This is a genomic window from Faecalicatena orotica (assembly GCF_003149245.1).
Lineage (GTDB): Bacteria > Bacillota > Clostridia > Lachnospirales > Lachnospiraceae > Faecalicatena_A > Faecalicatena_A orotica.
Genome location: NZ_QGDL01000001.1, coordinates 443,774 through 892,981, shown reverse-complemented (window position 1 = coordinate 892,981; position 449,208 = coordinate 443,774). Strand labels below are relative to the sequence as shown.

Annotated in this window: 391 protein-coding genes, 8 pseudogenes, 7 riboswitches and 1 other annotated feature (1 of these 407 running past the window's edge); of the genes and pseudogenes, 313 read left to right on the top strand and 86 right to left on the bottom strand. The window is 45.5% G+C overall.

What is annotated here, in order from left to right; translation table 11 throughout:
- Nucleotides 1-194, bottom strand: a 194-nt coding sequence (locus A8806_RS03865) for a helix-turn-helix domain-containing protein (protein WP_146203253.1), incomplete at its 3' end; no start/stop codon positions are given.
- Between the two features lie 358 nt (nt 195-552).
- Between A8806_RS03865 and A8806_RS03860 the strand changes: the two genes are divergently transcribed.
- The 11 genes from A8806_RS03860 to A8806_RS03810 all read left to right on the top strand — a co-directional run bounded on the left by A8806_RS03860 (nt 553) and on the right by A8806_RS03810 (nt 11,201).
- Nucleotides 553-1,851 carry a homoserine dehydrogenase gene (locus A8806_RS03860; protein ID WP_109729811.1) on the top strand — a complete coding sequence of 433 codons (1,299 nt, stop codon included), beginning with the start codon at nt 553-555 and terminating at the stop codon, nt 1,849-1,851.
- 148 nt (nt 1,852-1,999) lie between these two features.
- Nucleotides 2,000-2,434, top strand: a complete 435-nt coding sequence (locus tag A8806_RS03855; protein ID WP_109729810.1) for a MarR family winged helix-turn-helix transcriptional regulator — start codon at nt 2,000-2,002, stop codon at nt 2,432-2,434.
- Nucleotides 2,435-2,510: 76 nt separating this feature from the next.
- Nucleotides 2,511-3,359, top strand: coding sequence for a thymidylate synthase (thyA, locus tag A8806_RS03850; protein WP_109729809.1), 849 nt, complete (start codon nt 2,511-2,513; stop codon nt 3,357-3,359).
- An 18-nt stretch (nt 3,360-3,377) separates the two neighbouring features.
- Complete coding sequence (locus A8806_RS03845) at nt 3,378-3,869, top strand: dihydrofolate reductase (protein ID WP_109729808.1); 492 nt, start codon at nt 3,378-3,380, stop codon at nt 3,867-3,869.
- Nucleotides 3,870-3,913: 44 nt separating this feature from the next.
- Nucleotides 3,914-4,927: a metal ABC transporter substrate-binding protein gene (locus tag A8806_RS03840; protein ID WP_109729869.1), complete on the top strand. Its 1,014-nt coding sequence runs from the start codon at nt 3,914-3,916 to the stop codon at nt 4,925-4,927.
- Complete coding sequence (locus A8806_RS03835) at nt 4,914-5,627, top strand: metal ABC transporter ATP-binding protein (protein WP_109729807.1); 714 nt, start codon at nt 4,914-4,916, stop codon at nt 5,625-5,627. The genes A8806_RS03840 and A8806_RS03835 overlap by 14 nt, the downstream gene beginning before the upstream one ends.
- A complete protein-coding gene (locus A8806_RS03830) occupies nt 5,620-6,453 on the top strand; it encodes a metal ABC transporter permease (RefSeq protein ID WP_109729806.1) in 834 nt (277 codons plus the stop codon). Before A8806_RS03835 ends, A8806_RS03830 begins: the two co-directional genes overlap by 8 nt.
- A gap of 78 nt (nt 6,454-6,531) precedes the next feature.
- Nucleotides 6,532-7,167 carry a lysoplasmalogenase gene (locus A8806_RS03825; RefSeq protein ID WP_109729805.1) on the top strand — a complete coding sequence of 212 codons (636 nt, stop codon included), beginning with the start codon at nt 6,532-6,534 and terminating at the stop codon, nt 7,165-7,167.
- Nucleotides 7,168-7,284: 117 nt separating this feature from the next.
- Nucleotides 7,285-7,537, top strand: a binding site (T-box leader).
- 214 nt (nt 7,538-7,751) lie between these two features.
- Nucleotides 7,752-9,470, top strand: a complete 1,719-nt coding sequence (gene ilvB, locus A8806_RS03820; protein ID WP_109729804.1) for a biosynthetic-type acetolactate synthase large subunit — start codon at nt 7,752-7,754, stop codon at nt 9,468-9,470.
- A 59-nt stretch (nt 9,471-9,529) separates the two neighbouring features.
- Complete coding sequence (gene ilvN, locus A8806_RS03815) at nt 9,530-10,039, top strand: acetolactate synthase small subunit (protein WP_109729803.1); 510 nt, start codon at nt 9,530-9,532, stop codon at nt 10,037-10,039.
- A 136-nt stretch (nt 10,040-10,175) separates the two neighbouring features.
- The gene (locus A8806_RS03810) at nt 10,176-11,201 is read left to right on the top strand and encodes a branched-chain amino acid aminotransferase (protein WP_109729802.1); all 1,026 of its coding nucleotides are present in this window, start codon (nt 10,176-10,178) and stop codon (nt 11,199-11,201) included.
- 87 nt (nt 11,202-11,288) lie between these two features.
- Here A8806_RS03810 and mgtE read toward each other — a convergent pair whose 3' ends face one another.
- Entirely contained in the window at nt 11,289-12,620 is a 1,332-nt protein-coding gene (gene mgtE, locus A8806_RS03805; protein ID WP_109729868.1) for a magnesium transporter, read from the bottom strand.
- Nucleotides 12,621-12,777: 157 nt separating this feature from the next.
- Nucleotides 12,778-12,947, bottom strand: a riboswitch (M-box (ykoK) riboswitch).
- A 262-nt stretch (nt 12,948-13,209) separates the two neighbouring features.
- Here mgtE and A8806_RS03800 point away from each other — a divergent pair.
- The 21 genes from A8806_RS03800 to A8806_RS03700 all read left to right on the top strand — a co-directional run bounded on the left by A8806_RS03800 (nt 13,210) and on the right by A8806_RS03700 (nt 35,512).
- Nucleotides 13,210-14,769 (top strand): response regulator transcription factor, encoded by a 1,560-nt coding sequence (locus A8806_RS03800; protein WP_181368567.1) that lies wholly within the window; start codon nt 13,210-13,212, stop codon nt 14,767-14,769.
- A complete protein-coding gene (locus tag A8806_RS03795) occupies nt 14,756-16,405 on the top strand; it encodes a sensor histidine kinase (protein WP_109729800.1) in 1,650 nt (549 codons plus the stop codon). The genes A8806_RS03800 and A8806_RS03795 overlap by 14 nt, the downstream gene beginning before the upstream one ends.
- 178 nt (nt 16,406-16,583) lie before the next feature.
- Nucleotides 16,584-17,879 carry an ABC transporter substrate-binding protein gene (locus A8806_RS03790; protein ID WP_109729799.1) on the top strand — a complete coding sequence of 432 codons (1,296 nt, stop codon included), beginning with the start codon at nt 16,584-16,586 and terminating at the stop codon, nt 17,877-17,879.
- 258 nt (nt 17,880-18,137) lie between these two features.
- A complete protein-coding gene (locus A8806_RS03785) occupies nt 18,138-19,025 on the top strand; it encodes a carbohydrate ABC transporter permease (RefSeq protein ID WP_109729798.1) in 888 nt (295 codons plus the stop codon).
- Nucleotides 19,025-19,858, top strand: coding sequence for a carbohydrate ABC transporter permease (locus A8806_RS03780; protein WP_109729797.1), 834 nt, complete (start codon nt 19,025-19,027; stop codon nt 19,856-19,858). The genes A8806_RS03785 and A8806_RS03780 overlap by 1 nt, the downstream gene beginning before the upstream one ends.
- A 77-nt stretch (nt 19,859-19,935) precedes the next feature.
- Nucleotides 19,936-21,891 (top strand): six-hairpin glycosidase, encoded by a 1,956-nt coding sequence (locus tag A8806_RS03775; RefSeq protein ID WP_181368566.1) that lies wholly within the window; start codon nt 19,936-19,938, stop codon nt 21,889-21,891.
- Between the two features lie 178 nt (nt 21,892-22,069).
- Nucleotides 22,070-22,858, top strand: coding sequence for a class I SAM-dependent DNA methyltransferase (locus A8806_RS03770; RefSeq protein ID WP_109729795.1), 789 nt, complete (start codon nt 22,070-22,072; stop codon nt 22,856-22,858).
- Nucleotides 22,858-23,733 (top strand): Hsp33 family molecular chaperone HslO, encoded by an 876-nt coding sequence (gene hslO, locus A8806_RS03765; RefSeq protein WP_109729794.1) that lies wholly within the window; start codon nt 22,858-22,860, stop codon nt 23,731-23,733. The genes A8806_RS03770 and hslO overlap by 1 nt, the downstream gene beginning before the upstream one ends.
- Nucleotides 23,734-23,758: 25 nt before the next feature.
- Entirely contained in the window at nt 23,759-25,681 is a 1,923-nt protein-coding gene (locus A8806_RS03760; protein WP_109729793.1) for an NAD(+) synthase, read from the top strand.
- Nucleotides 25,682-25,702: 21 nt separating this feature from the next.
- Nucleotides 25,703-26,722, top strand: coding sequence for a molybdopterin-binding protein (locus tag A8806_RS03755; RefSeq protein WP_109729792.1), 1,020 nt, complete (start codon nt 25,703-25,705; stop codon nt 26,720-26,722).
- Between the two features lie 269 nt (nt 26,723-26,991).
- Nucleotides 26,992-27,729: a phosphatase gene (locus A8806_RS03750; RefSeq protein ID WP_109729791.1), complete on the top strand. Its 738-nt coding sequence runs from the start codon at nt 26,992-26,994 to the stop codon at nt 27,727-27,729.
- Between the two features lie 259 nt (nt 27,730-27,988).
- Complete coding sequence (locus A8806_RS03745) at nt 27,989-28,831, top strand: MurR/RpiR family transcriptional regulator (RefSeq protein WP_109729790.1); 843 nt, start codon at nt 27,989-27,991, stop codon at nt 28,829-28,831.
- Nucleotides 28,832-29,196: 365 nt separating this feature from the next.
- On the top strand, nt 29,197-29,976 hold the full coding sequence (locus A8806_RS03740; protein ID WP_109729789.1) for a PTS mannose/fructose/sorbose/N-acetylgalactosamine transporter subunit IIC: 780 nt from the start codon (nt 29,197-29,199) through the stop codon (nt 29,974-29,976).
- Nucleotides 29,969-30,799 (top strand): PTS system mannose/fructose/sorbose family transporter subunit IID, encoded by an 831-nt coding sequence (locus A8806_RS03735; protein WP_109729788.1) that lies wholly within the window; start codon nt 29,969-29,971, stop codon nt 30,797-30,799. Before A8806_RS03740 ends, A8806_RS03735 begins: the two co-directional genes overlap by 8 nt.
- A 61-nt stretch (nt 30,800-30,860) precedes the next feature.
- Nucleotides 30,861-31,343 carry a PTS sugar transporter subunit IIB gene (locus A8806_RS03730; protein WP_109729787.1) on the top strand — a complete coding sequence of 161 codons (483 nt, stop codon included), beginning with the start codon at nt 30,861-30,863 and terminating at the stop codon, nt 31,341-31,343.
- A gap of 8 nt (nt 31,344-31,351) precedes the next feature.
- The gene (locus A8806_RS03725; protein WP_109729786.1) at nt 31,352-32,272 is read left to right on the top strand and encodes a sugar phosphate isomerase/epimerase family protein; all 921 of its coding nucleotides are present in this window, start codon (nt 31,352-31,354) and stop codon (nt 32,270-32,272) included.
- A gap of 26 nt (nt 32,273-32,298) precedes the next feature.
- The gene (locus A8806_RS03720; protein ID WP_109729785.1) at nt 32,299-32,715 is read left to right on the top strand and encodes a PTS sugar transporter subunit IIA; all 417 of its coding nucleotides are present in this window, start codon (nt 32,299-32,301) and stop codon (nt 32,713-32,715) included.
- The gene (locus A8806_RS03715; protein ID WP_109729784.1) at nt 32,699-33,325 is read left to right on the top strand and encodes an HAD-IA family hydrolase; all 627 of its coding nucleotides are present in this window, start codon (nt 32,699-32,701) and stop codon (nt 33,323-33,325) included. Before A8806_RS03720 ends, A8806_RS03715 begins: the two co-directional genes overlap by 17 nt.
- Nucleotides 33,322-34,149, top strand: a complete 828-nt coding sequence (locus A8806_RS03710) for a sugar phosphate isomerase/epimerase family protein (RefSeq protein ID WP_109729783.1) — start codon at nt 33,322-33,324, stop codon at nt 34,147-34,149. Before A8806_RS03715 ends, A8806_RS03710 begins: the two co-directional genes overlap by 4 nt.
- 13 nt (nt 34,150-34,162) lie before the next feature.
- Nucleotides 34,163-34,912, top strand: a complete 750-nt coding sequence (locus A8806_RS03705) for a MurR/RpiR family transcriptional regulator (RefSeq protein ID WP_109729782.1) — start codon at nt 34,163-34,165, stop codon at nt 34,910-34,912.
- 66 nt (nt 34,913-34,978) lie between these two features.
- Complete coding sequence (locus A8806_RS03700; protein ID WP_109729781.1) at nt 34,979-35,512, top strand: hypothetical protein; 534 nt, start codon at nt 34,979-34,981, stop codon at nt 35,510-35,512.
- Between the two features lie 115 nt (nt 35,513-35,627).
- Here A8806_RS03700 and A8806_RS03695 read toward each other — a convergent pair whose 3' ends face one another.
- Both A8806_RS03695 and A8806_RS03690 read right to left on the bottom strand, forming a co-directional pair.
- Complete coding sequence (locus tag A8806_RS03695; protein WP_109729780.1) at nt 35,628-37,712, bottom strand: HelD family protein; 2,085 nt, start codon at nt 37,710-37,712, stop codon at nt 35,628-35,630.
- Between the two features lie 77 nt (nt 37,713-37,789).
- Nucleotides 37,790-38,623, bottom strand: coding sequence for a helix-turn-helix domain-containing protein (locus A8806_RS03690; protein WP_109729779.1), 834 nt, complete (start codon nt 38,621-38,623; stop codon nt 37,790-37,792).
- Nucleotides 38,624-38,754: 131 nt separating this feature from the next.
- Nucleotides 38,755-38,850: riboswitch (purine riboswitch) on the top strand.
- 49 nt (nt 38,851-38,899) lie between these two features.
- On the opposite strand from A8806_RS03690, the gene A8806_RS03685 reads away from it, so the two are divergent.
- Genes A8806_RS03685 through xdhC form a run of 4 tightly spaced genes read left to right on the top strand, consistent with a single transcriptional unit; the run spans nt 38,900 to nt 43,922 of the window.
- Nucleotides 38,900-40,180, top strand: a complete 1,281-nt coding sequence (locus A8806_RS03685; RefSeq protein WP_109729778.1) for an amidohydrolase family protein — start codon at nt 38,900-38,902, stop codon at nt 40,178-40,180.
- A gap of 18 nt (nt 40,181-40,198) precedes the next feature.
- Nucleotides 40,199-42,496 (top strand): xanthine dehydrogenase subunit XdhA, encoded by a 2,298-nt coding sequence (gene xdhA / locus A8806_RS03680; protein ID WP_109729777.1) that lies wholly within the window; start codon nt 40,199-40,201, stop codon nt 42,494-42,496.
- A gap of 54 nt (nt 42,497-42,550) precedes the next feature.
- Nucleotides 42,551-43,438 (top strand): xanthine dehydrogenase subunit XdhB, encoded by an 888-nt coding sequence (gene xdhB / locus A8806_RS03675; RefSeq protein ID WP_109729867.1) that lies wholly within the window; start codon nt 42,551-42,553, stop codon nt 43,436-43,438.
- Nucleotides 43,431-43,922, top strand: coding sequence for a xanthine dehydrogenase subunit XdhC (gene xdhC / locus A8806_RS03670; RefSeq protein ID WP_109729776.1), 492 nt, complete (start codon nt 43,431-43,433; stop codon nt 43,920-43,922). The genes xdhB and xdhC overlap by 8 nt, the downstream gene beginning before the upstream one ends.
- Before the next feature lie 85 nt (nt 43,923-44,007).
- Here xdhC and A8806_RS03665 read toward each other — a convergent pair whose 3' ends face one another.
- From A8806_RS03665 to A8806_RS03635, 7 genes are all read right to left on the bottom strand, one after another.
- Nucleotides 44,008-45,363: a uracil-xanthine permease family protein gene (locus A8806_RS03665; protein WP_109729775.1), complete on the bottom strand. Its 1,356-nt coding sequence runs from the start codon at nt 45,361-45,363 to the stop codon at nt 44,008-44,010.
- A gap of 14 nt (nt 45,364-45,377) precedes the next feature.
- The gene (gene arcC / locus A8806_RS03660; RefSeq protein WP_109729866.1) at nt 45,378-46,325 is read right to left on the bottom strand and encodes a carbamate kinase; all 948 of its coding nucleotides are present in this window, start codon (nt 46,323-46,325) and stop codon (nt 45,378-45,380) included.
- Between the two features lie 45 nt (nt 46,326-46,370).
- The gene (locus tag A8806_RS03655) at nt 46,371-46,751 is read right to left on the bottom strand and encodes a RidA family protein (protein WP_109729774.1); all 381 of its coding nucleotides are present in this window, start codon (nt 46,749-46,751) and stop codon (nt 46,371-46,373) included.
- A gap of 60 nt (nt 46,752-46,811) precedes the next feature.
- On the bottom strand, nt 46,812-48,005 hold the full coding sequence (gene ygeW, locus A8806_RS03650) for a knotted carbamoyltransferase YgeW (protein WP_109729773.1): 1,194 nt from the start codon (nt 48,003-48,005) through the stop codon (nt 46,812-46,814).
- Between the two features lie 70 nt (nt 48,006-48,075).
- The gene (locus A8806_RS03645; protein WP_109729772.1) at nt 48,076-49,386 is read right to left on the bottom strand and encodes a YgeY family selenium metabolism-linked hydrolase; all 1,311 of its coding nucleotides are present in this window, start codon (nt 49,384-49,386) and stop codon (nt 48,076-48,078) included.
- Between the two features lie 58 nt (nt 49,387-49,444).
- On the bottom strand, nt 49,445-50,650 hold the full coding sequence (gene dpaL, locus A8806_RS03640; RefSeq protein ID WP_109729771.1) for a diaminopropionate ammonia-lyase: 1,206 nt from the start codon (nt 50,648-50,650) through the stop codon (nt 49,445-49,447).
- 74 nt (nt 50,651-50,724) lie between these two features.
- Nucleotides 50,725-51,372 carry a helix-turn-helix transcriptional regulator gene (locus tag A8806_RS03635; protein ID WP_109729865.1) on the bottom strand — a complete coding sequence of 216 codons (648 nt, stop codon included), beginning with the start codon at nt 51,370-51,372 and terminating at the stop codon, nt 50,725-50,727.
- A 336-nt stretch (nt 51,373-51,708) separates the two neighbouring features.
- On the opposite strand from A8806_RS03635, the gene ssnA reads away from it, so the two are divergent.
- The 6 genes from ssnA (at nt 51,709) to xdh (ending at nt 62,400) form a co-directional block, all read left to right on the top strand.
- Nucleotides 51,709-53,040 (top strand): putative aminohydrolase SsnA, encoded by a 1,332-nt coding sequence (ssnA, locus tag A8806_RS03630; RefSeq protein WP_109729770.1) that lies wholly within the window; start codon nt 51,709-51,711, stop codon nt 53,038-53,040.
- A gap of 72 nt (nt 53,041-53,112) precedes the next feature.
- On the top strand, nt 53,113-56,106 hold the full coding sequence (gene ygfK, locus A8806_RS03625) for a putative selenate reductase subunit YgfK (RefSeq protein ID WP_109729769.1): 2,994 nt from the start codon (nt 53,113-53,115) through the stop codon (nt 56,104-56,106).
- Between the two features lie 71 nt (nt 56,107-56,177).
- Complete coding sequence (hydA, locus tag A8806_RS03620; RefSeq protein WP_109729768.1) at nt 56,178-57,548, top strand: dihydropyrimidinase; 1,371 nt, start codon at nt 56,178-56,180, stop codon at nt 57,546-57,548.
- Nucleotides 57,549-57,621: 73 nt separating this feature from the next.
- The gene (gene yqeC / locus A8806_RS03615; protein WP_109729864.1) at nt 57,622-58,371 is read left to right on the top strand and encodes a selenium cofactor biosynthesis protein YqeC; all 750 of its coding nucleotides are present in this window, start codon (nt 57,622-57,624) and stop codon (nt 58,369-58,371) included.
- A 31-nt stretch (nt 58,372-58,402) separates the two neighbouring features.
- Nucleotides 58,403-59,761 (top strand): selenium-dependent molybdenum cofactor biosynthesis protein YqeB, encoded by a 1,359-nt coding sequence (gene yqeB / locus A8806_RS03610; RefSeq protein ID WP_109729767.1) that lies wholly within the window; start codon nt 58,403-58,405, stop codon nt 59,759-59,761.
- A 77-nt stretch (nt 59,762-59,838) separates the two neighbouring features.
- On the top strand, nt 59,839-62,400 hold the full coding sequence (gene xdh, locus A8806_RS03605; protein ID WP_109729766.1) for a selenium-dependent xanthine dehydrogenase: 2,562 nt from the start codon (nt 59,839-59,841) through the stop codon (nt 62,398-62,400).
- Between the two features lie 367 nt (nt 62,401-62,767).
- On the opposite strand, the gene A8806_RS03600 is transcribed toward xdh, so the two are convergent.
- The 4 genes from A8806_RS03600 to A8806_RS03585 all read right to left on the bottom strand — a co-directional run bounded on the left by A8806_RS03600 (nt 62,768) and on the right by A8806_RS03585 (nt 67,185).
- Nucleotides 62,768-63,607, bottom strand: coding sequence for a carbohydrate ABC transporter permease (locus A8806_RS03600; protein ID WP_109729765.1), 840 nt, complete (start codon nt 63,605-63,607; stop codon nt 62,768-62,770).
- Nucleotides 63,607-64,482, bottom strand: coding sequence for a carbohydrate ABC transporter permease (locus A8806_RS03595; RefSeq protein ID WP_109729764.1), 876 nt, complete (start codon nt 64,480-64,482; stop codon nt 63,607-63,609). Before A8806_RS03595 ends, A8806_RS03600 begins: the two co-directional genes overlap by 1 nt.
- A 29-nt stretch (nt 64,483-64,511) precedes the next feature.
- Nucleotides 64,512-65,792 (bottom strand): sugar ABC transporter substrate-binding protein, encoded by a 1,281-nt coding sequence (locus tag A8806_RS03590; RefSeq protein ID WP_109729763.1) that lies wholly within the window; start codon nt 65,790-65,792, stop codon nt 64,512-64,514.
- A 160-nt stretch (nt 65,793-65,952) separates the two neighbouring features.
- Nucleotides 65,953-67,185, bottom strand: coding sequence for an AraC family transcriptional regulator (locus A8806_RS03585; RefSeq protein ID WP_109729762.1), 1,233 nt, complete (start codon nt 67,183-67,185; stop codon nt 65,953-65,955).
- 169 nt (nt 67,186-67,354) lie between these two features.
- Here A8806_RS03585 and A8806_RS03580 point away from each other — a divergent pair, with 169 nt between their 5' ends.
- The 5 genes from A8806_RS03580 to A8806_RS03560 all read left to right on the top strand — a co-directional run bounded on the left by A8806_RS03580 (nt 67,355) and on the right by A8806_RS03560 (nt 73,732).
- A complete protein-coding gene (locus A8806_RS03580) occupies nt 67,355-68,200 on the top strand; it encodes an HAD family hydrolase (protein ID WP_109729761.1) in 846 nt (281 codons plus the stop codon).
- Between the two features lie 75 nt (nt 68,201-68,275).
- Complete coding sequence (locus A8806_RS03575) at nt 68,276-69,985, top strand: glycoside hydrolase family 3 protein (protein WP_109729760.1); 1,710 nt, start codon at nt 68,276-68,278, stop codon at nt 69,983-69,985.
- 29 nt (nt 69,986-70,014) lie between these two features.
- Nucleotides 70,015-71,424: an MFS transporter gene (locus A8806_RS03570; RefSeq protein ID WP_109729759.1), complete on the top strand. Its 1,410-nt coding sequence runs from the start codon at nt 70,015-70,017 to the stop codon at nt 71,422-71,424.
- Nucleotides 71,425-71,514: 90 nt separating this feature from the next.
- Nucleotides 71,515-72,741: an NAD(P)-dependent oxidoreductase gene (locus A8806_RS03565; RefSeq protein ID WP_109729758.1), complete on the top strand. Its 1,227-nt coding sequence runs from the start codon at nt 71,515-71,517 to the stop codon at nt 72,739-72,741.
- A 283-nt stretch (nt 72,742-73,024) separates the two neighbouring features.
- Nucleotides 73,025-73,732: a DUF975 family protein gene (locus A8806_RS03560; RefSeq protein ID WP_109729757.1), complete on the top strand. Its 708-nt coding sequence runs from the start codon at nt 73,025-73,027 to the stop codon at nt 73,730-73,732.
- 57 nt (nt 73,733-73,789) lie between these two features.
- Here A8806_RS03560 and A8806_RS03555 read toward each other — a convergent pair whose 3' ends face one another.
- A complete protein-coding gene (locus A8806_RS03555; protein ID WP_109729756.1) occupies nt 73,790-75,163 on the bottom strand; it encodes an NCS2 family permease in 1,374 nt (457 codons plus the stop codon).
- Between the two features lie 320 nt (nt 75,164-75,483).
- A riboswitch (purine riboswitch) is annotated at nt 75,484-75,579 on the bottom strand.
- A 551-nt stretch (nt 75,580-76,130) separates the two neighbouring features.
- On the opposite strand from A8806_RS03555, the gene A8806_RS03550 reads away from it, so the two are divergent.
- A complete protein-coding gene (locus A8806_RS03550) occupies nt 76,131-76,361 on the top strand; it encodes a hypothetical protein (protein ID WP_181368565.1) in 231 nt (76 codons plus the stop codon).
- A 110-nt stretch (nt 76,362-76,471) separates the two neighbouring features.
- Here A8806_RS03550 and A8806_RS03545 read toward each other — a convergent pair whose 3' ends face one another.
- Complete coding sequence (locus A8806_RS03545) at nt 76,472-76,774, bottom strand: hypothetical protein (protein WP_109729755.1); 303 nt, start codon at nt 76,772-76,774, stop codon at nt 76,472-76,474.
- Between the two features lie 279 nt (nt 76,775-77,053).
- On the opposite strand from A8806_RS03545, the gene A8806_RS03540 reads away from it, so the two are divergent.
- From A8806_RS03540 to A8806_RS03485, 11 genes are all read left to right on the top strand, one after another.
- Entirely contained in the window at nt 77,054-77,980 is a 927-nt protein-coding gene (locus tag A8806_RS03540) for an alpha/beta hydrolase (RefSeq protein ID WP_109729754.1), read from the top strand.
- Between the two features lie 207 nt (nt 77,981-78,187).
- Nucleotides 78,188-79,165: a sugar ABC transporter substrate-binding protein gene (locus A8806_RS03530; protein ID WP_109729752.1), complete on the top strand. Its 978-nt coding sequence runs from the start codon at nt 78,188-78,190 to the stop codon at nt 79,163-79,165.
- A 31-nt stretch (nt 79,166-79,196) separates the two neighbouring features.
- Nucleotides 79,197-80,717 (top strand): sugar ABC transporter ATP-binding protein, encoded by a 1,521-nt coding sequence (locus A8806_RS03525; protein ID WP_109729862.1) that lies wholly within the window; start codon nt 79,197-79,199, stop codon nt 80,715-80,717.
- Nucleotides 80,698-81,687, top strand: coding sequence for an ABC transporter permease (locus A8806_RS03520; RefSeq protein WP_207657845.1), 990 nt, complete (start codon nt 80,698-80,700; stop codon nt 81,685-81,687). The genes A8806_RS03525 and A8806_RS03520 overlap by 20 nt, the downstream gene beginning before the upstream one ends.
- Before the next feature lie 2 nt (nt 81,688-81,689).
- Nucleotides 81,690-84,008 (top strand): glycoside hydrolase family protein, encoded by a 2,319-nt coding sequence (locus A8806_RS03515; protein ID WP_109729750.1) that lies wholly within the window; start codon nt 81,690-81,692, stop codon nt 84,006-84,008.
- Nucleotides 84,009-84,023: 15 nt separating this feature from the next.
- Nucleotides 84,024-85,625, top strand: a complete 1,602-nt coding sequence (locus tag A8806_RS03510) for a glycoside hydrolase family 43 protein (protein ID WP_207657844.1) — start codon at nt 84,024-84,026, stop codon at nt 85,623-85,625.
- Nucleotides 85,626-85,650: 25 nt separating this feature from the next.
- Entirely contained in the window at nt 85,651-88,002 is a 2,352-nt protein-coding gene (locus A8806_RS03505) for a hypothetical protein (protein ID WP_109729749.1), read from the top strand.
- A 44-nt stretch (nt 88,003-88,046) separates the two neighbouring features.
- Nucleotides 88,047-89,084, top strand: coding sequence for a LacI family DNA-binding transcriptional regulator (locus tag A8806_RS03500; protein ID WP_109729748.1), 1,038 nt, complete (start codon nt 88,047-88,049; stop codon nt 89,082-89,084).
- 153 nt (nt 89,085-89,237) lie between these two features.
- A complete protein-coding gene (locus tag A8806_RS03495) occupies nt 89,238-89,954 on the top strand; it encodes a nitroreductase family protein (RefSeq protein WP_109729747.1) in 717 nt (238 codons plus the stop codon).
- A 12-nt stretch (nt 89,955-89,966) separates the two neighbouring features.
- Nucleotides 89,967-91,103 carry a metallophosphoesterase gene (locus A8806_RS03490; protein WP_109729746.1) on the top strand — a complete coding sequence of 379 codons (1,137 nt, stop codon included), beginning with the start codon at nt 89,967-89,969 and terminating at the stop codon, nt 91,101-91,103.
- A gap of 218 nt (nt 91,104-91,321) precedes the next feature.
- On the top strand, nt 91,322-92,518 hold the full coding sequence (locus tag A8806_RS03485) for a DUF6070 family protein (RefSeq protein WP_242995941.1): 1,197 nt from the start codon (nt 91,322-91,324) through the stop codon (nt 92,516-92,518).
- An 8-nt stretch (nt 92,519-92,526) separates the two neighbouring features.
- Here A8806_RS03485 and A8806_RS03480 read toward each other — a convergent pair whose 3' ends face one another.
- Complete coding sequence (locus A8806_RS03480; RefSeq protein ID WP_181368564.1) at nt 92,527-93,438, bottom strand: cation diffusion facilitator family transporter; 912 nt, start codon at nt 93,436-93,438, stop codon at nt 92,527-92,529.
- A gap of 233 nt (nt 93,439-93,671) precedes the next feature.
- On the opposite strand from A8806_RS03480, the gene A8806_RS03475 reads away from it, so the two are divergent.
- On the top strand, nt 93,672-94,001 hold the full coding sequence (locus A8806_RS03475; RefSeq protein ID WP_109729744.1) for a nucleotide pyrophosphohydrolase: 330 nt from the start codon (nt 93,672-93,674) through the stop codon (nt 93,999-94,001).
- A 30-nt stretch (nt 94,002-94,031) separates the two neighbouring features.
- Here A8806_RS03475 and A8806_RS03470 read toward each other — a convergent pair whose 3' ends face one another.
- On the bottom strand, nt 94,032-94,895 hold the full coding sequence (locus tag A8806_RS03470; protein ID WP_181368563.1) for an AraC family transcriptional regulator: 864 nt from the start codon (nt 94,893-94,895) through the stop codon (nt 94,032-94,034).
- A 157-nt stretch (nt 94,896-95,052) separates the two neighbouring features.
- Here A8806_RS03470 and A8806_RS03465 point away from each other — a divergent pair, with 157 nt between their 5' ends.
- Genes A8806_RS03465 through A8806_RS03455 form a run of 3 tightly spaced genes read left to right on the top strand, consistent with a single transcriptional unit; the run spans nt 95,053 to nt 97,936 of the window.
- Nucleotides 95,053-96,408 carry an MATE family efflux transporter gene (locus A8806_RS03465; RefSeq protein WP_109729742.1) on the top strand — a complete coding sequence of 452 codons (1,356 nt, stop codon included), beginning with the start codon at nt 95,053-95,055 and terminating at the stop codon, nt 96,406-96,408.
- Between the two features lie 36 nt (nt 96,409-96,444).
- Nucleotides 96,445-97,230: a histidinol-phosphatase HisJ family protein gene (locus A8806_RS03460; RefSeq protein ID WP_109729741.1), complete on the top strand. Its 786-nt coding sequence runs from the start codon at nt 96,445-96,447 to the stop codon at nt 97,228-97,230.
- A gap of 58 nt (nt 97,231-97,288) precedes the next feature.
- Complete coding sequence (locus tag A8806_RS03455) at nt 97,289-97,936, top strand: sugar O-acetyltransferase (RefSeq protein ID WP_109729740.1); 648 nt, start codon at nt 97,289-97,291, stop codon at nt 97,934-97,936.
- Nucleotides 97,937-98,079: 143 nt separating this feature from the next.
- Here the strand turns inward: A8806_RS03455 and A8806_RS03450 are convergent, their stop codons facing one another.
- A complete protein-coding gene (locus A8806_RS03450; RefSeq protein ID WP_109729739.1) occupies nt 98,080-99,501 on the bottom strand; it encodes a phospholipase D family protein in 1,422 nt (473 codons plus the stop codon).
- A gap of 155 nt (nt 99,502-99,656) precedes the next feature.
- Nucleotides 99,657-99,741, top strand: a riboswitch (cyclic di-GMP riboswitch).
- 170 nt (nt 99,742-99,911) lie between these two features.
- Here A8806_RS03450 and A8806_RS03445 point away from each other — a divergent pair.
- The 8 genes from A8806_RS03445 (at nt 99,912) to A8806_RS03415 (ending at nt 115,558) form a co-directional block, all read left to right on the top strand.
- Nucleotides 99,912-105,149 carry a fibronectin type III domain-containing protein gene (locus A8806_RS03445; protein WP_109729738.1) on the top strand — a complete coding sequence of 1,746 codons (5,238 nt, stop codon included), beginning with the start codon at nt 99,912-99,914 and terminating at the stop codon, nt 105,147-105,149.
- 12 nt (nt 105,150-105,161) lie between these two features.
- Complete coding sequence (locus tag A8806_RS26540; RefSeq protein WP_112132948.1) at nt 105,162-106,598, top strand: hypothetical protein; 1,437 nt, start codon at nt 105,162-105,164, stop codon at nt 106,596-106,598.
- 140 nt (nt 106,599-106,738) lie between these two features.
- Nucleotides 106,739-108,718, top strand: a complete 1,980-nt coding sequence (locus A8806_RS03435; protein ID WP_109729737.1) for a sensor histidine kinase — start codon at nt 106,739-106,741, stop codon at nt 108,716-108,718.
- The gene (locus tag A8806_RS03430; protein ID WP_109729736.1) at nt 108,678-109,394 is read left to right on the top strand and encodes a response regulator transcription factor; all 717 of its coding nucleotides are present in this window, start codon (nt 108,678-108,680) and stop codon (nt 109,392-109,394) included. Before A8806_RS03435 ends, A8806_RS03430 begins: the two co-directional genes overlap by 41 nt.
- A 101-nt stretch (nt 109,395-109,495) precedes the next feature.
- Nucleotides 109,496-109,672, top strand: a complete 177-nt coding sequence (locus A8806_RS26075; RefSeq protein WP_181368562.1) for a hypothetical protein — start codon at nt 109,496-109,498, stop codon at nt 109,670-109,672.
- A 34-nt stretch (nt 109,673-109,706) separates the two neighbouring features.
- Nucleotides 109,707-110,726 (top strand): response regulator, encoded by a 1,020-nt coding sequence (locus tag A8806_RS03425; protein WP_109729735.1) that lies wholly within the window; start codon nt 109,707-109,709, stop codon nt 110,724-110,726.
- Nucleotides 110,727-110,862: 136 nt separating this feature from the next.
- Entirely contained in the window at nt 110,863-113,526 is a 2,664-nt protein-coding gene (locus A8806_RS03420) for a DEAD/DEAH box helicase (RefSeq protein ID WP_109729734.1), read from the top strand.
- Complete coding sequence (locus A8806_RS03415) at nt 113,507-115,558, top strand: ATP-dependent helicase (protein ID WP_330405236.1); 2,052 nt, start codon at nt 113,507-113,509, stop codon at nt 115,556-115,558. The genes A8806_RS03420 and A8806_RS03415 overlap by 20 nt, the downstream gene beginning before the upstream one ends.
- Before the next feature lie 35 nt (nt 115,559-115,593).
- On the opposite strand, the gene A8806_RS03410 is transcribed toward A8806_RS03415, so the two are convergent.
- On the bottom strand, nt 115,594-115,836 hold the full coding sequence (locus A8806_RS03410) for a helix-turn-helix domain-containing protein (RefSeq protein ID WP_242995940.1): 243 nt from the start codon (nt 115,834-115,836) through the stop codon (nt 115,594-115,596).
- A 210-nt stretch (nt 115,837-116,046) separates the two neighbouring features.
- Here A8806_RS03410 and A8806_RS03405 point away from each other — a divergent pair, with 210 nt between their 5' ends.
- The 13 genes from A8806_RS03405 (at nt 116,047) to A8806_RS03345 (ending at nt 135,877) form a co-directional block, all read left to right on the top strand.
- Nucleotides 116,047-117,639, top strand: coding sequence for a response regulator (locus A8806_RS03405; RefSeq protein ID WP_109729731.1), 1,593 nt, complete (start codon nt 116,047-116,049; stop codon nt 117,637-117,639).
- The gene (locus A8806_RS03400; protein WP_109729730.1) at nt 117,636-119,423 is read left to right on the top strand and encodes a sensor histidine kinase; all 1,788 of its coding nucleotides are present in this window, start codon (nt 117,636-117,638) and stop codon (nt 119,421-119,423) included. The genes A8806_RS03405 and A8806_RS03400 overlap by 4 nt, the downstream gene beginning before the upstream one ends.
- Entirely contained in the window at nt 119,420-120,703 is a 1,284-nt protein-coding gene (locus A8806_RS03395) for an ABC transporter substrate-binding protein (protein ID WP_109729729.1), read from the top strand. The genes A8806_RS03400 and A8806_RS03395 overlap by 4 nt, the downstream gene beginning before the upstream one ends.
- Before the next feature lie 331 nt (nt 120,704-121,034).
- Entirely contained in the window at nt 121,035-121,958 is a 924-nt protein-coding gene (locus A8806_RS03390; protein WP_109729728.1) for an Rpn family recombination-promoting nuclease/putative transposase, read from the top strand.
- A 153-nt stretch (nt 121,959-122,111) separates the two neighbouring features.
- Nucleotides 122,112-123,386 carry an extracellular solute-binding protein gene (locus A8806_RS03385; protein WP_109729727.1) on the top strand — a complete coding sequence of 425 codons (1,275 nt, stop codon included), beginning with the start codon at nt 122,112-122,114 and terminating at the stop codon, nt 123,384-123,386.
- A gap of 38 nt (nt 123,387-123,424) precedes the next feature.
- On the top strand, nt 123,425-124,807 hold the full coding sequence (locus A8806_RS03380) for a carbohydrate ABC transporter permease (RefSeq protein WP_109729726.1): 1,383 nt from the start codon (nt 123,425-123,427) through the stop codon (nt 124,805-124,807).
- Nucleotides 124,807-125,667 carry a sugar ABC transporter permease gene (locus A8806_RS03375; RefSeq protein ID WP_207657843.1) on the top strand — a complete coding sequence of 287 codons (861 nt, stop codon included), beginning with the start codon at nt 124,807-124,809 and terminating at the stop codon, nt 125,665-125,667. The genes A8806_RS03380 and A8806_RS03375 overlap by 1 nt, the downstream gene beginning before the upstream one ends.
- A 9-nt stretch (nt 125,668-125,676) precedes the next feature.
- Nucleotides 125,677-127,617, top strand: coding sequence for a type I pullulanase (gene pulA / locus A8806_RS03370; protein WP_109729725.1), 1,941 nt, complete (start codon nt 125,677-125,679; stop codon nt 127,615-127,617).
- A gap of 40 nt (nt 127,618-127,657) precedes the next feature.
- Nucleotides 127,658-129,628 carry an amylo-alpha-1,6-glucosidase gene (locus tag A8806_RS03365; RefSeq protein WP_109729724.1) on the top strand — a complete coding sequence of 657 codons (1,971 nt, stop codon included), beginning with the start codon at nt 127,658-127,660 and terminating at the stop codon, nt 129,626-129,628.
- A gap of 44 nt (nt 129,629-129,672) precedes the next feature.
- Entirely contained in the window at nt 129,673-131,931 is a 2,259-nt protein-coding gene (locus A8806_RS03360; protein WP_109729723.1) for a glycogen/starch/alpha-glucan phosphorylase, read from the top strand.
- 69 nt (nt 131,932-132,000) lie between these two features.
- Entirely contained in the window at nt 132,001-133,467 is a 1,467-nt protein-coding gene (malQ, locus tag A8806_RS03355; RefSeq protein WP_109729722.1) for a 4-alpha-glucanotransferase, read from the top strand.
- A 9-nt stretch (nt 133,468-133,476) separates the two neighbouring features.
- Entirely contained in the window at nt 133,477-135,252 is a 1,776-nt protein-coding gene (locus A8806_RS03350; RefSeq protein WP_109729721.1) for a glycoside hydrolase family 13 protein, read from the top strand.
- Entirely contained in the window at nt 135,242-135,877 is a 636-nt protein-coding gene (locus A8806_RS03345; protein ID WP_330405235.1) for a sugar O-acetyltransferase, read from the top strand. Before A8806_RS03350 ends, A8806_RS03345 begins: the two co-directional genes overlap by 11 nt.
- Nucleotides 135,878-136,011: 134 nt before the next feature.
- Here A8806_RS03345 and A8806_RS03340 read toward each other — a convergent pair whose 3' ends face one another.
- Both A8806_RS03340 and A8806_RS03335 read right to left on the bottom strand, forming a co-directional pair.
- Complete coding sequence (locus A8806_RS03340; RefSeq protein WP_109729720.1) at nt 136,012-136,281, bottom strand: hypothetical protein; 270 nt, start codon at nt 136,279-136,281, stop codon at nt 136,012-136,014.
- A gap of 39 nt (nt 136,282-136,320) precedes the next feature.
- Nucleotides 136,321-136,680, bottom strand: a complete 360-nt coding sequence (locus A8806_RS03335; protein WP_109729719.1) for a metal-dependent transcriptional regulator — start codon at nt 136,678-136,680, stop codon at nt 136,321-136,323.
- A gap of 284 nt (nt 136,681-136,964) precedes the next feature.
- Between A8806_RS03335 and A8806_RS03330 the strand changes: the two genes are divergently transcribed.
- The 16 genes from A8806_RS03330 (at nt 136,965) to A8806_RS03255 (ending at nt 151,719) form a co-directional block, all read left to right on the top strand.
- Entirely contained in the window at nt 136,965-137,180 is a 216-nt protein-coding gene (locus A8806_RS03330) for a FeoA family protein (RefSeq protein WP_109729718.1), read from the top strand.
- A gap of 15 nt (nt 137,181-137,195) precedes the next feature.
- Entirely contained in the window at nt 137,196-137,417 is a 222-nt protein-coding gene (locus tag A8806_RS03325; protein ID WP_109729717.1) for a FeoA family protein, read from the top strand.
- 139 nt (nt 137,418-137,556) lie between these two features.
- Nucleotides 137,557-139,740 (top strand): ferrous iron transport protein B, encoded by a 2,184-nt coding sequence (gene feoB, locus A8806_RS03320; RefSeq protein WP_109729716.1) that lies wholly within the window; start codon nt 137,557-137,559, stop codon nt 139,738-139,740.
- Between the two features lie 27 nt (nt 139,741-139,767).
- Nucleotides 139,768-139,908 carry a FeoB-associated Cys-rich membrane protein gene (locus A8806_RS03315; RefSeq protein WP_109729715.1) on the top strand — a complete coding sequence of 47 codons (141 nt, stop codon included), beginning with the start codon at nt 139,768-139,770 and terminating at the stop codon, nt 139,906-139,908.
- Nucleotides 139,898-140,308 carry a Fur family transcriptional regulator gene (locus tag A8806_RS03310; protein WP_242995939.1) on the top strand — a complete coding sequence of 137 codons (411 nt, stop codon included), beginning with the start codon at nt 139,898-139,900 and terminating at the stop codon, nt 140,306-140,308. The genes A8806_RS03315 and A8806_RS03310 overlap by 11 nt, the downstream gene beginning before the upstream one ends.
- Before the next feature lie 88 nt (nt 140,309-140,396).
- Nucleotides 140,397-140,597, top strand: a complete 201-nt coding sequence (locus tag A8806_RS03305; protein ID WP_109729713.1) for a hypothetical protein — start codon at nt 140,397-140,399, stop codon at nt 140,595-140,597.
- Entirely contained in the window at nt 140,587-142,320 is a 1,734-nt protein-coding gene (locus tag A8806_RS03300) for an ABC transporter ATP-binding protein/permease (protein ID WP_109729712.1), read from the top strand. Before A8806_RS03305 ends, A8806_RS03300 begins: the two co-directional genes overlap by 11 nt.
- Nucleotides 142,321-143,979, top strand: a complete 1,659-nt coding sequence (locus tag A8806_RS03295) for an amino acid ABC transporter ATP-binding/permease protein (RefSeq protein ID WP_109729711.1) — start codon at nt 142,321-142,323, stop codon at nt 143,977-143,979.
- 16 nt (nt 143,980-143,995) lie between these two features.
- Complete coding sequence (locus tag A8806_RS03290) at nt 143,996-144,280, top strand: DUF2325 domain-containing protein (protein ID WP_109729710.1); 285 nt, start codon at nt 143,996-143,998, stop codon at nt 144,278-144,280.
- Nucleotides 144,281-144,338: 58 nt separating this feature from the next.
- Entirely contained in the window at nt 144,339-146,033 is a 1,695-nt protein-coding gene (locus A8806_RS03285) for an AAA family ATPase (RefSeq protein ID WP_109729709.1), read from the top strand.
- A 205-nt stretch (nt 146,034-146,238) separates the two neighbouring features.
- On the top strand, nt 146,239-146,961 hold the full coding sequence (locus tag A8806_RS03280; protein ID WP_109729708.1) for a phosphatase PAP2 family protein: 723 nt from the start codon (nt 146,239-146,241) through the stop codon (nt 146,959-146,961).
- Nucleotides 146,951-148,012 (top strand): lysylphosphatidylglycerol synthase transmembrane domain-containing protein, encoded by a 1,062-nt coding sequence (locus A8806_RS03275; protein ID WP_109729707.1) that lies wholly within the window; start codon nt 146,951-146,953, stop codon nt 148,010-148,012. The genes A8806_RS03280 and A8806_RS03275 overlap by 11 nt, the downstream gene beginning before the upstream one ends.
- A gap of 43 nt (nt 148,013-148,055) precedes the next feature.
- Nucleotides 148,056-148,733: a CDP-alcohol phosphatidyltransferase family protein gene (locus A8806_RS03270; protein WP_109729706.1), complete on the top strand. Its 678-nt coding sequence runs from the start codon at nt 148,056-148,058 to the stop codon at nt 148,731-148,733.
- A 15-nt stretch (nt 148,734-148,748) separates the two neighbouring features.
- Nucleotides 148,749-149,636, top strand: a complete 888-nt coding sequence (locus tag A8806_RS03265) for a phosphatidylserine decarboxylase (protein ID WP_181368573.1) — start codon at nt 148,749-148,751, stop codon at nt 149,634-149,636.
- 196 nt (nt 149,637-149,832) lie between these two features.
- A complete protein-coding gene (locus A8806_RS03260; RefSeq protein WP_109729704.1) occupies nt 149,833-150,747 on the top strand; it encodes a sugar phosphate isomerase/epimerase family protein in 915 nt (304 codons plus the stop codon).
- A 30-nt stretch (nt 150,748-150,777) separates the two neighbouring features.
- On the top strand, nt 150,778-151,719 hold the full coding sequence (locus A8806_RS03255) for an ROK family glucokinase (RefSeq protein WP_109729703.1): 942 nt from the start codon (nt 150,778-150,780) through the stop codon (nt 151,717-151,719).
- Between the two features lie 47 nt (nt 151,720-151,766).
- Here A8806_RS03255 and A8806_RS03250 read toward each other — a convergent pair whose 3' ends face one another.
- The 4 genes from A8806_RS03250 to A8806_RS03235 form a co-directional block, all read right to left on the bottom strand.
- Nucleotides 151,767-152,630: a sugar phosphate isomerase/epimerase family protein gene (locus A8806_RS03250; RefSeq protein WP_109729702.1), complete on the bottom strand. Its 864-nt coding sequence runs from the start codon at nt 152,628-152,630 to the stop codon at nt 151,767-151,769.
- 88 nt (nt 152,631-152,718) lie between these two features.
- The gene (locus A8806_RS03245) at nt 152,719-153,729 is read right to left on the bottom strand and encodes a Gfo/Idh/MocA family protein (protein ID WP_330405234.1); all 1,011 of its coding nucleotides are present in this window, start codon (nt 153,727-153,729) and stop codon (nt 152,719-152,721) included.
- A 53-nt stretch (nt 153,730-153,782) separates the two neighbouring features.
- Nucleotides 153,783-154,976 carry a Gfo/Idh/MocA family protein gene (locus tag A8806_RS03240; protein WP_109729700.1) on the bottom strand — a complete coding sequence of 398 codons (1,194 nt, stop codon included), beginning with the start codon at nt 154,974-154,976 and terminating at the stop codon, nt 153,783-153,785.
- Between the two features lie 48 nt (nt 154,977-155,024).
- A complete protein-coding gene (locus A8806_RS03235) occupies nt 155,025-155,909 on the bottom strand; it encodes a sugar phosphate isomerase/epimerase family protein (RefSeq protein WP_109729699.1) in 885 nt (294 codons plus the stop codon).
- 163 nt (nt 155,910-156,072) lie between these two features.
- Here A8806_RS03235 and A8806_RS03230 point away from each other — a divergent pair, with 163 nt between their 5' ends.
- Nucleotides 156,073-157,305, top strand: coding sequence for an AraC family transcriptional regulator (locus tag A8806_RS03230; protein ID WP_109729698.1), 1,233 nt, complete (start codon nt 156,073-156,075; stop codon nt 157,303-157,305).
- 66 nt (nt 157,306-157,371) lie between these two features.
- Nucleotides 157,372-157,509 (top strand): hypothetical protein, encoded by a 138-nt coding sequence (locus tag A8806_RS26070; protein ID WP_181368561.1) that lies wholly within the window; start codon nt 157,372-157,374, stop codon nt 157,507-157,509.
- 26 nt (nt 157,510-157,535) lie between these two features.
- Here A8806_RS26070 and A8806_RS03225 read toward each other — a convergent pair whose 3' ends face one another.
- From A8806_RS03225 to A8806_RS03215, 3 genes are all read right to left on the bottom strand, one after another.
- Entirely contained in the window at nt 157,536-158,243 is a 708-nt protein-coding gene (locus A8806_RS03225) for a DUF975 family protein (RefSeq protein WP_109729697.1), read from the bottom strand.
- A gap of 86 nt (nt 158,244-158,329) precedes the next feature.
- Complete coding sequence (locus A8806_RS03220) at nt 158,330-159,748, bottom strand: YfcC family protein (protein ID WP_109729696.1); 1,419 nt, start codon at nt 159,746-159,748, stop codon at nt 158,330-158,332.
- 49 nt (nt 159,749-159,797) lie between these two features.
- Nucleotides 159,798-161,600 carry an aminopeptidase P family protein gene (locus A8806_RS03215; protein WP_109729695.1) on the bottom strand — a complete coding sequence of 601 codons (1,803 nt, stop codon included), beginning with the start codon at nt 161,598-161,600 and terminating at the stop codon, nt 159,798-159,800.
- Nucleotides 161,601-161,886: 286 nt separating this feature from the next.
- Here A8806_RS03215 and A8806_RS03210 point away from each other — a divergent pair, with 286 nt between their 5' ends.
- Nucleotides 161,887-162,900: a LacI family DNA-binding transcriptional regulator gene (locus tag A8806_RS03210; RefSeq protein ID WP_181368560.1), complete on the top strand. Its 1,014-nt coding sequence runs from the start codon at nt 161,887-161,889 to the stop codon at nt 162,898-162,900.
- A 362-nt stretch (nt 162,901-163,262) separates the two neighbouring features.
- Here the strand turns inward: A8806_RS03210 and A8806_RS03205 are convergent, their stop codons facing one another.
- Nucleotides 163,263-164,579 carry a sensor histidine kinase gene (locus A8806_RS03205; RefSeq protein ID WP_109729693.1) on the bottom strand — a complete coding sequence of 439 codons (1,317 nt, stop codon included), beginning with the start codon at nt 164,577-164,579 and terminating at the stop codon, nt 163,263-163,265.
- Nucleotides 164,569-165,252 carry a response regulator transcription factor gene (locus A8806_RS03200; protein WP_109729692.1) on the bottom strand — a complete coding sequence of 228 codons (684 nt, stop codon included), beginning with the start codon at nt 165,250-165,252 and terminating at the stop codon, nt 164,569-164,571. Before A8806_RS03200 ends, A8806_RS03205 begins: the two co-directional genes overlap by 11 nt.
- A 171-nt stretch (nt 165,253-165,423) precedes the next feature.
- Between A8806_RS03200 and A8806_RS03195 the strand changes: the two genes are divergently transcribed.
- The 9 genes from A8806_RS03195 (at nt 165,424) to A8806_RS03155 (ending at nt 175,645) form a co-directional block, all read left to right on the top strand.
- Nucleotides 165,424-167,670 carry an extracellular solute-binding protein gene (locus A8806_RS03195; protein WP_109729691.1) on the top strand — a complete coding sequence of 749 codons (2,247 nt, stop codon included), beginning with the start codon at nt 165,424-165,426 and terminating at the stop codon, nt 167,668-167,670.
- Entirely contained in the window at nt 167,579-168,547 is a 969-nt protein-coding gene (locus tag A8806_RS03190; RefSeq protein WP_242995938.1) for a carbohydrate ABC transporter permease, read from the top strand. Before A8806_RS03195 ends, A8806_RS03190 begins: the two co-directional genes overlap by 92 nt.
- Nucleotides 168,531-169,376 (top strand): carbohydrate ABC transporter permease, encoded by an 846-nt coding sequence (locus A8806_RS03185; protein ID WP_109729690.1) that lies wholly within the window; start codon nt 168,531-168,533, stop codon nt 169,374-169,376. The genes A8806_RS03190 and A8806_RS03185 overlap by 17 nt, the downstream gene beginning before the upstream one ends.
- A gap of 18 nt (nt 169,377-169,394) precedes the next feature.
- Complete coding sequence (locus A8806_RS03180; RefSeq protein WP_109729689.1) at nt 169,395-170,927, top strand: hypothetical protein; 1,533 nt, start codon at nt 169,395-169,397, stop codon at nt 170,925-170,927.
- A complete protein-coding gene (locus tag A8806_RS03175; RefSeq protein WP_109729688.1) occupies nt 170,917-171,960 on the top strand; it encodes an ABC transporter permease in 1,044 nt (347 codons plus the stop codon). The genes A8806_RS03180 and A8806_RS03175 overlap by 11 nt, the downstream gene beginning before the upstream one ends.
- A 66-nt stretch (nt 171,961-172,026) precedes the next feature.
- A complete protein-coding gene (locus tag A8806_RS03170) occupies nt 172,027-173,385 on the top strand; it encodes an MATE family efflux transporter (protein ID WP_109729687.1) in 1,359 nt (452 codons plus the stop codon).
- A 279-nt stretch (nt 173,386-173,664) separates the two neighbouring features.
- Nucleotides 173,665-173,898, top strand: a complete 234-nt coding sequence (locus tag A8806_RS03165; protein ID WP_109729686.1) for an acyl carrier protein — start codon at nt 173,665-173,667, stop codon at nt 173,896-173,898.
- Between the two features lie 15 nt (nt 173,899-173,913).
- Nucleotides 173,914-175,209 carry a thiolase family protein gene (locus tag A8806_RS03160; RefSeq protein WP_109729685.1) on the top strand — a complete coding sequence of 432 codons (1,296 nt, stop codon included), beginning with the start codon at nt 173,914-173,916 and terminating at the stop codon, nt 175,207-175,209.
- Nucleotides 175,210-175,228: 19 nt separating this feature from the next.
- Nucleotides 175,229-175,645, top strand: a complete 417-nt coding sequence (locus tag A8806_RS03155; protein ID WP_109729684.1) for a Zn-ribbon domain-containing OB-fold protein — start codon at nt 175,229-175,231, stop codon at nt 175,643-175,645.
- A gap of 66 nt (nt 175,646-175,711) precedes the next feature.
- On the opposite strand, the gene A8806_RS03150 is transcribed toward A8806_RS03155, so the two are convergent.
- The gene (locus A8806_RS03150) at nt 175,712-176,290 is read right to left on the bottom strand and encodes a TetR/AcrR family transcriptional regulator (protein ID WP_181368559.1); all 579 of its coding nucleotides are present in this window, start codon (nt 176,288-176,290) and stop codon (nt 175,712-175,714) included.
- Between the two features lie 116 nt (nt 176,291-176,406).
- Between A8806_RS03150 and buk the strand changes: the two genes are divergently transcribed.
- The 9 genes from buk to A8806_RS03105 all read left to right on the top strand — a co-directional run bounded on the left by buk (nt 176,407) and on the right by A8806_RS03105 (nt 182,976).
- The gene (gene buk / locus A8806_RS03145; RefSeq protein ID WP_109729682.1) at nt 176,407-177,495 is read left to right on the top strand and encodes a butyrate kinase; all 1,089 of its coding nucleotides are present in this window, start codon (nt 176,407-176,409) and stop codon (nt 177,493-177,495) included.
- The gene (locus A8806_RS03140; RefSeq protein ID WP_181368558.1) at nt 177,488-178,396 is read left to right on the top strand and encodes a phosphate acyltransferase; all 909 of its coding nucleotides are present in this window, start codon (nt 177,488-177,490) and stop codon (nt 178,394-178,396) included. Before buk ends, A8806_RS03140 begins: the two co-directional genes overlap by 8 nt.
- On the top strand, nt 178,393-178,776 hold the full coding sequence (acpS, locus tag A8806_RS03135; protein ID WP_109729680.1) for a holo-ACP synthase: 384 nt from the start codon (nt 178,393-178,395) through the stop codon (nt 178,774-178,776). Before A8806_RS03140 ends, acpS begins: the two co-directional genes overlap by 4 nt.
- A gap of 7 nt (nt 178,777-178,783) precedes the next feature.
- On the top strand, nt 178,784-179,578 hold the full coding sequence (locus tag A8806_RS03130) for an alpha/beta fold hydrolase (RefSeq protein WP_109729679.1): 795 nt from the start codon (nt 178,784-178,786) through the stop codon (nt 179,576-179,578).
- A 315-nt stretch (nt 179,579-179,893) separates the two neighbouring features.
- Nucleotides 179,894-180,232, top strand: coding sequence for a FliH/SctL family protein (locus tag A8806_RS03125; protein ID WP_146203250.1), 339 nt, complete (start codon nt 179,894-179,896; stop codon nt 180,230-180,232).
- Nucleotides 180,233-180,334: 102 nt separating this feature from the next.
- On the top strand, nt 180,335-180,682 hold the full coding sequence (locus A8806_RS03120; protein ID WP_109729677.1) for a DUF134 domain-containing protein: 348 nt from the start codon (nt 180,335-180,337) through the stop codon (nt 180,680-180,682).
- A 120-nt stretch (nt 180,683-180,802) separates the two neighbouring features.
- Nucleotides 180,803-181,207: a NifB/NifX family molybdenum-iron cluster-binding protein gene (locus A8806_RS03115; protein ID WP_109729676.1), complete on the top strand. Its 405-nt coding sequence runs from the start codon at nt 180,803-180,805 to the stop codon at nt 181,205-181,207.
- A 159-nt stretch (nt 181,208-181,366) separates the two neighbouring features.
- The gene (locus A8806_RS03110; RefSeq protein ID WP_109729675.1) at nt 181,367-182,311 is read left to right on the top strand and encodes an AEC family transporter; all 945 of its coding nucleotides are present in this window, start codon (nt 181,367-181,369) and stop codon (nt 182,309-182,311) included.
- Nucleotides 182,312-182,358: 47 nt separating this feature from the next.
- A complete protein-coding gene (locus A8806_RS03105; RefSeq protein ID WP_109729674.1) occupies nt 182,359-182,976 on the top strand; it encodes a flavodoxin family protein in 618 nt (205 codons plus the stop codon).
- 89 nt (nt 182,977-183,065) lie between these two features.
- Here A8806_RS03105 and A8806_RS03100 read toward each other — a convergent pair whose 3' ends face one another.
- Entirely contained in the window at nt 183,066-184,118 is a 1,053-nt protein-coding gene (locus A8806_RS03100; RefSeq protein WP_109729673.1) for an ABC transporter substrate-binding protein, read from the bottom strand.
- 177 nt (nt 184,119-184,295) lie between these two features.
- Here A8806_RS03100 and A8806_RS03095 point away from each other — a divergent pair, with 177 nt between their 5' ends.
- The gene (locus A8806_RS03095; RefSeq protein WP_109729672.1) at nt 184,296-185,321 is read left to right on the top strand and encodes a DUF7309 domain-containing protein; all 1,026 of its coding nucleotides are present in this window, start codon (nt 184,296-184,298) and stop codon (nt 185,319-185,321) included.
- A gap of 158 nt (nt 185,322-185,479) precedes the next feature.
- Here the strand turns inward: A8806_RS03095 and A8806_RS03090 are convergent, their stop codons facing one another.
- Both A8806_RS03090 and A8806_RS03085 read right to left on the bottom strand, forming a co-directional pair.
- On the bottom strand, nt 185,480-186,769 hold the full coding sequence (locus A8806_RS03090; protein ID WP_109729671.1) for a DUF4013 domain-containing protein: 1,290 nt from the start codon (nt 186,767-186,769) through the stop codon (nt 185,480-185,482).
- Nucleotides 186,770-186,966: 197 nt separating this feature from the next.
- Nucleotides 186,967-187,191 (bottom strand): hypothetical protein, encoded by a 225-nt coding sequence (locus A8806_RS03085; protein ID WP_109729670.1) that lies wholly within the window; start codon nt 187,189-187,191, stop codon nt 186,967-186,969.
- Nucleotides 187,192-187,290: 99 nt separating this feature from the next.
- On the opposite strand from A8806_RS03085, the gene A8806_RS03080 reads away from it, so the two are divergent.
- Both A8806_RS03080 and A8806_RS03075 read left to right on the top strand, forming a co-directional pair.
- Nucleotides 187,291-188,022 carry a phosphatase gene (locus A8806_RS03080; RefSeq protein WP_109729669.1) on the top strand — a complete coding sequence of 244 codons (732 nt, stop codon included), beginning with the start codon at nt 187,291-187,293 and terminating at the stop codon, nt 188,020-188,022.
- An 83-nt stretch (nt 188,023-188,105) separates the two neighbouring features.
- Nucleotides 188,106-188,411 carry a YerC/YecD family TrpR-related protein gene (locus tag A8806_RS03075; RefSeq protein WP_109729668.1) on the top strand — a complete coding sequence of 102 codons (306 nt, stop codon included), beginning with the start codon at nt 188,106-188,108 and terminating at the stop codon, nt 188,409-188,411.
- Between the two features lie 48 nt (nt 188,412-188,459).
- On the opposite strand, the gene A8806_RS03070 is transcribed toward A8806_RS03075, so the two are convergent.
- Complete coding sequence (locus A8806_RS03070; RefSeq protein ID WP_109729667.1) at nt 188,460-189,071, bottom strand: DUF1836 domain-containing protein; 612 nt, start codon at nt 189,069-189,071, stop codon at nt 188,460-188,462.
- A gap of 245 nt (nt 189,072-189,316) precedes the next feature.
- Between A8806_RS03070 and A8806_RS03065 the strand changes: the two genes are divergently transcribed.
- Nucleotides 189,317-190,237 (top strand): class II fructose-bisphosphate aldolase, encoded by a 921-nt coding sequence (locus A8806_RS03065; RefSeq protein WP_109729666.1) that lies wholly within the window; start codon nt 189,317-189,319, stop codon nt 190,235-190,237.
- A gap of 53 nt (nt 190,238-190,290) precedes the next feature.
- Here A8806_RS03065 and A8806_RS03060 read toward each other — a convergent pair whose 3' ends face one another.
- On the bottom strand, nt 190,291-191,151 hold the full coding sequence (locus tag A8806_RS03060) for a PocR ligand-binding domain-containing protein (RefSeq protein ID WP_109729665.1): 861 nt from the start codon (nt 191,149-191,151) through the stop codon (nt 190,291-190,293).
- A gap of 186 nt (nt 191,152-191,337) precedes the next feature.
- Here A8806_RS03060 and A8806_RS03055 point away from each other — a divergent pair, with 186 nt between their 5' ends.
- The 8 genes from A8806_RS03055 to rlmD all read left to right on the top strand — a co-directional run bounded on the left by A8806_RS03055 (nt 191,338) and on the right by rlmD (nt 201,011).
- Entirely contained in the window at nt 191,338-192,738 is a 1,401-nt protein-coding gene (locus A8806_RS03055; RefSeq protein WP_242995937.1) for an L-fucose/L-arabinose isomerase family protein, read from the top strand.
- Between the two features lie 39 nt (nt 192,739-192,777).
- Entirely contained in the window at nt 192,778-194,262 is a 1,485-nt protein-coding gene (locus A8806_RS03050; protein WP_109729664.1) for an FGGY-family carbohydrate kinase, read from the top strand.
- A 112-nt stretch (nt 194,263-194,374) separates the two neighbouring features.
- A complete protein-coding gene (locus tag A8806_RS03045) occupies nt 194,375-195,337 on the top strand; it encodes an aldose 1-epimerase family protein (RefSeq protein WP_242995936.1) in 963 nt (320 codons plus the stop codon).
- 352 nt (nt 195,338-195,689) lie between these two features.
- Entirely contained in the window at nt 195,690-196,178 is a 489-nt protein-coding gene (locus tag A8806_RS03040) for a DUF2798 domain-containing protein (protein WP_109729663.1), read from the top strand.
- A 74-nt stretch (nt 196,179-196,252) separates the two neighbouring features.
- A complete protein-coding gene (locus tag A8806_RS03035; protein ID WP_109729662.1) occupies nt 196,253-196,480 on the top strand; it encodes an HPr family phosphocarrier protein in 228 nt (75 codons plus the stop codon).
- A gap of 278 nt (nt 196,481-196,758) precedes the next feature.
- Nucleotides 196,759-198,987 carry a DNA helicase PcrA gene (gene pcrA, locus A8806_RS03030; RefSeq protein ID WP_109729661.1) on the top strand — a complete coding sequence of 743 codons (2,229 nt, stop codon included), beginning with the start codon at nt 196,759-196,761 and terminating at the stop codon, nt 198,985-198,987.
- A 124-nt stretch (nt 198,988-199,111) separates the two neighbouring features.
- Nucleotides 199,112-199,351 carry a hypothetical protein gene (locus A8806_RS03025; protein ID WP_109729660.1) on the top strand — a complete coding sequence of 80 codons (240 nt, stop codon included), beginning with the start codon at nt 199,112-199,114 and terminating at the stop codon, nt 199,349-199,351.
- A gap of 295 nt (nt 199,352-199,646) precedes the next feature.
- A complete protein-coding gene (rlmD, locus tag A8806_RS03020) occupies nt 199,647-201,011 on the top strand; it encodes a 23S rRNA (uracil(1939)-C(5))-methyltransferase RlmD (RefSeq protein WP_109729659.1) in 1,365 nt (454 codons plus the stop codon).
- An 81-nt stretch (nt 201,012-201,092) separates the two neighbouring features.
- Here the strand turns inward: rlmD and A8806_RS26535 are convergent, their stop codons facing one another.
- Both A8806_RS26535 and A8806_RS26530 read right to left on the bottom strand, forming a co-directional pair.
- On the bottom strand, nt 201,093-201,470 hold the full coding sequence (locus A8806_RS26535; protein WP_242995935.1) for a tyrosine-type recombinase/integrase: 378 nt from the start codon (nt 201,468-201,470) through the stop codon (nt 201,093-201,095).
- 87 nt (nt 201,471-201,557) lie between these two features.
- Nucleotides 201,558-202,289: a tyrosine-type recombinase/integrase gene (locus tag A8806_RS26530; protein ID WP_242995934.1), complete on the bottom strand. Its 732-nt coding sequence runs from the start codon at nt 202,287-202,289 to the stop codon at nt 201,558-201,560.
- Nucleotides 202,290-202,803: 514 nt separating this feature from the next.
- Here A8806_RS26530 and A8806_RS03005 point away from each other — a divergent pair.
- The gene (locus tag A8806_RS03005; protein ID WP_181368557.1) at nt 202,804-203,151 is read left to right on the top strand and encodes a hypothetical protein; all 348 of its coding nucleotides are present in this window, start codon (nt 202,804-202,806) and stop codon (nt 203,149-203,151) included.
- 47 nt (nt 203,152-203,198) lie between these two features.
- On the opposite strand, the gene A8806_RS03000 is transcribed toward A8806_RS03005, so the two are convergent.
- The 3 genes and pseudogenes from A8806_RS03000 to A8806_RS27170 all read right to left on the bottom strand — a co-directional run.
- Nucleotides 203,199-203,546, bottom strand: coding sequence for a glutamyl-tRNA amidotransferase (locus A8806_RS03000; RefSeq protein WP_109729656.1), 348 nt, complete (start codon nt 203,544-203,546; stop codon nt 203,199-203,201).
- A 27-nt stretch (nt 203,547-203,573) separates the two neighbouring features.
- Nucleotides 203,574-203,780, bottom strand: a pseudogene (locus tag A8806_RS27175) (VirD4-like conjugal transfer protein, CD1115 family); the annotation flags it as partial.
- A gap of 27 nt (nt 203,781-203,807) precedes the next feature.
- Nucleotides 203,808-203,954 (bottom strand): annotated as a pseudogene (locus A8806_RS27170) (helix-turn-helix transcriptional regulator); the annotation flags it as partial.
- A 290-nt stretch (nt 203,955-204,244) separates the two neighbouring features.
- On the opposite strand from A8806_RS27170, the gene A8806_RS02990 reads away from it, so the two are divergent.
- The 14 genes from A8806_RS02990 to A8806_RS02920 all read left to right on the top strand — a co-directional run bounded on the left by A8806_RS02990 (nt 204,245) and on the right by A8806_RS02920 (nt 215,881).
- Nucleotides 204,245-204,823 carry a TetR/AcrR family transcriptional regulator gene (locus A8806_RS02990; RefSeq protein ID WP_109729654.1) on the top strand — a complete coding sequence of 193 codons (579 nt, stop codon included), beginning with the start codon at nt 204,245-204,247 and terminating at the stop codon, nt 204,821-204,823.
- Nucleotides 204,824-204,835: 12 nt separating this feature from the next.
- The gene (locus tag A8806_RS02985; protein WP_109729653.1) at nt 204,836-206,200 is read left to right on the top strand and encodes an MATE family efflux transporter; all 1,365 of its coding nucleotides are present in this window, start codon (nt 204,836-204,838) and stop codon (nt 206,198-206,200) included.
- Nucleotides 206,201-206,217: 17 nt separating this feature from the next.
- A complete protein-coding gene (locus A8806_RS02980) occupies nt 206,218-206,616 on the top strand; it encodes a DUF4180 domain-containing protein (protein WP_109729652.1) in 399 nt (132 codons plus the stop codon).
- 15 nt (nt 206,617-206,631) lie between these two features.
- The gene (locus tag A8806_RS02975; RefSeq protein WP_109729651.1) at nt 206,632-206,829 is read left to right on the top strand and encodes a cysteine-rich KTR domain-containing protein; all 198 of its coding nucleotides are present in this window, start codon (nt 206,632-206,634) and stop codon (nt 206,827-206,829) included.
- Nucleotides 206,830-207,261: 432 nt separating this feature from the next.
- Nucleotides 207,262-207,690 carry a sigma factor-like helix-turn-helix DNA-binding protein gene (locus A8806_RS02970; protein ID WP_109729650.1) on the top strand — a complete coding sequence of 143 codons (429 nt, stop codon included), beginning with the start codon at nt 207,262-207,264 and terminating at the stop codon, nt 207,688-207,690.
- 596 nt (nt 207,691-208,286) lie between these two features.
- Nucleotides 208,287-208,655 carry a type II toxin-antitoxin system PemK/MazF family toxin gene (locus A8806_RS02955; RefSeq protein ID WP_109729649.1) on the top strand — a complete coding sequence of 123 codons (369 nt, stop codon included), beginning with the start codon at nt 208,287-208,289 and terminating at the stop codon, nt 208,653-208,655.
- Nucleotides 208,656-208,744: 89 nt separating this feature from the next.
- Nucleotides 208,745-208,897 (top strand): hypothetical protein, encoded by a 153-nt coding sequence (locus tag A8806_RS26060; RefSeq protein WP_181368556.1) that lies wholly within the window; start codon nt 208,745-208,747, stop codon nt 208,895-208,897.
- Between the two features lie 54 nt (nt 208,898-208,951).
- A complete protein-coding gene (locus A8806_RS02950) occupies nt 208,952-210,901 on the top strand; it encodes a recombinase family protein (RefSeq protein WP_109729648.1) in 1,950 nt (649 codons plus the stop codon).
- Between the two features lie 98 nt (nt 210,902-210,999).
- A complete protein-coding gene (locus tag A8806_RS02945; RefSeq protein WP_109729647.1) occupies nt 211,000-212,151 on the top strand; it encodes an AbiH family protein in 1,152 nt (383 codons plus the stop codon).
- Between the two features lie 49 nt (nt 212,152-212,200).
- Complete coding sequence (locus A8806_RS02940) at nt 212,201-213,190, top strand: virulence RhuM family protein (RefSeq protein ID WP_109729646.1); 990 nt, start codon at nt 212,201-212,203, stop codon at nt 213,188-213,190.
- Nucleotides 213,191-213,579: 389 nt separating this feature from the next.
- Nucleotides 213,580-213,843, top strand: coding sequence for a SymE family type I addiction module toxin (locus tag A8806_RS02935; RefSeq protein ID WP_109729645.1), 264 nt, complete (start codon nt 213,580-213,582; stop codon nt 213,841-213,843).
- A 2-nt stretch (nt 213,844-213,845) separates the two neighbouring features.
- Nucleotides 213,846-214,628, top strand: coding sequence for a ParA family protein (locus A8806_RS02930; protein WP_109729644.1), 783 nt, complete (start codon nt 213,846-213,848; stop codon nt 214,626-214,628).
- A gap of 88 nt (nt 214,629-214,716) precedes the next feature.
- Nucleotides 214,717-215,604, top strand: coding sequence for a ParB N-terminal domain-containing protein (locus A8806_RS02925; protein ID WP_242995933.1), 888 nt, complete (start codon nt 214,717-214,719; stop codon nt 215,602-215,604).
- A complete protein-coding gene (locus tag A8806_RS02920; RefSeq protein ID WP_109729643.1) occupies nt 215,597-215,881 on the top strand; it encodes a hypothetical protein in 285 nt (94 codons plus the stop codon). The genes A8806_RS02925 and A8806_RS02920 overlap by 8 nt, the downstream gene beginning before the upstream one ends.
- A 56-nt stretch (nt 215,882-215,937) precedes the next feature.
- Here the strand turns inward: A8806_RS02920 and A8806_RS02915 are convergent, their stop codons facing one another.
- Nucleotides 215,938-216,660, bottom strand: coding sequence for a hypothetical protein (locus tag A8806_RS02915; protein WP_109729642.1), 723 nt, complete (start codon nt 216,658-216,660; stop codon nt 215,938-215,940).
- A 466-nt stretch (nt 216,661-217,126) separates the two neighbouring features.
- Between A8806_RS02915 and A8806_RS02910 the strand changes: the two genes are divergently transcribed.
- The 6 genes from A8806_RS02910 to A8806_RS02885 are packed head-to-tail and all read left to right on the top strand — an operon-like array spanning nt 217,127 to nt 226,917.
- Nucleotides 217,127-219,493 (top strand): NACHT domain-containing protein, encoded by a 2,367-nt coding sequence (locus tag A8806_RS02910; protein WP_109729641.1) that lies wholly within the window; start codon nt 217,127-217,129, stop codon nt 219,491-219,493.
- A 10-nt stretch (nt 219,494-219,503) separates the two neighbouring features.
- Nucleotides 219,504-219,722 carry a helix-turn-helix domain-containing protein gene (locus tag A8806_RS02905; protein WP_109729640.1) on the top strand — a complete coding sequence of 73 codons (219 nt, stop codon included), beginning with the start codon at nt 219,504-219,506 and terminating at the stop codon, nt 219,720-219,722.
- Nucleotides 219,712-221,322 (top strand): type I restriction-modification system subunit M, encoded by a 1,611-nt coding sequence (locus A8806_RS02900; RefSeq protein WP_109729639.1) that lies wholly within the window; start codon nt 219,712-219,714, stop codon nt 221,320-221,322. The genes A8806_RS02905 and A8806_RS02900 overlap by 11 nt, the downstream gene beginning before the upstream one ends.
- A gap of 3 nt (nt 221,323-221,325) precedes the next feature.
- Nucleotides 221,326-223,131: a restriction endonuclease subunit S gene (locus tag A8806_RS02895; protein WP_109729638.1), complete on the top strand. Its 1,806-nt coding sequence runs from the start codon at nt 221,326-221,328 to the stop codon at nt 223,129-223,131.
- A gap of 3 nt (nt 223,132-223,134) precedes the next feature.
- Nucleotides 223,135-223,755 (top strand): hypothetical protein, encoded by a 621-nt coding sequence (locus A8806_RS02890; RefSeq protein ID WP_109729637.1) that lies wholly within the window; start codon nt 223,135-223,137, stop codon nt 223,753-223,755.
- 15 nt (nt 223,756-223,770) lie between these two features.
- Entirely contained in the window at nt 223,771-226,917 is a 3,147-nt protein-coding gene (locus tag A8806_RS02885; RefSeq protein WP_109729636.1) for a type I restriction endonuclease subunit R, read from the top strand.
- 107 nt (nt 226,918-227,024) lie between these two features.
- On the opposite strand, the pseudogene A8806_RS26980 reads toward A8806_RS02885, so the two are convergent.
- From A8806_RS26980 to A8806_RS02865, 5 genes and pseudogenes are all read right to left on the bottom strand, one after another.
- A pseudogene (locus tag A8806_RS26980) lies at nt 227,025-229,013 on the bottom strand (DNA polymerase).
- Nucleotides 229,014-229,247: 234 nt separating this feature from the next.
- Nucleotides 229,248-229,391 (bottom strand): hypothetical protein, encoded by a 144-nt coding sequence (locus tag A8806_RS26055; RefSeq protein ID WP_181368555.1) that lies wholly within the window; start codon nt 229,389-229,391, stop codon nt 229,248-229,250.
- Nucleotides 229,392-229,466: 75 nt separating this feature from the next.
- Nucleotides 229,467-230,030, bottom strand: a complete 564-nt coding sequence (locus A8806_RS02875) for a DUF2815 family protein (RefSeq protein ID WP_109729635.1) — start codon at nt 230,028-230,030, stop codon at nt 229,467-229,469.
- Nucleotides 230,031-230,044: 14 nt separating this feature from the next.
- Nucleotides 230,045-231,166 (bottom strand): annotated as a pseudogene (locus tag A8806_RS02870) (DUF2800 domain-containing protein).
- Complete coding sequence (locus tag A8806_RS02865) at nt 231,159-231,494, bottom strand: hypothetical protein (protein ID WP_109729634.1); 336 nt, start codon at nt 231,492-231,494, stop codon at nt 231,159-231,161. The pseudogene A8806_RS02870 and the gene A8806_RS02865 overlap by 8 nt, the downstream one beginning before the upstream one ends.
- 427 nt (nt 231,495-231,921) lie before the next feature.
- Here A8806_RS02865 and A8806_RS26520 point away from each other — a divergent pair, with 427 nt between their 5' ends.
- The 15 genes and pseudogenes from A8806_RS26520 (at nt 231,922) to A8806_RS02805 (ending at nt 241,948) form a co-directional block, all read left to right on the top strand.
- On the top strand, nt 231,922-232,074 hold the full coding sequence (locus tag A8806_RS26520; RefSeq protein WP_242995932.1) for a hypothetical protein: 153 nt from the start codon (nt 231,922-231,924) through the stop codon (nt 232,072-232,074).
- A 29-nt stretch (nt 232,075-232,103) separates the two neighbouring features.
- On the top strand, nt 232,104-232,565 hold the full coding sequence (locus A8806_RS26515) for a hypothetical protein (RefSeq protein WP_242995931.1): 462 nt from the start codon (nt 232,104-232,106) through the stop codon (nt 232,563-232,565).
- Nucleotides 232,566-232,585: 20 nt separating this feature from the next.
- Nucleotides 232,586-233,491, top strand: coding sequence for a DNA primase family protein (locus tag A8806_RS26510; protein ID WP_242995930.1), 906 nt, complete (start codon nt 232,586-232,588; stop codon nt 233,489-233,491).
- Nucleotides 233,491-233,571: pseudogene (locus tag A8806_RS27110) on the top strand (hypothetical protein); the annotation flags it as partial. The gene A8806_RS26510 and the pseudogene A8806_RS27110, both read left to right, overlap by 1 nt.
- 24 nt (nt 233,572-233,595) lie before the next feature.
- Nucleotides 233,596-233,871, top strand: coding sequence for a hypothetical protein (locus tag A8806_RS26505; RefSeq protein WP_242995929.1), 276 nt, complete (start codon nt 233,596-233,598; stop codon nt 233,869-233,871).
- 439 nt (nt 233,872-234,310) lie between these two features.
- Nucleotides 234,311-234,965: pseudogene (gene rhuM / locus A8806_RS26975) on the top strand (RhuM family protein).
- 237 nt (nt 234,966-235,202) lie between these two features.
- The gene (locus A8806_RS02845) at nt 235,203-235,640 is read left to right on the top strand and encodes a hypothetical protein (protein ID WP_109729632.1); all 438 of its coding nucleotides are present in this window, start codon (nt 235,203-235,205) and stop codon (nt 235,638-235,640) included.
- A gap of 374 nt (nt 235,641-236,014) precedes the next feature.
- On the top strand, nt 236,015-236,257 hold the full coding sequence (locus A8806_RS26500; RefSeq protein WP_242995928.1) for a hypothetical protein: 243 nt from the start codon (nt 236,015-236,017) through the stop codon (nt 236,255-236,257).
- Between the two features lie 219 nt (nt 236,258-236,476).
- Nucleotides 236,477-237,355 (top strand): hypothetical protein, encoded by an 879-nt coding sequence (locus A8806_RS02835; protein ID WP_109729631.1) that lies wholly within the window; start codon nt 236,477-236,479, stop codon nt 237,353-237,355.
- Nucleotides 237,356-237,488: 133 nt separating this feature from the next.
- Nucleotides 237,489-238,307, top strand: a complete 819-nt coding sequence (locus A8806_RS02830; protein WP_109729630.1) for an MBL fold metallo-hydrolase — start codon at nt 237,489-237,491, stop codon at nt 238,305-238,307.
- Nucleotides 238,308-238,465: 158 nt separating this feature from the next.
- Nucleotides 238,466-238,918: a MarR family winged helix-turn-helix transcriptional regulator gene (locus A8806_RS02825; RefSeq protein WP_109729629.1), complete on the top strand. Its 453-nt coding sequence runs from the start codon at nt 238,466-238,468 to the stop codon at nt 238,916-238,918.
- Between the two features lie 73 nt (nt 238,919-238,991).
- Nucleotides 238,992-240,134, top strand: a complete 1,143-nt coding sequence (locus tag A8806_RS02820; protein ID WP_109729628.1) for an alpha/beta fold hydrolase — start codon at nt 238,992-238,994, stop codon at nt 240,132-240,134.
- 113 nt (nt 240,135-240,247) lie between these two features.
- Entirely contained in the window at nt 240,248-241,012 is a 765-nt protein-coding gene (locus A8806_RS02815; RefSeq protein ID WP_109729627.1) for a hypothetical protein, read from the top strand.
- 34 nt (nt 241,013-241,046) lie between these two features.
- Nucleotides 241,047-241,580: a flavodoxin family protein gene (locus tag A8806_RS02810; RefSeq protein WP_109729626.1), complete on the top strand. Its 534-nt coding sequence runs from the start codon at nt 241,047-241,049 to the stop codon at nt 241,578-241,580.
- A gap of 38 nt (nt 241,581-241,618) precedes the next feature.
- The gene (locus A8806_RS02805) at nt 241,619-241,948 is read left to right on the top strand and encodes a nucleotide pyrophosphohydrolase (RefSeq protein ID WP_109729625.1); all 330 of its coding nucleotides are present in this window, start codon (nt 241,619-241,621) and stop codon (nt 241,946-241,948) included.
- A 384-nt stretch (nt 241,949-242,332) separates the two neighbouring features.
- Here A8806_RS02805 and A8806_RS02800 read toward each other — a convergent pair whose 3' ends face one another.
- Nucleotides 242,333-243,157 carry an MBL fold metallo-hydrolase gene (locus A8806_RS02800; RefSeq protein ID WP_242995927.1) on the bottom strand — a complete coding sequence of 275 codons (825 nt, stop codon included), beginning with the start codon at nt 243,155-243,157 and terminating at the stop codon, nt 242,333-242,335.
- 89 nt (nt 243,158-243,246) lie between these two features.
- Here A8806_RS02800 and A8806_RS02795 point away from each other — a divergent pair, with 89 nt between their 5' ends.
- From A8806_RS02795 to A8806_RS02770, 6 genes are read left to right on the top strand one after another with little or no spacing between them, the layout of a single operon-like run.
- Nucleotides 243,247-244,350 carry an ROK family protein gene (locus A8806_RS02795; protein WP_109729624.1) on the top strand — a complete coding sequence of 368 codons (1,104 nt, stop codon included), beginning with the start codon at nt 243,247-243,249 and terminating at the stop codon, nt 244,348-244,350.
- Nucleotides 244,351-244,364: 14 nt separating this feature from the next.
- Nucleotides 244,365-245,378, top strand: a complete 1,014-nt coding sequence (locus A8806_RS02790) for a zinc-dependent alcohol dehydrogenase (RefSeq protein WP_109729623.1) — start codon at nt 244,365-244,367, stop codon at nt 245,376-245,378.
- Nucleotides 245,375-246,745, top strand: coding sequence for a xylulokinase (locus A8806_RS02785; protein WP_109729622.1), 1,371 nt, complete (start codon nt 245,375-245,377; stop codon nt 246,743-246,745). Before A8806_RS02790 ends, A8806_RS02785 begins: the two co-directional genes overlap by 4 nt.
- Nucleotides 246,746-246,797: 52 nt before the next feature.
- Nucleotides 246,798-247,970 (top strand): mannitol dehydrogenase family protein, encoded by a 1,173-nt coding sequence (locus A8806_RS02780; RefSeq protein WP_109729621.1) that lies wholly within the window; start codon nt 246,798-246,800, stop codon nt 247,968-247,970.
- Nucleotides 247,963-249,048: a mannitol dehydrogenase family protein gene (locus A8806_RS02775; protein WP_109729620.1), complete on the top strand. Its 1,086-nt coding sequence runs from the start codon at nt 247,963-247,965 to the stop codon at nt 249,046-249,048. The genes A8806_RS02780 and A8806_RS02775 overlap by 8 nt, the downstream gene beginning before the upstream one ends.
- A 22-nt stretch (nt 249,049-249,070) precedes the next feature.
- Entirely contained in the window at nt 249,071-249,445 is a 375-nt protein-coding gene (locus tag A8806_RS02770; protein WP_109729619.1) for a DUF5655 domain-containing protein, read from the top strand.
- A 9-nt stretch (nt 249,446-249,454) separates the two neighbouring features.
- On the opposite strand, the gene A8806_RS02765 is transcribed toward A8806_RS02770, so the two are convergent.
- Nucleotides 249,455-250,624 carry a hypothetical protein gene (locus tag A8806_RS02765; protein ID WP_109729618.1) on the bottom strand — a complete coding sequence of 390 codons (1,170 nt, stop codon included), beginning with the start codon at nt 250,622-250,624 and terminating at the stop codon, nt 249,455-249,457.
- A gap of 1,493 nt (nt 250,625-252,117) precedes the next feature.
- Here A8806_RS02765 and A8806_RS02755 point away from each other — a divergent pair.
- The 5 genes from A8806_RS02755 (at nt 252,118) to A8806_RS02735 (ending at nt 260,461) form a co-directional block, all read left to right on the top strand.
- Complete coding sequence (locus A8806_RS02755; RefSeq protein WP_109729616.1) at nt 252,118-253,347, top strand: dicarboxylate/amino acid:cation symporter; 1,230 nt, start codon at nt 252,118-252,120, stop codon at nt 253,345-253,347.
- Nucleotides 253,348-253,478: 131 nt separating this feature from the next.
- The gene (locus tag A8806_RS02750; RefSeq protein WP_109729615.1) at nt 253,479-254,972 is read left to right on the top strand and encodes an IMP dehydrogenase; all 1,494 of its coding nucleotides are present in this window, start codon (nt 253,479-253,481) and stop codon (nt 254,970-254,972) included.
- Nucleotides 254,973-255,173: 201 nt separating this feature from the next.
- Nucleotides 255,174-258,488, top strand: coding sequence for a PAS domain-containing protein (locus A8806_RS02745; RefSeq protein WP_109729614.1), 3,315 nt, complete (start codon nt 255,174-255,176; stop codon nt 258,486-258,488).
- A 71-nt stretch (nt 258,489-258,559) separates the two neighbouring features.
- Entirely contained in the window at nt 258,560-259,414 is an 855-nt protein-coding gene (locus tag A8806_RS02740) for a helix-turn-helix domain-containing protein (RefSeq protein WP_109729613.1), read from the top strand.
- Between the two features lie 87 nt (nt 259,415-259,501).
- Entirely contained in the window at nt 259,502-260,461 is a 960-nt protein-coding gene (locus A8806_RS02735) for a hypothetical protein (RefSeq protein WP_109729852.1), read from the top strand.
- A 24-nt stretch (nt 260,462-260,485) separates the two neighbouring features.
- Here A8806_RS02735 and A8806_RS02730 read toward each other — a convergent pair whose 3' ends face one another.
- On the bottom strand, nt 260,486-262,897 hold the full coding sequence (locus A8806_RS02730; protein WP_109729612.1) for a vWA domain-containing protein: 2,412 nt from the start codon (nt 262,895-262,897) through the stop codon (nt 260,486-260,488).
- Between the two features lie 225 nt (nt 262,898-263,122).
- Here A8806_RS02730 and A8806_RS02725 point away from each other — a divergent pair, with 225 nt between their 5' ends.
- The 3 genes from A8806_RS02725 to A8806_RS02715 all read left to right on the top strand — a co-directional run bounded on the left by A8806_RS02725 (nt 263,123) and on the right by A8806_RS02715 (nt 264,903).
- The gene (locus tag A8806_RS02725; RefSeq protein ID WP_109729611.1) at nt 263,123-263,695 is read left to right on the top strand and encodes a TetR/AcrR family transcriptional regulator; all 573 of its coding nucleotides are present in this window, start codon (nt 263,123-263,125) and stop codon (nt 263,693-263,695) included.
- A 77-nt stretch (nt 263,696-263,772) separates the two neighbouring features.
- Entirely contained in the window at nt 263,773-264,063 is a 291-nt protein-coding gene (locus tag A8806_RS02720; protein WP_109729610.1) for a DUF1330 domain-containing protein, read from the top strand.
- 3 nt (nt 264,064-264,066) lie between these two features.
- A complete protein-coding gene (locus tag A8806_RS02715) occupies nt 264,067-264,903 on the top strand; it encodes an MBL fold metallo-hydrolase (protein ID WP_109729609.1) in 837 nt (278 codons plus the stop codon).
- Between the two features lie 71 nt (nt 264,904-264,974).
- Here A8806_RS02715 and A8806_RS02710 read toward each other — a convergent pair whose 3' ends face one another.
- The 7 genes from A8806_RS02710 to A8806_RS02680 form a co-directional block, all read right to left on the bottom strand.
- Nucleotides 264,975-265,634, bottom strand: coding sequence for a hypothetical protein (locus A8806_RS02710; protein WP_109729608.1), 660 nt, complete (start codon nt 265,632-265,634; stop codon nt 264,975-264,977).
- Nucleotides 265,606-266,049 carry a hypothetical protein gene (locus A8806_RS02705; RefSeq protein ID WP_109729607.1) on the bottom strand — a complete coding sequence of 148 codons (444 nt, stop codon included), beginning with the start codon at nt 266,047-266,049 and terminating at the stop codon, nt 265,606-265,608. Before A8806_RS02705 ends, A8806_RS02710 begins: the two co-directional genes overlap by 29 nt.
- A complete protein-coding gene (locus tag A8806_RS02700; RefSeq protein WP_109729851.1) occupies nt 266,039-266,638 on the bottom strand; it encodes a TetR/AcrR family transcriptional regulator in 600 nt (199 codons plus the stop codon). Before A8806_RS02700 ends, A8806_RS02705 begins: the two co-directional genes overlap by 11 nt.
- A gap of 175 nt (nt 266,639-266,813) precedes the next feature.
- Nucleotides 266,814-268,379 carry a xanthine/uracil/vitamin C permease gene (locus tag A8806_RS02695; RefSeq protein ID WP_109729606.1) on the bottom strand — a complete coding sequence of 522 codons (1,566 nt, stop codon included), beginning with the start codon at nt 268,377-268,379 and terminating at the stop codon, nt 266,814-266,816.
- Nucleotides 268,380-268,405: 26 nt separating this feature from the next.
- A complete protein-coding gene (ade, locus tag A8806_RS02690) occupies nt 268,406-270,136 on the bottom strand; it encodes an adenine deaminase (RefSeq protein ID WP_109729850.1) in 1,731 nt (576 codons plus the stop codon).
- An 84-nt stretch (nt 270,137-270,220) separates the two neighbouring features.
- On the bottom strand, nt 270,221-272,002 hold the full coding sequence (locus A8806_RS02685; RefSeq protein WP_109729605.1) for an adenine deaminase: 1,782 nt from the start codon (nt 272,000-272,002) through the stop codon (nt 270,221-270,223).
- A 379-nt stretch (nt 272,003-272,381) separates the two neighbouring features.
- Nucleotides 272,382-273,245 (bottom strand): DegV family protein, encoded by an 864-nt coding sequence (locus A8806_RS02680; protein ID WP_109729604.1) that lies wholly within the window; start codon nt 273,243-273,245, stop codon nt 272,382-272,384.
- A 191-nt stretch (nt 273,246-273,436) separates the two neighbouring features.
- Between A8806_RS02680 and A8806_RS02675 the strand changes: the two genes are divergently transcribed.
- The 5 genes from A8806_RS02675 (at nt 273,437) to A8806_RS02655 (ending at nt 278,399) form a co-directional block, all read left to right on the top strand.
- Nucleotides 273,437-273,979, top strand: coding sequence for a TetR/AcrR family transcriptional regulator (locus A8806_RS02675; RefSeq protein WP_109729603.1), 543 nt, complete (start codon nt 273,437-273,439; stop codon nt 273,977-273,979).
- A 139-nt stretch (nt 273,980-274,118) separates the two neighbouring features.
- Nucleotides 274,119-274,385, top strand: a complete 267-nt coding sequence (locus A8806_RS02670) for a helix-turn-helix transcriptional regulator (RefSeq protein ID WP_109729602.1) — start codon at nt 274,119-274,121, stop codon at nt 274,383-274,385.
- Nucleotides 274,386-274,519: 134 nt separating this feature from the next.
- Nucleotides 274,520-275,098, top strand: coding sequence for a sigma-70 family RNA polymerase sigma factor (locus A8806_RS02665; protein WP_181368554.1), 579 nt, complete (start codon nt 274,520-274,522; stop codon nt 275,096-275,098).
- Between the two features lie 2 nt (nt 275,099-275,100).
- Nucleotides 275,101-276,249, top strand: coding sequence for a DUF4179 domain-containing protein (locus A8806_RS02660; protein ID WP_109729601.1), 1,149 nt, complete (start codon nt 275,101-275,103; stop codon nt 276,247-276,249).
- Between the two features lie 83 nt (nt 276,250-276,332).
- A complete protein-coding gene (locus tag A8806_RS02655) occupies nt 276,333-278,399 on the top strand; it encodes an ATP-binding protein (protein WP_109729600.1) in 2,067 nt (688 codons plus the stop codon).
- 76 nt (nt 278,400-278,475) lie between these two features.
- On the opposite strand, the gene A8806_RS02650 is transcribed toward A8806_RS02655, so the two are convergent.
- Nucleotides 278,476-278,985, bottom strand: coding sequence for a ferritin (locus A8806_RS02650; protein WP_109729599.1), 510 nt, complete (start codon nt 278,983-278,985; stop codon nt 278,476-278,478).
- Nucleotides 278,986-279,190: 205 nt separating this feature from the next.
- Between A8806_RS02650 and A8806_RS02645 the strand changes: the two genes are divergently transcribed.
- The 22 genes from A8806_RS02645 (at nt 279,191) to A8806_RS02540 (ending at nt 307,508) form a co-directional block, all read left to right on the top strand.
- A complete protein-coding gene (locus A8806_RS02645; protein WP_242995926.1) occupies nt 279,191-282,016 on the top strand; it encodes an ATP-binding protein in 2,826 nt (941 codons plus the stop codon).
- Nucleotides 282,017-282,169: 153 nt separating this feature from the next.
- On the top strand, nt 282,170-283,057 hold the full coding sequence (locus A8806_RS02640; RefSeq protein ID WP_109729847.1) for a DegV family protein: 888 nt from the start codon (nt 282,170-282,172) through the stop codon (nt 283,055-283,057).
- Nucleotides 283,058-283,409: 352 nt separating this feature from the next.
- Nucleotides 283,410-283,943, top strand: a complete 534-nt coding sequence (locus tag A8806_RS02635) for a PD-(D/E)XK nuclease family transposase (RefSeq protein ID WP_109729598.1) — start codon at nt 283,410-283,412, stop codon at nt 283,941-283,943.
- Between the two features lie 13 nt (nt 283,944-283,956).
- Nucleotides 283,957-284,160 carry a hypothetical protein gene (locus A8806_RS26495; protein WP_242995925.1) on the top strand — a complete coding sequence of 68 codons (204 nt, stop codon included), beginning with the start codon at nt 283,957-283,959 and terminating at the stop codon, nt 284,158-284,160.
- A 111-nt stretch (nt 284,161-284,271) separates the two neighbouring features.
- Nucleotides 284,272-285,504 carry a [Fe-Fe] hydrogenase large subunit C-terminal domain-containing protein gene (locus A8806_RS02625; protein ID WP_109729596.1) on the top strand — a complete coding sequence of 411 codons (1,233 nt, stop codon included), beginning with the start codon at nt 284,272-284,274 and terminating at the stop codon, nt 285,502-285,504.
- A 75-nt stretch (nt 285,505-285,579) separates the two neighbouring features.
- Complete coding sequence (locus tag A8806_RS02620) at nt 285,580-286,143, top strand: nucleotidyl transferase family protein (protein ID WP_109729595.1); 564 nt, start codon at nt 285,580-285,582, stop codon at nt 286,141-286,143.
- Nucleotides 286,144-286,309: 166 nt separating this feature from the next.
- The gene (locus A8806_RS02615; RefSeq protein WP_146203248.1) at nt 286,310-289,246 is read left to right on the top strand and encodes a transporter substrate-binding domain-containing diguanylate cyclase; all 2,937 of its coding nucleotides are present in this window, start codon (nt 286,310-286,312) and stop codon (nt 289,244-289,246) included.
- A gap of 107 nt (nt 289,247-289,353) precedes the next feature.
- A complete protein-coding gene (locus A8806_RS02610; RefSeq protein WP_109729593.1) occupies nt 289,354-289,977 on the top strand; it encodes a DedA family protein in 624 nt (207 codons plus the stop codon).
- Between the two features lie 51 nt (nt 289,978-290,028).
- The gene (locus tag A8806_RS02605; protein WP_109729592.1) at nt 290,029-291,183 is read left to right on the top strand and encodes an aldo/keto reductase; all 1,155 of its coding nucleotides are present in this window, start codon (nt 290,029-290,031) and stop codon (nt 291,181-291,183) included.
- A gap of 222 nt (nt 291,184-291,405) precedes the next feature.
- Nucleotides 291,406-293,325, top strand: coding sequence for a MerR family transcriptional regulator (locus A8806_RS02600; RefSeq protein WP_109729591.1), 1,920 nt, complete (start codon nt 291,406-291,408; stop codon nt 293,323-293,325).
- 9 nt (nt 293,326-293,334) lie between these two features.
- Nucleotides 293,335-294,012 carry an ABC transporter ATP-binding protein gene (locus tag A8806_RS02595; RefSeq protein ID WP_109729590.1) on the top strand — a complete coding sequence of 226 codons (678 nt, stop codon included), beginning with the start codon at nt 293,335-293,337 and terminating at the stop codon, nt 294,010-294,012.
- Between the two features lie 10 nt (nt 294,013-294,022).
- Nucleotides 294,023-295,861, top strand: coding sequence for an FtsX-like permease family protein (locus A8806_RS02590; protein WP_109729846.1), 1,839 nt, complete (start codon nt 294,023-294,025; stop codon nt 295,859-295,861).
- Between the two features lie 130 nt (nt 295,862-295,991).
- The gene (locus tag A8806_RS02585; RefSeq protein ID WP_109729589.1) at nt 295,992-296,906 is read left to right on the top strand and encodes an AraC family transcriptional regulator; all 915 of its coding nucleotides are present in this window, start codon (nt 295,992-295,994) and stop codon (nt 296,904-296,906) included.
- A gap of 80 nt (nt 296,907-296,986) precedes the next feature.
- Nucleotides 296,987-298,663, top strand: coding sequence for a methyl-accepting chemotaxis protein (locus A8806_RS02580; protein WP_109729588.1), 1,677 nt, complete (start codon nt 296,987-296,989; stop codon nt 298,661-298,663).
- A gap of 298 nt (nt 298,664-298,961) precedes the next feature.
- Nucleotides 298,962-299,957 (top strand): LacI family DNA-binding transcriptional regulator, encoded by a 996-nt coding sequence (locus A8806_RS02575; RefSeq protein WP_109729587.1) that lies wholly within the window; start codon nt 298,962-298,964, stop codon nt 299,955-299,957.
- A gap of 40 nt (nt 299,958-299,997) precedes the next feature.
- Complete coding sequence (gene rbsK / locus A8806_RS02570) at nt 299,998-300,888, top strand: ribokinase (RefSeq protein ID WP_109729586.1); 891 nt, start codon at nt 299,998-300,000, stop codon at nt 300,886-300,888.
- Between the two features lie 23 nt (nt 300,889-300,911).
- Nucleotides 300,912-301,319: a D-ribose pyranase gene (gene rbsD, locus A8806_RS02565; protein ID WP_109729585.1), complete on the top strand. Its 408-nt coding sequence runs from the start codon at nt 300,912-300,914 to the stop codon at nt 301,317-301,319.
- A 38-nt stretch (nt 301,320-301,357) separates the two neighbouring features.
- Nucleotides 301,358-302,845, top strand: coding sequence for a sugar ABC transporter ATP-binding protein (locus tag A8806_RS02560; RefSeq protein ID WP_109729584.1), 1,488 nt, complete (start codon nt 301,358-301,360; stop codon nt 302,843-302,845).
- The gene (locus tag A8806_RS02555; protein ID WP_109729583.1) at nt 302,845-303,783 is read left to right on the top strand and encodes an ABC transporter permease; all 939 of its coding nucleotides are present in this window, start codon (nt 302,845-302,847) and stop codon (nt 303,781-303,783) included. Before A8806_RS02560 ends, A8806_RS02555 begins: the two co-directional genes overlap by 1 nt.
- A gap of 20 nt (nt 303,784-303,803) precedes the next feature.
- On the top strand, nt 303,804-304,724 hold the full coding sequence (locus A8806_RS02550) for a D-ribose ABC transporter substrate-binding protein (RefSeq protein ID WP_109729582.1): 921 nt from the start codon (nt 303,804-303,806) through the stop codon (nt 304,722-304,724).
- Nucleotides 304,725-304,818: 94 nt separating this feature from the next.
- On the top strand, nt 304,819-305,379 hold the full coding sequence (locus tag A8806_RS02545) for a TetR/AcrR family transcriptional regulator (RefSeq protein ID WP_109729581.1): 561 nt from the start codon (nt 304,819-304,821) through the stop codon (nt 305,377-305,379).
- A 155-nt stretch (nt 305,380-305,534) separates the two neighbouring features.
- A complete protein-coding gene (locus A8806_RS02540; protein WP_109729580.1) occupies nt 305,535-307,508 on the top strand; it encodes an oleate hydratase in 1,974 nt (657 codons plus the stop codon).
- A 92-nt stretch (nt 307,509-307,600) separates the two neighbouring features.
- Here the strand turns inward: A8806_RS02540 and A8806_RS02535 are convergent, their stop codons facing one another.
- From A8806_RS02535 to A8806_RS02525, 3 genes are read right to left on the bottom strand one after another with little or no spacing between them, the layout of a single operon-like run.
- Nucleotides 307,601-307,864 carry a hypothetical protein gene (locus A8806_RS02535; RefSeq protein ID WP_109729579.1) on the bottom strand — a complete coding sequence of 88 codons (264 nt, stop codon included), beginning with the start codon at nt 307,862-307,864 and terminating at the stop codon, nt 307,601-307,603.
- Between the two features lie 12 nt (nt 307,865-307,876).
- Complete coding sequence (locus A8806_RS02530; protein WP_109729578.1) at nt 307,877-308,263, bottom strand: SHOCT-like domain-containing protein; 387 nt, start codon at nt 308,261-308,263, stop codon at nt 307,877-307,879.
- Nucleotides 308,264-308,292: 29 nt separating this feature from the next.
- Entirely contained in the window at nt 308,293-308,655 is a 363-nt protein-coding gene (locus tag A8806_RS02525; protein ID WP_109729577.1) for a DUF2089 domain-containing protein, read from the bottom strand.
- A gap of 359 nt (nt 308,656-309,014) precedes the next feature.
- Between A8806_RS02525 and A8806_RS02520 the strand changes: the two genes are divergently transcribed.
- From A8806_RS02520 to A8806_RS02480, 9 genes are all read left to right on the top strand, one after another.
- Nucleotides 309,015-309,503 (top strand): MarR family transcriptional regulator, encoded by a 489-nt coding sequence (locus A8806_RS02520; RefSeq protein ID WP_109729576.1) that lies wholly within the window; start codon nt 309,015-309,017, stop codon nt 309,501-309,503.
- A 260-nt stretch (nt 309,504-309,763) separates the two neighbouring features.
- Nucleotides 309,764-310,951 carry a MalY/PatB family protein gene (locus A8806_RS02515; protein WP_181368553.1) on the top strand — a complete coding sequence of 396 codons (1,188 nt, stop codon included), beginning with the start codon at nt 309,764-309,766 and terminating at the stop codon, nt 310,949-310,951.
- Between the two features lie 29 nt (nt 310,952-310,980).
- Complete coding sequence (locus A8806_RS02510) at nt 310,981-312,345, top strand: APC family permease (RefSeq protein ID WP_109729574.1); 1,365 nt, start codon at nt 310,981-310,983, stop codon at nt 312,343-312,345.
- Between the two features lie 110 nt (nt 312,346-312,455).
- The gene (locus tag A8806_RS02505; protein WP_109729573.1) at nt 312,456-312,992 is read left to right on the top strand and encodes a methylated-DNA--[protein]-cysteine S-methyltransferase; all 537 of its coding nucleotides are present in this window, start codon (nt 312,456-312,458) and stop codon (nt 312,990-312,992) included.
- Nucleotides 312,993-312,994: 2 nt separating this feature from the next.
- The gene (locus A8806_RS02500; protein WP_109729572.1) at nt 312,995-314,260 is read left to right on the top strand and encodes a Y-family DNA polymerase; all 1,266 of its coding nucleotides are present in this window, start codon (nt 312,995-312,997) and stop codon (nt 314,258-314,260) included.
- Nucleotides 314,253-314,573, top strand: a complete 321-nt coding sequence (locus A8806_RS02495) for a YolD-like family protein (RefSeq protein ID WP_330405226.1) — start codon at nt 314,253-314,255, stop codon at nt 314,571-314,573. The genes A8806_RS02500 and A8806_RS02495 overlap by 8 nt, the downstream gene beginning before the upstream one ends.
- A 15-nt stretch (nt 314,574-314,588) precedes the next feature.
- Complete coding sequence (locus tag A8806_RS02490; RefSeq protein ID WP_109729570.1) at nt 314,589-315,164, top strand: DNA-3-methyladenine glycosylase I; 576 nt, start codon at nt 314,589-314,591, stop codon at nt 315,162-315,164.
- Between the two features lie 36 nt (nt 315,165-315,200).
- Complete coding sequence (locus A8806_RS02485) at nt 315,201-315,986, top strand: LytTR family transcriptional regulator DNA-binding domain-containing protein (RefSeq protein ID WP_109729569.1); 786 nt, start codon at nt 315,201-315,203, stop codon at nt 315,984-315,986.
- A gap of 178 nt (nt 315,987-316,164) precedes the next feature.
- The gene (locus tag A8806_RS02480) at nt 316,165-317,724 is read left to right on the top strand and encodes an SPFH domain-containing protein (RefSeq protein ID WP_109729568.1); all 1,560 of its coding nucleotides are present in this window, start codon (nt 316,165-316,167) and stop codon (nt 317,722-317,724) included.
- 16 nt (nt 317,725-317,740) lie between these two features.
- On the opposite strand, the gene A8806_RS02475 is transcribed toward A8806_RS02480, so the two are convergent.
- Entirely contained in the window at nt 317,741-318,619 is an 879-nt protein-coding gene (locus tag A8806_RS02475; protein ID WP_109729567.1) for a LysR family transcriptional regulator, read from the bottom strand.
- A gap of 159 nt (nt 318,620-318,778) precedes the next feature.
- Between A8806_RS02475 and A8806_RS02470 the strand changes: the two genes are divergently transcribed.
- The 7 genes from A8806_RS02470 (at nt 318,779) to A8806_RS02440 (ending at nt 324,863) form a co-directional block, all read left to right on the top strand.
- Nucleotides 318,779-320,257 carry a UbiD family decarboxylase gene (locus A8806_RS02470; RefSeq protein WP_109729566.1) on the top strand — a complete coding sequence of 493 codons (1,479 nt, stop codon included), beginning with the start codon at nt 318,779-318,781 and terminating at the stop codon, nt 320,255-320,257.
- The gene (locus tag A8806_RS02465; RefSeq protein WP_109729565.1) at nt 320,250-320,822 is read left to right on the top strand and encodes a UbiX family flavin prenyltransferase; all 573 of its coding nucleotides are present in this window, start codon (nt 320,250-320,252) and stop codon (nt 320,820-320,822) included. The genes A8806_RS02470 and A8806_RS02465 overlap by 8 nt, the downstream gene beginning before the upstream one ends.
- Nucleotides 320,807-321,187 carry a prenylated flavin chaperone LpdD gene (gene lpdD / locus A8806_RS02460; RefSeq protein WP_109729564.1) on the top strand — a complete coding sequence of 127 codons (381 nt, stop codon included), beginning with the start codon at nt 320,807-320,809 and terminating at the stop codon, nt 321,185-321,187. Before A8806_RS02465 ends, lpdD begins: the two co-directional genes overlap by 16 nt.
- Before the next feature lie 66 nt (nt 321,188-321,253).
- Nucleotides 321,254-322,663 carry a subtype B tannase gene (locus A8806_RS02455; protein ID WP_109729563.1) on the top strand — a complete coding sequence of 470 codons (1,410 nt, stop codon included), beginning with the start codon at nt 321,254-321,256 and terminating at the stop codon, nt 322,661-322,663.
- A gap of 190 nt (nt 322,664-322,853) precedes the next feature.
- On the top strand, nt 322,854-323,711 hold the full coding sequence (locus A8806_RS02450) for a DUF5685 family protein (protein ID WP_109729562.1): 858 nt from the start codon (nt 322,854-322,856) through the stop codon (nt 323,709-323,711).
- Complete coding sequence (locus A8806_RS02445) at nt 323,692-324,342, top strand: J domain-containing protein (RefSeq protein WP_109729561.1); 651 nt, start codon at nt 323,692-323,694, stop codon at nt 324,340-324,342. The genes A8806_RS02450 and A8806_RS02445 overlap by 20 nt, the downstream gene beginning before the upstream one ends.
- Nucleotides 324,333-324,863: a hypothetical protein gene (locus A8806_RS02440; protein WP_109729560.1), complete on the top strand. Its 531-nt coding sequence runs from the start codon at nt 324,333-324,335 to the stop codon at nt 324,861-324,863. The genes A8806_RS02445 and A8806_RS02440 overlap by 10 nt, the downstream gene beginning before the upstream one ends.
- An 87-nt stretch (nt 324,864-324,950) precedes the next feature.
- Here the strand turns inward: A8806_RS02440 and A8806_RS02435 are convergent, their stop codons facing one another.
- Complete coding sequence (locus tag A8806_RS02435; protein ID WP_207657842.1) at nt 324,951-325,481, bottom strand: TetR/AcrR family transcriptional regulator; 531 nt, start codon at nt 325,479-325,481, stop codon at nt 324,951-324,953.
- Between the two features lie 22 nt (nt 325,482-325,503).
- On the opposite strand from A8806_RS02435, the gene A8806_RS26735 reads away from it, so the two are divergent.
- Together A8806_RS26735 and A8806_RS26730 are read left to right on the top strand one after the other, a co-directional pair.
- Nucleotides 325,504-325,668: a hypothetical protein gene (locus tag A8806_RS26735; protein WP_278321081.1), complete on the top strand. Its 165-nt coding sequence runs from the start codon at nt 325,504-325,506 to the stop codon at nt 325,666-325,668.
- Nucleotides 325,669-325,679: 11 nt separating this feature from the next.
- Nucleotides 325,680-327,260: an FAD-dependent oxidoreductase gene (locus A8806_RS26730; RefSeq protein ID WP_207657840.1), complete on the top strand. Its 1,581-nt coding sequence runs from the start codon at nt 325,680-325,682 to the stop codon at nt 327,258-327,260.
- Between the two features lie 73 nt (nt 327,261-327,333).
- On the opposite strand, the gene A8806_RS02425 is transcribed toward A8806_RS26730, so the two are convergent.
- Both A8806_RS02425 and A8806_RS02420 read right to left on the bottom strand, forming a co-directional pair.
- On the bottom strand, nt 327,334-327,684 hold the full coding sequence (locus A8806_RS02425; protein ID WP_109729559.1) for an ArsR/SmtB family transcription factor: 351 nt from the start codon (nt 327,682-327,684) through the stop codon (nt 327,334-327,336).
- Between the two features lie 11 nt (nt 327,685-327,695).
- On the bottom strand, nt 327,696-328,469 hold the full coding sequence (locus tag A8806_RS02420; RefSeq protein WP_109729558.1) for a nitroreductase family protein: 774 nt from the start codon (nt 328,467-328,469) through the stop codon (nt 327,696-327,698).
- Between the two features lie 350 nt (nt 328,470-328,819).
- Between A8806_RS02420 and A8806_RS02415 the strand changes: the two genes are divergently transcribed.
- The 11 genes from A8806_RS02415 to A8806_RS02365 all read left to right on the top strand — a co-directional run bounded on the left by A8806_RS02415 (nt 328,820) and on the right by A8806_RS02365 (nt 338,409).
- Nucleotides 328,820-329,173, top strand: coding sequence for a substrate-binding domain-containing protein (locus A8806_RS02415; protein WP_181368552.1), 354 nt, complete (start codon nt 328,820-328,822; stop codon nt 329,171-329,173).
- A 503-nt stretch (nt 329,174-329,676) separates the two neighbouring features.
- Entirely contained in the window at nt 329,677-330,231 is a 555-nt protein-coding gene (locus A8806_RS02410) for an RNA polymerase sigma factor (protein ID WP_109729556.1), read from the top strand.
- Complete coding sequence (locus A8806_RS02405) at nt 330,224-330,973, top strand: hypothetical protein (RefSeq protein WP_109729555.1); 750 nt, start codon at nt 330,224-330,226, stop codon at nt 330,971-330,973. The genes A8806_RS02410 and A8806_RS02405 overlap by 8 nt, the downstream gene beginning before the upstream one ends.
- Nucleotides 330,961-331,863: an ABC transporter ATP-binding protein gene (locus A8806_RS02400; RefSeq protein WP_109729554.1), complete on the top strand. Its 903-nt coding sequence runs from the start codon at nt 330,961-330,963 to the stop codon at nt 331,861-331,863. The genes A8806_RS02405 and A8806_RS02400 overlap by 13 nt, the downstream gene beginning before the upstream one ends.
- A complete protein-coding gene (locus A8806_RS02395) occupies nt 331,832-332,947 on the top strand; it encodes an ABC transporter permease subunit (protein WP_109729553.1) in 1,116 nt (371 codons plus the stop codon). Before A8806_RS02400 ends, A8806_RS02395 begins: the two co-directional genes overlap by 32 nt.
- 59 nt (nt 332,948-333,006) lie before the next feature.
- Nucleotides 333,007-333,717 (top strand): response regulator transcription factor, encoded by a 711-nt coding sequence (locus tag A8806_RS02390; protein WP_109729552.1) that lies wholly within the window; start codon nt 333,007-333,009, stop codon nt 333,715-333,717.
- Between the two features lie 105 nt (nt 333,718-333,822).
- Nucleotides 333,823-334,749, top strand: coding sequence for an ABC transporter ATP-binding protein (locus tag A8806_RS02385; RefSeq protein ID WP_109729551.1), 927 nt, complete (start codon nt 333,823-333,825; stop codon nt 334,747-334,749).
- A complete protein-coding gene (locus A8806_RS02380) occupies nt 334,743-335,519 on the top strand; it encodes an ABC transporter permease (RefSeq protein ID WP_109729550.1) in 777 nt (258 codons plus the stop codon). The genes A8806_RS02385 and A8806_RS02380 overlap by 7 nt, the downstream gene beginning before the upstream one ends.
- 36 nt (nt 335,520-335,555) lie before the next feature.
- On the top strand, nt 335,556-336,467 hold the full coding sequence (locus tag A8806_RS02375) for a sensor histidine kinase (protein WP_109729549.1): 912 nt from the start codon (nt 335,556-335,558) through the stop codon (nt 336,465-336,467).
- Nucleotides 336,468-336,565: 98 nt separating this feature from the next.
- Complete coding sequence (locus tag A8806_RS02370; protein ID WP_109729548.1) at nt 336,566-337,477, top strand: DMT family transporter; 912 nt, start codon at nt 336,566-336,568, stop codon at nt 337,475-337,477.
- Nucleotides 337,474-338,409, top strand: coding sequence for a tRNA dihydrouridine synthase (locus A8806_RS02365; RefSeq protein ID WP_109729547.1), 936 nt, complete (start codon nt 337,474-337,476; stop codon nt 338,407-338,409). Before A8806_RS02370 ends, A8806_RS02365 begins: the two co-directional genes overlap by 4 nt.
- Before the next feature lie 68 nt (nt 338,410-338,477).
- Here the strand turns inward: A8806_RS02365 and A8806_RS02360 are convergent, their stop codons facing one another.
- Nucleotides 338,478-339,083, bottom strand: a complete 606-nt coding sequence (locus A8806_RS02360; RefSeq protein WP_181368551.1) for a manganese efflux pump — start codon at nt 339,081-339,083, stop codon at nt 338,478-338,480.
- A 106-nt stretch (nt 339,084-339,189) separates the two neighbouring features.
- Here A8806_RS02360 and A8806_RS02355 point away from each other — a divergent pair, with 106 nt between their 5' ends.
- From A8806_RS02355 to A8806_RS02340, 3 genes are all read left to right on the top strand, one after another.
- Complete coding sequence (locus A8806_RS02355; RefSeq protein WP_109729545.1) at nt 339,190-340,323, top strand: M23 family metallopeptidase; 1,134 nt, start codon at nt 339,190-339,192, stop codon at nt 340,321-340,323.
- A gap of 121 nt (nt 340,324-340,444) precedes the next feature.
- The gene (locus A8806_RS02350; protein WP_109729544.1) at nt 340,445-340,789 is read left to right on the top strand and encodes a hypothetical protein; all 345 of its coding nucleotides are present in this window, start codon (nt 340,445-340,447) and stop codon (nt 340,787-340,789) included.
- 191 nt (nt 340,790-340,980) lie between these two features.
- A riboswitch (NiCo riboswitch) is annotated at nt 340,981-341,086 on the top strand.
- 136 nt (nt 341,087-341,222) lie between these two features.
- Complete coding sequence (locus A8806_RS02340; protein ID WP_109729542.1) at nt 341,223-342,149, top strand: cation diffusion facilitator family transporter; 927 nt, start codon at nt 341,223-341,225, stop codon at nt 342,147-342,149.
- Between the two features lie 82 nt (nt 342,150-342,231).
- Here the strand turns inward: A8806_RS02340 and A8806_RS02335 are convergent, their stop codons facing one another.
- A complete protein-coding gene (locus tag A8806_RS02335) occupies nt 342,232-342,822 on the bottom strand; it encodes a hypothetical protein (protein WP_109729541.1) in 591 nt (196 codons plus the stop codon).
- Between the two features lie 106 nt (nt 342,823-342,928).
- Nucleotides 342,929-343,513, bottom strand: coding sequence for a DUF4230 domain-containing protein (locus A8806_RS02330; protein WP_207657839.1), 585 nt, complete (start codon nt 343,511-343,513; stop codon nt 342,929-342,931).
- Nucleotides 343,514-343,666: 153 nt separating this feature from the next.
- Between A8806_RS02330 and A8806_RS02325 the strand changes: the two genes are divergently transcribed.
- Nucleotides 343,667-344,245 (top strand): phosphatase PAP2 family protein, encoded by a 579-nt coding sequence (locus tag A8806_RS02325; RefSeq protein WP_109729540.1) that lies wholly within the window; start codon nt 343,667-343,669, stop codon nt 344,243-344,245.
- A gap of 89 nt (nt 344,246-344,334) precedes the next feature.
- Here A8806_RS02325 and A8806_RS02320 read toward each other — a convergent pair whose 3' ends face one another.
- A complete protein-coding gene (locus tag A8806_RS02320) occupies nt 344,335-345,960 on the bottom strand; it encodes a CTP synthase (protein ID WP_109729539.1) in 1,626 nt (541 codons plus the stop codon).
- Nucleotides 345,961-346,869: 909 nt separating this feature from the next.
- On the bottom strand, nt 346,870-348,348 hold the full coding sequence (locus A8806_RS02315) for a DUF1846 domain-containing protein (RefSeq protein WP_109729538.1): 1,479 nt from the start codon (nt 348,346-348,348) through the stop codon (nt 346,870-346,872).
- Between the two features lie 142 nt (nt 348,349-348,490).
- Between A8806_RS02315 and ftsH the strand changes: the two genes are divergently transcribed.
- The 4 genes from ftsH to A8806_RS02295 all read left to right on the top strand — a co-directional run bounded on the left by ftsH (nt 348,491) and on the right by A8806_RS02295 (nt 354,694).
- Nucleotides 348,491-350,530 carry an ATP-dependent zinc metalloprotease FtsH gene (gene ftsH, locus A8806_RS02310; protein ID WP_109729537.1) on the top strand — a complete coding sequence of 680 codons (2,040 nt, stop codon included), beginning with the start codon at nt 348,491-348,493 and terminating at the stop codon, nt 350,528-350,530.
- Nucleotides 350,531-350,690: 160 nt separating this feature from the next.
- Nucleotides 350,691-352,547: an excinuclease ABC subunit UvrC gene (gene uvrC / locus A8806_RS02305; RefSeq protein WP_109729536.1), complete on the top strand. Its 1,857-nt coding sequence runs from the start codon at nt 350,691-350,693 to the stop codon at nt 352,545-352,547.
- Nucleotides 352,548-352,798: 251 nt separating this feature from the next.
- Entirely contained in the window at nt 352,799-353,728 is a 930-nt protein-coding gene (hprK, locus tag A8806_RS02300) for an HPr(Ser) kinase/phosphatase (protein ID WP_109729535.1), read from the top strand.
- A 36-nt stretch (nt 353,729-353,764) separates the two neighbouring features.
- Nucleotides 353,765-354,694, top strand: coding sequence for an ROK family glucokinase (locus A8806_RS02295; RefSeq protein ID WP_109729534.1), 930 nt, complete (start codon nt 353,765-353,767; stop codon nt 354,692-354,694).
- A gap of 134 nt (nt 354,695-354,828) precedes the next feature.
- Here the strand turns inward: A8806_RS02295 and A8806_RS02290 are convergent, their stop codons facing one another.
- Complete coding sequence (locus A8806_RS02290) at nt 354,829-357,381, bottom strand: transglycosylase domain-containing protein (protein WP_109729533.1); 2,553 nt, start codon at nt 357,379-357,381, stop codon at nt 354,829-354,831.
- Nucleotides 357,382-357,571: 190 nt separating this feature from the next.
- On the opposite strand from A8806_RS02290, the gene A8806_RS02285 reads away from it, so the two are divergent.
- Complete coding sequence (locus tag A8806_RS02285) at nt 357,572-358,225, top strand: YigZ family protein (RefSeq protein WP_109729532.1); 654 nt, start codon at nt 357,572-357,574, stop codon at nt 358,223-358,225.
- A gap of 67 nt (nt 358,226-358,292) precedes the next feature.
- Here A8806_RS02285 and hpf read toward each other — a convergent pair whose 3' ends face one another.
- The 3 genes from hpf to typA form a co-directional block, all read right to left on the bottom strand.
- Nucleotides 358,293-358,850 (bottom strand): ribosome hibernation-promoting factor, HPF/YfiA family, encoded by a 558-nt coding sequence (hpf, locus tag A8806_RS02280; RefSeq protein ID WP_109729531.1) that lies wholly within the window; start codon nt 358,848-358,850, stop codon nt 358,293-358,295.
- An 84-nt stretch (nt 358,851-358,934) separates the two neighbouring features.
- Nucleotides 358,935-359,546: a transporter gene (locus A8806_RS02275; protein ID WP_109729530.1), complete on the bottom strand. Its 612-nt coding sequence runs from the start codon at nt 359,544-359,546 to the stop codon at nt 358,935-358,937.
- Nucleotides 359,547-359,621: 75 nt separating this feature from the next.
- Nucleotides 359,622-361,448 carry a translational GTPase TypA gene (typA, locus tag A8806_RS02270; RefSeq protein WP_109729529.1) on the bottom strand — a complete coding sequence of 609 codons (1,827 nt, stop codon included), beginning with the start codon at nt 361,446-361,448 and terminating at the stop codon, nt 359,622-359,624.
- 489 nt (nt 361,449-361,937) lie between these two features.
- On the opposite strand from typA, the gene A8806_RS02265 reads away from it, so the two are divergent.
- The 17 genes from A8806_RS02265 (at nt 361,938) to A8806_RS02185 (ending at nt 381,959) form a co-directional block, all read left to right on the top strand.
- Nucleotides 361,938-362,567, top strand: a complete 630-nt coding sequence (locus tag A8806_RS02265; RefSeq protein ID WP_109729528.1) for a single-stranded DNA-binding protein — start codon at nt 361,938-361,940, stop codon at nt 362,565-362,567.
- A 108-nt stretch (nt 362,568-362,675) separates the two neighbouring features.
- A complete protein-coding gene (gene dapA / locus A8806_RS02260; RefSeq protein WP_109729527.1) occupies nt 362,676-363,566 on the top strand; it encodes a 4-hydroxy-tetrahydrodipicolinate synthase in 891 nt (296 codons plus the stop codon).
- A gap of 128 nt (nt 363,567-363,694) precedes the next feature.
- Complete coding sequence (gene dapB / locus A8806_RS02255; protein WP_109729526.1) at nt 363,695-364,453, top strand: 4-hydroxy-tetrahydrodipicolinate reductase; 759 nt, start codon at nt 363,695-363,697, stop codon at nt 364,451-364,453.
- A gap of 28 nt (nt 364,454-364,481) precedes the next feature.
- A complete protein-coding gene (locus A8806_RS02250) occupies nt 364,482-366,434 on the top strand; it encodes a fructose-1,6-bisphosphatase (protein ID WP_109729525.1) in 1,953 nt (650 codons plus the stop codon).
- A 21-nt stretch (nt 366,435-366,455) separates the two neighbouring features.
- On the top strand, nt 366,456-367,322 hold the full coding sequence (locus A8806_RS02245) for a sigma-70 family RNA polymerase sigma factor (protein ID WP_109729524.1): 867 nt from the start codon (nt 366,456-366,458) through the stop codon (nt 367,320-367,322).
- Complete coding sequence (locus A8806_RS02240; RefSeq protein ID WP_109729523.1) at nt 367,315-367,650, top strand: transporter; 336 nt, start codon at nt 367,315-367,317, stop codon at nt 367,648-367,650. Before A8806_RS02245 ends, A8806_RS02240 begins: the two co-directional genes overlap by 8 nt.
- Nucleotides 367,651-367,736: 86 nt before the next feature.
- Nucleotides 367,737-368,075, top strand: a complete 339-nt coding sequence (locus A8806_RS02235; RefSeq protein WP_109729522.1) for a hypothetical protein — start codon at nt 367,737-367,739, stop codon at nt 368,073-368,075.
- 170 nt (nt 368,076-368,245) lie between these two features.
- Nucleotides 368,246-370,057 carry an indolepyruvate ferredoxin oxidoreductase subunit alpha gene (iorA, locus tag A8806_RS02230; RefSeq protein ID WP_109729521.1) on the top strand — a complete coding sequence of 604 codons (1,812 nt, stop codon included), beginning with the start codon at nt 368,246-368,248 and terminating at the stop codon, nt 370,055-370,057.
- The gene (locus tag A8806_RS02225) at nt 370,050-370,649 is read left to right on the top strand and encodes an indolepyruvate oxidoreductase subunit beta (protein ID WP_109729520.1); all 600 of its coding nucleotides are present in this window, start codon (nt 370,050-370,052) and stop codon (nt 370,647-370,649) included. The genes iorA and A8806_RS02225 overlap by 8 nt, the downstream gene beginning before the upstream one ends.
- Before the next feature lie 12 nt (nt 370,650-370,661).
- Nucleotides 370,662-371,894 (top strand): phenylacetate--CoA ligase family protein, encoded by a 1,233-nt coding sequence (locus A8806_RS02220; RefSeq protein WP_109729519.1) that lies wholly within the window; start codon nt 370,662-370,664, stop codon nt 371,892-371,894.
- A gap of 61 nt (nt 371,895-371,955) precedes the next feature.
- A complete protein-coding gene (gene hisA / locus A8806_RS02215) occupies nt 371,956-372,723 on the top strand; it encodes a phosphoribosylformimino-5-aminoimidazole carboxamide ribotide isomerase (protein WP_109729518.1) in 768 nt (255 codons plus the stop codon).
- Between the two features lie 106 nt (nt 372,724-372,829).
- Nucleotides 372,830-375,400, top strand: a complete 2,571-nt coding sequence (secA, locus tag A8806_RS02210) for a preprotein translocase subunit SecA (RefSeq protein WP_109729517.1) — start codon at nt 372,830-372,832, stop codon at nt 375,398-375,400.
- 83 nt (nt 375,401-375,483) lie between these two features.
- Nucleotides 375,484-376,609, top strand: a protein-coding gene (gene prfB, locus A8806_RS02205; RefSeq protein ID WP_109729843.1) for a peptide chain release factor 2 whose coding sequence is annotated in 2 segments (ribosomal slippage) — nt 375,484-375,558 and nt 375,560-376,609 — 1,125 coding nt in all. Because the reading frame shifts where the segments join, the coding sequence is not laid out codon by codon here.
- Nucleotides 376,603-377,820: a homoserine dehydrogenase gene (locus tag A8806_RS02200; protein WP_109729516.1), complete on the top strand. Its 1,218-nt coding sequence runs from the start codon at nt 376,603-376,605 to the stop codon at nt 377,818-377,820. Before prfB ends, A8806_RS02200 begins: the two co-directional genes overlap by 7 nt.
- A gap of 21 nt (nt 377,821-377,841) precedes the next feature.
- Nucleotides 377,842-379,047, top strand: coding sequence for a cofactor-independent phosphoglycerate mutase (locus A8806_RS02195; protein WP_109729515.1), 1,206 nt, complete (start codon nt 377,842-377,844; stop codon nt 379,045-379,047).
- 45 nt (nt 379,048-379,092) lie between these two features.
- The gene (locus A8806_RS02190) at nt 379,093-380,301 is read left to right on the top strand and encodes an aspartate kinase (protein WP_109729514.1); all 1,209 of its coding nucleotides are present in this window, start codon (nt 379,093-379,095) and stop codon (nt 380,299-380,301) included.
- Nucleotides 380,302-380,507: 206 nt separating this feature from the next.
- Entirely contained in the window at nt 380,508-381,959 is a 1,452-nt protein-coding gene (locus tag A8806_RS02185) for a HAMP domain-containing sensor histidine kinase (RefSeq protein ID WP_109729513.1), read from the top strand.
- 1 nt (nt 381,960) lies between these two features.
- On the opposite strand, the gene A8806_RS02180 is transcribed toward A8806_RS02185, so the two are convergent.
- Nucleotides 381,961-382,341, bottom strand: a complete 381-nt coding sequence (locus tag A8806_RS02180) for a helix-turn-helix transcriptional regulator (RefSeq protein WP_109729512.1) — start codon at nt 382,339-382,341, stop codon at nt 381,961-381,963.
- A gap of 110 nt (nt 382,342-382,451) precedes the next feature.
- The gene (locus A8806_RS02175; RefSeq protein WP_109729511.1) at nt 382,452-382,904 is read right to left on the bottom strand and encodes a CYTH domain-containing protein; all 453 of its coding nucleotides are present in this window, start codon (nt 382,902-382,904) and stop codon (nt 382,452-382,454) included.
- Nucleotides 382,905-383,111: 207 nt separating this feature from the next.
- On the opposite strand from A8806_RS02175, the gene A8806_RS02170 reads away from it, so the two are divergent.
- From A8806_RS02170 to ytvI, 7 genes are all read left to right on the top strand, one after another.
- Nucleotides 383,112-383,660 (top strand): DJ-1 family glyoxalase III, encoded by a 549-nt coding sequence (locus tag A8806_RS02170; RefSeq protein WP_109729510.1) that lies wholly within the window; start codon nt 383,112-383,114, stop codon nt 383,658-383,660.
- A 277-nt stretch (nt 383,661-383,937) separates the two neighbouring features.
- Nucleotides 383,938-385,224 (top strand): trigger factor, encoded by a 1,287-nt coding sequence (gene tig / locus A8806_RS02165; protein ID WP_109729509.1) that lies wholly within the window; start codon nt 383,938-383,940, stop codon nt 385,222-385,224.
- A 96-nt stretch (nt 385,225-385,320) separates the two neighbouring features.
- Nucleotides 385,321-385,902: an ATP-dependent Clp endopeptidase proteolytic subunit ClpP gene (gene clpP / locus A8806_RS02160; RefSeq protein ID WP_109729508.1), complete on the top strand. Its 582-nt coding sequence runs from the start codon at nt 385,321-385,323 to the stop codon at nt 385,900-385,902.
- Nucleotides 385,903-385,926: 24 nt separating this feature from the next.
- Nucleotides 385,927-387,198 carry an ATP-dependent Clp protease ATP-binding subunit ClpX gene (gene clpX, locus A8806_RS02155; RefSeq protein WP_109729507.1) on the top strand — a complete coding sequence of 424 codons (1,272 nt, stop codon included), beginning with the start codon at nt 385,927-385,929 and terminating at the stop codon, nt 387,196-387,198.
- Nucleotides 387,199-387,312: 114 nt separating this feature from the next.
- On the top strand, nt 387,313-389,661 hold the full coding sequence (gene lon, locus A8806_RS02150; protein WP_109729506.1) for an endopeptidase La: 2,349 nt from the start codon (nt 387,313-387,315) through the stop codon (nt 389,659-389,661).
- Nucleotides 389,658-390,260 carry a ribosome biogenesis GTP-binding protein YihA/YsxC gene (gene yihA, locus A8806_RS02145; RefSeq protein WP_109729505.1) on the top strand — a complete coding sequence of 201 codons (603 nt, stop codon included), beginning with the start codon at nt 389,658-389,660 and terminating at the stop codon, nt 390,258-390,260. Before lon ends, yihA begins: the two co-directional genes overlap by 4 nt.
- A 2-nt stretch (nt 390,261-390,262) precedes the next feature.
- Nucleotides 390,263-391,387: a sporulation integral membrane protein YtvI gene (ytvI, locus tag A8806_RS02140; RefSeq protein WP_109729504.1), complete on the top strand. Its 1,125-nt coding sequence runs from the start codon at nt 390,263-390,265 to the stop codon at nt 391,385-391,387.
- A gap of 50 nt (nt 391,388-391,437) precedes the next feature.
- On the opposite strand, the gene A8806_RS02135 is transcribed toward ytvI, so the two are convergent.
- Nucleotides 391,438-392,793 carry an MATE family efflux transporter gene (locus tag A8806_RS02135; protein WP_109729842.1) on the bottom strand — a complete coding sequence of 452 codons (1,356 nt, stop codon included), beginning with the start codon at nt 392,791-392,793 and terminating at the stop codon, nt 391,438-391,440.
- Between the two features lie 160 nt (nt 392,794-392,953).
- Here A8806_RS02135 and ald point away from each other — a divergent pair, with 160 nt between their 5' ends.
- Nucleotides 392,954-394,081, top strand: a complete 1,128-nt coding sequence (gene ald / locus A8806_RS02130) for an alanine dehydrogenase (protein WP_109729503.1) — start codon at nt 392,954-392,956, stop codon at nt 394,079-394,081.
- A 122-nt stretch (nt 394,082-394,203) separates the two neighbouring features.
- Here the strand turns inward: ald and A8806_RS02125 are convergent, their stop codons facing one another.
- Nucleotides 394,204-394,665: a hypothetical protein gene (locus A8806_RS02125; protein WP_242995924.1), complete on the bottom strand. Its 462-nt coding sequence runs from the start codon at nt 394,663-394,665 to the stop codon at nt 394,204-394,206.
- Nucleotides 394,666-394,938: 273 nt separating this feature from the next.
- Here A8806_RS02125 and A8806_RS02120 point away from each other — a divergent pair, with 273 nt between their 5' ends.
- The 19 genes and pseudogenes from A8806_RS02120 (at nt 394,939) to rbsK (A8806_RS02035) (ending at nt 412,196) form a co-directional block, all read left to right on the top strand.
- Complete coding sequence (locus A8806_RS02120; RefSeq protein ID WP_109729502.1) at nt 394,939-395,853, top strand: dihydrodipicolinate synthase family protein; 915 nt, start codon at nt 394,939-394,941, stop codon at nt 395,851-395,853.
- A 2-nt stretch (nt 395,854-395,855) separates the two neighbouring features.
- The gene (locus A8806_RS02115; protein WP_181368550.1) at nt 395,856-396,863 is read left to right on the top strand and encodes a DctP family TRAP transporter solute-binding subunit; all 1,008 of its coding nucleotides are present in this window, start codon (nt 395,856-395,858) and stop codon (nt 396,861-396,863) included.
- 103 nt (nt 396,864-396,966) lie between these two features.
- Entirely contained in the window at nt 396,967-397,407 is a 441-nt protein-coding gene (locus A8806_RS02110) for a TRAP transporter small permease (RefSeq protein WP_146203247.1), read from the top strand.
- Nucleotides 397,408-397,413: 6 nt separating this feature from the next.
- Entirely contained in the window at nt 397,414-398,712 is a 1,299-nt protein-coding gene (locus A8806_RS02105; protein WP_109729499.1) for a TRAP transporter large permease, read from the top strand.
- A gap of 97 nt (nt 398,713-398,809) precedes the next feature.
- A complete protein-coding gene (locus A8806_RS02100; protein ID WP_109729498.1) occupies nt 398,810-399,454 on the top strand; it encodes a bifunctional 2-keto-4-hydroxyglutarate aldolase/2-keto-3-deoxy-6-phosphogluconate aldolase in 645 nt (214 codons plus the stop codon).
- Nucleotides 399,455-399,497: 43 nt separating this feature from the next.
- Nucleotides 399,498-400,991 (top strand): gluconokinase, encoded by a 1,494-nt coding sequence (locus A8806_RS02095; protein ID WP_109729497.1) that lies wholly within the window; start codon nt 399,498-399,500, stop codon nt 400,989-400,991.
- A gap of 34 nt (nt 400,992-401,025) precedes the next feature.
- Nucleotides 401,026-401,979: a phosphoglycerate dehydrogenase gene (locus tag A8806_RS02090; RefSeq protein WP_181368549.1), complete on the top strand. Its 954-nt coding sequence runs from the start codon at nt 401,026-401,028 to the stop codon at nt 401,977-401,979.
- A gap of 82 nt (nt 401,980-402,061) precedes the next feature.
- On the top strand, nt 402,062-402,937 hold the full coding sequence (locus A8806_RS02085) for a MurR/RpiR family transcriptional regulator (RefSeq protein WP_109729495.1): 876 nt from the start codon (nt 402,062-402,064) through the stop codon (nt 402,935-402,937).
- A gap of 141 nt (nt 402,938-403,078) precedes the next feature.
- Nucleotides 403,079-403,429, top strand: coding sequence for a PadR family transcriptional regulator (locus A8806_RS02080; protein WP_109729494.1), 351 nt, complete (start codon nt 403,079-403,081; stop codon nt 403,427-403,429).
- Nucleotides 403,419-404,084 carry a permease prefix domain 1-containing protein gene (locus tag A8806_RS02075; RefSeq protein ID WP_109729493.1) on the top strand — a complete coding sequence of 222 codons (666 nt, stop codon included), beginning with the start codon at nt 403,419-403,421 and terminating at the stop codon, nt 404,082-404,084. Before A8806_RS02080 ends, A8806_RS02075 begins: the two co-directional genes overlap by 11 nt.
- 9 nt (nt 404,085-404,093) lie before the next feature.
- Nucleotides 404,094-405,026, top strand: a complete 933-nt coding sequence (locus A8806_RS02070) for a DUF4097 family beta strand repeat-containing protein (protein WP_109729492.1) — start codon at nt 404,094-404,096, stop codon at nt 405,024-405,026.
- A gap of 284 nt (nt 405,027-405,310) precedes the next feature.
- A pseudogene (locus A8806_RS26725) lies at nt 405,311-405,445 on the top strand (LacI family DNA-binding transcriptional regulator); the annotation flags it as partial.
- Nucleotides 405,446-405,547: 102 nt separating this feature from the next.
- Nucleotides 405,548-407,239, top strand: coding sequence for a PfkB family carbohydrate kinase (locus tag A8806_RS02065; RefSeq protein WP_278321091.1), 1,692 nt, complete (start codon nt 405,548-405,550; stop codon nt 407,237-407,239).
- Nucleotides 407,240-408,223, top strand: coding sequence for a nucleoside hydrolase (locus A8806_RS02060; protein ID WP_109729490.1), 984 nt, complete (start codon nt 407,240-407,242; stop codon nt 408,221-408,223).
- A 21-nt stretch (nt 408,224-408,244) separates the two neighbouring features.
- Nucleotides 408,245-408,826 carry a hypothetical protein gene (locus tag A8806_RS02055; protein WP_109729489.1) on the top strand — a complete coding sequence of 194 codons (582 nt, stop codon included), beginning with the start codon at nt 408,245-408,247 and terminating at the stop codon, nt 408,824-408,826.
- 12 nt (nt 408,827-408,838) lie between these two features.
- A complete protein-coding gene (locus A8806_RS02050; RefSeq protein WP_109729488.1) occupies nt 408,839-409,636 on the top strand; it encodes an energy-coupling factor transporter transmembrane component T family protein in 798 nt (265 codons plus the stop codon).
- Between the two features lie 12 nt (nt 409,637-409,648).
- Nucleotides 409,649-410,509, top strand: coding sequence for an energy-coupling factor ABC transporter ATP-binding protein (locus tag A8806_RS02045; protein WP_109729487.1), 861 nt, complete (start codon nt 409,649-409,651; stop codon nt 410,507-410,509).
- Nucleotides 410,499-411,293: an energy-coupling factor ABC transporter ATP-binding protein gene (locus tag A8806_RS02040; RefSeq protein WP_181368548.1), complete on the top strand. Its 795-nt coding sequence runs from the start codon at nt 410,499-410,501 to the stop codon at nt 411,291-411,293. Before A8806_RS02045 ends, A8806_RS02040 begins: the two co-directional genes overlap by 11 nt.
- A 9-nt stretch (nt 411,294-411,302) precedes the next feature.
- Nucleotides 411,303-412,196 (top strand): ribokinase, encoded by an 894-nt coding sequence (gene rbsK / locus A8806_RS02035; protein ID WP_109729485.1) that lies wholly within the window; start codon nt 411,303-411,305, stop codon nt 412,194-412,196.
- 25 nt (nt 412,197-412,221) lie between these two features.
- Here the strand turns inward: rbsK (A8806_RS02035) and A8806_RS02030 are convergent, their stop codons facing one another.
- Together A8806_RS02030 and A8806_RS02025 are read right to left on the bottom strand one after the other, a co-directional pair.
- Nucleotides 412,222-414,021, bottom strand: a complete 1,800-nt coding sequence (locus A8806_RS02030; protein WP_109729484.1) for a BlaR1 family beta-lactam sensor/signal transducer — start codon at nt 414,019-414,021, stop codon at nt 412,222-412,224.
- Nucleotides 414,022-414,034: 13 nt separating this feature from the next.
- Nucleotides 414,035-414,409 carry a BlaI/MecI/CopY family transcriptional regulator gene (locus tag A8806_RS02025; RefSeq protein WP_109729483.1) on the bottom strand — a complete coding sequence of 125 codons (375 nt, stop codon included), beginning with the start codon at nt 414,407-414,409 and terminating at the stop codon, nt 414,035-414,037.
- Nucleotides 414,410-414,562: 153 nt separating this feature from the next.
- Between A8806_RS02025 and A8806_RS02020 the strand changes: the two genes are divergently transcribed.
- Nucleotides 414,563-414,889, top strand: a complete 327-nt coding sequence (locus A8806_RS02020; RefSeq protein ID WP_109729482.1) for a DUF6951 family protein — start codon at nt 414,563-414,565, stop codon at nt 414,887-414,889.
- An 82-nt stretch (nt 414,890-414,971) separates the two neighbouring features.
- Here the strand turns inward: A8806_RS02020 and A8806_RS02015 are convergent, their stop codons facing one another.
- Nucleotides 414,972-416,207 (bottom strand): threonine/serine exporter family protein, encoded by a 1,236-nt coding sequence (locus A8806_RS02015; protein ID WP_109729481.1) that lies wholly within the window; start codon nt 416,205-416,207, stop codon nt 414,972-414,974.
- Between the two features lie 415 nt (nt 416,208-416,622).
- On the opposite strand from A8806_RS02015, the gene A8806_RS02010 reads away from it, so the two are divergent.
- Nucleotides 416,623-418,836, top strand: coding sequence for a sensor domain-containing diguanylate cyclase (locus A8806_RS02010; RefSeq protein WP_109729480.1), 2,214 nt, complete (start codon nt 416,623-416,625; stop codon nt 418,834-418,836).
- 51 nt (nt 418,837-418,887) lie between these two features.
- Here A8806_RS02010 and A8806_RS02005 read toward each other — a convergent pair whose 3' ends face one another.
- Nucleotides 418,888-420,345: a GntR family transcriptional regulator gene (locus A8806_RS02005; protein WP_109729479.1), complete on the bottom strand. Its 1,458-nt coding sequence runs from the start codon at nt 420,343-420,345 to the stop codon at nt 418,888-418,890.
- Between the two features lie 245 nt (nt 420,346-420,590).
- Here A8806_RS02005 and A8806_RS02000 point away from each other — a divergent pair.
- From A8806_RS02000 to A8806_RS01920, 17 genes and pseudogenes are all read left to right on the top strand, one after another.
- Nucleotides 420,591-422,264 (top strand): annotated as a pseudogene (locus tag A8806_RS02000) (two-component system response regulator); the annotation flags it as partial.
- Nucleotides 422,265-422,373: 109 nt separating this feature from the next.
- Nucleotides 422,374-425,004, top strand: a complete 2,631-nt coding sequence (locus A8806_RS01995) for a hybrid sensor histidine kinase/response regulator (RefSeq protein WP_109729478.1) — start codon at nt 422,374-422,376, stop codon at nt 425,002-425,004.
- A gap of 92 nt (nt 425,005-425,096) precedes the next feature.
- Nucleotides 425,097-425,408, top strand: coding sequence for an ArsR/SmtB family transcription factor (locus A8806_RS01990; protein WP_109729477.1), 312 nt, complete (start codon nt 425,097-425,099; stop codon nt 425,406-425,408).
- Between the two features lie 82 nt (nt 425,409-425,490).
- On the top strand, nt 425,491-426,432 hold the full coding sequence (locus tag A8806_RS01985; RefSeq protein ID WP_109729476.1) for an alpha/beta hydrolase: 942 nt from the start codon (nt 425,491-425,493) through the stop codon (nt 426,430-426,432).
- 115 nt (nt 426,433-426,547) lie between these two features.
- Nucleotides 426,548-427,720, top strand: a complete 1,173-nt coding sequence (locus A8806_RS01980; RefSeq protein WP_109729475.1) for a ThiF family adenylyltransferase — start codon at nt 426,548-426,550, stop codon at nt 427,718-427,720.
- Between the two features lie 81 nt (nt 427,721-427,801).
- Nucleotides 427,802-427,932, top strand: a riboswitch (molybdenum cofactor riboswitch).
- Between the two features lie 48 nt (nt 427,933-427,980).
- Nucleotides 427,981-428,460 carry a 4Fe-4S dicluster domain-containing protein gene (locus A8806_RS01975; RefSeq protein WP_109729474.1) on the top strand — a complete coding sequence of 160 codons (480 nt, stop codon included), beginning with the start codon at nt 427,981-427,983 and terminating at the stop codon, nt 428,458-428,460.
- The gene (locus A8806_RS01970; protein WP_109729473.1) at nt 428,457-430,259 is read left to right on the top strand and encodes an aldehyde ferredoxin oxidoreductase family protein; all 1,803 of its coding nucleotides are present in this window, start codon (nt 428,457-428,459) and stop codon (nt 430,257-430,259) included. The genes A8806_RS01975 and A8806_RS01970 overlap by 4 nt, the downstream gene beginning before the upstream one ends.
- 63 nt (nt 430,260-430,322) lie before the next feature.
- Nucleotides 430,323-430,598 carry a MoaD family protein gene (locus tag A8806_RS01965; protein ID WP_109729839.1) on the top strand — a complete coding sequence of 92 codons (276 nt, stop codon included), beginning with the start codon at nt 430,323-430,325 and terminating at the stop codon, nt 430,596-430,598.
- Between the two features lie 14 nt (nt 430,599-430,612).
- Entirely contained in the window at nt 430,613-431,086 is a 474-nt protein-coding gene (gene nuoE / locus A8806_RS01960) for an NADH-quinone oxidoreductase subunit NuoE (RefSeq protein WP_242995923.1), read from the top strand.
- Nucleotides 431,087-432,907, top strand: coding sequence for an NADH-ubiquinone oxidoreductase-F iron-sulfur binding region domain-containing protein (locus A8806_RS01955; protein ID WP_109729471.1), 1,821 nt, complete (start codon nt 431,087-431,089; stop codon nt 432,905-432,907).
- Nucleotides 432,904-433,674, top strand: a complete 771-nt coding sequence (locus A8806_RS01950) for a 2Fe-2S iron-sulfur cluster-binding protein (RefSeq protein WP_109729470.1) — start codon at nt 432,904-432,906, stop codon at nt 433,672-433,674. The genes A8806_RS01955 and A8806_RS01950 overlap by 4 nt, the downstream gene beginning before the upstream one ends.
- Before the next feature lie 16 nt (nt 433,675-433,690).
- Nucleotides 433,691-433,828: riboswitch (molybdenum cofactor riboswitch) on the top strand.
- 120 nt (nt 433,829-433,948) lie between these two features.
- A complete protein-coding gene (locus A8806_RS01945; RefSeq protein ID WP_109729469.1) occupies nt 433,949-434,854 on the top strand; it encodes an ABC transporter substrate-binding protein in 906 nt (301 codons plus the stop codon).
- A 48-nt stretch (nt 434,855-434,902) separates the two neighbouring features.
- Nucleotides 434,903-435,586 (top strand): ABC transporter permease, encoded by a 684-nt coding sequence (locus A8806_RS01940; protein WP_109729468.1) that lies wholly within the window; start codon nt 434,903-434,905, stop codon nt 435,584-435,586.
- Nucleotides 435,573-436,178 (top strand): ATP-binding cassette domain-containing protein, encoded by a 606-nt coding sequence (locus A8806_RS01935; protein WP_109729467.1) that lies wholly within the window; start codon nt 435,573-435,575, stop codon nt 436,176-436,178. The genes A8806_RS01940 and A8806_RS01935 overlap by 14 nt, the downstream gene beginning before the upstream one ends.
- Complete coding sequence (locus A8806_RS01930) at nt 436,175-437,407, top strand: molybdopterin molybdotransferase MoeA (RefSeq protein WP_109729466.1); 1,233 nt, start codon at nt 436,175-436,177, stop codon at nt 437,405-437,407. The genes A8806_RS01935 and A8806_RS01930 overlap by 4 nt, the downstream gene beginning before the upstream one ends.
- 24 nt (nt 437,408-437,431) lie before the next feature.
- Complete coding sequence (locus A8806_RS01925) at nt 437,432-439,339, top strand: molybdopterin biosynthesis protein (RefSeq protein WP_109729465.1); 1,908 nt, start codon at nt 437,432-437,434, stop codon at nt 439,337-439,339.
- Between the two features lie 15 nt (nt 439,340-439,354).
- Nucleotides 439,355-440,743, top strand: a complete 1,389-nt coding sequence (locus A8806_RS01920) for a family 43 glycosylhydrolase (RefSeq protein ID WP_242995922.1) — start codon at nt 439,355-439,357, stop codon at nt 440,741-440,743.
- 54 nt (nt 440,744-440,797) lie between these two features.
- Here the strand turns inward: A8806_RS01920 and A8806_RS01915 are convergent, their stop codons facing one another.
- Both A8806_RS01915 and A8806_RS01910 read right to left on the bottom strand, forming a co-directional pair.
- On the bottom strand, nt 440,798-443,560 hold the full coding sequence (locus tag A8806_RS01915) for an alpha-L-rhamnosidase (protein ID WP_109729463.1): 2,763 nt from the start codon (nt 443,558-443,560) through the stop codon (nt 440,798-440,800).
- 121 nt (nt 443,561-443,681) lie between these two features.
- The gene (locus A8806_RS01910) at nt 443,682-444,878 is read right to left on the bottom strand and encodes a helix-turn-helix domain-containing protein (RefSeq protein WP_109729462.1); all 1,197 of its coding nucleotides are present in this window, start codon (nt 444,876-444,878) and stop codon (nt 443,682-443,684) included.
- A 175-nt stretch (nt 444,879-445,053) separates the two neighbouring features.
- Between A8806_RS01910 and A8806_RS01905 the strand changes: the two genes are divergently transcribed.
- On the top strand, nt 445,054-447,807 hold the full coding sequence (locus tag A8806_RS01905; protein WP_109729461.1) for a family 78 glycoside hydrolase catalytic domain: 2,754 nt from the start codon (nt 445,054-445,056) through the stop codon (nt 447,805-447,807).
- Between the two features lie 103 nt (nt 447,808-447,910).
- A protein-coding gene (locus A8806_RS01900) for an MFS transporter (RefSeq protein ID WP_109729460.1) crosses the window boundary here: on the top strand, nt 447,911-449,208 show its 5' portion. It continues 103 nt past the right edge of the window; the window shows 1,298 of its 1,401 coding nt (coding positions 1-1,298); it begins with the start codon at nt 447,911-447,913; its stop codon lies off the right edge, out of view.

The window sequence follows — 449,208 nt, the reverse complement described above, 5'->3', positions numbered from 1 at the left end:
GGGTTGTTGAAGCTGCCTTTATTCCAAGTGTTAGCAACCCGATTTTTAAAGACTTCATCGGATATGGTGGACGGGTCCTTACAAAGGTACTTGGAAATCTCACGAAAAGACTTGCTTTCATCTAGAGATTGTTCAATATAGCGACGGTCCTCGATTGTAAGATGTTTATGATTCCCTGGTATAAGTTTTGACATAGTGTTATCCTCCTTATGCCGCCGGTTTGGACAACTGATAGAACTATACCGCTAGAAGGAATCATATGCAAGAGTAAACCCTACTTATCCAAGACTAAGTCCTACATAGGATGAACAGGGTAGGATTTAGAAAAATAATTTACGATCCAGATGTTCTGTTAAAACCCGCTGGTATTTTCTGCATATTTATGCTATAATATGTCCCATTCAAATACGCCCCGGTGTTTTTGCGGCGGAGCATGCGTTCTGATGTGCGTGATGTTATGCGTCTGTATGCTTTGCCCGCCCGCAGGGGGCGGTTATTCCGGAGGGGAAACTTCTGGCAGGATATAATACTTAGCGATGAAGAGGTGCAGAGATGGAAGAAAATAAGATAAAAGAAAATAAGATAAAAGTGGCCCTGCTTGGACTGGGAACGGTTGGCACAGGCGTTTATAAACTCATACACAGAAGAGGGGATGTGATGGAGCGCACGATTGGTGCCGAACTTGAGATTTTCCGGATTCTGGTACATAGCCTGAAGAAAGAGCGTCCGGGTATTGATGCATCTCTTTTGACAGATAACTGGCAGGAGATTCTGGCTGATGATGAGATTCAGATTGTGATAGAGGTGATGGGAGGCATCGAACCAGCCCGTACCATGATACTGGATGCGCTTCATGCGGGAAAACACGTCGTTACGGCGAACAAGGACCTTGTGGCAGAGTATGGCAAGGAGCTGTTGGATGCGGCAGAAGCCGGAAAGTGTGATTTCCTCTTCGAGGCCGCTGTGGCAGGCGGAATTCCGATTATCCGCCCTCTGAAACAGTGTCTGGCCGGAAATGAGATTTCCGAAGTGATCGGAATTGTAAACGGTACAACAAACTATATTTTAACAAAGATGTTTGAAGATAATATGAGCTTTGAGGAAGCTCTGGCAAAGGCGACGGAGCTTGGGTATGCTGAGGCCGACCCGACTGCTGATGTTGAGGGACTGGATGCAGGGCGCAAGGTTGCGATCATGGCTTCCATTGCCTTTCATTCCAGAGTTGTTTTTAAGGATGTTTATACGGAGGGGATCACGAAGATTACTTCCAAAGATATCGCTTATGCGAAAGAGTTTGACAGTGTAATCAAGCTGCTTGGAGTGGCCCATAATACGGAAAATGGTATCGAAGTCGGTGTTTACCCGATGCTTTTGAATAAAGACCATCCGCTGGCGTCCGTGCGTGATTCTTTCAATGCGGTGTTTGTTCACGGCGATGCCGTGGATGACGCCATGTTCTACGGCAGGGGTGCCGGAGAGCTGCCGACTGCAAGTGCGGTGATGGGGGATATCATTGATGTGGCCAGGGATATTCAGTATCATTGTAACGGAAGAATCAGCTGTACCTGTTATAAAGAGCTTCCGATCAAAGATTTTGATGATGTGAAGAATAAGTTCTTCCTCAGGATGCAGGTGAAAAACCAGCCCGGCGTTCTGGCCTGCATTGCAAAGGTCTTTGGAGACCATAAGGTCAGCATCGCGCGGGTTGTGCAGAAACATGCGAAGGAAAATGAGGCGGAGCTGGTTATTGTAACTGATAAGGTAAAGGAATACCATTTAAAGGACGCTCTGGGGGAATTAAGAGGAATAGACAGTATTTTGGACATTAGCAGCCTGATACGCGAGTACTAGGGCACAGGATGCTGCCAGAGCGTAGTTTTGTCCGTGGAAGAGGTGTGAAGTTGACACACCTCTTTTATAATGGTATAACAGAATATAGCACGCTATATATATATAAAAGGTGTCGGTATCTGGTAAATTTCATGGAGAGGAGAAAAGCATGGAGCGAAGAAACCAGCCGATCGGTTTTACCATTAAGCAGATCAATAACGTATTTGAAAAAGATTTGAATGAAAAGCTGAAAACAATTGGAATTACAGCATCGCAGTGCGCGGTTCTGGATTACCTGTTCCACACGAACAAGGAAGAGGTAAGCCAGCGTGATGTGGAGCGCCATTTGAGCCTGAAGAATCCTACTGTGACAGGACTGCTAAAAAGGCTGGATGAAAAAGGATTTATCTTCTGCGTTCCAAATACAACAGATAAACGTAAAAAGAACATTTATCTGACAGAAAAAGCCTATGACATCCAGCGCAGGATGGAGGCGGACCGCAGGAAAATGGACAGAGAAATGACACGCGGAATGACAAAAAAGGAAATAGCAGCTTTAACAAGAGGTCTTGAAAAGATGCTGTATAATATAGCTGATCCATAAATTTTCAGAATTATCAGAAAACGGAGGGCAAAGGGGTCAGACCCCTTTGCGGAATTTACAGAAGGGAGACGAAATTATGAGTAATGCAGATCGTATTTTTATTGATATGTGCCGTGATATTATTGAGAATGGTACGAGTACTGAGGGGGAGAAGGTGCGCCCGGTATGGGAGGATGGGACGTCCGCTTATACGGTTAAGAAGTTCGGGGTGGTGAACCGTTATGATCTCTCGAAGGAGTTCCCGGCCCTGACGCTGCGGCGTACGGGGATTAAGAGCTGTGTGGATGAGATGCTCTGGATCTGGCAGAAGAAGTCGAATAATATCCATGACCTGAATAGTCATATATGGGACAGCTGGGCGGATGAAGATGGATCGATCGGAAAAGCCTATGGCTACCAGATGGGCGTGAAGCACGAGTACAGGGAAGGGATGATGGACCAGGTGGACAGGGTGATCTATGACCTGAAGAATAATCCGTACAGCCGCAGGATTATGACGAACATATATGTGCATCAGGACCTGCATGAGATGAATCTGTACCCGTGTGCATACAGCATGACGTTCAATGTGACAAAGGAAAAGGGCAGTGACAAGCTGACGCTGAACGGAATCCTGAACCAGCGTTCTCAGGATGTACTTGCGGCAAATAACTGGAATGTATGCCAGTACGCCGTACTTCTGCATATGCTGGCACAGGTATGTGATATGAAGGCCGGGGAATTTGTCCATGTGATTGCGGATGCACACATCTATGACCGCCATATCCCACTGATTGAGGAACTGATCTCGAGGGAGCCATATCCGGCGCCGAAGTTCTGGCTCAACCCGGATGTAAAGGATTTCTATAAGTTTACGAGGGAGGATGTGCGTCTGGATGATTATCAGACACATCCGCAGATTAAGAATATACCGATTGCGGTTTAATAAAGGGAGGAAAGAACAATGAATCTAATTGCAGCAGCTGATAAAAACTGGGGAATTGGCTATAAGAATAAGTTACTTGTAAGCATACCGTCTGATATGAAGTTTTTCCGTGAGACAACGACCGGGAAGGTGATTGTTATGGGCAGGAAGACACTGGAAAGCTTTCCGAACGGGATGCCGTTGAAGAACAGGACCAACATTGTACTGACATCCAACAAAGATTACCGTGTTAAAGATGCAATTATTGTGCATACTTTAGAGGAACTGCATAAGGAACTGGAAAAATATAATTCGGACGATATCTATGTGATAGGAGGGGAAAGCGTGTACCGCCAGCTTCTTCCTTACTGTGACACGGCATATATTACCAAGATCGACCATGCATTTCAGGCAGATACGTTTTTCCCTAATCTGGATGAAATGGAAAATTGGGAGATGACACAGGTGAGTGAGGAGCAGACATGCTTTGATCTGGAATATATGTTCACGAAATATGAAAACCGTCTGTAAAGAAGCGGGATATCTGACGATAGAAGGTAAGTGAATATTGAATGATGATATATAAATGGTTAAAATGCAGGAAGTTTTCTGACTGGGCGGAACGTGGAAAGGTATGCAGCCTGATCCTCATACTGGTTCTTTCGGCGGTCTTCCTGCAGGGGTGTGCAAAGGAGGAACAGGAAAATGGCTCTGCGCACATGGAAAAACTAAAAGTGGTTACGACCATCTTTCCGCAGTACGATTTTGTACGTCAGATTGCGGGGGACAAGGTTGATTTGAAGATGCTCCTGAAGCCGGGTGAGGAGAGTCATTCCTATGAACCGACGCCGAAAGATATCATTGATATCCAGAAATGTGACCTGTTTATCTACGTAGGCGGTGAGAATGATGAATGGGTCGAGGATATTCTGGACTCTGTGGACCGCGGACAGCTCAGGACACTGCGCCTGGTTGACTGTGTGGATACTGTAGAGGAAGAACACGTTGCAGGTATGAAGGAAGAACGCCATGAAGAGGAAGAAGAGGGGGCTTTTGACGAACATGTGTGGACATCTCCTAAGAATGCGGTAAAGATTGTGGAAAACATTACAGAAATTCTCTGTCAGGAAGATTCTGTGAATGAGGAAACGTACAGGCAGGCGGAAAAAACATATACGGAAAAATTAAGAAATCTTGACAGTGAATTCCGAAAGGTTGTGAAAGACGCGCTGGGACATACTGTACTGTTCGGGGACCGTTTCCCGTTCCGGTATTTTGCCGATGCATACGGGCTTGATTATTATGCGGCGTTTCCAGGCTGTGCGTCAGATACAGAGCCAAGTGCCGCAACAATGGCATATCTGATTAATAAAGTGAAGGAAGAGAAGATACCTGTTGTGTTAAAAATGGAACTGAGCAATGATAATATTGCGAAAGCAATTGCAGAAGCTACAGGAGCAGAGGTGAAAGTTTTTTACAGCTGCCACAATATCACAGCTGAACAGTTCCGTGCAGGTGAAACATATCTGAGTATGATGGAGAAGAATGTTGGGACATTAAAGGAGGCGCTGTCGGATGGCATTAATTAAATGTGAGGACCTGTCCATCGCCTATGAGGGACAGACCGTCGTACACGATTTATCTTTCGAGGTCGGACAGGCTGACTATCTTTGCATCGTGGGTGAAAATGGGTCCGGGAAAAGTACACTGGTTAAGAGCCTTCTGGGACTGAAGTCGCCTGTGAAAGGATGCATTACATTAGGAGACGGACTGAAACAGAATGAGATCGGTTATCTGCCGCAGCAAAATGATGTGCAAAAGGATTTTCCGGCGAGTGTTTATGAAGTCGTGCTGTCCGGGCGGCTCAACAGCAGGGGATTTCGCCCGTTTTACACGGCAGCCGATAAAGAAAAGGCGCGGGAGAACATGGAACTTTTGGGTATCCGTGATCTTGAAAAGCAGTGCTTCCGGGACCTTTCCGGCGGACAGAAGCAGAGGGTCCTCCTTGCAAGGGCGCTGTGCGCGACAAAAAAACTGCTGCTTCTGGATGAACCCGTAACCGGGCTGGACCCAATCGTGACACAGGAATTCTACCAGTTGATTAATGAAATCAATAAAAGATCAGGGATTGCCGTTGTTATGGTGTCCCATGATATAGAAAGTACGATGGAATATGCGAGCCATATCCTCCACCTTCAGGAGACGGCCCTGTTTTTCGGCCGTGCCGGGGAATATAAAAACAGTGAGGTCGGTAAAGCATTTTTGAAGGGCGGTGAGTATCATGGCTGAGAAACTGATCGAGATGTTTTCTTATCCCTTTATGGTCCGGGCAATTCTGGTCGGGTCACTGGTGTCTCTGTGTTCGGCACTTCTGGGGGTCAGCCTTGTATTGAAGCGTTATTCCATGATCGGGGACGGGCTTTCACATGTCGGGTTCGGTGCGCTCGCGATTGCTACTGCAATGAATGCGGCCCCGCTTGCTGTTGCCATACCGATTGTTATTCTGGCGGCTGTGCTGCTTCTTCGAATCAGCGGGAACAGCAAGATAAAAGGGGATGCAGCGATTGCGCTGATTTCTACAGGAGCGCTGGCCGTGGGGGTCATGGTGATTTCCATGACAACCGGGATGAATACGGATGTTTACAATTATATGTTCGGCAGTATACTCGCAATGAGCAGCGGGGATGTGGAGCTGAGTATCGCACTTTCAGCTGCCGTATTGATTCTGTATGTGATCTTTTATAACAAAATATTTGCAATTACTTTTGACGAGACATTTGCACAGGCGACCGGTGTAAAGGCGAATCTGTATAATACTCTGATCGCGGTTCTAACAGCAGTCACGATTGTGCTGGGAATGCGCATGATGGGGGCATTGCTGATTTCCAGCCTGATCATCTTCCCGGCCCTGACGTCCATGAGAGTGTGCAAGACATTTAAAAGTGTCATAATAAACTCTGCAATAGTATCGGTGATCTGTTTGTTTGTCGGGATATCTATTTCCTACCTGTGCGCGACTCCGGCAGGAGCGAGTGTCGTGATTGTAAACATGGGTGCCCTGCTTGTCTATACGATCGCCGGTGGGGTTAAGAGCGGTGCCCTGCGCAAAAAATAAACGTTACTGTGCACGCCCTGCGGGGATGCACAGCATCATTTGAACAGTAACCAGTAATCTGCTTAGGGAGGAAAACTCATGTTAGCTGCAGCTGCGGTCCTGATGGCCGGTTTCGGGCTGATTTACTTTTTCTGGAAGGAAAGCGGAAGCAGGAAGCCGCTTGTATTCAAGGCACTCGCCACATTTATGCCTGTGCTGCTTGCACTGTACCGTGCGGCGGTGACGGAGGAAGTTTCAGCCTGGTGGATTTTTGCAGGCGTGGTCTTTTATATGGCGGCCGATGTCCTACTGGAAATCTGGTTCCTCACAGGAGTGGCTTCCTTTGGTATCGGCCATATCTGTGTAATTACAGGATTTTTATACATGGGTGCGGCATCGTGGTATGTGGCCGGATGTTTTGTGATTCTTTACGGTATGATGTTTGTGGCCGTGAGGCGTTATTTAAAAGACCTTGAGAACCTGCTGGTTCCGGGGCTGGCCTATGCGGCCCTGCTCTGTGTGATGGCAGCAATGGCGGTGTCACTTGGCATACAGCATTTTGCTCTTCCTGCCGTGCTGACCGGGATCGGGGGCGTCTGCTTTGTTGTCTCGGACACGATCCTTGGATGGAGCCATTTGAGTGGAAAACGCCGGCGCGCATACAGCGCGGTCCTGCTTGTGCTGTACTATCTGGCGGTGTATCTTCTTGCAGCTGGGCAGTATTTTGTGGCATAGAAGTATTGTTTGTTACTGTTCATTTTGATAAAAGATAAGAAACATCAAGAATCCGGCATTGACAAAGTTAAATACACACATTATAATTAAAACTAACTTTTATGAAAACATAACTGGTGAAATGCTAAGACGGGGAGGAGTACATAATTCTCAGATGCCAAGAGAGAAGGCGGCAGGTGGAAGCCTTCGTGAAGGGATTATGGAAGTAGCCTCTGAGCAGTGGACCGAACAGGAAGAATCCTAAGTAGGCTCCAACGTAGTTCCTACGTTACAGGGAAGCAGTATCGGAAGAAGTTCCCGTACTGGCAGAGTGCAGAGAGAAGACTCTCTGAAGTTAGGTGGTAACACGGATTGCAGATTCGCCCTAAGCTAATTATAGCTTAGGGCTTTTTATTTCATAGGGAAGTACGTCCTATGAAATAAAAAGTCTTCCCGGCGGGATGCGCACTGCGGCGTAAGCTGTAGATGTCGCAGTGCGACCGCCGCAGGCGCGAGTTTCGCAAGCGAAACTCTATTTTAGCTTACAGGGGATTATTCAGGGCCTCTGGAAAAAAACCACTGGGGAAGTTAAAGGAGGTATATGTATGAGACAGATTTCAGGTAACAAATTGTTGGTGAAGGCATTGAAAGAGGAGGGAGTGGACACACTCTTCGGTTATCCGGGAGCTTGTACAATCGATATCAGTGATGAATTGTATAAGCAGAGTGATATCCGGGTGATCCTTCCGAGACATGAGCAGGCGCTTGTGCATGAGGCAGATGCTTACGCGAGGACGACGGGGAAAGTTGGCGTTTGTCTGGTAACGAGCGGACCGGGAGCGACAAACCTTGTGACAGGGCTCGCTACCGCGAACTATGACAGCGTTCCGCTTGTATGTTTTACCGGCCAGGTGGCAAGACATCTGATTGGAAACGATGCATTTCAGGAAGTAGATATTGTAGGGATTACAAGAAGCATTACAAAATATGGTGTGACAGTACGGAATAGAGAAGACCTCGGACGAATCATCAAAGAAGCCTTTTATATCGCAAGAACAGGCAAGCCGGGGCCTGTACTGATTGACCTGCCCAAAGATGTTATGTCAGAGCTGGGAAGCCCGGAATATCCGGCAGACGTGAATATCCGCGGCTATAAGCCGAACACAAGTGTTCATATCGGCCAGCTGAAAAAAGCGATCAAGATGCTGAATAAAGCAGAGCGCCCGCTGTTCCTTGCGGGCGGGGGAGTGAACATCGCACATGCCAACGATATTTTTACCGAGGTTGCGGAGAAGACAAATATACCGGTTATCACAACAGTAATGGGAAGAGGGGCCATCCCGACAAATCATCCTCTTTATATCGGAAATCTCGGTATGCACGGTGCATATGCGGCGAATATGGCTGTCAGCGAATGCGACCTTTTGTTTTCTATCGGCACCAGATTTAATGACAGGATCACAGGCAAACTGCATGCATTTGCCCCGAAGGCACAAATCGTACATATCGATATAGACACGGCGGCGATATCCAGAAACATCCATGTTGATATTCCAATCGTTGCCGATGCGAAAGAAGCAGTTTTAAAAATGCAGGAGTATGTTGAACCATGCGATACAGGGGAATGGCTGAAAGTAATTGATTCATGGCAGGAAGAACATCCCCTGACCATGAAAAAGCATGCACAGATGGGCCCGAGGGATATCATAGATGAACTGAACCGCCAGTTTGACGAGGCAATCGTAGTAACAGATGTAGGGCAGCACCAGATGTTTGCGGCGCAGTATGTGGAGATTACGGCTAAGAAAAAAATCATTATGTCCGGCGGTCTCGGTACAATGGGATACGGTTTCCCGGGAGCAATCGGGGCGAAACTGGGTAATCCGGATACACCGGTCATTGCAATCTCCGGCGACGGCGGAATGCAGATGAATATTCAGGAATTTGCAACGGCAGTACTGGAAGAACTTCCGATGGTGCTCTGTGTATTTAATAACACATATCTCGGCATGGTACGTCAGTGGCAGAAACTATTTTATGGCAAAAGATATGGAATGACAAATCTGCGTTCCGGAGCACTGTTCCGCAGGACAGAAGGACAGGAGATGCCGGAGTACACGCCGGATTTTGTAAAACTGGCAGAGAGCTACGGGGCAAAAGGCATCCGGGTAACGAAGAAAGAGGAAATTGCGGCTGCTTTTGAGGAAGCAAAGAAGAATACGAAAGTTCCGACTTTGATTGAATTTATCATTGACCCGGAAGAGATGGTATATCCGATGATCCAGCCGGGCGGTACGCTGGAAGAGATGATCATGGACTGCTAAACGTAAATGGCGGGGCAGGAAGGAAAAGCTGCTTTCTGCCCGCGAAAGGAGAGAAGAGTATGGATAATAACTTAAAAAAGAGATGGATTTCATTATATGTAGAGAACCAGGTGGGCGTGCTGTCTAAAATATCAGGACTGTTTTCCGGAAAGTCATATAACCTGGACAGTCTGACAGTAGGTACGACGGAAGATCCGACGATTTCAAGGATGACCATAGCAACGGTTAGTGACGATGAGACATTTGAACAGATTAAAAAGCAGCTGAACCGTCTGGTGGAAGTCATAAAGGTGATTGATTTTACTGATATATTTGTGAGGATGAAGGAAATCCTGTATGTCAAAGTCAGAAAGTGCACGCAGGAAGATAAAGTGGAGCTGTTCCAGATCGCCGAGACTTTCAAGGCAAGGGTCATAGATTATGGAAAAGACAGCCTTCTTCTTGAATTTGTGCAGACTGCAACGAAGAATGATGCGGTCATAAAGCTGATGAAAGAGGAGTTTAAGAATATAGAAGTGGTGCGTGGGGGAAGTGTGGGAATCGAATCAATCAGCATGATGGAGCGCTAGAGTGTGTTTGATAATTCATAAGGCTTGAAAAGGAATAAAAACAGAGCGCACTCTTGAATTTTGTAAATGAAAGTATTATAATTGGCACAAAGACAGTTTTGGACTGCGTGAAAGCAGAGGAATGGAGGAGATACGGATGGATAAGAAAAACATTGACTGGGAGAATCTGGGGTTTGGATACATCACAACAGACAAGAGATATGTTTCCAATTTTAAAGATGGTAAATGGGATGAAGGCGGTCTGACAGAAGACGCCAACATTACGATGAGTGAGTGTGCAGGTGTGCTCCAGTACGCACAGACGATTTTTGAAGGGTTAAAGGCATATACGACAGAGGGCGGACGTATCGTCACATTCCGTCCGGACCTGAATGCCCAGCGTATGGTTGATTCTGCAAAGAGACTCGAGATGCCGTCTTTCCCGGCTGACCGTTTTGTGGAGGCTGTGGAGCAGGTTGTCAGAGCCAATGCAGCCTATGTGCCGCCATGTGGATCAGGAGCGACTTTATATATTAGGCCATATATGTTTGGAATCAATCCGGTCATTGGAGTAAAACCGGCAGATGAGTACCAGTTCCGTGTATTTGCAACACCGGTGGGCCCGTACTTCAAGGGCGGTGTAAAACCTCTGACTCTTTGCGTATCAGATTTCGACAGGGCAGCGCCGAGAGGAACAGGACATATCAAGGCGGGCCTTAACTATGCAATGAGCCTTCATGCTATCGTAACAGCACATGCCAATGGATTTGATGAGAATATGTACCTTGATTCTGCAACGAGAACAAAAGTAGAAGAGACGGGCGGGGCGAACTTTATCTTTATAACAAAGGATAATAAAGTTGTAACACCTCATTCTGACACGATCCTTCCTTCCATTACAAGACGTTCCCTGCTTTATGTGGCAGAACACTATCTGGGACTGGAAGTGGAAGAGAGAGACGTATATCTGGAAGAGGTGAAGGATTTTGCCGAATGCGGATTGTGTGGAACGGCTGCTGTCATCTCACCGGTCGGCAAGATTGTAGACCACGGTAAGGAAATCTGCCTGCCAAGCGGCATGGAAAAGATGGGACCGACGATCCAGAAGCTGTACGATACCCTGACCGGAATCCAGATGGGGCATATCGAGGCACCTGAGGGATGGATCAGAGTAATTGAATAGAAAATATCGAAAATAAAATTGGCTGGTGCAAAGGAATGAAAAATTCTTTTGCGCCAGCCGTTTTTTCCTGCCGGAAAGTGTATTGGTTCATAAAGCAAATACATGTGTCGCAATGTTAAAGTATACAAGTATAGAACAAGTATCTACCATCGTAGTAATCAGTGGTGCTGCCATAATGGCCGGGTCCAGATTTACCTTTTTTGCAAGGAGCGGCAGCATGCAGCCGATCAGTTTTGATATAACGATTGTCACAGAAAGGGACAATCCAATGACCAGTGCCAGTGACACATCGTGGTACATAATCAGGATACGCACTCCGTTAGCCAGCGCCAGTACGACTCCGACTATAATCGAGACGCGGAATTCCTTAAACATGACGCGGAAAATATCCCGGAACTGGATTTCGTTCAGCGCGATACCGCGGATAATCAGTGTTGAACTCTGGGAACCGCAGTTACCGCCGGTGTCCATCAGCATGGGGATAAATGATACAAGCAGGGGAATCGCGGCGAACGCATCCTCGTACTTCGTGATGATGGTTCCTGTGAGTGTCGCGGAGAACATCAGGACAAGCAGCCATGCAATACGGTGTTTTGCGTGGCTGAACACGGATGTCTCAAAGTAACTCTGCTCACTCGGGCTCATAGCGGCCATCTTTGTGATATCTTCAGTTGCCTCTTCTACCATAACGTCCATTGCATCGTCGAAGGTAACGATTCCGACCATCAATCCCTCTGCATCCAGAACGGGAATTGCCAGCAGGTCATACTTTCTGAAAAGCTGTGCAACTTCTTCCTTATCTGTATGCGTGCTGACGGAAATGATCTCTGTTTCCATCAGGTCGCTGATCACGGCATTGTCATCGGAGGTCATCAGTTCTTTTGCAGTGACGATTCCGATCAGTTTTCTTTTATCTGTTACATAACAGGTGTAAATGGTTTCCTTGTGGATCCCGGTCCTTTTAATATGGGCCATCGATTCCTCAACAGTCATGGACTGTCTCAGACCCACGTATTCTGTTGTCATGATACTTCCCGCGCTGTCGTCCGGGTAATTCAAGAGAAGGTTGATCATATTTCTCTCTGACTGGCTGACCGTATCCAGAATACGGGTAACCAGATTTGCCGGGAGTTCCTCCAGCAGGTCCACGGTATCATCCATATATAAATCGTCCAGCAGCTCCCGCAGTTCCTTTTCTGTAAACATTTCCACAAGATAAGTCTGCATGGAATTATTCATGTTAGCGAAAACTTCCGCTGCCTTATCTTTGGAAATCAGGCGGAATGCGAGTGCCAGCTCTTTGTCATCTAATTCTGAAAGAAGGGAGGCTATGTCCACTTCGTTCATGACATCCAAAATACTCCTCACAGCCTTGAACTGGTGCTGGATAAGGAGTTCTACAAAAATATTTTTGTCCATCATTATTACATCTCCAATCTGTATTCAATTCTATTAGTTTCTGCGAATGATAACTGGCGCCAGCGTCCATAACCTCACCACCTTTCTACTGATTAAAAAAAGAGTTAAAAAAGCTCCGTCACTGCCTGAACAATGACGGAGCTAAATATGCACTCCAAAAAAATTACTCACCGTTCAAGCTTTAGCATCACAGGGCATATCAATTGCATTAGGTTATGCCTTCACGACATAGCCTGCTAACCAGCTTGTTGTGTCTCCACAATCTCGCGGCAGCAATCTTAAGGAAAATCCCAATCCCTGTGGTAGCCTCACCTACCGAAATGATTCTATTCGTACTCATTGTAGAGCAAAGAACGGGATGTGTCAAGAAAAAAATGGGGGACACTCTATTGTGCATCATCTCTCTGGTGTGATAGCCCAAACGTTTTTGAACATTAGAACTGATCTGGCAGAATTGATCTGAGAGTTTCAAGCATTTACAAATTCATATTTGATACGATATAATTGTTGATAAGCATACCGCGGTGATTGGAATGTCGCCTGATTATTACTATTGCTGCATAATACCGTACCAGAGGGAGGAAAAATTGTGTATAGCATTTTGATTGCAGATGATGAAAAAAAGGAAAGGGAAGGTATAATTACCTTATTGAAACGTTATGGGTTCGATTTAGCTATCACCCAGGCAGCTAATGGGGAAGAGGCGCTGAAAGAGTTTCAAAAAAAGAAGTTTGATATTCTTCTGACTGATATCAAAATGCCCTTTATGGATGGAATCCAGCTGATAAAGGAGGTCCAGAAACGTGGATGGAACCCGGTCTGTATTATTTACAGTGCATATGGAGAGTTTGAATATGCCCAGAATGCGATTTCATTAGGAGTTCTGGAATATCTTCTCAAACCCATACGCCTTGATGCATTTGAGGAACTGTTCCATAAGGTGATTGATTTATGTAAGGGAAAAGAAGAAGCAGAAAAGGAAAGGGAGAGAAGCAGGCAGGCTTATGAAGAAGTGGCCGCCTATAAGCTGAGCTGGAACCTCCTGGGCTATCTGGAGAGTGAAGATACAGAAATAAGGGACAGGGTTCCTTTTATGGAGGAAACAGAACATGAATTTGATTTCTCCCAAAACATAGGAATTCCAGTTTTACTTTCCTGTTACTCTAATCTTTTTTCTATCGAGTGGGAGGCATATCAGAATGAGATAGAGAAACAGCTTGGCGGCAGGATGCTTATTATCAATAAAGCGGACAATCAGATTTTGGTGATACTGATTAAGGAGAGGCAGGACAGTCGGATAAAGGAACTTAAGAAGAAATGCGAGATGTTGATTGAACAGTCAAAGCGGAAGTTCCAGACAGATATATTTATTGTACTCGGAAGTGGTGCGGATAGTCTGAAACAATTAAAAAGGGAATATGAGGATATGAAGGATCTGTTAGATTATCAATTCTTCGTTTCAGACAGCATGCTTCTCGTGCATGATGAATCTTATTTTGCAAAAAAGGAAAAAGATATGCTGTCTCTGTATTTTGAACGTATTATTAACTGTGCTAAGATGTCGGATTATAAGGGCATTAAAAAAGAGATGGTAAAAGTCTTTTCTTATATTGAAAAACAAAATGGCTTCAGTTCAATTTATGTAAAATATACATTTTCAGATGCTATTAAGAAAATCAACGACCTCACTAAATCGGAGATAGACTTATTGGAATATATTGAGCGGATATATGAAGCCCGCTCGTTTGAAGAGGTCAGCCTTATCGTATATGATGCTTTGGATGATATGGCAGAAAACAGGCGGAGTGATGTAAAAGAAAACAGGCTGATCCATATGGCAAAAGATATGATTTATGAGAGATATGGGGACTCTTCTTTGAGCTTATCGACGATTGCAGAGGAGTTAAACGTATCTTCAGCATATCTGAGCAGCTTATTTAAAATCCAGACAGGTGAGAATCTTGTGAAGTTTATTACGAAGTACCGTGTGGAAAAATCAAAAGAGCTTCTGACGCAGAGCAATATCAGAGTAGGCGATATTGCCAGGGCGGTAGGTTATATCAGTGGTTCATACTATATTTCTATCTTTCGGAACCACGAAGGGTGCAGTCCGATACAATACAGGGAGAAGATGAATGAGAACAGCTAAGTGGAGGGCACGTTTTGACAGAATGCATTTTTTAAATAAAGTGCGGCTCATATACAGCCTGATTATTATGGTACCTATTTTGCTTCTTGAGTGTTTCGTTTGGTTTACTTCCAGTAATTTTATAAGGGAGCAGCAGATGCTGGAGGTACGTGATAGTATTGAACGTAATTTTCAGGACATCCAAAATCAGATGGAGCAGTGCGAAAGGTCACTGCTCTATCTATCAAGTAACACGATAATGAAAGAATTTCTTATAACTGAGGACAACGAGTATATGAAGCGGCTGGAGCTATCGGAAAACGTAGGCCCTCTGGTGTATAACAGCCTGCTTTCGACCCGGGGGTTTTCTAAAATACAGATTTTTTCTGAAAAGCATTTTGGTGTTTCCTATGATTTATTTAAAAATGATAGCGAAGTGAAGGACGCTGACTGGTATAAGAAGACAGAAGAAACGGGGAAAACCTTATGGTGGTATGGTGGTGAACAGTTTTTTATCACAAGATGTATCAAGGACCCTGTTACGGAGAAGGAGTTAGGAATTATCCGTATTGACTTGAGACGGGAGGTATTAGAAGACAGTTTTGGAATGTTTCTGGATATGCCTTTGGAAATCAGCCTGCTGAAAGAGGGGGAAGAATTTTATCACTACACAGGAACAGGAGAGATTCAAGAAGCAGGATATGAAAAAGTAATGGATATGGAGACTTCGGGGTGGCAGATACGCTATACAGTAGGCAGGGAATATTTTTCTGCCATGCTGCATCCAAGAATCATCATCTCGCTTTTTATTACCATGTGTCTGCTTGCCTGTGCGTGGATGCTTGTTAATCATAGTACAAAATATTTGCTGAACAGACTTTATCGGATCATTGAAGAGGTCAAAAAAGTAAAGGATAATAATTTTGAAATAGAGGTGGATGAGTCATCCGGGGATGAGATTGGCGAACTTGCGGAAAGCATTAACCGTATGCTGAAAAAGATCAGAATGTTGATTGATGAGGTATATAAATCAGAACTGGATAAGAAAAATCTGGAACTAGATCTTTTGCAATCTAAAATTAACCCTCATTTTCTTTATAATAATCTATCTGCCATTAACTGGATTGCCATAGAGAACGGGGAGGACAGAATCTATCAGATTACAACCCAGATGGCCACATTCTACCGCACAGCATTGAACCGGGGGGTGAATGTGGACCGGCTTGAAGTAGAGGCAGAGAATATTAAGGCATATCTTAACCTGCAGCTTTATGCACATGATGATTCTTTTGAAGTAGAGTATCATATAGAGGAAAAAGTTTTGGATATCAGGATCCCTATTTTTATTATGCAGCCGCTCGTTGAAAATGCCATAGAACATGGAATTGATACGCTGCGGGAAGAGAAAGGGAAGATCAGCATCCGTATTTTCCAGGATGATGACTGGCTGGTGATTTCTATATGGGATAATGGAAAGGTACTCTATAGGGAGATTGGCACTACTGTCATGGACAGAGATAGTTTTGGGTATGGAGTGAGGAACGTAGATAAGCGTATCCGTCTGCAGTGCGGGGAGTCCAGCGGAGTGGAAATACGGGCTGATGAATCAGGCACGACTTCACTAATTCGTTTGAAGAAGAATGCCATGATAATATGATGACATATAAAAAAATCATAAAAAGTTGATAATCAGTTAAAAAATTTATTATTTTTTTCAATAAGTGCCGCATCTATAATAAATGTAAAGCAAGAGACATCTGTCCAAACTCAAATAAGATATAGTTCAGCCGCGAAGGAACAGATGAAGTAAATTAATGAAATGAAAGGGGATTGCTATGAAAAGGAAAAAGGCACTATGTGTTCTGCTTACGGCAGGTATGATTGCAGCTATGGCTGCAGGATGCGGAGGAAATGGAGAAGATAAGGCGGAAAGTAAAGGCAAAGATTCTGGTAATAAGACAGTCACTATTATGGGCTGGTACGATGAGGATGATATGGAGGGTGTGATTCAGGCGGTGAATGGACAGCTCGGCGGGGATTATACGTTGGAGTATACATATGTATCACTGTCAGATTACAACAATGTTTTAGGAACCCAGCTTGCCTCTGGAGAAGGACCGGATATTGTGCTGGATGGTGCAGAATTTCCAGCCAGGATTACTGCAGGTAATGTGGAAGAAATTTCTGGTGAAGAGTATGTAAAGGAATTTAGCGAAGCTGGTTTTTCTCTTGCAAGCAAAGATGGGAAGATTTATGGAATACCTACGTATGGCTGGTTTTCAGGAATATGGTATAACAAGGACATTCTGAAGGAATGTCAGGTAGAACTTCCAAAGACATTTGATGAATTTGTTTCTGCATGTGAGAAAATCCAGGCGGCAGGGAAGCAGCCTATGGGATTCGGTCTTGCAGACGGGGACACAGCGCAGGCATCGCTTCAGGGATATCTGGAGAACTCTTACTATCATAATAATAGTGATAATGCGGATGGAATCGAGTTTGACGGGAAGTTTGCATCAGGCGAAGAAACTTTGGACGGCAATATTAATGAAAGTGTAAAGAAATGGTACACGTTAATTGAGAAAAAAATAATCACACCGGAAATGCTTGGGATTTCTAACCAGGATGCCTTAAACAGTTTTAAGGCCGGAGATGTGGCATTTTTCAATGGCGGTCCGTGGCAGTATAACGAAATCAAGGAGACTGGGATTCAGTTTGGCCTGATGCCGCAGCTGAGCGAAAGCGGAGAGAATGTATTCACAGGAGGCGGACCGGCAGCAAGTCTGGGTATTAATGTAAACGCAGCTAATAAAGAAGGTGCGCAGAAAGCGATGGAGGCATTTGCATCAGTTGAAGTGCAGAAGGCATTTGTTGAAGCGAATCCAGGTTCCCCGAGTTACAGAAATGGAGTGGAATCTGAAATGCCTGAGGAGTATGCAGATATAGCAGAATGTGTTAATTCGGGAAATATTGCATGCAATTGGGACAGGTGGTCAGTGAATATGCCGGCCCAGACAATGATTGATGAATCCATTGCCCAGATTCAGGGTTTGGTTTCTGGGGATCTGACCCCGGATGAGTATGTAAAAGCAATGGATGCTAAAGCAAACGCTATACGGTATGAGAAATAAAATGAGCATGAGGTATGAGCCATAGGCCGTGCCTCATGCCCATTTTTTTATCTTACAGAAAGTACGCCTATAAGATAAAAAGCCCTCCCGGCGGGATGTGCACTGCGGCGTACGAGGCAGATGCGCAAAGCGACCGCCGCAGGAATATAAAAAATTTAATAGTGAGCTAAATTTTTTATTATTTAACCTCAGTTTTCCAAAGCCTATAATGATATTAACCCCAAATACTACAGGAAAGATATCTGAAAGGAAGGAAATATGAGAAGAGCATACAAAGTAAAAAACGGTGCGCCATATGTAATTATGGTCCTGCCGGCCCTTGTGATTTTTGTTACATTTTTTATTCTCCCGCTGATTTATACTGCTAAATACAGCTTTTACAATTGGACGAATTTTTCGCGGGAGATCACATTTAACGGATTGGAAAATTATAAAGCAATTTTTCAGGATTCAATATTGGAGAAAGGGATAACGAATACGCTGATTTTTGCGTTTGTAACGGTTACGGTACAAAGTCTGATATCACTGCCGGTATCTGTTTTCTTAAATTCAAAATTAAAAGGCAGGAATGTATACCGCGCCATTTTTTTTGCACCGGCAGTGCTGAGTACACTGGTCGTAGGATATCTTTGGAAATATCTGATGTCCTCAAGTGACTACGGGTTCATCAATAATCTTCTTATGGGGATGGGATTAGAGAAGGTGAATTTTCTGGGTGATGCAAAAATAGCATTATTTGCGATTATCACGATTTCAGTGTGGCAGTGGTTTGGATGGTCTATGGTTATATATCTGGGAAGCCTGCAAAGTATAAGCGGAGAACTGTATGAAGCGGCATCGGTAGACGGTGCAAATGGCTTTCAGCAGTTCTGGCATATTACAATACCAGGGCTGGCACCTGCGATAAAGATAAATTTTGTGACAAGCACAATATCGGGACTGAAAGTTTTCGATCTGGTTTTATCAACGACAAATGGAGGGCCTGCGCATAAGACGGAAACAATCCTTACACTGATGTTCTCAAAGTTCTCTGAGGGAAACTATGGATATGCATCTGCATTTGGTATTGTGTTCCTTATTGTGAGCATGATTGTGGCAGCAGTAATGCTTGGAATATTTAAGAAATGGGAGGATAGGTTAGGGTAATGAAAAAGAAAACTTTACTTACGGATATTTTAAAACATCTGTTTCTGCTGATTTTGGCACTTATTGTTTTGACACCGATTTATTATTTGATTGTCACTACGTTTAAGTCAGGTACAGAGGCTGCGCTTCATCCGATGTCACTGCCGTCTTCTTTCGATTTCGGCAGATATGTACAGGCATTTCATGACATGCAGTATCCCAGGGCATTTAAAAATACTCTTCTGATCACGGTGGGTGCGGTTGTAGGAATCATAGGGGCAAGTTCTATGTGTGGTTATGTACTCAATCGGAAGGGAAAGAAAAAAATCACACAATTCATTTTTCTCTTAATTCTGTCAGGTATGATGTTTCCTTACCAGATGTCAATTATGGGACTTTATAAATTAATCAGAGGGCTGGGGTTAATGAATTCCCTGTTGGGGGTAATACTCATAGACATTGCAATTAATATCCCGTTTGCAACGTTCCTCATGAAAAATTTTATATCTACTGTGCCTATTGAACTGGAAGAAGCGGCAAAAATTGACGGCGCCGGGGTATTCCGAACCTTTGCCACGATTACGTTTCCTTTGCTCAAGCCGGTTGTAGCCACGATTGCAATATTGAATACATTAAATGTCTGGAATGATTTTATGGGACCGCTGTATTTTCTGCAGACAAGAGAAAATGATGTCATACTGCAGGAGGTTTACCGGAATATAGGGCAATTCTCAACGGATTGGACCAGCCTGTTTCCAATGATGGTACTGGGTGTGCTGCCTCTGCTGATTTTTTACCTGTTTATGCAGAGATATATCATTAGCGGTGTTATGGCAGGTTCAGTCAAAGGGTAAATGTGTCCAGCTAAGAAACTTAGTAGAAGATAGGCGGGATTTTTTTAATATTTGATTTATAGAAAGGGAACAACAAGGTGATGATTGAGACAGGGAACAAAGAGTGGAATAAAAGCTTTGTTATAGAGGAAAATCAGGAGGGATACATGACATCCCTAAGCCATAATGAAGATAAAGACCAGATGAACTGGATTGAGGGCAAACGGCTTTGGGGAGAAGTTGTTTGTCCGGCAGCAATACATGTTGAAATAAAAAGAGAATTTACAAAGGATGGGAATCTCAGAGAGAGCTTTCAATTCACAAACAATACTTCTTTTCCTGTATTTCTTGAAAAAACAGATTTGGGAATCTATACAACTTTTAATGATAATTATCAGGAAGCCTCGGAATGTCTGGAAAAGCGGTGCCATACCCATATATTTTGTGGTGAGGAGGCATCGTATGTCATGGCCCTTAGGATGTCCGGGCGGGGACCACATCTTGGGATGAAGTTCCTAAAAGGAAGTGTTCTGTCTTATAGCGTGGAAAGGAACCTTGAACAGAGAAGCAATGACAGAGGGGATTTTATTCTTCATCCCCATATAGCAAAATTGGAACCAGAAGCTGGGATAGAGATTCAAAGAGAGTTATTCTGGTTTGAAACAAAAGAGGAATTTTATGAAGAACTTCTCCGCACACAAGGCTTTCCTGTTGTGTTTCCAGATCAGTGTACATATTTTAAGGGTGAATCAATGCGGTTTAAAATTGCTATCCGTGATACTGGTAAAAAGGAAGCAGTCCGGCTGCAGTATAATGGGATGAACATACCATACAGGGCAGAAGTAAAGGATGGGATTCGGTGGATATCAGCATACCTTCTGGCGGACAGAGAAGGTGAATACAGAATTGATATTCAGGCAGAAGGGAAAAAAACATTCCTATGTTTATATTGTTGTGCGGTGTTGGACAAAATGGCAGAGCGGCGTTGTCGTTTTCTTGCCCTAAAGCAACAGATGCATGATGTTTCCAGCCATCTGGATGGTGCATATCTGATCTATGACAGGGAGGAAGACAGTATATACTATAGCCATCAGGACGACCACAACGGCGGCAGGGAACGGTTAGCGATGGGAAGCATTATGGCTTTCTGGCAGCGTCTTCATCCTGATGGAGAACTCAAAAAGAGTTTAGAAAAATATGAAAGATATGTATACCGGGAACTATATGATCGTGAGAAAGGGACTGTATATAATGATATCTGCCATAATTTGGAGTGGAATAGGCTATATAACTATCCGTGGATGGCACAGTTCCAACTTGAACTTTATAAGTTGAAGGGGGAGGGTGAGTACCTTATGGATGCATATAAGGTTATGGAACAGTATTATATGCAGGGAGGAATCAGCTTCTATGGGATTGGTATTCCGGTAACAGAGCTGTATAAAGAGCTGGAAGGGGCAGGAATGGGAAGTGAAGCTGGGAGAATCCTCAGTTTTGCAGAGCGTCATGCAGATAATGTGCTGCAAAATGGTGTGCACTATCCGGAATCTGAAGTGGCATATGAACAGAGTATTGTAGCTCCGGCGGTGAGTATTCTGCTGCAGGGGTATGAAATAACCCGGAATACAGCATATTTAGATGAGGCAAAGAGACAGCTTAAAGTACTCTCACTTTTTAATGGCAGACAGCCGGATTACCATCTTTTTGAAAATGCAATCCGGCATTGGGATGGATTTTGGTTTGGAAAATACAGGCGCTATGGAGATACGTTTCCGCATTATTGGAGCGTACTGACAGGAGTAGAATATATCAGGTATGAGATTCTGACCGGTGACAGCAGATACAGGAAAAGGGCGGCTGCGTCCATTAGAGGATGCCTGAATTTGTTTTTTCCAGATGGATTTGCTTCTTCAGCAATGGTATTTCCTGAAAAGATCAATGGTGAAGCGGGACATTATTATGACCCCTGGGCGAATGATCAGGACTGGGCACTTTATTATGCTTTGAAATACCGATCATTTCTGGAAGATATCAGTTTTGATCTGGAAAAGTAAAAGCCAGAGCAGTAACAAAGTAGGACCGTCGCATTATGTGATATACTCAATATGAGCATATCATATTTAGTGCGGCAGTCCTTTTAATTTTTTACAGGCATTGCACGAATTAGTACGTTGTTTTATCTATGCAGGATGTGATATACTGAATAAGCCGTGGAAAGAGGTGTGGTGAAGAATGGAAAATACGAATGAATCCAGTGCATACAGCAGTTTTGCCGCTGTTTATGATACGTTTATGGACAACGTGCCATATGATGAATGGGGTGACTATCTGTATGGACTGTTGAAAGAATATGGCATATGTGACGGACTTGTGCTGGACTTGGGGTGCGGTACGGGGACGATGACGGAATATCTTGCCGGTCGCGGATATGATATGATCGGGGTGGACAATTCTGAGGACATGCTCGAGATTGCGATGGAAAAAAGAGTGGAATCCGGGCATGATATTCTGTATCTTGAGCAGGATATGCGTGAATTTGAATTGTACGGGACTGTGCGTGCGATTGTGAGCATCTGCGATTCGCTGAATTATATAACAGAACCTGAGGAACTAAAGCAGGTTTTTCGCTGGGCGGATAATTATCTTGATCCAGACGGGGTTTTTATTTTTGATTTTAACACAGAATATAAATACAGAGAGATCCTTGGGGACCAGACAATCGCGGAAAGCAGGGAAGAATGCAGTTTTATCTGGGACAACTATTATTATGAAGAGGAGCGCATCAATGAGTATGAACTGAGCCTGTTTATCCGGGATGAGGAGCTGTCAAAAGGCGGCAGTGAGATTTACCGGCGTTATCAGGAAACTCATTATCAGAGAAGCTATACACTGGAAGAGATGAAAGAACTGCTGTTAGCAGCAGGCCTGCGTTTTCTGGCTGCATATGATGCATTTACCAGAGAAGCACCATCTGAAACAAGTGAAAGAATCTATATTATTGCAGGAAAAGGAGAAGAATAATGGCAGACTATATTGTAAGGTCAACCGCTGCGAATACACAGATCCGTGCATTTGCAGCATCGACGACGGAGCTGGTGGAGCAGGCAAGGCGGCACCATAATACAAGCCCGGTAGCGACGGCGGCATTGGGACGTCTTTTGACAGGCGGTGTGATGATGGGAAGCATGATGAAAAACCCGACTGATGTACTGACACTTCAGGTGCAGTGCGGCGGACCGATCGGGGGGCTGACGGTCACTGCTGACAGTCAGGGAAGTGTCAAGGGATATGTGAATAATCCCGATGTGATGCTTCCTGCAAAGAACGGCAAGCTGGATGTGGGAGGCGCGCTGGGGCCAGGATTTTTGAATGTTATTAAAGACATGGGATTAAAGGAGCCTTACTCCGGACAGACGATCCTCCAGACAGGGGAAATCGCAGAAGACCTGACTTATTATTTTGCAACATCCGAGCAGGTCCCGTCTTCGGTAGGACTCGGTGTACTGATGGAAAAGGATAATACGGTGAGATGTGCGGGCGGATTTATCGTTCAGGTCATGCCGTTTATAGAGGATGAGGTACTGGACAGGCTGGAGAAAAATATCCAGAATATCCAGTCTGTGACGGCAATGCTCGACAACGGGCATACTCCGGAGGAGATGCTTGAACAGGTGCTGGAAGGGCTGAATGTTGAGGTTGTGGATACACTGCCTGCACAGTTTTCCTGTAATTGTTCAAAGGAACGGATTGAAAAGGCGATCATCAGTATTGGGAAGAAGGATATCCAGTCTATGATTGATGACGGCGAGGACATTGAAGTGAAATGTCATTTTTGCAATACTGCCTACAATTATACAGTGGATGAGCTGAAAGAACTTTTGAAAAAGAGCAGATAGAGGTTATTGAACCAGGAGGTAGGAAATGAATCAGGGATTTGTAAAAGCAGCGGCAGCGACACCGGATATCCGGGTAGCGGATGTCAAATATAATACGGAGAAAATCTGTGAGGCAATCGAAGCAGCCGCAGGGGAGAAGGCGAAGATCGTGGTGTTCCCGGAATTGTGTGTCACAGGGTACACATGCGGGGATTTGTTTACGCAGGATGTGCTGCTGCGCGATGCAAGGGCCGCTCTTCTGAAAATAGCGGATTTCACAGCGGATAAGGATATTCTGGCGTTTGTCGGGGTTCCGCTCTCTGTTGACGGTGAACTCTATAATGTGGCGGCGGCGCTGAACCGCGGGGAGATTCTGGGACTGACGACAAAGACATTCCTGCCAAATTATGCGGAATTCTATGAGATGCGCCAGTTCACGCCCGGCCCGGAAAAGGCCCGTGAGATTTTATTTGAAGGAAAACGGGTCCCGTTCGGTCCCCAGATTTTGTTTCAGGCATCTTCAATGGAAGAACTGATCGTTTCCGCTGAAATCTGTGAGGATGTCTGGTCACCGATTCCGCCGAGTATTCAGGCGGCGATGGAAGGGGCAACTGTGATTGTCAACTGTTCCGCGAGCGACGAAACGATCGGAAAAGACAGGTACCGCCGTGAGCTGATTGCGGGACAGTCTGCGCGGCTCATTGCAGGATATGTATATGCCAACGCAGGGGAAGGCGAATCTACAACTGACCTTGTTTTCGGCGGGCATAACCTGATTACGGAAAACGGCGCTGTACTGAGTGAGGCAAAGCGTTTCCGAAACGATATTATTTACTCCGAAATTGATATATATCGTCTGCTAGGCGAAAGGCGCAAAAATACGACATTTAAAACGTCAGAGGATAGAAAGTTAATCCGCGTTCCGTTTTATATTGAGCGGGAAAAAACTGTGCTGACAAGACATTTCCCAAAGCAGCCGTTCGTTCCGGCAAATGAGGAAGAGAGAGCAAGGAGGTGTGAGGAAATCCTGACGATTCAGGCAATGGGACTGAAGAAGAGGATTGCCCATACCCACGCCAAGAGTGCGGTAGTCGGTATTTCAGGGGGGCTGGATTCTACGCTTGCGCTGATTGTGACGGCGCGTGCGTTCGAAATGCTTGGACGTGACAAGAAAGACATTACTGCCGTTACGATGCCATGTTTCGGGACAACAGACAGGACCTATCAGAACGCGTGCAAAATGGCGGTACAGCTCGGGGCAGAACTCATGGAGGTGCGGATTGCAGATGCGGTCAGCGTACATTTCAGAGACATCGGGCATGACCCTGGGGACCATAGTGTGACCTATGAAAATTCTCAGGCAAGAGAAAGGACACAGGTATTAATGGATATTGCAAATGAGAGGGGCGGTATGGTCATTGGTACGGGCGATATGTCTGAGCTTGCTTTGGGATGGGCGACTTACAATGGAGACCATATGTCCATGTACGGAGTCAATGCATCGGTTCCGAAGACGCTTGTGCGGCATCTTGTAAAGTATGCGGCCGATGTGACGCCGGACGAGCAGCTGAAAGCAGTGCTCTATGATGTGCTGGATACCCCGGTCAGCCCCGAACTTCTACCCCCTAAGGACGGCAATATTGCACAGAAGACGGAGGATTTGGTGGGACCTTATGAGCTTCATGACTTCTTCCTTTACTACATGGTACGATTCGGCTATGAGCCGAGTAAGATATTCAGACTGGCGGAGGAGACCTTTGTGGGCAGCTATGATAAGGCAACCATATTAAAGTGGCTGGAGATCTTCTGCAGAAGATTTTTCTCACAGCAGTTCAAGCGTTCCTGCCTGCCTGACGGCCCGAAAGTAGGTACGGTTGCACTCTCACCGAGGGGGGACTGGAGAATGCCAAGTGACGCGTGTGCGGCAGTCTGGCTGAATGATCTGGAGCAAATAGCACTGGCAGATTGAAAATAGAAGGAGACTTATCTTATGAAGCTGATCAGAACGGAAGAAGCGGAAGGCTGCGTGCTGTGTCATGACATCACGCAGATCATCCGCGGTGTGACAAAAGATGCGGTATTCAGAAAAGGACATGTCGTAACGAAGGAAGATATCCCGGTCCTGCTTTCTGTGGGAAAAGAAAATCTTTATGTATGGGAAAAGCAGGAAGGGATGCTCCACGAAAACGACGCGGCGGAGGTACTGCGCCAGGTGTGTCAGGGCGATTATATGGAACCTTCCGAGGCAAAAGAAGGGAAGATTGACCTGAAGGCTGCCTGCGACGGGCTGCTGAAGGTAGACCGGGAAAAATTAAATATGCTCAATGCAATGGGCCAGATCGTGATTGCCTCCCGCCACGGGAATTTTGCGGTTAAGAAGGGCGATAAAATCGCAGGTATGCGGGTTGTTCCTCTGGTCATCGAAGAAGAAAAGATGAACCGGGTGAAAGAATCCTGCGGTGAAACACCGGTATTCCAGATCCTGCCTTTCAAGAAGATGAAGGCGGGAATTGTAACAACCGGAAGTGAAGTATATCACGGACGGATTCAGGACAGTTTTACACCGGTCGTGGTTGAAAAACTGGAAGAATGCGGCGTGGAGGTGCTTGGGAATACTGTATGTAATGATGACTCGGATATGGTGACAGGAGCGATTAAAAACTGGCTGGAACAGGACGTGGATATGGTAGTCTGTACAGGTGGGATGAGCGTTGACCCGGATGACAGGACGCCTCTTTCCATACGCAATGCAGCCGACGAAGTGATTACATATGGCGCACCGGTCCTGCCGGGGGCGATGTTCATGCTGGCATACGCGGGAGAAGTCCCTGTGATGGGACTGCCGGGCTGTGTCATGTACGCAAGACGGACGATATTCGATCTGGTCCTGCCAAGAATCGTGGCAGGAGAACGTCTGGGGATCGGGGACTTTACCGTACTGGGACAGGGCGGTCTGTGCCTGAACTGCGAGACCTGTACATATCCCAACTGTGGGTTTGGGAAAGGCTAAGCGACGTCTGGAAGAAAGGAAGAGGATATACTATATAGTCAAAATATTAAAATTTACGAATGCCGTGGATGGTTCCACGGCATATTTTGACGTGAGGCTTGTGTATACTGAAACGAGTTTCATTTTTTTAGTATTTTGAAAGATATATATTACCCTTTGAAGGTTTTTGTGAAACAGGAACCAGTCTCTGAGAATACTATTGAAATAATCTTTTAAGCACATATACTTAAAATCAATATAAATAGTATCAGAAAAAGAGAGGGAAAAATATGTCATACATCAAAAAAATACACACGTTAGTTGGAGATTTTCATTGCCATAGTTTAGCATCTGTTCATGCATATAGTACCATTGGTGAAAATATTGAGGCAGCAAAAGTGAAAGGGCTAAAGGCCCTGGCAATCACTGACCATGCAATTGGGACTGAGGATTCCCCCCGTCTTAGCTATTTTGAAAATTTACCTTCACTGCCTAAAGTTGTGGATGGGGTTAGAGTCTTAACAGGAGTTGAAGCAAATATAATGAATTTCAAAGGCGAAGTAGACATGCCTGTAGAAACGTTAAAAAAACTAGATATAGTTATTGCATCCTATCATACATCATGTACCAGGCCCGGAACTGTACAGCAGCATACAGAGTCGTATCTGCAATTAGCCAAAAACCCTTACATTAACATTATTGGCCATGCCGGAACTGAAAATTTTGCATTTGATTATGAAAAGGTGGTCCCCGTATTAGGAGAAGCAAAAAAGGTTTTTGAAATTAATGATCATACATTTAAATGCAGAAAAAAATCAATTAGCAATTGCATTACAATAGCTAAATTGTGTAAAAAATATGGGTTCAGAATCATGGTGAATTCAGACGCACATTCCAAATACGATGTGGGATCATGCGATAATGCCTTTGCAATGCTCGAGGATATAAAATTTCCAGAGGAATTGATAATTAACATTAATGAAGATCGAATTGCCGAGTATTTGAATTCGATTAATGTATTGTATTAGTAAAATGGACGTTTTGAAATTCAATATTAAGAAATATTTATTAAAGTAAATACAAGCTATACAGCCCTATTTTGCATATAAAGTGAAATAGGGCTGTATTTATTTAAAAAATTAACATTAGGATACAAGAAAATATAAAATTATTTATTTACAATTTGTATAACATGTGCTATTCTTTAAACAACGGAAGAATAAAATATTCCAAATTAAAAGAAGGGAGGATATTATATTCTAAGCAAGCATTAGGAAGGAAAAAAAGATGGGTATTGATATCAGAAAAGAATTATCAAGAAAAGACTCAGAATTTACTCAGACAGAGAAGAAAATTGCAACATATATTTTGAATAAGGGGCACAATTTCTCTCAGATGAGTTCGACAGAAGTAGCAGAAGAATTGGGTGTTGGTCAATCTACGATTATAAAATTTGTTAAGAAATGCGGATTCAACGGATTTATGGATTTCAAAATTCAGTTGAGCCAATCTTTTGTAAGAGATGAAAATATTCTTCCGTTAACCCACGATGATATATCATTGGAGGCACCACTGGAGGATGTGGCAAAAGCAATTGTATCCGAATCTATATCTGCCTTGACAAAATCTTTCGACATCATGGATTTAGACTCGTTTAATCAGGCAATCGAATGGATAGACAGTTCACCAAGAATTTACATTTGTGGAAAAGGTTCATCAACCCTGCCTGCACAAGATTTATCTAGTAAACTGATGAAGCTGGGATTACCTGTATTATGGTATCAAGATTTGGAGTCGGTAGAAGCAGCATCCTTGTCGGCAGACAAACAAGCACTATTCATTGTGTTTTCTTTTAGCGGGGAAACCAAGGAAATAGTCAGGATATTACAGAATGCTAAAAAAAATAATGCAAAAATAATTCTAGTAACTAAAAATGTAAAAAGTACGATGGGAAAGCTTGCTGGTTTAAAGCTGGAGATAATCTCTAATGAAACTATATTCAGAACCGCGGCAATGAGTTCCAGAATAGCATTTTTCTCAATTGTTGATATCTTATTTTTAGGAATAATCAAGAAAGATTTAAAGCATCGTTTGAAAATGATAAGGGATGTTTACACTTCTATTGGATAAAAAATGAAAGACTGGGCGGATTCTTAAGCCCTCTGGTAACCATTATAAAAGATGTAGATTAATCACTTATACTATTCTAAAAATTGTAGTACCATGTTGGCCCATGGATGAACACCTTAGAGATAACATCTTTATTTCCGATAAGAAAAGGTTTGGGAACAGATCCGCCCAACTGTACAGCTATAAGACTCAATAAGCAGGAAACACTATTTACTTATAGCTATAGAGCAAAATGTAGCACTTTTTGATACATTTGTCAAGTTTTCATATGCAGAGTTTCGTATGCAGGGGCGGATAAAAATGTCGTTTAAAAATTGAATAATTCAAATTATGAAGGATTCAAAAAGGAAGAGTAGGAGGAATTTATGCATATTCAGGTTTGGCAAATTATATTATTAACTTTGTATTCTATCATTGGTATATATGATGGACTGAATACGAAATTTGAATTGAATAAACCTATGATGGCAGGCGCTTTTGCAGGCCTTGTCATGGGGGATCTTGGAACAGGGCTGATTATTGGGGCCACACTCCAATTGATGATTTTAGGTGTCAGTAATTTTGGCGGGGCCACGATTCCTGATTATACTTCAGCAGCACTTATTGCCACTCCACTGGCGATTGTGGCTGGAAAAGATGTTGACTTTGCAATTGGCCTGGGAGTTCCTATAGGTCTTTTGCTGACACAGCTGGATATCATAGCTAGGACTGTAAATATCTTCTGGAATAAGAAAGCTCAGGCAGCGATTGAGAAAGAGCAATATCATCTATTAGACAGATACAATTTTTGCGGTATGATCGGCTGGGGGGCATCCCGTGGGCTTCCTGTTTTTCTGGCCCTTACCTTTGGCTCTTCATTTGTACAGGCCATTTTGGATGTATCGCCGGACTGGCTGCTCTCCGGACTTAAATTTGCAGGAGTAGTTTTACCGGCAGTAGGTATATCGATGCTGCTTAAATTTATGCCAGTGAAGAAATATTTTCCATATTTAATTTTGGGATTTGTATTGTTCTCTTATGTAAACATGCCAATGTTGGGGGTAGCTTTGATCGGAATTGTAATAGCAGTAGTTACTTATCAGAGGGATTCAGAAAGGGAGCCGGCAGTAGTTCAGGCGAATGCAGGAGGTAATGAAGATGAATAATACAAATGATAATAATCGGCCTCAGGAAGAAATTGAAATCACAAAAAAGGATATTGACAGAGCCTGGTTTCGATGGATAACGAGATCACAGGCAGGATGGAACTATGAGACAATGCAGGGATTGGGATATTGCTGTACAATGCTGCCATTTTTAAAGAAAAATTACAAGGATCCTGCTGAATTAAAAGAAATGGTTAAGCTGCATTCACAGTACTACAACACGAATGTTACGACCGGAGGTTTTGTTATTGGTGCTGACATGGCAGTTGAAGCAGAGCAGGGATACAAAGCCAAGGATATGATTCCGGCACTAAAAACGGGACTCATGGGTCCTTTGGCGGGTATCGGAGACACATTTTTTTCTGTCACTATTAATACAATTCTTGGTTCCATTGCTACATACATGGCTTTGGAAGGAAACCCCATCGGGGTTATTCTGTGGCTGTTGGCTGGATTTGTAAAATTAGGGTTTGCAAGGTGGTTTACACATTTAGCATATGCGCAGGGAAAGAAAGCAGTATCTACAGTTAGCGGAGCGTTAAAGAAAATCACAAATGCAGCTACTATTCTGGGGATAACTGTAGTTGGAGCATTAGTCCCCTCAGTAATAAAAGCAACAGTTACTTTGCAGCCCCAGATTGGAGAAAATGTTATTAATATTCAAGAACAAATATTTGATCCAATGATGCCGAACATCATTCCTGTTGGTATTGTCTGTTTTGTTTATTGGCTGCTGGGGCGTAAAAATATGAATTCTACACGTGTTATTTTCATTGTTATGGCTCTATGCGTGATTTTGAATGCATTAAACATTATGGGATAGCTTTCAAAATAAGCAGGTTTCATATAAAACAGATTATACCAAAAAAGAGAGGGATAAAAGAATGGAGTTAAAAGGTTTTGTGCACATTAGAATTGATACAAGACTTATTCACGGACAGGTTGCGGGATTCTGGACAGGCTATTTACAGGCATCCAGAATCATGGTGATAGATGATGAGGTTGCTGTTGATGATATGCAGAAAGAGCTGCTCCGCATGGTGGCACCGGCCGGAGTAGCTACATCATTGTTAGCCAAGGAGAAAGCACTTGAAAATATCAAAACGGGCAAATATGCAAATCAGAGGGTACTCCTGTTAGTTAAAACGCCGTATTACTTAAAATACCTTATGGATAATGGTATTGATATTAAGGCAATTAATGTTGGTAACATGGCTACGCGTGATAATACAAGGGTAATAACCTCTTCTATTAGTATTACACAGGAGGAAGAAGAAATTTTTAAAGAATTGTTAAGCAGAGGGGTAGATATAACTGTGCAGATGGCGCCTGAAGATAAAGCGAAAAAAATTAAAGATCTATTGTAGGTGGCCCTATGAAAACACAATTTGATATCTCATTACATTTTGATTTTAAAGAAGAAGTAAATGGAAATAAAATGTTTTCTGAAAAACGGGCATTAGAAGCATTTACATTAATGAAATCACTTGGAATTAAATATTTTAATACTTGGTGCAATGACGACGTTTATCCCCAGTCTGATGAAGACGATATCCTATTTGCAAAAATATTATCGCGGCGAATGAAAGAAATGGATATCAAAATGTCATCGTTTCATTTTGTCGGATCAGTACTGGATTGTTATGACGAATCACAAAATAAAGTAAGATTTTATATGGAAAGAACACTGAAGATTTTTGCGGATTGTAAACCAGGCAGTATTGTGGTTCATCCGGGAACATATGGTGAAGGGGGCTTTAAATGCAACAAAATAGCTCATCAAAAAGCTGTTGATAAATGGGGGAGAGAAAAAACTCATGCCATGCTAATTGAGAATCTTCGCCATTTTGGAAAATTAGCAGCCAAATATGATATAAAAATAGCTGTTGAAAATTTATTCCAGGGTCGTTTTTATAGCAATGTAGAAGAATTAATTGGCCTGGTTGAAGGAGTTGCCTTAGACAATGTCGGATATTGCTTGGACAGTGGGCATGCCAATCTTGATCATGTGGATATACCGGAGACCATCAGGAGAATGGGTAGTAAACTATTTGAAGTACATTTACATGACAATAATGGAAAGGAAGATCAACATTTGCCTATAGGCTTCGGCAATTTAGAATGGATTAGTATCATCAGGGCTTTAAAGGACATTGGTTATCAAGGGACAGCAACGTATGAATTCTTTAGATGGCCTTATGTAGACCGGGTCGTGGGAATAAAAAATTCTATTATGTTCTGGGAAAGCCTAGAAAAAATTCAGGAAAATGGGTACTTTACGTCGGATTGGAAGTAGGATATGTTAGATGAAGGAGCAATCGAATGAGTATAGGAGTTATAGCAGTTACACATAAGGAGGCAGCCCAGTCATTACTTGATTCTGCAGAAATGATCTTTGGAAAACAAGAAAACGTTAAGGCGGTGCCATTTTTTGAGAATGAGGACGGACAGATGCTAAAGATAAAACTTGAAGAAGCAGTTGGAGAACTGAATTCGGAGGATGGTGTTTTATTTTTGGTTGACTTGTTCGGCGGCACGCCTTTTAATGCCTCGTTCATGATAGCACAGAAAAGTCATGCAGCAGAAATCGTAACAGGTCTAAACCTGCCCATGCTGGTAGAAGCGCTTATGTCAAAAGGAACAATGGATTTATTAAGCCTTGCAGAAACTGTAAAAAAAGCCGGGATTGATGGAATAAGGAGCGGAAAAGCGGAACGACAGAATGGGGACGATGAATAATAATTCACAGACAAAGTATGTTGTATTTGATATTGGAAATGTTCTTTTAAAAGCGACACACAGAGAGTATTTACAACAGATTTATGAGAAAGATACTGCGGAACAACTCGTTAGTGAAGTATTCCATCAGCCAGAGTTTGCAGAGTATGAAAAAGGGATGTACACCAATGAAGAACTGATTGGTATATATGGTAAGCGATTCCCAAGCCATATAAAGGAAATAAAAAGAACAGTCAATCATTGGGAGGAACTTACCACTTATATGGATGAAAGCTGGGAGATGCTTAAAGAATTGAAAGAATATAAAATTCCAGTATATATTCTATCTACGATGGGGAAGGAATGGAAAGAACAAATATTTGATAAGTTTAAAGATTTCGAACTTATTGACGGCAGTGTATTTTCTTATGAGGTTCACTCCAATAAACCTGATTCAAAGATATATTTAGCTCTTTTTGAAAAATATCATTTAGATCCCGGAGAAGGTATCTTTATAGACGATAAAAAAGAGAATATCGACAAAGGAATTCAACTTGGGATGAAAGGGATTGTATTTACCAATATTATTACAGTAAAAACAGAATTGTTTAAGGAGCTGAATTTGGAATGAATTATGGTTTTAATATAAGCATGCGTCATAGCAGAAATGAAATTCTGGAGTTGGGAAAGCTGCTGCTTAAAACGAATGAATTTCAGGCTATTGAGGTGACATACTCAGAGCATATGCGGCATATTGATACTACTTCATATAATCAGGCAATCTTCGAATTAGTTGATATGTATAAAACCAAAGTACTGGTACATATTTCTGATTTTAATCTGTCGGAAGAAAATATAATATTGCAAAATGCTATTTTGGATGAGTTTGAAAATTGCTGTAAATATATTAAAGCATTCAACGGACATGAAATAATAATGCATTGTGGAAGCAGAAAGTTGATGCATATTTCTATAAGGCATAAGGATGGATCAAGGCAGACACACACAGAAGTATATGAAAAAATGTGGAAACTTTCGGTGGAGACAATGAAAAAAGCATGTCAAATTGCAGCAAAGTATAATATTTTAGTCTACACAGAAAATTTAACGGATAATATGTTAATACAAAATGCAGAACAATTACAACGTTATATCAGGGATGTAGATGAGAAAAATCTTTATATTGTATATGATACCGGGCATGGATATCTCACAAGTCATAATGTGTCAGATGAAATTTTAAAGTGCAATAAATGGTTAAGACATCTCCATCTTCATGACAATCATGGTTCAAAAGATGAACATCTTGCAGTAGGGGCCGGAACGATTGACTGGAGGAGTTTTTGTAAGGCATTAAAGGATGTTAACTATCAGGGGATTTGTATGATGGAGTTGTATCATAGTACGTATGATGAGCTGGTTAAAAGCAAGGAAATTTTAATGAGATATTTATAGAAAGAGTGATAAAATGGCATATTATTATAGCTCTGTTCTGTCGAATATTAAGGAACATTATGAAAACTTTACATCAGTAGAAGAAAAAATAGGTGATTTCTTTCTTTATAACCAGGAAAAAATAGATTTTTCCTCCAAAGCTGTGTCAAACAAATTGTATGTATCAAAAGCATCACTTTCTAGATTTGCACAAAAGTGTGGCTATCATGGATATAAGGAATTAAGATATCAATATGAAGCAGCTTTTAGAAATTATGGAGAAACTGCGAACCAGAATACCTACAAAATTTGCCGTGTATACCAAGAATTATTAATCGAGATATGCAGTAATATTGATAATAAAAAATTGGGGCAAATTCTAAAAAAGATCAAATGTTCTGAAAGAGTCTTAGTTTGTGGAAAAGAGAGCTCTGAGTTTTCTGTAAAGGAAACCGCCCTGCGTTTCATGCAGGAAGGGTACAATGTGGTTATGCTTACAGGTACAGATATGATTAAAACGCAAATAGCCCGCTTGGATAAAACGGCTATGGTAATTGCATTTGATTTTGAGGGGAACGATCAAGATGTGTTTAGATTGCTTCAAGAGGCAAACTATAAAAAGGCAAAGACTGTACTATTTACCGGAGGTAATACTGGAAATTATAAAAACTTGTGCTCTGAAATAATAGAATTTCCAACAATAGATTGCATCGGTTATAATTATGTAGGTTCATTACAGATTTCAACGTTGGTTATGCTTGATATTTTATTCACAGAACTGTGATTATATTAGAATGTGCGGATATTTCTTCTCATATATTATAAAAGGAGTAATGAAGGGAGAGGATTTATGAACTGGTGCACGGTCTATTATGATGACACGAAGAGCAGCTGCAGGGAATATGCAAAGCTGTTTGGACAGTATGAGGGAATCTTATGCAAACCGGCTTCTGAATATATTGGGTACCCTCTGATTTATGAGGAAAATTCCGCGGTGGGATTTGTTTTTGAGAGCGATAAGGATAATGTGCCCTATGCTGTCAGACACATTATCTGGCGGATCATCATGAGTAAGAAGGGGCAGTACTTTCTGGCTGTCACGGGAGGGAACCGGGAGCTTACGGCGATCCGCTGTGCCGTAGAAGACCTTGAGGTACGCGGGTATGAAGTCAGCAACGTCTATTCGAAGTATATGTTTGAGAAGTACCATATGGAATTGGGAATAAGCGCAGAAAAGATCGTGTCAGATCTGGAAAATGGGGAGGAACAGTTTCGGATTTATGCAAAGGCGGCACAGGGGATGAGCAAAAAAGAGCTTCGGAAAATGCTGCGTAATGAGCTGAAGGAATATAAGAAGCATAAGAAACACAGAAGGACAACATGAGCAGACAGAGGCAGTCACTGCGTAAACCAAGGCGGAAAACAGTAACAGTGAAACAGGCGGCGTTACAGTTTACAGACTTTTCTGTGAGCTTAAGCGCCGCCTGCCGTGTTTCAGGTTATGCGGTTTTGTCGGGAATCAGAGCTGAGAGCTCTTTTGTGTACAGCAGTGTCAGCCGGTGCATCGCCCGGGTACAGGCTATATAAAGGAGATTCCTGTCATAGTCCGTGAAATAGCGGGACTGGTCTGTATCAGGAATGATTACCTCGTCGAATTCCAGCCCCTTCGACATCTGAACAGATATGACGGACACACCGTTCTGAAAACAGCTGCTTTCCGGCGTGATCAGGTGAACTTCCGGTTTCGGCGGCAGCATATCAAAAAGCTCTCTGGCATCTCTGTTCGTTTTCAGTATGATACCCATTGATGTATGTCCGCTGTGGTAAAAATCCTGAATGGCCTTTGAAATTTCCCTAAGCTCTTCCTCTTTACTGCCGCAGTAAATAACGTCCGGTGCATCTCCGTGACGTTCAATCGGTTCAGGTGAGTCCGTGTTTAGGATGCGCTTTGCAAAAGTGATAATCTCGTATGTAGAACGATAGCTTTTTTTCAGCTCTGTAAACCGGGCATCTGTATAAAGGTCCAACAGGTCATTTAGAGTGTGAGAGTGGTTTGGATTCAGAAGCTGGCCGAAGTCCCCGAGAATGGTTTTCCGGCATGGGAAGATTTTGTTGATCACGGCATACTGTATGGGGGTGTAGTCCTGCATTTCATCGATAACCAGATGCTTTGTGCTCCGACTTTCTTTTAACCCTTCAAATTCTGAGTTCAGATACAGGAACGGGAAGACATCGGCCCATTCCAGCGTCTTTTTTGCCGGCAGGCACAGGAGTTCGGGTTTCCCTATGCTTTTATAAAAATATTGATATAGAGAAATCGGTGTTTTAACTGTGAGCATGGAAGTGAGTGCTTTCAGAATCTGTCTTTTTCCAGGCAGGGGGTCTCCCATGATGTTGCCGGATTCAAAATGGCTGCGGATATCCTCTGCCGTCATTGCAAGTCTCTGTTTAACCGGGTATGCTTTGTATGCCAGAAAACGCTTCTGTATCCAGCTTTTGTCCGCGTTAAACCTGCCAAATGTGTAATCCGCAGGCGAAAATATCCTCTCGGGCAGTGTCTCCATAAATGTATTCATCAACCGGACAAAACCGGCAGTAGATTTGAACAGTACCCGCTGTGCCCACGCCCTGTCTTCCGATTCCAGCGGGTCCTTATCCGGCTCGAAACGGAGTGTATTTTGAAGCTGGATTTCCGCAATATCCGGGAAACTTAGCTCATAGACCGGTTCCTCCCCAAGTTCAGGGATGACGCCGGAGATATAGTCTCCGAATACTTTATTTGGGGAGATGATGGCGACATTTTGGGAATTCAGCTGGTTCCTGAACCGATAGAGCAGGAAGGCAATCCGGTGCAGGGCGACAGAAGTCTTTCCGGAACCCGCCGCTCCCTGTATAATCATTGTTCCTGTATTTTCACTGCGGATAATCTGGTTTTGCTCCTTCTGAATGGTCGAGATGATGGACTTCATTCTTTCATCCGAAGTATGGGAAAGCTCCCGCTGTAAAATGTCATCCTGTATATGGGAGGCACTTTCCAGCGCGTATTCCATAATGCCGTCCTTGATTTTAAACTGCCTTTTCCGGATAAGTTTCCCGTCAATCCTGCCCGTTGGTGCGTCATAACCCGCCGGTCCCGGTTCATAATCATAAAACATGCCGGCAGCGGGCGCGCGCCAGTCAATGACTAGCATTTCCTCTTCAAATCTGAATGTAAAACGTCCGATATATAACCGGTCGGCTTCTTTTGATTCCTCCTGAAAATCGATCCTTGCAAAATAAGGGGATTTCTTCAACTTTGCCAGCCTGTCCCGGACACTCACGGCAAAGGCACCTGTACGGTCTGTCTGCCTGAGAAGCAGTTCGTTTTGAAACATTTCATGAGGGTCGATTTCCCCTCTGTATTCCGCCATATACCTTTTGGAATCCCTGTATTCCGTGTCAATCCGGCTGACATCCTCTTCGGCTCTTTTAAGCGCGGTATCCAGTTTCTGCATGGTCTCTTCCAGATGAATGACTTCATCAGGAAAGGGGACCGGGTCTTTTGCTATCTCTTTGTCTTTTGATGGTTTCTGTTGCTCATTCATAGTAGTGCTCCTTGCTGTCTTTGATTTTTAAGTTCAAGTAGGTTTCGGTAAATCTACGGTGGCACATATGTTTTGCTTCATTTCAGGACAAAACGCTGGGTTGGATAACCATACTCCACAAGCAGCTCCGCCTCTGCAAAGCCGAGTTCTTTAATCTCACTGCGGTGCCCTGTATCTGCCCGGTCGCCTTCGCGGTAGGTTGTGATGCTGATTTCCTTCCCCTTCAGCAGTTCCCCCATGACCTTATCAAGAAATGCCTTTGGAATCCCCTTTTTCCGATAAAGAGGGTGGGTACCCATGAAATCAATACTGCCGCTGTTTTTAGAAAAAATCATAATCCCGATGGCAGTGTCCCCATCCTTTAAAATCAGGGCCTGCCTTTTTCGGATCATTTCTCTCAGGACATGGATATATTCTTCTTCATCCAGATTCGGAAAACCATCGACCACAAGCCGTACCAGCTCCATCCAGCAGGGAATGTCCTTTTCTTTAGCAAATGCAATATCCTGTTCTGTAAACTCCCGGTTGTCCAGCATATGATAACTCCCCTCTAATTTATATTTAAGCTGCAAGGGATAAAACTTCTCATTTTCCCGGTATTTATTTGGTGGAAGCTTGTACATGGCCGTAAAAATCTTAGTAAATGCCTGCTGGCTGCCGTAACCTGCCGCCATCGCCACATCAAGAACCGGTTTATCAGAAAAAACAAGCAGCTTTGCGGCTTCCGTAAGCCTCCTGCGCAAAACATATTCGTGGATAGTAAGGCCCACAGTATCCGTAAACATCCGGTGTAGATGATATTTGGAATAGTGGAGCGCTTCCGCGGCCATATCAAGGTTCGGACAATCAGTTAGATGTGCCTCCAGATAATCAATTGTTGAAATAATATTCTGAATATTTTGGACAGGCATACATATTCCCTCCTTCCAGACTATTATTATAGCCGCAATTAGGGGGATATGTTTAATCTTTCTTGCGGTTTTAAAAATAAATTTGGTTGACATCAATTTTAATAAATGTTAGGATAAAATTAACAAAAAATATATCAAATTTTACTAATACTTATATAGGTTCATAATCGGGTGAACGTTTCTACCAACTACCGGAATAGTTGACTATAAGTATCTGCAGAGGCATCTCTGTAGTTACTTGTGGGCACAGGGATGTAAGGAAGGAGGCGTCAGCAGATGAATGAATCTATTTTTATTTTGAAAGGAAACTTGATCTACAGTAAGAGCGCGAAAGAACTTGAGGTATGTGAGAACAGTTATCTCGTGTGTGAGGATGGCGTGGTAAGGGGGATTTATAAGACACTGCCGTTCGAATACGGAGGATACCCGGTCGAGGATTACGGGGACCGGCTGATTATCCCGGGACTGGTGGACCTGCACGTGCATGCGCCGCAGTATTCATTCCGCGGACTGGGGATGGATATGGAGCTTCTGGAATGGCTGGAGACGAATACATTTCCGGAGGAATCCAAGTTTTGTGATATGGAGTATGCACGCAAAGCTTACGGGATCTTTGTTGAGAATTTGAAGAAGAGTGCAACTACGAGGGCCTGTATTTTTGCGACGATACACAGGCAGGCCACGCTGCTTCTGATGGATATGCTCGAAGAAGCGGGACTCGACACAATGGTTGGAAAAGTGAATATGGACAGGAACAGCCCGGATTATCTGAGGGAGGCATCGGCAGAGGAATCTGCGGCGGAAACGGTGGAATGGATCAAGGATGTTCTGCATAAGAAGTATAAGCATACAAAACCAATCCTGACACCGCGCTTTACACCGAGCTGTACGGATGAGCTGATGGAGAAACTGAAGATGATACAGATGCGCTATAGTCTGCCGTTACAGTCACATTTGTCAGAAAACCCGGGTGAGATATCATGGGTAAAGGAGTTGTGCCCGTGGTCTGAATTCTATGGTGATGCATATGATAAGTTCGGATTATTCGGTGCGGACTGCCCGACGGTGATGGCCCACTGTGTTTATTCCGACGACAGGGAGATTGCAAGGATGAAGGAAAACGGTGTTTTCGTTGCCCATTGTCCGGAATCCAATATGAATATTGCATCCGGTGTAGCCCCGGTCAGGAAGTTTCTGGATGAAGGCGTCCATGTAGGAATGGGAAGTGACGTGGCAGGAGGTTCCACGGAGAGTATTTTCACGGCAATGGCACATGCCATTCAGGCATCGAAGCTGCGCTGGAGGTTACAGGATGAATCGTTAAAGCCTCTGACAGTTGAAGAAGCCTTTTTCATGGCAACGAAAGGCGGCGGGGAATTCTTCGGTAAAGTCGGCAGTTTTGAGCCGGGATATGAGCTGGACGCAGTCGTTCTGGATGATACGCGCCTGAAACATCCGCAGGATCTTGATGTAAAGAAACGACTCGAGAGAATGATCTATTTTTCAGATGACAGAGAAATCTGTGCAAAATATGTGGCAGGTGTACAGATTTTATAAATAAAAGGAGATGGGAAAATGGAAGAAAGGGAACATGCAGTAGGTAAAAGTGTGAAGCGTGTGGATGCCTTTGAAAAGGTGACCGGACGCGCGAAGTATACCGATGACCTGTGTGATAAGAGCGCCTATGTAGTCAGAATCCTGCATTCTACGGTGGCACACGGGATTGTGAAGTCGGTGGATGCCTCGGAGGCGGAAAAGATCCCCGGAGTTGTGAAGGTCGTGACTTGTTTTGACGTGCCGAAGAATTACTTCCCGACGGCAGGGCATCCCTGGTCTACAGAGCCGGCACATCAGGATGTGGCTGACAGGCTGCTTCTTCAGGAACATGTGAAATTTTATGGTGACGATGTCGCGGCTGTTGTCGCTGAGAATGAAGTGGCAGCTGCACAGGCTGTGCGTGCGATGAAGGTGGAATACGAGGAACTGCCCTTTGTGCTTGATGTACAGAAGGCAATGGAGGATACCGCACCCCAGATTCACGAGGAATATCCTAATAATATCCTAAAGCATACGACGATCCGGAACGGCAGCTATGAAGAGGCAAGAAAAGAGCCGGGCCTGATCAAGGTAGAGGGATGGTATGACACGCCAACCGTACAGCACTGCCATATTGAGAATTTTATCTGTTATGCATATATGGAACAGGGCCGGATTGTTGTCGTATCATCCACGCAGATTCCCCATATCTGCCGGAGAGTTGTCGGGCAGGCACTTGGCATCCCCTGGGGCAAAGTCAGGGTGATCAAGCCTTATATCGGCGGTGGATTTGGAAACAAGCAGGATATTCTGTACGAACCTCTCTGTGCATATTTAAGCACAGTAGTGGGAGGGAGACTGGTGAAGCTGGATGTCTCAAGGGAAGAGACATTTGTATCCAACAGGGTACGCCATGCTGTCCGTACGCATATCATTTCTTATGTGAGGCCGGACGGGAGTTTTGCGGCAAGGAAGATTGAATGCTTTTCCGACCAGGGGGCATACGCGTCCCACGGGCATAGTATCGCCGCAAAGGGGCTGGGAGCATTTCCACAACTGTATCCATGCCCGAATGTGGACGGAGACGCCTATACGGTATTTACAAACAAGCCGGTATCCGGGGCCATGAGGGGGTACGGTATCCCGCAGGCAATGTTTGCACTGGAAAGCCACACGGATGATGTGGCAAAGGCCGTGGGCATGTCACCATATGAATTCCGCTGGAAATATCTGATGCCGGTGGGGTATACGGATGGATTTTCAAAGAACGTTAATTATTATGATACCTTCCATCAATGTATGGAAAAGGGAAAGGCTTACATAGATTACGACAGGAAAGTAAAAGAATATGAGAACCAGACCGGGGAAGTCCGAAAAGGAATCGGTGTGGCTGCATTCTGGTACAACACTGGTGTATGGCCAATTTCACTGGAGACTTCTTCCTGCCGTATGGTACTGAATCAGGACGGTTCTATTCAGGTGCAGGTAGGTGAGACCGAGATCGGCCAGGGGGCTGACACCGCATTTGCACAGATGGCGGCCGAGACACTCGGTATTCCCGTGGACCAGGTCCATGTGATGACGGTACAGGATACGGACATTACGCCGTTCGGCACTGGGGCATATGCTTCCAGACAGACGTACATGGCGGGATTTTCCATCAATCAGACAGCGGCCCTGTTAAAGAGCCATATTCTGGATACCGCACAGGAGCTGACGAGACATACAAAGGAAAGTCTGGATATTATCAATGGCAAAATCATACGCAGAGGGGACGGAGAGGTTCTGATGAGCCTTGCCGATCTGGCGATGGAGAAGCTGTACAGTCTGACGAACAACGGTCATCTGACGGCGGAGAGTACTTATCAGGCGAAAACCAATGCTTATTCCTTCGGATGCACGTTTGCCGAGGTAGAAGTCGATATTCCGGCATGCAGGGCAGAGCTTACGAATATCATCAATGTACACGACTGCGGGCAGCTGATTAACCCGTCACTGGCGCTGGCTCAGGTACATGGCGGCATGAGCATGGGGATCGGGTATGGTTTGACCGAGAGACTGATCTTTGATGAGAAAACCGGTAAACCGCTGAATAATAACCTTCTGGATTATAAGCTGTCGACCTTCATGGATCACCCGCATTTGGAAGGGCAGTTTGTGGAAAACTATGAGCCGACCAGTGCATACGGCACAAAAGCTCTGGGAGAGCCTCCGGTATGTTCTGTTGCCCCGGCCATCCGCAATGCCGTTCTGCAGGCGACTGGTGTAGCAGTAGACGAGATTCCGCTGACACCGCATATATTGTTTAAACGATTCAAAGAAGAGGGCTTAGTATAGAAAGGGGCAGACAGTGTGATGCACTGGAATGCCCCGGAAGGGAGGAAAGAAAACATGTATGATATGAAAGCATTATACGAGGCCGAAAGCGTGCCTCATGCCATACAGCTGCTTAAAGAACACCCAGAAGCCCAGATTATTGCCGGCGGAAGTGATGTCCTGGTGCAGATGAGAGAAGGAAAGCGTGCCGGTGCGGAACTGGTCAGCATATATGGACTGGATGAACTGCGCGGTGTAAAAATGGAAGAAGACGGGACGATCCGGATCGGGTCCCTGACCAGTTTTTCCCATATTACGAAGGACCCGGTTATCCAGAAATATATCAATGTGCTCGGGGAAGCAGTAGACAAGGTAGGAGGGCCCCAGATCAGGAATATCGGTACAATCGGAGGAAACACATGCAACGGGGTGACCTCCGCAGATTCAGCGGCTACACTGTTTGCGTGGGATGCCGTCGTAGAACTGACAGGTCCGGAAGGAATCCGCACAATGCCGATCCGCGAGTTCTACATCAAAGCGGGTAAAGTTGCACTGGCGCCGGCAGAGATCCAGACAGGGATTCTCATACCAAAGGCATCTTATGAAGGATATTACGGACACTATATCAAGTATGCAATGCGTAATGCAATGGATATTGCAACACTGGGATGCTCTGTTAATGTGAAACTCTCAGATGACAGGAGCATACTGGAGGACGTCAGGATTGCATATGGCGTTGCAGGACCGGTTCCAATGCGTGCAGTCCATGCAGAAGAGGCCGGAAGAGGAGTTTTAGTCAGTGCAGATTCGATCGAGAAGATCGGGGATACGGTCCTCGAAGATGTTACCCCGCGTGACAGCTGGAGGGCAAGTAAGGCCTTCCGGGAACATATCGCAAAGGTTTTATGCAAACGTGCCTTGAAAGAGTCGGTCAGACTGGCGGGAGGTGTGATTCATGAGTGAGATACAGTATAAGCTGGTAAGATGCACGATCAACGGTGAAAAACGAGAAACAATGGTGGATGTCAGGGCGTCCCTGACAGATATGCTGCGGAATGACTACCGCCTGACCAGTGTCAAAAAAGGCTGCGAGGTAGGAGAGTGCGGGGCCTGTAATGTGATCATAGACGGAGAATGTTTTAACTCCTGTATCTATCTGGCAGTCTGGGCAGACGGAAAAGAAATCCGGACACTGGAAAGCCTTATGGGGCCGGACGGGGAACTTTCAGATATCCAGCAGGCATTCATCGACGAGACAGCTGTACAGTGCGGATTCTGTACGCCCGGCGTAATCATGAGCGCTGTGGAGATACTGGAATCCGGGAAAGAGTATACAAGAGATGAACTGCGCAAACTGCTGTCCGGACACCTGTGCAGATGTACAGGATATGAAAATATCCTCAATGCGGTAGAAAAGACGATGCACAAACGGTTAGAGGGACGCTGATTTAAAAAAAGGCAGCCGAAAAAGGAATTTTTCATCCTTTTTCGGCTGTTTCTTTATGCCCGCGGGCTGTTTAACATGAGAGATATTATTTGTCATCTGCCGGTGCAGGTTCCAGTGGTGTTTCTTTATCCTTCGGAAGAATGATATTAAGCAGTACTGCCAGCAGTGTTGCGATAACAACCGGTGACTTTCCGAAGATCATAACGAACCAGTCCGGGAAGGTTGCGAGTGCACCGTTCGCCTGAGAGATTCCCATTCCCAGTGCGGCTGCTAGTCCAACGATGGAAGTATTCCGGTAGGACATATTCTCTGAGGTGATCAGTTTCATACCAGTCATGGCGATGGATGCGAATACGGATACGGTCGCTCCGCCGAGCACGCAGTATGGAATCGTGGTCAGGACAGATGAGAACTTCGGAATCAGTCCGGCTACAAGCAGAATGACTGCTGCAAGGCCGAGTACACAGCGGTTGACAACCTTAGTTGTTGCCACGATACCTACGTTCTGGCTGTAGGTTGCAGTCGGAAGCCCGCCTAAAAGGGCGCCGAGGATATTTGTTATACCATAGCCGACGATACCGCCCTGAAGTTCATTGTCTGAAGGCATACGGTTGAGTCCGCCGCTTGTTGTTGCGGAGAAGTCTCCGATTGCCTGAATGGAGTTGATCGCAAACAGCAGGCCTATTGCCACGCAGGAGGAAACTTCAAACTTTACCCCAAAGTGCAGGGGCATTGGGAGCTGGAATGCAGATGCCTGTGAGATGGCGGTGAAGTCTACCATACCAAAGAACAGCGCGACGATATATCCTCCGATGATACCGATCAGGATAGATGCCAGTTTCCAGATTCCTTTTCCATAGTGGTTTAAAACGGTTACGATGATTAATGTAATAATTGCTACAAGCCAGTTCTGCCAGGAGCCGTAGTCAGGGCTTCCGGTTCCTCCGGCCATGTAGTTGATGGCAGTCGGATAAAGGGAAAGGCCAATTGTAAAAACGACAGTTCCTGCGATCAGAGGCGGGAAAAAGCGGCGGATTTTCTTTATGAAAATTCCTACAAGGATTGCCACACATCCGCCGACGATCTGTGCTCCTAATATGGTCGGGATGTCAAAATCCGAGGCAATGGACTGCATGCTTGGCAGATATGCGAAACTGACGCCCATGATGACTGGAAGTCCGGAACCGATGGCGAGCCATTTTGTCCGGAAGATCGGGAACAGCTGGAGCAGTGTGGACAGTGCCGATACAATCAAAGCCGCCTGTATGAGGATGACGGATTCTTTCTCGGAGAGGCCGCCTACCCCGGCAACAAGTATGGCCGGGGTAACACAGCCTACAATCATGGCGACAACATGCTGGAGGGCAAGTGGAAACGCCTGTTTAAAGCTCGGCACACCGTTTAGTTCAAATATAGTTGAGCGGGTCACTTCTTTTTTCACGCTATAATCCCCCTTTAAGCCTGACTGATTCTGGTACCTGTTGTGCCCTGGATTCCGTCTTTGGCTTTTTCCAGTAAGGTGATCAGAGCCTGGCGGCCCGGTTTTGATTCTGCGAATTCTACGGCAGCCTGTACTTTTGGCAGCATAGAACCGGGTGCGAAATGGCCTTCAGTCATATATTGTTTTGCTTCATCTACAGTTATATGATCCAGCCATTTTACTTCAGGCTTTCCGAAGTTTACAGCAACTTTTTCTACCGCTGTCAGTATAATGAGGAAATCTGCATCCAGTTCGCGTGCGAGAAGGCTGCTTGCAAAGTCTTTATCGATAACCGCGCTGGCGCCTTTCAGGTGGTTTCCCTGGCGTGTCACAGGAATACCGCCTCCTCCGCATGCGATGACAAGGTCACCGGATTCTACCATTGTACGGATCGTCCCGATCTCGATGATTTCCTGAGGTCTTGGGGAAGCTACCACACGGCGGTATCCGCGTCCGGAATCTTCCTTCATGATGTAGTCATATTTTTCAGCCATGCTGTCAGCCTGTTCTTTTGATAAGAAACGTCCGATCGGCTTGGATGGATTTTCAAATGCCGGATCGTCTTCATCCACGCGTACCTGTGTGATCATTGTTGCCACAGGGATGTTATCGATATTGCGGTTCAGAAGCTCTTCGCGCAGGGCATTCTGCAGATCGTATCCTATGTATGCCTGACTCATTGCCACACAGACAGACAGCGGTGTGTTCGGCTGCTGCGGGTCTTCGTGGGTCAGTGCCAGCATTGCGTTGTTTACCATTCCGACCTGGGGGCCGTTGCCGTGGGCAACCACGACTTCACAGCCCTCTTCGATCAGGTCTACAATGGCACGTGCGGTAATCTTTACCGCAGCCATCTGCTCGGGGAGGGTATTGCCGAGTGCATTCCCCCCCAGGGCGATGACAATCCGTTTCTTTTTTGCCATTTTCTTTTCCTCCGATTTTTTCATCGACCTATGATGTAAAAAGAATTATTTTCCTATATAGGCGATTGTCTCTACTTCGCATAAAACGCCCTTTGGCAGGTCTTTTACTGCGACACAGGAACGTGCTGGTTTTCCGACAAAATATTTTGCATAGATTTCGTTGAAGGCTGCGAAGTCTGCCATATCAGCGAGGAAACAAGTAGTCTTTACGACATCTTTGAATTCAGCGTTCTGGCTTTCCAGTAAAGCGGCTATATTTTTCATAACCTGCTCTGTCTGCTCCTGGATCGTTGTGCCTACGACATTCCCGGTTTCAGGAGAAAGCGGAATCTGTCCGGAAAAGAATGCGATATCATTTACTACGATACCCTGGGAATATGGTCCGATTGCTGCTGGTGCGTTTTTTGTTTCAACATAATTTAACATGTCAAATACCTCCTAAATTTTTTTTCTTTCTTATCATACCATAAATACAATGCTTACGGCTTATTCAAAGACTCTTGGGGTGCTTTTTTCTTCCAGTTTTTTTAATACTTCAGCCGGATCAGCGAATTTTGCGAGGAAGATCATGGCAGCGATGATGTATGGTTTGAAGCTTGCTTCTTTATAAAGAGGGGTTCTGTAGCGGTCAAATACGCTTGCATCTACCTCACCGGTCTCACAGCTTACGCCTGTGATGTCTGCGGGCAGGCAGTGCATGTAGAGTGCTTTTCCGTCTTTTGTCGTGGACATCAGTTCTTCTGTACATGCCCAGTCTTTGTGCTCTGCATTCTGTGCAAGCAGTTCTTTTTCCAGTTTATCGATTCCTTCGAAATCACCGTTTCCGTAAAGCTCTGTACGTTTTTCCATAGCTGCGAATGGAGCCCAGCTCTTAGGATAAACGATATCGGCGTCCTTGAATGCCTCAGCCATGTCGTTTGTCTTTGTAAATGTACCGCCGGATTTCTTTGCATTGTCTGCAGCAACTGCTTCTACTTCCGGGAATACCTCATATCCTTCCGGATGTGCAAGGACAACGTCCATACCGAAACGTGTCATCAGGCCAATGATTCCCTGCGGTACAGAAAGCGGTTTACCATAAGAAGGAGAGTATGCCCATGTCATGGCAAGCTTCTTACCTTTCAGGTTCTCAACACCGCCGAATTCATGGATGATGTGGAGCATGTCGGCCATAGCCTGTGTCGGGTGGTCAATATCGCACTGCAGGTTAACGAGGGTAGGTTTCTGCTCGAGAATGCCATCCTTATTTCCCTGTGTTACAGAATCAACAACTTCATGCATATATGCATTTCCCTTGCCGATGTACATATCATCACGGATACCGATGACATCAGCCATGAATGAGATCATGTTTGCAGTTTCACGGACAGTCTCACCGTGAGCCACCTGGGATTTCCCCTCGTCTAAATCCTGTACCTCCAGACCGAGCAGGTTGCAGGCAGAAGCGAAAGAAAAGCGTGTACGTGTAGAATTATCACGGAATAGAGAGATTCCAAGCCCGCTCTCGAATACCTTTGTAGAGATATTGTTCTCTCTCATAAAACGAAGTGCATCAGCGATTGTGAAGACAGCCTCGAGCTCGTCATCTGTCTTTTCCCATGTGAGGAAAAAGTCACCGTTGTACATTTCCTTGAAGTTAAGCGCGTTCAATTTGTCGATATAATCCTGTAAAGTTTTCATAGTAGTAAATCCTCCTAAATTTTAAGAATATTCTGAATTTGATGGGCAAAAGGGTCTGACCCCTTTGAAATTATTTGCAGTAAAGTGTCGGAAGTGCAGCGTATACAGCAGCGCATACAACTAAATCCTGTTTCCATGTCTTCTCATTCGGTGCATGTGCCTGTGCTTCTGCACCAGGTCCGAAACCGATACATGGAATGCCGTTTCTTCCCATGATGGATACGCCGTTTGTGGAGAATGTCCATTTGTCTGTCAGAGGTCGTGCTTTTCTCATTGCCTCTGTCTCGGCGTTTCCAATTCTGCTCTCTCCGTAGAGGTTCTTATAAGCGTCTTCCAGTGCCTTTGTTACTGCATGGTCTTCCGGGATTACCCATGTCGGGAAGTAGCACTCGATCGGATATACGCATCCTGTGTAGGAAGGACGGTCATAGTTATACATGGAAACGATGACATCGTCGCCGTATTTCTTTACACTTGGGAGTGCGCGGATCTCATCCAGACAGCTTTCCCATGTCTCGCCTGCTGTCATGCGGCGGTCGAGTGAAACGGAGCAGGAGTCGGCAACAGCACAGCGGCTCGGGGAAGTAAAGAAGATCTCGGATGTTGTGACGGTTCCTCTTCCAAGGAAGCGTGCTTCTTTCCACTGCGGATTGTATTTTTCATCCAGCATCTTTACGAGGCCTTTGACTTCGGTTCCGTCTTCTGCATCATTCTCATTCAATGCACGTACATCCTGGAGGATGTCAGCCATCTTGTAGATTGCATTGTCACCACGTTCTGGTGCGGAACCGTGGCAGGAAACACCTTTGACATCGACACGGATTTCCATACGTCCGCGCTGTCCGCGGTAAATGCCGCCGTCTGTAGGCTCTGTGGAAACGACGAATTCAGGGCGTACTTTGTCTTCGTTGATGATGTACTGCCAGCAGAGGCCGTCACAGTCTTCTTCCTGAACAGTTCCTGTTACGAGTACGGTGTATTTGTCACTTAACAGGCCAAGGTCTTTCATGATCTTTGCACCATATACTGCAGAAACAATACCGCCACACTGGTCAGAAACGCCGCGTCCGCCAATTTCTTCATCATTTTCGTATCCTTCATATGGATCGAAAGTCCAGTTGTCAATATTTCCGATTCCCACGGTGTCGATGTGGGCATCGAATCCGATAATCTTTTCGCCTGTTCCCATGTATCCGAGAACGTTGCCCTGCGGGTCGATGACAACTTTGTCAAATTCGAGTTTTCTCATCTCTTCGGCGATGCGTTCGATGTGAGCCTTCTCATCACAGCTCTCGCCCGGGTTTCTTACGATGTCCCGTAAGAATTTTGTCATGTCCGCCTGATAGTTTTGTGCAGCTTCTTTGATCTTGTTAAAATCCATTTTTATACGCTCCTTTTTTATTTATAGAAATAATTGATTTATTGTTTAAACTTATTATTTAGCGGTTGTTTCCGCCCCAGACAATAGATTCATATCTTTCAGGGTCTGTGTCGCCCTCTGTTGAGAAGAGGAGGACTCTTGAATTCTCATCCAGTCCGAGATGTTCTCTTAACTCTTTATATTCATCCATACACATGATGCATGCCAGTGTGCCGAACGGTGCTGCTCCCGATTCTCCTGAAGTGACAGGGGTATCTCCTTTGACAGGAGCTGCCAGCATACGCATTCCCCTTGCAGCTACCCAGTCAGGTGAAGCGATGAATGTATCTACGTGGTTCTTCAGAATATCCCAGGAGATTGTGTTCGGTTCTCCGCAGGCAAGGCCGGCCATGATGGTTACCATATCACCGTCCACGATCTGGATGCTTCCGTCTCCTAATGCGGCTCCTTTATAGAGGCAGGCAGCAGCCTCGGCTTCCACGACGATCACTTTCGGCGGGTTCTCAGGATAACGGTTTGCAAAATATCCCTGAACGGCTCCGGCGAGGGAACCTACGCCTGCCTGGATAAACACGTGTGTCGGTCTTTCACAGCCATATTCCTGCAGCTGTTCGTTGGCCTCCATTGCCATTGTCCCGTATCCCTGCATGATCCATGCCGGGATCTCTTCGTATCCGTCCCATGCGGTATCCTGTACCATGATCCCGTTTTCCGTTTTCGCAGCCATAGCGGCAGCCATACGGACACATTCATCATAGTTATACTCTTCGATCGTAGCCTGTGCACCTTCTGCAAGAATGTTATTCAGGCGGGTCTGTGTCGTGCCCTTCGGCATCAGGACAACGGATTTCTGCCCCAGTTTATTTGCGGCCCATGCGACACCGCGTCCGTGGTTGCCGTCTGTTGCCGTGAAGAAGGTTGCCTGGCCGAACTCTTTTTTCAATTCTTCAGAAGTCAGTACCTGATAGGGAAGTTCTGAGACATCCTTACCGACCTGCTGTGCTATGTAGCGTGCCATTGCGAAAGAGCCGCCAAGCACTTTGAATGCATTCAGTCCGAATCTGTAGGACTCGTCTTTGACATAAACTTCTTTCAGGCCAAGTCTTCCGGCCATCTTGTCAAGCTTTGCAAGCGGTGTGATGCTGTACTGCGGAAAGCTTTCGTGGAAAGCCCTCGCCTTTTCTACCTCGGAAAGTGCCATAACCTTAAGCTGTGCATCGTCTGTCTTAGGCATATGGTTCACTGCCCATTTGATTGTTTCCATGTTTGAAAAACCTCCTTCATAAATAACTGTTGACTGTTCCGTTTCCCGCCTTCTGGTGCGGGGATGTGGCAGGATTATTTGCCCGCATCCATATAGCTGTAAAGTGTAAATTTTGAAATTCCTAAAAGAGAAGCAATCTTGTCTCCGGATTTGGTGATCAGGAAAGCACCTGCATTGTTGAGGTACTGCACCACTGCGACTTTGTCATCCTTGTTCATCAAAGCAACAGGTTTGCCGACGAGTGAAAGTGCCTGTTCGATCAGCGTGTCGAGCAGTTCATTCACGTTATGGGTGATTTTTTGCGGCTGGTTATTTTCATTTTCCTGTTCTTTTTCTGTGTCGGTGCTGATTAATGACTGGATGGCAGTTTCGATAGTGAGCAGTGCGGTGATGTCGTAATTCAGGGAAAATATGTATGCGATCGTGTTGTCCTCGTCCCTGATATACATGGTGCTTGATTTAAGAATACGCCCGTCATCCGTTTTCGTAAGATAAGAGAGACGGTCCTGGATCTGTGAGGGGTCCCGGCTCAGAGTCTCCAAAACGACGCTGGAAGGACCGTCACCTAACTTTCTGTTGGAAATGTGTCCGTTCTCAATGTAGACGATGGAACTTTCCAGTTCTTTCTTTCTCAGATCGTGTATGACAATCTCGCAGGAGCTGCCAAACTGTACGGCCAGGCCGTGTGCGATCTGTTTCAGTAGTTCTAATTTCTGGCTCAAAGTCATCATTCCTTTCGCGTATTTTGCTGCTTCCTGGTTGAGGAATTACCTCGCCCTTAAACCCATCATAGCATAAAAAAAATATAAATCAATACTTTTTCTAAAAATTTTTTAGGTTGCCTAAAAATTATTTAGGATTTGTATTGCAATTATCTTATATTAATGGTATTCTATAGACAACAAAAGCAGTCCAAAATATCTGTTCGAAAAAGAAAGGGCTGTTTTTACAAATATACAAAATATAGTGCGACGTGCAAGGAAAGTAACACCCTTGTAGAATTTGTATACCTGGACAGCTTCAACAGAATTCATGAAAGAAGAAAAGGAGAAGAAAGTATGCTGATTTTAGGAAATGGAAGGGTAATCACACGAGACGGGGAGAATCCGTTTCTGGAGAAAGGTGCCGTGGCGATCGAGGGAACCACAATTCAGAAAGTGGGGGGCCTTGAAGAAGTCAGGGCAGCGTATCCGGATGCGGACTTTATTGATGCAGGGGGAAAGGTGATCATGCCTGCATTTATCAATGCGCATGAACATATCTACAGCGCATTTGCGAGAGGTCTTTCTGTAAAGGGATATGATCCGAAAGGATTTCTTGACATTCTGGACGGCATGTGGTGGACAATTGACCGGAACCTTACACTTCAGGACACATATTTAAGTGCTATGGCAACGTATATTGACTGTATCAGGAATGGTGTCACGACGATCTTCGACCACCATGCGAGTTTCGGTTCCATCAGGGATTCGCTCTTTCATATTGAAAAGGCGGCGAAGGAGACGGGCGTGCGCTCCTGCCTGTGCTATGAGATTTCGGACAGGGACGGGAAGGATAAGGCAAGAGATTCCGTCATGGAGAATGCAGAATTCATCAGATATGCACAGAAGGATGACAGCGGCATGATAGCCGGTATGATGGGAATGCATGCACAGTTTACCATCTCTGACGAGACGATGGAACTGGCGGCGGCAAACAAACCGGACGGGGCAGGCTATCACATCCATGTAGCGGAAGGAATCGAGGACCTGCACCACTGCCTGAAACATTACGGAAAGAGAATCGTAGACCGTCTGATGGACTGGGATATTCTTGGGGAGAAGACACTGCTCGGCCACTGTATCTATATCAACGGACATGAGATGGACCTGATCAGGGACACAAATACAATGGTGGTACATAATCCGGAATCCAATATGGGCAACGCCTGCGGATGCCCTCCGACAATGGAACTGGTGCACCGCGGGATACTGACAGGACTCGGAACCGACGGATACACCCACGATATGACAGAATCCTTCAAAGTTGCCAATGTCCTGCACAAGCACCACCTCTGTGACGCGAATGCAGCATGGGGAGAAGTACCGCAGATGCTTTTTTACAATAATGCGAAGATCGCAAACCGCTACTTCAAACAGGAGCTCGGCGTCCTGAAAGAAGGCGCAGCCGGGGATGTCATCATTGTAGATTACAATCCGCTGACACCACTCGGGGCAGATAACGCAAACGGACACATCCTGTTCGGGATGAACGGAAGCAAAGTTGTTACAACAGTTGCAAACGGAAAAGTCCTGATGAAGGACCGTGAACTGCAGGGGATCGATGAAGAAAAAGTAATGGCTGACTGCCAGGAAGCGTCAGGAGCCCTTTGGAAGCGAATTAATGGGTAGTTTTTCAAAGGGGTCTGACCCCTTTGCACCCCCATTTTCAGAATATTCAGATTATATAGGAGGTTTTTACAGATGAGTGATATTATGACCCCGATGTCTTTCGGGCAGTTATTGGATTGGATTATGACAGAGCATGAGAAATACGGTACTGTATTCGGAGAGCATGATGCGTATAAGGCGGATGCGAAGTTTAACAGGACCATTTTTGGACGTCCGCTGGAGACACCGGTGGGACCGGCGGCGGGACCGCATACCCAGCTGACTCAGAATATTGTGGCCGCTTATTATACGGGCAGCCGTTTCTTTGAACTGAAGACCGTGCAGATTATGGACGGCGCGGAGCTTTCTGCATGTGTAAGCAAACCATGTATCAAAGCGGATGATGAGTGCTATAACTGCGAGTGGTCAACAGAGCTGTATGTCCCGCAGGCAATGGAAGAGTATATCAAGGCATGGTTCCTTCTGAAAGTTATGGCAAAGGAATATGATCTGGGAAGTATGGACGGATTCCAGTTTAATATCAGTGTGGGTTACGACCTGCAGGGGATTCAGTCTCCGAAGATCGACCAGTTCCTGAATACGATGAAGGATGCGAAGGATTCCGAAGTATTCCAGTCATGCAGGCAGTATCTGCTGGACCATGCAGACCGGTTTAAAAAAGTGACGAAGGAAGACATTGAGTCAATCCAGTCAGAAATCTGTAATTCCGTGACCATCTCCACGCTCCACGGCTGCCCGCCGCAGGAGATCGAGAAGATCGCCATGTACCTGATTACGGAAAAAGGGTTCCACACCTTTATCAAATGTAACCCTACATTATTAGGATACGAATTCGCAAGAAAGACGATGGATGAGATGGGATACGATTACATCGCGTTCGGCGACTTCCATTTCAAAGATGACCTTCAGTACGAAGATGCAGTGCCGATGCTCACCCGCCTGATGGATGTCTGTGCAGAGTGCGGTCTGGAATTTGGAGTGAAGATCACGAATACGTTCCCGGTTGATGTAAAGCAGAACGAACTTCCAAGTGAAGAGATGTATATGTCCGGTAAATCCTTGTACCCACTGTCCATCTCACTGGCGGCCAGGCTGGCAGAGGAATTTGACGGAAAACTGAGAATTTCCTATTCCGGCGGTGCGGACTTCTATAATATCAGGGGAATCGTAGATGCGGGAATCTGGCCGGTAACCGTGGCAACAACGCTGCTGAAACCGGGCGGATACCAGAGAATGTCCCAGATCGCACAGATACTGGAGAAAGAAAACGACGTATTTACAGGCGTCAGCGCTAAAGCGGCAAAAATCCTCGCAGAGGAGGCAAAAGTAAGCTCCCACCACCTGAAAGCCGTAAAACCGCTGCCGTCCCGCAAAATGAAACAGCAGGTACCTCTTCTGGACTGTTTTGTAGCACCTTGCAAGGAAGGATGCCCGATCCACCAGGATATCACAACATATCTGCAGTTAGTCAGTGCAGGTGAATATGAAGAAGCAATGCGTGTCATCACAGAGAAAAACCCGCTCCCGTTTATTACAGGAACAATCTGTGCACACAATTGTATGAGCAAATGTACCCGTAATTTCTATGAGGAACCCGTACATATCCGCGCAATGAAACTGGAGGCTGCTGAAAACGGCTATGCAGACTGGCTGAGAACAGTGACTCCTGTGAACGTGACGGAAAAAGGGAAAGCAGCAGTCGTCGGCGGCGGTCCGGCAGGAATGGCAGCAGCTTATTTCTTAAGACGCGGCGGCATGGAAGTGACCTTATTTGAACAGACCGATTCCCTGGGCGGAGTCGTACGCCATGTAATACCCGAGTTCAGGATTGCCGGCGTGGCAATCGATAAAGATGCTGCGATTCTGGAAGCAGCAGGTGTGGAAATCCGCTATAATGTCAGAATCGAAAGTGTACAGGAATTAAAGGAAAAGGGCTATACAGCCGTAGTGCTGGCAGTCGGCGCGTCTGTACCGGGAACCCTGAAGCTGGAAGAGGGAGAGACCGTTAATGCGCTCGAATTCCTTGCACAATTTAAAGACACAAACGGACGCCTCGATATCGGGAAAAATGTAGTTGTTATCGGCGGCGGAAATACGGCAATGGATACTGCAAGGGCGGCGAAACGCACGAAGGGCGTAGAAAATGTTTCCCTTGTATACAGAAGGACAAAACGCTACATGCCGGCCGATGAGGAAGAATTACTGATGGCAGTGGAAGACGGTGTGGATTTCAAGGAACTGCTTGCACCGGTGAAACTATCAGACGGAATGCTGACATGCAAAGTGATGAAACTCGGTGATTTCGATGCATCGGGAAGACGTGGTGTCGTGGAGACCGAAGAAATCCGCGAGGTACCGGCGGACACAGTGATCGTTGCAGTCGGTGAAAAAGTACCTTCAGACTTCTATCAGGCAAATGGAATCCATGTAAATGAGCGCGGGAAAGCCCTTGTAAATGAAGAAACATGTGAGACGAACCAGGCAGATGTCTATATTGCGGGAGACGCGTTAGGCGGGCCGGCTACAGTTGTGGAAGGAATCCGGGACGGAAAGAAAGCAGCCGAAGCCATCATCGGAAAGACACTTACAAGAGACTTTGATAAACAGGCAGATGAGGCAAAGGTTTATGCAAGAAGAGGTGTCCTCAAGGAAACAGAGGAAGGCACAAAAGAGACCGGGCGCTGCCTTGGATGCTCCAGCATCTGTGAGAATTGTGCAGAAGTCTGTCCAAACCGTGCGAACCTCTCCATACGGGTTCCGGGAATGGAAAAACACCAGATTATCCACGTAGATTACATGTGCAACGAATGCGGCAACTGCAGAAGCTTCTGCCCATATGACAGCGCACCATATCTGGATAAATTTACATTATTTGCATCAGAAAAAGACATGGAAGACAGCAAAAATCAGGGCTTCACTGTATTAGATGAAGAAAAGGTAAGCTGCAAAGTCAGATATCTTGGAGAGACCTTCACATGGACTAAGGGAGAAGAGACAAAGCTTCCGGAAGGACTTCAGAATCTGATCGAAACAGTCATTCGTGAATACCCCTACCTGCTTGTATAAAAATAAGCAGGGACGGTATACGGCATAATCAACAGGAAACAAAAGTGCAATGACAGAAAGAAGGAATGGTTATGAAACGTTTGTTTAAAGGCGGCACAATTGTAAGCGGAGAAGGAATGAAACAGCTGGATATCCTCGTAAAAGGGGAAAAAATTCTGGCAGTAGGAGAAGATCTGGAATTTCGGGATGCCGAGATAGAGGACGTCAGAGGAAAGTATCTGTTCCCCGGCTTTATCGACGCACATACCCATATGGCGCTGGAAGTCAGCGGCACCATAACCGCGGACAAATTTGACACGGGAACAAAGGCCGAGATCGCAGGCGGTACGACATGCATCGTAGATTTTGCAACCCAGAATAAAGGAGAGTCTCTGAAAGAGGCTCTCGATAACTGGCATAAAAAGGCGGACGGTGAGTCCTCCTGTGACTATGCATTTCATCTGGCAATTTCCGACTGGAATGAAAAGGTGAGCGAGGAGCTCGCCCAGGTTGTGGCTGACGGCATTCCTTCTTTCAAATTATATATGACATACGACAACATGATTGTAGATGATAAGACGATGTATGAGATTCTGACCCGTCTGAAAGAACTGGGGGGAATCGCAGGCGTACACTGTGAAAACAATGGTATCATAGCCGCGAGACTCAATGAGGTCCTTCAGGAAAAAGGGAACCGTCTCGACACGGCGGACTATCCGGGCACAAGGCCGCCTGCAGCAGAAGCAGAAGCAATCAACCGTCTGCTGAAAATTGCAAAATGCGTAGATACACCGGTCATAGTCGTACATTTAAGCTCTGCGGAGGGCTACCGTGAGATCCAGCATGCAAGGGAAGACGGGCAGACGGTATATGTAGAAACATGTCCGCAGTACCTGCTGATGGATGAAAGTAAGTATTTCCTTCCCGACGGGGAGGGGCGTAAATACATGATTGCCCCGCCGCTTCGTAAAAAGAAGAACCAGCAGGTTCTATGGGAGGCACTCTCGGAAGGGCGGATACAGACGATCTGTACCGACCACTGTAGCTTCGATACCGCACAGAAGAACATGGGAGCTGAGGACTTTTCCAAAACACCGTGCGGAATGCCGGGCGGGGAAGAACGTCCTGCACTGATCTACCAGTTCGGGGTAAATGAAGGGCGGATTACGTTGGAACAGATGTGTAAATATCTTTCGGAGAATCCGGCAAAACTGTATCGTATGTACCCGCAGAAGGGCACACTTTCACCGGGAAGCGATGCAGACATTGTGGTGTGGAATCCAGAAACGGAGTGGACGATTTCGAAAGAACACCAACAGACGAATATCGACTACTGCCCGATGGAGGGCACGACAATCAAAGGACGTGCCGAAAAGGTTTTCCTGAGGGGGCAGCTGGCCGCAGAGAATGGAGAAATCATAGCAGAGAAAACCGGCCAGTACGTGCCGCGCGGTATTTCATAGGCCGCAGATGTGACTCACCAGGGGACTCCTGATGACTGTTCAGATCGTTAAAAGCAGATTAAGGATATCGTTTATGGTAAAGAATTATGAGGAAGGGCTTCTGACAGAACAGAACTCTCTGTCAGAAGCCCTGCATATAAACAGTAAAAACCCGGTTATTTCCGTCACGGGGGCCGGCGGTAAAACGACGCTAATCAGAACAATGGCGGAGGAATACCGGAAAAGGAAGATTCCTGTCATAGTAACGACTTCGACCCATATGCTGGCAGAAGACAGGCCGTGGTTTCTTACGGAGCCGTCCGAAGAGAAGGCGGTACAGATACTGAAAGCAGAAGGAATGGTGTGGGCCGGCCTGCCGGCAGAACATGGGAAAATAAAGGCACTGCCTCAAAAGTTTTTAGACCGTTTGCTGACACTTGGGTATCCGGTATTGATCGAAGCAGACGGTGCGAAAAAACTTCCGATGAAGGTGCCGGCTGACCATGAACCGGTGATCCTGCCAGAAACAACCCATGTACTCTGTGTATATGGTCTGGACGCGGTCGGAAGGCCTCTTTCGGAGGTTTGTTTCAGGACAGGTACCGCGGCGGAAATCTTGGATATGAAGACAACTGACCCGGTTAAAGAACGTGATCTTGCAAAACTGGCTTTTGATTGCAGAGGCGGCAGGAAAGGCGTTCTGCCATATATGGAATACCGGGTTATTCTGAATAAAGCAGACAACACGAAAAGGGAACAGACAGCATACCGGATCTGCCGTCTGGCAGAAGCACAGGGGCATACAGGAATCACGGTACTGGCCCGGGGGAACAGTAACCAATAAAGTCATTAAAACAAGAGGAAGGCAGCAGGAAATGAAAATACTAATCAAGGGGGCAGGTGATCTGGCAACAGGGATAGCCTCCCGCCTGTACCGCAGCGGGCATCAGATCATTATGACGGAGATAGAGGTCCCTCTGACTGTACGCAGGATGGTTTCACTGTCCAGAGCCGTTTATGAAGGGGAGGCAGTCGTTGAAGATATGAGAGGTGTTCTTGTATCCTCAATGAAAGAGGCACTCACCATCATGGAGGCGGGGGATATCCCGGTCATTGTAGACCCGTGTGCCCGGATAGCGGATGGATATCAGCCCGATGTAATCATAGACGCGATTCTTGCAAAGAAAAATTTAGGGACAAAAATTACAGACGCACCGTTAGTTATCGGTGTCGGCCCCGGCTTTACGGCGGGGGAAGACTGCCACTGTGTCGTTGAGACAAAGCGGGGGCATACGCTGGGCGATACGATTTACGAAGGCAGTGCCATTCCCAATACAGGTGTACCGGGAAATGTCGGGGGATACACGACAGAACGCCTGATCCGTGCAAGTGCCGAGGGCGTAATCGAACCTCTTGTGTCAATCGGCGATGTCGTGAAAAAAGGGCAGGCCGTGGCACTGACTGGCGGAAAAGAAGTTTGTGCGAAGATGGATGGTATTGTCAGGGGCATGCTCCAGCCCGGGGTCCGGGTATGGGAAAATCTGAAGATCGGAGATATCGATGCGCGGTGCGAAACATTCCACTGCTTCACCATTTCCGACAAGGCAAGGTCTGTCGGCGGAGGCGTGCTGGAAGCCGTGACAAGGTTTGACCATATGCGCAGGAAATACGCGGTCATCATACTTGCCGCGGGAAGAAGTGTACGGTTCGGAGAAAACAAACTGCTGGCGGTCGTTTCTGGAAAGCCGCTGTACCGGCATACGCTGGAACGGATGTGTGCATTCCAGGATTATCCGCAGTATCTGGTGACGGGGTATGAGGCAATAGCAGAGGAGGCAGAAAGACAGGGGATCAGGACTGTAATCAACAAAGAGCCGGAGCTCGGCATCTCCCGTTCTATCCTGCTTGGCCTTGAAGAATGCCTGAGGCAGAATCCGGATATCGAGGGAGTTCTGTTCTCGGTCTGTGACCAGCCAAATTTAAAGACGGCCACAATACAGAAAATTTTGAATATGGCAGGCGTGCATAAAGGTCGGATCATCTGCGCGGGAAATCCGGGCAGGCCGGGAAACCCGGTACTGTGGGACCGTGCATTTTTTGACGACCTGCGTAACCTGACAGGCGATAACGGAGGAAGACAGATCATGTCAGGACTACAGGAAAAAGTCAGATATGTGGAGGCGCAGCCAGAGGAATTAAAAGATATCGATCAAAAAAATGATTTGCAGGAATAAGGTCCGGAACCGACGGACGGCCGCCGCAGGCGCGGGTTTCGCTTGCGAAACTCTATGAAAGAAAGGAAGGTAATATCATGATAACTGTTCATGTAAACGGAAAGGATTATCAGGCCGGACAGGATAAAAAACTGATGCGTTTCTTAAGGGACGATTTAAGGCTGACATCTGTCAAGGACGGATGCAGTCAGGGCGCATGTGGCACCTGTACGGTTCTGGTGGACGGGAAGGCGACACGCGCATGTATCCCGATGCTTTCTAAGTTAGAGGGGAAGAAAATTGTAACAGTCGAGGGATTATCAAAGCGGGAGCAGGAGGTCTATGCATATGCATTTGGCCGGGCAGGTGCGGTGCAGTGCGGTTTCTGTATCCCCGGGATGGTGATGTGTGCAAAAGGCCTGATCGATGTGAATCCGGACCCGACCCGTCTGGAAGTCATCGCTGCGATACGCAATAATATATGCCGCTGTACGGGATATAAGAAAATCATTGATGGTATCCTTTTAAGTGCAAAAATGTTCCGCGAAAATCTGCCTGCCACGGATGATGAAGGCGTCGTGCTTGTAGGGGACGCCATCCGAAGGATCGATGCTTCGGAAAAGGTGCTTGGAACCGGGGAATACCCAGATGACATCTATCTGGACGAGATGATCTACGGAAGTGCAGTAAGGTCGGAATACCCGAGGGCAAGGGTGCTTGCGATACATAAAGAAGAAGCAGAAGCGCTGGAAGGTGTGATCGGAGTATTTACCGCGGAGGATATTCCGGGAAATGTCAAGGTCGGACATCTGAAGCAGGACTGGGATACGATGATCCCGGTAGGTAAAGTTACACATTACTTAGGTGACGCTATCTGCCTTGTGGCTGCCGAGAATCAGGATATACTTGAGAGGGCGAAGAGTCTGGTAAAGGTCGATTACGAAGTACTTGATCCCGTTCTGGACCCGTTTGACGCCATGAAGGAAGGTGCGCCGCTCGTGCATGAGTCAGGCAACGTCCTCGCACATGAACACCTCGTGAGGGGAAATGCGGATGAAGTCATTGCCGGATCGAAATATCAGGTCACAAGGCATTACGAGACGCCGTGGACAGAACATGCATTTCTTGAACCTGAATGTGCGGTTGCCATGCCGTTTGATGACGGTGTGTTTATCTATTCCACGGATCAGGGAACCTATGATACACAGCATGAGTGCTGTATCATGCTGGGCCTTCCACCAGAAAAAGTGATTGTGGAAAACAAATTAGTCGGCGGTGGATTCGGTGGAAAAGAAGATGTCAGTGTACAGCATCATGCAGCCCTGCTGGCCTATCTGACGAAGCGGATCGTAAAAGTAAAGCTGTCCAGACAGGAGAGCATTGTAGTACATCCGAAGCGCCACCCGATGTGGATGGACATTACTACGGCCTGTGACGAGAACGGTTACCTCACGGCAATGAAGGCAGTCGTTGTCTCGGATACAGGGGCGTACGCATCACTGGGGGGACCGGTCCTGCAGAGAGCCTGTACCCATGCCGCAGGGCCTTATAACTTCCAGGTCGTGGATATTGATGGAAAAGCAGTCTATACAAACAATCCGCCGGCGGGGGCATTCCGCGGGTTCGGGGTAACACAGACCTGTTTCGGCTCAGAGCGCAATCTGGACCTGCTGGCTGAGATGGTGGGCATCTCACCGTGGGAGATCCGCTACCGCAATGCAGTCCGCCCGGGACAGGTGCTTCCGAATGGACAGATCGCCGATGAATCTACCGGTGTGGCAGAGACACTTGAAGCAGTAAAAGAAATTTATGAGAGCGAGCCATATGCAGGCATCGCCTGTGCCATGAAGAATGCAGGAGTAGGAGTAGGACTTCCCGACTGGGGACGCTGCCGTCTGCTGATCAGGGACGGAATCGTAGAGATACATGCCGGGGCGTCCTGCATCGGTCAGGGACTCGGAACCGTGCTGACCCAGGTCGTTTCAGAGACACTGAATCTACCGGTTGACAAAATCAAATACTGCCGCCCGAATACGGCGGATTCACCAGATTCCGGCACGACATCCGGTTCCCGCCAGACTCTGATCACGGGGGAAGCGGCAAAAAGAGCCTCCGAAAAACTGTTGGAAGCTTTGAAGACAGAGACAATGGAGGAACTGGAAGGCAGTGAATTCCTTGGAGAATATCTGGCAAAAACCGATAAAATGGGAAGTGACGTACCAAACCCGGTATCCCACGTGGCATATGGTTATGCGACACAGATGTGCGTCCTAAACGAAGACGGCACCATAAAGAAAATGGTAGCAGCACATGACGTAGGCAAGGCAGTCAACCCCGTCAGCGTAGAAGGCCAGATAGAAGGCGGAGTCGTCATGGGAATGGGATATGCCCTCACAGAGAAGTATGAGATCAAAGACGGATATCCGGTATCCCGGTTTGGCACACTGGGCCTGTTCAAAGCCGACAAAGTGCCTGAGCTTGAATCCATCATAGTAGAAAAACCCGGAGTAGACGTCGGATACGGAGCCATCGGAATCGGAGAAATCACCTCCATCCCCACCGCCCCCGCCATAGCCGCAGCCTACTACAAATGGAACAAACAATTCCAAACCACCCTCCCTCTCACCGGAACCCCATACGAAAAAAAGGGAAAAAAATAAAGGTATTATATCAGCAACTAGCAAGCACTTGCTTAATTCCGTCGGGGCAATAACTGGGAACGAAATTTCATCTTCCAATTGGATGAACCAGCCTGCCGGGGAATGGAAATGTACCCGCACGGATACGTCTTTGCACCATTAATGCCCCTTCATCAAAACAGAAACCGGTACATGAACGAACGGCAGGACTACAAGTCCTGCCGTTCAGCCGACTTAGCAAGAATGCATCAGCATTCTCGCGTTTGTCGGCGATGTTCATCGTGCCGGTTTCCGTTTTGATTTAGGGGCATTTATCGTGCAAACCCGTATCCATGCGGGTACATTTCCATTCCCCGGCAGGCGTCCGGTATATCTATAAGAAGTAAATTTACTTCCCAGTCCCCCGCGTCATTCCGGACACGAGGTATTTCCGGAGGATGAGTGCCGTGGCCGCAGGTGGTACGATTGCGAGCAGCCCGGCTGCGGCCGTGATCCCGTATTGTATGGAGTCCTTCACCATGAACTCGCTGGTGACGATGGACACGGGTTTCGTCTGGAAAGAAGAGGCAAGGATCAGCGGAATCTGGAACTGGTTCCAGGCGCTCAGGAACATGATGAGTGCACTGGATATCACGACGGGGTAGGCAACTGGGAGCAGAATCTCGAAGAAGGTCCGAATCCTGCCGCAGCCGTCCACACGGGCGGCTTCTTCTATTTCCACGGGTATTGTGCTGAAGTAATTAAGCATCAGCCAGACACTCATGGGCAAAAAGGAACTTGCATACACGAGGCTGAGCCAGAAGATCTTATCCAGCAGATGGTAGGACACAAAGATCCTGTAAAGGGGGATAACCGTGGCAAATACAGGGATTACCATTGTGATGAGGACTGCATTTTTAATCAGTTTCTTTCCCCTAAATTCCAGTCTGGCAAGCGCGTAGGCGGACATCATGGCGACCGGAAGGCCGATCAGGAGGGTGATGCCGACTGCCTTGAGGGAGTTTGACATTCCCTGAAACAGAATCTTACTCTGCCGTGAGGAGGTCGCGAACAGGGTGATATAATTCTCCCAGTTCACCTTGCTTGGCAGCATCTTCATTGTGTTCTTGAACATCTCAAATTCAGGCGTCACCGAGATTAAGAAAGCCCAGACAAAGGGGCCAATTGTGAATACCAGAAACAATGCCACAACGATGACATACAATACTTTTCCGCTTTTTGTTTTCATTAGTATTCCACCTCCCTCGTCAGGTTCTTAAGATAGAAGAATCCGAGCACTGCAGAGATCAGCATGATAATATAGGTCAGGGCACTGCCTTTTCCGAAATCGAGGAACGAGAACGTGGTGAGGTAGCTCTCGATCAGAAGGTTCTTTCCGAGGTCGCTGTATCCGGCAAGGGCCACGATCTCATCGAAGATGTTGATTGCCGTGATGGATGCGGATGTGATCCCGATCCCGACAAAGGGGACCATGAGCGGTCCTGTAATATGGCGGAACGCGGACCACCTTCCTGCCCCGTCGATCCTTGCGGCCTCATAGAGGTCGTGCGGGATGGCACGCAGGCCCGCGAGACATACAATAGCCGTAAACGGGATACTGCGCCATGCGACGACGAGTGCCACGACAAAGAGCAGGAGGAAACGGCGGGACATCCATTCGATTGGGCTGTCGATTACGCCAATGCCAATTAGCAGCTTATTCATAAAACCGTAACCCGGATAGAAGATAAAACGCCAGATAATCCCATTCACAACAGGCGGCAGCGCCCAGGGAAGGACGGCAGCGGCCATCAGGACACCGGAAATCTTCGTATCCACATTCAGCATGAGTGCTACACAGATACCAAAAACAGTTGTGATCAGAACGACCACAACGAGTAAAAAGAGCGTATTTTGAAGACTGTACCAGAACGAATCAGATTTCAGTACGGCCTGATAATTCGCCCAGCCTACAAAACCGGTATCCTGCGGGGCAGTCAGCTTCATCTTCTGCATACTGTATGAAAATGTCTTAATGATCGGGTAGTACACAAGTACTGCCATGATAATAATAATCGGCAAAAGGAGCGCAATGCCCAGCGCTCCTTTGGTTTTTCTCTTCATGTATTCGATTCTCCGCTTCTTTTGCCTTGTTATTCTTCATTGCCGGCTAATTCGGTTACCTTCTTATCCATCGCGTCGAACGCTTCCTGTGCGGAAATCTCTCCGAGCACCATCTTGTTAACATTGTTGTAGATAGCATTGCTCATCTCAGAGTAATAGGACGGGATTCCGTTCGGGAACGGGGATTTAATCAGCTTTGCCTCTTCGAGCATGGCTCCCGCATTCTGGATCGTTCCGTCATTGATCAGGTCACTGAGCACAGCGTTTCTTGTAGGAATGGAACTGTTTGCCTGATACAGCTCTTTCTGTGTCTCTGCCGAAGTATACCATTTCACGAATTCTTTAGCTGCATCCTTGTTCTCGGAAAACTTCGTAATGCCGACTGCTTCCGGAAGAGGCATCGTCTGCGGGGAAGTCCCGTCTTTGCCCGGCAGGAGGATCGCTTCGATCTGTCCTACCACGCTGCATTCCTCTTCGTTGTTGCTGATGCCGACAAACTTTGTAGGCCCTACCATAAAACTTGCCTCACCTGCCGTAAGCTTGCGGTAGGCATCCATGCCGGATGCAGTCTTGGAGGCCGGGTCTGTGAATCCTTCGTCGACCAGTTTCTTTTCAAATTCAAGGGCATCACTGACGGCATCTTTATTCAATGTTCCGTCATCATTGAAGACCTGCCCGCTTCTGGAAAATGCCATCCACATCATGGAGGTTGTAGCGGATTCATCCGCATTCATCGGCATCGTATAAGGATACTCCACGATTCCGGCATCTTTGATCTTCTTCAGTGCATCATATACTTCATCCCATGTCTGGGGGGCCTTCTCGATTCCGGCCGCCTTGAAATGTTCTTTGTTATAGTAGGCAATTCTGTAGTCATTGGCATAAGGCACTGCCAGTACCTTCCCGTCAATGGAAAATGTCTCAAGTGTTGGCATATCTGCCTTGTCTTCGTCGGTCATCTCAATCTCTTCGAGCCATCCGGCGCTGTTCATCTCACCGACCCATGACCAGTCGACCTCGATTACATCAGCAGCGGCTGTGCCGCCTGAAGCTGCGATTGCAACCTTATCGCGGATATCATCCCAGCTGACCACATTCATAACCACGTTGATTCCGCTGTCCTCTGTGAATGCATCTAGCATGTCATCACTCGGCACGGCCCATTCCGGGACCATAACCGTGATTTCTTTTCCCTCAGTTTTTGAATCTTCTTTTGGTGATGCCTCTGCACCCTTTTTCGAACTGCATCCTGCCGCAAGCGTTCCGATTAAGGCTGTGCACAGAAGCACACTTAACAGTTTCTTTTTCATAAAGCCCTCCTTATGTGTCAGGATTCGACACATTTTTTATCCATGTCCTTTCAGTATATCCAATTCAGCATCCGGTTTCAAGACACAGGATGGATTTCATGATAATTTATTCACATATATCAGACGCTTTTATTGATTTTATCTATATACACAATCCCATCTACTCCGGGTGCAGGATGGACTTCTGGTACTGCTTCGGCGACATTCCGAGGGAACGCCGGAAGATCCGTATAAAATAATTGATATCGTTGTATCCGCAGGAAGCGGCAACGGTCGTGATTGACAGGGAAGAGGAATTAATCAGTGTGACCGCCCTTCGTATACGTACCTGATGAATATAATCAGTCAGGGTGGTCCCGGTTTCTTTTTTAAAGAGCCCGGAGAGGTAGTTTTTACTCATACTGAACATCTCCGCGAAAAATGCGAGACTTAAATCTTCTGCATAGTGAAAGTCGATATAGGAAATGACTTCCTTCACGACCTTGGAGTAGCCGGACATAGAATGATTTTTCACCATCAGGCAGTATTTGTGTACCATATCTGTAGAAAGGTGGTCCAGTGCCCTTTCTGTCCGGGCTTCATTGATCAGGATGGCAAATTTCCCGGAAAGGTCGTCGATATAAAGCGGGGGCACCCCTCCGGATTCCACGGCCTTGCGAAAGAGTGTATTCAGGATAATGACCCCATGCCTTTTATTCTGCAGGGCGTTGTCTGATCTGGGACGAAGCTGGAAGGTCTGGAATTTCTGGTATAATTCATGGGCGCTCTTGTCATCACCTGCGGATACGGCAGCCAGCATCTGGTTCTCCACCTCGTAGCGCTCCTCAATTGTACTGACAGAAATCTGCGGCCTCTCGCGCAGCTTTAAAATCATGGGGGAGTTTTCCATATAAAGTTCATTCTTGTCTGGCAGGTGCGAGACTGTATATTCCGTGTGAAACAGTCCCTGTGACAGGTTTAGAACGAGAGACTCAAAACTCTCCATATCGGGGAGTACCGGCGTGGAGTCGTAAAAGAGCCGGATGTCCTGATACAGCTGGTCCGGGATGTGCATCCGCTCCATAACCTGCTGTACCTGTTCCTCTGGCGGCCTGCTTTCAAGATAAGGGCCGATCACAAAATGAGGAGATTCGTAATCATACAAATACTGGGAAGGGATATGCAGGAGCATGTGGAACATCCCGAAAGCATCTTCATATCGGACGAGCCTGCCGGGTGTTATGTATTGTTCCAGAAAAACCTGAAGAGTCTGGTAATTATAGTCCTCATATAGACGAAGACGCAGTCCGTTGTCAGTCTGGGAGAGATTCGAGTTATCTTTAAAGATTACACAGCAGCCTACATTACAGGCAGTGACAGCCTGACAAAATAGTTCCAGTTGTTTATGTTCCATAGTTTGCCACCTCGCAAAGGAAATATATAATTCGTCAAAATATGACAAAATAGTTTGTATTTATAAAATAGCATAATATTGTGCTAAAAACAATGGATATTATTATTCTTTTATAGAGGAAAAACGGGTATGCTAACTATATCAGAAGAGAAAGAGAGGACATGGAACAATGAGTAATCCCTTTTCAGATTTTAGTAAAAAGAAAGAATATCTTGTCTGCATTGATTCGGACGGATGTGCCATAGACAGCATGGATATCAAACATATCCGCTGTTTTGGGCCGTGTATGATAACAGAATGGGGGCTGGATGCCCACAGGGAGGAAATCCTGAAGCGCTGGAATCAGGTAAACCTCTATTCTATGACAAGAGGGATCAACCGTTTCAAGGGCCTTGCGGCGGCTCTTGAGGAAGCGGACCGGCTATATGCAAAGATCGAAGATGTACAGACATTTGTAAAATGGACGGAGGATTCCGATGAGCTGTCTAATGCAGCGCTTGAACAGGCGATTGACGAAACGGGCAGTATTTGTATGAAAAAGGCACTGAACTGGTCACGGGAAGTAAATAAGGCAATTACGGAACTGCCGAAAGAGGATATCAGGCCATTTGAACATGTTCAGGATGTCATCAGGAAGCTTCATGAGACATGTGATATAGCCATTGTATCCTCGGCCAATTATGAGGCTGTGAAGGAAGAATGGACGAGATTCGGACTTCTCACATATGTGGATGTGCTTCTGGCGCAGAATGCAGGGTCCAAGAAAAGCTGTATCGAAAGGCTGCTGACTTATGGATATGCGAAGGAACATGTCCTGATGACTGGAGATGCACCAGGAGACATGGATGCGGCACAATCAAACGGTGTCCTGTATTATCCGATTCTCGTATCCCATGAGTCTGAAAGCTGGGAACAGCTTGAGGCAGCGGTGGAAAAGGTGAAAAACAATACATTCCAGGGTGAATATCAGGCGGGACTGATCCAGCAGTTTGTGGATAACCTGACGAAGCCATAACAAAGACGAGGCTATAACAAATTAAGAAGAAAGAAACAGATAGAAAATATTCTTGAAAGAGCAGGAGGAACCAACATGGTAAATTTAAAAGAAAAACCTTATTATCTGAACGAGGAACAGATCCAGTGGGTGGAAAACACGATTGCGGGGATGACCACGGAGGAAAAAATCGGGCAGCTTTTTGTCAACATGGTATCAAACGAGGAAGAAAGAAAACCGGAGAACATCAAAAAGATTCTGGATACCTACCATCCGGGGGCAATCCGTTACCACAATGCGCCGAAGGAAGAACTGTGGGAGATGGCAGACTGCCTGCAGAGGACGACAAAAATCCCACTTCTGATTGCATCGAATTGTGAAGCTGGCGGAAATGGCGGAACACAGGGCGGGACGCCGATTGCAAACGGGGCGGCTATGGCAGCGATCGATTCAGAGGAAGCAGTATTTAAGATGGCGGAAATATCCGCACGGGAAGCAGCTGCGGTAGGATGCAACTGGAACTTTGCACCGATTGTAGACCTGACCTACAACTGGAGAAATACAATTGTGCAGCTGCGGGCATTCAATGATAATCCGGACGATGTCATCCGTTATGCAAAGTCATTTTTTAAGGGAATGAAGACGCAGAATATGGCTACCTGTATGAAGCATTTCCCGGGAGACGGAACAGAGGAAAATGACCAGCACCTCATTATGGGAATCAATGAGTTCGACTGTGAGAAGTGGGACCAGACATACGGTAAGGTTTACAGGGAACTGATTGAGGAAGGAGTCATGACAATCATGGCTGGACATATTGCACTTCCTGCATATTCTAAGAAGCTGTGCCCCGGCATCAAGGACGAGGATATCCTTCCGGCAACACTGGCACCGGAACTGATTACCGGTCTTTTAAAGGGGCAGCTGGGATTCAACGGCCTTGTTGTAACAGATGCTTCCCACATGATCGGAATGTTCGGTGCGACAATACCAAGAAGCCGCCAGGTTCCGCAGGCAATAGCGGCAGGCTGCGACATGTACCTGTTTTTCAATGACAGGGAGGAAGATTTCGGTTACATGATGGAAGGCTACAAAAACGGAACGATTACGGAGGAACGCCTGCATGATGCACTTCACAGGATCCTCGGTGTGAAAGCGGCACTGAACCTTCACACGCTTCAGAAGGAAGGCACTCTGACGGCACCGAAGGAGAACCTTTCAGTGGTCGGGTGTGAGGAACACCACAGGGCGTCAAAGGAATTCGCTGACAAGTATGTGACACTGGTGAAAGACCGTCTGCACTACCTGCCGATGACACCGGAAAAATATAAAAGAATAAAACTGATGTATATCGGTTCGGAGGCTACCGTGATCGCGGGTATGAAGTTCGAGTCCAATGATAAGAACATCATTGCGGATATCGTTTCCCAGCTTGAAGAAGCAGGATTCGAGGTGGACTCTGAGGTCCCGGCAAAGAAAGGTAAAATAGAGGAGTTTAAAAAGAATTATGACTGTGTACTCCTGATTCTCAATGTACAGGGATTCGCTCAGTACAATACTATGCGCGTGAAATGGGATGAGCCTGCAAAACAGCCGTGGTATATGTCAGAACTCCCGACATTCGTGGTATCCTTAAGCAATACAAACAACCTGATTGATGTGCCGATGGCAAGATGTTACATCAATTCTTATATGGACCATCACGAGAGCTTCGCGGCAACACTGGAGAAGATGATGGGCAGAAGCGAGTTTAAGGGACGGTACAATGAAAATGTATTCTGTGGAAGATGGGAGACAAGATTCTAATACAAGGATCATTTCAGGAGGGAAAGAAGATGAATGAAAAAGCAGTAAAGCCATTTGGGCTGAAAGATAAAATCGGCTATATGTTCGGTGATTTCGGAAATGATTTCACATTTATATTTTCCAGTACTTTTCTCATGGTATTTTACATGAAGGTGCTGGGTATCAGCGGGGCGGCCGTGGGGACATTATTCCTTGTGGCTAGGTTTGTGGATGCATTCACGGATGTAACAATGGGCAGAATCGTGGATACATGCAAGCCGGGAAAAGACGGGAAATTCAGGCGCTGGATCCGGATCATGGCAGGTCCGGTGGCAATTGCCAGCTTCCTGATGTACCAGTCATCTCTGGCAGACGCTTCCATGACTGTAAAGATGATCTATATGTATGCTACATACATCCTGTGGGGCAGTATCTGCTATACCGGGATCAATATACCATATGGTTCTATGGCATCTGCGATCACAGATGTCCCGGAAGAGCGTACCGCACTTTCTACATTCAGAAGTATCGGTGCAACACTGGCACAGCTTGTTATCGGTGTGGGCGGTCCGATGATCATCTATATGACTGATGCAGCCGGCAACCAGGTTATCCGGAATGACGGGAAAATTTTCCCGGTAGTTGCAGGAATCTTCTCAGTATGCGCGATTATCTGCTACATCATCTGCTACAAGTGTACGACAGAGCGTATCAAGATCCAGCCGGACCCGAATGCGGAGAAAATCTCCCTGGCAAAGACATTTGGAGCGATTTTCTCCAACAGGGCGCTGCTTGGGATTATAGGCGCAGCCATTTTCCTCCTGCTGAGTTCGCTGATGCTTTCCAGCGTCAACACCTATCTCTATGCGGATTATTTTAGTAACATAAAGGCACTTTCTGTTTACAATATGATCACGATGGTATGCTCCCTGCTCATGGCGACAATTACAGGAGTCGTTGTTAAGAAATACGGGAAAAAAGAATCAGCGGCCGTTGCAACCATTTTTACAGGGGCGGTTTTCCTTGCACTTGGCTTCCTGAATGTAAAAAACGTATGGGTATTTGCTATTGCGGCAGCAGTTGGCTACCTCGGGGTCAACTACTTTAACCTGATTATCTGGGCAAACATTATTGACGTCATCGATGATGTGGAAGTAAAGAGCGGTAAAAGAGAGGATGGAACGGTCTATGCGGTTTATTCTTTTGCAAGAAAAGTAGGGCAGGCACTCGCAGGGGGACTCGGCGGGTATGCGCTTGGTATCATTGGTTATGCATCTGCTGCAAAAACCCAGACGGCAGAAGTATTAAGCGGCCTTTATAAGCTGGCAACGATTGTCCCGGGAATCCTGTTTATCTGTGTTGCCTTAATGCTGATCTTTGTATATCCGCTGACAAAGAAGAAAGTAGAAGCCAACGTTGAATTCCTCAGGGCAAAGAGAGAGGGAAAGAATCAGGCATAAAATTGTACTAGAATCAATAAAAATTTTTATAATGCTTTCACGGAAAATTTAGTATGGTAGAGATATCAAAAGTGAAGGAGGAAATATACTATGGCGGCACATGTACTTGATGAGGCGAACCGCTGCCTGAACTGCAAAAATCCGCAGTGCCAGAAAGGATGTCCCATCGGCACTCCGATACCGGAAGTCATCCGGCTGATGCTGGACGGCCATCTGGATGAGGCGGGCTGGAAGCTGTTTGAGAACAACCCTCTGACCACGGTATGCAGTCTGATCTGCAATCATGAGAAACAATGCGAGGGACACTGCGTACTCGCAAGGAAAGGTGCACCGGTACATTTTTCTACGATTGAAAACTATATCTCCGGCACGTACAGTTCTAAAATGGTAAAAGGCCCGGCACCGTCCAATGGGATGCGTACAGCCATTATCGGCTCCGGCCCGGCTGGGCTTACCATAGCCGTACTCCTTGCCAGAAAAGGCTATCAGGTAACCATATTCGAAAGCAAAGATAAAATCGGCGGGGTGCTCCGTTACGGAATACCGGAGTTCCGCCTGCCGAAAAGTATACTAGATGACTTTGAGTATCGGCACCTGCTCCTGAAGGGAATCAAAGTCAGGCCGAATACAACGATCGGAGGTGCCATCACGATTGACGACCTTTTAAGAGACGGCTACCGTTCCATCTTTATCGGCACCGGTGTGTGGCGCCCGAATGCCCTGCATATAAAAGGCGAGACGCTGGGCCACGTGCACTACGGGATCAATTACCTGAACAATCCGGACAGTTTTCACCTTGGGGAGAAGGTTATCGTAATCGGGGCAGGAAATGCGGCGATGGACGTAGCCAGAACAGCGCTGAGGAAAGGAGTCAGGGAGCTTCAGTGTTTTTCACGGGAATCCACGGTGGCAGCAAGCCGGCATGAATTCGATTATGCGGTTTTAGAGGGCGTAGAATTCATATATCTGAAAATTCCGCTCGAAATCACCGATGAAGGGGTCATTTTTGCCGATGCGAGAGAAAATGAGGACGGTACGGTGGAACAGATTCCCGGTACAGAAAGACTGTACCACGCTGACAGTGTCATCATCTCAATCAGCCAGGGACCACGGAACCAGCTGGTGAATACGACTAAAGGCCTGGAAGCAAACCCTCGTGGTTTACTGCTGGCCGATGAAAAAGGCCGGACCTCAAGGCCGGAGATTTTTGCAAGCGGGGATGTTGTAAACGGGGCACGGACCGTCGTTGAGGCAGTCGCCCACTCCAAAACAGTGGCAGAGTCGATGGACCTGTATATGAGGGGGATTTCCTCTTAAGGTATATTGACCTACAAGATGTTACTGTTCACACCCTGCGGGCGTGCACAGTAACGGCATCTGCTTATTTCAAGTCGCCTTCGGCGAGAAGCAGATGCCCTGAGACCATCACTTTATTGGCCCGATGCCGTGCAGCAGGGTGCACGGCACGGTGTGAACAGTAACCACAAGATATCAGCCTCTACCGAATTAAGAATATTATGGTGGATTTTAATCTCCGCGCAGAGTATAATGAAAAAGACTTAAGTTAAGAATGCTCATTATACAGGAGGGTGATATTATTATGTGGAATCGAATGAGCCTAAAAATGAGGGCCAAACAGGCGTTCCGGAGAAATTACTGGTCAGCTGTTGCCGTAGCGCTGGTCATGTCAATCATAACAACAATATTTTATGCATCAGGTTCCAATGGCGCGCGCGGACGCCATTCCTTTTACGGGGGAGGCTATTTCTCTGAATCTTCTCTGATCTATGCCACAGTCATAGCTGCGGCAGGTGTTCTCGGAGTAGGGATGGTCGTTTTTGATGTATTTGTCGGAAATGTACTGATTGCAGGAGGCTGCCGCTTCTTTGTACTGAACCAGACCGAACCGGTTACGGCAGGAACCCTTGCTTACGGATTCAAGTCGGGAAATTATGGTAATATCGTTCTGATTATGTTCCTCAGAGACTTGTTTACCGCCCTGTGGTCGCTCTTATTCATAGTACCGGGTATCATAAAACACTATGAATATCTCATGGTGCCATACATCATTGCGGAGAATCCGGGAATGCCGAGAGAAGAAGCCTTCCTCATCAGTAATAAGATGATGATGGGGCAGAAGTGGGAGGCATTTGTACTGGATTTGTCCTTTATCGGCTGGGGCATCCTCACAGTCATGACAGGCGGGATTGTCGGTGTCTTCTATGCAGAACCATACCGTCAGGCCACATTTGCGGAATTATATTCATTTAATCGTGCAATGGCATATCAGAACGGATATATCAGATAAACGGACAAAAAAAGACGGGAAATGTCAGCCAAAACATTTCCCGTCTTTTTTGCGTTTTTAAATCAGCACATATTTCAAAACGAACAATATGGCCAGTATATACATAAGTAAACTAATCTTTTTCTCTTTTGCCTTTCCTGTTACAAGATTGATGACTACATAAGAGATAACTCCGAATGAGATGCCTTCGGAAATGCTGTACATAAACGGCATTGCAATGATACAGATGAATGCCGGGATGGTCTCTGTGTAATCTTCAAAGTCAATCTTAACGATGGATGTCAGCATCAGGAATCCTACGATAATCAGCGCCGGTGCAGTTGCGAACGACGGGATTGCAAGGAAGATCGGTGACAGGAACAGGGACAGTCCAAAGAGCAGTGCAGCAGTGATACTTGTCAGTCCTGTACGTCCGCCTTCAGATACTCCGGATGCACTTTCCACAAATGTAGTTGTCGTAGATGTTCCGAGTGCGGCACCAACAGATGTTCCGACAGCGTCTGCCATAAGGGCGCCCTTGATTCTCGGGAGCTTCCCGTCTTTGTCAAGCATATCAGCCTTGGATGCAACACCAATGAGGGTTCCAAGCGTATCGAACATATCTACAAACAGGAATGCAAACATGATGATTACGAAGTCCAGTGTAAATACCTTTGAGAAATCCATGTGCATGAATGTCGGCGCAAGACTCGGGACAGAAATACCTGCTGAAAAATCAGGGAGCAGGCTGAACCATCCGGCCTCTGGTGTCGGTTTGTATATTCCGACGAGCTGACAGACGATGCCGAGCAGCCAGGTGATCAGGATTCCCCACAGGATATTGCCTTTTACCTTCTTTACAAGAAGGATGGCAGTGATCAGAAGTCCGACAAGTGCCAGCAGCACCGTAATCCCTTCTGTGTTGAATGTTCCGTTCTCGATGGAACTCTTAAAGGAGAATACGCCAACCAGTGTAGAGGAATCTACAACGATCTTGGCATTCTGAAGTCCGATGAATGCGATAAATAATCCGATACCTACAGAAACAGCATGTTTCAGGTTCATAGGAATCGCATTGAAGATGGCTTCACGGACATTGGTCAGTGACAGAACAATAAAAATAATACCTTCAATGAATACTGCACTCAGAGCCATCTGCCAGTCATATCCCATACCCATGACTACCGTGTATGTAAAGTAAGCGTTCAGTCCCATACCGGGAGCCAGAACAAATGGGTAATTGGACAGGATGGCCATCAGGCAGGTCGCGATAAAGGCTGCCAGGGCGGTTGCCGTAAATACAGCCCCCCGGTCCATTCCCGATTCAGCCAGAATGTTAGGGTTGACGGCCAGGATGTAAGCCATTGTCATAAATGTCGTAATACCCGCCAGAATCTCTGTTTTAACGTCTGTGTGATTTTCTTTTAGATGAAATATTTTGTCTAAATTCATAATTCCCTCCTACCTCCACTCCCCGGGAAATCTTCCCTGTGAGCTAATCATTTTTTCTAGGTTGATATTCTAAGCAGTCAAAGCATGCCTGTTATGGCAGATGCCGTCCTGCGCCTGACGCAGGCGTGAGTTTCTCGAGAGAAACTTATGTTTTACACACCTCCTTTTTCCTGAATTCTGGCTGTTGGCTGCTGTTGTATCTGATGCCGTATGTAACTGTTCCTGAAGCAGAACAGGTACGATGATTCTAAATGGATGAGATGATAGGAAATATCTGGATACAAAAAAACTACCGGACTCGTCTATATTTCCCTGCACCATGATCCATACGGGAAATTTATAGACAGCTATTACGGTAGCTGGTAGAGACGCCCAACCAATTATGGGCATATATAAATTTACGACCTAAAAATTATTTAGTTTATCTAAAAATTCGTTTGGAACCTATAATTACCATACACTATTTGCCGGGAAAATGCAATGCTAAATTGAAAATTAGTTGTGAAAATTATAGTGGATGACCAAAAAAGAAGAGAGAAATTGTGAAAAAGTACTAAATAAGCGGGGGCGAAAAACAGTCAGGGAACTTATCCCAGATAAAATAGGCTGGGGCAGGAAAAGGAAAGGACTGCTGACATGTCATACATGCAGCAGCCCAGAGAAAAGGGAAAATCTATCTGAAATTGTTAATTGTAAGTTTTAGGCGAAGTCCAATGGCCGCAGATGCACGCTGCAAGTGCAGCCATCGTCTTCTGTTTTTCATGTATATAGAATAACAACCAATTGTGAATGCATTGTGACGAGAAATGGAAATATTTATTAATTTAATATAAGATATTTATAAAAGGTGAAAAAGAGGAATAGAGATAATTGAATCCAGTCAGGGAAAGGGGTATAATTCTTTTATCATATTTGCGGCGAAGAATGCATTATGTATGACGAGATAAAACAGCAGGAGTGGAGATTTATGAGAAGAATGGAATTTACGATGGACAGGGATGGGTTAGTGAAGATCGGAGATCAGGTGAATGTGATCGAAGGGAAACTTCCCAGTTCCTATTACTACACGATAGAACATGCGATTGCCATGAGCGGGAATTATCCGAACCGTGAAAGGCTGAAAACAACCCGGGGAACCGTAGTGGATATTCAGTCCAGCCTCATGGGGAAATGTGTAATATTGGAATTCGATGAATAATCAGTGATAAAAATAGGCTGCCGTAAAATGTGAAAATCTGTCAGGAGATTGCCCGGACCAGAGGCCGGGGCAGGAAAAGCCTGTACAGAGTTTACATTTTCAGCAGCTTCTTATTTTTTATATACAATATGCATACTGTTGCTGACAGAGTCCTGCCAGAAGTCTTTCTTCTTTTCGTACATCTCATGGAGCCACTGGATTGCAGAATCCATTCCCTCATCTGACATCGGGAAAGATGCATGCTCTTTATTTTCATCCGGTGTCTTGTCAAAGGACCAGGGCTCGGGATAGACCGTGACAAGAAAGGTCTCTTTATCAGCGGCGGCTTCAAAATAGTATCTCATGCCTTTGTGACAGCCGGAGAAGGGCTCCTTTTTCAAACCCGGGACGGGGATCAGCTTTTTATCAATCATGGGTTAATTCCTCCTTCCGAAGTATATAGTAACGTGAACATTATAGCATAAATTTTAAATTGGAAAAACATTTTAAGACTTTTAGGAGATATATGTGTGATATACAAAAGGAAAGAGCCACACCGTGTGTGACTCTAAGGGGGAAAAAGTTTATGAAAAAGTGTTCTTATCTTTTGAACAATTATAGTATAAGATTTACTTGTGTAAAAACTGTGATACAAATTTGAATGAATTGTAAACATATATATAATAAATTGTGAAGAAAGGGATGGCAGTAATATGAAACGTGTGTGGAAAGGGCTTTCAATTATGGCAGGGGTACTGGGAGCGGCTGACGTGCTGGCGGTCGGTGCCTTCTTTAATATGGCAGCAGGGCGGCGCTGTATATTCCTAAGGAAGAAGAAAGAGCCGGAGTCAAAGCGTACTGAGGGCGTCTGCTGGATGGAAGGGATGAACCCTGAAAAAGCAGTGATCGAAAGCAGGGACGGACTGAAGCTGAAAGGATATTATCTGGAAGCTGAGAACCCAAAACGGATTGCTGCCCTGTTTCATGGGTGGAGGGGGTCCTGGGGACATGATTTCGGGCCCTGCATCAGGTGGCTTTATGATGAGGGGACGAGTCTTCTTCTCGTGGACCAGAGAGCGCAGGGGGAAAGTGAAGGCAGATATATGGGATTCGGTGTTCTGGAAAGGGAGGACTGCCATGCATGGATGGACTGGCTGATTAAGCGGAATCAGGGCGGACTCCCGGTCTACCTGTATGGGGTGTCAATGGGGGCCGCAACAGTGCTCATGGCAGCGGGGGAGGAACTTCCCGGGGATGTAAAAGGTGTCATAGCTGACTGCGGATTCACATCTCCCTATGAGATGGTATACCGGTTCGGTAAGCTGAACTTCAAACTCACGGAACATCCAGTTATGGATCAGCTGAACTGGCTGTTTAAAAGAAGGGCAGGATATGGCCTGAAGGAATACAGTACACTGGAGGCGATGGGACACTGCAGGGTACCGGTTCTGTTTATCCACGGAAAAGCAGACACTTTCGTGCCATATGAGATGACAGTGCGTAATTATGAGGCATGTACGGCTCAGAAAAAGCTGCTTCTTGTGGAAGGGGCGGATCACTGCATGAGCTATCTGAAGGACGAAGAAGCATATAAGGAGGCGTTAAAAGAACTGTTTCGGGAAACAGCAGGGGAAATATAGGATCGTGTGCAATTTTGCACGGTCCTTTTTTATTGGTAAAAACAGAGAAATTTACAAGCAAAAAATATCGAAATTATACAAAAATAAATTGAAAAGCAAAAAACAATTGACATTTAAAAATACGGGTGCTATTCTGAAAAAAAGAAAGTCCGTGCACGGGCACAATAAACAAGAAGTCAGAATATTTATTTGAAAGGAGTAAATTTTATGAAAAAGATTCTTAGTATTATGTTATGTATCGGTGTCATTATTTCTATGTGTGCATGTAGTTCAGGAGGTAAAAAAGAAGAGGGCACCGCTAAGGAATCAGAGGGAGGAGATAAAGGGCTTATTGGGATTACCACCTCTATGTATACGAATGAAGGACTTACAATCATGTGTGACACGATCAAAGAAAAGGTAGAGGAAGAGGGCTATCAGGCAGTTATCAAAGACGCAAATCTGGATCAGGCACAGCAGACAAAGGATGTAGAAGATTTTATCAGTCAGGGAGCCAAGCTGATTATCGTAGAGGCGTGTGATTCCGTAGGTGTAAAATCCGCATTTGAGCTATGCAACAAGGCAGAAATCCCTGTTTTGAGCGTAAACCAGATACTTGGTGATGATCTTTTGGAGCTTGTTACGGGTTCTGTTACAAGTGATAACTATACGGCAGGATATGAAGTAGGTAAAGAAGTTGCAAAAGAACTGGATGGAAAAGGGAAGGTATGCATTCTTACTTATGACGTGGCGTTCGTATGCAGGGAAAGAGGAGACGGCTTCAAGGATGCTATGGCTGAAAATGAAGGGATTGAAGTGCTGGAAGTCTTCGACGGAGTATGTACAGAAGATGAAGCCATGAAGAAAACGGAAGACTGGCTGCAGCAGTATCCCGATGTTACTGCAATCTTTGGAAACAATTCAAACTGCGGTGTTGGAATAGCGGCGGCAGTCAGGTCAGCAGGCAAGGTTGATGATATTCTGGTTGCCAATGTGGACGGGCTTTCCGCGGATATCCGGAACATGGAAGACGGTGCACTGGATGTGACGGCTGTTTATCCAATGAAGGAGCTTGCAGCAGCGGCATCTGAACGGGCAGTTGAAGTACTGAAAACAGGAAAATGCGGTGAGGACCCACGTTTGAAATTTAGTCTGTGTACGATTGACGACCTCGATACATATAAAGAATACTGGGGAATAGAGTAGCAGAAAATGCTTCGCAAAGGAGAAGTGGATGATGAATGAGGATTACATTCTGCAGATGAAAGGCATAAACAAGAGTTTCGGCGGAGTACAGGTACTGTATGATCTGGATTTTAGTATGCATGCCGGAGAAGTAAGGGCCTTGGCGGGTGAGAATGGTGCCGGAAAGTCTACTTTGATGAAAATACTGGGAGGCATTTATGACTGTGATTCAGGTGAGGTCCTGATAGACGGGGAGAAGACCAGCATAGGTTCTGTTGAAGACGCACAGAAGCGGGGGGTATCCATTATACATCAGGAAATCGTGCTTGTGCAGGATATGACAGTCGGTGAAAATATATTTCTTGGGCGGGAATTTAAGACAAGAATGGGGTTCATCGATTATCAGAAAATATACAGGGAAGCGGCGGAGATTCTTGGGAGGATAGGCCTTGAAAGCCTTCGCCCGGATACGATTGTCAGAGAACTGAGCATATCACAGCAGCAGATGGTGGAAATTGCGAAAGCACTTTCCACCAATTCCAGAATTTTAGTCATGGACGAGCCGACCTCTTCCCTGACTGACAGAGAAGTAGAGTTTCTGTTTGAGCAGATAAAAACATTGAGCCGGAAAGGAGTATCGATCATTTACATTTCCCACAAAATGGAGGAAATCAATCAGATCGCGGACAGCATAACAATTATGCGGGACGGTCATCATATTCTGACTACTTCCATCCGGGATATCAGTTATGAGCAGATTATCCAGAATATGGTGGGACATAAAATAGAAGATTACTATCCGGATTATAAAGTCAGGCTTGGAAAAGAAATACTCAGGGTTGAACACCTGACAACGGAAAAGGTAGAGGACATCAGTTTTTCCCTTGCGGAAGGTGAAATCTTGGGAATAACAGGACTCATGGGAGCCGGGCGTACAGAACTGGCAAAGGCGGTCTTTGGACTGGATGAGATTCTTTCCGGCAGTCTCTATATAGATGGTAAGAAATGCACGATAAAATCGCCGGGGGAAGCAATCAGGAAAAAGATAGCGCTTGTGCCGGAGGACCGGAAAGAGAATGGTTTATTTTTGGAAAATTCAATTTCCTTCAATATGACCGTTACAGTCATGGATGAGTTCATAAAGGGAATATCTGTTGATGCCAAAAAGGAAAAACAGATATTAGAGGAATATATCAGCCAGCTCGAAATAAAAATGGCAGGTACAGAGCAGCTTGCCGTGGAGCTGAGCGGGGGGAACCAGCAGAAAATTGTGATTTCAAAATGGCTGGCGTCCAATCCTAAAATACTGATTCTGGACGAGCCTACCAGAGGCGTGGATGTGGGGGCAAAATCTGATATATATCATTTGATATGTAAAATCGCAGAAACAGGAGTAGCAATTATCCTGATTTCGTCAGAATTACCAGAGGTTATGAATATGAGCTCCAGAATAGGCGTGATGTGTGAAGGAAAGCTGGTCAGGTTTTTTGAACCGGATAAAGAAGAGGTTACACAGGAGCAGATAATGCATTATGCAACAGGAGGATATGAACATGAAACCTATAACGGATAAGATAACAAATCAAAAAAGCCTGCTAAAGTTCCTGAAGCGTAATTCTATGATACTGATAGCTCTGCTGCTGATTGTATCGGCACTGTCAATATTTACAGATACGTTTCTGACAACAGATAATATTTTATCAGTCATGCGGCAGATCAGTGTGGATTCGGTATTGGCATTTGGGATGGCAATGGTGCTAATTATAGGATGCATTGACCTTTCTGTAGGCAGTGTGCTTGCACTGAGCGGCTGTGTATGTGTTTCCATGATAGAAGGCGGTATACCTACGGAGGCGGCGCTTATTATTACGCTGGTATTTGGTGCTTTCTGCGGGATGATCAATGGATTGCTTGCAACATTTACAACGATTCCCAGTTTTATCATCACTCTGGCTACACAGCAGTGTTTCAGGGGAGCGGCATATTTAATGACGAATGGCAAATCTATCATGTGCTATGATGAAAAATTTAGCGCGATCGGCACCGGGTATATAGGCCCTGTCCCCATTTTGGGAATCGTGATTATTGTCTGTCTGGCCTTTACCTGCATTCTGCTGAATAAGACAAAATTTGGAAGAGGAATGTACGCAATAGGTGGAAATAAGAGTGCGGCCGTGTATGCAGGAATCAAGGTAAGGAAAATAACCGCCTGTGTGTTTATCTTTACAGGGGTTATGAGCGCTATGGCGGGTATCATGCTGGCATCCAGAGTTTATTCCGCACAGCCTGCATCCGGTGCGGGATATGAATGTAATGCAATTGCAGCAGCCGTATTGGGCGGTGTCAGCTTTAACGGGGGAATCGGAACTGCCGGAGGCGTTATGATAGGTGTGCTCATAATCGGCTTTATGAATAATGGACTGAATATGCTGCATGTGACATCATATTGGCAGATTATCGTAAAAGGCCTTCTTATATTATTGGCAGTATATCTGGATACTTTAAGGAATAATAAACGTTTACACATTAAGAAAAGAGGTTAAATATGTTTACAGATTTAGAGTTTGTCAGACAGTATGAAAAATATTCTATCGTCATAAAAGGATTTCATCAGGAAGGTGAGCAAAAACTGGAGATATTTCTTGATTTCCCGGTAGTGTTACAGGACATTTCAGGTGCGGGAAAAAAACTTCGGTATGACAGCTATGAGAAGAAGGAAAATGGATATGAAGCTTTGGCATCTGCCGAAGATTTATATGGCAATAAGTATGAAATAACAGATGTATGGAGTCAGGAAGAAAACGGATATAAGCTCAGCCGTCAGGTTGCATGTAAAGAAATAAAAGAAAAGACAGGGATTCGACTGACATCCGAGTTTCGCTGCAGAGATCTGGAAGCGGCAGATTTTTCCGATTACCAATTCATAATCCCCGGAGCTTTATACAATCAAAATGATACAGACGGGGACGGCATGGATGATTATCTGGGGACCTTTAACCAGGATTATAAAGACGATAGGAATCCTTCGCTTTCAGTTACTGCATATGGGAAAAAGAGCAGATGGTTTGTTTCACTGATCAGGGGTGATTTGCCAAAGACAGATGAGACAATAACGCGGGAACAGATCCGTGCAAGGCATTTTATACACCATACGGATATCGGGTCATTAGGGATCTCGCCATCGGAGTACAGGACACAGGAATTTATCTTAAGATGTGACTATCCTTTTTATGAAAGAAATTCATTCTGCCTAAACGTGGATGGCTCAGAATGGTCAGCATATAAAGAAGTAGTAGAGAATCAGGTTTTTTGTATGGAATATCTGCTATATGCCCGGGAGGCAGGAAGTCTGACGGAAGCGTCCTGGAATACGACCCGTCTTCAGATGCAAAGAATTATGGACCCAGATGTAGAATTATCGTTTACTCTGGAAGAAGCAAAGCATTACAGACGTGAAATGATACATAACAGTTACAGGGAATTTCCGGATAAAAAAGGAAAGCCGGCGGGGTACTTTGTCCATTTTTCCCCTCGCAGCCGCTATGGTGAGCAGAATCTGCTTGAATACGGCTTCTGCGGAGCACAGACTCTGTTGAGTTTAGATATGATGGAAGCGGCAAAGGAGAACGGCTCTGAGGAATATAGGGAAAGGGCTGTAAAGACGGTCGATTATTTTGTGGAAAACTGCATAGAAGAATCCGGGCTTCCAAATGGGATTTATAATGTAGATAAAGAAGAGTATGTGTACTGGTGGACCGGGATTCTTTTCCCATTCCAGTACTCAGATGACCGGGATGAGCTGGAAGCCTATCTTGGGAACCAGGTCGTAAGTTCTCTGATGGAAATTGCAGGGGAACTTAGAAAAGTAAAGGGTAATTATTGCAGGTCTATGGTAGATTCCATACACTATCTGCTGAGATGTTATCTGTTTGAGAGGGAAAGCGGGATTGAGCATCCAAAATGGCTGGAAGCCGTTGTGAAATTCTGTGACAAGCTCTTAGAAATGCAGAATGGAAATGGTTCGTGGAACCGTGGATATACGATGGATGGGAAGCCGATTACGAACCCGCCGCAGTGGTTTGGTGCCTCTGAAAAGGAACAGGGGTCAGGTGCAATCTTCCCGGCCCAGGTCCTGACGGAACTGTACCGGTTTACTAAGGAAGAAAAATATTTGAGGGCAGCCGAAAGGGCCGCATATTTCGTATATGATAATTATGCCGGAAATGTAGAATACATCGGAGGCCTCAATGATACAACCCACAGGAAGTCTGTAAAGATTGACGCAGTAGGCGTTATGTTTGCGATGCGTACCATGCTGGTCGTGTATGAACAGACAAGAGATGTAAAACTTCTTGCAGGCGCGCGTGATGCGGCACGTATTTTAGCAAGCTGGACATACCTCTGGGATATTCCGTTTGATAAGGATACACTTCTTGGAAAACATGGATTTAAAACCACAGGCTGGGCCGTATGTGATGTCATCCCGGCAGGAAGCTATGTGGACTGTGAATTTGTTGAATTTATTCCGGAACTGCTGCGTATTGCAGAATACTGTAAGGATGAAGATCTGGCTGTACTGGCAAAGATCGTGACAAGGGGGATGCAGCACGGTCTGTCGATGCCTCAGAATATGTATGGATATGCAATGCCGGGGGTACAGTGTGAAGGGTATATGACTTCCTTATGGCTGGCAGATACGGAGTATAAAGGATTTTCGGGAGCAGCGGCGAAAAACAAAGGGGACGATAACGATACGTGCAATGGTCTGGTGAATGGACAGGCGCTGCTGAATCTTGATTATTTGTCCAGAGAATACAGGACAATGGATTTTGACACAATCATACGGCAGATTATGGCCGGATAGGGATGGAGGAGCTATATGGCAGAAATGATTAAAAATCCGGTTCTGCGGGGATTTCACCCGGATCCATGCATATGCAGGGCCGGAGATGATTATTATATTGCAACGTCAACGTTTCAATGGTTTCCCGGGGTGGAATTGTACCACAGCAGGGATTTAGTACATTGGGAGTTTACCGGCCGGCCGCTGGATGAAAAGCGGCTGCTTGATATGACCGGGGTGCCGGATTCCGGAGGGGTGTGGGCGCCTTGTCTTACATATGAGGATGGGATGTTCTATCTTGTATATTCTAATGTGAAAACATTCCGTAATTATTATAAAGATGTGGATAACTTTTTAACATACAGCAGGGATATACATGGCCCGTGGTCCGATCCTGTGTACCTCAACAGCAGTGGGTTTGACCCTTCCCTTTTCCACGATGATGACGGGAAAAAATATATCTTAAATCAGATCTGGGACCACCGGGATAAAAACGATCCATTCGACGGTATTGCGCTGCAGGAGTATGACCCAGAACAGCAATGTATGAAGGGGGAGCCTGTACAGATATTCAAGGGGAGCAGCATAGGAGTGACGGAAGGTCCCCACCTGTATAAAATAAACGGCATGTACTATTTAGTGTGTGCAGAGGGCGGAACATTTTATGAACATGCAGTGACCGTTGCACGGTCAAAAAATATAGAGGGGCCATATGAACTGTCACCATACCATCCATTGATGACATCGTTCGGACATCCGGAACTGCGACTGCAGAAATGTGGACACGGAAGTCTGGTATGTACACAGAATGGGGAGTGGTATATGGCACACCTGTGCGGCAGACCGGAAGGTGTCCATAAGCGATGCATGCTGGGCAGGGAGACATCTATCCAGAAACTTAAGATGACAGAGGATGGCTGGTTTGTAATCGACCACCCGTCCGGGCTGCCACAGAATGAAGTTCCGTCTCCGGGCCTTTCGGATTTTATTGTCAGCGAGAGGCCTGCAAAAAGGGTGTTCCCGGCGAAACTTCCGGATGAATTCCAAACTCTGCGTATTCCTCTTGACCAAAGGTGGATGGCTTTTAACGAGGAGAGGCAGTCACTGGTTCTGTATGGGAAAGAGTCTATGGAGTCTTTACATACACAGAGTCTGGTTGGAATACGCAGAGAACACTTCGATTTTATGGCAGAGACAAGTGTACGGTTTTGGCCGGTGAATTACCAGCAGATGGCAGGAATGGCATTGTATTATGATACTACGAACTATTTTTACCTGAATGTTTCCTGGGATGAAGTGCTGGGAAGAACTGTATCCATGATTATCTGCGACCACGGGGAAATAAGTGTAAGCGGAGAAAGATGCCAGATAGCTGATGGAGAAAACAATGTATACATGAGAATGAATGTAAAGAATAAGACGGCGCAGTTTAGCTGGTCACCGGATGGAGAAAACTATTTTGAGATCGGGGAAGAACTGGACGCTACGAAGCTGTCGGATGATTATTATAATGAGGCCGAGCATGGCCTGAGATTTACAGGGACATTCATTGTACTCTGCTGTCAGGATACCTCAGGGCAGCGCTGTCCGGCGGAATTTGAGTATCTGACTTATTCGCCTTCAGGCGGGGAGGCATGATACACACTGGAAGGGAGCGAAAGTATTGGACACTAAAATTGAGTTTATCCGCCGGTATGAAAAATATTCGCTGCTGATTACTGCAGGGGATGACAGAAACGGAGAGGATCCGGCTTTCAGTATCTTTCTGGATTTCCCGGTTGTACTCAAAGACATAAAAGGTGCTAAAAAGAAACTGCGCTATGATGTGTGGAGTACAACAAAAGAGGGATACTTAGGAGAGGTGGAGGCCAAAGATTTATATGGCAGCCAGTATAAGATAACAGATTTATGGACGGTGGAAGAAGAGGCGGTAAGGCTGGACAGGAAACTGGAGTGTATCCGGTGTGTGAAAGAAACAGGGATTCACCTGACGACTGAGTTCAGGTGCAGGGGCGGTCTGGAAAAGTCTTTTGATGATTATCAGTTTATCGTCCCGGGGGCATTTTATAATAAGAATGATACAGATGAAGACGGGGTGGAGGATTACCTTGGCACATACAGTCAGGATTATAAGGATGACAGAAACCCTTCTTTATCCGTAACCTCTTATGCCCGGAAAAGCAAATATTATGTATCCCTGATCAGAGCGGATCTTCCACAAAAAGATACGACCATTACGCGCCAGCAGATTCAGAAACGGTATTTTATCCATGATACGGATATTGGGTCTCTGGGCATGGCACCTTCAGAATACCACGCAGGAGAGTATATTCTGCGCTGTGATTATCCATTTTGTGAACGGAATACATTCTGTCTGAATGTGGATGGTTCCGGGTGGGAGGCTTACAAAGCAGTAAAGGAAGGAATGGTTTCTGAAATGTCTTACTTATTGCAGACTGGGAAGGCACGAAACCTTACAGACGCCTCGTGGCAGACGACAGCCATGCAGATGGAGCGGCTTCTTCATGGTGAGATAAGGCCGCCGGTTGGGCTGGAGGAATCAAGACATTACAGAAGGGAAATGGTTCTTCATAGTTTCCGGGAATTTCCTGATAAGAAAGGAAAACCGGCCGGATATTTTATTCATTTTTCCCCGCGGCAGGGCTATGGGGAACAGAATCTTCTGGAATATGGTTTTTGCGGTGCACAGACGCTGCTGGCACTGGATATGCTTACGGCTGCATGGGAAGGAGCGGACGGTGTGACCTGCCGGGAAGATTATCGGGAAAGCGCGCTAAAGACATTGGACTATTTTGTGGAAAACTGTATAGAAAAGTCTGGTCTTCCTGTGGGGCTGTATCATGTGGATAAAGAAAAAACGGTGTATTGGTGGACAGGAATATTACTTCCTTTCCAATATTCAAATGACAGAAAAGAATTAGAAGATTACCTCGGAAATCAAGTGGTCGGGGCATTGATGAGTATTGCAGGGGAACTTGGCAAAGTAAAGGGGAATTATTCCAGATCCATGACGGATACGATGTACTATCTGATGAAGTGTTATCTGGCGGAGAAGGAAAATGGACAGGAGCATCCGAAATGGCTCGCAGCCGTTCTGGATTTCTGTGAAAGGCTTCTTAAGATGCAGAATACGAACGGTTCATGGAACCGCGGGTATACAATGGAGGGAGAACCATTGGTATATCCTCTGGAATGGTTCGGGAGTTCAGAAAAAGAACGTGGTTCTGGTGCGATTTTCCCGATCCCCCTGCTTGTGGAAGTCAGCCGGTATACAGGGGAGAAGAAGTATTTGGATGCGGCGGAAAGAGCAGCAGATTTTATCCTTGCGAATTATGCCGCAGAGGCAGAATATATAGGGGGCATTAATGATACATCCCATAAAAAGTCAGTGAAATTGGATGCCGCAAGCGTCATGTTTGTCATGAGGAGCCTGCTGGCGGTATATGAAGAGACTAAAAACGTGGAGTACCTTTCCGGTGCATTAGATGCCGCAAGAATTCTTGCAAGCTGGACTTATCTGTGGGATATCCCGTTTGATGAAAATACACTTTTAGGCAGGCATAAATTCAAGACAACAGGCTGGGCCGGATGTGATGTAATACCTGCCGGAAGTTATGTAGACTGTTCCTTTCAGGAAGTGGTTCCGGAACTTTTAAGGCTGGCAGAATACTGCAGGGATGAGAAGCTTGTAAAACTTGCTGAGGCCGTGACAAAAGGGATGCAGTACGGGCTTTCGTCTCCGGCAGATATGTATGGCTATGCGATGCCCGGAGTCCAGTGTGAGGGATATATGACTTCCTTGTGGCTGGCAGATACGGAGTATAAAGAATTTTCGGGAGCTGCGGCAAAGAATAAAGGGGATGATAACGATACGTGTAACGGTTTTGTAAATGGTATGGCACTTCTGAATCTGGATTCTCTCGGGAAAAATTATGATACGCTGGATTTTGGAAAAATTTTCATGAGAATTAAACAAGAATGGCCGAAGGCGTGATATACTTATGAAAGCAAAAGAATCACACAGATGAGGATGAAGGTATGGTAACGATTAAGAAGATAGCAGAAATAGCAGGTGTATCAAGAGGAACAGTGGACAGGGTGCTGAATAACCGGCCCGGGGTGAATGCGGAAACATATCACAAGGTAAAAGAAATAGCGGATAAGTTAGGCTATGAACCCAATATGGCCGGGCAGATGCTGGCAGCAAGGAAGAAGAAGATCAGGCTGGGATTCATTGTGTGCGATACCCCGGTGGATTTGTTCTTCGCAGACGTGTACAGGGCGGCCTGCAAAAAAGCGGAAGAGTTAAAGACATATGGTGTTACTGTTCATTTTTACCTGATAAAAGAATTGTCAGATAAGGTTATCGCACCACTTCTCAGGGAAGCAGAGGAAGACGATTTGGATGGAATTGCACTGGTGCCGCTTAAGATGTCGTCCGTACAGACATTTGTGAATAAAATGAATGCCCGAAAGGTTCCTATGGTATTTTTCAACCTTGATATGGAAGATGTCCAAAGACTTTCTTATGTAGGATGTGATTATTACGATTCAGGAAAAGTAGCTGCCGGTTTGATATCTCTGGTAACGCGGGAAAAGGGGAAGATCGCTCTGGCAACCAGCTTTGATGAACAGTCACCGGCTTTCAGACAGAGGCTGGAGGGCTTTATTAAAGAGCTTGATGAGGAATATCCACAGATAGAGATTGTTAACAGAGACTCTAATTTTGTTTTTCAGAAGGGCGATTATTCAAACATTCTGGATGTGGTGAAAAGGGAGGGCCATTTAGAGGCTTTATATATCATCAATCCGGGAGACTACAGCATTTGTGAAGAAGTTGAGAAGCTGGACAAAGAAAGAAGAATCAAAATCATTACAAATGACGTGAATAATAAACAGAAAAGCTTTATGGACAGAGGCATCATTTCTGCGACAATCGGTCAGCAGCCGGAAAAACAAGGGGCACTGCCGCTTCAGATTTTGTATGATTTTATAGGTTTGGGGATAGAACCTGCAAATCAATATTTAACAGAACTTTCAATCCATATAAAGCAAAACATAGCAGGTAAAGTGTAGAGAATGAGGAAAGATCCGGGCACATCGAAAAAGGTGTGCCCGGATCTTCAACTTTACCTTTGATTTTGAACAAATCGGAGTAAGTGCCGGTTGCATTTCTGACTGGGCCGAGTATAATTCAAACTATACGAGTTTAGTCAAAGGAGAAAAACTATGGATTTATATTCACCAATATTTACCCGCGCTTCTACGCGCAAATTTGACCCGTCACCGCTTCCTAAGGATATTCTTTCAAAGCTTGGTGACTTTTTGGCGGTGGTAAAACCGCTGCTGCCCGATGTGGAACTGAAACATGAGATCGTCTCAGGCAGGGATGTGAAAGGGATGGCTCTTCCGAAAGCACCCCATTTCCTGCTGATTTCCGGTAAAAAGCATCCGCTGCGCAATACGGCGGCGGGATATTTATACCAGCATGCCGAGCTCTGGCTGTATGCACAGGGATATGCGACCCGGTGGCTTGCAGGTGTGAAACCAAAAGAGCCGGATCCGGACTATATTATAGGGATTGCATTCGGAAAACCGGCAGAGCCGGCTGTGAGGAAAACGGAAGAATTTAAACGTAAAGCAATGAGTGAAATAACAGGTGGGAGGGATTCACGTCTGGAAGCGGCGAGGCTTGCACCGTCCGGCATGAACGGCCAGCCCTGGTATTTTATTGTGGATGGCGGAAAGATCCATACTTATTACAAACCAAATCTCGGCGGCCTGCTCAGCAAGATGTATAATCTTACTAACTTGGATGTAGGCATTGCCCTCTGCCATTTAGCCGTGGCAGGCGAACATGAGGGAAGGACGTTTGAATTTGCTGTAATGGAAGAGGGAGTTCCGGCACCGCCGTCCGGGTTTTCTTATGTAGGAACTGTCAAATAGGAGAAAAGAATAATGCAGATTCTAATGATTCTAGTATTTTTAGGGGCTTTTATAGGGCTGATTGTAAATACGGGCAGAAAACTTTTTCTTTGGTTCAGGCCGCTTCTTTCAGGCACCAGTCCTCTTGCATTCGGGGTAATATATGGCATTATTATGACTTCTGTCATTGTCTTATTTGTCCTCAGCCGCTTGCCTGACAGCCGGATTCCAAGAGAGGTTTTCCTTGCGGACCATTATGCATTGGGTGTGGCTGTTTATTTGGTGATGTTTGTAAACTTTACAGATCTCGTTATATTCGTGCTCAGGCTGAGCCGGATGTTTACGTCACCACTGCCGAAAGGGGCGGCTCTTGCGGCGGGAACGGCTGCATTGGTTTTATCCGTGGTGCTATCTGTGTACGGAGGGATTCATGCGTCGGGGATTCAGACGAAAAACTATGAGGTTGTACTAAAGGAAGACGGGAAAGCAGATTCGATGAAAATTGCCCTGATCAGCGATATACATCTGGGATATGTCGTAGGGGAAACACATTTGGAAAAAATCGTTGCGGCAGTAAATGCGGCGGAACCAGATCTCGTATGTATAGCGGGAGATATATTTGACGGAGATATTACGGCACTGGAGAATCCGTCTGGTCTTCAAAAACTATTCCGGGAAATAAACGCCCCCTATGGCGTCTATGCCTGTCTTGGAAATCATGATGCCGGGGCGGGATATGAAGGAATGCTGGAGTTTCTGGAGAAAGCGCAGGTACGCCTGCTTCAGGATGAAGAGGTGGTGATTGACGGCAGGCTGATTCTGGCGGGCAGAAAGGATTCGGGACCGATCGGCAATCAGGGCGCAGACAGAACTGAGATTGACGATACTGCAAAGAAAGAGAATCTGCCAAGGATTGTGCTGGATCATAAGCCGGAGAATATTGGCGAATATGACAGGAGGACGGATCTCATCTTATGCGGACATACCCACCGGGGACAGTTCTTCCCGGCTAACCTGATTAACGAAGCCACGATGGATGTGAACTATGGATATTACCGGAAAGACGCTAAGAGCCCTCAGGCGGTCGTTACTTCGGGTGCGGGAACATGGGGACCGCCGTTTCGGATTGGGACGGACAGTGAGGTTGCGGTGATTCAGGTGACCTTATAATAAGTAAGAAGACAGGGCATTCAAGTGGGTTACACTGTGCACGCTCGAAAGGCGTGCATAGTAACGACTTGGGTGCTTTTATACGATAAGAACAGATGAAGATCTGACATCATTTACTTTCTCCTTGACTTAATAGTATTACAGATGTAAGATTTAATAAACGGCAGTATAAATTTTTTTACGGTAAAATATTACAAATGTAAGAAAAAGGAGAAAAGATGAGGCTTAGAAGGATATTCATTTTCATTATCTTATTGCTCATGGGAATAACGGGCTGTGCGGCTGCGGACAGCGAACCGGCAGGAGATGTTCACAGAACGGATGAAAATAAGCAGGACAGCGGGGCGACAATACATAAGGATTCGGAGAAGATTGCGGAATGTTACCGGGAAATTTATGAGCAGGCGTATCAGGAGGATAATATTAACTCGCTTGAGGTAAAGGAAAAAATCATAGCCAGTCTGGGAGATAAAGGGTACACGGCTGTAGATATGGGAAATCAGATTGATATGGTGAACCCGGGACAGGCGGAAGAGTTTTGTAAGAGCGTTGGGAACAAAGAGGAGGATCAGGCCACTATATTGATCATCGGGAATGATGGTGGATTCGTCCGGTATGACCTGAGAACAAAGGATGGGGAAGTGAAAGTTTTGAGAAGTTCTCTGTTCTGGAAAGACGGCCTTCCGTCGGCGGAATTTTATGAAAGGTTCACGGCCCATACGTGGAAATATACAAAGGAAGGATACATCTTCATCGAACAATACCATATGCCCGGGTATGACGGGGCACCGGGGATTACGGCAATCCGGGTAAAACCGCTGGACCGGAGCCTGCGTGAACTTAATCGGCAGTATGTCATGCCGCTCGGGTACGAGAGAAACAATCTGCTGATTACGGACTGGAGTGCGTCTGATTATGGTGCGCTTGATTTCTATGACCTCTATGAGGAGATGTATAAGCTGAAATATGGGGACTATGTACCATACGAATCCGGATATGGAGGGGAAGAGTACGAGGTTCCGGAAAAGGAATTGGAGGAAGTGATCCAGACATATATCGGAATAGACAGCACCCTTCTGAGGGAAAAAACGATGTATCAGCGGGAAAGCAAAACATACCTGTACAGGCCGCGGGGGATGCATGACGCAGAAACTCCCTACGAACCGGAGCCGGAAGTGACCGCATGTGAAGAACAAGAGGACGGAACGCTTAAACTCACAGTGAATGCAGTATGGCAGATGGAAATGCAAAGCTGTGCATTTACCAGTGAGCTTGTGGTCCGCCCACTTGAAAACGGGGCCTTCCAGTATGTCTCAAACAGGGTGGTACCACTGCCGGACAGTAATGGGGCAGTTTGGTATACGCCGCGTTTATCGCAGGAGGAATGGACAGCTTTTTACCGGAATACGCAGTAAAGCTCCTGCTAAATGGCAGGTTCCTTTCTAAGAGCCTTTTTATCGGCCAGATCCCAGTAGAGTGTGGCTTCTATATGTAATTCTGACCTCAGCCTCAGCTTGATCTGATCTAACGTCCCAGAAGCCTCCGGGGTATGCGGGGAGCTTTGAAATGTGACCTTGATAAAGGCAAACTTTTCTTCCGGGCCGTAATCATGAAGTGCAATCGTTTCAACGCTTCTGATCAGCGGATAATCTAAGAGCATCTGCCGGACCTTCTGTTCCGTCTCAGAGTCCGCACCTTTTCCGAGTAGTAAAGCAAAGTTTTCAGCGAACGAAGTGAGTCCTGACCAGAGGACGGACAAGGACACGAGAAGCCCTAGCAGGGCATCGACCGGAAAAGAGGTGAAAGGAGCAATTAGGATTCCGCTCAGTGTTACCGCAGTCACAAGAGCATCAGACAGATTGTCATTTCTGACTGCTTTCAGGGCTGGGGAGGAAATCGTCTTGTTTGTACGGTTTACCAGCCAGGCCATAATGAGCTTTATCAGAACGCTCATCAGCAGGATAAGTATAATGGCTGTGGAAAAATGGATTGTCTCCGGATGGATGAGCCGCTTTATGGAGTCTTTTCCTACGGAGACGGCGGTGATAAGGATAAAAATCGAGATTGTGAATCCACAGATATACTCGATACGCCCATGTCCGTAAGGATGTACCCGGTCTTCTTTCCTGCCTGCAATACTAAAACCGAATATAGTTATCACTGAGGAAATACAGTCTGTCAGATTATTGAAGGCGTCGGCGATGACAGCAATACTGTTGCTGAAATAACCGATGGCGAATTTTACGAGTGTCAGAATAAGATTACCGAAAAGCCCGGTCCATCCGGCATTCTTGCCGGCAGTGTCACGTTCAGAGAGGGGATTTGAGGTATTCATAATAAGGTCTCCTTTCATATATGTAAATGGTTAAATAGTGTACATGTCAGACAGTAGTGAGGAGATTTAAGTAAGGTACCTAATGATTATAGGTTAACACCAAACCACTACAATGTCAAGGTACCTAAAAGAAAACGTGGTAAATTTTTTATAACTGATCTATCGTAAGCGGAAACCTTGTCATGAGTAGGAACTGGTGATATTCTTAATAATAAAAGAAAAGAGGACAAGAGATGGAAGATAAAATAACGACACTAAGCGAAGTGAAAAAATATATTCAGGATTTCTCAGATGCCAGAGGGTGGCGGAAAGACCAGAATGCAAAAGACCTTGTGATGGCCCTTACGGTAGAGGCATCAGAGCTGGCAGAGATATTCATGTGGCTGCATTCGGATGAAGCGGACAGCGTAAGAGAGGATGAAGGAGAGTTCGAACACCTGAAAGAAGAGGTGGCGGATGTATTCTGGTATCTCTGCCGTATCTGTGAACACTTTGGAATTGACCTTTCAGCGGCTGTCGAGTCTAAGGCCGGTAAGAATGCCGTCAAGTATCCTGTGAAGTAACCGTTCAGCACCGGCCGCATACTTGATGTATCAAACCGCCCTAAACCGGGTCGGTGAGCATCCGTAATACTTTCGAAATGTTTCTGTAAAGTAGCTCGCGCCGCTGAAACCGACCTCATAGCTGATCTCAGTGATGGACATATCGGTGTTACGAAGCAGGTCCGCCCCCTTTTTCAGACGGTAACCGGTCAGATAGCCTACCGGGGTCTGGTTGAAGTAACTGCGATACAGGGAACCGCACTTGCTTTTGCATACATTTCCGGCGGCTGCGATATCGTCAAGAGTGATTTTTTCTTTATAATGTTTCTGCATATAACCGACCATATCTTTCAGGACAGAGAGCTGATGAGACTGCTTAGAGGGGGCATGGTCTTTCGGCGCATGTACATAAAGTTCATTCCAAATAAGGAAGAAGAGGCTTTGTATCTGTAATTCAGGCGCCGGTGCTTCTCTGGCGGCGTAGATCTGCTGCATGGCGTTTAAAATATGGTTCTGCCAGGCGGTCTCTTTTGTAAGAAGCTGGAATGGAAATGCAAGGTTTGACATCAGCGGCATGACGTACTTCTGTTCCATGCCGGGGGTAGAGCAGAGCATCAGCGGATGCAGAATGATACAGATAAACTCACTCTCCGTGCAGTTCTCTGAGAATCCATAGTGAAGCTGGCGGGAATTGACAAATACCCCGCTGCCCTGTTCAAGCGTTACGATTTCACCGTTAATATGGTACTGCATCTCACCTGACAGGATATAAATCAGCTCAATGTCATCGTGCCAGTGGCTTACAGCCGCATAATCATACTGTGATAAAAAATCTTTCCGGATATATATGGAATAGTCTGTAAAATCATACTGAACATCTTCGGAACGGTCATCCCTTAATTCTACTTCTTTCATTGTGTACCCCTGAACATACGATATTGTTATAGAATTATACAATATATCAGTAGATAATGCCAGCATATACAAGATATAATTATGAGAGTCATAAAGAAATGGATGCGTTAACATCCCGCTTGGACTGACATCAGAGAGAAAGAATCGGAGAGATGTTATGAATAAATCACTGGATCAACAATTTATGAAGAAACTGGCTGCATTAGTGTTTCCCATCGCCTTTCAGCAGTTTATGCTGGCTCTTGTCAGCGCGTCAGACGCTATAATGCTGGGGATGCTGGACCAGGGGTATCTGTCGGCGGTTTCACTTGCCGGGCAGGTACAGTTTGTTTTTAATCTTTTTCTGGCAGCAATGACAATCGGCGCCAGTATGCTGGCTGCACAGTACTGGGGGAAAGGGGATAAAGAATCAGTGGAGAAGATATTTGCGGTGGTTCTTAGGATTTCATTCCTTGTATCTTTGGTCTTCTTTATTGGTGCCGTCTTTCTTCCGGAACAGGTGATGAGAATTTTCACCTCGGAGGAGGCCCTCATTGCCGGAGGTGCAGGATACCTTCGGGTTGTCGGTCCGTCATACATACTGTGCGGGGTATCCCAGATTTATCTCTGTATTATGAAAAACAGTGGATATGCTGCAAAAAGTTCTGTCATAAGTTCATCGGCGGTCATACTGAACATCGTGCTGAATGCTGTGCTTATCTTTGGATTGTGGAATGCACCCAGACTGGAAATTGCAGGGGCGGCTCTTGCAACGGTGACCGCCAGGGCGGCAGAACTTGTGTGGGTGATTCTGGATTCTGCGAAGGATGGCCGGATTAAGGCGAGAGTTTCTTATCTTTTGCATCCGGATAAAATCCTGAGGCGGGATTTTTGGAAGTATACAACTCCTGTGCTGGGAAATGAAATCGTGTGGGGCTGCGGTTTTACGATGTATTCTGTCATCATGGGACATCTTGGGTCAGATGCCGTGGCGGCCAACTCTATCGCTAATATCGCGAAAAACCTGATTTCCTGCTTTTGTCTGGGGCTGGGAAGCGGGGCAGGGATTATCGTCGGCAATGAACTCGGTGCCGGACGCCTTGAAAAGGCGAAGGAATATGGAAGGCGGCTATGCAGACTATCTGTGGCAGGCGGGGCAGTCTCAGGGATGATCCTGCTGGCCGCCAGTCCGGTTATTCTTGCTTTTGCAAATCTCAGTGAGCAGGCAGGAGGATATCTTCAGGCGATGCTTGTTATGTGTTCCTATTATCTGATAGGCAAGTCTGTAAATGGAACAACGATCGCCGGTATCTTCTGTGCGGGGGGAGATTCCAGGTTTGGTTTTTGGTGCGACACGGTTACGATGTGGTGCATCACAGTGCCCCTCGGGTTCATCGCGGCTTTCTGGCTGAAACTGCCCGTAACGGCTGTATATTTCATCGTAAATCTGGATGAGATAGTGAAATTGCCGGCAGTTTACAGAAACTATAAAAAATACCGCTGGGTAAAAGATCTGACAGTAAAGATGTCGTAACCCGCGGACAGATAACAAGGAAAAAAGGAGGATATTATGTTAGCAGATTATCATGTCCACACAAGTTTCAGTGACGATTCGGACTGCCCTATGGAGGAAATGATACAGAAGGCTCTGGAGAACGGGATGGACGAAATCGCATTCACGGAGCATGTGGATTACGGGGTGAAAACAGATTTGAACTGTGATTATGAGCACTACTTCCCCCTGTTGAAAGAGATGCAGGAGAAGTATCAGGGGAAACTTCGGATTAAAAAGGGGATTGAGTTTGGTGTTCAGACACATACGGTTTCTCTTTTCGAGCGGGATTTTGCAAAATATGATTTTGACTTCGTCATACTGAGCAACCACCAGATCGATGATCAGGAGTTCTGGTCATATGAATACCAGAAGGGAAAAACACAGGAGGCATACCAGAAAGCGTATTATGAAGCTATTTATGAGGTTATGAAGCAATATACGAACTATTCGGTGCTCGGCCATCTGGATATGATCAAGCGTTATGACGATGCAGGGGAATATCCAGATGAAAAGATTCTGGACATTGTGGAAAAGATTTTCCGTCTGGCTATTTCCGGGGGAAAAGGAATCGAGGTAAATACGTCCTGTTTTGCCTATGGCCTGAAAGACCTGACACCCTCCGAAAAGATTCTCAGACTCTATCATGATCTTGGCGGCAGGATTATCACGATAGGTTCCGACGCGCATGATACGAACAGACTAGGGGATCATATCAAGGAGGCAAAAGAGATTCTAAAAAGGATTGGTTTTGAGCAGTACTGTACATTCAGCAGGATGGAACCAGTCTTTCACAATTTATAACGGGTGCCCCCTGTGATGGTTAGTGAAAGGATTTAGAAAGGAGTAAAAGGAAATTAATATGGAAATAAATCAGAATGCAGATCAGACAAAACTTAACAGTATCTACGAGAAAATGCACAATGAGGAGTTGTATCTTCCCGGTGATGAGGAGCTTGTAAAAGAACAGACAGTCTGCCTGAACCGCCTGTATGACTTCAATATGACGCGGCCTGACGAGATGGTGAAGCGGGACAGAATGCTGAAAGAGATGTTTGCCGAGATCGGAGAGGGATGCTATATCGAACCGCCTCTCCATGCAAATTTCGGGGGCCGCCATGTACATTTCGGGGAAAATATATATGCGAACTTTAATCTAACCCTTGTAGATGATACACATATTTATATCGGTGACAGCACGATGCTGGGGCCGAATGTCACCATTGCAACGGCAGGACATCCGATTCTGCCGGAACTCCGCCGGGAAGGATACCAGTACAATGCATCTGTCCGAATAGGGAAAAACTGCTGGATCGGGGCCGGAGCCGTCATTCTTCCGGGAGTAACCATCGGGGATGATACAGTCATCGGAGCGGGCAGTATAGTTACAAGAGATATCCCTTCCTGTGTAGTGGCGGCAGGGAACCCGTGTAAAGTCCTGCGCGGGGTGAATGAACACGACAGAGAGTATTATTTTAAAGGGCACAGGATGCCTGCCTTTTTAAAATAATCCTATCAATTAAGGCAGAGCTATGGGGATAGATAAATGAAGTAATATTTATTATCCCCTCTTGTTACTTCATATATAGTAGATACCGACCCGACAATTTTCTATGCTTCATGATCCTTTTGGACGCTGGAACACCAGCGTCCTTATAAAAATCTCCTGATAGGGATAACAACAATTCGAAGGAATGCATAAAATATCTTTTTCCCTGTGGTCATCTCTTTTGCTTTATAATTTTCCCCATAGACATAACCATCCTCGGTCATTGTTTTACTGAACGTTTTATCCGTTTCTATTTCCTTTCGTATGATCTGGTTCAGTTTCGGGGAATCTACGGCAAGCATTAACTCTGTATCCTGATAGGTACTGCGCATATCCAGATTATAGGAACCGACAATACTCATGCGGTCGTCGATTACAACGGCTTTTGTGTGACAGGAGTGTTTCCCCATAAACTCATAAACATTTACTCCGGTGTTCCAGATCTGCTTTTTTTGGTTTAAGTAATCCGTACAGCCCCAGGGATTTGCTCCCTTAGCCACATCGTTGGTGATGATTTCCACCTTTGTTTTATTTTGTGTAAGCGATTCCAGATCCTGGTACATTTCCTTTCCACAGATAATATAAGGAGTGTAAATGGAAACCTGGTCCCCCTGTGCCATTAGCTGATGCAGGGAATACCACATCCAGGGTTCTTTATTTTCTGCTTCTGCCGGGTTGTACAGTAAAGAAATGCGGTTTGTCTCAAAAGTGAGGTGCAGCCAGTCCCAGCTTTCCCATGCGGACGGATATTTCTGGCGTAAGGTATCATAGTTTGTGCATAATTTGGCGTTATATTCACCGGTCTTTTTCGCGCTTTGTGTACAGGTGTAAGCCTTGCTGTCTTCTAGATTCCAGACATGTTCAAAGTAATCTAAAAGCTGATAAAGGGAAGAATCCGGTGATTCTTCTGTTTCATAGACAAATAATTCCCGGTCGATATTCCGGGAGGAGGAATAGTCACCTAAAAAAAGATTGGTTGTATTTCTGCCGCCCAGAAGATACATTTTTTTGTCAATGACCAGATATTTATCATGAAGCCTTGCCTGAAGTTTCCAGGGCTTTAAAAAGTTTACCGGATTGTAAATGCGTATCTGGATATTGGGATGGGCGGCAGCAGTCTGAAACCATTCGTCATGTCTTAGATCAAGAAAGCCGCTGATCCCGTCTACAATAATGCGTACATTAACGCCGCGGCCGGCAGCATTGTTAAGGGCCGCAAGGATATCCTTCCCAGACTGGTCAGAATTGAAATCAAAAGTAGAAAGGATAATATCTGACTCTGCCTCTTCGATCATCCGCAGCCGGTACAGGAGCGCTTCGCTGTTGTCGTCAAGGTATGCGGTTCTTTCCGTCCCGGCAGATGTTCCGTAAAATTCTCTGCTATGGAAGGCGCTCTGAAAGGCTTCATTTACTTTTTTGTGGGAAATATAAGGGACAATGAGCCCGGAAAGATAGAGCAGGAATAGGAAAAGTAATATGTATTTTATAGAAATTTTGGATAAAAGTGAGTAAAATTTTTTTTTCATGGATATAATTCTCCTTCCCTTCTCTCATTTTATCTGTTTTTCAAAATAAATCAATGGACATCTTTCTATTTTGTCCAATGAATCGTCTTATACGCACTGGCAGTCGGGGATAATAAAGTAGATTGACACAGTTCGTTTCAGATGATATATTTGAATTACTAAAAAGGCAAAATTGTCGTAAGGCAGTGACGCAAAGCCACAGATCCTGACTGAAAAAGGCAGGATGGCTGGGTTGCAGATGTACATAAGAAGGATTCCGCTTTTCATAGAAAAGGCGGGGGTTTTTCAATTGGGGGAATAGGGGAAAAGTTTATATTTTCCGGACTATCACAGCATCGGTCTGCAGGCGGTATCAATGTCTTTTGATACCGCCTTTTTGTGTCCACAACAAGATTGAGGAGGGGAAATGTATGAAGAAAAAGCTGGCATGGCTTCTGGCCATGTGCATGACGCTGCAGCTATCGGCTGTCAATGTTTATGCAGAAGAGGGTGTGCTAAGGACGCCTGATACAGCCGCAGGAACGATTGCGGATACTATCGGCAAAGATGTCGGTTCCGGGGAACAGACAGGTACGGACCCGGCGGACGGCTCTTTGGAAGATCAGTCAGGAAATGAGCAGGAAGAAGGAAAAGACCCAGAAGTGGATCAGGAGGAGAAAGATGCGGCTAACGAAAAAGACACAGCGGCTGCTGCTTCTGAGGATCAGGATTCCGGGCAGAAAAAGGGAAATTTATCGGTAGAGCTCACATGTAATCTGCCGGTTACTGATGTACAGACACGTATCGGGCAGATATCCGCGGTTTTGTTAAAAGACGGAACTGAGGCTGTTAGGAAGGATTTTACGGCGAAAGACGGCAGTACGACAAAAGGTACGGTTGATCTGAACGGGATTGAAGAGGGAACATACCTGCTCCAGATTAACGGAGGTGGTTTTGTTTATGGCCAGGAAATCGAAATACAGGCAATGAACCAGCAGATACGTCTTGTAGATATGACTGCAGTAATCGAAGGTGCGGCTCATCCGGGAACCTATGGATATGGGGATGTGAACGGGGACGGCGCAGTAGATGACACAGACCGTTCACTGCTTCTTGATGCGGTCAGCGAAGCTTCTTCAGACCTAATGTATGACCTGAACGGGGACGGTGCAGTGGATCTGGCAGATCTTCAGTGCTTCACTTATAGTTACGGGACAGAGAGTACAGAGGCGACTGTAACGAGGACTGCTTTGATCGATGAAACGAAGGTTGAGGCTAAGGTTGCCGAGGGGACGGAACTGGCACAGGGGAACAGTGTCATGGATGTTCTGACCGGGGCCGGGAGTATTTCAGTGAAGCCGGTATCGGATGAAGTGATATCTGAAGAGAATCCGGTTGAGATCAGCATTGATCTCTCCGGCCAAAAAGACCTGGCAGTCGGGGGCATTACAATTGCACCGGTACAGGACTCTGTAAATATCATTAAAGGCGGAACCATCGATGTCACCTATACAGACGAAGAAGGGGAGCATACGGAGACATTTGCGATTGATGAGCGGGCGGCCTATTTCCGGTCAAGGGCGGCGGCTGTGGTGACGCAGGAAGCCGATGGTACATTGGTTGTGAATCTGGGAAAACAGGTGGCAGTCAAGAGGATCAAGATCAAGGTTACAGATACCGGAAGTACGAAGCTTGCCGATATCGGAAAAGTAGAGTTTTTAAATGATATGGAGTCAAGAATACCGGCCCCTGTCATGAATATTCCGGGGAACCTTACAGTGACACCGGGCAGTAAGAAATTTACTTTGAACTGGGACGCGCAGGAGAATGTGTCAGGGTACGAGGTGGAGATTACACACGAAGAAAAGACGATCGTTATTCCGGCATCCGTGAACTGGCTGAATGTAACCTCCTTTGGAAATGAAAAACTGAAGAACCTGGAGGTTTACAAAGTCAGGGTCCAGTCTGTGAACGGCGAGTGGAGCAGTGGGTACAGTGATGCGATAGACGCCGTCCCGGCTGCAGACAAAGCACCGGATGCACCGGAGAATGTAAGCGTAAAGGGCGGGTACCGCCTGCTTGATATCTCGTGGAAGAAGATGGAGGATACGGATTACTATACCCTCTATTATAGAATAAAAGGTAAGACTGAGTATCAGAAAGTGGATAACATCACAGCAGCAAGCTACCGGCTTACTGGTCTGGAGAATCAGAAAACCTATGAGGTGTGCCTGACCGGGACGAATGACTGCGGGACAAGTAAAAAGTCAACAGTTTATGTAGGGACCACGATGGATCTGGATCCGCCTGTGACATCGAATTACAAACTGATCAATACCGACCAGGGGGTCGGAACGGCAACGGCGCACATTGCAGGTGTGGAATACCCGCATAATAAACCGGATAATGAGATGACAGTTGTTGATAACGATTATGCATCCTCCTGGATAATCAATTCATGGGATGCAGGGGGATTTAATTCAGGAAAGCCGTCCCCGATCGTAGAATTTGACCAGGCATATGAGATGAACCGGATTACGGTCGTTCCGGATGCAGGCCAGGCAGGGGGCTATAACTATGCCAAGACCCGGTATTGGGATGAGAATGGCAGCGAACAGATGATAAATGGCTTTTTGACATCCAAGAAAAGTTCCAATGGAAAAGTATATTATGAGCTGTGGTTTGATAAGCCGTTTACAGCAAAAAAAGTACAGGTTAATCTGGCCCAGTACTGGGCAGGGAACAACAGTGTTTCGATTGCGGAGATGAAGTTCTACTATTATGACAGTCTGGACGATGAAGTGGAGGCTTTGTATGCTGATAGTCTTCATGTGACACTTGCCGATAATGTGACAAAGGAAATGGTCGATGCTCTGGAGAAACGCACCAACACGAAGGACGAAGTAAGCGGCGAGTATCATCCGAGGCGGGACCTTCTGCTGCGTGAGATCGAAAACGCACGGAATATTCTGGAGAACGAGAAGCTTTCAGAACCGATCCGGGTGGATACAAGCATTATCAAGGCGAAGGACAATGTACTTAAGATGGCTTCCGGCCTGAATTCCTGGCAGCCGCTCGGGGTTGTGGCACATGAGGGTGAAGAACTGGCAGTCTATGTGGGCAGGGAGAATACCGCAGTTGGCGCCGGTACGAATGTGCGTCTGATTGCGGCCCAGTATCATGCGGAATCAGGCAGTTGGAATAAAGTCGTCGTATCGAATCTGGTGCAGGGGAAGAATGTAGTGACGATGCCGTCCATCAGCAGTCTGAATACGGAACACGGTGGCAGCCTGTATGTAGAATTTACCGGAACTAATAACAAGATTAACATACAGGTCAGAGTGAGCGGCGGCACAAAGATCCCGATGCTGGATATTTCAAAGGCATCTACTGAGGCGGAAAAACGTGCCGCGGTCAGGGCATATGTAGAAGAGTTAAATACGTATGTACCAAAGATTGAGCAGATGCATAACAGCCAGCATCTGGACAAGGACGAAACCCACTGCAATTATGCATATGACAAGCAAAACTGTATTCTGGGAGCGACCGAGATTGTTTTGGATAAGATGATGTATTCTGTCTCAGCAGAACAGATTTTAAACGGTATTAATAAAAAAGCAGGTACAGACGGGAATGATGTGGACAGCCAGACAGAGGTCCTTTACCAGTCTCTGGAGGCAATGGATCAGATGATCACGTTGTTTTACCAGCATAAGGGCCTGACAGACCAGACAGTGCCAGAGAATTATGGCGCAAACAACAGTTTTCCGGTAAGCAGGCTGAATATCCGGTATATGAGGATGTTCGCCGGGGCATTCATGTATGCCGGAGGGCTGCATATCGGAATCGAATGGGGAAGCATCCCGGGCCTCGCACGGTCACAGCCGGTTGTAAGTGACAACGGCAGATATGTGAGCGGGCAGCTGTTTGGCTGGGGCATTGCCCACGAGATCGGGCATATAATCAACCAGCCCGATTATGCAATCGCCGAGATTACGAATAACTATTTCTCTATTCTGGCGCAGGCTGACGAGACGAACGACAAGGTCAGATTCAAATACAAAGATGTTTATGAGAAAGTAACATCAGGAACAAAGGGAAGGGCGTCCAGTGTATTTACGAGTCTGGCTATGTACTGGCAGCTGCATCTTGCCTATGATGACGGTTTTAATTACAAGACTTACGATAACTACGAGGACCAGTTCAATAACCTGTTTTTCGCCAGAGTAGATGCTTATGCGAGAAACACCTCTCTTGCACCGAACGGGCTCTCACTGAACGGGGCAGATACGGACAATAAGCTGATGAGGCTTTCCTGTGCGGCCGCCAAGAAGAACCTTCTGCCGTTCTTTGAAAAGTGGGGAATGACACCGGATGAAACAACGAAGGCATATGCGGCGCAGTTCGGGGAAGAGACAAGAAATATATACTATATCACGGATGAGGCAAGGGTTTACCGTGTGGAAGGCGGGACAGACGCAGCTTCCGGCAGCACGGTCAATGCACAGATGGAGTATAAGAATAATTCAAAGCAGGTTACCCTGAAATTATCTAATACGGCAGCCGACCAGGATGCAATGCTCGGTTATGAAATATACCGCAACGGAAAAGTGGTTGGTTTTGTCGCGGCAGAAGATGGTGAGACCGTATTTACAGATACCATTGATACTGTGAATAACCGGGTATTTACCTACGAAGTAATCGGATATGACAAATTGCTTAACAAGACGGAAAAGACCGTGCTTGACCCGGTTAAGATCTCGCATGACGGCAGTGTTTCCAAGAAGCTATGGTCTGTGACAACAAACATGACGTCACCGGATGACGAACAGGAAACAGGCTCGGATGATAATCCGGAACCAGAAACAGTATCGGCAATTGGGAAGGTTTACAACGATGATTATAGTGACAGCTATGCTGGAGCCTCTAATGAGGCACCTTCTCTGGTCATCAGTTTTCAGGAAATGCTTGCAGTGGCAGGCATGAAGATTACTGTGCCGGAGGAAAGCGCAGATGCAATTAAGAAGTATGAGGTCTATGTAAGCAAAGATAATTCCGAATGGACACTGGCGAAAGCAGGCACCTTAACCTATGATGACGGTACGGCTGCCGTATATTTCAGTAAAGAGAATGACAGCTGGATGTATACTTATGATGCCTCATACCTGAAGCTTGTCGTAAAGGGCCAGAATAAGGCCGAACTGTCAGAGATAGACATCCTCGGTCCGGCAGGAGATAATGTGGAGCTTCTGAAAGATGGGATCGGGATACTGAAATCCGATTATGTCTATGATAAGACTCTTGAAGATGGTATGATACCAAAGGAATCGCTGATTTTTACCGGAGAATACAAAGGTAATCCGGCATATAATGCCCTGAAGCTTTATGACCAGAACAAAGAAATCATAGAAGGCACACAGGTGATCTTTGCGGAAGTGCCGGATAAAGGTGAACTCGGGGAGATTTCTTCCGGAACATGGATCTATTATATTGAACCAGATACCTATCAGGAACTTAAGGCAGCCGGCAGGATTCCGCAGAGTGTCACGGCAGAGCTCTACAGGGTCGATGATGCACACACAAATGAAGGTGAGAGGCTTGTAAGTGATACGCTGGAAGTAAAATTGCCGGCCGAACTGAAGGATATTGAAATAAAGGATAACAAGTAGGAGGGATTGAATGTGAAGAGATTAAAAAGAATATTACCGGTTCTTCTGCTTGTGATCTTCGGATACTGTCTGCCTGTATCGGCTCAGGATGCGAAGAATGATACATTCATTCAATGGAAAGCAGATGAAAAGCAGGAGAGTGCACAGCTTATCTTTGCACCAAATAAGGAACTTGTGAACAATGCAGTGACAACCATGCAGATTACGATGCTGGTTACAGATATCACGGGGGATAACCCCGGGGTATCCGTATCCTTTGACCAGTCAGGTGCAGGGGCATACCGTATATCTGATTACAGGTACAATCCTCAAAAGAAGGAATTAAATATCTTTCTCTCGGATACAAAATTACTGTTTGATAAAGACACAAAAAGCTGCTCTATCGGTACCGTGAGCCTTGATATGGATGATTCAGAATGTGAGATTATGATACAGCCGGTCTCTGTGAAAACAGTCAGCCAGAGCCATGCCGTAGGAGAAATCCAGTCAGGGGACCTGGCGGATATGGCTGTAAATCTGAAGAGGGTCAGCGGTACAGACAGCCCGGATGAACCGGGACAGCCAGACCATCCGGATAATCCGGGTGGAACAGATAATCCTGATGTACCGGGGGATTCCGGACAACCGGATAACCCGAACATACCAGATAACCCGGGGCAGCCAGATAACCCGGAGCAGCCAGGCAACCCAGATGTACCGGAGAATCCCGGTACCCCGGGACAGCCGGATGCAGATGCTGTATACGATAACGTAAAAGATGTGGTGAAAGAGCTGGAGGAGGGACAAACAGCCCAGATCACATATAAGATTGGAAAAGACGCTGTACTGTCGGACGAAGATCAGAAAACCGTTTTTCAGGCTCTTAAGGGGACCGATAAGTCGCTGACATTTGCAGTGGAAGACGATGGAGGCCTTCTATATTCCTTCACATTCCGCGGAGATCAGATCACGAATGAGAACATCGTCATGGACTTCAGGATAACGTCACTAATCAGCAGCCCTGACATCGGGAAGCTTCTCCAGAAGGGGGCACAGAATCTGTTCCTTGAATTCTCACACAGCGGTAAGCTGCCCGGCCCTGCGGAAGTGAAAGTATATGCAGGCAGTGTGTTTGCGGATGGGCAGAAGCTGTACCTGTACTATTACAATCCAGATAAGAAGGCGCTGGAGCCGGTACAGAAGGAGATTATCGTTAATGGAGGATATGTAGTATTTGAACTGACACACTGTTCCAGCTATGTACTGACGACTAAGGAAGTCAAAGAAGCAGGTAAATTCCCGGTACCGGGAGGACAGGAGGCTTCCGGCGGCACTGATGGAAAGAAAGACTTGCAGAAGGGCAATGTGGCGACGGGAGATAACAGTCCGGTTGTGCTGTATATCGTATTACTGGCTATTGCGGCGGCAGCCTTAATCGCAACAGTAATATGGCGGAGAATACGGAAATAAAATCATAAGAAACACAAAAATCCGCGGGATGATTCCTGCGGATTTTTGTGTGGGATACAATAAATCAATGGAATTTTGTTCCTATACTTGAAATTATCTGGTATAATCGACCCATAAAAGAGAGTAAAGGGGACGGTGAAATGTCAGAGAAAAAAGAAAAAAGGATACTTGCTGCCATTCTACCCCTGATTGTCGTCCTGATGCTGATAGTGTGGGGCGTAAAGCCGCGCACGGGCGAAACCACAGTCATGACCTCGGCAAACGGCGAATGGGATTTAACCAGTTCCGGTCTTATGCAGAAGAATGTACGAGTTACCGGCGATGTGGAATATGTGCCGGATGCCCTGCTGACCCCGCAGGAATTTTCAGGACGCACGGATATCTGTCTTGGTCAGCCAGATAACGGGACCCAGTATGCCACAAGCCGGATGCGGCTGAAGGTCCCCCGGGGCAGCTATCTCATCTGCGGGTACAGTGTGGACTTTGCAAGCCGTATGTATGTAAACGGCGAACTGCTTTTTGAGGCCGGTGTTCCGGGGGAAAACCGGGAAACAACCACACCGGGTGTAAAATTCTATGTACTCCCGGTATCCCCTGACGAGAATGGTGAGATAGTCATTGTACAGCAGGCGTCCAACTTTACCCATAAGGACAGCGGCACCCACGGAACTCTTTACATAGGCCTGCCGGAACAGATCAACCGGTATGTCTTGAGGAACCTTTGTCCGGAAGTCGTACTTATGGGGTGTTATCTGGTACTGTTTATCGTCCATATGGTTCTTTACACGATGATGCAGCATTACAAACCGAACCTATTGTTTGCACTATTTTGTCTGACGTGGTTTATCCGCACCGGTGTCACCGGGCAGCGCATACTGGGGGCGGTACTTCCAAATCTGCCGTGGACGGTAATCTTCCGGCTGGAATACTTAACGATGCCGTTAAGCGGTATCCTGCTGGTGTGGCTTCTGTACCTGCTCTTTCCCGGTGTACTGCAGAAATGGTTCCCGCCTGCCGCGAGTATTCTGTGCGGGTGCTTTGCTGCCATTGACATATTCGGCCCAACCCTGCTGATATCCTATACCGCAGTATGGCGTGTCGGGATACTGGGGCTGATCGGCCTGTATTTCTTTATCCGGCTTATCTTTCAGAAACAGCGGCCTGATACCGGACAGCTTGCCGTGCTGGCTGGCTTTGCGTTCCTGTTGTTTGCGGCCCTGTGGGATATGCTGTACCATATGGACATCCATATGCTGCCTGCACTTCGCTTTGCCGTTTCGGAAATGTCAATGGCGGTGTTCGTACTATTTGCCATGACAGCCCTGTTTTTTGGCACTATGAGTGAGGTGCGCCGGGCGAAAGAGCGTGAGGAACGAATGGCTGCCGAAAAGGAAATGATGGCGGAGATGAACCGTATGAAGAATCAGTTCTACACCGATATGTCCCATGAGATGAAAACACCATTAACGGTCATTTCGGTCAACGCACAGTTTGCAGCCCAGAATATCGGGACCGGTGTGGTGGATGAGGAAACGGTAGCGGACTTAAATGCGATCTCCACCGAGGCCAGACGGCTTGCCCAGATGGTAACAAGCCTTGTAGGACTTGGACGTATGCAGGGGACTGATTCCGTGTGTAAAAGGCTGGATCTGGAGTCTCTGATCGTGGAAACGGTGAGGATTTACCAGTCCATGTTTGCCCGGCAGGGGAACACCCTGACAGCAAAGACAGAGCCGGGGCTGCCCCCGGTGGAGGGAAGTGCCGACCAGCTTGTGCAGGTGTTGATTAACCTGCTGAGCAACGCCAACCGGCATACAAAGAACGGGACTGTCCTCGTCCGGGCAGAAGCGCTGGAACATCAGGTGCGGGTGAGTGTTGCCGATGACGGGGACGGTATCAGCCGGGAGCTGCTGCCTCATGTATTCGAGCGGTTCCGGCGTGGTGATGAAGGAGTTACGGGTCTGGGACTTACCATCTGTAAAACAATTATCGAAGGGCATGGCGGCCAGATCGGCGTTCAGAGTGAGGAAGGCAAAGGGGCGGAAGTGTGGTTTACACTGCCGGCGAAGGAGGTTGAACATGAAAGAGACAGGGATAATCCTGCTGGTGGAGGACGATAAGAATATTCAGCGAATCAACCGCCGTATTCTGGAGCGTGAGGGATTTTTTGTGCTGTGCGCGGCAGCGCTTTCAGGGGCACGGAAACTGCTTCAGACGCATACGCCCGATGTGCTGGTGCTGGACATCATGCTGCCGGACGGAAGTGGCCTTGCATTCTGTGAGGAAATACGGCCGACCACGTCGGCCCCGGTGTTGTTTCTGACGGCCCTGGATGAAAAGAGTGAGATCATCGAGGGACTTGTAGCGGGCGGCAATGACTATATCACAAAGCCGTATGATGTAGATGAATTTGTGGCCCGTGTCAAGGCACAGCTTCGTCTTGTGCGGATGAACCGGCGGGATACGGAGCAGGCAAAGACCATCACGCGGGGACCGCTTGTGCTGGATACCGTAGCCCTGCGTGCTTTCTTGAACGGTGAAGATATGCTGCTTGCAGCGAGGGAATTTTCTGTCCTGCTCTACCTATTAAAAAATGAAGGCAGGACTATTCCGGCGAAGGAAATCTATGAGGGGGTTTGGAAACAGCCTTTATCAGGGAATGCCAGCGCCATTTGGAAATGCATGTCCCGGCTGAAGAATAAACTGGCGTTGTCCGGCGGGAAAGTATCCCTGATGACCTTTCGGAACGAGGGTTACCTGCTGGAGATTATGGAGGACAAACCTCAGAAAAAATAATAACATTCCGAGTGGATCAATGCGAACCTGACATTTTGGTAAGGTTCGCGTTTTTTATCCCTTTTTTTGCTATCCTAGAATAAAGGAAGGAGGCAGTTTTTATGGAAAAGGAATATCAAGAGGTAACTTTTGAAGTTTGCATAGAGGAAGTACAGAATTATATATGGCAGGGAAAAGTAAAAACAAACGGGAAAACCATATCGTTTAAAAGTGATCTCGAACTAATGCTGCTTTTGGACAGGCTGGTGAATGAAAATTGTCAGGTACCCTGCCCCTAATCCGATGCGTGATATAAAAGAGGAGGGACAGCATATGAAAATGAATTCAGCGGGTATTGCTGGATGCCCCCCGAACCGGTCCTGTGAGGAGAGTGCTGCGCGCAACGAGCAGTTTGTAGGGGAATGTCTGAAGAAGATCAGGAAGGCCCCGGATGCGGAGGAAGGGCTTAAGCGGCTTCTCTGTTTTTTGGGAGAACAGCTGGAGTGTGACCGGGTATACGTTTTTGAAGAAATGGACCGCCAGCACATCCGCAACACTTATGAATGGTGCAGGGCTGGAATATCGTCCGGCATCGAAGAACTGCCTTATGTGGCGAAAAAAGACCTGCTTCCCTGGTACGGGCAGTTGACGAAAGGTGAGAACATCATTGAACCGGACGTGGAACTGCTGAGGGAAAAGGACACGCTGATTTATGAGTTTTTACAGCCCCAGAAAATCCAGTCCATCATTCTGAGTCCTCTGCTAGCCCAGGGAAAAATGTATGGTTTTTTAGGGACAGATAATCCTCCGCCAGAGAAGATGGAACACATCTCGGTGGTATTTGACGTACTGGCCTATTTTGTCTGCTCACTGGTCAGCCAGCGGGAACTGTCAAGGCTTCGGGAAAGCTATTCCCATAAGAAAAGGCCAAAGACGGACGCACTGCATACGGGAAAGACTGTTCTTCTGGTGGATGACAGTCCGCAGCTGCTGCGTCTGAACGAACGTGTCCTGCGCCCGGAAGGATATTCCATCTTAAGTGCGGGAACATTGTGGGAAGCAAGGACAATTTTGCATAAAACAACGCCGGATGCGATTGTTCTTGATATTGACCTGCCGGATGGGAACGGCCTCGACTTTTGCAGGGAGCTGCGGGCCAGAAACGAAATTCCGGTCGTGTTCCTTACCGCCCACTCCGACGCACAGACAGTACAGGAGGGTGCCAAAGCCGGAGGGTGTGCACTTTTAACAAAACCTTACCAGATGGAAGAATTACAGAATGCCGTGGCAGATGCGTTGTCTGGAGTTAACATAAAGAAATCCGAAGGGATTGTCGGTAAATCCCAATATTAGTCCCCCTTTACATATCCCCACTGGAGTCAATGCTTTTGCGGCATTGAAATTCCCAGTGGGGATATGCTATAATAAAAAGAACATTTGTTTTGGTTTGGGATTGAGTAACAGAAATGTTTTATGGGAGATTACGGATATGGAGATTCAGGATTTGATCATACACAGGGAAAGACTGGCCAGAAGAGGGGCAGAGTATGCCGCTTTCCCGGCTGGTTTACAGAAAGAGATTAAAAGCTTCTTAGGGCAGAGTAAAATAGAGAAACTATATTCCCATCAGGCAGAGATGTTTGAGGCTGCCCTCAGGAAAGAGAACGTGGTGATTACGACCTCGACTGCCAGCGGGAAGACGTTAAGTTTCCTTCTGCCTGTGCTGCAGTCGGTCCTGGATGACCCGCTGACGAGGGCCGTCTTTGTCTATCCGACGAAAGCGCTTGCAGCCGACCAGTTCCGTGCACTGAAGCCGTGGCTCGAATACTTTGGGGAAGGGCGGGTATCGGCCGGGGTATACGACGGTGACACCCCGCCCCGGGAGCGCAGCAGAATCCGGAAGAGCGCGAATATCATTCTTACGAATCCGGAGATGCTAAACGGTGCATTCCTGCCGAATCACAGTAAGTATGGTTTTGACTTTATTTTTACAAACCTCAGATACGTGGTGATCGACGAGCTGCACAGCTACCGTGGGGCGTTCGGCTCCCATCTGGCCAATATTTTCAGGAGGCTTAAGAGGGTATGCAGTTATTATGGGTCATCCCCGCAGTTTCTCTGCAGTTCTGCCACGATTGCGAATCCGACTGAACTGGCGGAGAATATATGCGGCGGGAAGTTCACCCTGATCTCACGTGACGGTTCCCCGTGCCCCGAAAAGGAATACCGGATCATACAGCCGCCTGTCATCAAAGGCTCCAATGACAAGGTTTATGGAAGATATTCTTCTACCGCAGTGGCTACGGACCTGCTTCCGCGGCTCGTCGAAGAGAACCATCATTTCATCGCCTTTGCGAGGTCCAGGAAAAGTGTGGAGATTATCTTAAAAGAGTCAAGGGACAAGCTGGATTCAGCGGGGTTCCTGTCACAGGGGGACAGCCGGAAGATCGCGGGTTACCGCGGCGGATATACGCCGCTGGAACGAAAAGAGATCGAGAGAAAGATGATTTCCGGTGAACTATCGGGACTGGTGTCTACGAATGCACTTGAGCTCGGGATTGATATCGGGAATCTGGATACGACGGTAATCGTCGGCTATCCGGGAACAAGGGCCTCCTTCTGGCAGCAGACAGGGAGGGCCGGGAGAGGGCAGGACGCATGTGTAAATTATCTGATACTGGAAAACCAGCCCTTTGACCAGTATATAGCCATTGATCCTGACTGGCTGTTTTGTCAGGAGAGCGAGAATGCGATTGTGGACCGTGACAATCTGCTGATCCAGCTTTCGCATATCCGTGCCGCCGCGGCCGAGATGCCGCTGACGATGGATGATATTGCCCTGTTCCCTGCATTGGGTGAAGTTATCCCAGTACTCCTAAAGGCGGAGGAATTAAAGAGTCTGGGAGGGAAGTTTGCATGGTCCGGCCCCGCATTTCCCGCAGGGGACTACAGCCTGAGGAACATGGACCAGACGAGGTTCAAACTGATTCTGGAAAAAGAAGAGAGAGAAATTACGGAGATGGACGAATCCCAGGCATACCATGAGATTTACCCGGGGGCGGTGTATATGCATGAAGGGACGTCCTATGAGGTACTGAGCCTTGACCTGAAAAGCCGTACCGCCAGATGTATTCCTTTTGACGGCAATTTTTATACCGTGCCGGCAGGAACCAAGGAAACGAGGGTCCTTCAGGTTTTCCAGGAGGAGCCCTACGGGCGCACGCACATCCGGTTCGGGGATATCAATGTGAACGAACTGGTCTCCATGTTTAAGAAGCTTCAGTTCCATAATCATCAGAATCTGGGATATGTAAGCTTAACAGTGCCGCTTCAGAAGGACTATGATACGGAGAGCACATGGCTGGAGATCCCGGAGAATGTGGTCTATGTCTTCCGCAGGCTCTTACAGAGGAACCAGTCAGGAGAACTCGTGAGGAACAATCACTTTGACGGGCTGTCAAACGCTATCAGGAACGCGGCGATGATGGTTACGATGGCTGCACGGGACGATATTGATGTAGTTGTTTCCGGCAACGCGCTGATTCCGGATGACAGGGACGAAGCAGTCGTATACATGTTTATTTATGATAAGTATGTGGGCGGGCTGGGATATTCGGAGAAGATATACGACCTGATCCCAAAGATTCTGGAAAATGCAGTCCACATGGTGAAAAACTGTCCCTGCGAGGATGGCTGTCCGGCATGTGTGGGTGATTATACACTGGATAAAAAGCTGGTACTGTGGGGGCTTACCAATCTGCTTGAGAAGACAGCGGCGCCGGAATCTGTCAAAATGGTTGAAGAGACGGAGAAGCCGGCCGTACAGAAGCAATTTTCCTTTTTCTCTCTTCCTGAAAACTGGGAAGAGTTCTGTGACTGTGTGGAGAAAAACGGCGAAGCCGGAGGGGCATTTTTAAAGACGGTACAGCGCGTGGATATAAAGGGGCACTGCCTGACCATAACCGTAGGAAACACTTTCAATGAGATGTGGATCAAGGAGCCGGAGAACAGAAAGAGTATTGAGAATATCCTTCGCTATCATGCAGTCTGTCCCGCGGATATGAGACTGGAAGTGGCGGCGCAGATAGATGAGGACCGGGAAAAGAAGACAAAGGCAAGGCTGGAAAGAAGGTTTGAAGATATTGTATTATGAAGAACAGTGGGAACGCCTGAATGAATACCAGAGGGCAGCCGTGCTGGATGAAAGCCCTGCCTGTGTCGTCAACGCCAATGTCGGGAGCGGCAAGACAACGGTACTGATTGCCAAGATTCTGTACCTGCATATAGAGAAAAAGGTTCCGGTGCGGAGCATGACGGTCCTTACATTTACGAATAAGGCTGCAGGGGAGATCAGGGAGCGTCTGCTTAAGATAGAGCCGGGCCTTACTGACGAAGAACTGGCAGGATTTGGAACCTTCCATAGTGTCGCAATGAATTTTTTAAGGTCCTCTCTCCCGGTTGAGAAGGCTGGGCGGACGAAGGATTTCATGATTATCGAGCCGGATGAAGAGGCGGAGCTGGCCCTGCGCCTTGCGAAGGAAAGAAAGCTGAGCATCAAGTACAAGAACCGCCTGAAAAAGCGGATGGAGCAGGAGTATGCGGCCTTTAGCCAGGGGAAGGGGATAAGCCGTTACAAAGATGACCTGTTTCTTTTGTTTCAGGCCTTACAGGAAGAGAAGAAGCGGCAGAATAAAATGTCCTTCGCGGATCTGATAGAAATCAGCACAGAACTGTTGAAAGAAGAAAATGAAAAGCCTGCATGGATCATCATTGATGAGGTGCAGGACAGCGACAGAAAGCAGATGGACTTCATTACCGCGCTGAAGGGGGAGCAGACAAGGCTCTTTGCGGTAGGTGACCCGAACCAGCTGATCTACAGCTGGAGGGGGAGCGTGGAGACGATGTTCTACTTTCTGAAACATCAGTTCGGGGCGAAAGAACTTTCACTTCCGGTTAACTACCGTTCCAGCGGGACGATACTGGAGGCGGCGGAGAAGTTCCTGCAGTATGGGAATACCGTGGCGGGCAGCAGGGAGGCCGGAAGTCCCATACTGGTGAGAAACCATTACGATGCTTTTCAGGAAGCCGTATATCTGGCACAAAAGATCAGGCAGATGAACGAAAAAGGTATGGATTACGGGGAAATCGCAGTTTTTTACAGGCTCCAGAGCCAGTCGGAGATATTGGAAAATGTCTTTGAAAAGGAAGGGATTCCGTTTACCGTTTCGCAGAGAAAGACACTGAGGGATATCCCCGCTCTGGAGTGGTTTGTGAAGGTACTTGCATATGCCTGCAATCCGGAGGATATCTATGCGGCAGAGACAGTGCTGTCCCATCCGTCCTATGGGGAGTGGGCAGGGAAAAAGGGCTGGAAAAGCTTTCTGGCAGAACCGGAAGAAGGCCGGTCCCGGATTTTTGACAGAATGCGCGGTTTTATGCAGACATTCTCGGAAGTGCAGGTACAGGAGCCGGAACAGATCTACCGGTATTTTTTACTGGATGACTATTTACGACCCAATGCAGCTTCATTTGTAGAAGACAGGGATATGGTCCTTGATTTCTGCAAAAGGCTGACCGGCTATAGCAGCGAGAATCACAGGCCTTTCTTTGAGGGAACCGCAGAGTTCCTTCGTTCATCGGCACTGTATGGTATCCAGATACTAAAAACGGAGGAAAATCCGGGGCGGGACAAGGTGAGGCTGATGACACTGCATGCCTCCAAGGGACTGGAATTTACCAGTGTATTTATCATCGGTGTAAATGACGGGCTGCTCCCGCTGGCTGGGCGCGGGTTTGAAGAGGAGGAAGAACGCAGGCTTTTCTTCGTGGGAATGACAAGGGCAAGGGAATATCTGGAACTGTCTTACTATACGAACCCGGGACAGCCCCGTGCAGCGGGCGGTCCGGGCAGATATCTGAAAATGCTTCCCCGGCATCTTCTGGACTGGGAGGAGGATAAGACCCCGGAAGAGAAACAGGCGAATCTCCAGCAGCTGAGGAAAGCAGTGAGTAAGGAAATGAACCGTGTACAGGTAGAGAAGCAGGAAGTAAAGAAAGTCAGGCACGCCAGATACGGCACCGGTGTACTCATCTCGGAAAATGAAATGACTGTGGAGGCAGAGTTCGAGGGATATGGTAAAAAAGAATTTTTGAAGGCGTTTGGTGAGGTTGAGATATTAGGATAAAAAAGATTAGCAGGAAATCTAAAAAGGATTTCCTGCTAAATCTGCAGTAATTCATTTACTGTTGCATCCAGTACTTCGGCAAGGGTTATAAGTTCATAATCGGCGACAATACGTTCACCGGTTTCGATACGGCTGATGGCTTTTTGATTTAGATTAAGACCTGCAAGCTGCAGCTTTGCGGCAAGCTGTTCCTGCGAGAGTCCGGCTTTTTCACGAAGCATTTTGACTTCAGGACCAGAGGCATTGCATTTGCCATCTATATATTTGTATATTTTCAAAAGACAGCTCCTCCATTTATTCCTTAAATAGGTAATATATATTTTGACATTATCATAGTACTTCATGCATGTTTATCCCAAAGATGACTAATTTTAATATGGGAACAATGTATACCGGTCTTTGATTGCAAATTACTAAATTGTCTGATAAATTAGAAGTATATAAAAATATTGGGGGAAATACTCCTGAACAGATGGGAGGCATTGCTTATGGAACTGCTTACGCTATATCTGGTCGATGATGAACCGATCATATTAAAAGGACTGCTGGAAACCTATGACTGGGAGCGAATGGGTTTTGAGGTGACGGGATGGGCGCGCGATGGGGAAGATGCGCTGAAGGAGATTCCCGCAAAGAAACCGGATGTAGTCCTGACAGATGTCCGGATGAAGAAGATGGATGGACTTGCGCTGATTGAGAAAGTAAAAGCGATGGACCAGAAGACGAATTTCGTGGTAATCAGTGCCTACCGTGATTTCGAGTATGCAAGGAAAGCGTGCCAAAACGGGGCGCTTTCTTATCTGGTAAAACCGATTGAGGAAGAAGAACTCGAACGGACGATGTCCGAGATCTACGAGATGTGTACAGAGAAAAAGTTCAAGGAAAAGAACTATTCTCTCTGGGAAAAAGTGCTTCTAGAGGATAAGGACAACTTCCTGAACCAGATGGTCGGGAAATATCTGGATGATGCGATGGACGAGCCGGAGCTTGCTGAATTCTTCATCAGCCTGTCCCGGGAGGCGGAGATGAATCATTCCTTTGCCGTGATCACGGCGGGGATTGACATTGCACAGCGTGTCGTGAACCAGAAGGAGTTTGACATGAAGCAGTATGTTCTGGACACAAGCCTGAATAAGAGGATCCGGGAAAAGTATCAGGTCTGGACGAAGGGGACGCAGGAGGGCGCCACCTGCTATATCGTGGATCTGGGGGAAAGCGGAAGGGTTGAACCGCTGAAAATCATCCTGACCGACCTTCGATCAGAATTAAAAGGGGATATGATCTCGGCCCTGTCGAACAGTGAACACGGGATCAGCGGTCTGAAAACTGCATACATACAGTCTCTCCATCTCTTTGAGGTGGCGGCGGAGGCCGGCGCGGGACTGCTTTCTATGGAAGGAAAGTCCCTTCCCAAGACAAAGAACCAGTATTCACTGGATGTGGAGACACAGGTTCTGGGAGCGCTGCGAAAAAATGACATAAAGCAGATCAAGAAGGCTTATGAGAAGTTTGTCTATATTCTCCCGGAGGATGAAGATGCTGTCCGGGTATATCTGCGCAGGCTTGCCGTGCGCGTGGAGTTTTCTATCGAAGATTCCTACGGGCTGATACCGGAAATGAAGCAGAGTTTCCGCAACTTCTATGATGCGGTGGATACCGTGAATCCTCCGAAGGGCGTGAATATCCTGTATCAGCTTCTTCTGCATATTATCGAACTGCGAAGTAATATGGAGGAAGATACGTCAAGGGAGTATTTTCAGGATTACATACCGGTTGCTCTGAATTACATCCGGGAAAATCTGCAGGATGAGAATTTATCAATCGGCAGTGTATCTGAACATGTATATCTGAATCCGGTTTATTTCGGCCGGATTTTTAAGAGTGTCATGAAGATGCCGTTTAAGCGCTATGTGCAGAATATGCGGATGGAAAAGGCGAAGGAACTGATTCTGGAGGATCAGGAGAGCATTGCAAATATCTGTGTACAGGTGGGGATTCCGAATCCGTCTTATTTTTCACAGGTGTTTAAACAGTATACGGGAATTCTGCCCAGTGAATATAAAAGGAGTCTCGAAGCATGAAAACCGGGAGCAGAGAATCTGGCACAGGGAAGGCGGGGTACAGAAAGTATTTCTTCGGCATCCGGAAAAAGGCGGTCGTATCGATCACTGTCATTTTCGGGATCATTTTTTTCCTGACCTATCTTGGAATCAACAAAATAGTAAAAGATAATACAAGGGAATTCCTGACAGACCAGTATTCTTATCTGAACGATAAGGTACTGGGTTCTTTCAGGAATACTTATGATGAGCTGAATTCCCTGACAGCCGACTTCGTGACCAATGACTATGTGCAGAAAACACTGACGAACCAGACAGTGACGGCTTCGGACAGAGACATGATGGAGCGGACGCTGTCTTATTATAATAAAAGTTTTCTGGATTCTTATCTGGTGATTGATAATAAGGGAAACCAGTACTCCCAGAAGGGAATCCGGCTGGATATGGAAAAATTCAGGAAAAGTGCAATCTATCAAAGTCTGGGGGATGAGTATTCGAAAACAAAGATTCTCTGGACGAGGGACGTAATCTTTGGAACGAATGAAATGAGTTTCTTTGCAGTGCGGTATATCCGTGAGATGAATTCTGTACACGATGCGGGGGTTTTAATCCTGAAGCTGAATGAACGAGTCATGGATGCCGTGAGGGAGAGTGCGGAAAATGAAGAACTGGCTTATTTTATCGTCAATTCAGACAAGGAAATCTGTTATAAAATCATACCGGACGGGATGGATGAAAGCTGGCATCAGGAACTCAATGAGAGACTGTGGAATCCGGATGAAACAGAATCCAAAAGTCTGAAAAACGGGATATTCAGCAGCAGCACTGATGAGAAGACGATGTTTACTGTAATTACATATGCGCCGGGCAGTGTGACCAATCAGGTGATCCGTGAGATCCAGCTTGTCATGGGGCTGATTTTTGGACTGATGTTTGTATTGACAGTGGCGGGGGTGGCTTTTTTTACAAAACGCCTTACGAGTCCGATTGAGTATTTGAGCTCTACGATGCGGGATTTTGACGACAGTAAACTGGATGAGCGGATTTCCCTCGATACAAATACAGAACTAGACTTTATCGGGCATGCCTACAACAAGATGATCGAAAAGGTAAAGAGCCTGATGAACGATGTTATGAAGAAAGAGAAGGAACTCAAAGACAGTGAGATGCAGACGATGCTCTACCAGATCCGCCCGCATTTCCTGTATAACACACTGGATACGATCTATATGCTTGCCCGGATCCAGAAGGAAGAGACGATCATGAAGATGACGCAGTCCCTGTCCAGATTCCTGCGGATTAACTTAAGTAACGGGCGGGAGAGTATCGAGGTGAGTCAGGAACTGGAGCATGTCAGTTCCTATCTGGAGATCCAGAAGATCAGGAATACAGACCTTTTTGAGTACGAGGCCAGTGCAGAGCCGGGAACAGAGAAGCTTTTTGTGACAAAAATGATTCTCCAGCCAATTGTGGAGAACAGTATCAAACATGGCTTCCGGGATATTTATTCCGGTGGGATGATCTGGATTCGGGCATACTGTGAAGACGGATATCTCTGCTTTTCCGTGGAAAATAACGGGACGCCTGTCCTGCCGGATGCGCTTGAGAAACTAAACAGGATGGAGCAGGTGTCTATGGATGAGATGGACATGCTGATCGAGAAAAGACAAGGCGGTTTTGGCATCTGCAACGTAGTAAAACGTCTGCGGCTTAAGTACAATGACCAGATTCGTTTTTACTATGTAGCTAAAAGCGCAGGGACAGAGTGTGTGATAAAAATCAGGCTGGAGGAACTGGAACATTGAGAAAAAGAAAAATGATGAATGTATGTGTATGTTTGATTGCTTTCGCAGTACTGCTCCCCCTGTCCGCATGCAGCCCCAAACAAGAGGTACAGAGGAATGACGGGGAAGAGGCAGCAGGCATCCCTGTTACATTTCTCATTAATCCGGCCACAAACTTAAGTGAGAATCAGGAGCTGGCTGAGGCATTTAACGAGGAGTATGAAGGCGAATACTATGTGGATGTGGAATGGCTGACGGAGAGCGCCAGCGGCTACAGGGAAAAGCTGAAGCAGTGGAATATTCTGGACGAGATGCCCGCCGTGATTACAGATGCGGGATTCGATTATGACTTCTATACACTTCTTACAGAAAACAAACGGCTCGTGAATCTAAGACCATATATGGATGCAATTCCTCAGTGGAAGGCCGCGGTCGAGCCGGAGATACTGGATGCATGTACAGAAGAGTCCGGGGACATATATCTGGCGCCTCTGGGAAGCGGGATTCAGTCTTATGCCGGGATCATTTACAACAAGGAGCTGTTAAGACAGGCAGGTTACGAAACGTTTCCAAAGACGTGGGAGGCATTCTGGGACTGTCTCGATGCCTTGCAGGCGAAGGGCATAACGCCGCTGTCCCTCCACGGCTACGGGAGTTACTGGGTACCGATGCTGTTTGCAACAAGTTATCTGTACGGTACGCAGGAGGGACAGGCCTTTTTAGACCAGGATTTTCCGGACAGTTACCAGACGCCTGAGATGGCAGATATGATGGAAATGCTGGACAGAATGTACGGCTATACATACGCGGATGCCGTAGAAATTGATTATGACGAGGCAGAGGAACGCTTTTGCAGCTGGGAAGCCGCAATTTTTGCAAACGGGTACTGGATGATTCAGGAGATGCCGGATAACGTGAAAGAAAACATGGGGTTTGCCCCATTCCCCGGAAATATTTTGATGAATTCGCCGCGCATGAGTGCATGGGCGCTCACTGCCGGTTACGATGCAAAAGTAACCGATGGGGCCGCAAAGCTGCTGGCATTTAGGGTGGAACTGGATGCACGGAATTCGGAGAAGCTGCGAAACAAAGAGGGAGTGAGTGCGCTGGAGTGTAGTTATATAGACGCGGTCGAAAGCGTCAGCACCATCATGCCGAATTACCAGATGAAATGGGAGCAGGAGATACAGAACGATTTCTTTACAGAAAGACTACCGGGGTATCTGGATGGAGAGATAGATACAGGGACACTTCTGAAAGAAATGGATGAAAGGCTGGAACAGATACGGGCGAAAAAGTAAAGGGGAAGATGCAATGAAGGGGAATTAGCAGGAGCAGCAGGCCTGTCCATTCTGACGGATGGACAGGCCTGCTTTTATGCAAATCGGAAACAGATTATAAAATGTTTATGTGATTTTGTTAAGATTATATAAAGAGTGTTTTATTTTGGAATTGGTTTGATATAATAGGTTTATGTTCATTCCTCAATCGGGGAATTTACTTCTTTTTTATTCAGGACTGTGTCAGTCGTTGATTCACAATTGGGCTATAGTTTACGGTAGGGATACGTAAAACAAGTACGAATTGATTGAAAAGATTTTTGTCAAAGATTATAATGGAAGGAGAAACTATATGGAAGAAAAACAGAAAATACAGATAACGGAGGACACAGATGTGCTGACTCCTCTCCAGAAGCTGAACCTGACAGATGATTTCCTGTTTGATATTGCTACATCGGATCTGGAGGCATGCAGGATCATGATAGAGCTGGCATTAGGAATAAGTATACATAGTATACGATGGAAAGAAGGGCAGAAGGTTATACATAATATACCTGGAAAACGTGGTATTAGAATGGATTTTTATGTGGAAGACGAGATAGGCCGGATATTTGATGTAGAGATGCAAAAACGAAACGAGGGTAATCTGCCAAAAAGAACCCGTTTTTATCAGGCATTAGTAGATGCACCGTTACTTGAACGAGGTGAAAAAGGGTTTGATAACCTGAATCCAATGTATATTGTTGTTATATGTAACTTTGATCTGTATGGTTTTAAAAAGTATAAATATACATTTGAAAACAGGTGTGAAGAAGAGCCGGGACTTATTATGGGCGACGAATGTAAAAAAGTATTTCTCAATACCAAAGGGAAAAATGACAGCGAAACAGAGAAAAGTCTGATAGATTTTTTACATTTTGTCGAAAGGAGTTCGAAAGAGAGTCTTCCTCAAGAGTGTGATGAACGATTGAAATATCTGTATGAAAGTGTTGAAAAAATCAAATCAAATGAACAGATAGGAGTGACTTATATGAAGATGGAAGAAAGAGACCGTCTGATTCGTGAAGAGGGTGTAATGAAAGGGCAGGAGATGAAATTGATTGATATGGTCTGTAAAAAGATGAAAAAAGGAAAATCATTACAGGAGATCAGAGAGGAATTAGAAGAGGACATGGACACAATCCGGCCGATATACGAGATCGCCGGAGAAATGGCTCCTGATTATGATACAAGTGAAATCTTTGATAAACTGCATCATAGTGATTCAATAGAATGAACCCATTAGCAGAGTAATCGTTTATGAATTAGTTATGAACCTCAAGTGTTTAATTATTGATACTTGAGGTTTATTTATTTGTATATCCTTATTTCTTCCCGATGCTATAATTCAGAAAAAGTTAAACAAGTCCACATAGTAAAGGAGAAGGAAATGAAGAAGAAAGTTGTATCAGTTTTTTTAGCGGGTGTAATGGCGGTATCAGTACTGGCCGGATGCGGGGCAGATAAGAAGGAGGCTGCGTCTGGGTCAGGAACGTCGAAGGCGGCGGGATATGCCGGGGATGCGAAGCTGAAGATATGGGGGTCACAGGAAGACCAGGATATGCTAAAGGGGATTATCGAGGACTTCAAGGCGGACAATCCGGAAGCAGCGGGATGGACCATTGAGACAGCAGTGGTAAGTTCACCTGACGCCAAGACTGAGATTTTGAAAGATCCGTCTGTAGCCGCAGATGTGTTTGAATTCGCTTCCGACCAGATCGCGGAGCTTAAGGATGCAGGTGTTCTTTACAGAATTACAAAAAACAAAGATGAAATTATTGCGAATAACGTTGAAAACTCAATCGCGGCGGCAACCGTGGACGGGGAACTGTACGGGTATCCGAATACATCCAATTCATTTTTTATGTACTATGACAAGAGCAAGTACACAGAGGATGAGGTAAAGAGTCTGGACACGATGCTTGCAAAAGACTTAGGTTCAGGCGTGACGAACTTTTCTATGGACCTTGACAACGGATGGTATACATCTTCCTTTTTCTTCGGGGCAGGCTGCACCTTATTCGGAGAAGACGGATCTGATCCGAAGCAGTGTGACTTCAATAACGAAAAAGGTGTTCTTGTAGGGGATTACCTGCTGGACCTGTGCAATAACCCAAAGGTGAAAAATCAGGACGACGCACTTCTTCTTGCATCTTTTAAAGAAGGCAAGCTGGGGGCCAGCCTGACTGGTACATGGAACGCAGCGGCACTTCAGGAGTCTTTAGGGGACAACTTCGGAGTGGCAACTGTACCGGCAATTACTCTTGAGGACGGAACGGAAGTTTCACCGAGTACCATTGTTAACTTTAACCTGTACGGCGTAAATGCGCAGACGAAATATCCTGCCGAATCCATGCTTTTAGCAGAATATCTGTCCAATGAAAAGAGCCAGAAGGTTCGCTTCGAAGTAAGAAATTCAGCGCCTACGAACCAGGCACTGGCAGCAGATACAGAACTTCTGGGCACAAGCCCTGCTGTAGAAGTACTCTCCAAACAGATCGAGACATCCACAGTACAGCCGTCCATCGCACAGATCGCCAATTTCTGGAGTCCGATGGAAGCCTTTGGACAGGACTGCATAGCTAAGTCTGTTACGAAAGATAATATGCAGAAAACAATGGACACGATGGTTCAGGGAATCCTCTCAAAGCTCGGTGAAGAATAGAGAAAGGGACCTGTTTTGAAGGTAAGGAGAAGAGCTTTATGAGTAAAAATAGATCAAAAGAAGCTGCACAAAAGCCAAGGGAATACCTTCTGAAAAGAGTCATCCGTGAGGGTGATGTGTGGGCGAAGGCATCCATGCTGGTTATGGGAATCGCCAATATACGCAGGAAGCAGATTGTAAAAGGTCTGCTCTTCCTGCTGGCGGAGGCAGCATTCATTTTTTATATGGCAGTGAGCGGTATCAGGGCTTTAGGCAATATGGTTACACTCGGAACACAGACACAGGGCTGGGTATTCGATGAAACGTTAGGAATTGATGTTCTGACAGAAGGAGATAACTCCATGCTTCTTTTATTATATGGAGTTGTATGTCTCTTCCTGATTGTATTCTTTGTTTTAACATGGAGGGCAAACCTGAAATCGGCCCTGGAGGTACAGGCACTGGAGAAGGCCGGGAAGAAAGTTCCGGGACTAATCGATGACGTGAAGGTATATCTGGATGCGAAGTTCCACCGTACTATTCTGACATTTCCTATGATCGGAGTGCTCGCATTCACGGTACTCCCGCTAGTATACATGATTCTGGTTGCGTTTACCAACTATGATAATGCACACCAGCCTCCGGGAAATCTTTTCACATGGATCGGTTTGGATAACTTTGTTACGATCTTAGGCTCGGGCAGTACGATATCCAAGACCTTCTGGCCGATCCTTGGATGGACAATTACATGGGCCGTTTTTGCGACGGTGCTGAACTACATAGGGGGAATCCTGCTTGCCCTGCTGATCAACCGTAAAGGAGTGAAATTCAAGGGCCTCTGGAGGACGATTTTTGTCATGTCAATTGCGATTCCGTCTTTCGTTTCGCTTCTGATAATGAAGACGATGCTTCAGCCGGAAGGTGCTGTGAATGTCCTTTTGAAGAGCTGGGGAGTCATTCAGGACAGCATTCCATTTCTGACGAATGCAACTCTGGCAAAAGTGACGATCATCGTTGTTAATCTTTGGATTGGAATTCCGTACACCATGCTGATTACTTCCGGTATTCTGATGAATATTCCGGCTGACCTGTATGAGGCGGCTCGTGTGGATGGGGCGAATGCAAGGGTTATGTTCAGAAAGATCACAATGCCATATGTCCTGTTTGTTACGACACCATACCTGATCACACAGTTTATCGGAAATATTAATAACTTTAATGTAATTTACCTTCTGTCGAAGGGCGGACCGTCTACCCTGGATTACTATCAGGCGGGAAAGACAGACCTGCTTGTCACATGGCTTTACAAGCTGACAGTAACAAGCAAGGACTACAGCTATGCATCGGCAATCGGTATTCTTGTATTTGTCATTTCCGCAGTATTTTCTCTGATTACATACAGAAGAACGTCTGCATATAACAATGAGGAGGCATTCCAGTAATGAAAAAAACAAAATCTATGTCAAAAAATAAAAAAATCAGGAACATTGCCTCTTATATTACATTAACCATATTGTCCGTCATCTGGATGATTCCCGTTTTCTGGGTAGTCATGACATCTTTTAGGGAAGAAAGCGGTTCCTATACATCCTATTTCTTTCCGAAGGGGCTTACGATTGCAAATTACGTCAATCTGCTTACTGATAACTCCCAGTTTCACTTTGTGAAATGGTTTGGAAATACGCTGTTTGTTGCAGTTTTCAGCTGTCTGATTTCCACGTTTTTTGTATTGTCCGTCTCTTATGCCACGTCGAGGATGCGGTTTAAAATGAGAAAGCCTATGATGAATGTGGCACTGATACTGGGGATGTTTCCAAGCTTCATGTCCATGATAGCAGTCTACTATATCTTAAAGGGGCTGGGAATTACACAGTCACTTGTGGCGCTGATTATGGTATACTCAGGAGGGGCGGGGCTGTCGTTCTTTATTGCGAAAGGATTCTTCGACACGCTGCCGAAATCACTGGATGAAGCTGCCTATCTGGATGGGGCGACGAAGTTTCAGATTTTCAGGAAAATCACACTGCCCATGTCCAAACCGATCGTTGTCTATACGGTACTGACCTCGTTCATGGCACCCTGGATGGACTTCATTTTCTCCAGTGTAATCATGGGAGACAATTATAACAACTATACGGTTGCCCTGGGACTGTTTAAGATGCTGGAGAGAGAATTTATTAACGATTACTATACACAATTCGCCGCGGGCTGCGTACTGGTATCCATACCGATTGCGGCACTGTTCATCAGTATGCAGAAGTATTACGTGGAAGGCGTATCCGGCGGGGCAGTCAAAGGCTAGGTAAAAAACATGAAGAAGACAGTAAAACAGTGGAAAGAATATTACTCCAGTCCGGAATTCAGCCAAAACTTTGTTTATGACGGAAAGGACCTCGGGGCGGTATGCACGGCTAAAGGAACGGCCTTCAGGCTGTGGAGCCCGTCTGCTGATCAGATTGCAGTCAATCTGTATCAGGCGGGTACTGAAGTGCCCGCATACGCGGTCCATCCGATGAAACGCCTGGAGAAAGGCGTATGGGAATACCGGACAGAAGAAAACCTGCATGGAACCTATTATGATTTTACCCTGCTTCTGGATGGTGAGATTGTTGTTTCCGCGGACCCCTATGCAAGGGCCTGCGGTGTGAACGGCAGACGGAGCATGGCGGTGGATTTAAGGAGGACCGACCCCGCAGGATGGGAACAGGATCAGGCGCCTTCGTATGGGCAGGAACGCATCATCTATGAACTGCATGTGAAGGAATTTTCATGGGACAGGGCAGGCGGATTCCCGGAAGAGTGCAGGGGAAAGTATGGTGCATTTTTGCATACTGACACGACCTTGAACGGGGATGGGAAACATCCTACAGGAATCTCTTATCTGAAGGAATTAGGCGTGACCCATATCCAGCTTATGCCGGTTTACGATTACGGGTCTGTGGATGAGGCGAAAAGGGATGACCAGTTCAACTGGGGATATGACCCGCTTAACTATAACGTGCCGGAGGGGTCTTACTCTTCTGACCCGGACCACGGGGAGGTCAGAATCCGGGAGCTGAAGGAACTGATTCAATCGCTCCACAGGGAAGGTTTCCGTGTGATCATGGATGTGGTTTACAATCACACCTATTCTATGGATTCCTGGTTCCAGAGGACGGCTCCCTGGTACTTTTACCGGGCGGATAAAAATGGAAAGCCTTCCAATGGTTCCGCGTGCGGCAACGATGTGGCAAGTGAGCGTGACATGTGCAGCAAATATATACTGGAATCCGTATTATACTGGGCAGAGGAGTATCATATGGACGGATTCCGCTTCGACCTTATGGGTCTTCTGGACGTGGAACTGATGAACCGCATACGCGCCGAACTGGATGTACGCTACGGGGCGGGCGAAAAGATGGTATTCGGGGAACCCTGGGCGGCGGAGAAGACAGCGATGGAAGACGGTGCATGTCAGGCTCTGAAAAAGAATATTCGTAAGCTGGATGTAAATATCGGTATGTTTTCGGATGATATCAGAGATGCCGTGAAAGGCTCCGTGTTCGAACTGGACGAACCCGGGTTTGTAAACGGCGGGAAAGGCTTTGAGGAGGACATATTAAGCAGTGTGCGTGCATGGTGCCATAAAAGAAAGCCGGGGATCAAGGCGCCCTCACAGGTCATCACGTATGTATCCTCCCATGATAACCAGACGTTGTGGGATAAGCTGGCCGAGACCATTTCCGATGAAAATATGTTAAGGAAGGCATACCGGCTGGCGGCCGGAATATACATGACCTGTCAGGGAAATCTATTCTTTCTTTCCGGGGAAGAATTCGGGAGAACGAAGAACGGCATTGCAGACAGCTACAATTCCCCCATCAGTGTGAACCGGCTGGACTGGAAAAAAGCATGGGAGGAGAGGGAGCTTGTTACATACTATCAGGGGCTGATTGCACTGCGTAAACAGCTTCCGGGCTTATGTGACAAATCAGAAACTGCATGGAAAAGAGTAAGAAAAGAGTGGAAAAAAGAAGGAATCGTGGGTTTTGAACTGGATAACTCGTCAGAATATGCAGATTCTGTGTGGAAAACTCTTCAAATCATATACAATGCCGGTCAAAACGAGGAAGAAATCCGGCTTTCAGGAGGAAACTGGGAGATATTAGCAGATTCCCGCGACAGTTTCCTGTGGAAAACACCGGTTACTGTGACCGGTTCCGTTATGGCGGCGCCGGTCGGAATCCTGATCTTAGGACTCAGGGAAAAATGATGAATCAGCCCAATTCTTTAGAAAGTGATACGAATAGAGTATGAAATGGATTTATGGAAAACATGATTGGAACACCCCCCGGCGCGGGGAAGAAAACTGCTGGCTGATGACAAACGGGCTTGGTGGTTTTTCTTCTATGACAATGACAGGAGCGGTAACCCGCAATGACCACGCCCTTTTGATGGCATGTGTTAAGGCCCCGAACCACCGCGTGAATCTGGTGCACCGCATCCGGGAGCAGGTGAAGTTCAGAGACAAACAGAGCATTACGATATCCAGTCAGGAATTTGCAGATGGCCGGAGGGAAGAAGGATGTCAGTATTTGTCCGCATTCAGTTATGAGGATACGCCGGTCTGGAGATTTCAAATCGGGGGTGTGGAAATTAAAAAGGAGGCGGCAATGGGGCAGGGCACCAATACGGCGGTCCTGCGCTATGAAATAGAAAACCGGGGCAGAGAGACCTGTACATTGTGTGTTACGCCGTTTTACCAGTTTGTACCAAAGGGCAGTGACATGAAAGAAGGCCAGAGCATTGAAATGGCCGGGCATAAAATATCTTCCGGCGGGACTGCACTATATCTCAGGACGAATGGAACTGTGGAAGAGATTACAGAAACTTCAGAAACCTATTTTTACCGCTATGATGCATGTGACGGCAGGCGGAAAAACGGAACGGCAGCGGCAAACCACCAGATTTCGGCGTCAGCAGAGCCGGGTGGAAAAAGGGTGCTGGAAATCATATTTGAAATGCAGGAATCAAATGAAAGTGCACTGGAAATCATAGACAGTGTGAAAATGTTCCGCCGGGAGTGGGAAGAACGTGCCGGTTTCACCTCCAGGGCCGGAAAAATGCTGTCAAAGAGCGCGTCACAGTTTATTTCCGAGAGGGAATCCACAGGCGGTCTGACAGTGCTGGCCGGTTTTCCGTTTTTTGAAGACTGGGGCCGTGATACCATGATTGCACTGCCGGGCCTGTGTATCACAACCGGGCAATATGGGACAGCAAGACAAATCCTCCGTACATTTGCTCTCAATGAGAGAGACGGCCTGATGCCGAACCTGTTTCCGGAGGGCGGCAGTGAGCCGCTGTACAATACGGCGGACGCGGCACTGCTTTTTATCAATTGTATGTATCTGTATTATGAAGCAGCAGGGGATGCGGCGTTTTTAAGAGAAGTATATCCGGTTATGGAAAGAATCATGCAGGGATATCGGAGGGGGACCGGGTTTGGAATCCGCATGGATGAAGACGGACTCATACAGGCCGGGGAAGGGCTTTCCCAGGTTACATGGATGGATGTCCGTATCAACGATATTTTACCCACGCCGCGCCACGGGAAACCAGTGGAAATCAACGCATACTGGTATAATGCGTTATGTATTATGAGCAGGTTCGCCGAGATTTTTTCACAGGAGACACGGGTTCAGGCAGGGGAATATGCTGCACTTGCTAAGCAGGTTAAGGCCTCCTTTACGGAGCAGTTCTGGATGGAAGAAAAACATTGTCTCAAGGATGTGGTATCAGGCACTGCGGCAGACTGGCAGATCAGATGTAATCAGATCTGGGCGGTTTCCATGCCGTTTACCATGCTGGACAGAAAAAAAGAGGAACAAATAGTAGAAACTGCCTTTGAAAAGTTGTATACTCCATATGGGCTCAGAACTCTGGAAGAGGGGGATGAGCAGTTTCATCCGTGCTATGCGGGGGCAATGGAACAAAGGGATATGGCATACCATCAGGGAACTGTATGGGCATTTCCACTGGGCGGATATTACCTGTCGTATCTGAAAGTACATGATCACAGTGAAGCGGCAAAACAGACAGTCAGAGAACAACTGGAGGTTATGGAAAGTGCAATGCGGGAAGGCTGCATCGGCCAGCTTCCTGAAATCTATGACGGAAAGATACCGTCTGTATCAAAGGGCTGTTTTGCACAGGCCTGGAGCGTAGGAGAGCTGCTGCGCGTATATGAAATGATAGAAAAACAGGAAAGAGTTTCCGGTGTGTGAATGGAATGGCCAGATACACCCGGCAATTGTGAAAGGAGATTTTAATGGAACAGGCATTGGAAATGATGTTGAAGGAAAGATTCAACAAGAGTATTGCAGAAGCATCAAAGGAAGAGATTTATGCGGCCCTTTTGTATGTGACGAAAGAAAAAATGCGGGGGATGAAGAGGAATGAGGGGAAGAAAAAGCTGTATTATATATCGGCTGAATTCCTGATTGGCAAGCTGTTATCCAACAACCTGATTAATTTCGGTCTGTTTGAGGAGACGAGGGAGGTACTGAAAAAGCATGGTCACGACCTGACAGAAATTGAAGAAATTGAGCAGGAACCATCTCTTGGAAACGGTGGCCTGGGACGTCTGGCGGCATGTTTTTTAGACTCAATTGCCACACTCGGGCTTGAAGGCGATGGCGTGGGATTAAATTACCACGATGGATTGTTTTTGCAGAAGTTTCATGATAACAAGCAGCAGGAAGAGAAAAATCCGTGGATTACCAGTGACTGCTGGCTGAATAAGACGGATGTCAGCTTTGAAGTGCCGTTTAAGGATTTTACCCTGACTTCAACGATGTATGACATTGATGTACCCGGCTATCACAGTGGATGTAACAGACTCCACCTGTTCGATCTGGATACGGTAGATGAGGCAATCATCCACGACGGAATCCAGTTTGACAAAGACGATATCAGAAGGAACCTGACGCTGTTCCTCTATCCGGATGACAGTGACGAGAAAGGACAGCTTCTGCGTATCTACCAGCAGTATTTTATGGTAAGCAATGCGGCACAGCTGATACTGAAAGAGGCAGAGGAGAAAGGGATCAACCTGTATCACCTGCACGAGCACGTCTGCATCCAGATCAACGATACACATCCGACAATGGTCATCCCAGAGCTGATCCGCCTGCTGACACAGAGAGGGTTCAATATAGATACTGCCGTAGACGTAGTGAGAAAGACCTGTGCATATACGAACCATACCATCCTCGCAGAGGCACTGGAGAAGTGGCCGGTTTCTTATCTGGAGAAGGTCGTACCGCACCTGCTCCCGATCATCCGTGAACTGGATGCAAGGGTCAGAAGGGACTACCACGATGAGAGAGTCTACATTATTGACAAACAGGACCGCGTGCACATGGCCCACATTGACATCCACTACGGATATGCGGTAAACGGCGTTGCAGCGCTTCACACAGAGATTCTCAAAGAGTCCGAGCTGAAACCGTTTTATGACATCTATCCGGCGAAGTTCAACAATAAGACGAATGGGATCACCTTCCGCAGATGGCTCGTGCACTGCAACCATGAGTTAGCAGAATATCTGGAAGAACTAATCGGGCCTGCTTATATGGAAAACGCAGACGAACTAGAGAAGCTTCTTTCATACAAGGATGACGAAAAGGTTCTGGACCAGCTAATTGCAATCAAGAAGAATGCAAAGCGGAAACTGAAGGATTACCTGAAAATGTCACAGGATGTTGATATCGACGAAAACGGAATCTTTGACATACAGATCAAACGCCTCCACGAATACAAGAGACAGCAGATGAATGCATTGTATGCTATATATAAATACAAGGAAATTAAAAAAGGAAACCTGCCGAAACGTCCGGTCACAATGATTTTCGGTGCAAAGGCGGCACCCGCCTATACGATTGCAAAAGATATTATCCACCTTCTGCTCTGCCTGCAGCAGCTCATCGACAATGACCCTGCTGTCAGCCCCTACCTGAAGCTTGTCATGGTCGAAAACTATAACGTGACAAAGGCAGAAAAACTCATCCCTGCCTGCGACATCTCCGAGCAGATTTCCCTTGCATCCAAGGAAGCAAGCGGAACAGGCAATATGAAATTCATGTTAAACGGTGCAGTAACACTTGGAACAGAGGACGGGGCAAACGTAGAAATCCACCAGCTCGTAGGAGACGAGAATATTTACGTTTTCGGCGAAAAATCAGAAAATGTCATCAAACTCTACGAGACACAAGGCTACTGTTCAGCAGATATCTACGACAACGACCCAATGGTGGAAGAACTGGTAGACTTCATCATCAGCAAAGACCTGATCCGCATCGGCGACCCGGTAAATCTGGGAAGACTATACAAAGAGATCGTAAGCAAAGACTGGTTCATGACACTGCTCGATGTGAAGGACTACATCAAGACAAAAGAACAGATGCTTGAAGATTACGAAGATGAAAAAGCATGGGCGAAAAAAATGCTCGTAAACATCGCAAAAGCCGGCTTCTTCTCATCCGACAGGACCATCGCGGAATACAACAGGGACATCTGGCATTTGTAGGGGTCAGACCCTTTTGCGCTCCATTTTCAGAATATTCTTAAAATATGAGGTAGGATAAAGGAGATAATCATGAGGAAAACAGGGATTTTGATGGCAGTTTCTTCTCTTCCGTCGAGGACTGGCGTGGGGGAACTGGGGAAGGAAGCGTATCGTTTTATTGAGCTTCTGAAGGAAAATAGTGTGAAAATTTGGCAGATTCTTCCGCTGAATCCGGTGGGATATGGAAATTCTCCGTACCAGCCGTATTCCTCCTGTGCGGGAGATGAGCTTTATATTAGTCTGGATATGCTGTATGAGGATGGGCTGCTGAGTGAGCTGCCCCCCTCATTCAATGAACATGCAAAAAGTGTGGATTATGATGCGGTACGTGTGTTTAAGGAAACATACTTAAGAGAGGCGTTTCGTAATTTCTGTGAGAAGGAATGGCTTCAGGAAGAGGATTATCAGGAATTTGCGTCTCAGGACTGGGTTTATGAGTATGGTGTGTTCCGTGCTTTGAAAGTGGCAAACGGTGGGATATGCTGGAATGAGTGGAGGCAGGAAGATAAGGACTGGCCGGCGAAGAGGACGGAACTGGCGGAGGAGATCGAACTGGAGGCACAGTACCATATGTTCCTGCAGTATTTGTTCTACACCCAGTGGATGCAGGTAAAAGACGCCGCAAATGAAAGCGGCATCGAGATCATGGGAGATGTACCGTTTTATGTAGGCGTGGATTCTGTGGACGTCTGGGCAGGAAAAGACAACTTCCTTCTGGATACAGACGGCAGGCCGGTTTTCATTGCAGGAGTACCGCCGGATTATTTCAGCGCTACCGGCCAGAGATGGGGCAATCCGATCTATGACTGGGAATATATGAAGGAACAGAACTATCAGTTCTGGGTGGACCGGATTGGTTACAGCAGCAGGCTGTTTGATATTATCCGCATCGACCATTTCCGCGCGTTTGACACGTTCTGGAAGATTCCTGCCACATGTCCGACAGCGGTCGAGGGTGAGTGGATCGAGGCGCCGGGCTATGAGGTGATCGATACTTTAATCGAAAAAATCCCCGGGCTGAATCTGGTGGCGGAGGATTTGGGAGATCTCCGTCCGGAGGTACTGGAACTCAAAGACCACTACCACTTAAAAGGAATGAAGGTTCAGGTATTTTCGATCGAAACAAAAGGAAAATTCGCATATGACAGTTTCCATGATGTAGAAAACATGATCATTTATACAGGCACCCACGACAACGATACACTGATGGAGTGGTATCAGGGACTGACAACTGCTGCAAAGAGGAAGGTGCGCCGGTTCCTGAAACGCGAAGGATTTAAGCAGGGTTCCGTGAAAGATCGTCTGCTTGCATACACACTGGCATGTAAGGCCGAATATGCGGTCATCCCTATGGTGGATATTATTGGGCAGGGAAAAGAAGGCCACATGAATACTCCGGGGACGGTCGGATCACCGAACTGGGAGTGGCGTATGCCTGACTTCGCAGAAGCGGAAAAGGAACTTAAGGTTTACAGAAAACTGATCATAAACAGATAAGGGGCTGCTATGGATTTTACAGGAGTTTATCACAGAACATCAGAGCAGATGAGCTACGCACAAAATGAAAATGAACTGGTCATAAACCTGAAGACAGGATACGATGTAAAACAGGTTTTCATTCACCACGGCGACCCTTATGATGCAGGAATATTAGGCGGAAATGAGGTATGGCACGGGAAGAGGGAAGAGATCTGTTTTAAAAAACGGCTCCGGCACCAGCTCTGGTGGACGACAACACTAACGCCGGAATATAAACGGTGTAAATATTATTTTGAGCTGCATACAGATGGTGAAGTCTGGTACTATCTTGAGGATGGATTTCTGACGAAAGAGCAGCTGAACATGAAAGGGAGGATACTGCAGTTCTTTATCGTACCGTGGATGAATCCGGCAGATGTTTGCAGGACACCGGCATGGGTCAATGACACCATATGGTATCAGATCTTCCCGGACCGGTTCTGCAACGGGACACCGGAACTAAATACGGGGGATATCAGAACGTGGCAGTCGGGCCCGGTCAGGAATGAAGAGCGCTATGGCGGGAATCTGGAAGGAATCCGAAAGAAGCTCCCTTATCTGAAGGAGCTTGGAATTACCGGAATCTATCTGAATCCTATCATGGAAGCTGAATCCAATCATAAATATGATACAAAAGATTACACAAAGATAGATCCGGATTTTGGCAGGTTAGTGCAGGAGGCCCATGAGCAGGGGATCAAAGTGATGGCTGATGCCGTATTCAACCACTGCGGACGTAGATTTGCCCCTTGGGTGGATGTGCTTGAAAAGGGAGAAGCATCCCCATACGCGGACTGGTTCATGGTGCAGAAATGGCCCATCCCGGATAAACAGGCTGATACAAGGGACGGCAGGTTTTATTCATTTGCATTTGCAGACTGGATGCCGAAGCTGAATACGAACAATGAAGAGGTGATTACATATTTCTGTAAAATATGTGAAGACTGGATCCGTGACTATGATATTGACGGGATCCGTTTTGACGTGGGAAATGAAGTATCCCACAGATTCTTAAAACGGATCAGAGAGCATTTGCACCGCATAAAACCGGACATCTACCTTCTGGGGGAAATCTGGCACGATGCCGGTCCGTGGCTTCAGGGGGACGAGTATGATTCTGTCATGAATTACCCGCTGATGAGCGGCATCCATGAATATTTTCTGGATAAAAGTCTGGATAAATCAGAGTTTGAATATATGATAAACCGCTGTTATACGATGTACATGCAGCAGAACAATAATGTCATGTTTAACCTGCTGGATTCGCATGATACGGAACGGCTGATGAACCGCTTTCACGATCTGGATATCTTTTACCAACAGCTTGCTGTCCTGTTTACCATGCCGGGAAGCCCGTGCATTTACTATGGGACAGAGATTGCAATGGAGGGAGGTTTCGACCCGGACTGCCGCAGATGTATGCCCTGGGAAGAAGTTGGGACAGAGGAAAACCAGAACCGCATCGAAGCAGTGCGTACCCTGATTCGGCTGAGGAAGCAGGAAAAAGCACTGAGAAGCCTGTATTTCCATTTCCCGGAAGAGTATCCGCAGCGCAGATGCGTAGAATATATTAAAATAGATTCACAGGGCAGAGAGATAGAAGTACTTTTGAATTGTTCTGAAGAAAAGATAAAAGTAAAAGAGGGAGGAGAAATCCTGTTTGCCAGAAACTTTTCTGAAGGCGTTCTGGAGAGAAACGGAACGCTGGTCCGCAGAAAGAAAACAAGCATATGGAATACGGAGGATATGGAAAATGGAGCATAAAAAGATAGACAACATCAGCCGCAGAGATTCAGAAATGGCATACATTTCAGACGATTCAGTTATGGAGGAACAAAAGGTATGCAGGAAGATTTTGCAGGAACTAAATTTTGCAGACCGTTCTGACTTTGACAAACTTAGCGCAATCGTCAAGGAACTGCTCGGCGAGTCCGAGGATGCGTTCATCAACCCGCCGTTTTACTGTGATTACGGTTCCCACATCAAAGTCGGGAAGAACTTCTTTGCAAACTATAATTGTTCCATCATAGATGTAGCCCCGGTGACAATCGGTGACAACTGCCAGCTGGCTCCAAACGTTGCGATCTATACCGCAGGACACCCGTTACATCCCGTTTCCAGAAATTCCATGTATGAGTACGGGATCGAGGTTACAATCGGCGACAATGTGTGGATCGGCGGTAATACAGTCATCCTTCCCGGCGTACACATAGGAAGCAACACGGTCATCGGTGCGGGCAGCGTCGTGACAAAAGATATTCCGGACTGGTCACTTGCGGCGGGAAATCCATGCAGGGTTATAAGAAAGATCACAGAGGAAGATAAGAAATATTATTATAAAGACAGAGAATTTGATGAAGAGGCGTGGGAAGAGATCCAGAAACTGTAAGGCCGTCAGATGAACTCATCTCCTTTATTCTATGATGTACAAAAACATAAGCCGTCAGATGGTTTGATATCTGGCGGCTTATTCGCGTTCATATATAAGCTGGGAAAACGTTAATGTAATCTTTTCTCTGGGAGTTATATTCTTACTGTTTCCCCACAAGACAAATAAAACAAGTTTGATAGTTTCTGTGAGAGATAGTGAAACGCTTCTGTTCCTGTGCAGTGGCAAGTATAAAACTGGGTTTGAGAATACTGTTCCAACTCTTTTGCATTTTCAAAGAGTGTTCTGTCAGGACCTATATCAAATAAGATTTTATGTTTTTGGGTTTCTATATATAGGGATAAGCCATGCTTAGATTTTAATTCGCATTTTGACTCATTCTCAACTAATGCGGTAATTTTCATACGAAGCCTCCTCACCTGAAATTGATTCCATTAATAATGCTACCGGATATGCTTTTTAATCGCATCGAAGCTTTCTTTACTGATTACATGCTCAAGCCTGCAGGCATCTTCCGCCGCAGTCCTTTCATCAACACCCAGCCGTACCAGCCAGTCTGTCAGCAGCTCGTGCCGCTCATAGATCATCTCGGCAATCTCGCGCCCTGCATCTGTAAGGGTAATATACCCTTCTTTAGACACAACGATCTGCTCCTTTTCACGCAGATTCTTCATAGCAACACTGACACTGGATTTCTTAAAATTCAGTTCCTCCGCAATATCCACAGAACGTACGACAGGATGCGATTTGCTCAAAACCAGGATCGTTTCCAGATAGTTTTCTGCTGATTCATTCGTTTTCATAGGATGTCACCCCTTCTTTATATGTAGTAAATTAATGTATCTGCTTAAAAAAATATATCAATAACCGTATGGTAACATATTTTATCAAACAGGGCAAATACATAAAATTTTATGGATAAATTCAATATGTAAAGGGCTTACTGATCGAATTAACCTCTCCCGCTATCTCTTCCTTCTTAAAATTGAGAAATATTTTCAACAAAGTACTTGACAATTAATGGAAGTTAGAATATACTAACCTTGTAATTGAAAACAATTATCATTAAAATGGAAAGAAGATGAAGATGATGCCATTAACAATGGTAAAAGAGGGAAAACCCAATATCATCCGCAAAGTCGGAGGAAAAGAAGAGACGAGAAGGTTTCTTGAGAATCTTGGTTTTGTAGTTGGAGGTACAGTCACAGTAGTTTCTTTAATTGGAGGCAATATGATTGTGAATGTCAAGGATTCCAGAGTTGCCATTGGGAAAGATATGGCAAATAAAATCATGGTTGGCTAAGGAGAGGGCAAGAAGATGAAGACATTGAAAGAAGTCCCGTGCGGCGAGACTGCTAAGGTAACAAAACTAACCGGTGAGGGTCCGGTTAAGAGAAGGATTATGGATATGGGAATTACAAAAGGTGTAGACGTATTTGTAAGAAAAGTAGCGCCCTTCGGAGATCCTGTTGAAATCACGGTCAGAGGATATGAATTGTCGGTAAGAAAAGCGGATGCGGAAATGATTCTTGTAGAATAAGGATATTTATTTCTGCATCAAATTTTTGATTATTGGTTAGCGAAAACTAACATAAGACAGGGGTAACGAATTACAAGAGTGTACAAAGCTGAATGTCATTTGTTCTGCGTACGATTGTTGTCAGGAGGAAAGGGTAAAAATGGCTATAAAAATTGCATTGGCAGGAAATCCAAACTGCGGTAAAACAACATTATTCAATGCTCTGACCGGTTCCAACCAGTTTGTTGGCAACTGGCCGGGAGTTACAGTAGAAAAGAAAGAAGGAAAACTGAAAGGACATAAAGACGTCATCATCATGGACCTTCCGGGAATCTATTCGCTTTCTCCATATACACTGGAAGAAGTAGTTGCAAGAAACTATCTGATTAATGACAAACCGGATGCAATACTGAATATTGTAGACGGCACGAACATTGAGAGAAACCTGTATCTCTCTACACAGCTGATGGAGCTGGGAATTCCGGTTATTATGGCTGTTAACATGATGGATGTTGTGGAAAAGAGCGGTGATAAGATACATATTGATAAACTGAGTAAAAAGCTCGGCTGCGAGGTTGTTGAAATATCTGCCCTAAAAGGAAACGGAGTTGCAAAAGCGGCAGAGAAGGCTGTAAAGATTGCCAACAGGAAGGATGCGGCAGTACCGGTACATAAATTTGCACCGGAAGTAGAAAGTGTGCTGGATTCCATTGAAAATAAATTAGGCAGCGATATTCCGGAAGAACAGAAGAGATTTTTTGCAATCAAACTTCTGGAAAAGGATGATAAGATATCTGCCCAGATGAAACGCGTGCCTGATGTGGCCGAAGAAATCGACGCGATTGAAAAAGAGCTGGATGATGATACCGAAAGTATTATTACAAATGAGCGGTATGTTTATATTTCTTCTATCATAAATGAGTGCTATACTAAGGTAAGCAAGGGAAAACTATCCACGTCAGATAAGATTGACAGGATTGTTACAAACAGATTCCTCGCCCTGCCGATCTTTGCATTGGTTATGTTTATCGTTTACTATGTATCCGTCACAACGGTTGGAACATGGGCGACTGACTGGGCAAATGACGGTGTATTTGGAGAGGGGTGGAGCTTGTTCGGACTTCAGATCCCCGGTATCCCGGTTCTGCTTGAATCCGCACTGAATGCCATAGGCTGTGCAGGATGGCTGCAGGGACTGATCCTGGACGGTATCGTTGCCGGGGTTGGAGCGGTTCTTGGATTTGTACCGCAGATGCTTGTACTGTTTATTTTCCTCGCTTTTCTGGAAGCATGTGGTTACATGGCCAGAATCGCGTTTATCATGGATAGAATCTTCCGCAAATTCGGACTCTCGGGTAAATCCTTCATTCCGATGCTGATCGGAAGTGGATGCGGTGTTCCCGGAATCATGGCTTCACGTACGATCGAGAATGACCGCGACCGCAAGATGACCATTATGACGACGACATTCGTGCCATGCGGGGCAAAACTGCCGATTATCGGCTTGATTGCAGGTGCCTTATTCGGCGGGGCATGGTGGGTTGCACCGAGTGCTTACTTCGTTGGAATCGCAGCAATCATCTGCTCTGGAATTATCTTAAAGAAAACAAAAATGTTTGCAGGCGATCCTGCCCCGTTCGTTATGGAGCTTCCGGCATATCATCTTCCTACTGTTGGGAATGTACTGCGCAGCATGTGGGAACGTGGCTGGTCCTTCATTAAAAAGGCAGGGACGATCATCCTTCTTTCTACAATCCTCGTATGGTTTACTTCATACTTCGGATGGGTTGACGGTAAGTTCAGAATGCTGGAGGATATGGAACTGAATCACAGTATTCTGGCAGCAGTTGGAAATGGGATCGCATGGATATTCACTCCGCTCGGATGGGGAGACTGGCGGTCAGCTGTTGCAGCCATTACAGGCCTTGTAGCGAAAGAGAACGTAGTTGGTACGTTTGGCATCCTCTATGGATTTGCAGAAGTTGCAGAAGAAGGAAACGAAATCTGGGGAACACTTGCAGGAAGTATGACGGCTGTTGCAGCTTATTCCTTCCTCGTGTTTAATCTCCTGTGCGCGCCCTGCTTCGCGGCAATGGGAGCAATCAAGAGAGAGATGAACAATGTAAAATGGTTCTGGTTTGCAATTGGTTATCAGACACTGCTTGCATATGTAGTTTCACTTTGTGTATATCAGATCGGGACCTTCATCACAACAGGCGTATTCGGCGCCGGTGTGGTCGTTGCAGTCCTTCTGATTATTGGATTCATCTATTTATTAGTAAGACCATATAAAGAGAGCAGGACTTTAAAAGTGGATTTAAGAAGTGCTGCATCAGCAAAATAGACATCAGCCGGAAAGGAGGCAGCATTTATGGGCACATTGATTGTAGGAGCTATCGTAGTGGGAGCAGTCGCACTTGTTATCAGGGGAATGATACGTGATAAAAAGAATGGAAAGTCTATTCAGTGCGGCGGTGACTGCAAACATTGCGGAGGACATTGTGGACACTAAAGAAATGATTGTAGAGAGACTGAAAGAGAACGGATGCAGGATTACAAAGCAGCGTCTCATGTTGATCGATATCATTCTGGAAAATGAGTGCCAAAGCTGTAAAGAGATTTACTATCAGGCCGCGCAGGCAGATAAAAGAATTGGCGTTGCTACAGTATACAGGATAGTGAATGCCTTAGAAGAGATCGGGGCAATCAGCAGGAAGAACATGTATAAAGTAGAGTGTGCCAAAGACTCATACGAAGAATGTGCAGAGGAAGGAACCTGCATTGTTGTTCTGGATGATGAAACGACGTACCATCTGACACCCGGCATCTGGAATAAGGTTGTGTCAGAAGGGCTGAAAAGATGCGGTTACCTTAAGAACCAAAGGGTCGCATCCATAAAAATAGAAAAGTAATGCGAAGCGCTTAATGAGAGCCAATCCCACTAAGCGCTTTTATTTTTAACAACATACTGAGAATGATTATCAAAGGAGAAAGCTTAAGATGAAAAAGTATGGCGAGGTTTTGTTTTATATAATAACAGCAATCATGATTCTTTCCGGGTTCTGCATACACCCGCTGGGAGGGGTTCTGGCGGTGAAGATGATACATAAGGTGTCAGGGCTTTTGTTCTGCATTTTCCTGATTACTCATGTGACACGTTACGGGAAAAAGTTAAGGAGGAAGAAAACTCATGTTTCATAAACGTTTGTTGAAAGAATTCAATGATAACCGGAAATACATAGCAGGCATGGTGCTCACGCAATGGGTCACTTTACTTGCAAATGTTGTTCTGATGCTCTTCGCAGCCTCTTTTATTGGACATATGAGTGATGGGAGCCTTACGGCCTCTGATTTTCAAATTATCCTTCTGGCACTGGCGGGGGCTTTGCTTATCCGTGGGATTATGAATACTTGGAACAGCAGGCTTTCCTTTCAGGCTTCGACGGAGGTCAAGAGCAGGCTGCGTGAAAAGATTTACCGGAAACTGATGGAACTGGGAAGCCTCTACCGGGATACCATCGCAACATCCGAGGCCGTCCAGATCAGCACGGAAGGCGTAGACCAGCTGGAAATCTATTTTGGCAAATATATCCCCCAGTTTTTCTACAGCCTTCTGGCTCCGGTTACACTCTTTATCATTGTCGGCAGCATGGACATGAAGGTGGCGGCAGTGCTTCTTTTATGTGTTCCGCTGATACCGCTGTCGATTGTTGCGGTACAGAAGTTCGCAAAGAAAATGCTGAGCCGTTACTGGGGAACTTACACAGAGCTTGGAGATTCTTTTCTGGAGAACCTTCAGGGGCTGACGACGCTGAAAATCTATCAGGCAGACGAAAGATATGCAAAGAAGATGGACGAGGAGGCAGAAAAATTCAGGAAGATTACTATGCGTGTGCTGGTGATGCAGCTGAATTCCATTAGTATCATGGATCTGGTGGCATATGGCGGTGCGGCAGCAGGGATCATACTGGGGATTCTGGCCTATGGAAAGGGCGGCATCAGTCTTGAGGAATGTTTCTTTATCATTATGATTTCAGCCGAATTTTTTCTGCCGTTACGTCTGCTTGGTTCGTTCTTCCATATCGCGATGAACGGAAACGCGGCGGCGGATAAAATCTTCCGCCTGCTGTATGCACCTGTCCCTGAAAAAGGCAGTGTTTCAGAGATTCCGGAGAGTTCTGTTGTTTTTGAAAATGTCACATTTGGGTATGACGAAGAGAAAAAGGTGATTCAGGATGTAAATTTCACCGTGCCGGAGGGCAGTTTTACGGCTTTGGTTGGAACATCCGGATGTGGGAAGAGTACGATCGCATCACTGCTTATGAGAAATTATCTGGAATATGGGGGCAATGTAAAAGTTGGCGGTGTCAGCGTCAGAGACATTGATGAGGATACACTTTATCAAAAAATCACCAGAATACGCCATGACAGCTACCTGTTCAAAGGCACTGTCTGTGAGAATCTGAAGATGGGAAAAGCAGATGCGTCCAGAGAAGAAATGCTGTGGGCGCTGAAGAAGGTGAACCTGTATGAGACCGTGATGGAAAAAGGCGGACTTGACATGGTGCTGGAAGAAAAGGCAGCGAACCTGTCGGGCGGCCAGAAACAGAGACTGGCTCTGGCACGTGCGATCTTACATGACAGTGATATCTACATTTTTGATGAAGCAACCTCCAATATAGATGCCGAAAGTGAAAATCTGATTATGGAAGTCATACGTGAACTGGCCGAAGTGAAGAGCGTGATCCTGATTTCACACAGACTGGCAAATGTGACGTGGGCGGACCAGATTCTGATGATCCAGAACGGGACAATCATCGAGCGGGGAAGCCACAGGCAGCTGATCGAAGAGGGCGGAGAATATGCGAAGCTCTATGAGAGTCAGAAGGAACTGGAAAAATACGCAGGAAAGGGGGCGGCATAGATGAATCATACAAAGAAAAACAGAACTTCACTGCAGGTCATGGCCGGACTGATCGGAATGATAAGGCCGCTCTTAGGACTAATGTTCCTGGCGGTGCTGATGGGATGCGCAGGCAACCTGACTGCTACATTCCTGACTATTTTCGGGGGATACGGGATGCTTGAGGCGGCCGGAGTATATACAGGGCTGTCATTCGGGACAATTGCCGCAGTGCTGGTTGTATTTGCCGTGTTCAGGGGAATCCTGCGTTATGCGGAACAGTCCTGTAACCATTATATTGCATTCAAGCTTCTGGCGAGAATACGGCATCAGGTATTTGCAGCGCTCAGAAAGCTGGCCCCGGCCAAGTTAGACGGCAGTGAAAAGGGAAACCTGATCTCAATCATTACCAGTGATATTGAACTGCTGGAAGTGTTCTATGCACATACGATTTCCCCCATCGCGATTGCCGTGGCCTCCTCGGTCTTTATGGTGGTATTTCTGGGGATGCTTAACCCGGCGGCAGGAGCAGTGGCCTTTGTTTCCTATTTGATAGTGGGGGTGGTCATTCCCGTCAGGAACAGCAGGAAAGGGAAGAAAAGCGGCCGGAACTACAGGGATTCCTTTGGAAATCTGAATACATCGGTTCTGGATAATCTTTACGGGCTGGAGGAACTTCTCCAATACCAGCAGAAAGAGAAACGCATGGCTGATATGGCCGGAAAGACAGAAGCACTTGAAGAAACGGGAAGGAAGCTGAAAAAAGATGAGAACATACAGCGGATTGCAACCGACTGTGTAATCCTTGCAGCGGGAATAGTGATGCTTATCGTATGCGGACTTTTCGTGCAGGCGGGGCAGATGGAATTTTACCAGGGTGTGACTGCCGTCATCGGAATGATGAGTTCCTTTGGTCCTACAGCAGCTCTTTCGGCATTGTCAAATAATCTGAACCATACTCTGGCAAGTGGAAGCAGGGTGCTTGATATTCTGGAAGAGACACCAGTTGTGACGGATAATGAAGAGGGTGCAAAACTGCCCGAAGGTGACGTAGTCTGCCGTAATGTTTCATTCAGGTATGAGGAAACGGACGATGGAGTGCTGAATGATTTTAACGCAGTTTTCAGACCCGGAAAAATTCATGGAATACTGGGCCGAAGCGGCTGCGGAAAATCAACACTGCTAAAGCTGATGATGCGTTTTTATGAGGCAGGAGAGGGGAGTATTACATACGGGGGAGAGGATGTAAATGAGATCCGCACATCGTCCCTGAGAAAGAAGCTTGCTTATGTAACGCAGGAGACGTTCCTGTTCCATGATACGATTGAGAATAATATCAAGATTGCTAATGAGAATGCGACCAGGGCGGAGGTTGAGGATGCGGCAAGGAAAGCATCTATTCATGAGTTCATCATGTCACTGCCAAATGGGTATGACAGCCGGCTGACTGAGCTGGGTGACTGCATCTCCGGGGGCGAGAAACAGCGCATCGGGATTGCCCGTGCATTCCTCCATAAAAGCAGGATGATACTGCTGGACGAACCGACGAGCAATATTGACAGCCTGAACGAGGGTATTGTTCTGAAAAGTCTGGAACGGGAAAAAGAAGACAGGACAATCCTCCTTGTTTCACACAGGAAATCAACGATGGGGATTGCAGACGAAGTGGTTCAGATGTAAAAGTAAGGAGGGCACAATGAGCGTAGTGATAATCGGAGGGCATGACCGTATGGTATGCCAGTATAAGAAAATATGCAAACAGTTCCACTGCAAGGCAAAGGTGTTTACACAGATGTCTGCCGGATTAAGCAAACAGATTGGCAGCCCGGATCTGATCGTATTATTTACGAACACAGTGTCCCACAAAATGGTAAAGTGTGCTGTGGAAGAAGCCGGAAGGTGTAATGCCGATGTTATAAGATGTCATACAAGCAGCAAGAATGCACTCGAAGAAATATTAGGAAATGTCTGCTGTTTATAAGTTGTGGATTACGCCTCTTTGGTTTATAATAATATAAATCAAGGAGGCAGGTGATAAAATGAAAAAGATGATCCCCATAGGGTATGAAGATATCAGGGAACTGATTGAACATGGTTTCTATTATGTTGATAAAACGCTGATGATAAAAGAACTTCTGGATAACCGGGCAAAGGTGAACCTGATTACGAGACCCCGCCGTTTTGGGAAAACGCTGAACCAAAGCATGATCAGACGTTTTTTTGAACTGGAACTGGATGATAACGGGCGTAAGATTGATAACGGTTATATTTTTAAAGACCTAAAAATTTCTGCGTGCGGAGAATCCTATATGTCATGGCAGGGAGAATATCCGGTTATTAATTTATCATTGAAATCTGGTAAACAGCCGGATTATGAGATGGCATATGCAAGCCTGATTGATGAGATCGCCAAAGAATACAAAAGACATTCTTATATACTTGGGACAGATAAACTGACAGAAGAAGAGAAGGGGCGCTTCAGAGCCCTTATGGAACGCAGGGCAGGGAAGCTGGACAATGCAAAGTCTTTAGAATTTTTATCCTACTGCCTGTCGAAGTTTCACCAAAAAAATGTCATTATTCTGATTGATGAATACGATGTACCATTAGAAAATGCCTATTTTGCAGGATTTTATGACGAGATGATTACCTTTATCCGTTCATTATTTGAATCTGCGCTAAAGACCAACCAGAATCTCGAATTCGCTGTGGTTACCGGCTGCCTGAGAATCAGCAGGGAAAGTATATTTACGGGGCTAAATAATCTTGTGATATATTCTGTTCTGACCCCAGGGTATTCAGACAGATTTGGATTTACCGAAGAAGAAGTAAAAGATATGGTTTCTTATTATGAAATAGAAGAGAAGTTCACAGAATTGAAGGAATGGTATGACGGCTACTGTTTTGGTAATACAGAGATTTATAATCCCTGGAGTATCATTAATTATGTGAAAACGGCTACAATTGATATCAATGCTTTCCCAAAGGCTTACTGGTCGAATACGTCATCCAACAGTATTGTCAGGGAATTGGTGGAGAATGCGGATTTTGAAACAAAAAAGGAATTAGAGAGCCTGATTGCAGGCGAGACGATAGAAAAACGGGTTCACGAAGATATCACGTATGGTGATATCCATGAATCACAGGATAATCTGTGGAATTTCCTATATTTTACCGGATATCTGAAAAGTACAGGGGAGCGTCAGATCGGAGAAGATATCTTCTTAGAATTGTCCATCCCAAATGCGGAAATTCGCTCGATTTACCGCAATATGATATTAACGTGGTATGATAAAAAGGTACGCAGGTCGGACACGACCCCATTATTCCGGGCAATAGACAGCGGCGACTGTGAAGCCTTTGGAGATTTTATTTCAGAACAGCTTCTTGATACGATTAGCTTCTTTGATTATGCAGAAAATTATTACCACGGTTTTCTTACCGGATTGTTGAAAACGTCAAAGAAATATAGCGTCTGGTCTAATCGGGAAAGTGGTACAGGCAGACCGGATATTATACTAAAGACGCCGTCCGTAAGGGGATCCGCCGTTATTTTGGAGTTAAAAATAACGGATGATTTCAGTAAAATGAAGGATGTATGCCGTGAGGCGCTGAAACAAATCGAAGAAAAAAATTATGAAGCGGGATTACGGACAGAGGGATATAGTAATATTAAAAAGTATGGCCTTTGTTTTTACCGGAAGGAATGTCTTGTAATGAAAACAGGAGCATAAAGAAAAACGTACAGCTCAGGCGCAAAAAGCCTGAGCTGTATTAATATACAATAAATTACAGGAATTTCCCTAAGAAAACCGAAATATATTGGAAGAAATTTGAAAGATTTATTATGAATTCATTAAGAAACCTACTTTACCGGTGCATCTTTCAAAAAGTCTGTTATAATAGTCACTAGACCGAGATAAAAAGGAGTTGGACATCATGGGAAACAGGCTTGGGAAATTAAAGAAAATCATACCGGCATATGCAGTATTTCCTCTGTTATCCTGTTTGGCGGTTAATTTTATTGTTTATATGGGAACGGACCGTATTACAGAAAACTGGAAGCATTATGACCTCACACTTCCGATTGACAGGGCAGTCCCGGTAGTGCCTGCGTTTGCAGCGGTATACTTAGGGTGTTACCTTTTCTGGACTGTAAATTACATAATCATAGCGAGGCAGGGGAAAGAATACTGCATTCGTTTTGCGGTGGCAGACATGATGTCACGACTGATATGCGGGACTTTCTACCTGCTTATGCCTACCACGAATATCAGGCCTGTGCTGGCGGAACCGGGATTCTGGGATTCGGTGCTTTTGTTTGTTTACAGCATTGACCCGCCCACAAGGCTGTTCCCGTCCATCCACTGTCTCGTAAGCTGGTTCTGCTATATCGGGATCCGCCGGCAAAAGAATATACCGAAGGGCTACCGGATGTTTTCCTGCTTTTTTGCACTGCTTGTCTGTGTCTCGACGCAGCTGACCAAGCAGCACTATATTGTAGATGCCATAGCAGGCATCATACTGGCAGAAGGTACATACTGGCTGGCTTTTCATACGCGGCTTTATCAATATCCCCAGAGGGTATTTGACTGGCTGTATCAGAAATGTTTTCACAGGAGGGTAAGACCTGTGGGAAAGAGAGTGAACTGTGACGAGTAAGAAGAAAAAGATTGCGAACGCGGCATTCGTTGTGCTTGTGTTTGCACTGACAATTTACAGCGTATTTAAAGGAGAAGATCTGCGTGCCGTTATCCGGACAATTTTAAAGGCGAATCCACTGTACCTGATTCCCGGGGTGGCGGGGGTGGTCTTCTTTATCTGGGGGGAATCCATCATTATCCATTATATGATGGGCACCCTGAAAATCCATACGAAGAAGTGGACCTGTTTCTTATATTCCTGTGTAGGGTTCTTCTTCAGCGCCATCACACCATCTGCGAGCGGCGGGCAGCCGATGCAGATATATTATATGAGAAAGAATAAAATTCCGGTTCCGGTATCGACATTAGTGCTGATGATTGTTACAATAACATATAAGTCAGTCCTCGTTGCTATCGGACTGTTTGTTGCATTCTTCCAGAGGGGGTTTGTACATAAGTATCTGGAAGGGATTCTGCCGGTGTTTTACCTGGGGGTGGGTCTGAATGTTGCATGCTGCATTGCCATGTCGATTCTGGCATTCCACCCGGCCCTGGCGAAAGGGATTATGATGTGGTGCCTGAAGATTCTGGAACGGCTGCACATTTTAAAGCATAAGCCAAACCGTACAGAGAAACTGTCTGCTTCGATGGACCAGTATAATGCAACGGCGGCGTATTTGAGGACACATGCAGGAGTGATTGTGAATGTGCTGGCCATAACATTTTTACAGAGGTTTGCCCTGTTTTTTGTAACATGGTTTGTGTATAAGGCATTCGGGCTTCACGGGGCACACATCTATGATGTCGTGATGCTGCAGGCGGTAGTGTCGGTATCGGTTGATATGCTTCCCCTCCCGGGCGGCATGGGGATCAGTGAGAATCTGTTCCTGATTATATTCAAAGGCATTTTTGCCGCAGGACTCCTTCTGCCGGGCATGGTTTTAAGCAGGGGGATTGCATACTACGTACAATTGCTGCTCAGTGCGGCAATGACCCTGTTTGCCCATCTTACCATAGGACGCAGACAGAAAGAAGCGGCAGAGAAACCGTGTTGTGAGGCGCAGGGATAAATGTGGTGAAAGATAAAATCTAAATGAGAAGAGAGAGAATAAGATGATTGGTTTTTATAATTATACAGTGGTACTGACTTATATCAGCCTTGCCACATCAGTATTCGGGATGACTCAGGCGGTTCACGGAAGGTTCAAGACGGCAATCCTGTGTCTTGCGTTATCGGGCCTGTGTGATATGTTTGACGGTAAGATTGCGCGCAGAAAGAAAGACAGGACGGAGGATGAAAAGTCCTTTGGAATCCAGATAGATTCCCTGTGTGACGTGGTTTGTTTCGGAGCCTTCCCGGCATTGATCTGTTATCTGCTGGGGGTAAGGGGGCCGATCGGTATCGCGGTCATTATGGTGTATTGTGTGAACTCCGTCATAAGGCTTGCTTACTTCAATGTCATGGAGGCAAAGAATGCACTTGTGACAGAGAGCGGGGAGAAGTTCTACAGAGGACTTCCAATCACCTCGATGGCGATTGTGCTGCCCCTCGTATTTATGATCCAGTTTTTCGTTCCGGATTCGATTTTCAGAATTTGTCTTCATTTGGCACTGCTGATCGTGGGAATCCTGTTTGTTGTTGACTTCCGGCTGAAAAAGCCGAAGAATGCCACACTTGCTGTGCTGGTTGCCGTTGTCGGTGCCGCAGTAGTCATTATGATTGTTTTTACCCGTTACCGTATCAGCTTCCATCCGGGATGGCCCTGGCTGTATTGGGTGAGAAGGTTATAAGAGAGAGGGTAAATGATGAAGTATATTGACAGAGAAGGACGGATAACAACAGCAGATTCCGGGCAGGACAGACTGCTGAAGAGGATGTATTTGAGCCGCGCGGGGCGTAGGATTCTGAAAGTTCTGATCTGCCCGTTTGTTTCCAGAGCAGGCGGCTGGCTGCTGGACAGAAGCTGGTCACGGGTCCTGATTGTCCCGTTTGTGAAGGCGAACCAGATTGATTTAAGTGTCTGCGAGAAGGAACGTTTTCGTTCTTATAACGATTTTTTCACACGGAAACTGAAGGACGGGGTCCGTATCATGGAGGGAGACGAGTGGACACTTACAAGCCCGTGCGACGGAAAGCTGAGTGTCTACCCGATTGTCCATGAAAAAGGTAAAAAAAGCAGATTCAATATTAAGAACACGTCTTATACAGTGGAATCTCTCCTCCGGTCGCCGAAACTTGCAGCATATTATGAAGGGGGAACGGCGTTTGTGTTCAGGCTGACGGTCGATGACTATCACAGGTACTGTTACGTTGATGACGGGATGAAGTCAGAAAACTGCCATATCCCCGGGATCTTTCATACGGTGAATCCTGTGGCGAACGATGTCGTCCCCATTTATAAGGAGAACACAAGGGAGTACTCACTCTTAAGGAGCAGACATTTTAAGACGGTACTGATGATGGAAGTGGGGGCCCTGATGGTCGGGCGGATTACCAATTACCATGAAGCATGCCTTGTAAAAAAGGGCGAAGAAAAAGGGCGTTTCGAATTCGGCGGTTCCACGGTGATCCTGCTGTTCCAGAAAGATGCAGTCAGGATGGATGAACGGCTGTTTCAGAATACACAGTCCGGTTATGAGACAATCGTAAAGATGGGTGAGCGTATCGGAGAATCAATAAGAGGTCAAAAATAAGGGTATTATTTTTGACCTTTTTGCATGCCTTAAGGCAGTCAGATTAAAAAATGTCATTTTTGTACTACAAAGTCAGACAAAAAGTGAAAAGCTTAGTGGGACAGATTTCGTTACAATAAAGAAGACAAAAAGAAGAATCTGTACTAATAGAAATGTGAATAAGAATATGTATCGTAACGAAAGGAGCAGTCAAACTATGAAGTTAGGATTTATTACAGCAATTTGTGACGGAATGACATTTGAGGAAGTCGTGGATTTTGCATCTGAGAATCATCTGGAATGCCTGGAAGTAGCGTGCTGGCCGCAGGGGGGCGCACAGAGGAGATATGCAGGGGTCAGCCATATTGATGCTGCAAATATGAATGAAGACAAGGCGGCATACATTAAAAAGTACTGTAAAGACAGGAATGTGGAGATATCTTCCCTTGCATACTACCCGAATACACTGGAGCCGGACATAGAAAAGCGTCAGAGTTATATTGAACACCTGTATAAACTAATCGATGCATCGGCTATGCTGGATGTGAATATGATTACTACGTTTGTAGGGCGCGACCCAAAGAAAACGGTGACGGAGAATCTGGAGACTGTAAAGGAAGTATGGCCGCCAATCGTAAAGTATGCAGAGGAAAAAGGTGTGAAGATCGGGATTGAAAACTGTCCGATGTTATTTACAGAAGATGAGTGGCCGGGCGGGCAGAACCTGATGACGTCTCCTGCAAACTGGAGGAAGGTATTTGAGATCCTTGACAGCCCGAACTTCGGGATTAATTACGACCCGTCCCATTTTGTATGGCAGCAGATTGATTATATCAGACCTCTTTATGAGTTTAAGGATAAGATTTTCCATGTACATTATAAGGATATCAAAGTATACCAGGATAAGCTTGCCGATGTGGGAATCATGGCGGCCCCGCTTGAATATATGTCCCCAAAGCTTCCGGGACTCGGGGATGTGGACTGGGGCAGATATGTTTCTGCGCTGACCGATATCGGATATGACGGATATACATGTATCGAGGTGGAAGATAAGGCATTTGAGAAAAATCTGGAAGATGCAAAGAAGGCAGTACTACTGAGTGCAAAATATCTTAGGAATTTTGTTATATAATACAGCCACAGTTTAGGAGGATACGTGAAAATGAAAAAATATGCATTTGGAGTAGATATAGGCGGAACGACTGTAAAGCTGGGATTATTTGAAACAGACGGGAACCTGCTTGAGATGTGGGAGATACCGACCCGCACCGTGAGCGGCGGAAAGTTTATTCTGGGGGATATATCGGAGGCAGCCTATGAAAAACTGAGTGAGAGAGGCATCTCCCATCTGGATGTGGAAGGGATTGGCATGGGTGTTCCCGGTCCGGTCGGACAGGACGGTACCGTTTTTAAATGTGTGAACCTCGGGTGGGATGTATTCAATGTGGAGCGTGAACTCGGCGAACTTACCGGAATGCGGGTGAAGGCAGGAAACGATGCAAATGTGGCGGCTCTTGGTGAGATGTGGCAGGGCGGCGGAAAAGGCTGCAGCAATATTGTCATGATCACACTGGGAACCGGCGTAGGAGGCGGTGTTATCATTGACGGGCATATTCTGGCAGGGTATAACGGTGCGGCAGGAGAGATCGGGCACCTGCCGATGACAGATGACGAAACAGAGTGCTGCGGATGCGGAAAGAAGGGGTGTCTGGAACAGTATGCTTCAGCGACAGGGATCGTCCGCATGACAAAGAAATATCTGGACGCACATAAAGATATAGATAGTTCGCTGAGAAGCATCGAAACCTTCAGCGCGAAGGATATCTTTGATGCGGCAAAGGCAAAGGATGAGGCTGCCGTGGTCATGGTAAGTGAGCTGGGACGCATGCTCGGGAAGGGGCTGGCACAGATTGCCTGCGTTGTGAATCCTGAGGCTTTCGTTATTGGAGGCGGAGTGGCAAAAGCCGGGGATATCCTGCTTGATGCTATCAGGGAGCATTATGTGGAATATGCGTTTCATGCGTCAAGAGATACGGAATTCCGTCTGGCATCCCTCGGAAATGAGGCAGGTATCTATGGCGGTGTAAAACTGATTATAGGGTAAATTAAAATCCCCACCGGAAAAGAAGCTCCGATGGGGATTTGTTATTGTTATAAATTGAACCAGTCGCCGTAGCCCATTTTGATCAGGTTGTCCCGGCTGATTTTCAGGCTCTCGAACGGGTCCCTGCCGTAGGTAGAATCCTGTTCGATGAGGAAGTATTCACTTCCGCCTTCCAGTCCGGCCTGAATGCATTCCTGGACAGGCAGGCTGCCTTCCCCGATTTCTGCAAATTCTACGATGTCAGTGAACGCCTGCATGAATTTCTGTGGATCAAAATCCCCTTCCGGCATACGGAGTTCTCCGATGCGGTAATCCTTTAAGTGGAGCAGGCGGATTCTTCCGGCATATTTCCGGATAAATTCAACCGGGTTTTCTCCTCCGCGCTGAATCCAGTGGATATCCAGTTCAAATCCCATATGCCTGGTTGTGTCTTTGATGATATCCAGCAGGTATTCGCCGTCATACTTTGCGAATTCTACGTGGTGGTTATGGTAGTAGAGGTCGATATCGTGTTCTTTTAACCGGGCTGCCATTTCATCTGCCCGTTTTACGAAGTCCAGTGCCTTTTCGCGGCTTCCCATGCAGGTCATTGGCAGCATGCCGATACGCAGCATGTCACAACCGAGTTCTTTCATGTCTGCTACAATTTTATCAAAATCACTCACAAGATACTCTCCGGGCATTCCCGGAAACATTGGTTCGAGTGATGCAGAGCAGGCTGCAATCTTTACACCGAATTCTTCCGATGCTTTTTTCATGCCGGCTACGTTTTCAGGGGTCATTGGAATCTGGCTGACCTCTACACAGTGGTAGCCAAGTTCCGCACATGCCTTCAGCGTGCCGTAGGCCCCTAACTCATTAATTTTATCTTTAATCGTGCTCATCTGTATGCCGATTAATCCTTTTTCCATTACAGTTTTCCTCCCTATTTAAAAACAGTTCGTAACTGTTCAGGACCATGAACAGTTACAACAGTTCATTTTTAGTTACATGTGCCTCTCAGGGCCTGATGCGCTTTCCTGTCCGGCCTGACTGCTGAATCGCGTCAATCAGCCGGATGCTCATGACAGCGTCTTTGACATGCAGATAGTCCTGGCTGCCGCTTTCAATCGCCTGATAGAATGCCCGGATCAGTTTTTCATGGCTGGCGCCGTAGTAGAACTTTTCCCCTGGCATCTTTGCATCCTCTGCAAGGCGCTTCTTATTCCCGTCCGGTTCCGTCTGGTAGAGCACATTATCGATGATGGAAAATTCTGCGCCCCCGGTCTGTACCGAAATCTGTACGCCTTCGTTTTTATAATTGGCGTTAGTTGCGAAGAACAGGCCCTGTGCCCCGCTTTCAAACCTAAGTGCGGCAGATACGGTATCTTCTACTTCTATGCCGTAATCCAGAAGCTGGGATACAGAGGCGTTAATACTCTCAATTGGACCGCCTAAATAGTAGAGCAGGTCCAGTGTATGTACGGACTGGTTGATCATGCAGCCGCCGCCTGCATGTTTCCATGTGCCGCGCCAGGGCTTTTCATCATAATAGGACTTCGGCCGTGCCCAGGGGACGAACCCTTTTAGGCCTGATACCTTTCCAAACTGTCCGCTGTCGATCAGCTCTTTGAGCATTTCGACCGATTCATTGAAACGGTTCTGCAGGCAGATACCGATGTGTCTGTCCGGATGGGCTGTCTCAAAGGCGGCAAAGTCCTCAGCCTCAGCCGTATTCATGGCGACAGGTTTTTCACAGAAAACATGTGCTCCCAGATTAACGGCCTCTTTGGATACCGGTACATGCAGATAATGCGGCAGGCAGACATGTACCACATCCGGCTGTTCTTTTTGGATCATTTCATGGTAATCCGTGTAAAATGCAGTGCCTTCAGGGGCGCGTAAACGAGCCCCTTCATCAATGTCGCACACTGCTTTAAGTGTAATATCAGGATTGCGCCGGATTGCCGCGATATGTATTGCGGAGATGTCTCCTAAACCAATTACGGCTGCACTTTTCATCTTATTCATATCCTCCAGTCCTTTTTATGTTCTGCCGAAATCCGGAATATACCCGGAACGGCTTATCTGGCCGGGAACTTACCTTCTTCTGCAATTTTCTTGTTCAGTTCGCTCAGGTACAGTTCTTCATCTACCGGGTTGTCTACCTCTTTTCCGAGCCAGGAAGACAACTGGGTGGCATTGGCAAGATTTACGCCGTTGATGCCGTCTGAACCAGGTGCGAGCAGGTCAGTCCCTTCCAGAATATGCAGGGCGAAGTTTTCCATTACAGTCGTATGCTGAACGCCCCAGCCATCTGTATTTTCAAATGTTTCCACGGTGTACATGCCGTCTGCGCCGGAAGCATTGCCCATAGTCAGCTTGGCAACATCCATCATGCTCATGGTCTCATTCATCTCTTTTTCATCCTTTTTCAGGCGGTAAACGGTAGCAGTCTGGCTGGAATCTACTACAATCTTGCCACCGTCAAGGTCTATTTCAAGACGGTCTGTCCCGATCGGGTCATGAGTACAGGTGATAAAGGTTCCTGTCGCCCCATTCGGGTACTCTGTTACAATGGTCACGTCGTTTTCTACGGCAATATCCCTGTGACATCCGTACAGGCATTTGGCATATACTTTACTTGGAATACCGCAGATCCACTGCCAGAGGTCCAGCTGGTGAGGTGCCTGATTAACGAGTACACCGCCGCCTTCTCCGCCCCATGTAGCGCGCCACTCACTCTGTGCATAATAGCTGTCCGGGCGCCACCAGGAATTAATGATCCAGTTGGAACGGCGGATTTCTCCCATTTCACCGGAAGCCACGATTTCTTTAATCTTCTGGTAGAGTTTGTTGGTACGCTGGTTGAACATAATACCAAATGCAGTTTCAGGATGTTTTGCCGCGCATTCGTTCATCTCGCGCACAGATTTTGCAAATACACCGGCAGGCTTTTCTACAAGTACGTTCATACCGTGCTCAAGACAGTAGATTGCAATCTCCGGGTGCAGGTAGTGGGGGACAGTCGTGATGACAGCGTCTACATTACCGGAAGCCACCATCTCTTTCCAGTCTGTATAGAATGGATATTCCGGATAGTTTTCCCTGCACATTTTTTCTTTTTCAGGGTCAATATCGCACAGCGCCCCCAGTTCACAATGTGGCGGGCACTCAGGCGCGGGCATTCCCGGAAAGCCTCCTTTCCCTGTCAGAAATCCGGCATAAGCGCCTCCCTGTGCACCAATTCCAATTAGTCCAAAACGAATCTTTTTCATATTTTTCTCCTCACTTTTCTTTTTTGTTTTACAGATAACTGCATGGTATTAAGGCTGTCCGATTTTTTCTAAAATGCTGCATAATGCATGGTACTGCATGGCGTACCCTTCCCTGCCGTCTTTGGCTTTGTTTTCTTTAATGATATTTTCTGCCGCCGTAGTCTCTAATGAAGCCAGGGAATCAAACAGCACCAGATGCGGTTCCAGGGTCAGGAACCCGGTATATCCTTCTTTGCGGATGGCGCGGTCCAATAAGAGTTTGATCTTTCCTTCCCCCGTGCCGCAGACAACATTCTCCTGATTTGAAGAGACAGCATCCTTGATATGAATGTACCTGATGAAAGGCTTAAGCAGGTTCCAGCATTCCTCCGGGTCTTCACCGCACTGTACGAAATTGGCAAAATCAAAGGCGGCGTAAAAATGTGGATCCTTCAGTTCGTCAAATAGTATTCTGCAGCGTTCCTTCGTATCCCCATATATATCCTTTTCATTTTCGTGGAGCAGGATGATGCCGTGCTGTCTGGCAATATCCAGAAACTGTCTGGTTTTTTCAAGGACTGTATTGCGGAAATCATCCGGATTTTTTCCTTCCGGGATGAAAAAGCTGAACATACGGATATAACTGCAGTCCAGTAACTTACAGATCCGGCACAGCTCTTCCAGCTGGAGTTTCTGCTTTTGGAATCCTTCTTCGTCCTCTATGTCTACCTTTCCGACCGGAGAACCGATAGATGATACTTTTACGCTGTATTTGGAAAGCAGGGGCATTAATTCCTCCTGCACTTCCTGTACGGTATAGTCTGCAATTCCCTTCTTGTTTGCGGAACGCAGGGAAATGTAGTGCATTCCAAGCTCCGTGACAACCTTAAGCTGCTGTTCAAAATCCGGGCTGATTTCGTCTGCAAATCCTGATATATGGATTTGTTCCTCCATACCTGTTTACCTCCTTCTTTTATGATATGATTTAAGTATAGCCCTGAAAAAAAATAGTAGGTATTCCAGTATTTGTTGAAATTAGTAAATTTTTTACATTTATTTGAGACACCCTGAATATTATGCTAATATTAATGTAATAAATGCGAATAGGAGAACAGCTATGCCTGATAATCAATTGTTACTGTCATATACACAGGCCATATTGTCTGAGATGAGGATATCCTCCAGAATCATTCAATATCCATTTCTCTGGGAGGCGCTATTCGATCATGAATTACGCAGATCCATTTATACGGAAGCAGACTACCGCACCTTCTGTAAGAATATCTCAGCTGACTGCATGGATATTTACCAGAAGCATATTCTTGGAAGGGGGACAGACCGTTTCGGGTGCGAGTACATCTTCGTCAGACTGCCACAGGAAACTCCGGCCCTCTTTGTCGTGGGTCCGTTCACCTATGTTCCTTTTACAATGACACGTGTCGATGAATACTGCCGGAAAGCAGGCCTTCCGGAACATTTTCAGGACTTTATGCAGCAGTATTATGTGTCCCTCCCTGTGATTCCTGAAGAACATGGGATGGAGAGCCTGATTGGAAATCTGGCACAGTTCCTGTGGGGGGAAGAGAAACTTTCCATGCCCCATTTGATCTTGAATACGCATCAGGCGGGGTTTAGTGACCATACGGATATGATACCAAAGCCAACCCCGAGTTCGATTGTCTATATGGAGAGCAAATATGAGAGTGAAGAACGGCTGTGTGCCTATATAATGGAAGGAAATCTGGAAAAGATAGAAGAAATCAGAGAAAAGCTCAGTTTAAGTTCTATAAAGCAGCACTTTCCGGATTCGCTGCGTGACCAGAAAAATAATCTGATCATGTTCAACACAATCTGCCGCAAAGCTGCCCAGTCGGGTGGTGTTCATCCGGTCTATGTGGACACAGAGGTCAACAGAATTACGGCACTCATAGAATATGCCGTGAACATAAAGCAGCTTGACAGCATCTACAAGGACATTCCCCGGAAGTACTGTATGCTTGTGCGGACATACTCGATGGAAGATTATTCGCCGACTATTAAAAAGATTGTGACCCATATCAGGCTGAATCCGGACACGGACCTCACGCTGAAGGCAATTGCAGAAAAGTTTTCCATGAATAAGAACTACCTTTCGACTCTTTTTAAAAAAGAAACCGGAACCAGCCTTACGGCATTCGTGAATCAGGAGCGGTTAAATTACGCAATCCGGCTGCTGAATCTTACACAGCTTCCGGTAGGGGAGATTGCTAAGATGTGTGGAATTGATGATATGAATTATTTTTCGAGGCTGTTTAAGCAGCATGTAGGGACAAGCCCGAGCAGTTACCGGAATAACCTGAAAAAAGCCTGAGCAAGTCCTGTACTGGGATTTACATAATTTCTAAAGGATGCCGTATACTATGGATGAGGTGAGAATATGGAACAGAACTACCAGATAGCGGATATCACGAATGAAAGTATTACCGAGATTAACGAACTTCAGGAAAAACTGAAGCAAGAGACGAAAGAAGATATTGTATTGATAGCTTATCAGGCGGTCCGGGATGAGAATTAACTCACCCAGACTTTCTGATATATTATTTACAGCAGATGCTGTGACAGCTTTGTATACAATGCTGCGACAGCCGCATGGTAATAGGCTGCAGGAAGCGCATAGATGGCTGTCGAAACCGCGCGTCCTATGCCGGTCGGCAGGATCAGGCTGAAACGGTAGGAGAGGAAGAAGCAAAGAGCAATCCAGCCTAGGAATGTCAGCTGCATGATGAAGAGGTTCATCTTTTGCCCGGCCGTCATTTCACGGCTTTTCTGCATTGCCACGCCTGCGGTCATATCCGGATGCTGTGCCAGAATCCACGGAGTAAAAAATGTGCGGTAATACTGCATGATTCCCGGTACAATCAGGATCAGGCCGCCGGCAAGGACGGTCAGATATCTCACGGTCATTCCTTTTACGATAGAAAGGTATGTCTTTTTCCCCCGGGTGAAAAAATGCCACAGGGTATCAAATTCTGCGCTGCCGTCATTCAGATCCATATAAAACCTGTTCTTTCCTGCATTCAGTGGCAGATAAATAAAAATAGTGCCAGCAAGCAGGATGGCAAGGAGCAGGGCGGAGCCTGACAGAGACAGAGAACGGATACTGCTGCCCTGGTTAAAGAAGAGTGCAGGGATATCTGCGATCAGTCGGATTACCAGAACCACCAGATAGGCCTGTATAAAGTTTTTATTTAAGCAGGTGAGTCCTTTTTTCTTGATTTCTTTTGATGACCATACCATAATTTCTATCACAGGCCCCGGCTTTTTGCCGGGACCATTCCTCCATTTCTTGAATATACAGCCGACAGTGCTTTCTTATTTCACAGGAAACTTTTTTCCTACAGTCCAATTACAGATGCAATAATTGTGAACACGGCGCAGATAACAAGCTGGATCAGGAACATCGGCATTGCAAAGCGCACCCATTTCTCATAGCCTACGTTTCCGGCGCCGAGGCAGGCATTCGTTGTGGAGCTGGTCGGGATGACTGCGTTACTAAATCCTTCGCCACCCTGGAATGCCACGATTGCTGTCTGCATTGTAACTCCTGTCAGGGATGCGATGGCCGCCATGAATGGCATAACAAGTGTAGCCTGTCCGCTTCCGGATGGAACGAAGAAGTTAATGACTACGTTGGCGATCAGCATACCGATCGAGATCAGTGATGACGGAAGCATCTGCAGCAGGGATGAAAGTCCGGAAACGATGGTGTCCATGATCATACCATTTTCAAGGACGATCAGGATGGCGCGTCCAAGCCCGATAGCAAGGGCACCGAATACCATTGTCTTAGCACCTTTGATCCAGGATGTACAGATCTTGTTTCCACCAAGTCCCCCGATGATACCTGCGAGCAGTCCCATTCCGAAGAATGCGGCAGCCATGTCTGATGTACCCCAGGATAATTTGAGGGAACCATATACAACACATCCTAATCCGCCGAACAGAACAAGGATTACGAGAATCTGGCGTACGGAAAGTTTTGTTGTGAAATTTGCCTGTTCTTTCTCGTGTGCTTCTTTTTCGCTTAACCCTAATTCATAACAGTAGCTTGTAGAAGGAGATGCCTTCACCTTTTTCGCATAGCGGATAATGTATGCGCATGTGAAGACAAGTGTAACAATCTGCCATACCACACGGAAACCGAGTCCGGAGAACAGCGGGACACCGGCGATTCCCTGTGCAACAGCCGTTGTATAAGGGTTCAGGGCACCACAGGAGAATCCGACATATACACCGCCGAGCACCATTGCGATACCGGTGATGGCGTCATAACCGCATCGACGGGCAAGGGCGACACCGAGCGGGATGAACATAATTACCTGGGGGTCGAATGCCATCGTTGCACCGAGGATGGAGAAAATAGTGGTGATGGCGATAATCATCAGGGTTTCTTTTCCGTTTAGCCGGTGGGCGATTTTATTGATCCCCACATTCAGTGCATTAGTCTCGTCGAAGATACCGAAGGTTCCCCCGCAGACGAATACGAAGAAGATCAAAGCTGCCTGTGCCTCCAGTCCGGACGGGACAGCCTTTAGGAAATCCATCAGTGAAATCGGATTGGATTCTACTTCATGGAAGGAATCGGCTACAACGACCATCCTCCCGGTATCATTTTCCACGCGGTCATAAGAACCTGCAGGAAGGACATAGGTGAGTATCGCACATAAAATCAATATCATGAAGATGATAAAATATGTGTGTGGAACCTGTATGTCCCACTTTTTCTTCTTTTGTTTCTCACTATTCTCATTCATTTTTTCTTACTCCTTTTTGATAAGTAATAACTGGTCAGATTCTGAAACTTTACACAAGCGGCTGTGTCTTTTCCCCCAGCCAGATTTTTTCCTCTTCATTTAAATAAGGGGAGAGCTTGTGATAAGTCTCTTCGTGGTAATGGTCCACCCATGCTGTTTCCTCTTTTGTCAGCAGCCCGGTCAGGATAAGGCTGCGTTCAAATGGGCAGAAGGTTACAGTTTCAAATTTCAGGAATCTCCCGAATTCATTTACACATTCTTCCTGAACAAGAAGATTATTTTCCAGACGGACCCCGTGCCTGCCCGGTTTGTACACTCCCGGCTCATCGGAGAAGAGCATGCCGGTATCGAGTGGCACCTGTCTGGCATACGGGAACGGCGGTGCAAATTCGGTAATGATCTTTCCCGGACCTTCATGTACATAGAGCAGATAGCCCATCCCATGTCCGGTTCCATGTCCGAAATGGCGGGAATGATTCCACTGGACAGCTTTGGAGACTCCGTCGAGGACATCGCCGGTCATTCCGTAGACAAATCGCTGGGTGGCCAGTGCAATATTGGATTTTAGTGCCAGTGTGTAGTCGGTACGCATCTCCTCCGTGCACGGGCCTGTCGGGATCACCCGGGTAATGTCTGTTGTGCCGGTTTTATAATGGGCACAGATGTCGAACAGCAGCATTCCTTCTTTCTTTACCTCGGAATGTATCTCCTCAGTAGGACGGTAGTGGGGCAGGGCAGCGTTCGGACCATAAGCGATGATCGCCAGATTGGCAGGCATCAGGTAGTCCGGGTCCATCCTGCGGAAAATCTCCAGATCCCGGACCAGGTCGTATTCTGTCACAGTACCTGTTTCCAGCCGGTCATAAATATGCCGGATAAAACGGACAATCGCGGCGCTTTCCTTGAGGTTGCTTGTCCGGATATTCTCCTGCTCTGTCGGATTCTTCCGGCTTTTCAGGTAAGTGATGATATCCATCTGCTCGATGATATGTACATCTTTTGGGACAGAAGCGAAAAGCTTCAGGCTTGTTTTGTACGGATCCATCAGAATCCTGCTGCCGGATGTAAGCCTTGAAATAAGCGGGAACACTTCGTTTCTCGGAAAGATGCTGATTCCGTCTTCCTCCAGATGGGTACGGATGGCAGCGCTGAGTTTTTCCTCATCCATACACAGGCAGACTTCTTTCGGGGTGATCAGCAGATATCCGTGAAAAATCGGGTAGATCGGATGGTCCCCTCCCCTTAAATTCGTAAGCCATGCCACATCATCCAGACAGCAGCCCAGATAACAATCGGCATTCCTGTCCGAAATGGCAGAGCGCACGCGGGAAATCTTATCCTTTCTGGATTCGCCTGCATAGGGAAGCTCGAGCTCCCAGACCGGTGCATCCGGGATATCGGGGCGGTCATTCCAAAGCATCCCGGGATAATTCACCTCATGCCGGATGCTGACATCATACTGCTTCAGATAGTCCCTGCATTTCCTGAAATCAGCAATGGATAGGACCTCGCCGTCCATAGAAAGAACGGAACCGGCGCCCACATTCTTTACAAGCCATTCCATCCATCCCGGTGTTCCCTGCACCGAGGTGTTGCAGAGTTCAAAGACGCTGCTGTCTAGCTCGCGCTCCATTTGCGCCGCATAGCGTCCGTCACTCCAGAATGCGGCCTTTTCCAGAGTGATTACACAGTAACCTGTAGTTCCGGTAAATCCGCTGAACCACTGCATGGCACGCCAGTGTGTCGCGACGCCTTCACTCTGATGTGGATCTGCAGTACCGATGTAGACTGCATCCACGTGTTCCTGCCTCATCAGGTCCCTGAGGGCAGATACATGTTCTTTTCCTGACATTTAAAACCTCCTGACATTATCCTTGTTATTCTGGCAGCTGACAATACCAGAAATGCAGGTTAATCGTATAAGCAAAAAAGTAAAAATAAATAATTTGTGCCCTTGATGAGCTTACAAATTACTGCTATAATGACAATAAAGTTTTTTGCTTATACCTATAAGCAAGATTTATATTAGCATAAATCAATAAGAAATACAAGATAGAATGGAAAATGTTGTGCAATTTTTTAAAAAACTTTCAGGAAACATAACGGCATTACGACTAACTTTGAATCGGGGGATTTGTATGAAAGGCAATATTACAGCAAAAGAGATAGCAAAAATATGCGGAGTGTCCCAGGCGACCGTCTCCTATGTGCTCAATGACCGGAACGATAAGCGTATCAGTGAGGAGACAAAGGAGAGGGTGAGAAAAGTCATTGCAGAATACCACTATGTCCCCAACGAGGCGGCACGGAGTATGAGGAATAAGAAATGTACTGCCATCGGCATCGTCTGTGCGTGGGACTACAGCCGCCAGTCTTTTCTCGATACCATCGAGGGTATCGGAAGATATCTGGATAAGATGAATTATACACTGACCTTGTTTTATGAGAAGAAGGAAGACACTTCACCATCCTATATTAACAGCTATAAATCAAACCTGATCGACGGGCTGATCTATATCTCTAATAAAGAACATGAAAAGTTTGTAGAGCCTGCGGAGAAATATGACATCCCCTACGTGGTTGTCTGTATGGACGGCGTATTTTCAAAAAAATCACCGAAGCCGCACGCCTTCGACGATGTGCTGGAAGAATGCGTCCTGTTCTGCAGGCAGAAGCAGCTGAGGACCATCCGGTATTTCTCTGTAGATAACGAGGGTGTATTTGTAAACAACAAATATCCCCAGTTTGCAGAAATGGCCGCCAGAATCTACCCGGAGTGCGATCTGGAGCATGTAGTGATCCCGGTGAAATACCGGTGTCCGGAAAATATTTACCCGGGTCTGAAGGCATACATGGACACCCATGAATTTGATATCGCAATCTCCCATAACTACGACATCGGTTACCTGATCCAGCGCGAGATACTGAAAAATGGCGTCGTACTGCCCCAGCATCCGAAGAACATCTTCATTAACAACGTAGACTTCTACGCCATCACATACCCGTCCGTCACAGGCATTACCATCCCCTATCACGAAATGGGGCGGTATGCGGCAAAACTAATACTGGCTATACTCGCCGGGAAAGAAGAGGAGTTTACCTATCAGGAATTTACATGCAGGCTCATCCACAGGCAGTCTACCTTATGCTAATTTTTTTTGTTTGAAATGTTTTGTTCATTTTAATGCTTGACAATCGATATGATTTTCTGCCTGTCGGATGGACCAGCTTCATGTAAGGTTTGGTGGCCGGGGCTGTATATGCCGCTGCAAAATGCTAGAGTGTGCTTACGGATTCTAGAAAAAATGACACCTGAATGGCAGGGAAAAATATGATTCCGAATCATATTTTTGGAGAACTCAGCGCGAGAAATCATCAGATTTCTCGTGATGTGTTCTCTGTACCTGTCATTCAGGTGTCATTTTTTAGTAGAATCCGTTAGCAACACGGTGTGCATTTCGCAGCGGCATATACAGCCCCGGCTACCAAACCTTACATGGGGCGTCCCCGTCACCTAAAAGTTCCCTCTCTTTAGTCTGAGTGTGAATGTGCATCCGCCCCCGGCCGTGTCTGTGAGTGTGAGTGTGCCATCGTGCAGATGTGCCAGTTCTCTTGCCACGCTTAAGCCAAGGCCGAAGTGGGACTTATCCCTGCGGGACTGGTCGGTGCGGAAGAAACGGTCGAAGACCTGTGGTTTCTTTTCATCTGTGATTCCGGGGCCGTGGTCGGCTACAGATACGCAGAGATGGTGTTTTGAAACTTCTGCCCTCAGTTCTACGGGCAGATTCCTGCCGGTGCCGCCCTTCCCTGTACCATAGGTGAGCGCATTGTCAATCAGGATGGAGAAGATTTGTTCCAGCCGTTCTTTGTCTCCGAGGACAGGCGGCAGGGGTTCGTCTGGAAGGCTGATACAAAGCGGAACGTGTTTTTCTGAACACAGGGGTTCATAATGTTCATAGATGTCTAACAGCAGGGTATCCATATCAATCTGTTCACGTGCCACGTGCCACCCTTTTGTGTCGGCGGAGGCAAGGACCAGCATGTCATTTACAAGCCGCCCCATCCGTCTGCATTCTTTCTGTATAGTCGCCAGGAACTCCCCGGATCTGGAAGTATCCTCCAGAACTGCAGAGGAAGAGGCCTGAATGACAGCAAGGGGGGAGCGCAGCTCATGGGAGGCGGCAGCGATAAATTCGTTCTGTTTTTCTCTGTTTTTCGCAAGCGGCTTTAAGGAATGTCCTACAAAGAACCAGCTCACAAGAAAGATGGCGGCAATGCCGGACAGGCCCGTCGTGAGGAACAGGATGCGTCCGTTTTTGATCTGCATCTTTTTCTGCCGGTTATCGTGCAGGACCACCATGCTTTTAAAACCACCGGTCTGCGACGGCGTGACCATGACATAGGCCAGATAAGAGTCTCCATTTTCGCCGTTTAGGGACATGATGTCTGTTTTTTGGAGAGAGGTGGAGACAGGGGGGATATCCGGGCTGACCTGTTGTTTGCTTGCCATGTTTTTAGCCTTTTCTACGAGGAGGTCCCTGTCCGTCTTCGTAGTATAGGAACCTGGAAACAAGAAAGGAACGGTATTTTCTTCGATGTGGATGATCAGCTGATTCTCTATTTCCTGATCTGTCAGCCAGGACTGGGAGATGGAGCTGCCGTACTGCAGCTTCGAACTGAGCTCCATGATATTCTTTTCAAAGTTTTCAATGTTGCGCTCGGATATGGAGCGCTCTGTCGTATACAGGATGACTGCGAGAACGCAGACAAGGACCATGCCGGTCGTAACCGTGTAGGCCAGAGTCAGTTTTTTCCTTAGTTTATGAAACATCAGATTCCTCCATGCGGTATCCCACACCGTGAATGGTTACGATTTTAGTACGGCTGTTGAGGGCCCTCAGACGTTTTCTCAAGAAATGGATGTAATTATCAAGATTTCCGTCCTCGACTTCTGTATCCGGTCCCCAGATGTGTGTAAGGATGAGGGAACGGGGCAGGACCTGCCCTGCATTTTTGATGAAATATTCAAACAGGCCGGATTCTCTCTTAGAAAGAGAGAGAAGCTGCCCGCCGCAGGAAAGCTCGTGTTTCTCTTTGAACAGTTCAAGGTCGCCGAAGGTGAGGCTGTGTCCGGGGAGGATTGCGGCAGGCCTTCTTGTCAGCGCGCGAATCCTTGCCATCAGCTCCAGCACGTCGAATGGCTTTACAATATAGTCATCTGCACCTGCATCCAGACCGTCGATCCGGTCCGTGATATCATTCATGGCAGTGGCGAGGATGATGGGGGTCTGGATACCGTTCCTGCGGATGGACTGCAGGATGGTCATGCCGTCAACGCCCGGAAGCATCCGGTCCAGGATGATGGCGTCGTATGCCTGGTGAGATGCGTAAAACAAAGCATCTGTCCCTGTATTGCAGATATCTGTGTCATAGTTGTCCTTCACAAGATGGAGGCGCACGGCCTCACACAATTCCAGATCGTCTTCAATCAATAAAATTCTCACGATATCGGATCCTTTCTATTCTCAAAGAAATGAAAGCAGCGAAGCTGCTGAATATAGTATAGCAAAGATTTCTCTAAAAAATCTGTAAAAACATTAAGAATCCTTAAAAGATTTTTAGAGAAATGTTTGCTAGACTAAAGACGTACTTAAAAAGAAACGGAGGACGATTCAATGAAAATAAGAAGATTTGCGGCAGTACTGCTTGCGGTGGCGCTGGCAGCGGCCGGGATAACGGGATGTTCAGGTAAAAAAGATAAAGATGCTAAAGGCGGTCAGGAGGCGATGGGGAGATATGTAGAGGAACCAGTTGAGCTTCCTGTGAAAGAAGGCGAAAATGTGATAGCGCTGACTGCAGGGGAAGAGAGTGATTCCTGGCTTTATACCTATAACACATTGGCAGGAACATACGGGGCATACCACTATGAGGACGGTAATTTTACAGAAGGTGATGCGGCCTGGCTGGATCATGCGGGCAGCACATTAGGAGAGTTCAGCAATATAGTAAGGGGAGAAGACGGTAAACTATATGCACTGTTTTTTGACAATGAGAATAAATCCCATGTGGTCAGAGATGCAGGGGACGGCACGAGTGAAGAGATTGTGATACCAGAGCTTGCCAGCCAGGGAGATATGGATATGTATCCGATTGTTTCGAACATGGCGGTTGATTCCGACGGAAACCTCTTCCTTGCGTTTCCGGTTACGGGAGAGGTAAGGATGTATGACCAGAAGACAGGGGATCTGATCAGGAGCTTCCAGAGCGGGGAGTATACCGGAGTTCTGTCCATGCTCATGGATGTCAGCGGAAAAGACCTTATCATGGGAAATCAGGACGGGACTGGTTTTATCTACTATGATACAGCAACCGGCGAAGTGAGGGATGAAATCAAATATGCTGACATGACGAGTGACGGCATTGTCAAAATCAATGAGGAGAATGACTGCATTTATGCGGATTCCAAGGGGCTGCACCACCTGACAAAAGGGGGAAGTGTGGCAGAGGACCTGATTAGTGAAAACGCGTCCGCATTCGGTATTCCGCAGGCGGGTGCCATAAACCTTGTGGAGACAGAAAAAGGGACATATCTGGTACTGTTTCATACACAGACTGCAGGCGGAGAGACGACTTACCAGCTTTACCGGTATGTATATGATAAGACTGCAAAAGCTAAGCCTTCCCAGATGCTGACTGTTTACGGGCTGACAGAAAGCAGTGCGGTACGGCAGGCGATTGCGAAGTTCCAGCAGGACAATCCGGATGTGGGAATCGAATACAAGACAGGCAGTGCCGGAGAGGGAACCGGAACAAAGGCGGACAGCATCCGTGCACTGAATACGGAACTGCTGGGGGGCAGCGGCGCTGATGTGATTATGCTGGATGGTCTGCCGGCAGAGTCTTATATTGAAAAAGGTATATTAGCTGATCTGGGCGGCATATTGGATGCTGTGGATAAAGAGGATGGAATCAGCGCGAATATAACAGATCCTTACGAAAAGAACGGCAAAATATATCAGATTCCGACCAGATATGGTGTCCCGATCCTGATGGGCAGCAGTGAAAAAGCCAGGATACTGAAATCGTCAAATACACTGATAGATTACATGAAAGACCATAAATGGAATGATTTAATGGAGATGGCCGATAAAAATAAGGTTATGGGCCTGTTGTTAAATATTTACTATGATGAGATTGTAGATGAAAAACAAAGCATTGATACAGAATTACTTGCTTCCTTAATCGAGACAGCGGGAAAAACCGTAGAATCGGACGGCGTGGAAGGAACCATATTTTTCGGGGGAGGATCACAAACCCCGGACTCAGGCTGGAATGTCGGGAAGGTGGGAAGCCTGGAGGAAACGGATACGATTGCATCATATGAAATCAAAGGGATTCAGAGTATGATGATGCCTTATCATTACATGAGAAAAACAGGTACAGAACCAACGGATACGAATGGCATTTATACCCCCCATGACCTTGTAGGAATCAATAAGGCTTCCAAGAATACTGAGCTCGCCAGGGAATTTGTAAAAACGTTGTTGTCCAAGGACGTACAGACTGTAGATGTGGACTGCGGTTTCCCGGTGAATGAAAAGGCAATGGAAGCCTTGATACAGAGTTTGGAGGAAGAACCCGATGAAGCCAACGGCAGTGTAAGTATTTCATCTGCCGCATCTGCTACAGATGGCGAAGAAGATGAAACAGAACCAGTGACGGAGAATATTACACTTCCCCACAGAAGTGAGGTACAGTCTCTGGCCGATATGGGAAAGAAACTGAAAAAACCGGTACAGAAGGATGACATCATAGGAGAGATGATACTGGATGGAGCAAAAACATATTTTGACGGCAGCAGAACGGCCGAAGAGGCAGCGAAAGATATCGCTGAAAAAGCAGATACCTACCTTTCTGAATAGCGCGGTGCCTTCTATGCATATGGCAGGGGGAAAACGAAAGGGGATACGGTACCCCGGCAGGTTTCTTTTCCTCCTGCCAAGCCTGGCGGGAGTGGGGATCTTTATCCTATTTCCGTTCTTAGATGTGTTCAGGCGTTCCTTTATGGACGCAGTGGGCGTGAATTTTACGGGACTGGATAATTATTTGACTGTAATCGGAAAGAGTTCGTTTCAGCTGGCGGTGTCAAATACGGTGCGTTTTATCGTGACCTGCATCCCCCTGCTTTTACTCCTTTCCCTGGCGGTGGCTGTTCTTATCAGCAGTATTACAAGGCTTCGTGAGCTGCTTAAGACGATATTCCTGTTTCCGATGGCGATCCCGGTCGCTTCTATCGTGGTATTGTGGCGGCTTGTATTTGATAACCACGGATTTTTGAACGGTTTTATTGAGCGGTTCCATATCAGTCCCACAGACTGGATGAACGGACCGTCTGCATTTTATGTCCTTGTGTTCAGCTACCTTTGGAAAAACACAGGGTATGACATGATCCTGTGGCTGGCCGGACTAAATGAAATCCCGGATTCTCTCTATGAGGCGGCCAGAATGGACGGCGCGGGGAAAAAGGAGTGTTTCTTTCACATTACCCTGCCTCTTCTAAGACCGACCGTGGCGATGATTGCCGTATTATCACTGGTCAATTCGTTTAAAGTATTCAGGGAGGCCTATCTGATCGCCGGAGATTATCCACACAAGAGCATTTACATGCTGCAACACCTTTTTAATAACTGGTTTGTAAAGCTTGACATACAAAAGATGAGCGCTGCCTCTGTCATGATGGCAGCCGCTGCATCACTAATTATAATAGGAGTGCATCTGACACATGAAAAGAAAAAATAGATGGATCACGGCGGGGTTAGTCCTGCTGAGCAGCGTTATATGGCTCCCTCTGCTGTACATGGCGGCGCAGTCCTTTATGGGAAAGGGGGAGCTGATTGAAAATACAGGGGCAGTCCTGGCAGGCGCTGACGGAAGGGCACATTTTTCTCTGCTGCCGAAGTATCCCACTCTGGAACCATACGTGGAACTGCTTTTGGATTCCCCCGGATTCTTCGTGATGTTCTGGAATTCATGCAGACAGGTATTTCCAGTCCTTCTCGGCCAACTTTTAATCGGGACACCGGCCGCATGGGCACTGGGACGCTATAAATTCAGGGGCAGAAACATCCTGATGCTTCTCTATATGATATTAATGATCATGCCCTTTCAGGTAACAATGGTGTCGGGATACCTTGTATTGAAGCAGTTTCAGCTTCTGGATACACATCTGGCACTTATCCTTCCCGGCATATTCAACACATTCCCTGTATTTATCATGTCAAAAGCATTTTCAGGAATCCCGGATTCACTGATCGAAGCTGCCAGAATAGACGGGGCAGGTGAATTTAAGGTCTTCTGTATGGTCGGCGTCCCGATGGCACTGCCGGGGATTATCTCTGCCATGATTCTGGGATTTCTGGAATACTGGAATGTCATTGAACAGCCGATGACATTTTTGAAAACAAAGAATTTATGGCCGCTGTCTCTGTATTTACCGAATATTACATCCGATAAGATCAATGTTTCTTTTGCGGCATCAATCGTTATGCTGCTTCCGGCTGTTTTTCTGTTTCTGTGGGGGCAGCAGTATCTGGAACAGGGAATTGCGGCTTCCGGGCTGAAAGAATAAAAGCGAGGTTGGACAGTTATGACTCAAAGAACAAGGCGTAAGAACGTAAAAGAGAAGATAAAGACAAAAGCATTCTGGGGAAAACTGCTTGCTATCTTTTTTGCAGTGATGGTACTGTGTACTATTGTGTCAAGGGCAGCAGATTCAGTGATTGTCCCCAAGGTCAGGCTTGAAAAACCGTCCTCGGGAAATTTAAAATATAAGATAAAGGGAAAAGGCAGCATAAGAGCGTCGAAGGGGGATCTGGTGACGGTTCCCGCAAATCTGCGGGTTAAGGAGGTTACAAAACCCGGTACGAATATAAAACCAGGAGATCCCCTTGTACTGATCGATACAGAGGAGCTTTCAAGAGAACTGGATGAGCAGAAGGATAAGCTGGAACAGCTGTGCCTGCAGTTTGAGAAAGAGCAGATCAGCCAGACGCCGGACGCCCGGACACCCCAGACCTATCTGGCAGAAAAGAATCTGGAAATGGCCCGGAACAATTATCAGGAGGCATCTGCCAGACTGGATGAAGCAGTAAATACAGAGAATCAGGAGGCGGCGGAAAGACAGCGGAAGGCGGATGAGCAAAAACAGGCGGCATATGATACATTTTTGATGCAGGGCGGTGAGGAGAATGTGGAGGCAAAAGCGGCATACGACCAGACCATCAGCAGCATTGATCAGGAACTGGAGCGCACAGCATCAGAAAAGCAGACACAGATTGAGTCTCTGAAGCAGAGTGTGGATGCCATGCAGGATGCACTTGACCAGGCTCAGGCGGCATATGAGATTGCCCAGACAGAGGATGAGAATACAAATGCAAATGAACAGAAGGCAAAGCAGAGCTCAGACCTGACACTTGAAGGTCTGAAGATAGATATCGGACAGCAGGAGAAGGCCATAAAAAGGCTGCAGGATATTATGGATGCGAAAGGCGTTATAAAATCGACTGTGAAAGGAACCATTACGCAGAACAGCCTGTCGGAGGGCATGGTCACTTCAGGACAGGAATATATACGGATCGGAACAGGCGGTTACGAGTTTTTAGCCCCTGTGGATAAAGAAAATGCCCTGAAGCTGAAAGAAGGGGATACGATACTTGCAGAGTTTACCGGCATGAAGGGACAGAAAAAACTGAAGATCCAGAGCATCCGGACAGAGGAGAACCGGTCCGGGGATGAAAGCGGGGCGGCAGGGGGCACTGGTGACGGAACAAAGCAGAATCAGGATGACATACGGTATATTACCGCCAAGATAGAAGGGGACGAATATTCGGATGGTATGGAAGGTGCGTATGTGATTGAGAAAGAGTCCGATATCCGGTATGACTGGATTCTGCCGATAGAAGCGGTCCGCGAGGATTCAAAAGGGGCATACTGCCTTGCGGTCAGAAAAACAAACACGATTCTGGGTGAGGAATATGTGACGGAGAGAATCAGTCTGGTAAAAAAGGCAAAGGACTTAAACAGGGTAGCCGTGGAAGGAGCATTGACAGACAAAACAAAGGTAATCAAAGAAAGCAGCAAAGAAATAGAAGAAGGAGACAGGGTGCGAATTGACCAGTAAGAGAAAATATATACAGAGAATACTGCTCCTGTTCAGCATTGGCCTTCTGGTGCTTTCTGTTGCAGAATATTCTTATATACATGCAGGAGAAACGATCATACATGTCAGGTTTGAGAAGAATACAGTAAGTGCAGAACAGCTTGACAGTTATTACGAGCAGATTCGCGGAGAAAAGACAAATTTAGAAAAGAAGGCCGGTGAGATACCGGAAGTGACTCTCTGGAACATAAAAGACCGGATTGAGGCGGCAGCAGGGGAATATTTCAGTGAAGGGGATTTTTCGCTGATAGAGGGGTACGGTGATCTGGAAAAAATTCTGCCCGGACAGCGCATAGACGGCATGTATCCTTCGAAAGGGGACAACCGGGGCTGCGCCATCAGTGATGAAGGCGCCAGGGCTCTGTTTGGGAGTAGTGATGTGGCCGGAAAAACACTGACTGTGAACCAGGAGGATTATGTGATACGTGGTATTATCAAAGAAAAAAGGAAAATGCTGTGGATTCAGAATCCGGATGCATCTGGGTTTTCCAATATCGAAATGGTCTATAAAAGCAGGACCGCTGTATCAGCGGCCGAAAGCTGGCTTATCCAGCAGGAGTTTGGTACTCCGGATACAGTTCTGGCAGGAGGGGATTATTCGGCCTTTAATTTCCTCTTCCTGACGCTTCCTGTCTGGGCCATTATTATTTATGGATATATTGTACTGAAAAGGCAGATAAGTATGGTTGAAATAGTTGTACTGAGGAATGTGCTGCTTGCATTTTGGGGGATAGGCCTGGCCGCATTGATATTTGCCGGAATCCGACTCAGCTTTCGGTTTAGTCTGGATTATATCCCGAAAAGATGGTCCGATTTTAGCTTTTATCAGGGAAAGGCCGAACAACTGGTGCAGTCGGCACAGAATATAGCCGGATCAAAGCAGCTTCCCGGGGATGCGGCACTCATAAAACACAGCAGGAACAGTGCCTATCTTGCGTGGGGGAGCCTGCTTTTTATGGGGGCTTATCTGTACAGGCGGCGTGAAAAAGATTAGAATATAATTGCAAAAGGCAGGGACAGGCGCGTATAATGAAAATGTTATACGAAGGGAGAGGGAAAATTGTCAGAGAACAAGAGTTTTTATAAGAATTTCTTTTCCATATATGCAGCGCTTGTTTTACAGAATGTCATTACAATCAGCGTCAATCTGGCGGATAATATGATGCTGGGGGCTTATAGTGAAACATCCCTGGCGGGTGTGGCAGCGGTGAACCAGATACAATTTGTCTTTCAGCAGGTATTAACGGCGCTCGGGGAAGGGCTTGTCATCATAGGCAGCCAGTACTGGGGGAAAAGGCAGACAGAACCGATGAAAAAGATTGCGGCTATCGCTATGCGGATTGGTTTGTCTGTAGCTGTGATTCTGTTTCTTACCGTCAGTATCTTTCCTTATCAGGCAGTCGGGATCTTTACTACAGACGGCCCGATCATACAGGAAGGTGTAAATTATTTAAGGATTATTCGGTTTACATATCTGTTCTTTGCAGTGACGCAGCTTTTACTTGCGACACTGCGCAGTACGGAGATCGTGAAGATTGCATTTCAGCTTTCTATTATGACCTTTTTTGTAAACTGCGGAATCAATTACCTGCTGATCTATGGGAAATTCCACTTTCCGGAGATGGGGACTGCAGGAGCGGCAGTGGGTACACTGACGGCGCGGATTCTGGAGTGTGGTATCCTAATTATATATATGGTGAAGAAGGAGAAGAATCTCAGAATAAAGCTGAAGGATTACCTGCAGTCTGATAAGGTCCTGAGAAACGATTATGTCAGAATTACAGGGCCGATGGTACTGGTGCAGGGGCTGTGGGGCGTGAATACGGCCTTGCAGACGGCGATTCTGGGACATATGACATCAGCAGCCATCGCGGCAAACAGCGTGGCTTCAACGGTGTTCCTGCTGGTAAAGTCCACCGCTGTGGGAGCTGCCTCCACGGCATCTGTTATCATCGGAAAAACAGTCGGGACAGGTGATATAGACCGTGTAAAGCGGTACGCGGGAAAACTGCAGAGACTGTTCCTTGTAATAGGTGTTTTGTCCGGCATCATTTTATTCTTTATCCGGATTCCGATCCTGAGCCTGTATGACTTATCGGCATCCACAAAAGAGATGGCGAACACCTTCCTGATCATCCTGAGTGTCGTATGTGTAGGCATGTCCTACCAGATGCCGACCAACAACGGAATCATCAGGGGAGGCGGGAATGCGATGTTCGTTGTCAAAATGGACCTCATCAGTATCTGGATGATCGTTATACCGCTGTCGTTTGTCATGGCATTTGTTGTAAAGGCTTCTCCGGCGGTCGTTGTATGCTGCCTGAATGCGGACCAGATCTTTAAATGCGTGCCGGCATTTCTGGAGTCACATTATGGCAACTGGATACGGAAGCTGACAAGAGAAGACGCAGAAGGTTAGGAACAATGCGAAAAATAGAGATTTAAAATAGTTTGACAGAGTGAGGCGGCCCCGGGGCCGCTTCTTTTTTCACTTTTTCAGAAACGTCCTTTGAATTTCGCATAGTTACATTTTAGAAAAATTTGAATCGACAATTTTATTTAAGTGTCGATTTTTTTTGTACAAAATTATTTTTTTAATGGGAACTTACTATTCATTTATTGTGATATGTTGTTCCAAATAATAATTTAAAACTATACACTATAAACAGATAAACAAATCAGAAAAAGGAGGATTGCAATGGAAAATGTTGAAAGCAAAGTTCTCGAATTGGTAGCAATTTCATACCGAACAAATAAGGAGGACTTAACAAGGGAAACAGAAATTCAATCTCTATCAAAAAAATCCTTGCAGATGGTTGGTTTGACCTCTTTATTGGAGGAAACCTTTGGTGTGAGAATTACTTACCTGGAGGCATCTGCTTGCAAAACAATTGGCGACATGATAGACAAAGTTAATGAACAGTTAAAGTAAAGAAAGGGGAATATTATGGCAAAAAAAATAAAAAATAAGGCACTCAAACCTTTAAGCAGAAGTGTTTCAATTATTGGTGTTGGCGCTACTCCATATATGTATACTATGGATAATCCGGATACAGAGGGACTTAGCGATCTGGAAATGTTCGGTGCAGCAGCAATCGAAGCAATGAAAGATGCCGGAATTACAGCAAAAGATGTAGAATTCTACTACAGTACTTGCGCGATGCCGGCACTACAGGGCGGTTATATAACTCCGAATGCCCAGTATTCCAGCTGGTTTGGCATGAAGGGAAAAGCCAGTGCCCATCATTCTGAGGCATGCTGTTCCGGTTATATTGCACTGGAACAGGCGGTTATGGCAGTAGCTTCAGGTACATATGATATTGTTCTTTCAGGTGGATGTGATATGTCTTGGTCTCTTGCAACACCAAGAAAACCATCCTATATGCGAAGACAGTTTGATAATGACCTGTATATTTCCGAAGGCTTAGATAAATTGTATTCTAAGGATTACGCAGCTCCTAGTTTAGGTGCAAATCCACTAGTCTGTGACAGCTGGTTGGATTCCTATGTAAAAGAAAATAAATTGACCGCTGATAAAATAGATGACGTGTTGTGTCAGCTATCTATTGACTGCCGTCGTGCTGCAGCGCTTAATCCAAGAGCACTTAATGATAAAACCTATGCAGAAGAAGCAGCGGAAGTAGGCATGACAGACCAAGAATATATCCGTTCGCAGTATAATCCCAAATTTACCAGATATCTGAGAGTTTCCAATTTTGAACTACGTTGCGATGGTGCGGCAGCCCTTATTGTTTGTCCAACAGAAATGGCATATAAGTATACGGATCATCCGATTGAAGTTCTTGGAACAGGACATGCAACATTGAATGGAATGATCGGTAATTTGGAGAAATACGCTACATCGGGTGCCTATGAACAGATTAAGGAGTTGACAGGACTTACTGGAGCTGATATGGATATTTTTTATGCGAATGACTTCTTTAATTCCTCTCAACTTCTTGCAGCAGAGGAATGCGAATACCTTCCGAAGGGAGAAGGATGGAAATATATGTTAGAAAGCAGAACTGCGTTTGACGGCGATCGTCCGATTAATACAAACGGAGGACGTTGTCAGTATGGCCATGCACATGGAACATCGGGCCTTCACGATATCTTTGAGGCTGTCAAACAGCTTCGTGGAGAAATGGGACGGACTCAAGTGAAGGTAGATCCGCAGTATGCAATGTTACGTGGTTTCGGTGGCGGACAGAATGTTACTGTTCAGATTCTGAATAAACTTTAAAGCATAAGGAGGGATATAGATGGAACGCGTAGAAAGAATTGTTAAGAAATGGTATGAGGGCCTCGAAGAAGGAAAATTATTGGGGCGCAGATGTCCTGAATGCGGACATATTGAGTTTCCACCTCATTATGCATGCAATGAATGCGGACATTTGGATACTGAATGGTGTGAAATATCCGGTAAAGCATATGCTACTTGTTTTATACCGCAGTCTATGATGCAGAATAATCCGGGGCTGACAGAAGAATATGGCGATTTTATGTGGGCTATTGTACAGATTGAAGAAGGAGATATTTTGGACGGTATGAATACTGTAGTACTGAAGGTAGGTGAGGATCGGTTGGAAGAATTGAATGCAAAATTACCGGTTCCAGTAAAACCTTGTATCGTGCAGCGAGACGGGTATAAGATGTTGTTTTGGGAATTAGACGAATAATGGATGAAGGTTCAGAATGAAAATCAGAACCCTAAATGGGGTTCTGATTTTATAGAATTCTATGAATCATGGTTTGATGTATCGAAACGGAGCATACATTAATCGATACACAAGCAATGCAGTTTGCTCATCCGGCATATCATCATCATTCTCGATCCACCAGCGAACAAACGACAGATGACCATCGATCATTTGTTTGAAGTATGCGTTTTGAAACCGTGGATCAATGTCTGAAGAGATATAATGCTCTTTTACGGCCTTTTGGCAGAAGGTTTCTTTAATATGTTGCTCATATTCATTTATAAATTTTGGATCTTTGCGATCAATCAGCAATACCTTAATGAGTTTTTTGTTTTTGCGACAAAATTCAAGAAAATCGATTATACCAGGATGTGGGAATGTGAAATACCGGTCTTCCAACGGAAAACGAACAAACAGCTTCACGGAAGAGACTGTTTGAACAAAAAAATTATCCTCTATTTCCTGAAGAATATCATAAATGGAGTCATAATAAAGGTAGAAGGTACTTCTATTAATCCCTAATATTTCAGTGATTTCTTTTACGTGAATCTGATTTATATCTTTTGTACTTAATAAATCCCAGAAGGTATCTCGGATTTTTGTTTTACAATTGGTATTTTTCAAATGTATACCTCCCATTTCTTAACTTTAATAATATAAGAAACAGGGTAAAAATACAAGAAAAAATTGATTATCTGGAGTTATCTAAGAAAAACATTTAAAAATGGAGTTTTCAGATTATGAAAAAAATATTTGCTATTAACTTAGGGTCTACTTCAACGAAGGTGGCTTATTACGAAAATAATAACTGTATTATCAAAGACAGTATTGCTCATGACAGCAATGAAATCCAGGGATTTAAAAGTGTTTTTGATCAACAGGATTATCGAACAAAGTGTATTATAAATTATATGGACGAGCACAATATAGCACTTGATGATTTAGATGCATTTGTTTCGCGGGGTGGTCAAACGGAACCGATTCCGGGTGGATTGTATTATATCAACGAAGCTATGCTTGAACAGGTGGAAAGTGGTGAATACGGCGTTCATGTTTGTTCTGTAGGGGTTCGTATCGCCTATGAATTAACCAAAGATAAAAAAACGGTACCGTTGACACTGGATACTCCCTCAACCGATGAATTTGAACCTATTGCTCGAATTTCCGGGCTTAAAGAGATTTCCAGAAGATCTTGCTTTCAAGCATTGAATCAAAAGGCAATGGCAAGATACTATGCGGATTCTATCGGCTGCAATTATGAAGACCTGAATCTGATTGTTGTCATGCTTGGTGGAGGAATCAGCGTAGTTGCACATAGAAAAGGATATATGATAGATGGGCCGGATGCATTGGAAGGAGAAGGTCCTTTTTCAAATAATCGCTGTTGCTCAGTCCCGATTGGAGAACTCGTTAAGCTGTGTTATTCCGGAAAGTATACACTTTCGGAAATGATGCGTCATATCAATGGTGAAGCAGGGCTTGTTGCTTATCTTGGAAGTACAGATATTCGACAGATTGAAAAGCAGATAAACGAAGGAGATTCCTATGCATATGATGTGCTTGATGCTATGTGTTATCAAACGGCAAAGGATATCGGTGCCTATGCTACTGTACTTAAAGGCGATGTCGACGCAATTTTAATGATTGGTGGTATGGCAAACTCCAAATTCATCACACAGCATATCTGTGATCGCGTCACCTTTATTGCACCAGTAAAAATACTGCCTGGAGAACGGGAGATGGAGGCGTTATGCGAACGTGCCTATGATGGATTAACTGGATTAGAGGAAATCAAAAATTTTAAATCAATGAGGAATGAATATGTTTAAAAATTTTCAGGAAATAGAAGAATATGTTTTAACTAGCGATAAAAGAAAAAAACTTGTTTTGTGCGGAGCACATGATGAAGTGGCATTGGAGGCAGTAGTAAATGCCAAACGAAAAAAAATTGTCGATGGTATTTTAATAGGAGATGAGCCAATTATTCAAGAATTATTGGCAAGTTGCAACGAACCTGCTTCGGATTATGAGATTATTCACGAACCAGCAGAAAATAAGGCTGCAGCATTAGCCTTCCAAATGGTTAATGACGGAATTGCAGATATTCCTATGAAGGGAAAGATGCAGAGCACCACATACCTTACTTCTATCATGAATCCTCTTAGAGGATTGATGGATATGGATACTATTTTAAGTGAAACAACAGTTGTATATTATCCTGATGAAGAGCGCTTGATATTGATAACAGACTGTGCATTGAATGTTGCCCCGGATTTGGAAGACAAAAAGCTACTTATTAAAAATGCAGCAAAACTGGCAAATATTTTAGGGATTGACAAACCAAAGGTAGCTGTGCTGTCTGCGGTTGAAAATCCAGCTCCCAATATTGTCAGCAGTATGGAAGCGAATGAGCTTGCTATGATGGAATGGGATAATGGTATCACAGTGGAAGGTCCGTTTGCTTTGGATAATGCTGTTAGTTTAGAGGCAGCAAAACACAAGGGAATTTCCAGTAAAGTGGCAGGTCGTGCAGATATTCTGCTGATCCCAGAATTATGTGCCGGTAATATATTGCATAAATCATTACACTTTTTTGCACATATTCCAACGGCAAGTATTATGTGTGGAACCACTTCTCCGGTTGTATTTACAAGCAGAACAGACAGCTTTGATACGAAATATTATTCAATTCTTTGCGCTGTACTGGAATCAATGAGAATTGAAAAATGATTCGGGGAATCGGTGTTGATTTAGTGCATGTAAGTGATATCCAAAATTGGCTTGAAATCAAAGAAACGCATTTTCTTCGAAATATATTCAGTAAATCCGAATTGGCAGAAGCGCTACAGAATGATTGTGCAGAATATTTGGCTGGACGGTTTGCTGTAAAGGAAGCCGTATTCAAAGCAATTATACCTCTCATTCCTAAGTCGGGTCTGGATTTTAGAAAGATTGAGAGTAGTCATGATGTTTATGGTGCACCGTATGTAATCATTACAGAAGAACTGAAACATTTTTTACTTCTTGCTGATGTTGATAGAATACATATTTCACTTTCTGGAGACGATGGTCTGGTTATAGCCTATGCCATAGCCGAAAAAACAGAATAGGAGTAAGATGGACAAAGAATTATTTCTCAAAAATAAGAACACAGATATATATGTCAGAGAGAAAGGTTCCGGGCCTGTGCTTTTGATGGTTCACGGTTCTGCATGTGACAGTAGTTTCTATGATGAGGCTGAAGAGAGTCTCTCGGAGAATTTTAGGGTGATTACATTTGATCGACGAGGTTATGGCAGAAGCAATCAATATCCAACAGATAATTTTAGCTTGGAAATTCAGGTTGAAGATATACGAATGATATTGGAATATATCGGAGAGCCGATTATTTTATTTGCGCACAGTGCTGGGTGTGCAGTATCAGCAAAATTCGCAATTCGATATTCAGAGTGGGTATCAAAGCTGATATTATTTGAACCTTTTGAGGAATCATCCGTAGTTGAAAATAGTATCGAAGCAGTTTGGATTCAAGCTATTGTAGAGTTAATTCGTAAAGAGCAATATTCTCTTGCGATGATACGCTTTTCTGAATTAATGGGGGATGGGGACCCGGAATCCCCGCCGCCTACAATACGTGAACAGGAGTATATGATGACTAATTATTTTCATTTTATTAAAAATGAGTTTTTTCATATTTTTTGTTCGAAGGTACCATATGATAAGATGGATAAGGATCGAACAATATTTGCATGTAGCAAAGGTTCTTATGGTAATATATTCTGGAAAGGAATCCAAAAAATATGTGAAAAAACCCCATTTCAAGTGGTTGGATTTCCTGGTTATCATAATTGTCCCAGAGATCATGCATCAGAGTTTTCCAAAATTCTTAAATGTTGTTTAGGGTATGAATGATGAAATTGTAAAATTTCAGAGACTGATGAAACTATATCAGAAATTCATAACAACAGAAATAACGATTTCTCTAAAAGGTAATTAACCGTAAAAAAGTATTACTGATGATTTATTCTTTTTTACATTCTGTTTCTTATTATTTTATTCTGGTAGAAATAACTACTTTTTCCAAACTGATTATGATAAAATGAAAGGAAGGAAACATATGGCGAATATTGTTTTAAAACGGTTCAAGAAGATTGGACGCAAGTTTCGAATTAACAGAGCAACTATGTCCGGGGATACCTGAGCAGGAAATTTGCTTTGGAGGATGCTGTGAACAGGGCGGTGGATGAATGTATAGAAGAGGGGATACTTGCTGATATTCTTAGAAAGAACCGCGGTGAGGTGGTTAATATGATACTTTCAAACTTTAACGACAAACTCCATTATGATTCACTTCGCAAAGAAGGATACGAGTCTGGGTATGAGGGTGGATTCGAGGATGGATTCGAGGACGGATATAAGAAAGGCAACATGGATTATCTGAAGTCCCAGATTCAAAAGAAACTTAAAAAAGGCCATTCTGCGGCTCAAATCGCTGAGCTTTTGGAGGAGGATCTTTCTGTTATTGAAAAGCTGGTGGAGGAAATACAGAAAGAAGATACGGAGTAACTGTTCATGGGTTCTGAATAGTTACGATGCTGGTAAAAATAGATTTGACAATGGAATAAATGATATATTTTGTTTCCGTTTTTAAGATGAGAGGTGTGGTACATGGGACGTCGGGTTAAGTGCAGACGAATCTGCGAGATGCCGGGAATCGATGAGTTTGCCCCTGCAAAGATAGATTCCGGGGAAGAGATAATAATGACGATTGACGAATACGAGGCTGTCCGTCTGATCGACCATCAGGGATATTCCCAAGAGGAGTGTGCACAGCAGATGAATGTGGCAAGGACTACTGTACAGTCCATTTATGATTCGGCAAGAAAAAAGCTGGCAGAAACGCTCGTGGAAGGCAGAAAATTAAAAATCGGGGGCGGTGTGTATGAAATCTGCCCAAAGGCAAAGGAGTGCTGCCGCAGGAGATGCATCCAGAGACACTGCAGTGATAATAATTGACATATGCCGGAAAAAGTTGTACAATCATTTCATATCCTCTAGGCTGAGGCGCCAATCTGAGTCTGTATTGCCCACTCAGAAGATGGATTAAATCAAGTAATCATCAAGGAGGCATTCAATATGAAAATTGCAGTAACATATGACAACGGACAGGTATTTCAACATTTCGGACATTGTGAGAACTTTAAGATCTATGAGACCGAGGACAAAAAGATCGTATCATCAGAGGTCGTGAGTGCGGCTGGCAGCGGACACGGTGCACTTGCAGGATTTCTCCAGAACCATCATGTACAGGCCCTGATCTGCGGCGGAATCGGGGGCGGCGCCCGCGTGGCACTTGCCGATATCGGTATGGAACTGTACCCGGGAGTGACCGGAGATGCAGATGCCAGTGTGGAGGCACTGCTGGAAGGGACACTTGCATATAATCCGGATACGATGTGCAGCCATCATCATCATGCAGAAGGACATGACTGCGGAAGCCACTCCTGCGGAGAAGACAAACACGGGTGTGCAGGTAATTAGTTTATCTTATAAGAAGTAACTGGCTACTTAAGGGGGACATGAAGTCGGAAATGAAATTCTGCTTCATGTCTCCTTGTGTTTCCTCTATTGTAAATTTATGGGATTGCATCTATAATTATATGGAGTAAATTCAAGAACAATTAGAAAGCACAGGCAGTCATGGAGAATTTAATATTTAGTTTAAATGCTACTGTCCCGGTTTTTCTGTTAATGATGCTGGGACTTTTTTTCAAAAAAATCGGATGGATAGAGGAAGATTTTGCGGCAAAAATGAATAAGTTTGTATTTGTCGTCCCTCTTCCGGTCCTCGTATTTAATGATCTTGCATCCGTTGATATCCGCAGTGTATGGGACAGCAGATTTGTGTTGTTTTGTGCGGCAGTCACGGTGCTCAGCATAGGGATTTCTTCAGTCATCTCCCTGATATGGAAAGATAAGGCCATAAAAGGAGAATTCATACAGGCTTCTTATAGGAGCAGCGCAGCGCTGCTTGGAATTGCAATCATACAAAACGTATACGGAACAGCTCATATAGCGCCGCTCATGATTATCGGCAGTGTGCCGATCTATAATATCATGGCGGTCATTGTCCTGTCGCTGTTTGGTCCGGGAGAGAGTAAACTGGATAAGGAGATGCTGGTCAGTACAGGAAAGGGAATCCTGAAGAATCCGATTATCTTAGGAATAGCTGCCGGAATTCTCTGGTCCCTGCTTAGAATCCCGATGCCGCCCGTTATGGAAAAAACCGTAACAAGTGTAGCGGCAATGGCTACCCCGATGGGGCTTATGGCAATGGGGGCCACCTTTGATATTAAGAAAGCATTTTCTAAAGTACGCCCGGCCCTTCTGGCGGCCTTTATGAAACTGATTGGATACTGTGCCCTGTTCCTGCCGCTGGCTGTGAAAATGGGGTTTCGGAAAGAAGAACTCGTAGCCATCCTGGTTATGCTGGGTTCGGCCACAACCGTAAGCTGCTTTGTCATGGCAAAAAATATGAAGCACGAAGGCATTCTGACGTCCAGCGTGGTCATGCTGACTACACTGTTCAGCGCTTTCAGTCTGACAGGCTGGCTCTATATTCTCAAGAACATGGGAATGCTGTAAAGCGGATGGATTAGAACGATATTTTATTGTAAAAGGAGGAAGGATTTATGAAAGTACTATTATTAAACGGAAGTCCACATGCAAAGGGAAGCAATTACATTGCCCTTCAGGAGATGGTGAAGGTTTTTCACCAGAATGAGATTGAGACAGAAGTGATTCAGGTTGGAAATCAGGCTGTCAGGGGATGTATGGCCTGTGGTTACTGCTTCGAACACGGTAAATGTGTGATAGATGATTTGGTGAATGAGATAGCCCCTAAATTCGAGGCCGCAGATGGTCTGGTGGTATCCAGTCCTGTTTATTATGCGTCTGCAAATGCCACATTGATTGCACTGCTTGACAGGCTCTTTTACAGCACATCCTTTGATAAAACGATGAAAACAGGGGCAAGTGTTGTGACTGCGAGAAGGGGCGGATTATCATCGACATTTGACGAATTGAATAAATATTTTACCATCTGCGGGATGCCTGTAGCGTCCAGCCAGTACTGGAACAGCCTTCATGGGAACAATGCCGGTGAGGCAGTACAGGATGAAGAAGGGCTGCAGATTATGCGGACACTGGCAGCGAATATGTCTTTTCTGATGAAGAGCATTGCACTTGGCAAAGAAAAATACGGGCTGCCGGAAAAGGAAGAAAGAATCGGTACTAATTTTATAAGATAGTTAAAATGCATGGGGCAGTGCAGCAGAATTTGGATTTTGTCCGGCCGGAAATAGAAGCTGGTTTTCCGGCCGGATAGGGCATCTGACAATTATTTCGCTGCTTTTTCAGCAAATTCAGTTGTCACGAGATCTGCGTAAGGAGCCCTTTGTTCCAATTCTCCTGCACTTTCCAGTATATCCTGGAGCAGATTAAAACTGTCTTCCTCAAATACCAGATTATCTTTCCATGTATCCTGATCATAGTATCTGGTAACAATCGTGGTGATTGTTTTTAAATCTGTTTCCGGGAACTGAGGTTCAATTACTTCGGCAATTTCTTCCGGAGTGTGTGACTGAACGTAGTCCATTCCTTTCTGGAGTGCGTTGGTAAATCCCTGAATGACGTCAGGGTTTTTCTCGATATAGCTCTGTTTTGCACTGTAAGCGGTGTAAGGTACGTAGCCGCTGTCTTCGCCGAGAGAAGCAACGACATAGCCTTTTCCTTCTGATTCCAGAGAAGTTGCACCGGGTTCAAATTCAACTGTATAGTCTGCTTTTCCCTCTGCGAAGGCTGCAGCAGTTGAGCCAAAGTCGATGCTTTGATTGATTTCCAGATCCTTTGCCGGGTCGATTCCGTTCTCCTTCAGGATATACTCGAAGACCATCTCCGGCATGCCGCCTTTTCTTCCGCCGAGAACGGTGCTGCCTTTGAGAGCATCCCATGAGAAGTCCGGCATTTCCTCACGTGCAACAAGGAAATTCCCCGCACGCTGGGTGAGTTGTGCAAAATTGACAACATAGTCGTTGGCACCTTCATTATAAGTATAAATAGAAGCCTCAGAACCCATGAAACCGATGTCAGCCTCACCTGAAAGGACAGCGGTCATGGTCTTATCTGCACCAAATCCGCATACCAAATCGAGATTAATCCCTTCATCTGCAAAATATCCTTCTTCCACGGCCACATACATTGGCGCATAAAAAATGGAGTGTGCAACTTCGTTTAAGGTAACATCCATCATTTCTTTCTGAGTATCATCCTTCTCTGTTCCTGACTTCGTATTTGCAGAAGTCTCTTTTCCGGTATCCTTCGAGCCGCAGGCACTCAGGGCAGCCATGATCATAGCCGCACACAGAAGTACGGCAAGTATACGCTTTTTCATAAATTTCCTCCTGTAACATAATTCAATCACTTATAATATATGAGAAATTCAGGAATCGGTTCCAGAAACAAAGATAATCGGATTCCGAATCGGGAATAATATGTGGTAATTTGCGACTGGTTTTGATATGATGGAAGTAACAATAAACTATAAGATTCCGAATACGAAGGAGTTTATATGAGGAAAGAAGCATCACTTGAACAATGGAAAGAGCTGTATGAACTGGGAATAGAATTGAAGGGGTTAGAACCCTGGAAGGATTTCTGGGATATGGATTTGATCGTTATATGTCCGAAAGGACGCAAGGAACCTTTTTTCTGCAGTGTGATGGGAAAAGGCGGTTCCTGCTATGGGATCAGTGTATACAGCGGCTATGAAGGCCTGAAGGATTTTGAAATGCTTACAGCTACTGAGATAACCGGGATATCTTCTGAGTATGCGATGTTTGAACAGAATAATCTGACCTGCTATTTGGGGGACAGGGATGAAGTGCCGCCCCAGCAGAAGAAGGTGATTAAGGAGCTGGGGCTTTCATTCCGGGGCAGGGGGCAATGGATGTATTTCCTGTCGTTCAAACGGCGGTATATGCCGTATACTCCGGATGAGGACGAAGTGGAAGAATTGATCCGGGTTTACAAGGGGCTTGCGGCCGCAGTCAGGGAATACCGTGAGAATGACATACCGGTGGATTACGAGTCAGGGGAATGCTTCTGGTATATCTATCATGAGAAGGAACAATGCTGGAAATCAGAGATACACGGTCTTCCTGATGATGCCGGGACAGAATATCCTATTGTAGAACTGGAAGATGAGATCCTGAAAAAGAAACTGCAGAAGAGACCACTGATAGATGGAGAGCTTCAGCTTGACTTTATTTATCTGAACGGCGGGGTGAAGGAGAGCGGATATGACCGTCCCATTAATCCACTTCTGTTTATGGCCGTCGATGGTGACAGTGGTATGGTGATTACCGTGGAAATGATGGGTCCGGAAGATGACGAGATTGATATTTCACTGAACTTCCTGGTGCAGTTCATAGAACAGTATGGAAGGATAAAAACGGTGAAAGCGAGAAACGCATGGATATTCTCGGCACTGGAGGATCTCTGTGAATACTGCGGCATTAACCTTGTGAGTGAGAATATGCCGGAGTTGGAAGAAGCCGTGGAGAATATGAAAGGATATTTTGACAAAAGACCGTAATCTGTTATCTGCCCGATAGTTCGCAGAGCAGCACGAACCATCTGTTTTCTGCAAACAAGGGATATGGTGACTTCTAAATTTACACAAAAAACATCCGGGGAATGTAGTGACCTATAAGCTGACTTATAGGAATCACCACATTCCCCGGATGTTTGACTTTAATAGTTATCGTGATCTTCTTCAAACGGATCGTCATAATCGTCATCATCGTAGTCATACTCATCATCACTTCTTTTCGAAGCAATTGTGAGCACAAGGAAGATGACAGCGAAGACACCGCCTGCGACTGCACCATACAAAAGGAACTTGTCATCGCCACGTTTTAAGAATGCAAAAACAGCGCCGCCCGCATAAAAAATCAGCGGCAGAAGGAAGGCAAAAATAGTATGCTTCTTCTGCATAATCAAAAGAAGAAGGCCGGATACAAGCATGCAGAGTGCAAGTACAATATAAATCGTACCTGTTGTAGCATTAGATCCATCTGATATGTTATTCAGCCCTGCAATAAGTGCCTTATATGCAAAGAATCCAAATGCCACGATGGAGATAATACCAAAGATAATGCGAACCAGCCTGAATTTCGGCTTCGGTTCTTCCTTTTCGACAGGAGCCTTCTGAACTGGCTGTGGAGCCTGCTTTTTACGGGCAGGGGCAGGGCCGGACGCGGCAGGTCTCTTCTTTGGTGCCTCTTCCTCAGGTGAAGCGGGTCTCTTTTTCTTTACAGGCTTTCTGTTAGGATCAGAAGCGAGCATGTCTTCATAACTGTCACGGACAGCTTTCTCTCTTTTTACCCGAACCTTTTCAGGTGGGATATTGCTGTAGCGCTGCTGCGTATTTTCACCGGCAGGTTTGCGTGAACCGGTATCAGAAGAAACAGGCCGTTTTCTCTGGACGGGTTTTCCGTCAGGCCCGGTTTTGGAAACTGGGCCGGCAGTTACACCGGAAACAGGTCTCTTTGCCGGAGCCGAGGTTTTCTCCTTAGGTGCTGATTTAACGGGAGGAACCGGTTTAGATGACGGAGCAGCTTTTTTTACCGGAGCGGCATCCGGATTGCTGGATTTTACCGGAGCAGCGGCTTTTTGTGCCGGAGGTACAGGCTTTGCATCAGGTGACACAGGCCTTTTCTTAGGGGCCGCTTTTTTCACCTGTGCATTCTCAGGCGTGTCTTTTTTGACCGGGGCTTTCTTACTTGCCGGCGGAACAGAAACAGGACTGGCCTCACTGGCTTTTGCGGCCGGTTTCACCTGTGCAGGTGTACTTTCGTTAGACTGTGTATGATTAGAAGCGCTTGCATCAGCGGCTTTTTTTGCTCTTTGTTTATCAAGATTCCACTGCTTTTTGCAGTCTCTGCAGATTGCGTATTCGTTAAAGATAGGTTTACCATTCTCGTCAACGCCTACTTGTTTCTTTTGTAATTCTACATCTTTTCCACATTTCGGGCATCTCATTTATGCGTTCCTCTCTTTCTTGGGTAGATTAACGTTACTGTACACAGGCACGCCTGTAAATAGTAACAGATTAACAACGCTTTTATTATAGCATTATGTCAGTGGAAGGACAAGGAAAAATGTAATATTGCGGGGGATTATGTCGAAAGCCACCGTCATATGATGTTGAATGGCGGTGGCTTTTCGGGGAATACTAATTAGGAAATGTGATCCTGGGGAAGACCCTTTCCCGTATTGGCATGTTTGTCTGTTTTTTCCTTAATTACAGGGGGCTGATACTGATATACATCATTATAGGCCTCCAGTTCTGCTTCCGATGTCGGAAGTGCGGGAATCAGGCCCGTGCAGTCTCTGGCTGATGCCGCGTTTGACAGATAATCATAATCGTCAATGATTTTTTCGTTTTCTTTGTTATTTAACATGGGCTTCACCTCAATATTAGTATCTGCCCAAGTGCAAATTGTATTCTGGCAGAAATATGGTATACTTAGAAACGAATGGAAAAGGAAAGAGGGATGATTATGAAATTAGAAGCAGATACACATGCACACACAATCGCAAGCGGCCATGCCTACAATACAATCCGTGAGATGGCGGCAGCAGCAGCGGCAAAAGGACTGAAAGCATTTGCACTGACGGAACACGCTCCGATGATGCCCGGCTCGTGCCAGTCGTTTTATTTTCAAAATCTGGATGTTGTGCCGAGAATGATGAATGGGGTCCGGATGCTGTTTGGATCGGAATTAAATATTATGGACACGAATGGTAAACTGGATCTTCCGGAATCGGTCTGCCGTGATCTGGATATTGTAATCGCCAGCATGCATAAACCGTGCTATGGAATGGAACATTCGGAAAAAGAAAATACGAGAGCTTATATAGAAGTTATGAAAAAACCATATGTCAATATTATTGGCCATCCTGATGACGGACGTTTTCCGGTGGATTATGAAGCACTTGTCCTTGCTGCAAAAGAGACAGGGACGCTTCTGGAAATCAATAATTCTTCTCTTCGTCCGAAAAGTGCAAGACAGTGTACGAGGGAAAATTCGATTACGCTTCTGGAGCTGTGTAAACAGTATGAGGTTCCTGTTACAACAGGAAGCGATGCCCATATGGATGTGGATGCCGGTAATTTCTGTAATGTAGAAGAAGTGCTTAAATACTGTGATTTCCCGGAAGAACTGGTCGTGACGACTGATTTTGAGAGACTGAAATCATACCTCAATCTGTATAAATATGGTGAATCTTAAATCTGTATAAAAAGGTGGACTTTACAAGTTTAGTGTGCTAAAATGTAACGGTAGTCATTTGACTGATAAAGGAGATCGGCAGTATGAGTAAGAAGATAAGAACAGAGGCGGTGGACTATCTGTTTAGCGCCATATTAAGTCTGGAAAACAAAGAAGAGTGCTATACTTTTTTTGAAGATATCTGCACAATCAATGAATTATTATCACTCTCCCAGCGGTTCGAAGTGGCGAAGATGCTAAGGGAACAGAAGACTTATCTGGAAATTGCAGAAAAGACCGGTGCTTCAACGGCAACGATCAGCCGTGTGAACCGTTCACTTAATTATGGAAATGACGGGTACGATATGGTGTTTGAAAGATTAGGACACAGCGAAAAGAGAGATGCGTGATGCATCTCTCTTTTTGTTTACGGAAACCATGAGACAACTCAATTCCGATTACTTTTTAGGGGCCTTGCCGGACGGATCAGGCAATTCGTCAATGATCTTCTCGATCAGTAATTTCTTCACATAAACGTCGAAACTCAGACTGCATATAAAGGAAAACAGCTTCAGGTAATCCTTGTCCTCAACATCGATATCTTCAAAAGAGTCCTCGGCCCTCTTATAAGCCGCTTTGAGCTCTTCTTTCAGTGGCTCAATCTGGGCCTTTTCCATTGCACATACTTCTTCATAAAGCTGTGTCATATCCAGTTCACTGGCAGAGTCGAAGTACTTGCTTGTGAGCGGCTTCATCAATGTCTCGATATCCTTGATGGAAAGGATATTCTTAAAGTAATAGATAAAAATCAGGACCAGTACATGTTCCTTTGTATACTTCTTCTTAACCGGCGGCGGAAGCAGATTGTTCTTGGCGTAATTGTTGATCATTGTCTTCGTCAGAATCTTGTCGTCTTTGTACCGCTTGGTAGACTTAAGCTGGGCATCCATAAAGGTGGTTACCTGATCCATGTATAAATCTATATTCGGAATATCTCCCGGATGAATATAGTCAATGCGGGAGATGCTTTCTAAAATGCTGTTCAGCATATCGTTCGTATTAATCGTCATATTCTCACCTCAATATATTTATTATATAGTATTAAAAACTAGATGGCAAGTATTTTTTAACTACTAATACACTACTAATACACTGCGGACAAATTCAAAGTATTTTGAACAATTCTCTATATCAACTATGTGCATAAAAGTTATATGATGATAACAGGGGGATAGTAACGGGATGTACAATGTACGTCCCGGGGCCCCGCCTGATATATGAACAGTAGTGGAAAAAGTGACGGGAGGAATTGGAAATGTTAGTGACCCTGAAAGAGATATTGAATTTGTGTGAAGCGAAAGGCTGTGCCGTCGGTTCCTTTAATACGCCGAATCTGGAATCTATTATGGCGGTCATCGGCGCGGCGGAAGAATTAAATGTTCCGGTTATTATCCAGCACGCCCAAGTGCATGAAGAGATCATGCCGCTTGCGACAATCGGGCCGATCATGCTGGAGCTTGCGTCACAGGCGAAGGTGCCGGTGGCAGTCCATATTGATCATGGCGAAACTGTAGAGTACATATACCGCGCATTGAATCTGGGATTTACCTCTGTGATGTATGACGGCTCTACACTTCCATTCGAGGAAAATGCTGCAAATACGCGGCTGGTTGTCTCTCTGGCGAAAAGGACGGGGGCGTCTGTAGAGGCTGAAATCGGCTGTATGGGAAGGCGTGAGACAGGAGCTGGTTCTGCCGGGGCAGGAAATGATCCTGAAAAGATATATACAGATCCGGGAGAGGCAAAGCGGTTCGTAGAATTAACCGGGATCGACGCTCTGGCATGTTCTTTCGGGACAACCCACGGCGTCTATATCAGCAAGCCGAAGCTGGACTTCAGTGTTGTTGAAAAGGTCAGGAAGAACGCGGGAATTCCGGTCGTTATGCACGGCGGCTCGGGGGTAAGCCAGGAAGATTTCCGGACGGCCATCCAGAAAGGTGTCCGTAAAGTGAACTACTATACATACATGGCTATGGCCGGCGGCGAGACGATTGTCAATCAGTTCAGAATGGGATGTATCCCGGTTGAAAAAAACGGGAAAAAATATAAATACTGCTATTCCCTGATGGAAAGTGATAAGGATGTTCCGGTGATGTATCATGACATCGTGCAGTGGGGGACACAGGCTATGAAAGAGAATTGTAAGAAGGCAATGGAAATCTTTGCAATGAAGTAGGGGAAGGAAGGGGTGCTGTGCACATTTACGTGCAAGGCATCCCTTCCCTTTGTTTATGCAGGTGACAGGAAGTTTCTGCGGTTGATTTGCCTGTACTGCTTCGGAGGCATTCCTGTTGCCTTTTTGAATATGGTAATAAAGTAATTGTAGTCATTGAACCCACATTCTGCCGCGATTTCACTGATCCGCATTTCCGGACGGGAGACAAGCAGGCTCTCGGCCTTCGAAATGCGCAGGCTGCGGATGTGGGCGGCTATGCCTGCACCGTAATTCTGGTTTGCGATCTCATAGAGCGTTGTCTTTCCAATCTGAAAATGTTCACAGATACTCTGAACATCGATTTCTTCCGTAAAATGTTTCATAATATATTCGTCGATCATGACAGGGAGTTCTTTCTGTCCGATGATTGCCATCCGCTCCAGACAGAGATAGGAAGCAACGGCCTGCAGGATGTGGGAGGCGGATTCTATGTAGTTTTCTGAGATCAGGGGGCGCTCCCAGCAGGCATCCTTCAGACGCTCCATGTCAACCTTGTAATCTTTGCAAAGCTTTTGTATATTTTCCCAGCCTTCTTCATGCGAAGAATAGGAGAAGACGTGGCCGAACAGCAGGTAGCCGATTACAATGTTGCCCATGTAGAGCGGGGCGATGCTTTCGGTCAGCCCGGAATGGCACTGGTAGGTAAACGGGGAATGCTGTCTGGAGGCTGTCTCGCAGGCAACCGCATCACAGCGGCGGCACTCTTTTTCAGCGGCAGGGTCCGTCCTTAAAAGCCGGCAGAAAGGAGCAATCTCTTCCGGATAAGCGGCCAGTTCCCGGAAGGTATCATCGAATACAGTGATCCGGATCTGGGTGAGCGTATAGAAGTCTTTGAGCAGAGAATTCAGTTTTGTCAGGTTGAAAGTGGAAATCATCGCGGTCCTCCTAAGTACGTGAAACAAGTTTTTCGTTTCGGAAGCGATCCCTGTTTTGCCAGAACGCAGTCCTTTCTTATTAGAATACCATGCGCGCGAACAAATTCAAAGTAAAAAGAACGGAATGCTATATATTGACGACAAGCTTTCCGGTACAATGGGGATATAGATGAAAGGAGGCCGAATATGAAGAAAATGACATTTGCATTATGTTTCTGTAACAGAGGTTTTATGCCGGGAGAATTGATTTACGGCGCAAGAGAGGACATGGTTAAGGCGGTGACGGATGCCGGATATGAATACATAGCAATGGATGCCGGACTGACCAGATACGGGGGTGTTGAGACAAGAGAGGAAGGGCTCCTGTATGCGAAATGGCTGAAAGAGCATGAAGGACAGTACGATGGCGTCATATTTTCCATGCCGATCTTTGCGGACGAAAACGGAGCAATCACGGCACTTCAGGATGCAGGTGTGCCAATCCTGATGCAGGCATATCCGGATGAGCCGGGAAAAATGGATTTCGCACACCGAAGAGATGCCTACTGCGGTAAGTTTTCCGTGACAGATGTGTTCACACAATACCAGGTACCGTTTACGGTTATGAAACCCCACGTTGTACACCCGCTTTCGCCGGCATTTGCGGAAAATCTCAAAGATTTTGCGGCGGTCTGTCGTGTTGTAAACGGGATGAAACGTTTTAACGTGGGATGCCTCGGTGCGAGGACAACGGCTTTTAAAACGGTCAGATTCGATGAGATTACCCTGCAGAAATACGGGATTAACGTGGAGTCCTTTGATTTGTCTGAAGTCTTTTTCAAGGTAAACCAAAAGGCAGATGACGATAAAGCGGTGATAGAAAAGACAAAACGCCTGCAGAATTACACGGATTTTACGAAGGTGCCACAGAGCAATATGCTTACGCTGGCAAAGCTGGCAGTCGTAATTGATGAATATATCGAGGAATATAAGCTGGATGCGCTCACTCTGCGCTGCTGGAATGAAATGGAGACGATCCTGAGAGTCTGTCCGTGTGTCCTGCTCAGTGAGCTGAATGACAGGGGAATCCCGGCATCCTGCGAGATCGATATGTGTTCCGCGCTGACGATGCGCGCCATGAGCCTTGCCAGTGAAGAGCCGACAGCCGTTCTGGACTGGAACAATAATTACGGAACGGATGAGAACAAGGTGATCCTGTTCCACTGCGGGCCTGTGGCGCAAAGCCTGATGACGGGAAAAGGTACGGTTACGGAGCATAAGATGTTCGCAAAAGGTGACCCGGGATCAGGATGGGGCAGCAATGAGGGAAGAATCCGGCCGTTTGACATGACCTTTTCCAACTGCCAGACAAAGGACGGCAAAATCGTCGTATATGCGAGTGAGGCAAGGTTTACAGAAGATCCGATAGAAGATAGTTTCTTCGGGTGCGGTGGTGTTGCAGAAATCCCGGGACTTCAGGATAAACTGATCAGACTGGCGCGTGGCGGGTTCAAGCACCATACGTCAGTCGGAGTGGGACATATGAAAGAGATTCTGAAGGAAGCATTTACAACATATCTGCATTATGACTGGGTGGACCTGGATTAAAATCCGGGCGCACTTCACAGAGAAAACGAGGTGGATGTTATGAAAATAGCGGGGCTGGATATCGGTACAACCGGATGCAAGCTGACCGTATTTGACCAGACAGGGAAGTATCTCGATAAAGCGTATCAGGATTACCCTGTCACGAGAAAAAGTACAGAGCATGAAGTGGATGCAGAGGCGATCATGGAAGCTGTAATGTCTGTCATGAGCCTGATGGGGCACCGGTATCCTGATATTTCAGGAATCGGGGTGACCAGCTTTGGAGAGACATTCGTTCTGGCGGATGAAAACGGCGCGCCCCTCCATCCTGCCATGCTTTACACAGATCCACGTGGAGCCGGGGAGTGCCGGGAGCTGACTGAAAAAATGGATGGAAAGACCATTGCATCGATCACCGGGTTAAAACCCCATGAAATGTACAGCATTTCGAAGGTGATGTGGATGAAACGCAACAGGCCGGACGTGTATAATCGGGCAAAACATCTTTTCCTGATGGAGGATTATGTCGTATTCGGGCTGACTGGCACAGCCCAGATCGATTATTCACTGGCCTCGAGGACGATGGCTTTTGATATTACTTCTTTGAAATGGAGTGAGGAAATCTTCCGGATCGCGGACATTGATCCCAGCCTGATGTCAAAGCCGGTGCCAGCCGGAACATCAGCAGGGTGCATACGGCCGGAGATAGCAGAGAGGACAGGACTTTCCGCAGAAACGCAGATCATTTCCATCAGCCATGATCAGGTGGCGGCGGCAGTCGGCTCCGGTGTGTTCGACTCCACAAAGGCAGTGGACGGCGCCGGGACCGTGGAGTGCATCACCCCTGTGTACGACGGCCTTCCGGAACTGGAGGTGATGTATGCCGGGAACTATGCGGTAGTTCCCTATGTAATTCCGGGGAAATATGTCTGCTATGCATTTTCCTACACGGGCGGCGCCCTGATCCAGTGGTGTGTGGATACACTTGCGAAAAAGGAAAAGGAACTGGCAGCCAAAGAGGGAATCTCCGTGAATGAATATCTGGAGGGGGATGCAAAGGAACCCACAGGACTACTGGTGCTGCCACATTTTGCCGGGGCCGCGACACCATACATGGATACCGGCTCAAAAGGGGCAGTCATCGGGCTGACGGCAGGAACCACAGTCAGAGATATTTACCGTGCCTGCATGGAAGGCGTGGTTTACGAGATGCTTGTGAATATGGAATGCCTGAAGGATTCCGGCATTCATTTTGATATGCTTCATGCGACCGGGGGCGGTGCCAAATCTGAGGTGTGGATGCAGATGAAGGCGGATATGCTCAATATCCCGATTACCGCGTTAAAAACGGCGGATGCCGGGACGGTGGGAAGTGCCATGCTGACCGGAATTGCAGTCGGTTGTTTTGAGAATCTGGAGGATGCGGCTGCACATATGGTGGAACGGAAGAAAGTGTATACACCTGATCCACAGATGCATGAAAAATACATCGAAGTGTATCAACGTTACCGCAGGCTATATCAGGCGGTACGCCCACTTGTGTAGAGTTTGTGCGGGAACTGGGAAAACATGACGGCAGGCCTCATCACCGGAGGTGTATTTTAGCAGGCCTGTGTCGTATCTGTTAACTGGCAGACAGTTAGAAAGGCGGTAAGAAATGATGAATCCATATATAGGACACGATTCCCAGATTTATGGAATAGAGGAACACCGGTTAGTGGGCGGAAAGGGTGACGGGATGCGCCTGCTGGAAGTGACGAATGGCAAGGGGCTGGAGCTGACAGTCTCACTGGACCGCAGCGCAGATATATCCAGACTGCGTTACCGGGGCATAAATATGTCTTATTTTTCACCGTGTGGATATGTGGCACCGGCATATTATGATTCAAAAGAAGACGGATGGCTGAAATCTTTTACGGCCGGATTCCTGACGACATGCGGACTTCAGGCAGTGGGGTCGCCCTGCACAGACGACGGGGAGGTACTGCCGCTGCACGGCTCCATTGCGAATACGCCTGCGGAGGCCGCATACTGGTTCGAAGAAGACGGGGAGCTGGTGATACGGGCGGTGATAAAAGACGAGGGCATCTTTGCACGGAAACTCCGCCTGAACCGTGAGATCCGTGTCAGCCTTGAGGAAAATGAATTTACCATAAAGGATACGATTGAGAATACAGGTGACAGCAGGACCCCGATGGAAATCTTATACCATATGAACATGGGATACCCCCTGCTGGACGAGGATAGTATTGTGGAAATCCCTTCCTATGAAGTGGCCGCACGTGATGACCATGCTGCGGAGGATCTGGATAACTGGATGAAGATGATAAAGCCGGAAGCCGGATATGTGGAACGCTGTTATTATCATAAATTCCGGGAAGAAGGAAGGGCGTCCATCTATCAGCCGAAACTGAATCAGGGACTGGAGATTCTGTTCGATCCGAAGGAACTGGACGCATTCGTTGAATGGAAGATGATGGGTGTCAGGGACTATGTTCTGGGACTGGAATGCGGCAACTGTTATCCGGACGGGCGGGATGTCATGCGCCGGAGAGGAATGCTGAAATTTCTGGAGCCGGGGGAAAAGAAGGTTTATAACGTGAAAGTGCGCATGATGTGATGTGTATAAACAGGCAGGTCCGCCCATTGGCAAAAGTGTCTGCATTTATTAAAAAATATCTGTCAGCTATGTGGAACCTGACGAAATTGCAAAAAGTACTTACACATACCGTGCACATCTGTTAGAATAACAACATCTTAAGTGAGAGCAGTTCCTATTTAAAAACGGGGACTACTGTAACTGAATAAAGATTAAATGAGAATGGTAGTGAAGATTATAGTCCTATAATTGTAACGAAAGTTATGAGATGGTCTGTATTTTCGCTGCCTTTTTTGCTGTTTAAAATTCGGTAAAGGCTTAAGACAACAGGTATGCATAAAAATAGTGAGTATGAGACAGGAGGAACAAAAACATGCCAAAAACAAAATTTCAGGAAATTATTTTTACAATTATTATGGTGATTGTAATGGTATACGCACTTGTTGTGTATAATATCTCTCTGGATAAAGGGGGATTAACAAACGAGGTCTTTTATATCGCTCTTGGGGAGCTCGTTATTATGGGGATCGTTGGTTTTATTCTGGAGATGCTGATCGCCGGACCGCTTTCAAAAAAACTGGCCTTCAGACTGGTGACGCCGGGGAAGGATAAGCCGATTTTCGTGATCCTTGCTGTATCCGCAATGACAGTCTGCCTCATGTGTCCGATGATGAGTTTTGTCGCAACTGTGCTGTTCAAAGGAGTGGATTCACAGCTGGTATCAAAATGGATTCAGACATCTGTAATGAACTTTCCGATGGCATTGTGCTGGCAGATCTTCTTCGCGGGCCCGTTTGTGAGATGGGTCTTCGGACACCTTTTCCCGGAAAAAGATTTAGAGCTGGCTGCGGAGGCAGAATAAAAAGCAGAATAAAAATAAAAGCAGGTACACATGATGATAGGACAGAATAAATTGAAACAGGAGGATCTAAATCAATGACTACAAGAAATATTCAGTTTTCTAATATGGAAGAAGTTATGGACTTCTGCAGTGTATGCAAGAATATAAAAGCAGATATTGATGTCAGACATAAGAATAAATGGATTGACGCAAAATCACTTCTCGGCCTGATGAGCCTCGATCTTGGAGAAAAACTGGAGCTCGTTGTGTACGGGGAAGAGACAGAAAATGTGGACAAATATTTCTCAGGATATTATTCCTGATTTCAGGCTGAGTATAATGAATTGTCAAACACACCCGGGGAAACCCACAGAAATTTTCATAAAGTTAAGAGCAGGTCAGCGGCAGCAGCACGCTGGCCTCTTTTTTGTAAGGTACAGTCTGAACAGTAATCTATTTTCTGTATTATAATGATGACTTAACAGTTTTACGTGACAGGACAAGGATTTTATATTATAATCACATAGGTGAGATCCCGGAGCATCAGGAGTTTTTTCCGGGACAAAGAATGAGTTTTGTGCATGGCAGACGGGAGATACATATGAGCATATACGATACTTTAAATGAACAGCAGAGAGAAGCGGTATTCCACACAAATGGGCCACTTTTGATACTGGCAGGAGCTGGATCAGGAAAAACGAGAGTGCTGACCCACAGGATTGCTTATTTAATAGAAGAAAAAGGTGTGAATCCGTGGAACATTCTGGCAATTACATTTACAAACAAGGCCGCGGGAGAGATGCGTGAGCGTGTGGATAAACTGGTCGGTTTCGGTTCGGAAAGCATCTGGGTGAGTACATTCCACTCAACCTGTGTGAGAATCCTGAGAAGACATATCGACAGACTTGGATATGATAATAATTTTACGATTTATGATGCAGACGACCAGAAAACACTGATGAAGGATGTATGCAGACTGATCGATATTGATACAAAGGTTTACAAGGAACGGAATCTGCTAAGTGCGATTTCTTCTGCGAAAGACGAGCTGATCATGCCGCAGGAATTTGAACTGAATGCGGGCGGGGACTATGGAAAGCAGAAAATCGCGAAGGTTTACTGGGAGTATGAAAAACAGCTCCGCGCGAATAACGCACTTGATTTTGACGACCTGCTTGTGAAGACGGTGCAGCTGTTCCAGACCCAGCCGGATATTCTGGAGTATTATCAGGAACGTTTCCGTTATATTATGGTGGATGAGTATCAGGATACGAATACGGTCCAGTTCAAGTTTGTGAGCCTTCTTGCGGGAAAATACAAGAATCTGTGCGTGGTAGGTGATGACGACCAGTCTATCTACAAGTTCCGCGGGGCAAACATCAAGAATATACTGAACTTCGAGCAGGAATACCATGACGCCAGAGTAATCAAGCTGGAACAGAATTACCGGTCCACCGGCAATATTCTGAATGCGGCAAATGCCGTGATCAGAAACAATGTGGGCCGTAAGGATAAGTCTCTTTGGACGGAAAACGGGGAAGGCGAGAAGATTCAGCTGCGCCAGTTTGATACCGGGTATGATGAGGCAGATTTTATTGCAGGGGATATTAAAAAGAATGTCAGCGACGGCGCTGCTTATAACGACCATGCCATCTTATACCGTACGAATGCCCAGTCACGTCTGTTCGAGGAGAAATTTGTGGCTGCAAATATTCCGTATAAAATCGTAGGAGGCATCAATTTCTATGCACGCCGCGAGATCAAAGACCTTCTGGCATATTTAAAGACCATTGACAATGGGAAGGACGATCTGGCGGTAAGGCGTATTATCAATGTCCCGAAGCGGGGAATCGGACTGACGACGATCAACAGAGTGCAGGAATCCGCCCTGGAAAGAGAAATCGGTTTTTATGAAGCACTTCAGGGACTGGACCTGATCCCGAATATCGGGAGGAGTACTGCAAAGCTAGACTCCTTTGTGGCATTGATTGAATATTTCAAGGGATTTGCCCAGAACGAGAGCATTTCTGACCTGATGAAAGAAATCATTGAAAAGACAGGCTATGTGGAAAATCTGGAGGCTGAGGACAAGGAAGATGCCCAGACGAGGATTGAAAATATCGATGAGTTGTTAAGTAAGATTGCCGCGTATGAGGAAAAATGCGCAGATGAGGATGAGAAGCCTACTTTGAGCGGTTTTCTGGAGGAGGTAGCTCTGGTTGCAGATATTGACAGTCTGGATGAAGCACAGGATTACGTCATCCTGATGACATTACATAGTGCAAAAGGTCTGGAATTCCCCCGTGTTTATCTGGCGGGGATGGAAGACGGACTTTTCCCGAGCTATATGACCATCACATCAGATGACAATGAAGATCTGGAAGAGGAGCGCAGGCTCTGCTATGTGGGAATCACACGTGCCGAGAAGAAACTGACAGTCAGCTGTGCGAGAAGAAGAATGATACGCGGGGAGACGCAGTACAATAAAACATCCCGTTTCCTGAAGGAAATCCCATCCGAACTGATGGAAAACGGGAATACATTCGAGGAAGATGTCGAAATGCCGACCCAGAACGCTTATTTCCAGGCAAAACAGGCGTTCAAGCAGAAAGCCTTCACCACAGGTAAAACGGCAAAACAATTTGCTGTTTCGAAGGAAAAGGGACTCGACTATACGGTTGGAGACAGGGTCAGACACATAAAGTTCGGCGAAGGGCTGGTAACCGATGTAACTGAGGGTGGCCGTGACTTTGAAGTGACGGTACAATTTGACTCCGCCGGAGTTAAAAAAATGTTTGCATCATTTGCACGCCTTCAGAAAATAAGTTAAAGGGTTACAATTTTTGCAATTAAAATGAAAATTTGGCATAAATGAGTAGTAATCTGAAAATGATAGTGATATAATAACTTAAAGTAAACCTGTATTGATAAGACGGGGAAAGGACGTGGATAATATGAGCAAAGTAGAGGAATTAATCGCTGAAACAAAACTGAATGAATTACTGCGTAAGAAAGAAGACGAAAAGCAGAAAAATACAGTACTCTGGGTTCTGGCAATCGTTGGAGCTGTAGCGGCAGTAGCTGCTATTGCATATGCAGTATACCGTTTCTTCACACCAGATTATCTGGAGGATTTTGAAGAAGATTTCGATGATGATTTTGACGATTATTTTAGTGAGGAAGACCAGGTATAGAAAACCAAATACCAAAAGGGAATCCTGGAATCAAGGCCCTGCGGGCTGGCCAGCTGTTAAGGCTTACGGCTATGGAATGAATAAAGCGAATAATGGACAGGATGTGGAGCTTACTGCACCCTGTCTATTTTTATTTCATAGGAAAGTACGTCCTATGAAATAAAAAGCCCTCCGGGGGATGCACACTGCGGCGTATAAGGTAGATGTCGCAGAGCGAGCGCCGCAGGCGCGAGTTTCACAAGCGAAACTCTATTTTATGTTATAAGAAACAGAAGTTATAGGACTGGAGGCAGAGATGAAAAAAGGACAAGTATATGAAGGCATGATAGAAAAGGTGGAATTCCCCAATAAAGGTCTTGTGTGGATCGCAGAGGAGGATCGCTACGTGACAGTAAAAAACGGAATCCCGGGGCAGAAGATTCGATTTGTTGTCAATAAATTTAAAAGAGGAAATGCAGAAGGGCGGCTTCTGGAAGTCATGGAAAAGTCCCCTCTGGAAAAACGGGACCCTGTCTGCAGCATATTCCCTGCCTGCGGCGGCTGCATGTATCAGACCATGCCTTATGAGGAACAGCTGAAAATGAAGGCACAGCAGATCAAAGAAATAATCGATTCGGCCGTAAAAACAGAATATGAATTCGAGGGGATTCAGGCAAGCCCGAAGGAATTCGAGTACCGCAACAAAATGGAATTTTCCTTTGGCGATGAATACAAAGACGGCCCTCTTTCACTGGGCCTCCATAAAAAAGGCAGTACCTACGATGTACTCACGGCCGGAGATTGCAGGCTTGTGCACCCGGATATGAACCGTATCCTTCTCTGCGTGCTGGAGTATTTCAAAGAAAAAGGCGCCGGCTATTACAAAAAAATGCAGCACGAAGGATACCTCCGCCATTTACTGGTGAGACGGGGAGACACAACCGGAGAAATTTTGGTGAATCTGGTGACAACCACACAGGAAGAGTACGACCTGCAGGGCCTGACAGAAGCACTTCTTAAGCTGGAACTGGACGGAACGATAGTGGGGATACTCCATATATTAAACGATTCCCTCTCTGACGTCGTTCAGAGCGATGAAACACGTATCCTTTACGGACAGGACTATTTTTATGAGAAGATCATGGGAATGGAATTTAAAATCACGCCGTTTTCCTTCTTCCAGCCCAATTCCAGAGGCGCCGAAGTCCTGTATAATACCGTGCGCGAATATATCGGAGACATCAAGGACATGACGGTATTCGACCTGTTCAGCGGGACCGGCACCATTGCTCAGGTACTCGCCCCCGTGGCAAAACAGGTCATCGGAGTAGAGATCGTCGAGGAGGCCGTTGAGGCCGCACGTGAGAACGCAAAAAGAAACGGTCTGGATAACTGCAGGTTCATTGCAGGGGATGTGTTCAAAGTTTTAGATGAGATAGAAGAGAAGCCGGATGTGATTGTGCTCGACCCGCCGAGGGACGGGATACACCCGAAAGCACTGCCGAAGATACTGGACTATCAGGTGGATAAAATCGTGTATATCTCCTGTAAAGTAACAAGCCTGGCGCGGGATTTGGAGATGATGCAGGGGCGGGGGTATGAGGTTGTCAAGTGCGTGGGGGTGGATCAGTTTTGTGAGACGGTGCATGTAGAGACGGTCGCGCTTTTGACCCGTAAATAGGCGGATTGGCAATAGATTTATCCAACAAAATAAGTGTTTTGTCTACCATTTGCCTACCCTTTTTTCATGGGGTAGGCAGAATTATTTAACAGCTCTTTCAAAAATTTCAACGGCGTCGTTTTGCAGTTTATCCATATTAAAGACATACCTCTCTAGGGTGGTTTTAATATCTTTGTGTCCCAGCCGTTCCATAACCGTTCTTGGCCAGGCTCCATTTTCAGCAAGTATGGTTCCGTGGGTATGGCGCAGGCAGTGGTGATGGGATAATGGATTGTTTAGGGAATAGTGAATTACCCTGGCGCAGTATTTAAACGTGTCTGTGTTTGTTAGCTCACCGTTCTCTTTAACAGCATCGGGCCATATTTCCTTATAAGGCACCAAAATATCAGCCCTAGCCTGAACGATAGTTCCGTTGTCATCCAAATAAGTCTTCAAATAATACGGACCATATTTCAGCATGTTTTTCTTTCTAGTCAATATTTCATTTAATAATTCATTCTCTATCTTAATTGTACGGAAAGAGTCATGTTTGGGATTACAGAAAACCTACCTTTTATCATCACGTTTTTGCATTTGGTGGCTTATTGATAGAGTTCTATTCTCAAAATCAATATCTTTTAGCAGATCAATACCATAACTTTCGCCTATGCGTGTCCCGGCGTAAAAACCTGTCATCAAGGGCAGATAAAAGTGTGTGTCAGAAAAGTATGAAATAATTTTCTCCCATTCTTCAAGAGGTAGTATATAATCAGTTTTTGCTTGTGCATCTTGGTTTATTGGGACTTTCGGCACTTTTATATAGTCACAGGGATTGTATTTTATATATTTACGCGGTTGCACGGCATAGTTTAAAGCCCCAGACAGGCAAGCCAACGCATTAGAAATCATGCTTTTAGACAGTCCCTTTTTGATTTTTAAATCATCCACCCAAAGCTGAATGATATCGGACTCCAGTGAGGTAAGACGATATTTTCCCATAAAGGGTTTTATATGGATTCGTATTTTACTTTCATAATCTCTCTGAGTATTATACGAGAGATGCTTTTGAACATAGTTTTTAAACCAATAATCCAGATAATCTGCAACTGAAATTGTTGAGGGTTTGAAGACTCTACTGGATTGATCGTATTCTGCCTTTGCTTTAGTTCCAGCTGTTATGGCATCTGCCTTTGTCCTGAATCCACCCTTAGAAATAGGATTACGCTTTCCACCAATGCGTGCCCCTTCAAAACTATATTCCCATGTTTTACCTCTTTTTCTTGTTCTTAATTCTCCCATCGTACCTTCCTCCTAGTATAAAAAAGCTTTCGACAAAATTAACCATTGTAGTAGAAAACAACAAACGGGAGTGATATAATTTATATAAAAATAACCACTTAATCTGCGTATGCATCCGCAAGACAAAATGGCTATGTACATTAAAGGACGTGATATATGATAGAAATTTCTCCAGTCAAATTATATGAATTTTTAAAAAGCAGAAATTTTCAATATTTTTTTCATGCAAATACTGTAAAAACTTCTTGTACGCTAATTAATCAAAAAGGCCTTTTATCCAGAGCGGAAATAGAAAATAGAGGCTTGGCAATGACTTCTCAGTCATCAGACGACATTGATAAACACTTCCATGTGGAATGATATTTTTTTTGATATTGTTGACTTACATGGGTATTTTCCGCGCCAAAACTTATATGGTCCTGTTTGTTTCAAACTTAGTAACGAATTTCTGTTAGATAAAAATTTACCTAACCTATGTATAACAAAGAACAACCCCATATATTGGCAAGATGGTATGACTGAGGAAGAAAAATATTATTCGTCTGTGGACGAATATGTATCTGAATTCAAACAAAACATGGAAAATCATACTATACAGGCTAAAATGTTTACTATACATGATACAAACAAACGCATTCCTTTCAAAAAGTACTTGGTCGAAGTTCTTTTAGATAATCCTTATGTAAAAGTTAATGATGTTCCTTTATTTCCATCTGCCAAACAAGCTCTTATTTCATCACTAAATGAATCTGGTTTTGATGAAAACATATTAAAAGTAAGAAAATGTAATAATTGTTATTGTAGAGACAATTATCTGAAACAAGTAAATGCTAATGAATTAGAAAAGTTATTTAAACCATAATTGTTATTGTACGAGCCGTGTTCTTTTTAAGAGACACGGCTCGTTTTTCAGCCTGTAATCAGTGTCAGGATTTCCTTTGCAAAGGTAATGACCACGTCGCCTGCTAAAGTCAGGAAACCGTTGGCTCTCTGTGAGGGGTCGTGGGATTTGAGGGAAAGACCAATCTGCACGATACCAAAGCCGAGCAGAATCATACCGACGGCTCGGATAAGTCTGAAGATAAAGTCGGAAAGATTATTGACGACGGTAATCGGGTCATTGGCGGCAAGGGCAGTCGTGGTAAAGCAGGTCAGGCACAATACCAGTGCCGCATAGACAGCCATTGCCCGCTTGCTCTTCCTGCCCATAGGCAGCTTGACGGTTTCTTTCTTCTCGTTCTTCTTAAAAAATTTCATAGATAAAATCCTCCTTTAGATGTTGAATCATTCTTCCAAGTCCTCCTCGGACAGAAGTTCATAGGATGTGCTGACCGCTGGAAGCATGACGGCGTCCTTTGGAACCGTGCTGTCAAACACAAAGGTCGCAACCGCCTGTGTCGGCTCGCCGTGGATATACGGCGGCTGTCCTCCGTCTGCTGTCAGCCTTACATTGGGATGCTTTAAGATGTCGTACTTAAAATCCATGACAGGATTCGGGAATATGTATTCGTCAACCGACACATCAAACATCGTGATAAGCTGAATAAACAGTTTGATGCTTGGATATTTACCCTCATTCTCGATAGATTGAATGTGTCTGGGAGCATAGCCGATTATCCCTGAAAGCTGTTCTCTCGTCATTCCTCTGGCTTCACGATTTTTCATGATTGCCTGTCCTATTGGCGTAAAATCAAAGTTGAAGTCGTTGTTTCTCTCATCCATAAGCTCACCACCTTGTATCAATATAATGTTTCTATTATATTGTACGGATTTGTGACTTCTTATGAAACGATGTGAAAATGCCTATAATAAGATGCTTTACTTCTTGTTACAAGAAATATAAACACTCTATGAATGAAAAATAAATTTTTTCTCCTACTTGACTTTTGGAAATCTGGGTGATATTATATCTATGACTAAAACAGTATTTTAGGTCATATAGAGGAGATTAGATTATGGCAAGGAGTTTTTCAGAAAGAGAAAAAGAAAATATTAGAAAAAGTTTGATTGACATTTGCAAGCAGAGTTGGACACAGTATGGCTATAAAAAAACAAGTGTTGATGAACTTTGCAAACAGGTTGGTATATCAAAAGGAGCATTTTATCTTTTTTTTGAGTCAAAAGAAGCATTGTTTTGTGAAGTGTTATGCTCAGTACAGCGTGAAATTTGCAAAATGGCTATGGCAGCAATGGAAAAAGAAAAAGGAAAATCAGGTGTTGCAAGTGCTTTGAAACTTATCTATCGGGAGTATGATAAGAATTCCTTTTTGTATGGCTCGGATACAGCCGATTATACAATTTTGATGAATAAAGTATCTGAGGAACAGGCAAAAGAAATGGAAAGAGCAGGAGAATTAAGTAAGAAACTATTTCTTTGCCATCCTACTTTGAAATTTAGAGTTGATGCAAATATGGCTATTTCAGTTATCTATTCGCTGATTATGAATATCAAAAATAAAGATATTTTACCGCAAAATCATTTAGAAGTTTTTGATTTTATGACTGACCATTTGATTGATGATTTATATGATTAACAGGAAGTTGAAATGAATAATACAAAGAAGCCAACGGGTCAGATGATGGATTTGACTTCTGGCAATATAAAAAAACAATTAGTGCTGTTTTCTATTCCGATTTTTTTAGGAACTTTATTGCAACAACTTTACAATGTCATTGACGCAGTTGTTGCAGGTCGATTGGTTAATGATAGTGCATTATCCGCAATAGGTGTCTCTGTTCCAATATATTTGCTTTTTGTATCTATTATATTAGGATTTGCTATTGGCATTACGATATTGCTTGCTCAATTTTTCGGAGCAAAGCAATTTGAACAGATAAAAAGATTGATTGCCACTATGTCTATCTTTTTGTTGGCTCTGGGACTTATGATGGCATTTGGAGGAGCAGTGCTTGCAAAGCCACTATTGCAACTTACAAAGACACCAGATGAACTATTAGAGATTGCTTGTATTTATCTGCGAGTGGTGTTTTTAGGCATTCCTTTTTCCATTTTATATAATTTACTCGGTGCAATTATGAGAAGCTATGGAGAAACAAAATTGCCCTTATATGCTCTGGTTTTATCGTCCGTTATCAACTTGATTTTGAATGTTATATTTGTCAAGAACGGCGGCGGTGTTGTGGGAATTGCAGTTTCTACAATTATTGCACAGGCAATTTCGAGTATTTATCTGCTCATTCAATTACAAAAGAAATTCCCTATGACGATACCGAAAAAAGAAGATTGGGGATTTGATAAGGGATTGTTCGCCTTATCCTTAAAAATATGTATGCCTATTATCATCCAACAGTTAGCTGTTTTTATGGGAATGTTAATTGTGCAAGGTTTTATCAATCAATTAGGTAATCCCAATATTGGTGGAATGACTGCAGCAAGTCGTATCGAAGCCTTTATTCTATTACCTGTTCAAGCTTTCGGAAATTCTTTGAGTATTTTTGCGGGGCAAAACATTGGTGCGAATGAAATGGAGCGAATGAAACGAGGAACGAGATTCGGTGTAGTTCTTTCTATTGTGGTCATAATAACGCTGTCTGCCGCATTATTACTGGGCGGGAAGCAAATATTGGGATTGATTATTGGTAATAACAAAGCAATGATTTTAAGTGGTTATAGCTACTTCAAAGTTTGTTTGTGGTTTTATCCAGTTAATGCCATAATATACGGTTTAGGCGGTGTCCTGTCAGGAGCAGGCGATACGCTGATTGCGGGGATTTACTCACTTGCTTCCATTATGGTGAAAATGCTCGTTACTATTCTTTTTATAGGGAAATTAGGGCTTCTTGCGATTGCGATAGCTTCTTGCTGCGGATGGTGTGTATCAAGTGTAATTGTTGCTTCGCGATATAAAAGCAATCGTTGGCAAACGAAGTCGGTAATAAAAACAATATAGAATTTATGGAGGTAAAAATGAAAACAAAAGTTGTAAAAAAGAATAATGTGTCTGTTGCTGTTATTCATAGCGATGAACACTTAATCACGGATGTTCAGTCAGCGTTGGATTTGATTATGAGTGTAAAATATGAAACTGGATGTAAAAATATTGCGGTAAATAAAGAAGCGATTGTAGAGGATTTCTTCATTTTGAGTACCTGTATGGCAGGAGAGATACTTCAAAAGTTTATAAATTATGGAGTGAAATTTGCTATATACGGCGATTTCTCCCAATATACAAGCAAGCCATTAAGAGATTTTATGTATGAGAGCAATAGAGGTAAAGATATTTTCTTTCAACCAAGTGTTTCTCATGCCGTGGATAAACTCTCTGGGTATTCCAAATTGAAAAAGAAAGAGAATTATGAACGATAATTGGAAGGTGCCAATATGGAATTGATATGCGTAGATGAGTGGGTGCGATGCCCTGTTTGTGGAAGCAAGACAAGAAATAAGGTACGGAAAGATACAGAACTCAGAAATTTTCCACTCTTTTGTCCAAAGTGTAAGCAAGAGAAACTAATTAATTTGCAAGAGTTACGGATTACAATAATACAAGAGCCAGCCGCTAAGTCGCAGAGCCGATGAATTTGTGAGATACCTCACAGATCATCGGCTCTGCTTTTTTATTCATAGGTTAAATAAGCCCACCGAATAAAAAAAACGGTGTTATGGTGGGTTGCTTTGCCACGCCTGAATAGAATGACAACTACCCTCCAGACCCGTTTTGAGTTTGGAGGGATTTTTTTATGTGTTGGTCGGCTTCGGCTACACCGCTGCTTATTAAAAGCAGCAACTATCTACAGAGTATCACCCAGAAGTGAGAATAAAGCATTAAAAAAATTCTCACTTGTGCGTGGTACTCTTATGCTTTACAAGTAGAAGTTACAAATCTATATCATAGAAATATTTATGCTTATTGCCGTGAGGGTCATTGTATCTTTACGGTTTTTTATGTTGGTTGCCGTTCTCCACCTGACAATCTGGATTTTCAAAAATTCAGATTGGAGGTACAACGGTATGGCTTACAACAAAGCCAAAGAAGAAAAGAAATGGAGGCTCTGGAAAGAAGCCGAAGAAACACAGATGCGGAAACTTGGTGTTGATGAAAGCACTATTGAAACGCTTCGCACACACGATTGGGCGATTTTCAATTCCGACAGGCGGTACTATCAGCGTATGCAGGAAACAGGTACATATCTGGAGGGAGTTGCCGAGGATACGACACAACCCGAAATAAAGACGGTTGATGATTTTTTGGACAGCATTGAAAATCAACGGCTCTATCAGGTATTGATTAAGGTGGACAGGCTTACATTGCAAGCTATTTTATTGCAGCTGCAAGGCTTCTCTGTTGCAGAAATCGCTTTGCTTCTTGATATGAAAGAGGATGCTGTCTACAAGCGATTAGGCAGGCTCAAACAAAAAATTAAAAAAATTATGGGATAGTGTCCAAAAACGGACTTTTCCACGGGCTACAGGGTGAGAGGACAAAACCTCTTGCCCTGTTTTCCTTTGTGTGGCGAAAACGGGATTGCACCTTGAAAACTGAATACCATTCGCCAAATACTTCCTCTTTGTGATTGTGATGACCATAAGTGTGTGCAGCGATACGCCAAGACCTGCCGAACAGCAGAAAGCGTTGAAAGGTGGTGAGCGAAAAACTATCGACTCGAAATATCGGGCAGCTCCCGATTTCGTCATAACCCACAAAGAGCATAATGGTACTCCCGTCCAGTCATAGTCCGAGCGTGATAAAACCGTCACAGGCAATGAGGGCGGCTCTGTCAGAACGACAGTTGGGGTGGAACACCCGTGGTGTCAGTTAGCTGCTGACCGTTTGGCGACTTCCCTGCGTGTTACAACGCATTGCATTTCGGGGTGTCGAGGACAAATTGAAATGCTCCTATCATAAAGCCAAACGCAAGGCGGTCTATGGAAACAGAGCTTTGTTTTATGCTCTTCCGACCTTAAATACTTCTTTGTGTTTGGCTGCCTACATAGGCAGAAATCTCCTGACTAAATTCAGATAGGAGGTCAAACAAATGGAGAAAACGATTAAGTGTGGAGATATTTACTACGCAGAACTTAACCCCGTTATCGGCTCGGAACAAGGAGGTACACGCCCTGTACTTATCATTTCCAATGATATAGGAAACAGGTACAGTCCTACGGTCATCATCGCCGCTATCACAAGCCGAGTACACACAAAGGCAAAGCTGCCCACACATACTGCTGTCAGAGATTTTGAGGGTCTTAGTAAAGACTCTGTTATTTTGCTTGAACAGATACGCACCATTGATAAGAAGCGTTTACAGGAATATATCGGTATGCTTTCCGAAAGTGAAATGGCAAGAGTTGATAAGGCTCTTGCCATTAGTGTTTCGCTGAACACACTAAAAGGTGCAAGTTGACGATTTCATAGAAATTCGCACATTGGTCATTTAGTGGCTGTACTTCTATAATTGAGGTACAGCCGTTTTAATTTAGCGGAGGTAAGCAAATGGAAGATGTAAAAGTATCTAATGGTGCAGATTACCAACCTGAACAAAAGCATAGCGAGGAAGAACGATTTGATAAATTTATGAATGTGATGGTGCAAATCGTAGAGAAATATGGACAGTCGGTTTTGCAGGAATTAGATTATGTTGCGTAGGAATACGCAACCTTACATAGAAACATTTTCCTATATTTATTATGGAGGTGCAATATGAACAGAGAAGGGAAAAAGTGTGTTCTGTATCCAAGAGTTAGTACAGAAATGCAGGTGGACGGATATAGTCTTGAGGGTCAGAAAAATGGATTAAAACGATTTGCAGACCGAGAAGAAATGGAGATTGTTGGCATTTACGAGGACGCAGGAAAGTCGGGAAAATCTATTGAGGGTCGCCCTGCATTTAAGAAGATGCTTTCGGATATTGGGAATGGATTGGAAATAGATTATATTCTGGTATATAAACTTTCTCGATTTGGCAGAAATGCAGCAGACATATTAAATTCATTAGAGTATGTGCAGTCTTACGGTGTAAACCTGATTTGCATTGAAGAAGGGATTGACTCATCACAGACAAGCGGTAAACTGTTAATATCTGTCTTGTCTGCTGTTGCGGAAATCGAAAGAGAGAACATTATTGAGCAGACGATGAATGGTCGCAGAGAAAAAGCAAGACAAGGCGGCTGGAATGGCGGATTTGCTCCGTATGGATATTATTTGAAAGATAATCAGCTTTTAATAGAAGAAAGCGAAGCGGCGGCTATCCGCATTATATTTGAGAAATTTGCAGGCTCGGATATAGGTTATGGTGGTATTGCTAAATATCTTAATTTGCAGGGAATAAAGAAAATACCTCGGCAGAATGGCACTCTGGAAAATTGGAGTGGACATCTGGTAAGGCAGATATTAGATAATCCTGTCTATTGTGGTAAAATCGCTTATGGGAGAAGAACAAAAGAAAAAGTGAAAGGCACGAAAAATGAATATAAGCAGGTACACGCTGAAGATTATATATTAGAGGACGGACAACACGAAGGCATTGTCAGTGAGGAATTATGGAAAAGAGTTCACGATAAGCGTGTAGCCACAGGAATAAAGCAACCGTCCAAAATAGGTAAGGATAGGTCACACCTCTTAACGGGTGTGTTGAAATGCCCTCTTTGTGGAAGCTCAATGTATACTAATAAACACGCTTGGACAAATAAGGACGGCACATACAAAGAAGTATACTATTATATTTGTGGCAGAAATAAGCAGGAACGTGGTCATTATTGCGAGTATAAGGCATCATTAAGAAAAACTGATATTGAGCCGCTTGTCATTGAAGCAATTAGAGAGTTGGTAAGTGATAAGAGTTTGGCAAAAGAAATCAAAAAAAGATTTGGTGTTCAGACCGATACGAGAAAAATAGATAAAGAGCTTGCAAATTATGAAAGTAAGCTGAAAGAGGTTGATTTGAACAAAGCCCGTCTGGAACGGGAAATTGACAATCTTCCTGTTGATGCAAAATATCGAGAGCGAAAAATTCACGATATGACAATCAGACTGGATGGGTTATATGATACCATAGTAGAGTTGGAAGAACTAGTTGAAGATGCAAAATTGCGAAGAAATTCTATTGAAATGGAAGCAATCACACTTGAGAATGTTTACAGAATTATGGAGAACTTTAACAAGCTTTATGCTATAATAAGTGACGAGGAAAAGAAAAGCCTTGTTTCCTATCTGATTAAAGAAATCCAGATATACCCCAACGGTACATCGGATAGGGTTTTGAAGTCGATAGAGTTCAATTTTCCGATTTATCGTGACGGACGGGAGATAAGGAAACTTTTGTGGGAAAACGGTACTACCGTTGAAACCGCCGTCTTGCTTTCCAAACTTAAAACGAACAAACATATTGAAGTGGAATTGAAGATGGATGAACTGGATTTAACTGCTTCAGAAGCGAAAGCAACTTATCAGGAGATTAGGGATTATATTTTTGAGAAACATGGTGTGAAGGTTTCTTCACTGTATATTGCTCAGGTTAAGGAAAAGCATGGGATTGTAGAGAGGGAGAATTATAATAAAGCGAAGTCAGAGGATGCGAAGAAACTGAAGTGTCCAGTGGATAAGGAAAGGCTGATTGAGGAAGCTTTGAGGGAGTTTAAGATGATTAGCTAACTTATTTTAGGCCCATTTTGTAAATGCTTCAATATTCGTAAAAACTGATATATAATGATGTAGAATTAATCTATAAAGATTACGACAGGAGAAGATGTATGAATATACTTGTTCTTGGAAATGGATTTGATATAGCTCACGGTTTACCAACTAAATATGAGCATTTTTTGAAGTTTGTAGAAGTATTTGAAAGATGTAAGGAGATAGGGTTAAATAAAAAAACTTTTAAGGAAGAATGGGAGAAGGCTTCCGAGGAAGAAAAACCTATTGTAGAAGAATTAGGAAATTTAAGTGATAAAAACCCTGATATTTTTAAAGAGATTAAAGACCTTGTAGAAAATAATATGTGGATACAGTACTTCTTTAACGTATATGAAAGTCGAAAGGTAGAAGGAAAAGATGGTTGGATTGATTTTGAAAGCGAAATTTCAGAAATTGTGAAAGACTTTGATGACATAAAAAAGACTGTTTATGGAAATGTAAAAGTTGAAAAAGGGACAATAGAAATTGGTGGGGAAGTAACAGAAAGGATAAAATCATTTCTTCAATCTTGTAAAAGAAGTGTGAGTTCGGGTAAGTATATTTTCAGTCGAGAGTACATAGCAAAAATAAAAAAGGATTTACTGCTTGATTTAAAGAGACTTATAAGATGTTTGGAAATTTATCTTGTTGTGTATATTAACAAAAAAGACATTACAAATAAATTGCCAGACATAGAAGAATTGGCTCCACAATTAAATAATGTTTTATCGTTTAATTATACGAATACATTTCAGAGAATGTATAGAGAAGATATGAATGTTAGTTATATTCATGGTGAAGCTAAAAAGGATAGTGATGTTGAATCTTGTAATATGGTAGTTGGAATAGATGAGTATTTAAAGGGAGATGAAAAGAACGTCAATGTAGATTTTATACAGTTTAAAAAATTCTTTCAGCGTATTTACAAGAAAACCGGGAGCGAATATAAAGATTGGGTAAGTCTTATTGCGGATAATAGTATTAGATTTGCAAAAGGAAATCCGATACAAAACAATTTATACATAATAGGTCATTCCTTAGATGTTACCGATAAAGATATTTTAAAAGAACTAATTCTTGCTCCAGATACGACAACAACTATTTTCTATTATAATCAAGAGACTATGGCGAGTCAGATTGCAAACTTAGTTAAAGTCATAAAACAAGATGAATTAATAGAAAGAGTACATGGGAAAAATCCCACAATAATATTTAAACAGCAAAAATAAATATGAATTATAGCGGGTGTACATTAAAAAATAAGGGAGGACAGTGTAATTGGATAATTATGGGGAAATTCTGATATATCAGACTGAAGATGGTTTGACAAACATAGAAGTTAAAATTCAGGATGAAACAGTATGGTTGACACAGCAGCAAATGGCTGATTTATTCCAGACATCAAGAACTAATATAGTAGAGCATATAAAGCATATTTATGAAGAGGGAGAACTTAATGAAAGTTCAACCTGTCGGAAATTCCGACAGGTTAGAAAAGAAGGAAATCGTGAGGTATCAAGAGAACGGCCATATTATAATCTTGATATGATTATATCCCTTGGATATAGAGTAAAATCCAAAATCGCCACAAATTTTCGGCGGTGGGCTACCGAACGATTAAAAGAATATATGGTAAAAGGCTTTACAATGGATGATGAGCGGTTGAAAAAACTGGGTGGTGGAAACTACTGGAAAGAGTTATTAGACCGCATACGGGATATCCGATCGTCTGAAAAGGTTATGTATCGTCAAGTGCTCGATTTGTATGCGACAAGTGTTGATTATAATCCCAAGAGTAGTGAATCCATTGCATTCTTTAAAATGGTGCAAAACAAGTTACACTATGCAGCGCATGGACATACAGCAGCGGAAGTAATATATGAGCGTGTGGATGCCGATCAGCCTTTTATGGGATTAAAAAGCTTTTCGGGTGATTTTCCGGCATTAAAAGATATTAGTATTGCAAAGAATTATCTTAATGATGAGGAATTAAAAATTTTAAATAATATCGTATCGGGATACTTTGATTTTGCCGAGATTCAGGCTATGCGTCATAATCCTATGTATATGGCAGATTACGTGGAGCATCTTGATAATGTTTTAAAAACTACAGGTGAAAAGGTGTTACAGGGAGCCGGAACGATTAGTCATGCACAGGCAATTGAGAAAGCAACAAAAGAATATAGAAAATATCAGGTACAGAACTTGTCGCCGGTTGAAGAGGAGTATTTGGAAAACATTAAAAATATCCACAACACAATGAAGTAAAGGTAATAATTGATAGGGAAAATATGCACTTATGTAAATGACAAAATTAAAGAATAATTTTAAGGAGACAGTGTACATATAAGTTTGGACAATGACAATCATGTCGAGACTGTGTGTCTCTTGAGCAACCGAAAATCTAAGCCCGATTCTTACGTAGACTTAAGCATCAATATGGAAGATTACCATAGGAATAAGAACGAAGAAAAATAAAACATAATAAACCGAACTTACAGAAGAACTGTTAACACGATGAAGTGTTGGCAGTTCTTTTTTTCGTGTAAGGGAGGTAGTGCCGTTGGGCTGATAACACAAATTCTTGGATGATTCTGTATTCAATACAAGGTCTGTAATTCTAATCTAAAATAAGGCAAATCTAAGGAGGCAATATTATGGCATTTAAGAAATTCAGAAAAATGAAAGTATATGAGGCAAGCGGATACAACTATAAAAGAACACCATCTATTATCATTAAAGGAGATTGGTTGAAAGAAACTGGTTTTGATGTCTGTGGTCTGATTCAGGTGGAATGTGAGAATGGGAAGTTGATTATCACTCCGAGAGAACCGGAAATGGTGGAATACCATACCCCGTGTGGACAGTGCATGATAGTAGCAGAAGATTGTAAATGTTTTGGCAAGAAGGGGAGAAAGTAATTATGGCAAAGATTATCGTACTGGGTGCCATGAAAGGTGGAGTCGGCAAGTCCGTCTCCACTTACAATCTGGCATATTCATTGAAGAAATTAGGAAAAAATGTTTTGATGGTGGATTTTGATGGGTCTGCTAATATCACTAAATGTGTTGTGGAGAATATGAAAACAGTGAAAATCAGTATTGGAGATCTAATGCTGAACCAAATGGACAAAGAAGAACAGCCAAATCCGGCTGAGTACATAATTAACAGAAATGGAGTTGACTTTATACCATCATCACAGATGCTGTCTGCTGTGGATGCGAAATCAAGATTAGAAATGGGTGCAGAGAAGATTCTGGCATGCATATTGGAACCATTTAGAAAAGAATATGATTACATTCTGATTGATACATGCCCTTCATTGAATGCATTAACAATCAATGCTCTGTCTGTTGCAGACGAATTGATAATAGCTGCTGATACACAGTTTTGGGCAATGACGGGATTGGAAGACTATTTAGGAACAGTTAAGAAAATTAAGAACCGAATTAACTCCAGATTAGAGGTGTCTGGGATTCTTCTGACTATGTGTGAAGAGCGAACCAATCTTTGTAAAGTCATTACACAAGAAGTAGAAGATCAATTCAATGGGAAACCCCGTATTTTTAATAGTAAGATTCCGAGAAACATAAAGGTTGGTGAATCTGTATATTATGGAGAACCATTATTAGAGTATGCACCGAGAACAAAGGCTTGTAAAATGTATCAGAATTTAGCGAAGGAGGTGATTGCAGATGAAAAATAATGCACCAAAAAGAAAAATGTTTCAGGATGCGGTGGACTTGATTAGTCCACCAGAGGGAATGACAAATTAGGTTGATTTCGGTTAGACGATGATTTCTGTAAAAAAAGTAATTCTATTTCATAATCATCCGTTTCGATTGTATGAGGGAAAGCGTCTTGATGATATGGTGGAGAGTGTTAGAGAGCATGGTATACTCATTCTGGTAATTGTACAGAAAAAGGATGGAGGATATGAAATGTTATCCGGCCACAATCGTTGGAATGCTGCGAAGATTGCTGGCATCAAAGAAATTCCAGCAATCATCAAAGATAATTTGACCGAGAGAGAAGCCTATGTTTGTGTGATAGAGACCAATATGTTACAGCGGTCTTTTGATGAACTTTTACCGTCAGAAAAGGTAGCAGTATTGACAGAGAGATATGAGAAAGTCATGTGTCAGGGCAGAAGAAATGACATTCTGGAAGAGACTGCAATGCTGAATGGTGTGGATACATCTTTGACTTGTGGACATGATGTCCACAGGTCAAAGAGCAGAGATTCCATTGGGGAAAATTATGGAATGACTGGACGTAACATTGCGAGATATAACAGATGTAATAATCTGATTCCAGAATTTAAGGTAATGCTGGATGATGGTGCTCTGGCACTGGTGGTTGGTGTGGAGTTATCCTATTTAGCAGAGGATGAACAAGTGATTGTGAAAGAAGCAATGGAGAAGAATTGTGTGAAGCTGAATACTGGAATTGCGAAGGAACTTAGATTGGCAGATGGTTCTGTCACAGAGGAAAATATACAAAAATTACTTGGTGTAGATAAGCCGGTGGAAACAGCTGAAACGAAGAAACCAGTAAGTGTGAAAATCCCAGCAAAAGTATATAGCAAATATTTCTCAAATGTGTCAGCAAAAGATGTACAGGGTATATTGGAAGAAGCATTGGATTTGTATTTTGAGAAAAGAGGGATGAGTATTGTTTAGCACTAAGGAACTTGAAACCATTGATAAAAAATATTTTTCGATTATCATGGCGAATGAGTATGATGTAACACTTATGTTCAAAAATACAAAACATATTTGGTATCTTCATAGTATTGAACTTCCGGATAGGGAGCAGGTCATAGTTTTTCATAAGCATCATGCATCAGACCCATATCATAGCCATTCAAAATGCAGGACATTGAAGAAAGCAATCAGAGACATACAAGGGCATGATGAATTTCAACTTAATGGCAGAAAGCCAGTTTTAAAACATTAAAAGGGAGCGGCAGTACCGTAGTGGTACTGTTGCTTCCGTGCTGTTTGGGGCAGATGTTATCTGCTCTTTTTCTTGATTTTATAGGTGCCAAGGTTCAAATAATCGCAAAGAGCGTTGTATGCGTTGTTGATTTCTTCACGCCCACGGCTTGGCTTAAGTTTGATTGCCTCACAGATTTCTTCGATAGGAAGGTTCTGTTTACTGAGTTTGATGATAGTGGCGTAACGAGGATTTTCCTGCTCAAAATGGGCAAGAACAAGCGTATTGAGTTCTTCTTCTGTCAAGTCCTCAGATGCACATGCGATAGTCTCTGGAGATTCTACATTTTCATCAGCTACATCAAATTCTTCATCCTCATAACAGTAGTCCAAAGAAAGAATGTCGAAACGGTCCTTGAATAGATTGTAACGTTTGATTCTCTGGTCATATCGACTTTCACATCCTTTGCAGCGCTTAGATTTAGGGCAGCAGATTGGTTCGCCGTTTGCCTTGTAGCCAATAATGCATCGACCTTCTCTGCGTTCCTTCATGTAATCATTGATTTCTTTGTTGAATCCTGCCATGTAAGTTTCATATCCTTCAATTCTTATAGGAATGAAGCCGATATGGAATTTAAATTTGCCGTAACGGATGAAGGTACAACGCTTTTTCTCTTCTGCATTTAATTTGTACCCATCTTGGAGCCAACAAGGTACCATTACTTGCCCTGGTTCAAGTGTTGCTCCGTCAACTGCTGTTCTGGTGCTGTACTTATAAGGGGTTACTACTGTGTTTGCCATAAGATTTTCCTCCATAGGTTTGCTTGGAGGAGACCTTGGCAAAACAGTCTGAAAAAGAGCACAGATGACCGTCCCAAACGGAATCCTCCAATGGGTTAGGTCAGTTGTTCCAATCAGACTGACAGCTTCTGTATTCAGTTGTGCTGATAGGAGACCCTTTGGAACAAGGCCCCGTCGGGCGAGTCAGATATCAGCAAGCAGTTTATAAAGTCATCGCTCAGGACTTGGGGGAATATTTTTCTACCCATATTGTGTTTGGGGGTAAAAAAGTGTATAATAAGTAGGAATAACTATGAATAAATCGTATGGATTGTGAAATATACACCTACTACCCCGCACACTTATATTTTAGAATATTAAGGAATTTTTGGCACGGAATGTGGGATAGAGCCTTTATGGAAGGGAATAGAATGTTTACGGAATCTTATCGAAAGACATAGAAAGTTACAGAAGGAGGAGAAAGCCAGTGAAATATTTTGAATTTTTTCAGGCTTTTTATATTGGCGAAAAGGATGGATATTTAAAGGGTCAATATACGACTTGTGAAATTCCACGCTTTTTTGTAGAGACAGTTCTTCAAACTGATAAAAGCAGAGAGAAACTGCCGGGGGATGATTCGAGTTATGACAAATGGTTTCAGGGTTCTTCTTCACCGCGTAACCATTGGTCAAATCTAAGAAAAGAATTTGATGAGGATAAAGTAGTAGAGGTCTTACATGATACAATTGATGATAGAAATGTAAGAGGTCTGTTGGTTAATTTCGGCATAAACAGTCCGGGTACGGAGCAAGTAAATAAAGAATTGCTGTGCGTAGCGGTAGCACAGCAATTTAAGGCAATTATTGATGGTAAGGGAACAGGACAAGAGATACTTGCAGATATTTATCGTTCAGGCAATATTAAATCTGATTTTGTGGAATATACAAAGAAAGCATCACAACGCTACGGTGTGATGCGATTGATTGGTGGCACGGAAGTTCCATTGGAAGAATTTTTCGTGTGCAATATAATTGGCGAATCAGAACGAGTATTCGCAGACAAAAAGGAGATTACAACTACCTATTTGGATAATCCTACCTTACAGGCAATCAAAGATATACATAAAACAAAACGTGGTCTTGAAGATTATGACAATAATAGAACTCTGCTTATAGGAAGTGGAGGCTGTGGAAAATCACTTATGCTACAGCATCTTTTCCTTGTGGCAGCAGAAGAATACCCACAAACTGGCGAGTTGCCAATATTTATTGAATTACGTCATTTTAAGAATAGTGATAATTTGTTTGATTTTATTGTGGAGTCTGTACACTCAAGAGATGAGAAATTTACATCCGAAATAGCGCAGAGTTTGTTGTTAACAGGCAGAATAAAACTGTTGTTAGATGGATTTGATGAGATTGACCCATCGGAAGTCGATGTGTTTCTTGAGCAGTTTGAGAAATTTAGTGAAAAATATGAAGATGTGCAGATTCTAATTACATCAAGAAATAATGATGCTCTTAGTGGAATACACGGTTACACAAGGCTATATGTGTGGCCGTTTGATACGGAACAATCTGAAAAACTTATAGAAAAAATCCTAACATATAATAATGACTTGGAGGCGAAAGAAACTGTTATGGACTATATCCAACACGGTTTTCTGCAGAAAGATGGTATTTTTGCATCTCATCCGTTGTTACTGACCTATGTAACAATGAACTATTCTCAATACGGCAGATTTAGTTCTGACCGCGTGTTGTTCTATAAAGTTACATATGAGGCTCTTTTGTCTGGGCATGATGATAATAAGAAACCATACGATAGAGTGTTCAAAAGCGTGGACGATGCAGAGCAGTTTTCAGAAGTTTTTGAACAGTTTTGTGCATACACCTATAGAGACGGTAAATTATCACTGAGTAACTCGGAGTTTGATACTTATTTTAATATGTTGGATAAGCATCACAAGTTTAAAAATCCGGGAAAAATGAAAGTAAAGAATTTTAAGCATGATGTCTGCTCTACCGCCTGCATCATGTATGAAAAAGCATATGATATTTTCTATATTGACCCGGGATTTCAGGAATATTTGTTTACCCAATACTATGCTAAATCCAATACAGATGAAATGAAAAAACTTAGCAATTCGCTTCGAAATGTACCATATGGTCAACTGGAGTCATTTAGCGGCTTGGATATGTTAAAGGGAAAAGTGGAAGACAAGTTTAAGTTGTTTTTACTAAAACCTTTTTTGGATGATATTTTTGTGAAAGATGAAACTCAGTCGTTTTTAGGATTTCTACAGCATTGTTTCAATGGTGTGTTTATCGAAGAAATAGACACATTGATAGTGGATTTCCATCGTAAACAGATGAATGCAAGCGGAATTCTCTATCCAAGGATAGAGAATTATGCAAAGTCGATATTGGTGGATTATGTCTTGCGTGAAATCGGCATTGAACATGATTATACCTTTACTCTTTACGCTGATTATGTTGGAGGACATACTTTTGACTATAGAACAGGTCGAAGAATTATAGGACAGGAAAATTCGGTCAACGGGAATAAAGTGTTGCTTATAGATTCAAGACCGCAGGATGTCTATGATTTCTTTAGTGAACAGAGTAAGAACGGAGAAGATTGCGGCTATTTGATATATGAGAATAGGTTGCTGATTGATTTCGGAATTGAGGCGTATATAGAGCCATTTGCAATTTATGATGACCCGGATGCATTTATGGACTATGCGAAAAATGTGATGAAACATAGTTCAGAAACAGTTAAAGTTTTTAATAAAATGAAAAGTTACCACAGACAACTTAAAAGTGCTTATTACAATAGCGGGTACAGATAAGGAGTAGATTATGGATAATTTGGAAAGATGGTACACTCTTCAGGAGATTGCTAACCACCTTGGGTGTAGCAAAGATACAATACGAAATTGGATAAAAAAGGACACGATTCCCTTTCATAAGGTCGGAAGACAATATCGATTCCGAGTGTCAGAAGTAGATGCTTGGATTGAAAGCGGAAAGAGTGCAGATGCAGATAAAAATAATGGAGGTCAGGAAGATGGCAATTGATAACAAGAAAGAGCAAGAGAGAGAAACTCTGCATCGTGCAATTTGGGCAATAGCCGATGAATTAAGAGGCGCGGTGGATGGATGGGATTTCAAGAATTATGTTCTTGGGACTATGTTCTATAGATACATCTCTGAGAACCTCGCTGCTTATGTTAACCAAGGCGAGATAGAAGCCGGTAACACGGATTTTGATTATGCAAAGATGCATGATGATGAGGCGAAGGAAGCAAAGGAAGGTCTTGTTGAAGAAAAGGGATTTTTTATTCCACCAAGTGAACTTTTTTGTAATGTACATAAAAATTGCTCTAATGATAAGGCTGTTTTTATTGACTGTGAGGGAAAGCCTAAGAATGTAAAGGAGAACCTCAATGTGTTCCTTGAGATGATATTCCAGAACATTGAAGAATCGGCAAAAGGAAGTGAATCTGAAGGAAGCTTTGCCGGATTGTTTGATGACTTTGATGTTAATAGCAATAAACTTGGTTCGACAGTGGCAAAGAGAAATGAACGCTTGGTAAAATTGCTTAACGGTGTAGCGGACATGAATCTTGGTTCGGTAAAGGACCATGATATTGATGCGTTTGGAGATGCCTATGAATATTTGATGACAATGTATGCATCAAACGCAGGAAAGTCTGGGGGAGAATTTTTTACCCCTGCGGATGTATCAGAACTGCTTACTCGTTTGGGAACCGTAGGAAAAACATCTGTTAACAAGGTATATGATCCTGCGTGTGGATCCGGCTCGTTACTTTTAAAAGCAGAGAAGATTCTTGGGAAAGATGCAGTTAAGACAGGATTTTACGGACAGGAAATCAATATCACTACATACAACCTATGCCGTATCAATATGTTCCTGCATGATATCGGGTTCGATAAATTTGATATTGAGTGCGATGACACATTAACAAATCCACAGCATTGGGATGATGAACCGTTTGAACTTATTGTTTCGAATCCTCCGTATTCCATCAAGTGGGCAGGAGACGAGAATCCCTTGTTAATCAATGACCCGCGATTCTCTCCGGCTGGTGTCTTGGCTCCTAAGAGCAAAGCGGACTTGGCATTTATCATGCACAGCCTTTCATGGCTTGCGTCCAACGGAACAGCAACTATTGTATGTTTCCCCGGCATCATGTATAGAGGCGGTGCGGAACAGAAAATCCGTAAGTATTTAATTGATAATAACTATGTGGATTGTGTCATTCAACTTCCAAGTAATCTCTTCTTTGGAACATCAATTGCAACTTGTATCATGGTAATGAAGAAAAATAAGGTGGATAACAAGACTTTATTCATTGATGCAAGTAATGAGTGTATAAAGGTTACGAACAACAATAAATTGACTCCGGATAATATCAACCGTATTGTTGATGTTTTCAGCAGCAGAGAAGACATTCCTCATTTTTCTCATTTGGCAAGTTACAATGAAATTGCAGAAAATTCATTTAATCTTTCTGTATCGACTTATGTTGAGGTTGAGGATACAAGAGAAAAAATTGATATTAATGAACTCAATGCTGAAATTAAGAGAATCGTTGCCCGCGAACAGGAACTGCGTGATGAAATCGACAAGATTATTGCAGAAATAGAGGTGTAATTTATGAGTAAGTGGGATGATTTGATTAATGAGTTATGCCCTAATGGTGTTGAACGAAAGAAAATAAAAGACACATATAAACGATTAAAGGGGACACCGATTACTGCGGCAAAAATGAAGGAGATAGATAATCCGGATGGTGCTGTTAGAATCTTTGCAGGAGGAAAAACTGTAATAGATGCATTTGAGGAGGATATTCCAAAAGCTAACATTACAAGGGTTCCTGCGGTGTTAGTGCAGTCTAGGGGTATTATTGACGTCATATATTATGACAAACCTTTTACTTTCAAGAATGAGATGTGGGCCTATACTGCTGACACGGAAATAGAAGTGAGGTATTTGTATCATGTTTTGAAAAACAATATGAATATCTTTAGAGATGCAGCTTCCGGCATGGGGTCATTGCCGCAAATTTCACTTAAGGTAACAGAGGAGTTTGAACTCCCTGTACCTCCTTTGGAGGTACAACGTGAAATAGTCCATATTTTGGACTCTTTCACGTTACTTATAGCCGAGCTTATAGCCGAGCTTACTGCTCGTAAGAAGCAGTATGAATTTTACAGAGACACTTTATTAGATAAAAATGTAGGAACTATAAAGACAAAAAAATTGTCAGAAATAGTAGATGTAAGGGATGGGACGCACGATTCGCCAAAACAGTCCAATGAAGGATATCCATTAGTAACATCGAAAAATATTACTGATGGTAAATTGGATATGACATCCTGTTACTTAATTTCTAAAGAAGACTATATATCGGTTAACCAAAGAAGTAAGGTGGATGACAACAACATATTATTTTCGATGATTGGAACGATTGGAGAAATGGTGGTTGCTAAAGAACCTATAAACTACGCAATTAAAAATATCGGTTTAATTAAGTCGGAAGATGAGGTAATGGCTAAGTATCTTATGCATTATTTGTCTTGTGGCATTGCGAAAAAGTATATTGCTGAAAATATAAAGGGGACGGCACCCAAATACCTTAGCTTGACAGCGTTAAGAGAGTTTCCAGTACTATTGCCTACAAGAGATGTGCAAATTAGATTAGTCGAAGTATTAGACAACTTTGACTCTATCTGTGCTGACTTAAATATTGGCTTGCCCGCTGAAATTAACGCCCGTCAAAAGCAATACGAATCTTATAGAGATGCACTGTTGACATATGCTGCAACGGGCCAGATAATCTCCAGACAGACAGACAGACAGACAGACAGACAGAGCATAATTAAACTCATCCAGTATGTGTTTGTGTATGCACCAGTAACATTGGAGGATATTTCAATTAATTGTGATTCTCAAAGAAAGCCAGTTACCAGTGGTAACAGAGAGAAAGGTAATGTTCCATATTACGGTGCGTCAGGAATTGTTGATTATGTAAAAGATTATATTTTTGATGGAGATTATTTATTGGTTTCTGAAGATGGCGCAAATTTAACTGCAAGAGTTACACCGATTGCGTTCTCAATTACGGGAAAAACATGGGTAAATAATCATGCTCATGTCCTAAAATTCGATGAATATGCGACAAGAAGGTATGTAGAAATTTATTTGAATTCAATTGATTTATCTTACTACATTACAGGGGCAGCACAGCCTAAATTGAATCAAAAGAATTTGAATATGATTGAGATACCGTTGCCATCATTAGAGGAGCAAAAAAGAATTGTTGAAATTCTTGACCGATTTGATACATTATGCACTGATATTTCTGAAGGGCTTCCTGCAGAAATCAATGCTCGTCAGAAACAATATGAGTATTACAGGGATAAGCTGCTTACATTTAAAGAAATTGAGAAGGTGGAATAGAAAATGATAAACGGACTACAGCAAGGGCAAAAACTTCTGGTCTTGCGTTATGGAAAGCAGATTATACAAAACTGCATAGAGTTACATCAGGAAAAGGCTGAGGAACTTGGCTATTGCTGGTTCGGGAAATTAGGTACCGTTCCATCGAAAAAGTCTATTGAGGCTATTTTAGAGGCGGAGAAACCGTCAATTGTGTTATATTCAAGAGGGGCGGCATATCTGTGTGAAATAAGTGAAGTAGCATATGAAAAACCAAAAGAAGGATATCCGGATTATTATGAAGAAGAATTATTTCAGAAGTTTACATATCCGACCGTATACTTCAAGTTGGTATCCATAGAATCATTGGACATAAATGCATTGGAGAAATTCAGAGTAGTAAGCAGTGGGAATAGTGCGATTAATACTTTGTTGCATTCCATGTCCTCTTTTCTCTTCATTGAATATGGAAAAGCAGGAACTCTGAATGTGAAACTCAAAGATGAGAAGAAGATAAAAGAGAGAGAACAGTTGCCGGAAAATGATTGCGTGTACAGAAAAGATGGTAGATGCAGTTTGAAAAGTTTTGTGAACTATCAATATGAATGCGACAGACCAAGCAACTGCCTAAGACAAAAGCGATAAAGGAGGAGAACGAACGTGCCATATTTTAATATAGTCGCAGAGACAAATGAAAATACTGTGGTTACACAATATGAGCCTGTGAAACAGCGTTCTGATGCTTATCAAAGTGAGGCAGCGTTAGAGAAAGAATTTATTCGAATGCTCACGGAGCAAGGATATGAGTATCTGCAAATTCACACCGAGGCGGGCATGGTTGCGAATATCCGTAAGCAGCTTGAGGAACTGAACGATTATAGGTTCTCGGATACAGAATGGGAGAGATTTTTCAAAGACTGTATTGCCAACGGTAACGATGGTGTGGTTGAGAAAACCCGTAAAATCCAAGAGGACAATGTACAGGTTTTAAAGCGTGATGATAATATGTCAAAAAATATCACGCTCATTGATAGGAAGAATACTCACAATAACAGGTTGCAGGTAATCAACCAGTATGTGGTCACAACAGACCAAGGTGCAAGGCATGATAATAGGTACGATGTTACTGTATTAGTGAACGGATTCCCATTGGTACATATTGAGTTGAAGCGAAGAGGTATTCCAATTCGTGAGGCATTTAATCAGATTAACCGATATGAACGAGATTCATTTAGTGACGGATATGGCTTGTTTGAGTATGTGCAGATTTATGTCATTTCAAATGGCACAAACACAAAATACTACTCAAACAGCACCAGATATAACGCAATCAAGGATTCAGAAGCATCAAAAACGAAGAAGGGAAAGACAAGTAATAGTTTTGAATTTACTTCTTTCTGGGCAGACGGAAAAAACCGTGTTATCCCAGATTTGATTGACTTTACAAAGACTTTTTTTGCAAAGCATACAATCCTAAATATTTTAACGAAATATTGTGTTTTCACGTCGGAAAATATGCTGATGGTTATGAGACCATATCAGATTACTGCAACGGAAAGAATTCTTAACAGAATCGAGATTGCTCATAATTACAAGAAGTATGGGGATATAGCCGCAGGTGGATATATATGGCATACAACAGGTAGTGGAAAAACATTGACTTCCTTCAAGACTGCTCGATTGGCTTCAAACCTTTCGTTTATAGACAAAGTGTTGTTTGTGGTAGACCGTAAAGATTTGGACTATCAGACAATGAAAGAATATGATAGATTTGAAAGTGGTGCAGCCGACAGCAACTCATCTACGAAGGTGCTTGAGAAACAGTTAAAAAATAGCAAGTCCAAGATTATTATTACCACGATACAGAAACTGTCATCTTTTATAAAGAAGTTCCCGAAAGACCATCCGGTGTTTACCAAGCAGGTTGTCATCATTTTTGACGAATGCCATCGAAGTCAATTCGGTGATATGCACGCAGCCATTGTATCGAGTTTCAAAAAATACTATATGTTTGGATTTACTGGAACTCCGATTTTTCCTGCGAATATTGGCTCTATAAGAAATGCTAAATTTACAACCACGGAGCAGACATTCGGTGACCAGTTGCATACCTATACAATTGTGGATGCTATTAATGATAAGAATGTACTTCCGTTTAAGGTGGAATACCATCAGACGATGAAGAGCGAGCCGGATATCGATGATGAAATGGTTCGTGATATTGACAGGAAGAAAGCATTTGAGGATCCGCAGCGTATCAAGAAAATTACAAGCTATATTTTGGAGCATTTCGACCAAAAGACCTATCGTGGGGACAAGTCATATGTCTACAACTCCTTAATTAATATTGCGGAGGTTGCATTTGCTGAAAGGGGTAAGATTGAAGAGATTAAACAAAAGCAAAGACTGAGTGGATTTAACTCTATTTTTGCAGTTTCTTCGGTTGAAATGGCAAAAGCCTACTATGAGGAATTTCGCAACCAAATTAAGGCAGACCCTACAAAGGATTTGAAGATTGCTGTAATATATAGTTACAGTGCGAATGAAGAGGAACAGGAGGACATTCTGGAAGAAGAAAATCCAGAAGATACATCTCAATTAAGCAAAACTGCGAGAGACTTCTTGGAAGGTGCTATCAATGATTACAACCTCATGTTCCATACGAATTATGATACTTCATCGGACAGGTTCCAAAGCTATTATAAAGACGTATCGCTCAGAATGAAGAATAAGGAATTGGATATGCTCATTGTAGTAAATATGTTCCTTACAGGTTTTGATGCTACAACGCTTAATACATTATGGGTTGATAAAAATCTAAGGTCGCATGGTCTTATTCAGGCATTTAGTAGAACGAACCGAATTTTGAATAGCATCAAAACCTTTGGTAATATTGTGTGCTTTAGAAATCTCCAGAAGAGAGTTGATTCTGCTATTTCTACATTTGGAGACGAGGGGGCAGGCGGGATTGTTCTGATGCAGAGTTTTAAAGATTACTATTATGGGTATGAATCTGTAGAGGGAAAACAAATGCCGGGTTATATCGATATGATAGAAGAACTTAACACGAAGTTTCCATTGTATGAGACGCAGATTGTTGGGGAACAGAATCAAAAGGATTTCATTTCACTCTTTGGTGCGATCCTTCGTATGAGAAATCTATTAGTAGCATTTGATGAGTTCAAGGAGAAAGAGTTAATCACAGATAGAGATTTGCAGGATTATCTCGGACGTTATCAGGATTTAAGGGATGAATGGAAACGCAAACGAGAACAGGGCGAGCTTTCTGATATAACGGATGACATTGTTTTTGAAGTTGAACTTATCAAGCAGGTGGAAATCAACATCGATTACATTTTGATGTTGGTAAAGAAATATCACGACGCACATTGTGAAGATAAGGAAATTCTCATTACAATTAAAAAGGCCGTTGATGCAAGTCCAGAACTTCGTAGCAAAAAGGAACTGATAGAAACATTCCTTCATGGAATTAATGATGTAGATGATGTTCTAATAGAATGGCAAAATTATGTTGTTGAAATGAGAGAAAATGAACTGAATACCATAATAAAAGAAGAACGTCTTAAGCCGGTCGAAACTCGTACTTTCCTTGAGAACGCATTCCGTGAAGGCGAAGTAAAAACTGTTGGAACTGACATTGATAGATTAATGCCTCCTGTCAGCAGATTTGGTGGCAGCAATCGTGCTAATAAGAAAAAGACAGTTATTGAAAAACTGAAACAGTTCTATGAGAAGTTTTATGGTATAGGTGGAACTCCGCAGTTTACTGACACAACTGAAAATTAAAAGGATGGGGATACTTCTTTGCCCCCAAAACCACTAATGTGGAAGTACTACTATTTTTGATAGTGCAGGGCAGGGAAAGTCCCCATCTTTTTTTGCTAGTCTTTTTCTTAAAATGATGTCTCGTACCCATCTCCGCGAATTAGGAGGTCTGGCCTCCATGCAGGAGATTTTCCCATAACGGAACAGATTTCATTCATGTCAGTGTTTTCCGGGCATTCAATGATAAGTTCATCATGGACGTGTCCGCAAATCTGCCAAGCTAAAAGATTGTGCATGGCATAGCATAGAAGGTCTCTGGAAATTGCCTGTACGATATTTTCCACAAATTTTGGACCATAGGATTCAATTCGCTCCCATTTCTTTGTGGCACCAATGCTCCATTATAAGTAACAGACTCTCCACCAAATTTGTTCTCTCCAATGCGTGGTTTCACATAAATGAGCATTCTTCCGGAAGGAAGTCTGATGAGAAGCATACCACTTTTATATGTGAAACGGATGCCACGGACTTCTATGGTGGTTCGTTGCTTGATTGCTGCTTTTACAGCGGCATCCACATCCCACCAGAATGCAGTTATCATTGGGGTGGATTCTCGCCAAGAGTAGACCAATGGCTGTAGCTCTTCTTCTGTCAATCCCATTTCCAATGCACCCATAGATTTCAATGCTCCGACAGAGCCGCCATATCCAAGTGCAAGTTTGCGATTTTACCCTTCTGTCTAAGATGGGAGTTTACACAATGATTTCTACAGGAACACCAAACATCTGGCTTGCGGATGCACAATAGATGTCTTTCTGTTCTGCAAATACTTTGGAACGCCAGGATTCTCCAGCGAGATGTGCAAGCACTCTGGTCTCAATGGCAGAGTAGTCACTGACTACAAATTTATATCCGGGTCTTGTGATAAAAGCAGTACGGATGAGCTGGCTTAAGGCATCCGGAATATCGTCATAGAGAAGTTGCATGGTATCATAATCCCCAGTTCTTACAAACTCCCGTGCTTCTGCCAAATCGGACATATGGTTTTGTGGCAGGTTCTGTAATTGAATGAGCCTGCCAGCCCAGCGTCCGGAACGGTTGGCACCGTAGAATTGAAACATCCCATGAGCACGTCCATCCTTACACACTGCATTCTGCATTGCCTTGTATTTCTTCACAGATGATTTTGCAAGTTGCAGACGGAGCTTTAGGGCCTCAGTTATGCTGTCATTGTCATACTCATCTTGAGATTTAATCAGTTTGGCCACTTCTTTCTTTCCCAGAGTTTCCATTTCGACACCATTTTCCGAGAGCCATTGTTTCATCTGGGCTACGCTGTTTGGGTTATCAAGATTTGTGATATTCTGCATGGTAATCATTAGTGCAGATTTTGATTTTTCATCAAAAGCAATGGCATTCTCCACCACATCCATATCCAGCAAAATCCCCCGATCATTGATTTCCTGGTCAAGAATTTATTCATCCCAGACAAAATCAGGAACAGGGAATTTTGACAGTTTCTGCTTGATGGCAAGTTCTACTTCCACATCCCTGCCACTGTATGCTTTGAACAGTTCCCATTTATCCGGGGCATGTCCAGGAAGATTTCTGGTTCTGCCGCCATTGGCTTTGGTGGCTTTGCAGGGAGAGCAGAAGTAACGGATCAAATCCTTGCCTTCCTTCATTTTCTGGTTCTGTAATCGTAACACCATCCCGGCACCTTCCAAAGATAGAGGGAGTCCCATATAAGCAGACCATATCATGGTACATCTCCATGAAACAGGGTTCATATAATTATGAACTGGGTCCTCTTTATGATTGTAGCTTTTGAAATATTCCGGATGGTGCTTGCGTAGCCAGTTTGATAAACATATTCGTTCAAAAGAAGCATTGAATGCCCATTTTGTTACCGTATCGTCAGATAGTGCATCTAAGATTTCCAGAGGGATTACATCACCTGCAGTAAGGTCATACACAGTAACAAGCAAATTGTCCACAGAAACATCGAAGAGCAGTATCTCAAAATGATCAGACTCAGCGTATTTGTACACACCGCATTTGGATATGTCCACATCGCTGTAGGTCTCCAAGTCTATTGACAGTTCTCTTATATTCATTGATTTTCTCCTTAGATTTTGTGCGTTTATTATGCAGGAATGTCTGCCGGATCTAAAATAACATACAGAGAATCCAGCGGCTTAATCCTGCTTAGGTGCTACACGGTCTTCTGCAGGGCAGTAGATAAGGATATAATAACCGGTTTCCGGTACCTGTTCCCATGCAGTCGGTTCATTTGCCAGATGATCTAAAAAGCGTTCTATATCATCCCTGCCACATGGCCGGTATTCATGTTATAATGGAGTGCCTTTTTTGAAAAATCTGGCACGTTCAAAATCTCTGTCGTCCAGGGTGTCTGTAATATTGCAGACAATCAAATCCACATCTTCCGGTGGAAGTGTGTCTGTGAATTTCTTCATAATATCTATCAGTATCATATCGCAAATTCCTTTCTGAATAAAAGTAGGGCGGCAGCAGTATATTTGCCACCGCCCATAAGTAATGGTTACTGGTTAGTTGAGGAAATCATCGTCATCCTCTGTTGCAAAATCATCCTCAGCTCTGGACTTGCCGCCAAGAGGTTCGCCATCACGGATTTTCTGGAGATTATTTAAGCCGCATGCGATTCCCTTATTTCCATTGCTGTTAAAAGCATACAGATTGATGGAAGCTCTGGCATAAACTCCGGAATATACTTCAGAACGTTCACGGATAGGCTGTCTGTCTGCGTCCACAATGCCAGGGACAGTTGCGCTGTTGGCATTGATGAAGTAGCTGTTTTTGTAAGCCTCATCGTCAGGTCTTTCAAGGTCGCCGTCGCGAAGAGGTGTCTTGATTGCTGTAAGAGGCGGAACGGATTTTCCATTGCCTTTCAGCTTGGACTGTCCTTCCTCATATGCTGCCTGAACTGCATTCTGGATTTTCTCAATCGTCTTTGTGTCGGATTTCGGAATGATGAGGGACACACTGTACTTTGTTGCACCTCCGTTGATTGACTTCGGGTCCCATACATTTGCATAGGAAAGTCTTGTATTTACTCCTGTGATTACCTTAGTAGGATTTACCATTTTAGCCATATTCTTTTTCCTCCTTAAATTTCATTAAAATCATCTTTGGCTGTATTGAGTGCCGGGCGTTTGTCGCTTTCCGGTACAAGTGCAGGCTTGCCTGGTGGCTTTGCTACCAGTCCGCCTAATAATTCTTCAAATCTCTTCTTGCCGAGCAGGGAAGTCATTGCGGTAGTTCCCAGAAGTTTCTTTTCATAAGGGTCATCCCCATTACTTGTGACTACAGATGCAACCGCAGCTTCATCGGTATACTTACGATTGGACTTTCCCTTCACAACTTTAAATCCGTTATAGGAAACACCACTTAATGCCTACTGGAGTGCATAGTCTTTTACATCATTTGCCCAGGAAACAAGGTTGTCGATTTTCGGAAGGATTGCTGCAATTTCGGATTCTTCCAGTTTGGAAGGAAGTTCAAAATCATAAGCGGCAAGTTCCATATTGTATTCTGCTCTTTTGCGGCAGGTTGCCTTTACCTTGCAGAACTGGCAGTGGTCTCCGGCATGAAAATCGCCTTCTCCGTTGTAGGCAAGCTGGGCGGTAGGTGCCAGAATGGTTTCTGCCCATTGGAGCAGATCTTCCTTCTTCATGGAGAGGGTGCTGATGTTATCACGTCTTGGCTGGAAGATTGTCATTTCAACTGTTTCTATGTCATAGATACCGTCATAGACATCCAGTGCGCTCAATGCGTAACACATCATCTGTGGATTGTTTTCTGCTTCCACGAGGATTCCCAGACCATATTTGAAATCAATAATCTGTAAAATCTTATCTGCCACAATCAGGCAGTCACCGGTTCCGAAACCATCCGGAACCCATTTGCTGAAATCAAGTCTCTGTTCTACCAGCACTTTTGGGTCTTCGCATAATTGCTTTGCTTTTGCATACTGCTCCATAACATAGAAGCAATATTCATCCATGCAGTTAGCCATTTTTGCGTCAAAGAAATCCAGATTCTCTGTCGGGTCTTTGACATCTTCCCCTAAAGCATGGAGAACTTTATACTCACACAGTTCATGGGCATCCGTACCTTGCTGGGCATATGGGGGGGCTTCATCCCTGATTTCTGCACACAGCTTTGCGGATGGCGGGCATGAGAGCCAGCGGTGGGAAGCGGAAGCAGAGAGGTATGCGTGTTTAGGCATCGGTCAGTCCCTCCACTTCTTTGACGAGGGCTGGATAGCTGTCAGTCGGAACATCGGTAAGGCTTCCGCCATTTCCATACTTCTTGACAATGGATTTCACCTGCGCCTTGAACTGGCCGCCAGACTCGTTTGCTCTTCTGGCAAGTAGTGCTCTGACATCTTCCTTAGAATAAGCAGGTGCTTTTTTCGGCTTGTCCTCTGATATCGGTTCAGTAGCAGGGGCATCCGCTGAAAAAATTTTCTTGATAGCATTTGCTGTCTCAATCATCTTTTCGCCACAGGAGATTAACTCATCGAGTACCTGTGACAATTCGCTCATTTTGCTCATGTTGTCGTTCTCCTTCATATTTCAGTATTCTGTTTTGTCTGTATGCCTTTGGAACTGTCCCAGAGGAATTTTTAAATCGTCTTATCTTTCATCGTTTTACCTCACTCTCCGAGGGGAGTTGTTCGCCCATCTATAGGTCTTGGTTCCCGATGACGGGCTTTTCCGATTTCTGAGGAAAAAATTTTTTGAAATTACTTTTCCGTCTTATCCCCCTCAAAGGTCTTGGTTCCTGATAGCGGGCTTTTCCGATTTTTGCAGAAGAAAATTTTTGTGTCTGTTTTTCCATATAAAAAGGAAGCGATTCTGCCAGAGATAAAAAATTTAGCGAAAGATTTCCTTTTTATCGGAATTCGCCTGTTTTGGGAACCAAGACCTTTGAGAAGGGTCTTTTTGCCCTTTGAAGACAAATTTATAAGGAGGGAACAAGATGCGTTTTGTTTTACAAACAGCCAATGTGGTCTCCGATGCAAAGAACTGTCTTTATCCAAACAGGGTTGAAGTGGGGAGTGCAGAGGAACTACAGGAGGCGGTCAAGTCTGCCACGTGTGCGCGGAGTACCAGAAAAACTACCGCGGTATAGCAAATTTCAGTAAATCAAATGTGGTTGTGATGGATTGCGATAATGATTTTTCTGACAATCCGGCTGATTGGGTCACGCCGGAGAAATTGGATGAACTGCTCCCGGATGTTTCATATGCCATTGCTTTCAGCAGAAATCATATGAAGCAAAAAGGTGGAAAGTCAGCAAGACCAAAGTTCCATGTGTATTTTGAGACAGAAGAAATCACGGATGCAGGGAAGTATGCGGTATTAAAAGTTGCAATCAAGAAAGCCTATCCGTTCTTTGATGGGAATGCACTGGATGCGGCCAGATTTATTTTCGGTGCGGACGCAGGGGCATATATCTGGCATGACGGATGGGAAACCATTGAGGAGCAGGTAGATGTTACAGCTGGTGAAGAAGATGGTGATTTCCAGTCGGATCCGATTATGGAAGGAAGCCGCAACAACAGCATGAGCCATTTTGCCGGGAGAGTGTTGAAGCGTTATGGGAATACAGACAAAGCCTAGCGGTGGAAGAGTTTCTGGATATGCAGCTGGTGGATGCCCGTGAAGAATTTGAAACCTGCTGTCAGGTGCTCACTGCTGCAGGTATCTCGGAGAAAATTGTGAAAGCCGGTGGGAAAGCACTGGAAAAAGAGATACCGGCAACATTGGAGAAAAAGTTTAAGAGATATGTGTCTGCCAAGGCATATCTGGCATTCGTCATCAAATATAGAAATTATAAGTACATTGTGAGCACACAGAATGCGGCAAAGCCAATGGTAGCAACAGATATCAATGATTTTGATGCTCATGAAAATCTTCTGAACACACCATATGCCACTTATGACATTTCCAAGGGTGTGGCAGGGGAACAACCTCATGATCCAGAGGATTTGATTACCAAGATTACAAAATGTTCACTGGGAGATAAGGGGAAGGATTTGTGGTTGGATGCACTGGATACTTTCTTCTGCGGCAATCAGGAACTGATGGATTATGTGCAGGAAACGGTTGGACTGGCAGCAGTCGGCAAGGTTTATCAGGAAGCTCTCATCATTGCATATGGGGAAGGTAGAAACGGTAAATCTACTTTTTGGAACACGATTGCAAGAGTTCTGGGGAACTATTCCGGAACCATGTCTGCGGACACATTGACTGCCGGGTGTCGAAGAAACGTTATGCCGGAGATTGCAGAACTTAAGGGCAAGAGACTTGTGATTGTAGCGGAACTGGAAGAGGGAACACATCTCTCCACATCGGTATTAAAAAAGCTTTGCTCCACGGACATGATTCATGCAGAGAAGAAATATAAACAGCCCCATGCGTTCAAGCCTACACATACCGTTGTACTTTACACCAATCATTTGCCAAAGGTGGGGGCATCTGATGACGGTACTTGGCGCAGACTGTTACAAATCTGCCGTCTGAAGAATTTCCGGTTGATGAAGTGATGTTCCTTTATCATCTCAGATGGGGGATTGAAACCTCCTTCCGGGAACTCAAGCACGTGATTGGAGCCGTAAATTTTCATTCCAAGAAACGTGAGTACATTGAAATGGAAGTATGGGCGCGGCTTCTTTTGTATAACTTCTGTTCGATCATTACAGGGCATGTGGTTATCAGCCGCAGAGGCAGGAAATACCAGCTTCAAGTGAATTACTCCGCTGCATACAAGGCCTGCCATTATTTCCTGCGCCTTCACAATGGGGAATCCCCGCCAGAAAGAGAAAGCCTGATAGAAAAGAATATCCTCCCTATCAGGCCCGATCGGAAATATGCCCGCCAGCATAGGTTCCGAGTTCCGGTCAGCTTTACTTATCGTTTTGCATAAAGCTGACAAACACAACACTAATAGTATAAAGTGTTTTGAGGCGGATGTCTATCCGTCTATTTGCCATACCCTGAAAAAAATCTGTCTTTATTGGGAGGCGCAAAACAGCATCTGATGCCCAACTTATATCACCCATCTTCTCCTGATTATAGGGAATCGTAAGTTTAGGTCTGCCCAGCCCCATCCTTAACTAACTGACATTGGTTCATTCCCCAGCCTATCACTACGCTGATAGGCTGGGAGCCGTAATGTAAAACAGCCAATAAGCCTGCCCTCTCGTCGCAGGCGACTTTAAACGGGCTAAGCCGGTGGTTTTGACTGTGAATGTTTCCAACTTGAATATGAACAGGCTGCATGATATTATTAAACATAATAACTGTGTCCAAACCTATCTAAAAGCATTATGATGGGTTTGGATTTTTGAAGGAAGAATTGTCGTATGGATGTAGGAAAATCAAATATTATTATTTATTCTACAGAAGATGGACTTGCAAATATTGAAACGACATTTGACGGTGATACAGTGTGGTGGTCAAAAGCCCAGATGGCAGAGCTGTTTCAAAGAGATCGTTCTGTTATATCAAAGCATATAAAAAATATTTTTGAAGAAGGTGAACTTACGAAAGAAGGCAATGTGCAAATTCAGACAAGCCAGTAGAGTTTTATAATTTGGACGTGATTATCTCCGTTGTATATCGAGTGAAGTCAAAACGTGGAACCCAGTTCCGTATATGGGCTACAAATATCTTAAAGGAATACATGATTTAAAAGAAGCTGTAGTTGCAAAAAATTATTTGGATGAAAAAGAGTTAAGAGCAATGGCACAATTGGTGTCTGGATATCTTGATTTTGCGGAACGACAGGCAGAACGGGAGCAGACTATGACAATGAAGGATTGGGCAGAGCATCTGGATCGAATCCTGACGATGAGTGGAGAACAGCTTTTACAGGGAAATGGCAGTGTATCTCATCAGCAGGCGGTCGATAAGGCAACAAATGAGTACAAAAAGTATAAGGCATGTACGATTAGTGATGTAGAAGCAGATTATTTGAATTCAATTAAAATGTTAGAGCAAAAAACAGATAATAAATAGTATTGGAGAGTGATTTGATGATTTCTATATATTGAAGCTTTGGCACAGTAAGAGAAATACTTTGAAAGACAGTTGCAGAATATACGAGAGATTTTTATCTGCAAGTTACGGAGTTATATGCCCTGCCTTTGATTACGATAAAGGCACAAAGACTTTATAGTTGAAAGATAATTTGATCTATATGAAATTAAGAAAGAAATAGTCAAGTCAGAATTATAAAAAAGAGGGAATGACGATATGTGTATTGAATGTTATGTAGATGAAAATAGAATAACTCCATTATTAAATCCGATTGATTGTTTGGAAAATCATACCCAGTACATATGCGGAACCTGTGGACGGTGTATTTGTATTGAACATGATCCTAAAAGAGGATTGCAGCGGTGGAATTTTCCTTTTAAGTCACTGGAAATTGCAAAATTGTATTTGCGAACCGCTGATTACAGTATGAAAAAGCCGTGTGGTATTTATGAGATTAGAAGTGATAATGGCAGACTTTCATACAAAATCTTTGCGGGCAGCGAAGATTTGCAGTTATATCTAAAAAAGAATAAGGGAAAAACGTGTGAAAGTATGGCACCTGTTTTCGCTATCGAAGAATACAGAGAATATGAAAATACACAGATACGGAAACTGACTCCAGATGAAATACAAAAATATATGTCAGAACGATAAAATTCTATTTGGTTTGGAAATTTGAAATAAGCAGGGGTAATAATCCATGAAAATGTCGGCAGAAAATATTGATACTTTCATGTTCACTCATTACTATATCAAGCAAATCTTAAGGAAGTGATCTTTTATAATAACTGAAAATTATGTTTACAAAAAAGAAGTCGATTGGTCGTTGCTTAATGAAGGACTCACCCTGCCTTTTGACAACCAAGTCGTTTTTGGTCAAATTATGGGGCGTTTCCTAAAGAGAGGCGAATCAAAAGATATCACATTATATCTTAACGGACACTCTTAAAAAGTGAAAATAACAAATGTAAATTATGCCCCCAAATTTAAACGAAAAAAGGATACGCTTCAGATAAGATATTGCTACATTGAAACAGGTAGTTTTAGGTCAGAAAGAGCGTATTTTAGAGGCAGAGTTTAATTACGATGTAGCGGATGGCAAATCCACTATTTTGGAGTCTGAACGAATTATTAAAATCCGAAAACTAAATAAGAAAATAGGAGATAATCTAAAATTACTCTATAACTATCGGTGCCAAATTTGTGGGCAGTTAATAGGAGAAAAGTATGGTTTACATATTGCAGAGGCACATCACATTGATTACTTGTAACGAGTCTGAATAATAATGCAAGTAATCAGCTGATTGTATGTCCAAATCACCATAGTATTATACATGATGCTAATCCGATATTTGATAGGAACAGGAGGCTGTACATTTATAAAAATGGCATAGAACAGAAACTGGTGTTGAATAAGCATCTGTAAACAATAATACTATCAAATTTTATGAAGATCTGTTTGCACACAGTATTGTAGAGGAGATGGAAAGATGGGAATACAGGAATATTTAAATGATTTGTTAAATTTTGAATTAAGAGAGATAAAATATAGATATAGAGAAAAAATAGTGGATGATATTAAGAACAGGATGTGCTCTCTGCTGTCCAGATGGGAACAGATAGACTTTAGGAAAACAGTTTTATTTGTGACGGATGAGGAAGCATTATTTTATGAACCAGTGGCTCCGGATGATGTGAGGAGATTTGTTGTGGCAACAATTCGAAATAGTATGCTGGAGGTAGCAGCGAGTGTTAATTGCAGACAGTTTAAAATCCAGGAGCCTTTATCAGATGAAAAGATAAAAAGTATAACGTCAAACGCAATTTGCTATTTTAAACAATGCAGATTTGAAGACTTGCAGAATGAAGCAAAAGATATGATATATGTAGATATATATGGAGAAGCAATTCAAAAATATCCATTGGCATGGACTGTATTGATAAGGACCGCGGCAGAAAACGGTAACGAAGAGGTATTTGAAAAAGTACATGGAGAAAATGTGGAAGAGGTAAGAGTGCTTTCTGAAAAACCACTTAAAAAGGTGATTTGTGACGGATATAGTTTAGAATTTGATGATTATCTAATGGAGGAATTAGGAAACGTAATATCGGGTAATATAGATATATTTTATGTGGATTGTTTTAAGGGGCTAACAAGAAATTTTGAAAAAGTATTACATGTACTTGAAATCATTTTGCAAAGTGGAAAGGCATTTGTAACCTGTAATTATTACATTAGTAATGGGCGTATAGAGAAGCGAAGGAAGATTTTAAGAGCGTCCCATAGTCAAAAAGATATGTTTGACAATGTACGAAATCTTAATGGATTACCAACATTCTTTAAAAGTGTGCTAAAAGGAATGGTATAGATAAAAAGAAACGATCAATGGAAGATTGCAGAAAGGCTGAGGGAATGAAAAGATTTCTAAAGATGCACGCTAAGAACCGCTAATCCTCTGTGCATTAAGATGATAAATGATTGTACAGAGGAGAGAGAATAATATGGATAGAATGAATATTCCGGTTGTTAATGAGATGACGATCAGGGCAATGGAGGACATGACTTTTTTCACCCATGCTTTGATTTTTGACGATTTATTGATTGTTGCACAGAAAGAAACAAACTGTTTTGTGCTGAAAACTTCAGAAGGGCTTATAGTCATTGATGCTATCTGGCCCAGAAAAGAGGCTTTTGACGCAATTGTAAGGGCCATTAAAGATGTTGGCTGGAATCCGGATTATATAAAAAAATTAGTATTAACTCATGGACATGTAGATCATACCGGTTGCGGCAGATGGCTGGTTGAAAAATACCATGTGGAAACATATCTGTCGGAAGTGGATGATATTTATTGGAAAGAACATCCAGTAAAAGGTGACAGGCCGGAAACGTGGAAGGATTATGAGATAAGTGTCTATATAGAGGATGGAGATACCATAACACTGGGAGATAAGGTGATTCATGTTTATGGAACTCCGGGCCATACGCCGGGAGGCCTTAGTTATATTTTCCCGGTAAAGGAAGGCGGGGAAGTTCACATGGCTGCATTGTGGGGTGGTACGACACCTCCGTGGACCGGGGACGGTGTGCAGATCTATTTAAAATCTTTGGATTATTTCTTAGGTGAAGCAAAAAGAGAAAAAGTCGATGTAGCGCTGAGTAACCATACATCTGTGGATAATGGTTTAGAACGGATAGCATATTCAAAAAGGCGGATGGCTTATATGCCAAACATTTATATAATCGGGCAGACTGGTTTTCAGAATTATTGTCAGGTATTCAGGACATTGAGTAATAAGATGCTGGCCAGACTAAGATAACGCCAGTACAGGGGGGGATTATGGTTAGGGAGAATCATGATGCCCCCTGTTAATTTCACCGAAATTGAAGCTTCAAATGTCATATTTACTATAAATCCGCTTGACATAAACAGATATACGCCGTATTCTGTTAAGTAGATTAACAGAGGAGGGATGCAATGAATAATTTACCTGTAGATCAATTATGTGAATTATTTCTCCAGACGATAAATCAATACTCAGCTCTGGAAAAATCGACACATACCTATGATGTTGAACCTAAAATTTATTTGGCTGAAATTCATACCATTGTAGCTATACGGGCGCATGAAAATATTAATATAACTGATTTGGCAAAATTGCAGGGAACTTCAAGAAGTGCTGCGTCCCAAGCGGTCAGCAGACTTGTCAAAAAGGGTTTTATTGAAAAAAGAGTTTCTCCAGATACGGATAATGAAGTTATCTTATCTCTTACGGAAAAAGGAGAAAAAGTTTCTGATTTACATGATAAGCAGCATATTTTACTGAGGGAAAAGCTGACTGCCATATTGAACAAATATCCGCCGGAAACAGTTGATATTCTTTCGTCGCTGGCCATTGATGTTCAAAAGATGTGGAAGGAACTATCGTAAAAGTATAGATATGGCTGGAATATTTTTTGCTTTTTCTGTTAAGTAACTTAACAGAAGGAAGGGGGAGGTAACAATGAGTTATACAATGATAAATCCTATTCCGCAGTTTAATTTTCAAATCAACAGGGTTTTAACTTATGGCGATTTGGCATGTAACAGTAAAGAAATTAAGATGAATCTTCCAAGAGTACGAACGTTTGAAGATTGGTATACAGTCTGGTCGGGTATGGGCAGAAGTGCTGAAAGCAAAAAACACTATCTTCATGCGGCCTATTACTATCGTATGGCCGAGTTTTTCTTAAAATCCACTGATGAACGGAAGGATGATACTTATAGTAAATGTATTGAAAATTTTTACCGTGCCTTTGATTTGGAGCTGCAATTACACTATGAAAAAATACAGGTTCCCTTTGAAGGAAAAAATCTATATTGCCTGAAACTGTCTCCCACACATTTTAAGGGAACAGTCGTTGTCTGTGGGGGATATGATTCCTTTATTGAAGAATTTGTATTGCAGGTGCATGACCTTGTATCTAAAGGTTTTGAAATTATTCTTTTTGACGGGCCGGGACAGGGGAAATGTCTTCGGGAAAACTTATACTTCCGTTTTGATTTTGAAAATGCCACATCTGCCATTTTGGATTACTTCCATATCAAAAAATGTGCTTTTGTAGGTATCTCATGGGGTGGTTATTTTGCTTTGCGAAGTGCTGCCTATGAAAAAAGAATATCAGCTGTTGCCGCATACGATGTAATGGATGACGGGCTGGAAGTAATGACAAATGTATTTCCTGCTCCTATCTGCCGAATCATCCGGCTTGCTTATTATAAAAAATGGAAACGACTTCTCAATGGGCTGGTTGGTAAGATTGTAAAGAAAAGTGTTCTGGCTGATTGGGCGGTAAATCAAGGGATGCATATTACAGGAACAAAAACACCTTTTGAGTTTTATCAAAATCTATCTTATCACAACCTTTTAGGGAGTACGGATTTCATTACGCAGGATGTGCTCTTGCTGGCTGGAGAGAAAGATCATTATATACCGTCGATTCAATTTTACCGGCTGAAAAGTTCCATACATAATGCAAAAAGCCTGACTTGCAGGATGTTTACTGTGGCGGAGGGCGGCGAACAACACTGTCAAATTGGGAATCATATGCTGGCAGTTAATACAATTGTTGATTGGCTAAATCAACATTTTCCCGAGGCTGATTAGACTTAATCAAAAGGTCTGATTGTTAATGTGACAAAACAGTATAAAATCTTACTTGAGTTTTCCTGCCTTCGGATAGATAATAAAATAGATAAGTAAATAGGGGATGAAGTAAAATGAAAGATGTTAATATAAAAGTTTTAATTAATAGAAAGCAGTTCACCCAGCAAGATATGGATGTCTGGAAAAAACAAAGAATAAAAAAAGCATATAAAACCCTGCATATAAAAATACCACAAAAAGCATCAATATCAGAAATGAGTGATAAATTAACAAAATGGAAGGTTCAATTATCTGATGATGAAATCAGTAAGATCTTGAGAAAAAAACTGTTTTTTAGCAAATATGTGATGAAAGTTGCAGGCAGGCTATCTGGCAAAAAACGACGTGTAGCGAGAACAACAATACTGGCAAAGGGGATATCTGTTGATAAATTCAGTAAACTACTGGATTTGTTAATGGTAGAAGCTGCAAAGGAACACCGAAAAGTGAATTTATCAGTCTACCCTGAACATTATGTATTAACACCAGATAAAAACGGTGTTTTAGAAGTGATTGAAACAACCGGGAATGCTCCGGTACCGGTACAATTCTTTATAACATTTGGTGATGAAAGTGGGCTTACAGAACCTAAAAACCCTAAATTTACTCACCAGTCAGCAGGGGTGGCAAAACTGGAAGATGGGACGATTATCGGCGGTGTAAGACACCAATTTAGAGATACGCCTGCTGGGATAGAATGCAGGTTAGCAGTTGAATTTCCTGTGTTATGTCCCCCAATAATAGTCAACGCCCATCAAAAGCATTTAGCAGTTGAATTTACAAACTGGCTGATCTGGATTATCAAAAATCAAAACGAAATGGAGAATTTCGTCCATTAAGCAATATATAAAACATACTAAGGAGGACATATCTATGAAGATCTTAATGATTACAGGAAGCGCCCACAAAAACGGAACGACCGCGATGCTCGCATCTGAGTTTATAAAAGGGGCGGAAGAGGCGGGACACGAGGTTTATCGTTTTGATGCGGCATTTAAGAACGTGCACCCGTGCATTGCCTGTGAAAAATGCCACAACACGGATGCCGGCTGTGTGTTTCAGGACGATATGAATGAAGTGAACACACAGCTTCTGGCGGCAGATGCAGTTGTGTTTGTGTCTCCGATTTATTATTATGACATCAATGCACAGGTGAAGGCTGTCATTGACCGTTTCTATGCCAATGATTCTGCGTTGCATGGGCATAAGAAAGCAGTGCTCATACTGGCGATGGCAGATGATACGATGGAATCTGCTGATGGTGCAATTGTTTCCTTTAAAGGGATGACAAAGTTTCTGGACTGGGAAATCGCCGGGACGGTAGTAGGCGTAGAGTGTGCCGATGTGGATGCATTGCAGAAAACGGACTATCCGGCACAGGCATATGAACTGGGAAAGAATCTTTAAGGTGTGTAGATGAGTTAAAATAATTCAGGAGGTACAGCATGAAAGAAATCATGGAAGAAGTGCTCGCATTCCGCGATGAGCGCAACTGGAAACAGTTTCATAATCCGAAAGACCTCGCCATTTCCATAAATCTAGAGGCGGCAGAGCTTTTGGAACTGTTTCAATGGTCGGCAGAAGATACATCAGTGGAAGAGAAGCGGGACCAGATGAAGGATGAACTCGCAGATGTGATGGTTTACTGTCTGCTCATGGCAGACGCTATAGATGCGGATGTGGAAGACATTATCCGTGCAAAAATGAAGAAAAACGCCGCAAAATATGAAGTAAGTAAAGTGTATGGAAGTAAGAAGAAATATACGGAGCTGTAATAGTAATAGCCATTCTTTGGCAGTGCACAGACATGCAGCGGCAGAGCCAATTGTAGAGCGTGTGGATGCTGGGAAGATCAGTGCAGAACAGGCAAAACTTTAATATTTGATACTACCAGGTACCAATAACTGGTGGGCATATTGGGAGTATGTTCCCAATAATGACGAGGTGCAGTCTCCTGACTTCAAAGAGCACAATCAAGCATATTATGATCTGTTTGATCATGTGAAATTCGATACTTTTGTTGATGTTTGTGCTGAAAAGATTAAAAATTTACTGAAATAAAATAGTCGAAAATGATTATCTTAACGGAACAAATCTGAATCGCCAGAACCGGCATTTGCCGGAACTGGCGATTCGTAATTAAAGACTTATTGGCAGCCTTATTTTCCGAAGATATAACTTTCCCCCGGGGCGAATATGTGAAATCTCTGCATCCGGTTCAGTGCAAAGAGCCGGTCAACGAAATGGGCCGGGTTTACTTCATTCACAGCATACAAGTCGAAATGCATGGGGACAAGGAGACTCATACCCGTTTCTTTCGCAAGCAGTATGGCTTCGCTGCTGTCCATGTTCCCGATGATATCCTCTCTTAAGCGGTAATAATCACGTCCGTTCACGGGAAGAAATCCAATATCCACCCCTTTCAGCCGTTCACTCAGCCCGTCATAAGGGCAGCAGTCTCCGGCGTGGAAAATAGTAACATCCTCTCCGAACTGTATCCGATATCCCAGTTCTTTATAATGTCCATTCTCATCCTTATGAAGCTGCTCGTGAGCGGCGGGGACAGGTGTGACGAGCAGATTCGAAAGTTTCATCTCCTGATCTGCATCGGCACATCGAATCCGGTCTTCTGGTATCCCGTAAGAGATCATCAATTCCTCCAATGAGTAAGGAATAATATAAGTGATATTCTTGTTTACTTTATTTAGGACTGTGAGTGTGTCCGGGTCTGCATGATCGAAATGGGGATGTGTACAGAATACATAATCTATAAAATCCAGTTCTGACGCGTCGATTGGTGCATCGTATTTCCTTTTCCATACCACACTGTCTGTACAGCAATTCCTGTCTACGTAATCTGAAAGATAAGCATCGATCAGGATGGATGTCCCCTGATACCGGATCAGGAAACCTTCCTGACCGAGATAGAAGACTGCGATCTGGTGATCCAGCGTTTTTACCGCCATGATTTCCTCTTTTAACATATGACATTCTCCTTATTGACGATTCTATTTCCGGATGATAAAATGTTTATATCATCGAGTGATATAATAGTCAAGGAGGACTCCGCGCATTGAAAAGGTTTATGAATCAGGAGTACATGAAACACGAAAACTGCATCGACATTTTCCATCTGATCCGGGAGGAGAAGCAGATCACACGCAAGCAGATAGAGGCAGTGACAGGGATGAGCTGGGGCGCCGTTTCCAATATTACGGCGCGTCTGATCGGCAATGGCTTTGTAACTGAACAAAAGCCGGATGGGAACACAGGGCCGGGGCGGACGCCGTCTTATCTGGAAGTGGATGGCAGCAGGTACTGTACACTGGGGATAGATGTCAATATTACAGGGATGAAAGCGGCGCTTGTGAATCTGAAGAGTGAGACGCTGAAGACGTGGAACTGTCCAACATGCTACAGCAGCAAAGAGCAATTACTCGGCTGCATCAATAGGATTCTGGATCAGGCGCTTACAGACGAAGAGAGTAAAAAGTTTGAAATCATCGGGATCGGCGCAGCTATGCAGGGTGTCGTGGATGCCGAAAACGGGATTTCTGTGAGTATTGCCCAGTGTGGAGGATGGGACAGCGTGCCTCTGGCAGCGCTGCTTGAGGAGAGATATGGAATTCCCGTCTGGCTGGAGCACGATCCGAACTGTATCCTTCACGCCTATGCCGAAACTAACGAGGTGCAAAACGCCATCCTTCTTCGAATCGACAGGGGGATCGGCATGGCAGTGATGCTTGACGCTGTTATCCTGAAGGGGACGGGACGCTTTGAAATCGCCCATACACTGGCAGCATGGGACAAGGACACAGATTCCTTCAAAGACAGGGGATGTCTGGAAGCCTATGCCTCGGTCAATGGTTTGGAAAAGCTTTCAGGAAGAACTCTGGAAAGCCTGATAGAAGCCGCCGGTGCGGGGGAAACGCAGGCGAAGGCACTATTTGAGGATATGGGGACGAAGCTTGGTATTTCGATTTATAATATGCGAAAAATATTTCATATAACGGATATCATTCTATGCGGGGAACTTATGGAGAGCGAAAGATTTTTTATGGAGCCTGTAACCCGGATCAATGACAGGGCAGCATTTTCCATAACAGATGCGGGGTGTGCCTGTTACGGGGCTGCAGCGATGGCACTGAATCAGGCAGTCAGGAAAATAAAATTGTGAGGAGGAATGAAAACATGAAGGCAATTGTAGTTGAGAAACCGGGAACCGTTTTACTGAAAGAGGTGGAAAAGCCAGAGCCGCCGGCCGGTTTTGTGCGTGTGAAAGTAAAGTCCGCGGCCATCTGCGCCACGGATCTGGAGGTGATAGACGGCAATATCCCGGCAAACTACCCCCTGATTCCGGGACACGAATGGAGCGGGATTGTTGACAGCGTGGGAAGTGCAGAGGATGAAGCATGGATCGGAAAACGTGTGATCGGGAGCAATGACGTGGTCTGCCTGAAATGTGATGCGTGCAGGAGTGGTAACTGGAGATACTGCAGCGAATTTGAGGAAATCGGATTCAGAAGAAACGGAGCCTATGCGGAGTATGTGATTGTGCCCGCCTATGGTCTCTGTGAACTTCCCGGACAGGTGTCCTTTGACCACGGGGCACTGTGCGAGCCTCTTGGGGTGGCACTCGGAACGCTTGAAAAGGCAGGGGCAAAATTCGGGGATACCCTGATGATCATGGGGGCCGGTTCCATCGGCCTGTGTATGCTGGCTGCGGCAAAGGCGATGGGAATACGCAGGATTGTAGTATGTGCGTCCACCGGAAAACGGCTGGAAGAAGCAAGAAATCTGGGAGCCTGCGCTACCATAGAAACGGAAAAAGAGGATGTTGTGGAAGTCATGAAAGGACTGCATCCGGGCGGCTCCGATGTGGTGATTGATGCCACTGGGATAGAATCCTGCATACAGAATTGCCTCAAGATTGCAAGAAAAGGTGGAACGGTTGCACTTGCCGGATATGGCAGGGGGAAAACGATGAGCATCCGCATGGACGATATCCATATCAACAACCTCAGGGTGGTCGGAGCAGGAAACAACTGGAACATGCATAAAAAGGCTGTTTCGTATATGGCCGAAGGCCTGATTGACATAGAAAGCTTTGTAAGCAAGAAGCTGAATCTGGAGGAATTTGAAGAAGGGCTTGCAATGGTAAGAAGCAGGCCGAAAGGATTCATAAAGGCGGTGTTTCAATTTTGAGACAGAGTATACTTGGAATCGATCTGGGAACGTCGTCTGTGAAGCTGCTTCAGTGGTATACAGACGGTACCGTCAGAAAGGTGAAAGAAACATATGACGGCTCAGGATGTGAGTCATGGATAAAAGCCGTGTATCAGGCGGTCGGGAAAATAGACGCTTCATCCGTCACCGCGGTGGGACTGTCTTCACAGGTAGGGACATATGTGGTGGATGGCAGGGATGTTATCAGCTGGAGGTCACCGGAAGGGAAAGAAGAACTGGACATACTGAGGAAAGAAATCGGGGCAGATGTATTTCTCAGGGAAATCTCGATGCCCCATCCGGAGATACATTCTTACCCGATTCCGCGGCTGATGTACATAAAGAAGCATTACGGAAATTTTAAAACTGTCTGCCAGCCAAAGGATTTCCTCTGTGAAGCGCTGACCGGAAACCGGGTGACAGACCTGTATTCGTGGAGAGGGCTGGCAAATCTGGAAACGGCACAGTACAGTGAATGGGGACTTGCATATGCCGGGATAGAAGCAGGGGCGCTCCCTCCGGTCATGTACCCTTGGGAGAAAGCGGGGGAGGTCAGCAATACGCAGACAGGACTCAAGCCGGGCGTACCAGTATATATAGGATGCAATGATTTTTTTGCAGGGCTGTTGGGCATGGGGGTCCGAAACGAAGTGTTTGATATTACGGGTACGAGTGAGCATATCGGGGTATTAACGAAACAGATAATCCGTGATACAAAAATGGTGAGCGGTCCATATTTTCAAGATTTTATCCACTACGGGGTTACCGCATCCAGCGGGGCATCAATGGATTTCTGCCTGAAAAACTTTTCGCCGGAGGCAGACATTGAAACGTGTATCCGGGACAACCCTCCAATTTTTCTGCCATACCTGAACGGGGAGAGGGCTCCTATATGGAATCCGGATGCAAGAGGAGTGTTCTTCGGTATCAGCGGACAATGTGAAAAATGTCATCTGGCCTATTCAGTAATGGAGGGGATTGTGTTCAGCCTGTATCACATTTACACTCAGCTGTCGGCGGAAGGCAGGGCCCTCGTAGTGACAGGCGGCGCGGCGAAAAACCTGACGCTCAATACGCTGAAAGCGGAGTTGTTCGGGATGCCTGTGAGGACCTTAAAAGAAAATGATACCTCTGCTATGGGGGCCGTTATGCTTGCAGGTGTGGGAAATGGATTGTTTGATGATCTCGAGAATGCGGCACACAGTCTGTGTAAAACAGATACAGTGATCTATCCGACGGGGGCTTACCGGGATATATTACTGAAACGATTTGAACTATATAAAAAGCTGTATCCTTCGCTGGAAGCGCTGTTTACAGAAAAAGAAAACCTGACAGGCGGCAGATAAAGAGGTACTGTGCACGCCAACAGGGGGGCACAGTAACAGAAAAGGAGAAAATATGAGTTGTGTAATATTTGGAGCAGGAAAGATTGCCAGAGGATTTATCGGGCATTTGCTGTATTTAAGCGGGATTGATTTTACATTTATCGAATATAACGACACGCTGGCCGATCTGATTAACGAGCGGGGAAGCTACACGGTAAACATTCTTGGAAACAGTGATAAGAATTGTGTCGTGAAAGGTGTCAGGGCACTAAAGTTCTCTGAGCCGGAGAAAATCACGGAGGCCATCGCAGAGGCAGAATGTGTATTTACAGCTGTGGGAGGGAAAAATCTTGGCGGCATAACAGAACTGCTGGCAAAAGGGATCGAGAGAAAAGCGGTGACGGGCAAAGACTTGAATATTATTACGTGTGAAAACTGGAAACAGCCGGCACAGATACTTCAGGATGCTATGGATGAAATGATCTGCCAGGACGCGAAACTCTATTTGGAGGAACACGTAGGCATTACGGAGGCTGTCATCATGCGGTCGGCAATTGAATCGGAGGAGGAACTTCTCAAGAAGGACCCGTTGATTGTTAATGTTCAGGATTTCTGGGAGCTGCCTGTTGATGCTTCCCGGCTTGCCGGGAAACTTCCGGATATTCAGGGCTTGAAGCTGGTTGAGGAATTTACAGGCTTTCTTGAGCGGAAGTTTTACACCTACAACGCGGCAAACGGGACGGTATCCTATCTTGGTGCGCTTCTGGGGTATGATAAACTTGCGGATGCCGCACACGACGAGCGGATTCTGGAAGTTCTGGAAGGTGTGTACAGGGAGACGGCACAGGCACTGTCAAAGAAACACCAGTTTCCGCTGGAGGAACAGCTTGCATTCACGCGGACCTCAAAGCGCAAACTGCAGGATTACAAGATTGTAGACTTTATTGAACGCAATGCGCGCGATCCCCTGCGAAAGCTTGGCCGGGAGGACCGCCTTGTCGGTTCTGCACGGCTTGTGCAGGAATACGGGATCGTGCCGGAGCACCTGGCGACGGCAATTGCGGCGGCTGTCTATTACAAAAATGACAGTGACCCGTTTGCCCGGGAACTGGAGCGGATTAGAAAAGAAGAGGGCATAGACGCCGTGCTTGTAAATGTATGCGGACTTGATGCAGACGGGGAGCTGGGAAGACTGATCAAATCAAAGATAGAACTGTTGAAGGAAAGAGGATGGATCAATGAGTAAAATTGCGGTAATCGGTGCGGGAAAAACCGGACGGGGATTTGTGGGAAGATTGTTGACAGAGGATCATTTAGAGATCATGTTTGTGGATAAAGATGCAAAACTGGTCAGAGAACTAAACGATAAGGGAAACTTTCAGATCACCTTTTTTGGAGATGTACGTCCCAAATTTATAGTTGACCATTATCATGCATATACATGGGAGGAGGCTGATTTTTCAGATGTGGAACTGATCTTCGTGTCTGTGGGCGGCTCTAATCTGGAAGCAGTCGGAGAATCGCTCAGAGGAAAACTGGAGGATACCCCCTGCTATATCATTACATGTGAAAATGCTTCCCGGCCTTCGGAAACCCTGCGCAGCGTAATCGGAAAAGAAAATGTGAGTATAAGCGAAGCAACGGTATTCTGCACGACTACAAGTGACGGCGGTCTGGACATCTATTCAGAGAACTACCCGTATCTGCAGTGTGATGCACAGCTGTTAAATGGATATATCCCGCCGGTAAAAGGGGTAAAACCAATCGATCATTTCGGCAATTTCCTGACAAGGAAGCTTTTTACATACAATGCCGCAAGCTGTGTGATCGCATATCTCGGATATATCCGGGGATACACGGATTACGGCGAGGCGGCAAATGATCCGGAGATTCTGAAACTGCTTGATAAGAATTATGCGGCGACGAACCGTGTCCTGTGCCTCGAATTTGGCTATGATGAAAAAGACCAGCAGGAATTCGCCGCCCTGTCACGGGCAAAATTCTGCGACAGGACAATCGCCGATACCATTGCGCGCAACGCCCGCGAACCACAGAGGAAACTGACGAGTAACGAAAGAGTCATCGGGCCGCTGAAGCTGCTTCAAAAATATGGGGAAGATACAGCCGTCTTAGAAATGACGGCGGGGGCAATGTTAGTGTATGACCAGGAAGGTGAGGAAGAGTGGCGCAGGATCAAAGCAGAAAACAGTTATGAAGAAATATTGGAGAAGATCTGCGGGTTGGAGAAAACAGATCCTCTGTTTGAGGGAATATTAAAATATGCACGTCAATTGTGTGGCAGAATTGAGGAGAAGAGGGACTAACCTGAAAGGAGAAAGCACGATTATGACAGCTGATACTTTATTGTTTTTTGATAAGATGCCCCAGGCCCTGCCGATATATCAGGCATTTGAGGAAAGAATCCTGAAAGAGTGTGCGTATATTGAGATTCAAGTAAAAAAGACCCAGATTTCGTTCAAAAACAAGTATAACTTTGCATTTGTTTCGCTTCCGGTCAGAAGAAGAAAAGGATGGCCCGAAATCTGTATCATCGTTACATTTGGTCTGTCACACCGGCTGGAATCGCCGCGGATCATGCAGGCAGTGGAGCCCTATCCAAACCGGTGGACGCATCATGTAATTGTGGAAGATGTAGATGAGATTGATCAGGAACTGATGGGCTGGATCAGGGAAGCCTATGAATTTGCACTGCTAAAGTAGCAGGCATGTCTAGTAATATCCCTCTACAATACGGACCGGATCATGGCCGACCTTTTCCTGAAGCTCAGGATTTGATGTATACTGGTAATAATCCATACCGGCATCATTCATATAATTGGCAATGTTGAGTGTACTCATGTTTTCATAGAGGGGGACATGGATTGTGGTTGTAAAGGGGCCGGCGGTTAATTCTTTGCCATCTATTTTATAGGTGAGGGAGTATTTAAGCCTGCAGGATTTATCCGGTATCAGGACGGTATCTGCGGCGGCCCGGTCCTGTATTAAAAAGGTAGAATGGATCGGGATAATGTCGCCTGCACTGGTGTGGTCAACGGGGATATAAACATAGTTCAGGATATTTGAGTCCCCGGGACCTGCTCCGCCGCCTTCTATAATAAGGCGTCCCTCATACAAACACATAATTCCAAAAAATAACTCTGCTGATTCTGTTTTGTTTTCAACTTTTCCATACAGTTCAATTTGTCCGCCATCCTGCATGAATGAAAAAGCCCAGTCGCTTGGTTCGAATGAATAGTATTTGATACCGTCCCCGCCTTCGACAGGGGCAGGTTTGAGCGGAAATGCTGCGTCAGGGTCAGATTTTGCTACTTTATCCCAGGGAAGAACGGGAGAGTCTGTGGGACTGCCGGTATCTGTCTGTTTCGCTAATAGGGTAACGCCTTCTGGACATCCGGCGGCATCACCGGAATTGACGATATAAAAATTAACGGTATTGCCGTTCGCAAGACAGTGATAATTCAGCACAGGCTCACTGTAATCATGAATTGACAGTATATTCAGTGTATTATCAGTTGCCTGCGCTATGGAAGTCTTGCTACAGGAGAAACAGGTTCTGACAGCACAGGCAAATGTGTATTTTTCACGTACTGAAGAATGGTCTGGCTCGTTATAATTGACCAGTGATGCTGATGATACAGCGCTGGTATAGTTTAGGGTATAGGTGTCTGTGATTTTTGTCCGCCCAATGTTCTTGCTGAAATAAGGACCAAGAACGAAACCAATGGCCGGTATTAAAATCGTCCCCAGCACAAATGCAATAAAACTTTTAGATAAATGTTTATGAATGAAAGATTTAAGCAATTGTTTCTTACTCGTAATTTTTTCGTTTTCCGGGTCAGAACCCGGAAAATGAATGATTTTGTTATCTTCTGTACTCATAGCTTTACCTCACTCTGTGAATTCTGGTGATTTTTCTAAAATTCTGCATGCTCAGCGATTTTCTTCTAAAAACTGTATCATATTATTCGGGAAATCCTCGTCCAGCAGACAAAGCGACCAATCAGGAAGACTTTGAAAAATCTGTTGACAACGGCTGAGCATATCCCCGGAAAAATGACAGCAGCATTCCAACAGTAAATCCTGCTGGGATAAAAGCCAGTGCATTTTTTCGTCAGGGTACTTGTTTGAAGCAATGTGTATCGTTTCTGATTTGTGATCTTTGTATGCTGAGTAACGGCAAAGGAGTGCAAGAGTTTCTGTGTCTGTTTCCAGGGTATACAATATGTCGGAGAATGAAATATATGCCCCCATAAAAGTGTCATAGAGATTTAACTTCTGCCGTATATCAAAGCAGATATATTTTGAGGTTGTGACATTGAAATAAAGGCAGATCAATAATAAAGGAAATAAAGCATTTTCTGTAAAATTTATGATATGTACCATAAATGGCTCCGAATCATTGAAGAATGTATAATTCTGTTTCAGGGAGACTGATTTTACTGTAATATAAAGGACAATAAGTATGAAGAAGAACCACTTATTTGCCTGAGGCATGTCAGGAAGTTTTGAAGTATTTAAATGCATGATCAGAAGTAAATATATGATCAGGGCAATTATAATGAAAAAATGATAATAACAAAAAGATGTCTTAACTACGGGGACCCGGCTGAAAAAATAATCTGCTGTCCCACATAAAAACAAAATGGTCAGATACAATAGTATCATTAAAAATCTGGAACAGTATAAAAAAGGAAGGTATCTTTTCTTAATATCTGCCAGGTGGTCATTCAAAGGAAATATCTGTGAAAACATCTGATGATATTCCATATAAGTGAAGTGACGAAGATCATTTGTTTTAACCTGGCTGTAGAATGGCGCTAAGAAACGAACGAGCAGGCGCTGATAAAAGGACTCCAGTATGAAAATGAGAAAACAGAGCAGAAACATAAAGTTCGTACCTATAAAGAATGGAAACATTGGATGTGAAGGAATCATGACCCAATGAAATTTCAAGGCAAGAAAAATGTTAAAGCAGATACCGGCAAGAATAGTAACAGCGGCCATATATATAGTCCATATTTTTTCATATGGCAAGAGGAGATTAGTTAAAAAAAATTTTATGTCCTTCATTATGTTTCTCCTTTGTGAAGATGTCTTATCTGGTAGCTGGGTCTATTTTACCAGATTTATACAGTGACTTCAATAAAAAACAGAACAGATATTCGAAAAAATACCAGATAAAAGAAATAAAGCAGAAACTAAAGAAGTCAAATTTACATATGATATATGTCCGAAACAATTCACAAATAAGTGAAAGATTTCAGAACATTGTGAATTATCTAACAAATTAATTGGAAAAATAAAGATTGCATTACAATTATAAATATTTTATAATTTGTATATAAAATATATATAAATTGGAGGACGGAATTATGCAGAAACAAAAGAAGCTATCATTGGCAATGCAAATCTTTATCGGGCTGGCACTGGGGATCGTGGCAGGACTTATCTTCATGCTTACCGGTAAGGCAGAGTGGGCGGAGAGCTACATCAGGCCGTTCGGAACGATTTTCCTGAACCTGCTGAAGTTTATCGTTGTTCCTATCGTACTGACATCGATTATTGCGGGGGTTATTTCTATGAGCGATATTCGTAAGGTAGGTTCGATTGGATGGAAGACAGTCGTGTATTATATGTGTACGACTGCATTTGCGGTAGTGATCGGCCTGATTCTGGCAAATGTGTTCAAAGGAACATTCCATGTGCTCCAGACGAGCGGACTCGAATATGAGGCAGCAGATTCAGTCAGCTTTATGGATACACTTGTGAATATCTTCCCGTCGAACTTCATCCAGCCGATGGCGGATGCCACGATGCTTCAGGTGATCGTCATTGCGTTGTTTTTTGGTTTTGGAATCATCGTTGCAGGGGAAAAGGGAAAGGCACTGGCAAAAGGGATTAACAGTCTGGCAGATGTGAGCATGGCAGTCATGACAATGATACTGAAGCTTTCCCCATTCGGTGTTTTTTGTCTGATTACACCGGTTGTGGCAGTGAATGGTCCGGAAATTCTGGGTTCTCTGGCAATGGTACTTTTGGCGGCATATATTGCGTACATTATCCATGCAGTTGTGGTATATTCGACAACTGTCAGGACATTAGGCGGGGTCAGCCCCCTGAAGTTCTTTAAGGGCATGGCACCGGCAATGATTATGGGCTTTTCCAGTGCCTCTTCTGTGGGAACACTTCCACTGAATCTGGAATGTGCAGAGAAGCTGGGGGCAAGACGGGATGTGGCTAGCTTTGTACTCCCGCTGGGGGCTACGATTAACATGGACGGTACTGCTATCTATCAGGGCGTCTGTGCTATATTTATCGCAACCTGTTATGGGGTAAACCTGACGCTTGGCCAGATGGTTACGATTGTGCTGACTGCAACTCTTGCGTCTATCGGCACGGCAGGTGTTCCGGGGGCAGGTATGGTCATGCTGGCGATGGTGCTGCAGAGTGTCGGACTTCCCGTGGAAGGAATTGCACTGGTTGCCGGTGTGGACAGAATCTTCGATATGGGAAGGACAACAGTCAATATCACAGGAGATGCTGCCTGCTCCATTATCATCAGCAGGCTGGAGTCTAAGAAAGAAGCAAAGAAAGCAAAATAAATCTGGTAAAACAGCCTCCTTTTTTGGTAACTTTTGGGGTTTTCTGTCAGCGCTGATTGTGGTACGATAGGAACATATAATTCTGAAAATATGTTAATCATAAGAACAGCAGCCAAAAAAGGAGGATTATCATGGCATTTTATTACGAAGAACCATCCAGGACTTTCAGCGAATATCTTTTAATTCCGGGTTACTCATCTGCAGAGTGCATTCCGGCAAAGGTAAGCCTTAAGACACCACTGGTGAAATACGAAAAAGGACAGGAGCCCGCGATTAGTATCAATATTCCGATGGTTTCTGCAATCATGCAGTCCGTATCCGACGACAGACTGGCAATTGCACTTGCAAGGGAAGGCGGCTTGTCATTTATCTTTGGTTCACAGTCTGTTGAAGACCAGGTGGAGATGATTAAAAAGGTAAAGCGCTACCGTGCAGGGTTTGTAGTAAGTGATTCCAATATTTCACCGGAGATGACTCTTCAGGATGTACTGGAACTCACAGAGCGTACAGGGCATTCCACTATAGCGGTTACGGAGGATGGAAGTCCGAGCGGGAAGCTCTTGGGTATCGTGACGAATAAGGACTACCGGGTAAGCAGGATGGATGCGGATACGAAGGTAAAGGACTTCATGACAAAGCTTGAGAATGTTGTATACGCCGACGAGGATACAACACTGAAAGAGGCCAATGACATCATCTGGGAACACAAGATCAACTGCCTTCCTCTTGTCAACAAGAATCAGGAACTTGTATATCTGGTTTTCCGCAAGGATTATGATACCCATAAGAAGAATGAGAATGAGCTGATTGATGGTTCGAAGAGATATATGGTAGGAGCGGGAATCAATACGAGGGATTATGCAGAGAGAGTTCCGGCGCTGGTGGAAGCCGGGGCTGATGTTCTTTGTATTGATAGTTCAGAAGGATTTTCAGAATGGCAGAAACTGACGATTGACTATATCAGGGAGATGTATGGCGACAGTGTAAAAGTAGGCGCCGGCAATGTAGTCGATGCGGATGGGTTCCGTTTCCTCGCAGAAGCGGGTGCGGACTTTGTAAAAGTCGGAATCGGCGGTGGTGCAATCTGCATCACACGTGAGCAGAAAGGAATCGGAAGGGGACAGGCAACGGCCCTGATCGAGGTGGCAAAAGCGAGAGACGAGTATTATCAGGAGACAGGAATCTATGTACCAATCTGTTCAGACGGCGGAATCGTGCATGATTACCATGTCACACTGGCACTTGCAATGGGAGCCGACTTCGTTATGCTTGGAAGATATTTTGCAAGATTTGACGAAAGCCCGACTAAGAGGGTCAATATCAATGGAAGCTACATGAAGGAATACTGGGGCGAAGGAAGTGCAAGGGCAAGAAACTGGCAGAGATACGATATGGGCGGCGATAAGAAGCTTTCCTTTGAGGAAGGAGTCGACTCCTTTGTTCCTTATGCGGGAAGTCTGAAAGACAATGTCGACCAGACGTTAAGCAAAGTACGCTCTACGATGTGCAACTGCGGTGCACTCACAATTCCGGAACTTCAGGAAAAGGCGAAGATCACACTGGTATCGTCCACAAGTATTGTTGAAGGCGGGGCACATGATGTGACACTCAGAGACAAGAGGTAACGCGGAAAACTTACAGAAGCATAAGATACACATTTTTATCCGGGCAGCGTTCTAGGAAACATAGAGGATGCTGTCCGGATTATTTTCTCCCTGCATATGCGCCGGAATGTAAACTGAAATATGGAATGAAGTATTTCGCGGGTTTTGTATTTATGATATAATGATGCATACATAAGTCTATAGAGGGCAGGAGCAGCAGACATGAATAAAAATCAGCGGATAGAAGAAGCGAGAAGAATAGCCAGCCTAATGATGCACAAGCATTACTGCGAGCACGATACAAGATGGATTATTGACCATTTTGCAATGCAGATTTCATGGTTCGGGGCCGGGGAAGAGGAATATCTCACAGGGAGGGACAACATTATCACGCAGTTTCGTGAGTTTAAAGAGGGAATACCGGACTGCACGATATCAGACGAGGAATATGAGGTCATTTGTCCGGCTGAGAATATGTATGTCGTATCGGGGCGTATGTGGATTGCGACGAATCCGGATACCGGGATGTATCTCAAAGTCCATCAGAGAGTTACCTTTGTACTTCAGGATACAGAAGATGGAATGAAGTGTGTACACATTCATTGTTCCAACCCTTATCAGGAAATGGTTGAAGGAGAAATTTTCCCGGAAAAAATCGGACGGCAGTCCTTTGATTATGTTCAGGAACGCCTGACTGCATTGGAAGAGGAAATCAAACAGCAGAACCGCCAGCTGGAAGTGATTATGTCTTCTATTGCCGGAGGGCTTAAGATCAGTAATGATGATGACACCTATTCTTTCGCATTTGTCAGCAAAGAGGCGGCGGCCCTCTTTGGATATACGGTGGAAGAATTTATGGAAGTTACAGGCGGGACGGCGGTAGGAACAGTATATCCTCCTGATCTGGATAAAGCACTTGCCGATTGTGCGGAGGCATTCAGGGACGGCGGCCTGACTTATTCTACCCGTTACAGGGTGCGCTGCAGGGACGGCAGTCTGAAGTGGGTGATGGACAGCGGGAAAAAGGCACAGGATGTGGATGGCAGGTGGATGGTCAACAGCCTCTATCTGGATATCACCCGGACAGAGGAGGATGCCCAGCGGCTGAGAGAGCAGACTGAGCTTCTGACAAGTATCTATGATACAGTACCGTGCGGGATTATTCGTTTCGTACAGAGAAATGACGGCGTAAGCCAGCTCATTTCCCTTAATAAGGCAACTGTATCACTCATGGGATACCGTGATATAGAGGAAGGGGTAAACGACTGGCATGACGGCGTACTTGGTGCAGTTCTGGAGGAAGACCAGCAAAAGATCAGAGCACATTATTCAAAGCTTCACCAGACAGGGGACCGGCAGGATCTTGAATACCGTGTGAAGTGGAAAGACGGTTCTATCCACTGGATGGACGGGACGAGCATGATCGTTGGGATGACAGCTGAGAAAGAGCTTATTATACAGAGGACCGTAGTCGATATCACACCCCGGAAAAACCTCCAGCAAAGGCTCAACCGGGAACAGGACCTGTACCGCGTGGCAATGGAGGCGAGTGCGGCAGTCATGTTCGAGTACCTGATGGATACCGATACGTTTATCAGCTATGAACCACAGGCAGGCGGCGGGGTTGTGCGGCATGAGTTGAACCGTTATTCGGAAATCATTCTGGATGAGCAGATTGTGCATCCGGATGACGCCCCCAAGGTGCTTGACAATATCTGCCACGGCCGCAGTGAGGTGTTTGATGTACGCTGTACGACTCCGGGAGGAGAAAGAGGGAAGTTTATATGGTTCCGGGTAAACTGCAGGCTGATCACGGAAGAAGGAAGGCCGGCCCGGGTTGTGGGGGCACTGCAGAATATACACAGCATGAAGTCAAAGCTTTTTGAGAACAGTGAACGTTTGTATATGAACCAGTCGGCGCTGCAGGCAATCAACGATGTCTATATCAGTATGTTTTATGTAGACCTTTTTCAGGACAATTATTATGCAGTCCGTATGCCGGAGGTGAACGAAGGGGATATCCTTCCCCGGAGGGGTTCGTTTACAGAGGGATTAAGGAAATACATCCTGCACAGCATCAATCAGGATGACTTAAACAGGGTGGCAGAAATCTGCCAGAGAGAGTGGCTTCTGAATAAACTGACAGGGAAGAATGAACATACGGAAGTTGAATTCCGGCATCAGAATCCTGACCTCTGGCTGAGACTGGAAATTTACCCGGTTTCTATTGAGAACGGAAAACCAAGGACGATTATCATCGCATTCAGGAACATCAGTGAAGAGAAACAGCGGGAACTGGAATATTATGAAGAAGAAAAAAGGGCCAAAGCCGCTCTGGAGGAAGCATATCACTCACTGGACCGTGCAAACAGGGCCAAGTCGGATTTCTTATCCAGAATGAGCCATGACATCCGGACACCGATGAATGCGATCATGGGAATGACAGCGATTGCGGAAAAGAATATAGGCAGTCAGGAGAAAATCGAGGACTGCCTGCAGAAAATCAGCCTGTCGGGGGCGCACCTGCTGGAATTGATCAATGAAGTGCTGGACATGTCTAAAATAGAATCTGGAAATGTAGGTCTGAATGAGGAACCGATACGGCTGACTGAACTACTGGAAGATGTGTCACAGATTATACAGCCAGAGGCCGGCTCAAAGAAGCAGCATTTTTCAGTAAGCGTAAAAAAAATGGAGCACAATGCCGTTCGTGGTGATGCCGCCCGTGTCAAGCAGGTGCTTCTGAATCTTTTGTCTAATGCGGTGAAGTATACCGGTGAGGAAGGAAATATCAGCATCTGTCTGGAGGAAAAACTATCCAGTGAAAGCGGAGTCGGCTGCTATGAAATTATAGTGGAAGACGATGGAATCGGAATGACGAAAGAGTTTCAGGAAAAATTGTTCCTTCCGTTTGAAAGGGCGGAAGACCCGCGTGTCGGCTGGACTCAGGGAACCGGTCTGGGGCTTGCGATAACAAGGAATCTGGTGCAAATGATGAATGGCACCATCCAGGTGGAAAGCGAAATAAACCGGGGTACAAAATTCATAGTGACCATCTATCTTAAGCTGGTGCCGGAAACGGAGGACGGCAGTGTGCCATGCAGCCAGAAGCCGGATGATATGGAATATGCATTTGAAACGGGTACAAGGGTTCTGCTTGCGGAGGATAATCTGCTGAATCAGGAGATCGTGAAGGAATTACTGGATATGTATGGGATTGAAGTTGTTTGTGCAGCAAACGGACAGGAGGCCGCAGACTTGTTTGAAACGAATCCGCCGGGAACATATGACCTGATCCTGATGGATATCCAGATGCCTGTATTGAACGGTTACGAAGCTACAGAAGTAATCCGTAAGTCAGCGGCAGAGGGGCGGCGTCCGGATGCAGCAGATATTCCGATCATAGCATTGACAGCGAATGCGTTTGCAGATGATGTTTACCGTGCAAAGAAGGCGGGAATGAATGAACATGTGATGAAGCCTATTGAGGTTGACCACCTGATTAGTGTCATGCATCATTATCTGGACCGGAAGTAAATGATACGGGTGAGTCAGACAGCAGGATATAGAACAGGTCCCGTACGGACGTAAATAAAGAGGAGACATACATGCTGAACTTTCATACAATATACCATCCTATAACGGCGCGTCCGTTTTTATCGGATTATACATATAAGGAATATCTCCCGGGGGAACCTTTGCGGCCATACATTGCCTGTTACTGGACTACAAACGAAGCAGGTACGGAGGGAACAATTAGGGAGAACCTTGCAAAGACGGCAGGAAGAGAAGTTCTGGTTATTCCGGACACGTGTGTGGATATCATACTTTCAGTCAACCATACGAAGCAGACGATGACTGGTATGCTGTGCGGGATTCAGGACTTACCTTTTACAACCGTGCAGGGAGGGGAAACAGACGTGGTAACTGTTTTTGCCATCCGGTTTCATTTCTGGGCGGTACATCTTTTCCTGAATCTGGAATTTCAGGAGACCCGGAATCTTCATCTTGATATGGATGATCTTGGAAAAGAGTGGAGGTCCCTTTTTGAGCCGTTTTTCTATCTGCTGACGGTGAAGGAAAGAATCGCACGGGTGGAGCAGTTCCTGTACCGTAAATTAGCAGATATGGAACTGAATTCCGATCTGTTTCAGGCGGTTCACAACATACTGGACAGTTCAGGCGGCGTGTCAGTCAGGGGACTCTGCGAATCCTGCTGCGTCAGTCCGCGGAAGCTGGAAAGGCTCTTCTTAGGGAAGATCGGGCTGCCTCCGAAAAAGGTTGCCACACTGGTGCGTTACCAGAATGTATGGCATAATCTGGTTACAGACCCTCAGTTCGACATACTGGATGCCGTATACCGGTACGGGTATACAGACCAGTCACACCTGCAAAAAGAGTTCAGGCGGTTCCACGGGACGTCGCCGGAGGAGGCGAGAAAGATCGCACAAAGCTGGAGATAAAAGGAAAATTCAATGTCGTTTTTTTACAATACAGAGTATAGATCGTATGATATGATCATATCTAAAAGACAAATGGAGGAAACGGCATTGAAAACACTTGATCAAAAGGCGTATCAGGAAGTACGCACATGGATGCATAGAAATGCAAGGGAGCTGGAACTGGCCCTGTGGAAATTTCATTTTGAGGGCGGGAGCAGAGAAGAGGTCGTTCAGGCGCTTGCCTGTTATCAGAATGAAGACGGGGGCTTTAGCAGTACCATAGAGCCTGATATTTGGAACCCGGAATCGGCACCGTATAGTGCGGTAGTAGTTACCGGTATCTTAAGAGGGATCGGTTTTTTGGATAATGAAGGGGCCGCACATCCTGTAGTACAGGGGATTCTGCGTTATCTTGACAGCGGTGTACATAGTGATGAAGCAGGGTGGCATTTTTCAGTACCGTCCAATGATTTATATGCGCATGCACCCTGGTGGAGTTACAGTGAGGAAAGCAACCGGGTGCAGGATTTAGGACTGACCGCAACACTGTGTGCCTTTGTACTCGGATATGCAGACAGGGATTCTGCGTTGTTCCAGAAAGCTGCGGGATATACAAAGCAGATTTTGGAAAAGGTATCGGATACAGAGGATTTAGGTGAAATGGGTGCCGGAGGTGTACTGGCCCTGTTGGGAGAGATTATGAGAACCGGCCTTGCAGACTCCTTTGAATGCGGCAGCCTGATGGAAAAGATGGCTGCGGCTGTGAATCAGAGGATAGAGAGAAATCCTGAGAAATGGGCCGGGTATACACCAAGACCGTCAGAATTCATCCCGTCCACTGAAAGTCCTTTCTATAAGGGAAATGAGGAGATCGTGGAAAAAGAACTGGATTATCTGGTGGAGACGAGGAATCCGGGCGGAGTCTGGAATATTACATGGAACTGGTTTAATTTGGGAGAAAAGTATGCGAAGGAATTCGCAATCAGTGAAAACTGGTGGATGGGTGTCAAAGCTATTGATATCATGTTGTTTTTACGGAATTTTGGAAGAATATCTGCCCCCGTTTAGGGGGCAGTTGTTACGATATAGCAATTAGCAGGGAACATAGTAAAGTTTCAGTATATTTTCCCCTTCGCACAAATGAAGATGATACGGTATGGCACAGACGAATTTCCAGCATGGGAGGCACCGGATATGGTCGTGTGCTGAGATGACTGAACAGGCAGCCACATCTGCAACGAGCAGGTCTGGGCAGATACGCTGTCCCGTACATTTATCCAGATACTCTACGGTATAATAAGCAGTGTCATCATGTACGATCACGGAGGCATTGTCGTAGAGATAAGTGTCTCCTGTTTCCAGCACCGCGAAATCAGAGACAGTACCCTCACTGCAGGAGGTTTTGTAGCCGGTCGTAAATTCGGCCGTACTCTGGGCGGGCACAGTGAAATTTTCAGCGATGATGAGACGGTCAGGGTTTGAACGGGCCTCTTCTATGGTCTGAACCCCTCTGACATCATACAGAAGCGGGAACACTGCATCAGAGTCCGTATAATTGTGTACTTCAAAACGGTAATAAACGGTCTGGCAGGCTGTGACGGAAATGGATTTATAGAATACATCATCCGTGGCAGTCCCGGTATATTTTTCAATCGTATAGTCTGCGTTACAGGATACTATAGGAGTAGGGAAGTGCAGTGTGCGCAGCGGATTATCATAAGTAAGCAGTGGAGAGTCGGCTGTCAGATGGTTTGGCTCAAGGAAGGACACGGCAGTTTCGGAATCCTTGTTTGTATGCAGGTGTGATCCGTGGGCCGCCCCTTTTGCACGGATATGATAGGTCAGCCGGATGTGGGTCCTGCTTTCCGGTGCAGCGGGAGCGTAGGGCAGGTCCCCAAGGTTTATGGTAATAATACCGTCCTGGACATTCTGGTCACTGATATCGGGCAGCAGGGCCGGTTTTTGATAGACAGTATACTCAGGGTCCGAGGGGTCCGTAATATTGGGGGCACTGACAGATTTTAATTTTAATGTATCCTGCGTTCCGAAGATTCGGAGTGAACCGGGAACATATTCGAAAAGTGCGGTGTTAATGGAATCAGTGACCGTAACCTGAAGACTTCCGGTAAGAATTAACAGATTACGTGCAAGGCGCTTCAGTTCTTCAATAATAGGATTCTGTGAGCTGTCTTCGGCGGCCTCATGCAGGTAGGAACCCGTAGTGGCAATTGTACGCAGAATATCCAGAACGTCCTCTCTTGTGTACGGCCCCGGGGACTGTGCATCAATTTCGATACCAAGGACAAACAGGGAAGCATTGCCGCCGGAAGGCGATTTGATTTCTACGGCAGTCTCATAGGCACGCTGCATGGCAAGCAGCAGTTCCTCATTGTTGGCAGAGCGGCTGGCAACCTCTGAAATCAGGTTTGGAACAGTCTGTTTAAGATAAAGGAAGTATTTCCATATCCCGCCCGGAATATCGGGGAGGAAATCACTGTCCGTACTTCCCGGTGCTGCATATATATCCGGATAACTGGGATTGACGGAACGGTTCGCCTGCCCGTCAGTGATCAGTATGACAGCCCGGCGCAGTATATCATCGGACTGTGCAAATCCCGGAGTTTTGAAAAGTGTACAGGCTTCGTTTAATCCAGCCTGTGTGTTTGTGTCTTCCCCATAAGGGATGGCCCAGATCAGATTTTCCAGTATCGTATTATTCTCATAGCCGGTGTCGTTCATGCTGTAAGGAAGCTGCTCTGAAGTAAGCGGGGCACCGGAGGCAACTGATTCTATAAGGTTTCCGTTGTATGCAGATGGATTCTGTGCATAGACCGTGCTGAGGTAACCCGCCAGCACTGTATCAGGCCGGGCAGAGCCATCTTCATTGTAAATGTCAGAATACTGGATTTTGTAATAGTTATAATAATTGTACAGGCTCAGATTGGCGCTGGCAGCTAATGGCTCAGACTGTGCCATATAGGCGGGGATATCTGTAGTCGAAACAAAAGAGCCGTTGCGGTATCCCAGAATCTGGCCAATATAGTTGCCGCTGGTGGTTGAACGGCGCCATGTGAAAAGTGTTCCCAGATAATTGTATGAGAGTCCGCCAAAGGGATTGGGAATGTAGGCATCCCGCGCATAGGGAACAATGGTGATGCGGGTTTCTTTGTTTTGTTCCCAGAGTAATTGGATAGTCTGGATAAGCGCCCGCTTTGCCAGTGCCATTTTCCTGCTTTTTCCCGACATCATACTGGCAGTGACGTCAAGTACAAAAACCACATCCAGAGAGTGGGGAGGATAATAAGAGTAGACAGGGGGACTGGCTTCGATATCTAGTGTGACAGTAGCAGAGCAGTCACCAATGGCCCCCTTTGAAATGCGCAGCAGGTCATGAAAGGTAAGGATGCCTCCGCTGCCTTTATCGTGTCCGGCATCATAAACGGATGTCAGTCCGGAGGTATTCCAGTAATCGGGATCAGACGGATCACCGGTTAAACGTATCATATCATAGCCTCCAATGGAGACGGGGTTTTGTTTACCAGGGCCCTGGTATGGGCATGGGATTTTTGTTTCAGGCATAAGATCTCCGATCCGCCGCCGTGAGGCGGCAAAATGCAGCTTGTTCTTAATTAGTATATGAATAACGATGAAATGGGTACTTGATTTGACAATCAGAAAGAAAAATGCTATGATGCAAGTAAGTACTTGCATAAGGGGGGGAAGGCAGCTATGCTTGATGAAACACAGCTTAAGATCATAGATGCGGCCATGTCATTGATTATGGAGCGCAGCTATCCCTCCACGACTACAAAGGACATTGCACTCCGTGCAGGGGTGAACGAATGCACGATATTCAGGAAGTTTAAGGGCAAGAAGGAGATCGTGCTTTCGGCCATGACACTGCCGGAATGGAATCCCTGTCTGAAGGAAGCAGATTTTAAGTATGAGGGCAGTCTGGAAAAGGACCTGCTGCATTTTGCAGAGGTATATATGAGAAAAGTGACGCCGCGCATGGTAAAGGTATCACTTGGGCTTCGCGTACCCGAGCTGTATCAGGATACATCGGAGGGAATTTTAAAAGTGCCCCAGCTGTTTAAGAATGTGCTGGTCAGGTATTTTCAGGAGATGAAGGCAGATGGAAAGCTTCCGGATGTGGATTGTGAGAGCCTTTCTATGATGTTTTTATCTATGAATTTCGGCTTCGTTTTTCTGGATGCATCCTTTGGAAAACAGCTTACGGAACTTGAGAAAGAGAAGTATATACGCGAAAGTGTGCATGTATTTGTACAGGGAATTTCGTAAAGCTAATGGTGCTTAAAAAGGCACCATTCTTTTATAATTACCATGCAAGTGAACACTTGCATAGAAAGGAGGGTATTATGGTTTATTTTGTAGCTGAAACTTATATTGACAGTCAAAAAGGAAGAGGGGAGTATGACGATTATATCCGTAGTGTAAGACCGATAGTAGAAAAGTATAAAGGGCGTTATCTGGTACGTACAGAAAAGATACAGCCTTTAACAGGTAAGTGGAAGCCAGAGAGATTTATTATCATCGAGTGGGACACGAGAGAACAGCTTGAATCCTGTTTCCAGTCAGAGGAATATAGAAAAATCGCAGTCAAAAGGGAGAATTCTGTAGATTCAAGAGCAATTATTATGGAGGGATAAGAGATGGAAGTATGCAGAAATGTACATCAGATCAGAGTTGATTTTCAGATTACAGAGACTGTGAAAAGATATGCATATGTATATCTGGTTACCGGTCAGTCATGCTGTCTGATTGATTCAGGAGTGGCAGGGAGTGAAAAGGTCATCGAAAGGTATATGAGAGATATCGGGCGTGATATGACAGAAATAAAAGCCGTTTTTCTGACACACGCACACCCGGACCATATTGGTGGGGCAGCCGCTGTTCAAAATAATTCCGGCTGTAAGGTGTATGCCTCAGAAGAGGCAAAAAGGTGGACAGAGGATATTGATTTACAATTTCAGGAGCGTCCGATCCCAGGTTTTTATACATTGGTAAATGAAGCTGTTTCTGTAGATGAAACCGTAAGGGATAATGACTGCATTTTTTTGGAAGATGGGATTACTTTTCAGGTTCTGGATTCAAAAGGACATTCCAATGGGTCTGTATCTTACCTATTGAAGGAAAAGGGGGTACTGTTCTGTGGAGATGCAATACCTGTACAGGATGAGTTTCCTATTTTTACAGAGTTGGACAAGAGCAGAAGTACGCTGGAGCGGCTGGGAAATCTCAGCGGTACCCGGTATTGTTGTCCGGCATGGGATCGTGTATACGGAGAGCAGGAATTTAGCCAGAAAGTATCTGCAGCAGAAACATTGCTGCGAAAATTAGAGGATTGCGTGCGGGATGTATATTGCAAATATCCGGAGATATCAGAGAAAGAATTGGCAGAAGCGGCAGGGAATCGAATGGGTTGGAAGGATATGGCGGTAAACCCCCTGTTTCTAAGAAGTATCAAAGCCTGTCTGGAATCAGAATAAAGGATGGCCTGCCGTTCATAAGCAGCGGCAGGCCATATATACATGTAGTGAGTTTTTCCAGAGGGTGAGATTTACTGAGACTTCATGTCAAAGTATCCGATCAGGACGGTCCACACATAGGCGCATGTCTTTGGAATCATGAGCATTCCAAGCGCAGGGATTGTGTCTGCAAACAGCACAACCGGAATGTAAAACGCAAAACTTAATACAATCGTCAGCCACATGAAGCGGAACGCATGGTCATGCTGTTCCTTTGCTGCTTTGTAGAACAGGACGATTACGAGGATTCCAAGCAGTGCAAACGGGATGTTCCGATAGATGCCCCAGCTTAGTGGTGCATCGGCGCTGGTCCATTTGTTTTGCGGGAACAGACAGAGAATGATACGGACGGCAGAAAGAAGGAAGACTGCCACAGTCACCTCTTTCTGATCCTTTACATGATAGCGCAGACGCCATACATAGTACAGTAGAATGTAAAAGACGGTCATTGTGACAGACGTGATCAGTTTTCCGACCCCGAGTGCAGCCGTATAGTGTTCGAGTCCCGCAGTACAAAGTGCGTAAGCCCGAGGCACGAGATGGAAAGCATCCCCGGCACCTAAAGTGACAGCCATAATGCCAAACAGGAGGTACTGTTTCCTCCCTGCACTTTTCCGGATCATCAGGATCCCCACAGTAATGACTGTGACCAGATATACAGCATCAAATAGTGTTTCCATAATAGCCTGCATTTTTTTCTTTTCCTTTCTTAATAAAATGATATCCGAACAGGACACCGGCTAATGTGAGGGCGGCGCCCAGTCCCGAGTAGAAGACTGCGATAAACACATCCGGGCAGATACCGGACACACGCAGACCTATCCCGAATGTCATCATAAATGCCATGATAAGGAATGACTTGACATCAAAAAACTTTAGGAAGAACTGTTTTTCTTCTTCATAGCTGACAATCCTGCTGGTGTGCTTTTTTACAAGCCTGCCAAAAACCATGAACCAGAAAACAAGGAATACAGTGGCAGAAATGAGAATATTTATAACGGTTACATGGCTCTGGTAAGAAATAATCCCGATACGCAGGATATTAAACCCGGCAGCTACCCATACAAGCGCAGCAAGCAGGAGCAGCTTTATCTTATTAATCTTCATAAAAACCTCCTTCACTGGATTCTATATTATATTCATAGATACAGCGTGCGGCAACCACCAAAAGGGGTTCACAGCACTTCTGGTTCTGGAGAAGCAGGGAAGTAAGCAGGGTAAAAATCATATCCACAAACTGCCCGGCACTCAGCTGGTCATCAAAAGCATCTTCCCGGACAAGAGGATCTGCTGCCAAAACATGCAGAAGGTTCTGTCTGATATGTGCAAAATACTTTTCCATCATCCTCCGGCCGCTGCTTTTATCCTCGGCGGCAAAACTGACGGAATGCAGTGTGAAAAATCCGGGATACTGCTCACATCCTTTTTGAATCCTTTCATAGAGCCAGGCAAGACAGTCTGTAAAATGTTCAAACTTCATGGACTCTCCGGACATATGGAAAATATCTTTCCAGACGTCTTCCACAGCCGCACTGATCAGGTCCGCCTTGGATGGAAAATAATTGTATATCGACCCGACAGCTACATTGCAGGCGGCGGCAACTGACCGCATACTGACAGAATCTATTCCTTTTTCCATTACAAGTTTCCGGCTCTCGGCCAGGATGGCCTCACGTGAAGTTACAATCGTATTCATACAGTGCACCTCCTTAATATGAACAATGTTCATTATAGTACTCTTATCCGGACTTGTCAAACAATAACATGATGCCAGGGTCAAAAGGTCATACAATGCATGCTCGCTGACCCCAACATCATAACATATAAAAAAGAAGGACTTCACGGAAATGAAATCCTTCTTTTTAATGACATCAGACGTAATCAAAGTCATCCGGCGCCTTGAACCATTTATTCCTGCCCAGATGCAGGATAAAGCATAAGCCTGCCATAATCAGATATCCCATCATGAACGGAGATTTCGGATAGATTCCGAGAGCGGCACTGTGAATGAATCCAAACAGTGAGAGCAAAGCTCCGACAAGTGCCGTGACTGCCACCCGGTTCAGCTGTTTATCGATAATGAAGGCCGTCATGGTTCCCAGTAAAATACCGATGATAATGGCCCCCGGTTTTACTGCCGCAACGCCGTTCCACATGACACCTGCATCGATCAGTGACTGGGAGACCTCCGGTGTATATCCTGCATATCCGATCGGAAGAGTCTCTGTCCAGATATCGGCAAGTCCGACTGCTCCTGTGATCTGTGTAAACAAATAGTCCGCAACCGGCGGAACCATTGCAATCCCGACAGCAGCGTAGTGCTTCTTGTCACAATCCTTGAAAGCCTGGCAGACCATGACGATCGCACACCAGAGATAGGTGATGGCACAGACAGCAGGTGGAACGAGGTTACTTAAGAAAGTAAAGAGTCCGAGCAGTCCGGCGAATCCAAGTACAAGGCCGGAAACGACGGAGTAGCCGATACCGGCTTTTGCTTTCTTCAGTCCGGCATGCCCGAGCCATACAGTATTCGGGACAACCCCGCCGAAGATGGCGGAAATCATGGTACAGATCCCATCGGCGAACTGTGCCTCGCGGACGTTGTAGTTATCGCCGGCTGCGTTGGCGGCTTCCACGTTGTCCATTGTTTCAATAAAGTTATATATTTCAATCGGAATCACGATTGTCAGGTAAGGCGCAACGACTGCGAATCCGCTCAGAAGATGCTGGATCCCATTTACCGGATTCGGGAAATAAAAGCCGATTCCGCTGAAGTCGATATGTGTTCTTCCAAGACAGAAAGCATAAACGATACCGCCCACGATTGCGACAACAAGCGGCGGGATCTTCTTCGGGAACAGGTAACCGCCGAATACACCGATCATAGCGACGATCAGGATTGGCATTCCGATCACAGGATCACTGAATACATCGAATACACCCTGTGTTGCCATCCAGATAAATCCGATTCCTGCTACGGTTCCAAGAAGGGCAGCCCTTGGGATACGCTTCTTCATCCAGGGCCCGATGACACCACCGCAGAATTCAACGGCGCCGCCGATGAAGCAGGCAGCAATCGCAGCGGACCATGCAAGGTACGGGTCTTCCAGCGCATAATGAAGGGGCATGATGACACCATAAAGCATAACGAACATTGCCGGGGTTGAAACTCCGGAAGGAAGTGCCGTCACATCCGGGCGGCCTTCCTTTTTGGAAAGTTTCAGTGCCATAAATGCATAATATAAGCCGCTGAGCATCAGCCCGATAGACATCCCCGGAATGACACGGCCATATACAATCTCATCCGGCCAGCCGAGAACGCCGGATAAGGTAGCGATAACAATCAGGTAGTTTACAATATTATTGGTGATGGAATAAGCCATTCCACCAAAATCACCTCTTTGAAACAAGGGCACGAGTGCCTTTTTTTCTCCCATCTCTCTAAGTATCCTCCATATTCCTCTTATGCCTCCACGGAGACAAATTCGAACTTCGTTACATCAAATAATCCCATATCTGTCAGTTTCAGTTCAGGTATGACAGCTAGTGACATGAAGCAGAGTGTCATGACAGGCTCTACTTCTGAGCAGATTCCAAGCTTTTCATAAGCAGCATCGTGAATCAGGGTCAGCTTTTTGTCAACCCATTCGCCGCTCTGGTCACTCATCAGGCCGCCTAACGGCATCGGCATGGATTCGATGACTTCGCCGTCTTTTACAAGAATAATTCCGCCGTTCTGTGCAATAAGCTGTTCGACCGCGTACACCATATCCTCGTCCGATACACCTACAACAATGATATTGTGCGAATCATGGGCAACAGATAATGCAACAGCGCCTTCTTTTAGCCCGTAGCCTCTCAGAAGCGCCGGAGCTACATTTCCTGTTTCCTGATGGCGCTCGACTACGGCAACTTTTACGATATCCACGTCAGGATTTCTGACAAAGTCGCCGGACTCGTCCAGCTGTACATCCGCGATCCCTTTTCCGGTCACAACTCCGCCCGGAAGGATATCGATGACATGGACATGGCCTGATTTTAGGTGCATCTTTAATTTGTCTTTTGAAAAATCTTTTACATGAAAACTTCCTTTGACCGGCGTGATGTCACACTTCTCGACCGGAAGCAGGTACTCGCCGTCCTGGGCAGCCAGCTTTCCTTCGATCCAGACTTTTTTCACATGAAAGTCCTTCAGGTTGTCAAGCAGGACAATGTCTGCGCGCAGGCCGGGTGCGATTGCGCCCCTGTCATACAGGCGGAAGCATTCGGCGGCATTTAAGCTTGCCATGCGGATTGCCGTGATTGCATCCACACCTTCTTCCACACAGATACTCAAATGGTTGTCAAGATGTCCCAGCTCGAGAATGGTCTTTGGCTGGCGGTCATCGGAACAGAGCAGGCAGCGCCTGCTGTTCATCGGGGTGAGTCCTTTGAGCAGCGGCCGCAGATTGTGGCATGCCGAGCCCTGTCTTAAGAGCACGTACAATCCGCGGGATATACGGTCTGTCATTTCTTCCACGGTGGAGCATTCGTGGTCCGTATGCACGAGAGCGGCTGCATAGGCATTCAGGTCATTTCCGGAGATTCCCGGGCTGTGTCCGTCGATCAGCTTGCCGGTTTCCTTTGCGGTCATGATCTTATCAAGGTCACTTTCACTTCCGCCGATGAGTCCCGGATAGTTCATATATTCGCCAAGGCCAAGGACTCTTTCGTCCCGGATAGGCTCTTTCATTGCTTCCGCGTCTATATTTGCTCCTGAATGCTCGAACGGAGTTGCAGGCACACAGGAAGGAAGCATGTATTTGATATCCAGGGCAGTCTGTTCGGAGGCTTCAAGCATATAGTTCATCCCGCGTATCCCGCATACATTTACAATCTCGTGAGGGTCGGCGATAATTGTCGTACCGCCGTGGGGCACAAGAAGGCGTCCGATTTCTTCCGGACTTACATAAGAAGATTCGATGTGGATATGGCTGTCAATAAATCCGGGTGCGGCATATTTTCCTTCTGCGTCGATGACTTTTTTTCCTTCATATTTACCGACACCTGCAATCAAACCGTCACACAGGGCGATATCCCCATCAACGATTCCGCCGTTATAAACATCCACAACTTTACAGTTTTTAATTACCGTATCTGCCGGCATTCTCCCGGAAGCTACCTCAATCAGTTTCTTCAGACTTTCTTTACTCATGTTGCTCATAAAAAATCCCTCCTTATATATTGCTTGTATGTAACGGTTCATTGGAGTATGAACAGTTACATTTGTAATTTCCTTTTATTGTTCGTTTAGCTTTATAACAGGATCGAAGGTAGTGAGGTTCGTATAATCTACCGGTCCGACATCAGTGATTGCATAATCCGGGATTGCCGTGATCGGCAGGAAGAACATGTACATCAGTGGTTCAGGCAGTGTGGAGCCAAGGTCCTGTGCAGCTTTGTTCAGTTTCTTTTCCTGTGCGGCAATTACTTCCGGTTCTTCATCACTTGCAATTCCGCCTACTGGGAGCGGCAAAAACTCGATGATCTCGCCGTCAGCGACAACAACCTGTCCGCCGCCCTGTTCGATCAGATAATTTACGGCGAGGGACATATCCTCCGGATTCACACCCATCACAATCAGGTTATTATCATCCGGTGCGGCAGAGGATGCCATCGCGCCTCTCTTTAAATTCCAGCCGGAGCAGAACGCGAGGGAGCGGTTGCCGTTTCGCCCGAATCGTTCGAGGACAGATACCAGGGCAACATCCTGTTCAGGATCAGGAAGAATGATTCCGTCCTCCACATTGAGAACAACATCCCTTCTCTTACGGACGAAAGGTCCCTGTACATCCATTGCCAGAACATCTGCTGTTCCGTTTATCATGTCTACTCTGTATTCAAAATCCGCTTTTGTTGTCTTCTGGCACTTCAATTCACTCTTGAGGACTGTGCTTCTTTCCGGAGCCTTCAGATCATAGGTAAGCTTCTTATTCTGTGCCACCAGCTGCCCATTCGTAATAACTGTCTCAACATGGAATTCTTCCGGGCTGTCGACCAGCAGGATATCCGCGATTCTTCCCGGAGAGATGGAACCTACCAGATGATCGATGCGGTAAGCTTCCGCACTGTTGATCGTACCCATCTGGATTGCTGTCATCGGTTCCACACCGGCTGCAATTGCAAGACGTACAACATTGTCGAGGTGTCCCTTTTCCAAAACATCTGTTGCGGTCACATCATCGGTACAGAAGCTGACGCGGCGTGCCATGTAAGGATTTACCTCTGTCACTGCGCGGATATTTTCGGCCAGGAAATGTGTAACAGATGATTCACGGATCAGCATGTGCATTCCTTTTCTCATCTTCTCAACCACTTCTTCATGGTCGTAGCTTTCGTGGTCCAGACGTACTCCGCCGCACAGATAGCCGTTTAAGTCATTTCCTCTTGCCATAGGTGCACAGCCGAATACCGGGAGACGGTTCTTGAATGCCTGTTCGATGGCACCCAGTGTGTTCTCATCCTCTTCCTGCAGAAATTCCCGGACTGTCTCCCACACACCGAAGCATTCCGGCCACTGCTGAACCTCTTCATGAACTTCTTTTGTGAAGTTAAAAGAAACGGTAGATTCCGGTATTGTGTAAGGCGTCTTGTAAGGCGCTCCCCAGAACACCTTCAGCGGGCTTTGTTTTACTTCAGCCAGAACTTCCTTTAAGCCTTCCAGACCGGATACGGAAATGTATTCGTCAAGACCAGAAATCATGCTTGTTGTCCCGCAGGGTACGACAGCCTTTGCAAAACTTGTAATGCTCAGCTTGCTGCATTCACTGTGGATATGTCCGTCGATAAGTCCCGGCACGAGGTACTTTCCCTCTGCGTCGATGATCTTTGTACCGGGTCCGGTATAATCGGACACATCACCGACAGCGGCAATCATATCTTTATAGATTGCGACATCGGCAGGGTAGATCTCACTCGTCATTACATTGACCAGATTACCGCCCTTCACAACAGTATCAGCCGGGATAATCCCCCTTCCTGCACGGATCATTTCTTTCAGGTTTGCAATTGTTCTCTCCATGTTTGTTCCTCCTTCATGTGAAACCAGTTTGGTTTTTGAATAATAAAAAAGATACATCGGCCGCAAAGGCGGCTAAACAGGTTTCCCGTCCTGCAAATGTATCTTGAAGAATTTACAATATGAAATTAAATTAATCATATCATATCCTTCCGAAAATGAGAATACGGGGCTTTCCTATTATTTTATTATAACTGGATATTAAGACAGCTTATAAGTTGACTCCGACATCATAATATCAGTATAGTTATTTTTGTACAAAACTGTAAAAAATATGAAATTAAATGGAAAACAGTACAAAAAAAGACTGGTCCGGCACATGTCTGTTATGACAGGTGCAGGCCAGTTCTTTTATGATGTGAATATTCTTTTACAGAAACGGTTACGAGAGGATGCTCATTCCCACTCCGAACGCTCCGGGGCCGGTATGGCAGCCGATGCTCAGCGAGAGGGGATCGTAATACACGTATGCCCCCGGAAATGCCTCTTCCAGTGTGCGCTTCCAGTCGAGAGCCTCTTCTTCAGCCAGATGGGAGCCGGCAGCCCCGATCCGGACTTTTTCCATATCTGGATTGTGGAATCGGTTTGACAGGTCATCCTTCAGCGCTTCTATGATTTTCTTTTTACTCTTTTTCATGCCCCGGACTTTGGCAAATGCATCCAGCCGCTCGCCCTGAATGCTTAAGATCGGCTTGATGTTCAGCACGGTGCCGAGTGCCGCCGCAGCAGGTGTAATCCTGCCGCCCTTTAAAAGGAATTCCAGAGTGTCAACAGCCAGATAGATCGTGGACTGGTATGCACTGGCCTCCAGACATTCCTTGATTTCCAAAGCAGAAGCATCCTGACCGGCCATCTGTTTTGCTTCGAGCACGGATTCCCTCATCGTGACAGAAATCCTGTGGTTATCAACAACCTGGACCTTACCACCATAATCTTCGGAAAGAGCCAGCGCTGTGTGGCAGGACTGGCTTAGGCCGCTGGACATCGGGATATAGACAAGGCAGTCATAGCCCTGTGCAAGTACGCGATCCCAGAGGTCCATGACATCTCCCGGAGACGGCTGTGAGGTAGTGACACTTTTACCATTGGTAAGACTCTGGTAGAATTCTTCCTGTGTTAGATCCGTTTCTTCATAACGGACTGTTCCGTCTATGATGACAGGCATTGGAATCAGGAAAATGCCAAGTTCTTTTGCTTCCTGCTTCTTAATGCCGCTGTTGCTGTCCGTGATAACGGCTGTTTTCATAGTTGAAAACCCTCCTTCTTTTTAAAAGTACGCTTTTCCAATAAGCTTAAACAGCAGCGGGTTACGCTGAGATTATATGCTTGCTATTTATTCGTTCTATGGATATAATCAAGTGTGACAAATTGTAACATTTTTAAGCATTAAATTCAATCATACAACTGTTAACTGTTACAAAAGAAAGGGTTTTGTTCATGAAAAGGCAAAGAAAAAATCAGGCAAACCAGCTTGCAAGAGAGTGTATGGTCACCGCACTTATGCAGCTTTTAAAAGAAAAACCATTGTCCGCTGTATCTGTATCAGAACTTACAGAAAAAGCGGGCGTTTCCAGAATGACTTATTACCGGAACTACCAGTCGAAAGAGGAGATATTTACTGTTTATCTGGATGATATACTGGATGATTACAGAGATGACGTGAAAAATCTGTTCCAAAAAGGAAACTATTATGATCTGGAAAATTTAATCCACTGCTTTTCATATTTCCGGCAGCACAGATTATTTTTAGAAAGCCTGTTCCAGAGCGGGCTTGGCCACACATTTCTGGAATCCGTCGGCAGGTACGTGGTTGAAACATGGTACAGGCCGGGAGACGGAATTGAACACTATTATGCACTACAGGCATTTACGGGCGCTCTTTATAACCTTTATATATCCTGGTCTGTGAACGGTGCGAAAGAATCACCCGAAGAAATGGCCCGGATCCTGTACCGGATTTATGCAGAGCCTGCAAACTGAAAATAACGATTTTAATATGTAAAAATGCATTGCTATTACCGGTATAAAACTGTATGATTGGTCTATCAGCAGATGCGCCTTTTGCATCTGTCATTCCTGTAAATTTGGATCAGTGAGGTAAAAATAAAGAGGTAGGAATATGACAAAGAATACCATTGGGCATAATATCAGGACTCTCAGAAAAGAACACAATATGACACAGGAACAGCTGGCACAGCAGTTAAACATGAAGAGACAGACACTGTCTAATTATGAGATTGGGAAGAGAATACCGGATATCTATGAACTAATAACCATTGCAGATATTTTTGATGTGACTCTGGATGAGATAGCCGGAAGAAAAAAGTCAGGGAAAGGCTGCACCAAAAAGGCAGATCCCCCTCTTACCGGCAGTCAGCCCGGTTAGGGGGCAGTTTACCGTTCGACAGTAAAATCAGGGGATATGGCGTGAAGGACACTTTGTTTAGAAAAAGTGTTCTTTTTTTCTGAAACTTTTTGCTGTTCTTTTTTATCTAATAGGTATCAATCGATTGAGGATGCATGAAAAACAGAATCAAATTGTTGGATTCGAAGACAAGGGGGAGTGCAAAGGTGACGAATCTGGTAAAGAAAGCGCAGTCTGGTGATAAAGAAGCGTTCATAACTTTAATGGAAGAGCATAAGCAGACTTTATATAAAATTGCCATCAGCATGCTGAAGAACGATGCAGATGCAGCGGATGCGATCCAGGATACCGTTCTCAGCAGTTACGAGAATATTAAGGGTCTGCGGGAGCCAAAGTATTTTAAGACATGGCTGACGAGGATTTTGATTAACCACTGTAACCGCATATTAAAGGAGCGTGGAAAGATGGTACCGATAGAAGAACATCCGGAATTGGAGGGGGCACAGGTCGATACTTCGGGACGGGAATTCCTGAAACTTTTAAATAAACTGGAAGAACAGTACCGCATTGTCCTGCTTTTGTATTATGTGGAGGGATTCAGCATCAAAGAAATCGGTGCCATACTGGATATGAATGAGAATACTGTAAAAACAAGACTGTCGAGAGGGAGAATCTGCTTCAAGAAGCTCTACCTGAAAGAGAACCCGTCGTCAGCCTATGGAATGGAGGTATAGAAATGGGAAATTCTGATATTAGTATTAAAGAGACTCTGAAGGAAGATGTCAAGATTCCTGAGATTGTAAATGACAGTCTGGACGAAGCGTACGATAAGATCAGGAAAGACGAGGTACGGATGAAATCGCTCCGCAGCCGGAGTAAAAAGAGACTTTACAGAAAACTGGGGGTTGCGGCAGCGGCGGCATGCATGGTGCTTGTCCTGACAGGTGTTTTCTTTGTAAATCCCGCGCTGGCAAAGGATATTCCGATCCTCGGTGATCTATTTGGAAGGATTCAGGAAATACGGGATAACCATCCCTATCCGGAAAAGGATAAGACTGCCTATGAGAACATTGCAAAACATTCGGAACCAGTCAAGGACCCGACGAATGTGGCCGAGGACCAGGGAATTACGATGACTGTATCGGATGCATACTGCGACGGGTATGACTTGTATTTTACCCTGTCCCTCCAGACCGGGGATGAGGAACTGAATGCTGCTGACCAGTTGAACCTGCTCTGCTACAGAGACGGGGACCCGATTGCTTTTTTTGCATGGCTGTATGTGAATGGTGAGGAAACGTATTCCACGTATACATTGTCACCCGCCAAATCTGAGGATGGCCTTTTTGTAACCCTGGTCCGAGTTCCGGCCATGAATATTGAAGCAGGGAAGTTCCCGGAGGATGTGACGGTAAGCATGGATATCGGGGCAGTGGGGGCGCAGAAGTTTGACGAACCATATCATGAGGAGATCAAGAATTATGAAAGGGTTGGATACAAATGCGTGGAAGGCTCGTGGAAGCTGCAGTTCAAGGCTTCTTCCGATACATCACAGAACAGGACGGCAAAACCGGAAGCCGAAAACAACGGATTTGTCGTGGAAGAGGTTACACTGACACCGAGTAATGCCCATATGGTCCTTCATATTCCGGCTGAGTGGGAACCGAAGAATCCGGCAGTAGTTCTGATGGATGCGCAGGGAAACAGGATACAGGATGAGTCAGAGAAGATTATTAAGAACGATGACGGTACAGAGGTCAGGTATATAACGTTTGACCATTCCGATGCGAACGATTTTGTACTTCAGATGTATGATAAAAACGGGGAACCCGATGAAAACGGTGGACCGAGAATGATTGCGGAGATCCCATTTTCTGTTGAGTAAAGCATAGCAATCCGGCCTGGCTTATGATAAGATAGATACAGAATAAATTTTAAAATATCCAAAGCCGAAAGGATATGCCGGTTATGTTAGAACATTTTAAAGATATTGAAAAAGTACAGGAAGTGCTGTGTCAGGCACAGACTGGATTATGGGCGATTGAACTTGACGAAGGCAGGCCGCCAAGGATGTATGCAGACAGCTCTATGCTGGAGCTGTTAGGGTATGATGAGGCTCCTTCTCCGGAAGAATGCTATCAGGGCTGGTACGGCAGGATAGAAGAAGAGTGCTATCCTGTCGTACATGATGTTGTAGAGCGTATGAAAGCGGATGAGAGGGCAGAAGTCCAGTATTCATGGAACCACCCGAAGTGGGGGAAGATCTATGTACGGTGCGGCGGCGTGAGAGATGCCGGATATGGCCCCGGAGTCTGTCTGAGGGGATACCACCAGAATATAACGGATACTATTATGCTAAAGCAGGAGGCTGAGAGAAAAGCCGGGATACTAACCAAGCTTTGCAGCAGTTATTATTCTGTCTATGTGTTTGATTTGGAACATGATATTGAGGAGGCTGTCTGGCAGGAGGACCAGCAGCGCAGGGAGGAATTCCCTGCAGGCAGTCTTAAAATGTATTATGACAAATTCATACAGGAATATGTCTGGCCGGATGACCAGGAGAAGATGAAACGGGCAGGCAGTCCCCAATTTCTGAAGAAAATGCTGTCATCGGAACAGCCGGCATATGATGTAGATTACAGAAGAATCTATCCGGAGGGGCCGCAGTGGGTGCGGGCCCGTTTCAGTATTGAGGAAATGAAGGATGGCGTACTTACAAAAGTAATCTTCGCCAATATGAATATCCATGAGCAGAAACTGGACGAGATGAGGCAGGAAGAGCAGAACCAGAATGCCCTGCTTGCGGCATATGAGACAGCGAAAAAGGCGAATGAAGCAAAAAGCAACTTCCTTGCACAGATGTCACACGACATCAGGACTCCCATGAATGCGATTATCGGCATGACCTCCATTGCAGCATCACATGCAGAGGATCCGGAAAAAGTGAGAGACTGTCTGGAGAAGATCAGTTCCTCCAGCAGTCATCTGTTAAAGCTGATCAACGAGGTTCTGGATATGTCAAAGATTGAGAAAGGGAAAGTGGAGCTGGCGCAGAAACCATTTTATCTGGACAAGATGATTCAGGAGGTAGATACAATCATCCGGACGGAGGCTGCTGAGAAAGAGCAGGATGTCCATATCAAGATAGATGGAATCATCCACAACCATCTGGAGGGGGATGAACTCAGAATCAGGCAGGTACTGCTGAACCTGTGCAACAATGCAGTCAAATACACGCCAAAGGGCGGGAAGATCCGGCTGGAGGTGCACGAGCTGTCCGCGGGAACGCAGGACAACGGGCGTTTTGTATTTATCGTAGAGGATAATGGGATCGGAATGCCGGAAAGCTTTAAAGATTATATATTTGTACCGTTCTCACGGGCCGAGAGCGTACGGAGCCGGAATATTCAGGGAACCGGGCTTGGCATGTCTATTGCACAGGGGATTGTAGAAGCGATGCAGGGCAATATTCAGGTGGAAAGCGAAGAGAACCGCGGCAGCAGGTTTACGGTAACTTTGAACTTGAAGATTGCAGACGGGGAAAAGGGAATATCTAAAAGCACAGAACCGGGAGACGAGGGCAGTGAGCATAAGAAAGGCAGTCCGGTCGTGAAAAATGCCGGCTGCAGGGAGGAAATGAAAGGGATGCGCCTTCTTCTTGTTGAAGATAATGCGTTGAATCAGGAGATTGCCAGAACATTGCTGGAAGAAGCAGGGTTTCAGATTGATTGTGCAGACGATGGGGCACAGGCGCTGGAAAACTTCCGCCTGTCAGAACCGGGGACTTACAAGGCAGTCCTGATGGATCTGCAGATGCCTGTCATGGACGGCTGTACGGCTGCGAGGGAGATTCGCAGAAGCAGTCATCCGGACGGCAGAACAATACCAATCATTGCCCTGACTGCCAATGCGTTTGCAGAAGACGTGGCAAAAGCGCTGGCAGCCGGCATGGATGACCATATCTCCAAACCAATAGATTACCAGCGCCTGTTGACTACATTGGAACGGGTGGTTTTTCACAAAGAGGAACTATAACGGGAAGATACATAAGATTTCTGAAAGGGGCGGGGTTTTATTCTCTGCCTCTTTTTCTGTATGGAGATATATCCGTCTATAATACCAGTGACGGGGCGGTATAGACTCTGGCGGCGAACTCCTGATTCAGTTCATAGAGACATTTTGTATCGTTTCCAAACAGTTTCATTTTTGCTATCAGTTCGCTGACAGATTTCTCTTCTTCACCCTGTTCTTTAATGAACCATTCAAGCACCTGGGTCGTCCGGAAGTCTTTCTTTTTAAATGCAGCCTCATAAATACGGTTAAAGCGTTCCGTCACCTGTCTTTCATGGTCATATGCCATTTTCAGCGGCTGTGCGGGGGATGAGAGCTTACAGTCAGGCTTGGGGACCAGCTCGAGAACAACTTTTTCGTCATTGTTGTGGAGATATTGGATCAATAGTATCGCGTGGTCCAGTTCCTCTCTGGCCTGTATGCGGAACCAGTTTTCAAAGCCGTCCAGATCTGCCTCTGAATAGTAATTTGAAAATGCCAGATATAAATAGGATGAAAAGAACTCAAAATTGATCTGGCTGTTGATTAACTGCAGAATTTGTTTATCCATAACTGCCTCCTTAAAGATGTTTCTTGGGATAGTATTTTCTAAATTGGAAATTTTATGCGGTATAAGATTCCGAATAAAAAGTTATACAGTATTTTATATGGGCAAAAATTGCAAAGTAAACGCCAATCATGTATAATGAAGACATTCATAAAAATTCGGTTTCATACAGGCAGATTGTACATTTTGCCTGTATAAGGGAGGATACATGGGACAGGTTATGAGAAAACTAAAGCCGGGGAGAGTCACACGGCAGTTATCAATGATTATGACAGTACTGCTGATTAGCCATCTGTTTTATATCAATACCTTTGCGTCAGGCAAAGAGCAGGAGAAAGAACAGCCGGTAAGCAGGGTGATAAAAGTAGCCTTTCCGGATTCACCAGGTATCAGTGAGGTAGATGAAAATGGCAATTATAATGGCCTGTTAGTTGATTATCTGAATGAGATTGCCAAATATACAGACTGGGAATACAAATATTATGAGGGCAGTGCAGAGGATACATTGAATGGATTTCTGAACGGCGAGTATGACCTGATGGGCGGTGTATTTTATTCTCCGTCGCTGGAAGAATATTTTGCTTACCCTGAGTACAGCATGGGGAACAGCAGGGCAATTCTTCTATGTAGAAAAGACGATAAAGAGATCAAGAGTTATAATCTGAGAAGCATGAACGGGAAGACGATAGGTGTATATGAGTCTGCGAAAGAGAAGATTGCATATCTGAATGAATTCCTGAATCAGAATAATCTGGACTGTACCTTAAAGTATTACACAGCGGAGGAACTGAAGGGGGAGGATAATCTGTACAGATTTCTGAAGAATGGTGATGTTGACCTGCTTCTGGGAAATGACGGGGATAAAGACGAGGAGTTCCGGGCGGTTACATCATTTGCCGCCCAGCCATACTACCTTGTTACCCAGATCAAAAATAAGGATATCCTCAGAGAAATGAATGAAGCTCTGGAAGCAATTCAGGAAGCCGATCCGGGCTTTGCTGCCAATAAATATGAAGAAAACTTTCCGGATGTGGATAATTTTGATATTCAGCTGACGGAAGAAGAACTTACATATTTGAGGGAGAAAAAGGAGATCACGGTAGCGGTTGTAAGGATGTGGCATCCTTTTTACTGCGTGGAGAATGGAATGGTAGAGCATGACGGGATTCTTCCCGATATTTTTGAACGGATGTCGGAATACCTCGGCATTCCATTTACATATGTGTATGCAGAAACGTATGAGAAGGCGCTTGAACTGGTCCATAACGATGAGGTGGATATTCTTGGGGCATATCTGGATTCAGATGAGGATGCTTTTGCAGAGGGCCTTGCTCTTACAAAATCGTATACAAGCCTGAATAGTATTATTATTAAGAATAAGTCCGTAAATTACCCGGCACAGGGAATGACTGGCGGGATCATTGCAGGAAGAACAATGCCGAACGATATCCCTGTTGAACATATCAGATATTATGACTCGATAAATGAAGGACTGAAAGCAGTGAATAAAGGAGAGATTGATTTTGTTTACGGACTTTCGGCAAATTTGGATCAGGAGATGCAGAACCATCATTATACGAATATCGTACCAATATCCAGAGTGAATAACAATACGGCAGTGAGTATGGCGATGGACCGTCCGGTCGACAAGATACTGCTCGGTGTGTTGGACAAAGCAATCAATAACATTTCTTTAAAGGATATGAATACGATTGTAGATAAGAATCTGATTTCAATGGGAAGCAGCACCCTTACTTTATCGGAATTAATTTATGCGAATCCGGTGGCATTTATCTTCATTTTATGTAGTTTTGTACTCTGTATATTGATTGGCGTTGTTATGACGGCCCGTTCGAAGGTGAGAAGAACTATGATGGAGGGGGAACTGGCCAGGGCAGAGGCAAAGAGCCGTGCAAAGAGTGAATTTTTGTCTAAGATGAGCCACGAAATAAGGACGCCTATGAATGCGATCATAGGCTTATCGGACCTTACCTGTATGAAGGACGAAATCCCGGATTCGGTGGAGGAAAATCTTCAGAAGATCAGGTCATCTTCCCAGTATCTGCTCTCACTCATCAATGACATTCTCGATATGTCCAAGATCGAGAACGGAAAGATGGAAATTATGCCGGATGAGTTCTCTATGAAAGATATCACGGACAAAATGATACAGATGATTGAACCTCAGGCAGAGCAGAAAGAGATACGTTTTATTCCATGCCTGAAAATAAATACAGATACGCTGGTTGGGGATGCGGTCAGGCTTCGTCAGGTACTGCTGAACCTGCTTGCGAATGCACTCAAATTTACCCCGGCTGGTGGAATGATCACACTGAGTATTCAGGAAAAAGGGTATCAGGGGGATAAAGTCAGATATTTCTTTGAAGTCCGTGACACAGGAGTTGGAATTGCGAGAGAAAATCAGGGCAGGGTGTTTAAATCATTCGAACAGTTTGGCAATAATTCAGCAAAAAGCGAGGGAACTGGCCTTGGACTGCCTATCAGTAGTTATATTGTCGAAGCGATGGGCGGACAGCTGAAGTTGGAGAGTGAAGCAGGAGAGGGATCCAGATTCTTCTTTGAACTTTTGTTCCCTGCGGGCACGAAAAAAGATAGTACAGAAAAAGAGATTCAGGATAAAACGGAAGACTTTACAGGAATCCGTATTCTGCTTGCCGAGGATAACGATCTGAATGCCGAAATTGCAAAGGAACTGCTGGAACTGCGAGGGGCAAAGGTAGATCGTGCGGCAGACGGGCAGGAAGCGGTTGATCTGTTTGAAAACAGTGCTCAAGGCTGGTATCAGGCAATACTTATGGATATCAGAATGCCGAATAAAGACGGACTCCGGGCCACAGAGGAGATTCGACAGAGCAGCCATCCGGACAGCCGTACTGTCCCGATTATAGCGATGACGGCCAATACATTTAAAGAAGATGTGGAAGCGTCAGAAAAAGCAGGGATGACAGCCTTCGTGCCAAAGCCGGTAGATATTCATTACCTGTGGGAGATTCTGCAGGAACAGCTTCGTTGACATTAACGCGATATCTGATACGTAGTATTTATAACTATATAAAAGAGTTGACATAACCACGATACACGCGTAAGATAAAAATATACCCAAAGGGTACATACTTATGAGGCTGCTTTTAGCCATGAAAATATAGGATAGGAGAGGAAATGTATGATGGGAGATTATGTATTAAGCTGTTGTTCTACTGCTGACTTGTCACCGGAGCATTTCAAAGCCCGTGATATATCATTTATCTGTTTTCACTATTATATGGACGGCGTTGAATATGCGGATGACTTAGGACAGAGCATGCCATTTAAAGATTTCTATACGAAGATGAAGGAAGGGGCAGATACGAAAACCTCTCAGGTGAATGCCGGGGAATTTATAGAGTATTTCCGTGGTTTTCTCAAACAGGGCAAAGACATCCTGCATGTCTGCCTGTCTTCGGGGATATCGGGTGTTATCAATTCAGCCATGACAGCAAAAGAGGAGCTGGAAGAGGAATTTCCGGAACGAAAGATTTATATTGTAGATTCGTTCGGTGCATCTTCCGGTTACGGACTGCTTATGGACCGGCTGGCAGATCTTCGTGATGAAGGCATGGGTATAGATGAGGTTTACAGCTGGGTGGAAGAAAACCGGCTCAACCTGCATCACTGGTTTTTCTCTTCAGATCTTACATTTTATGTAAAAGGCGGAAGAATTTCGAAGGTTTCAGGATGGTTTGGAACCGCTCTGGACATCTGCCCACTTTTAAATATGGATGATGAGGGACGCCTGATTCCCCGGTTTAAGATCAGGGGGAAGAAAAAAGTAATCAAAGAGATCGTGAATAAGATGGAGCTCTTTGCAGAAGGCGGTCTGGATTATTCAAAGAAGTGCTTCATATCGCACTCGGACTGTTATGAGGATGCACGGAAAGTGGCAGATATGATTGAATCACGGTTCCCAAAGCTTCAGGGGAAAGTCGTAATCAACAGCGTGGGAACAACGATAGGAAGCCATACAGGGCCGGGCACGGTGGCACTGTTTTTCTGGGGGGAGAAAAGGACACATTAGTTCTTGGAATAACCTGAATTGGCTAAATTAAGGAAGTCAGTACGATAAACCTGCAAGGGGCCCAATTCCCCTTGCAGGATCATCTGCAGGCTTCCTTTTTGATTTTAGAAATATTTAAACTTTATTATTTAAATTTTAGAAAGTAAATATTGACTGCTTTTTCTGAAAGTGGTAGTCTGAATCTATCTTAAATGGATGGCATTCTGGCCTTATTCAGTCCATGAGATTTCTATTTATTTCGGTGCTTTGTTTTCGAAGCTAAATCCGTAAATTAGAAAAACAAAAGAATGATGTAAAGGACGAGCAGCAGGAAGAATTTTTGGACTTCTGTACCGGAGCAAGAGGGGTAAAGATGTTATATGATTCATTTTTCAAGGAAATATTCAGTTCGGAATATCATCCGGAAAGATTAGAAGAAATCTTATCACTGATCTTAAAAAGAAAGGTAAGGATATGCCAGGTCCTGCCAAATGACTCTGTGAGGATAGCAGATGAGCAGAGCCTTTTGATCACAGATATGCTTGTTGAGTTAGATGATGGAAGTCTTGCGAATATCGAAATCCAGAAAATCGGTTATGCATTTCCAGGTCAGAGGGTGGCGTGTTACTCGGCGGATACTTTGTTAAGACAGTATAAGCGGGTGAAAAGTGAACGGAAAAATAAATTTACATATCGGGATATCAAAACCGTATATACAATTGTGTTTTTTGAAAAGAGCACACAGGAATTTCATTTGCTAAAGGAACATTATATACATAAATCAAAGCAGGTATTCGATACCATGCTCCAATTAGAAACGCTGCAGGAGTATATACTCATCCCTCTTGACATCTTTAAGGAAAACATGCACAATAAAATTATAGATAGCGAATTGGAGGCATATTGAAAGGGTGATGCAGATGTATTCAAAAGAACTGGCGGAATTGGACAGGAATACAGTACAATATATGATTGAAGAACAGGAGAAATTGATAAATGAACAGGCAGAGCAGATAAATGAACAGGCAGAGCAGATAAATGAACAGGCAGAGCAGATAAATGAACAGGCAAAACAGATTGCAGAATTGAGAAAAAGGCTGGAGAATTTATCTGCTGGCCGATAATGATATGAGCGCTTTAAATTTAACAGCTTTATACAGTGTGCTGCGAATATTTTCTGTCGGGTTGTCCATAATATTCCATATGTTTGATTTGGGAGATTAGGAGAACTGAGAATGAAGACATTTGACGAGCTTTATCGGGATATTCTGGCGCAGAAAGTATCATTGAAGGCGCCTCTGCCGCCGGAATACGAGCCATATCATCTGGATTGTCTGCTGCATCCGGAAAGAAATGCCCCGGTTCTGTTTGATGAACCGTGTACGGACTGTGCATATGAGAGGGCGTGCCAGAACAGTTGTATTTTTGATGCCATAGAAGAGGGCAGTGACGGGAAATTGTTTATCAATCCAAACCTTTGCACCGGCTGCGGAGTCTGTATAGATGCATGCGAGAACCATAATATCTCGGCGGGAAAGGATATACTCCCGGCCATGAAGGCAGTGAGAGAGGCCAAAGGGCCTGCCTACATGATGGTAGCACCGGCATTCTTAGGCCAGTTCACAGAAAATGTTACACCGGGAAAGCTAAGGACGGCTTTTCGGGCACTCGGTTTTTCAGGTATGGTGGAGGTCGCGCTTTTTGCAGACATTCTGACACTGAAAGAAGCACTGGAATTTGATAAGCATATTTTGGAAAAAGGGGATTACCAGCTGACGAGCTGCTGCTGTCCTGTCTGGATTGCCATGATCCGGAAGATGTATAAGGAATTGATGCCGCATGTACCGGGTGCTGTTTCACCGATGGTCGCCTGCGGACGCATGATCAAACTTCTCCACCCGGATGCGGTGACTGTCTTTGCCGGCCCGTGTCTGGCAAAAAAGAGCGAAGCCCGTGAAAAGGATGTTGCCGGTGCTGTTGATTATGTCCTCACATTTCAGGAAGTACAGGATATTTTCGAAGCGGCGGATATCCATCCGGAGGAACTGGAAGATCAGGAAAAGGAACACTCATCACGTGCAGGAAGAATCTATGCCCGGACAGGCGGGGTAAGTGAGGCTGTGAGGGAGACGGAGAGGCAGCTTCGTCCTGACAGAAAGATCAAAGTCAGGGCAGAACAGGCCGACGGGATTCAGGACTGCAGGGCGCTGATCAGCCGTATACAGAATCAGGAAACAGATGCAAACTTCTTCGAGGGGATGGGGTGCCCCGGAGGATGTGTAGGCGGACCGAAAGCCATTCTTAATAAAGACGAAGGAAAAAGATTCGTGGATGAATATGGTGACCAGGCATTGTTTGCCACACCGCTGGAGAACCCGTATGTGATGAAGATGCTGGAGAAACTGGGATTTACAACAGTCGAAGATTTTATTGAGAACAGTGAACTGCTGGTAAGAGACTTTTCATAAAATGTTATATTGCATTGATACAGGAGGGCCGGTTAGGGAATGTGATAGCCTAATGGAAGAATAAAGGAGGAAATCATGGTTGAGACAGGAGTAGTATGCGGAAGATTTCAGATCTTCCATAAGGAACATTTACAGTATGTATTAAGTGCAAAAGATCAGTGCAGTTACCTGTTGGTGGGTATAACTTCCCCGGATGGCGTGCCGGGTCATGAGGAAAAGGCGGACAGGAACAGGGGGAAGCGGGCGGCAAACCCATGCACATATTATGAAAGGATGTGTATCATTAGGAATGCTTTGCTGGAAGCGGGGGTAAAAAGGGAGGAATTCGATATCATACCATATCCTATTGAAAGACCTAAGTTTATAAAAAGCTATGTGCCGGAAGATGCCTGTCATTTCATCACGATTCTGGACGAATGGGGATACTGCAAAAAAGACCGGATTGAGGAAATGGGCTACCCGGTCGTGGTTTTGTGGGAAAACATTCCGAAGCATATATCTTCTACAATGATCCGTCAGGCGATAGGCCGAAACTGCCAGTGGCGGCAGTATGTACCGGAAGCGACCTATGAGTACATTATAACACATAAGATAGATGAAAGAATTTCAGGATTATTAAAAGAAGAGGACCAGATTTAAATATTATTGGTTTATGAGATTCACGGGAAAATAACATGCCCCGCAGGACAGAAAATATGCTATACTATGGAAATAGATAAGCATTGTAAATATCAGTCCTGCGGGGCATTTTTTGAGTTCAGAATGCCTTGTATCCGGGCGGAAGACGGGAAGGGTGTGGGGGAATTTGAAAAGGAAGAAGTATAGCGTGGTGCTGCTGACATTACTGGTTTTCTGTTTTGTCCTGTCTGCTGCATTTGACAGTCATGCTGCTGTGGCATCGGGAGAGACGGTCAGAGTCGGATATTATCCGCTGGAAAATTACCATGCTGAAAATGAGAACGGGGAAGTAGAAGGCTATGAGGCAGATTATCTTTCAAGGGTATCAGAGATTACCGGGTGGAACATAGAATATGTCAGGCTTGCCAGTTGGGAAAAGGGAATGGAGGCACTCAGAAATGGTGAGATCGACCTTCTTTCTCCGTCACAGTTTACGACAGAAAGGGATGCGGAGTTCCTGTTTTCCTCACTTCCACTGGGGAAGACGTACGGTGCAGTCATGGCTTTGAATACGAATGAATGCATTTATGAAGACTTTGAGGCATTTTCCCATATGACGTTTGGAGTAGAAAAGGGGTCTATCCACAGTGAGACATTTGCAGCTTATGCCAGTGAGCACCAATTCACACCTGATATTATGTACTATAAAGACTTTGAGTCTATGGTGGAGGCATTGAATGCAGGTGAGATCGATGCCCTTGTGGACAATATCATGCGCACGCAGAAAACGATGAGCCTGCTGGGGAGATTTGGAACTTCCCAATATTATTTTATGGCAAATAAGAATGACCGTGTTCTTATGTCCGGACTGAACGAGGCCATGTATCAGATCGATGTAGAATCGCCCCAGTTTGAACAGGAACTGAGAAGTAGATATTTCCCGGTATTTGATGCAGAGATTCTGACAAAAGAAGAGATCGAATTTGCACAGGGGATGAGGGAACTCATTGTGGGATGCCCGGTGAATACGGATCCGGTATCTTATCTGGATAAGGAGAGCGGTGAGACGGCAGGAATTACCCGGGATATCCTGGACCGGGTGGCGGCAAATACAGGATTGAAGTTCAAATACGAGGCACTTCCCGCCGGACAGGTTACTTATGAAGATCTGCGGGCGAAAGGCGTTGACCTGATTGCCTGCGTGGAGTATAACAGTGTGAATGCGAAGAGTCCGGGGGTGCATCTGTCCAGTCCCTATTTCCAGGCAAAAAAAGTAGTTGTTTGTAAAAAGGACACAGAATTTGATACAGAGAAAGAGTTGACGCTGGCAATTGTATCAGGCTCCCAGACACTCGGAACCGTTCTTAAAAATACATATCCGTCCTTTCATATTGTGACTTATGAGACGCCGGAACAATGTCTGGAGGCTGTGAAATCCGGGGAGGCGGATGCTATGCTGCATAACCAGTATTCCATAGACCGTCTGCTCCAGAAACCGAGATATGAAAGCCTGAATGCTCTGGCGGCAGAAGGCATCGGTGATGCACAGAGCCTGTCTCCCGTGCTTTATAAATCGGGCAATGATACATTGGATGAGGATTTATCCAATCCACTTCTTATAAAGGTGATCAACAAAGGAATCAATAACATAACCGAGGATGAGATATCGAAAATACTGATCGACCAGACAACAAAGAGACGCTACCAGTTCACACTGGGAGATTTTATATACCGCTATCAATATATGTGTATGGCCGTTATAGCGGCACTGGCTGCAGCAGGCTGTGCAGCGGCATATTCCATGCGGATAAAAAAGAAAAATCTGGAAATACTCAGAAACAGTGAAAAGCAGCTGGAGAATATTACAAATAATATAAACGGCGGTGTATTGATTCTCCAGCCTGACCGGGAACTGCACCTTCTCTATGCAAACGAAGGCTTCTGGAATCTTCTGGAGTATGATGCAGACAGGATGAAACAGCCAGGGCAGGATAACTATGTGATGTATGTCCATGAGGATGATAAAGAACAGCTTGCCGGACTTATGGAGAAGGCGGATGAGGGAGATGCAGGTTCCGTTTCTTTAAGGCTGCGTGTGCGAAGGCGGGACGGCTCCTATATTCCAGCGTTATTTAATGGGACACTTGCTGCTGATGAGCAGGGATTGATCAAACTGTATTGTGTGATCATGGATATTTCACAGGAGGTTGCGATACAAGAGCAGTTAAAACTGGAGGAGCAAAAACACCAGCTGCTGATTGACAAGACGGAGCAGATCGTTTATGAGATCCAATTTGCACAAAAGGAAATTAAAACTTCAGAGTCTTTTTGCCGGAAGTTTGGCTGGAGACTTATGCAAACCTATAAACGACTGGATGCGGCCGAGATTTTAAGCATATGGCGTGTCCATCCGGAAGATCAGGCGGCATTTACGGAGAACTTTAGAAAATCGCTGGATGGACTTGAGGATACGAATATAACGGTGCGCCTGATGCTGGCAGACGGACGGGCCCTCTGGTGCAGTGTCAGCCAGTTTATTATGCTGGATTCGGAAGGTAATCCGCTGGAGATACTGGGGCTGATCCGGGATGTGGACCGGGATATGAGAGAAAAGAAGAATCTGGCAGAGAAGTCCAGAATGGATCCACTGACCGGACTGTATAATAAAGAAGCATTCCGCCGTGAGTCAAAAGAATATCTAAGGCAGAATCTGGATGAAGAGTGTGCCGTACTTTTTGTCGATCTGGATCATTTTAAGAATATCAATGACCTGCTTGGGCATATGGAAGGGGATAAGGCGATAAAAGATGCTGCGCAGACATTAAAGGCCATTTTTTCAAGCCAGGATGTAGTGGGCAGATTCGGAGGGGATGAATTCTGTGTGCTCGTGAAAGATATTACGATGGAGGCGCTGACCAGAAAAGTAGAGTGGCTCAGGGAAAAACTGCGCTGTATTTACAGTAACGGGAAATACCAGGTACAAATTACAGCAAGTATCGGGGTTACAACATCCATGATAAGCGGTTTTGACCTCGGGGTTCTGCTTGAACATGCGGACACGGCGCTGTACCGGTCAAAAGATGCCGGACGCAACTGCTATACATTTTACGGCACAGAAGAATGAAAATGCAGCATGCTGAACCATCCCGGTGTAAATGAATTTGCAGGGAATGATTCTCAAAATTCCACATATACTTAAGATACATAATAATGTAAATCAGGGATGAGTATATGCAGGAATTAATGATTCAGATCATGAACCAGTTTGGATATCTGGGAGTCTGCTTTCTGATCGCGGTGGAAAATATCTTTCCCCCGATCCCATCGGAGGTGATTCTGACTTTCGGGGGATTCATGACGACCTATACGCGGCTTACCGTGCCGGGGGTGATTATCTTCTCGACACTTGGTTCTACAATCGGTGCAATTGTATTGTACTGGGTAGGGACTGCGTTAAATCCGGAGCGTCTGGAGACTTTGACGAAGGGAAGACTTTTTAAAATACTTGGATTTGAAAAGGAAGATGTGGAAAAGACAATTGGATGGTTTGATAAACATGGGAAAAAGGCAATTCTGCTGGGGCGCTGTGTTCCGATCATCCGGAGCCTCGTCTCGGTCCCGGCAGGAATGGCTGGCATTGGCATGCCGGTCTTTCTGGTTTATACGGTAATCGGAAGCACAGTATGGAATATTATCCTTGTGTCACTGGGGGCAGTTCTGGGGGCCTCATGGGAAGTGGTGCTCGTATACATAGGGAAATATGCAGCGTTTATCAAAGCAGTACTGATTGTTGCGGCCCTGTTTCTTGTTATACGGTTTATGTGGAAGAAAATCGCCTGTAAAGAACAGGGATAAAAAACAAAAGCTTGAGGGCAGTTTAAACTGCCCGGACAGGAGGAAATGTGTATGTACTATAATGAACTTGGAAAGACAGGAAAAAAGGTGAGCGCTATCGGTCTGGGATGTGAGAACCTTGACGGGAAACCGTACCAACAGGTGAGTGAGGTAATCAATACAGCCATTGACAGTGGTATCAACATATTTGACGTGTTCATGCCGGGCCGGGAGATACGTGAGAATATCGCAAAGGCGGTCGGGAACAGGCGGGACCAGGTCATGATTCAGGGGCACATCGGCTCTACTGACGTGAATCAGCAGTACGATATCAGTCGTGACCTGCCGACGGTAAATAAATATTTCGAAGATATGCTTCATATTTTCGGTTACATAGATTTTGGCATGATGTTTTTTATTGATACAGAAAAAGACTATCAGGATGTTTTTGAGACGGAATTTATTGATTATGTGGTCCGTCTGAAAGAAAAGGGCGATATCAGGCATATCGGATTCAGTTCACATAATCCGGTCACAGCGGCGAAAGTGATCAATACAGGAATCCCGGAAATGATGATGTTCAGTATCAACCCGGCATTCGATATGCTTCCGTCGGAAGAATCCATATTTGACCATATGGATACTGATATGGGGGTGAAATTATACAGGGGGCTGGATCCGAAACGGGCAGAACTTTACCGGATCTGCAGTGCAAAGCAGGCAGGGATCACAGTAATGAAGTCACTTGGCGGCGGGAAGCTGATTTCGAAAGAGCATACACCGTTCGCACAGCCGCTTACTGTACCGCAGTGCATCCATTATGCCCTGACACGTCCGTCTGTCGGAAGTGTCATGATAGGGGCACAGACGATAGAAGAAGTGGAGTCTGCGGTCAGCTATTTCGATCTGGATGAAGAAAAAAAAGATTATTCACAGGTAATTTCGACCATGAGGAATGACTTTCAGGGAAACTGTGTCTACTGCGGGCACTGCCAGCCCTGTCCGTCTGAAATAGATATCGCCGCGGTCAACAAGTATCTCGATATAGCGCGTCTTACACCTGGGCAGGTGCCTGCGTCTATCCGCTCACATTATAACGGGCTTCTTCATAAGGGGGATGAGTGCATCGGCTGTAAAAGCTGTGAAGAGCGCTGTCCTTTCGGTGTGCCTGTTGTGAAAAACATGGAAGAGGCTGAGCGGATATTTGGAGATCCTGCATCAGCATAAAACTAACCTGATCTATAAATGAAAAAGACAGCATCCGGACTGAAAGGTTCAGATGCTTCTTTTTTAGGGTAAATTTAAAGTGAATTACTCAAAAAGCTTGACTGTATACCTGCTATACACCTTAAAATAAGCATATCAGGCAGCACAAATGTATAAAACCCGTCTATAAACAGTGAAAAGGAAGTGTGTGCCGGGGCGGGTGAACAAGGAGGGGGTGGATCTTTGAATACAAAACAAGTTGAAGAATTGACTGGTATCACAAGGCAGAACATACGCTATTATGAAAAGCAGGGATTGCTCGAACCGGTCCGGGAGACAGGGAATGCATACAGAGATTATTCAAAAGAAGATGTCCGGCGTCTGAAACTGATCAAGATGCTTCGGATGCTTGATATGCCGTTGAAGGAAATCGAAAGTATCCTGAATGAAGAGGTATCTCTTAAGGAAGCGGCTGCCCGGCAGCAGGAGGCCCTGCAGAAGCAGCAGAGACAGCTTCAGGCGGCGGTTGAGGTCTGCATGAGCATACATAAAGAAAAAACAGAAATGATCGATGTGGATGGCTATCTGGAAAAGATGGAGAACATGTCTCAAAACGGAGGCGTATTTGCCAGAATTGTGGACGATTATAAGCATGTGGCACTTCAGGAGCAGCAGGGGAAGATTACGTTTTATGCATCACAGGATGTGAATACGGCCGGGATGTTTGAGAAAGCCCTGCGGGAGTATGCCTTGGAGCAAAACGTGAAGTTCCAGATGATAAAGCCGGGCATGTATCCTGAATTTACGCTGGAAGGAGTTACCTACACAGCGGCCAGAATCTTAGAGGGGAATGAAGAGACAGGTAAGGCTGTGGTGAAGATCGTTTGCAAAAGAAAAAAATATGAAAAAATTGAACGGGAGATTCCGGAAAAAAGGAGAATGTTTTTTCAGGGAGTGCACACGGTTTCTGTCAATATCCGGCGGCACCGGCTGAAAAGTATCCTGAATGGAGTGATCAGCCTGCTGATTGTTCTGGTCATGTCCTTTTATCTCGGAAATCTTAACAGCGCAAAATTGCAGCTAAAGGAGCTGCCCGAAAAACTTACTGTATCAGCCCAGGTCTGGAACGTCTGTGCAGAACTCAAGTCAGGGTTATTTATCCCACAGCGGGTACTGGATACGGTCTATGGGTCCTCCCATACGAAACAGATTGCAGAAGGAGTGGAATTTCTGGGGTACCTTCAGGATTCTGGCGGGGAAGAATCCGATTTATATATGCTTACAGGCATGAATCGTACGGATGCTGTTGAAGAATTTTCAGAAGAGGATATTGCATGGGCAGACGGCTGGGACTGGAAGAAGTTTCAGGAGAGCAGGGATGTCTGTATCGTGAATGCGACATTTTCCGAAGAGAGACAGGCACAAATGAAAGATGCGCTTTCCTTTTCTTTGGAACGGTATCGGCAGAATATGGCAGGTGTCAGTCTGGAAAGGGAACCCCTTGAGACTGTGAGTATGGAAGTTGTCGGTATCGGTGATTTCAGCAATGTAGATAAGGAGACAGATGTACCGGACGTGATTCTGCCTCTCAAAATGGGAAAGCAGATTTTTGAAGACTGCGGCAAAACATATTTTGCATCTTCTCTGTCTTTTGTTGTAAAGGATCCAATGGAACTCAATGCATTAAAAAAGGAATTGAAGGATGCGGGGCTTCAGTCTGTGATTCAGGGATCACCCGCCTCCTTTGCGGGTGCCGGTCTGAAAATTGATGATGCAGTCTTCATAGATACGGTTACAAGTCTGAAAAAGAGTCTGTCGCTGCTGGAAGGGTTCCTTCCGTTTGTACTCCTGGTCGTGGTGATGCTTGGATATATCGTGCCCCACCTGTTACTGCAGGGAAGGCGGGAAGAATATGCCATTATGCGCGCACTCGGAACAGGCAGAAGACGGTGCAGCCTGTTGTTTTTTACAGAACACTTTCTGCTGGCCGCAGCAGGCGGCGCGGCCGGAGCACTGGCGGGACTTTTATTCCGGTCGTCAGATATCAGGGATGCACTGCTGGTATGGGTATTGTTTCTGGCCTGCTATGCAGCAGGAACGGCTGCGGCTATGTGGATGTTTGGAAGATTCAGCGTTGCGGCTGTGTTATCACACAGAGATTGAGAGGGATATATGGAGAGAATTAAAGTAGAAAATATCAGCTATTTTTATCAAAATAAATACCAGACGATTGAAGCGGTAAAAAAGGTATCCTGTACATTTGAATCTGGGAAGATGTATGCGGTGACAGGGGAATCCGGGAGCGGGAAAAGCACATTTCTGTCTCTGCTCGCAGGACTGGACCAGCCCGGAGAGGGCAGGATTCTTGTAGACGGAGAGAATCTGGCGGAAATCGACCGGGATGCATACAGGCGCAAGCAGGCCTCCGTAGTATATCAGGCATTTCATTTATTTCCACTTCTGACTGCATGGGAAAATGTCATGTATCCAATGGAGCTTCAGGGAATCCCGCGTAAAGCGGCAAAAGATAAAGCGGTAGAATGTCTGGAGGAAGTAGGATTAAGCGGGAAGAAACTGATGCAGTATCCAAAGATGATGAGCGGGGGTGAGCAGCAGAGAGTTGCGATTGCAAGGGCAATGGCGGCAGGAGGGAAGATTCTCCTCGCTGATGAGCCAACCGGGAATCTGGACTCGGAGAACGAGGAGAATATTGTAGAACTACTGCTGAAACTGGCGCATGAAAAAGATTATGTAGTCATTATTGTGACACATAATCCCTACATTGCGGCCGGGGCAGACGTTAAAATGAGAATGAAGGACGGGAAAATGATATCAATAGAAGAACAGTGAGGTGTATGGCATGACATTTTATTATAGCATGAAACAGATGCTCAGAAGCCCTCTGAAAAGTTTCCTGTTTTTCTTTCTCATCGGAATATCAGCATTCTTTCTGGCCCTGGGCGGAAACCTGTGGAACATGAGCAGAACTGGAATGCAGGAGTTTGAGAAGATTTTTACAACAATAGGAACTGTGGAACAGACGGCTGTCGGTTCTAGGACCGTGTCTTATTGGGATGCAGGATTAAAAACCTACAGGTATTTCAAAGGCCCTGTTTATGGGGACAGAATTAGTGAGGATGTGCTGGACTTTGAAGGGGCGGATTATCAGCTGAAACCGCGGCAGCGTCCATATTTCGGCGCTTATGTAAAAGAACTGTATGAGGGAGTCGGACATGACTGGATGATCACAGTGGAAGTGACCCCTGAGGAGACAGCAGTGGCAGACCATTCGTTAAAAATGCGGGTATTAAGGGTACTGGAGGGGAATTTAAACGGCAGCGACGTCGTCTATGTCTGTGAACATTCCAACCCCGACCCGGATGAATTTGTGGCGGGAAAGACTTATATCATGCAGTTAAGCCAGATCGGGGCTGTCCACGGCAGGCCGGACGGTGAGGCAGTAGATGAATTTACCACAGAGTACCAGATCACCGATGGGATCTGTTCAACGCAATATACACTGGATGGAGAGCGTGTATATGACGAAGCGAATGAAGGCCCGGTATACGATGAGGTGACGGAAGGGTTCTATGAGACAGAACGGGGACAACGCTGGCTTGCAGTTTCTCAGGAACAGGATTGTTATGATCATACGATTCCTGTCCAGCCGGTCGACGGTACAAAGCTTCTGATGCCCTTTTACCGGGACGAGGTGGTGATATCAGAGGGGCGTGATATCACAGAGGAAGAATACCAGAGTGGGAAGAAGGTATGCCTGATCCCGGATACACTGGCTTTACTGCTTAGAAAATCTCTGGGGGATAAGCTGACACTACCGTTATACTATGCAAATTACGCACAGGCGCCTACAGATACATTTTCAGGAAAAGGCGGCGGGGGACTTAGCTTTTCATTTCTGAATGCACAGGGAGAGATATACTCTGTATTCAACGAACAGGATTATGAGATCGTGGGAATCTATACGATAAAGGATACCGGCACCGGCTCTTACGGGATCGGGCGCTATGAAGCAGTGATCCCCTGGAACGCGGTCCCGGAAGATTCATGGAAAGATAATATCGCTGCTTTCAGCCGGATGCGAGGGGCTACGACATCTTTCCAGATTCCCAACGGCACCATACAGGAGTTCATGGACAAATGGGACAGGCAAGGGATTGAGGACTTAAAGATCACGTTTTACGATAAAGGCTACAGCCAGCTGAAGGAAGGGATTGAGAACCGTATGCTGATGTCGTGGATATTTCTGGTCAGCGGCTGCGTGATGTCTGTTATGATACTGCTGTTCTTCGCCAACCTGTTTATAACCGGACAGCAGGAACGTATTGCGGTGGAACGGCTGCTTGGAAGGACGAAGCGGCAGTGTTCAAGATCTATTCTGACCGGGATTCTCGTACTCGCCGCAGCTGGAAGTATTCTGGGAAGTACAGCGGGCTGGAAAGCGACAGAAACAGCTGCAAAAAAGGCAGATACGGAGGTGGTCTTTGATACGGCTTACAGCAATCTGATTACAGAGAATACAAAAGAAGAAAAGGTCTATTGGCCGGAACCGGACCCCGTTCTGGCGGCCGGAACAGGCGGAGGGCTGTTAGTCGCTGCATTACTGATTTCTTCCTGCTGCATGAAAGAAAGTTTAAAGAAGGAACCCCTTCAGCTGCTTGGCAGCTTAGAGGAACAGTAAATTCGGTTCACACCGTGGTGTGCACTTCTGCTGTACGGCAAGGTATGTGAGAAAACAGCACTGTGTGACAAGCCCCGGGTGATTATTTCCGCTATACTGTGATTAATATAAATTTAGGAGGTATTACATCATGTATACGTGGGAAACAATGGACAAAACGCTGGATTATATAGAAGAACATCTGGCAGAAGAAATAAGGAACGAAACATTAGCCGGTATTGCCGGATTATCTCTGTTTTATTATCAGAGACTGTTTAAACGTCTTGTGAGAAAAACGGTCCAGGAGTATATAAAACTCAGACGTCTGGCCAGGGCTGCGGAAGACCTAAAGGATATAAAAAGAAAAATTCTGGATACGGCGCTTGATTATGGTTTTTCCGATCATGCGAACTTTACAAGAGCTTTCAGAGAGACCTATCAGATCACACCGGAGGAGTACAGGAAGACACAGCCTATGCTGAATACTTTTGACCGGCCGCAGCTTTCCATGAATTATATAATGGCAGACGAGAATGTTCCGCTTATTGCAGATGGGATCGTGTTGGAAATACAGAGACAGGTCCTGCATCAGCCGGAGCCGTATCTGGGACTGGAAAAGGCGGTCAGCATTGCCGGGCAGGTCCCGGCCGGAGAAAGTACCGGGATCGATGTCCCCGGGGAACTGTGGCGTGAATTCCATGAGAAGAAAACAGGGGCGGAAGATGTAATCAATGGTGGTATTGAACTTGGAATGTCTCATTCGGCCAGCTTTGAAACAGGTACATTTCTTTACTTTGCAGGCGGCAGGGCCGTAAACGCAGAGGCAGGGAGGAATGGCATGGTTAAGCGGTTATTGCCGGCAGGTGAATATATCGTATGCAGGATTGAAGCGGAATCATTCGTGGAACTTGTTACAACAGCATTAAATCAGGCGAATAGATATTTATTCGAAATATGGCTGAAAAACCGCCGGATTGTGACAGAACCCTTTTCGGCTGAAAAATACTATAAGGATGTTGCAGAATGCCCATGTATGGAAATCTGGGTGAAGGAAAGAGGCATTTGACGCATTTGACCTCCCTGTATTCCTTGATAAGGGGTACCTGATATGTTACAATAGAACATATTACACAGGAGGCAATTGCAGTGAAAAACTTGAGGGTGAGGAAGAAATTAATCGTTTCTTATGCGGTAGTACTCGGATTGATGATTATGGGGACGGTTGTCAGCATTATGAATCTTGTAAGTTTGGGAAACCAGATCCAAACCTTTTATGAGGGCCCTTTTCTCGTAAAAGGAAGTGCATATATCATTAATTCTAATTTTGAAAAAATGCAGAAGGCAGTTTACCGGACTATGTCAAATACCGATCCTGAGATTATAGAGGATGCAAAGCAGAATGCGAAAGATGCATCTGCCGCCATAAAGGAGCAGTTACCGGTGATAGAAGAACATTTTCTGGGTGACGAACAGATTGTAAAGCGGCTTGAAGAAGCATTTACAGAACTGGAACCCATGAGGGAGCATGTTCTTGCGCTGGCCGCCGAAAATAGAAATGATGAAGCAGCTGCATATATGGAAAAAAATAATCGTGTTGTGATTAATAAGGCGAAGGTGGAGTTAAACAGCTTAATTGAGAATGGCAATCAGAAAGGGGAACAGTTAATCAGCGCGCTGAAAGACAGGCAGCGGAATACGGTAATAGTGATACTGGTTTTAGGCTGCATGAGTGTCGCCATCAGCATAGTTTTTGCTGTCTACATTACACGTGGAATCACAAAGCCTGTTGAAGAATTGGAGACTGCTGCACAGAAGTTGTCCAGAGGAGAGTTTTCCGATATTAAAATCGAATATCAATCGGAGGATGAGTTTGGGAAACTGGCAGATGACATGCGGTATGTAATGAATTTGTTGGCCAGAATCGTTCAGGATGAATCCAATCTGTTAAATGAAATGGCTTCAGGGAATTTCCAGATACAAAGCAGTGCGGAAGAATACTACGTGGGAGATCTGGAGCAGGTTCTGTATTCCATTCAAAAGATCAAGGGTGACTTAAGTGAGACAATATGTCAGATTCAGCAGTCTTCCAACCAGGTTTCTTCCGGATCCGAGCAGATTGCTTCGAGTGCTCAGATTCAGGCTCAGGGAGCATCTGAGCAGGCGGCATTATCGGAAGAGATATCCAACTCGATCAATGATTTATCTGATAAGGTTGAAGAGAATGCGAAAAATGCTGCAAGGGCCAATCAAAGAGCAGCCCTTGTCGGAAGTGATGCTGTAGTAAGCGGGGAGCATATGCAGGATATGATGGACGCTGTCCGGAATATCAGCAGGAGTTCCAATGAGGTTAGGGCAATTATCAAAACTATTGAAGACATTGCTTTCCAGACTAATATTCTGGCATTAAATGCGGGTGTGGAAGCAGCACGTGCCGGCGCGGCAGGCAAGGGGTTTTCCGTAGTTGCAAATGAGGTACGCAGTCTGGCTGCAAAGACATCTGATGCATCAAAAAGCAGCAGGGTGCTAATTGAAAATTGTATCCAGTCTGCTAAAAAGGGAAAGGAACTGGCAAGTGAGATGGACCGGTCACTGACAGAAGTGGTAAAGGGGGTTGGGGAGGTAAATAAATCTGTAAGCCATATTACAACAGCCTCTGAAAACCAGGCAGTCTCCATCAGGCAGATCAGGGAGAGCATTAATCAGATCGCAGATGTTATACAAACGAATTCTGCTACGGTGGAAGAAAGTGCTGCGGCAAGCGAAGAACTGGCCAGTCAGGCACAGCTGTTAATGGAATTAGTAAGCCATTTTGAAGTAGAGTAGCCGAACCGGCAATGAAAGGATATGCATGTCCCGCAGATCGCGATGGCATGCATATTTAATTTACTGAGGATGAGATACGGTATCTGGACTTGTGATAAGTCTGAGTATTGTATGTTTTGACTAAATCCTGAGGAGGTTTCAGTCGGTAAATATGCTTAAAAATATACAAAACATCCAAAAAAATATGAATGATGTAAAATGGATTGACAAAATAATATACAAAACATATAATGAAATCAGGCTTGAAACGGGTTTCAAAAGGTAAAATACACATGAAGTGATGAATGGAGTGACTTGAATGATTAGTATAAGAGATGTTGCAAAGCTGGCCGGTGTTTCTCCGGCGACTGTATCAAGAGTAATGAACGGCACGGCAAATGTGGATGAAGTAAAAAAACAGCGTGTACAGCAGGTTATACAGGAAACCGGTTTCAAACCAAATGAAGCTGCAAGGACCTTATATAAGAAATCGGCCCACCTGATCGGTGTGATCGTGCCGAATATCGAGAACCCATTCTTCAATGAGATGGCAAAGGCAATCGAGGGAGAAGCATATGAGCGCGGTTACAGGCTTACACTTTGCAGTTCCAACGATAACCTTGAAAAAGAAAAGAACAGCATTGAACTTCTGGGGAGGATGAATGCGGACGGAATCATCCTTTTGACGAATGAGGAGGAGATATTCGACCAGATAGCGGATGCCAGGATTCCGGTTGTTGTACTGGACCGTGCGGTAAGGCATAAAAATGAGGTGGCAAGCATCATTTCCGATAACTATGAGGGAGGCCGCATGGGCATGGAACACATGCTGGACGCCGGCTGCAGGAACATCGTGGCAATGCGCGGACCACAGAATCTGTCCAGCGGCAGGGACCGGTATAAAGGATATCTGGACATATGCAGGGAAAAGCATGTAAAAGTACAATTTGTGGACTGTCTGTATGATTATGAAGACGGATTGAGGAGTACAGAACAAATTCTGAGGGAATATCCAGATGCAGACGGAATCATCGCTGCGAATGACATGGCTGCAATCTCGGCCTACAAGATACTGACAAGACATGGGAAAAGGGTCCCTGAGGATATCCAGCTGATCGGGTTTGATAATATCATCATGAGCAGGCTGATGACCCCCGAACTCACGACGATAGCCCAGCCAATCACAGAGATGGGATCAAAGGCGGCCCAGATCCTGATTGACCATATCGAAGGAAAAGAAGTACCTCAGAAAAACATCTTTGAAGTCAAACTGATTCAGCGGGAAACAACGAGAAACAAGGTAACTAAGGCCTGAAAGGACCAGGCCTAAGTAACATAAGCAGGGAGGAAATGGTATGAAGATTTCAGTGGTAGGCAGCATCAATATGGATATGACAGTAAAAGCGGAACGGATTCCGCTCAAGGGTGAGACTCTCAAAGGGGAGGATTTAAAGTATATTCCCGGAGGGAAAGGGGCGAATCAGGCAGTGGCGATGGCGAAGCTGGGCGCGGATGTGGAAATGTTCGGGTGCGTCGGGAATGACAGTGCAGGGAAAGAACTGGTTCAGAATCTGAAGGACATGGGGGTTAAGACAAACAATATCCGTGCTGTGGACGGTGTACCGACGGGGATTGCCCTGATTACGGTCGGGGAGAATGATAACACGATCATCGTGGTGGCTGGAGCGAATGATTGTGTGGATAAAGCATATGTGGATAGTATCAAAGAGGAACTGCTCCAGTCTGAGGTCGTAGTCCTGCAGCATGAGATACCGCAGGAGACAAATGAATATGTTATCCGCCTCTGTCACGAAAACAATGTAAAGGTAGTGCTCAATCCGGGACCAGCAAGACCGGTGAAAAAGGAGATCGTTGATCTGGTTACCTATCTGACTCCGAATGAGCATGAGGCAAAGATTATTTTCGGCGAAGAAATTCCGACAGAAGAACTTCTTCAGAAATATCCGGAGAAACTTCTCATCACCCAGGGGGCAAAAGGTGTCAGCATGTGCCTTGCAGAAGGAAAAGTACTGCTGGTTCCTGCACGCAGGGCGGAAGTTGTAGACACAACAGGTGCCGGAGATACATTGAACGGGGCATTTACCGTACAGATTGCAAAAGGTGAGAGTGTAAAAGACGCTCTGAGATTTGGAAATATTGCAGCGAGCCTTTCTACAGAAAAATTTGGGGCACAGGGCGGCATGCCGACATTCGAAGAAGTAACGGCAGAGCTTAACAGGATATAGAAGGAAAGAAAGGAGGAAAAGTGATGAAAAAATCAGGAATATTAAACGCAGATATTTCAAGGGTGCTCTCCTATATGGGGCATACAGATACGATTGCAGTCGGGGACTGCGGACTTCCGGTTCCGGAGGAGACGGAACGTATTGATCTGGCACTTGTAAAAGGCATGCCGTCTTTTATGGATGTGCTCAAAGCTGTGTCCGCAGACATGAAGATTGAAAAAATAGTACTTGCGGAAGAAATCAAAGAAAAGAATCCAGAGGTTTTGAATGAAATACAGTCATTATCTGCCACTTTTGAAACCGGTTTCAAAACAGAGTTTGTTTCTCATGAAGAACTGAAAAAAAGAACAAAATCATGTAAGGCCGTGATCAGGACCGGAGAGACAACACCATATGCAAATATCATCCTGCAGTCAGCCTGCCTGTTTTAACAGCAGCCGGATGCGGAGGACCTTTAGGAGGAAGAAGTATGCAGATAGAAATGAAAGGAATTGACAAAGCTTTCGGATCTAACCAGGTTCTGAAAGATGCCGGATTTGTCTTAGGTGACGGGGAAGTCCATGCGCTGATGGGGGAAAATGGCGCCGGAAAATCCACACTGATGAAGATACTGACCGGCGTATATACAAAGGATGCCGGGGAAGTGTATGTGGATGGGAAAGAGGTCCACTACAGGAATCCTCAGGAAGCGGAGAAGGACGGAATCGTATTTATCCATCAGGAATTAAACGTGCTGTTTGATCTGACTGTGGAGGAAAACCTTTTCATGGGGAAGGAGATCAAAGGAAGATTCGGCCTCTGTGATTCCAAAGCAATGAGGAAAAAGGCGGAGGAAGCATTGAACAGGCTGGGAGTATCCATCTCCCCGGCAGAAACGATGTCCAATCTGTCTGTCGGACAGCAGCAGATGATAGAGATCTGCAAAGCACTGATGGTGGATGCCAAAGTTATTATTATGGATGAGCCGACGGCAGCACTTACTCAGAGCGAGACAGCGGTGCTTTTTGAAGTCATTCAGGGGCTTCGGAAATCAGGCGTTTCCATCGTTTACATATCCCACCGTATGGAAGAGATTTTTGAACTCTGCGACCGTATCTCCGTGCTGCGGGACGGAACCTATGTGGGAACGAAGAACATCCCGGATACAAACATGAATGAGATTGTCAAGATGATGATCGGGCGTGAGATCGGGGAGCGCTATCCTGCACGAAGCTGTGAAATAAAAGAAGAAATACTTAGTGTGGAAGGCCTTACAAAAGAGGGCATTTTCCAGAACGTAAGCTTTTCAGTCCGTGCGGGTGAAGTGCTTGGGGTATCAGGACTCATGGGCGCCGGGCGTACGGAGATTATGCAGGCAATATTCGGAAACCTCTCCTATGACAGCGGACATATCCTGATTGAAGGCAGAGAAGTACAGATTAAATCACCTATGCAGGCAATGAAATACGGAATTGGATTTATCACGGAGGACAGAAAGACAGAAGGTCTGATGCTGGAAGAAAGCATTCAGACAAACGTTGCACTTGCCAATCTGGATAAAGTATCCAGCCGGAAAGTATTTTTAAAGAAGAAAAAAGAGGCAGATCTGGTGAGCAGGGCGATAGAGGAACTCCACATTAAATGCTTCGGACCGGATCACGAATGTAACAACTTAAGCGGCGGAAACCAGCAGAAGGTTGTGTTTGCAAAATGGATTTATACAGACCCGAAAATCCTCATTCTGGATGAACCAACACGTGGTGTGGATATTGGTGCAAAAAAGGAGATTTATACAATCATTAATAAGCTGGCGGCAAAGGGTGTGGCGATCATCATGGTTTCCTCTGAACTGCCGGAAGTTCTCGGGATGAGCGACCGGGTCATGGTAGTGCGTGAAGGCCTTGTCAGAGGAATTATAAGCAAAGAGGAAGCAAATCAGGAAAATGTTATGACGTTAGCAACAGGAGGAACAATCTAATGAATGAGAAAAAGAAAATTTTAAATCATGCCCAGGATCTGGGCGCCCTGATCGCGTTGATTCTGCTTGTAGTGGGAATCAGCTGTGTAAGCCCTGAATTCAGAACATGGAATAACTTTTTATCCCTGCTGCGCCAGTCTTCCATCAACGGACTGATCGCATTCGGCATGACGTGTGTCATCCTGACAGATGCCATCGACCTTTCAGTCGGCTCTGTGCTCGCCCTTTCGACCGCGTTGTGTGCAGGCATGATCGTAAGCGGCGTGCCGGTAGGTCTGGCAATGCTCCTTGCACTTGTGATCGGGATCCTGCTCGGCTGTGTGAGCGGTGTACTTGTAACAAAAGGAAGGCTCCAGCCGTTTATTGCAACATTAATTACGATGACAGTTTACCGCGGCCTGACAATGATTTTTACAAATGGAAAGCCGATTTCCAACCTTGGAGACAGTTTTACATTGAAAGTTGTGGGGAAAGGGAATTTCTACCATATTCCGATTCCAGTTATCCTGCTGCTTCTTATTTTTATCGGATTTTACATCCTGCTGCAGAAAACAACTTTCGGACGTGCAATCTATGCAACCGGAAGCAATGCAAAGTGTGCAAAACTCGCCGGGATCAATATTCACAGGACGAAAATTATAGCGTATGCAATTTCTGGTTTCATGGCAGCTCTTTCAGGTCTGATCCTGCTCTCCAGACTCGGTTCCGCACAGCCGACACTCGGTGACGGATATGAACTGGATGCAATCGCGGCAGTAGCGCTTGGCGGAACAAGTATGAGCGGCGGACGTGGAAAAATATACGGGACACTGATCGGTGTGCTGATCATTGCAGTATTGAATAACGGACTGAATATCTTAGGCGTTTCATCCTATTATCAGGACGTCATCAAGGGGCTTGTCATCCTCGTTGCCGTACTGTCAGACCGCAAGCGTTAGAGAAAGGAAAGGTGAAAGTTATGAGATTAAAGAAATTAATGGTATCAGTACTGACATGTGCAGTCTTATTTACAGCTACAGGATGCAATGCAATCACAATAGACGGAGAGGATAATTCGGGAACTGTATCGGAGGGAAGCGGGGCAATCGGATTCTCCGTATCCACACTGAACAACCCGTTCTTCGTATCCCTTTCCGACGGGGCAAAGGAAACAGCGGCAGAGGAAGATGCAGATCTGATTGTCGTAGATGCCGGAGATGACGCGGCTAAGCAGACAAGTGACATCGAAGATCTGATTTCCAGAAACGTGAGCGTGCTGATCGTTAATCCGGTAGATTCTGATGCAGTGGGCCCTGTCGTAAAAGACGCGCTGTCAAAAGGGATCAAAGTCATTTCTGTGGACCGTGTGGTAAACGGTGCGGAAGTGGACTGCCAGATTGCATCTGATAACGTGGAGGGTGCAAAAATGGCAACGGAGTACCTGAAGGAACTGATTGGAGAAGGCGCGAAGGCAGCGGAGATTCAGGGCGTTCCGGGTGCATCCGCAACAATTGACCGTGGAGATGGTTTCCATCTGGTAGCGGATCAGGATTTTGACGTTGTGGCAAGCCAGTCCGCAAATTTTAACCGTGCAGAGGGGATGAACGTTATGGAAAATATCCTGCAGTCCGACGGTGAGATCAAGGGTGTATTTGCACACAATGATGAGATGGCACTCGGAGCGGTAGAGGCAATCGCCGCATCCGGGAAGGACATCAAAGTAGTCGGTTTCGACGCGACTGATGATGCAGTGGCAGCAGTAAAGGCAGGAAAGATGGCAGCAACGGTTGCACAGAAGCCGGAGCTTATGGGAGAGACTGCCGTATTGACAGCATTGAAGATGATCAGCGGTGAGAGTGTGGAAAAATCCATCCCGGTAGAAGTGGAATTGATTAAGTAGATAATGTAAGAGAGGACTCTTTCCTTTTTCATAAAAATTGTGTACAATTCAGGTAAGCAATCTATTTTGCGATGCCAAGAGGAAGGAGTTCATCATGTCAAATACAACAAAATATGCACTGGAAACGTCTTTGAAAAAACTGCTCCTGCAAAAGCCGGTGGATAAGATTACAATCAGCGATATAACGAATGACTGTGGAATCAGCCGCATGGCTTTTTACTATCATTTTAAAGATATATATGACCTGATAGAATGGGTATGCCTGGAGGATGCCAGACGGGCGCTTCAGGGAAAGAAAACTTATGATACATGGCAGGAAGGATTGCAGCAGATTTTTGAGGCTGTCATTGAAAATAAGCCCTTTATCATGAACGTGTACCGTACGCTCAGCCGTGAGCAGATCGAGAATTATCTGTTCAAGCTGACCCACAGCCTTTTGATCGGTGTTGTGGAGGAGAAGTCAGCGGGGCTTGATATTACGGAAGAGGAAATGGCCTTCATTGCAGATTTTTACAAATACGGGTTCGTGGGAATCATGCTGGACTGGATTAAGGACGGGATGAAGGAGGATTATGGGGATATCACGGATAAACTCAGCATTACCCTGAAAGGAAATATAGCAAACTCTATCCAGAATTTCAGCAGCCGTTCATGATTCTTAAACCCGAACAGTTACATGTATTATACAAAACAGGGGATTTGATAAGTTTTTTATCAAATCCCCTGTTTTGTAAATTGCGGGATAGAACCTTCAGGACTATGATGTAGCTGTAGCAAAGAAAAAGATACTTCAGAAAGGCGGTAACAGCTATGGCAAAAAAAGGAACAAAATTTGGTGTTGCTTCTGCAATTGCAGTAGGTGCAGGTGCAGCTGCATTATATGCAAAGAAATCAAGAGAAAATAAAAAAGACGAAAATAAAGAAAAAGCAACTGTATTAGAGGAAAACGAATACCGAAATACAGAGCGTGGAAAAGACGAGAAAAATAGTAAAGGAATCCGGTATACGAACGGAAACTATGAAGCATTTGCCCGTCCGGAGAAGCCGGAAGGCGTGGATGAAAAAAATGCGTACATCGTAGGAAGCGGACTCGCATCCCTTGCAGCAGCATGTTTCCTCGTGAGGGACGGCCAGATGGAGGGCTCCCACATTCACATACTGGAAGCGATGGATATTGCAGGAGGAGCCTGTGACGGCATATACGATTCCACCCGCGGCTATATCATGAGGGGCGGAAGAGAGATGGAAAATCATTTCGAATGCCTGTGGGATTTGTTCCATAGCATCCCTTCCATCGAGACGCCGGATGTCTCCGTATTAGATGAGTATTACTGGCTGAACAAACATGACCCGAATTACTCTCTGTGCCGGGCAACGGTGAACAGGGGAGAAGATGCACATACGGACGGAAAGTTCAACTTAAGCCAGAAGGGCTGCATGGAGATCATGAAACTTTTCATGACAAAAGACGAGGACCTTTACGATAAAACGATCGAAGATGTGTTTGACGAAGAAGTATTTGATTCTACATTCTGGCTGTACTGGAGGACCATGTTTGCATTCGAGAACTGGCACAGTGCCTTGGAAATGAAATTATATTTCCAGAGATTTATCCACCATATCGGAGGCCTGCCGGATTTCAGCGCCCTCAAATTTACAAAATACAACCAGTATGAATCACTGATTCTTCCAATGCAGAGATATCTGGAAAAGGCAGGCGTTGATTTCCAGTTCAACACGGAAGTGACGAATGTTATCTTTGACTGCAAAGGCAGCAAAAAAGTCGCAACAGCTATTGAGTGTAAAGTGAAGGGCGTTGAAAAAGGAATCCTTCTGACCGAAAATGACCTTGTATTCGTGACAAACGGCAGCTGTACGGAGGGAACAATTTATGGCGATCAGAATCATGCACCGAACGGTGACGCGGAAGTAAGGACCAGCGGATGCTGGAGCCTCTGGAAAAACATTGCTAAACAGGACCCGTCCTTCGGACATCCGGAGAAGTTCTGCTCTGATATCCAGAAGACGAACTGGGAATCCGCTACAATTACAACACTGGATGATAAGATTATCCCTTATATTACAAATATCTGTAAACGTGACCCGAGAAGCGGAAAAGTCGTTACAGGCGGTATCGTAAGCTGTAAGGATTCTAAATGGCTGATGAGCTGGACAATAAACAGACAGGGACAGTTCAAGGATCAGGACCCGGAGAAGGTATGCGTCTGGGTATATGGGTTATTTACAGATGTGCCCGGGGATTATGTGAAAAAGCCGATGAAAGAATGTACCGGAAAAGAGATTACCGAAGAATGGCTGTTCCACTTAGGTGTTCCGGTCGAACTGATTCCTGATCTGGCTGAAAACAGTGCCGTATGTGTACCGACCATGATGCCGTACATCACAGCATTCTTTATGCCAAGGACAAAAGGTGACAGGCCGGACGTCATCCCGGATGGCTGTGTGAACTTTGCCTTTCTCGGACAATTTGCCGAGACACCGAGGGATACTGTTTTCACAACAGAATACTCAGTAAGAACGGCTATGGAAGCAGTATACGGACTGCTCGGCGTCGACAGGGGCGTTCCGGAAGTATGGGGAAGTGTGTATGATATCCGTGAACTGCTCGACAGTTCCGTAAAACTGATGGATGGAAAATCCCCGCTCGAGATCGAACTGCCTGGACCGCTTAATGTATTGAAAAAGCCTTTGATCGGTCTTGTTAAGGGAACCGTTATAGAGAAGCTGTTAAGAGACCATGATGTACTGAAAGAGAATATGTAGCCATGTGAACAAGGAGAGGGAGACCATGCTTTAATTAGCAGATCTCCCTCTATTATTCTTGTTTCATACGAGGAAAGTACGTCTCATACTTTCTATATTCGTATGGACACAAAGGTTCCGTCAGCAGCCTCCACATGCACCACCTCAAGCCCTTTATTCTCTTTAAGAATATCCTGACATTCTTCCAGAATCATCCGCACATTCTCTTTTGTAACCAAACCGGAATAAGGTTCGGGTATATTCCTATTCATTTCCAGAAAGACGTGTTCAGGGATCACCCTGATAACGAACCCGGCCATGCCGATGGGGACGGGAATGGATAAATGAAATCCCGTTGTCCTGATCTTTATCTTCATAACAGCATCCTCTTATTTGTCAACATATATCCGAACAGTTGTTCCGTCAGCGGCTTCCACATTGACGAAATCCCCGTCGGTTTCGTCTTCCAGACATTCGAGAATGGCATCCATCATAGCGGGCAGATCGAATCCCTCAAGATCCGCTTCCGGTATCGGGAGTTTCCCCGTTACTTTGAGAATCTTCTTAATCGCACCAACCGGGAACTGGACTTTCACTTTGTCTCCGGTCGTGCTGTCTACGATGATACGGAACATTTTCTTATCATACCCTGTTTTTGTGACTGCAGCCTGTGGTACGCTCAGTTCTGTGTTAATGGCAGACATAAGCTCTGCCCCCTGTTCCGCGGTAATCGTTCCATCCTCGATCATTTTTAAAATTCTTAATGTTTCATCCATATCAATTCTCCTTTTCATTTTATACCACACTATTTCAACTGTGCGAGTGCCTCTTCAGCAGTTATCTCCTTATTTTCCAGAGCCCGGAGTATCTCCTCCTTCTTTTTTGACTTCTGGTCGGAGGATTCTGTCTCATAGCCCAGCTTCTTTATGACAGAATCCAGTCTGGAGCGGACGGTTGGGTAAGAGATACCCAGTTCCTTTTCCATCTCTTTGATATTGCCCCTGCACCGTATGAAAGTCTCTGTAAAATAGAGCTCCTCGTCGGACAGATAATCAAATTTGCTGAGTCTGAAATTATTCTCGATCACGGTTTCACAGGAATCGCATTTCAGCCTGACTACGGTCAGCTCGTTATTGCAGATGGGGCAGCGGCTGATGACTTTGTTCATATAATCACTCCCTTTCGATTGCTTCTACTAATAATATAACACATATATTAAAAAAATCAATATATAAATTAAATATTTTAATATAAATATTGAAAAAATTAATTTGATCATGAAAAATATAAAAATATATATTGTGTCTATGGATATATCATAAGGGCAGAGCATTACTGTTCACACCGTGCCGTGCACTTAGCTGCACGGCACCGAGGCCGATAAAGTGACAGAAATTTATTAGCTATTTATTGATTTCTATACTTTATAATTGTATACTTATAAAAGAATTGATGAGGCAGCAGTACGAAATCGACGCAGGAAGCCATTGAATGCAAGATTAAGCCGATAAAGGAGTAGAGTTAGACATGGGAGAAGACCGCTATAAGCTTTTTGAACAGCTATGGAATGCACAGGATGAGGCATATGATTTAATGTGTGAGTATGACACCCTTCCTCATCATTATGGAAATCATATATTGTTTCAGACAGAAGGCCATATTGTAGATTTGATTGCAGAACATCCCGGTATTACGGTAACTGAGCTGGGAATGATTTTGAAAAAGACAACAAGTGCGTGTTCACAGATCGTAAGGAAATTGCGTAGTAAAGGATATGTAGACCAGACGCGGAATGACCAGAATAACCGCATTTATAATTTGTGCCTGACTAAAAAGGGGGAAGAATTATACAAAGACCATGTAGAATTCAACCACTTATGCCAGCGGACCACCTATCATATGCTGGAGGATTTTTCAGAAGAAGAATTGCAGAATCATATAGCAGTTCAGAAAATGCTGAATGCTGCATACAGGGAAGATATTAAGCGCAGCCGCAATTATGATGTTTCAAAATAATGAGTTTTCTGGTGCAAGAGAATCCTGTTAACAGGATTTTTTCTTTGCATCAGAGGCTCTTTTTTTATGCTTGTTTTTGTGAAAATATAACAAAAATATGGTAAAATATGGTAAAAAACATAAATGTATTGACAATTTTAGACAGTGGTATTATATTAAAATAAAAGTTAAGCAGCTTAACAATTAAATGACTTTAATGTTACGCATAGTAATGCAGTGCAGAATCTGTAACTATGTATTTTACAACAGGAGGTATTCAGATGAAATTTGATTTCGACGAAATAATTGACCGGCGCGGTACAAACAGTATGGAATATGATGTCACGGATGAGTATATGGCAGAGTTTAATTGGGGGCCTGTTCCTGCCGATTTTATACCAATTGATGTTGCTGATATGGATTTCCGGTGTGCCCCGTGTATCAGGACAGCGCTCCAGAAAGTAGTAGATTTTAACCTTTATGGTTACTGCTTTACCCACCCCAGTCTGCACAATGGGTATTATGAAGCCATTATTGGCTGGTACGCCAGAAGACATGACTGGCATGTGAAAAGAGAGGAAATTTTATACAGTGCAGGGACGCTTACAGGAATTACTGCTGCAATTAAGGCGGTTTCTGGGTATGGTGACAGCATACTTGTCACACCCCCGGTATATACTCCGTTTTATTCAACCATCCGGAACGCAGACCGCAAGGTAGTGAAAAGCCATTTACTAGATAATGACGGATACTATACGGTTAACTGGGAGGATTTTGAAAAAAAGACGGCACTGGCAGAAGTGAAAGCTTTTCTATTATGCAGTCCGCATAATCCTGTCGGGCGTGTGTGGACAGCAGATGAATTAAAGCGGATATATGACATATGTACCAAAAATGATGTGGTCGTGATTGCTGACGAGATACACGGGGATATTGTACGCAGAGAAACAGTATTTACACCGATAGGAAAGATAACAGATGCACAAAACCTGATTGTGTGTGCAGGAGCAAGTAAATCGTTTAATCTTGCATCTTTGGAAGCAAGCCATCTGATTATAAAAGATAAAGCGCTTAGGTGTAAAACTGCAGAACAGCTTCACTGCAACCCAACACCATTTGTTCTGGAGGCGGTGAAAGCAGCCTATAACGAGGGGGAAGAGTGGTTCGAACAGCTGCGGGAATATCTGGATGAAAATATTGATTTTGTCATCGCATATTTAAAAGAAAATATGCCCGAAGTAAAGATATGGAGGCCGGAAGGAACATATCTGCTGTGGATGGATTTTTCAGCTTATGGACTGTCAGATGATGAACTGTTAGACCGCTGTTATAATAAAGCAGGTGTTTTCGTGGAACAAGGAAGAGATTTTGATGAGGGAGACTCACCAGGATATATCCGTGTCTGCACATCCATCCCCCGTATCCGTTTAGAAGAAGCCTTTTCAAGAATCTGCAGTCAATTCAAGTAGAATTATTTCTATAAATAAGGAGGTATTTTATGAAATCCACAAAGCTGACAACATTGGAACTTTATAGTTATACGATTGGCGGCGTCATTGGTTCAGGTCTCTTTATCCTGCTTCCGATAGCGATAGGACTGGCTGGGAAAGGAGCCATTTTTGCAATGATTATGGGTGTGCTGCTGGCTTTCTTTGCACAACTCTTTAACTTTATTATAGCCTCGATGTTTCCTTTAAAAGGAGGGGATTACAGCCAGATGGCATTCCTTATGCCGCCTGTTGTTAGTGGAATTTACGGATTCCTCTGGCTGATTGCCTCACTGACTATGGCAGGATATGCAACATCCGCGATTTCCTATACGTCATCTGTCATTACTTCCGTACCTTCAGAGAGCAAACTGCTGTCAATTGGTATTATCACGCTGTTTTTTGGAATCAGCTATTTTGGTACGAAATTTGGGGGAAAAGTAGAGAGCGCTATGACGGTCATACTGTTAGGAGCTTTATTACTATTTGTAATAATGGGTCTTCCTAAGATAAATTTTTCAAAATATATAAGTGAGGGTGGCTTTTTTGACTGTGGTTTTTCAAATTTTGCGGCAGCCTGCAATATGTGCTTATATGCAGTACTTGGCTGTACATTAGTTCCGGTAAGTTTAAGCTCTGAATTAAAAAGACCTACGAGAGAAGCGCCAAAAGCCATGATTGGCTGCAGTCTGATTGTTTTGGTTATTTCTACATTGATTGTTTTCGTTGCAACGGGAGTACTTCCCATTGAGCAGGTTGCCAATAAGGATCTTTCTGTTGTAGCCCAGTATATTTTCCCGAAAGGTGTGTTTGTGGCATTTATACTGTGCGGGGCAGTACTGGCACTGCTGACTTCTTTATTTACATCGGTTACAACCTTCCGTTATCCGATCATGCAGATGGCAGATGAAGGATGGATCCCCCCTGTATTTAAAAAGAAAGCGAAGAATGGATGGCCGTATGTTTCCATGACTGCATTGTATCTGATTACATTGATTCCGATTATATTTAATATTTCATTTGATACAATAGTATCGCTGACGAATCTGGTATTTTACATTATTATTTTCTTTGCTGTTGTAAAATGCATGGCTCTGCCTAAAAAATATCCGGAACCCTGGAAATGTTCTTTCCTGCATGCAATGCCGATTCCTGTTTACTACATATTTTGCAGCGTTGGTTTGATTGCCTGTGCATATATGATTTATGGTTCCTGTGCAGGACAAAGTTTTGGATTTATTATTGCTTCATTTGCGACAATTCTAATAGTTGCAGTTTACGTTATCTGGAGACTGAAAGTAAAGGCTGTAAGCATCGAATATCTTAAGTCACAAAAACAGAAGGTAATTGAGGAAGCGCTTTCTTATAAGGAATAAGTAGAAGTATTGATTTACCTGCCGTGGGGAAATTTGTCCGTAGGATTTAAAATAAGACCTTGAAAACGAACGAATGTTCTGATAGAATAAAAAGCAAAAGGAGGGCGCCCATGTATTATTCAGCACACTATTCCTCACCGGCAGGCGGGATTACAATTGTATCTGACGGCATGAATCTGTCAGGCCTGTGGCTGGACGGTCAGAAGTATTTTTATGGAACACTTAAGGAAGAACCAACGGAAAATGATAACATCCCGGTCCTGCAGTCTGCGAAAGACTGGCTTGACCGGTATTTTGCAGGAATGAAGCCCGGGATATCGAAGCTTCCTCTGGCTCCTGCCGGCAGTGAGTTCAGACAGGAAGTCTGGAAGATACTCTGTGAGATCCCATATGGGAGTGTCATGACTTATGGAGAAATTGCAGAGAGACTCGCTGTAAAGAAGGGACTTAGCCGCATGTCCGCCCAGGCTGTAGGGGGCGCAGTCGGGCACAACCCGATTTCCATTGTGATACCCTGCCACCGGGTAGTGGGGAGCGACGGAAGCCTGACCGGATATGCAGGCGGAATAGAAAAAAAAGAAGCACTCCTGCGTCTGGAAGGGGTAGATCTAAGCCGGTATCACTGGCCTAAGAAAGGGCGGCAGTGAATATGACCGGAGATAAAGTCTATATCTGTATAGATCTGAAGTGCTTTTATGCATCCGTAGAATGTGTCGAGCGTGGTCTGGACCCGCTGGAGACGAATCTGGTAGTGGCAGACCCTGAAAGGTCGGAAAAGACGATCTGTCTGGCCGTTTCGCCGGCGATGAAAGAACTGGGAGTACCCGGTAGATGCAGGGTTTTCCAGATTCCAAAGAACATCGAATATATCATGGCACCGCCGAGGATGCAGTTGTACATCGATTATTCTGCTGAAATCTATGCCATTTACCTGAAATATATAGAAAGTGCGGACATCCATGTGTATTCTGTGGACGAGGTTTTTATGGATGTGACCGACTATCTGTCAATGTACCAGATGACGGCAAAGGAGCTGGGTATGAGGATCATGCAGGACATCATGGACAGCACAGAGATTACTGCCACCTGCGGGATTGGCTCGAACCTGTATCTGGCTAAGATTGCATTGGATATTACGGCGAAGCATGTGCCGGACCATATAGGCATCCTTGATGAAGCATCATACCGTGGGACACTGTGGACCCACAAACCACTCAAAGATTTCTGGAGGATCGGTACCGGGACGGCCGTCCGTCTGGAACGGGTGGGGATTACGACGATGGGAGAGATAGCCCGGGCAGATGAAGGGCTTCTCTATCAGCTATTCGGCATAGATGCGGAACTTCTGATCGACCATGCATGGGGACGGGAGCCAACGACGATAGCGGATATTAAGAATTACAAGGCAAAATCAAATTCCATATCCAGCGGGCAGGTATTGAGCCGGGATTATCATTATGAGGAAGGGAAACTCATTGTCAAGGAGATGGCAGAACTGCTCTGTCTGGAACTGGTGGATAAGGGGCTGGTTACGGATTCTCTCACGCTTCATGTTGGATACAGTAACCGGATAGAAAAGAAATCTGCGCACGGTACGATCTCCATGACGGTTACGACAAGCTCCGCCCGGCAGATCAGGTCGTATGCACTGAAGCTGTATGAAAGGATTGTAGACAGATTCACGGCAGTCCGCAGGGTATATCTCACATTCAATCATGTCATAGATGAGGCATACCAGCAGTATGACCTGTTTACAGACCCGGCCGGGCTGGAAAGGGAGCACCGCATGCAGCAGGCGATGCTTAATATCAAGGAAAAGTATGGTAAGAATGCGATATTAAAAGGCATGAACCTGATGGAAAATGGAACGACAATAGAACGTAACCGGCAGATCGGAGGACACCGCAGTGAATAGTAAAATGAGCAGGGAAGAGCGGGCAAAGCAGTTCATGCCGTTTGCGGCCTTAAAAGGTTATCCGGAGGCATTGAAGAAAAAAGAAAAAATTGTGGTCCCAAAGCGGGAACTGTCAGAAGAGTACCAGAAGGAACTGGATCAGAAACTCAGGCAGGTTCATAAAAATGATATCATAACAGTCATTTATTTTGCCAATCATGAGTATCTGAAGCTGACAGGGATGGTGTCAAGGATAGATGAGACAGCCAGACTTCTTAAAATTGTGAATACAAAGATCTCATTTGATGATTTGTATGATATTATAATCGAATGAAAGGATAACAACAGTATGGATAATAAGACAAGATGTTCCTGGGCGGGAGATACTCCCATATACATAGACTACCATGATAATGAATGGGGACGGCCGGTTCATGACGACGCCAAATTGTTTGAGATGCTGATTCTGGAAAGTATGCAGGCAGGACTGTCGTGGATCACAATCCTGAAAAAAAGAGAGGCATTCCGTGAAGCATTCGATGGTTTTGACCCGGAGAAGGTTGCACATTACGGGGATGATAAGATTGAAGAGCTTATGTCGAACGAGAAAATCATAAGGAACCGGCGGAAGATATCAGCCGCTGTTAATAATGCGAATCTCTTTTTGAAGATTCAGGAGGAGTACGGAAGTTTTGATAAGTTTATATGGTCATATGTAGACGGCACTCCCGTGACCGGGCATTGGGAGAATATAGAAGATTTGCCTGCGAACACTGCGCTTTCTGACCGGATAAGCAAGGACTTGAAAGATATGGGATTTAAATTTCTGGGAACAACTATCGTATATTCATTCCTTCAGGCGACAGGTATCGTCAATGACCATATAAAAGACTGTTTCGTTTATGAGGAGGTAAAGCACAGCTGATCTTCAACGTTTCAGGGCAAACCGGAGGTGGCTTACATGGGAAAACAGCGTTATACTGAAAAGAATATTCTGGACAAATCGAGGGAGCTGATTCACGCATTTATGAACAAACAGCTTCTTCCTTTTGTTGAACTGCTGGATGAAGACTTTGTCTGGGTCGGGGATTATTCTTCACAATATATTCAGGGGCGTGACAAGTTTTTAAAAACGATAGAGTCGGAAGGGGAACTGCCGCCACTGGAGATTTCACAGGAGGAGTATGCTATGCTGACGCATGAGCGGCATACATGGGTGACTTATGGCAGATTTATAGTAACGAGCCGGGGAGCGGATGGCACATCATTATCCAGCGGGGTACATTTTACGTTCGTCTGGAAGCAGGAGAAAGAAGATCTGCATCTGCTTCACGCCAATGCCTGCCATATTCAGAATGAACAGGCGCCGCAGGACCAGACACCGCAGGCAAGAGTGTTTGACCGCGTGAATACAGAAATCCTTTCCGGTGGGAAGATGGAAAAGATCAGGATAAAGGACTTAAATGGCAATATCCATTTTTTCTTTCCCGGTGAAATCATATATATGAAATCGGATGATAAGATTACTACCATTTCTACAGAGACGGATTCCATTACTGCCAGGGTAACGCTGAATGAGATGGAACACCCCCATTTCGTCCGTATCCACAACAGCTATCTCGTGAATATCCGTTATATCCGGGAAATCTGCCGGTATAAGGCGACTTTGAGTGACGGAACACAGCTCCCCATCGGGCAGACTCGCTATAAGGAGATTCAAAAACGAATTTCCGGAAAATTAACATAATCTACTATTTAAAGCAGTGCTATTTATGTTACAATAAAGCATAATAAATTCTCACGATAAGGAGGGCGGGAAGGCGGCTGGGAAGGCCGCAAAATCGAACAGGCACCAGTCAAGATGGGTATACAGACGGCCGGAACAGGGGCCGGTAATGTGCCACAATATGAGGAGGAAGAGACACATGTTCTACATAGGAGATTTCATAGGCATCATCATAGCTGTCATTGTCGTTGCATTACTTTTAATTTTCATCGTCTGCGGATATGTAAAAGCTCCGCCGGACACGGCATTTATCATTTCCGGATTCAAAAAAGACCCTAAGATTCTGATTGGGCGGGCGGGGATTCGCATTCCGTTTCTGCAGAGGCTGGATAAGCTTTCACTAAAGCAGGTAACCATTGATATCAAGACAGAAGGATATATTCCGACGCTGGACTTTATCAATATTCAGGTTGATGCCGTGGCAAAAGTGCGTGTCAGCACGGAGCCGGAGATGATTAAGCTTGCGATGACGAACTTCCTGAATAAAAAGTCAGAAGAGATCATCATGGATCTGCAGGATTCCCTTCAGGGTAACATGAGGGAGATTATCGGTACAATGGATTTAAAAACAATCTGCAATAACAGGGATGAGTTTGGTAATCAGGTGCAGGGCAAGGCGATGGTTGATATGCGCAAGCTTGGTATTGAGATTATTTCCTGTAATATCCAGAACGTAGAAGATGAGAGCGGACTGATCAATGATATGGGTATGGATAATACCGCGAAGATCAAAAAGGATGCTGCCATTGCAAAAGCTGAATCTGAGAGAGATATTGCGATGGCTAAGGCAGATGCTGATAAGATGGCCAATGAACGTCAGATTGCGTCCCAGACCGAGATTGCCCAGCGTGAGAATGAACTCGCGATCAAGAAAGCAGAGTTGAAAAAAGACGCCGACATCAAGCAGGCAGAAGCGGATGCTGCATACCGCATTCAGGAAGAACAGCAGCGTAAGGAAATCGAGATCACGACTGCGAATGCCAACATCGCCCGCCAGGAACGCGAGGTAGAGCTGAAAGCCCGTGAGGTAGAAGTAAAAGAAAAGGCACTGGAAGCAGAGATTAAGAAAGAAGCTGAAGCGAAGAAGTTTGAACAGCAGCAGCGTTCTGATGCGGAACTGTACCGCAGACAGAAAGATGCAGAAGCGAGACAGTTTGAGATGGAACGCGAAGCCGCTGCTAAGAAGATCCAGGCCGAAGCCGACAAGTATGCTCTGGAGCAGGAGTCAATTGCCAAAAAAGCACAGGCGGAAGCTGAGAAGTACAGGATGGTACAGGAGGCTGAAGGTGTGCAGGCAAAGGGAGAAGCGGAAGCTAAGGCAATACGTGCCAAAGGACTTGCAGAGGCTGAATCAATGGAGAAAAAGGCGGATGCTTACCAGAAGTACAATAAAGCTGCTATGGCAGAAATGCTGATTAAGGTATTGCCGGATATCGCATCCAGCATTGCCGAGCCGCTGAAACAGATCGATAAGATCACGATCATCGGAGGAAGCGGCGAAGGCAGTGGCATGGATGCTGTCGCAGGCAATGTACCGATTGTCATGAAGAAGCTGATTGAAAGCATGAAAGAGACAACCGGTATTGATCTTGGAGATGTAATCAAGGCAGAGACACTTGAAGCCAGAACAGACAGGAACGTACATATAACTGGTATCCCGGATATTGATTTGCCGGATGGAAAATCAGAGACGGAATAGAAATCTGAAACCAATTTTATTCTATATTTTTACATAAGTAAGAGATGAACTCTTTGGCAGCTCGTGCAGAGCTGCCATTTTTTTTCATGGCGGCAGCGACAGGAAGCTGTACAGGGGGGGCCAGGGGAAGGGCAGCAACGTTCTGATGGCGGAAAACCTCAAAATTACTCATAGGAAGGAGGCTGATGCCCTCATTCGCGGCGACGGCCCCGATTATAGATTCTGCACGTGCATTACGGATGATATTTGCAGAGATGCCATATTTTTTAAATTCTTCCATACACAGGTGAAATACGGAAGTGTATCTGTTCATCAAAAGAAAGTCCTCGCAGGCAAGTTCAGGGAGGCTGACAGAGGAAGAGTGTGCATATCTGTGGGAGGAGGGGAGTACTGCGGTCAGTTCGTCGTGTACCAGTATGCAGGTCTCACAGGAACACTGGCGCAGCAGAGGCTCTCTCGCAATGATGAGATCATATTTTCCTGCATTGAATCCGTTGATTAATTCCACTTCTTCCACTTCGTCGATTTCGAGATGAATCTGGCGGTGTATCTCTGAATACTTTTTTATCAGGGGGATCAGACGGTAATGGGACAGTATGGGCAGCGTTCCGATACGCAGTTCACTGTCACGGTTTTCTCTGAAGCATTTAAGTCCGAAAAGTGTCTGCCGGTACTGTTTTGTAAGCTGCAGAGCTTCCTGATAAAAGAACTGCCCTGCTTCTGTCAGAGAGCAGCTTCGCCTGCTTCTGTCAAGCAGTGTGATGTCCAGTTCTTTTTCCAGCTTCATGATCTGTTTGGACAGGGAAGACTGGGAGATATGCAAAGTTTCTGCGGCGTCAAAAAAGGTATTTTCTTCAACTACGGCAATAAAATATTTTAACTGGTCAAATGTCATAGGGATTTCCTCTCTTTTATTCATTCCATATTGGAAACAATTATACCATAAGTTGAATTGATTGCGTAGTATTCAAAGGGTAAAATTATGTTAATATCGCTATTGTATCTGTTTTAGGGATGTGAATCATGGCGAGAAGGAAGGAGAAAGTGAAAGAAAATGGCTGAGAAAATAAAAGATTTGCGCAGTGCGCTGGACATGCTGGGAAACATGCCCGGACAGCTTATTGAGACGGATGTGGAGGTGGATCCCAGAGCGGAATTGTCAGGAGTGTACCGGTATGTCGGTGCAGGTGGAACAGTAATGCGTCCGACAAAAGAGGGACCGGCTATGATATTTAATCATGTAAAAGGACACCCCGGGGCAAGGGTTGCAATCGGCGTACTTGCCAGCAGAAAGAGAGTGGCGGCCCTTTTGGATACTAAGCCTCAGGAGTTAGGAAAGCTACTGTGGAAGAGTGTTGATCATCCGGTTCCGCCTGTACTGGCAGAAGGCCCGGCACTGTGTCAGGAGGTAGTACATCTGGCAGAAGATCCCGGTTTTGATCTGGCAGAATTAGTACCGGCACCGACAAACACGCCGGATGATGCAGGTCCGTATATCACGCTCGGCATGTGTTATGCATCGCATCCTGATACGAAAGAGAGTGATGTGACAATCCACCGGCTCTGTATTCAGGGAAAGGATGAACTCTCGATTTTCTTTACACCCGGAGCCAGACATATCGGGGCGATGGCTGAACGGGCGGAAGAACTGGGACAGAGGCTGCCGATTTCGATTAGTATCGGCGTAGATCCGGCTATTGAGATTGGATCATGCTTTGAACCGCCTACAACTCCGATGGGGTATGATGAGCTGGCCGTTGCAGGTGCCCTCAGAGGTGAGCCTGTTGAGCTTTGTCCATGTGTGACTGTGGATGAAAAGGCAATCGCAAATGCGGAGTACGTGATTGAGGGAGAGGTGGTTCCCAACGTCCGGGTCAGAGAGGACCAGAACAGTAATACCGGCTATGCAATGCCTGAGTTTCCGGGCTATACAGGTCCGGCGAGTGGGGAGTGCCGGCTGATTAAGGTGACTGCTGTCACACATCGGAAACATCCGATTATGCAGACATGTATCGGACCAAGTGAAGAACATGTTTCAATGGCAGGAATCCCGACGGAAGCCAGTATTTACGGTATGGTAGAGAAAGCAATGCCGGGGAGGCTGAAGAATGTTTACTGCACTTCTGCAGGCGGCGGGAAATACATGGCAGTCCTCCAGTTTGAGAAAAAGGCGGCAAGTGATGAGGGGAGACAGAGGCAGGCGGCGCTTTTGGCGTTTTCTGCATTCAGTGAACTCAAGCATATATTCCTTGTCGATGAGGATGTCGACTGCTTTGACATGAATGATGTATTGTGGGCCATGAATACAAGATTTCAGGGAGACCGTGACATCATTACGATTCCGGGAGTCAGGTGCCATCCGCTGGATCCGTCGAATTCTCCATCCTATTCTTCCAGTATTCTGGATCAGGGAATTGCCTGCAAGACTATTTTTGACTGTACCGTGCCATTTTCACAGAAAGAGCGGTTTGTGCGGGCCCGTTTTCTGGATGTAGATGCACAAAGGTGGACAGGAGCAGATTTTTATGGATAAAAAAAGAATCATAGTTGCTGCGACCGGCGCGAGCGGGCTACCTATTCTGGTACAGTGCCTGAAACTGATCCGCGGACAATCACAGTATGAGTCATGGTTAATCATGAGCGAAAGCGCTAAAATAACACTGGCACAGGAGACAGACTATACAGTACATGAAGTTACAGATTTAGCGGACTATGTGCTGGGGCAAGAGCAGATTGGCGCAGGGCCGGCCAGTGGTTCCTTCCAGACGGAGGGAATGCTCATCGTGCCCTGCAGTATGAAGACAATTGCGGGTATCCACAGCGGTTATGCGGATAACCTGATTCTGAGAGCCGCCGATGTAACAATCAAGGAGCAGCGCCCCCTTGTTCTGGCCGCCAGAGAGACCCCGCTAAGCCCGATACACTTAAGGAACCTGTCAGAGCTGTCCATGCTGTCCGGAGTTAGAATCATCCCCCCGATGATGACATTTTATCATCGGCCGGAAGATATTCAGGATATGATATACCATACAGCGGCAAAACTATTAGAACCATTTAGAATAGAAGCAAAGGAGTATCGAAGATGGATGGGGATATAACATACGAAAAAGAACTGCCGTTTGCAAAAATAACAGTTCGAATCACAAAAATCGGAGAAGATTACAGCATCCTGCTGGCAGGTGGCACAAAACCACATATTGGATGCACCGTGCTTACCGTCCCCCGTGCGTCACTGACTGGGGACGGCAGCATAAGCGTAACCTCCTCGGTACTGAATCTGACAGGACATAAAGACGAGAAAATCTGCCGTTACCTTGCAGAGCAGACGGCTAAATTGAAAAATGCGGCAGTCGTATGTACAGGCGGATTCCATATGGATGACATCACAGAGGTACAGATAAAAGAAGTAATAAAAGCAGTAGAAGAAATCATGAGGGAAATCAAAGGGGTCAGACCCCTCTGAAAAAGTCTGTTTGAAACATAATATTTCATAGGGGTCTGACCCCTTTGCGTACAAGGAGAGAACAATATGAAAGATAATCTTATTTTCGATGAAAACAGCTATACTGTGGAAATGTTAGAATTGGAAGGGAAAAATCTGGTTTACCGGGCGTTTGAGGGAATAAGGTATTTGAATCGTCCCGTGGATGGGAAAATGCAGATACTGAGTATTTTCGTTCCGGAAGTTTTTTATAAAGGCGGTTCAATCGGCGCATATAATCTGAAGAATGCACCAATATTTTTCCAGAATACTGTCGGCGGCTATATGCCGGGGCCGAGTGAACGTCCAGGAAGAAACTTTATGGGGAATGTCAACGCTTCTTTTGAGGCTTTGCTTCATGGTTATGTAGTCGTCTCGCCCGGAGTGCGTGGAAGGGGAATGAAAGATAAATCCGGCAGATATATCGGGACAGCCCCTGCGGCAGTTTGTGACTTGAAAGCGGCAGTCAGATTTCTAAGACATAATGCTGGGAGTGTTCCGGGAGACGTGGGAAAAATTATATCAAACGGGACCAGTGCAGGCGGTGCATTATCCTCTCTTCTGGCATCCACCGGTAATCACCCGGATTATGAGCCATATCTGAAAGCGATGGGGGCAGCAGAAGAAAGTGACCATATTTTTGCGGCATCCTGCTACTGCCCGATTACCAATCTGGATCATGCCGATATGGCGTATGAGTGGGAATTCTGCGGAATAAATGAATACCATACTATGAAGTTTGGATATCCAGAGTCCGGGGAAGATAAGCCGGAGATAACATCTGTCGACGTCTGTATGACAGATGTACAGAAACAGATGTCAGCCGAATTAAAACATCAATTTCCATCGTATCTGAATAGTTTAAATCTGAAAGATGAGGAGGAGAACAAACTTACACTGGATGAGCATGGAGATGGCTCATTTAAGGAATATATAATATCAGTTGCAGCAGCATCTGTACAGAAAGAGTTAGACCGTGGAACGGACCTGTCCGGGCTTGACTGGATTTCCATTCAGGACGGAAAAGTAAAAGAGATCAAATTCGATGGCTATATTGCATTCCGTACCCGGATGAAAGTAACCCCTGCCTTTGACAATACAGCAATGGGTACACCGGAAAATGAACTTTTTGGAACCGAAGACTTACAGTACCGTCATTTTACACAATACAGCAGAAAGCACAGTGAAGTAAACGGTGAACTGGCGGATGAACAGCAGATCAGGATGATGAACCCTATGAATTATATTGAAGATAAAAAGGCTGAAAAAGCAAAACATTTCCGGATCAGGCATGGTGCCGTGGACAGGGATACTTCACTGGCTGTTTCTGCCATGCTGGCTGTCAAACTTAGGAATAACGGCGTGGATGCGGATCTGGAATACCCGTGGGGGATTCCACATGCAGGGGATTATGATCTGGAGGAACTCTTTACGTGGATTGATGGGATATGCAGGTAAAAAAGGGGGCAGGATGGCAAGGCTAAAGCTTATCCGATAATTTCCGATTTTGTTTACCCGCACACCTTTGCAACATGATATTTTGATGTTATAATAACTAAACGTGCAGTGAAGTAAACCTGTACAGTTGATACCGGTAAACCGTGAAAGGGAGACAGTGTATTTTCCATATACATTGTTCAGGAGATTTATGTTTGGTTATATAACGATTAGTGAACCTGAGCTTAAGGTCAAAGATTTGAGAAAATATAAGGCATATTATTGTGGTCTGTGCAGGACTTTGAAGGAACGGTATGGGAGTCTGGGGCAGCTGACGCTGTCATATGATATGACGTTTTCTGTGATTCTGCTTACTTCCCTGTATGAAAGTGAGACTCAGCATTCTACTCACCGCTGTAAAGTGCACCCTGTGAAGAAGCAGGATATGCTTCAGAATGAGTTTACAGAGTATGCGGCAGATATGAATATGATCCTGACTTACTATCATATGAAGGATGACTGGATAGATGAGAAGAAAGTTAGCGGCTTTGCGGGAACTTATGCCCTGCGCGGCAGGGTAAAGAAAATCATTAGGAATTATCCCAGGCAGAGCCGTGTGATCCAGAAGGAATTAAAGGAGCTGTCTGAATATGAAAAAGAAGGTTCTGCAGATATAGATAAGACCGCCGGCTGTTTTGGCCGCCTGATGGCGGAGCTTTTTGTATATAAGGAAGACCAGTGGGAGCAAAGGCTGCGCAGGATGGGATTTTTCCTGGGTAAGTTCATCTATCTTATGGATGCCTATGAGGATCTGGACAAGGACCTGAAGGAGGGCTGCTACAATCCGCTGAAGGAATTACGGCAGAAAGAAGATTATGAGGAGCGCTGCAAAGAGATGCTGTGTATGATGATTGCAGAATGCAGTGCGCAGTTTGAGGGACTTCCCTGCCTTTTGGATGTAGACATTCTGAGAAATATATTATATGATGGTGTGTGGACCCGATATCGAAAGATTCAGGAACAAAAGAAGAAAAGTGAGGACAAGAGTCATGACGAAAAATCCATATGATGTACTGGGGGTACCTCAGAATGCATCGGATGATGAGATAAAGAAAGCATACAGAGACCTGACGAGGAAATATCATCCGGATGCGAATGTGAATAATCCGCTGGCTGATCTTGCGGAGGAGAAGTTCAAAGAGGTGCAGGAAGCATACGACGTTATTATGAAAGAAAGAGAGAATGGCGGATATAACGGCGGCTACAATTACGGCAGGGGCGCCGGCAGCTACCAGCAGAGCAGTTACAGTGGGGGAGGACAGCAGGATGTAGAGACGCAGGCTGTCTACAACTTCATTAATTCCAGACGTTTCAACGATGCCCTTAATCTTTTGAACCGCATGCCGAACAGGAATGCACAATGGTATTATCTGAGCGCGGCAGCGAACGCAGGAATGGGGAATAATGTCCTGGCCAGAGACCATGCGGGCCAGGCTGTGAATATGGAACCCAATAATCCGCAGTACCGCCAGCTGCTGAACCAGCTCGACTGGAACAGCAGGAGATACCAGAATAATCCTTATGGCGGAGGCTACGGTTCAGGCAATCAGTCTTGCGGCACGGGAAACCTGTGCTGTGACCTCTGGTGTGCAGATTCATTATGTGAATGTATGGGAGGAGATCTTTGTTCATGCATGTAAATGCGAAAAAGATGGCTTTCGGCGGGCTGCTGCTTGCACTGACAATCGTCTGTATGGTACTGGGGAGCGTCATTGAGTCCAATACGCTGTTTTTACTGGCTGCCGCTTCTTATTTTGTAGGAATATTCATACGTGAGGCCGGTATGAGGACAGGAGGGGCATTCTATCTGGCTGCCGTCCTGCTAGGATTTATGGTAGCACCGAATAAGCTGTACGTAGTTTCTTTTGCCGCGATGGGATTTTATATTTTAGCTGTAGAAGTGAGCTACTGTTATATCGGGAAGATCAAAAGAAATGTGAACAGGAAGTTACTGTTCTGGGCGGTGAAATATGTCATATTTAATCTGATGTATATTCCCATCCTCTTCTTTTTCCAGAAGCTGTTGTTCGGTAGAAGTCTGTCTGCCATATGGCTGGCCGGAATCATTGCAGCGGGACAGGCCGGATTATGGATATACGACCGCGCATATGAGTATGTGCAGGGACATATATGGAATAAGATGCGTGGGCGGCTCTTTTAGAAAAAGGATACTTTACAGAGGGACATTGGGAAAAAGATATTATAAATACAGGGCATCATGATTCGGTTAAATCATGATGCCCTGTATTTATTCAGCTTTCCTGCTTATCCTGTATTCTTTCCGGACATCCAGAACCGCTTCAATGCTTTCCAGTATTTCTTCCTCCCAATTTGTCTCTCCATTCTTAATACACCAGGACATCTCGTATCCGCTGAACATATAGGCGATGGAGCGGTATAAAACCTCTGGCGGGTTCATGTTCTGTATTTCCCCCTTTTCCTGTGCCTTTTCAATTATGGTCACACACAGCCGCGTAAGAGATTCCCGGAAATCAAAGCTGTTATGATTTTCGTTTAAATTAGAAATAAGCATCTGGCTGAACAAATCACTTCCGAACTTCTCCGTATCCCTGATTAATTTTGTGAAAATATAAATAAGCTGCTCAAAATGGGTATTACTGGTTATAAAGTGGTAAGGATCCGTAATCAGTTCATGGATCGTGACATCATAGAGATCCAGAATCAATTCATCTTTCGAACCCGCATATTTGTAAAAGGTCGGCTTTGTAATACCGCATTCATCGCAAATATCATTTACAGTTACATTAATGAAACTCAAAAATAGGATTTTTATGTCTCCAATGGGGACGACAGGTGAAGCAGACGGGGCTTACTGTATTGACGGTATCAACTATTTTATGGAAAGGGCAAAAGGCGGGGCCGGTTTGATTATTACCGGGCCAATGTCGTTTCTACTAAATATGAGCCGCGTCCGTGTACGGAGCTTTCTGATTTTCATCATGTAGAGCGGCTGAATATGCTGATTGACAGATGTCATCACTATGGAGCCAAAGTCTGCGTACAGCTCTCACCCGGACTTGGAAGACAGCAGTTCACAGATCCCTTTACACCTCCTTATAGTGCCGGCAGTGTCAGTTCTTTCTGGTTTCCGGATCTGATCTGCAAACCACTGGAAAAAGAAGATATTCATTATTTAACCGATAAAGTTGGTTATTCTGCATCACTAGCCGTGGCAGCAGGGGCTGACTGCGTAGAGCTTCACGCGTACGGCGGCTATCTTCTGGATCAATTCCAGTCTGTACCAAAAGATTTTCCGATTCTTGTTAAGTTTACCCCTGTCCAGAGAGTAGACGGTTTTCGGACAATTGAAGAGGGGGTTGAGATGGCTAAGATACTGGAAGAGGCCAAAATATCAGCCCTTCATGTAGATACAGGCTGTTATGAGGAATGGTATCAGGCAATAACCACGGTTTACAGTAAACAGGGGCATAAGCTGGATGCGGAAAAGGCAATCAAAGAGGTCGTAAATATCCCTGTGCTCGGGGATGGAAAACTGTTCGATCCTGCCCTTGCAAAGAAAGTTGTTGAGGATGAGACACTTGATTATGTAGGGCTTGGTCATCAAATGCTGGCAGATCCGTACTGGCCTAAGAAAGTAAAAAGCGGACATACAGAAGATATTACCCCCTGTGTTGGATGTAATGAGTGTCTGCTGGCCGGATTTTCTGGTAAACACTATTACTGTGCAGTTAATCCGCTGTGCTATGCTGAAAAAGAATATGCACTTCCAAAAGCCGACGGAAGTAAAAAGTCTATTCTCGTAATCGGCGGGGGCCCCGCAGGTATGGAGGCTGCAATTACTGCGAGAAGAAGAGGCTGGGACGTACAATTATGGGAAAAGGATTCACGTCTGGGCGGTACTTTATGGCCGGCCGGAGGCCCTGACTTCAAAGAAGATGTTCTTAAGCTCATTATATATCTGGAAACACAATGCTATAAATCTGGTGTAGATGTACGTCTGAATACCACAGCCGTACCTGAGAATATAAAGGACGGTCAGTTTGATAAGGTGATATTAGCCGCAGGGGCATCACCAGTTGTGCCACCTATTAAAGGAATTGAGCATACAACCGTTGTCAGCGATTATCTGACCCATAAAGTGAAGGCAGGTAAAAATGTAGTGATTATCGGAGGCGGGCTGGCCGGAACCGAGGCGGCATGTGACATAGCTCCAAATGCTGAACAGGTAACAATTATTGAGATGCTTCCGGATATCCTATATTCGGCCGCCCACTGTCTGAATAATGACCAGCATCTGAAAAACATGGTAAAAGACCGCGGTGTTCATGTAGAAGCAAATGCAAAGGTAACAGAAATAACGGAATCAAGCGTCACCTTCGAAAAAGACGGACAAATACATACAATTACCTGTGATACCATTTTTAATGCAGCCGGTTTTAAGGCGAATAATCAATTGGAAGATGCTTTGGAAGCGATTTATGAGGATGTAACCGTTGTAGGCGATGCGGTTGCACCAAGAAAAATATTGACAGCGGTCCATGAAGGCTACCATACAATCAGAGTCTTGGAACCATAGATTTCCATTAGAAGAAAAAGTATAAACTGAAATGAAAGCAGACGGCAGCAGATATTGATCCGCTGCCGTCTGGTTATTTCTGAGAACTGATTGACTGAATACTTCCATAGATTAAGTTGATCAAGTCAGCAATTTCTTTCCACTGCGTTCCATCTACACTCAAATAATAATAGTTTTTAGTTCCTTCCCTTTGCATTGCTACAATTCCCGCTTCCTTCAGAATCTGAAGGTGATGTGACACGGATGGCCTTGTCAAATGCGTTTTTTCTGCAATCTCTCCAACACGGATTCCGGATAAATCACTTTCCAGCAGCACAAGCAGAATCAGCTGCCTTGTCTCATCGCCGATAGCAGTAAAAGCATTCCTGCATTTTTGAAAACCCGACACTATTTTTTCCAGCCTTTCTTCACATTCCATATACATCCTCCCTTACATTACATATATCTGACATCTAACTTTTCATGCTGTGTGGAACGGAGAAATTTAATACCCGGATAACCTAAGACTAAAGTCATCGCTGCTTTCTTCCCCTTCGGTACCCGCAGCTCTTTTCGGATTCGGCGTGAAATGTTGGCTGCTGTCGTAAAAAATCCACTAAACAGCACGCCAAGACCATTTGCTTCAGCCACAAACTCCATGTTTTGCGCGGCAAGAATCCCGTTCGTCTTATCTTCGGCCAGCACAACAATAACAACAGGCGCCTTAAAAAAGAAAAAGTGTCTGTCAATTTCAAAACGCTTCACCATAGGGCTGAATAAACCTGCAAGCGGTTTCACTTTTTTAAATATACGGACAGCCATCTGTTCTATTCTGTCCTTTTCTTTATCAAGTACAACAAATGACACATCCTGTTTATTTTTTGCAGTATGGGTAAGCCTTCCCGCCTCCAAAATCTGGTCTATGACATCTTTTGGAATCTTTTTATCCTGAAACTGCCTGATACTTCTTCGAAAGCGGATAGCATCTAAAACTTCCCCGGGATTTAATTGTGCATTCCATGTTTTCCTGGCTGGCTCCATGTCATAGCCACTGATTGAAACCGCTTCTTTCGGACAGACTGCCGTACATTGTCCGCAAAGAATACAGTGTTCTGAAACAATTTCGGCCTTTTTATCCTTTAATCTTATATTACGTGCGGCACACGTTTTCACACATAACCCACATCCAATACATTTATCTGTATCAATTCTTACCTCATGTTTTTCCATAGCAAAAATCCTTTCGTTAATATTTGTTAACCATTATACAAAACAAAAATGCCAGTTACAACATTGGTAAAGAAATACGTTACAAATATTTGACAACTTATAAATCATTGCCTATAATATATTTAACAAGACAGCCGATAAGATAGCTCAAACCTATCCGCTTCGGTGAAAACTAAAGTTGACTATTGAAGATAGTCGCCTAAATCTTTACCAGAGAGCAGGGCGGCTATTTTCTGTCTCTGCCATTTCTGGCTAATGTAATAATAGCACATATCATAATCACGAATGTGAATAAATCACCATATGTAATCATGTTATCATCCTCCTTCCCAAGACTAGAAGTGGATGATGTGGCCGCCCTACCGGCTCCGATTGGCAAGGCATTGAAGATGCAGGATAAGGAACTGAGGATAAAGGTTATTCTTCTGGAAGTAGATGCCCGTTCCTATCTGGAAAAGGGGATTGAAGAGGAGTTAAAAAAATATGGTTCCTTTCAGATTGAACTGGATTATATGACCATACCCTATTCAGAGACAGAGAAACAGGTGAGGGCGCTTCGAAGCTGCATAGGGGAAAAAGTGCAGGGGGTCATCTTAAGTCCGATCAATTCTCCGGAAATTGTAAAAGAAATAGATGCCTGTACACTTGCGGGGATCCCGGTCGTAACAGTTAATACAGATATTAAAGGCAGCCGGCGGCAGTAATTTCCTTATGACAAATATGTTCCACCCCGCGAATCAATACGCCGCTTTTGTGTAGGATTCCACCGGCTAAAAAACTCTTTTTCTTCCGTCCGGATGAACGTAAGCCTGAGGCTAGGCAGTTGTAGAAGCCCCGGCAGGGTCCGTATGGTCTGTTCGGATGCATAGAATAAACGTTAGAACTACTTATGTTAAACACGGTCTTTTACAGGGATAAAATCTGTTTTCCAAAACAGATTTTAAGACCACCTGCACCGTTCAATCATTAAGATTGGACGGTAAATGTGGTCGGTGCCCTGTGAAAGGCCGCGTTTAGCATTAGTAGTTCTTCGTGAATGGACAGCAATCGAACAGACCATACGGGCCCTGCCGGGGCTTCTACAACTGTCTTGCAGCAGGTGTCCTATTCCCCGAATTAAAAAAGTTTTTCATAAAATAAATCCTTTGGGGAAGAAAATGGGTTATATTAGTGTAAGGCGTTTTACAGCAAGGAAAGGAGGACGTTTATGGACGATAAGGAGCTGGTCCGGCTGGTTCAGAGCGGGCAGAAAGAGTACTTAAATGAGATTGCCGGAAAATATTACGATGATATTTACTACTTCTGCACGTATCAGACCGGGAGCCGGGAAGATGCCTATGATCTGACTCAGGAAACGTTCCTCCGTTTTATCAGGTATGTGGACAGCTACCGGTACCGGAACCTGCCGGGGTATCTGCTCACGATAGCTATGAACCTCTGCCGGTCGTATTTTCACGAGTCAGGACGGACGCGTCTGGAATTTGAGTACCGGGAAGGGGACAGGAGTAAGGATAACCACAAGGAAAACAGGGACGGCTCTGTACAAATGGAAGGTTTGGAGGAGAGCCAGGTTCTGGCTGAGGCGCTCATGCAGCTTCCGGATATGCAGAGGGAGGCCGTACTGCTGCATCATTTTTATGGTTATAAGAACCGGGAAATTGCCCGTATGACAGGGGCATCCTATGCTGCGGTAAAGTCGAGGATTAATCAGGGGATTGACAAATTAAAGGACCTGCTGGATAAGGAGGATTTTTATGAGTAGCGGGAAAAAGAAATCATGGAGGTTTGAAATAGATGAGACAAGAAAACAGGAGGGGCTCATTCAGATCAAAAGAGCGGTGCAGGAAAAGAAGGTCAGATATTATCCTTCCTTTCTGGCCTGTCTGATCGAACAGCTCCGGTACCAGACATGGTCTTTCTGGGTTTTGCAGGGCGGCATGCTGGTGCTTGCTTTGGTTCTGATCCGGTATTTGAACCTGCCGGGTGGCGATGGGGAGGCATCAATTACTATATGCTCGCTTTTTATGGTCCTGACCGGCAATGTATGTTTAAGCGGGGTCAGCAGGCTGTTTTCCTGGCATATGGCGGAACTGGAGCAGACGCTGTACCTGAACCTGAGGCAGATGGTGAGTATCCAGATGCTTCTGGCAGGGATGATAGATTTGGCAGTGCTGGGCCTGCTTGTGATCTTCTGTGGCGGCAGGAGCGGGGCAGGGACGGGGGCATACCTGCTGTATATGCTGGTACCGTTTTTATGGTCTGATATCCTTTATCTGCATATGCTGACAGCCTTAAGGGGAGGTTTGAGGGGATACAGACAGCTTTCCGCGGGTGTCCTTAGTGGAATACTTGCCGTATTTCCTGTGTTTGTGGAAGAATCATATCATTTGGAATACCTGATGGTATGGGGGATCGCAGCGGCGGTGGGGATCGGAGTCCTGATTCTTGAAATCCGCAGGCTATTTGGAAAAATAGAAGGAGGTGAAGTACTGTGCCTGAATTAGTATTAGACAGGGTTACAAAACAGTTTCAGAATAAAATTGCAGTGGATCAGGTTTCACTGCGTCTTACCGAGGGGGTACATGGATTCCTTGGTGCGAATGGAGCCGGGAAGACGACACTGCTTCGGATGCTGTGCGGTGTCTTAAAGCCTTCAGCGGGAGAAATATTATGTAATGGGGCACAAATCCGTGGGATGGACGGAGAATACCGGCATATGCTGGGATATCTGCCTCAGGATTTTGGGTACTACCCGGATTTTTCGGCAAAAAGATATCTGGAATATCTGGCTGCGTGCAAGGCGGTGCCGAAGGATCTGGCAAAGGATAAAGTACAGGAGGTGCTTCAGCTCGTAGGGCTTTCGGGGGAACAGAAACACAAGATTAAAACATTTTCCGGCGGGATGATCCGCAGGCTTGGAATCGCGCAGGCACTGCTCAATGATCCGGAGATCCTGATTCTGGATGAACCCACGTCCGGGCTGGACCCGAAGGAACGTATTCGTTTCAGGAATATTATAAGCGCGATGTCAAAGGGGAGGATCGTCATCCTGTCTACCCATATTGTGTCTGATGTAGAGTTCATCGCGGACCAGATCCTTCTGATGAAGCAGGGACGGATCGTGGAGCAGGGAACTTCCCGGGAAGTGACAAAAAGTGCAGAAGGCAGGGTATGGGAGTATCTGGCCGAGCCAGAAGAGGCGCAGAGGCTGAATGAGCAGTTTGCGGTTAGTAATTTGAAGAATGAAGGGGATCAGGTTTATTTACGGATCGTGGCGGACACCTGCCCGTGTAAAGGTGCGGTAAACGCGGAACCGGGGCTGGAAGACGTATATCTGTATCATTTTAAGGAGGCGGCAGAGAATGTGGAAAATCTGGAAAGAAGAAATTTATAAAATCGCATCCCGCAAGATCATCTGGTGCGGTATACTCGTACTGCTGGCGTTCCTGACTTTCCGGCTGTGGACGATCCAGCAGGATTATGCGGTGACCATTGACGGGCAGACCTATTATGGGAAGACTGCGATCAAGAAGGATCAGGAACTGGCAAAAGAATATGCGGGACCTTTGACGGAAGAAAAGGTCAGGGCAATCTATGACCGGTTTGGGTTCTACTATTACGATGAAAAGATAGATAATTTTAGAGGGAACTTCTGCAATAAATATATTACGGAAAAAATGACGAACTACAGGCAGCTGAGTGGCGATAATCCCGATGAGATCCAGTTTATGGAGGGTGAAGAATGGGAAAACAATGCGGCGCCGCTTTTAAAGGGGGATGTACAGTTTGACTATGTATATGGATGGGATGATATGGTGGAAACATACGGGATTACGATGATGCTGATGCTGAGCGTCATTCTGATTATCGGCCTGTCGCCTGTTTTCGCGGAAGAGTATACACTTCGGACGGCAGACATCCTTCTGACAACCAGAAGGGGGAAAAAGAGTGCCATATGGATGAAAATATCGGCGGCAGTCTTTTTTGCGGCGGCAGTGTACTGTCTGGCCTCTCTTTATATATGGCTGGCTTACCGGTATGTTTTCGGCACACAGGGACTGGATGCCTCCACGGTGTTATGCGGGGCACTGCCTTACCACGGGACTTACCCGGAAGAGATAGGGGCATTTTTTGTATTTATTTTTGTTTTGGGAGTGGCGGGAATCATCCTGCTTTCGGCGGTTGTGCTGGCAGTCTCAGCAATATGCCGGAACTCGTTTATGGCGGTAGTTGTTTCCATGATCGTATTTGTAATCCCGGTTGCATGGATAAAAATCTTTTCACCCATGTGGATACTGGGGAGAAAAGGGACCATGCTTGTGAATCATTTCATGCTGTCGCAGCCAGTTTATCTGCCGCTGGGCTGGGGATTCTCATTTCCAGAGGATGTAACTGTTATGCATCTGCTCATCGCACTGACAGTCACAGTTGTATGTATAACGGCAGGCTACCACAAATATAGAAATTATCAGGGATAGGGGGCTTCCTTTCTTTCCGGGAATCGTGTACAATGATATTCGTGTGGAGGTAAACGGATATGGATAAACGCAGGATTCTCATTGTAGAGGATGACACAGATATCAATCATTTGCTGAAAAAAATTCTGGCAAAGAATGAATACGATACGGTTCAGGCGTTTTCAGGGACAGAGGCAAAGCTTCTGCTTCAGATGGAAACGCCTGATTTGATTTTACTGGACCTGATGCTCCCCGGAATGAGCGGGGAGGAACTAATCTCGGTGATCAGGGAAGAGATGGAACTGGATACCCCGGTCATAGTATTGTCGGCAAAGGCGGCGCTGGAGTCGAAAGTCCGGGCATTAAGAGGCGGCGCGGACGATTACCTGACAAAACCATTCGAGGCGGATGAGGTTCTGGCAAGAGTATATGCCGCCCTGAGGCGCTCCGGGACGAGGCAGAAAGGCGGTTCAGGAAAAGAGGAAAATGAAACAGAGGAGTATACATACAAAAAACTGCATCTTTTGCATAAATCCCGGAAAGTGACTGTAGGAGGGAAAGAGATTTCCCTGACCATGCATGAATATGACATCCTGTACCTTCTAATCAAGGACCCGGGGAAGGTATATTCCCGGGAAACGCTTTATGAACAGGTCTGGAACGGCGGCTATTACGGGGAGGACAACACCGTGAACGTACATGTCAGCAACCTGAGGAAGAAGCTTGCCAGCGCAGATGCAGGGGAAGAGTATATCAGGACCGTATGGGGAGTCGGTTTTAAAATGGCATGAAAGCATCTTTATGATTTCTTTAAACTTTCTTGAGGACTTATTAAAAGCCTCCCGGTTACAATCATTCATGTAAGCAGCAAAGTGAAATATGCGGAGGAATAAAAGATGAGAGAACATGTTATTGAAGCCAGAAGCCTGACTAAGAAATATGGCAGTGTAACGGCACTTAAGGACGTGGATATTACTGTCAAAAGAGGAGACATTTACGGCCTGATAGGAGATAACGGCGCCGGAAAAACGACTTTTTTAAAAATGCTGACCGGGCAGATATACCCGTCAGGCGGGGAAGTCCGCCTCTTCGGGGCCTACCCGGAAAAGGAACTTCAGAAGAACAGGAAACGCAGTGGGGCCATTGTGGAGTCACCGGGATTCTATCCAAAGCTCTCTGTGGAAAGAAATCTGGAATATTACCGTATCCAGAAAGGAATACCCGGGAAGGGAAAGGTAGAAGAGATCTTAAAGGGCGTAGGTCTGTGGGAAAAACGCAGGAAAAAAGGCGGAACACTTTCGATGGGCATGAAGCAGAGGCTCGGCCTGGGGATTGCACTTCTCGGGGAACCGGAGCTTTTAATACTCGACGAGCCTATCAACGGCCTTGACCCCAGTGGAATCATCGAGATGAGGAACCTGCTGCTACAGCTAAATCGGGAAAAAAACATAACAATCATTATTTCCAGCCACATTCTTTCAGAACTGGAACAGATCGCGACCATATATGGATTCTTAAGCCAGGGATGGTTGCTGAATGAGATTACGGCAGAACAGCTCCATGAGCAGTGCGCGGTCTATCTGGATATAGCGGTGACGGAACCGGAACAATATGCGGCGCTTCTGGAAAAGAAGTGGGAGGGTATCAGCTACAAGGTACTGCCGGATTCATCGTTCAGGATCAAGAGCCCTGAGATGACAGCAGATGCGTACAGCCTGCTGGCGGCGGAACATAAAATCGGGGTGCTGCGTCTTGAGCAGAAGCAGATGATGCTGGAAGAATACTATATGAATCTGAAGGAGAGGGGGAGATTGTCATGTTAAATTATATGAAGAGTGAATGCTACAGAGTGATCCACGGAAAAGAGCTGTATGTACTGACGGGTGTCTTATCCGGACTGACTGTCCTGATGAACGTCATTTTATATCTGTTCAACCGGTTTGTATTCGATTTCCCCTATGGTTCGATAAGATATTCATTAAATATACTATCCAGCAGTATGACAACCCTGCTGCTGGGCGGATTGCTTGTTACCAGCTTTGTGTTCTCAGAAGAGCACAAAAACGGGACATTGAAAAACGCAGTCTCTTTCGGCATCTCAAGAGGGCAGTTTTTCACTGCAAAATGTATCGTATGCTCGGCGGCATCCCTTGTCTGTATGGCAGTTGTACTGACGGTTTACTATGGAAGTGCCTACCTGCTCTTAGATGACCCCGGCGGAATCACTGTCATGGTCAGATTAAGGGGTGTTGCAGCGAACCTGCCTATGGCATTTGCAGCCGTCATCCTTACAGTTGCACTCATGTGTATGATCAAAAAAGAAATCCTTATGACGATCTGCTGGATGGCCGTCATATGGGGGATTCCTATAATCAGCTTCATTGTGGGATTCAAGATAGAGTGGCTGAACAGGGCCGCACAATGGATGCCGTGGAACTATCTGAAATATGAAACCTCTGTAAACATGACACAGTATGAGTGTCTGTGGGATACGCCGGAGGGACTGGCAAAATGCCTGATCGCCGGTGTCATAGGAATTGTTGTATTTTATGTGGCGGGATACGTTGTCTTCAGGAAACGGGATATTGCATAGAGGATATGGTGTGAGGAGAAAGGAGCGTGTGCAGAAATGACCTGTCTCATTCTGGCAGTAGTATGTTTTATAGCAGTGTATTTCTGCATACGCTTTTTCCTGCTGAAAAAAGCACTGGGGGAGGCGGCGCAGGAACTGCGGGAGATCACGGAAGATCTGGAAGAAAACCGCATTGTCAGGCTGCCGTCACCGCAGACTGAGATGGAAGTACTTTTGGAAGAAGTGAACCGGAATCTGGAGGCAATCCGAAGAATCCATGTGGGTTATCAGGAGAAAGAGCAGATGCTGCAAAGACAGATTGAAAATATCAGTCATGACCTGCGGACCCCGCTGACATCGATTCTGGGGTTTCTGGACCTGATCGATGAGAGTTCCCTTAAGGCGGAGGACAGGGATTCCTTAGAGATTGTCAGGAAAAAAGCCCGCTCAATGAAAAGGCTGACCGCCCAGTTTTATGATCTTTCAAGACTAACGGCAGGAGACTATGAGCTGGAAGTCGGGAAAGCAGATGCCGGCAGAATCCTAAGGGAAACCACACTGGAGAGTTATCAGGAACTTGTCCGTAAGAATCTGGATGTCCGGCTTGATATACCGGATGAAGCAGTATTCGCGCTGGCGGATGAGGCCGCGCTGGAAAGGATTTTTTCAAACCTGATTCAGAATGCACTCAGATATGCGGTTAGCACACTCAGAGTCAGCCTGAAGGAAGAGAAAAGCGGGATTACGGTTCTCATGGAAAATGACACGGAGCATCTGGATGCCGGTGAGGTGGATGCTCTGTTTGACAGGTTTTATACTGCTGACCATTCCAGAAGCGAAGGCAGTACCGGGCTGGGGCTTCCAATTGCCAGATATCTGGCGGAAAATATGGGAGGGGAATTAACAGCCTGCGTGAAGGTGCATGGCAGCAGAAAATGGCTTCAATTTTATTTGAAACTGAATAAATGAAGATATTTTACAAGCCTGAAAGATACAGATATAGTATAATAATGCCCGTGAGGTGATTAAATTTATGAAAAAAGAGACATGGACAGGGGGCAGACGTGATGAAGGATAAAAACGGGATGGGACATCTGGCGGCATTATTTACGATTGTAGTGTGGGGTACTACTTTTATTTCTACAAAGGTTCTGCTTCGGAATTTCCAGCCTGTGGAAATACTGATTATCCGCTTTGTGATCGGCTATATTCTGCTTTTTCTGGCAAAACCGGGACTCATAAGGCTGACAGACAGGAAGCAGGAATGGGTATTTGCAGCGGCAGGACTCTGTGGGATCTGCCTGTATTATCTTCTGGAAAATATTGCCCTGACATACACACTTGCCTCTAATGTGGGAGTGATTATTTCAGCGGCTCCGTTTTTCACGGCTATTTTAAGCAAGATTTTTTTAAAAGAAGACGGACATATGCGTGTATCATTTTTTCTGGGGTTTGCGGTAGCAATCGTGGGAATCTGTATGATGAGTTTCAGCGGGAGTGAAACCTTGAAGCTGAATCCGAAGGGGGACATTCTGGCTCTGGCTGCCGCTTTTGTATGGGCATGCTATTCTGTCCTGACGAAGAAAATCAGCGGATATGGATATTCTACAATTCAGAATACAAGACATATGTTCGGCTACGGGATTCTGTTCATGATACCGGCGGCAGTAGCATTTGACTTCCGTCTGGGACTGTCAAGACTGGCGGATCCTGTGAATCTTCTGAATATCCTTTTCCTTGGGGCGGGGGCATCTGCACTTTGCTTCGTAACATGGAACATGGCCGTACAGATACTGGGTGCAGTCCGCACAAGTGTCTATATTTACATCGTCCCGGTCGTAACGATTGTTACATCCGTGCTGATCCTGCATGAGAAGATCACAGGGACAGCGGCTTTAGGCGCGGGACTTACACTGGCGGGGCTGATTCTGTCAGAAGGAAAGATAGAGTTTAGAAAGGAACGGGAGTCTGCACTATGAGATTTTATTTCGCCCCTCTTGAAGGGATCAGCGGTTACATATACCGCAATGCATACCATACATATTTTGGAGAGATTGACAAGTATTTTATTCCGTTTATTATGCCGAACCAGTTCGGGCACCTCAGTTCGAAAGAGAAGAATGATATCCTGCCTGAGCACAATGAAGGGATGGCTGCCGTCCCGCAGATACTGACGAATTCGGCAGACGATTTCATCCGCACGGCAAGGAAGCTTAAGACATACGGGTACAGAGAAGTGAACCTGAATCTGGGCTGTCCTTCAAGAACTGTTGTCACAAAAGGAAGGGGCTCGGGGTTTCTTGCATTCCCCGATAAACTGGACCATTTTCTGGAAGAAATCTTTTCGGCGGCGGATATCCGTATCTCAATCAAGACAAGAATTGGAAAAGAGAGCCCGGAAGAATTTGACCATCTGCTGGAAATATACCAGAAGTACCCACTGGCCGAGCTGATCATCCATCCAAGGCTCCAGACGGATATTTATAAAAATACACCGGACTGGGAAGTGTTTGGCAGGGCAATTGGCTCATGTGGCTGCAATATCTGCTATAACGGGGATATTTTTTCTGTTCAGGATTACCGGCGGTTTGAGGAGGCTTTCCCGGATGTGGGCTGTGTGATGCTGGGTCGTGGGATTCTTTCGAATCCGGGGCTGGTCTGTGAGATCAAAAATCATACACCACTTGAGAAATCGACCCTGAAGGCCTTTCATGACCGGATCTATGTAGATTACCAGAAGGTTTTAAGCGGTGACCGGACAATCCTGTTTAAAATGAAGGAGCTGTGGTTCTATATGGCGCCTTTGTTTACGAATTATGAGAAATATGCGAAGAAGATTAGAAAATCAGAGAAGCTTACGGTCTATGAAAAGGCGGTAGAAGCACTGTTCGGCGAACAGGAAATTGCATGAAAAACGGCACCGGGATGTGGATGTATACCCATTCCGGTGCTGTTTTTTCATGCTGGAAAAACAGCATGTTAGAAAAACAGTTCATATGCCCCGAGCCCGACCAGTATCAGTCCGGAGATCACATCTGCCAGCTGGTCTGAGATCCGGGGAACCTTTGTCTTTCCAATGAAGTTTCCGGCATACAGAAAGACGACGGATACGATCAGTGACATGATTGCAGTGGGTACGAGCTTCAGTCCCGTAATGCTGGCGCCGATCCCCATGCCGAAGTTATTGATAGAGAGAGCGAGCCCCAGAAATAATCCTTCTTTTAGCGTAAGCAGGGTTGCTTCGGCTGGCTCTTTTTTAGAAGAACTGGCTGAGAGTTCATTTGATTTTACTTCTGTTTTTTTACATTTCTTACTGAGAAAGCCGAAGAGAGACTTCAGTATATAGTACAGCCCCAGCCCGATTAAAAGGGCGCAGCCGATGGCCTGGGTAGAGGAAGCCGGAAGAAACTGTGAGATTTCTGTGCCCATAAGGATCGCGACGATAGTACCTGCCAGCGTGACGAGGCTGATAATGGTGCTCTTTAAAAGATCGATGTTCGATTTCTTAATCCCGTAGGACATTCCGACAATGAAGCTGTCTATATTAGCGGAAAGAGCGAATAAAAGTGATGATATAAGATGCATGATCTGCTCCTGACACCATAAATGTTGTTTGTATTCAGTATATTCAGAAGAATTTGTTGCGTTCATGCCGCATAGACTATTAAGAGTTTATGGCAGGAGCATGTACATGCGAAAACGATTATTTTTCCCGGCAGGAATTGCGGCCGAAATCTTGCTGCTTCTTCTTGTGTTTTGTGTCTGGCAGGGGAGCGGGCAGAATCAGTCAGCAGATCAGGAAACAGCTGTTTCTGCCGGTGCACGCGGGATTGCGGAAGAAAACAGTGATGCAGCCGGCAGTGGCGGTGGAGAGAAGGCAGAGTATATCAAATGGGTGGAATTTAATGTTTCTTATGAAGCATTAAACCGTGCCTATACATATGACGTAGAAACATATCAGGAGGACGTCCATTTAAACTGGGTGGAACTGCTGGCGTATCTTGGGGCCAGATACGGCGGGGATTTTACAAGATATCAGGAAGCTGACATGACCCAGGCGGCAGAAAAGCTTCTTACGGGAGGGTCGACGATCGAGGAGATGGCGGCCGATATGGAGTATTACGGCTATTACCGTGAGGCTTATGGTGCTGTTCTGGACGGTATGGTGGGGGAATATGAGATTGAGAAACCGGAAAGCGAAGATTCGGATAAAAAGGTATGGAAGAAATTTTACGGGCTGAAGGCATATTCTCCAATCGCAAAGACATTTCCCTATACAGATTATGATGATTTCGGGGTGTCCAGAAGCTATGGCTACAGGCGCAACCACTTAGGGCATGACATGATGGGACAGGTGGGAACACCCATTGTGGCCGTTGAGTCCGGCTATGTTACCGTTATGGGATGGAACCAGTACGGAGGCTGGCGCATCGGGATCAATAGTTTTGACGGGAAACGCTACTATTATTATGCACATCTGCGGCAGAATATCCCGTTTGCAGAATCACTGGAAGAAGGTGACGTCGTACAGGCGGGGGATGTAATCGGCTATATGGGCAGGACCGGGTACAGTACAACGGAAAATGTAAATAACATTGACACCTACCACCTTCATTTTGGGCTGCAGCTGATTTTCGATGAGAGCCAGAGGGAGGGAAATCATGAAATATGGGTGGATGTGTACCCTCTTGTGAGGTTCCTTTCACAGAACCGCTCAGAAGTGGTAAGAAATGATGCCAGCAAAGAGTGGTACCGGAAATATAGTATGAAGGACCCGGCTGCAGAAAAATATCTAAAAAGTAATGAACAAAACAAAAATAAATAAAAAATAGTGAATAATTAAAACTAAAGACAGAAATAATTATAAAAATACAATTAAAATATTGACTAATTGAAGCGTACGAGCTAATATAAAGATAACAAGAAAGACGAAGGGAGTGGAACCTATGTTAGAAAAATTATTTATTATTTTAATCTCGGCGCTGGCACTTTTAATTGTCTGCTGGATGCTCGCAGAGTACTGGCTCCGCTCTGTAAGGAAGCTTTCAGTAGAAAGGATATCCAGCCTTGGCATCCTGGATAGAATGGCATTCGCTTTTGAGGATTTCTGCGGAGGCGTGAACCATAAAAAAGATTTCCGGAGGATGCGTCTGGAGGAAGAGATGGGAAGCGTACCGACAGAGAGCCAGCGGGGTCCCCGTATCATGGAAACAGCAGACAAAGAAGGGAAAAGCAGGGATACAGAATACATCAGGAAGGAAAAAAAGACCAGGATCAAGGCAAACATGTGATTTGACAAATTGACGAATTTGCCCCCCTCATAGAGATGCGGCTGTTATCGAAATCTAATTTCTGTAACAGCCGCATCTATTTATGGAAGATTGCATACAGAGAAAAATTCTCGTTATGAAAAATAATGATTGACAAAAAAGGGCGGATTGCATATTATAAAAGGAAACTCTTTGCACTGCATATTTATTCTACAGTACAAACTGAGCAGGCGATCCATACAGGGGTGATACTCAGTATGAATGGGGCCGGGCCGCGGACGCGGCAGCAGATGAAGAGGAAGAATCTGTGGGACAGTTTACTACGAATGTTCCACAGGTTCTTTTTGTGTAAACGGAGTTAAAAATCCGCTTGCAGGAACCTCCGGACAGGATGTGCATTGAAGTGAACCAGATAATACTGTTCAGACAGCTAAATGAGAAGGAGGACATCATAATGGCACATAACACAGAAAACATACAAACAGAGGGAACAAGGATTGCAATGCGCGTATCCAAGGTCAGTATTGGGGTGAATATAGCACTGTCGGCATTTAAACTGGCTGCCGGGCTGATTGCTCATTCCGGGGCAATGCTGTCGGATGCGATACATTCGGCGTCGGATGTATTCAGTACGGTCATTGTCATGATAGGGGTTACGATCTCGGGGAAAAAGTCTGACAAGGAACATCCATACGGCCATGAAAGAATGGAGTGTGTGGCATCGATCCTGCTGGCTGTTGTATTGTTTGCGACCGGTGCAGGAATAGGAATAAGCGGGATACAGAAGATAGCGTCAGGTAATCTGGAATCGGCTTCGGCTCCGGGCCGGATGGCACTTATCGCAGCAGTCATATCCATTCTGGTTAAGGAGTGGATGTACTGGTATACTAGGGCGGCTGCTAAAAAAATAAATTCCGGGGCACTGATGGCTGACGCATGGCACCACCGTTCCGACGCGCTGTCTTCCATCGGGGCGTTTGCCGGAATATTCGGTGCGCGGCTTGGATTTCCTGTACTTGATCCGCTTGCAAGCGTTGTTATCTGTGTATTCATAGGAAAGGCGGCGTGGGACATTTTTCAGGATGCGATGAATAAGATGGTGGATAAGTCCTGTGATGACCGGACGATCCAGCAAATCCGCCAAGCGGTGTTGGAAAACAGGGGTGTGGAAAAGATTGATACAATCCGTACAAGAATGTTCGGGGCGAGGGCCTATGTGGATATTGAAATCGCCGCGGATGAGAATCTGACACTGCGCGAGGCGCACGGGATAGCGGAGGAAGTACATACCAGAGTGGAGGAACAATTTCCGGAGGTAAAACACTGCATGGTGCATGTAAATCCGCTGACAAAAAAGGAAATACTGGAAATCGATGGGTAGGGGCTGTCAGCAGGGTTCTGCTGCGAAGTGTACGGCATAAGCCGGGTTCCTTCGCAGCAAAGTGAACTCTGCATTCAATCTTTTAAATAACCTGCACGTAAAAAGCCGTAGTCTGAGGTGGTATACTGGCTGTCTGCGCATTTGAGTGGATGATCCGGACCGTTTGCCCGGGGCGCAGATTAGAAAGTCTGACCGGGCTGCCTGCGCGGTTTCTTATAATGGTATTATCCGTGATGATAAATACTGTCTGCCTGTTTATGTCACCTGGAACGCCGGTTGTAATAGAACGGTTGCTGGTATCTACGCTGACGATCCTGCCGGTGGACGTGGTGCTTGAAGGACGGCTCCCGCTGCGCACCAACAGCAGAAAGGCATTCGACTGGGGCGGAATGCTTCTGGTTGTAATTGGCGAAAAGATGGCATCCACCCACATTCCCTTGTGAATATCACATAAACACATGGTTCTGCCCAGCGAGTTGAGAATCACAGTATTACGGTGCACGTTTAGCTGCAATAGATTGATAAAAGTAATTCCGTCCGGAGTTTTGGAGGAGTATGATATTGTTACAGATCCGGTTGTACGGGTCTGCAGGAAAACTTCTTCCACAAGTGCATTACTGGCCTGCATCATATTTCCAAACCGGATAATATTTCCGATGTTGTTCAGTGGCATGTTGTTACTCCTGTTTATGATGTCTCTTTATTATATGATAACGGGGGCAAAAGGTCATTCCATACATATCTGCATGTCATGGAATGATCTTTTACCCCCGGTGCATTTATTCCGCATAAGTAACGGTGAGTTCATATGAATTGGTATTGTCTTCAGTAATCGGCTGTATCAGCGTTTCGATGACGGCTGCGGCCTGTTCTCTGGCCTGTTCAAGAATGTCCGTCTGTCCCGCTTTCGCTTCGGCATCATTCTTTGCATATGCGATTGCCTTTGTCGTATCTTCTTTGTTTGTCCAGTTAAAGAGTGCAAACTTTTCATCGTAAAATTCGAGTGTATCGGAATCAATCGTAATATCCTGTATTTCAGGGGCCGGTATCCGGATACTGATACTTTTCCCGGAGACTTCGACAACAGCCTGTGATAAGTCAATGCCCGCTTTAATATGTGCATCATAGATCATAGAGAAACTCTTTTTGTTGATAAAATCGATCTCACCCTCCGAGTATTTAATGATGCCTCTGTAGTCCAGCCTGGCAGTAGTAAGTGAACTGCATTTGCTGAGACGCTCCTCGATGGAAACGGCGCTGACTGTAACTTTGGGCTCTTTATTCAGAAGCTTTGCCCCGAGAAACCCGACCGCAACCAGGGCGGCCGCAGCGATGATGATAATTAGTGAACGCATTTTTTTCATGTGTATCCCTCCGTCTTAATCTCTGTACAGGTATGGTGTACCTGTATATAGTATATCTTGTTTGGAAAAGATAGTCTATCATTTAAAATGCCCTGGTAATATGATATACTATAAAACATATTGACTAAAATGAAAGGTCCGGGTAAATGAATGATGAGTTATCTGTTACAGTTAGATGGTGATATTTTGCTTTTTATACAGCAGTATCTGCGGCATGACTGGATGACCCCTTTCTGGAAGTTTATTACATCTCTGGGGAATGCAGGATGGTTCTGGATTGTACTCTCTATTGTGCTGCTGCTGTTTAAAAGAACAAGGAAAATAGGGATTACGGCTATTATAGCATTAGCGATAGGCGCCCTGATAACGAATGTGGCGCTGAAAAACCTGGTTGCGAGGATACGGCCGTATGAAGTGGTGGACGGCCTGAGGCTCCTGATAGAAAGGCAGCGTGATTATTCGTTCCCGTCGGGGCATACTTGTGCTTCCTTTGCCGCAGCCCTTGTGTATTACAAAATGGCGCCGCGGAAATGGGGAATACCTGCGGTCATTCTGGCGTCCCTGATCGCATTTTCACGTCTTTATGTCGGGGTCCACTATCCGTCGGATGTGCTGGCCGGACTCCTGATCGGCATATTTGCAGCATGGGCAGCCCTGAAGCTGTCCGGTTATATCAGTCAGAAGCGGACCGCGGGGACAGAAGAGTGCGGGAAAGAGGGAAAAGAAGGATGATAATCCGGGATTCCGGTTGTTACAGAAAAACAAGCCCTGAAATGACAGCATAGCGCTGCCATCTCAGGGCTTGTTCTGTTATTAGGCCTCTATTCCAGCCTGCCGTTACGTTGACCCGAATATTTGAGTGCGGCTTCCACAAAGCCTTTAAAAAGAGGATGCGGCCTGTTGGGACGCGACTTCAGCTCGGGATGGGCCTGTGTCGCAAGGAACCACGGGTGATCCGGAATTTCTACCATCTCGACGATTCGCCCGTCAGGGGAAAGGCCGGAAAGCATCATGCCGTGTTCTTCCAGCGCTTCGCGGTAATCGTTATTTACTTCGTAGCGGTGGCGGTGGCGCTCCTTGATTTCTTCAGTTCCATAAAGGCTGTAAGCCTTTGAATCTTTTTTCAGGACACAGGGATAAGAGCCAAGTCTGAGTGTGCCGCCGATATCTTCCACGCCAATCTGGTCCGGCATGATATGGATGACCGGATGCGTAGTGTCTGGTTTTAATTCCATACTGTGTGCATCATGATAACCGAGTACATCTCGGGCAAATTCGACGATGGAGAGCTGCATACCAAGACAGAGCCCGAGGAACGGGATGTTATTTGTACGTGCATATTTAATGGATTCTATTTTTCCTTCAATACCGCGGTCACCGAATCCTCCCGGCACTAAAATGCCGCTGACATCCTTGAAAATTTCATCTGTATTTTCAGCAGTAACGGTTTCCGAGTCAACCCATTTAATATTGACCGTAGTGTGACTGTAGATTCCACCGTGTTTCAGCGCCTCTACCACGCTGATATAGGCATCGTGGAGCTGGATATATTTTCCGACAAGGGCAATATTGATTTCCTGCGTCGGATTACGCAGGTTATCCACCATCTCGGTCCAGTCTTTTAGATCCGGTTTTGGACAGTCAAGGTGCAGGCACTCGCATACAACCTGTGCCAGATTCTCGCGTTCCATAGCGAGCGGAGCTTCATACAGGTATTCCACATCCAGATTCTGAAGGACGTGTTTTGACGGAATATTGCAGAAAAGAGAAATCTTGTCTTTCATGCCAGTATCCAGAGGAAATTCAGAACGGCATACAATAATATCCGGCTGGATTCCCATACCCTGAAGTTCCTTGACACTTGCCTGGGTCGGTTTTGTTTTCATTTCCTGTGAAGCTTTTAAATAGGGAATTAGAGTGACGTGTATCAGAATCACGTTTTCGTGACCTTTTTCGTGCTGGAACTGCCGGATGGACTCTAAGAAAGGCTGGCTTTCGATATCGCCAACGGTCCCTCCAACTTCTATGATTGCGATTTCCGTGCCTAAAGCGGCAGGATTGCGGTAAAATCTGCTTTTGATCTCGTTTGTGATATGTGGGATAACCTGTACGGTCCCGCCACCGAAATCTCCGCGGCGTTCCTTCTGCAGAACCGACCAGTATATCTTACCGGTGGTCACATTGGAATTCTTCGTCAGGCTTTCGTCTATGAAACGTTCATAATGTCCCAAATCCAAGTCTGTTTCCGCGCCGTCGTCTGTTACGAATACTTCACCGTGCTGTACCGGGTTCATCGTTCCGGGGTCAATATTGATGTACGGGTCAAACTTCTGCATCGTTACCGTGTACCCCCGTGCCTTAAGCAGGCGCCCGAGAGATGCGGCAGTGATGCCCTTACCCAAACCTGAAACAACTCCTCCGGTCACAAATACATACTTTACTGCCATAAAATCCTCCTTTGTGTGAATCATTAAAAAAATACTTAAAGAGTATATACCAAAATCCAAAAAAAATACAGCTTTTTTTTACAAGAGGAGAAATTTGGAATGAGTTTGTGTGGGAAGGGGTCGCTTGAAATGAGGATGGGACAGAGGACTGCGCGGGTGCATATGCCAGTTTTTGAGGCTGGACGTTCCCCTAAGCAGGCCTAAATAAAAACCCGGCGTATGCTCGGAAACCCAAGGGACTCACTCCGTTTGCCGATGCAAACGCAGTTCGGCCCTTGTTGAAATTTGTTTTGGAGAACAAATTTCATTCCGAGTATACGTCGGTTTTTTATTAAGTCCCGCTAAGGGTCTCTTTACACCTCCTAAACTGGCATATGCACCCGCGCAGTCCTCTGTCCCATCCTCATATCAAGCTAGGCGCATCCAACCACAAAAAAACTCATACCCCGGTAGTTTTCTCGCCAATACGCAACTGGAGTTGGCTGCGAGGACATTTTTACGATTCGTATAGGGGAGGAATAAAGTTCTGTTTTGCCGATACCAATACGCTTCATTTGGTAATGAGCTTCCTGATTACATTTGTCACTGCTGACTGGATGAACGCAGCTAAGTGAGAGGCGGGGGAGGGCGCCGTGTGGCTGTGTGGTGCCGGGTCGGAAGCCATAGAGCGAACTTTAGAAAACGTTATAGAAAAAACGGAAAAAATGAAGGTCGAAATTTGATGTTCAACATCAAATTTTGCAGCCGACTTGGCGGAAAATCATCAGGATTTTCCACCATATCGGCTGGTGCCTTCATTTTATCCGTTTTTTCTATTACGGTTTCTTAGTAAGCGGACAGGCTTTGAACCGGCACCACACAGCAACACGGCGCCCTCCCCCGCCTCTTACTTAGCGTCCCTCATCCTATCTAGTGGTAAATATGATCAGTCTCATAAACTGCCTCGCAGGTGAGTTGTACGCCTAGTTTTTTGAATGTTTTGATATCTACGTCTGACAGCATGACGGATGTATGTGCCTGGCAGCCGTCCAGTTTGGGGAGCTGTTCCAGTGCTTTTCTTGCGAGGCTGCTGTTGGCGGCGCTGGCGGAGAGGGCGATGAGCACCTCGTCGGTGTGGAGGCGAGGGTTCTTGCTCTTTAAGTAGTCTACCTTCAGCTTCTGGATCGGCTCGATGGATTCCGGAGAGATGACATGCAGTTCGTGGTCAATCCCGGCCAGTTCTTTGATGACATTCAGCAGGAGGGCTGCGGAAGCTCCGAGCAGGTTCGTTGTCTTTCCGGTTATGAGCCTGCCGTCGTCCAGTTCGAGGGCAGCAGCGGGGCCCTGTGTCTCTTCGGAGCGTTCACGGGCCTTTTCCACGACCTTCCTGTCCTGTACGGTCACGTTGGCCTGATTCATGAGAATCTCAATCTTCTGGGCCTCTTCCTCTGAGCTTGTACCCTGTACAAGGGAGTTCAGGGAGGCAAAATATCTGCGGACAATCTCCTGGCGGGATGCTTCGCGGCAGGCTTCATCGTTGCAGATACAGTTGCCGGCCATGTTGACACCCATGTCTGTCGGAGACTTGTACGGGCTTTTCCCGTAAATTTTTTCAAAAATGGTATTTAATACCGGAAAAATCTCCACGTCGCGGTTATAATTTACCGTTGTCTTGCCATATGCTTCTAAGTGGAACGGATCGATCATATTGATATCATTCAAATCGGCCGTGGCAGCTTCATATGCCAGATTAACCGGATGCTTAAGCGGCAGGTTCCAGATGGGAAATGTTTCAAATTTGGCATAGCCTGCATGAATTCCGCGTTTATGTTCATGATATAACTGTGAAAGGCATGTGGCCATTTTTCCGCTCCCGGGTCCCGGGGCTGTGACGATAACCAGTGGGCGGGACGTTTCGATATATTCATTCTTACCGTATCCGTCATCACTTACAATCAGTGGGATATTTGACGGATAGCCGGCGATATTATAATGGATGTAGACACGGATGCCGAGATTCTCAAGGCGGTTTTTGAAAAGCTGAGCGCTTTCCTGGCCGGAGTACTGGGTAATGACAACACTTCCTACATACAGGCCGTTGTCCCCAAAGGAATCCATCAGGCGCAGAACGTCTGAATCGTATGTAATACCCAGATCACCGCGGACCTTATTTTTCTCAATATCACGAGCACTGATGACGATGACGATCTCGGCCTGGTCGCTGAGCTGCTTCAAAAGCCTTAATTTGCTGTCCGGTGCAAAGCCCGGCAGGACTCTGGCTGCATGGTAATCGTCGAATAACTTTCCCCCGAATTCAAGATACAGCTTGTTATCAAACTGGTTTATCCTTTCGCGGATATGTTCTGACTGCATGGTTAAATATTTTTCATTATCGAATCCTATTTTCATTTTCTCTTTCCTCACTCATGACATATTTCGTAACCAGTATACTATAAAATGCCCCGTGTTTACAATATTTTCATAATCTTTTTATTGATTTATGGGGAGCCTGTACTTATAATGGGGATAGTGGATTTTAGGAGGCTTAAGAATGGATAATCAGAATAACAGAAATAACAAAGATCCTAAAAACAATCGCCAGGGCTGGGGAATCATCCTCGTGACAACGCTGTTGACTGTTTTTATAGTAATGGGACTGGTTTCAATGATGCAGGATAAGAATCCTGAGGAGATCAGCTATGATAAATTCCTGAAGATGGTGGATGACGGTGAAGTTGAAAAAGTTACGATTGATTCAACGAAGCTGTACATCACGCTGAAGGATGATGCCAGAAAAAAGGAAGGTACAAAGACGGCATCTGATATTGTCAGCCAGCTGGAAGATAAGAAAGAGGATCAGGAAAAGGCACCGGATTACTATACCGGCGCAGTAAGGGATGATACACTGTCCGAACGGCTTTACAAAGCCGGGGTAGAGTATGAGCAGAACATACCGGATACGGCATCCTCCATGATATTTGAGATATTTATTACAGTGATACTCCCGATACTTCTGCTCGTAATTCTGTTTAATTTCCTCATGAAGCGTATGTCAAAGGGCGGCGGCATGATGGGAATCGGCAAGAGCAATGCAAAGGTATACGTGGAGAAGGAGACCGGGGTCACATTCCAGGATGTGGCAGGCCAGGATGAGGCGAAGGAGTCTCTTCAGGAGGTTGTTGATTTTCTGCATAACCCGGGAAAATACACCGGAATCGGTGCTAAGCTTCCGAAGGGAGCCCTGCTCGTGGGCCCTCCGGGTACAGGTAAGACCCTGTTGGCAAAGGCTGTTGCAGGAGAAGCAAAGGTGCCGTTCTTTTCCCTGTCCGGTTCGGCGTTTGTAGAGATGTATGTCGGCGTCGGGGCATCCCGTGTGCGTGACCTGTTCAAGCAGGCACAGCAAATGGCGCCATGTATCGTATTTATTGATGAGATTGATGCGATCGGTAAGACACGTGATACCGCAATGGGCGGGAATGATGAACGTGAACAGACCCTGAACCAGCTGCTGGCTGAGATGGATGGATTTGACACGAATAAGGGCCTTCTGCTTCTGGCGGCAACAAACCGTCCGGAGGTACTGGACCCGGCGCTTTTAAGGCCGGGACGTTTTGACAGGCGTATTATCGTGGATAAGCCGGATTTGAAGGGACGTGTGGATGTCCTGAAGGTACATTCCAAGGATGTTAAGATGGATGAGACAGTCGATCTGGAGGCAATTGCACTGGCTACCTCAGGTGCAGTAGGTTCAGATCTTGCCAATATGATCAATGAGGCTGCGATTAATGCAGTCAAGAATGGCAGACAGGTTGTCAGCCAGAAGGATTTATTTGAAGCAGTGGAAGTTGTGCTGGTCGGTAAAGAGAAGAAAGACCGCATCATGAGCGGGGAGGAACGTAAGATCGTATCCTACCATGAGGTCGGCCATGCGCTCGTCAGCGCGCTCCAGAAGGATGCAGAGCCTGTACAGAAGATCACGATCGTTCCGAGAACGATGGGGGCTCTTGGATATGTCATGCAGACACCGGAAGAGGAGAAGTTCCTGAACACGAAGAAGGAACTGGAGGCTATGCTGGTCGGTGCACTTGCAGGACGTGCCGCGGAGGAGATTGTATTTGACACCGTTACTACAGGGGCATCCAATGATATCGAGCAGGCAACAAAGATTGCCAGAGCCATGATCACCCAGTATGGAATGTCTGAGAAGTTCGGCCTTATTGGTCTGGAATCAATCCAGAACCGTTATCTTGACGGCCGTCCGGTTATGAACTGCGGTGAAGCGACAGCGGCCGAGATAGATGGCGAAGTCATGACTATGCTGAAGAATGCATATGAGGAGGCAAAGCGCCTCTTAAGCGAGAACAGAGAAGCACTCGATAAGATTTCCGCATTCCTCATTGAGAAGGAGACGATCACCGGAAAAGAATTCATGAGAATCTTCCGTGAAGTGAAAGGGATCGAGGAGCCGGAAGAGGGAAGTGAGCCGAAAAAAGATGTCCGTGTTACAATGAAGCCGGCGGAAGAAGGCGGCCAAAAAGGTTTAGAGGCACATGTGAACGAGGATTATCCTGCAGATCACAGCCAGGAATAAAGAAGGAATACAGGAAAAGCCGGGAGACGCTAAGCGTAGTCCGGCTTTTCAGTTTGTGCGTTATGTACGCGCATGTAAACCGTAATATTTTTTTCTTTAGCGCTTCCTTTTCTCGTAAAAATCCTTCACAAATACCCGAACAGGCATTATAATATAGGTCATGGAAAATAATAATTTTGATATACAGGAAGAATTGAAAAAGCTCCCGGGCAAGCCAGGAGTTTATATTATGCATGACGAGAAGGACAATATCATATATGTGGGCAAGGCCATCAGCCTGAAGAACCGGGTACGGCAGTATTTCCAGAGCAGCAGGAATAAGGGGGTTAAGATCGAGCAGATGGTTACGCATATACGGAGGTTTGAGTATATCGTGACAGATTCGGAACTGGAGGCGCTTGTTCTGGAGTGTAACCTGATTAAGGAGCACAGGCCGAAGTATAACACCATGCTGATGGATGACAAGGCTTACCCTTTTATTAAGGTCACGACAAATGAGCCGTTCCCGAGGGTCATGCTTGCAAGAAAGATGCTCAAGGATAAGGCCCGGTATTTCGGCCCGTATACGAGTGCACAGGCGGTGCGCGATACGATCGACCTGCTCCACAAGCTGTACCATATACGCAGCTGTAACAGGAGCCTGCCGAAGGATATCGGGAAGGAACGTCCGTGCCTGAATTACCATATTAAGCAGTGTGACGCTCCCTGCCAGGGGTATATTTCCAAGGAAGAGTATGCAAAAGCGGTTCAAGAGGTAATCCGCTTCCTGAACGGGAATTTTGACGTAATCTTAAAGGAACTGCAGGAAAAGATGGATGCCGCTTCTGAGGCACTTGAGTTCGAGAAGGCGATTGAATACCGGGAATTGCTGAACAGTGTGAAGAAGGTCGCACAGAAGCAGAAGATAACAGACAGCAGCGGCGAGGATCGTGACGTGCTGGCGGTGGCTTCAGAGGAAGAGGATGCTGTGGTGCAGGTCTTCTTTATCCGCGGCGGAAGGCTGATCGGGCGGGACCATTTTTACCTGCGCATTTCAAAGGACGAGCCGCACAGTGAGGTGCTGGACAGCTTTATTAAGCAGTATTATGCGGGAACACCGTTTATCCCGGGTGAGCTGATGCTTCCGGAAGAACTGGAAGACATGCACCTGCTGGAAGAATGGCTGGGTACAAAACGGGGCGGGAAAGTAAGCATCAGGGTCCCTAAAAAAGGAACAAAAGAAAAGCTGGTGGAACTGGCTGCCAATAATGCTTCGCTCGTTTTGAATAAGGATAAAGAGCGCTTAAAGAGGGAAGAGGGCAGGACGATCGGTGCGGTCAGGGAAATCGCAAAAATGCTTGATCTGGACGGCGTCAGCCGCATGGAGGCATATGATATTTCGAATACAAATGGATTTGAGTCCGTTGGTTCGATGGTCGTATATGAGCGCGGGAAACCAAAGCGTAATGATTACAGAAAGTTTAAGATCAAAGGGATCCAGGGCGCGGATGACTACGGAAGTATGAGGGAAGTCCTGACAAGACGTTTCACACATGGCCTCAGGGAGCGTGAGGAGAGTAAAGAACTCGGCGGTTTCACTTCATTCCCGGACCTGATCCTCATGGATGGCGGAAAAGGACAGGTGAATGTCGCACTGGAAGTTCTGGATGAACTGCGTCTCAATATTCCTGTCTGCGGCATGGTAAAGGATGATTTCCACAGGACGAGGGGGCTTTACTACCACAATGAGGAGATTGCGATCGACAAATCCTCCGAGGCCTTCCGGCTGATTACAAGGATTCAGGACGAGGCCCACCGCTTTGCCATAGAGTACCACAGGCAGCTTCGGTCAAAGGGACAGGTACATTCAATTCTGGATGATATAGACGGCATCGGGCCAGCCAGAAGAAAGGCACTCATGCGCCATTATCTGAGCCTGGATGCGATCAAGGCTGCAACGGTGGAAGAACTGTCGGCCGTTCCGTCCATGAATGAAAAATCGGCGGAGGCAGTGTATAAGTTTTTTCACGGAGAATAAGGCAGTCTGATATGGTATAATGCCCGCACTTGGCGAGGTATTATCGAGCCTAGTAAGACATACACCTAAATACTTAACGAGGTATTTCACGAGTTTAGTATTTATGGTATAATGCTCGCACTTGGCGAGGTATTTACGAGGCTAGTAAGACATACACCTAAATACTTAACGAGGTATTTCACGAGTTTAGTATTTATGGTATAATGGATAAAGAATTTGTGTTGAAAGTGATAATGATAAAGGAGATTATTATGGGACAAGGAGTAAAGTTAAGCGAAATTGTTGAAAAGATGGATTTAAAGAATCTGACTCCTGATGTTGAACTGATCGGACGTGAGGTGAATGTGCCGGATATTAACAGACCTGCACTTCAGCTGACTGGGTTTTTTGATCATTTTGACTCGGACAGGGTACAGATGATTGGATATGTGGAGTATGCATATCTTGAGACTTTGAGTGAGGAAAGAAAGCACCAGATATATGATGAGCTTTTGAGCCATCAGGTCCCCTGTATTGTTTTCAGCAGAGATATGGAGCCTGACCCGGAACTGCTTATCAAGGCCGTACAGCATCAGGTGCCGATTTTTACAACTTCGAAATCTACCTCCTCATTTATGGGTGAGATCATCCGCTGGCTGAATGTGAAGCTGGCTCCGTGCATTTCCATACACGGGGTACTGGTGGATGTTTATGGTGTTGGTGTTCTGATTATGGGCGAGAGCGGGATTGGTAAGAGTGAGGCGGCCCTTGAACTGATTAAGAGAGGACACCGTCTTGTTACGGACGATGTTGTAGAGATCAGAAAAGTAAGCGATGATACATTAGTGGGAGCTGCGCCAGATATTACGAGACATTTTATAGAGCTTCGGGGCATTGGCATTGTTGACGTGAAGTCGATGTTCGGTGTGCAGAGCGTCAGAGAGACACAGAATATCGATCTGGTTATTACTCTGGAAGACTGGAACCGGGACAAGGAATATGACAGACTGGGGCTGGAAGAGAATTATACAGAGTTTCTGGGCAACCGTGTTGTCTGCCACAGCATTCCGATCCGTCCGGGACGTAATCTTGCGATTATCGTAGAATCAGCGGCTGTCAACCACAGACAGAAACAGATGGGATATAATGCTGCACAGGAATTATATAAGCGTGTGCAGGAGAATCTGGCAAAGAACAGATAGGTTTAACGAACATAAAAGGCAGATAGGAGAAGAATCATGAAGTATTGTTTTGGCGTTGATATCGGAGGAACTACAGTAAAACTGGGTCTGTTTGAGGAAACAGGGGAGATTCTTGACAAATGGGAGATCAAGACCCACACGGAAGAGGAAGGAAAGGCGATCCTGCCGGATATCGCACAAACCATCCTTGCAAAGCTTGAGGAGAAGCAGATTCACAAAGAAGATGTGCTTGGGGCAGGAGTCGGCGTACCTGCACCAGTGACAGAAGACGGAATTGTCAATGGCAGTGCTAATCTTGGATGGAACTATAAAGAAGTGAAAAAAGAGATGGAAGAATTGACCGGACTGCGTGCAGAGATCAATAATGATGCGAATGTAGCCGCTCTGGGTGAGATGTGGAAAGGCGGCGGGGCAGGCCAGAAGAATATGATCATGGTTACCCTTGGCACCGGAGTTGGCGGCGGCGTGATCATTGCAGGCAGAGTCGTGACAGGGGCGCATGGAGCCGGTGGTGAGATCGGCCACATCTGTGTGAATTATGACGAGACGGAAGTGTGCGGATGTGGAAAACGCGGTTGTCTGGAGCAGTATACATCTGCGACAGGGATTGTTCGTCTGGCTAAAAGAAAGCTTGAGAATGAGACCCGTGATACGATGCTTGTAAGGGACACTGTGACAGCGAAGGACGTGTTTGATGCGGTAAAAGCCGGAGATCTCGTTGCCGCCGAGGTGGCAGAGGAATTCGGTATTTATCTTGGCCGTGCACTCGCAAATCTTGCAGCGGTCACTGATCCGGCTGTATTTGTAATCGGTGGAGGAGTGTCCAAAGCGGGAGAAGTTCTGATCCCTTATATTGAGAAGCCTTATATGGAGTCTGCACTATTTGCAAATAAAGAAGTGAAATTTACACTGGCAACACTGGGAAATGATGCAGGGATATGTGGGGCAGCCAAGCTTGTACTGTAAAGTCGTTTAGATCTATTCACAAGTGTTTATGAATTATAAAACAGCAGAGAAGATAAGGAATTGCTCTTATCGTCTCTGCTGTTTTGCTTGTACAGGCAGGTTCTTATCCTGCCTGTATTCATTTCTAAAGCCGATCAGGCCGGAGGAGTGGTCTCTCCGCCGCCTCCATCAGTACCCGGATCAGGTGTTGGAACCTCTCCACCGCCTTCGTCTGGGTTCTCGGTACCGCCTCCATTGTCAGGATTTTCGGTATTGCCACCGTCATCAGGATTCTCGGTGTTATCCTTCTTGTCATCATCCTTCTTCTCATCGTCTTTCTTTTCGTCTTCCTTCTTCGGAACATAATGTCCGGGACAGCTCTGCGTCGGTGCAGTTCCCTTTGCAAAATATTCTGTCAGCGGGGGACAGGTAGAAGTTGCAAGCAGGCCGGTCTGTGTGCAGATTGTTTTCTGTTCTACGGAAGTCGGCATTGTAAATGCTTTATAAGGAAGGTCTGCATGGACACGGTCCATGATGTTCTTCCAGAGGACTTCATGCCATGCCTGGTCCATATTGTCCATCGGCTTGTTGGAATCATACCCGCCCCATACACTGCATGTATAATAAGGAGTATATGCGGAGAGCCAGAGGTCGGTACTGTTCTCTGTCGTACCTGTCTTACCTGCCGCAGCCATGTTGTTCAGTCTGGCAGCCGTTCCGGTTCCCTTGTTAATAACATCTTCCATTGCGCTTGTAAGGAGGGCGGCAGTGGAATCTTTAATCACCTGGTGTGTAGCCGGTTCGGTATTGTCCAGAAGGACATTGCCGTCATGGTCTAAAACCTTTGTGTACAGAATCGGTTCTGTGTATACACCGCCGTTTGCAATTGCTGCATAGGCAGCTGTCATTTCCAGATTATAGACACCCTGTGTGATACCACCCAAAGCAGTAGCCTGTGCCACATCTGTATATTCAGGAAAGTCGCCGTCAAAGTTAACAAGTGTTGTGAATCCGAAGTTTATGAGTGAATCATATCCGGTCTGTGTACCGATATCTGTCAGTGTCTTGACTGCGCATACATTCATGGAATGCTCAATAGCGTAACGGACACGTGTCATGCCGATATATTTCTTGTCCCAGTTTTCCACATACTGTGTGCTGTTCTCATACTGGAACGGCGCGTCATCGTCGATTGTGGATGCCAGAGTATATCCGGCAGAATCAAGTGCGGGCGCATAAGTGGAAAGTATTTTGAAACAGGAACCCGGCTGTCTCGGGGAGTCTGTTGCACGGTTCAGGGAAAGGCTTGTCTTCTTCTCGCCGCGTCCTCCGACAATGGCCTTGACCTTGCCTGTATACTGGTCCATTACAACGACAGATGTCTGCGGCTGAGGTGTGATATCGATATTTTCCGCTATCGTATCCTGTTCCGTAATGCCGAGAGTGCTCTTGTACTCTGCGATCGCCTGATTGGCTGCATCTTCCGATGAGAATACAAGTGGGTACTGGTCGCCGCGTGTATCTTTAATATACTTAGCCAGCATCTCTTTGCTGTAATTGTCGGACGTGCCGTCAGGATGTGTCACGGTCAATGCATATTCGAGACCATACTCCACGTTATATGGATAATTGTTCGGATTCGCTACCTCTTCGTCACAGATCTGCTGGATATTCAGGTCCTGTGTTGCCGTGATGGTGAGTCCGCCACTGTACAGTGCATTGTATGCCTGCGTCTCTGTATACTGCTTCCGGTTAATCAGATCTTTTATGATCTGTTGTGAGAGCCTGTCTATGAAATAAGAGTTAGGCTTGTCCTCCGGTGTTGCAGCCACGGTCTGCTGGATTCTTTCATAAACGTTGTCTGCCTTGGCTTCCTCATACTCAGCCTGTGTAATATAGTTCTGATCCAGCATGTTTTTCAAAACCTTGTTCCGTCTCTTTTCATTTGCCTCCGGATGCAGGACCGGGTCATAGTCGGACGGGCTCTGCGTGATGCCGGCGATGACAGCACTTTCGGAAAGTGACAGGTCTGAGACGTCCTTGCCAAAATAGCGCTGTGCGGCTGTCTGTACCCCGAGACAGTTCTGGCCGAGGTTGATCGTATTCATATAGGCCTCAACAATCTCTTCCTTACTCATCTGCTTTTCAATCTCGACCGCAAGGTTCTGTTCCTGAAGTTTACGCTTCAGCCTGTCATAGAATGTCTTTTCCTCAGTAAACTCAGGAAACACGTTATTCTTAATCAATTGCTGTGTCAGGGTACTTGCACCCTCTGAGAAGTTACCTCCGGAAGTAAGTCCGACAACACCGGCCCTTAGGATTCCCTGAAGGTCAATTCCGTTATGCTTATAAAAACGCTCGTCCTCAATGGCAACAAATGCATGAGTCAGGTTGACAGGTATCTCATCATAGTTTTTGTAAACTCTGTTAGAACCTTTTTGTACAAAGGAGTCCAGAAACTTTCCGTCCTCTGTATAAGCAAAGGATGTCTCATCGGACGGCTTGACATTTGCAGGAGTAACCTTAGGGGCGTCGTCGACAATCTTCTTAACAAACAGGCCAACCCCGCCGGCCCCGATAACTGCAATAAGTAGTATACAGATAAGGAGAGCCTTAAAAAAGCGGACCCCGACCCGCTTCTTTTTCATGTTCTTTTTTGATGAAATATTCTTCTTTCTCTTATCGAGATTCTCTTTTCCGTAATTCATGAATAATATCCTCCTTTATTCATTCCACTCATTATATCAAATTTACTTCTCTAAATAAAGAAAAAACGGTAAAAGTTCATATTTCTAAAAAAATCTTAATAATTTCTTGTGGTTTTCTACTGATTTGTTATATCCTATATTCATAAGCATAACTATTTTGCAGAAAAATCATTGACAGAGGTAGAAAACTATGGATTATCAAACAGTATATCAGGGCGCCGGCGCGGAAATTGTCGAAAAAAAGTCCCGTTTCATATCCAGTGTATTTCCTGTTTCTTCGGAAGAAGAAGCAATGGAGTATCTGGAAAAGATAAAAAAGCAGTATTGGGATGCCAGACACCACTGCTGGGCCTATGTAATCCGGGCGGACAGGACACTGGAACGCTTAAGCGACGACGGAGAACCGGGCGGCACGGCTGGCAAGCCTATTTTAGACGTTATAAAGGGTGCAAAGCTTGAAAATGTGCTGATTATCGTTACACGCTATTTCGGAGGCACCCTGCTTGGCACAGGAGGACTCGTCAGGGCATATACGTCCGCATCCCGTGAAGGCCTTGCCCATAGTACGATTATAACCAGAATTTACGGTTTTAAACTGAAAATACAGACCGATTATACAGGGCTTGGCAAAATCCAGTATATACTCGGACAGGCAGGCCTGCATATTACAGACACGGCCTACACAGATTCTGTAGAGCTGACGGTACTGGTTCCGGAAAAGGAAGAGAAAATGGTGGCTGCAAAAATCACAGAAGGGACAAATGGAAAAAGCATTATCCGGAGAGAAGGAACCTGCTGGTTCGCAGAAATAGATAACGAAATCAAGGTCTGGGAACAGGAATAAAAAAGAAAACAAGAATAAAGAAGGTACCCGGCTGCAGCCGGATACCTTCGCGTTCTTATCAATTCATTTAATCGAATTCTGGCTCGATCAATCCAAAAGAGCCGTCTTTTCTCTTATAAACTACGTTTACTTCATCAGTCTCTGCATTGCAGAATACGAAGAAAGAATGTCCAACCAGATCCATCTGGATACATGCATCTTCCGGATACATTGGTTTGATTCCGAAACGCTTGGTCCTTACGATACGGATATCGTCGTCTGCCTGTCCTTCGTCATCAGATTCGAAGAACTCCTTCTTGAAGTTGCTTCCGCTGGATGCTGCCGTCGGGTGCCCCTGGCTCTTTGCGACCAGTTTATTTTTATACTTGCGAAGCTGACGTTCAATGACTTCCTCAACAAGGTCGATGGATACATACATATCGGTGCTTGTCTGTTCGGAACGGATAATATTTCCCTTTACCGGGATGGTTACTTCAATTTTCTGCCTTTCTTTCTCCACGCTGAGTGTTACGATGATTTCTGTTTCAGGAGTGAAATACCTTTCGAGTTTTCCTAACTTTTCTTCGATAGTGTTCTTCAAGCCTGGTGTTACGTCGATGTTCTTTCCACTAATAATAAAATTCATGTGCTCAACTCCTTTTGTTCATATTATACAGACGAATTATAATATCCCGCCTGTATTATGTAAATATTATAGCATGGAAAAACTTTATTGTATAGAACGAATCACTTCAATTCTGGTAATTTTTCCATCTGTGATTTTGGCAATGCGGAGTCCGAATTTCTGGAAATAGATACATGCGCCGACACCTGCTTCTACTTCATCGGCTTTCATTTTCTTCATCATTACCTCCAGAAGAGTCTCATCGTCCTCATATGGGATGTTTGCATGGATGAGGCGGTTTACATGGCGGACCTTCTGGCTGGACCGGAAGATGATTCGCTCAGATTCATCGAAGGCTACGAATAAAAATTTCCTTGTTGCAAATAAAATTGCAATAGCTATGACACCGAGGAGGCTGTTGATAGGGGAGGAATGGTCGATTATGACCTGCCTCGCAATGGCAAACAGCAGTACTTCGAAAACGGTCATCGGCGTATGGAGATATAACATACGGATCATCTCCACGCCGATGATCAGGTTAAAACATGTTGTCAATAGATCATCATAATTTGGATAAGCATTCAGGTCTGTCAGATTGCCGAAAGACATGATGAGCTGCACGGTCATGATAATAATACCGGCGGCCAGCAGTGCGGCAATGATTAATTCCAAGGCAGTTGTCAAGCTTTTTAGAAACGCATTTGCATATTTTTTCATGTGTTCTTCTCCTATTGGACTGTCTTATTTGAACCTGTGGTCTATCAAATTGTAACTGTTCAGAATCGTGGCTGACTATTTTAAATTACTTCTTTTACGCATTCTTGCATCCAGAATTTTCTTGCGGATACGCAGTGACTTCGGGGTAACTTCCAGAAGTTCGTCTGTATCGATGAAATCCAGTGCCTCTTCGAGACTTAAAATGCGCGGTGTGGAAAGCTTCAGTGCATCATCTGCACCGGAAGAACGGGTATTCGTCAGATGCTTTGTCTTGCAGACATTGAGCTCGATGTCTTCGGCCTTTCCATTCTGTCCGATAACCATACCGGCATATACCTTTTCCCCGGCTCCGATGAATAATGTTCCGCGTTCCTGGGCGCCGTATAATCCGTAAGTGACAGATTCACCTGTCTCGAATGAAATCAGTGAGCCCTGCTTTCTATACTGGATATCACCTTTATATGGAGCAAATCCGTCGAAGCTTGTGTTGAGGATTCCGTTTCCCTTCGTATCTGTCATGAACTCGCCGCGGTATCCGATCAGCCCTCTGGACGGGATTGAAAACTCGAGTCTTGTATAGCCGCCGTTGGATGTTCCCATGTTCTGGAGTTCTCCTTTACGCTGGCTGAGTTTGTCGATGACAGTACCGGTGAATTCATCCGGAACATCTACATACGCAATCTCCATAGGTTCCAGTTTCTTGCCGTTTTCGTCTGTCTTATAGAGGACCTCGGCCTTGCTGACTGCAAATTCATAACCTTCACGCCTCATATTTTCAACGAGAACAGAAAGGTGGAGCTCACCGCGCCCGGAAACCTTAAAGCTGTCGGCGCTGTCTGTCTCCTCCACACGGAGGCTGACATCGGTGTTGAGTTCACGGAACAGTCTGTCACGCAGATGGCGGGAAGTCACGAACTTTCCTTCCTGCCCGGCAAACGGGCTGTCATTTACAACAAACTGCATCGAAATCGTCGGCTCGGAAATCTTCTGGAACGGGATAGCAGTCGGGTTTTCCGGTGAGCACAGTGTGTCCCCGATTGAAATAGAAGAGATACCGGAGATTGCAACGATAGAACCGATGGAAGCTTCCTTGACTTCTACTTTATTCAGCCCGTCAAACTCATATAACTTGCTGATCTTAACTTTCTGCTGCTTGTCAGGATCATGATGGTTCAGAAGCACCATTTCCTGATTCACGGCAATCCTGCCGTTATCTACTTTACCGACTCCGATACGTCCGACATACTCATTGTAGTCAATGGTACTGATCAGAACCTGGGTCGGGGCCTCCGGGTCACCTTCCGGCGCCGGGATATAATCCAGGATTGTTTCAAATAAAGGCTGCATGTCCCTCTCATCATCCGTCAGGTCGAGTACGGCGATACCTGATTTTGCAGAGGCATATACGAACGGGCAGTCTAACTGGTCGTCGGAAGCCTCCAGATCCATGAACAGTTCGAGCACTTCGTCAATGACTTCATCCGGCCTTGCTTCCGGACGGTCAATCTTATTGATACATACGATAACCGGCAGGTCCAGCTCCAATGCTTTCCTCAGGACGAACTTAGTCTGTGGCATGGCGCCTTCAAAGGCATCGACAACGAGGATAACCCCGTTCACCATCTTCAGAACACGTTCTACTTCACCACCGAAATCGGCATGTCCCGGTGTATCGATGATATTGATCTTTGTACCTTTATAATATACGGCAGTATTTTTAGAAAGGATCGTAATACCTCTTTCCCTCTCGATATCATTGGAGTCCATGACACGTTCTGCCACTTCCTGATTCTCACGGAATACACCGCTTTGTTTCAAAAGTTCATCGACCAGTGTGGTTTTGCCGTGGTCAACATGGGCGATAATCGCAATATTTCTAACATCTTCACGCTTTGTTTTCATAATTTCAACACTCTTTCTACTATAATATGTGGTTACAACTTTTTTATTCTATCACAAAACTTTCCATATGGGAAGGGGATATGTCAGACTTCGGAGGCTGCACGGCTTAAAAAGTATTCCCAGGATTCCTGGATTTATATAAAAACTTCCCGACAAAATCTTACAGTAATATAAAGGAATCGCCACTTTTCGAAGTGTTTAAAACAATAAAAAAACCAGAAAAAAAGTATCGGATTCATTCCCTTTATCCGGTCTTTTTAATCTGCATAAAAGCCTTGCAGAAGTGAAAAAGCAAACAGGTCATGCCTGCCTTTAAAAGCTGCTCTTTGTGGAGGGTGTTTTCACTCGCAAACCCGCTGTACCGCTGTACCGCGCTATCATATTTTGTCGAACGAATTAGGTGGGAATTTTAGTCTAATGCCTATATCATGTTCATAGACTTAGTATTGACTCAAAAATACCACTCAGAGGAAGGGAGTACTAAAAATTATGTCAGATAAGATTATTGAAAACAATCAGGTAACAATCATGGGAGAGGTGGCATCTAAGTTTACATACAGCCACGAGGTTTTTGGAGAAGGATTCTATATGGTAGATGTGCTGGTAAAGAGGCTCAGCAATTCCGATGACCGGATCCCCCTTATGATATCAGAGAGACTGATTGATGTGACTCAGGATTACACAGGGGAATTCATCATGGTTTCCGGACAGTTCCGTTCTTACAACCGTCATGAAGAGCAGAAGAACAGGCTTGTTTTATCTGTTTTTGTACGTGAGGTTGAATTTATTGATGAGGAGTTGGACGGGGCAAAAACGAACCATATCCTTCTGGAAGGCTATATCTGTAAGAGACCCGTTTACCGCAAAACGCCGCTTGGAAGAGAAATCGCAGATCTTTTGCTGGCAGTGAACAGGCCCTATGGAAAGTCCGATTATATCCCATGCATCTGCTGGGGGAGAAATGCCCGCTATGCATCCGGATTTGAGGTAGGTGAACATGTACAGATCCTTGGAAGAATCCAGAGCCGGGAATATGTAAAAAAATTATCCGAGACAGAAACGCAGACACGGATTGCTTATGAGGTTTCTGTGAGCAAGCTGGAGTGTATGGAAGAATAAGTAAAATGTATGTTCTGGAAATCCTCTTTGCACATTCTGTACGTTGACATTAGGTGCATTTAATGTTAAACTTTGGAAAGATAAGTGTTTAAGATTAGGAGGATGTATATGTCAATTTTTAAAGGAGCCGGAGTGGCGATCATCACACCATTTCACGAGGATGGAAGCGTTAACTACGATAAGCTTGATGAACTGATTGATTTTCACTGCGAGAACGGCACAGACAGTATTGTCATTTGTGGCACGACAGGTGAATCTTCTACGTTAACAGAAGAAGAACATATGGAATGTATTAAGTTTACAATAGAGCGCACAAAGAAGCGTATTCCGGTAATTGCCGGAACAGGTTCCAACTGTACGCGCACAGCAATTGAGATGTCAAAGGATGCAGCTAAAGCAGGTGCGGACGGACTGCTCCTTGTGACTCCTTATTATAATAAAGCAACTCAGGCAGGCCTGGTGGCACATTATAAGGCGATTGCGGCTGAGGCGAAGGCTCCGATTATCTTATACAGTGTTAAGAGCAGGACCGGGATGAACATCGAACCGGCTACTGTGGCACAGCTGGTAAGCGAAGTTGACAATATCGTCGGTATCAAGGAAGCTTCCGGGGATATCGGACAGATTGCAAAGATTATGCAGATGACAGATGGTAACATTGACCTGTACTCAGGCAATGATGACCAGATTGTGCCACTGCTTTCCCTTGGTGGAAAAGGTGTAATCTCTGTATTATCTAATGTCGCACCTCAGGAGACACATGATATCTGTGAGATGTTCTTCAAAGGGGATATTGAGGGAAGCCGGGCTTTACAGTTGAAAGCATTGCCGCTCATCAACCAGCTGTTCAGCGAAGTGAATCCGATTCCGGTTAAAAAGGCTGCGAACCTGATGGGAATGGAAGTCGGAGGTGTGAGAATGCCTCTCACAGAAATGACAGAAGCCAATGCAGCAAAACTTGCAAAAGCAATGGCTGATTTCGGACTGAAGCTTGCTTAATTAAAGGAAATTTATGTTTGTTAAAGGGATATCATAAGTTGAGTAAAGTACTCAAATGTGGTATCCTTTTTTATATCAGAAGCAATCTAATGTGAAAAAAACATGAAAATACACAGGAGGAGTTAAAAATGATTAAAGTTTTAATGCACGGATGTAATGGGAAAATGGGGCGGATGATCACAGGGCTGGTCAAAGAGGACGAGAAGCTGGAGATTGCCGCGGGTGTGGATGCGTATACCGGGACTGCCAATGACTATCCGGTTTTCGAAAGTATCAGTGCGTGTGACGTGGATGTGGATGTTGCAATTGACTTTTCAAACGCAGGGGCAGTCGATGCCCTGCTTGATTACTGCGTGGAAAAGCAGGTGCCGGTCGTACTCTGTACAACGGGCCTTTCAGAAGAGCAGCTCAGGAAAGTGGAAGAAGTTTCTAAAAAAGTAGCGGTTTTGAAGTCTGCAAATATGTCGGTGGGAATCAACCTCCTTTTGAAACTGCTGAAAGATGCGGCCAAGGTGCTCGGACCCGCAGGGTATGACATCGAACTGGTGGAGCGGCACCACAACCAGAAACTCGACGCACCGAGCGGAACAGCCCTGGCTCTGGCAGATTCCATGAATGAAGCATTAAACGGGGAGTATACTTATGTATATGACCGCAGCCAGGTACGCAGAAAAAGAGATGCAAAAGAGATGGGAATCTCGGCGGTACGCGGAGGAACCATTGTCGGGGATCATGAAGTGATTTTTGCCGGACCGGATGAGGTGATCGAGTTCAGACATACCGCATATTCCAGAAGTGTTTTCGGAAAAGGTGCTGTTGAGGCGGCTAAATTCCTGGCAGGGCAGCCGGCTGGCATGTATGATATGAGTGATGTGATTCAGTTTTAATCACACGGGGGATTTAGGAGGAAGTATTATGAAAAATCTGGAGACAAGATATCTGGAGCGTCTTTCTGATTTGTATCCGACGATTGCTGCGGCATCGACGGAGATTATTAATCTGCAGGCGATCCTGAACCTGCCAAAGGGGACCGAGCATTTCCTGACGGATATCCACGGGGAATACGAGGCATTTTCCCATGTGCTGAAGAACGGTTCAGGTTCTGTAAGAAGAAAGATTGACGACGTGTTCGGCAATACCTTAAGTTCAAGGGACAAGCAGTCTCTGGCTACGCTGATCTATTATCCGAAGGATAAGATGGCACAGGTAAAGAAGGTGGAGAGCAATATGGAGGACTGGTACAAGATCAATCTGTACCGTCTTATCGAGGTGAGCAAGCGTGCGGCGAGCAAGTATACCCGTTCGAAAGTGCGTAAGGCCCTGCCGAAAGATTTTGCCTATGTCATCGAGGAACTGATCACGGAGAAGGGGGAACTCAGTGATAAGGAATCTTACTATAATGAAATTATTATGACCATCATAAGAATCGGACGTGCGGAAGAATTTATCGTTGCAATATCTGAACTAATCCAGCGGCTTGTCGTGGACCACTTACATATCGTCGGAGACATTTATGACAGAGGGCCGGGCCCCCATATTATCATGGATAAACTGATGAGTTATCATTCTATTGATATCCAGTGGGGGAACCACGATGTACTCTGGATGGGGGCTGCGACAGGACAGCGCGGATGTATCGCCAATGTCATCCGGATCTGTGCCAGATATGGGAATCTGGATATTCTGGAGGATGGTTACGGGATTAACCTTCTGCCACTGGCCACGTTTGCAATCCGTACCTATGGTGATGACCCGTGTACCTGCTTTACTTTGAAGGGACAGGAGAAGGCGAATAAGGCCGAGATGGAGATGGACCTGCGCATGCACAAGGCAATTTCTATCCTGCAGTTCAAGGTGGAAGGACAGATTATTAAGAGGCAGAAGGATTTCCATCTGGATGACCGGGCGCTTCTGCACCGGATCGATTATGAAAAGGGAACCATCACCCTGAACGGGAAGGAATACCAGCTTCTTGATACGAATTTTCCGACGATAGACCCGAAGGACCCATATAAACTTTCGGCGGAAGAGGAAGAAGTCATGGAACGTCTGGAACGCGCCTTCCTTGGGTGCGAAAAGCTTCAGGAGCACATGCGTTTTCTGCTTGCCAAGGGCGGCCTTTACAAGGTATATAATAATAACCTCCTGTATCATGGATGCGTGCCGCTGAACGATGACGGCAGCTTAAAGGAAGTAGAATTGTTCGGAAGAAAGTTTAAAGGGCGTACGCTTTATGATGCCCTGGACCGTTACCTCAGAAAAGGATTTTTTGCACTTGACGAGGAGGACAGGGATAACGGCAGGGATATGATGTGGTACATCTGGCTCCATCCCAATTCACCACTGTTTGGGAAGGATAAGATGGCGACTTTTGAGAGATACTTCCTTGCGGAGAAAGAGACACATATAGAGAAAAAAAATCCTTACTACTTCCTTCTGGAGAAGGAAGAGGTTGTGGATAATATTATGAAAGAATTTGGCCTTGACCCGGACGGCGGCCACATCGTGAACGGACATGTCCCGGTGAAGCGCAAGAACGGTGAAAGTCCGATCAAATGTGACGGCAAGGTGCTGGTAATTGACGGCGGATTTTCCAAGGCATACCAGCAGGAGACCGGCATTGCCGGCTACACTCTGATTTACAATTCCTATGGACTGCTTTTAGTTGCGCATGAGCCGTTTGAATCAACGGAGGCGGCGATCCAGAAGGAAAGTGATATTCATTCGGAATATATGGTTGTCAAAAGAGTTATGGAACGGCGGCTTGTAGGAGATACGGATATCGGAAAAGATTTAAAAGAACAGGTGGAAGATCTGGAACGTCTTCTGGCTGCTTACCGAAGCGGTGAGATTATCGAAAAGATATAGGCGAAAGGTATTAGGGACAGTATGGAGAATAACGAAGAATTTTTGACAGATGATTTATCCATTCCGGAAGATGTGGAGGCAACAGAGCCGCTGAAGATTTATTTAAAAGAGATCGGGCAGATACCACTTCTGGATGCCGGACAGGAGCAGGAACTGGGAAAACTGATCGCAAAAGGCGACCCGGATGCGAGACGGCAGCTGGAGGAGGCGAATCTGCGCCTTGTCGTATCCATAGCCAGACATTATTCTGGGAGAGGCATGCAGTTTATGGACCTGATCCAGGAAGGTAATATCGGTTTGATGCGTGCGGTCGAGAAGTTTGACTACACGAAGGGGAACCGTTTCTCCACCTATGCGTCGTGGTGGATCAAGGAAGCCATTATGCGTGCGATAGATGAACAGTCCCATGAGATCCGGGTTCCGGTCCATGTGGCAGAAAATATGAGAAAAGTCCAGAAGACGGCTCAGTTATTAAAGCAGGAACTAGGAAGAGATGCGACTTCAGGAGAGATCGCTAAAAGACTTGGGGATAGGACGGCAGAAGAAGTAGAGAATATACAGGCACTGCTTAAAAACCCCCTGTCTCTGGAAACTCCGGTCGGCGAGGATGGTGAATCCAGCCTTGAGGATTTCATAGAGGATGAGGAAGAAAAGACGCCCGAGGATGCGGTCGCATCCCTGATCCGCAAGGAAGAAGTGGCACAGCTTTTGGAAAAACTCAGTGAAAAAGAGCAGAAAGTCATCCGCCTGAGATTCGGTCTTGAGGATGGAAAGGCCCATACACTGGAGGATGTCGGCGGAATGATGAATGTTACCAGAGAACGCATCCGCCAGATAGAAGAGCGCGCCATGCAGAAACTGCGGGAGGCGGCAGGAAATAATGCATAAAATATATTTATTATGTGTCTGCCTGTCTGTCGGTACAATAGCAGGAGTCATATGTGGTGCAATTAAGAGCCGGATAAGGAAAAAGGAATATACGGAGAAGCAGAAATTATTATATCAGAAATTATGGAAAGCAGGCTCACGTTTTTTAACATTTTTCACACTGCTGATCTTAGTATTGGGACTGATCTGGACCGTATACTTTTTTATTCTAGGAGCTGTGCAGCCCCAGATGACTGATTATGCAAATAATATGTCAGAACTGATTGTATCTGTGCTGACTGTAGTATCAATCATCTTTGCATTTTATGAATTTATCAGAAGAAAATAAAAATATAGAAATTTTTCCCACACATAAAGATCCCGAAATTGCAAATATTACTAACACAAGAATATTTGTGGAAAGGGAGAAACAAAATGAAAAAAATTAAAAAGTTTTTATTATTAATGATGTGTGCAGGAGTTCTCTGCGGTGTTACTGCATGTGGTACAGACAAGAATACAAATGATGGCGCAAACAATACAACAAACAGCAGTGACACAAATGATGCTACCGATGGTACTGGAACAAGGGATAAAAACGGTGATGGAGTTGTTGATGATGCAGTAGACGATATCACAGACGGCGTTGACAATGCAGCAGATGATCTGACAGATAACAACGGTCCTGAAAAGGATAACTTAAATGACAGAAACACAAACGACAAAAATGTAAATGACGACAACAAAGCAGACGATACAACAAATAACCGATAGAGAAAGCAGACCCCTGTCCCGCAGGGACGGAATGAGTCTGCAGGGTTAACAGCAGGGCGTAAGTCCTGCTGTTAGTTTATACCCGAACTACTTACATATGGATTTTTCAACTTTAATGTGGTAAAATATCAAAATGAGACGTTTGATAAAGCAAAGGAGTAATACATAGTATGAGTACTGAGAAAAAGCTTGTTATGGGCAATGAGGCGATCGGTCTGGGTGCTGTCCGGGCCGGTGTCAGGATGGTAACCGGTTATCCGGGAACGCCTTCCACCGAGATTCTGGAGACGATCGCAAAGCAGAATGACGGAAGTATCCATGTAGAATGGTCTACGAATGAAAAGGCGGCGATGGAAGTCGGGGCAGGGGCCGCATATGCGGGTGCGAGGACTCTTGTTACGATGAAGCAGGTCGGCTTAAATGTCGCATCTGATCCGCTGATGAGCCTTGCCTATGTGGGGGTTAAGGGCGGCATGGTCATCGTGTCTGCCGATGATCCGGGACCGATTTCCTCCCAGACGGAACAGGATACGAGACATTTTGCACAGTTTTCAAAACTGCCTGTATTCGACCCATCTTCACCGGAGGAGGCCTATCTGATGATAGCGGATGCTTTCGAGTATTCCGAGAAGTACCAGACACCGGTTCTGTTCCGCCCGACAACGAGAATCTGCCATGCCTGTGTGAGTATTGAACTTCTTCCGAAAATAGAAGTGCCAAAGCCCGAAGGGTTTATCAAGGATACGATGCGCTGGGTCATCTTCCCGCGGCTTTCTTATCAGAACCATATTAAAATAGAAGCAAGGAACGTGGAACTGTCAGAAGTATTCTCTTCCTATCCGATGAACCGGCTGAGAAAAGGAAGCGGAAGAAAGGGCGTTGTATCAGGCGGTGTGTCATATGCTTATACGAGTGAAGTGATAGACGGGAATATTCCGTTTTTGAAGATCGGTACACCTCATCCGTTCCCGGAACGGCTCGCGAAGGAGTTTCTGGAGGATTTGGATGAAGTGCTTGTACTGGAAGAACTGGACCCGGTAATCGAGAAAGAACTTCTCCAGATTGCGGGTAAGTACCATCTGGATGTAAAAATATGTGGAAAACTCACCCATGATACGAAGAATGCAGGGGAAAACAGTGTAGAAAGTATCCGCGGTGACCTGAATCGTTTTCTGGGGATTGAGGATGATAAGACAGAGGGGGGCGAGGAACTTGACAGGGCCCCGGCACTGCCGGTGAGACCGCCTGTATTGTGTGCAGGGTGTCCCCACAGAGCCTCTTTCTATGCCGTTAAGAAAGCGATGCGGGGCAAAAAGGCCGTATTCAGTGGAGATATCGGCTGCTATACGCTTGGAAATGCGAAGCCTCTTGATATGGTAGATACCTGCCTGTGCATGGGTGCAGATGTGACGATCGCCCAAGGGCTGCACATTATAGAACCGGATGCAGTGAATTTCTCGTTTATCGGGGACTCTACATTCTTTGCCTCCGGAATCACAGGAGTCGTGAATGCGGTTTATAACCAGACAGATATCGTGCTGGTTGTACTGGATAATTCCACAACGGCCATGACCGGACACCAGCCCCATCCGGGAACAGGAGTGACAATGATGGGAGATGTTGCGGCGAAGATCAGCATTGAAAATATTTTAAGAGGTATCGGACTGACATGGATCGAGACGGTTGATCCGCTTGATCTGGATAAAGCGGTGGATGCCGTGAAACGTTCTGCCGGAGAAAAAGGTGTGCGTGCCATCATATTCAAGTCACCGTGCATTGCCGTGTCAAAGCCCGGAACGTTATATGAAGTGAAACAGGATGCCTGTACGAAATGCAAGGTTTGTATCACACAGCTGGGCTGCCCGGCAATTGCAGTGAATGATGGTGCGGTCGTGATTGAACCGTCACTGTGCTATGGATGCGGCCTGTGCAGCCAGGTATGTCCGTCTGGTGCGATTGGGGAGGTAGAATGTAATGAATAAAAGTTGTTTACTATGCGGAGTCGGAGGACAGGGCGTTGTTCTGGCTTCCAAACTAATTGCCTTTGCGGCTATGGAACAGGGAAAGTTTGTACGTACAACCGAGACGATCGGAATGGCACAGCGCGGCGGTTCGGTCGTAAGCCATGTGCGGATGGGCGGAGAAATCCATTCCCCCTTAATCCCGATGAAAACTGCGGATATACTGCTGGCTTTTGAACCTGCAGAAGCGGTGCGCTGCCTTCCTTACCTGAAAGAAGGCGGCACAGTGATTGTAAGCAGTAAGGCAGTAAAGCCGGTTACAGATACACTGGGCGGAAGTACATATGAAGGGGAAGATATGATTCAGTATCTGAAGAAAAACGTAAGTAATCTGGCGATACTGGATGGGGAAGAACTCTGCCTTCAGGCAGGTTCCGCAAAGGTACTGAATGTCGCGCTGCTTGGGGCCGCTGCTGCAAGCGGGGCATTGGATATTTCTTCGGAAGAAATGGAAAAGGCGGTCACCAGCAATGTTAAGGAGCGTTTCCTGGAGATGAACAAAAAGGCACTGGCACTTGGAAAAGCGGCGTACGAACATGCTGACAGGCTATAAAGGAGAACAGACATGAGAATGACAGAATTACAGCTTGAGCTGATTAGAGAGAATCTGAAGCAGCTGACATCGAAGGACTGCTTTTATAAAGAAAAGTTTAAGGAGATCGACATTTCCAAAATCCAGACACAGGAGGATTTTGAAACACTGCCTTTTACATGGAAGGGAGATCTTCGTGAGGCATACCCGCTTGGACTCCAGGCGGTGCCGGATGAGGAAATCGTGCGGATACATTCTTCTTCAGGAACAACCGGCACACCGGTTATCATTCCTTATACAAAAAAGGACGTAGAAGACTGGGCAAAAATGTTTGCACGCTGTTATGAGATGGCTGGGATTACGGCACTCGACAGAATCCAGATTACACCGGGGTATGGTTTGTGGACGGCAGGGATCGGGTTTCAGGCAGGTGCGGAATATCTGGGAGCCATGACGATCCCAATGGGCCCGGGCAACACAGAAAAGCAGCTCCGGATGATGAAGGATATGAAGGCGACCGTCTTATGTGCCACATCCTCCTATGCACTGCTTCTTGCGGAAGAGATCGCAAAAAAAGGGATTTCGGATAAAATACACTTGAAAAAAGGTGTGATCGGTTCCGAACGCTGGGGCGAGAAGATGAGAAAACGCATCGCGGCAGAGCTGGGTGTACAACTGTATGACATTTACGGCCTGACTGAGGTCTATGGACCGGGAATCGCCATGAGCTGTGATTACGAATGCGGGATGCATTACTGGGATGATTACCTTTACTTTGAAATCGTGGACCCAAAGACTGGGAAAAATGTGCCTGACGGGGAAATTGGAGAACTGGCGATTACAACACTGCGCAAGCAGGGCGCCCCGCTTGTGCGTTACCGTACCCATGACCTGACACGCTTCATCCCGGGAGACTGCAAATGCGGTTCCAGATTCCCGAGGATCGATACCCTGATCGGAAGAACAGATGATATGGTAAAAGTCAAGGGTGTTAATATATTCCCGAGCCAGATCGAAGAGATGTTAAAGGATGTTCCGGAGGCGTCCAGCGAGTACCAGTTTATGCTGGATCATATGAATGGAAAAGATGTCTGTACCCTGTTTGTAGAGATCAACAAAAACGTAGATAAAAAGCAGGCAGAGGACGCTGTGAAAAAGGCGTTCAAGGCCAAAATCGGAATCACGGTCAACGTCATGCCGGTATCGATCGGGGACCTGCCGCGGAGTGAAAAGAAATCCACGAGGATATTCGACAACAGATATTGATAAATACTTAACAAGCGGCTTCAAAGGGGTCTGACCCCTTTGAAGAAATGAAAGGATTGTTATGAAATTCAGACCTTGTATTGACATTCATAATGGGAAAGTAAAACAGATTGTAGGGGGCAGCCTGAAGGACCAGGGGGACCGGGCCGTGACGAATTTTGCTTCTGAGCTGGATGCGGCATGGTATGCAAAGCTTTATGAGAAGGACGGACTGAAAGGCGGACATATTATTCTGCTGAATCCTGCGTCTTCCGAGTATTACGAGGCGACGAAGAAACAGGCGCTTAGTGCGTTGGAAGCGTATCCGGGAGGGATGCAGATCGGCGGGGGGATTACGGCTGAGAATGCGGCGGAGTATCTCCGCGCCGGTGCCAGCCATGTGATCGTGACATCTTATGTATTCCAGGACGGGCAGTTCCACAGGGAGAATCTGAAAAAACTGGTATCGGCAGTGGGAAAGGAACATGTTGTTCTGGATGTAAGCTGCCGCAGGAAAGATACTTCCTATTATATAGTGACAAACCGCTGGCAGACATTCACGGATGTGTGCCTGACGCCTGAGGTTCTGGAAGAACTGTCTGAATACTGTGATGAGTTTCTTGTACACGGCGTCGATGTGGAGGGAAAATCATCGGGGGTCGAGATGAATCTCGTACGTATGCTTGGAGAATGGGCGAAAATACCGGTTACCTACGCAGGGGGCATCGGCAGTATGGAGGATCTTGGGCAATTCCGCTCAGCATGCGGGGGAAAACTTGATTTTACGATCGGAAGCGCGCTGGACCTGTTCGGCGGAAAGATTCCGTACGATACACTGGTAAAGGTATGAATAAGTTATGAACAAATTGAACAAATCATTAATTTGTTGAATTCACTGGAAGATAGTGTTAGAATGAAGCTTAGAGTAAATTTAGACAAGGAGTAAATTACGGATTATGAGCTTAATAGAGAAAATTTTCGGAACACACAGCGAAAATGAATTAAAGCGTGTTTACCCGATTGTGGACCGGATAGAGTCATTAGAGCCAGAGATGGAGGCACTGTCCGATGCAGAATTAAAAGATAAGACCAGAGAATTCAAGAAACGTCTTGAAGATGGGGAGACAACTGATGATATCCTCCCGGAGGCTTATGCGGTTGTAAGAGAAGCTGCAAAGAGAAGCCTCGGAATGCGTCATTACCGCGTACAGCTTATCGGCGGTATCATTCTGCATCAGGGGCGTATTTCTGAGATGAAGACCGGTGAAGGTAAGACACTGGTTTCAACGCTTCCTGCATATCTGAACGCCCTGGTCGGGAAAGGCGTGCATATCGTAACAGTCAATGACTATCTTGCAAAACGTGATGCTGAATGGATGGGAAAGGTTCATGAATTCCTTGGACTGACGGTGGGAGTTGTCCTGAATTCTATGGATAATGATGAGCGCCGTGCGGCATACAACTGCGATATCACTTACGTAACGAATAATGAACTTGGTTTCGACTATCTGCGTGATAACATGGTTATTTATAAGGAACAGCTCGTTCAGCGCGGCCTTCATTTTGCCATCATCGATGAGGTCGACTCGGTTCTGATTGATGAGGCCAGAACACCTCTGATTATATCGGGCCAGAGCAGCAAGTCTACCAAACTGTATGAGGCATGCGATATTCTGGCACGCCAGCTTGAACGTGGTGAGGCAAGCGGTGAATTTTCCAAGATGAATGCCATCATGGGAGAGGACATCGAAGAGACTGGGGATTTCATTGTTAATGAAAAAGAAAAAGCCGTGAACCTGACAGAAGACGGTGTGAAGAAGGTAGAGAATTTCTTCCACATTGAGAACCTGGCAGACCCGGACAACCTTGAGATCCAGCATAACATCATCCTTGCACTGCGTGCACATAACCTGATGTTCCGTGATCAGGACTATGTTGTGACACCTGAGGGCGAGGTTATGATTGTTGATGAGTTTACCGGGCGTATTATGCCGGGACGCCGTTACTCAGACGGACTGCATCAGGCAATTGAGGCAAAGGAACATGTGAAGGTAAGAAGAGAGAGCAAGACCCTTGCAACTATTACATTCCAGAACCTGTTTAATAAGTATGAAAAGAAGAGCGGTATGACAGGTACGGCCCTCACAGAGGAGAAGGAGTTCCGTGATATTTACGGGATGGATGTTATCGAAATCCCGACCAACGAACCTGTTCAGAGAGTGGATCTGGAAGATGCCGTTTATAGTACGGAGAAAGAGAAATTCAAGGCAGTTGTCGAAGAAGTGAAAAAAGCACATGCGACAGGACAGCCGGTACTGGTCGGTACAATTACAATTGAGATTTCGGAACTGCTCAGCAAGATGCTGAAAAAAGAAGGCATCCAGCATAAAGTCCTGAACGCCAAATACCATGAACTCGAGGCCGAGATCGTGGCAGATGCCGGTGTACACGGTGCGGTGACCATTGCGACAAACATGGCAGGCCGTGGTACCGATATTAAGCTGGACGACAAAGCGAGGGAAGCGGGTGGACTGAAGATCATCGGAACGGAACGCCATGAGTCCAGACGTATTGACAACCAGCTGCGCGGACGTTCCGGACGTCAGGGAGACCCGGGAGAATCCCGTTTCTATATTTCCCTGCAGGACGACCTCATGCGCCTGTTTGGTTCGGAGAAGCTGATGAGTGTGTTCAGCACCCTCGGCGTGGAAGAAGGGGAGCAGATCGAACATAAGATGCTTTCCAGTGCTATCGAAAAGGCACAGAAGAAGATAGAGAATAACAACTTTGGTATCCGTAAAAACCTGTTGGAATATGACCAGGTTATGAACGAGCAGCGTGAGATCATTTACAGTGAGAGACGCCGTGTACTGGATGGGGAAAGCATGCGGGATACAATCTATAATATGATCACGGAATATGTTGAGAATTCTGTTGACCGTTTTATCTCGCCCGATGTAGATCCGGAAGAATGGGATTTGAAAGAACTTGATGTTGTGCTCCACGATGTGATCCCGCAGCTTCAGCTGCCTTCAGCAGAGGAAGCCCACGAGATGCAGCAGAAGGAATTGAAGCACCTTCTGAAGGAAAGAGCTGTCAAAGCTTACGAGGCAAAAGAGGCAGAATTCCCGGAGGCAGAGCATCTGCGTGAGATCGAGCGTGTGGTTCTTCTGAAAGTTATTGACGGAAGGTGGATGGACCATATTGATGATATGGACCAGCTCCGTCAGGGAATTGGACTCCAGGCTTACGGGCAGAGGGACCCCCTTGTAGAGTATAAGATGATGGGATATGATATGTTCGGTGAGATGACGAATTCCATCGCCGAGACAACGATCCGTACCCTGTTCCACATCCGTGTCGAGCAGAAGGTTGAGAGAGAACAGGTTGCCAAGGCAACAGGCACGAACAAGGACGAAAGCGCTGTACGTGCCCCGAAGAAGAGGGAAGAGAAGAAGATTTACCCGAATGACCCATGCCCGTGCGGAAGCGGTAAAAAGTACAAACAGTGCTGCGGACGAAGGTAATAAGAAAGTCAATTTATGAATCAGTTAATATAAGAGAATCTGTGTTTACAGATTCTCATTTAAGTAAGAAAGAGGTGATGAAGGTGGTTTTGTTAGACGAACTGAAAACAAGACTGAGTGCTTATGAAGAACCGCTGAAAGATTTGAGGGATTCACTTTGACTTAGCGTCAAAGAAAGAGCGGATCGAAGAACTGGAACGAAAGATTGAAGAACCTGGATTCTGGGATAACCCTGAGAAATCAAGCCATACAATGAAGCATTTAAAGGGGCTTCAGGATTCAGTCAAACAGATAGAAAAGCTGTATGCGGATTATGAGGATCTTGGGCTGCTCATCGAGATGAGTGAAGAGGATGCGGACAATGAGACCGTGAAAGGGATCGAGGAGGAACTCGGGCAGTTTGAAGAAGAGTTCGAGGAGCTGCGTATCCAGACACTTCTTACCGGTGAGTATGATAAAAGCAGTGCAATTGTGACGCTTCATGCCGGGGCAGGCGGGACGGAGTCATGTGACTGGGCAGGCATGCTGTATCGGATGTACAGCAGGTGGGCCGAGAAAAAGGGATTTTCTCTTGAAGTACTTGACTATCTGGACGGTGACGTGGCAGGCATCAAAGGCGTAACCTTTGAGGTAGAGGGAGAGAATGCATATGGGTATCTGCGCTCTGAGAAGGGTGTGCACCGTCTGGTACGAATTTCCCCGTTTAATGCGGCCGGAAAGCGCCAGACGTCGTTTGCGTCCTGTGATGTGATTCCGGATATAGAGGATGAGATTGATATCGAGATCAATGACGAGGATCTGCGGATTGACACATACCGTTCCGGCGGTGCGGGCGGACAGCATGTCAATAAGACATCATCTGCCGTCAGGATTACACATCTGCCGACCGGGATTGTAGTACAGTGCCAGAACGAGCGCTCCCAGCACATGAACAAGGATAAGGCAATGCAGATGTTAAAGGCAAAGCTGTATCTTTTAAAAGAGCAGGAGCAGGCGGAAAAGGTTTCTGATATCCGCGGTGAGATGAAGGAGATTGGCTTCGGGAGCCAGATCAGGTCCTATGTTATGCAGCCGTATACGCTGGTAAAAGACCACCGTACAAATACAGAAATCAGCAATGTAAGCGGTGTGCTTGACGGGAATATAGACCCGTTTATCAATGCATATCTGAGTGAGTGTTCAGGAGGGAAAAGGAGGAAGACATGGTAAATATAGCGGTTATGGGATACGGTACAGTTGGTTCGGGAGTCGTTGAGGTTATTAATACGAACGGTGAGCGCATCAACCAGAGAATCGGGGACGAATTAAATATTAAATATGTATTGGATTTGAGAGAGTTCCCGGGAGACCCAATCCAGGAGAAGCTGGTCCATGATTTTGATACAATCGTAAATGACCCGGACGTGCAGATCGTCGTGGAAGTCATGGGGGGCATCGAGCCTGCATACACATTTGTGAAGCGCTGCCTTCAGGCTGGAAAGAGTGTGGCTACATCCAACAAGGCCCTCGTGGCAAAACACGGGGCAGAGCTTTTGTCCATCGCAAGAGACAATAATATCAATTTCCTGTTTGAAGCAAGTGTGGGAGGCGGGATACCGATTATCAGGCCTCTGAATTCTTCCATGACAGCAGATGAGATCGAGGAAATCACAGGAATTTTAAATGGAACGACCAACTATATGCTTAGTAAGATGTTCTATGAAGGCGCCGATTATGATGAGGTGCTCAAAGAGGCACAGGACAAAGGGTATGCGGAGCGCAATCCGGAGGCGGATGTGGAAGGATTTGACGCATGCAGGAAGATTGCGATCCTATCCTCCCTGATCTCGGGGCAGCAGGTTGATTTCGAGGACATTTATACAGAAGGTATCACAAAGATTACGAAAGAAGATATGATGTATGCCAAATCACTCGGCATGACGATTAAACTTTTAGCCTCCAGCAAACGTGACGGGGATAATCTTCATGCAATTGTTGCGCCGTATATGCTCCAGAAAGAACATCCTCTTTACAATGTAAATGATGTATTCAACGCAATCTTCGTACATGGGAATGTACTGGGGGATGCCATGTTTTACGGAAGTGGGGCAGGAAAACTGCCGACAGCCAGTGCAGTCGTTGCGGATGTGGTAGACGAGGCAAAGCACCTGAACCGCAATATCATGACTATGTGGAAGAGTGACAAGTTAAAACTGCAGCCGATCGCAGATACAAGCAAGCGTTATTTCGTAAGAATAAAGGGTGATGCCGATGCGATGAAGGCACATCTGGAAAGTAAATTCGGACCTATAGAAATCGTAAAGGCAGAAGGGCTGGAAGGTGAATTCGGCTTCCTGACTGAGACGATGACAGAAGGTACTTATGAAAGAAATGCGGGAGAGTTTCCGAGTATTCTGCATATGATACGCGTAGAGGGCTAAAAAAGAAGGTTGAATAAAGACATGAAATATGTAATCGTATTGTGTGACGGCATGGCAGATGAGCCGATGGAAGAACTGGGCGGAAAGACTCCGCTTGAAACAGCTGCAACACCTAATCTGGACAGACTGGCGCCTTTGTCCGAGATCGGCATGGTCCGGACCGTGCCTGAGGGAATGTCTCCGGGAAGCGACACGGCGAATTTGTCTGTCATCGGATACAATCCGCGTGAATATTATACCGGAAGGTCTCCATTGGAGGCATTGAGCATCGGTGTGGATATGGAACAGACGGATGTTTCTTTCCGCTGTAATATCGTGACCCTGACAGAAGAGCAGGAGCGTTATGAGGACAGAGTGATTGTTGACCATAGTTCAGGAGAAATCAGCACGGAAGATGCAGCCGTGCTTGTTGAGGCGCTCAAGGAAGGCCTGAAAAGAGAAGGATACGAATTCTATGCAGGAACGAGCTACCGGCATCTCCTCATCTGGAAAAATGGCCAGGTAGTGGAACTGACGCCGCCCCATGATATTCTGACAAGGAGAATCGGGGACTATCTGCCCCAGGATCAGGTCCTGAGGGAAATGATGGAGAAAAGCTATGAGATTCTCTCCGTCCACCCGCTGAATCTGGAAAGAAAACGAAAAGGGCTGAATCCGGCAAATTCCGCATGGTTCTGGGGGGCCGGAACAAGACCGATGCTCCGTTCTTTTGAGGAAAAAAACGGGAAGAAGGGTGTTATGATATCGGCAGTAGACCTTCTGAAAGGCATCGCAGTCGGGGCATCTATGCACAATATTTCTGTGGAAGGGGCCAATGGCGGCCTTAACACAAATTATGCAGGAAAGGCGAAGGCAGCGGCTGATGCGCTGATTCAGGACGGTTATGATTTTGCATATATTCATATAGAAGCACCAGATGAGATGGGTCACCAGGGAAATCTGGCTAATAAGATTCTTTCCATTGAAAAGATAGATCATGATATCATAGGGCCGGCCGCCGGTATGCTGGAAGATGCGGGAGAAGACTTCCGTATGCTCGTCCTGCCGGACCACCCGACGCCAATCAGGGTGCGGACCCATACATCAGATCCGGTGCCTTATATGCTTTATGACAGCAGAAAGGCGGAACATACGGCAGATGCATATAATGAAGCAGAGGCTTCCGAAACCGGAATCCGTGAGGACGAAGGATATACGCTCATTGACCATCTCTTTGAAAAAAGGTAATACATCTTCATTGAGCTTGGAAGACATAGGAACTAGGAGGATAACATGCTGATAGTTAAGAAATTTGGGGGCAGTTCAGTTGCTGACAAGGAATGTATTTTCCGGGTGGCAGAACGCTGCATTGAGGATTATAGAAAGGGAAATGACATCATCGTAGTATTGTCGGCAATGGGCGATACAACAGATGAACTGATCGAGAAGGCGAAGATGATTACGCCGGAACCGTCCAAACGGGAGATGGATATGCTCCTCACAACCGGAGAACAGGTTTCCGTATCACTCATGGCAATGGCGATTAATTCGATGGGAGTACCCGCAGTATCCCTGAATGCCTTTCAGGTTGCAATGCACTGTACATCCACATATGGCAACGCCCGTTTTAAGCGGGTGGATGCGGAGCGTATCCGCCATGAACTGGACTACAAAAAGATTGTTATTGTTACCGGATTTCAGGGAATCAATAAATATGATGATTATGCGACTCTGGGCAGGGGCGGCTCCGACACGACGGCCGTGGCAATTGCCGCGGCACTTCATGCGGACGCCTGTGAAATATATACGGATGTGGACGGCGTATATACGGCCGATCCGAGAATCGTACCAAATGCGAGAAAACTGGATGCCATCAGCTATGACGAAATGCTGGAACTTGCGTCACTGGGGGCGAGGGTCCTGCACAACCGCTCCGTGGAGATGGCAAAGAAATACGGGGTACAGCTGGTAGTACGCTCCAGCCTGAACAGAGAAGAAGGAACGGTAGTCAAGGAGGTAGTTAAATTGGAAAAAATGTTGATCAGCGGGGTTGCATCTGATAAAAACACATCCAGAGTTTCTGTGATCGGTGTGGATGACAAACCGGGCGTTGCATTTAAAATATTCAATACACTGGCAAAAAAAGGAATCAATGTGGATATTATCCTGCAGTCTGTCGGACGTGAAGGAACGAAGGATATCTCATTTACGGTTGCCCAGGATGACCTGAAACATGCGATGGAGATTCTGGAGGAAAACAAAGAGGCACTGACGATTAAGGAAATAACGCATCAGGATACAGTCGCTAAAATTTCTATCGTAGGTGCAGGCATGATGAGCAATCCGGGTGTTGCTGCAAAAATGTTTGAGGCCTTGTTTAATGCGGGTGTGAATATCAATATGATTGCGACCTCGGAAGTACGTATTACAGTACTGATCGATGAAAAAGATGTAGAAAGAGCCATGATTGCAGTACATGACGGATTTGGTCTGGCTGACTAATTGGAAAATGTTAAGAGCGAATCGCCGGGAGTACCTACTTAAGGGAACCCCGGCGATTTTTGCGCATTGCAGCGGCGTACAGGAACCCCGTCACAGAATTTACATGGATTGAACACAATGTTTTGGTATTGTTAAACCAGATAACTTGAGGATGCTGTCAGGACGGCATGTGATTCTATAATTTTTAGGATAAGGGTTGATGGTGTATGGGACGGATACGAGGGCGGTTTAAGAGGCAGGTTCTGTTTCTGATTCTGGGTGTGATTGTGGTTTTAGTGGGACTGAGTGCCGGGATGTCTTTCTTGTTTCTGGAAGATATTTATATCTTCCAGAAAAAGGCGGCTCTAAAGGGGATGTACAGTAAATTAACAAAAATTGAGGGGGATTCGGTACCGGAAGGGATTTATCAGGATTCAGAGAGTGGGAACCTGTCGTGGATCATCATTACCGCGGGGCAGGAGGGTGACCATAACTTTGTAGGATATTCCCGGGACCCGGAAAAGCTCATGGATGTGGCTGAGAATGTACCTGGCAGACAGGCGGTATTTCAGAAGGCTGAGTATGTGATTGAGATGAACCGCAGCGCGGTTCATGACGGTTATCTGCAGCTAATCGGGCTGCGTGATGGAAGATGTGTGATTATTCAGAGCCCGCTTGAGAGTATGAGGGAAAGCGTGTCTCTTGCCAACCGGTTTTATATTGCTGTGGGCGGTGTTATCTGCCTGCTCAGCCTAATCTTTATTAATAAAGTTCTGAAGGTTAAGACACAGCCGATTATGGAACTTGTTGACGTGTCACAGCATGCGGCATCTCTGGATTTTGAACGGATGTACCTCGGACAATGCAATAATGAACTAGATGTACTCGGGGAGAATCTGAACAGGATGACGGGGACCCTGAAGAAGACGCTGGAACAACTGAGAGAATCAAATATTAAGCTTCAGGAATATCTGATGTTTAAAACGCAGGAAGAAGAGCGCAGGAGGCGTCTGGTCACGGATATTTCCCACGAATTGAAAACTCCGCTGGCATTGATCCAGGGTTATACAGAAGGGATTTCAGCGCTTGTAAAAGAGGACCCGGAAGCCTGTGATATGTACTGTGAGATCATAGCAGACGAGGTGCAAAAGACTGACCGTATACTGAAACGTCTGTTTCAGATGAACCAGCTGGAACATGATGACATAAAATATGAGACATTTGATGTGGCAGGACTTGTCTATAAAGCGATAGCAGAACAGGGTCCGGAGGCTGCCATAAGGGAGGCAAAGATTCTTTTTGCTCCGGATGGGCCTGTGTATGTGAGAAGTGATCCGGATAAGGTGGAAGAGGTAGTCCGGCAATATTTGTCCAATGCAATCCAATATGCAGAAGGAGAGAAGGAAATCCGGATTCAGGCAGAAAATGCTGGAGATTTCATCCGTGTATCCATATTTAATACCGGCAGCCGGATACCGGAGAGTGAATTAGAGGATATCTGGATTGAGTTTTACAAACAGGACAGGGCGCGCACCCGGGATGCCGGCCATGCGGGAATAGGACTGGCTATTGTAAAGACGATTATGGAGACACTTGGCGGAGAATATGGGGCGCAGAACAAGGAAGACGGCGTGGAATTCTGGTTTACTCTGGAACTTGTAAAAGGAATACAGGAATAGTCTAATTTTCCAGAATTTTATCTACAAGCCTCTTGTTATCGCTTGTCAATTGTCTGTATTTCAGTATCACATCGACTTCCCCGGAAGTCAGATAGAGTGTATCCTTCGTATCAGCTTCAGTTGCCGTTATGTAGGGACCTTTTCGCTCACGGATAATATCGTCATCGTAAGGCGAGATCGTCTGAAGGAACAGCATATCTAAGGAAACATGGAAAAGTTCTGCAAACCGTATGACGATACTCATCTCAGGTTCCCGTTTATTCGTTTCATAATTGGAGTACGCCTGTCTGGAGATATTGAGGCGGTCAGCAAGCTCCTGCTGTGTAAGATTGTATTTTTTTCTCAGTGTCTTCATGTTTTTAACAAGCTGTATGTTTGCCAAAGCCGCACCTCCATTTACAGGGATTGAAAATTCTTTGTAAATTATATAACGTTTCCCTGTAAATGGATATTCTATGCCGCAAAACGAATCAAAATGCCACAATGCCACGTTTAGTTGCAAATGCTAAGCGTGCTGTTATGATACTGGGAAGAGAATGTGACATCCTCCCCGAACCACAAAGGCGGTTGGAAGGTTTCTGCTGATTCAGTATCTGGAAATTCTACTTCCGCCAGAATCAGGGGGGCCAGATCCCCGCCAAAGATATCCAATTCGATTGTAAGATCTCCTTCCAGTGGAATCATATAACGGTCCTTTATGATCAGCCGTCCGTCGGTCTTTTCCTTAAGATGTTCATAAGCCTCAGCTGTAAGGGGGAGATTATACTCCTCCCGGACCATGTGCCCCTTGGACTTGTAAGTGAGGAAATAGCGATCATTATCCCGCCGTACCCTCACGACAGGTTCCCGGCAGAGATATCCCTGCTCAATATGCCGGCAGGGATATGAGGAAAATCCGGAGGGGAGGTCCTTTTCTTCTATTAAATACTTGCGTTCAATTTCCATTATAATAATCCTTTCCTAAAAATTATTTTATCTGTAGTTTCCAGATTTATACAGCTTCATCATAATACACTGCCGCCTAAAAGTAAATCATTGGCCCGCTGCATTTTTAAACACCGGTAATTGCATTTTCTCCCTGCTTTTGTTACACTGTTGTTCAGTAGGTATCAAAGCCCATTTATCTTGGTCGTCAAAGGAGGAGTTTTTATAATGAAGCGTGTCAGTGTTTTTCTTGCAGATGGTTTTGAAGAGATTGAAGGTCTTACGGTTGTTGATTTACTGAGAAGGGCGGGAGTGCATGTGGATACAGTATCTGTATCAGGCAGCCTCGTTATACATGGCGCCCACGGGATTGGTGTGAATGCGGATGTACTGTTTGGGAATATGGATTTTTCCGACGTGGATATGCTTGTACTTCCGGGCGGGATGCCGGGAACGGTTCACCTGCAGGAACACGCAGGACTCGAAGAGCTGCTGAAAGAATTTTATGAGAAACAGGCATATATCGCAGCTATTTGTGCCGCACCGAGCATACTTGGGGCATTGGGATTCCTGAAAGGCCGTACCGCATGCTCCTATCCTTCTATGGAGGGGACACTCACAGGTGCGGATGTGGTGAGAGAATCTGTGGCAGTGGATGGTCATATTATAACAAGCCGTGGGATGGGGACTGCCATTCCTTTTGCACTCACGCTGATCTCCATACTATGCGGACAGGAGAAAGCAGATGAAGTAAGTGAATCAGTCATATATGCATAAAAAAGCACGGCATAGCATATAAAGACGCCGGTATCTGCCGTAAAAAAAGACGGATGCCAGTGTAAAACAGCAGAATCATGACAAAAAAGTGACAGATATGAAAGTAAAATAGCATAAGGAGCCTTAAAAAGCCCAAGAACCCGTAAAAAGTACTGGAAATTTACGAACTTATGTGCTATACTGTTTCAATGACTGCGAGGGTATATTTTCAGAAGAAGAAATTCTGGAAGATACGGATTAGCGTTTGAATGGTACGAATCAAGGAGGAAAATAAAAAATGAGTTTACAGGTAGAGAATTTAGAACATAATATGGCGAAACTTACAATCGAAGTTCCGGCAGAAGATGTGGAGAAAGCACTCCAGGCAGCATACTTAAAACAGCGCAAGCAGATTAACTTGCCTGGGTTCCGTAAAGGGAAAGTCCCGAGACAGATGATTGAGAAGATGTACGGACCGGAAGTGTTCTATGATGAAGCAGCCAACAAGATGATCCCGGAAGCATACTCAAAAGCTTATGACGAGTGTGAACTGGAGCTGGTTTCCCAGCCTCAGATCGACGTTGTCCAGTTAGAGAAGGGCAAGCCGTTTATCTTCACAGCAGAAGTAGCAGTGAAGCCGGAAGTGACTCTTGGTGAATATAAAGGACTGACAGTAGATAAGGTATCTACAAGGGTTACAGCAAAAGAAGTTGACGAAGAGATCGAGAAAGAACGCGAACGCAATGCAAGAACTGTTGATGTAACAGACCGTGCAGTTGAAGACAAGGATCAGGTAACACTGGACTTTGAGGGATTCGTTGACGGAGAAGCATTCGAAGGCGGAAAGGGTGAGGATTACCCGCTGACAATCGGTTCCGGTTCTTTTATCCCGGGATTCGAAGAGCAGCTGATCGGCGCTGAGATTGACAAGGAAACAGAAGTAAAGGTGACATTCCCGGAAGATTACCAGGCAAAAGAACTGGCAGGGAAAGAAGCTGTTTTCAAATGTACCGTACATTCTATTAAGGCAAAAGAGATGCCTGAATTAGATGATGAATTTGCATCTGAAGTATCTGAGTGCGAGACACTGGATGATTACAAGGCAGAAGTAAAGAAGAACATCAAAGAGCGCAAAGAGCGTGAAGGAAAAGAACAAAAAGAGAACCAGGCAGTAGATAAAGCGATCGAGAATGCACAGATGGACATTCCGGAAGCTATGATTGATATGCAGGTAAGACAGATGGCAGATGACTTTGCACGCCGTATCCAGCAGCAGGGCCTGTCTGTTGAGCAGTACTTCCAGTTCACAGGAATGACAGAAGAGAAGATGATGGAAGAACTGAAGCCACAGGCTGAGAAACGCATCAAGACAAGACTTGTACTTGAGGCTGTTGTAAAAGCTGAGAACATTGAAGTATCAGATGAACGTCTGGAAGAAGAACTCCAGAAGATGGCTGAGTCATACCAGATGGAAGTTGATAAACTGAAAGAGTTTATGGGAGAGAATGAGAAGAACCAGATGAAGGAAGACATCGCTGTACAGGAAGCAGTTACACTGATTGCCGAGGCAGCAGTTGAGGCATAATCCTTTTAACGGAATTCAGGTTTGAGGGGAGATAACCCGGTGAGACTGCTGCACAGGTGTGGCAGATTTGATTCAAATTAATTAGGAGGGACATCGATGAGTTTAGTACCTTACGTCATTGAACAGACGAGCCGTGGAGAACGCTCCTACGACATTTATTCAAGATTATTAAAAGAGAGAATTATATTCCTTGGAGAAGAAGTGAATGATGTTTCAGCAAGTGTCATTATTGCACAGCTTCTTTTCCTCGAGGCAGATGATCCGGATAAGGATATACAGCTGTATATAAACAGTCCGGGAGGTTCTGTAACAGCAGGCATGGGGATTTATGATACAATGCAGTACATCAAGTGCGATGTATCTACAGTATGTGTCGGAATGGCGGCCAGCATGGGGGCATTCCTGCTTTCAGGCGGCCAGAAGGGCAAACGCTTTGCACTTCCGAATGCAGAGATTATGATCCACCAGCCTTCAGGCGGTGCACAGGGTCAGGCTACAGAAATCAAGATTGTTGCAGAGCATATCCTGAAGACCCGTGAAAAATTGAACACGATTCTGGCAGAGAATACAGGACAGAGCCTGGAAGTGATCAGGCGCGATACAGAGAGAGATAACTTTATGTCCGCCCAAGAGGCAAAGGAATATGGATTAATTGATGAAATACTTGCCAGACACTAATGGCAATATGAGGTGAAATGTAATATGGCAGGAAAAGTAAGTGATGATACAGTAAGATGTTCCTTCTGCAATAAGACCCAGTCACAGGTCCGCAAGCTGATTGCGGGCCCTAACGGAGCATATATCTGCGACGAATGCATCGATGTGTGTGCTGAGATTATTGAGGAAGAATTCGAATATGACGAAAGAAAAGAGTTCGATGACATCAATCTTCTGACACCGGAAGAGATGAAGACATTCCTTGATGAATATGTGATCGGACAGGATGAAGCCAAAAAGGTACTTTCAGTCGCTGTATATAATCATTACAAGCGGATTATGGCAGAACAGGACTTAGGGGTTGAACTGCAGAAGAGTAATATATTGATGCTGGGACCGACCGGCTGCGGTAAAACGCTGCTTGCCCAGACACTGGCCAAGATTCTGAATGTGCCGTTTGCCATCGCAGATGCGACGGCGCTTACGGAAGCAGGCTATGTAGGCGAGGATGTTGAGAATATCCTGCTGAAGGTGATTCAGGCTGCGGACGGGGACATTGAACGTGCGGAGCATGGAATCATTTATATAGACGAGATTGATAAGATTACGAGAAAATCAGAGAACCCGTCCATCACCCGTGATGTATCAGGGGAAGGTGTACAGCAGGCTCTTTTAAAGATTGTTGAGGGAACCGTGGCTTCTGTTCCGCCACAGGGCGGCAGGAAGCATCCTCATCAGGAACTGATCCAGATAGACACGACGAATATCCTGTTTATCTGCGGCGGTGCTTTTGAGGGGATTGACAAGATCATCGAGACACGTCTCGACAAGAAGTCAATCGGTTTTAATGCGGAGATCGCTTCCAAACATGAATATGATGTAGATGTACTGCTTCATCAGGTACTTCCGCAGGATCTGGTCAAATATGGCCTGATCCCGGAGCTTGTAGGCCGTCTGCCGGTGAATGTTTCACTGGATATGCTCGACGAGGAAGCATTGATCAGAATCCTGACAGAACCGAAGAGTGCGATTGTGAAGCAGTATCAGAAACTGCTTGAATTAGACGGGGTAAGGCTTGAATTTGATAAAGAAGCCCTGTATGCAATCGCAGAGACATCTCTTGCCAGAAAGACCGGGGCCAGAGGTCTCAGGGCGATTATGGAGAACATCATGATGGATACGATGTTTAAGGTGCCGTCTGATGATACGATCAAGGGATGCCGGATAACAAAAGAAGTAGTAAAAGGAACGGGAAGGCCATTGTATGAATGCGATGGAGAAGAACGCAGATCGTTCCTGAACTCAGTGAGCGCGTAAAGATTCGGGCGGGTGCAATGGAATGACCATGTATCCGCCCTTTTAGCATGTCTGATAAAAAGGCGGAAAGCTATTGAAACATTAAGAAAAGACATACAGGCAGGAGGAGACGTAATGAAAAGTGAGAGGCGAAGCCTTCCGATGGTTGCGCTGCGCGGCATGACAATTATGCCGGAGATGATTGTTCACTTTGATGTGAGCCGCCAGCGTTCCATAGCAGCTATTCAGGAGGCTATGGTAGAAGACCAGAAGATATTTATGGTAACACAGAAGGATATAGAGACAGAGAATCCCAAAAAGGAGGACCTGTTCGAAGTGGGGACAGTGGGGACGATCAAGCAGATCATCAAGCTGCCCAAGCATATTGTAAGAGTACTTGTTTCCGGAGAGACAAGGGGCATACTAAGCACAATCGAGTATGAGGATCCGTATATGCGCGCTGAGGTGGATGTCATTGATGAATCTGACATCACGATTCCCGAGGACCTGAACGGACAGGCGATGGAGCGCGGACTGAAGGATATGTTTGTTGACTTTGCGGCAAAGAACGGAAAGATGTCCAAGGAGGCTGTGGCACAGGTGCTGGAGATACAGGGACTGAAGAAGCTTGTAGATGAAATTGCTGCAAACACTCCCCTTTATTATACAGACCTGCAGGAAATCCTGAACGAGACGGATTTCTGGAAACGGTATGAGGCGCTTGCATTCAAACTGGTAAATGAAGTCCAGATCATGGATATCAAAGAAGAGATCCAGATGAAAGTAAAGGAAAGGGTCGATAAACACCAGAGGGAATATATTCTGAGGGAACAGTTAAAACTAATCCGTGAGGAACTCGGCGAGGATACAACGATATCCGATGCAGAAGAATTTGAAAAAGCGGCAAAAGCGCTGAAGGCGCCGAAGGAAGTAAAGGAAAAGCTGGAGAAGGAGATCGGCCGTTTCAAAAGCTCCCTGAACAGCCCTGCCGAGAGCGGTGTGATCAGGACCTATATCGAGACGCTGTTAGAAATGCCTTGGAATAAAGCAGTAAAAGACAGTAATAACATTGAGTTTGCACAGAAGGTGCTGGACGAGGACCATTACGGGCTGAATCAGGTAAAAGAGAGGATTCTGGAATTCCTCGCAGTGAGATCTCTCACGAAGAAGGGGGAAAGCCCGATCTTATGTCTGGCAGGACCGCCGGGAACAGGTAAGACGTCTATTGCAAAATCACTGGCAAGGGCCCTGAAGAAGCCATATGTAAGAATCTCTCTTGGAGGCGTGCGTGACGAGGCAGAGATCCGCGGGCACAGGAAGACGTACGTAGGGGCAATGCCGGGAAGAATAGCCAGTGCGATGAAGACTGCCGGCGCTAAGAACCCAATCATGCTTCTGGATGAGATCGACAAGGTAAGTACAGACTATAAGGGGGATACATTTTCCGCACTTTTGGAGGTGCTTGACAGTGAGCAGAACAGCAAGTTCCGTGACCATTATCTAGAAGTACCGCTGGATTTGTCGGAGGTTTTGTTTATCACAACCGCGAATACGCTTCAGACAATCCCGAGACCGCTTCTGGACCGGATGGAGGTCATCGAGGTCAGCAGCTATACAGAGAATGAAAAGCTGCACATTGCAGTGGAACACCTGATTCCAAAGCAGCTTGATAAACACGGCCTGAAGCCGGAACAGCTGACGTTCAGCAAGCATGCAATCTGGAAAATGGCACGTAACTACACAAAGGAAGCCGGCGTCAGACAGCTGGAAAGGGAAATTGGAAATGTCTGCCGAAAAGCGGCAAAAGAGATCCTGACAACACAGAAAAAGGGTATTGCGGTGACAGAGAAGAATATCCACAAGTATCTCGGAAAAGAAAAATATACGTACCAGATGGTCAATGCAACAGACGAAGTCGGTATTGTAAGGGGGCTTGCATGGACCAGCGTAGGCGGGGATACCCTACAGATCGAGGTCAATGTCATGCCGGGAAGCGGAGACATCATGCTGACCGGACAGCTCGGCGATGTGATGAAGGAATCCGCGCAGACTGGCATCAGCTATATCCGCTCAGTCAGCAGAGAGTACCAGATTGCAGATGACTTCTTTGAAAAGCATGATATCCACGTACATATCCCGGAGGGAGCAGTTCCGAAAGACGGCCCTTCAGCGGGTATTACGATGGCAACGGCTATGATTTCCGCGATTACCGGCCACAAAGTAAGGGCGGATCTGGCCATGACAGGTGAAGTGACACTGCGCGGAAGAGTCCTTCCGATCGGAGGGCTGAAGGAGAAGCTGCTCGCTGCAAAGAATGCCGGAATCAAGACGGTCCTGATCCCGAAGGAGAATGTGGCAGACGTGGAAGAATTGTCTTCAGAAATTACGAAGGGACTGGAAATTCTTCCGGCAGAACATATGAATGAAGTATTAAAGACAGCCCTGTTGGCAGAAGACGGACAGGAAGACAGGAGAGATATATGATAATCAGAAGTATCAATTTGGAGACAGTCTGCGGGATCACAAGCGTACTGCCGGACAATGACAAGCCTGAGATTGCATTTGCAGGTAAATCCAATGTCGGGAAGTCCTCCCTGATCAACGCCCTGATGAACAGGAAATCCTACGCAAGGATTTCCCAGACACCGGGAAAAACGCAGACAATCAATTTTTATAACATCAATGAGGAGATGTATCTTGTAGATCTTCCGGGATACGGGTATGCGAAAGTATCAGAGAAGGAAAAGGCTCAGTGGGGAAAGCTGATTGAAAGATATCTTCATGGTTCCAGCCAGCTGCGTGCGGTATTCCTGCTGATCGATATCCGCCATGAGCCATCTTCGAATGATAAAATGATGTACCGCTGGATTGTGGAGCAGGGATTTGCTCCGGTTATAATTGCCACGAAGCTGGACAAACTAAAGAGAAGCCAGATACAGAAACATGTCAAAATGGTAAGAGAAGGGCTGGATCTGGTTCCGGGAACAAAAATTATTCCTTTTTCCTCCGTTACCAAACAGGGCAGAGATGAAATCTGGGAATTCGTTGAAACGGAGTATTTGGACAGACAAGAGGTGGAATAAGTATGGAGAAAAAAAGGCCTTACTGGCAGGTAGCTGTAAGCCTTATCTTCAGCCTGATAGCAACAGCTGCGTTTGTAATAATCGGAATCAAGGCGATTGGTTTCCTGATGCCGTTTGTAATAGGCTGGATCATTTCTGCGATCGCCACACCGCTGGTCAACTGGCTGGAGAAGCGGTTAAAGATTGTAAAAAAACTGGGGTCAGCTCTGATCGTTATCGTTGTGCTGGCACTCATCGTGCTGGTTCTGTATTTTGCCATCAGCCGTATAACAGCAGAGATCGGGGACCTGGTCAAGAATTTTCCGGAACTGTACGCACAATTGGAACAGGGACTGCGGCAGATAGGGGATACACTGTCCGGTGCATTTTCCAGACTTCCGGAAGGTATTCAGAACGGCTGGAACACAGTTGTGCTGAATCTGGATGAATATATGGGAAACCTGGTATCAAAAATCAGCCAGCCGACAGTGACTGCGGCGGGTAATTTTGCCAAGAGCCTTCCTTCCTGGCTGATTTCTTTTATTGTGGCCATTATGTCGGCATATTTCTTTACTGTACAGAGAGAGGAAGTCATAAGCTGGCTGAAGAAGGTATCGCCTCCGTCTGTTGAAAAGAGGATGAGTCTGGTCATGGACAATCTGAAATTTGCGGTGGGGGGATACTTCAAGGCGCAGTTCAAAATCATGGGAGTTGTGTTCCTGATACTTTTTGCAGGTTTTGCGGTTCTCGGTGTCCATTATTCCGTGCTGGTGGCATTTTTGATTGCATTTCTTGACTTTCTCCCGTTTTTCGGGACAGGGACAGCCATGATTCCCTGGGCGCTTTATAAGGTCCTGACAGGGGATTATAAGACAACGGTAATGCTCCTTGTCATCTATGCAGTGACCCAGCTCGTGCGCCAGCTTCTGCAGCCGAAACTGGTCGGGGACAGCATGGGGATGAACCCTCTTGTAACGCTGCTTCTGCTTTATATCGGCTATAAAGTAAGCAGTGTACTGGGAATGATCCTTGCCGTTCCGATCGGCATGGTGCTGATTAACATGTGCCAGGCGGGCGCGTTTGATTATATTCTTGACGATGTGAGAACTCTTGTAGAAGGGATACTGGGACTCAGAGAGACCGATTAAAAAAATACCGCAGAATGAAGTTCATTTTCATTTTGCGGTATTTTTGTATGTCAGGATTTCTTATTCTTCCAGAGCCGGTGCATGAACAACATCAGCCAGACAGGAAGTATGATACCTTTTATAATACTGGATATGGTAATACTCCACCAGATTCCGTTCAGTTTCAACACAGTTGCAGAGAGCAAGACTGCCAGGGGGATACGCAGCAGATTGAACGTGATCCCGGTGAGGGAAGGCGGCATGGATTTGCCGAGTCCCTGAAAGGTTCCTGCAGAGGCAGCCTCTGTACACATGAAAAGCTGGGACAGTGCAAGGATACGGAGGTAATCGACGCCCATCGGTATGACATCCGGCTCTGATATGAAGAGGCGGAACAAAAATTCAGGGAAGAGCAGCAGTGCAAGTGTGGTGAATACACCCCAGATTCCCATAATCCTTAGTGCCGTAAAATAGCCTTTCCGGACTCTTTCATTTTTTCCGGCCCCGTAATTCTGGGCCGTGAATGCATTGACCGAACTTCCGAACCCTTCCGCGGTCATCCATGAGATAGATTCGATCTGGCTGCCGACCTTCTGTACTGCCACGGCTGCATCGCCCCATCCCGCGATCAGTCTTGCTATGATCATCGAGATGGCTGTGAAGAAAATATTCTGTACGGCAGCAGGCAGACCGATCAGCAGAATCTCTTTGATATAACGGAAATCAGGCCGGTGGAAAATCTTAACCTTTGAAAAAATGACAGGGTCTTTTCGAATCCGCATGATATAGATCACAAATACAATAACCTGTGCGAATACCGTTGCAATGGCGGCTCCCTTTACACCCAGTACAGGAAGCGGGCCAGGGCCGAAGATGAGGATCGGATCCAGAACCAGATTAATGAGGAGCCCTGTCGTTGTAGACCAAAATGTGGTGATACTGTTGCCCATCGCAGTCAGCAGTCCGGTCAGGATCTGGTTGATAAAGTTAAAAACAATGGCTCCACATGTAATGATCAGATACCATTGTGCATTGCGGATGACCTCCGGGCTGTTCAGCCGGAAGAAGGCGACAAGCGGCACATGAAAAACAATAGAAACGGCACCGTACAGAAGCCCCAGAATAAGGCCCATCCAAAGCGCGGCAGATGCATAGCGTACAGCCTCTTCATTCTTACCCGCACCCAGCGACTGGGCGGTCAGGACCTGTCCCCCCATGCGGGCAAGCATAGTAAAACCGGCCGAAAGCCATATATACATGCCGGCAGCCCCCACTGCGGCAACGGCATTGCTTCCCAGGCGCCCGATCCAGAGCATGTCCGTCAGGTTATAAGCCATCTGGATCAGCGAAGTCCCCATAATCGGGAGCGCGAGCCGGGCAAGTGAGCCAGCGATCGGCCCGTTCAGTAAATCAACATTTTTTCTCACTGTAGTAAATCCCCCTAAATAATAAATATTGGTTATTGCGAATAACATTATAACACCATATATCCAGATAAGCATAGCTTTCCCCAAAAAGATTTTGTATAATAAAAATAGAAACAGAAAAATCAGTAACGGAATCTCTATGAGAAAGGCGGAAAGTGCTATGAGAATCGGTTGTGTGAAGGAAATCAAGAAACAGGAATACCGTGTAGGAATGACACCGGATAATGCAGGAAGTTACGTCAATGCCGGACACGAGGTATATGTAGAATCCGGACTGGGCGTGGGATCGGGTTTTCCAGATTCGGAATATGAAGAGGCCGGGGCAAGAATTATGGGTACGGCAAAAGAGGTCTGGGATATTTCTGAAATGATGGTGAAGGTAAAAGAGCCACTTCCGGAAGAATATCCACTGTTCCATGAAGGATTGATCCTCTACACATACCTCCATCTTGCGGCGGATAAACCATTGACGGAAGCACTGCTGGAATCAGGAGTAAAGGGGGTGGCTTATGAAACACTCATGGAAAGGGACAAAAGCCTGCCGCTCTTAGCTCCTATGAGCCAGATTGCAGGACGACTGAGTGTACAGGAAGGGGCTAAGTATCTGGAAAAAATGTATGGAGGGGAAGGGGTGCTTCTGGCAGGGGTCCCGGGGACTCCAAAGGCAGATATTGTCATTATAGGCGGAGGATCCGTTGGAACAAACGCGTGTAAGATAGCGGCCGGTATGGGGGCGAATGTGACTATCATGGACGTGAATACCCAGAGACTGCAATATCTGGATGACATTTTCGGTGCCAGAATCCAGACACTGGTTTCCAATGATAGAAATATAGAAAAAGCATTGAGAAATGCGGACCTCGTAATCGGATGTGTACTGATCCCCGGAAAAGCTGCCCCAAAGGTCATTAAGAAGAAATACCTTCAGCAGATGAAAAAAGGTGCCGTGATTGTAGATGTGGCAGTAGACCAGGGCGGATGCTGCGAGACGACAAAGATGACTTACCACAATGACCCGATTTATACAGTGGACAGTGTTGTTCACTATTGTGTCGGAAACATGCCGGGAGCGGTGCCGAGAACTTCAACCATCGCACTGACCAACGCCACCCTGCGTTATGGGCTGGAGATTGCTAAGAATGGGCTGGAAGAGGCATGCAGGGAGAATGAAGTGATTTATTCTGCTGTGAATACTTATCAGGGGAAGGTGACATATCAAAATGTGGCGCTGAGCCTTGGAATGGAGTATACAGATATAAAATCACTTTGCATGAACCCGGGCCGGTAACAATTGAATATTCGCTTTTCAGACGGTTATGAGAGCAGCCGGATTTACGAATTTAGTGTAAATCCGGCTGCTTTTATAATGAGCTAGTCAGATTATCAATAAAAAGGAGTGGTACAGTGACTTTATATTTTAATGACCGGAGTAACGGATATAGCTCCCGTAATATCGATATTTCTGACCGTAGGCGGATACGTCAGATGGAAAGAGAGCATTGCTTCTTGTGTAAGAGCCTCATTGGTAGTAAAGCTTCCCGAAGCCGTAGCATTTCGGCCCACGCTTCCGGCCGGCGCATAGGAGGCGTAAAGCAGGCGGAGGGAGTTATTAATCTTAGGAATGATCTGCATATATCCATCGGCTTCCGGTATGGCCAGGAATAGGTAGTTTATCAGGTAGAGATAGCCGGGAGGGAGGATGATCTGGCTGTCCTGTTCCAGACGAATCTGCTCCCCTTCCTGAAAATAAACCAGCATAGGGAGTTCAGAACCCGAAGGCGGGCTGGACTGGACCGCAAACTGGGCGAAAAAGCGGCGCCCATCATCTTCCCCACAGGGAGGTTCGGGTGGATTTGGACAACAAAATTTCATAGAAATACTTCTTTCTTTTTCTTTTTAGTATATTAGCCTAGAAATAGAATGTTACGTGGAGGAAGGATATGATTGTGTGTCGTGATTGTTTTATAGTATAGATTTAGAAAATCAACTATGATTTCTTAACAAATCTACCGTTACTAAATTGTGAATTTTGACGAAAAGTAGTATTAATACATAAATAAAGAAAAAATATATTGTAAAATTACTACTAACATGATAATATTCAAATGTAGTTAAATTACATTTTAAAAAGTGAGGTAGAGAAATATGATTACATTAGTCAGAAAATTTGAAGGAATCATTGTTGCAAATTTAACACCGTTTACTGAGGAAGGCGTGTTAGATGAGACTGCTTACCGGGAACATATTGAATTTATGATCGAACGTGGTATCCACGGATTGTTTCCGATAGGAACGATGGGGGAGGGAATCAACATTCCTCTGGAGGAGAAAAAGCATATCATTGATGTTCTGGTGGATCAGGTAAAGGACCGTGTAGATATCATCGTACAGGGTACCTGTGTAAATACAGCTGAGAGCATAGCATTTGCCAGATACTGTTATGAGAAAGGTGTTCATGCAATGGCACTTATCACTCCGTGGTTCTATCCTTATGATGAAGAAAACCTGTATCAAAATTTTTCAGCCATTGCCAGTGCAGTTCCTCAGATGCCAATCTTCATTTATAACAATCCGGACAGGGCAAATAATAAGTTGTCAGTGAAGTTATACAAGAGACTGGTACAGACTTGTGAGAACATTGTTGGTGTAAAAGACAGCAGTAAGGATATGGTCTTGTTTCAGGATTACATAAATGAGCTTCCAGAAGAGGCAATCGCCATCAGCGGATCAGATGGACTATTTTACCTTTCCCTGTGTGCAGGTGCAAAAGGAATCGTGACAGCGATTGCTAATTCTCATCCCGAAATTTTCGTTGCTCTGTGGAACGCATACAATGCGGGAGACAAGGATCACGCATGTGAAATCCAAAAAGAAATTAACCAGATGAGAAGTATCTTTAAAATCGGGCCATATGCATCTGGTTATAAATATGCAATTGAGAAGAGAGGACTTAAATTCGGTGGTTTCCGACTCCCGGTCAGAGACTTGAACGAAAAGGAGAAAGAAGCATTTGAAAACGCATATAGTTCTGCGGAATTTATCAAAAAATGGGAGAGATAAGAATGAAAAGATGGATTGTGTGTTTGTTATCAGCTTCTCTGGCGATTAGTATGCTCTCAGGATGTGGAGTGTCAGTAAAGGGAAAATCCTATTCAATCAAAGTAGGATATGGAACTAACCCCGGCCATCCAATTGATCTGGCATCAAAGGAATTTGAAAAAAGGGTGGAAAAGGAAGCAGGGGAGATGGGATATGATGTAGATGTACAGCTTTTCCCTTCCTCACAGCTTGGCTCGGAAAAAGAAATGATAGAGCTGTTACAGATCGGAGCACTGGATATGTGTCCGACAACGACTGGCCCGCTTGGACTTTTTGAATCTTCATATCTTGCATTTGACCTGCCGTTCCTTTTCCTGAATACTGATCAGGCGGACAGGGTGTTGGATGGTGAAATCGGAACCGAGATGCTCTCTAGCATGGAGGATATCGGTATAGTAGGACTTTCCTGGTGGGAAAATGGGTTCCGCGAATTGACGAACAATAAACGAAAAATTGTAAAACCTGAGGATTTGAAAGGAATCAAACTGAGGACCATGCAGAATGATGTGCATATTGATTTCTTCCAGAAGCTTGGAGCCGCACCGACCCCACTTGGATTTGGTGAAATATACACTTCACTTCAGTCGAATGTTATTGATGGACAGGAAAATCCACTTTCAATTATTGCAACGAATAAGTTCTATGAGGTCCAGCCATATACAACGATATCAGATCATGTATATTCGCCTGTCCCGGTCTTGTACAGTAAGGCGCTTCTTGAGGATCTGCCGGAGGAACTGCAGGAAATTGTAACGAAAGCCGCATATGATGTCCGGATTTATGAGAGAGAAGCGGGGCGCACACAGGAGCAGGAATATATTGATGAGATCGCTCAGAAATCTGATATTTATATACTTACAGATGAAGAAAAGATGGCCTTTCAGGAGGCCGCCCAAAGCACATATGTGAAATTTGAATCGGTAATTGGAAAGGAATTTATGGACAGAGTAATTGAAGAAGCACAAAAATAAAACGGGGAGCAGCCGCTTCAGGGGCGTGAGCCACAGCGGCAGATCCGGGAAAGGGAAGCAGGGTTAAAAAGTGAAAAATCAGGTAAAAAAGGTTGAAAATATAATGTTAATGATTTTGGGTCTCTCCATGACACTGATTATGTTCATAAATGCATTGGGACGGTACATACTAGGGGATACATTTCTCTGGGCAGAAGAAGTCATACGCCTTCTTTTTGCATGGGCAATGTTTATTGGAATCACCGATCTGTTTATAACGGGCGGTCATATCGGGTTTGATGTTGTTTCTAACAGGAACAAAACGACCAGAAAAGTCTGTGCAGTGGCTGCGTATGCTGTACTGATTATCATAGGCTGGAATTTGATGGTATATGGTGCCGGAATTATCTCTGTAATCGGAAAGATTCCGCTGCCTGCCACAAAACTGCCGGGAGCCATGTTTTATATACCGGGAGTAATTGCAGGTGTAGTCTGGATATTTATTGGAATTTGGGGAATCGTTAAGACATTGCGTAAACAGGAAAAGGACAGGCAGGAGGAGTAAAAAGATATGAGTACACTGTTATTATATTTGGGCATTTTTGCAGTATTTTTTGTGATTGGTGTACCAATCGTATTGTCACTGTCTCTATCTGCAATTATACTGCTGTATTTCAGTGATGTACAGGTACTGGTATTTGCACATCAGTTTATTAAATCAATGGATAACTATTCTCTGACGGCTATTTTCTTTTTTATTCTGGCAGGCGAGATTATGAACTCAGGCGGGATGACAAAACGAATTATTGCCGCAGTTTCAAAAAAGCTGGGAAATATTCCCGGAGGGCTTGCAATGGTTGCAGGTGTCAGCGCCATGATATTTGCAGCGATTAACGGTTCTGCCATCGCTACGGCAGCAGCTATCGGTGCAATTATGATTCCGGCCATGCAAAAACAAAAATATGGATCTGCATACAGTGGGGCAGTGGTGGCAGCAGGCGGTGTTGTAGGGCCCATCATTCCGCCCAGCATACCGGTTATCCTTTATGGCTCTATTACAGGAGCCGCAATACCGAGCCTTTTCGTAGGGGGGATGATACTGGGTCTTCTGATTACTGCCGGCCATGTGGTCCTGAGTTATATCATTGGGAAAAAGCGCGGATACTATGTTCCCAAAAGTGCAGTAAAAAATATGGGAAATGTTATTGATGTGGAAGAAAATGAATCAAAAGGCGTCATCTGGGCAATTATGCTTCCGATATTTATCATGGTGACAATCGTAGCAGGAATCTTTACTGCAACGGAAGCAGCAGCCTTTACTGTAGTTTATGCGTTTATTATTTCAAAGTTTGTATATAAAGAACTGAAGCTTGAAGGCATCACACAAATCTTTGAAAGATCCATGAAGTCTACAGGAACTGTTATGGCAATCGTAGGAAGTGCGTCAGCAGTTGCCTGGGTACTGACATATAACCGTGTACCACAGCAGGTTGCTGACTATTTATTAAAATTTGCGGATTCTCAAATGGTGTTCATGTTGATCGTATTTATACTGTTGGTTATTGTCGGGATGATCATGGACCTGACACCTGCAATCTTGATACTTGCACCGATTTTTATTGCTCCGGTGACTCAGTATGGAATTGATCCGGTGTATTTTGGAGTGATTTTCCTTGCAATTCTGACAACAGGGCTTATTACACCTCCGGTCGGGACACTGATTTTCACGGCGTGCGGAATGACCAAGAAGACATTTAGCGAGGTGAGTAAAGAACTCATCCCCTATACAATTGTCACATTTGCGGTTATTTTGATTGCAGTATTCGTCCCACAGATTATAACATTCCTGCCAAATCTGCTTTATCAGTAAAAGCAGTCTGGATGAGGTAAGGTATTCTTTTTACTTTAAAATATGTGCCCTTTCAAGAAAACTATTGTAAATTTATGAAAGATATAGGAGAATGAAAATGAAAAAAGAAGAAATATTAAAAAAAATAAAAGAAAATGGATTAGTTGCGGTCGTGCGTGCGGAACACGCGGATGAGGCAAAGAAGATTACAGAAGCCTGCATCGCGGGAGGCTGCGCCTCAGTAGAGATTACATTTACAGTGCCGGGAGCACATCGCATCATTGAAGAACTGGCAAAAACATATAAACCGGAAGAAATTCTAATCGGTGCAGGAACCGTTTTAGATGCACCTACGGCAAGAATTGCAATATTAAGCGGAGCCCAATATATCGTAAGCTCCAGTTTTGACAGAGAAACTGCGATGCTCTGCAATTTATATAAAATTCCCTATATGCCGGGGTGTATGACACTGAAAGAGATTTCTGAAGCGTTAAAATATGGTGTGGACATCGTAAAAATCTTTCCGGGCAATGTCTTAAAAGTTGATTTTGTGAAAGCCGTCAAAGGTCCCATGCCACAGGCTGAAATGATGCCGTCGGGCGGTGTGGATGTTGATAACGTAGAAACATGGATTAAGGCAGGCTGTGTTGCTGTTGGCGCAGGCGGAAGCCTGACAGCAGGAGCAAAGACAGGTGATTATGGGGCAATTACTGATCTTGCGAGGCGGTTTTCGGCCAATATCAGAGCAGCACGCCAGAGTTAGGTAACCATAAAAGAATCCGGTCAGGAAGAGAGGTAAAAAATATATGAGTACAAATGTCCTTGCGTTGGATATCGGAACATCAAGTGTGAGAGCCATGATTATCGATGAAGAAGGAAATATCCTGCATAGAGAGCAGACCAGATACGATGTCATTCTCGTGAGTAAGTATATGCAGGAACAGTCTCCGAGTGAAATTGAGAAGTATTTCAAAGATACAGTCAGGGCCTGCATTGAGAATGCCGGAGTTGACAGACAGAGTATTAAAGCGATGTCATTCAGCAGTCAGATGTATAATATTTTTCCAGTCGATATAAACGGACATCCACTGTATCATATGATTCTCTGGTCGGATTCCAGAAGTGACGAACAGGCAGAAAGACTTTCTATGATCTATGGAAAAAGTTATCTCTATGAGGCAACCGGCTGTCCTTTGAACTCTATGTATCCTTTATCCAAGATTATGTGGCTCAGGGAGAATGAACAGGAGATTGCAGCGAAGGCTTATAAATACATTTCGATTAAAGAGTACATTATGGAAAAAATAATTGGTGAGTATGTTGTAGATTACTCGATGGCATCAGGAAGCGGGCTGTTCAATATTCATCAGTTGGAATGGGACAGCCGTGCCCTGAGTATGATCGGAATTTCAGAGGAGCAGTTATCCTGCCCTGTTTCAGGTGCAGCAGTATTTGAGTTCAGAAATCAGGAATTGAGAGAAGAGCTGGGGCTTCCATCAGGAATAAAAGTTGTACCGGGCGGAGGAGACGGGCCACTTGCAAATCTGGGGAGCGGAGCTTCAAAAGAAGGAGTCATCAATATTGACTTGGGTACCTCCGGAGCTGCAAGGGTTCTGACATCTGTCCCGGTGGTGGACAGTGAGCAACGGATGTGGACTTATGCCGTGACAGATCATATGTGGGTATATGGTGGGATCTTAAGTAATGTGGGAAATGGATATCAGTGGATGATCCGGAATATTGCAGAATTTGCGTATGCAAAGAGCTTTGATGAGATTTTTGATGTGGTAGACAAAAAGCTGTATAAACTTCCCCCGGCCTGCGACGATCTTTTATTCCTGCCCTATCTGATTAAGTGCAGAAGTCCCTACTGGGATGAGAAGGTGAAGGCAACGATTTACGGGCTGACTCATGAGCACACTCTTGTAGATATTGTAAAGTCATATCTGGAAAGTATTGGGTTTGATCTGTTTTCGCTTGTAAATATTATTCATGAACAGGTGAAAATATGCCCGGACTTGATTCTTACCGGTGGTCTTTCCAGAACAAAAACGATGTGCCAGATGCTTGCAGATATACTGGGGAAAAAGATTATTACGCTCAATATGGCGGAAGGTTCTATTATGGGTGCGGCTATCTTTGCCCTCTATGGGATTGGTGTACTAAAGGAACTGTCATTTGAAAAAGAACTGGCTGTGGACTTTGTATATCAGCCGGATATTGACAAACATATTTCATATCAGAAAAAATATGTGAAATACATAAGACTCAGAAATGCAATGTATAACATTGAATTATAGAAAGTTTAATGCCTGGCAGAGCCAGGAGGTAAATATGTATAAAGTGTTAGTAACTTCAAAATCATTTGCAAGATATAATCCTGAAATTATTGAGGAACTTAAGGAGAAAGGAATTGAAATTGAAAGAGCATCTGTGAGCAATATGTCAAGTGAACAAATAGCAAAGGCAGTTCCAGATTATGATGCACTGGTCTGCGGAATAGACAGGATTGATAAAACGGTTCTGGAGGCAGGAAAGAAGCTGAAAGTCATACATATGAACGGTACCGGGGTGGATCATATCGATGTTGCGGAGGCATCAAAGCGGCATATCTATGTGGGAAACTGCCCGGGAGCCAATGCGCAGGCAGTTGCAGAACTGAATCTGGGGATTTTGCTGTGCGAGGCAAGGAAAGTTGTAAAACATTCCCGCCTGATTGATCAGAGGAGATGGGAAAGAGAGGTAGGGGTGGAGATTTCCGGGAAAACGATCGGAGTGCTTGGACTGGGAGCTATTGGAAGGCGGTTTGTAGAGCTGTTGCAAGGATTCCGGATGCGTGTGCTAGCCTATGATGCAGCTCCTGATCTGAAGTGGTGTAAGGCGTTTCAGGTGGAATTGGTAGATGACGTTAATCAGATTTACAGGGAAAGTGATTTTGTCAGCCTTAACCTGCCCTTGTTGGAAAGTACACAGGGCATAATCAATGAAACAAGTTTAAGACAGATGAAAAAAGAGGTCATTATAGTCAATACCGCCAGAGGGGGCCTTATAGAGACAGATGCGCTGATTGAGGCGCTTAGGGAAAAAAGGATTCGCGGGGCGGCACTGGATGCTTTTGCAGAGGAGCCTCTGGATTTAGAATCTCCGCTTCGGGAACTAGACATAACAATGACTCCTCATATAGGGGCTTCTACCATAGAAACAATGAAGAATGTTACCAGAATCGTATCAGAACATCTGGTTGAAGTTTTGATTGAGAAGAATCCCGAACACATGCTGAATGTCTGAAATTAATTGTACTTGACAGTTTCCTGTGGTAAGATAATTGTGTAATCCCGGAAAACAGGATGACTTTGGGGAGGATTCACTTATGATCTTACATTCAAAAAATGAAGTATTACTGCGTATTCAGGAGTTGTTTGATATGTTAAGCAAGGCAGAACAGAAAGTGGCAGGATACGTTCTGGAAAATTCAGATGAGACGATGCGTCTGTCAATTGCGAGCCTTGCAAAGCAGGTCAATGTTTCAGAACCGACAGTTGTACGTTTTTGCCGAAAGCTTGATTTCGACGGCTATCAGGACTTCAAAATTGCTCTGGCACAGGGAAGCAATTATACAAATGAAACATTAAAGATTATACATGAAGAGATTTTGGAGTCCGATTCACTGCAGGAAATCTCGCAGAAGGTTGTTAACTCCCATATTCTTGCATTGCAGCAGACATTTACTTATATAAACTATAAGAATATGGAAGAACTGCTCCAGCTTTTGTGCAGGGGCGGAAAAGTAGAGTTCTACGGACTGGGTGGATCAGGTACAGTTGCCATCGATGGAGAAAATAAGTTTTTAAGGACGGGCATCAATACCTGGGTGTGTATAGATTCCCATATTCAGCTAATGCGTGCGGCGCTGCTTGGAAAGAAAGACCTAATTATCATCTTTTCAAATTCAGGGACTACAAAGCATTTTGCGGAAGTAATAAATATTGCGAAGAAAAATAAAACCAAGACAGTACTGATTACCTCGTTCAAAGAATCCCTTTTGGGGAAAATGGCGGATCTGGTCTTTGAGGTGAGGGCGAGAGAAACCTCTTACAAGCAGGAACCTTCAAGTTCCCGCGTTGCCATGCTTGCCATCATAGATGTAGTTGTAACTGCAATTGCACTAAAGAACCAGGAGCAATATATCAGGAATATCCATGAGACAAGGCAGGCATTATCTGCCGAGAAAGAAATTAAGAAATAAAGATACTGCCCATGAAGCTGAGAATTCATGGGCAGTATTTTTATTACCGCTTTGTTCATATGGATTGGTTTATTCAAATATATACCTTGACAGGCGAGGTATCATATGTTTAAATGTAAGTATAAGAAAGGAGGTATGTATATGTCAATCGCTTCAGATTTAATCCGCGGGCATACAGATACTATCATCCTGGCACACCTGACAAGGGAGGACAGCTATGGCTATAAGATTAACAAGGATATTCAGGTGAAGACAAATAATAATTATGAATTAAAGGAAGCAACACTGTATACCGCCTTTCGGAGGCTGGAGGGGGCAGGGTATATCTGTTCCTATTGGGGAAACGAGAATACAGGGGCAAGGAGACGCTATTATACAATCACCCCGGAAGGGCGTCAGGCATATGATCAGATGAAGAAAGAATGGGACGAAGCCAAAGAGCTGATAGATATTCTGATCAAAAGTGGAGAGGAGAGGCAAGATGGAAGATAAACTGAGGGCATATATGGACCACCTGTTCAGGGATGTGAAGCCAACGAGAAAGACAGTGGAGTTAAAGGAAGAGATTCTGCAGAATCTGGTCGACAAATACCATGATCTGCTAAAAGAAGGAAAGACGGAGGAGGCTGCCTATAACATTGCAGTTGCAACTATCGGAGATATGGATGAACTGCTTGCAGGGCTCCAGAATGAGAATACGGATATGCAGCCTGTATATGACGAAAAGATGGACAAATGGAGGAGGAAGTCAGCACTTCGGATTTCCGTGGCAGTTGCATTGTACATTATGTGTCTGTTACCTCCGATATTGATGTCAGGAAGCGCTTATGAGGACAGCATTGCCCCGGCACTGATGTTTAGCATGATTGGTGTGGCAACAGCAATCCTTATTTATAATAATTTAACAAAGCCATATTATCACCGCGCCGATGACTCTATTGTAGATGAATTCAGAGAGTGGCAGCAGCAGACCGATTCCGCCAGAAGGGCATTCAGGGCGATCAGCAGTGCATTGTGGGCACTGATCGTTGTGATTTATATACTGATTAGTTTCTGGACGATGGCATGGCACATCACATGGGTGATTTTCCTGATTGGTGTTGCAGTTGAAGGAATTCTGAAAGCTGTATTTGAATTAAAAAGGTAGGGTGGGGACATGGATAGAAGACAATCAGCAATCATTCGGATTATAGCCTGGTCTGTTGCGGCAGCAGCGCTGGTCATCATACTGGTACTCGGTTTGACAGGTAATTTCCATTGGTTCAACATCGGATTCAGCAGCGGGTATTATTATCCGGATTCCGGAAAATATCAGGCAGGGGCCGGAAAAATAGACGGAAGCGAGATAAACGATCTGGATATTAACTGGATGAGTGGAAGTGTCAGGGTTGAAGTATATGATGGTGATACGGTTCAGTTTTATGAGAAGGCTTCAAGAGATTTGAAGGAAAATGAGCAGCTTCACTATTACAACAAAAATGGAAGGCTGAAGATACAATACCAGAAGGCACAGAAAAAAATGCTGTCAATGGGAAAGAGCCTGAGTAAAGAACTGACAGTAAAGATCCCAGAGGAAACAGGGAAAAGGCTGGGGTATGTGGGAATAGATACCATTTCCTCAAACACACGCATCAAAGGGATTACGGCAGACAGGTTTAATCTGAATTCAACTTCCGGCGATTTCGAACTGGAAAAGTGCAAAACAGCAAAACTGGAGATGGACAGCACCAGCGGCTGCCTGACAGGACTTGACGTGACAGTGGAGGATAAGCTGAACACAAATACCACGAGCGGAAGTGTAAATGTAAAGGGCAGCTGCCGGAAGGTAGAATCCGATACAGTATCCGGTGATGTAGAGATAGAATCAAGTACATGTCCGGATAAAATCAAAACGGACAGTGTAAGTGGGGATTTTATACTGGCGATACCTGAGAATGACGGGTTTACTTACCATCTGGATACCGTAAGTGGGTCATTTAACTGTGATTTTGGAGTGACACATGCGGATGAACGGGGAACATATAAAGATGGCGGGGCATCCTTTAACCTTGGATCTGTGAGCGGCGACTTCACGATAAAGAAAAAGTAAAGAGGCAGAAGATGCACGAAAAGGGTTGAAAGCTTAGACTATGGGATAAGTTTTCATCCCTTTTTTAGTGCGCTTTTTTTCTGCGAAAATATAAGAAATTTTCATCGGCAATTTTACCAGAAACTATGGAGCAAAAAATGTTTCGGAAACCAGTGGTTTTGTTGAATGTGTCGGAAAATACTTTCGTTCAATAGAAATATTGATTTAAAATTCATAAAATGATAAGATTCAAACAACAAAAATAATTTACTAAACTTGTTGAATAACAAAATAAACGAAAGGAGGTAAAGATGAATATAAATGATATTGCGAAACTTGCCGGCGTATCTGCATCGACAGTTTCAAAAGTAATGAATGGCAAAGATAAGGATATCAGTGAGGAGACTAAGAGGAAGGTCCTGAAGGTAATAGAGGAAGAGAATTATGTTCCGTATTTGAAATACCGGGAAAAAGAAGGTCTGAAGAATCATTTACTTGGTTTTCTGGTGAGAAAGGATAACAGAGAGCGGGAAGCACTTGTGATGAGCGCTGAGAAAGCGGCCCGGGAGGCAGGGTTTAATCTGGCTGTCAGCTATGTGGACGGGATAAAGGAAATGAAACAGGGTGTCGATGAGATGGCGCGCAGAAAGATTGCAGGCATTCTGCTTGATTCAGAGCAGCTGATCACGGGCACAAAATTTGAAAATGCATCGGTCTACCTGTCCTGTACAAAGGAGTTTGATGAACGGCAGAAAGCAACTTTCTATTACCGGCTTTCGGAAGCGGGAAAGCTTGCGGCTGAACGTCTTATCAGGGCAGGGCATCAAAAAATCGCATGTATTATTTACAAAAACGAAAGAAGTATTCTGAATGGATATAAACAGGCAATGCAGGATAACAATTTCCCGGTACAGCCGGTATGGATATATGAAGGAGAAACGGTTAAAGAGATTGAAAAATATGGGGTCAGCCAGTGCATGAGCGAGAACGTGACAGCGGTTGTCTGCGGGTCACAGGAGATTGCCTATTGTGTCTGCAAGGTGCTGGAGAGAAGCCGTACGGTGATTCCGGACGAACTGTCCGTAATTGCAGTCGGTGACGACAGGCTGATGGAGATGCTGGGAAATGGAATAACCACAGTGAAGCTTCCTGCTGAAAACATGGCTAGAGATGCGGTGGAATACCTGACTGAAATGATTCAGAATGAGAAACAAATTGAGGTTATGAGGAGATATCCGCCATCGGTTACAGAGCGGGGAAGTATTGCAGAACCGGCCCAGACAAAGCAGGGGGAAAAAATCATTGTGGTAGGCAGTATGAATATGGATGTGACGATTGAGGTATCCAGAATTCCTGTCAATGGGGAAACACAGATTGCCGAGAGGGTCTATGTATATCCAGGCGGAAAAGGCGGAAACCAGGCTGTCGGCGTCGGCAAGCTGGGAGGTCAGGTCTACATGATCGGATGTCTCGGAAATGATATGGACGGCAAACAGCTTTATACGAGCCTGACGGAGAATCATGTGCACATGGACGGCGTACTTTTCGATAACGCAATGCCAAGCGGTAAAGCATACATTAATGTAGAGCGGTCCGGGGAAAGTACGATTGTGGTATATCCGGGGGCGAACCGGAATTTAAGCATTTCCCACATCAACCGTTTCAAATATTTGTTTGAGAGTGCAAAATACTGTCTGCTGTCTCTGGAAATTCCGGGAGACATCGCAGAATATACCATGAAATTCTGCAAGAGAAATAAAACAGAGGTGATACTGAAACCATCAGCAGTCGAAAAGATTAAAGAGGAACTTCTCCTGTATGTTGATTATTTTGTACCGAATGAGCATGAATTAAATATATTTATGCCAAACGGAAACAGTCTGGAGGAAAAGGCCGAGATGCTGCTTGAAAAGGGAATCGGCAATGTGATCGTTACGCTTGGGGCAAGGGGCTGTTATTTCAGGAATGCAGGGACGTCCATGTATTTTGAAGGGACAGGGTTCGAACCGGTAGATACGACAGGGGGTGCAGATTCCTTCATAAGTGCTTTGGCGGTTTATCTCAGCGAGGGCAAGAACATCATACAGTCTATAGGATTCGCGATCTATGCATCCGGCCTGAGTGTGACCAGATATGGAGTCCAGCCTGCACTGCCGGACAGAAAAGCGGTGGACATCTATGAAGAAGAAATTTATTCAAAATATTTGAAAAAGGATGAAAGGGAGGCAGGTTAAATGGTAAATGAAGAATTGAAGAAGGAATGGGAGGAGTTTGCAGGACTATCTGAGGGCGGAGTGTTTCAGAGTGAGCGCAATATCCGGATTCTGAAACGGCTGGAAAAACCCGGTGAGATCGTGGATGCTGTGCTTGATACGGATACTTACAATGAAATAGATGACCAGTATGCACTGGCCTATATGTTGAAATCTGAAGAATCGGTCCGGGTAAAAGCTATCTACGCAGCACCCTTTACAAACTGTAAGTCAGACGGGCCGAAGGATGGCATGGAAAAGAGCTATGAGGAAATTAGACATGTGCTGGAACTGATGGGACGGGAGGATATGTACGGGAGTGTTTATAAAGGTTCAGAAGACTACCTGCAGGATGAACATACACCCGTGGTTTCAGACGCAGCCAGAGATCTCGCCAAGCGTGCCATGAACTATTCCGAAGAGCATCCCTTGTATGTGGTAGCGATTGCAGCCATAACAAATGTTGCATCTGCAATTCTGATGAACCCGGAGATTATCAATCGGATCGTTCTTGTCTGGCTGGGCGGAAATGCCCATGACTGGCCCAATAACAGGGAATATAATTTGTATCAGGACATTGCAGGTGCAAGGGTTGTATTCGGATGCGGGGTCCCTCTCGTCCAGCTTCCGTGTATGGGTGTGGTTTCTGCATTTACCGTCAGCGGGCCGGAACTGGAAACTCATTTGCGGGGGAAAAATCCACTTTGTGATTATCTGGCAGATTTTACGGAACAGGAGGCTGTCTCATGCGGTGCAGGGAAAACCTGGAGCAGGCCGATATGGGATGTGACGGCAGTCGGCTGGCTGATTGGGAAAGACCTGATGAATGACCGGATCGAATATGCCCCGGTTCCGGAATATGACAACCGGTATTCAGTCAGGAAAGACGGCCACTTTTATAAGTATGTATATTATATCAACCGGGATAATCTTCTGGAGGACCTGGTTGAGAAGCTGACAAGATAAAAGGAAAAGGAGAAAATCAATATGAAAAAAATGGACAAATTATCAGTATTTCTGATCCCTATCGGCGTGGCACTTAACTTTATCGGAGCACAAATCGCGATGCTCCTGAAACTGCCGGTGTATCTGGACGCGATAGGAACCATCGTGGTGGGTGCCCTCTGTGGGGGACTGCCCGGCGCAGTAGTCGGTGTTATTTCTAATACCATCAATTCGATTACATATCCTACATATATCTGGTACGGGGTCATCAGTGCAATCTATGGTGTACTGGCAGCATACCTGTCTAAGCGGAAAGTATTCTGTACCTTATGGAAGTCCATCCTGGCCGCATTCTTATTTGCACTGATCGGGGGAGTCATGAACTCCTGCATTACATGGATTCTGTTTGGTTTCAACTTTGCAACGGATACAACAGCGCTTTTTGCAATTCCGCTGCATTCTGTAGTCGGGCTGCCGAAATTCCTGGCAGAAATGGTCGCAGCGATCTGTATGGATGTTGCGGATAAATTCCTGGCAATTCTGGCAACCTTCTTTATCCTGAAGAGTATGCCAAACCGGTTCCTTGTGAAACTGCGTCTTGGAAATGTTTATATCAAAAAATAAGGAGTGAAAAGCGTGGAGAAAAGTTTTATTGATTCATTTCGGGAATATCAGAAGTTTGACAATTGGTTTATCAATTTTAATCCTTTGTCAAAACTGAATATATTGTTGGCCCTCGGATTTTCCAGTATGCTGCTGAATAACTGGAAATATGGATTCAGCCTGTGTATCCTGTTCTGTATACTTGCGTTTGCAGTTGGACGGGGAAAACAGTTTATGAAACCATTCAGTGTGATTGTACTGATCTTTGGATTTTTCACACTGGTCATCCGTCAGTTTTCCGTGTCCGGAACGACGGTATTATTTGAACTGTTCGGGGTGCTTCCTGTTACAAAGGAAGCGCTCATCAACGGTTTGAACACAGCTTCCTACCTGCTTGGATTTTCCGGTGCAATCGTTTTGTTCTTTGTAACGACAGAGATGCGGGACCTGATGTATGCGTTGGAAAAAAAGGGCGTTTCGCATGAAATATCGTATATTGTGCTGGCCTCATTTCAGACAATTATTGACTTGAAAAAGAACACGGACCTGATCATGGAATCCCAGAAAGCCCGCGGCATTGAGACAGAAGGGAATGTCCTTAACAGAATTAAAGCATTTTTCCCGATTCTGGGACCGCTTGTCCTTGGAGCTATTTCAAGTACGGAAGAAAAATCAATTGCGATGGATGCGAGAGCTTTTTCCGTGAAATGCGGACACACCTTTTTAAGAGAACTGCGGCCGGTGCCGCTCCCAGAAAAGGTTGTCGTGATTCTGACAGATATTTGTTTTGTACTTCTGGTTGTATTTAAGATTTATCAGGTATTCGGATAAGGAGGATTGAAGATGGTTGTTGCAGAATTTAAGAACGTAAATTATAAGTATCCTCTGACGGATGAATATGCCCTGAAAGAAATCAATTTCCAGTTTGAAGAAGGGAAATTTTATGGCCTGATCGGTGAAAACGGCGGAGGAAAAACAACATTGTGTAATCTGATCAGAGGGCTGATTCCCCACTTTTATAATGGTGAGCTGGAAGGCAGCGCGAAGGTTTTCGGGACAGACATCAAGGAGCATAATGTAGAAGAACTGGCAGTGAAGATTGGCTATGTTTTTCAGAATCCGTTTAATCAGATGAGCGGGATCAAAAGTACTGTTTTCGAAGAAGTGGCGATGGGACTGGAGAATCTTGGAGTTGAAAAAAATGAGATCATCCGGAAGGTGGAGGATGTGCTGGAACTGCTGGGGATAGAGGATCTGATGACAAAAAACCCGAATGAGCTTTCCGGGGGCCAGCGGCAGAGAGTTGCATTCGCATCCATCATAGTGATGGATAACGATATGCTTGTCATTGATGAGCCAACCAGCCAGTTGGACCCGCAGGGGACGGAAAACGTGTTTGAGATTATCAGAAAGCTGAAACAGGCCGGAAAAACAATCATTCTGGTTGAACATAAAATCGATCTGATTGCAGAGTATTGTGACGAGATTATCGTGATGGAGAAGGGACAGATTGTGTGCTCAGGTGAGACGAAGGATATCCTCTCCAGAATGGAATTACTGGATTATGGTGCTTTGATTCCCCAGGTAGCAGTGTGGGGGCATGAGATGGGCGGGGCAGGGATGCCGCTTCCGGAGATTCCGATTACAGTAGAACAGGCGGTCAGGCTTGTCAGGGAAAGGGGGCGTATGACTGATGGCAATTGAACTTAAGGATGTTTCCTTTGCCTATCCGAACGGATATGTGGCAAATGAGGGTCTGAATCTTGTTATAAAGGACGGAGAACTTCTGTCGATCGTCGGGCAGAATGGTGCGGGGAAAACGACAGCCGTGAAGCTGATGAACGGTCTGAATAAGCCATCGAAGGGGGATGTGCTGGTTGACGGCGTGAATACAAAGGAAAAAAGCTGTGCGTGGATTTCGAAAACGGTGGGATATGTCTTCCAGAATCCAGATGACCAGATCTTCAATAGTACGGCGCTTGCAGAGATAGAATATATGCCGCGTTATATGAAGCTTTCAGAAGAAGAGGTGAAAAAGAGAAGCAGCAGGGCGATTGAAATGACAGGAATCAGTCATTATCTGAAAATGAACCCTCTTGATATTCCTTATGCAATCCGGAAGTTTGTAGCAATTGCAGCGATTATCGCGACACAGCCAAAATACCTGATTCTGGATGAACCGACGGCTGGCCAGGATAAGCGGGGGAATGAGATTCTTGAGAATATTATCAAAGAACTGAAAAGGGATGGGACCGGTGTGATTGCCATAACGCATGACATGGATTTTGTTGCAAAAAATTTCCCGAGGATTGTAGCAATGGCACACAAGAACATTATAGCGGACGGAACTGCCAAGGAGATTTTCTGGAACTCTGCGATTGTGGAGGAGTCCAGAATCAAAAAGCCACAGATTGCACAGGTGGCAGAGCGGCTGAACCTGCCGGGCAGCATCTTGTTCCGGGAAGAACTTACAAATGCATTAAGATAGGAGAAGAATATGGAAATAGCTGTAGTAGGAAGTATGAACATGGATATGATTGTTCATGCGGACAGGATTCCACGGAAAGGAGAAACAATCGCGGGCGGCGGGATAGAGTACCAGCCGGGTGGAAAGGGGGCAAACCAGGCAGTTGCGATGGCAAAACTTGGGGCCAGTGTTACGATGTACGGCTGCACAGGAAATGATGCGGTTGGAAAAGAATTGATTGACCATATGTCATCGTGTGGAGTAAATACAGAAAAAATACAGACTGTGGAGGGTGTGCCAACGGGACAGGCTGTCATAACTGTCGGTGAGGGCGATAACACGATTGTGATCATAGCAGGGGCTAATGACTGTGTCAGTATAGCTTATGCAGAGGCCAACAGGGAAAGTATACTGAAAGCCGATATCATTGTCCTACAAAATGAGATACCGGAAGAAACGGTAGAGTATGTGATCCGTATGTGTCATAAATGCAATAAGAAGATCATCTGGAACCCTGCGCCGGCGAGAACACTGGACAGAGAGCTTCTGGATATGATCACCTATATGACACCAAATGAGCATGAAGCAGGAGTAATCTGGGGAGAAAAAGCAGAAAGCATGGATGACCTTCTTATGCATTACCCCGAAAAACTGGTCGTGACCCGGGGAGAAAAAGGGGTCAGCGTAAACCTTAAAGAAGAGGGGATCATTACCATTCCGGCCATGAAGGTGGATGTGAAGGACACAACGGGGGCAGGGGATACTTTAAATGGCGCCTTCTGCGTGGGGCTATCTAAAAATATGAGTGAGAAAGAGGCACTGAGATTTGCCAATGCGGCAGCAGGGCTTTCCGTACAGAAATACGGGGCCCAGTCGGGAATGCCGGCATTGGCTGATGTGGAAAGGGTTTTGGAAGAAGCCTGACAAAAAGCAGAAACGATGATTAGTCTTATGGCTCCGGGGTCCAGATATTCATGTCTTTCAGTATAGAATATGTGATATCGGAGGCCCTGCTTCCCGTAGCTTCTTCCTCATCCTGTATATAGCAGGCGAAGAAGACCGGATTCTCGGACCGCTCAATGAATCCAATGAACCAGCCCCGGATTTCCTGCCCGTCGATCTGCCCGGTGCCTGTCTTTCCATACAGGGAGCCATCAGGGCCAGAGGCAGTGAGAATTGCTTTCTTCACTGCCTCAATGTTTTCCGGGGCGAACCCGAATTTGTTATAATAGAAGTCTCTCAAAAGAGCCACCTGTTCAGAAGGCGAAATTTTTAGATCAGATTCCAGCCAGTAGGTGGTAAGGTCCCCGGACACCTGTTCATTACCATAACCGATTCTGTGGAGGTACTCTTTTACGGAAGCTCTGTCCAGTCTGCTGTCAATGGACTGGAAATACCAGTTGACTGAGTTATGCATGGCAGTATCCAGATTCTGGTCTGCCATCCAGGAATCGAATGGGTACGTACTTCCATCCCAAGCCATCTGCGAATTTCCGGGTGTGATGATCCCGGCCTCCAGACCCTGCAGTGCATCATATATTTTATAGGAAGAGTCCGGTGAAAAACGAGTCTGTGCAAGGCCCTTATTATAGATTGTCCAATGCTTGGAAGAGGCATCAAAAAGCACGAAGCTTCCATCATATGTTCCAAAGTGGGAACGCAGGTCTGCATAGGAGATGTCTTCTGTTCCTGCCGGGACCGGGGCGTAATCGCTGCTTTCGGCATGGGCAGGGAGCAGCGGGATAAAGGTAAACAAAAGGGCAGCTGCCAGTATACAGATGCAGATGCCTTTTACCTTTTCCTTAGTGCTGCACTGGTGGTAAGAGGCAATATTTAAGATACGCTCCTTTATATGACTCTTGTTTCCACCCATTTCTGAAACAAAAGGAATGGTTCTTTCAGACATCTTCCGTGCAAAATTCAATAGGACCATTCCATAATTCTTATACTCATCTTCCCCAAGCATCTGCAAAACGGAAGAGTCACACGCCACTTCCCGTTCATCGCGCATACGCTTTAATGCAAACCATACAAGCGGATTGAACCAGTATACGGTAAGTGACAGATTCATAAAGAAATTCAGGAGAGAGTCCTTGTGCTTATAGTGCTGGAGCTCGTGCAGGAACATGTACCTCATATCACTGCCGCAAAAGTCTGAAACCAGATGGAGGGGCAGGTAAATGCGGGGGGTCAGGATCCCGGCCGTAAATGGTGAGCTGATATAGGCAGTAGTGTATACCGGTATTTCTCTGCGGATAAACAGTTCCTTCATACAGTCCTCATAAAGTCTTTTGGCCTCTTTATTCTGAAGAGGAAGTGCAGTGCGTTCTATCCGGTGCATATGTATCTTCATATAAGAAAAATATAGAATCATGATACCTATTCCGAAAAGCCAGAGACCGAGTATTGCCGTTCCAAGATGGTCAGGATTACCAGTGACGGATACACTGAGATCTCTTGTCAGTTCCGTAGCAGCAACGTTCAGGCCTGTAACCGCGGGCTGCCCGGAAGCTGCATTATGCAAAGAGGTCCTCTGCAGCGAGGAAATCCATGAGGAGATCCTGAAAAAACCGGCAGGTTGAAAAGGCAGGAAAGGAAAAGGCAGAAGAAACAGCATGAAGAACCAGAGCCGGTACTGCGTACGTCCGGATAACTGCTTCTTCATGAGATGTTTCACCATATACAAGATGGCTATAAACAAGGCAATATAGAGATTGCTGATCAAAAACCGGATGCTGAATGCGGCCAAATTATTTTCCTCCTTATTCCTTTTCCTCAAAGAGGAGAGAACGAAGCGAGTCGATTTCACTTTCTGTCAGGTGTTCATTTTCCAGATAAGAGGATACCATAGCAGTGATATCGCCGTGAAAAAAACGGTTCAGGAAGGTACTGCTTTCCTGGCTGATATACTCATGTTCTCCAACTAAAGGGGTGTAGACGAACACCCGGCCCTGCTTCTCATAAGTCAGGGCGCCCTTGTTTACGAGACGTTTCAGCAGTGTCTGGATCGTCTTCGGCTTCCAGTCGGTTATCTTTGTCAGATGTTCTGTCACATCATTCGTACTGATCGGCGCACGGGCCCAAACAACTTTCATTACTTCGTATTCTGCTTCGGTAATCTGAGGTAAAGATTTCATAAGCACCCTCCAAATCTTACATATGTAATAAAAATATTATACCGGCGGAAAAGCTTTCTGTCAATGCAGATTAGATTGACGCGGCTGGCAGAGAGGGAATATAATTAGGGTACTATTTACAGAAGTCTGTGTAATCGAAATGGAGGTATACGAATGACAAAAGTAAAGATTCAGCCGGGACCGTGTAATTTAGAAACAAGAGTAGAGGCCGTGTCAGAGGACGGGATGGAAGTACAGGTGAAAATCTCATCTGCCTGCGAATCTATTGCGAAGATGACAGAGGTATTGGGTGACACATGGGATGCATATGATGTCTGTCTGGGGAAACCGGGAACCGGACCGTTGTATGAATATGCAGAAGAGCACATGCCGGGACATGCATCCTGCCCTGCTATCGCAGGGGTTATCAAATGCATTGAAGTGGAATGCAAACTGGCGCTGCCGAAGGATGTGTCTATTACATTTATGAAGGATGAATAAAAAAGAAAAGCTATCGTATTCAGCACGGATACGATAGCTTTTCTGGTAAAAATAAGTTCTTATGTAATCATTTCTATTCTGACTACGAATTCTTCCCTATATGGTAGTCTCTTTTTAAAAGTTTCATCACTGACCTCGATAGGATATCTACGATGTTAAATCCGAAAGCGATGGCCAGACAAGTGACAAGCAGAATAATCGTTTCATCAATTGCCATATTATAGTCCCTGCTCACACATCCGTACATCATATAATAGAGATTGGGTCCCGGGATCAGCGGGAATACGGAGGCGGTCAGAAAGATTGTGGACGGCGCCCGGTTAATTCGGGACATGATAAACGCATAAAGTGCAACGAAGACGGATGCCACCAGTGTTGCTAAAAAGTTGCTTGGCCAGAAATAATAGACTGCCACATAAATCCCCCATGTGATGAATGCACCTACACCTGAGTAGACAACCTGCCTTCCGCGGATTTTAAACCAGAAGGCAAATCCGATACAGGCAACCGTACAGGATATCAACTGGATGGTAAGGTTATTGTTCAATATATAGCCTTCCGGTGATACCTCTTTGAAAAGAAGAAGGGCAAGCGCAGTACCACATGCGATACCGGCAGCACCGAGTATCGAATTCATGATATTGATCGAGCCGGAGATGAAATCCCTCTGGAGCACATCCCGAATCCCGTTCGTAGTACTAAGCCCGCTGATCAGCAGCATAACGATACCGATCATAATTCTCTCAGGATGGCTCCCTAGTCCGAGGTGGACCGACAGAAGAATGATAACCTCCGAGAAAAAAGACAGGATCAGGTTATATACCATCAGGTTTTCTTCCCTTTTGCTAAGCCACCCTCCCACGATAACGATCATAAGCGATACAATTACTGCAACAATTGCATCCTGAAAATTACACCCAAAAAAGACCGCAAACCCGGTACCACCCATTACAGCAGCAAAATATTTTGTATATGGCTTCTGCGGCGGCCTGTTCATGACCTCTTCATACTTTTCGCGCATCTGCTGTTCATCCGGTTTATTCTGACAGACAAATCTGGACAGATTATTCAGATAGTCCAGCCTGTCGAAATCAATGTCGGTCGATTCAATGTGCCGGATCTGGGTAATGATTTCACCTTCCGGCGTTTCTACCGTTATCTGGATGTTGCTGGGGATGGCAAACACATCATACTGCTTAAATCCATAACTCCTGCACATCCTGTAAAGACTGTCTTCCAGTCTGAAATTCTCTGCTCCGCACACAAGCATCGCTTCTCCGATATCAAGAATACCCTGTACTATCTTATTATAATCCATCACGTCGCCCCCTGCTTTTTATAATATCACATGATGTAATCATAGCATTGTTTTGGCAGGTGTCAACAAAAATTTCCTTTACCTATCAAAAATCTGCATAAATTCTATATAAAGAGGAGATATGCTGTAATAAAAGTGGCTTTTGTTTACATTTATAATATAAAAAGGTATAATAATACAGGAAATCTGAGGAAGACAGCCGGTACTGGAAGGAACAGCTTCAGGAGTATTTGAATGACAGTGATTCTTCATGCCCTATTGATATTTATTGAGCCTTTTGATATACTAAATAGCAAATAAATATGTATATGAACAATTAGAGAGTTTTTGGAAAAAGCTATTTTATCATAGCGGATAGTAATCCGGTAACCGTAATGAGAGCGGCAGGCGGATTTGGGATCGTGAGGAGGCAAACATGAGAAGACTGCTGAAAGGGCTCAGCCCTGAATGTGAGGCCCTCTTAAATCTTATTCCCGGCGGAGTCATGCAATGCAGGAATAACAGCGTTTATACCATTATTGAGGTCAATGATGGTTTTCTTAATATGTTCGGATTTACCAGGGAAGAACTGGATGAAAGGTTTCAAAATCAGTTCCTCAGCCTGGTTCATCCGTCAGACCGGCAGAATTTTCTTATAGAGGTCGACCGGCAAATGAACAAAGGAAATAAACTTTCCTTAAGCTATCGTGTCTTGTGCAAGGACGGTACCTACAAGTGGACAGCCAATAGTGCCCAGCTTTTTGGGGACGAACAGGAAGAACGTTTTTTCTGTATTTTTCTGGATCTTACTGAAGTACGGGATGCACAGGAGAAGCTGCGCCTGTCATTGGAACATCTGGAAATTATTATGAGCCAATCCTCCGATATTATTTTCGAATGGGATTTTACCTCAGATTCCATATCTATTTCTCCTAATTGGCTGGAAAAGTTTGGATATGCCCCGCGCTATGATGGAAGTCTGCAGAAGGAAGAAATTCTGCATAACTTTTATCCCGATGATATTGATCCTATGGCCGCGTTTATGGAAACAGTCAGAAAGGGTGCACCCAACTCATCTATTGACGTCCGCATCCGGGCATTGGAAGACAGGTACATCTGGTGCCGGATAAGGGCTACTACCCAGTTCAGCACAGAAAATGTCCCCTTCCGTGCAGTAGGGACCATTTCTGACATTGATGAAGAAAAGAGGATGGTGGAAGACCTGCGCAGACGCGCGGAGCTGGACGCCCTTACCGGACTTTATAATCATGCTGAAACAGAGCAGAGGACAAAGCGGTATCTGGCAGGAAATCCCAAGTCGGTTGGTGCTATGTTTATCATTGATGTAGATAATTTCAAATCAGTGAACGATGGACAGGGACATCTTTTGGGAGATGCGGTACTGACAGAACTGGCGGCGGGGATGAAGAAGCTGACGCGAAAGACAGATGTGATAGGCAGGATCGGCGGGGACGAGTTCGCGATGTTCCTGAAAGACCTTCCTTCCGCTCAGGTTGCCGAGGAAAAGGCAAGGAAGCTGTTAGAGATGTTCCAACAGCTTTTTCAGGGAGAAAAACAGCCCATTAAGGTGACCTGCAGTATTGGACTGTCAATTTATCCTTTAGATGGTACTGATTATCAGACCCTTTACCACTGTGCGGATCTGGCACTTTATCAGGCAAAAAGCCTGGGGAAAAACCGGTATGTCCGGTTTGATGCCAAGAGTATGGAGGCTGTGGACAGGATCGGATACTCATCTTTGGGCGCCGCCATTGATTCAGATGAAGCTCCAAGGGGCAAATGTGGGGATCTGGTTAATTATGTATTCCAGATCCTGTATGATACAAATGATATCGATATAGCCGTGGATGCGATTCTGGAAATCGTAGGCAGACGGTTCGATGTGAGCAGGGCCTATGTGTTCGAAAACAGCGATGATGGAGAATATGTCGACAATACATACGAATGGTGCAATGAAGGAATTAAGCCCCAGAAGGAGTTCTTACAGCACTATCCCTATGAAAATGTGAAAGGGTATAAGGAACTGTTTCAGGATCAATCTGTTTTTTATTGTCGGGATATCCGGTCCCTCACGCCTGAACAAACCCGGCTTTTTGAGAGTCAGGATATCTGCTCAACACTACAGTGTGCGCTGTATGACGGGAAAGAATTCCGTGGCTTCATTGGGTTCGATGAATGCACGGGACTGCGGATGTGGAATAAGGAGGAAGTAGGCACACTCTCGCTGATTGCCCAGATTCTGACTACATTTTTACTGAAAAAGCGTGAGTCGGACCGTAATGAACAGATTTTGGTCCAGCTCAACACGATACTTGATATGCAGAATGCCTATATTTATGCCATCAGGCAGGACAACTATGAACTGCTGTATCTGAATCAAAAGACACTCCGGCTTGACCCGTATGCCAAAACAGGCATGACCTGCCATCAGGCCTTTTTCGGCAGGAGTATTCCATGTGAAGCATGTCCCCTGACCGGTGCAGTGGAAGTCTACAACCCACAGTATAACGTCTGGACTAAAGTTCAGTATTCCACCATGAAATGGGGCGGCAGCAGCGCGTATCTGATCAGTTGTATCGATATTACAGAATATAAACGGATACAGGGAAAAGAGAATGACTCAAAATAGATTATACGAAAAAAGACCTTGCGGTAAAAATGAACCACAGGGTCTTTTTTCTCAGTTAACGTTTGTATCCGGGACCAGAATATTTTCAACTCCCGGTATACCAAGCCGGGACATAGTACTTAAAGTTTTGCGAAGTTCAAAAACAATAAGTGCCTCCAGACTGGCAGAAAATTGAGAATAATCCAAGTTTTCTAACGACCCGATTAATGAATCAAAATAAGGGGCGTACATGGTATTGATAATATTCTGGTCCTTTTCCATTCCGCGTAGTGCATAGGCCCAAAAGAATTGGCGGAGCAGCTCGGAATAAACGGTGCGGATAGCCTGACAGGGTGCCGATTTTCCGATTAAGTCTAATATAAAATAAGATAAGGTTTCACCGCGCTGAAACTGTCTGTGTTCTCTTAACTGCCGGCACAGTACTTCTGCTAAATCGGAGCCGGAAGACGAGAGCGTGAGCAGGGAGACGTTTTGACAGGACAATGCGAACATTTGAATGCTTTCAGCCATATCGATTAGACGTCTCTGGAGGACCGGCTTAGTAAAATCACTGTTTTCTGTTGCCTGATCAAAGGAAAGGACCTGTGTTCCCACATATTTGGTGGATTTTATCGCCCCGACGCTGCCAAGGAGTTCTAGTGCCCTGCGCATGGTACTTAATGAAACACCCTTTTGCCTTGCAAGTTCCTTCTGCGATGGGAGCAGACTTCCGGCCGGATAGACTCCCCGGCTGATTGATATGAGCAGTTCCATGGCAATGGAATAACAAAGCTGCTGGCTTTTTTTATAGGAGCTCCATGTAAAAGCAACCTCCGTTTCCGGTGGGGACATAGTAATCCTGTTCTCGTAAAACTGTGAAAGGGCAGATGACAATCTTTCTATAGATTGATTAACCTCAATACGCAGTGAGTACCAGTCTTTATTACGGCAAAGCGACAGGACCTCCGGCAGATAACCGCTCGACTGATCAAAATACTGGAGATTTTCCTCTATACCAAAAAAGGGATCATACAGAAACATGAAAATCTGCCAGACAAGACGCATGAGCAGGCTGTTTCCAAGGGAACGGTATTTTTGATTGAGGTGCTTCAACATCGCATAGGGTACTACGGGATTTTCATGATGATAAAGCTGCTCCATTGCCAGCAGTGTCTCAGGGTATGCATTCTTTAAGCCTGTCCACTGGGCATTACCTAATAAAGGCAGTATGGAGTTTTTTAGGTCGGTCATGGCTTTTTCCCGTGCGGAAAAAAAGGTCTGGATAAAATGCTCAGTTTCGTTGGCATCATAGTTGACCTTAACCGTGGCACCGATATTTTTCGACAGGGTTATATACCCTTCTTCCTTAAGTTTGAGGTATGCCGCGCGCGCCGTATCAATCGATACACAGAGGCGTGTACTTGTTTCTTCTATATTAGGAAGCTTCTCCCGGTAATGATAAATACCGAATTGTATCTGGGTAAGCAGGACGCTGTAAACCACCCTGCGTAATTCTACACTGTTTTCCAAACTTATTCCTCCGTTTTCAATGGCCATTCAATAGATAGTGAATTTAGTATAACATTTTTTATGCTGTGTTTCTATAATCTCTTTAAGTTTACATGTGATTAAGCTTACATAGAGAGTTGCTATTTCCTTTTGTATTTGCTATACTCAATCATATATGTATATGAACAATGACATATGTATGTGAGCAATAAAGACAGGGCCAGATCAGATGCATTCTGTGTAAAGAGGTGAATTCTGTGACAGTAATGGTAAAAAAACAAATTCTTGTTGTAGAAGATAACGCACTCAATCGTGGTCTCCTGTGTGAGATACTGAAGCCTGACTATGACCTTGTGGAGGCGGAAAACGGGAAGGTAGCACTTGAATGTTTACAGCAGTATGCGGGAAGTTTTTCTCTCATCCTGCTGGATCTTGTCATGCCTGTTATGGACGGATATGAGTTCCTTACTGCCGTCAAGGACACACCGGAATTCTCGTCAATCCCGGTAATTGTTACGACACAAAATGACAGGGAATCTGAAGAGGTAACGGCTTTGTCCTGTGGTGCCGCCGATTTTGTGCCCAAGCCCTATAGGCCGCAGATTATCCTGCACCGGGTTGCAAATATTATTCATCTGCGGGAAACAGCTGCGCTGGTGAATGAGTATCAGTATGACCGGCTGACAGGACTGTACAGTAAAGGCTTTTTCTGTCAGAAGGTGGAGGAACTCCTGCGTCAGAACCCGGATAAAGAGTATGATATCATCTGCTCGGATATTGTTAATTTTAAGCTTGTCAATGATGTATTTGGTATTCCAGCAGGGGACCGCATTCTTTGCATGGCTGCACAGATGTATACTGAGATGACCCGTGGAAAGGGGATTTGCAGCCATTTCCATGCAGATCAGTTTGCATGCATCATAGAGCATAAGTGGCAGTATACAGTCAGTATGTTTCAGGATGCCTGCGCCCGGCTCAATGCCATGTCCCAGACACAGAATATAGTGATGAAATGGGGGATTTACCGGGTGGAGAACAGGGAGGTCCCCGTAGAACATATGTGTGACCGTGCACTGCTGGCTGCCCGGAGTATCAAGGGACAGTACAAGAAGTATTTTGCATATTACGATGATGTCCTTCGCAGAAAACTGTTAAAGGAGCAGGAAATCGTTGATAGCATGGAGTCGGCCCTGAATCTGGGGCAGTTTGAGATTTATCTTCAGCCGAAATACAATATCAGGTACAGCCGGATGGATGGAGCCGAAGCTCTGGTCCGCTGGAACCATCCGCAGTGGGGGCAGCAGTCCCCGGCTGTGTTTATACCGCTGTTTGAGCGTAACGGATTTATTACAAGGCTGGACCAGTATGTCTGGGAAAAAGTATGTGCTGTTATGTGTGACTGGGAGAATAGGGGGATGCCTCCCCTGCCTGTTTCTGTAAACGTGTCCCGGGCGGATATCTATAATGTAGATCTGGCAGACATTTTAACGGGGCTTCTGCGAAAATACGCCCTGCCGGCTGCAAGGCTTCATTTGGAAATTACCGAGAGTGCCTATACTGAAAACCCACGGCAGATTATCGAGACTGTCAGCAATCTGCGGGAATTGGGGTTCGTCGTGGAGATGGATGATTTTGGAAGCGGATATTCATCTTTGCATATGCTCCATAAGATGCCGGTCGATGTTTTAAAGCTGGATATGAAATTTATCCAGAATGATCCGGTAACTCCGGTCAATCAGGAGATTATGCGTTTCATTATAAACCTTGCCGACCTGATGTCACTCGATGTGGTGGCAGAGGGTGTCGAGACAGCGGAGCAGTTGGAGCGCCTGCGGGAGATCGGCTGTGACTGTATGCAGGGATACTTTTTTTCTAAACCGCTTCCCGTGAAAGAATTTGAACTGCTTATGGAATCTGCAGATTCTGCGGTGCAGAATGCCTATGCAGGTACCCATTCGGATGATATGGACTTAAAGGTAAAAAAATGAACGGGCGGCAGATATTTGGAAAGGAATAGTATGCAGCCGGAAAGGCAAGGAGTTAAGACAGATGCAAAAAATTATGGGGGATAAAAAGAACTCTGTAGGGCGGAGCCAGCGGATAAGTGTGATCAGTACAGGAATTTTAATTCTGCTGATGCTTTGCTTTCTGGCCATGACTATTAATAACTCCGCCAAACTGGCGGCGCAGACAGAGATTATATCGAACCATCCCTTTGAAGTGGTGATTTCTGCCGGTGATGTAAAGCTTTATGTATCAGAAATGAGCCTTCGGACAGGGCGGCTGGAGCGCCATCACAACAGTGAGGATGTGGCGATTGCTGACAGCAAGCTAGAGGAACTTTCAGCTTTATTGGAAGAACCTGTTTCCCGGATTGAGGAATTATATCTGGGCGATTCAGAAGATGTATTAGAGCTTAAGAATACACTGGCGCTTTTGCGGACAGAACAGACGCTTTATCTGGCCTTTTGTGAACAGCAGGAGCTTACGGAGGAAAATATAGAAAACTATGCCCAGGAACATCTGCAGCCTCTCTATGATCAGGCACTTCGCCATACAGAAGATATTATTGGGATTGCCCAGGCAAAAAAGGTGGGGTATGGAGTGACTTCAGAGAAACTGCGGATCACCAATCTGACCGGATCTATCGTGCTGATGGGGCTGATGATTATCGTACTGCTGGTTTCCCAATATGTTCTGCACCGCCAGCGGAAAGAACTGGTTTACCGGAACAGGCTCTTTGATAATTTATCGCTGAGCATTGATGATGCATTCATTATCAGGGATGCCAACACAGGCGTTATCAATTACCGGGGGCTTAATCTGGAGAGGATTCTTGGGATATATATGCCGAATGTAGAAAGCCTTTACAAGGGGCTGTCAGAAGAAGACACTCTGGCGATTCAGGAGGGAATCAGAGATCCTCAATTTAATTCCCCGTTTGAAAGACTGGTGGAGTACACGAAACCAGACCAGAAAAAATGCTGGATGCTGATCCGGGTCTACCGGGTCGAAGATTTAAATACTCCTCAGTTAATTACGGTGTTCTCTGACCGGACAGATGAGGTACGGTCCCGTCAGGCCCTGCAGGACGCTATGCTGGCGGCGGAGCGTGCCAACATGGCAAAGAGTGAATTTCTGTCGCGGATGAGCCATGAGATACGTACCCCTTTAAATGCAATCATAGGTATGACCACCATTGCGGCAGCTTCAGTCAAAGATCCCGCCAGAGTAGAGGATTGTCTCTCTAAAATTAATATTTCCTCTAAACATTTACTTATGCTGATTAATGATGTACTCGATATGTCAAAGATTGAGAGCAGCAAGATGGTGCTGCAGAAGGAACCTTTTGATATTTTTGAGGTGGTCAATGGTTTTGTGTCCACAGTTTACGCGCAGGCGAAAGAAAAGGGGATAGAGTTTGAGGAAACAATGGAAGGATTCGGGGAAGATACTATTTTTATCGGCGATTCGCTGCGGCTTAACCAGATCCTTTTGAATCTCAGCTCCAACGCAGTGAAATTTACTTCACCGGGAGGCGCAATCCGGCTGGATGTCTCACGCCATAGAAATGGGAACACGACAGATATTCTTCGTTTTATTCTTTCTGACACCGGAATCGGTATGACGAAGGAGGCCGTCGCAAAAATATTCCGGCCGTTTGAACAGGCAGATGCCTCTATTGCGAAACGTTATGGGGGGACAGGGCTGGGGATGTCCATCACCAGTAATCTGGTCACCCTGATGGACGGCCAGATCCAGATAGAGAGCGAACCTGGCGTGGGAACTACATGCATTGTTGATCTGCCGTTTAAAAAGGGAAAAGAGAGCAGTCTGACAGAGCCTGATTTTGCACAGCAGGGGCTGCGGGCGATAATTGTGGACGATGAACAGCAGGTTTGTGAGCAGACAGCGGTTCTTTTGAAAAAAATAAAGATCGATGCTAAATGGTACCAGTCCGGTGCCGGGGCTATAAAACAGGTAAAAGAGACACACAGGGAGGGCCGGGATATAGACCTTTGCCTCATTGACTGGAAAATGCCGGATATGGACGGTGTCGAGGTGACCCGCCGTATCCGCAGGGAAGTGGGAAATAACATCCCTATTGTGATGATTTCGGCATATGATATTTCAGAAGTGGAGGAAGAGGCACGTGCCGCGGGCGTGAATGGGTTTCTTCCAAAGCCCCTCTACCGCTCTTCTGTTTATGCCGCAATCAAGTCGGCGCTGGTACAAAAAGGGCATTTGCCTGCCGGAGCAGAAGATAAATCTGTCGGAAAACTTCTGGATGGTTTCTCTCTGCTGATGGCAGAGGATAATATACTCAATCAGGAGATTACAGCAACCCTGCTGCGCATGAACGGGGCTGAGGTTGACTGCGTGGAGGATGGGAAGCAGGCACTGGATACCTTCCTTGATTCTGCTCCCGGTGATTACGACGCCATTTTGATGGATGTCCAGATGCCGGTCATGGACGGTCATGAATCTGCGAGATGTATTCGTGCATCAGACCATCCTATGGCCCTCACAATTCCAATCATTGCCACAACAGCCAATGCATTCAATGAAGATATCTCTGCGGCCCTTGCAGCCGGAATGAACGCCCATGTCAGCAAACCACTGGATGTTTCACAGCTCTGCAGGACACTTGCAGACTGTATTCGTAAAGCGAATGGATGAAAATGAATGATTTTTTATCACCGTCTTGATTTTTATATGATAAGATGCTAATATATGTTTAAACATATAAACCTATATCAAAAGGAGAACCTATGAGTAAGAAGACGATGCTTTACATGAAGGAATGTGCTCCTATATTTTCAATGCTTCAGGATGAGAGACGTCAGGAGATTACACAGCTTTTGTTTGAAAACCGTGAGTTAAGTGTATCTTCACTTACTGAAAAGTTATCATTGTCCCGTCCGGCAGTATCACACCATCTGAAATTACTGCTGGATACCGGATTAGTAATGGTCCGTCAGGAAGGAAAAGAAAGATACTATCAGTTGAATTTGAAGACCGCACTTGACCAGTTGAAAAATCTGACTGCATCTATCGAAAAGGATATTGAGCAAATGAAGTAAAGAACACCTCCATTGTGAGGTGTTATCTTTCACAAAACAAGTTTATATGTTTAAACTTATAAAAATAAAAGGAGAACATTGTATGGATTATTCAGAACAAAAAAGCTGGGAGAAAATCATGTCTTACCTTCCCGAGGAATTTCATTTTAAAGGAAAATTTCTGCCACAGGAGGAACACTGGGACTGGCATGGGAATAACGTTCACTTGGATGCATACAGAAATCCGGATGCAAAAGTTAAGATCATTTTATTTCATGGAGTCGGAACGAATGGCCGTCAAATGACTACAATCATAGGCAGACCGCTTGCTATCGATGGATATGAAGTGATTGCAATTGATATGCCCCTGTATGGCGTTACAGAGATAAAACAGAAGAAAACGATTAGCTACGACGATTGGGTGCAGCTTGGAAGTGACTATATAGACTACGAATTAACCAGAGATTCCCGCCCGGTTTTTCTCTATGGTTTATCTGCGGGTGGGATGGAGACTTACCATGCTGCATGCAAAAACAAAAAGGTAAAAGGAATCATAGGCATGACATTTCTGGATCAGAGAAGCCAACTGGTCCGAAATGAAACAGCGAATAATGCTTTCTGGTCACATATGGGAACCCCTCTTGCAGGGCTGGCTGTAAAGACAGGCATGGGAGGCATGAAGATGAAAATGTCCGTCTGCTCTAAAATGTCAGCACTTTGCAATAATGAAAACTGTCTGAAAGAAATGCTGTCAGATCCATCATCTGCGGGGAACCGTGTACCAATGAAATTTATTCATTCTTACATGACTTACCAGCCAGAAACAGAGCCGGAAAAATTTGATATCTGTCCGGTTTTGCTGACACAGCCTGAAAATGACAAATGGACCCCGCTTTATCTGAGCGAACCTTTTTTGAACAGAATCAGGAACGTCCCAGTGACTATAAAGAGGCTGGAAAACGGAAGTCATTATCCTGTCGAGAAAATGGCTTTAGAGCAATTGCATGCATATATCACAGAATTTATTGAGAAAAATAAAATATAGTAAATTCTGCATTCTCTCCACATAGGATACCTTCGTTTACTTTGCATATAAAACATTGTATAATTTGGATATGATAATACCATGAATAATGATATATTGATCGGAGGTGCCTGTAATGAAAGAGCAGGAAGTCAGCGGATTGCGGATATTTGAAGAAAGGGGGAAGCCCGGCATCGAAAAGGATGCTGTGAAAGTTTTAAAAGGCAGGGGGATTGAAGGAGACCGCCACTGTTTTGACAAAGACAGGCAGATCAGCATTATGACGAGGGATGCATATGAATGGATGCAGGCACAGGAAGTGGAGGGCTTATGCTTCGGAAGGTTTAAGGCTAATATCGTAATAGATACCAAGGGAGGCAGCATACCGGGACCGAGATTAAAAGCCGGAGGGGCAGTGCTTGCAGTGGAAGGCAAAAAGCGCTGTTTTAAAGAGTGCGCACGCTGCAGGGAACATATGGACTGTATGCTGAAAGATTCCTGCTGGTATGCATCGGCAGTCTCAGATGGTGAGATACATATTGGTGACAAAGTTCAGTGTGGTTACAATTGGAACCGCTATGAGAGACAGATGATGGTTCCTTCCATCGGAAGGAAAGAACAGGAAGCCTTTTGTAATTCTTCCGTCCTTGTTATTGGAGCAGGAGGTCTTGGCTGTCCGGTACTGACAGCGCTTTCAGAAGCCGGCGTGGGGCGTATTGGTATTATGGACGGGGACGTAGTGGAAGAGACCAACCTGAACAGGCAGTTTCTTTACAGCCCTTTAGATTTAGGAAAAAACAAGGCAGAATGTGCCGGAAGATGGGTAAGTGCATTCCGTCCGGACTGTCAGACGGACATCTATCCGGAATGGTTTACAGAAGAAAATGGAAGTTCTATTATAAACAATTATGATTTGGTGATTGCGGCAGTTGACCGTATATCGACGAGGCTTCTGATCAACAGAACCGCTGTTTCTTCAGGGAAGCCTTTGATTGACGGGGCTGTCGATGGTTTTTATGGTACAGTAACAGCAATTCTCGGGAATGAATGCCCCTGTCTGGCGTGTATCAACCCGGAAGGAAAAGAACCCTCCCGCACAAGCAGCTCCCTTGGAACGACCACAATGGTCGTGGGTGCCCTGGAAGCACAGTTTGCCCTGCAGTATCTTGCGGGGATTCCGATAAAAGGCGGAACGGTCTTAAGCTATGATGGAGTATATGGAACACTGGAAGAGCTTCCAGTAAAAAAGAACCCGGAGTGTATGGTGTGTAGAAATGTATATAATTGTCAAAAAAATAACGAAAAATAGTTAAAAATACATAAAATTATACAAAAAAAGAAGTTTTTTGATGGCATTTTCTGTGAACATATATTATACTATGTATAAGAACAAATTAATAAACTCCGAGTCCTGCATTTCCGACGTATGGAGCCGAAAGATATACGGGAAAGCAGGACCAATGGGTATCACTGGGAACAGGGGTGCCTGCCTGATTGCGAAGGAGTCCATTATTATATCGGTAGGTATGATAATGGATTTTTCTGTGTAGAAAAGGAGGTATTTGAAACATGGGGAAACAGCTATTGATTAAACCCGAAAAATGTCTGGGGTGCAGAACATGTGAACTGGTCTGTTCCTTTGGCCACAACGGTGCGTTTAATCCGAGATTTGCCAATGTAAGTGTCATGTCATATGAGGAGGCAGCTATCAGCATCCCCGTTATGTGTATGCAGTGTGAAGACCCCTGTTGTCTGGAAGTGTGTCCGGTTGGCGCGATCTCACGGGACGACAAAGATGCAGTTGTGATTAACGCAGATAAATGCATTGGGTGCAAGATGTGTATGAATGCGTGTCCTCTTGGCAATATTGGATTTAACACGGAACGGCGGCAGGTACATAAATGTGACCTGTGCGGCGGAGAACCAAAATGTGCGGAATTCTGTCCTACCGGAGCTATTACATATGAAGACCCGGAAGAAGGGATTGACAGAAGGCGTGCAGTTGCTGACCACTTTAAAGATGTATTTGGAGAGGAGGCAAAAGCATGATGAACGGATATATGGGACAAATATTGAGAGTGGATCTGGCATGTGGGAAGATAACGAAAGAACCGCTGAATATGACGGCGGCCAAAGATTTTGTAGGAGCCAGAGGACTGGGGACAAAGTATTTCTGTGACGAGGCTGACCCAAAAGTAGAACCGCTTGGCCCGGATAACAAGCTTATTTTTATGACAGGGCCTTTGACCGGAACAGCGGCTTCCTGCGGCGGCCGGTACGAGGTAGTAGCTAAGGCGCCTCTTACCGGTACAATTGGTGCAGCCAACTCGGGCGGGCATTTTGGACCGGAACTAAAGTATGCAGGATATGACGGCATTATATTTGAAGGTGCCAGTGACCATCCGGTTTATCTGTATATTAATGACGATACAGTGGAACTTAGAGATGCCAGAGATCTGTGGGGCAGGACAGTTTTTGAGACAACAGACGAACTGAACAAAAGATGCGGGGCTTCCTTCCGGGTATCCTGTATCGGACCTGCGGGTGAGAATCTCTGCCTGTATGCAGGCGTTATGAATGATAAACACCGCGCAGCCGGAAGGGGAGGCCTGGGAGCTGTAATGGGAAGCAAGAAGTTAAAGGCAGTTGTAGTGAAAGGTACAAAATCTATCCGTGTAGCCCGTCCGGAAGGTTTTATGGATGCGATTACCAATGCCCGTAAAATGCTGAAGGCACACCCGGTAACAGGAGAGGGGCTCGGAGCTTACGGGACAGAGATTCTGGTCAATATTATCAATGAGTCCGGTGCACTGCCTCTGCGCAATGGCCGCGACGGCTCCGTATTTGCAGATGCAGACAATATTTCCGGCGAGACGCTGGCAGAGAAATATCTGGTTCGGAATAAGGGCTGCTTTGGCTGTTGTATTGGATGTGGGCGTGTCGTTGATATTCCTGACGGTCCCTTCAAATCAAGAGGGGAAGGGCCGGAATATGAGGCAGGATGGTCTTTTGGGGCAGACTGCGGCATTGATGATCTGGAAGCAGTATGCAAAGCGAACTTTATTTGCAATGAATATGGTTTTGACCCGATTACGCTGGGTGCGACCATAGCCTGTGCTATGGAATTATTTGAAGCAGGCCACCTTACAGAAGCAGATACCGGTGGAATTGCCATCCGCTTTGGCGATGCCGCCACTATGGTGAAGCTTGCAGAGCTGACCGGCAAAAACGAAGGCTTTGGAGCGCAGCTGGCACTAGGTTCTTACAGGCTGGCAGAAAAATACGGACATCCGGAACTGTCAATGTCTGTAAAGAAACAGGAAATGCCGGCATATGACGGAAGGGCAATGCAGGGAATCGGTCTGGAATATGCAACGTCCAACCGGGGCGGCTGCCATGTACGCGGATATATGACATCGCCGGAAGTATTAGGCCTTCCAACAAAGATGGATCCTCTTGTGACAGAGGGAAAAGCAGGAATGCTGAAGATTTTCCAGGACCTGACTGCCTTAATAGACTCTGTAGGAATCTGCCTGTTCACTTCCTTTGCAATTGGTCTTCCGGAAGTTGCAGCCCAGTACAGGGAAGCAGTCGGAAGTGACGAATCAGATGCGGATATCTTATTAAAGGGAGAACGTGTGTGGAATCTGGAGAAGAAATTCAATCTGGCTGCAGGAGTAGAAAAGGATACTCTGCCTCCACGGCTTTTAAGAGAACAGCTTCCGGAAGGACCGGCACAGGGTAAGGTAAATGAACTTCATACCATGCTGGAAGAATACTACCGGGTAAGAGGCTGGGATACAGACGGTGTTCCCACGGCTGAGAAAGACCGGGAACTTGGGCTGTAATCCAGAATGCCGGATCGCTGTATTTGGGGAAGGCTGTCCTTCCCCAAAAAGAAAGGACAGAAAATGCAGATAAAATTTTTTGCATATCTACGTGATTATACCGGCTGTAAGATAACGGATTTCCCTTATCAGGAAGATATTTATCAGCTTGCACATGCACTGTGCGATAAATATGGAGACAAACTTCGCGGGAAGATGCTTTCGCCGGATGGGGAAGATTTAGGAGAAGAGATTATTATCCTTGTGAACGGAAGACATGTGGCACATCTGGGAGGAATCCATGCAAAACTGGTGCCTTCAGATATTGTGTCTATTTTTCCGGTTGTAGCAGGGGGATAAAGGTGGTGTAAATATTGGAGGTATCCAGAGAGAATATTGAAGAGTTAATCCACTCTTATGAGTGCAGTCAGAGACATGCCCTGGCAATCATGCAGGATATGCAGAGGAGATACCAGTATATTCCGAGGGAAGGCCTTAATGCGCTTGCCAAGTACCTCGGATGTCCGGTGTCTTCCCTTTATGCTATGGCTACTTTTTATAAAGCATTAAGTCTTGTGCCGAAAGGAGAGCATATTATTAAGTGCTGTGACGGGACTGCATGCCACATCCGCGGGGCATCCACACTGATAGACGGGGTGGAGAGGGAACTTGGCATTTCACCGGGAGAGACGACCAGTGACGGTCTTTTTTCTTTTGAGACGGTAAACTGTCTTGGTTCCTGTGCGATGGCCCCGGTACTGGTGGTGGATGATGTGTATTATGGCAGGGTAACACCGGAAAAGCTCAAAGGAATCATACAGACGGTCCGGGAAGGTGGTGCGAAGTAAGTGAAAAAACAGATCTTAATCTGCTGCGGCACCGGCTGCCGTGCCAATGGAAGCATGAAAGTGGCTGAGGCCCTGAATCAGGCTGTGAAAAGCCATAATGGAAATGCTAAGGTTATAGCAGACATCAAGACAACAGGATGTCACGGTTTTTGTGAAAATGGTCCAATTGTTAAAATTCTGCCTGATAATCTGGTATACTATAAAGTAAAGCCGGAGGATTCAGACGAGATCGTCGAAAAAAGTGTACTGGGGGAAGAAGAGATAGGACGCCTGATGTATAAAGACGATTCCGGCAGGCCGGTCCGCTCCCAGGAAGAAAATCCTTTTTATGCACATCAGTATAAAATGGTGCTGCGCGATGTAGGGGAGATTGACCCGGAGAATATCGGAGATTATCTGGAAAGGGGGGGATATGAAGCATTAAGGAAAGCAGTGTCCATGTCCCAGGATGAAATTATTGATGAGGTGGAAAAATCCGGAATAAGGGGAAGGGGCGGTGCGGGATTTCCGGCAGGACGGAAATGGCGGACTGCGAAAAGGTATGATAATTTTCCCAAATATGTGGCATGCAACGGGGATGAAGGAGATCCGGGAGCGTTCATGGACTGCTCCATACTGGAAGGAAACCCCCACTCTGTTATTGAAGGCCTGGCAATTGCAGCAATTGCAGTGGGGGCCAAAGAGGGCTTTTTCTATATCAGGGATGAATATGACCTTGCGGTAAAACGTATTAAAAAAGCCATTCAGGATGCAGAAGAAAGGGGGATCATTGGAGCATCCGTAATGGGCTCGGAATATTCTTTGAAGCTATCGGTAGTCCGGGGCGGCGGAGCGTTTGTCTGCGGGGAATCAACGGCACTTATGGCCTCTATTGAAGGCAGGGTGGGGGAACCGCGGGCAAAATATATCCGTTCTGTCCAAAGGGGACTCTGGAACCAGCCCACCGTGTTAAATAATGTGGAGACGCTGGCAAATATTCCGAAAATCATTCTGGAGGGTGGAGAAAAATTTGCCATGACAGGAACAAAGGGGAGCACTGGCACGAAAGTATTTTCCCTTGTTGGTAAAGTGAAAAGGACGGGGCTCGTGGAAGTGCCTATGGGAACGACCTTAAGGCATCTGATTTACGATATCGGCGGTGGGATTATTGGAAACCGGCCATTTAAGGCGGTTCAGACCGGAGGTCCTTCCGGGGGATGCATCCCGGAATCCATGCTGGACCTGGAGGTTGATTTTGATTCTCTGGCAAGTTATGGTGCCATGATGGGTTCCGGCGGCATGATTGTCATGGATGACAGGAGCTGCATGGTGGAGGTAGCCAGATATTATACAAACTTCCTGTGTGAAGAGAGCTGTGGAAAATGCACGCCTTGCAGGGAAGGTTTAAGGAGGATGCTGGAAATCCTTACAGATATCTGTGAAGGCAGGGGCAGGGAAGGAGATATTGAACTGCTTGAACGTCTGGGCCATACGATGCAGGAGGCATCCCTGTGCAGTCTGGGCAAGACGGCAGCCAATCCGGTGCTGACAACAATACAGTATTTCTGGGAGGAGTATGAGGCACATATCAGGGAAAAGAGATGTCCGGCAGGGGTATGCAAAAATCTGACATGTTTTGAAATTGAGGCAGAAAAATGTACCGGATGTGGTATGTGTGCCAGAGGATGCCCGGTGGATGCGATCAGTGGCGGGAAGAAAGAAGTACATATCATTGACGCATCAAAATGCATTGCCTGCGGAAGCTGCCGTGAAACTTGTAAATTTGATGCGGTCAGGACTGGTGCCCGGCAGAATGTGATAGAAGGGAGGCAGGCTGTATGACGGAATTTCAACCGGATAACCAGATACAAATTGAAATCAATGGAAGGGCCTGTACCTGCACAAAAGGGGAGTTTCTTCTGGAAGCAGCGAGGAGGAACGGTTTCTATATCCCCACACTCTGCCATCATCCGGGAATCGCAGAACAGGGGTGCTGCAGGGTGTGCCTCGCAGAAGTGGTGGAAAACGAAAGGAGTAAGATTGTAGTATCCTGTGTCTACCCGGTAGAGAAGCCCTGTAAAGTATATACAGACAGTGAACGGGTGAAAGAAGACCGGAAAGTAGTGTTGATGCTCCTTGCCCTGCGGGCCCCCGAAAGCACGGAGATACAAGCTCTGTGCAGACAGTACGGGGTCATGGACGGAAGCCGTTTTAAACCCATTGAGGGGGAGAAATGCATCATGTGCGGCCTTTGTGCAAGAGCCTGTGCAAGTCTGGGGACCGGGGCTATTTCAACGGTTTTAAGGGGAACGTCAAAAAAGATATCTACACCCTATGATGAACCTTCAGATGTCTGCGTGGGATGCCTTAGCTGTACCAGGGTGTGTCCTGTGGATGCCATTCCCTATACAGAGGATGAAACAAAGAGGAGCATCTGGGGAAGGGAGTTCCCTCTTGTACACTGTCAGGAATGCGGGGCGGTTATAGGGACCAGAGAAGAGATTGCCCTTGCTGCAGGGAAAAGCGGGGAAGAGGTACAGGACCTGTGTCCGGAGTGCAGGAAGAAAAAGATGTCGGATGTGATGGCACATACCTATGGCACAGAGTGAAAAATAAAATAACATATTGATTGCAGGAATTCGAGCTTTGCCATCTAAAGTATCCCGGAGGATAATATCCGGGATGCCATGATGGAAAGCCAATGGGTATGTTCCGAAAGGAGGATGCCTTCCGTATTTGAAAAGAATATCCGCACTGAATCCCTACGGGGATCGTATTGCGTGGTCTTCTTTTTCAAGAGGCCATTTTTTATTCCCGGTAGCTTTGACTTTATATGATGGCCTGCTGTAAATATTACATGGAATTTGAAAAGGAGGAAAATTTATGAAGAAGAAAGTATTAGCAGTTTTAGTTGCTGCAGCGATGTGCGTTTCTCTGGCTGCATGCGGAGGAAACGGGGAAGAGAAGAAAGAGGAGAAAAAGGAGACAAAAGCGGCGACAGAGGAACAGAAGGAAGATAAGGCCGGGGATAAGGGGCGGCTCATGATGGCAACCACGACCAGTACGGAAGATACCGGGCTTTTAGATTATCTGAAGCCTATCTTTAAAGAAGATACCGGCTGGGATCTGGAATGGAATGCAGTAGGAACAGGAGAGGCGCTTAAGATGGGCGAAAATGGCGATGTGGACGTGGTACTGGTCCATGCAAAAGCCAGTGAAGAAGAATTTATTGCCAATGGTTTCGGAGTAGAGCGGTTCCCTGTTATGTATAATGATTTTGTAGTAATTGGTCCGAAAGAGCCGATTGCAAAGACAGATGATATCAATGCAGTATTCACGCAGATTATCAATGACCAGCTTCCATTCGTATCCAGGGGTGATGATTCCGGTACGGATAAAAAGGAAAAGAAAATCTGGGAGAATTTAAGTCTTGATCCGGCATCGGATCCGAATTATATAGAATCCGGACAGGGCATGGGGGCAACCATTACGATGGCAGACGAGCAGAAAGCGTACTGCCTGACAGACAGGGGAACATGGTTAAAGCAGAGCAAAGATGCAACGCTGGAAAGTGAACTGGAAATTGTCTGTGAAGGAGATGCCAATCTTTTGAATCAATATGGTGTCATTGCAGTCAGCCCTGAAAAATATCCAGAGCTTAATAATGAAGGGGCAAATGATTTTATCGAGTGGATTTGTTCAGATAAAATCCAGAAGCTGATTGGTGAATATGGAATTGATGAGTATGGACAGGCATTATTCACACCAAATGCAGGGACAGATTCTTAGTTACTGTTTACAACGTAATATGATTGATTGCAGCGGGGGAAGGATAATATGTTGGAATGGCTGAAAAGTGTAGTATCGGATGCAGGAATAATAAGTGCAGTTAAGGTGACGTTTATCATGGCAGTTTCCTCGACTGCCATCTCATCTGTACTGGGAATCTTATTTGGGCTTTTGCTGGAACGTTTTTCCTTTCCCGGTAAAAAAATCATTGTCCGGATCAACAGGACACTTATGGGAGTGCCCCCGGTTGTGGCGGGACTGGTCGTGTACCTTCTAATTATGCGGAGGGGGCCTTTAGGCCCTCTGTCGCTTTTATTCACTATTAAGGGGATGGTAATCGCCCAGGTTCTGATTATTACCCCGATCATAAGCGGCATGATTTATTCTTATGCCAGAAAATCGGCCCCGTCAATCAGGGCGTTTGCCGTCACTATGGGGGCGACAAGATGGCAGACGGCAAAACTGATTATCAGGGAATTGAGAAAAGAAATCTATTTCTGCATGGTAACCGGATTCGGCAGATCAATCAGTGAAGTAGGGGCTGTGATGCTTGTAGGCGGGAATATTAAAGGCAGGACCCGTACCATGACTACGACGATTTCCCTTCTAAAGAGCCAGGGGATATTTACGGAAGGGGTGGCCCTGGGGATTTTGCTGCTTGTAATGGCATTTATCCTGCAGTGGATTTGTGACCTGCTTCAGAAAGAAGGGGAGGAAGATGAGAATTACTAATCTTGAAAAGACGATCGGGAAGTTCCATATGGAAGTGAACGATTTCTATATAGAGCCGGGGAAAATACATGGCATTGTAGGGCCTAACGGCTGCGGGAAAACGGTGTTCCTGAAAATGCTGGCCGGAATTATCACGCCGGATAAAGGGATACTTGATTATGAAGGGCTCTCATCCCGTGATATTACGATGATGTCCCAGCAGCCCTATCTTATGCATACTTCTGTGTATGAGAACCTGATATATCCCCTGAAAATCAGAGGGACCCGCCCGGATGAGGATGAGATTGATGAAATGTTAAACCGCGTTGGACTTAGGGAACAGAAAAACCAGTATGCCAGGTCATTGTCCAGCGGAGAACGCCAGAAGCTGTCTTTCCTTAGGGCTGTTATATTCAAACCAAAGCTGATTATGGTGGATGAGACATTGTCCAATCTGGATTCGGAGAGTGAAGAGATGTTTGTAGGAATAATTAGTGAGATTCAAAAGGAAAGGCCTATCACCTGGCTGATTGTGAATCACCAGATGGATCATATATACCAGCTCTGTGACGAGATACACTACATGGAAAAAGGAAGGTTTGTAAAAAAATGAAGCTGCTTAAGGTTGATACGATTGATGAGGCCCGCAGGAAAATTGCTGATGCGGTAAAGGAAAAGGGCAGGAAAACGGTAAAGAAAGGGATACTGGATGCAGTGGGGTATGTACTGGCGGAAGATATCTGCTGCAGTGAACCGGTACCTGCGTTTCGCAGGTCTACAGTAGATGGTTATGCGGTGAGGTCACTGGACACAGGAGGGGCGTCGGAAAATATGCCGGTATTCCTAAAGATCACCGGTGAAGTACAGATGGGCTGTCCGGCAGAAATGAAACTTCATGCAGGGGAGTGTGTCTATGTCCCTACCGGGGGTATGGTTCCGGATGGGGCAGATGCTATGGTTATGGTAGAATTCTGCGAGCTATTCTCAAGTGAGGAAGCAGCGGTGTACAAGGCCGTGTCTTGCGGGGCGTATGTAGTACAGGCAGGAGAAGACATGAAGGCGGGGGAAGCTGTCTTAAAGAGGGGAAGGAAAATAAGGCCTCAGGAAGCGGGAGCTCTGGCAGCACTTGGAATTACCGGGGTACAGGTATATGAGCCCTTTTGCATTTCTATTATATCCACGGGAGATGAACTGGTATCCCCGCAGGAAGCACCGTCTCCTGGACAGGTCCGGGATATTAACACTTATGGCCTGCATGCCCTGGCTTTAAAGTTAAATTTCCGTATACAGCATGAGACGGTCTTAAGGGATGACCGGACCCTTCTTAAAAACACAGTGAAAAGTTTTATGCCGGACAGTGATATCGTGGTGGTATCGGGAGGAAGCTCTCAGGGGAAAAAGGATGTGACAGCATCCGTCATAGAAGAGATTGCAAGTGAAGGCGTATTTACCCACGGTCTTGCATTAAAACCGGGGAAACCGACAATTACCGGCTATGATGAACCATCCGGGACATTACTTTTGGGGCTGCCGGGACATCCGGCTGCCGCGATGATGGTATTTGAGATTCTGGCAGGATGGCTCTGGCGGGAACTAACAGGGGAAAAAGAAGCCTTCGGAATCACGGCGGTAATGTCTACCAACCTTCCGTCAGCGCCCGGCAGGCAGACATGCCAGCTTGTAAAACTGAAAAAGGAAGAAGACGGGCAAAATGTGGCGGTTCCCGTACTGGGCAGTTCCGGGCTTATAACGATTCTTACAAAAGCAGACGGTTATGTCATTACCGGGGAGCATGCAGAAGGATTAAAAAAGGGAGAACAGGTAACGGTATACCTGTTTTGATAGACGAAGGGAAGGCGAAGGAATATGGGCAGGAGAAATTTATATTTGAATACGATCCCGGCAGAAGAAGCGGCGGCCATTTATAGAAATGCTGTCCTTAAGGTGATGCACCGGGAGACACAGATGGTCAAGACAGAGGAAAGTCTGGGGAGGATCACCGCATCAGCAGTGTATGCCAGATACTGCTCCCCTCTTTACAATGCGGCGGCTATGGATGGTATTGCAGTCATATCCGCACATACAGCTACGGCTTCGGAAGTGACCCCTCTCGTTTTGAAACAGGGAGTGGATTATCAGGTTGTCGATACAGGCGATCCGGTTCGTATGCCCTATGATGCCGTGATTATGGCGGAAGACCTGCTTGATGCAGAAGAAGACAGTGTGAAAATCACAGCCTCAGTTCCGGCCTGGCAGCATATCCGTCCCGTGGGAGAAGATATCGTGGCCGGAGAGATGCTGCTGGCAGGAAACCATAAAATCCGCCCCATTGATATTGGCGTTCTCCTGAGTGGGGGAATTGTGGAGATAGAAGCCATAAAGAAACCTAAGGCAGGCATTATCCCTACAGGCACAGAGATCATAGAGGCAGATCAGGTGCCCCGTGAGGGAGATATTATTGAATCCAATTCCCGGATGTTTGCGGCAATGACAGAAAGCTCCGGCGGAATTCCGAGACGCTATCCGCCCATCCCGGATGACTATGAAAAAATAAAGCATGCGGTACAGGGGGCAGTGAAAGAAAATGATATTGTGATTGTGAATGCAGGCTCCAGCGCAGGGACAGAGGACTATACGGTGCATATCTTAAAAGAGCTGGGCGAGGTACTTGTCCACGGGGTGGCAATCAAGCCCGGTAAACCCGTAATTCTGTCCATTGTAGAAGGCAAACCTGTGATTGGACTTCCCGGATATCCTGTATCCGCATATATTGATTTCGAAAATTTCGTCCGTCCGGTTATGGACCTGTATTCCGGGGAAACGAACTCATCAAGGAATGTGATGAAAGCCGTTTTGTCCAAGCGTCTTGTGTCCTCCTTAAAACATAAGGAATATGTCCGTGTGAAAGTGGGAAAGGTGGATGACCGTTTTGTGGCATCCCCCCTTGCCAGAGGCGCAGGTGCCGCGATGAGCCTTGTCCGCGCCGACGGGTTCTGTATCATAGAAAAGAACAGTGAAGGGTATGAGGCCGGGGAGACGGTAAGTGTTGAGTTATTCAGGGATATTGAAGAAATCAGTAATACGGTGGTAGCGATCGGAAGCCATGACTTAATTCTGGATATCCTGGCAGACAGGATGCCCCTTACCCATCCGGGAATATATCTTTCCAGCACCCATGTAGGCAGTATGGCCGGTCTGATGGCATTAAAGCGAGGAGAAGCGCACATTGCCCCCACACATCTTCTGGATGAGGATACAGGAGTTTACAATATACCTTATCTGAAAAGGCTGTTTAGTGACAGAGATATGGTGCTGATCAAGGGCGTCAGGCGAATTCAGGGAATCATTGTGAAAAAAGGTAACCCACTGGGAATCAAAGAAATCCGTGACCTCACCGGGGTAAACTACGTGAACCGCCAGCGGGGGGCGGGAACAAGAGTTTTCCTTGACTACAAATTAAAAGAAGCGGGAATTGCCCCTTCAGAAGTCAACGGGTACGACAGAGAGGCGGCAACACACATGGCAGTAGCCGCCCTGGTGAAAAATGGCGGCGCAGATGCAGGCATGGGAATTTATTCCGCTGCTAAAGCAATGGATCTGGATTTCATCCCGGTGGGAGAGGAAGAATATGATTTTGCCACGGAAAAGAAAAATCTGGAGCTGCCGAAGATACAGGCATTCATAGAAGTGCTGAAAAGCAGCGGATTTAAAGAAAAGGCCATGACAATAGGAGGGTATGAACTCAGCATGGCAGGGGAAATCATTGAAGTATAAAGGAGACATAGTTTGATGGAATATGTAAACAAAAGAAACCCTATTCTTCCTCCCGGGTACCATGTGCCGGATGGAGAAGCGCACGTGATGCCAGATGGGAAACTGTATGTGTATGGCAGTTATGATGCGCTGGATATGGCATACTGCAGTCAGGAGTATTATGTTGTATCTACTAAGGATATGGAGCACTGGACGGTTCATGATGTGGCATTTAAGGCGCAGGATGTGCCGTGGATGGGAGATCCTGAGGCGGAACATTATCCGGGGATCGACTGGTATCATCCGACTCCGTTTCTTCAGAAGATGATCGATGCAATGCCAAAGGAGGCAAAGACAGAAAACGTTGAAGCACAGTATACAGATGCAGGAGAACGAAAGCAGGAGCTTCTGTTCGCCCCGGACTGTATCAGCCGCGGCGGAAAATATTATTTATATTTCTGTTTATCTGATGACAGTGAAGGTGTTGCGGTATCTGACAGGCCGGAAGGGCCATTTAAAGATCCTGTCCGGCTTCCATGCGGAGGGATTGACCCTGCGGTTTTCATTGATGACGACGGGCAGGCATATTATTACTGGGGACAGGTTTTCGCACATGGGGCAAAACTAAATGATGATATGGTATCCATTGACACAGACAGTGTCGTGGATGATATCGTAACAGAGGAAAAGCACTGTTTTCATGAGGGATCATCCATGCGTAAGATCGGTGATACCTATTACTATGTCTATGCGGATATGGAAAGGGGAAAGCCCACCTCTTTGGGATATGCTACAGGGAAGAATCCCCTTGGACCCTTTACATACAGGGGTATCATCATTGATAATGACGGATGTGACCCGCAAAGCTGGAATAACCACGGCTCGATCGAGTGTGTGGAAGGGCAGTGGTATGTATTCTACCACCGCTGCAGCAGGGGGACACAGCAGCACAGGAGGCTGTGCGTTGAGAAACTCACAGTCAATCCCGACGGCTCGATTGATGAAGTAAAGATGACCTCCCAGGGGATCGGAGAACCATTCGCGCCTGGAGAAAAGATTATGGGATATCAGGCATGCTCTCTGAAAGGAAACTGCTATATTGATGTTGACAATGACCACGGTTATGAAGAAAAACTGACCAATATATGTGACGCCGATGAGGCTGTGTTCCGCTATGTAAAAAGTGAAACCTCGTGGAAGAGGATTGAACTTACCTGCTTTGGAAATGGCACGGCCGCTGTATTCCTGAATGGGGAAAAGGCGGGAGAAGTAAGTATTTCAGGGGAAAAAGGAAATGTGCATACGGTCAGCGCTCCGATTACTATGGACGCGGGAGAGTATGAGCTCATGCTGCGGTTTGAAAATCCGGAAGGGATGGAATTACTGGAGGTCAGATTATTTTCGGATAAAAGAGGAGATATATGATTTACCAAGGAAAGGCGCGGGGATTCCTCCGTGCCTTTCCTGTCTTGTGACATTTTAAAGCGGTGCTGCTACCTCAAATTTTCCGTTTCCGAGTTCCTTCAAAGTTCCGTCCGGCAGTTTCAGCCCAGCAGATGTATTGGCCGGGATGCTGCCTGTGACGAGTACTTTATCCCCGTCTTTCTCCCATTTCAGTTTGATCGTGCCGTGCGGACAGTGATAACTTCCCTCTGCCCACTCAAACGGGCATCCATATTCCGGTGAGATCAGAATTCTGTCATATGCGGTTCCGGCGTTCTGAAGCCCGAGCACCCTGCGGTACAGGAAGTCGCCGACGCAGCCGAATGCGTAGTGGTTAAAGGAGCATCCCGCCAGTTCCCCGTCCGGACGGACGGCATCCCAATTCTCCCATATGGTCGTTGCGCCCTGTCGGATCTCATACAGCCAGGAGGGGCATTCTGTCTGGAGGAGAACCTTCCATGCAGCGTCCTGATATCCATATTCACATAAAATATCCAGCAGGTGCGGCGTGGACATGAATCCGGTATCGAGACGGAAACGGTTTGCCGCGACCAGTTCATCCAGGCGTGCAGCCAGCAGTGGCTCTTTTTCGGCAGAGACCATATGGTGTTTCAGGGCCAGAATGTAATTGCCCTGCATTTCCTGACCGAGACGTCCGTCCGGGGATACATATTCCTCCTCGAACGCCTGACGTACCCTTGCGGCGTAAGCCCGGTATTTCTTTGCATTTTTCTTGTGTCCGAGCAGTTCGGAGATCTCTGCATACATATCTGCGTCGGCAGCGAGAAGGCTGCTTCCTACATAGTTCATCGTCAGGAATGCGGAGGCAGGGCCGTCCGTAAATCCCTGTTCGTTTACGACACTTGGGATAATCCAGTCACCGAAGTGGAAGCCGCTGTTTATCAGGTAATGCTGATTCTCAAGGCTGCGTCCGGCGGCAGGAGTATCTACAGTGGGAGCGCTGATAGTATTCGAGGGCATCGGGAGTTCGTCGGCAGCCTGTACCATCGCTTCCATCCATTTTCCCATTGCTTCATAATTAGCGGCAAGAGCATCTTTGTTTCCGCGCAGTTCGTAAAGCTGAATAGGCAGGGTCATGATCACGTCTCCCCATCCGAGAGATCCGGCGTAGGCCTGCTGTACATAGTTTTTGATTTGTGGAACAGTCCCGAGGATGTGTCCATTCTCCATCTGCTCTGCGCGTATGCTTTTCAGCCAGTCCTCATAGAATGCAGTCATGTCCTGATTAAAAAGGGCGGTCGCTCCGTAAACGAAGACGTCCCCGGTCCAGCCGGCCTTTTCACGGGTAGGGCAGTCGGTCGGGATTGTGATATTGTTAGAGCGCTGGCTCCAGTAAATATTGCTCTGCAGCTGGTTTATCTGCTCATTTGAACAGCAGAAGGTTCCGGTTACCTCGTTATCCGTGCTGACAGCGAGGGCAGTAAAATCCTCTTTCTTCCAGTCAGTGCCGCCTGTTACGCGTACATAACGGAACCCGTGGTATGTAAAATGCGGTTCAAATGTCTCGTATTCTGCTTCGCCGCAGATGTAGGTGTCTTTCTGCTCTTTGTTTGTTCCCGAGAAACAGTAGAAATAATTTCCGTCTTTATCAAGTTGTTCTCCGTGTTCAAACGTAATCTCTGTTCCTGTGGGTTCATGAACCTGTACACGGATCACTCCGGCAAGATTCTGGCCGAAATCAATGATTGTATCGCCGTTTGGAGCAGTCAGGATTTCCCGGGCAGGAACCTCTTTGAACACACGGGCAAGGGGGCTGGCCTGTGCCTCCAGAGTCTTGTCGGGAGAGGACTTCACCTGAGCTGTTTTCCATGCAGAATCGTCATATCCTGACAGAGAAGGGTCTCCGTCATCCATACGTGCATCGAACACTTCCCCGAGGAAGAGATCCGCGGTGCGGACCGGCCCGTCAAAGGAATATTTCCAACCCTCACCGGAAGTAACAATTTGCTGTGTACCGTCCGGACCCGTGAGTTCCAACTGCAGAAGTAGTCCAGGAACTTCTCCATACTCGCAGCCTCTTCCGATCGCAATCTTACCCTTGTACCAGCCGTCGGCGACAGTAGCCGCAATAGCGTTTTGACCGGGGCAGATCAGGCTGTCCACATTGTAGACCTGATATTTCAACCGTTTGTCATAAGTCGTGAATCCGGGATTAAGCAGACTATCTGTGACTGGTTTTCCATTGATTTTTACTTCGTACATGCCGTGGGCTGTGACATACAGACGTGCCTTTACGGCGGGAGATGCAGAGACGAAAGTATGGCGCAGGCGGACGGCGGGATCGTAGGGTTCAAGTGGGAGCCCGTCCAGAATATCGCCTTCCAGTTTCATTTCCACCGGCTCACCCCTCATCATAGCGGCCAGAGAAGTCTCCCACTCCTGCCGGGCGGTCAAAAGCGGATTAACAGGAAGCTGCGGGAGCGGGTCCGGCTCGATCCAGCGGGCCTTCCAGCCGGAGAGATCGAAGAAAGCCGTCTCAAAAGCATGTTCCCCGCTTTCGGCCGTTTCTCCGGTATTTGTCCGGACAGAGATCTTGTAGGTATAGACAGAAGCGGACTTGAGTTCTGTTCCGTCATAGGGGATCCCGGTCGAATCAGAGTTGTTTCGGACGCCGCTGTCCCACATAAGATTTCCGCTTTCGTCACGGACAATGATCTGATATGAAGCCTGAAAGATACTGTTTTCCTGTGCTTCAATCTCCCACGAGAAACGAGGATGCCTGCGGTCTAAAGAGATGGGGTGATGTGTAAATTCACAGGTTACATTTTGAATATTCATGAAAGATACCTCCTAATATTATGAATGATGACTGTATTTTAACAGGACAGAGACGATTGTTATTGTAAATATGGAGATAAAATTGTAAATATTGAAAAGCTCATACCTGAATAGATATCCTCTATACTTTGTGTGTATGATTGCGGTACTGAAGCGGCGTCATACCATACATTTTCTTGAATACATTCTGGAAATAAGACTGGCTGGAGAAGCAGAGGTAATTGCTGATCTCGCTCAGTGTCTTATTGGAATAAGTGAGCAGACTTTTCGCCTCTTCGAGACGGCATCTCATAATAAAGCTGCTTACATCAAAGCCCAGTTCCTTTTTAAACTTGCCTGTCAGGTAGGAACGGCTCCTGCCGATATGTTCCGCGACATCGCCAACCTGGATTGGCTCATTGACGTGGTGGGAGATGAACTGGATGCATTTAAAGATCTCCGGCGACATGTCCTGGGGGATCTTATTTTGTGCAACACGCTCCGTGAAGTCGGTAAGCATGCTGTAGTTCAGTGCAGAAACCTGTGTGATGCTCTGGGAACGCTCACATTCCTGAATATAGATGTCGGATAACATGTAAGCCTGCTCCATATCCATGCCACCGGCGATGGCGCTGCGTGTTGCAAGTGTTGTCATGCTAATGAAGATATTTTTTTCCTGACGCAGGGAATTGTCGGCTACGATCCCGCCGGAGAGCTGGGGAGTCGCTTTGAGGATTGCTTTCAGCTTTTCCGTATCGCCGCTCTGGATGCACTGTGTCAGCCGGCGCTCGAAATCCCATGTGTTGTGGAAATGCTGGTTTTCCTTTGCATTTATGACCTGATCAGAATGAAGCGTGGAAAATTCTCCGATGGCATTCGTATTCTCAATCCCGAAATGTTCTCCCACATCGATCTCCTCATCATTGACAGACAGATGTAGATACGCCAGAGTGTGCAGAAAGCGGTTGAAAGAGATCAGCGGCGTATTGGACAGAAAGCGGGAAATCTCTTCCCTGTATTCAGGATCAATGGCCCATTCCTGCATGAAATGACGGATGGTAAGTTCTGATACCGGAGTACTGAAGACTGGGCCGACCGTAAAGAAGCTCCCGTCCCTGACTGACCGGATAGAACCAAAATAGCCGAACGACTGTGAGATATAATATTCCGGATTTTTTTGAAAATGAAACAGGCTGGACAGGTCATTTTGAAAGAGTGACTGGTTTCCAAGTATGGAGGGAAATGAGAATATATTCCCGGATGGAGCCTGATAACAGGTGATGGGGACGGAGGTGGTGGCATAAAACAGGCGGCAGAATGCTTCTAAATCTGTGATCATATCGGATGCTCCTTTGTTTTTCCTTTTATTATAGTGCAGAATTGTCGACCCGTAAAGCCAAAATTACAATATTAAAAACGATATCATAATACAAAAGACATATAAACTGATATGTTATAGAAAACAAGTTAAAAACTGATGCCAATAAAGGCAGCAGGGCATAAGGAGGATAAAAATGGTTTACGATCTTACAATCGAGTACAGAAACAATCCGGTCGGGCTGGATGAGAGGCCACGTTTTTCATGGAAAATTGAGAATACGGGACAGGACATTATACAGACAGACTATCAGATACTGGTCATAAGCGGCGGCAGGATGATGTGGGACAGTGGAAGGGTGAAGAGCAGCCAGTCTGTTCTTGTGCCATACCGGGGAGAAGCATTAAAGCCGTTTACAGAGTATCAGGTTCAGGTGAATGTATGGAATAATTATGGCAGGTTCGGCCAGATGTCAGGATGTTTTGAGACAGGCATTATCGGGGAGGAGAACTGGAACGGGGAGTGGATCACACATACGCTTCAGGCCGAAGAGACTGCGTGCCCAATCTTTGTGAAGCGTTTCAAGGCAGAGAAGCCGGTTAAGAAGGCGAGGCTGTATGCAACGGCGTGCGGCGTGTACGAGGTATGCGTCAACGGAGAGAAAGCGGGAGACCAGTTTATGGCTCCGGGATGGACGTCCTATCACAACCGCATCCAGTACCAGACATATGATATTACAGAGCTGCTTGGACCTTCAGAAAATGAGATTTCTATTAAGGTCGGAAACGGCTGGTACAGGGGCGAACTCGGATTTGATGTGAGACCAGATCATTACGGAAACAGGACGGCGCTTACGGCGATGGTCCGTGTGGAATATGAGGATGGAGAGGTGCTTAAGTTCGGCACGGATACCGGTTGGGAGGTTGAAACAGGAGAAATCCAGTTTTCTGAGATTTATCACGGCGAGACACAGGACTTTACGGCCGGGAGAACTCAGGCGGGACAGGCGGTCCTCTTTGAGGAGAAAAACCGCATTGGGCACATCACTGCACAGGAGTCAGAGCCTGTCCGCGTGACGAAGCGGTTTGAAGTGAAAGAGAAGATCGTGACTCCGAAGGGGGAAGTAGTATTTGACTTTGGACAGAACATGGCGGGACTTGTGGAAGTGAGGCTTCCAGAGACTGAGAGTGGAAAGCTGGTGATCCGGCATGCGGAGACGCTGGACAAGGACGGGAACTTCTACACGGAAAACCTGCGCACGGCAAGATGTACGGATACCTATATTTATGGAAGCGATCAGGTGGGAATGGCAGTGATGCCACATTTTACATTCCACGGTTTCCGTTATATCTGTGTGGAAGGAGCGGGGACTGAAGTGGGAGCGGAATATTTTACCGCATGCGCGATGTGCACGGATATGCCGCAGACAGGAAAGTTTTCCACAGATAATGATCTGGTGAATCAGCTTCAGAGTAACATTCAGTGGGGACAGAGAGGAAACTTTCTGGATATCCCGACGGACTGCCCGCAAAGAGACGAGCGCCTTGGGTGGACGGGTGATGCACAGGTATTCTGCGGTACGGCTTCCTATAACTTCAATACAGCGCTGTTTTTCAGGAAATGGCTGCGTGACATGGCGGCGGAGACAACGGACGAGTGTGGCGTACCCCATGTGGTCCCAAACATCCTTGGCGATCAGGCGGGAGCCGCGGCATGGAGTGACGCCGCGACTATCATACCGTGGACGCTCTATCAGGTTTACGGAGATAGGGATATGCTAAAGGAACAGTATCCCATGATGAAACAGTGGGTAAATTATATCCATTCGAAAGCGTCGGACAACGGATTGTGGCAGAACGGGTTCCAGTATGGGGACTGGCTGGCGCTTGATATTGAGTCAGGAAGTACGGACCGCACGGGCGGTACGGACAAATATCTTGTCGCAAACGCGTACTATGCATATTCTGCGAGGATTGTCCGGGATGCGGCCAGAGCACTGGAATATAAAGAAGATGAAAAGACATATGGAGATTTATATGAAGAAATCGTAACAGCTATTAACAGGGAATTTGTGACAGCGGGCGGACGGCTCGTAAGTGAGACGCAGACAGCATGTGTGCTGATGCTCTACTTTGACCTTGTGAAACCGGAATTCCGGGAACGTATCCTGCATATTCTGGAGACAAATATCGGAGCACACCACAATCATCTGACGACGGGATTTGTAGGAACGCCCTATCTGTGCCACTGTTTGTCGGAAAACGGACTGCATGATCTTGCAGATGAAATCTTTATGAAAGAAGATTTTCCAGGATGGTTCTACGCCGTGAAGAAAGGTGCGACGACGATCTGGGAACGCTGGAACTCGGTACTCCCGGATGGGGACTTTGATAAATCAGGCATGAACTCTCTGAACCACTATGCGTATGGCTCGATCGGAAGCTGGCTCTATGAGAAGGCAGCGGGGATCCGGTGTGCGGAGCCGGGGTACAGAAAGATCCGTATACAGCCGATCCTGACAAAGGGCATGACGGAGGTGTCCGCTTCTTTTGAGTCCATGTACGGAACGATCCGGAGCTCATGGACATGCAGAGAAGGGAAGATCTGCGTAGATGTGGAGATTCCCGCTAATACGACTGCTGTGATCTGTCTGCCGGAGAAAGAAGAGGAGATCGAGACCGGATCCGGACGGTATCACTACGAATATGAGACGGTGACAAGTCTGGAACTGGAAAAATATACGGTGGAGTCGACCTTCGGGGAACTGGTGGCGGAGGATCTGGGACGGCAGATGTTCGAACAGATGGCGCCGGGAATTCTGGACAGTCCGATGATTAAATTCGCATACGGGATGACAATCTCGGAGCTGCTTGTGCAGGCTCCGGACGCGAAACCAATGTATATGGCGGTCATTGGCGCGCTGAACGAGAAATATAGAAATGAAAACTAGATTACAAGTATTTAATCAAAATTACAATACGGAAGCGTGAGACTATGGTAAATTGATACCATCAGATCTGAACCGGAGAAAAAAAGGAAAGAGGAGAAATATAATGAGTAGGAAACCATTAGGAAAAGACAAAGACGGCATCCAGAAAGTGATGCGTTTTGGTGATTATCTTGGAGATGCTGCCGGGCAGTTTACACTGAACGCAATCAGTGGTCTGGTCGGACAGCTTACATATTTTTATACCGATAAGGTAGGCTTGGCAGCAGGGGCAGTCGGTACAGCCTTTCTGATCGTTAAGTTAATAGATGCATTTACCGATCTTATCATGGGATACATTGTAGACCACACGAAACCGGGGAAAGAGCGTTACCGCCCGTGGCTTCTTAAGATGTCGGTACCCGCAGCGGTTATGATTGTACTTTTGTTCACCGTGCCGGCGAATGTTAGTTCAACGATGCAGATGGTTTACATGTTTATCACAAACTTTCTGCTAACGGCAGTGATCTATACGGCGCTCTGTATTCCATACGCATCTCTTATGGTCGTCAGGACCGCCAGTCAGCAGGAGAGAGGAAACATGGGAACATGGCGCGCAGGGGCAGGCTATGTATCCGGTATGATCATCGCGGTGGCAATCATTCCAATCACGAATATGCTCGGTGGTGATCAGACAGCATGGATCAAATTCAGTGCAGTGCTTGCCGTTGTCGCTGTAATCTGCCTGCTGATTACATGGAAAACGAGTAAAGAGACAAACCCGGTCATGGAAGCAGAGAATAAACCGGGAGCACAGGATGAAGCACTTCCGTTTAAAGAAGCGATTACCAACCTGTTTCATAACAAATACTGGGTCATGGTCCTTATCATGGGACTGGCGGTAAATATTACATACGGACTTGCAAACTCAGCCGGAACTTATTATGCGAAATGGATCTACGGAAACGATAATCTCGTCGGTATTCAGGGAGCGATCGGTATGATCCCAACAATACTTGGGTTTATACTCGTAGGGCCGATGATCAAAAAGCTGGGCGTCACAAAGACTTTGAAAGTGTCGTTCTTTATCGGAATGGCGGGGAACGCCCTGCGTCTGCTTAATCCGTACAATTTTGTATACAACACAGTGCTTGGATGCTTCGGAACATTTGCCAACATCCCGATGATGTGCCTTCTTGGAGTTCTGACAGCGATGACGATTGACTACAATGAATACAAATTCAACAACCGTATGCTGGCGTCATCTCAGGCGGCCTGCGGTTTTGGAAGCAAAGTAGGAAACGGACTGGGAGCATCCCTGGTTGCATGGTGCCTTGCAATCGCATCTTACAATCCGGAGGCTGCAGTGGCTTCTGCGGCGGTAAAACAGGCGGTCTTTACATTTAACATTTATGTGCCGCTGAT

What these genes read in the sequence shown, in the direction of transcription:
- A8806_RS02755 (WP_109729616.1), top strand. Translation starts at nt 252,118, where the DNA reads ATGCAGAAACAAAAGAAGCTATCATTGGCAATGCAAATCTTTATCGGG.
- A8806_RS02370 (WP_109729548.1), top strand. Translation starts at nt 336,566, where the DNA reads ATGAAGGATAAAAACGGGATGGGACATCTGGCGGCATTATTTACGATT.
- A8806_RS02670 (WP_109729602.1), top strand. Translation starts at nt 274,119, where the DNA reads ATGACAAAGAATACCATTGGGCATAATATCAGGACTCTCAGAAAAGAA.
- A8806_RS02990 (WP_109729654.1), top strand. Translation starts at nt 204,245, where the DNA reads ATGGCAAGGAGTTTTTCAGAAAGAGAAAAAGAAAATATTAGAAAAAGT.
- A8806_RS01950 (WP_109729470.1), top strand. Translation starts at nt 432,904, where the DNA reads ATGACGGAATTTCAACCGGATAACCAGATACAAATTGAAATCAATGGA.
- A8806_RS03365 (WP_109729724.1), top strand. Translation starts at nt 127,658, where the DNA reads ATGAAATGGATTTATGGAAAACATGATTGGAACACCCCCCGGCGCGGG.
- A8806_RS03540 (WP_109729754.1), top strand. Translation starts at nt 77,054, where the DNA reads ATGAAACGTGTGTGGAAAGGGCTTTCAATTATGGCAGGGGTACTGGGA.
- dapB (WP_109729526.1), top strand. Translation starts at nt 363,695, where the DNA reads ATGATTAAAGTTTTAATGCACGGATGTAATGGGAAAATGGGGCGGATG.
- A8806_RS03280 (WP_109729708.1), top strand. Translation starts at nt 146,239, where the DNA reads ATGGGAAACAGGCTTGGGAAATTAAAGAAAATCATACCGGCATATGCA.
- A8806_RS03715 (WP_109729784.1), top strand. Translation starts at nt 32,699, where the DNA reads ATGGGGACGATGAATAATAATTCACAGACAAAGTATGTTGTATTTGAT.
- A8806_RS03070 (WP_109729667.1), bottom strand. Translation starts at nt 189,071, where the DNA reads ATGACGATTAATACGAACGATATGCTGAACAGCATTTTAGAAAGCATC.
- ytvI (WP_109729504.1), top strand. Translation starts at nt 390,263, where the DNA reads ATGGAGAAAAAAAGGCCTTACTGGCAGGTAGCTGTAAGCCTTATCTTC.
- A8806_RS03390 (WP_109729728.1), top strand. Translation starts at nt 121,035, where the DNA reads ATGGAAGAAAAACAGAAAATACAGATAACGGAGGACACAGATGTGCTG.
- A8806_RS02925 (WP_242995933.1), top strand. Translation starts at nt 214,717, where the DNA reads ATGATTTCTGTAAAAAAAGTAATTCTATTTCATAATCATCCGTTTCGA.
- A8806_RS02220 (WP_109729519.1), top strand. Translation starts at nt 370,662, where the DNA reads ATGAGAATGACAGAATTACAGCTTGAGCTGATTAGAGAGAATCTGAAG.
- A8806_RS03830 (WP_109729806.1), top strand. Translation starts at nt 5,620, where the DNA reads ATGGCTGAGAAACTGATCGAGATGTTTTCTTATCCCTTTATGGTCCGG.
- A8806_RS02700 (WP_109729851.1), bottom strand. Translation starts at nt 266,638, where the DNA reads ATGAATACGATTGTAACTTCACGTGAGGCCATCCTGGCCGAGAGCCGG.
- A8806_RS03190 (WP_242995938.1), top strand. Translation starts at nt 167,579, where the DNA reads ATGGAGCAAAAACATATTTTGACGGCAGCAGAACGGCCGAAGAGGCAG.
- A8806_RS02075 (WP_109729493.1), top strand. Translation starts at nt 403,419, where the DNA reads ATGGAAGATAAACTGAGGGCATATATGGACCACCTGTTCAGGGATGTG.
- A8806_RS03115 (WP_109729676.1), top strand. Translation starts at nt 180,803, where the DNA reads ATGAAAATTGCAGTAACATATGACAACGGACAGGTATTTCAACATTTC.
- A8806_RS02065 (WP_278321091.1), top strand. Translation starts at nt 405,548, where the DNA reads ATGAGCGCTGAGAAAGCGGCCCGGGAGGCAGGGTTTAATCTGGCTGTC.
- ftsH (WP_109729537.1), top strand. Translation starts at nt 348,491, where the DNA reads ATGGATAATCAGAATAACAGAAATAACAAAGATCCTAAAAACAATCGC.
- A8806_RS03250 (WP_109729702.1), bottom strand. Translation starts at nt 152,630, where the DNA reads ATGGAAAAAGGATTAATCGGCATACAGATGAGCACGATTAAAGATAAA.
- A8806_RS02090 (WP_181368549.1), top strand. Translation starts at nt 401,026, where the DNA reads ATGTATAAAGTGTTAGTAACTTCAAAATCATTTGCAAGATATAATCCT.
- A8806_RS02170 (WP_109729510.1), top strand. Translation starts at nt 383,112, where the DNA reads ATGAAGCGTGTCAGTGTTTTTCTTGCAGATGGTTTTGAAGAGATTGAA.
- A8806_RS03025 (WP_109729660.1), top strand. Translation starts at nt 199,112, where the DNA reads ATGAGCAAAGTAGAGGAATTAATCGCTGAAACAAAACTGAATGAATTA.
- xdh (WP_109729766.1), top strand. Translation starts at nt 59,839, where the DNA reads ATGATAACTGTTCATGTAAACGGAAAGGATTATCAGGCCGGACAGGAT.
- A8806_RS03040 (WP_109729663.1), top strand. Translation starts at nt 195,690, where the DNA reads ATGCCAAAAACAAAATTTCAGGAAATTATTTTTACAATTATTATGGTG.
- A8806_RS03725 (WP_109729786.1), top strand. Translation starts at nt 31,352, where the DNA reads ATGAAAACACAATTTGATATCTCATTACATTTTGATTTTAAAGAAGAA.
- A8806_RS03760 (WP_109729793.1), top strand. Translation starts at nt 23,759, where the DNA reads ATGAATCAGGGATTTGTAAAAGCAGCGGCAGCGACACCGGATATCCGG.
- A8806_RS03545 (WP_109729755.1), bottom strand. Translation starts at nt 76,774, where the DNA reads ATGATTGATAAAAAGCTGATCCCCGTCCCGGGTTTGAAAAAGGAGCCC.
- A8806_RS03720 (WP_109729785.1), top strand. Translation starts at nt 32,299, where the DNA reads ATGAGTATAGGAGTTATAGCAGTTACACATAAGGAGGCAGCCCAGTCA.
- lpdD (WP_109729564.1), top strand. Translation starts at nt 320,807, where the DNA reads ATGGATGGGGATATAACATACGAAAAAGAACTGCCGTTTGCAAAAATA.
- A8806_RS02540 (WP_109729580.1), top strand. Translation starts at nt 305,535, where the DNA reads ATGGCAAAAAAAGGAACAAAATTTGGTGTTGCTTCTGCAATTGCAGTA.
- A8806_RS03405 (WP_109729731.1), top strand. Translation starts at nt 116,047, where the DNA reads ATGGAACTGCTTACGCTATATCTGGTCGATGATGAACCGATCATATTA.
- A8806_RS03085 (WP_109729670.1), bottom strand. Translation starts at nt 187,191, where the DNA reads ATGTTAAATAACAAAGAAAACGAAAAAATCATTGACGATTATGATTAT.
- A8806_RS02105 (WP_109729499.1), top strand. Translation starts at nt 397,414, where the DNA reads ATGAGTACACTGTTATTATATTTGGGCATTTTTGCAGTATTTTTTGTG.
- A8806_RS03755 (WP_109729792.1), top strand. Translation starts at nt 25,703, where the DNA reads ATGAAGCTGATCAGAACGGAAGAAGCGGAAGGCTGCGTGCTGTGTCAT.
- A8806_RS03700 (WP_109729781.1), top strand. Translation starts at nt 34,979, where the DNA reads ATGAACTGGTGCACGGTCTATTATGATGACACGAAGAGCAGCTGCAGG.
- A8806_RS02825 (WP_109729629.1), top strand. Translation starts at nt 238,466, where the DNA reads ATGAATAATTTACCTGTAGATCAATTATGTGAATTATTTCTCCAGACG.
- A8806_RS03050 (WP_109729664.1), top strand. Translation starts at nt 192,778, where the DNA reads ATGAAAATAGCGGGGCTGGATATCGGTACAACCGGATGCAAGCTGACC.
- buk (WP_109729682.1), top strand. Translation starts at nt 176,407, where the DNA reads ATGAAAAAAATATTTGCTATTAACTTAGGGTCTACTTCAACGAAGGTG.
- A8806_RS02665 (WP_181368554.1), top strand. Translation starts at nt 274,520, where the DNA reads ATGAAAAACAGAATCAAATTGTTGGATTCGAAGACAAGGGGGAGTGCA.
- A8806_RS03360 (WP_109729723.1), top strand. Translation starts at nt 129,673, where the DNA reads ATGGAACAGGCATTGGAAATGATGTTGAAGGAAAGATTCAACAAGAGT.
- A8806_RS02810 (WP_109729626.1), top strand. Translation starts at nt 241,047, where the DNA reads ATGAAGATCTTAATGATTACAGGAAGCGCCCACAAAAACGGAACGACC.
- A8806_RS03180 (WP_109729689.1), top strand. Translation starts at nt 169,395, where the DNA reads ATGACTCAAAGAACAAGGCGTAAGAACGTAAAAGAGAAGATAAAGACA.
- A8806_RS02525 (WP_109729577.1), bottom strand. Translation starts at nt 308,655, where the DNA reads ATGAACAAAGTCATCAGCCGCTGCCCCATCTGCAATAACGAGCTGACC.
- A8806_RS03785 (WP_109729798.1), top strand. Translation starts at nt 18,138, where the DNA reads ATGAGAAGAGCATACAAAGTAAAAAACGGTGCGCCATATGTAATTATG.
- A8806_RS03430 (WP_109729736.1), top strand. Translation starts at nt 108,678, where the DNA reads ATGAAAGAGACAGGGATAATCCTGCTGGTGGAGGACGATAAGAATATT.
- A8806_RS02295 (WP_109729534.1), top strand. Translation starts at nt 353,765, where the DNA reads ATGAAGTATTGTTTTGGCGTTGATATCGGAGGAACTACAGTAAAACTG.
- A8806_RS03835 (WP_109729807.1), top strand. Translation starts at nt 4,914, where the DNA reads ATGGCATTAATTAAATGTGAGGACCTGTCCATCGCCTATGAGGGACAG.
- malQ (WP_109729722.1), top strand. Translation starts at nt 132,001, where the DNA reads ATGAGGAAAACAGGGATTTTGATGGCAGTTTCTTCTCTTCCGTCGAGG.
- A8806_RS03710 (WP_109729783.1), top strand. Translation starts at nt 33,322, where the DNA reads ATGAATTATGGTTTTAATATAAGCATGCGTCATAGCAGAAATGAAATT.
- A8806_RS03565 (WP_109729758.1), top strand. Translation starts at nt 71,515, where the DNA reads ATGGCGGCACATGTACTTGATGAGGCGAACCGCTGCCTGAACTGCAAA.
- A8806_RS02790 (WP_109729623.1), top strand. Translation starts at nt 244,365, where the DNA reads ATGAAGGCAATTGTAGTTGAGAAACCGGGAACCGTTTTACTGAAAGAG.
- A8806_RS02235 (WP_109729522.1), top strand. Translation starts at nt 367,737, where the DNA reads ATGAAAAAAATTAAAAAGTTTTTATTATTAATGATGTGTGCAGGAGTT.
- A8806_RS03645 (WP_109729772.1), bottom strand. Translation starts at nt 49,386, where the DNA reads ATGGATTTTAACAAGATCAAAGAAGCTGCACAAAACTATCAGGCGGAC.
- A8806_RS03295 (WP_109729711.1), top strand. Translation starts at nt 142,321, where the DNA reads ATGAATCATACAAAGAAAAACAGAACTTCACTGCAGGTCATGGCCGGA.
- A8806_RS02440 (WP_109729560.1), top strand. Translation starts at nt 324,333, where the DNA reads ATGCATGTAAATGCGAAAAAGATGGCTTTCGGCGGGCTGCTGCTTGCA.
- A8806_RS03105 (WP_109729674.1), top strand. Translation starts at nt 182,359, where the DNA reads ATGAAAGTACTATTATTAAACGGAAGTCCACATGCAAAGGGAAGCAAT.
- A8806_RS26730 (WP_207657840.1), top strand. Translation starts at nt 325,680, where the DNA reads ATGCTGATTGACAGATGTCATCACTATGGAGCCAAAGTCTGCGTACAG.
- A8806_RS02740 (WP_109729613.1), top strand. Translation starts at nt 258,560, where the DNA reads ATGCTGAACTTTCATACAATATACCATCCTATAACGGCGCGTCCGTTT.
- A8806_RS02865 (WP_109729634.1), bottom strand. Translation starts at nt 231,494, where the DNA reads ATGAGCAAAATGAGCGAATTGTCACAGGTACTCGATGAGTTAATCTCC.
- A8806_RS02980 (WP_109729652.1), top strand. Translation starts at nt 206,218, where the DNA reads ATGAAAACAAAAGTTGTAAAAAAGAATAATGTGTCTGTTGCTGTTATT.
- A8806_RS03305 (WP_109729713.1), top strand. Translation starts at nt 140,397, where the DNA reads ATGAAAAAGTATGGCGAGGTTTTGTTTTATATAATAACAGCAATCATG.
- A8806_RS02765 (WP_109729618.1), bottom strand. Translation starts at nt 250,624, where the DNA reads ATGAGTACAGAAGATAACAAAATCATTCATTTTCCGGGTTCTGACCCG.
- A8806_RS01965 (WP_109729839.1), top strand. Translation starts at nt 430,323, where the DNA reads ATGCAGATAAAATTTTTTGCATATCTACGTGATTATACCGGCTGTAAG.
- A8806_RS02025 (WP_109729483.1), bottom strand. Translation starts at nt 414,409, where the DNA reads ATGAAATCTTTACCTCAGATTACCGAAGCAGAATACGAAGTAATGAAA.
- A8806_RS03385 (WP_109729727.1), top strand. Translation starts at nt 122,112, where the DNA reads ATGAAGAAGAAAGTTGTATCAGTTTTTTTAGCGGGTGTAATGGCGGTA.
- A8806_RS02675 (WP_109729603.1), top strand. Translation starts at nt 273,437, where the DNA reads ATGAAAAGGCAAAGAAAAAATCAGGCAAACCAGCTTGCAAGAGAGTGT.
- A8806_RS03490 (WP_109729746.1), top strand. Translation starts at nt 89,967, where the DNA reads ATGCAGATTCTAATGATTCTAGTATTTTTAGGGGCTTTTATAGGGCTG.
- A8806_RS02725 (WP_109729611.1), top strand. Translation starts at nt 263,123, where the DNA reads ATGCTTGATGAAACACAGCTTAAGATCATAGATGCGGCCATGTCATTG.
- A8806_RS02575 (WP_109729587.1), top strand. Translation starts at nt 298,962, where the DNA reads ATGATTAGTATAAGAGATGTTGCAAAGCTGGCCGGTGTTTCTCCGGCG.
- A8806_RS02835 (WP_109729631.1), top strand. Translation starts at nt 236,477, where the DNA reads ATGGGAATACAGGAATATTTAAATGATTTGTTAAATTTTGAATTAAGA.
- hpf (WP_109729531.1), bottom strand. Translation starts at nt 358,850, where the DNA reads ATGAATTTTATTATTAGTGGAAAGAACATCGACGTAACACCAGGCTTG.
- A8806_RS03590 (WP_109729763.1), bottom strand. Translation starts at nt 65,792, where the DNA reads ATGAAAAAGAAACTGTTAAGTGTGCTTCTGTGCACAGCCTTAATCGGA.
- A8806_RS02125 (WP_242995924.1), bottom strand. Translation starts at nt 394,665, where the DNA reads ATGAAATTTTGTTGTCCAAATCCACCCGAACCTCCCTGTGGGGAAGAT.
- yqeB (WP_109729767.1), top strand. Translation starts at nt 58,403, where the DNA reads ATGAAAATACTAATCAAGGGGGCAGGTGATCTGGCAACAGGGATAGCC.
- hprK (WP_109729535.1), top strand. Translation starts at nt 352,799, where the DNA reads ATGGGACAAGGAGTAAAGTTAAGCGAAATTGTTGAAAAGATGGATTTA.
- A8806_RS03575 (WP_109729760.1), top strand. Translation starts at nt 68,276, where the DNA reads ATGGTAAATTTAAAAGAAAAACCTTATTATCTGAACGAGGAACAGATC.
- A8806_RS02875 (WP_109729635.1), bottom strand. Translation starts at nt 230,030, where the DNA reads ATGGCTAAAATGGTAAATCCTACTAAGGTAATCACAGGAGTAAATACA.
- A8806_RS01910 (WP_109729462.1), bottom strand. Translation starts at nt 444,878, where the DNA reads ATGATCACAGATTTAGAAGCATTCTGCCGCCTGTTTTATGCCACCACC.
- A8806_RS03855 (WP_109729810.1), top strand. Translation starts at nt 2,000, where the DNA reads ATGGAGCGAAGAAACCAGCCGATCGGTTTTACCATTAAGCAGATCAAT.
- A8806_RS01975 (WP_109729474.1), top strand. Translation starts at nt 427,981, where the DNA reads ATGGGGAAACAGCTATTGATTAAACCCGAAAAATGTCTGGGGTGCAGA.
- A8806_RS26505 (WP_242995929.1), top strand. Translation starts at nt 233,596, where the DNA reads ATGGAAGTATGGGCGCGGCTTCTTTTGTATAACTTCTGTTCGATCATT.
- hydA (WP_109729768.1), top strand. Translation starts at nt 56,178, where the DNA reads ATGAAACGTTTGTTTAAAGGCGGCACAATTGTAAGCGGAGAAGGAATG.
- A8806_RS01935 (WP_109729467.1), top strand. Translation starts at nt 435,573, where the DNA reads ATGAGAATTACTAATCTTGAAAAGACGATCGGGAAGTTCCATATGGAA.
- A8806_RS02175 (WP_109729511.1), bottom strand. Translation starts at nt 382,904, where the DNA reads ATGGAAATTGAACGCAAGTATTTAATAGAAGAAAAGGACCTCCCCTCC.
- A8806_RS02245 (WP_109729524.1), top strand. Translation starts at nt 366,456, where the DNA reads ATGGAGAATAACGAAGAATTTTTGACAGATGATTTATCCATTCCGGAA.
- A8806_RS26535 (WP_242995935.1), bottom strand. Translation starts at nt 201,470, where the DNA reads ATGCTGAAATATGGTCCGTATTATTTGAAGACTTATTTGGATGACAAC.
- A8806_RS03090 (WP_109729671.1), bottom strand. Translation starts at nt 186,769, where the DNA reads ATGAGATGCCCGAAATGTGGAAAAGATGTAGAATTACAAAAGAAACAA.
- hslO (WP_109729794.1), top strand. Translation starts at nt 22,858, where the DNA reads ATGGCAGACTATATTGTAAGGTCAACCGCTGCGAATACACAGATCCGT.
- lon (WP_109729506.1), top strand. Translation starts at nt 387,313, where the DNA reads ATGAAAAGTGAGAGGCGAAGCCTTCCGATGGTTGCGCTGCGCGGCATG.
- A8806_RS03160 (WP_109729685.1), top strand. Translation starts at nt 173,914, where the DNA reads ATGGCAAAAAAAATAAAAAATAAGGCACTCAAACCTTTAAGCAGAAGT.
- A8806_RS02070 (WP_109729492.1), top strand. Translation starts at nt 404,094, where the DNA reads ATGGATAGAAGACAATCAGCAATCATTCGGATTATAGCCTGGTCTGTT.
- A8806_RS02780 (WP_109729621.1), top strand. Translation starts at nt 246,798, where the DNA reads ATGAGTTGTGTAATATTTGGAGCAGGAAAGATTGCCAGAGGATTTATC.
- A8806_RS02185 (WP_109729513.1), top strand. Translation starts at nt 380,508, where the DNA reads ATGGGACGGATACGAGGGCGGTTTAAGAGGCAGGTTCTGTTTCTGATT.
- A8806_RS02650 (WP_109729599.1), bottom strand. Translation starts at nt 278,985, where the DNA reads ATGGATAAACAAATTCTGCAGTTAATCAACAGCCAGATCAATTTTGAG.
- A8806_RS02545 (WP_109729581.1), top strand. Translation starts at nt 304,819, where the DNA reads ATGTCAAATACAACAAAATATGCACTGGAAACGTCTTTGAAAAAACTG.
- A8806_RS02800 (WP_242995927.1), bottom strand. Translation starts at nt 243,157, where the DNA reads ATGTTAAAAGAGGAAATCATGGCGGTAAAAACGCTGGATCACCAGATC.
- A8806_RS02500 (WP_109729572.1), top strand. Translation starts at nt 312,995, where the DNA reads ATGACCGGAGATAAAGTCTATATCTGTATAGATCTGAAGTGCTTTTAT.
- A8806_RS02225 (WP_109729520.1), top strand. Translation starts at nt 370,050, where the DNA reads ATGAATAAAAGTTGTTTACTATGCGGAGTCGGAGGACAGGGCGTTGTT.
- A8806_RS02530 (WP_109729578.1), bottom strand. Translation starts at nt 308,263, where the DNA reads ATGGATGAAACATTAAGAATTTTAAAAATGATCGAGGATGGAACGATT.
- A8806_RS01980 (WP_109729475.1), top strand. Translation starts at nt 426,548, where the DNA reads ATGAAAGAGCAGGAAGTCAGCGGATTGCGGATATTTGAAGAAAGGGGG.
- A8806_RS02900 (WP_109729639.1), top strand. Translation starts at nt 219,712, where the DNA reads ATGGCAATTGATAACAAGAAAGAGCAAGAGAGAGAAACTCTGCATCGT.
- A8806_RS02485 (WP_109729569.1), top strand. Translation starts at nt 315,201, where the DNA reads ATGGGAAAACAGCGTTATACTGAAAAGAATATTCTGGACAAATCGAGG.
- A8806_RS03735 (WP_109729788.1), top strand. Translation starts at nt 29,969, where the DNA reads ATGAATAATACAAATGATAATAATCGGCCTCAGGAAGAAATTGAAATC.
- uvrC (WP_109729536.1), top strand. Translation starts at nt 350,691, where the DNA reads ATGGAAAATAATAATTTTGATATACAGGAAGAATTGAAAAAGCTCCCG.
- A8806_RS01905 (WP_109729461.1), top strand. Translation starts at nt 445,054, where the DNA reads ATGGTTTACGATCTTACAATCGAGTACAGAAACAATCCGGTCGGGCTG.
- yqeC (WP_109729864.1), top strand. Translation starts at nt 57,622, where the DNA reads ATGGTAAAGAATTATGAGGAAGGGCTTCTGACAGAACAGAACTCTCTG.
- A8806_RS02830 (WP_109729630.1), top strand. Translation starts at nt 237,489, where the DNA reads ATGGATAGAATGAATATTCCGGTTGTTAATGAGATGACGATCAGGGCA.
- A8806_RS02365 (WP_109729547.1), top strand. Translation starts at nt 337,474, where the DNA reads ATGAGATTTTATTTCGCCCCTCTTGAAGGGATCAGCGGTTACATATAC.
- A8806_RS03315 (WP_109729715.1), top strand. Translation starts at nt 139,768, where the DNA reads ATGGGCACATTGATTGTAGGAGCTATCGTAGTGGGAGCAGTCGCACTT.
- A8806_RS02555 (WP_109729583.1), top strand. Translation starts at nt 302,845, where the DNA reads ATGAATGAGAAAAAGAAAATTTTAAATCATGCCCAGGATCTGGGCGCC.
- A8806_RS02095 (WP_109729497.1), top strand. Translation starts at nt 399,498, where the DNA reads ATGAGTACAAATGTCCTTGCGTTGGATATCGGAACATCAAGTGTGAGA.
- A8806_RS02655 (WP_109729600.1), top strand. Translation starts at nt 276,333, where the DNA reads ATGTTAGAACATTTTAAAGATATTGAAAAAGTACAGGAAGTGCTGTGT.
- A8806_RS03335 (WP_109729719.1), bottom strand. Translation starts at nt 136,680, where the DNA reads ATGAAAACGAATGAATCAGCAGAAAACTATCTGGAAACGATCCTGGTT.
- A8806_RS03235 (WP_109729699.1), bottom strand. Translation starts at nt 155,909, where the DNA reads ATGGAGGAACAAATCCATATATCAGGATTTGCAGACGAAATCAGCCCG.
- A8806_RS02195 (WP_109729515.1), top strand. Translation starts at nt 377,842, where the DNA reads ATGAAATATGTAATCGTATTGTGTGACGGCATGGCAGATGAGCCGATG.
- A8806_RS02275 (WP_109729530.1), bottom strand. Translation starts at nt 359,546, where the DNA reads ATGAAAAAATATGCAAATGCGTTTCTAAAAAGCTTGACAACTGCCTTG.
- A8806_RS02330 (WP_207657839.1), bottom strand. Translation starts at nt 343,513, where the DNA reads ATGAAAAAAATGCGTTCACTAATTATCATCATCGCTGCGGCCGCCCTG.
- A8806_RS26510 (WP_242995930.1), top strand. Translation starts at nt 232,586, where the DNA reads ATGCAGCTGGTGGATGCCCGTGAAGAATTTGAAACCTGCTGTCAGGTG.
- A8806_RS02745 (WP_109729614.1), top strand. Translation starts at nt 255,174, where the DNA reads ATGAATAAAAATCAGCGGATAGAAGAAGCGAGAAGAATAGCCAGCCTA.
- A8806_RS03330 (WP_109729718.1), top strand. Translation starts at nt 136,965, where the DNA reads ATGATGCCATTAACAATGGTAAAAGAGGGAAAACCCAATATCATCCGC.
- A8806_RS02590 (WP_109729846.1), top strand. Translation starts at nt 294,023, where the DNA reads ATGACATTTTATTATAGCATGAAACAGATGCTCAGAAGCCCTCTGAAA.
- A8806_RS02040 (WP_181368548.1), top strand. Translation starts at nt 410,499, where the DNA reads ATGGCAATTGAACTTAAGGATGTTTCCTTTGCCTATCCGAACGGATAT.
- A8806_RS02380 (WP_109729550.1), top strand. Translation starts at nt 334,743, where the DNA reads ATGTTAAATTATATGAAGAGTGAATGCTACAGAGTGATCCACGGAAAA.
- A8806_RS03780 (WP_109729797.1), top strand. Translation starts at nt 19,025, where the DNA reads ATGAAAAAGAAAACTTTACTTACGGATATTTTAAAACATCTGTTTCTG.
- A8806_RS03155 (WP_109729684.1), top strand. Translation starts at nt 175,229, where the DNA reads ATGGAACGCGTAGAAAGAATTGTTAAGAAATGGTATGAGGGCCTCGAA.
- iorA (WP_109729521.1), top strand. Translation starts at nt 368,246, where the DNA reads ATGAGTACTGAGAAAAAGCTTGTTATGGGCAATGAGGCGATCGGTCTG.
- A8806_RS02450 (WP_109729562.1), top strand. Translation starts at nt 322,854, where the DNA reads ATGTTTGGTTATATAACGATTAGTGAACCTGAGCTTAAGGTCAAAGAT.
- A8806_RS02505 (WP_109729573.1), top strand. Translation starts at nt 312,456, where the DNA reads ATGTATTATTCAGCACACTATTCCTCACCGGCAGGCGGGATTACAATT.
- A8806_RS03185 (WP_109729690.1), top strand. Translation starts at nt 168,531, where the DNA reads ATGAAAAGAAAAAATAGATGGATCACGGCGGGGTTAGTCCTGCTGAGC.
- A8806_RS02550 (WP_109729582.1), top strand. Translation starts at nt 303,804, where the DNA reads ATGAGATTAAAGAAATTAATGGTATCAGTACTGACATGTGCAGTCTTA.
- A8806_RS02845 (WP_109729632.1), top strand. Translation starts at nt 235,203, where the DNA reads ATGTGTATTGAATGTTATGTAGATGAAAATAGAATAACTCCATTATTA.
- A8806_RS02820 (WP_109729628.1), top strand. Translation starts at nt 238,992, where the DNA reads ATGAGTTATACAATGATAAATCCTATTCCGCAGTTTAATTTTCAAATC.
- A8806_RS02020 (WP_109729482.1), top strand. Translation starts at nt 414,563, where the DNA reads ATGACAAAAGTAAAGATTCAGCCGGGACCGTGTAATTTAGAAACAAGA.
- A8806_RS03195 (WP_109729691.1), top strand. Translation starts at nt 165,424, where the DNA reads ATGAAAATAAGAAGATTTGCGGCAGTACTGCTTGCGGTGGCGCTGGCA.
- A8806_RS01990 (WP_109729477.1), top strand. Translation starts at nt 425,097, where the DNA reads ATGAGTAAGAAGACGATGCTTTACATGAAGGAATGTGCTCCTATATTT.
- A8806_RS02975 (WP_109729651.1), top strand. Translation starts at nt 206,632, where the DNA reads ATGGAATTGATATGCGTAGATGAGTGGGTGCGATGCCCTGTTTGTGGA.
- A8806_RS03600 (WP_109729765.1), bottom strand. Translation starts at nt 63,607, where the DNA reads ATGAAAACAAAAAGCGGAAAAGTATTGTATGTCATCGTTGTGGCATTG.
- A8806_RS02915 (WP_109729642.1), bottom strand. Translation starts at nt 216,660, where the DNA reads ATGGCAAACACAGTAGTAACCCCTTATAAGTACAGCACCAGAACAGCA.
- A8806_RS03205 (WP_109729693.1), bottom strand. Translation starts at nt 164,579, where the DNA reads ATGTTTCATAAACTAAGGAAAAAACTGACTCTGGCCTACACGGTTACG.
- A8806_RS01970 (WP_109729473.1), top strand. Translation starts at nt 428,457, where the DNA reads ATGATGAACGGATATATGGGACAAATATTGAGAGTGGATCTGGCATGT.
- A8806_RS03265 (WP_181368573.1), top strand. Translation starts at nt 148,749, where the DNA reads ATGAAGTATATTGACAGAGAAGGACGGATAACAACAGCAGATTCCGGG.
- A8806_RS03260 (WP_109729704.1), top strand. Translation starts at nt 149,833, where the DNA reads ATGAAGTTAGGATTTATTACAGCAATTTGTGACGGAATGACATTTGAG.
- A8806_RS03380 (WP_109729726.1), top strand. Translation starts at nt 123,425, where the DNA reads ATGAGTAAAAATAGATCAAAAGAAGCTGCACAAAAGCCAAGGGAATAC.
- A8806_RS02685 (WP_109729605.1), bottom strand. Translation starts at nt 272,002, where the DNA reads ATGGAGAGAACAATTGCAAACCTGAAAGAAATGATCCGTGCAGGAAGG.
- A8806_RS02490 (WP_109729570.1), top strand. Translation starts at nt 314,589, where the DNA reads ATGGATAATAAGACAAGATGTTCCTGGGCGGGAGATACTCCCATATAC.
- A8806_RS02285 (WP_109729532.1), top strand. Translation starts at nt 357,572, where the DNA reads ATGGATTATCAAACAGTATATCAGGGCGCCGGCGCGGAAATTGTCGAA.
- A8806_RS03345 (WP_330405235.1), top strand. Translation starts at nt 135,242, where the DNA reads ATGGAGCATAAAAAGATAGACAACATCAGCCGCAGAGATTCAGAAATG.
- ilvN (WP_109729803.1), top strand. Translation starts at nt 9,530, where the DNA reads ATGGATAATAACTTAAAAAAGAGATGGATTTCATTATATGTAGAGAAC.
- clpX (WP_109729507.1), top strand. Translation starts at nt 385,927, where the DNA reads ATGGCAGGAAAAGTAAGTGATGATACAGTAAGATGTTCCTTCTGCAAT.
- A8806_RS02680 (WP_109729604.1), bottom strand. Translation starts at nt 273,245, where the DNA reads ATGAAAACAGCCGTTATCACGGACAGCAACAGCGGCATTAAGAAGCAG.
- A8806_RS03120 (WP_109729677.1), top strand. Translation starts at nt 180,335, where the DNA reads ATGGGACGTCGGGTTAAGTGCAGACGAATCTGCGAGATGCCGGGAATC.
- A8806_RS03100 (WP_109729673.1), bottom strand. Translation starts at nt 184,118, where the DNA reads ATGAAAAAGCGTATACTTGCCGTACTTCTGTGTGCGGCTATGATCATG.
- A8806_RS02605 (WP_109729592.1), top strand. Translation starts at nt 290,029, where the DNA reads ATGTACTATAATGAACTTGGAAAGACAGGAAAAAAGGTGAGCGCTATC.
- A8806_RS02720 (WP_109729610.1), top strand. Translation starts at nt 263,773, where the DNA reads ATGGTTTATTTTGTAGCTGAAACTTATATTGACAGTCAAAAAGGAAGA.
- A8806_RS03220 (WP_109729696.1), bottom strand. Translation starts at nt 159,748, where the DNA reads ATGAATGAGAATAGTGAGAAACAAAAGAAGAAAAAGTGGGACATACAG.
- A8806_RS03210 (WP_181368560.1), top strand. Translation starts at nt 161,887, where the DNA reads ATGAAAGGCAATATTACAGCAAAAGAGATAGCAAAAATATGCGGAGTG.
- A8806_RS02715 (WP_109729609.1), top strand. Translation starts at nt 264,067, where the DNA reads ATGGAAGTATGCAGAAATGTACATCAGATCAGAGTTGATTTTCAGATT.
- A8806_RS02375 (WP_109729549.1), top strand. Translation starts at nt 335,556, where the DNA reads ATGACCTGTCTCATTCTGGCAGTAGTATGTTTTATAGCAGTGTATTTC.
- A8806_RS03580 (WP_109729761.1), top strand. Translation starts at nt 67,355, where the DNA reads ATGAGTAATCCCTTTTCAGATTTTAGTAAAAAGAAAGAATATCTTGTC.
- A8806_RS26495 (WP_242995925.1), top strand. Translation starts at nt 283,957, where the DNA reads ATGTATTCAAAAGAACTGGCGGAATTGGACAGGAATACAGTACAATAT.
- A8806_RS03240 (WP_109729700.1), bottom strand. Translation starts at nt 154,976, where the DNA reads ATGAAAAAGATTCGTTTTGGACTAATTGGAATTGGTGCACAGGGAGGC.
- arcC (WP_109729866.1), bottom strand. Translation starts at nt 46,325, where the DNA reads ATGGCAAAAAAGAAACGGATTGTCATCGCCCTGGGGGGGAATGCACTC.
- xdhB (WP_109729867.1), top strand. Translation starts at nt 42,551, where the DNA reads ATGTATGATATGAAAGCATTATACGAGGCCGAAAGCGTGCCTCATGCC.
- A8806_RS02045 (WP_109729487.1), top strand. Translation starts at nt 409,649, where the DNA reads ATGGTTGTTGCAGAATTTAAGAACGTAAATTATAAGTATCCTCTGACG.
- A8806_RS03130 (WP_109729679.1), top strand. Translation starts at nt 178,784, where the DNA reads ATGGACAAAGAATTATTTCTCAAAAATAAGAACACAGATATATATGTC.
- A8806_RS02320 (WP_109729539.1), bottom strand. Translation starts at nt 345,960, where the DNA reads ATGGCAGTAAAGTATGTATTTGTGACCGGAGGAGTTGTTTCAGGTTTG.
- A8806_RS02100 (WP_109729498.1), top strand. Translation starts at nt 398,810, where the DNA reads ATGAAAAAAGAAGAAATATTAAAAAAAATAAAAGAAAATGGATTAGTT.
- A8806_RS03655 (WP_109729774.1), bottom strand. Translation starts at nt 46,751, where the DNA reads ATGTTAAATTATGTTGAAACAAAAAACGCACCAGCAGCAATCGGACCA.
- A8806_RS02585 (WP_109729589.1), top strand. Translation starts at nt 295,992, where the DNA reads ATGTATACGTGGGAAACAATGGACAAAACGCTGGATTATATAGAAGAA.
- A8806_RS03400 (WP_109729730.1), top strand. Translation starts at nt 117,636, where the DNA reads ATGAAAACCGGGAGCAGAGAATCTGGCACAGGGAAGGCGGGGTACAGA.
- A8806_RS03425 (WP_109729735.1), top strand. Translation starts at nt 109,707, where the DNA reads ATGAAAATGAATTCAGCGGGTATTGCTGGATGCCCCCCGAACCGGTCC.
- A8806_RS26070 (WP_181368561.1), top strand. Translation starts at nt 157,372, where the DNA reads ATGGAACAGAACTACCAGATAGCGGATATCACGAATGAAAGTATTACC.
- A8806_RS01920 (WP_242995922.1), top strand. Translation starts at nt 439,355, where the DNA reads ATGGAATATGTAAACAAAAGAAACCCTATTCTTCCTCCCGGGTACCAT.
- A8806_RS02120 (WP_109729502.1), top strand. Translation starts at nt 394,939, where the DNA reads ATGATTACATTAGTCAGAAAATTTGAAGGAATCATTGTTGCAAATTTA.
- A8806_RS02410 (WP_109729556.1), top strand. Translation starts at nt 329,677, where the DNA reads ATGGACGATAAGGAGCTGGTCCGGCTGGTTCAGAGCGGGCAGAAAGAG.
- dapA (WP_109729527.1), top strand. Translation starts at nt 362,676, where the DNA reads ATGTCAATTTTTAAAGGAGCCGGAGTGGCGATCATCACACCATTTCAC.
- dpaL (WP_109729771.1), bottom strand. Translation starts at nt 50,650, where the DNA reads ATGGAAACAATCAAATGGGCAGTGAACCATATGCCTAAGACAGACGAT.
- A8806_RS02595 (WP_109729590.1), top strand. Translation starts at nt 293,335, where the DNA reads ATGGAGAGAATTAAAGTAGAAAATATCAGCTATTTTTATCAAAATAAA.
- A8806_RS03000 (WP_109729656.1), bottom strand. Translation starts at nt 203,546, where the DNA reads ATGAAATTTTTTAAGAAGAACGAGAAGAAAGAAACCGTCAAGCTGCCT.
- A8806_RS02455 (WP_109729563.1), top strand. Translation starts at nt 321,254, where the DNA reads ATGAAAGATAATCTTATTTTCGATGAAAACAGCTATACTGTGGAAATG.
- A8806_RS03840 (WP_109729869.1), top strand. Translation starts at nt 3,914, where the DNA reads ATGATATATAAATGGTTAAAATGCAGGAAGTTTTCTGACTGGGCGGAA.
- A8806_RS03080 (WP_109729669.1), top strand. Translation starts at nt 187,291, where the DNA reads ATGAAATTAGAAGCAGATACACATGCACACACAATCGCAAGCGGCCAT.
- A8806_RS03550 (WP_181368565.1), top strand. Translation starts at nt 76,131, where the DNA reads ATGAGAAGAATGGAATTTACGATGGACAGGGATGGGTTAGTGAAGATC.
- A8806_RS02420 (WP_109729558.1), bottom strand. Translation starts at nt 328,469, where the DNA reads ATGGAAAAACATGAGGTAAGAATTGATACAGATAAATGTATTGGATGT.
- yihA (WP_109729505.1), top strand. Translation starts at nt 389,658, where the DNA reads ATGATAATCAGAAGTATCAATTTGGAGACAGTCTGCGGGATCACAAGC.
- A8806_RS02660 (WP_109729601.1), top strand. Translation starts at nt 275,101, where the DNA reads ATGGGAAATTCTGATATTAGTATTAAAGAGACTCTGAAGGAAGATGTC.
- A8806_RS03560 (WP_109729757.1), top strand. Translation starts at nt 73,025, where the DNA reads ATGTGGAATCGAATGAGCCTAAAAATGAGGGCCAAACAGGCGTTCCGG.
- A8806_RS02895 (WP_109729638.1), top strand. Translation starts at nt 221,326, where the DNA reads ATGAGTAAGTGGGATGATTTGATTAATGAGTTATGCCCTAATGGTGTT.
- A8806_RS03165 (WP_109729686.1), top strand. Translation starts at nt 173,665, where the DNA reads ATGGAAAATGTTGAAAGCAAAGTTCTCGAATTGGTAGCAATTTCATAC.
- A8806_RS02385 (WP_109729551.1), top strand. Translation starts at nt 333,823, where the DNA reads ATGAGAGAACATGTTATTGAAGCCAGAAGCCTGACTAAGAAATATGGC.
- A8806_RS02535 (WP_109729579.1), bottom strand. Translation starts at nt 307,864, where the DNA reads ATGAAGATAAAGATCAGGACAACGGGATTTCATTTATCCATTCCCGTC.
- A8806_RS03270 (WP_109729706.1), top strand. Translation starts at nt 148,056, where the DNA reads ATGATTGGTTTTTATAATTATACAGTGGTACTGACTTATATCAGCCTT.
- A8806_RS03375 (WP_207657843.1), top strand. Translation starts at nt 124,807, where the DNA reads ATGAAAAAAACAAAATCTATGTCAAAAAATAAAAAAATCAGGAACATT.
- A8806_RS02510 (WP_109729574.1), top strand. Translation starts at nt 310,981, where the DNA reads ATGAAATCCACAAAGCTGACAACATTGGAACTTTATAGTTATACGATT.
- A8806_RS03790 (WP_109729799.1), top strand. Translation starts at nt 16,584, where the DNA reads ATGAAAAGGAAAAAGGCACTATGTGTTCTGCTTACGGCAGGTATGATT.
- A8806_RS03325 (WP_109729717.1), top strand. Translation starts at nt 137,196, where the DNA reads ATGAAGACATTGAAAGAAGTCCCGTGCGGCGAGACTGCTAAGGTAACA.
- A8806_RS03750 (WP_109729791.1), top strand. Translation starts at nt 26,992, where the DNA reads ATGTCATACATCAAAAAAATACACACGTTAGTTGGAGATTTTCATTGC.
- rbsK (WP_109729586.1), top strand. Translation starts at nt 299,998, where the DNA reads ATGAAGATTTCAGTGGTAGGCAGCATCAATATGGATATGACAGTAAAA.
- A8806_RS02475 (WP_109729567.1), bottom strand. Translation starts at nt 318,619, where the DNA reads ATGACATTTGACCAGTTAAAATATTTTATTGCCGTAGTTGAAGAAAAT.
- ald (WP_109729503.1), top strand. Translation starts at nt 392,954, where the DNA reads ATGAGAATCGGTTGTGTGAAGGAAATCAAGAAACAGGAATACCGTGTA.
- pcrA (WP_109729661.1), top strand. Translation starts at nt 196,759, where the DNA reads ATGAGCATATACGATACTTTAAATGAACAGCAGAGAGAAGCGGTATTC.
- A8806_RS02290 (WP_109729533.1), bottom strand. Translation starts at nt 357,381, where the DNA reads ATGAATTACGGAAAAGAGAATCTCGATAAGAGAAAGAAGAATATTTCA.
- A8806_RS02635 (WP_109729598.1), top strand. Translation starts at nt 283,410, where the DNA reads ATGTTATATGATTCATTTTTCAAGGAAATATTCAGTTCGGAATATCAT.
- A8806_RS03570 (WP_109729759.1), top strand. Translation starts at nt 70,015, where the DNA reads ATGAATGAAAAAGCAGTAAAGCCATTTGGGCTGAAAGATAAAATCGGC.
- A8806_RS02815 (WP_109729627.1), top strand. Translation starts at nt 240,248, where the DNA reads ATGAAAGATGTTAATATAAAAGTTTTAATTAATAGAAAGCAGTTCACC.
- A8806_RS02470 (WP_109729566.1), top strand. Translation starts at nt 318,779, where the DNA reads ATGGCTGAGAAAATAAAAGATTTGCGCAGTGCGCTGGACATGCTGGGA.
- A8806_RS03005 (WP_181368557.1), top strand. Translation starts at nt 202,804, where the DNA reads ATGACTGAGGAAGAAAAATATTATTCGTCTGTGGACGAATATGTATCT.
- A8806_RS03300 (WP_109729712.1), top strand. Translation starts at nt 140,587, where the DNA reads ATGTTTCATAAACGTTTGTTGAAAGAATTCAATGATAACCGGAAATAC.
- A8806_RS02115 (WP_181368550.1), top strand. Translation starts at nt 395,856, where the DNA reads ATGAAAAGATGGATTGTGTGTTTGTTATCAGCTTCTCTGGCGATTAGT.
- A8806_RS02110 (WP_146203247.1), top strand. Translation starts at nt 396,967, where the DNA reads ATGTTAATGATTTTGGGTCTCTCCATGACACTGATTATGTTCATAAAT.
- A8806_RS02950 (WP_109729648.1), top strand. Translation starts at nt 208,952, where the DNA reads ATGAACAGAGAAGGGAAAAAGTGTGTTCTGTATCCAAGAGTTAGTACA.
- A8806_RS02770 (WP_109729619.1), top strand. Translation starts at nt 249,071, where the DNA reads ATGACAGCTGATACTTTATTGTTTTTTGATAAGATGCCCCAGGCCCTG.
- acpS (WP_109729680.1), top strand. Translation starts at nt 178,393, where the DNA reads ATGATTCGGGGAATCGGTGTTGATTTAGTGCATGTAAGTGATATCCAA.
- A8806_RS03140 (WP_181368558.1), top strand. Translation starts at nt 177,488, where the DNA reads ATGTTTAAAAATTTTCAGGAAATAGAAGAATATGTTTTAACTAGCGAT.
- A8806_RS02560 (WP_109729584.1), top strand. Translation starts at nt 301,358, where the DNA reads ATGCAGATAGAAATGAAAGGAATTGACAAAGCTTTCGGATCTAACCAG.
- A8806_RS01985 (WP_109729476.1), top strand. Translation starts at nt 425,491, where the DNA reads ATGGATTATTCAGAACAAAAAAGCTGGGAGAAAATCATGTCTTACCTT.
- A8806_RS02315 (WP_109729538.1), bottom strand. Translation starts at nt 348,348, where the DNA reads ATGAAAATAGGATTCGATAATGAAAAATATTTAACCATGCAGTCAGAA.
- A8806_RS03255 (WP_109729703.1), top strand. Translation starts at nt 150,778, where the DNA reads ATGAAAAAATATGCATTTGGAGTAGATATAGGCGGAACGACTGTAAAG.
- A8806_RS03470 (WP_181368563.1), bottom strand. Translation starts at nt 94,895, where the DNA reads ATGAAAGAAGTAGAATTAAGGGATGACCGTTCCGAAGATGTTCAGTAT.
- A8806_RS03705 (WP_109729782.1), top strand. Translation starts at nt 34,163, where the DNA reads ATGGCATATTATTATAGCTCTGTTCTGTCGAATATTAAGGAACATTAT.
- A8806_RS03475 (WP_109729744.1), top strand. Translation starts at nt 93,672, where the DNA reads ATGGAAGATAAAATAACGACACTAAGCGAAGTGAAAAAATATATTCAG.
- A8806_RS03230 (WP_109729698.1), top strand. Translation starts at nt 156,073, where the DNA reads ATGCCTGATAATCAATTGTTACTGTCATATACACAGGCCATATTGTCT.
- A8806_RS02805 (WP_109729625.1), top strand. Translation starts at nt 241,619, where the DNA reads ATGAAAGAAATCATGGAAGAAGTGCTCGCATTCCGCGATGAGCGCAAC.
- A8806_RS26055 (WP_181368555.1), bottom strand. Translation starts at nt 229,391, where the DNA reads ATGATACTGATAGATATTATGAAGAAATTCACAGACACACTTCCACCG.
- typA (WP_109729529.1), bottom strand. Translation starts at nt 361,448, where the DNA reads ATGAAAACAAAGCGTGAAGATGTTAGAAATATTGCGATTATCGCCCAT.
- A8806_RS03690 (WP_109729779.1), bottom strand. Translation starts at nt 38,623, where the DNA reads ATGCCTGTCCAAAATATTCAGAATATTATTTCAACAATTGATTATCTG.
- A8806_RS02405 (WP_109729555.1), top strand. Translation starts at nt 330,224, where the DNA reads ATGAGTAGCGGGAAAAAGAAATCATGGAGGTTTGAAATAGATGAGACA.
- A8806_RS26520 (WP_242995932.1), top strand. Translation starts at nt 231,922, where the DNA reads ATGCGTTTTGTTTTACAAACAGCCAATGTGGTCTCCGATGCAAAGAAC.
- ssnA (WP_109729770.1), top strand. Translation starts at nt 51,709, where the DNA reads ATGCTGATTTTAGGAAATGGAAGGGTAATCACACGAGACGGGGAGAAT.
- A8806_RS03795 (WP_109729800.1), top strand. Translation starts at nt 14,756, where the DNA reads ATGAGAACAGCTAAGTGGAGGGCACGTTTTGACAGAATGCATTTTTTA.
- A8806_RS03745 (WP_109729790.1), top strand. Translation starts at nt 27,989, where the DNA reads ATGGGTATTGATATCAGAAAAGAATTATCAAGAAAAGACTCAGAATTT.
- feoB (WP_109729716.1), top strand. Translation starts at nt 137,557, where the DNA reads ATGGCTATAAAAATTGCATTGGCAGGAAATCCAAACTGCGGTAAAACA.
- A8806_RS01995 (WP_109729478.1), top strand. Translation starts at nt 422,374, where the DNA reads ATGCAAAAAATTATGGGGGATAAAAAGAACTCTGTAGGGCGGAGCCAG.
- A8806_RS03860 (WP_109729811.1), top strand. Translation starts at nt 553, where the DNA reads ATGGAAGAAAATAAGATAAAAGAAAATAAGATAAAAGTGGCCCTGCTT.
- hisA (WP_109729518.1), top strand. Translation starts at nt 371,956, where the DNA reads ATGAAATTCAGACCTTGTATTGACATTCATAATGGGAAAGTAAAACAG.
- A8806_RS02610 (WP_109729593.1), top strand. Translation starts at nt 289,354, where the DNA reads ATGCAGGAATTAATGATTCAGATCATGAACCAGTTTGGATATCTGGGA.
- ilvB (WP_109729804.1), top strand. Translation starts at nt 7,752, where the DNA reads ATGAGACAGATTTCAGGTAACAAATTGTTGGTGAAGGCATTGAAAGAG.
- A8806_RS02080 (WP_109729494.1), top strand. Translation starts at nt 403,079, where the DNA reads ATGTCAATCGCTTCAGATTTAATCCGCGGGCATACAGATACTATCATC.
- A8806_RS02750 (WP_109729615.1), top strand. Translation starts at nt 253,479, where the DNA reads ATGGCATTTTATTACGAAGAACCATCCAGGACTTTCAGCGAATATCTT.
- A8806_RS03045 (WP_242995936.1), top strand. Translation starts at nt 194,375, where the DNA reads ATGATGAATCCATATATAGGACACGATTCCCAGATTTATGGAATAGAG.
- A8806_RS03095 (WP_109729672.1), top strand. Translation starts at nt 184,296, where the DNA reads ATGAGGAAAGAAGCATCACTTGAACAATGGAAAGAGCTGTATGAACTG.
- A8806_RS03740 (WP_109729789.1), top strand. Translation starts at nt 29,197, where the DNA reads ATGCATATTCAGGTTTGGCAAATTATATTATTAACTTTGTATTCTATC.
- ygeW (WP_109729773.1), bottom strand. Translation starts at nt 48,005, where the DNA reads ATGAAAACTTTACAGGATTATATCGACAAATTGAACGCGCTTAACTTC.
- rlmD (WP_109729659.1), top strand. Translation starts at nt 199,647, where the DNA reads ATGAAAAAAGGACAAGTATATGAAGGCATGATAGAAAAGGTGGAATTC.
- A8806_RS03420 (WP_109729734.1), top strand. Translation starts at nt 110,863, where the DNA reads ATGGAGATTCAGGATTTGATCATACACAGGGAAAGACTGGCCAGAAGA.
- A8806_RS03245 (WP_330405234.1), bottom strand. Translation starts at nt 153,729, where the DNA reads ATGAATAAGATGAAAAGTGCAGCCGTAATTGGTTTAGGAGACATCTCC.
- A8806_RS02905 (WP_109729640.1), top strand. Translation starts at nt 219,504, where the DNA reads ATGGATAATTTGGAAAGATGGTACACTCTTCAGGAGATTGCTAACCAC.
- A8806_RS03500 (WP_109729748.1), top strand. Translation starts at nt 88,047, where the DNA reads ATGGTAACGATTAAGAAGATAGCAGAAATAGCAGGTGTATCAAGAGGA.
- A8806_RS02465 (WP_109729565.1), top strand. Translation starts at nt 320,250, where the DNA reads ATGGATAAAAAAAGAATCATAGTTGCTGCGACCGGCGCGAGCGGGCTA.
- mgtE (WP_109729868.1), bottom strand. Translation starts at nt 12,620, where the DNA reads ATGGACAAAAATATTTTTGTAGAACTCCTTATCCAGCACCAGTTCAAG.
- A8806_RS02520 (WP_109729576.1), top strand. Translation starts at nt 309,015, where the DNA reads ATGGGAGAAGACCGCTATAAGCTTTTTGAACAGCTATGGAATGCACAG.
- A8806_RS02265 (WP_109729528.1), top strand. Translation starts at nt 361,938, where the DNA reads ATGTCAGATAAGATTATTGAAAACAATCAGGTAACAATCATGGGAGAG.
- A8806_RS03730 (WP_109729787.1), top strand. Translation starts at nt 30,861, where the DNA reads ATGGAGTTAAAAGGTTTTGTGCACATTAGAATTGATACAAGACTTATT.
- xdhA (WP_109729777.1), top strand. Translation starts at nt 40,199, where the DNA reads ATGGAAGAAAGGGAACATGCAGTAGGTAAAAGTGTGAAGCGTGTGGAT.
- A8806_RS02250 (WP_109729525.1), top strand. Translation starts at nt 364,482, where the DNA reads ATGAAAAATCTGGAGACAAGATATCTGGAGCGTCTTTCTGATTTGTAT.
- tig (WP_109729509.1), top strand. Translation starts at nt 383,938, where the DNA reads ATGAGTTTACAGGTAGAGAATTTAGAACATAATATGGCGAAACTTACA.
- A8806_RS03065 (WP_109729666.1), top strand. Translation starts at nt 189,317, where the DNA reads ATGTTAGTGACCCTGAAAGAGATATTGAATTTGTGTGAAGCGAAAGGC.
- A8806_RS26530 (WP_242995934.1), bottom strand. Translation starts at nt 202,289, where the DNA reads ATGGGAGAATTAAGAACAAGAAAAAGAGGTAAAACATGGGAATATAGT.
- A8806_RS03290 (WP_109729710.1), top strand. Translation starts at nt 143,996, where the DNA reads ATGAGCGTAGTGATAATCGGAGGGCATGACCGTATGGTATGCCAGTAT.
- A8806_RS03060 (WP_109729665.1), bottom strand. Translation starts at nt 191,151, where the DNA reads ATGATTTCCACTTTCAACCTGACAAAACTGAATTCTCTGCTCAAAGAC.
- A8806_RS02930 (WP_109729644.1), top strand. Translation starts at nt 213,846, where the DNA reads ATGGCAAAGATTATCGTACTGGGTGCCATGAAAGGTGGAGTCGGCAAG.
- A8806_RS03110 (WP_109729675.1), top strand. Translation starts at nt 181,367, where the DNA reads ATGGAGAATTTAATATTTAGTTTAAATGCTACTGTCCCGGTTTTTCTG.
- A8806_RS02775 (WP_109729620.1), top strand. Translation starts at nt 247,963, where the DNA reads ATGAGTAAAATTGCGGTAATCGGTGCGGGAAAAACCGGACGGGGATTT.
- ygfK (WP_109729769.1), top strand. Translation starts at nt 53,113, where the DNA reads ATGAGTGATATTATGACCCCGATGTCTTTCGGGCAGTTATTGGATTGG.
- A8806_RS03520 (WP_207657845.1), top strand. Translation starts at nt 80,698, where the DNA reads ATGAAACCTATAACGGATAAGATAACAAATCAAAAAAGCCTGCTAAAG.
- A8806_RS02480 (WP_109729568.1), top strand. Translation starts at nt 316,165, where the DNA reads ATGTTCTACATAGGAGATTTCATAGGCATCATCATAGCTGTCATTGTC.
- rbsD (WP_109729585.1), top strand. Translation starts at nt 300,912, where the DNA reads ATGAAAAAATCAGGAATATTAAACGCAGATATTTCAAGGGTGCTCTCC.
- A8806_RS02640 (WP_109729847.1), top strand. Translation starts at nt 282,170, where the DNA reads ATGGGAGATTATGTATTAAGCTGTTGTTCTACTGCTGACTTGTCACCG.
- ade (WP_109729850.1), bottom strand. Translation starts at nt 270,136, where the DNA reads ATGAGTAAAGAAAGTCTGAAGAAACTGATTGAGGTAGCTTCCGGGAGA.
- A8806_RS02425 (WP_109729559.1), bottom strand. Translation starts at nt 327,684, where the DNA reads ATGTATATGGAATGTGAAGAAAGGCTGGAAAAAATAGTGTCGGGTTTT.
- A8806_RS03435 (WP_109729737.1), top strand. Translation starts at nt 106,739, where the DNA reads ATGTCAGAGAAAAAAGAAAAAAGGATACTTGCTGCCATTCTACCCCTG.
- A8806_RS02395 (WP_109729553.1), top strand. Translation starts at nt 331,832, where the DNA reads ATGTGGAAAATCTGGAAAGAAGAAATTTATAAAATCGCATCCCGCAAG.
- A8806_RS03455 (WP_109729740.1), top strand. Translation starts at nt 97,289, where the DNA reads ATGGAAATAAATCAGAATGCAGATCAGACAAAACTTAACAGTATCTAC.
- A8806_RS02200 (WP_109729516.1), top strand. Translation starts at nt 376,603, where the DNA reads ATGGTAAATATAGCGGTTATGGGATACGGTACAGTTGGTTCGGGAGTC.
- A8806_RS02890 (WP_109729637.1), top strand. Translation starts at nt 223,135, where the DNA reads ATGATAAACGGACTACAGCAAGGGCAAAAACTTCTGGTCTTGCGTTAT.
- A8806_RS01940 (WP_109729468.1), top strand. Translation starts at nt 434,903, where the DNA reads ATGTTGGAATGGCTGAAAAGTGTAGTATCGGATGCAGGAATAATAAGT.
- A8806_RS03595 (WP_109729764.1), bottom strand. Translation starts at nt 64,482, where the DNA reads ATGAAGAGAAAAACCAAAGGAGCGCTGGGCATTGCGCTCCTTTTGCCG.
- A8806_RS02645 (WP_242995926.1), top strand. Translation starts at nt 279,191, where the DNA reads ATGGGACAGGTTATGAGAAAACTAAAGCCGGGGAGAGTCACACGGCAG.
- A8806_RS03465 (WP_109729742.1), top strand. Translation starts at nt 95,053, where the DNA reads ATGAATAAATCACTGGATCAACAATTTATGAAGAAACTGGCTGCATTA.
- A8806_RS02625 (WP_109729596.1), top strand. Translation starts at nt 284,272, where the DNA reads ATGAAGACATTTGACGAGCTTTATCGGGATATTCTGGCGCAGAAAGTA.
- A8806_RS02730 (WP_109729612.1), bottom strand. Translation starts at nt 262,897, where the DNA reads ATGATACGTTTAACCGGTGATCCGTCTGATCCCGATTACTGGAATACC.
- A8806_RS03460 (WP_109729741.1), top strand. Translation starts at nt 96,445, where the DNA reads ATGTTAGCAGATTATCATGTCCACACAAGTTTCAGTGACGATTCGGAC.
- A8806_RS03445 (WP_109729738.1), top strand. Translation starts at nt 99,912, where the DNA reads ATGAAGAAAAAGCTGGCATGGCTTCTGGCCATGTGCATGACGCTGCAG.
- A8806_RS01945 (WP_109729469.1), top strand. Translation starts at nt 433,949, where the DNA reads ATGAAGAAGAAAGTATTAGCAGTTTTAGTTGCTGCAGCGATGTGCGTT.
- A8806_RS02360 (WP_181368551.1), bottom strand. Translation starts at nt 339,083, where the DNA reads ATGCATCTTATATCATCACTTTTATTCGCTCTTTCCGCTAATATAGAC.
- A8806_RS02710 (WP_109729608.1), bottom strand. Translation starts at nt 265,634, where the DNA reads ATGCAGGCTATTATGGAAACACTATTTGATGCTGTATATCTGGTCACA.
- A8806_RS03350 (WP_109729721.1), top strand. Translation starts at nt 133,477, where the DNA reads ATGGATTTTACAGGAGTTTATCACAGAACATCAGAGCAGATGAGCTAC.
- A8806_RS02390 (WP_109729552.1), top strand. Translation starts at nt 333,007, where the DNA reads ATGGATAAACGCAGGATTCTCATTGTAGAGGATGACACAGATATCAAT.
- A8806_RS01925 (WP_109729465.1), top strand. Translation starts at nt 437,432, where the DNA reads ATGGGCAGGAGAAATTTATATTTGAATACGATCCCGGCAGAAGAAGCG.
- A8806_RS03215 (WP_109729695.1), bottom strand. Translation starts at nt 161,600, where the DNA reads ATGTCAGGAAAAGAACATGTATCTGCCCTCAGGGACCTGATGAGGCAG.
- A8806_RS03770 (WP_109729795.1), top strand. Translation starts at nt 22,070, where the DNA reads ATGGAAAATACGAATGAATCCAGTGCATACAGCAGTTTTGCCGCTGTT.
- A8806_RS03530 (WP_109729752.1), top strand. Translation starts at nt 78,188, where the DNA reads ATGAAAAAGATTCTTAGTATTATGTTATGTATCGGTGTCATTATTTCT.
- A8806_RS02945 (WP_109729647.1), top strand. Translation starts at nt 211,000, where the DNA reads ATGAATATACTTGTTCTTGGAAATGGATTTGATATAGCTCACGGTTTA.
- A8806_RS26075 (WP_181368562.1), top strand. Translation starts at nt 109,496, where the DNA reads ATGGAAAAGGAATATCAAGAGGTAACTTTTGAAGTTTGCATAGAGGAA.
- A8806_RS02350 (WP_109729544.1), top strand. Translation starts at nt 340,445, where the DNA reads ATGTTAGAAAAATTATTTATTATTTTAATCTCGGCGCTGGCACTTTTA.
- A8806_RS26515 (WP_242995931.1), top strand. Translation starts at nt 232,104, where the DNA reads ATGGATTGCGATAATGATTTTTCTGACAATCCGGCTGATTGGGTCACG.
- A8806_RS03510 (WP_207657844.1), top strand. Translation starts at nt 84,024, where the DNA reads ATGGCAGAAATGATTAAAAATCCGGTTCTGCGGGGATTTCACCCGGAT.
- thyA (WP_109729809.1), top strand. Translation starts at nt 2,511, where the DNA reads ATGAGTAATGCAGATCGTATTTTTATTGATATGTGCCGTGATATTATT.
- A8806_RS03810 (WP_109729802.1), top strand. Translation starts at nt 10,176, where the DNA reads ATGGATAAGAAAAACATTGACTGGGAGAATCTGGGGTTTGGATACATC.
- A8806_RS03515 (WP_109729750.1), top strand. Translation starts at nt 81,690, where the DNA reads ATGTTTACAGATTTAGAGTTTGTCAGACAGTATGAAAAATATTCTATC.
- A8806_RS02970 (WP_109729650.1), top strand. Translation starts at nt 207,262, where the DNA reads ATGGCTTACAACAAAGCCAAAGAAGAAAAGAAATGGAGGCTCTGGAAA.
- pulA (WP_109729725.1), top strand. Translation starts at nt 125,677, where the DNA reads ATGAAGAAGACAGTAAAACAGTGGAAAGAATATTACTCCAGTCCGGAA.
- A8806_RS02190 (WP_109729514.1), top strand. Translation starts at nt 379,093, where the DNA reads ATGCTGATAGTTAAGAAATTTGGGGGCAGTTCAGTTGCTGACAAGGAA.
- A8806_RS02695 (WP_109729606.1), bottom strand. Translation starts at nt 268,379, where the DNA reads ATGGGAGAAAAAAAGGCACTCGTGCCCTTGTTTCAAAGAGGTGATTTT.
- A8806_RS03825 (WP_109729805.1), top strand. Translation starts at nt 6,532, where the DNA reads ATGTTAGCTGCAGCTGCGGTCCTGATGGCCGGTTTCGGGCTGATTTAC.
- secA (WP_109729517.1), top strand. Translation starts at nt 372,830, where the DNA reads ATGAGCTTAATAGAGAAAATTTTCGGAACACACAGCGAAAATGAATTA.
- A8806_RS02955 (WP_109729649.1), top strand. Translation starts at nt 208,287, where the DNA reads ATGGAGAAAACGATTAAGTGTGGAGATATTTACTACGCAGAACTTAAC.
- A8806_RS02335 (WP_109729541.1), bottom strand. Translation starts at nt 342,822, where the DNA reads ATGCCACTGAACAACATCGGAAATATTATCCGGTTTGGAAATATGATG.
- A8806_RS02010 (WP_109729480.1), top strand. Translation starts at nt 416,623, where the DNA reads ATGAGAAGACTGCTGAAAGGGCTCAGCCCTGAATGTGAGGCCCTCTTA.
- A8806_RS03075 (WP_109729668.1), top strand. Translation starts at nt 188,106, where the DNA reads ATGAGTAAGAAGATAAGAACAGAGGCGGTGGACTATCTGTTTAGCGCC.
- A8806_RS02055 (WP_109729489.1), top strand. Translation starts at nt 408,245, where the DNA reads ATGAAAAAAATGGACAAATTATCAGTATTTCTGATCCCTATCGGCGTG.
- A8806_RS03845 (WP_109729808.1), top strand. Translation starts at nt 3,378, where the DNA reads ATGAATCTAATTGCAGCAGCTGATAAAAACTGGGGAATTGGCTATAAG.
- A8806_RS02515 (WP_181368553.1), top strand. Translation starts at nt 309,764, where the DNA reads ATGAAATTTGATTTCGACGAAATAATTGACCGGCGCGGTACAAACAGT.
- A8806_RS03340 (WP_109729720.1), bottom strand. Translation starts at nt 136,281, where the DNA reads ATGAAAATTACCGCATTAGTTGAGAATGAGTCAAAATGCGAATTAAAA.
- A8806_RS02325 (WP_109729540.1), top strand. Translation starts at nt 343,667, where the DNA reads ATGAGTTATCTGTTACAGTTAGATGGTGATATTTTGCTTTTTATACAG.
- A8806_RS03480 (WP_181368564.1), bottom strand. Translation starts at nt 93,438, where the DNA reads ATGAATACCTCAAATCCCCTCTCTGAACGTGACACTGCCGGCAAGAAT.
- A8806_RS02705 (WP_109729607.1), bottom strand. Translation starts at nt 266,049, where the DNA reads ATGAAGATTAATAAGATAAAGCTGCTCCTGCTTGCTGCGCTTGTATGG.
- A8806_RS02355 (WP_109729545.1), top strand. Translation starts at nt 339,190, where the DNA reads ATGCGAAAACGATTATTTTTCCCGGCAGGAATTGCGGCCGAAATCTTG.
- A8806_RS03035 (WP_109729662.1), top strand. Translation starts at nt 196,253, where the DNA reads ATGACTACAAGAAATATTCAGTTTTCTAATATGGAAGAAGTTATGGAC.
- A8806_RS02060 (WP_109729490.1), top strand. Translation starts at nt 407,240, where the DNA reads ATGGTAAATGAAGAATTGAAGAAGGAATGGGAGGAGTTTGCAGGACTA.
- A8806_RS03485 (WP_242995941.1), top strand. Translation starts at nt 91,322, where the DNA reads ATGAGGCTTAGAAGGATATTCATTTTCATTATCTTATTGCTCATGGGA.
- A8806_RS26060 (WP_181368556.1), top strand. Translation starts at nt 208,745, where the DNA reads ATGGAAGATGTAAAAGTATCTAATGGTGCAGATTACCAACCTGAACAA.
- A8806_RS02240 (WP_109729523.1), top strand. Translation starts at nt 367,315, where the DNA reads ATGCATAAAATATATTTATTATGTGTCTGCCTGTCTGTCGGTACAATA.
- A8806_RS03685 (WP_109729778.1), top strand. Translation starts at nt 38,900, where the DNA reads ATGAATGAATCTATTTTTATTTTGAAAGGAAACTTGATCTACAGTAAG.
- A8806_RS01930 (WP_109729466.1), top strand. Translation starts at nt 436,175, where the DNA reads ATGAAGCTGCTTAAGGTTGATACGATTGATGAGGCCCGCAGGAAAATT.
- A8806_RS02015 (WP_109729481.1), bottom strand. Translation starts at nt 416,207, where the DNA reads ATGGATTATAATAAGATAGTACAGGGTATTCTTGATATCGGAGAAGCG.
- A8806_RS03285 (WP_109729709.1), top strand. Translation starts at nt 144,339, where the DNA reads ATGAAAAAGATGATCCCCATAGGGTATGAAGATATCAGGGAACTGATT.
- A8806_RS01915 (WP_109729463.1), bottom strand. Translation starts at nt 443,560, where the DNA reads ATGAATATTCAAAATGTAACCTGTGAATTTACACATCACCCCATCTCT.
- A8806_RS02620 (WP_109729595.1), top strand. Translation starts at nt 285,580, where the DNA reads ATGGTTGAGACAGGAGTAGTATGCGGAAGATTTCAGATCTTCCATAAG.
- A8806_RS02340 (WP_109729542.1), top strand. Translation starts at nt 341,223, where the DNA reads ATGGCACATAACACAGAAAACATACAAACAGAGGGAACAAGGATTGCA.
- A8806_RS26735 (WP_278321081.1), top strand. Translation starts at nt 325,504, where the DNA reads ATGGGGACGACAGGTGAAGCAGACGGGGCTTACTGTATTGACGGTATC.
- A8806_RS02935 (WP_109729645.1), top strand. Translation starts at nt 213,580, where the DNA reads ATGGCATTTAAGAAATTCAGAAAAATGAAAGTATATGAGGCAAGCGGA.
- A8806_RS03055 (WP_242995937.1), top strand. Translation starts at nt 191,338, where the DNA reads ATGAAGAAAATGACATTTGCATTATGTTTCTGTAACAGAGGTTTTATG.
- A8806_RS03525 (WP_109729862.1), top strand. Translation starts at nt 79,197, where the DNA reads ATGAATGAGGATTACATTCTGCAGATGAAAGGCATAAACAAGAGTTTC.
- A8806_RS03495 (WP_109729747.1), top strand. Translation starts at nt 89,238, where the DNA reads ATGGATTTATATTCACCAATATTTACCCGCGCTTCTACGCGCAAATTT.
- A8806_RS02085 (WP_109729495.1), top strand. Translation starts at nt 402,062, where the DNA reads ATGATCTTACATTCAAAAAATGAAGTATTACTGCGTATTCAGGAGTTG.
- clpP (WP_109729508.1), top strand. Translation starts at nt 385,321, where the DNA reads ATGAGTTTAGTACCTTACGTCATTGAACAGACGAGCCGTGGAGAACGC.
- A8806_RS03695 (WP_109729780.1), bottom strand. Translation starts at nt 37,712, where the DNA reads ATGAATGAGCAACAGAAACCATCAAAAGACAAAGAGATAGCAAAAGAC.
- xdhC (WP_109729776.1), top strand. Translation starts at nt 43,431, where the DNA reads ATGAGTGAGATACAGTATAAGCTGGTAAGATGCACGATCAACGGTGAA.
- rbsK (WP_109729485.1), top strand. Translation starts at nt 411,303, where the DNA reads ATGGAAATAGCTGTAGTAGGAAGTATGAACATGGATATGATTGTTCAT.
- A8806_RS02985 (WP_109729653.1), top strand. Translation starts at nt 204,836, where the DNA reads ATGAATAATACAAAGAAGCCAACGGGTCAGATGATGGATTTGACTTCT.
- A8806_RS03450 (WP_109729739.1), bottom strand. Translation starts at nt 99,501, where the DNA reads ATGAAAAAAAAATTTTACTCACTTTTATCCAAAATTTCTATAAAATAC.
- A8806_RS02445 (WP_109729561.1), top strand. Translation starts at nt 323,692, where the DNA reads ATGACGAAAAATCCATATGATGTACTGGGGGTACCTCAGAATGCATCG.
- A8806_RS03555 (WP_109729756.1), bottom strand. Translation starts at nt 75,163, where the DNA reads ATGAATTTAGACAAAATATTTCATCTAAAAGAAAATCACACAGACGTT.
- A8806_RS03585 (WP_109729762.1), bottom strand. Translation starts at nt 67,185, where the DNA reads ATGGAACATAAACAACTGGAACTATTTTGTCAGGCTGTCACTGCCTGT.